Origin of the sequence: Citrobacter sp. C1 (assembly GCF_014596895.2) — a bacterium.
GTDB classification, from domain to species: Bacteria; Pseudomonadota; Gammaproteobacteria; order Enterobacterales; family Enterobacteriaceae; genus Citrobacter; species Citrobacter gillenii.
Window position 1 is genome coordinate 2,066,053 of the sequence record NZ_CP115035.1, and the last position, 461,373, is coordinate 2,527,425.

Sequence of the window (461,373 nt, forward strand, 5' to 3'; positions counted from 1 at the left end):
GGCCACCGCCGACCTGAGTGGTGCGACGAAGGGGCAGTTAATGGCCTGGCTTGAGAACGCGCAGTTCGATACCGGTACCTTTAAGCGGAAGAAGATGAAGGTGAAGGATGAGGTTACTGGCGAGATGATAACTCTGGATAACCCGCCAATCCCAGGTAAACAGTCGCATGCCAAGGGATCGCATATTCCGCTGGTGCAGCCGGTTGAATACTCCACTGCATCGTGGCGCCGTGCACTGATGACGCTCGAAGAACACCAGAAGGCCTGGCTGTTATGGAACTACAGCGAGAATGTGCGCTGGGATAATCAGGTGCTGATTACTCAGTGGGCGTGGTCGAAATTCTGCGAGCATCTGGCCGGAAAAAAGGTGGCGAAGAAGACCATTGACCGTTTACGGCAGTTGATATGGTTGGCGGCGCAGGATGTGAAAGCGGAACTGGCCGGGCGCGATGTCTATCAGTATGGCGATCTCGCTGCGCTGGTGGGCGTTAACAAAACAAACTGGTCTCAGAATTACGTGGAACATTACGATGCAATGGTCAGTCTGTATAAGGGGCTGGACTCACAGTCGCTACATCATGTTTCGCGATCACGTTCACAACAAAAGGCAGCAAATTATCAGCAAGGTATTGCAGAAATGAACTAATTAGCATATATTTCGTGTAAATCTGATATTGTGCCATTGTTGTATGCACTGGCAGTAAATGAGTTTTCGAGCCTGAGGTTAACGCCTTGGGTTTTTTGCTTTATAGCGATTTAAGAATTTCTAAAACCACTCTGAGACCAGCCCCGTATAATTCCCCCATACATACAGGAGGGGATATGGATAACGGGTTTTACTGGATCCAGTTTAACGGGACTGCTCAGGTGGCATATTTTACCAATGAGATTTTTGAAGACCTTGAAACGGGTAAAACAATCACAGGTGTCTGGCATCTAACTAGAGCCGATGACATTTGCCACAACGGTGAAGCTGAGGTTCTCGAAGGGCCGTTGCAGCCACCGCAATAAAAAACACTAAACATCCAATCCCTGGCCCCTGCCGGGGATTTTTCATTTCAGGCTCACGGGAATCATCCGCTACGTGCTTTGTTGATAAATTCAGCCCGTGAAGCCTGACCCTCTACACACGGAATAACTATGTCTGAGCCAATCACAATTGCCAGTGGGGTGACCTCCGCTACGGTAGGGATCACTTTCGCCACTATGTTCCCGGAGGCGACGCCTGGCGTAATGTTATGTGCGCTGGCCGGGGCGGCAATGTATGTGCTGACCTCAGAGCCTCATCAACTCTGGAAGCAGATGCTCTTCGCGGTCATCTCATTCATGGGGGGCGTATTCTTCTCCGTTCCCATGGCCAAGATAATCGCCGGGGTCATCAATACGGCCCTTGGCCTGTTGCAGCCGCCGGTCAGTATCGAAGTGTCACCGAATGTTGGTGCGCTTGTAGCTGCTTCCGTTTCCGTCGCAGTCCTGCTTCGAGTCGTTGCCAAGTCGCGCAACGGCAAGATGCCCGGGCTGGAGGAGGAAGGGAAATGACATGGCATTCCGTCATCGTGGATGCAAATGCGATTATCTGCATGGCGATCGTGTTTCGTCTGATGTTCTTCAGTAAGACAGGACGCAGGCACCGCCCGGGTTATGCCTGGATGGCTTACTTCCTGATCCTGTCGGCAGGCTTCACCGCTTTCCGTATTCTTCTCGGCCATTACAGCAACGTTGACCCGGGTGAGTTGTTCCTCAACTTGGCTATCTGCATTGCTGTGTGGCGAGCCAAAGGCAATCTGGCAAAAGTCGTAAGGGCTGAATGATGACCAAAGACGATATCTTCAACAGCATTCTCGGCAAAGAGGGTGGCTACGTTAATCACCCGAACGACAAAGGCGGCCCGACGAACTGGGGAATCACTCAGGCAACGGCACGCGCCCATGGCTTTACTGGTGATATGCGCAACCTGACACGCCAGCAGGCACTCGAAATACTCGAGGCTGATTACTGGTATGGTCCACGCTTCGACCAGGTAGCTACCGTGTCGCCGGCCATCGCCGCTGAACTCTGCGACACCGGCGTGAACATGGGGCCATCAGTGCAGGTGAAGTGGTTCCAGCGTTGGCTGAACGTATTCAACAACCAGCAGCAACTCTATCCCGACCTGATTGCCGATGGCCAGATTGGACCGCGCAGCATCAGCGCGTTGAAGTCCTTCCTGGCGAAACGCGGTAGCGAAGGGGAGTTAGTATTGCTCCGCGCACTGAACTGCAGCCAGGGCCAACGATATCTCGAACTGGCAGAACAGCGCCTGGCTAACGAGTCATTCGTGTATGGGTGGGTACGGGAGCGCGTGAGCCTATGACGAAACTGAAAGCTACTCTGGCTGCTATAGGTTTCGCAATCCTGATGGTGCTCGGTGCCTTCGGTCTGGGCAGCATGCGTGGACGCGAAAAAGCAGAAGCGAAATCGGATAAACAGCGTACCGATGATAACGCCGCCGGCACCAAAGCAGCCGCAGAACGCCGCGTCGAAGTAACCAAAGAGGCCAGCAATGTACAGCAGACTGTTAGCCATATGCCTGATGACGATGTTGATCGTGAGCTGCGCGCAAACTGGACCCGCAAAGGTTGAGTTAATCGACACTGGCTGCGACTGGGTAAAGCCTATTTACGGCACCGAGCACGACTGGGATGTGCTGGATAAGCAGACGAAGAAAGACATCTTGGCGCATAACAAAGCGTGGCAGGCTAACTGTCAGAAAACCAAAGAGAGGAGTGAAAGTTGATAAATTTATATTCGTTCTTAACCGGTTCGTTGTGTTATCAATCAGCGGCGAAATGACCATATCAAATCGCGCGTCTGATGATGATTCCACTTGCACTCTACGGTCAGCCACGCTGCGAAGCTGTCCAGCTGTTTTGTGCATAAATTATGAATTGTTCAGCAAGGACTTAACAAGATCTTCAAGGAATTGATAAACAGTAGATGCATTTGCAAAAGCTGATAAATATTCAAATAAACCAGACTTTGAAATAGCTTCTTTTTTCTGTTCAGGCTTAGCTTCACTGTAATCTTTTGCTAGTTGATTCAGTTCTTCTGGCTTGGTGAGTATTTTATCTAAAAGTAGCTGCCACTCTTGCTCGCTACCGCGCTGCAAAAAGCCGATTCGGCATGAGTGAGCACTTGAATTGATGAGTTCGGCATTAACTCCTTTACCGAACACAAATCCAACACCACAGTCTACGGCGCTACAACCTGTCATTTTGATCATTTCATTCTCCGGGTTGACATATCTTTTTGGTTAATCGGATTAATCCTAACATATAACTCTTAATCAATAATCAGGTGTTAATCACCCTGACAGATGCCGCTGATGTCCGCTGGTGGCTTTTTAATTGGAGTAAATATGCAGGTCATTATTGATAGTGTTCCGCATGCACCCGTTGTCAGAACTTTATCGCGGATCAGCATGGCTCGATAGACGCACAATCGTCGCCGGACGGTTTTTTTATTTCCATCACAAAGGCCACTTTCGAGTGGCTTTTTTAATGGCTTTAATCATAGGAATAGAACCATGGCAAAACCGGACTGGGGAGCACTGCAAGACCAGTTCCTCGCCGAGCATGCCAAAACGGGTATATCGCCGAAAGAGTGGTGCGAAGCTCAGGGACTGAATTACACATCTGCGCGCAGATACATTAAAAAGCCTGCTGCGCAAAAAACTGCGCAGAAGGAAGTGCGCAAAACTGCGCAAAGCCAGATGCCGCACGTGGTTGTGGTTGAGGCTTCTTCACCGACTGACGGCGAGACTGCGCAGGAAAGCGCGCAATCCTTCAACCTGCGCAATTACGGGCTGAATGATATGCAGGTCAGGTTTGTAGAGGAATATCTAATCGACCTCAATAAGTCCGCGGCCTACCGCCGTGCAGGGGGGAAGGGTGAGGGGAATACACTGTGGATTGCTGCCAGCAGGATGTACAGGAATGTACAGGTCAACCAGGCAATTCGTGACGCGCTGGACGACCGATCGCGACGGGTGAAGGCTACTCAGGATGAAGTGTTGAAATGGTGGTGGGACATTGCGACGGCCGACGCCACAAAACTGACCGAGCATCACCGCGGAAGTTGTCGTTACTGCTGGGGGATCGACCATCAATATCAATGGCGAGATATGGTGGAGTTTGAAGAAAAGCGTCTGGAGGCTACCGAGCGAGATAAGCGCGAGCCAGTTGATGCTGGCGGTTACGGCTATGACAGCACGCTGGATCCTAACCCGGACTGCCCGCGCTGCAATGGTGTAGGCATAGGCCGTTCCGTATTCCACGATACACGCGATCTGACTGGTGCTGAGCGCAGGTTATTTGCTGGGATTAAAGAGGGTAAATCTGGCCTCGAAGTTATCACCCGTAATCAGGATGACGCCATGAAGATGGTCGCTCAGCACATCGGCATGTTGAAGACTAAAACCGAAATATCCGGCCCTGATGGTGGACCAATTCAGCATGAGGATTTGACCGACGAGCAACTGAGTGAAGCGTTACAGGAGCTGGGATATGGCCGTCGCAAAAACCAGCTCGAGGAAAAACTCGACGGTTCTTGAGGCTTTCAAAAAGAGAGCCATTGCTCAGGCGCTGGAAGGCCTGATGGATTTCACGCTGTACACCAACCCGAACTACGAGACGGGCTGGTTCAACGAATTACTCTGTGCTGAGCTCGATCACTTCCTGGCTGAAGTTGAAGCCGGGAACATGCCGCGCCTGATGATATTCGCGCCACCGCGCTCTGGTAAGAGTGAGTTGGCCTCCAGGCGCTTTCCAGCGTTCGCCTTGGGTAAGCATCCTGACTGGAACGTGATCTCCTGTTCCTACTCTGCTGACCTGGCAAACCGCATGTCGCGAGACACGCAACGCATCATCGACTCAGAACGTTATGGGGAGGTGTTCCCCAATACCTGCCTGAACGGCACCAACATCCGAACGGTTGCAGGTGGCGCTATCAGGACAGCCGAACTGTGGGAGACCATGAGCGCCGAAGGTAAGCTACACGGCGGCTCATATCGCGCGGCAGGTGTTAACGGCGGCATCACCGGGCAGGGGATGCACATCGGCATCATTGATGACCCGGCAAAGGACTACAAGACAGCATCCTCCAAAGCGTACCAGGAAGCGGTTATCGACTGGTTTGATACAACGTTCTTCACCCGAGCAGATCCGAAGCTTAACGGCATCATCATCATCCTGACTCGCTGGCATAAAGACGACCTGGCCGGGCAGTTGCTTAAGCTCGCTGAAGATGGTGGCGAGCAGTGGCGCGTGGTTAGCTTCCCAATGGAGGCCGAGACCAACGAGGTTCACGAACTCAACGGCAAGCGCTTCAACCTGCGTAAGCCGGGCGAAATCCTCTTTCCCGAGCGTATGCCTCAGGCGTTCGTCGATAAGTGCAAGCAGCGTGGTTCACTCGTATGGAGCGCCCTGTATCAGCAGCGCCCCACTGCAAAGGGTGGTGGACTTATCCGCTCTGAATGGTTCGGTGAGTACGACGTGCTGCCGAAAATGCAGTGGCGCGCCATCTACGGCGATACGGCTCAGAAAACAAATGAGGCCAACGACTTCTCTGTATTCGAACACTGGGGGCTTGGTGAGGACGGCAACGTCTATCTCATCGATATGATCCGCGGGAAGTGGGAGGCCGACGAACTACAGCGTCGCGCGATCGCCTTCTGGCAAAAATCGAAAGAGTTAAAAAATGGCCCGCTCCGCTACATGGCCATCGAAGACAAGTCATCCGGCACAGGGTTAATTCAGAACATCAAACGCAAAGCAGCGTGCCCAGTGCGCGCTATTCAGCGTAACCGCGACAAATACACGCGCCTTCTTGATGTGCAGGGACATATCGAATCCGGATATGTGCGCCTGCCATCTGCTGCGCCATTCGTTAACGACTTCCTCGTCGAGATGGAAGCCATCAACCCCGAGTTCAACACTCACGATGACCAGTTAGATCCGATGATGGACGCAATCGACGAGATGAAGAACAAGAAGAGCAGAGGCGTTTTCTCATGAACTGGAACTGGCTTAAATGGTTTCGACCCAAGTTACCTGTCATTGTTGAAGAGGCTAAACCTGATCCCGAGAAGAAGAAACCCGCTGGCACCTTCTCAACGCATAAGCAGCATTCTTCATTCAGCCTGGACGACATCGAGAGGGCCGCGTTTCCGGTGCGTGCAGCGCGCCCGGTAAACGGTGAAGGGCGGGCCATGGATGAGTCATGCGCTCAGTCACCATCTGAGGGATATCAATTCTCAACGCTCGGCGGTGTACCGGATAACGTGGTGGGATGGTTCCTGTCTCAGGGATTCATCGGCCATCAGTTGTGCGCTGTCATGGCTCAGCAGTGGCTGGTTAACCGTGCCTGCAAAATCCCGCCGGAGGACGCCACGCGTAACGGCTGGAAGATTACTGGTGTTGACCCTGAAAAGGTTCAACGTCTGGAGAGGATTGACCGTAAGCGCGGCATCAAACGCCAGGTGCAGGAGTTCGCCAGATTCAACCGCGTGTTCGGCATCCGCATCGCCATCTTCTGTGTGGACAGCGACGACCCGCAGTATTACGAAAATCCATTCAATATCGACGGCGTGGCGAAGGGTAGCTATCGCGGTATCAGCCAGGTTGACCCGTACTGGTGCGCACCAGAGCTTGAAGGCGTTGACGTTACCGACCCATCGTCGATGAACTTCTACGAACCAACGTACTGGCGTATAGCCAACAAGCGTTACCACCGTTCGCACCTGGTCATCATTCGCTACTCAGACGTTCCGGACGTGCTCAAACCGACGTATCAGTTTGGTGGCCTGCCGCTACCCCAGCTCATCTGGGAGCGCGTGTACGGCGCCGAGCGGTCGGCGAATGAGGGGCCTCAGTTACTGATGTCGAAGCGACTGAACGTCATCAAGACTGACCTTGAGACGGCGATGTCGGACCCCGATAACTTCATCCAGAAGATTCAGGAGTTCGTCGAGCGCCGGGATAACTTCGGCGTTATGCCTATTGGTGATACCGATGGATACGAGCAGCATGAAACCTCTCTTGGTGATGTCGACTCGGTGATCATGACTGAGTATCAACTGGTCGCCTCGGTCGCAGAGATGCCATCAACGAAACTCCTCGGCACATCGCCAAAGGGATTTAACCCAACGGGCGAGGCCGAAACCTCGACATACCGTGAAACGCTGGCAGGCATCCAGGAGCACAGTTGCACGCCATTTCTGAACCAACATTACCAGTTGCTCACAAAGTCGGTGTTCGGCGAGAGCATCGATGTTGAGGTGGTGTGGAATCCTCTGGACGAACCAACCGAAACCGAGCAGGCGCAGACCGGACTCGCGAAGGCGCAGGCTGCCGAGATTTATCAAAACCTTGGTGTGGTGAGCGCACAGCAGAACCAGCAGAAGCTGAAGGATGACGAGTCCAGCGGCTACGAGTTTGAGGAGGTAGACGATGGCGGAGAAGAAGACGACGGACTTGCAAGAGCAATCGCGGCCGTTCTTCAGCCCCCTGTATCTGGAGCAGCAGTACCAGCGACGCCTGCGCCGACTGGTCAACTGGATGAAAGGCAACCTGTCTGATGAGCTGCTGGCAACCAGTGGCCCATCGCTCGACTCAAAACTGACAACGCTGTCTGGCAAATACGCCAACCTGTTCCGCGATTACGCCCCCACGATGTTTAGCCCGGTGCTCGACGGCGCTGACAAGTCTACTCAGCGGCAATTCACCGCACTGAAACTTGACGATGCCGTTAACGCAGACACCGTGCGCGGGTACTTTCGGGACGCAGCGCAGAAGAACGCACAGCTGATATCGACGCTGCCGACGGATCACATCGAGAGGATTCGAAAGGCCGTGGCTGAGTCGCCTGGCGACCTGTCCGCACTGAAAGACATCCTGTCTGATGCCAACGGCAAACTCGACCGCCGATCCCGAAATATCGCAATGGACCAGACGCGCAAGGCGTACAACGACACAGCGATGATGAAGGCCCAGGCTACTGGGGCAACTAAAGGTATCTGGATTCACTCGCATCGAGGCCCTGCACATTCCCGTCCTAAACACGTTAAGGCGCACGGTAAAGAGTTCGACCTTGCCGTTGGCCTTCCGGTGGGCGATAGCGGTCAGAACGTCATCCCCGGGGAGGAAATCAACTGTCGCTGTACATTCAAACTGGTGGTCGACTTTGGAGTGAAATAATGACAACCGGCGCTAAAGCCCTTGACCGTTCTGCGCGGATCATCGACGACAACGGGTGGATAAACGTAGAGGGCAATCCAATCAGTAAGGTCGGCGTGTTCGACTACCTCGGCAGCGAGATACCCGGCGCGCCAGACCCCGACAAAATTTACCAGGTGTACCGGCCAGCGGAAGAGCTCAGCAGGCCAGAGACGCTGGAGTCCTTCAAGCTCATCCCCTTCATCAACAATCACACCTGGCTCGGCGCTGAAGGCGCTAACCCGGGCGATGTTGGCGTGGACGGGATTGTCGGCGAAAAGGTCTATTTCGATCACCCCTACCTGAAAGCCAACCTTCGCGTTTTCTCCGATGAGATGAAGCAGGAGCTGGAGTCAGGCAAATCCCAGCTTTCACCGGCCTACAAATACGACGTGGAGTACGCTCCCGGCTCATTTGAAGGCACCAACTATCAGTACGTGCAGCGCAATCTGCGTTGCGGAAACCATCTCGCCCGAGTTGATGAGGGCAGAACAGGACCTGACGTCGCAGTGATGGACCAGGCCATAAACCAAAACTCCGACGGAGATAACACGATGACTTTAGAGGAACTGATCGCGGCGCTCGGCAAGCTGGACGCCCCATCAATCGCCGCTGTCATGGCTGCACTTCAGCAGATGAATCAGCCTGAAGCACCCGCTGAGCAGGTTCTTGATGAGGATCCTATCGACCCGGCGGCAGCGCCTGCGGAAGACGAAGACCCGAACGCACCTAAGGCTGAGGATGAAGACCCTGATGCTCCGAAAGCTGAAGACGAAGATCCGACCGACACGCCAAAGGCTCAGGACGCCAAAATCGCCGCGCTAACCAAGCAAATTAAGACCCTGACCAAACAGGTGAAAGCGCAGGATACCGGCGCGCTGCTTAAAGAACTCGGTAAACGTAATGAGCTGGCCCAGCGCCTGACCCCATTCATTGGCGCGTTCGCGTGCGATTCCATGGATACCGTGGCGGTGGCGAAGTACGGCCTGGATAAACTCGGCATCAAAGGTACCGCAGCCGGGCATGAAGTATCCGCGCTGAATGCAGCGCTGGCGATGAAGTCCGCCGCACCACAAACCATCGTTGCATTCGGTCAGGATGCCGCGCCGACCAAAGCTAACGCTGTCTCTTCCGTAATTGATGATCTCTAAGGGGAACAGAATGACCTTTCAAAAAACCGTAGCCGACGATCTGGCATGGGGCATCCCTGGCGAGCAGGCGCTTGCGGGTGATGTACGTGCTGAGCCGGTACAACTGAAAACGACCTATAACGGTACTCCGGGTCAGCGTGCGCCTTTTGGTGCAGTGGCGCTGGTGCAGGCCGCTGGTGATAACGGCATCGTGTCCGTTGGTGGCGCAGGTACCTATATCGGCATCCTGTCCTCTCCTAAGCAGTTCGTTGCTTACACTGCACTCGGCGGCAACGCCCCGGGGATTGAAGCCGGTGCTCAGCTTGAAGCTTGCTCTCAGTCTCCAGGCATGTGGATGCAGCTGACCAGCGCCGCAGCAGTGGGTGATGCTATCGCCTACAAAGCAGACGGCACCTTGATAGCCGCTCCGGCATCCGCTGCGCCTGCCAGTTCGACGCTAATCCCTGGTTCCCGTGTCGTGCGCTACAACGTGACCACCGGTATCGCAGTGGTAGCCCTGCAACAGCTCCCGGTTCCGGCCGTAGCCCCTTAATCCAAGGAAAGAAAAATGCGCAAAACCTCTACGGTGCATAAGCGCCTGTCTCCTGCTGCCGCTGGTCTGCTGAAAAGCAAGCTGCGCGGCGTAGCGATGGACTCAGCGGATAATGTCCGCTCCCTCGCCAAAGTGGGGATTCATGTCTCTGACTTCGCCGCCCAGTCCTACGCGCAGGCGTATGGCATGGACGCCGCCGTCAGCATTCCCGGCCTGACTGTTAACGCTGCCCAGGGTAACAGTCCGTATATGCAGTTCCTGCAGTCGTGGCTGCCTGGTCAGGTGCAGGTGATCACCGCCGCCCGTAAGGCTGATGAGCTGATGGGTGTCGTGACCGCAGGTGCGTGGGAAGACGAAGAAATCATCCAGGAAATTCTGGAGCTGGTCGGCGTGGCCCAGCCATATACCGACCATGGCAACATTCCGCTGTCCAGCTGGAACCTGACCTATGAGAAGCGCGGCGTTGTGCGCTTTGAAGAAGGTTTCCAGGTTGGTGAGCTGGAAGGCCTGCGCTCTGGACGCATCGGCGTTAACTCTGCTGATGCTAAACGGCAGGCTGCGTCTCTGGCGCTGGAAATCTCACGTAACCGCGTGGCGTTCTTTGGCTACAACGGTGCGACCTCTTACCCGATCTACGGCTACATGAACGACCCGAACCTGCCAGCCTACGTTACTGTCCCGGCAGGCGCAGCTGGCGCCACTTGGGATAAGAAGACATTTTCCGAGCAAGTGCGTGACATCCTGACCGGCCTGTCAGCCCTGCGTGTCCAGTCGAAAGAGGTTATCGACCCAACCGCAACGCCGATCATCATGGCGGTAGCGTCTGAGAAGGTGGACTTCCTGTCTACCCCGAACGACCTGGGTGAAACAGCCTACGACTGGCTGAAGCAGAACTACCCGAACGTGACCGTGAAATCAGCTATTGAGCTGAACAACGCCAACGGCGGTGCTGACGTGTTCTATCTCTATGCAGAAACTGTTGGCGATTCTGGAACTGATGGCGGCGGCGTCATCGACCAGATCGTTCCGTCTCGTTTCCGCGCTCTGGGTGTCGACACGTCCTGCAAGATGGTAACTGAAGACTTTACCAACGCCACAGCTGGCGTTCTGGTGAAGCGCCCGTTCGCAATTTATCGCGCCAGCGGTATCTGATTAACAGGGGCTTCGGCCCCTTTCTTTTGGAGATCACCATGCCAGTCGTTTACTCATCCTGCACCGCAGATAACTTTTTCCCGGTATGGAAAAACCACCCCCGCAAGGCAACCTACGACAAAGGCGTGCTGATTAAAGGGGGCGCTAACTCGATGAACAATAAAACCATGATCACACCGCGAGGTGCGGCCACCTCGATAAGCGCTGAAGAACTGGAATTGCTGAAAGCAGATCCGGCTTTCCAGGGCTTCGTTGAGCGTGGCTTTATGTCCGTCGACGAGAAGGGTAAGCACACGTATGACGCCGATGAAAAAGGTGCGGATATGCCGAAAGATAAGTCCGCCCAGGACACAGACGCCGACTACAAAGCCATGGGCAAGAAGGCTCCCAAAGAGGAGAAATAACCCATGATCGACGTCGAAGAGTTCCGCCTGAAATTCCCGGCGTTCGCCAACCCAGTGTTGTATCCAACCGATAGTATTCTGCTGATGGCCGACATGACGGATTGTTACATCGACGTCGGTAATCGCTGGTTCCGCTGCGTGAAATGCCAGGAGCTCATGACAGAGCTTCTTACCGCACATCTTCTGCTGCTGAATGGCACTCCTATGGCGCCAGCCAACGGAGCCACAGGGATTATCAGTAACGCCACTGTAGGGTCGGTTAGCGTTGGTTTTGCCAGCGCGGCAGCCAATAAGGGCGCGTTCATGTCGTGGCTGGGAAAGACGGCATACGGTGAGCAACTTGCCGCATTGCTGGCGCGGCTGTCAGTTGGCCTTGGCTATATCGGTGGCGCTCCGGAGCGTCGTGCATTCAGAAAGGTTGGCGGGAGGTTCTAATGGGCAGAGGTCTGGATGAGCTGGTTAAGCGCGTGCAGGAGATGGGGCGACTGAAGGCTGAGGTCGGCTGGATGGATACCGCCAAGTATCCTGATGGCACTCCAGTAGCACTGGTAGCGCAGACGCAGGAATACGGAAGCCCTGCCAGGCATATTCCTCCCAGACCATTTGTCAGGCCAACCGTAGCTGCTGAAAAGGGTAACTGGTCCCGCCAGATGGGGATTGGTGTGAGGGCTGTGGCAAGCGGTGCTCGCTCATCTGAGCAGGTCTTTGTCGCCATTGGCGAACTGGCAGCCGGGGATGTCCGAATGACCATCACGCAAATCAGCTCACCACCGATTACTGAATCAACCAGTAAGGCGCGTGCGGCCCAAGGTCTTGAGGCAGAGAAACCACTGCAAGCTACCGGCCTGATGCTGGCATCCTGCACTTCAATCGTTAAGGAGAAATGATGTTTGTTCCTGGCTCAAACCTTCTCGGTATGGCGATGTCCGTAATTAAACCAACCGCTGGCGTTCAAATTAAGCGCTTCCTCGGGCAGCAAGAGAACGACTTTGGTAAAACCATCAACTCCTACAGTGCGCCGGAGACTCTTTACGGTGCATCCGTCCAGCCGCTGTCATTCCGCGACATCCAGCAGATGGGGCTTACCACCGGCCGCCAGTACATCACCGCATGGATTCAAACCGGTGCGCACTCAGCTTATCGTGGTGGTGCTGCCGATCTGATTCTTTGGGATGGGGATGAATGGGAGATCCTTGACCCTACATCCTGGTTAAAACAGGACGGCTGGAGTCAGCCGGTCGCGGTACGACAATGAACGCGATATACAAACTCATCCGCGAAGTGCTGATCGTCGGGTTTGCCGGACAGGGCATGACGGTGAGGGTGATGCAAAGCTATTCCGGTGTGTCGACCGGGCCGCCGGCTGTACCCGCAATCATCATGCACCACATTACCAGTGAGCGTGTCGGCTGGCAGTCCAGGAAGTCCAGGGTGGCGAGCGGCAACCCAGAAATAATCGAGCACCAGAATGTTGCTGAGACTATTCAGTTTAACGCGGTGCTGCCATTCGTGAAGCCAGAAGACGAAACCGTTGATACACCAACAGTTCAGGGTGTGCTAACAACCGCCTCGCTGATCCTTCAAAGTCATTCGATGCTCACTGCGCTAAAAGCTGCGGGCATGGGCATGCAGGTAGTGAAGCCCATTACCTCCAATTACATTCAGAACGAGGCCGAGCAGTGGGAGAACGTCCCGAGCTTCGATCTGATCATCTGTCACAAACTCACACTAACCCATGACGTGGGCAAGGTTGAGCAAATCACCAGCGGGATATACCGCGTTTAACGAGGATTGCTGATGAGCATCTCTATTAGAAAATACGTGGACATTAAGTCCGGCGTAGGAGGCAGCGCGGCCGTTAAAGAGCGCGAGCTTATCCTTCGTCTGTTCACGAAGGACACGAAGGTTCCTGCTGGCGTAGTGATGGAATTTACCGACATTAACGATGTGGCCACGACCTTTGGTACCGTGTCTGAGGAGTACAAACGCGCTGCGCTGTATTTTGGCTTTGTGTCGAAGATCATCACCAAAGCAAAAAAAATCGCCTTCGCGCATTACAGCGATGCTTCTTCTGCAGCGGCCCCGGGTATTGTCGGCGGCACTCCGATGACCACCATCGCGACCTGGCAGGCCATCACTGACGGCTCTGTTCGTATCACTGTTGGACAGTCTGATTACCTGCTTGACGATCTCGACTTCTCTTCAGCTGCTGCTTTGGCTGATGTGGCAACTGCTATCCAGACCAAACTCCGGGGCATTCTCGGCGGCGCGACGGTTACTTACGACTCTTTGGCGCAAAAGTTCAGCGCGTCGTTTGTTGGCCATGATGTTCCTGCGGCGGTAAACGTGATTGCTGCGGGTACCGGTGTTGATATCGCCGACAACCTTGGCTGGACCGTCGCGAAAGGTATGGTTACCTCTCCGGGGTCAAATGCCACTACCGTCCTCGATTACGTGATCGAGGCGGATGAAATCAGCGACAATTACGGCTCATTCGCTTTCTGCGGCGCCGCGCTTACTCATGACATCGTGCAGGGGATTGCGGCGTGGAACGCAACGCAGAACGTTAAATACATGTACCTGGTGCCGGTGACCATGGCTGATTACGGCACGTGGTATGGGACACTGCAAACCTATAGCGGCTGTGCGATGACTATCGTCAACGACGCCAACACGGAGTTTGATGAGCAAATCCCCGGCATTATCCTTGGCGCCACCGACTACAAACAGCGCAACGCCAGCCAGAACTACATGTTCCAGCAGGTGTCCGGTATCACTCCGAAGGTGGACAGTAATACTGACGCCAATACGATCGATACCGACACGCGTGTGAACTATTACGGTCGCACGAAGAATGCTGGCCAGGCCATCGACTTTTACCAGAACGGCTATCTGTGCGGCATCAGTACGGACCCTCTGCAGATGAACGTTTACGCCAACGAGCAGTGGTTTAAGTCGGCTGCGACCGCCGTGTTGATGTCTGGTCTTCTGTCGTTGCCAATCATCCCGGCAACGGAAGAAGGGCGTGCTATCGTGATCAGCCTGCTTAACGGCGGTGATGATGCGCCAATCCCGCGCGCGCAGTTCAACGGTACGATCAAGGCCGAGAAGGATTTAACGGTTACGCAGAAGGCTTACGTCACCCAAATCACTGGTGACCCGCTGGCCTGGCACCAGGTGCAGTCGATTGGCTACTGGCTGGATGCCACCGTGCAGCAGGAATCGCAGACGAACGGCACTATCAAATACGTTATCGACTATCTGCTGGTCTACTCGAAGGCCGATGCGGTAAACAAGATCACCGGTCGGGATATCCTGATTTAACGAACCTGATAAGGCTGCCTTACGCAGCCTTTTTTCTGGAGATAACAGATGCAAGACATCGCAGGCTTTGGCCTACAGGTTCGCGTAATCGCGAGCAAGACGTATCCTTCCGGGTTCACTGTCACTGAGTTCGCTGATGATGCTGACCCGTTCGACCTGCCCACCTTGCAGATCAACGATGCAGCTATGGGGCTCAACGGCGATATGGTTCACTGGTCTAAGGCTAACCCAATTCCACTGGCAATTGCGGTGATCCCCGGCGGTGAAGATGACAAGAATCTGGCCGTCGTATTTGAAGCCAACCGTGCTGCGCGCGGTAAGCGCCCCGCAAAAGATACCATCACCATCGTTGGTACGTATCCGAATGGCTCCACCATTACGCTTACTCCGGGTATTATTTTTGATGGTCTCCCGGGTAACGCTGTGGCGTCAGCTGGTCGTATGAAATCGAAGGTCTATAACTTCCGCTTTGAAGGCATGAGCCGGGTAGAGGTGTAACGTGGCTGAGTTACTGGAAGCGAAAAACGTCACGGTGAAAGACCGGGCCGGTAACGATGTGCCGTTTATCATCGGTAAGTTCCCGGCCATTGCAGCGCGCGAGATTGCCGCAAAATACCCAACCTCGATTGCCGCACTGGCGAAGCAGTGGGAGGAGAACCAGTACGCTGAGAGTGAGAAGATCATGCTCAAGGCGATGACATTCGTTGAGCGCGTCCTGGACGATGGTTCTACCATCCGTTTAAGCACCGCGGCCCTGGTCGATAACCACGTTCCCGATGGTGAAGCGCTAATGCGTCTTGAGAAAGAGCTGCTCGAATACAACTTCTCTTTCTTCGAAAAGTTCACCCGCTCCATTTCCTCCGGCGGTATCGTGCAGAATATGATCAAGTTGATTACGTCAACGCTGACCAGTTCATTGCAACAATCCTCTCGGCAGGACAAGCAACCCTGACAGAACTGAAGACCTCCGTCACGCTGGAGGAGGCCTTTAGCCTTTGGGAAATTGTCGTGACCACCCGGTTTAACGAATGGTGGGCAATGGAGCAGGTGAAAAATAAACGTTAGAAAACAACCATCCTTCTGGCATTATCATCTGAGATAGTCACAATAATAATGAGGATGTTATGAAGAAGTTGATGGTTGTTTTGGCATTAAGTGTAATCGTAGTTGCAACATCTGCAGAGGCGGGGCGCGGTCGTAAACCTTGTTCTGGTTCTAAGGGCGGGATTTCACACTGCACCAAGAGTGGAAAGTTTGTCTGTAACGATGGTAGCGTTAGTCAGTCCAAGAAGATTTGCCAATAAGATAAAGCCCACTTGGCGTGGGCTACTTTTAACCGTGCTTAACAGTAGGCATCCAAATATTCTTGAATGGAGAAATTAACCTTCGGTTGTTTCCATACAAAACGGATAACACCGATTACTATCAGAATAAGCGATAGCCCAGGCAGGGATTTTGCGAATAGGAATGCTGCGATAAACCATAAGAGCAAGAAAGAAAATTTGTACTTCCATCCATAATGTACTTTTCCGCCACCTTTAGACCAGCCACGCCGAACTTTATATGGGGCTTTCATGTATTCACCTGAGTGAATGACGAGGCCAGAAAACTGATTTTTATCAATAGCCGCAGAACCATTTTTCTTCGCTGAAGCAAGCGATGCTGTCCAGGACATTCCGCTTCCAGGTATCCCGATAGTTGCTCTCGGGTTTTTACCGCCAATATTTAAAGACGCACCAGGCTTACCAAGGGTCATGCTGGAGATGCCTTTTTTGCTGATATTTAGGCTAATGCCTGGAGCAATTCTTATTTTCTTTCTAAATCTGAATGCCATTTCCCCTCCCATATGGTGTGGTTTTATGGCCTAAAAATACCTTAAATTCTAGCCCTATAAAATTTATTTATTTTGGAGTAAGCATGGGCGTACTTGACACATTCGTCTTTCTTCTTGAGACAGATAACAAAAACGCCCTAAAAGGCCTGAATGATACGGATCATGCTTTGGATGATGTCCAGGATGGTTCTAAAAATGCTCATAAAGAACTTATGAACATCTTCGCAGGGGTCGGCGAAAAGGCTGGAATTACTACAGAGAGTTTAAAGGGGTTGGCTATAGCTGCAATTGGCATAGCTGGCGCTGGACTTTCACTGAATGCCGTTCTTGATCGCACTACAGAGATGCTGGGGAAGGTTCATGCGGCAGAAACTGTTGGCGTAAATGTTGGCCAGTATGATGCGCTGTCACGAACTTTTCAGACGCTTGGCGTGGATGCTGACGGTTTCCGCGACTCGATGATCGACCTCAACGAGGCCATGGGTGAAGCCGCGTCGGACGCTAAATCAGGCAAAGCTGAGTCATTCAAAACATTCGGCATTAGCCTGAAGGACTCTCAAGGGAATATTAAGTCGGCAGATGAGGCGTTGCTTGAATTATCCGACACTATGTCAAAGATGGATAAGCAGCAGGCCACGTTCCAGATTAAGCAGCTTGGAATTACTGATAACGCCGTCATCGCCGCAATGATGAATGGCAGAAAAGAACTCGAGCGTCGCATTGAATTGCAGAAAACTCTCGGCGTTCTTAATGAGAAGGATGCTGCCCAGTTAAAAAACTTCAAGTCAGCGCAGGATGATCTCTCAGCAATTTTCGCCAGATTTGCTGACGTTTTGGCAATGACTGTTGTTCCTGCACTTGAGTTGCTTATCGATGTAACTATCTCAGTAATAAAATGGGCTCGAGAGCATAAAGGCGTTTTGATGGGAGTGTTCGGCGCTTTGGCATTAGTTGCCATTCCGGCGCTCACTACCGCGTTATGGGGGATGGCGCGAGCAGCATTGGCAGCTGTAGTTCCTTTTTTACCACTTATTGCAGTTGCTGTGGCTCTGGCTCTGGTCATTGACGACCTCTGGAATTATTTCACTGGGGGAGAGTCAGTTATTGGTGACCTGGCAGCTAAATTTCCGCTACTTAAATCAGCTCTCGATGGTGCAAGAGAAAGTGTCATTGGGGCATGGGAGGCGTTGAAACTCCTGTTCTCTGATCCATCAGCTTTCATGGATGTGCTGGTTTCAGAGCTGCAGGCCAGTTGGGATGAAATCGTTCAGGGTGTAGTCGATGCTGGCGATGCTATAGGAAAGGCTCTCAACAGTGCATGGGAGAAACTCACCGCTGACACCAAGAAAGTATTCAATGACCTGCTGTCATGGGTGAAGAGCATCTTCTCCCAGATAGGAGCCTACATTTCAGACGCCGTATCAAACGCAGGCAAGGCTGCCTATGACAAGTTGCCTGACTTCATGAAAAAGGCAATCAACGCCGTGAAGGGAGATGACGAACCGAAACCGGCACAGCCTACAACTGGCGGCGCGGCTGATGAAGTTAACCCAATCAAACAACCAATTCCGTCAGTGCAGGCCGCAAGCAGCTCTATGCAGGATATTGCCAACGCTCCGGCAATACCGGCAAACCCCGGTGCAGGTCGCACATCAAGCGTCAGTAACACACAGACCGTCAACGTCGCCAAGGTAGAAGTGACCACGCAGGCCACTGATGCGCAGGGGATCGCCAGCAGTATGACTGATGGGCTGAAGAATGCTTACGGAGATATGGCAAACCAGTATGACGACGGAAGGAGTCATTAATGTCCTCATTCTCAGACCTGATGAATACCGCATCCGGATCCCTGTCATCGTACAACATGGTGATGTCTTCATTCGCTGTGGATGTCGTACGGATTACGGATGAGTTCGGCGCGCAGATGTTCACTGAGTGCCGGGCTATGCGTGCTGCAGTGAATCGTTCTTCCGATCTGTGTGAGCATCCGCTGGAAACCGGCAACACCATCGCTGACTTTAAAATCATCAAACCTAACGTCGCGCAGCTCACGATGTTTATCCCGGCTGATGCGTATGGTTCGGTGTATAGCGACATTGAGCAGGCCTACGTCAACAGTACATCGCTGATCGTACAGACCCGCGCATCTTCTTATGCGGATATGGTTATCACCGACATGCCGCACGATGAGGCGCCAGACCTTGGTGACACGGTAGCTGTGACGCTAACCATAAAAGAGGTTCAGTGGTTCACATCGACCGTTGAAACGATGCCTGCCAAAGAGGTTGCGGTGTCCAGCAAGTCTGCGAAAACAGGCGGCACGGCCAAACCTGACGCCGACACCGTGAAGCAGGGGCAGAAACGCCCATCTGATGCCTCTCCGGCTACTCAGGAAAAATCCAGCTCCCTGGCCAAGGATATTAAGGACTGGTTCTGATGAAGCAAATCCCATTGAAGTCTTTCCCCAGACAGTCACTCTCCGTTGTCCTTGAGGGCGCTTTGTATGAGCTATCCCTCAAAGAGTGCAACGGCATCATGGCTGTCTCAGTCACTCGTGATGGCGCGGTAATCGTCAACAATCGCCGGGCGGTAGCGGGTGTGCCAATCATCCCGTCACGTTACCTCAATGACGGTAATTTTTTCATCATCACCGACAATGACGAGCTGCCGTACTACACCTCTTTTGAGGGTAGCGATGTTCTTGTCTGGATGACGAATGAGGAGATCGACAGTGCTTGATGGCCGTGTGCTAAAAATTGGCATCGAGATTAACGGGCAGATGAAGTTTTACGAAGGCGCGGCCGCCACGGCGAAGATTGTTAAAACGTCAGACGGAAAACAGAACAGCTGCCAGATAACACTTGATAACCTCCTTCTGGAAACCATCGATTACCTCGTTACCGAAACTTCCCCTTGGAACCCAAACCAGAAGCCTAAGCTGATTACCGTGATGGCCGGTCGCCAGTCAACCGGTGTAGAGAATATCTACAGCGGTGATGTTGTCCTGGCTGAGCCTGGTATGCCGCCAGATCGCCGACTCACCATGAAGGCTCTAACCCAGAACGGGGCGAAGTACAAATGGGCGTCGCGTTCGTCTCCGAAGACAACCCAGCTCTCCGAATTGTGTAAGGGGGTGGCGAAAGACTACGACCTGACTCTGCGGTTTGAGGCCAAAGACAAGACCGTTGCCAACTACGTCTATAACGGACCCGTCGGCAAGCAGATACAAAAGCTTGAGCAGGTGGGTGATGTTGACTGCTTTATTGACGATGACTTCCTGGTGGTTAAAGACCTTGGGAAAGGGATGAAGGGCGAAGTGAGGGTAATCTCGTCGGCTACCGGAATGATTGGCAACCCGGTTCTGGATGATAAAGGCGTTAAGGTGCGTATGCTGTTTGATCCGTCAGTAAAGCTTGGGCAACAGATTGAAATTCAGTCCTCGGTCAACAAAGCCGCAAATGGTCAGTACGTGATTTACAACTGGGCCGCCAGCCTGGCGACGCACGAAAACGACTGGTATCTCGATCTGTCCTGCAACAACGACAACATCACATCAATAGCCGAAAAACGCGAGGCGCAGAAGAAAGCTGATGCCAAATCCAACTCCAAGCCAAAAGCCGGGACAAAGTGACAGCCTTTCCGGCTCGATGGACCTGGTGCTGAGAAAGTTTTTGCTAGATGTCGATGACATGTTGCCGGCAAGAATCGTGTCGTATAACCCCCCGCCGGTTAATCGGGCGCAAATAGAAATTCTCTATAAAGTCACCATGACGGATGGCTCCCTGAATCCACTCATGGCACCCGCAGAGGTTCCGGTGCTGACAATCGGTGGCGGTGGAATGTGCCTTACGTTTCCGATAAAGCCCGGCGACCTGGGATGGATAAAGGCCAGCGACAGGGATATGTCGTTATTCCTGCAGAGTTATGAAGCGGAGCCGGGCAATACAACCCGGCTTCACTGTTTTGAGGACGGCGTCTTTATACCGGATGTAATGAAGGACTTTGTTGTCAGCGATGGTGCAGCGGCCACGCTACAGACTATCGACGGCACGACATCAGTAGCGGTTAAGCCAGGTAGCATAGCGCTGACAGCGGGCTCCACTGTCGTGTCGATAACTGAAAGCGGTATTGAGTCCAATAAGCCGATAAAAGCGCCACAATTCACTGACGGCACCATCAATACGTTTGGTCACGTCCATAACAATCCGGAGGGCGGCAACGTAGGGCCGATGAAGAACCCATGAAGACATTAGCCACCAACAATGACTTTGATATCTACCGGGATAACTCCCGAAACATCGCAATGGTTACTGATCTTCAGGCCGTTATTCAGACATGCGAACACGTAGCCAGGACAAAGCTAACTGAGTTGCCTTACGCGCAGTCGCGCGGTATCCCGTTCTTCGATATTGCACTGGGGTCTCAACCAGACGTTAGCTTGTACGACATGTTCCTGCGAAAGGTCTACAAGACTGTTCCGGGTGTTGAAGGGGTGGGGAACATTAATTTCTCAAAAAACGGCGACACACTGAGTTACACCGCCCAGATAAGAACGATTTACGGAACGGAGAGCGCAAGTGGAATCATATAAATACCTCTCGCCAGAAGGTGTGATCGTCCCGGATACATCGCAAATCCTGACTGATACAGAGAATGAGTGGAAAGCCACTTTTGGTAGCGATCTGGATGTTACGCCAGACACACCGCAGGGCATGATCATCGCCAGCGACGTTGCAGTTCGTTCGGAGGTTGTTGCGAACAATGCTGCCGTAGCAAACCAGATTAACCCTAACTATGCAGGCGGCCTGTTCCTGGATGATATCTGGGCGTTAACAGGAGGGAAGCGCCGGGCCTCAACATATACCATCGTTGATGGGGTGGCGCTAACAGGCGTACCTGGCGTGGTGATACCGTCCGGTTCAAGGCGCTCATCAAATGGAAATCTGTTTGAACTGCTTTCTACCGTCGCGCTGGATAACTCAGGGAAGGGAACCGGTATATTTCAGGCTCTGGAGCCAGGAGAAATTCCTTGCCCTGCTCATACGCTGAAAGACCCTGTCGTTGGGTACACGTCTGTAGGCTGGGAAACATCGGATAACCCGGTTGCAGGGACAATGGGTACTGAAGAGCAGTCAGACCTGTCAGCAAGAAAAGAACGGCGCCAGACTCTGGCCATTCAAGGTCGATCCATTGGAGAGGCTGTCTATTCAAATGTCAGGGCGGTGGTAGGGGTTAATTCGCTGTCGTTTCGTGAGAACGTAGACAGTACGACAAAAACGATTGATGGGATTAGCCTTATTGGCCATTCAGTATGGGCATGCGTTGATGGCGGGGAAGATGCAGCTGTTGCTGCGACACTCTACCGAGCTAAAACAGGCGGAGCTGCGTGGAATGGAGCAGTCAGTGTTGATGTAACAGATGTCTGGTCTGGGCAGAAATCAACGGTCAAGTTTGACAGGCCTACAGCAAAACCGGTAATGGCGAAATTTACGGTTGTCTCTAAAGGTGTTGGTACAGGCGATCCCACATCACTTATCAAAGATACCATCGTGAAATATGCAAGCGGGCAACTCGATAATGGTGAAGAAGGATTTACTCTCGGTACCGACGTATCTCCGTTCGAATTGTCAGCCGCGGCTAACACTGCCTCACCTCAAATATTTATTAAAAGTGTTGAGATAGCGAATAAAGCGACTACTCCTACCTGGTCAAAAGATGATATTGCGATAGGACTAAACGAGAAGGCCACTATTCAGGTTGACGATATTCTTGTGGTGACAACATGAATATTCAACAGTTCGACTTCTCTCTGGATTTGATGAAGGTTTTAAAGTGGGAGTATGACCAGGCACCGAACCTGTCGAATATTTTTAACCTGAAGCAGAAATGGTATGACGATAATCATCAGGTTTTCTGGACCTCATGGGAAAAGGATGTATTCAATCTATTTACCGCTAATGATTTCGGGCTGAATGTCTGGGCTATTATCCTTAACCTACCTCTTTATACCGAATCAAAAGCGAGCCCCACCAACTATCCAGCATTCGGGTTCGCCGATTTTGGACTGAATTTCGGCAGAAGTAACTTCGCGGTTGATGTTGACTCAGTAAATAAACTTACGGTAGAGCAAAAACGACAATTACTTCGCATGCGTTGGTGGCAGATAACTTCTGATGGTTCAATGCCTTCCATAAACCATGCTTTATATGACGTGTTCGGGAAAGATGTCTACGCACTCGACGGTCAGGACATGACGATAACCGTTGTTTATCAAATTATCCTTCCAGATATTATGATGAGGCTCCTTCAGGATTTCGACCTCATCCCCAGAGCATCAGGCGTCAAATTCAACCATCTTGTTAAACCGCGAGATGCTTTTGGGTTTGCTGAGTATAACCTAAACTTCGATCAGAATAATTCACAATTTGGGAGTTAATATGACTTCATTTATTAAGGTCCCCTTTGCATCATCAGGGGATAAATCTGCTGTGCCTGACACTGATGCTGGAGGCGGTGTAAATATGACGCAGGGGTATGGTCAGGCTTACTCTTTGGATCCTGCCACTGACCCATCAGCAAAACGAATTGAACGCGACAAGATGAACTGGTTATTCAACAGAATAACTCAGGCAATTAATGAAATTCAGTCAGGCGGAGTGGCGCCTTTTATTACCAGCGCAGATAATGGAGGAGCTGCTTTCTCTTATGGTAAAGGAGCTTTAGTTTCGTTGGGCGGGGTTGTTTATCAGTCTTTGGTGGCGAGCAATACAAGCACTCCACCTGGCGCGAACTGGTCAGCATTGCCAGAGAAAATACAACCACTCGATGCCACCTTAACAGCACTTGCTGGTCTTGTTGGTGCAGCCAATAAACTCCCGTACTTCAACGGGACTGATACCGCCACGCTGACTGACCTGACATCTGTCGGGCGAGATATCATTGGCAAGACTGACGTTACTGCTGTTCTCCAATACCTTGGTTTAACTACAGCGCTGGCAGCTAAGCAGCCGCTGGATGCCACTTTGACAGCACTGGCCGGGCTGGCGAATGGGGCCAACAAACTGCCTTATTTCACGGGTACGGATACGATGGCCGTTGCTGACCTGTCAGCATTTGTCCGCGCTATGCTGGGGAAAGCGGATGCAACTGCCGTACTTTCATATCTTGGTTTGGTAGGAGGCCTGGCAAGCGATGCGGTCGGACGGCTGATTGGCGTTAAGATTATTACGGCTTCCACGACATACGCAGCAACGCCTGGCACGAAAAAAGTGCTGGCAATCATTACCGGGGGTGGTGGGGCTGGCGGTAGCTGCTCTGCAACAACCACAGGCTCCACTTTCTCTGGAGCTGGAGGAGGCGCGGGGGGGACTTGTATCGGCCTCCTTAACCTTGCTGATGCCACAAATAAAGCAATCACGATAGGTGCTGGCGGTGCTGCGGAACTTGCTGGCGGGAGCACTACGTTCGCAGGAATGGCCGCAGGGGGCGGGGGTGGCGGTGGATACACAAGCGTAACATCCACGCCTGGTGGTACAAGTGGTACGGCAACTGGCGGCATCATGAATATCCCAGGTGGTCATGGAGGAGATGGTCAGTCAGGAGCTTACCTAATTAGCGGAATGGGTGGTGGTAGTTTGTGGGGAACTGGAGGCCGCTCTGGTCAAAATGCTGGAATTTCTTCAATTGTGTATGGTGCAGGTGGTGGCGGAGCTTACGATACTGGCTTCTCAGGTACTAAGCGTAATGGTGGGAATGGTGCGCCCGGCGTGGCAGTAATACTGGAGTTTGCATAATGAACAATGTTTACGCAATCGTAAAAAATGAGTCCGTAATTAACGTTATTATGTGGGAAGGTGAACCTGACTGGGCACCAGACAAGGGGGAAGCCATTCGCGTACCTGACGGGGTTGGGATAGGTTGGGGCTATGCAAACGGGCAATTTACCGCGCCGCCAGAACCTGAATTAACCCCTGACGAGCTTGCGGCTAAAAACCTACTTACCGCGCAAGCTGCATATGAGAATGCATCAAATAAAATCACAGCGTTGAATGAGCAGATTCAGGATGATGATTTTGACGGTACGACAGAAGTGACGGTAAAAGCTGAACTGGCTGCCTGGACCAATTATCGGAAAGATCTTCGCGCGTACATCAAAAATTCTGATGGCAACCAACCTTTACCTACCGCACCGCCAGAGGTTTTGAATTAATTTATAGATGAAGGTGATTTTCATACCTGAAACCCTGATTTTTCACACTAACAACGACACGCGTAACAACGTGTCGTATAACTTTCTATGCTGACGTTTCGATCCCGAAGATTTCCCGACGGCGCCACGAAACCAATGGCAACTGATTGATCTTGAATGGGTGTAACAGTAAGTATCAGGAGGTGTTTTTTAGTGGATTTTTGGTGTTAACTTGTTGAAGTTTAAAGGTTATTTCGTTTTGCGTTGTAAACAGGAATCGTATTCGGTCTCTTTTTATCTGTCGAATACGATGCCGTCCAGGGCAAAACACTGCGTGTCGCATGCTGTATTCTTCCCAAACCATACCATACTCCGCCCCTCAATCGTCCAGGCTTTTTTGCTGCTATTGTTAAATTATTATAAGGGCGATCGCTCTATCCGGGAGGTCGAATGGAACACCCTGATGCTGTCTACCAGAGAATAGAAGGTACGCGTTGGCGCCACGTCTGGGTGGTGGGGGATCTCCACGGCTGTTTTTCCATGTTGATGGCTAAATTGCGCCAGTGCCGTTTTGATCCGTGGCAGGATCTGCTGGTTTCAGTCGGTGATGTGATTGACCGTGGACCAGACAGTTTGCGCTGTCTGGTGTTATTGCGTAAAAACTGGATGGTAGCGGTCAGGGGGAATCATGAGCAGATGGCGCTGGATGCGCTGACAACGGGAGAACAGTTGCTGTGGCAAATGAACGGGGGAGAGTGGTTTACCCATGCCGCGCAACCGGCGGCGAGGCATGCGCTTGAGGCGTGTCAGCAATTACCCTGGATTGTGGAACTGCGCTGTCAGAATGGTGTGCACGTTATTGCCCATGCCGATTACCCGGATGATGAATATCAATGGCAAAAGCATGTCGATTTACAGCGGGTATTGTGGGATCGCTCGCGGTTGATGAACAAAAGTGGCGGAATTGGTGGCGCGGACCATTTCTGGTTTGGTCATACGCCGCTGCGCCATCGTCTGGACGTTGATAACCTGCACTATATCGATACCGGTGCGGTATTCGGCGGCGAGCTAACGATGGTGCAATTACAATAATCAAAAATCGCTATATTCCTGCGCAGGTCGCCAGAAGCTGTCGATGTAGCCATCTGCTGGCAGGCATCCGCCATTGCGAATCCGCTGATCGTCCATCGAAATAAGGCACTGCTGTTCCGTATTGTAGACATCGACCACGATATCTTCACAACCGCCATCCAGGTAGCAAACAAAAAGAACCAGCGTGAACATTCCATCCCCAAATTATACTGCCGTACCGATAGTGTAGAAGAGGTTACTGCGTGGGGGAAATGAAGACATAAATAACCCGTCTGGCGACGGGTTCTTTTTGAATCAGGCAAAACGCATGATCCAGGCATCTGACTTACGATCGTAGTGCTCGCGGAATAGAACGGAATGTTCGCCATTAAGGAGGGCCGGGACGCTGGTATCGGCATCCCAGGCGTCCAGTTGCATACATAAATCCGGATCGGATTTACACGGAATGGTTAACGTTCGGTCTCCCGGCGATTCGCCATGTAACTCGGCGTCGTCGATTTCAAAAGCGCCAATGCGCACACTGGTTTTCATCATCGTGCTCTCCGTCAATTTGCTGGTTGTGGTACGACCAGTTAGGCCGTCCATTTTTCAGCGTAGTCAACGTGAGCAAAAGCGCCAGTAAAAACGTGCGTTATCCTGTAAAGAGTTTGCCATCCCGGACAAGATCGCGTGGATAGCTGTTCTTCAACCGTGAACCAATCCGTTTTGCCAGCCCAATCGGCTGGTGCTGGAAGGTGACCAGCACGTCGTCGCTGGCAGGCGCGGTCTGCGGGTAGACATCTCTGCCGCGATACCACTCTTCTGCTTCTTCAAGGTTCAGTTCGAACGCGTTGCGGTGATGTGGGTTGGCGAGAGCGATGACGGCCTCATGTTGCCAGCGGTACCCTTTATTGTGGGTTTCAGCCAGCTTAATCCCGAGGCGGGAAAACCGCACTTTACCAATCAGTGATTCAATCTCAACAGGGAATAGCCAGACTTCTTTATCACGCTGCCAGAGGCGAAGATTGTCTTCCCATTGTAATCCGCTGGCGTTTGCCGCCGCGGTGATTTGTGCGGTTTCACGACCTTTCAATGGGCTGAACGGGAAATTGCCGACCTTATATTTAGGGGCAGGCAGAGGAGGGATAGCGGCTGTTTTTCGCAAACGGGCAACAAAGAATCCTTCGCAGTCGTAAATTTGCGGGAAGACATGCAGAAAACCTTCTGGCGTCAGCGCGCGTTCAGCATCCGGGAATAAATCACCTAATGGGAGAAACTCCACGGCGTCCGGATAGGTTTCTAGCAGCCACTGCATGACGAGTTCATTTTCATCACGGTTCAGCGTACAGGTGGAATACACCAGCGTGCCGCCAGGGCGTAAAGCATGAAATGCGCTGTCGAGCAGTTCGCGCTGGGTGGCGGCAATCTCAAGATTACTGGCGACGGACCAGTTTTTCAGCGCATCGGGATCTTTACGCACCACGCCTTCACCGGAGCACGGTGCGTCCAGTAGGATGGCATCGAAAGATTCTGGCAACGCTGCGCCAAATACGCGTCCGTCAAAGTGGGTGAGGGCAACGTTAGCGATCCCACAGCGGCTGATATTGGCATGCAGCACTTTAACGCGACTGGCGGAAAACTCATTGGCCAGGATCGCGCCCTTATTCTTCATTTTTGCGGCGATTTGCGTGGTTTTTGAACCCGGCGCGGCGGCTACGTCCATTACCCGATCCGGAGTATTCCCTTCGGCAAACAGCGCGGCAACCGGCAGCATTGAACTGGCTTCCTGAATATAAAACAGCCCACTTAAATGCTCGGCGGTGCTGCCCAGTGGGACTGACTGCTCTTCGTCACGCTCGATCCAGAACCCTTCTTCACACCAGGGGATCGGCGTGAGCGACCAGCCGTAAGGTGCCGTTAAGGCGAGGAAATCGGCAACGGAGATTTTCAGCGTATTGACACGAATGCTGCGTCGTAACGGACGCTGGCAGGCGGCGAGAAAATCATCGAAAGAGAGCGTGGAAGGCATTGCTTCCCGCATTTGAGTCAGAAAGGCGTCAGGAAAATAAGCCACTTGGTACCACCGGAAAAAAAACAGGCGCGCAGTGTAGCATATTTGCTCCGGCGCGAGTACGCCGGAGCAGGAGGGTCATTAACGCGGCAGGGCGGTTCCCCATTCACGCCACTCTTTGGGTTCGCTTTCCAGCAACAGGAAGTGTTTTCCAGCCTGTGCTTTTGGTGCCAGTGGCGTACCCGGTGGAGTGGCGAAGGCAATACCGCCGCGAATGAACTGATTAAAGGTCCCGGTTTTCACCACGCCGCCGGTCAGGCCGAAGTCGAGGTTGTAGCCGGACGCCAGCCAGAACACGGAGTTATTACGCACCAGATGCTGATAGCGCTGGCTGATGCGCATGGCAATCATCACGCGGTCAGAAAGCGAACCCAGCGTCAGCCCGGTGACGGTACCCACCTCGATACCTCTGAACAGAACTGGAGTGCCGATATTCAGCGACCCGGCTTCCGGCGCTTCGACCACGATGCTCAGGCCATCAAGATAACGCGAGTCGGTAATAGTGGCTTCCTGTAGCTCAAAATCACGGCGTGGATTCCCGCGACCCGGCTCCACGTTAATATAAGGCTGCAAGATGGTATCAAGGTGCTCCACGCCTGCCGCAGAGATTTGCGGGGTAATTACCGAGAAGCGTGTCCCGCTGCGCGCAAAGGTCTGGACATATTCTGGGTACAGTACCGCTTTCGCCTGTACTTCATTGCGTGCGGTGATGAGTTCCAGGGTTTGGATCTGACCAATATCGATGCCAAGATAGCGAATTGGCATGCCCGCGGCGAGCTTACCGGCGTCAAAGGCGTGCAGGGTAATTTGGCCGCCTACCGCCCGTGCGGCGGTTTCAGAGGCGTACAGAATCCGCTTGTCACCTTTACGTTGGCTGGCGCTGGCACCACTCAGGTTGTCGAAGCTAATTGCCCCTTTTAGCGCGCGAGACAACGGAGAAGCCTGTACAGTCAGTCCGCTACCGTTAAGTTGAACTTTTGCGCCGCCTTCTGCCCAGAACACGCTGTTGTTGGTTAACAGATTGCGGTATTCCGGTTTGATGTGCAGGTCGATATCAAACGCATCGGCGCGAGGGCGCACGCTAATCACTTCACCCACTTCGAATTTACGGTACAGCACCACTGAACCGGCCTGAACGTCAGGCAACGTTTCGGCGCGCAGGCTGAGCGTGGTGGTCGGCAGATCGCTCAGGCTGTTTTCAATCGCTTTCTCCAGGTTGGCATAAAGCGGATAGCTGGTTTTCATTTCACCTTTGGTGCCGGGTAAAATACGAATACCGCCGCTAATCCATTCGCTGGCACTGGCTCCTAAGAACTCCACGCCGTCAATGCCTACTTTGACGTCAACCCGACTGTTGACCACAAATTTACTGTCACCTTGTACCAGGTCGCGATGCTGGGGTTCGATGGCAACAGTAAAGGAAACGCCTTTGCTGGACAGCGTACGTTCAATCACTTGTCCAACCTGGACACCATGCAGGATCAGCGGTTGACCCGCCTCAATGCCGTAGCTTTCCGGTGCAGTCAGGGTGAGCGTCATCACACCTGGATCGTGCAGTAAAGATTTTTCGCCGGGAACCACCACAAACTGACTGCGAGGTTCGCCCTCGCCGGGGACCAGTTCGAAGGTTTTACCGGTTAACAGCGAACTGAGGTTCGCATCGCTCAACGACAATTTGGGGCTGCGCAGTTCAATGCGCGTATTGTCCCGCAGCAACGAGACGACGCTCGGATCCACCGTCATTTCGCCGGTGACTTTGCCTCCTGGGATAAGTTCCAGTTTTGTCAGTTCGCCGACCTCCAGGCCTTGGTACATCAGCGATGTGGACCCTGCTTTTAGCCCATCGCCGCTGGGTAATTCCAGCTTGACGATCACGCCGCGCTGGCTGTGGGCGAGGTCTTGATACAGACCAAATGTATCGTCGGCAACAGCGGGCTGTGAATCTTCCGGTGAGTCAAAGGCGATGGCACCATTCACCAGTGCGGCCAGACTTTCCAGCTTAACCTTCGCCCCACTGAGGCTGATATCCGCATTGACCCCAGACACGTTCCAGAAACGGCTGCCTTTTTTGACCAGATTAGTAAATCGGCGCTCAATGAGCACATCGATGGTTACGCCCTGATTATTGGGGTTAATGGTGTAGTCATATACCCTGCCTACCGGTATTTTGCGGAAATATACCAGCGAGCCGCTGTTCAGGGAGCCGAGGTCAGGTGCATGCAGATGCAACATTAAATCGCCGTTATTCAGGCGATACTTGGGCTGCGTATCCAGGGCGACGAAATGATCTCTCGGCTCTCCGGTTCCGGGCATCATTCCGATATAGTTTCCGCCAACCAGTGCGTCGAGGCCGGAAACGCCTGCCAGCGAGGCTTTTGGCGTCACCAGCCAGAACTGCGTATCTTTACGCAGGGCATCTTTCATGCTGGCCTTGATGCTGACGCGAACTTCAATCTTGCGCAGATTTTTGCTGAGACTGATATCCTGCACCGTGCCAACTTCGACACCCTGATAGCGAACAGGCGTCCGGCCCGGCACAATACCATCTGCAGACATAAAGTCGATGGTAACGGTGTTGCCGCGGTCTTCATAGCTTCCCCAGATCAGCCACCCGGCGATCATCAGGGCGATGAACGGTAGCAGCCAGAATGGAGAAATGCGGCGTTTTGTTTTAATCTGCGCTTCAGTCTGCGAAGCGGGCGTTTCCTGACTCATGTGCATCCCAAAGTAAGCGGCTGTCCAGCCATTCCACAGCAAGAATAGTCAAAATTACCGCTGCGCCGAAATAAAACGCAGCCGGTCCCATAGTAAAAGCCAGTATCTGGTCGCGATTAATCAGCGACATGGTTAAGGCAATAACAAACAGATCCAACATTGACCAGCGGCCAATCCACGTCACTATGCGCAGTAGCAGAATGCGCGTGCGTAAGCCCTGTTCACATTTAAAATGGATGCTAATCAATAGGGTAAGCATCACGATCACTTTGGTGAAAGGCACCAAAATACTGGCGATAAAGACGATTGCCGCGACACCAACATTGCTGCTTGCCAGCGACATAATGCCGGACAGGATCGTGTCTTCCTGCCGGGATCCGTTAACGTAAATAACCGAGATGGGCAGCAGATTAGCAGGCAGCAGCAGGACAATCGAGGCCAGCAGCGCGGCCCAGCACTTTTGTATGCTTTGATTCCTGCGCCAGCGCAACGGAATATGGCAACGCGGGCAGCGACTGCGGGTGTCCGGATAGCCTGTAAAATGGCAGCCGAGGCACACGCGAAGCTGTTCATCGGGGCGCCGTGCGGGTCTTTGCGGGTAAAAACGGTCCCACAACTGTTCCACGTTGAGGTGCGACAGCGTCAGAATACTGAGGATCACCAGCGCAAGAAAAGCATACAGTCCCACGCCCGGCAGCAGGAAAGCGTAGTCCTGCACTTTGATCGACGCGACGCCGATACCGACCAGGTAAATGTCGAGCATGACCCACTCTTTGAGCCTTTCCAGCATCAGCAGGACCGGGCGCAGGTTCATACCGAGAATGTTGCCTAACCACAGATAAGCAATGGACGAGACAAGTATTATCGGCGCGCCCATCACGCAAAAGAGCACGAAGGAGGCGGTGAGTGGATCACCCTGGCGGGTCATTTGCCAGATCCCCTGAACCACATTGGCGTCAATACGAATGCCTAATAAAAAGATGTGTAACAGCGGCTCTCCCCAGGCAAAAGGCATCAGCAGCAGCATGGTGAAGGCCATTGCCGCCAGCCGTGTTAATGACCAGTCGCGTCCGTCACGAATTTTTGCCTGACAGCGGGGACAGTATGCACTTTGGTGCGAACGCATTTTCGGCAAGCTAAATAGCATGTCGCATTCGGGGCAACGCTGGTAGTGCGCACGGGGTAGCGCCTCACCGACGGACCTGATCGCTATTTTTTTGGATGGCTTGATGCGTGGAGTATTTAGGGCCATGTATCGCGGATCAAAGTGTTAGAGTAATGTTATCTTAACCCATGACGGGAATGATCTTGAGCATTAACGCATTTAATGTTTATTTTAGTAGGCTGCAGTTTTAAGTAAGACAACTAAGTGATTACATAATGAACAAAATAGAGCTATACACGGATCTGAACCGTGATTTTCGCGCATTGATGGCAGGTGAAACCAGTTTTCTGGCAACGTTGGCAAATACCAGCGCCTTGTTGTACGAACGTCTTTCAGAAGTGAACTGGGCTGGTTTTTATCTGCTCGAAAACGACACGCTGGTGCTCGGTCCCTTCCAGGGAAAGATCGCCTGTGTGCGTATCCCTGTTGGGCGTGGCGTGTGTGGTACAGCGGTGGCGCAGAACCAGGTTCAGCGCATTGAAGACGTTCACAACTTTGACGGGCACATTGCTTGCGATGCCGCCAGCAATGCTGAAATCGTCCTGCCAATCATGGTTGAAAATCAGATAATCGGCGTGCTGGATATTGATAGCACAGCGTTTGGCCGCTTTACTGAAGAGGATGAACAGGGGCTGCGTACGCTTGTGGCACAGCTTGAAACCGTGCTTGCAATGACGGATTACAAAAAATTCTTTGCGACCGTCGCAGGATAATCAACGGATAACGTAGCAATTACTGATGACGTCATTATAATGACGCCTGTTCATGCCTGCGCTTGTTGGCTACGTCCGTTGTAATCAGGAAATTTCATGGAAAATCAACCTAAGTTGAATAGCAGTAAAGAAGTTATCGCGTTTCTGGCCGAACGCTTCCCGCAATGTTTTAGTGCGGAAGGCGAAGCGCGCCCGCTGAAAATTGGCATTTTTCAGGATCTGGTAGAGCGTGTTGAGGGTGAAATGAACCTCAGCAAGACACAGCTTCGTTCTGCCTTACGTCTCTACACTTCAAGCTGGCGCTATCTGTATGGCGTTAAGCTGGGCGCAACGCGTGTCGATCTCGACGGCAACCCATGTGGTGAGCTGGATGAGCAACACGTCGAACATGCGCGCAAACAGCTTGAAGAAGCAAAAGCCCGCGTTCAGGCGCAACGTGCCGAGCAACAGGCGAAAAAACGCGAAGCGGCAGCTGCTGCGGGTGAAAAAGACGGCGCACCGCGTCGCGAGCGTAAGCCGCGTCCTGCTCCGCGTCGTAAAGAAGGTGCAGAGCGTAAACCTCGCGCTGAAAAACCGGCCGCTCAAGCACCGCGTGCTCCTCGCGAAGAACAGCATACCCCAGTGTCTGATATTTCAGTGCTGAAGGTAGGGCAGTCTTTAAAGGTGAAAGCAGGTAATAATGCGATGGATGCCACCGTATTAGAAATCACCAAAGATGGCGTCCGTGTACAGCTGAATTCGGGTATGTCTTTGATTGTACGCGCAGAACACTTGGTGTTCTGAAACGGAGGCCTGGCCTGGCATGAACACTTTTTTTAGGCTTACTGCGTTAGCTGGTCTGCTTGCATTAGCAGGCCAGGCACTCGCTGTGGAAGACATCACGCGTGCCGATCAACTCCCCATACTGAAGGAAGAAACGCAGCACGCGACGGTGAGCGAACGTGTCACATCGCGTTTTACTCGTTCTCATTATCGCCAGTTCGATCTGGATCAGGCGTTTTCGGCAAAAATTTTTGACCGCTATCTGAATCTGCTCGACTACAGCCATAACGTGCTGTTAGCGAGCGATATAGAGCAGTTTGCTAAAAAGAAAACCGTCATCGGTGATGAACTGCGCACGGGCAAGCTGGATGTCTTTTACGATCTCTACAATCTGGCGCAAAAGCGCCGGTTTGAACGTTACCAGTACGCGTTAAGCGTGCTGGCGCGTCCAATGGATTTCACCGGTAACGACACGTTTAACCTCGATCGCAGCAAGGCCCCATGGCCAAAAAGCGAAGCCGAGCTAAACGCATTGTGGGACGGTAAGGTTAAATTCGATGAACTTAGCCTGAAACTGACCGGTAAAACCGATGCCGAAATTCGTGAAACGCTGACCCGTCGTTACAAATTTGCTATTCGCCGTCTGGCGCAGACTAACAGTGAAGATGTGTTCTCACTGGCGATGACGGCGTTTGCGCGTGAAATCGATCCGCATACCAACTACCTGTCTCCGCGGAATACCGAACAGTTCAATACCGAAATGAGCCTGTCTCTGGAAGGTATTGGCGCGGTTCTGCAAATGGATGATGACTATACCGTTATTAATTCAATGGTAGCGGGTGGTCCGGCAGCCAAAAGCAAGGCGATAAGCGTAGGCGATCGTATTGTTGGCGTCGGCCAGGCTGGTAAAGGCGTCGTTGATGTGATTGGCTGGCGTCTCGATGACGTTGTCGCGCTGATCAAAGGACCAAAGGGTAGCAAGGTTCGCCTTGAAATCCTGCCTGCCGGTAAAGGCACCAAGACACGTACCGTTACGCTAACGCGTGAACGTATTCGTCTGGAAGACCGTGCTGTTAAAATGTCGGTCAAAACCGTTGGCAAAGAAAAAGTCGGTGTGCTCGATATTCCCGGTTTCTACGTTGGCTTGACGGATGACGTTAAAGTTCAGCTGCAGAAGCTGGAAAAACAGAATGTTAGCAGCGTGATCATCGATTTGCGCACTAACGGTGGTGGTGCACTGACCGAAGCCGTATCGCTTTCCGGTCTGTTTATTCCTTCTGGCCCTGTTGTTCAGGTTCGCGACAATAACGGTAAAGTGCGCGAAGACAGTGATACCGACGGCGTTGTTTACTATAAAGGCCCGCTGGTGGTGCTGGTTGACCGTTTCAGTGCTTCTGCTTCTGAGATTTTTGCCGCGGCAATGCAGGATTACGGCCGTGCGTTAATCGTCGGGGAACCGACCTTTGGTAAAGGCACCGTGCAGCAGTACCGTTCTCTGAACCGTATCTACGATCAGATGCTGCGTCCGGAATGGCCAGCGCTGGGTTCCGTTCAGTACACTATCCAGAAATTCTACCGTGTTAACGGTGGCAGCACGCAACGTAAGGGCGTGACGCCGGATATCATCATGCCGACAGGCAATGAAGAAACTGAAACCGGTGAGAAGTTCGAAGATAACGCCTTACCGTGGGATAGCGTTGATGCTGCAACCTATGCGAAGTCAGATAATTTAACGCCGTTTGGTCCTGAATTACTGAAAGAACATAATGCGCGTATCGTTAAAGATCCTGAGTTCCAGTACATCATGAAGGATATTGCTCGTTTCAATGCCCTGAAAGATAAGCGCAACATCGCGTCTCTGAATTACGCTCAGCGTGAGAAAGAGAATAACGAAGATGATGCCCTGCGTCTGGCGCGTATCAACGATCGTTTGAAGCGTGAAGGTAAACCGCCGCTGAAGAAACTGGACGATCTGCCGAAGGATTACCAGGAACCGGATCCGTATCTCGATGAGACGGTGAAAATCGCGCTCGACCTGGCGCGTCTTGAAAAAGACAAGCCAGCGGAACAGTCTGCGACCAAACAGTAATATCCAACAGGCACAAGAAATTGTGCCTGTTTTTTTAACAAGCGTATGAAGTCGTCAGTCTGATACGGTAAAATGTAAAGTTGTGTCTTTCTACTGACTTAGCACGTATGCATGCTTGAAAATAGCCGTAAGACCCATACGATATGGGTAATCGCATAGTGCGTTTTGTTAAATTGAGGTTAAAAGAAAATTATGATGCGAATCGCGCTCTTCCTGCTGACGAACCTGGCTGTGATGGTCGTTTTCGGGCTGGTATTGAGCCTGACAGGGATTCAGTCAAGCAGCGTTCAAGGCTTGTTGATTATGGCTCTGCTGTTTGGTTTTGGTGGTTCCTTTATTTCGCTGCTGATGTCCAAATGGATGGCGTTAAAGTCCGTTGGTGGGGAAGTAATTGAACAGCCCCGTAATGAAAGAGAACGCTGGCTGATGAATACTGTAGCAACTCAGGCTCGTCAGGCTGGGATCGCTATGCCGCAGGTGGCTATTTACCATGCGCCAGATATTAACGCGTTTGCGACCGGTGCTCGCCGGGATGCGTCGCTGGTGGCTGTCAGCACCGGCTTGTTGCAAAACATGAGTCCCGATGAAGCCGAAGCCGTTATCGCACATGAAATTAGCCACATTGCCAATGGCGATATGGTTACCATGACGCTGATCCAGGGCGTGGTGAACACCTTTGTTATCTTTATCTCACGTATTCTGGCGCAACTCGCCGCCGGCTTTATGGGCGGAAACCGTGAAGAAGGTGAGGGTAGCAACGGCAACCCGCTAATCTATTTCGCGGTAGCGACGGTGCTGGAGCTGGTGTTTGGTATTCTGGCGAGCATTATTACCATGTGGTTCTCACGTCATCGTGAATTCCATGCGGATGCAGGCTCTGCCAAACTGGTGGGTCGTGAGAAAATGATTGCTGCGCTGCAGCGGCTGAAAACCAGCTATGAGCCGCAGGAAGCAACCAGCATGATGGCCTTCTGCATCAACGGTAAATCTAAGTCGCTGAGTGAGCTGTTTATGACTCACCCGCCGCTGGATAAGCGTATTGAAGCGCTGCGCAGTGGGGAATACCTGAAATAACCCGCAGCAGGTTAAATAATGAAGAAGCGCGTCGTTAGACGCGCTTTTTTTACGCCTGAATCCGAGGTTGGGTGATCCGCAGTCCGCTGACAATAGCGGCAAGCGTCGCCAGAATGCCAGCCGCCAGCAGAGACATGTGGGTACCGCTGTCGCCAAACTGATTCAACATCAACGCCACTAACGCGGCACCGGTGCTTTGACCCAGTAAACGCGCCGTTCCCAGCATCCCGCTTGCGCCACCGCTGCGTTCACGCGGCGCGGAAGTGATGATGGTATGGTTGTTTGGTGACTGGAACAGACCAAAGCCAGCACCGCACAGGATCATCGGCCAGATAATATTGAAGTCCGACGGGGCGGAGGGCAGCAACACCAGAGAAAATAACCCGCACGCCATCACTACCATGCCTAATGCCCCTAAAAGCCCGGCGTGGACGCGTTCAATCAGGTAACCCGCCAGCGGTGCCATAACCATGGTGGCCAGCGGCCATGGGGTCAACAACAGACCTGTTTCAACTTCACTACGACCCAACACGGTTTGTAAAAAGAAGGGGAGAGAGACCATGGCCAACATTTGCGCGCAGAATGAACAGATCGAGGTGCCGATGGAGAGCGAAAAAAGCGGTATGCGCAGCAGATCAACCGGTAACAGCGGTACAGGTAGTGACAGCTGTCGACGGACAAAGAAATAGCCCACCACGAGAAGTCCCGCCAGTTCAGCCCCGATTAGCGTGAGTGACTGTCCCTGGGCAAACCCACTGAGTGCAGTTATCAGCAAACCGAACGTTAACGCATTCATCACCGCGCTGGGTAAATCAAAACGGGGTTTATTGCTGCGTGCAGCGTTTGCGGGCAAAAAGCGCATAGCCAGCAGTAGAGCAATAATCCCAAGCGGTACGTTAATCAAAAACAACCATTTCCATGAGGCAATGGAGAGGATCGCCGCGGCAATAGTCGGACCTGCAGCAGACGAGACCGCCACGATGAATGAATTAATACCCATTCCGCGCCCCAGTTGGCGTTGAGGGTAAATAAGCCGGATCAGCGCCGTATTCACGCTCATTAATGCGGCTCCGCCAAACCCTTGTGCCACACGCGCCAGCGTAAGCATCTGCAGGGAATCTGATAATGCGCAGAAGAGAGATGCGAGCAGAAAAACGACCAGTCCGCATTTATAAATACGTCGGTAGCCAAACATGTCGCCCAAAAAAGAAAATGAGAGTAGTGAAACCACTATCGCAATTTGATAGGCATTAACGACCCAGATTGAACTGGCGGGGGAGGCCTGAAGATCGGCGGCAATTGTCGGCAGGGCAACATTGGCAATTGCGCCATCCAGTACGGCCATCGAAATACCCATAATAATGGTTAATATTGCGCCATATCGTTGGGGCAGCGGCAGGCCATCGGCCTGAAATTTATCCATAGGAAGTCAATATTGTCGGAAATTATGATGAGAATAATAATTTTAGCATTGATATTCAGGTGTTATGTCGCAGATTTGTAACTAAGTGGGCAAAGATGGATTGCGAGCATCGGTACGTGAAATTATAATAAAAACCGGTTCTGATTTTTATAAAACACTCGTAATGAGGTGATAAATGGCTATCGCAGATCTGGATAAACAACCCGATTCTGTTTCTTCCGTGCTGAAGGTTTTTGGCATTCTGCAGGCGCTGGGTGAAGAGCGCGAAATTGGTATAACCGAATTGTCGCAACGCGTCATGATGTCTAAAAGCACCGTTTATCGCTTTTTACAGACCATGAAAACGCTGGGTTATGTGGCACAGGAAGGTGAGTCTGAGAAATACTCTCTGACCCTGAAACTGTTTGAACTGGGCGCTCGCGCGTTGCAAAACGTCGATCTGATCCGTAGCGCTGATATTCAGATGCGTGAACTGTCGCGTTTAACTAAAGAGACGGTCCACCTCGGTGCGCTGGACGAAGACAGCATTGTCTACATCCATAAAATCGACTCGATGTACAATTTACGCATGTATTCTCGCGTAGGACGTCGTAACCCGTTATACAGCACGGCGATCGGTAAAGTACTGCTGGCATGGCGTGACCGTGACGAAGTAAAACAGATTCTTGAAGGCGTGGAATACAAACGCAGCACCGACCGTACGATCACCAGCACTGATGAGTTGCTGCTGCTGCTGGATAAAGTGCGTGAGCAAGGCTACGGTGAAGACAACGAAGAGCAGGAAGAAGGACTGCGCTGCATCGGCGTTCCGGTCTTTGATCGTTTCGGTGTGGTCATCGCAGGTTTGAGTATTTCATTCCCGACTCTGCGTTTTTCTGAAGAGCGTTTACACGAATATGTCGAAATGCTGCACACGGCTGCGCGAAAAATTTCAGAACAAATGGGTTATAACGATTATCCATTCTGATTTGATTTATACGCAATAGGTCAAAAGCCCCAGGTATTTTGTACCGGGGCTTTTTAAATGAGCAAAATTAATACAAGCCGACACCAATAACAGGTAATTTTCTTGCTTCAATATTAACCGTTATCGACAATGACGGTGCTTTTCCTTAACAGGGGACAGTCCGACAAGCCGATGATACCGCTGCTGGTATGTACGTACTGTGCGGTGCTGGTGCCCCGTGCCGTCAGGTACTTGCATTGCAGACCCAGTCCTGCTGCGTTCTCCTTACTCCCTATCAGCACGCCATAGCCACTCAGTAATAAACCAATCCAAACCAGAGCCAGCAATACAATTGCGCGAATAATCAGACGCATTACAACCTCTTATCTTTTCTCGTTATTATAAGATTAGCTTGTACACTGAATGAAACAAGTGAATCATTCCTAAAAATATTTATGCCGCTAAGGTTAACGTTGGGTTTAGGTAACGCATGATAATTTAGTCGCATAAGATGTGGATTCGGAGAGTGGAGTTGGAGTGAAAAAAATTCGGTGGGTGGTGCTGATCATTGTCGTACTGGTATGCATACTGATGTGGGCGCAGGTGTTCAACATCATGTGCGATCAGGACGTACAATTTTTCAACGGAATTTGTGCCATCAATAAATTTATTCCCTGGTAAGCGCATTTTAGCAACAGTTGATTACCTTCTTGTGCGGCAGTGGTAAACTACGCTGTCTACATTGAGGTGGTAAAATGAACGAAGTTTTGAACTCTGGCGCGCTAAGTTTTGCGTCTTTAGTGGTATCGGTGGTGGTTCTGGTTATCGGGCTTGTGCTGTGGTTCTTCATCAATCGGGCAAGCTCACGAACTAATGAGCAGATCGAGTTACTTGAAGCGTTGTTAGATCAACAAAAACGACAGAACGCATTGCTTCGTCGTCTTTGTGAAGCTAACGAACCTGAAAAAGCCGCAGAACCTGCAGTGAAAAACCAGGATGAAGATGAAAGTATCATTCGCCTGGTAGCAGAACGTTAGTCAACTGAAAGACAGGGTGGGCGTCTGATGACGCTGTTCTCAGATATTCCATCCTGTCGTTAACCCTGTCATATCATTTTCTTCTGCGACCTCCACGCGGTTCGCGCGGTGAACTGTCGATAACGTTCTTCCATCAATTCATGTTGGCCGATTAATTCTGTGCCTGTACGTGGTGTTAAATATAATTACCCATACGTTAATAATATGATTATGCCATTTTTGTGATAGTGATCGTTTTTATTATCAGCGAAACGTTTCTCTTACTTTTTTTGTGCTTTGTCATCATTCTTTCATTATTTTTCTGCAAAACCAGAAGACGGATCTCATTTTTACCGTTGTGACAAATTATGCATTACTAAGCATAAAAAATGATATTCAGCACACGGTGCATCAGTGAGTCTGGAACAACCTCACAAGGTGAGCTATGGTAGACATGTCGCGGCTGCTGCGTATGCCAGCCGGGGCAGGGCGGGAGCGGTGAGAATATATCCAGACTCGGTCTGGCGCATAACTGTGCAGTTGTCGTGAGATGAACTTCGGGATTTGTGCGACCGATCGAGACACGTTTAAAAATGGCTTGCCATTATTATCGTTGTATGTGATAACACGTTTTGGGTTAAACGAGGTACAGTTCTGTTTATGTGTGGCATTTTCAGTAAAGAAGTCCTGAGTAAACACGTTGACGTTGAATACCGCTTCTCTGCCGAACCTTATATTAGTGCCTCAAGCAGTAATGTCTCAGTTTTATCTATGTTATGCCTGCGGGCGAAGAAAATACTCTAAGGAATTTTGCAAATGGCAAAGATTAAAGGTCAAGTTAAGTGGTTCAACGAGTCTAAAGGTTTTGGTTTCATTACTCCTGCTGATGGCAGCAAAGATGTGTTCGTACACTTCTCTGCAATCCAGGGTAACGGCTTCAAAACTCTGGCTGAAGGCCAGAACGTTGAGTTCGAAATTCAGGACGGCCAGAAAGGTCCGGCTGCTGTTAACGTAACAGCTATCTGATCGAAACCACTGATTTGAAGCGCTCAGGCGCAGCAATTTCAGATATAAAGCCTCGCATTTGCGGGGCTTTTTAATTCAGATTACGTCAAAGTATTTCAAAATGCCGTCCCATTAGCGCTTTGTTGCAAAGGCGTGATATTCGTAGCATTCTTTTCCCCGCTTTCTGTCGCTAATTCTCGTTAAATCAGTCACCTGAAAAACTATCTTGCTGGAGAACAGGTGAAAAAGAAAAACGACGGCGATGCACGCAATTTTACTCCCGTACGTTTTGCCCTGCTTTGCGCGGCAATTTTATTGAGTCTGGGGCTGCTCCTTGGCAGGGTTGCGTGGTTGCAAATCGTCACGCCGACCAGTCTGGTGAAGCAGGAGGACATGCGCTCATTACGTGAAGTAACGACGGCATCACCGCGTGGAATGATTACCGACAGAGAAGGGCGACCGTTGGCGGTGAGCGTACCGGTTAATGCTGTCTGGGCCGATCCTAAGACGATTATTAGCAAAGGTGGTGTCGGGTATAACGAGCGCTGGCAAGCGTTGGCAAAAACGTTGAATTTGTCGCTTAGTGCACTGGCGGAACGCGTTAATAGTAACCCCGCCGGACGGTTTATCTACCTGGCGCGCCAGATTTCACCCCAACAGGCGCAGTGGGTTGATAATCTGAATCTTCCGGGGATTAATCTTCGCGAAGAGTCCCGTCGTTTCTATCCCGCCGGTCACGTTGCCGCGAATTTGATTGGCTTCACCAATATTGATGGCCAGGGTATTGAAGGGGTAGAGAAAAGTTTCAATAGCCAGTTGATGGGCAAACCCGGCTCGCGGTTGGTGCGTAAAGACAAATTTGGTCATGTGATTGAGAACATCACGGAAGTGATGCCGGTACCCGCACATGAGTTGCAGCTCAGCATCGATGAACGCTTGCAGACGGTCACCGAGGATGCGCTGGACAATGCCGTGACGTGGAATAAAGCCGAGTCAGGGGCGGCGGTACTGATCAACATCGCCACTGGGGAAATATTGTCGATGGCGAGTTTCCCGGATTTCAACCCCAATAACCGCGACGGTGCGGTGCTGGACGATTTTCGTAACCGCGCGATCAGCGATACCTTTGAGCCAGGATCTACCGTTAAGCCGTTGGTGCTTATGACTGCCCTGCAACAGGGAATTGTACAGCCCGACAGTGTGATTGATACCCACCCCTTTAATCTTGACGGGCACCGTATTCGCGATGTTGGCTATTATCCTGAGTTGTCGCTGACGGGTATTTTGCAAAAATCGAGCGATACCGGCGTGTCACATTTATCATTAGCTATGCCCATTCAGCGATTGTTGGACACCTACAAGAGCTTTGGTTTTGGCGAACCGACAGGTCTAGGGTTGACTGGCGAAAGCAGCGGCTTAATGCCTCAGAGACGTTACTGGAGCAGTTTGGATCGCGCAACCTTTGCCTTCGGCTACGGATTAATGGTCACGCCGCTACAGTTGGCGCACGTTTACGCCACCATTGGCAGTTTTGGCATCTATCGACCGCTGTCCATCACCCGTATCGATCCGCCGGTAATAGGCCGACGCGTCATGTCTGAGGCGTTAGTTCATCAGGTTGAGCATATGATGGAAAGCGTCGCGCTGCCCGGCGGTGGGGGAACAAAGGCTGCGGTACGAGATTATCGCGTGGCGGTAAAAACCGGGACGGCAAAGAAAATTGGCGATGACGGCAAATATGTCGATAAATACGTGGCATACACGGCGGGCGTGGCTCCGGCAAGCGATCCGAAGTTTGCGCTGGTGGTGGTTATCAACAACCCGCAAAATGGGGCGTATTACGGTGGTGCCGTATCGGCCCCCGTCTTTAGTCAGATAATGGGGGATGTGCTGCGTCTGGAAAACGTTAAACCGGATGGCATGCCCGCTGACTCGGAACACTTGCTGGTAATGCACGGTAATAACGACGTCTCTCCGGCGCTGTAAGTTATTTTCCCTGGGCGCAATTCGCGTTACACTTGCGCCCTGAAGCCATCTGCCGGAGTTGTCATGTTGTTTTCCTGTCCCCTTTGCCATCAGCCTCTTACTCAAGATAACAACAGTTTTGCCTGCCCTGGGCGGCATCAGTTTGATGTGGCGAAAGAAGGGTATGTCAACTTACTGCCTGTTCAACACAAACGCTCACGCGATCCAGGTGACAGTGCGGAAATGATGCAGGCACGTCGGGAATTTCTCGATGCCGGCCACTATCAGCCGCTGCGTGAGGCGATTGTGAATGTTCTCCAGGAAACGTTAACGCCAGGTGACGCGGCGATTCTCGATATCGGCTGTGGGGAAGGGTATTACACGCACGTGTTTGCCGATGCGCTGGCAGGAAGTGTGACCTTTGGTCTGGATGTCTCGAAGGTGGCGATCAAGGCCGCAGCAAGGCGTTATCCGCAGGTGACATTTTGTGTTGCGTCAAGTCATCGGCTGCCTTTTGCTGATGCTTCAATGGATGCCATTGTCAGGATCTACGCCCCCTGTAAAGCTCAGGAGCTGGCGCGCGTGGTGAAGCCGGGTGGGTGGGTGATCACGGCCACGCCGGGCCCGCGCCATTTAATGGAGCTGAAAGGGCTGATTTACGATGAGGTGCGTTTGCATGCGCCACACACGGAACAGCTGGAAGGCTTTGCTCTGCAGCAGAGTATCGCGTTGGGCTATCAGATGCAGCTTAGCGGTAGCGAGGCTGTGGCATTGCTGCAAATGACGCCTTTTGCCTGGCGGGCAAAACCGGAAGTCTGGGAAACGCTGGCGGGGAAAACGACATTTGACTGCCAGACAGACTTTAATATTCATATCTGGCAGCGTGTGAATTAACCGTGGAAATGTGCCCAGAGGATCTGGGCACCGATACCAATTAGCACCACCCCGCCGAGAATTTCAGCACGTTTACCCAGCATGGGGCCGATAAAACGGCCGATCATCATCCCCAGCGTGGACATAATTAGCGTGGCGCAGCCGATAGCCAGCGCGGTGGCAATAATGTTCACCTGCAGGAAAGCCAGACCGACGCCGACGGCCATCGCATCGAGGCTGGTGGCAATGGCGGTGGTCACCAACAGCCAGAAACCGTGGCGACGCTGCGGCTCTTCATCTTCATCACCGTTATCACGGAAACCTTCGATTATCATTCGTCCACCGAGAAAAATCAGCAGGATGAAGGCAATCCAGTGGTTCCACTCGAGTACGAATTTACTCGCCAGCATGCCCATACCCCAACCAATCAGCGGGGTCAGCGTTTCGACAGCGCCGAAAATTAAGCCAGTGCGCAGAGCTTCAGAGAATTTAGGTTTGTGTAGCGTAGCACCTTTACCAATTGATGCGGCGAATGCATCCATCGACATGCCGAAAGCGAGAAGAACAGTAGCGGTGAGATTCATAACAGCGTCCTGACCGGGGTATCCATTAAACACATCACTGCCCCCAGTAACCATGCACGCCCAAACACGCAGTTCAGGAGACATGCATTGCAGTTGATGTGTCTATGGTCTCGCCTGACTGTATGTTTACAGTCCGTACGCGCCACGCCTTGCGACGAGTATGTTGACACGTACATTTCCGGAGTCTGGAAATCGGCTACTCCCCAATGACGGGCGCAACCTTAACATATTTTGAGAATATAAAACAAGAAACGGGGGGATATTATTTGACTTCTAATTGAAAACGATTTTCATTTAGATTTAATTGTCGGTAATGCGTTAAATCAAATAACAAAAAGAGAACGTGAATATAGCCTGTGCTATGTTTGTTTTACGTCAATATACAAATAACATAGTACAGGCTATGTTTCTATATCATTGATTTGATATGAGAAGTTTATATATTCTCTCGAGGTCGTCTATATTTCGTACGCGGATCAACAATCGCCGATGTTCTAATTGCATCACCAGTACGCCATCTTCCGATAAATTCATCTCTTTAATCCGGCTATATTCCACCCAAACATTGGCGAAGAAAAACCCTTTCTGTTTAAAGATGATTTTTGGCGTGCGGATCCAGAACAAATATATTCCCATCAATATCAGCGCACACAATAACCAGGTAGTGAATTGCGCCCCATGGCTGGTGACGTTGTTGTAGATGAGAATCGCGATCAATCCAATGAAGATAACGCTATCGACACGACTACGGGGCAGCAGGGGAACAGCAAGCAGAGTAGGGCCATTACGGCGGGGCATGATGAACTGATCGTAGATGGCAAACGCCAGCAGCGACAGGATAAAAAGAACCAGCACCAGGTCCGTGATAGTCATGAATCCTTAACCCTCTAAATAGAAAAACCGGGAGCAGAGCCCCCGGTATGGTATAGCAGTCTTACAGGCCGAGCAGGCCGACAGCGTAACCCGCGATACCGATGACGAAGAAGCCAACGATAATCCACAGAGCGTTCACTTTCTTACGCAGCAGCCACATACAGGCGAAGGTCAGCAGCAGCGGTACCAAGCCCGGCATCAGCTGGTCAAGGATGGTCTGCACGGTGGTTACGCGAGTCTGACCATCCTGACCGGTGATGGTGGAAACCACCAGCGGGATGTTCACGTGCGTCCACTTATTCACCAGGGCCCCCATGACAAACAGGCCGAGGATTGACGCCCCCTCAGTCAGTTTCTGTAGGAAGCCGCCGCCCATATCTTTAACGATATCGACACCTTTACGATAACCGTAGGCCACACCGTAGTAGCGTGTTGCCAGACGTACCGCGTTGAACAAGATGAAGAACAACAGTGGGCCTAGCAGGCTGCCACTCATCGCGATACCCGCACCGAGGGCGGCAAATACCGGACGCACGGTACCCCAGAAGATCGGGTCACCTACGCCTGCCAGCGGACCCATCAGACCGACTTTGATACCGTTGATGGCACCATCGTCAATCTCTGCGCCGTTAGCACGCTGTTCTTCCATTGCCAGCGTTACGCCAAGAACCGGTGCCGCAACATAAGGATGGGTGTTAAAGAATTCCAGGTGACGCTTAATAGCCTGCTTACGCGCGTCGTTGTTCTCCGGGTACAAACGGCGAATTGCCGGTATCATGGAGAAGCAAAAACCCAGCGCCTGCATACGTTCGAAGTTCCATGAACCCTGGAACAGGTTAGAACGAAGGAACACGCCACGAATGTCACTCGGAGTGAGTTTTTTCTCGGTGGTAGTTTTAGTCATATCAACCATTTCGCTCACCTGCTAGTCCAGTTCGTTATCAAGGTCATTGTTGCCAGCAGCTTGCGCTGGCGCACCCGCTACGCGGTTATATTTCGGGCTCAGCTGAATGTAGAGGATGGCCATAACTGCGCCAATCACACCCAGTGCAACCAGGTTAAAGTTGGTAAATGCCGCGGTGACGAAACCGAGGTAGAAGAACGGCATCAGGTAGCCTGCGCGCATCATATTGATGACCATCGCATAACCCACGACGACGATCATACCACCCGCGATGTTCAGGCCGCCGGTGACCACTTCAGGGATGGCGTTGAGCAGGCCCTGGACTTCACTGGTGCCGACAGAAATCGCCACGATAACCGCAGGGATCGCGATACGCATTGCCTGCAGGAACAGCGATGACACATGCAGCCAGGAGAGCGCCGTCAAGTTGCCGCTCTCAGCCGCCTTATCCGCAGCGTGCTGGAAGGCGACGGTGATGGTACGAACGATGATAGTCAGAACCTGGCCAGCTGCTGCCAGCGGGATAGCCAGCGCGATACCGGCACCGATGCTTTGGTGACCTGCGATAACCAGAACGGTAGAAATAATTGAGGCCAGTGCGGCATCTGGTGCAACGGCGGCACCGATGTTCATCCAACCCAGCGCGATCATTTCCAGGGTACCACCGATGATAATACCGGTTTTCATGTCCCCGAGAACGGCGCCAATCAGCGTACAGGCCACCAACGGACGGTGGAACTGAAATTCATCGAGTACCGACTCCATACCCGCGATACATGCGACGATGAACACCAGCACAATCTGAAGAGTGGTAATCTCCATTGTACTTCTCCTATTGCTATACAGACTTAAGTGTGAAAACTAAGTAAATGCCAGCGGGTTATTTCGCTTTGGCAATCAAATCCATCATTTTCAGTTTCTGATCGGTAGAAACCTTACGGGCTTCGAGTTCAATGCCGCGTGCGTTGAGTTTCTTGAAGGCTTCGATGTCTTTTTCATCAACGGAAATCGCGTTGTTAACCTGCGTTTTACCCTGACGGAAAGCCATGCCACCAATGTTTACCGAGGTGATTTTTACGCCACCTTCCACGACACGTTCAACATCGGTCGGGTTGGTGAACAGCAGCATCACACGATCGCCTGCATATTTCGGGTTGTTGTAGACGCGGATCATTTTCGCGACATCCACCACGTGCGCCGTTACGCCTGGAGGCGCAACCTGCGTCAACAGCGTTTTACGCACCGTATCTGCGGCAACTTCATCGCTGACGACGATAATGCGCGTGACGTTGGTTTCTTTGGTCCAGCGGGTGGCTACCTGACCGTGGATTAAGCGGTCATCGATGCGTGCGAGGCCGATGTGCATATAATCGTTCGGACCCATCGGTTTAGCCGGTGCCGCTGCTTTTGCTGCAGCAACTGGGGCCGGAGCGGCTTTTTCTACCGGTTTTGCTTTCAGCGCTTTCACGCCTTCGCTACCGGTTTCTACTGCCAGTGCGACTAATTCATCAAAGCTTGGGTTGTCATCACGCGCCATAAAGGTTTCGACCAGCATGGGAATGTTCACGCCAGCGATCACTTCGTAATGCTCTTTGTCGACGACAATGCGGCTCGCAGCGTTGAACGGGCTGCCTCCCCATGTATCAACGAGAAATAGCACGCCTTTACTGGTATCGAGTTTTGCCAACTGAGCGTTGTACTTTTCGATCAGCGTTTCAGCATTTTCGCCTGGAACGAAATCGATCCAGCCGACGTTTTCCTGCTCGCCTAACAGCATTTCTGCTGTTTTAAGTAACTGCTCTGCAGCCCAACCATGTGTGCCTATTACAATAGCAATGGTCACTTGCTACCTCCTTTATTATCGTTAACACATCGACAACGAGATGTATTTTGAATCGTCGTCCGCAAGCGAATCGATTCAGATAAGGGTTACAATGAAAACCTATGATTTTCGTGAATTATTTTAGATATCGAAAAAAATAATTTATGTGATGAAGATCCGTAATTTAACTTCCGATTAAAAGAAATTTCGAAGAGTAAAATATCTCCGACACAACTTATTGCAAAGGAAGGTAAATCTTTGCTAAAAACCGGTTGTGTCTGTTATGTTTAGCATATATTTAATTAATCAGGAGTATAGGGCAGTAGCCCACCGTATGGATCGTCACCGACGTCATTTCACCTCGAGGCCGCTTAGCGCCTGTCAGTTTGGCACTTTTTGCCACACACTTTATCTGCATATTGCTTCAACGCCTGAGATGTCCAGGGCGCAGTTTAGCCATTCTTTGAGCAGGAGCTTGTCATGGAATTCTTAATGGACCCGCAGATTTGGGTGGGTTTGCTCACGCTTGTTGTTCTCGAAATTGTTCTGGGTATTGATAACCTGGTCTTTATTGCGATTCTGGCCGATAAGCTGCCGCCTAAACAGCGGGATAAAGCGCGTCTGATCGGGTTGTCGCTGGCGCTGATTATGCGTCTGGCACTGCTGTCCGTGATCTCGTGGATGGTGACGCTGACGAAACCGCTATTCACGGTGATGGACTATTCGTTCTCGGGGCGTGACCTGATTATGCTGCTGGGAGGTATCTTCCTGTTGTTCAAGGCTACCACCGAACTGCATGAGCGGCTGGAAAACCGTGAGCATGATACCGGCCAGTCAAAAGGCTATGCGAGCTTTTGGGTTGTCGTGACGCAGATTGTGATCCTCGATGCGGTCTTCTCCCTGGATGCGGTGATTACAGCCGTCGGTATGGTGAACCACCTGCCGGTAATGATGGCGGCGGTGGTGATTGCGATGGCGGTAATGCTGCTGGCGTCCAAGCCGTTGACGCGATTCGTGAACCAACATCCGACGGTCGTGGTGCTGTGTCTGAGCTTCTTGTTGATGATCGGTTTGAGCCTGGTAGCCGAAGGGTTTGGCTTCCACATTCCGAAAGGTTATCTGTACGCTGCGATCGGCTTCTCGATTATTATCGAACTGTTTAACCAGATTGCTCGTCGTAACTTTATTCGCCACCAGTCGACGCTGCCGCTGCGTGCACGTACCGCCGAGGCCATTGTGCGCCTGATGGGCGGTAAACGTCAGGCCGGTGTGCAGATGGAGTCTGACAACCCGGTGCCGGTACCCGTTCCGGAAGGGGCATTTGTTGAAGAAGAACGCTATATGATCAACGGCGTGCTGTCGCTGGCCTCACGTTCTTTGCGCGGCATTATGACGCCGCGTGGCGAAATCAGCTGGGTGGATGCAGATCTGAGCGTGGCAGAAATTCGTGAACAGCTGCTCTCTTCCCCACACAGCCTGTTCCCGGTGTGTCGTGGTGAACTGGACGAAATTATCGGTATCGTGCGGGCAAAAGAACTGTTAGTGGCCCTCGAAGACGGCGTAGATGTGGCAGCAATTGCCTCAGCGTCACCGGCCATCGTGGTCCCAGAAACGCTGGATCCGATTAATCTGTTGGGCGTATTGCGTCGTGCCCGGGGCAGCTTCGTTATCGTTACCAACGAATTTGGCGTTGTTCAGGGTCTGGTGACCCCGCTGGATGTTCTGGAAGCCATTGCCGGTGAGTTCCCGGATGCTGATGAAACACCGGAAATCATCGCCGATGCGGGTGGCTGGCTGGTTAAAGGCGGCACCGATCTGCACGCTCTGCAGCAGGCGCTTGACGTTGATACGCTGGTGGACGAAGACGAAGACATTGCGACGGTGGCGGGGCTGGTTATCGCGGCTAACGGTCACATTCCGCGTGTTGGCGATGTGATTGAGGTTGCACCGCTAAGCATCACCATTGTCGAAGCGAACGACTATCGTGTGGATCTCGTTCGTATTGTTAAAGAGCAATCCGCTCACCACGAAGACGAATAATTTGACCTACCGAAACGGCATAGCAGGCATGATATGCCCGTTATGCCGGGCGGGTGGTGGTGTACTACTGCCCGCCAGCCATTGAGGAAAATCGCGCAGCGGCATCGGCTTGGCATAGAGAAATCCCTGCAATACATTCACGCCATGTCGCCGTAAATGCTGGGCCTGCGCCTGCGTTTCAACCCCTTCAGCTACCAGTTCAATATTCAGTTTTTTCCCCAGTGCGATGATGATGTCAGTAACGGTCGAATTGACGGCATCAGTCCCGATCGCAGAGGTAAAGGATTTATCAATCTTCAGTACATCCGGGCGCAACTTTTCCAGCCACGAGAGCGAGCTGTTGCCGGTACCGAAATCGTCAATGGCCAGTTTTACCCCCAGTCGATGAAGTTCATGCACCAGTCGATAATCGACATCCAGCAGCGCATCGCGCTCGGTCAGTTCAATCACCAGTTGCTGGATGGGATGCTGACTGAACCAGTACTGATTAAGGTCTTTTAACAACATACCGTCACGAAAATGGCTGGCGGCGACGTTGATACCAATATGAAACTGGCTGCTCATTGGGAAAACGTGCCGTTGCTGAATGGTTTCTGCGATGACGTGACGAGTCAGGGGGACAATCAGATTGTGCTCTTCCGCGATAGGGATGAACACTTCAGGTGAAATCCAGCCCTGACGTGGGTTATTCCAGCGTAAGAGAATTTCAACGCCCGTACACTGCTGGGTGCTGGCGTTCAGTAGTGGCTGGCAAAATAGCTCAAACTCCCGCTCGGCGAGGGCCAGATTAATCTCCCAGGAAAAACTCATTCTGTTAGCGGTCGCCAGCCAGGCCAGATACCCCACTAATAAGCTGAGCATGACCGCTAACGGTAACTGGGTGGGCAGGTGTCTTAACGCCAGTTCGCTGGCTCCTGGTCCGCTGACGCTGATGGCAAAGGGGAAATGTTGTGATGAAAGTTGGTAGCGTTGTTCGCCGTCACTCTCCGGTAGCTTGTCGACGACGCCTTGTCCGTACAGCAGATGCCGCTTACCGATGGTTAAACTGGCATGTGTAATTTGCGGAGGCTGTGGTTCAAGCAGCATGCCCGACAATAATTCAATATTGACGATCTCCAACACCCCATCTTCGCCATTGGCAGACGACGGATACCATTGCGTCAGAATAGGACTGCCCTTAATGAGCGAATGATCGGTGGATAACAGTAGCTGCGGTTCGCGGCTGGGCAATTCAGGTTGCAGCTGCTTGATGGGCACATTGCGATAGCCAAATATACTCGAACAATAGAGGATGCCACCCTGAACCAGGTTAATAGAGCGCACGGTTTGCAGTCTGGCGGCGTGCTTGCTCAGGGCTAAACGCGCCACCGAGCAGGGCAGGCCAATTAACGGCAACAGCACATAGCGTCCGGTCCGCAACGGCAGCAGGATATCATCCAGCTCTTCTACAGCATGGTTAGCGAACGTGACGGTGGAGTGATGATTTAAATTACGCTCCGAAATAAATCGGACAGATAATGTAAGAATGAGCGTCAGTAGTGCACAAACTGTGCAGACGATTAAGCGATTACGGCGATAATTTTTGATGATCCGTTGTGCTGTTTGCATGCGGGCCGCCCGATAAGCCGTTGGTCACAGAAGCCAACAGCAACAGAGCAAGTGTAGTGGGGAAAATTACCGTAGACGAGGGAGGGGAAGCAAATTCGCCCATCCGTCGCAGATGGGCGAAAATTAAGTATTAGTCACACTGAACTTTGATCGCCAGGCCGCCGCGGGAGGTTTCGCGGTATTTGGCGTTCATGTCCTTGCCGGTTTCGTACATGGTCTCGATGACTTTATCCAGTGAGACGCGCGGGGCGCTGGTACGACGCATTGCCATACGTGCCGCGTTGATCGCCTTCACGGAAGCAATGGCGTTACGCTCAATGCACGGCACCTGGACCTGTCCGGCAACCGGATCGCAGGTTAAGCCGAGGTTGTGTTCCATACCGATTTCGGCAGCCACACATACCTGCTCCGGGCTCGCACCCAGTAACTCTGCCAGACCTGCTGCGGCCATAGAACATGCCACACCGACTTCGCCCTGGCAGCCCACTTCTGCGCCAGAGATAGAGGCATTCATTTTGTACAGCGCGCCAATTGCACCGGCCGCCAGGAAATAGCGGGTATAGATATCCGGGCTGACGGGCTCAATGAAGTGATCGTAATAAGCCAGAACCGCAGGCACGATGCCGCAAGCACCGTTGGTCGGCGCTGTCACAACGCGACCACCCGCGGCGTTCTCTTCGTTTACGGCCAGCGCAAACATGTTCACCCAGTCGATCACGTTCATCGGATCGTTGGAGAGTTTGTCGCTGGAGACCAGCATACGACGCAGGGCAGAGGCACGACGAGGCACGCGCAGCGGCCCCGGCAGAATGCCTTCGGTGTTCATCCCACGATCGATACAGGCCTGCATGGTTTGCCAGACGTTACCAAAATACTCTTCAATTTCTTTTTTGCTGTGCAGCGCAAGTTCGTTCTGCATCACCATGCCAGAGAGCGACAGACCGGTGCTGTTGCAGTACTCCAGCATTTCAGCGGCAGATTTGAACGGATAAGGTACGCTGACCTCATTCGCCGCGTCCTGACCAAAGTGTTCTTCATCAACGATGAAACCACCGCCAATGGAATAATATGTTTTGCTGTAAACAACGGTGTCACCGTTGTAGGCATGAATTTGCATACCGTTTTCATGCAGCGACAGGTTGCTGTTGCGAAAACGCATGCCGTCGTTTTGCGGGAAGTCGACTTCGTGTTGGCCCTGCGCAAGCAGCAGGCGTCCACGCGTTTCTACATCGCGAATAAATCCGGGAATGCTGTCGATGTCCACGGTCGCAGGCTCATAGCCTGCCAGACCCATAATAATGGCGATATCGGTGTGGTGACCTTTACCCGTGAGCGACAGTGAACCATACACGTCGACGGCAACACGAGTAACGCTGTCCAGTAATCCTTTTTCGACCAGGTCATCGACGAACTGTTTACCCGCCTTCATAGGTCCTACGGTATGGGAAGATGAGGGACCGATCCCCACCTTAAACATGTCGAATAGACTAATCACGATAATACTCCTACAGGGCGACTGGGCTTTCCAGTAACGATGTTATAACTGCGCATAGTGTAAGAGGGAACGCGGCGATCGGCTTAACTATTCACATGAATTAAACTAATAGATAACCGCGGTTTTACTAATGTTGTGACCGGCGTTTCAGGTTGTGTCTGCGGTGCGTAAAGATAAGTATAGTCAGGGCTTCACGCCAATTTGCAGCGCCAGCTCACGAATTATCCCGGCGGTCATTCCCCAGACGAAATAATGCTCATACCAGGAAAGCCAGACGCGATGCGAGTCACCCCGACGGTAGATATCTAAGGGGTGATAACGACCCAGATGCAACGCCTGCGCCAGCGGCATTTCGAATACTGCAGAGACTTCATCTTCGCTTGCACGATAGGGCAGATTAGGTGGGATAATACCCACCACTGGCGTGACCTGAAAACCGGTGACGCTATCCACCGGCGGCAGGACGCCAATCACCTCAACGCACGAAGGGGGAATGGCCACTTCCTCCTCGGCTTCTCGTAGCGCGGCGGCAACCAGCGACGCGTCGCTGCTGTCTACAGCTCCGCCCGGGAAGGCAACCTGTCCGGCGTGTTTACGCAAATGCACCGAGCGTTGGGTTAACAGCAATCCCGGCTGTGGGCGGCGAACGACCGGGATCAGCACGGCGGCCTGGCGCTGGTTTAACGCTTCATGATTGACCTGCGGGCGCAGGAGAAGAAAGCGCGATAAAAAGTCATCAAGCGTCAGGCTGCTGTTTTCCACGGTTCAGTTCTCCAGTTGGTGCAAAATACGGTTCACTTTATCAAACGTTTCCTGATATTCCGCGTCTTCCTGACTGTCCGCAACAACTCCACCGCCAGCCGAACAGTAAAGCTGTCCGTCGGTGGCCGTCAGGGTGCGGATGGTAATACTGGTATCCATATTGCCGCAAAAGCTCAGATAGCCGACGCTGCCGCACCAGGCGTTACGTCTGTGCGGTTCCAGTTCGTCAATAATTTCCATCGCCCGCACCTTTGGCGCGCCGGTAATGGAACCACCAGGGAAGGCGGCGCGCAGCAGATCCGTGGCGTGCAGCGATTCCGGCAAACGCGCCGTAATGGTGCTGACCAGATGGTGCACGGCAGGGAAGGGCTCGACAACAAACAGTTCGGGAACCTTGACTGAACCCGGCACGGCAACGCGACCAATGTCGTTACGCATCAGATCCACGATCATCAGGTTTTCAGCACGATCTTTAGGTGAGTTTGCCAGTCTTTGCGCCTGCTGACGATCGGCATCTGGTGAGTCCAGTCGCGGCAGGGTGCCCTTGATGGGGCGCGTCTGGATCTGCCGATTTTCCAACTGAATAAACCGCTCTGGCGACAGGCTGAGGATTGCGCCTTCCTCAAGGCGGATAAATGCACTGAACGGGGCGCGGTTGGCCTGGTTGAGTCGCTCAAAGGCGAGCCACTCATCCCCCTGATACTGCGCCTGAAAACGCTGGGCAAGGTTGACCTGATAGCAGTCCCCGCTGTGAAGATAGCGCTGTACCTGGCGAAACTTTTTGCCGTACTGCGCGCGGCTCATATTGGATTGCCACGCTGACGTTAGCATAAAAGGCTCACGTGTTGGCGCGCGCTGGCTTTCCAGCCAGTGGCGGCGGGCCTGCACATCACCGTGGCTGAGCAGCGACACGGTTTGCCGCTGGTGGTCGACAATCAGTGCCCAATCGTAAATGCCAACCGCCATATCCGGCAGGGTGATATCACGTTCAGCGACATTTGGCAGCGCTTCGAAGCGTCGGCCCAAATCGTAGCCAAACAGGCCCAGCGCCCCTCCCTGGAAGGGAAGAACGGGATTATAATCGGGCCGTATTGCCAGTGAAGTTAGCGCCGAGCGTAACACCGTCATCGGGTCATCAGGCGTGTGCGTGATTCCGTCTTTGTCATGCACTGCGGTGTCTGCATCTCGCGTGACCAGCGTCATCACAGGATCGGCGACCAGAATATCAAAGCGATTATGCGGGTGGTCGGCGTGCCCCGAATGTAACAGCATCGCCCACGGCAGATGGCTTAAGGTCGAGAAATAGCGTTCAGCGGCGTCCTGACGCCAGGGTAATGTAATTACTGCGGGAGATAACGTTTTCATCAGTCCTGACTCGTTACTACTTTACTGGCTTACTGCCCGGTAGCATGGGATAATTAGCGCAGACAATTTAGCAGGAGTTAACAATGTTTGCAGGTTTACCTTCACTCAGTCATGAACAGCAGCAAAAAGCAGTCGAGCGTATTCACGAACTGATGTCACAGGGGATGAGCAGCGGCGAAGCGATCACTCAGGTCGCGGCTGAAATTCGCGCCACTCATACCGGCGAACGGATCGTGGCGCGTTTTGAAGACGAGGACGAAGACGAGTAACGCCCGTTACACCGCGGCGATAATCTTGATCTCGACTTTGTATTTCGGGTTCATCAACCCGGCCTGCACGGTACAACGCACGGGCGCGTGACCGGCAACGACCCACGCGTCCCAGGCTTTGTTCATGGCGGCGAAGTCGCTTTTGTCCGTCAGGAAAATGGTCGCGTCAAGAATACGTGACTTGTTGCTGCCCTGTTTTTCCAGCACCGCATCAATTTGTGCCAGCGTGTTGGCCGTTTGTTCAAACGCGTCAGCATCCAGGTTTTCCGGTACGCCGGTGTAATACAACGTGTTGTTGTGAATCACCACGTCTGACCAACGATCCTCGGCATCAATGCGCACGATAGTCATAAATTATTCCTCATTTACGTTTTTATTTAATCGGTTTCTGCTGGCGACAAGACTGCCATAATGTTGTGCCCTCGTCACCTCTTCAACTGGCGAAAGACCCGCTGGCCTGACATAATCCCTGTTCAAATGAACAGGGGGTAGTGTGACGGACGATTTTGCAGCAGACGGTCAATTGGCTAAAGCGATACCGGGTTTTAAACCGCGTGAACCACAGCGACAGATGGCCGTCGCCGTCTCGCATGCCATTGAAAAATCACAGCCGCTTGTCGTCGAAGCCGGGACCGGGACCGGGAAAACTTACGCCTACCTTGCGCCTGCACTGCGCGCCGGTAAGAAAGTGATCATTTCTACCGGATCGAAAGCGCTGCAGGATCAACTCTACAGCCGCGATCTCCCTACCGTGGCAAAAGCGCTGAAATTTACCGGCAAACTGGCGTTGCTGAAAGGGCGCTCTAACTACCTGTGTCTGGAACGCCTTGAACAACAGGCGCTGGCGGGCGGTGACCTGCCGGTGCAAACCTTAAGCGATGTGATCCTGCTGCGCTCGTGGTCGAATCAAACCGTTGATGGCGATATCAGCACCTGCGTCAGCGTGGCGGAAGACTCGCACGCATGGCCGCTGGTGACCAGTACCAACGACAACTGTCTGGGCAGCGACTGCCCACTGTATAAAGACTGTTTTGTCGTTAAAGCGCGTAAAAAAGCCATGGATGCCGATGTGGTGGTAGTTAACCATCACCTGTTTCTCGCTGATATGGTGGTGAAAGAGAGCGGGTTCGGGGAGCTGATCCCGGAGGCAGACGTGATGATCTTCGATGAAGCCCATCAGCTACCGGATATCGCCAGCCAGTATTTTGGTCAGTCGCTTTCCAGCCGCCAACTGCTCGATCTGGCCAAAGACATTACCATTGCCTATCGCACCGAGCTAAAAGATACCCAGCAACTACAAAAGTGCGCTGACCGTCTGGCGCAAAGCGCGCAGGATTTCCGCCTGCAACTGGGCGAGCCGGGCTATCGCGGTAACCTGCGTGAATTGCTGGCCGATCAGCGCGTCCAGCGGGCATTTTTGCTGCTCGATGACACGCTGGAACTGTGCTACGACGTAGCGAAGCTGTCGCTCGGACGTTCAGCGCTGCTGGATGCCGCATTCGAGCGCGCCACGCTGTATCGCGCCCGCTTGAAACGCCTGAAGGAGATCAACCAACCGGGATTCAGCTACTGGTATGAATGCACTTCACGGCATTTTACGCTGGCGCTGACGCCACTCACCGTAGCGGATAAATTCAAAGAGGTGATGGACCAAAAGCCGGGCTGCTGGATTTTTACTTCCGCTACGCTGTCGGTCAACGACGATCTTCGCCACTTTACCGCGCGACTGGGCATTGAACAGGCTGAATCAATGTTGTTGCCGAGCCCCTTTGACTACACGCGACAGGCGCTGCTGTGCGTGCCGCGCAATCTTCCGCAAACTAACCAGCCGGGGGCGGCGCGTCAGCTGGCCGCCATGCTGCGCCCCATTATTGAAGCTAACAATGGGCGCTGCTTTATGCTGTGTACCTCGCACGCAATGATGCGCGACCTGGCGGAACAGTTTCGTGCCACCATGACGCTCCCGGTCCTGCTGCAGGGGGAGACCAGCAAAGGGCAGCTATTGCAGCAGTTTGTCAGCGCGGGCAATGCCCTGCTGGTGGCGACCAGCAGCTTCTGGGAAGGTGTGGACGTACGAGGTGATACGCTGTCGCTGGTTATTATCGACAAGCTGCCGTTTACCTCGCCGGACGATCCGCTGTTAAAAGCGCGTATGGAAGACTGTCGGCTGCGCGGCGGCGACCCGTTTGACGAAGTCCAGCTCCCGGATGCCGTGATCACGCTTAAGCAGGGGGTGGGGCGCTTGATTCGTGACGCTGACGATCGCGGCGTCCTGGTGATTTGTGATAACCGGCTGGTCATGCGACCTTACGGTGCGACATTCCTGGCCAGCCTGCCACCGGCACCCCGCACGCGTGACATTGCCCGCGCGGTTCGCTTTCTTGCCATACCAACGACTGAGTAATTTGTTACAGACTGTGCTAAGATACGCGCCAAATTTATTGATCTGATCACGAAGACCCATGCGAATTCTGGCTATCGATACCGCCACAGAGGCGTGCTCTGTCGCCCTGTGGAATGACGGTAATATCACATCTCATTTCGAGCTTTGCCCTCGAGAGCATACCCAACGCATCCTGCCGCTGGTTCAGGATATCCTGACTGCTGGCAATGTCACATTAACGGATATCGACGCTCTGGCGTTTGGCCGAGGTCCCGGTAGTTTCACCGGCGTGCGTATTGGTATTGGTATTGCTCAGGGGTTGGCGTTAGGGGCGAACTTGCCAATGATCGGCGTGTCCACGCTGGCAACTATGGCGCAGGGGGCCTGGCGCAAAAATGGCGCAACGCGCGTGCTGGCTGCAATTGATGCGCGCATGGGTGAAGTCTACTGGGCCGAATACCAGCGTGATGAGAACGGTATCTGGCACGGCGAAGACACCGAAGCGGTATTAACTCCGGAACAGGTTCATGAGCGACTGCTGCAGCTTTCCGGTGATTGGGTAACGGTCGGCACGGGCTGGCCTGCATGGCCTGAACTCGGTAAAGACAGTGGCCTGATGCTGCGCGATGGCGACGTTTTGCTTCCGGCTGCTGAAGATATGTTGCCTCTCGCCACCCAACTGTTCGCCTCTGGAAAGACGGTAGCGGTTGAACATGCTGAACCGGTTTATTTACGTAACACCGTGGCGTGGAAGAAACTTCCCGGAAAAGAATGAATCTTAGTAGTACATCCCCCGATGCTTTCAAACGGGCTCAACGCGATGAATGCGCAGCAGTTTGAAACTCACCGGGGACAGGCGCTGAGATAAGGGAGTCGCAACATGGCGGTTCAAAAATGGGTATTAAAAGGCGTGTTGACGGGCGCATTGGCGTTCATGCTAAGCGGTTGCGTTACCATTCCTGATGCGATTAAAGGTTCAAGCCCAACGCCACAGCAGGATCTGGTACGGGTCATGAATGCGCCGCAACTGTATGTCGGACAGGAAGCACGCTTTGGCGGCAAAGTGGTGGACATTCAGAATCAGCAGGGGAAATCCCGACTGGAAATTGCCACCGTGCCTCTCGACAGCGGCGCGCGTCCGATTCTGGGTGAAGCTTCACGCGGGCGTATTTATGCCGATGTTAATGGCTTTCTCGATCCGGTGGATTTCCGCGGACAACTGGTCACCGTCGTAGGGCCTATTAGCGGCACGGTGGACGGTAAAATTGGCAGTACGCCGTATAAGTTCATGCTGATGCAGGTAACCGGTTATAAACGCTGGCATATTACTCAGCAGATCGTGATGCCTCCGCAGCCCATCGATCCCTGGTTCTACGGTGCGCGTGGCTGGCCATACGGCGGCTACGGCGGATGGGGATGGTACAATCCAGGTCCGGCACAGGTTCAGACGATAGTTACAGAATAACTCTTTGATTTATGTATAAAAGAAGCAGCGGCGCGTCCGCTGTTTCTGCATTTATGTGGCTATAAGAAAAATAAATAGTGACGTGCTTCGCAACCTTGTCGTTGTGTAATAAACAAACTGGTACGCTGAGTTAATATTATGTTAACAGTTTGTTTATTGTCTGGGGTTGTGATGACGACGAATACGCATTTTAGAGGTGATGTATTGAAAAAGGTTTGGCTTAACCGTTATCCCGCAGGTGTTCCCGCGGAGATCAATCCTGACCGTTATCAATCCCTGGTGGAACTGTTTGAACATTCAGTCAGGCGCTATGCCGATCAGCCCGCGTTTGTGAATATGGGGGAGGTGATGACCTTCCGCAAACTCGAAGAACGTAGCCGCGCATTTGCGGCATATTTGCAAGAAGGGCTGGGGCTGAAAAAGGGCGATCGTGTCGCACTGATGATGCCGAACCTGCTGCAGTATCCGGTGGCGCTGTTTGGCATTCTGCGTGCCGGCATGATTGTGGTAAACGTGAACCCATTGTACACACCGCGTGAACTGGAGCATCAGCTTAATGATAGCGGTGCGGCAGCGATTGTGATCGTGTCCAACTTTGCCCACACGCTGGAGAAAGTGGTCGATAAAACATCGGTTCAGCACGTGATCCTGACGCGAATGGGCGATCAGCTCTCAACCGCCAAAGGAACGCTGGTTAACTTTGTTGTGAAGTACATTAAGCGGCTGGTACCGAAATATCACCTGCCTGATGCCATCTCGTTTCGCAGTGCGTTACAAAACGGGTATCGCATGCAGTATGTGAAGCCTGAAGTGGTCTCTGAAGATCTGGCCTTCCTGCAATACACCGGGGGGACAACCGGTGTGGCAAAAGGTGCAATGCTCACCCACCGCAATATGCTGGCGAACCTCGAGCAGGTCCATGCTACTTACGGTCCGTTGCTGCATCCGGGTAAAGAGCTGGTGATCACCGCGCTACCGCTGTATCACATTTTTGCTTTAACGATGAACTGCCTGCTGTTTATTGAGCTTGGCGGTCAAAACGTACTGATCACTAACCCACGTGATATTCCGGGCCTGGTAAAAGAGCTGGCGAAATACCCGTTTACCGCCATGACCGGCGTCAATACGCTGTTCAACGCATTGTTGAATAACAAAGACTTCCAGCAACTGGATTTCTCGTCGCTGCATCTTTCTGCGGGGGGCGGTATGCCCGTCCAGCAGGCGGTTGCAGAACGTTGGGTGAAGCTGACCGGCCAATATCTGCTGGAAGGCTATGGCCTGACCGAGTGTTCGCCGCTGGTGAGCGTCAATCCGCATGATATCGACTATCACAGCGGCAGTATTGGCCTGCCAGTTCCCTCCACTGAGGTTAAGCTGGTGGATGATGACGATAACGAAGTCCCGCCGGGCGAGCCGGGTGAACTGTGCGTGAAAGGCCCGCAGGTGATGCTGGGTTACTGGCAGCGCCCGGATGCGACCGATGAAATTGTTAAAGATGGTTGGCTGCACACCGGGGATATTGCGGTGATGGACGACGAAGGCTTCCTGCGTATCGTCGATCGCAAAAAAGATATGATCCTGGTCTCCGGTTTTAACGTTTATCCGAACGAAATTGAAGACGTGGTGATGCAACATCCTGGCGTTCAGGAAGTAGCCGCGGTGGGCGTGCCCTCGGGCAGCAGCGGTGAAGCGGTGAAGATTTTTGTCGTGAAGAAAGACGCGTCACTCACCGATGAAGCGCTGATTACGTTCTGCCGCCGTCAGTTGACCGGCTACAAGGTCCCGAAGCTGGTGGAATTCCGTGATGAGTTACCAAAATCTAACGTCGGCAAAATTTTGCGACGAGAATTGCGTGACGAAGCCCGTAGCAAAGTGGACAATAAAGACTGAGCGTTAAGTCAGTCATCAGAAAGCGCCGGTTAATCCGGCGTTTTTTTGGCGCAAACCTGAGAGAGCACGATTTGAATTACCAAATGATTACCACGGACGACGCGTTGGCCACGCTGTGCGAAGCCGTTCGTGAGTTTCCGGCGATTGCCCTGGATACTGAATTTGTTCGCACGCGTACCTATTATCCGCAGCTGGGACTCATTCAGCTGTTTGACGGCAAACACGTTGCTCTGATTGATCCGCTGGGGATCACCGACTGGTCGCCGCTGCGCGACATTTTACGCGACACCACGATAACCAAATTCCTGCACGCGGGAAGTGAAGACCTGGAAGTGTTTCTCAACACCTTTGGCGAACTTCCGCAGCCGCTGATTGATACGCAAATTCTGGCCGCGTTTTGCGGTCGCCCGCTGTCGTGGGGATTTGCCGCGATGGTGGAAGAGTTTACGGGGGTGGCGCTGGACAAAAGCGAATCCCGTACGGACTGGCTGGCCCGACCGCTGACTGAGCGTCAGTGTGAGTATGCTGCCGCGGACGTCTGGTATTTATTACCGATGACCGCAAAACTGATGGCTGAAACCGATGCCTCTGGCTGGCTACCGGCCGCGCTGGATGAGTGTCGTTTAATGCAGCAGCGTCGCCAGGAAGTACTGGCGCCTGAGGACGCGTGGCGTGACATTACCAACGCCTGGCAGCTGCGTACCCGTCAGCTTGCCTGCCTGCAACTGCTGGCTGACTGGCGACTGCGTAAAGCGCGTGAACGCGATCTGGCGGTGAATTTCGTGGTACGCGAAGAGCACCTGTGGTCAGTGGCGCGCTATATGCCGGGTAGTCTGGGTGAGCTGGACAGCCTCGGTCTTTCCGGGAGCGAAATTCGCTTCCATGGCAAGGCACTGATTTCATTGGTAGAAAAAGCGCAGGCCCTGCCGGAAGCATCGTTGCCTGAACCACTGCTGAACCTGATGGATATGCCGGGCTACCGTAAAGCCTTCAAAGCCATTAAGGCGTTGGTGGCTGACGTGAGCGCGGAACACAATCTCAGCGTGGAGCTGCTGGCCTCCCGCCGTCAGATAAATCAGTTGCTTAACTGGCACTGGAAATTAAAGCCGAAGTCTTCCTTGCCGGAGCTTATTTCCGGCTGGCGTGGCGAGCTGATGGCCGAGCGACTTAACGCCCTGTTGCTGGAATATCCACAATAAGCGAGTGTCTGGTGGTTATTCTGGAACCCTATCTACTGTTTACTCGGTAATAACGCTATTCAGGACGGGTCACTGAAAATAAAAAAGGCAGAATATTCTGCCTTTTTTCGACCACAACTTTTTTACCAAAGCGCTTATTTCGACTCTTCTGCTTCTGGTAATGTCACGTTAAGTTCGAGGATAGAAATATCGCCGTCTTTTTGTTCAAGTTGTACCGTGACCATCTCTGGATCGATTTGTACATACTTACAGATAACGTCGAGAATATCTTTCCTCAACTGCGGTAAATAATGCGGTTCGGCGTCACTACGACGACGTTCTGCAACAATGATCTGCAGTCGCTCTTTAGCGATGTTTGCTGTGCTCTTTTTCCGCGAGAGAAAAAAATCCAGTAATGCCATAACTTATCCTCCGAACAGGCGTTTGAGGAAACCTTTCTTCTCTTCTTCAACGAAGCGGAAAGGACGTTCTTCTCCCAACAGACGGTCTACGGTATCTGCATAAGCTTTGCCAGCATCCGCATTGATGTCGAGGATCACCGGCTCACCCTGGTTAGATGCGCGCAGGACTGACTGATCTTCCGGAATCACACCAACCAGTTTGATGCGCAGAATTTCCAGTACGTCTTCCATGCTGAGCATGTCGCCTCTGTTTACGCGGCCAGGGTTGTAGCGCGTAAGCAGCAGATGCTCTTTAATCGGATCTTCACCATTTTCCGCGCGACGAGATTTCGACGCCAGAATGCCCAGAATACGGTCAGAGTCACGTACTGAAGACACTTCCGGGTTGGTGGTAATAATCGCTTCATCGGCAAAATACAGTGCCATTAGCGCACCGGTTTCAATACCGGCCGGGGAGTCGCAGACGATGAAGTCGAAGTCCATCGATTTCAGATCATCCAGAACTTTTGCGACGCCTTCACGCGTCAGCGCGTCTTTATCGCGAGTCTGTGAGGCCGGAAGAATAAAGAGATTTTCAGTACGCTTATCTTTGATTAACGCCTGATTTAACGACGCATCGCCCTGAATAACGTTGACGAAGTCGTAAACGACGCGGCGTTCGCAACCCATGATTAAATCGAGGTTACGCAGGCCGATATCAAAATCAATAACGACAGTTTTCTTTCCCTTCTGGGCCAAACCTGTAGCGATGGCCGCGCTGGAGGTGGTTTTGCCAACGCCCCCTTTACCCGAAGTAACAACAATAATGCGTGCCATAGAAATTCCTTGTTAAAAAGGGATCAATTCAACGGTTGAACTGTCAAAGCGTTCTCTGCTAATTGCAGACGCGCCGCTTTGCCATAAAATTCTGCTGGGATTTTATCACTCAGCCAATAAACACCTGCGATAGACACCAGTTCTGCCGTCAGGTGGGTACAAAAAATCTGTGCTTCTCGATCGCCGCTTGCACCCGCCAGTGCACGGCCTCTCATCATGCCATAAACGTGAATATTGCCGTCAGCGATGAGTTCTGCGCCCGCGCTGACGTGGTTTGTAACAATCAGATCACATTGTGGTGCATAAATGCGCTGACCGGAACGAACCGGGACATTTATTAATCGTGTTTTTGTGATGGGAGTAACGTTTTGTACCGGCGCGGCAGGTGCGGGTTCAGCAATGGGGGCAGGGCGCAGCGCTTTTTCTTTACCTTCAGTCAGTAAAGGCAGGCCCATTTCGTCGATCTCTGCTTTGAGTCTGGCATCTTTGCAGCCGCTAACGCCGATAATGCGCAGACCGGTAGATGCGACAACTTTCTGCAGCGTTGGCCAGTTTACCGGGCTTTCAAGGCCACTGACGTTGATCACCACGGGAGCATGTTTTAAAAAAGCAGGAGCCTGCGCGATTTTGTCTTCCAACGCCTGACGAATAACCTCGGGTTCTGACTCGTGCAAGTGAACCACAGATAAGGTGAAGCTACTGCCTTTAAGCTCGATTGGCGTGTTTGACATCCTGGCCTTACTCAATTTGCTATTTATCATCCCCAGCGCGGGGTGATATTCCGAAGACTATAAGGCATGTTATAGTCAGTATTATATTGAGGCAAGCCACCATTCCGTGAATTCAGAGTAAAAGATATGTTTTGTGTGATCTACCGAAGCAGCAAACGTGACCAGACCTATTTATATGTCGAAAAAAAAGACGATTTCTCTCGCGTTCCTGAAGAACTGATGAAAGGTTTTGGTCAGCCGAAACTGGCAATGATTTTACCACTTGATGGTCGCAAGAAACTGGTGAACGCTGACCTTGAAAAAGTAAAACAGGCGTTAACCGAGCAGGGCTATTATTTACAAATCCCGCCACCGCCAGAAGATTTACTCAAACAGCATCTGTCTGTGGCAAAACAAAATATACCAGACGCTAAAGGTTAAACTGTATCCGGCAGCCGCATGTCCCGTCGATGCAGTTCCTGAAATCGAAGACGACGTTAGGGGAAAGTCATGTATCAACATCACAACTGGCATGGTGCTCTGCTGGATTACCCAGTGAGTAAAGTGGTTTGCGTGGGCAGTAATTACGCAAAGCACATTAAGGAGATGGGCAGCACAACGCCAGATGAACCCGTGCTGTTTATCAAACCGGAAACGGCATTGTGCGACCTGCGCCAACCGCTGGTTATCCCGGCGGATATGGGTGCGGTGCACCACGAAGTTGAGCTGGCGGTGCTGATTGGCGCGACCCTGCGCCAGGCAACGGAAGATCATGTGCGTAAAGCCATTGCCGGTTATGGCGTGGCGCTGGATCTGACCCTGCGCGATATTCAGGGCAAAATGAAGAAAGCGGGGCAGCCGTGGGAAAAAGCGAAGGGATTTGATAATTCCTGTCCGCTGTCGGGCTTCATTCCGGTATCGGAGTTTAACGGCGATCCGCAAAATACGCTGCTCAGTCTGACGGTAAACGGTGAAACACGTCAGCACGGTTCTACGGCGGACATGATCCATCACATTATTCCGTTGATTGCCTACATGAGTCGTTTCTTCACCCTCAAAGCGGGGGATGTGGTATTGACAGGAACGCCAGAAGGCGTAGGGCCGTTACACAGTGGTGATGAGCTGGCGATCGGTTTTCACGGTCAAACGCTGACGACGAGAGTACTGTAATCTCTTCTTGCCGCCTTTTCGGGCGGCAAAACTTGCATCAACGTGCCAGACTGGTTATAAGGTGCAGCTTTATTGCAATAGCGGATACCCTGATGAGCGACATACCTTTCTGGCAAAGCAAAACCCTGGATGAAATGACCGATGCCGAGTGGGAGTCATTATGCGACGGATGTGGTCAATGCTGCCTGCATAAGCTGATGGATGAAGATACCGACGAAATCTATTTTACCAACGTCGCCTGTAAGCAGCTCAATATCAAAACCTGCCAGTGCCGTAACTACGAACGTCGTTTCGAATACGAGCCTGATTGCATCAAGCTGACGCGTGACAATTTGCCAACTTTTGAATGGCTACCGATGACCTGCGCGTATCGTCTGCTTGCGGAAGGGAAAGGGCTGCCGGACTGGCACCCGCTACTGACTGGCTCGAAAGCCGCGATGCACGGTGAGCGTATTTCAGTCCGTCATATTGCGGTGAAAGAATCAGAAGTACACGACTGGCAGGATCACATTTTGAACAAACCTTCATGGGCGGACTGAGCCGCCCATCGGTTAACAGGCGCTAAAGATTAAGATTTTTTCGCCTGATACATCTCATCTGAGTGGTTGTCATCTTCAACCCAGAAATTAATGTTGAACTGCGCGTCGTCGCTTAATTCAACACGATGCCAGTACTGCGGTGGGCTGGTCGCAAACTGACCGGCATTTATCACCACTTTAACTTCAGGTTCTTTCGCTTCTTCATTCGCAAAGCCGTAATACGTTACCGTACCTTCCATCACGCAAAGCTGTCCAAAGACGCCTGCTGCGGTGTTATGGTGGGAGAGCAGTGCGGCTGGGACAGTGTCTTTTGTGAAAAAGGGAGTAGAGCGTTTAACTTTCCAGTTTGCCGGGATGCGTAAATGGGACATGGGACATCTCCTTGGTGTGGCATCTATAAGATGTATTTAATATACATCTTATAGATGCCACCAAGCAATGACATTATGGCAAAAAAAAACGCTCCCGAAGGAGCGTCTCTGTTAGCGACCGAAGAGGTCGCGTTTTTTCGGTTTAAACGGTTGGGCAATGACCACCAGCACGGCGACCACCAGGTACGCAGCAAAGATCCCTAATAGCCACTGTGGCATTTCAAGGGTTAAAAAAGACCACTGACGCTCGGCGCAGTCGCCGGATGCCAGGAAAACCTGAGGCAGCCATTTGTCCAGCGGTAACCAGCTCGGAAAGCGCGCCGCAAAATCACAGGTCATGAACGGAGACGGGTGAAGCTGGATCATGGTGTGCTCATATGCTAACTGCAGACCGCGCCAGGCGCTGTAAATCCAGATAACCATCGCTACATAACGCAGCGGCGTTTTTGGCGCGATAGCACCCACCAGCCCGGCACCCATTACGCCGAATAACGCACTACGTTCGTAAATACACAACACGCAAGGTTTAAGCAGCATCACGTGCTGGAACCACAGCGCAACGAGTTCCAGCGCCAGGGCGGTTAGCGCCAACAATAACCATGCTCCGCGACCGCGGGAGCACTGGTTTAAAAATCGCAACATAATAAATTCCCTGCAACATGCGTAGAGAGCGCAGTTTAAACCAATTCAATTTATGCGCCACTAGCAGCTATTGAAATATTGTGTAATCGGATAATTATCATGCAAAAAGTCAAACCGGGCAGTGATTTGCCCGGTAAGTTGTTATGGAAGTGTAGCTAACCAGCCTATTTGCGTCATCCACTCGGTCACCGGGACGAGGGTGAATTCCACGCACAAAAGACCGACCAGCGTCAGTACGAGGGTATACGGCAGCGCCATCCATACCATGCGGCCATAGGAGAGGCGAATCAACGGTGCCAGTGCGGAAGTCAGCAGGAACAGGAATGCGGCCTGGCCATTCGGAGTTGCGACGGAAGGCAGGTTAGTCCCGGTATTAATCGCCACGGCTAACAGTTCGAACTGGTTCAGGCTGATGGTCCCGTGCTCCATCGCCGCTTTGGCTTCGTTAATGTAAATCGTGCCTACAAAGACGTTATCGGAGATAGAAGAAAGCAGACCGTTAAAGAGGTAGAACAGAGTGAGCTGGGCATGCTCTGAAGCCTGTAAAACAAAATGAATAATCGGAGCGAACAATTGCTGATCGATAATTACGGCCACAATTGAGAAGAACACGGTCAGCAGCGCGGTGAACGGCAGTGACTCGGTGAACGCCTTGCCGATAGCATGTTCATCAGTGACCCCCGTTAAGGACGTCGCCAGGATGATAACCGACAGGCCTATCAGTCCAACTTCGGCCAGATGCAGGGCCAGGGCGATAACCAGCCAGACGCCGATAATCGCCTGGACAATCAGTTTGATCTTGTCCTGGCGGGTGCGCTGCTGGCGGCTTTGATCGTCATATTGCTGCAGAACGTCACGTACCTTTTCAGGCAATGTTTCACCATAGCCAAACCAACGTAATTTCTCGACCAGCATGCAGGTTAGCAGTCCGCAGATCAGCACCGGGACGGTGACCGGGGACATCCGCAGGAAGAAATCCCCGAAATGCCAGCCCGCCGCTTTGGCGATAATCAGGTTTTGCGGTTCACCAACCATGGTCATCACGCCACCTAACGCCGTGCCGACGCCGGCATGCATCATCAGGCTGCGCAGAAAACCGCGGAACTGCTCGAGCACGGCTTTATTGTGCTGATCAATATGGCTGTCATCGAGCATATTATCTTCCCCACGGGAAGAGGCGATGCGGTGGTAAATGCCATAAAAACCGACCGCCACGCTTATCACGACGGCGACCACGGTCAATGCATCGAGGAACGCGGACAGGAAGGCGGCGGCTACGCAGAAGGACAGCGACAGCAGCATTTTAGAGCGAATGCTCAGCAGCAATCGGGTAAAAATAAACAGCAGTAACTGCTTCATAAAGTAGATGCCCGCCACCATAAACATCAGCAGCAATAACACCTCAAGATTGGCGGCAATCTCTTCACGCACGTGCGTGGCGCTGGTCATGCCAATGACGACGGCTTCAATCGCCAGCAGGCCACCCGGCAGCAGCGGATAACACTTGAGCGCCATTGCCAGCGTAAAAATGAACTCAGCCACCAGCAGCCACCCGGCAACGAACGGGTTGATGAAGAAAATAATCGGGTTAACGATTAAGAAGGATAATAATGCGAGTTTGTACCAGTCCGGCGACTGGCCTAAAAAGTTGCGCCACAGCGCGCGACCCCAGGATAGCTCCATGGCAGTTTCCCTTACCTGTAAAAATGAAATCATGTTTTTATGTTTGACGGCAAAGCTTAGCGGGAGGAGGGAACGCAGGCAAGCTCTTCACGTGCTTCGTCGCGCCAATTGCGCCCCAGCGTTATCTGGAAAATGAAGCCTTGATCCACTTTTTCTTCATTGCCTCAGCTATCAGCTATCAGACCCGTCTGGTATGATGTGTGTAACTATGTTTTGCTGTGTAATGGAATTATTACTATGGTCATTAAGGCGCAAAGCCCAGCGGGGTTCGCGGAAGAGTACATCATTGAAAGTATCTGGAATAACCGCTTCCCCCCAGGCACTATTTTGCCCGCTGAACGTGAACTCTCTGAACTTATTGGAGTAACACGCACCACGCTACGCGAAGTGTTACAGCGCCTGGCGCGGGACGGCTGGTTGACCATTCAGCACGGCAAACCGACGAAAGTGAATAATTTCTGGGAAACGTCAGGACTGAATATTCTTGAAACGCTGGCGCGCCTCGATCACGAGAGCGTTCCGCAGCTGATTGATAATCTGCTGTCGGTGCGTACCAACATCTCAACAATCTTCATTCGCACCGCATTCCGCCAACATCCGGACAAAGCGCAGGAAGTGCTGGCGACGGCAAATCAGGTAGCCGACCACGCTGACGCTTTTGCTGACCTGGACTACAACATTTTCCGCGGTCTGGCATTCGCGTCCGGCAATCCGATTTACGGCCTGATCCTCAACGGCATGAAGGGATTGTATACCCGTATTGGTCGTCATTATTTCGCCAATCCGGAAGCCCGCGGTCTGGCACTGAGCTTCTACCGTAAGCTGTCATTGCTCTGCGAGCAGGGCTCCCATGACCAGGTGTATGAAACGGTGCGCAGTTACGGTCACGACAGCGGCGAGATTTGGCATCGCATGCAGAAAAACCTGCCCGGCGATTTAGCCATTCAGGGCCGTTAATCGCTCAATGCCGAATGGCGGTGTGAACACCTTATCCGGCCTACGTGGATGTCTAGTGTAGGCCGGATAAGACGCTTTCGCGTCGCCATCCGGCAATAAGATTCACAGACCGTTCATTCTCGGCGGGCAACGTTCCAGCAGTTCCACGCTGCCATCCTCATTTTGTTGCTCCAGCGTCACGTCAAAACCCCATAACCGATGGACGTGCTTCAGCACCTCTTTGCGGCCCTTATCCAGCGGGGCGCGATTATGCGGGATATAACGCAGTGTGAGAGAGCGATCGCCGCGCAAATCGACATTCCATACCTGAATGTTTGGCTCCAGGTTGCTCAGGTTATACTGCGACGACAGCCGGTTACGAATTTCACGGTATCCCTCTTCGTTATGAATTGCTGAGATTTCCAGATAATTATGTCTGTCATCGTCCAACACGGTGAACAGGCGGAAATCACGCATCACCTTCGGTGACAGGAACTGGCTGATAAAGCTCTCATCTTTAAAATCACGCATCGCGAAGTGCAGGGTTTCCAGCCAGTCAGAACCGGCGATATCCGGGAACCAGTATTTATCTTCCTCGGTCGGAGACTGACAAATACGTTTGATGTCCTGGAACATGGCGAATCCGAGCGCATAAGGGTTTATCCCGCTATACCACGGGCTGTTGTACGGCGGCTGGAACACCACATTGGTATGGCTGTGTAGAAACTCCAGCATAAACCGCTCGGTCACTTTGCCTTCATCGTACAGGTGGTTAAGGATGGTGTAATGCCAGAACGTCGCCCAGCCTTCGTTCATCACCTGGGTCTGTTTCTGCGGATAAAAATACTGGCTCACTTTGCGCACGATACGCAGCACTTCACGCTGCCAGGACTCCAGCAGCGGGGCATTTTTTTCCATAAAGTACAGCAGGTTTTCCTGGGGTTCAGAAGGATAACGCCGCGCTTCAAACACGGTTTTCTCTTCCTCTTTTTTCGGCAAGGTACGCCACAGCATATTTACCTGACTTTGCAGATATTCTTCGCGGCTTTTTTGCCGCGCTTTCTCTTCCTGCAATGAAATTTTTTGCGGGCGTTTATAGCGATCGACACCGTAGTTCATCAGTGCATGGCAGGAATCGAGCAGTTTTTCGACTTCGTCGACGCCGTAGCGCTCTTCACACTGGGTAATGTAGTTTCGGGCAAAAATCAGATAATCAACAATGGAGCTGGCATCCGTCCAGCTACGGAAAAGGTAGTTGTTCTTGAAGAAGGAGTTATGCCCATAGCAGGCGTGTGCCATCACCAGCGCCTGCATGGTGATGGTGTTCTCCTCCATCAGATACGCGATACATGGGTTGGAGTTGATGACAATCTCATAAGCCAGCCCTTGCTGACCGTGCTTATACAGACGTTCGGTTTCAATAAATTTTTTACCAAACGACCAGTGGGTATAGTTAATCGGCATCCCGACGCTGGAGTAGGCGTCCATCATCTGCTCGGAGGTAATGACCTCGATTTGGTGCGGATAGGTCTCCAGTCGGTAGAGTTTTGCCACGCGGTCTATTTCCGCCAGATAGACATCCAGCAGATCAAACGTCCAGTCGGGTCCATCGCTCAACCGTGTGGTGTCCTTGTTCATGGAATCAATCGTAGCCATTCGCGCACCCTCATTGTTGGCGGCACTCTCTGTCTGGAGTACCTCATTTCAAGCATAGAACACGGTGTTAAAAAACGTGCTGCGGCAGAAAATTTTTCTTTGCGATATCACGTTAATCCAACATCGAAAAACAGGATGTTCACGAAATTTTATGCTGGATAAAAATGACGCACAGCAGGAGATCCTAAAGCAGAGACATCCCTGTCGTTACCGCTATGTGTGAGATACATCACCATAAAAAAGCCATATGTTGAATAATATTTTCAACTGAGTTATCAAGATGTAATTAGATGATTATTCTTTTACTGTTAACGGAGTGGCTATGCGAGTTGTCATACTGGGAAGTGGTGTCGTTGGCGTGACCAGCGCCTGGTATTTAAGTCAGGCTGGACACGATGTCACCGTCATTGATCGTGAGCCCGGTCCGGCGCTGGAAACCAGTGCGGCGAATGCGGGGCAAATCTCTCCAGGCTATGCAGCACCGTGGGCGGCACCCGGCGTACCGCTAAAAGCGATTAAATGGATGTTTCAACGCCATGCGCCGTTGGCCGTTCGCCTTGACGGCACGCAGTTCCAACTGAAATGGATGTGGCAGATGCTACGCAACTGTGACACCAGTCATTACATGGAAAACAAAGGTCGTATGGTGCGTCTGGCGGAATATAGCCGTGATTGCCTGAAGGCGCTGCGAGCCACTACCGGCATTGAATATGAAGGTCGTCAGGGCGGGACGCTGCAGCTATTCCGTACCGCGCAGCAGTATGAGAACGCCACGCGCGACATCGCCGTTCTGGAAGATGCGGGTGTGCCATATCAACTGCTGGAAGCCCATCGCCTCGCGGAAGTTGAACCGGCGCTGGCCGAAGTGGCGCATAAGCTGACCGGCGGGCTGCGTCTACCGAATGACGAAACCGGCGACTGTCAGCTGTTTACCCAACGCCTGGCGCAAATGGCGGAGCTGGCAGGGGTTAAATTCCGCTTCAACACACCGGTTGATAAGCTGCTGAGCGATGGCGAGCAGATTTATGGCGTGCAGTGCGGTGAGGAAATTATCAAAGCCGATGCTTATGTGATGGCGTTTGGCTCTTACTCCACGGCTATGCTGAAAGGGATGGTCGATATTCCGGTTTACCCACTCAAAGGTTATTCGCTGACCATTCCGATCGCGGAGGACGACGGCGCGCCGGTGTCGACTATCCTTGATGAAACCTACAAAATTGCCATTACCCGTTTTGATAACCGTATCCGCGTGGGCGGCATGGCGGAGATCGTGGGCTTCAATACTGAATTATTACAGCCGCGACGTGAAACGCTGGAAATGGTGGTGCGCGATCTCTTCCCGCGCGGGGGGCATGTGGAGCAGGCCACCTTCTGGACCGGGCTGCGGCCGATGACGCCGGACGGCACGCCGGTAGTCGGACGTACCCGTTTTAAGAACCTGCTGCTCAACACCGGTCACGGTACGCTGGGCTGGACCATGGCCTGTGGATCGGGACAGTTGCTGAGCGATATTCTTTCTGGTCGCACGCCCGCCATCCCTTACGATGACCTGAGCGTGGCGCGTTACAGCCCAGGATTTTCGCCGTCACGTCCACGACATTTACACGGCGCACATAGCTGAGAAGGACGCGAGATGACCCGCCCAATACTGGCCAGCATTGACCTGCAGGCGTTGAAACAAAATTTAGGCATTGCACGGCAGGCCGCACCGGACGCCCGCGTCTGGTCGGTGGTAAAAGCCAATGCTTATGGACATGGCATTGAGCGCGTCTGGAATGCGCTGGGGACCACCGACGGTTTCGCCATGCTGAATCTGGAAGAAGCGATAACGCTGCGCGAGCGTGGCTGGAAAGGCCCGATCTTAATGCTGGAAGGTTTTTTCCACGCCGTCGATCTGACGGTGTATGACCAATATCGTTTAACCACCTGTGTACACAGCAACTGGCAGCTCAAAGCGTTACAAAATGCCCGACTGAACGCTCCGCTGGATGTATACCTGAAGGTTAACAGCGGCATGAACCGTCTGGGCTTTTTGCCTGAGCGGGTGGCAACCGTCTGGCAACAGCTGCGGGCGATGCCGAATGTGGGTGAAATGACGCTGATGTCGCACTTTGCTGATGCCGAACATCCGGACGGTATTCAGGACGCGATGGCGCGTATTGCACAGGCGACGGAAGGGCTTGAATGCCGACGTTCGCTGTCAAACTCCGCCGCCACGCTGTGGCACCCGGAAGCCCATTTCGACTGGGTACGCCCGGGTATTATTCTGTACGGCGCCTCTCCGTCAGGGCAATGGCGGGACATCGCCAACACCGGTCTCAAACCGGTAATGAGTCTGAACAGCGAGGTCATCGGGGTGCAAACGCTGAAGGCCGGTGACAGGGTTGGCTACGGTGGGCGTTACACCGCACGCGGTGAACAACGTATCGGGATTGTGGCGACCGGCTATGCCGATGGATATCCGCGCCATGCGCCGAGCGGCACGCCGGTGCTGGTGGACGGTGTCCGTACCGGGACGGTCGGCACGGTGTCGATGGATATGCTGGCAGTGGATCTGACGCCATGTCCTCAGGCAGGCATTGGTACGCCGGTAGAGCTGTGGGGCAAAGAGATCAAAATCGACGATGTGGCTTCCGCGGCCGGTACGGTGGGGTACGAATTGATGTGCTCGCTGGCGCTGCGCGTACCGGTTGTGACGGTGTAACTTTTGTAAAGTTGCCTGATGGCGCTGCGCTTATCAGGCCTACAATAGCAGTACATTTGTAAGCCGGGTAAGGCGCAGCCGCTACCCGGCAAAAACATCACTATTATTCATCCTCATCTTCTGCCACGCGAACGCCGACTTTCAGCACCGAATTATCTTCTTTCTCGGCCACCGTCCAGATCATCCCGGCAAATTCGACCTGGTCGCCGACCACCGGTGCGGCGCCTAACAATTGCTGGACGATCTCACCCAGTGTCTGCTGCTTATCGCGATATTCAGTGCCATCTTCCAGCCCGTAAATCAGCGCCACGTCGGCGTATTTGGCGCTGGCTTCGAGAATAAAGTCACCAAAGAAACGCTGGTCTAACGCGACCGGCGGCGACTGGCTGAACAGCTTGCCTAATGCGGGAAGATCGCGCTCGCGACCAATAACGCACAGCACGTCACCTTCGCGCAGGCGGGTGCTGCCCGACGGATGAAACAGCACGTTGTCACGAAACAGCGCGGCAATTCGCGTCTCGTCTGGCATATGCAGGTCGCGTAGTGCGGCCCCCACACACCATTTATCGGCACTCAGTTGATAAACAAACTGCTCCCAGGGATTGTCAGGATGAATATCCAGACCAATGCGCGAAACGGGCCAGCCGACCGGTGGAACCACCACTTTGGCTTTTTTGGCCGCCCACGAGAGCGATGTCCCCTGAAACAACAGCGAAATCAGGACGACGAAGAACGCCACGTTAAAGAACAGACGGGCATTATCCAGCCCGGCCATCATCGGGAAGACGGCGAGGATGATCGGCACCGCACCGCGCAAGCCGACCCAGCTGATGAAAATGCGCTCACGCAGATTAAAACCCCGGAACGGCAGCAGCCCGGCGAACACCGACAGCGGGCGGGCAACGAAAATCATCCAGGCAGACAAAATCAGCGCCGGAATGGCAATGGGCAGCAGGTCGGATGGCGTCACCAGCAGACCCAGTACCAGGAACATGGCGATTTGCGCCAGCCAGGCCAGGCCGTCAAAGTTTTGTAGAATACCGAACCGGTTGCGAATGGGGCGATTACCCAACAGGAAGCCACACAGGTAGACCGCCAGAATACCGCTGCCTTCCAGCGCGGTGGTGAGGGCAAAAATCAGGATCCCGCCGCTTAACGCCAGCAGTGGATACAATCCGGCAGGCAGCGAAATCCGGTTAATCATTTGTTGGAGCAGATAACCGCCACCCAGACCCAGTGCAATACCCAGACCGAACTGTTGAATAATATGCACCGCGAACATCCAGCTTAAGCCGGTCTCGTGGTTTTGGATCATTTCAATTAGCGTGATGGTCAGAAACACCGCCATCGGGTCATTGCTGCCCGATTCTATTTCCAGCGTCGAGCCGACACGTTCGTTCAGACCCTTCCCACCGAGCAGGGAAAACACCGCCGCGGCGTCGGTTGAGCCAACAATCGCGCCAATCAATAAACCCTCGATGAGATCCAGATGAAACAGCCACGCGGCCATCATGCCGGTTAAGCCGGAGGTGATCAGCACGCCCACGGTCGCCAGTGATAATGCCGGACCGAGCGCTACGCGAAAGGAACTGGCCTGGGTACGCATCCCGCCATCAAGCAGGATAACCGCCAGCGCCAGGTTACTCACCATGTAGGCGAAAGGGTAGTTATCAAAAGGAATACCGCCAATGCCATCTACGCCCGCTAACATACCGATCGCGAGGAATATCACCAGGATCGGGATACCAAGACGTGATGAGAATGAACTGAGTAAGATACTGCAGGTGACGAGAACGGAACCCAAAATAAAAAGGCTAATAATTGCTGCGGCATCCAACGTTCGGTTACTCCTGAATTACGCTGTTTCGTATTAACAAACCCTAACATATTAGCGGCAGAAACAGCGTTTTACTTAGCCCTGTTAGCAGCTTTTTTTACGATTTCAGCACCGGATGCCCGGTTAAGGTGAGCTGGCTGCTATTTTTCACGTTTCGCAGCACCGCTTTTGCCCCGAGCGGGAGCGTGACGGTACGCTGTTCGTGACCAAAATCGAGACCGCTAATCAACGGTACCGACAGTCTGGCACGCAGAAATGTGCAGACTTCCTCCAGATTGTAGCCAGCGTCGTAATCGTTTGGTGCGCTGCCGCTAAAACTGCCGAGAATAATGGCGTTCTGACGGGCTAAAATGCCCGCGTGGTACAGCTGCAACAGCATGCGCTCGACGCGGAACGGATGCTCATTAATGTCTTCCAGCACCAGAATACCGTTATCAATGGCGGGCATATACGGGGTGCCAATCAGCGAAATGAGCATCGCCAGATTACCGCCCCACAGCGTGCCTTCGGTGGCGCAGTCCGGACCATCACCTTGCCAGTCGATAGTAAATTGCGCATTGCGTAACGCCAGCCAGAAATGGTGTTCGGTAAACGCGTTCATTTCTTCGGCACCAAAATTGGCCGCTAACATCGGGCCGCTGAAGGTAATGACGTTGCCTTGTGCCAGCAGGCCGCACTGGATTGCCGTAAAGTCGCTGTGTCCGCAAATGAGCAGTGGGTCGTGTTGCTGGCGGGCGGTCAGTGCCTGCCAGTCAATAGCATCCAGTAAACGGCTGGCGCCATAGCCGCCGCGCACCGCCAGTACAATGGTATCGGGCGTTTTCAGCTCAACCAATGCATTCACATCCGCCAACCGTTCGGTTTCCGTCCCGGCAAAACGCTGGTAGCGACGTGCAATAACCGCCGAGTTTGTGACCTGATGACCGGCCTCAGTAAGGCGCGAAAGCCCGCGCAATGCCGCTTGCTGGTTGATACAGTAGCCCGAGGGGGCAATTAAGTGAAACCGGGACATGGCATTTCCTTGCTACAACTAAAACCAAATGTATATCATGCCGCGTAGGTATGTCGTTGTCACCTCAGCGACAGGTTCCGGCTATAAGGATAGATGACGTGAAATTGAGATGGTTTGCTTTTTTGGTTGTATTACTTGCGGGCTGTAGTTCAAAACAGGATTACAAAAATCCGCCATGGAATGCTGAAGTTCCGGTTAAACGCGCAATGCAATGGATGCCGATCAGTGAAAAAGCCGGCGCGGCCTGGGGGGTAAGCCCACAATTGATTACGGCCATCATCGCCATTGAATCAGGCGGAAATCCGAATGCGGTCAGTAAATCTAACGCCGTTGGGCTGATGCAGCTCAAAGCCTCTACCTCCGGACGGGATGTCTACCGTCGGATGGGCTGGAGTGGCGAGCCGTCAACCAGTGAGCTGAAAAACCCTGAGCGCAACATCTCAATGGGTGCCGCGTACCTGAATATTCTCGAAACCGGACCATTGGCCGGCATCGAAGACCCACAGGTGATGCAATATGCGCTGGTGGTGTCATATGCCAACGGTGCGGGGGCGTTGCTGCGGACATTCTCCTCCGACAGGAAAAAAGCCATCAACAAAATCAACGATCTCAGTCCGGATGAATTTATTGAGCATGTGGCTGATAATCATCCGGCGCCGCAGGCTCCGCGTTATATCTGGAAGCTTCAGCAAGCGCTGGATGTGATGTAGTTCGCGTGAGGTTACTCGCGTACCTTGTTGGATTTTTCCCGGGCCTCACGTTCGAGTGAAAAAATAATCCGCTGTAAGTTCCGCTCCACCGCCGGGCTGACGTTGAGAAAACGGAAGCTCAGGCGGGGAGTGGTGATGGTTTCATTTTTCCCGTCGATAACTTTGCGCTCGCTGATGGAAATAAGCTGGGCGTCAACGTGGTACACTCCCCATTGTTCCATGTTGATTTCAACCTGCGAAAAGCGCATGCCCTCCACCAGTCCTTCTGGTTTTGCCTCTTCTAACAGCGCGCCCATCCCGCCGAGCGATAAATCGAACAACCGAAAACGTAAAATGCTGTTGTCCGGCATTTTTGCCGTGCAGTGATAGGGCGGATGCAATGGGGCACCAATACGGAAATATTCCCGGCGCTGGACAAACCACAGCGCGGGCGGCAGCGACGAGATAAATGCCGGCAACCGTTGAAATTCCCCTTTTTTGAGCTGAGGCAGGGTGAACTCGACCTTGGCGCCCTGCGTTTCAGCGATGACAGAGACGTGGTTTGCCCGCTGAACGGCCTGGTTTTCATATTCCTGGCTGCCAAAATCCATAACTAATTCATCCGGGCTCACCGCGAGAATTTTGCTGATGAATTGTCCTCCTGACCAGGAGATTCGCAGGGGGATCTGCTGTGAATTTAAGTCGCGGAGAACGCCTAACACCGCCAATGGATTTTGCTTCAGGAACTGCTCATGGTAGTTGCTCACACCTAATGACTCCTGGATGCCTGGTTTGTCGTTGGATTATCGGCATCGCGCGACAGAACTTAATACAAATGGATGAAATTTTTTATTAAGTCCGCTGAACGCAAGCTGTAGAAAAACGCCGGGCGACGGCTTGCCTATACTTAACGTACTGGCGCAGGAATGGCTTGCGCGTGCGTTCATTGGAAAGAGGGCCTGAAAATGGGAATTATTGCCTGGATTATTTTTGGTCTGATTGCGGGTGTTATCGCTAAACTGCTCATGCCGGGGCGCGATGGCGGAGGATTTATTCTGACGTGTATTCTCGGCATTGTCGGGGCTGTGGTTGGCGGATGGCTGGCAACTATGTTTGGTATCGGGGGAGATATCAGCGGGTTTAATCTGCACAGTTTCCTGGTGGCCGTCGTCGGTGCCATTCTCGTGCTGGGGATTTTCCGGTTGGTACGGCGAGATTAATTCAGCGGCCCCTGCGGGGGCCGCCTCTCATGGCTAATCTGGTGTAATTTATTGCACGGTCTGCGTTGTTTTTTCAGTTACTGGCCGTGTCGACGGGACGCTATCACAGGGTTTTTCTTTGGCGCAAATCAGGTCGAGCATTTTTAAGGTGACGCCATTGGTCCAGCCAAAGCCGTCCTGTAACGGGTACTCGCCACCGCCACCGCCGGTTCCTGTGCTGCTGACGTCGTATTTTTCAACCAGCTTTTTCTCCCGGTCATAGGTATGCTGCACGTTGGTCAGGAAGCGCCAGGTGACCTCCATGGCGACCTTATCCTGGCCGTAGTTTTGTAACCCGGACGCTGCAACCCACTGGAGTGGTGCCCAGCCGTTCGGGGCATCCCACTGTTGACCGCTTTTCACCGACGTTGTGGCCAGACCGCCGGGTTGCAGCAGATGCGCCTGGGTCGCCGCAGCCACCTTGCTGGCGCGATCGTTGGCCGCCGCATTGACATACAGCGGGAACAGGGCGGCGGCGGTCAGTTGATTGCGTACTTTCTGACTTTTTAAATCGTAGTCGGCATACCAGCCCTCTTTATCGTTCCACAGGTAGCTTTCAATCCCTTTTTGTCGCGCATTAGCGAAGCCTTCGTACTGTGTAGCTTTGGCTTCATCCCCTGCGGCCTTGCTGGCAAGCGCAATCATTTTTTCCATCTTGTACAGCAGCGCATTGAGATCGACAGGGACGATGCTGGTGGTGCGCAGGGTGCTTAACTGGTTCGGGTTGTCCATCCAACGTGAGCTAAAATCCCAGCCCGAGGCGGCGGCCGAACGCAGGTCGCGGTAAATGTCGGTGGCCGGACGGTTTGGATTGCTTTTGGCGGTGGCGATATCTTCAACCCAGGACTCGGGTCTTGGCGTATCACGGTCATCCCAGTAGCGGTTTAACACCGTGCCGTCAGCCAGTTTGACTACCCGTTTGTTCTGCTGACCTGGCTTAAGCGTTTCGACGCCCTCCATCCAGTAGCTGTACTCTTTCTGCATCTGCGGCAGGTATTTTTTCAGCGCATCATTACCGTCGTGCTGCGCCAGCAGTTCAACCATAAAGGCGAAGAACGGCGGCTGGGAGCGGCTCAGATAATAGCTGCGGTTACCGTTAGGAATGTGTCCCCAGGCATCAATCTCGTAAGCGAAGTTCGCCACCATGTCGGAGACCTTGTCCCAGTGGTTGCTCTCGGCAAGCCCCAGCATAGTGAAATAGCTGTCCCAGTAATAAATTTCGCGAAAACGCCCGCCGGGCACCACATACGGCTCCGGCAGCGGCAGCAATGAGTCCCATTTTTCCACGTCAGTCGTCGAGCGCGTTAGCACCGGCCACAGCCCGTCGATATGCTCACGCAGCGACTGCCCGGCGGGCGGTACGTATTTCTCACCCTCTTTGGGCAGCGTAAAATTCACACCGACGAAATGACGAAGATCGAAGCCGGACTGGTTTTTTTGCATCCGATAATCAGCAAGGATCATCAGCGGATCGCTATTGGGCACTGCATCGGCAAAGGTTTTCTGATCCGGGAACAGCTTGGCGGTTTGCACATCATTAAACAGAGGGCCGAGCAGGATATCAGGGGGCTGCGGCGTTGCGGCGGGCTGTTCCTCGGCGTGGGCGCCGAATGAAGCAAGGGCCAAAAGGGTACTTGTGAGCGTGAGTTTTACTGTAACAGAGAGCAGGCCAGGATGGCGAATTGCTGGCGTTATCATCGGGTAATCTCCTTAGCGGCGTGCCGAAGTTGCGGCATTTACCATGAGAAAACCTTAGTCCAGGATCGACCGTTACGCGTTATAGGGACCCTATTTTGCGAACAAACAGACGTTTCTGCACGTGATGTGAAAGCTGCACGCCCTTTGTGATAACAGGACGTGCAGCGGCGTTTAGCCCACGCGGATGACCTGATGTGCCGCGCAGTCAAGGGTCAGGGTGTCCCCCATTTTGATGGCGTCGAGCGCCTCACCCTGCTGGCATACCCAGCCGATCCCCATCTCGCGGGCAATGATTGCCGAATGGGACGCCTCGCTGCCCGCGCGCAAACAGATGCCTTTGATGGTCAGCGGATCCAACTGCAGTACGGTGGACGGGTAAATGACGTCTGCCACCAGGATTGTCGGGCGAATAAAGGTCGGGATTTGAGCGGGTATTCCGGTCAAATGCCGCAGCGAGCGGTACAGTAAATCGTCAATATCGATATACCGCGCCTGCAAATAAGGGTCGTCGAGCTGGAGATACTGCTGACTCAGGTCGCTCAATACCGTATGCCAGGCATGTTCGGCGCGACACTGTTTTTCGCGCATGATAGCGCAGGCCATGTCATATAACTCGGTATCGTCCAGCAGCGTGTGGTGGCCGGAGAAAATCGCGGCGATATCGGCGGAGTATTTCTCTTCGGCAAGCGCTGTTAAACAGTTCAGATCCTCCAGCGTATTGCGGATTGCCGCCTGTAACCGCTGCTGTTCGTACGGTAAATCGGTGGCAGGCTGCGGGGCTACCTCTGCGGCGACCGGCGTATAGCAAAAGGCCATCCCCGTTGCTTGTATCGGCGCTGAGTTGGTGATGCCGCCGGTATGTGGCTGTTCAACGGACTCACCAAAGTTCTGCGCAGCCAGCTGTTTGAATGCCGCCAGCGCGTCGTCGGCCTGTTCACCTTTGGCAATTAAGCGCAGCGTGTCATTACAACGCACCTGCAGCAGCGCGATTTGGTTCAGGCTGTCCGGGACCACGCACTTACCGTTTTTCTCAAGCAGCATGTCGGCGCGAAAGCCAGACAACGTGGAGACCAGCCGTGACGCGGGGCGAACGTGGATGCCGTTGGGGTTTTTGACCACCACGGCAACAGAGCGGGCCTCGTCATCAGCAGAGAGGCCTTCCGGCGAGGTCACGACCGGGGACGACGGTGGTAAACCCAGTTGCGCATATTTGGCATCGAGGGCGCTCATGGCATCGCGAATGACGCGGTCGATATCGGCACCTGCTGCGGCGCTGACCGTTGCGGCCAGGGTGCCTTCTACCAGCGGAGCTGCGCACAAGCGTACCTTCGCGGCGATCGTCGGATCGAGCAGTTCCAGGGCGGTTTCCGCACTTAATAACGCGCTGCCGATATCCATCATCACCAGCACGTGATCCGTGTCCGCGACGGACTCAATGGCTTCCATCACTTTAATTGGATCGGTGCCGATAGGATTATCGGGATCGTCAATGCCCGCGGCGATCGCGAGTTTGCACCCTTCGCCCATTAACATCTGTCGGGCTAACTCGCCGACGCCTGCGCCCAACTGCGCGCTATGAGACACAATAACCAGGTTTACCATCGCTTTATCCTTACTCTCTGGCGGCCTGAGCCAGCATTTGCATCATAAACATCACCGACGTTGCGCCGGGATCCTGATGCCCGATACTGCGCTCACCCAGATAGCTGGCACGACCTTTACGTGCCTGCATGGTGATGGTGCTTTGTGCAGCCGCTTCTGCTTGTTGACTCGCCGCGTCCAGCGCCGCCTGTACACTCAGTTTTTGTTCGCAGGACTGACGTAGCGACTCGACCACCGGTACCCAGACATCACACATGGTTTTGTCCCCGGGCTCGGCTTTACCTCGGCTAATCACGCCTTCTGCGCCATCGCGCATCATCTGATACAGCTCATCCAGTGTCAGGCTCTGATGGGCCTGAGTCACCTGTGCGGCGCGGATGAAGAAGGTGCCGAACAGCGGACCGCTGGCCCCACCGACGCTGGAAAGCAGCACCATGCCGGTGTTTTTCAAAATGAAACCGATGTCTTTATCCGCAATGGACGGCAGTTTTTCGACCACTTTACTGAAGCCACGGTGCATATTCAGGCCGTGGTCGGCGTCGCCAATTTCCCGGTCCAGACCGGTCAGAAAATCACTTTCGGTGGTAAATATTTCACCGCAGCGATAAAGCCAGTTAACGATTTGTGTTCTGTTGAGGGACATTATGAATCTCCTTATTTACCCCAGTTGAGAGCAGGGGTGTGTACCGGTGCATCCCACAGGTTCAGCGTTTCGTCATCGACCTTTAACAGGGTGATGGAGAAACCGGTCATATCCAGAGAGGTACAGTAAGAGCCAATCAGATTGCGTTCGATGATGATACCCGCATCCTGACAGCGGCGTTCAAGACGGTTATAGACGCCGAACAGCTCGGATAGCGGCGTTGCGCCAAGGTTATTGACCAGCGCAATGACGCGGTCGCCCTGTTGCAGCGCTTGTTTGGTTTCTTTACCTTCCTGCCAGGCACCCTGGATGTTGTCCCAGTGGCGCAGCGTACGGCTGTAGTGACCGTTTTCCAGCAGGGTGTCGAACATTTCATCCACGGTCTGGTCGAGGGAAGAGAAGGCGCGTCGGTCGATCCCCGGCTCCCCATGAATGCCGACGCCAAACTCCATTTCGTTATCCTGCAGCGTAAACGAAGGTTGCCCTGCGGCCGGGACAGTACAGGCGCCGATAGCAATGCCGATAGAGTGACCGAGGTTATTCAGTTTGCGACCCAATGCGGCACACGCTTCCAGCGAGTCTCCGCGCTCGGCAGCCGCGCCGACCAGTTTTTCAATCAGCACGGTATTCGCAACACCGCGACGTCCGGCGGTATACAGGCTATCTTTTACCGCTACGTCGTCGTCAACAACCATGGTCGTGACCTTGACGCCGCTTTCGTGCAACAGCTCGGTAGCGGTTTCAAAATTCAGAATGTCACCGGTGTAATTTTTGATGATTAGCAGCACGCCTTCGCCACCGTCAATTTGCATGGCGCATTCGAACATTTTGTCCGGGGTTGGCGAGGTGAAAATCTCCCCCGGACAGGCACCGGAAAGCATGCCCTGACCAATATAGCCGCAGTGCATTGGTTCATGCCCGCTGCCACCACCTGAAAGTAGCGCCACTTTACCCATCACCGGCGCGTCAGCACGAGTGACGTATACCGGGTCCTGATGCAGCGCCAGAGAAGGGTAGGCTTTTGCCAGCCCGGCGAGTTGTTCATTCAGTACGTCTTCAACACGGTTGATCAATTTTTTCATTTTTATGCTCCGTAGACAGTCCTGAGATGGCTGCAAAAAACGGCAGACATCTGGTGTAGGGTATCGGTGATGTACAGCGCCACGGCGACCTCTTGCTGCCGATAAGGTAATTTTGCATATGGGTTGTCAAAAGAAAATTGCCGTAATGAGCGTTTCAATACGGAACATCTTCGCTGATAAATGTTCCGTATTGAAACGTAGTGGTGCATAAAAAAGCGGAAATGAGAGATGCGGCAGGTTTAGCGCAAAACGCCTCAGCGTGGGGAGGTGAAGTAAAAACCACCTGCATTGCAGGTGGTTTTGTTCGCAAGAGCGGAGTCCGGTCTTAGCCCGGATAGATACCACGATCTTTACGCGCCAGCAGAATACGCTCACAGGCGACAATGTAGGCGGCAGTACGCAGAGAGCAGGATTTCTCCGCGGCTTTTTCCCATACGTGGACCATTGCGTCGGTCATGATCTTATCCATGCGCGCGTTGATCTCTTCTTCGCTCCAGAAGAAGCTTGCCATGTCCTGCACCCATTCAAAGTAGCTGACGGTAACGCCACCGGCGTTACAGACCACGTCAGGTACCACAACGATACCGCGGCTGGCCAGTACGTCATCGGCATCCGGGTAGGTTGGGCCGTTTGCGCCTTCGAGCACCAGCTTACAGGTCAGCGTTTCCGCGCGATGACGGGTGATCTGGCCTTCAAGCGCAGCCGGGATCAGAATATCCATCTCCACGCTCCAGAACGCTTCGCTGGCGATGGTTTCAGCACCCGGGAAACCGGCAATTTGTTTGTGCTCTAACTGCCATGCAGTCAGCGCAGTCATGTCGATCCCGGTGGTATTAAACAGGGTGGCGGTATGATCCTGAATAGCGACCACGCGTGCACCCGCACCGGCGAACAGGCGAGCTGCTTCACTCCCCACGTTACCAAAACCTTGCACCGCCACGCGAGCGCCTTCAACGGCGATGTTGGCACGGCGCGCAACTTCCAGACCGCTGACGAATACGCCGCGACCGGTGGCTTTATCACGACCCAGAGAGCCGCCAAGATGGATTGGTTTACCGGTGACCACGCTGGTCACGGTAGTGCCGTGGTTCATGGAGTAAGTATCCATCATCCACGCCATGACTTTCCCGTTGGTACCGACATCCGGGGCAGGAATATCTTTCTGCGGTCCGATGATAATGCCGATTTCACTGGTATAGCGGCGGGTCAAACGCTCCAGTTCGCCCTCAGACAACGAGAAAGGATCGACGCGAACACCACCTTTCGCACCGCCATATGGCAGGTTAAGCGCGGCGCATTTGATGGTCATCCACGCAGAAAGAGCCATCACTTCGTTAAGATCAACATCAGGATGATAACGCACGCCGCCTTTACCTGGGCCTCGGGAGAGGTTGTGCTGCACGCGGTATCCTTCGAAATGGCGGATGGTACCGTCATCCATTTGCACCGGGATATCGACAATCAATGCGCGTTTTGGGTGACGCAGGGTATCCACCCAGTGGGAAAGTTCACCCAAGTACGGGGCCACACGCTCGATTTGTTGCAGGTAGGTATTCCAGGCAGATGTGCTGCTATCTGAAGCGTAAGATAACTTATCCATGATAAACCTTAGTTATAAAAGTAATATGTGCTTAATTTCGCCGTGGTATACAGTGGATCTCACCATATAAACGTAAATTTAACATTTTTTTCAAACAACGGCCTGCCTTCAGGGCACGGATTGTCATGTCTGTGAGTTAGGTTTTCAGTTGGAATGTGAATAATTATCCGGGATTTACAGGGTTTTTGGCTGTTTTGCTGATAATAAACCAATTGCAGTGCATAAGATGTGCGGCTTGCTATTTGTCAGATTTATGACGCACCTCTAAAAGTAAAGAATATGATAATAAATTGTATTTTCCTTATTGCATTTCTGCTCTCAGTAGGTCACCGAGATGGTCACCGTATCGGCATAGTTATCAGGGGTAAAATTGCTGCTCGGAACGGTGGCATACACCGGATAATCGGTGGTTAACCCCGTACCTGTGCCTGCTACTGCATTAAGCGACGTATTTCCCCAGATAGTCCCCGTCGGGCCAGGTGTTGAACTTAGCTGATACGGCACTTTATCCTGATTGGCCCCGGTTCCTTTCAATACACCATAACCTGATGTATTCCCATTGGAAGGCTGCAATCCAATGGTATAGGGAGTGTTATTGGTGCAGGCGACCCCGAGTGCACTGCTTGCCGTGACGTTGCGGTCAGTGGCTTTAGACGGGTTAAAGGTAATGTTATTGGCGTAGCCGATCGCACACTGTTTTGTGACGTTGGCCGAGACGGTGAAGGGTAGCCTGGCTGCGACGGTATCACCACAGGTCGTGGGTGGCAAAACCAGACCGGGATTGAGCGTCACCAGAGCTGTTGCCGTCGTATAGCTATCCTGATAGTTTCCCGGCACGGCGGTCGTTTGCGGGGTGTTGAGCTTCGCGTACACCGTCAGCGTACCGGTCACCGGTGTCAGGTTAAGTAAGTTGAGCTTTACCATCGGGAAGGTGGCGCCCGACTGATACTGACTTCCCCATATTTTGCTATGTCCCGCGTCCTGGTACAGCTGATAGGTCAGCGTTCTGGCTGGCGTACCACTCAATGACATATTCCTGGTGGTGACCTGGCCGCTGACGCCGGAGATGCCAATATTAAAGCACAGATTAATCCCCGCCAGCACGTCACCCAGCTCTTTAGCACAGCTGTAGTTAAAGGTCATCGCGGATGTTACAGCTGACGTTGGCAGTGGATTGACGGCGCCAAAATTAACCGGCTGCACGTTGCTTACCGAACAGGTGACCGCGTAAACGAATCCTGGGTTTACGAGTAATCCGCTAATCAGGGTCAGATTTCTTAGCCACATAAAATTACTCCTTTCATCGGCATACCAGTGGGCCAATTTGCACGATGCCTCGCGCTGAGGCCGGGTAGTCAAATTTGACGCTGCAGGTACCGGTTTCTGTCTTAATACGCAGAGCGTTGTGCTGTTCCAACGTGTCGAACCAGGTCATCCCGTCAAACCCAACAAGTGATGACTGGCCCGCGCCAGTGGTGGCAATGGCCATGCTGCCTTCGGGGATAGCCTGCCCCTGTTCATCGACGAGGATCACCTGCGCGGCGCGTACTGGCGTAATGCCAAAACTGACCAGCGTGCCGGAACGGTCTGCAGGGGTGGCATTCGCCTCGACGTGGGTGATGCGCATATTGGCGGGCAGGTCCATCGGGTCAATGCTGATCTGGTTTTTTTGATAGCTGTTCAGGGAGGTAACCAGCAGCAGGCCATTGTCATCACTGCTGCCGATCACGTTGTTTTGTAGCTTGATGGGAACGTCGGGAATGCCGTCGGTCGACACCACGGCAAAGCCATTGCTAATTTCACGCGCGGCAAACAGGCCGCCGCCCATCATCACCACGGACCCGGTCGCACCGGCATAGCCATAGTGGTTATCCGGCAATTGGCTGAAGCCGGTGTACGCTTTCCCGTAACGACCTAAATAACCTACTTCCCCCTGGCCGCTTTGTTGAGATGCTTGCTGGCTGGCGGCGACGTTCCAGCCCCAGCCCCCGTCAGCTGGCGGCGTCTGGCTGGCATTCAACTGGTAGCCGGTTTCGTCATTCGTACGCTGGATGGTGCTGCTGACGCTCAGATTACGAGGAGTGGTGACGGTCACCATCAGGTAGACGCTGCGGTCGCGGTTGTCATCAACGTTCTGGTTGAACCCTGCGTTAAGGGACACGGTATCAGTGAGGGACTTGTACCAACTGGCGTTGGTATAGCGCACGGCGCTTTCATGCGGGTAGCGAAATTGCAGGTAGCTCAGGCTGATATTTCCGGCGGACGCCAGCGAATAGCCCACCACCGTGTTGCTGCTCAGCGTCGGTGGTGGTTCGCCATAATGGGTCGCCACATCACGATAATCGCCGGAGGTGGCGGTAGTACTGGTGCTGAAATTGAATTTCTCTCCGGACCAGCGGTATCCCATGCTGTATAAAAAACCGTTTTTCCCGGCGTCCGCACTTGCCGCCAATGCCGTAGAGAATGTGCCGCTGTGGATATCTGGGATCCAGTCGTTGCTGAAACCGGCATTAATCAGCCCGTCGCTGGTTTCGGCGTGCGCACCTGCGGTGAAGTTACTGCTGAATCCCCGACGCCATGTCCCGCTGATCGCCGGGGCGCTGGCATACTCAAATGAGGCGTACCCGTAGTTTTCGCGCACCACCCCAATCTCGGCTGACCACGAGGTCAGACCTTCGCGCAGCAGCTGTTGATCGTTGTAAAAAGAGAAATTTTGCACCGTCGTTCTGCCCAGCGCATCTGTCATCATCACTTGACCCGTCCCCGCACCGCTGATATTTGGCAAGGTGTTGATCTGAAAACTGCCCGCCGGGACTTCACCGTTGTAGTACCTGACCCCGTCGACATACAACTCTACGTTGGACGGCAACGTTGCGGAGCCGAGATACGCGGGAAGCGGGGTGGTTGGCATATACGGCTGCAAACCAAAATCGGTCCCAATTTGAATCCCGCCGATGCGGGTTGGGCGGGAGCCGGTGAGCGAACTGGTCAGCGTATCCCCCACGGTCAATGCCAGCATCGTTTCCGGGAATGATGAGCGCCAGCTGGTATCCAGTCGGTAAAAGGCGTTATCGGCATCGGTTTCAGTGGAGTACTGGGTGAGTTGAGTGGTACTTAACACCCCTGAACTATTAAAAGCGCGCAGTTCGCTAAACGTATTAATGCTGCTGGCGTCCCCCTGCTCTGCGTAAATATCATAATTGAGCAACGCGCCGCCCGCGGAGGAGGCCATCGGGGCAGTTTCTGCGGGTGGGTTAAGCTGGGTGGTGGCAAGGTCGAGTTCACTTAGTGGTACGGTTAGCGCCAGCGTTTGCAGTTGTTTATTGTAGTCAACGTTCAGCTGCGCAATATCATACAGCCCGACAGGCTGAGTAGTTTCCTCTGGTAGACGAAAACCCAGCGTGCGTAGGGTATTGGCACTGGCGTACAGCTTTTCGTTTTCATAGCCAAAATGAACCAATCCAGCGGCATTGCCGTTGACCGTCACGTCGAGATATAAATCGACTCCGGGCAAGGGGGACTCATCACGAATAATGCCCGTGTCCGTTGGGGTGTTTGTCTGTGCGTGCACGCAGGCCATTCCCGAGAGTAAGGCCCCATTAAGTACGCCATATTTCACCACAAGCCAGAGCCAGTCAGAGTTCTTGTACTGTTTTTTGGCCATTGACCGTGACTTCAACTTTTCCGCCGTAATGAGTATCACTGGCTGACGGGGAGACTATCCACCGCATCGTTGAACCTGGAAGAACGTAGCCTAGCAGTCCTGGACTGATCACTTTTTTCGCGCCATTACGTTGTATAAATGTGGCGGCGGATAATTGGGCATGAGCGTTTCCCTGATTACTGACTTCAAGAAAGTGTTTGCCGTCACGCTGTTGCAGTTTCCACTGTAATTTTGCCGCTGTGTCAGCCTGCGTTGTGGGTTGAATAAACACGGGCACGGAATAATGCATCACAAATTGCAGTTTATTTTTTTGTAATTTTGCAGGGGGTAATTCATCAATGGATAAGCGATAGGCCTCTTCAACAGACGCCGATGGCGGCGCGGTTCGTATCACGCGGATGAGCTGGCGTTCACCCGGGGCTAACGCCAGCATGGGTGGGCTGATGACCAGTCCCTGAGAGGGGGACAACGTATCGCCGTCTGCTCCCTGACGCCAGTGGAAAACGCGTACCTGTGCATTCAGCACGTTTTCACCTGCGTTGCTTAACCAGATACCGTCGGCATTTTGCTTCGCCTGCAATGTCAGCGTAACCGGCGCTATTTGCAGCCCGCTTGCCGACGCGATATTAATGCTCATGGCTATTCCTGACAGACACGCGAAGGCGCACCGCTGCACAGGCAGTTTCAATGTCATGGGTCGTCCTGAGGTTAGTAGTTAACGTTAACCGTTACGAGATCGGCATAGTCATCAGGCGTGAAGTTGGCGCTCGGAGCGGTGGCATACACAGTGAAGCTTTGTCCCAGCCCGGTTCCGGTCGAGGCCACCCCATTTCCCACGCTTTCCGCAGTGGCTGTATTACCCCAAACCGGACCCGTTGCAGACGTTTGGTTCAACTGGTACGGCACTTTATCCGTGTTGGTTGCTGCGTTGGCCACCGAGGACATTGCCCCTCTGCCCGTGGTATTCCCGCCGTTAGCGACCGAAGGTGCCAGACCTATAAAATAAGGTGTCGTCTTGGAGCAATTAATGGAAATGGTATTACTGGCCGATGTATTTGTCGCAGTGGCATTGACCGATCCCAGGGCAATATTTGACCCTGAACCTGCGGTAACGGTACAGGCTTTTTGAATCGTCATCAGCACCTGAAACGTGCCGTTTGCGGTGACAGCATCAGCCGCTGAAATGATGGAAAAGGCGCTGCAACAAAGAATTAAGCGAGTGACAATAACTGGAGCCATATTCTTTACCTTTTTCAAATAACCACATTTTTTACTTTAAAAATACAATAATGCGGCATATGGAGACATATTCTAACCCTAGGATAAGTATGAGTCGTGCGCCAGTTGGTCTAATGAATTTTACTTAGGAAAAAGGTGATGGCGTCGACAAAAAATAGTACCAACAGGTGAGTATTATTCAGTTATTACCGTTTCTAAAATCCGCATTCTGCAATTAATGCATCCTGATACACGCAATGTGAAAACGTGGTTATTCCCCGATGCTTCACGCAAAGTTAAATTAAATGTGACAACTTTCTACCCGCTTGTTGTGTAGACTTTCAGTATCGGGATCGTGGGGGACAATGAAGTGAATCAGGATAAGAAATTACTTATCGTAGAAGACGATGAAAACATCGCTGAGCTGTTACAGCTTCATCTGCGTGAGGAGGGGTTTACGGTGACGCATGCGGTAAATGGCAATATTGGTATGGCGTTACTTAACCAGGGTGGGTGGGATGCGCTAATCCTGGATCTAATGCTGCCTGGCGTTGACGGGCTTGAAATCTGTCGCCATGCCAGAACGATGACGCGTTATACGCCCATCATTATTATCAGCGCTCGTTCAGGTGAAACCCATCGTATTCTCGGTCTTGAACTGGGGGCTGATGATTACCTTGCGAAACCGTTTTCAATGCTTGAACTGGTCGCCCGTGTAAAGGCGCTCTTTCGCCGTCAGGAAGCAATGAGTAAGAATTTACGGCTGGATGCTGGTGTACTGATTTTTGATAACCTCTCCATTGATCCGCTGGCTCGGGATGTTCAACTTAATCAACAGTCAGTGGAGTTGACGCCCAGAGAGTTTGATTTGCTTTACTTTTTTGCCAGACATCCGGATAAAGTCTTTTCCCGTTTGAGTCTGCTAAATCAGGTCTGGGGGTACGAACATGAAGGCTATGAGCATACGGTGAATACACATATCAATCGTTTAAGGATCAAAATTGAGGATAACCCGGCGGAACCTAACTTTATCCGTACCGTCTGGGGAAAGGGCTATAAATTCACCGCACAGCCACGCGAGTAACCATGCGAACTTATACACTTTCACAGCGTTTAACGCTGGTTTTTGCTCTCCTGTTTATTACGTCGTGTGCCCTGTTGGGCTGGCTGCAGGTGCGAACCAGTACTGAATACAGTAAGGCCGTTATTCAGCAGCTTTCTGCGGACCTTGCCGGGCATATCAACCAAAGTTACCCTCTGCTTGAACGCGATGGCCTTAATAAAGAGTCGATGCGTAATTTATTTGATCATCTGATGGCGGTGAATCCCAGTGTAGAAGTTTATTTACTGGACAAAGAGGGCAATATTATTGGTGATGCGGCGCCGGAAGGGCACATCAAACGTCAGCGGGTTGATTTACAGCCAATACACTCGGCATTAAATAATCCTCATTACCCCATTTACGGCGACGATCCGCGTAGCCTTGATGCGAAGAAAGTGTTTAGCGTGTCGCCAATGCGTCAGGATGGGCAGATAAAAGGCTACTTGTATGTGATTTTGCTCGGGGAAAATTACAACGCCTTAAACAGCAATGCGCAATTTGATGCGTTGTTGAAGATAGTCTTACTGTCCATCAGCCTTGTTGCATTGTTGGGGCTGGTGGTGGGGGCACTCGCCTTGCGCTGGATTACTCGTCCCTTGCGCGAATTGTCTGCTCAGGTCCATGCCCTGGAAACCGGTGGGATAGAAGAAATGCAGGCAATGGCGGCGCAGCCCCGGCAAATCAATACCAGTAACGATGAAATTAGCCAATTACGACAAGGGGTTATCTCTATGGCCCAGCGTATTGCAGAGCAGTGGCACCGACTTGCACAACAAGAGCAGTTACGACGTGAGTTTATTGCCAACATTTCCCATGATTTGCGCACGCCATTGACCTCATTGCACGGTTACCTTGAAAGCTTGTCCGTAATGTCAGCCAGCCTGAGCGAAGCAGAGAAACAGCGCTACCTTAATATTGCTCTCGCACAGAGCCAAAAGGTGGGTGCGCTCTCCCAGTCGCTGTTTGAGCTGGCTCGTCTGGAATATGGTGTGGTTAAACCGCAGAAAGAGAAATTCTCGATTAGTGAACTGCTGCAGGATGTTTTCCAGAAATTTGAACTTTCTGCCCAGACCAAACAGCTAGCGTTGCTGGCAGATATTCAGCCAGGTCTGCCGCTTATTGATGCAGACCTCGGGATGATCGAACGGGTGCTGACCAACCTGCTGGATAATGCGATTCGCCATACTCCCGACAACGGCACTGTTGCTGTGCGTTTGTGGCGAGAAGCGGATAAAGTGATGGTGCAAATTAGCGACAGCGGTCCTGGGATCCCGCAAGAATTGATGGAGGGATTATTCATCCGTCCTTCGATTGCGAATCCGTCAGGTGTTCGAGTAGGGGGACTGGGGTTGATGATCGTCCGCCAGATGCTACAGCTACATGGTAGCGAAATTGCGCTGGTGGATACGCCGAAAAGCGGGGCTTGTTTTCGCTTTGGCTTAACGACCGGCCCACATATTTGAACCAGTTATCCGTGATACCAGCTTCAATGGCTACGTGCGCAGATGAAGATGAACGGTGTCGCCAGGTGGCTGCACGGCCGTATAACCGATAGTAGCTGCGTTATTCATTATCCAGCCAGCTAATGAAAAACTCACTGAAAGCCGTCACCTGCAACGGCTGAAAACGCCGTTGAGGGTAGACAAACTGCAGACCAACGTGTTTCTTGTCATGGCGGCTGAAGCCGATAAAAGTCTCAGCAAATAAAACGCTCAGTCGCCCTTGTTCCACATCTCGCTTCACATCCCACCAGGATTTGCTGGCAATACCCGCTCCCGCCAGTACCCACTGACGAAGCAAGGCGCCGTCATCACATACCATTGCCGGCGTGACCTGCACCACCGCGGTTTCATTTTGCTCTTCAAAACGCCACTCGTTCATCAGCGTGCCGCGCTGCTCCATCACCAGGCAGCGGTGCCCGTGTAATTCATCCGGATACTGAGGCGTTCCGTGAGCTTCAAGGTAGCTTTTTGACGCAACCAGCACCCGATAATTAGGACGGATGAATTTTGTGACCAGATTACTGTCCGGCAAGTTCCCGAAACGCACGCTCATATCCAGACGGTTGACAATCAAATCCACCACGCTCTCACTGAGATAAACGGAGCTTCTGACTTCAGGATGCAAACGGGAGAAATCGAGAAGCGCAGGGGAAAGATACTGTCGGCCAAAGTCCGAGGGGGCTGAAATACGCAGGCTGCCGCTGAGCAGTCCGTCCTTCTGCGTCAGTTTTGATTCTGCCTGTGTCATCTCCTCCTGCACACGAAGTGCGGCGTGGTAAAACTCCTCCCCGGCTCGTGTCAATGCGATAGCCCGGGTTGAACGATTAAACAGCCGGGTTTGATAACGTTCTTCCAGCGCCTTTAATCGTGCAGTCATGGTGGCGGGGGAAAGGTTCATCCGACGCCCTGCAGCGGCCAGACCACCAGCTTCAACCACTTCCACCAGTAACGTCATATCTTCGAATTTACCCATTATTCCGTTTTCCTGAAAAGATAATCAATTATTACTGCCATTATCAAAGCGACTTGCATGACATAAAGTCAAGCCATAGTTAACCGCTCAGGAGAGCAGAACATGCCACAACATTCCCTTTTCGAGACAACATCTATTGGCAAACGTGTACTAAAAAACCGTATTGTCATGGCACCGATGACTCGTGCCCGTACTGTCCAGCCCGGTAATATTCCTGGCGCGCTTATGGCCGAGTATTATCAGCAACGCGCCACCGCCGGTCTTATCATCACCGAAGCAACACAGATTTCTGCCCAAGGGCAGGGTTACTCCTGGACACCAGGCATTCATTCTGCTGAACAGGTGGCGGGATGGCGTCTGGTAACAGATGCGGTCCATCGCGCAGGAGGTACGATTTTCTCCCAGTTGTGGCATGTGGGGCGTATGTCCCATGCAAGTTTTCACCCGGACGGCCAACCTGTAGCTCCTTCTGCGTTATCACCGCACGCACAGGTGTGGGTGGTAAACAATGAGGGTATCGGTGAAATGGTCGACTGCCCGGTTCCACGTGAGCTAACGACAGCTGATATTCAACGGGTAATAGCAGATTACCGGCAGGCGGCCCTCAATGCGGTGGCAGCGGGGTTTGATGGCGTGGAAGTTCACGGTGGCAACGGGTATCTGATTGACCAGTTCCTGCGCCGTTCTTCAAACCAACGAACCGATGAATACGGCGGTAGTCTGGAAAACCGTGTGCGTTTCGCCCAGCAGATACTGGAAGCGATCAGCGAGGCCATTGGTGCAGAGCGTACCGGTATCCGTCTGGCCCCGTACATCACCCAGCGTGGCATGGATGACCCGCAGGTTATTGACGCTATTCTGGCTCTGGCGGCCTGGTGTGAATCAAAAGGTATTGCCTTTATTCATCTGGCGGAAGCGGATTGGGATGATGCGCCGCAGGTGCCCTATGCGTTCCGGGAGACCTTACGGGCGACTTTTAGCGGTACGATTATTGTGGCGGGGAATTACACCCGTGAAAAAGCCGACAAACTGTTATCGGCAGGGATCGTAGATCTGGTCGCTTTCGGACGTCCCTTTATCGCCAATCCAGATTTCCCACGTCGCCTGAAAGAAAACCTGCCACTTTCAGAAATGGGTAACCCAGCGACGCTGTTTGGCGGTAGCGAAGTGGGTTATACCGATTACCCATTTCTGAATTAACTATGGCGATGTATTAACGGCCATCACGGCGGGCATCAATAACAGGGTAAATGAAAAATCCACGCAATTGCGTGGATATATTAATTTTATAATGCTATGGGCAAAAAGATATATTTTGTGCGCGATAATGACAGGGTGAATTTAAAACAATACACCTGGCTGGATATGCTTTAATATACAAAGTTGTAAAATTAAGAAATCTGCCACAACGACAGATTTCTTTAATATATAATTAGAGATTTGCAACGTTATGATATACTTTTTGAACATCATCATCATCTTCAAGGGCATCAACAAGTCCTTCAAAGATTTCTAAATCTTCTGGTGAGAGTTCAATTTCTGCTTGAGCAATCATTTCTAATTCTGTTGTTGAGAATTCAGTAATTCCAGCTGCTTTTAGAGCTGCAATTCCTTTGTGAAGATCTGTAGGTTCAGTATAAATGACGATGTTTCCTTCTTCTTCGGTTACATCACGAACATCAACTTCAGCATCAAGCAAAATTTCAAAAATACGGTCTGGATCTGTTCCTGCAAATACAATGACGCCAGTATTGTCAAACATATAGCTGACAGAGCCTGCCGCTCCGATACTCCCGCCTTTTTTATTGAAAATTGTGCGGACATTAGCAATCGTACGGTTAACATTTGACGTCAAGGTTTCAGCGATAATCATTGAGCCATTGGGTCCAAAACCTTCATAACGACCTTGCACGAATGTTTCATCGCCGCCGCCTTTGGCTTTATCAATTGCTTTATCAATAACGTGTTTCGGGACTTGTGCTTGCTTCGCACGTTCAATAACGAATTTTAAAGATGAGTTTGATTCTGGGTCTGGTTCACCTTGCTTAGCAGCAGCATAGATTTCTACACCGAATTTTGCATATATATTAGACGTCGCACCGTCTTTAGCCGTTTTTTTAGCAACAATATTGGCCCATTTACGTCCCACTGGAATGCTCTCCTCAAAGATTTATTTACATTAAATGCAGGTTGTTAACCTGCATTTTTTCCGCGAGATTATATCATGATATGTAAATACTCGTCTATGAGAAATAAAAAACGACAATCTTACGTGATGTTACTTTAATTTTATCAATGGTTGGTGTTTTTGGTTGTCATTTTAAAATTTACATTTGGTGCTTTATTTTTATTGTTGATAATGGAGCTGAAGTAATAATATATAAGTCAGGAGAAATAATTGTGATAATCCAGATAATAAACACTATTAAATTACGCAGAGTGGACAAAAACATCTGGAAAACTGGACTGACTCCGCGGCAGTAGGTATTTCCTGTCCTCACGACAAGGTATGTTCGACGTTTTCTGGACTGATGCCGTTAGGTTACATGAGACTCTATGAAATGAAAAACCCACGCAATTGCGTGGGTTTTAAAGTTTTTTGCGATTCCTATGAGATTCAATGAAACCTCATGAGACGACAAAGCTTATTTAGACGTTGAACAGGAAGTTCATTACGTCGCCATCTTTGACGATGTAATCTTTACCTTCTGCACGCATCTTACCGGCTTCTTTTGCGCCTTGCTCACCCTTGTAGGTGATGAAGTCTTCAAATGCGATGGTCTGCGCGCGGATAAAGCCTTTCTCGAAGTCGGTGTGGATTTTACCGGCAGCCTGCGGGGCGGTTGCGCCAACAGGGATGGTCCACGCGCGGACTTCTTTTACGCCAGCGGTGAAGTAGGTCTGCAGGTTCAGCAGCTCGTAACCGGCGCGGATCACGCGGTTCAGACCGGGTTCTTCAATGCCCAGCTCAGCCATAAATTCTTCACGATCGGCATCGTCAAGTTCGGCGATATCGGATTCAACTGCCGCACACACGGCAACCACCACAGAACCTTCAGCTGCCGCGATTTCACGCACTTTATCGAGGTACGGGTTGTTCTCAAAACCGTCTTCGTTAACGTTAGCGATATACATGGTTGGCTTCAGGGTCAGGAAGCTCAGGTATTTGATGGCAGCTTTGTCTTCGTCCGTCAGGTTGGTCAGTGAACGCAGCATCCCGGCATTTTCCAAATGCGGCAGGCATTTTTCCAGCGCGGCCAGCTCGGCTTTAGCGTCTTTGTCGCCGCCTTTGGCTTTTTTCTGCACGCGGTGAATCGCTCGTTCGCAGGTATCCAGGTCAGACAGTGCCAACTCGGTATTAATGACGTCGATATCGTCAGCCGGATCCACTTTGTTATTAACGTGAATGATATTGTCGTTTTCAAAGCAGCGTACCACGTGACCGATCGCTTCGGTTTCGCGGATGTTGGTCAGGAACTGGTTACCCAGACCTTCACCTTTGGATGCGCCTTTTACCAGACCGGCAATGTCGACGAATTCCATAGTAGTCGGGAGAATACGCTGCGGCTTGACGATCTCAGCCAACTGGTCCAGACGCGGATCGGGCATCGGTACAACGCCAGTGTTCGGCTCAATAGTACAGAACGGGAAGTTAGCCGCTTCAATACCCGCTTTGGTGAGCGCGTTGAACAGGGTGGATTTGCCTACGTTTGGCAAACCGACGATACCGCATTTGAATCCCATGTTTAAATCACCTTAATCTTTTGATATTCAACCTGTTATGGAAAACAGATTGTAGAAAAGTAAATAACTTTGCCTATTATACACAGCACGCGGGAAAAATGCCGCACATCGCTGCTTATTGTGCTTTAAAGGTATGTAACCGGCTGGTTGCCTTGGTCAGGCCGTCTTTGAACAATATCTCGGTACAACGTGCCGCTTCGTCGATGGCTTCATCAATTAACTTTTGTTCTGAAACAGGCGGTTTGCCTAAAACAAAGCCGACAACTTTGTTTTTATCGCCGGGATGACCAATTCCAACGCGTAAGCGATGAAAGTTCGGGTTATTGCCCAACTTGCTGATGATGTCTTTCAGGCCATTATGCCCGCCGTGGCCGCCGCCGAGCTTAAACTTGGCAACGCCGGGGGGCAAATCTAATTCGTCGTGGGCGACCAAAATCTCATCAGGATTGATCCGGTAAAAGCTGGCCATCGCGCTGACTGCTTTGCCGCTCAGATTCATAAATGTGGTTGGCACCAGCAGACGGACATCTTCACCCTCGAGCGTCACTCTGGAGGTGTAACCGAAGAATTTCGGCTCATCGCGCAGGGGGGCGCGTAATCTCTCTGCCAGCAAATCGACGTACCATGCGCCGGCATTGTGTCGCGTAGCCGCATATTCAGCGCCGGGATTCGCCAGACCGACAATCAATTTAATCGTCACGTATTTTGTCCTGAGTGTGTCCATAACCGGCGTGTAGTTTACTGTCTGGCGGCGCGCTTGACAAAAAACTGCGTGCGTACCGGCAAAAAATAAATAATTGCCTCGCTGGACTATTAGAAAATGAGTGTGTTCAGTGGGTTATTTGTAAAGTTTTGTTGCATGAGTGTTTGTAATTGTGATCACAGGCGCACTTGCGAGCGGCAGTGTTGTCTATACTTTACACATAAGGATTAGGGGTATTCCCTGTAGCAACCCAAAGTTCCGGAGGTGACACATGAAACGCAAAAACGCTTCGTTACTCGGTAACGTGCTCATGGCTTTAGGGTTGGTGGTGATGGTTGTCGGTGTGGGCTATTCAATCTTAAATCAGCTGCCGCAATTTAACCTGCCACAATTTTTTGCACACGGTGCCGTGCTCAGTATTTTTGTTGGCGGCGTGCTCTGGCTGGCGGGGGCTCGCGTCGGCGGTCACGAACAAATCAGCGACCGCTACTGGTGGGTTCGCCATTACGACAAACGCTGTCGTCGTAATAATAGCCAACGCCATAGCTAAACCGTGACATTGTCTGCAGACCAGCCAGCCTTACGCTGACTGGTTTTCAGTTCGTCTTGCTTTTGCGCGAGCGGGACTGAATTCGCAGTAATAGTGCTAATAATGCCACAACCACCGCCAGATACCCCATCACGTACATTCCCTGATGTTTTCTTGACGCCAGCTGCGGATCGGCAACCCATGCCAGAAACGCGGTGACATCGCGCGCGTACTGTTGCTCGGTTTGTGGCAGATGAGACTGCGTGGACCAGGTAATCTCACCATCTGCCAGCGGCTTTGGCATATTGATTATCCCACCAGGAAAATACCGGTTTGCCTTCATCTCAGGATCGTCGGGTAAATAACCCGTTAGCAGCGCATAAATATAATCCGCACCGCTGTCAGTGTAGGGAATAAACGCATCGAGGATAAACTGCGGAAACCCGCGATCGTAGCTTCGTGCCCGCACGATATAGCTGAGATCCACCGGCAGTGCGCCATTGTTGAGGTATTTGGCTTCCTGATCGTTCAGATAAGGGGAGGCGAAGACATCGTTCAGATTGCCGTCACGTTCACCCGTTTGTCCGTCGTCCTCAACCGTTGCAAACAGATAGCCGCTGGCCAGTGCTTTGGCTTCTGCTTGCGTGAGTTGCGGCCCGCCAGGTTGGGTCAGCTCTTTGAAGGTGAGATATTTCATACCGTGGCAGGCCCGGCATTTTTCTTCGTAAACCTGTAAACCACGACGTAACTGTTCAGTGTCGTGAGCGCCGTTCACGCCGCTAAATACCCACGGCTGCGGGGGCGGAAGCGGCGCGCAATACCCATGACTGAAGAGTGACGCCAGGCTCAGGGCTGCAAAGGTTAACCATCGTCCCATCATGTCAGTCCTGTTTTTCCAGTAAGCGTCGACACGGCATCACAAGCAGAAACCATGCGAAATAGATAAGCGTTGAAAGCTGAGACGCGGCACGGATCCAGCCGTCATCGTTACTCAATCCGTCCAGCAGGTCGGGGCCGACCAGTGCTTTTGAACCCAGCCAGCCTAAAAAGAACACATTGCCGACCCAGATCCAGAAACCGAGTTTGATCCATTTGCTGTAATGGCGAAACCGTGCGCGGGAGGTATCCAGCCAGGGTAACAAATAGAAGATCAGCACCGATGCGCACATGGCGGCAATGCCCGCCAGCTCATTGGGAAAACAGCGCAAAATGGAGAAGAAGGGCAGAAAATACCACTCGGGCGCGACAACGGCGGGCGTGACCGTCGGGTCGGCGGGGATAAAGTTATCGGCACTGCTGAGGTAGTGCGGCGCAAAAAATAAGAACCACGCAAACAGCATTAAAAACAGCGTCAGCTTGAGGGCATCGCGTTCGGTGACGCGAAAATCAAACAGCAGACGTTGTGACTCGCGGGCGGTGAACGTTTTTTTCATCGCATGGGCGAACGCTGACTGGACGGTACGCACATGCCATATCGTCATCGCAACAATGGCGAAGGGGATAATAAAGTGCAGCACATAAAAACGGCCTAACATCGGCGTGCCGGGCGCATACCCGCCGACCAAAAAGGTGTACAGCGTATCGCCAACGAACGGTATTGCGCGGGCGAAGCTGGTGATGACCATGGCGGCCCAATAGCTTTTTTGCCCCCAAATCAGGCTATAGCCGAGAAATGCGGTGATCATCAGGAGCACATACAGCGTTACGCTGATGGCCCACATCTTCAGATACGGTTTGCGGTACACGTTGTAATACATCGCGCGAAAGATATGCAGGTAGCAGGCGAAGAAAAAAAGCGAGGCGCCAATGGCGTGCAGATTACGCACCAGCTCCCCGTGCCTGACCGCACGCATAATATGCACAATGGAATCAAATGCGGAATCTGCCGTGGGCACATAAAACATTGCCAGCACGATGCCGGAGAGAATTTGCACGCCCAGCATGACCAGCAAGATGATGCCGACGGCAAAGATCCACACGCCGGTAATGGAGCGGGGGAACGGAAGGCGAAATTGCACATGACGCTGGGGTGCTGTCGGGGACGTTGCGTTCATGTCAGGCCTCTTTTGTGCCAAGGCGTACACTCAGACCATCGGCGGCCAGGGCATAGTCGGGGATCGCCAAATTCGCCGTGGCCGGACCCCGCGTCACGCGCCCGGAGGTGTCAAACTCTGAGCCGTGACACGGACAAATCCAGCCCTGACCGCTGGGGTTTGCGTTAGGCACGCATCCGGCATGCGGGCAGTAACCCTGAACGATCAGCCACTGCGGATGCGCCGCCGTGACCCGCTCGCTGTCTGCCTGCGGGTCGAGCAACAGTCGGGTGTCGGCCTGCTGCGCCGCCGTGATCTCGTCTGGCGTACGGTGGCGAATCAGGATCAGTTTCCCCTGCCAGATTCGTTTCACCGTCTGACCAGCCGCTACTCCCGCAAGGGAAACATCCACCGGCTCATTTTCTGCCACGGTTTTATCGTCCGGCCCTAGCGCCGAAATGAGTGGCCAGACGGCTGCGGTCACCCCCGCAGCGCCGACAAATTTTGTCAACTTACACAGGCAATCGCGTCGCTGGGTGTGGATTGCCTCACTGTCCGTTTTTTTATTCACCGCCGTCTCCTCTGTTTATTGCGCTGTCAGGGCTTCTCAATACGGGTATAAATGTCCTGAAAGCGTTTATCGGCAAGGCCGGGGGCTTTAAACGCGCGGTAGCTGTCGGGTAAAACGGCGTCGCCGACTTTGATCAGCATAATCATCCCCTGCGCATAGTGCGGTGAGCATTTGATGCCGTAGAAGCCTGCTGCGTCGTATTTGATTTCAATCTCCTCATCGATTTTGCCGATGAAACCGGGGTACCCGGCAGGAGACAGCTCGGCAATTGAGGCCGCATTGTGGCTTTTGTGCTTGCGAACAAACTTCACGCTATCGCCCGGCAGGATCGCCAGAAAATCCGGCTCGTAGACCATCGGTCCGCCGGTACCGCGGTTTTTCATCAGCACTTCATACGTTTGTGCGAACACCGTCGAGGTGAACGCGCACAGGCACAGGATGAGTAAACGTTGTTTAATACATTTCATTGCGGTTCCTTGTGATATTTACGCTGGCCGTTGGTAGCGAATAAAACAGCTCGCCTCATCAGCAGCTCGTTCGACAATCGCATCGATGCCAAACCAGTTGTTAAGATTTTCTCGGGTGAAGACAGCTACAGGGCAGCCTTGCATGACCAGTCGTCCCGCTGTCATCACCATGATGCGATCGCAAAACATCGCGGCATGATTCAGATCGTGCAGGGCGGCAATCACGGTCAGTTTTTCGCGTTTAACCAGGTTAAGCAGGCCAATTTGATGCTGGATGTCGAGATGATTGGTTGGCTCATCCATCAGCAATACCTGCGGCTGTTGTGCCAGCGCCCGGGCAATATGCAGGCGCTGGCGTTCGCCGCCGGAGAAGGTATGCCAGCAGCGTTGCTGGACGTTTTGCAGGGAGACTTTCTCCAGCATCGTCTGCACGATATCGTCGTCGGTCCGTGACCACGGCGACAGCAGACTTAACCACGGCGTGCGGCCAAGGGACACGGCCTGGATGGCGGTCAGACGCTCGCTGGTTTCCGCCTGCTGTTCAACCAGGGCGACCTTTTGCGCCAGATGGCGGCGTGAGTAGCGGCGAATATCTTTGCGGTTAAGCGAAACGCTGCCGCTGGAGGGCTTGAGTAAACCGGCCAGCAGGGAAATGAGCGACGTTTTCCCCGAACCGTTGGGGCCGATAATGCCCACAAACTCGCCGGGTGCGACCTGAAAAGAGACATCATTGACGATGGCCTTGCCTTTCACCTCCCAGTGCAGATGCTGAGCGCAGACCACATCGTTGGCGGTATTTACCGCGCGTAGCGGCGTGGTAAAACGTGGGTTAACCGTCATTTGCTCGGGTTCCCTCGGATCAAAATAATCGAAAATGCGGGCGCGCCAACCAGCGCAGTGATCACCCCAATAGGCAGTACTTGCCCTGGTAGTAAGGTGCGTGAAATGACGTCCGCGACAATAAGAAAAATGGCACCAATCAGGGCACTGACGGGCAGTAAGCGGTGGTGCTGATTACCCACCAGTAAACGCGCAGCGTGAGGGATAACCAGTCCAACAAAGCCAATGGCCCCGACAATTGACACCATAATGGCGGTCATCCCCGTCACCGCGGTAATCAGTACGCCGCGAGTGCGTTTAACCGGGATGCCCAGCGAGGCCGCTGACTCTGCGCCAAATGAAAATGCGTCCAGATGGCGGGCGTAGCAAAAGCAGACGATGATGCCGACCAGCGCGGTCGGGATGGCCAGTACCACATCGGGCCAGCGTACGCCGCTCAGATTGCCGAGCAGCCAGAACATAATGCCGCGTGCCTGTTCGGCATTGGCCGAACGGGTAATGATGAGCGAGGTAATGGCATTGAACAGCTGCGAGCTGGCGATCCCGGCGAGAATAATTTGCGTGGTGGCGGACCCGTTTTTACCCCTTGCGGCCACGGCCAGCAGTGCGACAAACAGAAATGCCGTCAGCGCGCCGATAAACGCCCCGAGCGACATGCTGATAATCCCCGCACCCAGCCCGGTCAGCGCGATCAGCACCGCTCCCGTCGATGCCCCGGCCGAGATCCCCAGCAGATAAGGTTCGGCCAGCGCATTACGCAGTAGTGATTGCAGCACCACGCCGGAAACGGCCAGACAGGCACCGCAGCAGGCAGAGACAAGCGCACGGGTCAGGCGGTAGTTCCAGATGATCCCAGCATCCAGCGCGTCTACCGGATATTGGCTGCCAAACAGGTGGTTTGCCAGCGTGTGGGTGACATGCTGCCACGGGATAAACGTCTCACCGATGGAGATCCCCGCCAGCAGCACCCCGCACATCACCACGCTGACCCACAGGCTGTGCAGCAGCGTTCGCTGGGTAAACTGACTCATCGCCCGACGCGTCCTGCGTAATTCGCTCATTGTTGATGGCTTTCCTGAGTGCGAAAGCGCGTGATGCCCGTGCATGACATCACGCGCGACGAGGATTAATGAGTGGCCTGCGGGTGTGCAAGACCGTATTGCACCAGCGCATCGGCGAGTTTTTCCAGCCCGTCAAGGGTTCTGATGCCCGCATTCATGGTCTGGACATCAATCACCGGCAGGTGGTTGTCTTTCACCGCCGGGATAAGACGGGTAACCGGGTCAGACTTGAGGTATTCCATTTTGACTTTCCAGTCATCCGCCGGGAAACGGCGACGGCCCATCTCGCCGAGAACAATCACCGATGGACTGGCTTTGGCAATGGTTTCCCAGCCGACAGTCGGCCACTCTTCCGCGGAATCAATGACATTTTTTACCCCGAGGGTTTGTGCGATCCACGCGGCGGGGCCAAATTTACCGGCAACATACGGATCAAGCTGCAGATCGGCGCTGGAGAACCAGAAGACGGCAGAAACGTTATTCTCCATGCCGGTGATCTTCGTTTTGGCTGCGGCCTCGCGGGCTTTGAGGCTGGCTATCAGCTCATCGCCCTTGTCCTGCACATCGAAGATTTTGGCCAGATCGGCAACTTCCTGGTAGACCATGGCGATATCAAACATGCCTTTACGCACACCATCGCCGCCGTCTTCATTGTCTTTTGCACAATCGGCAGGGGCGGTATAAACCGGAACGTTGAGTTCACTGAATTGTTCATAAGAGGCAACCGTCCCCGCGGGGCCAATCTGCCATTCAAACTGGCTGGCAACCAGGTCTGGTTTTTTGGCGATAATGCCTTCAAAGCTGGGTATGTTTTGCGCGATGACTGCAATCTTGTCATTCGCCGCTTTGTACTGTTCAGGAACCGGGCCAAACCACAGCGATGTGCCTACAACGCGATCGGCCAGACCCAAAGAATAGAGGATTTCAGTGCTGTTCTGACCCACTGTGGTCACGCGCTGCGGGGCTTTATTAAAGGTAATATCTCGACCACAGTTTTTGATAGTCAGCGGATATTGCGTCTTTGCTGCCGTCGCCATATTACTGGTCAGGAAGAGTGCCGCGCCGGTCAGCGCCAGAAGTGAATATTTGCAATAAGCAGAGGTAAAAACAGAATACATTATCATTGTCCCGTTGATGCCAGCGCTTCAGCGTCTGGTCATTATTTATTTCGCGGGACAGGCGCATGACGATAGATGACATTTCATCATGACATTCAGGCAAAATAATATGAAAATAAAACATATTGTTGCCAGTTTGATCAGGAATCAATTTTGTTCATTCGTCAAATAAATCACCCCATGGACCATCCCGTCCACTCAATGTATAAAACCATGACAGTAGGTCTCCTGGCTTACGGTAATCAGAATATCGGCCTTCCCATAAAAATATTTTACAGTGACCTGTAGTGAATCATCACTACACAGAGATATTCAGCATCCGCTTACAGTTGCGGGGGCAGCTATGGCATAAGAGAGAAATCATCCGCACCATATTCCGTTTCAAAAGCATGACTGCGCTTTGAAATACTGTCGGAGCGGACTGTATCGGTATGCTAATATTGCGTCAACCGCTGTAATAAGTAGGTAGTATTTAATTGTCATTTTTAATTCCTTTTAAATCATGTGGTTAATCTTTAATGGTTCATTGTGATGTGCCGAAGATAATAAATATTTGGTAAATTAAATGAGAATTATTTGATGTTGATCAATTAACGATGTGGTGTTGAAAAAGAATAAAATGAATAGTGAGAAATACACGCTTATTAAATAATCTGCGCCACATCACATTTTTCAATGTGTTTTTCCATATGGACAATTTGTTGCTCGCCACCTTCATCAAGGAACACGTTAAAGTGATTGTTGCACCAAAACTGATAGCCGCCGGGTAAAAAATGATGGGTATGCAAGTAGAGCGTTTTATATTGCTGATGCTGACAATATGCTTCTGCCAGTGTCATAAGTTGGCGGCCTATACCTCGACGGCGGTGTTCCTGTTCCACGTAACAGCGGCAAATTTCTGCGGTGTTGGCTAAATCATAGCGCCCGCGCAATGCCATGATTCTGTCATCGTACTGACACACTGCCAGCGTAGCGATAAGTTGCTGGTGTGCATCCCACACGCCGAGCAGTAGATTTCGGGGGTGGTGCAGGTAGTGTGAACGTAAATCTAATATGTCTTCGTCAGGACGTGGAGTGGGCCTGTTAGCCTGAAAATAGAGATTTAAATGACGGATAATAAATGACTGAACGGCGGGAATATCCGACTCGGTAATTTCGCGAAAGGTATACGTAGCATTAGGGTTCATTGTTGTGGGTATTATCAGGAGTAGGGGAAATGATAATAGCAACTCAGCGGGGATTGCAGAAGTGAAGAGTGACCGACAAGCAAAGCCTGCCGGCCATCACTAAACGTTAAATATCAGCCAGTGCGGCGTCACGGTTCGGGAAGAACGCCAGACGGCCGGGGATGGGTTGGATACCCGCACGCGCCATGGTGCGTAGCGGTTGGAACTCCAGATTACTGATACGTAATTCACAGCCTTCCGGCAGTCGTTTAACAAAACGCTGGAAGGCGTCCAGACCACCGGCATCCAGTACCGGGACGGCATCCCACTTCAGTACCACGATGCGCTTGCCTGCAATACGTGTTTCGAGATCGGTAAACAATCCCTCCGCTGCGGCAAAGAACAGCGGGCCAATCACGCGCAGCACCAGCACATCGTCCGGTACGTCTACGTTAACCGGTGCCAGGCGCGTCATGCGCGCAATGCGGCGCATAAACAGCAGCGAGGCAAGGACGATACCGACGCTGATGGCGATTACCATATCGAACAGTACGGTCAGCGACATACACATCAGCATCACGATGATGTCGTCTTTCGGTGCGTGACGCAGCAGATCCACCACTTTATGGGCTTCACTCATGTTCCACGCCACCATCAGCAGCAGGGCCGCCATGGCGGAAAGTGGCAGCCAGGAAAGCCACGGAGCTAATACCAGCAGGGCGAGGATCACCAGAATCGCGTGGATCACCGCAGAAATGGGCGAGGTGGCCCCGGCGCGAACGTTAGCCGCAGAGCGGGCAATTGCGGCGGTGGCGGTGATGCCGCCAAAGAATGGCGCGACGATATTCCCCAGCCCTTGACCCACCAGCTCGCTGTTGGCTTTGTGCTTGGTGCCGGTCATCCCGTCGAGCACCACAGCGCACAGCAGGGATTCAATCGCGCCGAGCATCGCCATCGAGAAGGCAGCCGGTAACAGCGCCCGTAATGAACTCCAGCTTAGCGTAAAGTCCGACCCCGGCATATCCCACGGCAACACCAGCTGTGGCAGCAGTTGCGGGATACCGTTGCCCTGCGAACCATCCGCCAGAATGTAGTGGAACTGAGAACCGATGGTCGCGACATGGCCACCTGTCAGGTTCACGATGCCCATTACCGCACAACCGGCCAGCAGCGCCGGAAGATGACCAGGCAGGCGGATCCCCAGACGCGGCCAGAAAATCAGGATCCCCAGCGTGACCACGCCAATGGCGGCATCACCAAGGTTAATGGTCGGCAGGGCCATAAACAACGCACCCACTTTTTGCAGGTAGTGTTCCGGGACGTGTGCCATCTGCAGACCGAGAAAATCTTTAATCTGCATGGTACCGATGGTGATACCGATACCTGAGGTAAAGCCTAAGGTAACGGAGACCGGGATATATTCGATCAATCGGCCAAATCGGGCGAGGCCGAAAAGGATCAGGAAGATCCCGGACATCAGCGTAGCCACCAGCAGACCTGCCAGCCCGAACTGCTGCGACACCGGATATAAAATCACCACGAAGGCGGCGGTAGGACCGGAGACGCTAAAACGTGAACCACCGGTAAGGGCGATAACAATCCCGGCAACGGCTGAGGTATACAGGCCGTATTGTGGCGCAACGCCGCTGCCAATTGCCAACGCCATTGCCAGCGGGATAGCAATAATGCCCACGGTTATCCCGGCGATCAGATCACGGGTAAAGCGCGAGGCGGTATATTTTTCTTTCCAACAAGCGTCGATGAGGGCGCGGAAAGGCATCACATGTGAGGAAAATAGTCTGTTCACAATAATGTTTCATCCATGAGCGCATCATCTATCTAGAAAATGATAGTTGAAGTTGGCATAAATCATACAAATAAATAAAACGGATAAAAAAACCCGCCGCAGCGGGTTTTTGAGCCGGGCTCGATTAATGCTCGAACATAGCAGAGATGGATTCTTCGTTGCTGATACGACGAATCGCTTCGGCCAGCATACCCGACAGGGTCAACGTACGCACGTTCGGCAGTGCTTTGATTTCGTCGGTCAGTGGAATGGTGTCACAAACCACGACTTCATCAATCACCGAGTTGCGCAGGTTGTTTGCCGCATTGCCTGAGAAGATCGGGTGAGTTGCGTAAGCAAATACGCGTTTGGCACCACGTTCTTTCAGCGCTTCTGCTGCTTTGCACAGCGTACCGCCGGTATCGATCATGTCATCAACCAGGACGCAGTCACGACCTGCAACGTCACCAATAATGTGCATCACCTGAGAAACGTTCGCACGCGGGCGACGTTTGTCGATGATAGCCATATCGGTATCGTTCAGCAGCTTAGCGATAGCGCGGGCACGCACGACGCCACCGATGTCCGGAGAAACCACAATCGGGTTGTCCAGGTTCAGCTGCAGCATGTCTTCTAACAGAATTGGGCTACCGAATACGTTATCAACCGGTACGTCAAAGAAGCCCTGGATCTGTTCAGCATGCAGGTCAACGGTGAGGACGCGGTCAACGCCAACGCTTGACAGGAAGTCAGCGACGACTTTTGCGGTAATCGGTACACGAGCGGAACGTACGCGACGATCCTGGCGTGCATAGCCGAAGTAAGGAATAACGGCGGTGATACGGCCTGCGGAAGCACGGCGCAGAGCATCGACCATAACGACCAATTCCATCAGGTTGTCGTTAGTAGGGGCACAAGTGGACTGGATGATGAAAATATCACCACCGCGTACATTTTCATTAATTTGTACGCTGACTTCGCCGTCGCTAAAGCGACCTACAGCGGCGTCGCCGAGTGAAGTGTACAGGCGGTTGGCAATACGTTGTGCTAGTTCCGGGGTGGCGTTACCAGCAAAAAGCTTCATATCAGGCACGAGAAGAACCTCAGGCATGCGTCCATTGGTGGAAAGAATCTGCCGAAAACTGTGCGGGCCAGGCAGTATCCTCTCCAGGCGGTGTATTAAAGAGCGCGATGCAACGTCTGGAACGGGGTGACGTTGTCACCGCAACTCAGCTTGCCCGGCTTACTCGTTATCTTTCGCGTTTCATGTGCGCTGGCATCAATTCCTCACACCAGTCACATACTTTTGTATGCTCCTGGCGATTCGTTATCTCGCCATCTTCCTGAAACCCGAATGATTTAGAGTAACGCTCTGTGCAATGGGGAGAGGTTGACACCTTTCGCCACAAAGCCTTCGAGCCATTCCGGGGCTTGCTCAAGCACCTGGCGAGCACGAGACTCTGTATCAAATTCAGCAAAGACACAGGCCCCTGTACCAGTCAGGCGCGACGGCGCATATTCTAACAGCCAAGAAAGCACCGCATCAACCTCGCGAAAACGTTTTCTTGCGATAACCTCGCAATCATTGCCGAATTCACATTTTAGTAACGTTTCTATTGACCTTTTTGGCGTGTTGCGCGGGAGTTCCGGGTCTTTAAAAATCACCGGCGTCGGAATACTGACGCCAGGATGAGCAACCAGGTACCATTTTTCCGGTGGATTGACCGGCGTGAGAATTTCTCCCACCCCCTCGGCGAAGGCCGCGTGTCCGCGTACAAATACCGGCACGTCGGCACCCAGAGTTAATCCGATGGTTGCCAGTTCATCGACGGACAGCCCGCACTGCCAGAGGTGGTTCAGTGCCACCAGAACCGTTGCGGCATTCGAGGAGCCTCCGCCCAGACCCCCGCCCATTGGCAGGCGCTTATCAATGCTGATGGCCGCGCCACGCCCGGCGGGCAAGCGTCCACTTTCTGCGGCAGTTTTCATCAGCAAACGTGCGGCGCGCACGATCAGGTTATCTTCATGCTCCACACCCGCAACCGGGGTGAGTAGATGAATGTCGCCGTCATCGCACAACTCAATGCGGATATCATCGCCGTAATCGAGAAACTGAAACAGCGTCTGCAGCGTGTGATAACCATCCGCACGCTGTCCGGTGATGTATAAAAACAGATTCAGTTTTGCCGGAGAGGGCCAATGGGTCATCATTTCACGATCCAGTTATCCATTTTCAGCTTAATGCGCTGGTCGCCGTCGGACAGTTCCATGTTAGCGGGCATCGCTGGCTGCGTTTTGCTGTCGTAGGCGCTGTACACCACTTTCCAGCGCTTACCGTTCTGGCTGTAGTTGACTTCGCTCAGACGGTACTGCGCGTCAAGTTTGTAATCGGTGGCATCGCCCGGCAGACCGAGGATCCACTGACGCAGGCTATTGAGAGGAATCGGCATGCCGGTCAGTTTGCCAATCATTTCTTCGGCGTCATCGGCGGTATAATGCTTGCCTTTATTATCGACAAGCTCGACGTTGCCTGGCTGGGCTTTCAGTTCCAGTTCGGTACTGCCCAGCGGATTGGTCAGCAGCAGACGATAGTTATCCTGACCGGTTTGCTGCCAGAAGAAGCGGGCATAGACCTTCTGCTGTTCGGAAATGTAGGCAAACGCGCCGCGAGTCTGATACTGGTGCAGCGCACGCACTTCCTGCTGGTGCTGACGCCACTGCGGGGAGTCCGGGCTTTTGCCAGGACCTTTCGGCGCATTGAGTGTACAGGCGGTGAGGACCAGGCTTGCCAGCGGCAGCAGGCGGATCAGGCGAAAATCAGGCAGGGTCATAATGATGACAAATCCTTGAGATACGTTGCAGTTATAGTTCTTAATGCTAGCGCCGCCATCTAACCTCGTCTACGTTCACGTTATCTTAAATCACTAAAATTTGTGCACTAAGCTATTACTCCAAAAGGGGGCAGTCTCTTTTATTGGCCGCACGCATCCTGTATGATGCCCGCAGTCTAACCTTATCAACGCTGGTACTATTCCCGCACACATGACCCTTTTAGCGCTTGGTATTAACCATAAAACGGCACCTGTATCGCTGCGAGAACGCGTAACGTTTTCGCCGGATACGCTCGATCAGGCGCTGGACAGCCTGCTTGCGCAGCCAATGGTGCAAGGCGGGGTAGTGCTGTCGACGTGTAACCGCACGGAGCTGTATCTCAGCGTCGAAGAGCAGGATAACCTGCAAGAGGCGCTGATCCGTTGGCTGTGCGAATACCATAATCTGAATGAAGAAGAACTGCGCAGCAGCCTTTACTGGCATCAGGACAACGACGCCGTCAGCCATCTGATGCGGGTTGCCAGCGGCCTGGATTCGCTGGTACTCGGCGAGCCACAAATTCTCGGCCAGGTGAAAAAAGCCTTTGCGGATTCGCAAAAAGGCCACCTGAACGCCAGTGCGCTGGAGCGCATGTTCCAGAAATCGTTCTCCGTCGCCAAACGTGTCCGCACCGAAACCGACATCGGCGCCAGTGCCGTGTCCGTTGCTTTTGCGGCCTGTACGCTGGCGCGACAAATCTTTGAATCGCTGTCCACGGTAACCGTACTGCTGGTTGGCGCAGGTGAGACCATCGAACTGGTGGCGCGTCATCTACGCGAACACAAAGTGAAGAAGATGATCATCGCCAACCGTACGCGTGAACGTGCGCAGGTGCTGGCAGACGAAGTCGGCGCTGAGGTGATCTCATTGAGTGATATCGACGCACGTTTACAGGACGCCGATATCATTATCAGTTCTACCGCCAGCCCGCTGCCGATTATCGGTAAAGGGATGGTGGAGCGCGCGCTGAAAAACCGCCGCAATCAGCCGATGCTGCTGGTCGATATCGCCGTACCGCGCGATGTTGAGCCGGAGGTCGGCAAACTGTCGAACGCTTACTTGTACAGCGTTGACGACCTGCAAAGCATCATTTCGCATAATCTGGCGCAGCGTAAAGCGGCGGCGGTAGAAGCCGAAACGATCGTCGAGCAGGAAACCAGCGAATTTATGGCCTGGCTCCGCGCCCAAAGCGCGAGTGACACCATCCGCGAATATCGCAGTCAGTCAGAACAAGTGCGTGATGAACTGACCGCCAAAGCGTTGGCTGCTCTTCAACAGGGCGGTGATGCGCAAGCCATTATGCAAGATCTGGCCTGGAAACTGACTAACCGCCTGATCCATGCACCAACCAAATCTCTTCAACAGGCTGCCCGTGACGGGGATAGTGAACGCCTGAATATTCTGCGCAACAGCCTCGGGCTGGAGTAGCAGCACACCAATCTTATTTTTTACAGGGTGCATTTACGCCTATGAAGCCTTCTATCGTTGCCAAACTGGAAGCCCTGCATGAACGCCATGAAGAAGTTCAGGCGCTGCTCGGCGATGCGGGAACCATCGCAGACCAGGATCGCTTTCGTGCGCTGTCGCGCGAATATGCCCAGTTAAGCGATGTTTCTCGCTGTTTCACGGACTGGCAACAGGTTCAGGATGATATCGAAACAGCACAGATGATGCTCGACGATCCTGAAATGCGTGAGATGGCGCAGGATGAACTGCGCGAAGCAAAAGAAAAATGTGAACAGCTGGAACAGCATCTGCAAGTGCTACTGCTGCCGAAAGATCCGGATGACGAACGTAATGCGTTTCTTGAAGTGCGTGCCGGAACCGGCGGCGATGAAGCGGCGCTGTTTGCAGGCGATCTGTTCCGTATGTACAGCCGTTACGCTGAATCTCGCCGCTGGCGCGTGGAGATCATGAGCGCCAACGAAGGTGAACACGGTGGCTATAAAGAAATTATTGCCAAAGTGAGCGGCGATGGCGTGTATGGTCGACTGAAGTTCGAGTCCGGCGGTCATCGCGTACAGCGCGTTCCGGCCACCGAATCTCAGGGACGTATCCATACCTCTGCCTGTACGGTCGCGGTAATGCCTGAGCTGCCGGAAGCGGAACTGCCGGACATCAATCCGGCTGACCTGCGCATTGATACCTTCCGTTCATCGGGGGCCGGTGGTCAGCACGTTAACACCACCGACTCGGCTATTCGTATTACCCACTTACCGACCGGTATTGTGGTTGAATGTCAGGACGAACGTTCACAGCACAAAAACAAAGCTAAAGCGATGTCGGTGCTGGGCTCACGTATTCGTGCCGCCGAAGTGGCGCGACGCCAGCAGGCGGAAGCCTCCGAGCGCCGCAACCTGTTAGGCAGCGGCGATCGCAGCGATCGTAACCGTACCTATAACTTCCCACAGGGTCGCGTAACCGATCACCGCATCAACCTGACGCTCTACCGTCTGGACGAAGCGATGGAAGGGAAACTGGATATGCTCATTGAGCCGATTGTCCAGGAATACCAGGCCGACCAGCTGGCGGCGTTGTCCGAGCAGGATTAATGGATTATCAGCACTGGTTGCGTGAAGCAATAGCCCAATTACAGGACAGCGAAAGCCCGCGCCGCGACGCCGAGATCTTACTCGAGACCGTTACCGGCAAAGGGCGTACCTTTATTCTGGCGTTTGGTGAAACGGTATTAACCGCGGCACAGCAGGAACAGCTGAACGCGCTGGTGGCGCGTCGTCAACGGGGAGAGCCGGTGGCGCACTTAACCGGCGTTCGCGAGTTCTGGTCGCTGCCGCTGTTCGTGTCACCGGCGACGCTTATTCCACGTCCGGACACCGAATGCTTAGTCGAGCAGGCGCTGGCACGCCTGCCTGCCTCTGCGTGCCGCATTGTGGATTTGGGGACCGGTACGGGCGCTATTGCGCTGGCGCTGGCTTCCGAGCGCCCGGACTGCGACGTGACGGCGGTTGATCGGATGCCGGACGCCGTGGCGCTGGCGATCCGCAATACGCAGCATCTGGGCATCAACAATGTGCGCGTGCTGCAAAGCGACTGGTTCAGCGCTTTACAGGGGCAGCAGTTCGACATGATCGTCAGTAACCCACCGTACATTGATGAGCAGGACCCGCATCTGGCACAAGGCGATGTACGTTTTGAGCCGCTGACCGCGCTGGTGGCCGGCGATCATGGCCTGGCGGATATCGTGCATATCATCGAACAGTCTAAACACATGTTAACCCCTGGCGGCTATTTGCTACTGGAACACGGCTGGCAGCAGGGGCAGGCGGTGCGTGACGCGTTTACGCGCAGTGGATACCAGGCGGTCGAAACCTGTCGTGATTACGGCGGCAACGAGCGCATTACGCTCGGGCGCCTCGCTGCATGACCACCTTCAGCCTGTTGCTCGGCGTTCATCTTATTAGCATTGCGCTGTCCGTGGGGCTGCTCACGCTGCGTTTTTGGTGGCGTTACACGCAAGCACGCCTTGCGTCAGCACGCTGGACGCGGATTGCTCCGCCGGTCATTGATACCGTTTTGTTACTCAGCGGCGTGGCGTTGATCGCTAAAACGCACATCCTGCCATTCACCGAACAGGGGACATGGCTGACTGAAAAGCTGTTTGGGGTTATCATTTACATCGTTTTGGGTTTTATTGCGCTCGATTATCGTCGGGCGCGCAGCCAGCAGGCGCGTTTAATCGCCTTTCCGCTGGCGCTGGTGGTGCTGTACATCATCATTAAACTCGCCACCACAAAAATACCGTTACTGGGGTAATCATGAGGTCGTTAGCTGATTTCGAATTTAATAAAGCGCCATTGTGCGATGGGATGATCCTGGCATCGGAGTCTATCCGCCTGGATTTCCCTACGCAATCTGTCTACGACGAACTGGAACGTCTGGCCAGCCTCGCGCATGAAGAAATTAGCCAGCTCCTGTCTCAGGATGAGCAACTGGAAAAATTGCTGGCACTTTTTTACGGCGACTGGGGGTTTACGGATACCCGCGGCGTCTATCGTCTTTCTGATGCACTTTGGCTCGACCAGGTCCTGAAAAATCGTCAGGGCAGCGCAGTCTCGCTTGGCGCCATCTTATTGTGGCTGGCCAATCGGCTGGATCTGCCGCTGGTGCCGGTGATTTTCCCGACGCAGTTAATTCTGCGCATTGAATCACTGGAAGGCGAAATGTGGTTGATTAACCCGTTCAATGGCGAAACGTTAAATGAGCACACGCTGGAAGTGTGGCTAAAGGGCAATATCAGCCCGGTAGCTGAGCTGTTTAACGAAGATCTCGATGAGGCGGATAACGCGGAAGTGATCCGCAAACTGCTCGACACGCTGAAATCATCGCTGATGGAAGAACGGCAAATGGAGCTGGCACTGCGCGCCAGTGAGGCCTTATTGCAGTTTAATCCTGAAGATCCGTATGAAATACGCGATCGCGGATTGATCTACGCGCAGCTGGAATGTGAACATGTTGCGTTAACCGATTTAAGTTATTTCGTTGAGCAGTGTCCGGAAGACCCGATCAGCGAAATGATCCGTGCGCAGATAAATACTATTTCGCACAAGCATATTGTATTGCATTGATTAATGACACTTTACCTACCGTTTAAGGCGATCCTATGAAACAAAAAGTGGTTAGCATTGGCGACATCAACGTGGCAAATGACCTGCCATTCGTGCTGTTTGGCGGCATGAACGTGCTGGAATCCCGCGATCTGGCGATGCGCATTTGTGAGCACTACGTAACCGTTACTCAAAAACTGGGTATCCCTTACGTGTTCAAAGCCTCCTTTGATAAAGCCAACCGTTCTTCCATCCACTCTTATCGTGGTCCGGGCCTTGAAGAAGGGATGAAAATCTTCCAGGAACTGAAACAAACCTTTGGCGTAAAAGTGATCACCGACGTGCATGAAGCCAGCCAGGCGCAGCCTGTGGCTGACGTTGTGGACGTGATTCAGCTTCCGGCCTTCCTCGCTCGCCAGACCGACTTGGTTGAAGCGATGGCGAAAACCGGTGCCGTTATCAACGTCAAAAAACCGCAGTTCGTAAGCCCTGGTCAAATGGGTAATATCGTGGATAAATTCCATGAAGGCGGCAACGACAAGGTTATTCTGTGCGATCGTGGCGCAAACTTCGGTTACGACAACCTGGTTGTGGATATGCTGGGCTTTGGCGTGATGAAGAAAGTTTCCGGTAACTCACCGGTTATTTTTGACGTTACCCACGCGCTGCAGTGCCGTGACCCGTTCGGTGCTGCAAGCGGCGGTCGTCGTGCGCAGGTGACTGAACTGGCGCGTGCCGGTATGGCGGTGGGTCTGGCGGGTCTGTTCATTGAAGCACATCCGGATCCAGCCAATGCGAAATGTGACGGACCTTCCGCGCTGCCGCTGGCGAAGCTGGAACAGTTCCTCACCCAGATCAAAGCGGTTGATGATCTGGTGAAAAGCTTCGACGAACTGGATACTGAGAACTAAGTTTGGCTTGTGTGCCCGATGGCGCTTACGCTTATCGGGCCTACGACGCAAAAATCACTGTAGGCCGGATATGACGCTTTGCGTCGCATCCGGCTTTTTTATGAATCAAGCAAAGATCGTCATCAGATAGGCGATAAACAGTGCCAGATGTGCCGCACCGTTAAGCACGTTCGTGCGCCCGGTCGAGAAGGAAATTTGGCACAGTACCAACGAAGAAACCATCACAATCATCTCTGGCGAACCTAAGCCAAACACCAGGTCGTTGCCCGTCGCCCACGCAATCAGCGTTACAACCGGAACTGTCAGCGAAATGGTGGCGAGCACGGAGCCGAAGAACAAATTCATCGCACGCTGTACCTGATTGCTCAGCACTGCTTTCAGCGCACCCAGCCCTTCAGGGGAGAGGATCAGCAATGCGACAAGGAAACCAGTGAACGCAACCGGCGCATTCAGTTCCGTTAACAGCGTCTCCAGTGGGTTGGCGTTCATTTTGGTCACTGCGATAACCGCAATTAAATGGACGATAAGCCAAACCGCATGCCACATATTACTGTGCGCTGACGGTTTACCGTGGTGCGGGTCGTCGTCGTCACCCTCGTCTTCGTGTTCGTAAATAAACAGGCTCTGGTGCGTTTTTGTCTGAATCAGAAGAAATACGCCGTACATTGCGGCAGAAATTAACGCCACCAGTAGCGCCTGTGCAGTGGTGAAATTCGCGCCCGGCAATGCCATCGGGAACACCAGCACAATAATGGCCAGCGGGAACAGGGCGATCAAATACTGTTTAATACCAAACAGATTCATATACTGGGTGGCAAATTTACGCCCGCCTAACAGTAATGAAAAACCGACCAGACCACCGGTGACAATCATAATGATTGAATAGAGCGTATCGCGCATCAGGGTCGGCGCGGCGTCGCCCGTTGCCATTAATGCAGAAATTAAGCTGACTTCAAGAATAACCACCGACAGGCTCAGGATCAGGGAACCATAGGGTTCACCGAGTCGGTGGGCTAATACGTCTGCGTGACGTACAACGCTAAATGCACTGCTTAATATACCCACCAGGGCAAGCGCATTAATGCCGATAACCACTGGTAGTGACTGACTGCTCCCCCATAAGAACAGAACTACCAGCGCCAAAATCGGGAAGACGAGCGAGGTCTCCTTGTGGCGGGTTTTTACCGCCTCATGTGCATGTGTCATTCACTTCTCCATCTCTGCAGGTATTTATAATTATAAATGTATTAAAGAATGTAAAAAATAACAGATATCTCGGTATTTCCGATCTGTTTTTACGTAATTTTACGGCGTGGCCCGTTTCTTGCTTCAAAGTGAATATAATCATTTATCTTGTTTAGAGACGATTTAAATAACAAGGTGTTAGTTTTAATGGTGCACAAATATTGACACTCATAACGAGCAACATGTCGGTGCCGATCGCGCCATCAGTACAGGATATAAAGTGCCGTTGAGCCTTTGTTGCCTTGCATGCAGCCAGTGAATTGCCTATTGTCCTGATATTGGTTTCAAAATGAACAGCAAAAAAGCCCGGAAGGCGTCAAAAAGTTGTCGCAGGGACGTTGCAGTGGCGGAGGTGTAAGGTGTTAACGCGTGATTTTTTATTGAATGCCGACTGTAAGACGGCATTTGGTGCTATTGAAGAATCACTACTCTGGTCAGCGGAACAACGGGCAGCCTCACTGGCTGCCACACTCGCTTGCCGACCAGATGATGGACCGGTGTGGATCTTTGGTTATGGATCGTTGATGTGGAACCCGGCCTTAGAGTTTGAGGAGTCGTGTACCGGCACGTTAGTCGGCTGGCACCGGGCATTTTGCCTGCGCCTGACGGCGGGACGAGGCACGGCGTGTCAGCCTGGACGGATGCTGGCCCTGAAAGAAGGGGGCCGCACCACCGGTGTAGCCTACCGCTTACCGGACGCCTCGCTGGAGCAAGAGTTGACGTTGCTGTGGAAGCGCGAAATGATCACCGGCTGCTATCTTCCGACCTGGTGTCAGCTCACGCTTGATGACGGGCGGACGGTCAATGCGTTGGTCTTTATTATGGATCCGCGGCATCCATTGTTTGAGGCAGATACGCGCGCGCAGGTGATCGCGCCGCTTATCGCTACCGCCAGCGGACCATTGGGAACCAATGCGCAGTATCTGTTCTCGCTGGAACAGGAATTGTCCCGGTTAGGCATGCAGGATGATTGCCTGAGCGAACTGATCGTCACGGTCAAACGACTGCTGGGCGAGGTGTTACCGGAAGGGGTCATGCGGCCAGGATTTGCCTGAGTCGGCGAACTGCCCGATAAGCGAGAGTGCTTTCGGGCAGCTAACTATCAGGCGGCGATATAACTGATGGAATGTTCCAGCGACTGGCTGTGGCTGTCGATCAGAACATTCCACGTGCCGGTATACGGCACGGTCAACCATGCGTTATCACGATCCTGCACGCTTAAAATGTCGGTCTGCGTGTCTTTGACGTGATTTTTTTCGCTCATCAGATGAATGTGACAGCGCTCAGAACAGCGCACCACCACGGTATCTCCACCAAACAATTTCAAACTTGCCTTCACTAATGCCATTTTTCACCCCGTTCTTGAAAACAACGTACTTTCTGTCGAAAGTGCTGCGTGATGTTGTTCACATTTCACTCATGGCATAACACCAAAGGGGGAGGGACAGGATGCTGATTTTGATCAAAAAATGGCATAACGATTAAACAAAAATGACAAAATCCCTGAAAAGCGTTGAAAGGGCGTGCTTACGTTTAGCGAAACCGCGCCCCAGGCAGATTAAATCTGGAAATATCCGGCTCTTTCAGTGCGCTTGCCTGAAAAGTCGTCTATCAGAAGGTTAACACCTTATCCGCCGCTAGCGTCCACTGGGCTAATTCCACCAATGTCCCGACTTCAACGCCGTCGATTAACGGCAGCGTGGTGATGCCACGACCATCGGTGCAGGTTTTGCACAGTTTCACCGGCACATTTTGTGCGGTCAGGATCTCCAGCATTTGCTGAATATTGTAGCCTTCCGTCGGCTTCTGCCCGCGTATTCCCGCCGTTACCGCGTCCGACATCAAAAAAAGTCGCAGATCGAGGCTGTCATCCTGTTCGCGCAGGGCAATGGCCAGACGCAGACTGTTAAATAACGATTCGCTTCCATAGGCCGCACCGTTCGCGACGATCACTATCTTTTGCATTTTGACTCCTGTTGTCAGGGGGGCATGGATATTGCTAGCTCTTTGGGAAAACCCGTTATCCGTGAGAGCAGAGATGATGACACATGCGCAAGACCCCGGTGCCACGCAATGGTTTCACCACGCACGTCAGCTTGAGAATACCCAGCTTCGCCAGTTGGCGCAGTCAGGCCAACTGGTGACGCGCATTAGCCATCTGGTGCATATGCTACAGTGCGAACGCGGTGCATCCAACATTTGGTTGTGCTCCCGTGGGTCACTTTACGGTCCGGAGGTCCGTGCCAGCCGCGCACTGGTGGATGAGGAATGTCGACAACTGCACGCGCTGTTTACGCAGCTTATGCCGCAGGCCAGTAGCACGCTATGCCATCGCATCGCCGGTACCGTCTGGTGCCTGGCGCAGTTGCCCGCATTGCGTGAAGCGGTCAGCGGGCAGGCGTTAGATGCGCAACAGGCCATGGCGCAGTACAACCGTGCGCTGCGGCATGTGCTCGGTATTGTCCCGCAACTTAATGACAGTATTGATGACCCCTACGTTGCCCGCGGGATGGTGGCCCTGTACAGCTTTATGCAGGGCAAAGAGCTGGTGGGGCAAGAGCGGGCATTGGGCGCGATTGGCTTTACGCTTGGCGAATTTGAGCCGCCTATGCGCCAGGCGCTGGTGGATCGGATCGACGGACAGCAGCCGTGCTTTGAAGCCTTTAGCTCACTGGCCTCACCGGCGCTGGTGCAGCATTTTCGCCAGCAGTGTGAAGCCTCTGGCACGATTGAACAGTTGCGTCGACAGGTTTGCACGCGACACCCGCAGGCCGATAACGGCGAAAGCACGCTGCGCTGGTTTACGTTGCAGACCCAGCGGCTGGAACGTTTACGCGACGTGGAGGAGAGGCTGATCGGCGAGCTGATGCAGGCCGTTGAGCGGCGTCTGGCGGAAGACGCCAACGCGCTGCCGCTCGATAACTGGCTTGATGATAGCGCCGATGACAACCTCTGCCTGCGTCGCGACAAACAGCTTCTGCTGCTGGTTCGCCAGCAGGCACGCCAGCTCGAGCAGATGAGCGGCCAACTGGCGTCGCTACAGGATACGTTAGAAGAGCGGAAGGTGATTGATAAGGCGAAAAGTGTACTGATGAATCATCACAATATGAGTGAGGAACAGGCCTGGCAACGGCTGCGCAAAATGGCGATGGATAAAAATCAGCGGATGGTGGATATCGCCCGTGCGCTGTTGACCGTGAAATCACTCATTCAGGGATAGCGGCTGCACAACAGACGAGCAGCCTCTGCCATATTCGGGTGCAAAATAACGTCACCGGGAGGTAAAAGCCGCTCAGCGCGCCAGCGAAATTCTGGCATCCGAATTGCATTCATCTCTACAGACAGTTTAGCAACAGACCAACGGCGGTTTGTCTGCTTTGAGGATAAAGGCGTCCTGCAATGCTTCGGCATTGCCGGGCGCTTTTTTTTTGTTATGGGGAGCATGTATGGATGACAGAACAGTTTTGCTAACGCGGCGGCGATTCCTGCAGGCCAGCGCCGCCATCGGGGGGGCATCCCTGATTTCCGGCCTGATGCCATCGGTGTGGGCTGCAGGGTCTGACGCGCCAGAAATGACCACGGTCAGAGTGGGCTTCATTCCCCTCACTGACTGCGCGCCGTTGGTGATTGCCGCGTTGAAAGGCTTTGATAAAAAGTACGGCATTACGCTGGTGCCCAGCAAAGAGGCCAGTTGGGCGGCGGTACGTGACAAACTGGTTTCCGGCGAACTGGACGCCGCCCACGTTCTGTATGGACTCTTGTACGGGCTGGAGTTGGGCATCGCCAGCAAACCGCAGGCGATGGCAAATCTGATGACGCTGAACCAAAACGGCCAGGCCATCACGCTGTCTGCTGCGCTGCAGGAGCAGGGGATCGCCGACGCGCCGTCGCTGAAAAAGCTGATTGCCGGGCAGGCGCCAGGAACCTACACCTTCGCGCATACCTTTCCTACTGGCACGCACGCCATGTGGCTCTATTACTGGCTGGCCAGCGCCGACATCAATCCGTTTACCGATATCCGTACCGTGGTGGTGCCGCCGCCGCAAATGGTGATGAACATGCGCATCGGCAATATGAGCGGTTTCTGCGTCGGCGAACCGTGGAATGCGCGGGCCATTAACGACCGCATCGGATTTACCGCCGCTACCTCGCAGGCCATCTGGCCCGATCATCCGGAAAAAGTGCTCGGCACGCGCCGGGAATGGGTGGAGAAGCATCCGCACACCGCCCGGGCGCTGGTCAGCGCCGTACTTGAGGCGTCGCGCTGGATTGACGCCAGCGAGGCCAACAAACGTGAAACGGCGCAAATCCTTGCCGGGCGCGCCTGGCTCAATACCAAAGCACAGTACCTGACCGGGCGCATGCTGGGCGAATACGACAACGGTGCTGGTCATCGCTGGCAGGACGCGCACCCGATCCAATTCTTTCGTGACGGGGAAGTCAGCTTTCCGTGGCACTCGGACGGCATGTGGTTCCTGACGCAGTTCCGCCGCTGGGGACTGCTTAAGCAGGCACCGGACTATGAGGATATTGCGGCCAGGGTCAACCGTATTGATATCTGGCGCGACGCGGCGACGGCCGTAGGCGGCATAACCCCGCCAGCGCAGCTACTGCGTACCAGCACGCTGATGGACGGTACCGTGTGGGACGGTCGCGACCCGGAAGCGTATGCCAACCGCTTTACCCTCCACCGTAAAGGAGCCTGAGATGAAACAAAACACGCAACTAAAAACCCCTGAACCGGCTGTGGGTGAGGTGATCACGCTGGCTGCCGTGACGGTGAGAAAACGCAAAACGCCGGCCTATTTGTGGCTGCACGCGTGGGTCAGACGAGCCGTGCCCGCGCTGCTGGGGATGGGCCTACTGGTGGTGTGCTGGCAACTGGCGGCGATCAACAGCCAGGGATTTCCGACGCCACTCAGCACGCTGGACTCGGCGCTAACGCTGTTTGCTGACCCGTTCTATAACAATGGGCCGAACGATATGGGCATCGGCTGGAACGTGCTGGCGTCATTGCAGCGGGTGGCCATTGGTTTTGGCCTCGCGGCGCTAGTCGGCATCCCGCTCGGATTTCTGATTGGCCGATTTACCTTCGCCTCACACATGTTTTCACCGCTGGTCGCGCTGCTGCGCCCGGTCAGCCCGTTGGCCTGGCTGCCCATTGGGTTGCTGCTGTTTCAAAAGGCGGAACCGGCCTCCAGCTGGACTATTTTTATCTGCTCCATCTGGCCGATGGTGATCAACACCGCCGAAGGGGTGCGCAGAATTCCTGACGATTATCTCAACGTCGCCCGTGTGCTCCAACTCTCCGAGTGGACGGTGATGCGCCGCATTCTTTTTCCCGCGGTACTGCCTGCGATCCTCACCGGTATGCGCCTGTCTATCGGTATTGCCTGGTTGGTGATTGTGGCCGCCGAAATGCTCACCGGTGGACTGGGCATTGGCTTTTGGATCTGGAATGAGTGGAACAACCTCAACGTCGAAAACATTCTTATCGCCATTGTCATTATCGGCGTCGTGGGCCTGCTGCTTGAGCAGGGGCTGATGCGGGTCGCCCGTCGTTTTAGCTGGCAGGAAAAATAAGGAGACAGCATGAAACCCATTATTCAGGTACAGGCAGTGAGCCAACGTTTTTCCACCGCCAGCGGCGAGTTTCTGGCGCTGCAAAACGTCTCGTTTGATATCCATGAAGGGGAAACGGTCAGCCTGATTGGTCATTCCGGCTGCGGGAAATCGACGTTGCTGAATCTGATCGCGGGCATCACGTTACCCACTGAAGGCGGCCTGCTTTGCGATAACCGCGAAATTGCCGGGCCGGGGCCGGAGCGGGCGGTTGTATTCCAGAACCATTCATTGCTGCCGTGGCTGAGTTGCTTTGACAACGTGGCGCTGGCGGTCGATCAGGTCTTTCGCCGCACCATGAACAAGGCCGAGCGGCGCGAGTGGATTGCGCACAATCTCGAACGGGTGCAGATGGGCCACGCGATGCACAAACATCCAGGCGAGGTTTCCGGCGGCATGAAGCAGCGAGTGGGTATTGCCCGTGCGCTGGCCATGAAACCCAAAGTGCTGCTGATGGATGAACCGTTTGGCGCGCTGGATGCACTCACCAGAGCACATTTGCAGGACACGGTGATGCAGATCCAGCAATCGCTGAACACCACCATTGTGCTGATTACCCATGACGTCGATGAGGCGGTGCTGCTCTCTGATCGGGTGATGATGATGACCAACGGCCCGGCGGCCACGGTGGGCGAGATTCTGGCGGTAAATCTGCCGCGCCCGCGTAACCGCGTCCAGTTGGCGGATGACAGCCGTTATCACCACCTGCGGCAACGCATCCTCCACTTCCTGTATGAGAAACAGCCGAAGGCGGCGTAAGGGGGCGATATGACGCAACGACTGGTCATTGTGGGGCACGGCATGGCGGCGACGCGCCTGACCGAGGCGCTGCTGGCGTACAAGTGCAGCGACATCGCGATCACGCTTATCGGTGAGGAACCGCAGCTGGCCTATAACCGCATCCAGCTATCACCGGTGCTGGGTGGGGAGAAGGCGTTTGCCCACACGCTACTTCATCCGCGCCAGTGGTATACCGACCACGGCGTGACGGTGCTGAGCGGGGAACGCGTGCTGGCCGTTGATGCGACTCGCCGCCGGCTGACGACCTGCAGGCGCATCCTTGAGTGGGATGAGCTGGTTTTTGCCACCGGCTCGGTGCCGTTTATTCCGCCAATTCCCGGCGGTGAACAGGCGCATGTGCACGCGTTTCGCACGATGGCGGATGTGGAGGCCATCTTGCAACAACCAGGTTCGGTGGTGGTGCTTGGCGGCGGCGTACTCGGCGTGGAGGCAGCGGCAGCGCTACGGCTAAACTGTGACAACGTCACGTTAATTCATCGCGCCGAACGCCTGATGGAGCACCAGCTGGATCGGCAGGCCAGCGATCTGTTGCAGGCCCAACTGACAGCGCGCAGTATTCGCTGCGTACTCAATTCCGGGATTACGTGCATTGAAGGAGATCGCGTCACATTGCTGGATGGCGAGCAGTTGGCCGCGCAGCGGGTGGTGATGGCGACCGGCGTCAAACCCAATATCCACCTGGCGCAGCAGAGCGGTGTGAGCTGCCAACGGGGGATCGTGGTGGACGCACAACTGCGTACCACCGTCGCAGGCATCAGCGCGGTGGGCGAGTGTTGTGAAATTAACGGCCAGACCTGGGGGCTGGTGGCACCGTGCCTGCAGCAGGCCGAGGTGCTGGCTGCACGCCTGGCAGGCCAGAACGGCGAGGGATTTCGTTGGCAGGATCGCGGCACGCGCCTGAAGGTGACGGGAATCGAACTGTTCAGCGCTGGGGTAACGGACGCCGAACCCACGGATACCGCGTTGAGTAGCTGGGATCCGCTCAGCGGACACTACCGTCGTTTGCTGATTCGCGACGGAAAACTCCATGGCGTGCTGTTAATGGGCAATTGCCGCAGCGCTGCGCCGCTCACCGACCTGCTGGATGCACACGCGCCGGCAAATTCCGCCTGGCTATTTGACCGCTTTGATACGCAGCCACCGGCTGCAGGACTGATGACGATGACAAAACCGACGCTGGCTGTTGTGGGACACGGTATGGTTGGCCACCATTTTCTCGAGCAATGCGTAAGCCGCAACCTGCATATGCAGTATCACATCGTGGTGTTCGGCGAAGAACGTTATGCCGCCTATGATCGGGTACATCTTTCCGAGTATTTCGCCGGGCGCAGCGCGCAGTCGCTGTCACTGGTGGACGAGGACTTCTTTGCGCGTCACGGTATCGAGCTGCGTCTTGCGCAGTGTGTTACGCAAATCGACCGTGAAGCTCGGGTTATCCGTACCGCCAGCGGCCATGAAACCCACTGGGATGCGCTGGTGCTGGCCACCGGATCGTACCCGTTTGTGCCGCCGGTAAAAGGCGGTGATTCCGCGGATTGTTTTGTTTACCGTACGCTCGACGATCTCGATGCCATTGCGGAAAAAGCGAAAAATGCCCGGCGTGGGGTGGTGATTGGCGGTGGGCTGCTTGGGCTGGAGGCGGCCAATGCGCTGCGCCAGCTTGGACTGGAAACCCATGTCGTTGAATTCGCCGCGAACCTGATGTCGGTGCAACTGGATAATGCCGGCGCCGCTATGCTGCGCGAAAAAATTGAGGCGCTGGGGGTGGGGGTGCATACCGCAAAATCCACCCGCGAAATTGAGCGTACGCCAGACGGCCTGGTGCTGCATTTTGCCGACGGAGAGCGGCTGGACACCGATCTGGTGGTGTTTTCCGCCGGTATCCGCCCGCAGGATACGCTGGCTCGCAGCAGTGGCTTACACCTCGGCGATCGCGGTGGAATAAGCATTGATAGCCACTGCCGCACGTCAGATGATGCCATTTACGCCATTGGCGAGTGCGCGCTGTGGGAAGGGCGGATATTTGGACTGGTGGCGCCGGGCTATCAGATGGCGCGCGTTGCCGCCGCGCGGCTGGCCGGGGAAGAGGCCAGTTTTGGCGGGGCGGACATGAGCACTAAGCTCAAGCTGCTCGGCGTTGATGTGGCGTCATTTGGTGATGCGCAGGCGCGCACGCCGGGGGCGCAAAGCTATCAGTGGACCCACGGCCCACAGCAAATCTACAAGAAAATCGTCGTCAGCGCCGACGGCAAAACGCTGCTGGGCGGCGTGTTGGTGGGCGATGCCAGTGACTATGCCACGCTACTACAAATGATGTTGAACGGACTGGTGCTGCCCGCGCAGCCGGAATCGCTGATCCTGCCTGCCGTGGCGGGTAGCGCACCGAAAGTGCTTGGGGTGGCGGCACTCCCTGACTCCGCACAGATTTGTTCTTGTCATAACGTCAGCAAGGCCGATATCTGCCGGGCGGTCAGCGCTGGGGCGACGGATATCGGTGCAATAAAACAGTGTACCAAAGCGGCAACCGGCTGTGGCGGGTGCAGCGCACTGGTCAAACAGGTGATGGAGCATCAGCTGGCTGCGCAGGGTGTGGAGGTCAAAAAGGATATCTGTGAACACTTTCCCTGGTCGCGTCAGGAAATCTATCATCTGGTGCGGGTGAATCATATTCACACTTTCGAACAGTTGATTGCCCGCTATGGACACGGGCACGGCTGTGAAATTTGTAAACCGCTGGTGGGGTCGGTGCTGGCCTCCTGCTGGAATGAGTATCTGCTTAAACCTGCGCATCTGCCGTTGCAGGATACGAACGATCGCTATTTTGCCAACATTCAAAAAGACGGATCGTATTCGGTGGTCCCGCGCATGCCAGCGGGGGAAGTGACGCCGGATGGCCTGATTGCCATTGGTCAGATTGCTAAACGCTACCAGTTGTACAGCAAAATTACCGGCGGGCAGCGGGTTGATCTCTTCGGTGCGCGGCTTGAACAGTTGCCCGATATCTGGCGCGAGCTGGTCGAGGCGGGGTTCGAGACCGGGCACGCTTACGGGAAGTCGCTGCGTACGGTGAAGTCCTGCGTCGGCTCAACCTGGTGTCGCTACGGTGTTCAAGACTCAACCGGACTGGCGGTCACGCTGGAGAATCGCTACAAGGGCCTGCGCGCACCGCACAAAATCAAAATGGCGGTTTCCGGCTGTACCCGCGAGTGTGCCGAAGCCCAGGGGAAAGATGTCGGCGTCATTGCCACGGATAAAGGCTGGAACCTGTATTTATGCGGCAACGGCGGCATGAAGCCGCGCCATGCCGATCTGTTTGCCAGCGATCTGGATGATGCCATGCTGATTCAGACCATCGATCGTTTCCTGATGTTCTACATCCGCACCGCGGACCGCCTGCAGCGTACCAGTACCTGGATGGACAATCTCGAAGGCGGTATTGATTACCTGCGCGAGGTGATCATGGACGATAGCTTAGGTATTGCCAGCGAGTTGGAACAAGAGATGGCGCGGGTAGTGGAAAGCTACCAGTGCGAGTGGCAAACCACGCTCAGCAGTCCGCAACGTCTGGCGCTGTTTCGCTCTTACGTCAACAGTGATGCCCCGGATGACGCCATCGCGCGTCAAGCCTTACGCGGCCAGCCGCAGTTGGCCCCCCCTGTACGCCATGCTCGTGAGACATTGCCGGTGAAACCCTGGCAGGCGATCTGCCCGCTTGAGGCGATCCCGGAACAGGCAGGGATTGGTGCCCTACTGGGTGACCTGCAAATCGCACTCTTCCGTTTTGGTCAGTCGATTTATGCGCTGGATAATCGTGAACCCGGCAGTGACGCTCAGGTACTTTCGCGCGGCATTTTGGGGGATGTGGCCGGTGAGCCTGTTGTGATTTCGCCGCTGTATAAACAGCGCATTCGCCTGCGTGATGGTCGCCAGTATGACAGCGGCGAGCAGGCGGTACGCGCCTGGCCGGTGAAAGTGGTGGATGGAAAAGTGTGGGTGGGCAATCAGGCATTGATTCTGCGCGCGGAGGCCTCATGAGTGAGATACGTACCACATGTCCCTACTGCGGCGTCGGCTGTGGGGTGATCGCCCAGGTGAGCGAAAAAGGCGTTAACGTCCGGGGCGATCCTGACCATCCGGCAAACTTTGGTCGCCTGTGCGTCAAAGGCGCGGCGCTGGCGGAAACCACCGGGCTGAGCGGCAGATTGTTACAGCCGACGGTTGACGGGGCGAAGGTCAGTTGGTCGCAGGCGCTGGAAACCGCAGGCACGCGTCTGCGCAGCATTATCGCCCAGCACGGCCCGCAGGCGGTGGCCTTTTACGCTTCCGGTCAGCTACTGACGGAAGATTACTACGCGGCCAACAAGCTGATGAAAGGTTTTATCGGTGCGGCCAATATCGATACCAACTCGCGGCTTTGCATGTCGTCGGCGGTGACCGGCTATAAGCGGGCGCTGGGTGCCGACGTGGTGCCCTGCAGCTATGAAGATATCGAGTGTAGCGATCTGGTGGTGCTGGTGGGATCGAATGCCGCGTGGACGCATCCAGTGCTGTACCAACGGCTGGTGCAAGCACGACAAACCAATCCATTGTTGAAGGTGGTGGTTATCGATCCCCGACGTACTGCCACCTGTGATATTGCGGATCTGCATCTGCCGCTGCTGCCTGGCAGCGACGGTGGGCTGTTCGTGGGTTTACTCAACAGAATTGCCACCGACGGTGCAGCGCTGGGGGATTTTGACGGGGCAACGGAAACGCTGGCTATCGCGCGTGACTGGGACGTGGCGCGGGTGGCGCAGTTTTGTGGGCTGGAGGTGGCGGAAGTCACCGCGTTTTATGACGCGTTTATGCATGCGCCAAAGGCCGTCACGCTGTACACCATGGGCATTAACCAGTCCGCCAGCGGCAGCGATAAATGCAATGCGATCATCAACGTCCACTTGGCTAGCGGTAAATACGCCCGCGCCGGGTGCGGGCCATTTTCGCTGACCGGACAGCCAAACGCGATGGGCGGTCGCGAGGTAGGCGGGCTGGCGACGCAGTTGGCAGCGCAGATGAGTTTTGACCCGCAGGACCTGTCGCGCGTGGCCCGCTTCTGGGGCGCTGAGCGGCTGGCGCAAACGCCGGGGTTGATGGCGGTCGAGCTGTTCGAGGCTATTGGCAACGGCAAGATTAAAGCGGTGTGGATCATGGGGACTAACCCGGCGGTATCGCTACCGGACAGCCATGCCGTGTGTCAGGCGCTGGCGGCCTGCCCGCTGGTCATTGTCTCCGAGGTGGTGGCCGACACCGATACCAGTCGCTATGCCCACATTCGCTTTCCAGCGCAGGCCTGGGGAGAGAAGAATGGCACGGTGACCAATTCAGAGCGGCGCATTTCTCGCCAGCGCGCCTTTTTGTCCTCTCCCGGTGAGGCGCGTGCAGACTGGTGGATTATCGCCCAGATGGCTAAACAGCTGGGGTATGCCGGGGCGTTTAGCTGGCAAAACGCGTGGGAGGTCTTCTGTGAACATGCGGCGCTTTCCGGTTTTGAAAATAATGGGGAACGCGCCTTTGATATTGGTGCCCTGGCCGGTATGACGTACGCGCAGTGGGAAGACATGACCCCGGTTCGCTGGCCGGTCAGTCGACGTCTAGCGCCGCTAAACCTCTGGCAGGGCTGGCACGTGAACCAGCGTTTGCGGCTGGTGCCGGTCACGCCGCAGGGGATGACAACTGCCTGTGATGCGCTCTATCCGCTGGTGTTAAACAGCGGGCGTATCCGTGACCAGTGGCACACCATGACCCGCACCGGCACCGTTTCGCGCCTGATGCAGCACATCAGCGAACCGCTGGTCGAGGTGTCACCCGAGGACGCCGCACGATTTCAGCTGACCGGGGGGGCGCTGTGTCGTATCAGTTCCCCGCGCGGGCTGATGGTGGGCAGGGTGGCAATCCAGCCAGGTCAGCGGGCGGGCAGCGCGTTTACCTCGATGCACTGGAACAACAGCTTTGCCCGTCAGGGCCGGGTAAACGCGCTGGTCGCACCGGTGTGCGATCCCCATTCCGGACAGCCAGAAAGTAAACAGACTGCGGTGCGTATCATGCCCTGGCAGCCGCAATGGCAGGGGGAGATGTTTAGTCGGCATCAATTAACACTGCCCGGTTTTGTCCATTGGTGGCGCAAAGCGGCGGACACGGTTTTTCGCTATACCCTGGCGGGTGACAGGGAATTCGCCAGCTGGCTATGCCAGTACTGCACGGCACAAGGCTGGCAAATCCAGCAGGCGCACTGGGGCCAGGGGCTGAATATCCTGGCCTGGCGTGAGAGGCAACTGATGCTGGGATTCTGGTCGGCGGCGACGCAGCCTGAGATTGACACCGTCACTATTCTCGCCGCGTTTGTGCGAGCGCCAGACAATGCTGAAATACGCCATGCGCTGCTGAGCGGCAAACCCGCAGGTATAGCGCCTGACGAGGGGGCGATAGTGTGCAGCTGTTTCAGCGTAGGCGAAACGGCGATCGTCCGGGCGATCACCGACGGTTGCCATTCGGTTCAGACGTTGGGGCAACAGCTGCGCTGCGGCAGCAACTGTGGGTCGTGCATCCCGGAGTTGCGTGCCTTACTGAAACAAACGCTAACGCTTAAAGAGTAAGGATATTCCTGAAAATTTGAGAAAAGGCTGCAAATTGCCGGCCTGAAAGGTATGGTTAACGGTCGAGAGACCTGATTTTAATGATGTAAAAGCCACCGACGATTTGAGCCGTTTTTTCAGTTGTACACGTAGTATCCTCCTACTCTTGCCGCTGGCAGGCGGTACTGCCAGCGCGCAGTCTTCGTTTATCCAGCAGGCCGCCAACCCGTTTGACAACAATCATGATGGCTTACCCGATCTTGGCATGGCAGCGGAGTCCCGGGCCGGTGAAAAGCATTTTGCCGAAATGGTCAAAGCGTTTGGCGAAGCCAGCATGACCGATAATGGTCTTGATACCGGTGAACAGGCGAAGCAGTTTGCGTTTGGCCAAGTGCGTGACACGGTCAGTGAGCAGGTAAATCAACAACTGGAGTCGTTGCTTTCTCCCTGGGGTAATGCCAGCGTTGGGCTACAGGTGGATAACGAGGGTCGCTTTACCGGCAGCCGGGGAAGCTGGTTTATTCCGTGGCAGGATAATCAACGCTACCTGACCTGGAGCCAGATGGGGATAACCCAGCAAGATGAGGGGCTGGTCAGTAATCTGGGCATCGGGCAGCGCTGGGTACGCAACGGCTGGTTGTTAGGTTACAACACCTTTTATGACACTCTGCTGGATGAAAACCTGCCGCGCGGTGGCGTGGGTGCCGAAGCGTGGGGCGAGTATCTGCGCTTATCAGCCAATTATTACCAGCCGTTCTCGTCCTGGCAGGAACGTTCTGCGACGCAGGTGCAGCGCATGGCGCGGGGATACGATCTTACTGCACTGATGCGGGTCCCGTTTTATGAACATCTCAATACCAGCGTTAGCGTGGAGCAATACTTTGGCGACCAGGTCGATCTGTTTCATTCCGGAACCGGCTACCATAATCCGGTGGCGGTCAAGCTGGGGCTGAGCTACACGCCGGTGTCGCTGGTGACGGTGACCGCGCAGCATAAGCAGGGTGAAAGCGGGGTCAGCCAGAACAGCGTCGGCGTAAAGCTTAACTATCGCTTTGGCGTACCGTTAAAAAAACAGTTGATGGTCAGCGAAGTGGCTGGCAGTCAGTCCTTACGCGGGAGTCGTTATGACTTACCACAGCGTAACAATCTGCCGACGATGGAATATCGCCAGCGCAAAACCCTGGCTGTGTTTCTGGCAACTCCGCCGTGGGATCTCACGCCTGGCGAGTCGGTAGCGCTGAAGCTGGAAGTGCGCAGTCAGCACGGTATTCGCCACCTGACGTGGCAGGGGGATACGCAAGCGCTGAGTTTGACGGCGGGAACAACTACCCGGAGTGCAGAAGGCTGGACGATTATTATGCCAAAGTGGGACAGCAGTGACGGGGCAACAAACCGCTGGCGGCTGTCGGTGGTGGTGGAAGACGAACAGGGTCAGCGTGTCTCTTCCAATGAGATCACGCTATCACTGACCGAACCGTTTAGCGCGGTGTCGGAAAATGATCCTCGTTGACGATAAGCAGCATTAAAAATTAGAAAATGCGTTCCTGATGTACCCATACCGCGGCTTCTACGCGTGATTTGAGCTTCATTTTCTTCAGCATATGCTTCACGTGGACTTTGACCGTGCTTTCGGTGATGTCCAGACGGCGGGCAATCATCTTGTTAGGCAGGCCCTGGGCAATCAGTTTCAGGATGTCGCGTTCGCGCGGCGTGAGCTGGGTGACATCGCGGTCTGAGGTGGCACGATTAGCACGCAGGCTGGCGGCCAGTACGGGTGTTAAAGCTTCGCTAAGCACCATTTCACCGGCGGCCGCTTGCTGTAATGCCTTCAGCAAATCTTCCGGTTCCATGTCTTTCAACAAATAACCATCCGCGCCGCGTTTCAGGGCGGTGACCACGTCTTCTTCATGATTGGAGACGCTGAATACGACGATGCGGCCGGACAGGGATTTTTCGCGCAGCTTATCGAGCGTTTCCAGACCGTTCATACCGGGCATATTGAGATCCAACAGGATCAGATCGGGATCAAGAGACTCAGCCAGCTCGATACCCTGCTCGCCATTACTGGCTTCGCCGACCACGGTAATATCGGGCGCCATGCTGACAAGCTGTTTTACACCGGTTCGCAACATCGGATGATCATCGATCAACAGGATGGTTGCCGGTTCCAGATTACTCATGGGTATCTCCTTGGACTTCTGTGAAGTTTGTTTCGGGAATGAAAGTGACAGCAACTTCAGTACCGCCAGTCTCGCGACGGCGTACACGGCAATCGCCGCGCAAGCTTTGCGCACGATCGCGCATAATAATCATGCCGTAGTGGTTACTGCGTTCGGCGTTTTCCGGTACGCCGCAGCCGTTATCTTGCACTGTCAGTTTGACCTGCTTGCCATTTTGCACCACCGTCACCACAACGTCATCGGCGTGAGAGTGTTTCAGGGCATTACTCAGGGCTTCACGGGCAATTTGCAACAGGTGAATAGCCTGGTGCGAAGGCACCAGACGCGGTGGCAGCTGGTAATCCAGCTTCACCGTAAAACCAAATCGGGCGCTGTATTCCAGGCAGCTGGCTTCCAGCGCGGGGCGCAATCCAGGCTCCGTTAACTGCAAACGGAAAGTGGTTAACAGCTCACGCAACTGCACCCAGGACGTGTTCAGTTCATTACGAATTTGACTCAACAGGTCGCGGCAGTTTTCCGGCAGCGCCTCGCCTTGCATTTGCAAACAGCTGACCTGCATCTTCATACAAGAAAGCGATTGTGCAATAGAATCATGCAGTTCGCGTGCAATGGTGGCACGCTCTTCCATCACAATCAACTGCTGCTGACGCTCCTGCTGCCTGTCCAGCGCCAGCGTCGCGGTCAGTTGTTCAACCAGGGTATCAACCAGTTGCTGCTGGTCGTGGCTAAGATGACGTCCGTGCGGCAATGTGGCCAGCAGAATACCATACTGAGTATGCGCATCGGTCAGTCGCCATTTCAGTGTGATTCCGCCGTCAATGGCGGGCAGCGTGCCGCGCGGACACAGATGACACCCTTTTTCATCACAGCTGACGTTCGACTGACAGGTAAACTCCTGGTGATTATCTTCATCTTCCAGGTCGTACACCCGCAGTTCGATATCATGCAACAGCGTTAAATTTTGTAGCCCGTTGAGTACCGGGGAAAGACGTTCACACAGTGGTACCTGAGAGTGCAGACGGCGGTTGGCTTGCCACAGGAAGGAGAGGATCTGGTTTTTATGCTCCAGACCGGCGGTTTTCTCCTGCACCCGCTGTTCCAGTACCGCGTAACTTTCTGCCAGCTCTTCTGACATATTGTTCAGTGCCGATCCCAGGGCCGCCATTTCATTACGCCCGCTAATGCATGCGCGCTGGGTAAAATCACGTTGGCTGACGGCTCGCGCCATCGACAGCAGCTGTTTCCACGGTTCCAGCAGACGAACACGCAGCCAGATAATGGTGAAAACCAGCAGCAGTGCCATAAACACGGCCATCAGACGATGCAGCATCACCACGCGCTCAATACGCAATTCCGTGGTGTGGTCAAAGGCGGTCACCAGCTTATCCAGTCCTGCCACAAACTGCGTAACGTCCTCGGCAACGGCGTCCGCGTTTTGTGCATGTGATAGCCCTGGCGCCAGTTCGGTATGCCAGTAATCCTGTAACGCCTTCAGCTGTGCCTGTTGTCCGTCGCGCTTAGCGGCGCGCGTGAGTTCCGGGCTGAAGGCCGTTCTTTCCATCTCTTCCAGCAGCGGCTGGTCATTGGCATCCAGCGGAACCGCTGCCAGCAGACGATAGCTCTGCATACGCAGGGAGCCGGCTTTGTTAATCGCATGCGCGCTGCCCTGAACGCCCTGAACCAACCAGCCGGAGACGGCCATACCTGCCACGCCGATTGCGGTGGACAGTAAAACAATCAGCGCCACCTGGTTGACCAGCGTAAGCGGAGAGAGACAACGTTTTAACATGGTGACTTCTTCCTTCAGGATTTCGTTGTAGCGAAAACCTTATGAATGACGATGCTGCTGCAAGCAGTGGCGTTATTCTCAGCTATACACTGGAGTATACCCATACCTCAAACGGGCTACCCCTTAATTGCCGCAGGTGGGAGAGATCCCCGGCTGAGGGGAGTAGGGGGCGACAGAAGCGTGAAAAACCACATCTTTTTTAGCGATGTTATGTACTCATTTGGGGTAATGATAAATTTTAAGCACTAATAATGACATCTTTTCCTTTGATTTATATCAACTTACCTCTCGCTGTAAACCCTAATGTTGCAGGCATCGAAACAAGTATCAGAGGTGTCTATGAGTCACTCATCTGCCCCGGAAAGGGCATCTGGATCTGTAATTACAGAATGGCGGCCGGAAGATCCCGCCTTTTGGCAACAAAGAGGTCATCGTATTGCCAGCCGCAACCTGTGGATTTCCGTCCCTTGTCTGCTGCTGGCATTTTGCGTATGGATGTTATTTAGCGCCGTAGCGGTGAACTTACCGAAGGTTGGCTTTGACTTTACCACCGAGCAGCTGTTCATGCTGACGGCATTACCGTCGGTTTCCGGTGCGCTGCTGCGTGTTCCGTACTCCTTTATGGTTCCTCTGTTTGGCGGACGTCGCTGGACGGCATTCAGCACCGGTATCCTGATCATTCCTTGCGTATGGTTAGGTTTTGCCGTGCAAGATACCACCACGCCGTTTAGCACGTTTATTATCATCTCTCTGCTGTGCGGTTTTGCCGGGGCAAACTTTGCTTCCAGCATGGCTAACATCAGTTTCTTCTTCCCGAAACAGAAACAGGGCGGTGCACTGGGGCTGAACGGCGGTCTGGGTAACATGGGCGTCAGCGTGATGCAGTTGCTTGCGCCGCTGGTGGTCTCCTTGTCTATCTTCGCGGCATTCGGTAGCCACGGCGTTGAACAACCGGATGGCACGCAACTGTATCTGGCCAACGCCGCGTGGATTTGGGTACCGTTCCTGGCGGTGCTGACGCTGGCTGCGTGGTTTGGTATGAACGAACTGGCAACCTCTAAAGCGTCACTGAAAGAGCAATTACCGGTGCTGAAACGCGGACATCTGTGGATTATGAGTCTGCTGTATCTGGCAACCTTCGGCTCCTTTATCGGCTTCTCTGCCGGTTTTGCCATGCTGTCAAAAACGCAGTTCCCTGAGGTGCAGATCCTGCATTATGCCTTCTTTGGTCCGCTGATTGGCGCCCTGGCTCGTTCTGCTGGTGGGGCAATTTCTGACCGACTGGGCGGGACGCGCGTGACGCTGGTGAACTTTGTCCTGATGGCCATTTTCAGCGCCTTGCTGTTCCTGACGCTGCCCACAAACGGTGAGGGTGGCAACTTTATCGCCTTCTTTGCGGTGTTCCTGGCGCTGTTCCTGACGGCTGGGTTGGGTAGTGGTTCTACCTTCCAGATGATCTCCGTGATCTTCCGTAAACTGACGATGGACCGAGTGAAAGCCGAAGGTGGCTCCGAAGAGAAAGCGATGCGTGAAGCGGCAACCGACACGGCGGCGGCACTGGGCTTTATCTCAGCTATCGGCGCGATTGGCGGCTTCTTTATTCCTAAAGCGTTTGGTACGTCGCTGGCGTTAACCGGTTCGCCGGTAGATGCGATGAAAGTGTTCCTGATCTTCTATGTCGCCTGCGTGGTCATCACTTGGGTGGTATACGGACGTCATTCTAAAAAATAAAAAAGTAATGTACACAAAATCACTCTAACTGCATTAAGGCGGCAAGTGAGAAATCCCCAGGAGCATACTCAAGTCAGTGACTGGGGAGAACGAGCACAGCCAACGCGGAAGCAGTTTGAAGGATGACGTGTAGGTTGATTATCCTTTGCGCGGTGTTAGACCGCGCTTTTTTTTTGTCTGTAATTAGTTACAACATACTTATTTATCTACAGAGACTATCGTCTGTCAGAACGGTGCACAGAAAGAGGTCTGCCAGGGGGGATACCCCTTAATACTCACTTGTAAAGAATTTAACATTTGTATGATGAGTTAATTTTAAAATCATATTTAAAATCAAATAATTACTCACTTTTACCTCATCCCACTTAAGGGGTATATAAAATTTAACCTCTCTTTCCCATCCCTGCCTGCCTTGATCGTTATCAATTCCCACGCGCTTTCATAGCGTTACCTTCATTCTCAATCAAGCAATGTCGATTTATCAGAGAGCCGTCAGGCTCCTACAGGAGACAACCGATGAGTAAATTCCTGGACCGGTTTCGCTACTTCAAGCAGAAGGGCGAAACCTTTGCCGATGGGCACGGCCAGCTTCTCAATACTAACCGGGACTGGGAGGATGGATACCGCCAGCGTTGGCAGCATGACAAAGTCGTGCGATCAACTCATGGGGTAAACTGCACCGGCTCATGCAGCTGGAAAATCTACGTGAAAAATGGTCTGGTGACCTGGGAGACCCAGCAAACCGACTACCCGCGCACCCGTCCAGACCTGCCAAACCATGAACCACGCGGCTGCCCGCGCGGTGCGAGCTACTCCTGGTATCTCTACAGCGCTAACCGCCTGAAATACCCGCTGATGCGTAAACGCCTGATGAAAATGTGGCGTGAAGCGAAAAGACTGCACAGCGATCCGGTAGACGCATGGGCATCCATCATCGAAGACGCCGATAAAGCAAAAAGCTTCAAGCAAGCGCGCGGTCGTGGTGGCTTTGTACGTTCTTCCTGGCAGGAAGTGAATGAGCTGATTGCCGCTTCTAACGTCTACACCGTCAAAACCTACGGCCCTGACCGCGTGGCAGGCTTCTCGCCGATCCCGGCAATGTCGATGGTTTCCTACGCCTCCGGTGCACGCTACTTGTCCCTGATTGGCGGTACCTGCTTGAGCTTCTACGACTGGTACTGTGACCTGCCGCCTGCGTCTCCGCAGACCTGGGGTGAGCAGACCGACGTTCCGGAATCTGCCGACTGGTACAACTCCAGCTACATCATCGCCTGGGGTTCAAACGTTCCGCAGACCCGTACCCCGGATGCCCACTTCTTCACTGAAGTTCGCTACAAAGGGACCAAAACGGTCGCGATCACCCCGGACTACGCTGAAATTGCCAAGCTGTGCGACCTGTGGCTGGCACCGAAGCAGGGCACCGATGCCGCGATGGCGCTGGCAATGGGCCACGTCATGCTGCGTGAGTTCCACCTTGATAACCCAAGCCAGTACTTCACCGACTATGTGCGTCGTTACACCGACTTCCCGATGCTGGTGATGCTCGAAGAGCGTGACGGTTACTATGCGGCGGGCCGTATGCTGCGCGCCGCCGATCTGGTCGATTCTTTGGGCCAGGAAAATAACCCAGAGTGGAAAACCGTTGCCGTCAATACCGACGGCGAGATGGTCGCGCCAAACGGTTCGATTGGTTTCCGCTGGGGCGAAAAAGGGAAGTGGAACCTTGAGCAGCGCGACGGCACGTCCGGTAAAGAAACCGAACTGCAGCTCAGCTTGCTGGGCAGCCAGGATGACATCGCTGAAGTCGGCTTCCCATACTTTGGCGGCGAAGGCACCGAGCACTTCAATAAAGTCGAACTGGAAAACGTTCTGCTGCACAAACTGCCGGTCAAACGCCTGCAACTGGCGGACGGTACTACCGCGCTGGTGACCACCGTTTATGACCTGACCATGGCGAACTACGGTCTGGAACGCGGTCTGAACGATGAAAACTGCGCCACCAGCTACGATGACATCAAAGCATATACCCCGGCATGGGCAGAAAAAATTACCGGTGTATCACGCGCTCAAATCGTGCGTATCGCCCGTGAATTTGCCGATAACGCTGACAAAACGCACGGTCGTTCAATGATCATCGTCGGTGCCGGTCTGAACCACTGGTATCACCTCGATATGAACTATCGCGGATTGATCAACATGCTGGTGTTCTGCGGCTGCGTTGGTCAGAGCGGTGGCGGTTGGGCGCACTATGTGGGTCAGGAAAAACTGCGTCCGCAGACCGGCTGGCAGCCTCTGGCGTTTGGCCTCGACTGGCAGCGTCCGGCACGTCACATGAACAGCACCTCCTACTTCTATAACCACTCCAGCCAGTGGCGTTATGAGACGGTAACTGCGCAGGAACTGCTGTCGCCGATGGCGGATAAGTCCCGCTATAGCGGTCACTTGATCGACTTTAACGTGCGCGCTGAACGTATGGGCTGGTTGCCATCTGCGCCGCAGTTGGGCACCAACCCGCTGTACATTGCCCGTGAGGCGGAAAAAGCCGGGATGACGCCGGTTGATTACACCGTGAAATCGTTGAAAGAGGGTTCTATTCGCTTTGCGGCAGAACAACCTGAAAACGGTAAAAACCATCCGCGTAACCTGTTCATCTGGCGTTCTAACCTGCTGGGCTCGTCCGGTAAAGGTCATGAGTACATGCTGAAGTATCTGCTGGGTACTGAACACGGTATTCAGGGGATGGATCTGGGCAAACAGGGTGGTGTGAAGCCAGAAGAAGTGGAATGGCAGGATAACGGTCTCGATGGCAAGCTGGATCTGGTGGTGACGCTGGACTTCCGTCTGTCGAGCACCTGTCTGTATTCCGATATCGTGTTGCCTACTGCCACCTGGTATGAAAAAGACGACATGAATACATCGGACATGCATCCGTTTATTCATCCGCTGTCTGCCGCTGTTGATCCGGCCTGGGAATCGAAAAGCGACTGGGAAATTTACAAAGCCATCGCCAAGAAATTCTCTGAAGTCTGCGTCGGTCACCTCGGTAAAGAAACCGACGTGGTGACGCTGCCTATCCAGCACGATTCCGCTGCCGAACTGGCGCAGCCGCTGGACGTGAAGGACTGGAAAAAAGGCGAATGCGATCTGATCCCAGGCGTTACTGCCCCGCACATCATGACCGTTGAGCGTGATTACCCAGCAACTTACGAACGCTTCACCTCCATCGGCCCACTGATGGATAAAGTCGGTAACGGCGGGAAAGGGATTGCCTGGAACACCCAGAGCGAAATGGACTTGCTGCGTAAGCTTAACTACACCAAGGCAGAAGGCCCGGCTAAAGGTCAGCCGATGCTGAATACGGCGATTGATGCCGCCGAGATGATCCTCACCCTGGCGCCGGAAACCAACGGTCAGGTGGCGGTGAAAGCCTGGGCTGCGCTGAGTGAATTTACCGGCCGTGACCATACGCATCTGGCACTGAATAAAGAAGACGAGAAAATCCGCTTCCGCGATATTCAGGCGCAGCCGCGTAAAATTATTTCCAGCCCGACCTGGTCTGGCCTGGAAGATGAGCATGTTTCTTACAACGCCGGTTACACCAACGTTCACGAGCTGATCCCATGGCGTACGCTGACCGGTCGTCAGCAGCTGTATCAGGATCATCAGTGGATGCGCGACTTCGGTGAAAGCCTGCTGGTTTATCGTCCGCCAATTGACACCCGTTCGGTGAAAGCCGTGATGGGCGAGAAATCCAACGGCAATCCGGAGAAAGCGCTCAACTTCCTGACGCCACACCAGAAGTGGGGTATCCACTCCACTTACAGCGACAACCTGCTGATGCTGACATTAGGCCGCGGCGGTCCGATCGTGTGGATGAGTGAAGCGGATGCGAAAGATCTGGGTATCGAAGATAACGACTGGATCGAAGTCTTTAACAGCAACGGTTCACTAACCGCCCGTGCGGTAGTCAGCCAGCGTGTCCCGGCCGGGATGACCATGATGTACCACGCCCAGGAACGTATTGTGAATATTCCAGGGTCGGAAATTACCGAACAGCGCGGCGGGATCCATAACTCGGTGACCCGTATTACGCCGAAACCGACGCACATGATTGGTGGTTATGCCCACCTGGCCTACGGCTTTAACTACTACGGCACCGTAGGGTCAAACCGTGATGAGTTCGTGGTGGTCCGTAAGATGAAGAACATTGACTGGTTGGATGGCGAAGGCAATGACCAGGTACAGGAGAGCGTAAAATGAAAATTCGTTCACAAGTCGGCATGGTGCTGAATCTCGATAAGTGCATCGGTTGCCACACCTGTTCAGTAACCTGCAAAAACGTCTGGACCAGCCGTGAAGGGACCGAGTACGCCTGGTTCAATAACGTTGAAACTAAGCCGGGCACCGGTTTCCCGACCGACTGGGAAAACCAGGAAAAATGGAAGGGCGGTTGGATCCGCAAGATCAACGGTAAGCTGGTACCGCGCATGGGTAACAAAGCGCTGCTGCTGGGTAAAATCTTCGCTAACCCGCATCTGCCGGGTATCGATGATTACTACGAGCCGTTTGACTTCGATTACCAGACGCTGCACAACGCACCGGCTGACAGCAAAGCGCAGCCGATTGCACGTCCACGTTCGCTGATCACCGGCAAGCGTATGGACAAGATAACCAAAGGTCCGAACTGGGAAGACGACCTGGGCGGCGAGTTCGAGAAGCTGTCAAAAGACAAAAACTTCGAGAACATGCAGAAGGCGATGTACGGCCAGTTCGAAAATACCTTCATGATGTATTTGCCGCGTCTGTGCGAGCACTGCCTTAACCCGGCGTGCGTGGCGACCTGCCCAAGTGGTGCCATCTACAAGCGTGAAGAAGACGGCATCGTGCTGATCGACCAGGACAAGTGCCGTGGCTGGCGTATGTGTATTACCGGTTGCCCGTACAAGAAAATCTACTTCAACTGGAAGAGCGGTAAGTCAGAGAAGTGCATCTTCTGCTATCCGCGTATCGAAGCCGGTCAGCCGACCGTATGCTCCGAAACCTGCGTCGGACGTATTCGTTACCTCGGCGTACTGCTGTATGACGCTGACGCCATTGAAAGCGCGGCAAGCACCGAGAACGAGAAAGATCTGTACCAGCGTCAGCTGGACGTGTTCCTCGATCCGAATGACCCGGCGGTCATTGAGCAGGCACTGAAAGACGGTATTCCGCTGAGCGTGATCGACGCGGCTCAGCAGTCTCCGGTGTACAAAATGGCGATGGACTGGAAGCTGGCGCTGCCGTTGCACCCAGAATACCGCACGCTGCCAATGGTCTGGTATGTTCCGCCTTTGTCACCGATTCAGTCTGCGGCTGATGCGGGTGAGCTGGGCAGCAACGGTATTCTGCCGGACGTGGACAGCCTGCGTATTCCGGTTCAGTACCTGGCAAACCTGCTGACTGCAGGGGATACGCAGCCGGTGGTACTGGCGCTGAAGCGCATGCTGGCGATGCGTCACTTTAAACGTGCGGAAACCGTTGACGGTAAAGTCGACACCCGTGCGCTGGAAGAAGTTGGTCTGACTGAAGCGCAGGCGCAGGAAATGTACCGCTACCTGGCCATCGCGAACTACGAAGATCGTTTCGTGGTACCGAGCAGCCATCGTGAGCTGGCGCGTGAAGCGTTCCCGGAGAAAAGCAGTTGTGGCTTTACCTTCGGCGACGGTTGCCACGGTTCGGACACCAAATTCAATCTGTTCAACAGTCGCCGCATCGATGCTGTCGATGTGACCAGCAAAACGGAGCCGCACCAATGATTGAACTCGTCATTGTTTCGCGTCTGCTCGAGTACCCGGATGCTGCCTTATGGCAGCATCAGCAGGAACTTTTCGATGCACTCGCGTCATCTGAAAACCTGGACAAAGATGATGTCCAGACTCTGGGCGTCTTCCTGCGCGATTTAACCGCGCAGGACATGCTGGACGCACAGTCCCGCTACAGTGAACTGTTCGACCGTGGCCGTGCAACCTCGCTGCTGTTGTTTGAACATGTGCATGGTGAATCCCGCGACCGCGGTCAGGCGATGGTTGACCTGATGGCGCAGTACGAGCAGCACGGTTTACAGCTCGACAGCCGCGAATTACCGGACCATCTGCCGCTGTACCTGGAATATCTGGCGCAGTTGCCGAAGGAAGAGGCGCTGGGTGGTTTGCAGGATATCGCCCCGATTCTGGCCCTGCTCAGTGCTCGTCTGCAACAGCGTGAAAGTCGCTACGCCGTGCTGTTCGATCTGCTGTTGAAACTGGCGAATGCGGCTATCGACAGCGACAAAGTGGCGGAGAAAATTGCGGATGAAGTTCGCGATGATACTCCGCAGGCGCTGGACGCTGTCTGGGAAGAAGAGCAGGTGAAATTCTTTGCCGATCAGGGGTGCGGTGAATCTGAGATCTCCGCTCACCAGCGTCGTTTTGCCGGGGCCGTTGCGCCGCAGTATCTGAATATCACCACCGGAGGACAGCAATAATGCACTTCCTGAATACGTTCTTCTTTGACATCTATCCGTACATTGCGGGTTCTGTCTTCCTGATTGGTAGCTGGCTGCGTTATGACTACGGGCAGTACACCTGGCGTGCGGCATCCAGTCAGATGCTGGATCGCAAAGGGATGAACATGGCGTCAAACCTGTTCCATATCGGGATCCTGGGTATTTTCGCCGGCCACTTCCTGGGGATGTTAACGCCGCACTGGATGTACGAAGCGTGGCTGCCGCTGGAAGTGAAACAGAAAATGGCCATGTTTGCAGGCGGTGCGTCCGGCGTGATGTGTCTGGTCGGTGGTGTATTGCTGCTCAAACGCCGTTTGTTCAGCCCACGCGTGCGTGCCACTACCACCGGCGCAGATATTCTGGTGCTGTCCGTTCTGGTTATCCAGTGTGCGCTGGGTCTGCTGACGATTCCGTTCTCCGCCCAGCATATGGACGGGAGTGAGATGATGAAGCTGGTCAACTGGGCACAGTCTGTGGTGACCTTCCACGGCGGCGCGTCCCAGTACCTGGACGGTGTGGCGTTTATCTTCCGTATGCACCTGGTGCTCGGTATGACGCTGTTCCTGCTGTTCCCGTTCTCGCGTCTGGTACACATCTGGAGCGTGCCAGTCGAGTATTTGACCCGCAAGTATCAGATTGTTCGCGCACGCCACTAATCGATTCTCTGCGTCATTGTAAACCCTGCTTCGGCGGGGTTTTTTTATGACTGTTGCCGGGTGGTGGCGAATACGCCTTATCCGGCCTATGGGGTTTAGCTGTTTAGCTAAGGGTACTACAGGGAAGTGGTGGTGGGGGAAAAAGATGACTCAGCGCTGCGCCCTTCGGGTCGTTGCCTGCGGCAACGCTTTCTCGCTATGCTCGAATCGAACCTTAATCGAAGCTTCTCATCCTTCCCGCATGGGCAGAATATGGGGCATTGTGCTTTGATTTAGCTGAGGTATCACAGGGGATTGATGGTGGTGGGGGAAGGATTCGAACCTTCGAAGTCGATGACGGCAGATTTACAGTCTGCTCCCTTTGGCCGCTCGGGAACCCCACCAGGGGTAATTCAAATTGTAGGTAATGCTATGAGGATGGTGGTGGGGGAAGGATTATTCGTCGCTTCGCTCCTCACCCTTCGGGCCGTTGCCCTTAGCAACGTTCTCTCGCTTTAGCTCGAGTCGAACCTTAATCGAAGGTTCTCACCCTTCCCCGATAAGTGCAAACTTCAGCATTGCTCATCGAGTTAACTACATCGCTGTAGTGAATAATGGTGGTGGGGGAAGGATTCGAACCTTCGAAGTCGATGACGGCAGATTTACAGTCTGCTCCCTTTGGCCGCTCGGGAACCCCACCACGGGGTAATGCTTTTACTGGCCTGCTTCCTTGGGAAGCGGGGCGCATCATATCAAATGACGCGCCGCTGTAAAGCATTCCTTTGCTTAACGTAGATCGTTTGCGTGTTTTTCATCCGTAACGCAGTAAAGCTAATCAATTCATATTATTGGTGATTACAGAATAATCGTTCGGTTACCGTAAACAAAGACTCGCTGGGCCAGAACCTGATACAGCGCACGGCTTAACACATTCTTTTCTACGTCGCGGCCTGCGCGCATCATATCTTCTGCGGTATAGGTGTGATCAACGTGAATCACGTCCTGCATGATGATTGGACCTTCATCGAGGTTATCATTCACATAGTGAGCCGTTGCACCAATGATTTTGACGCCGCGCTCATAAGCCTGGTGGTACGGACGTGCACCAATAAAGGCAGGCAGGAACGAGTGGTGAATATTAATAATCTTATTCGGGAAGCGTGAAACAAATTCTGGCGTCAAGACACGCATATATTTCGCCAACACCACATAATCAGGCTGGTGGGCGTCGATGGCATCGGCCATGTTTTGATCGTGTTCTTCGCGGGTTAATCCTTCATGGCTGACTAGCTCAAAAGGAATATCAAAACGTTCAACCAACGAACGCAGCGTGTCGTGGTTGCCGATTACCGCCGCAATTTCAACATCGAGTCCACCGTAATTGGCTTTCATTAACAGGTCGCCCAGACAATGCGCTTCCTTGGTGACTAAGATAACGATGCGGCGACGGCCTGCTGGCGTAAGTTCGCGAATGGATCCTTCAGGCAGTGCGCTGTCGAGATCGGTCAGCAGCGTGACGTCATTAAAAATGCCTTCCAGTTCTGTACGCATAAAAAAGCGACCGGTACGGTGGTCAACAAACTCGTTGTTTTGCACGATGTTCAGTTCATGCTTGTAACAAATATTGGTGATGCGTGCGATCAAACCTTTTTGGTCGGGGCAGATAGTGCGCAGAACTTTACGTTGTTGTGAATGCATTGCCGGGGTATTCCTGTTGAAAATGTTTGCGTAATAGATGCTGTCGGGCGTGGGTTAGCCGCAGCACTTTTTAAATTTTTTACCTGACCCGCAAGGGCAGGGATCGTTACGGCCAATTTGCGGGCGCGTACCATCAATATAATACCACTGGCCGTTTTCTTTTAAAAAACGAGAGCGCTCAATAATGGCGCCCGTTTTCCCCTGTTCGGAAAACCGCGCCACAAAGCTGACATAGCCGGTATTTTCTGTGTCCGACGTTGCCTGTTCAAAAAGGGTAAGTCCAAGCCATTCGGTATGGGCAAATCCTGCGCTAATCTCATCGCGAAATGCAGCAGCATGACAGTCGGGGTGCCAGGTCTTAATCAGGTAATCTGCGTCTTTCATCACAAAAGCACAGTAACGAGAACGCATGAGGTGTGACGGCGTTGGTGCTACTTGCGCGCCAGACACATAACGGTAGCAACATAGGCTATACTCGACAGCGCTACCACAGGGACAAAGCTGAGACACAAAATACTCCCTGGAATAAAAAAACGGCGTAAAAACGCCACGGTAGCACTATGTTAACTGAGCCGTAGTGATGTTGCTACGTCTGCAAGCCAGGGGAAGTCTGTAGGTACAATGAGAAAAATAAAAATTGGGCTGGCGCTAGGTTCCGGCGCGGCACGAGGCTGGTCGCATATTGGTGTGATTAAGGCCCTTAAACATATGGGCATTGATGTTGATATCGTTGCAGGGTGCTCAATCGGTTCGTTGGTTGGCGCCGCCTATGCGTGTAATAAATTACCCGCCCTCGAGCAATGGGTCTGCTCGTTCAGCTATTGGGATGTTTTACGCCTGATGGATCTCTCCTGGCGCAGAGGCGGATTGCTGCGCGGTGAACGCGTGTTTAATCAATACCGCAACGTCATGCCTGTCGAGTCAATTGAACACTGCCAGCGCCGGTTTGCTACCGTCGCGACGAATCTGAGTACGGGTCGCGAACTGTGGTTTACCGAAGGTGATTTACACCTTGCCGTGCGGGCCTCTTGCAGTATTCCTGGTCTGATGTCCCCGGTTGCACATAATGGTTATTGGCTGGTTGATGGTGCGGTGGTTAACCCTGTGCCGGTTTCGCTGACGCGTGCGCTAGGCGCCGATATCGTCATTGCGGTTGACCTGCAACATGATGCGCACCTCATGCAACAAGATCTGCTCTCCTTTAACGTCAGCAATGATACCGACTCGAGTGATGACGAGCTTTCATGGCATGCGCGTCTGAAAGAGCGGTTGAGTAATATCACCGCCAGACGAACGGTCACTGCGCCCACGGCGATGGAGATCATGACCACCTCTATTCAGGTGCTGGAAAACCGGCTTAAACGTAACCGCATGGCCGGCGACCCGCCAGATATTCTAATTCAACCGTTTTGTCCGCAAATATCCACGCTGGACTTCCACCGTGCTGGTGCAGCTATTGCTGCCGGGCAGCTTGCGGTAGAGAAAAAAATGGATGAGTTGCTGCCACTGGTGAAGACCAACATCTAACGCATTTTTTATCAACACTTAAGTCAATTCTGACAGGCGTGAGTAGCAATAGCATGCCACTATTGATTAAAGCCAGTCAGGGGGGAGAATATGACGCAGCCATTGGTCGGAAAACAGATTCTTATTGTTGAAGATGAGCCTGTATTTCGCTCACTTCTGGACTCATGGTTTTCCTCTTTGGGAGCGACAACGGCTGTAGCGGGCGATGGGCTTGATGCGCTGGAATTATTGGGGCGCTTTACACCCGATCTGATGATCTGCGACCTTGCGATGCCGAGAATGAACGGTCTCAAACTGGTTGAATACCTGCGTAACCGTGGCGATCGGACGCCAATCCTAGTTATCTCCGCGACAGAAAATATGTCTGATATTGCCAAAGCACTTCGCCTCGGTGTGGATGATGTGTTGCTTAAGCCGGTGAAAGACCTTAACCGACTACGGGAAACGGTTTTTGCGTGCCTTTACCCCAACATGTTTAACTCGCGCGTTGAAGAAGAAGAGCGGTTATTTCGTGACTGGGATGCGATGGTCGGCGACCCCGCAGCAGCAGCAAAACTGTTACAAGAGCTACAGCCACCGGTTCAACAGGTGATTTCACAGTGTCGCATCAACTACCGTCAACTGGTTGCCGCCGATCAACCCGGCCTGGTCCTTGATATTGCGCCGTTGTCGGAACACGATCTTGCCTTCTATTGCCTGGATGTGACGCGGGCAGGGGATAATGGCGTGCTGGCGGCACTGTTGTTACGGGCACTGTTTAATGGGCTGCTACAAGAGCAACTGGCACATCAGAATCAACGGTTGCCGGAACTCGGTACGCTCCTGAAACAGGTTAATCATCTACTGCGACAGGCCAATCTACCGGGACAATTTCCGTTGCTGGTGGGTTACTACCATAGCGGTTTAAAAAATTTGGTCCTGGTCTCTGCGGGCCTGAATGCGACCTTAAATACTGGTAGCCACAACGTGCAAATCAGTAACGGTGTTCCGTTGGGAACGTTGGGGAATACGTACCTCAACCAACTAAGCCAACGCTGTGAGTCCTGGCAGTGCCAAATTTGGGGTGCCGGGGGGCGTCTGCGACTGATGTTGTCCGCAGAATGAACAATCGAGAGGCAGGGATTCAAATTGGCTCACCTCCCTGTCTTTTGCAGTGCTACTATCAGCGCCAGATTTATTCGTATTTATCTTAATTATACCGACGCGCGTCCTTTTCAGACCTGAAGCTTGTCGCGGTACTGATATACTCGGATGCGAAACAGATTGATGAACACGTTCAATACATGAACAGTCCAGGAGAGTTTTAAATGGCTGCCCTTAATTCGAAAGTCAAAAAAGCCGTTATCCCGGTAGCGGGATTAGGAACCAGGATGTTACCGGCGACCAAGGCAATTCCTAAAGAAATGTTACCGCTGGTTGATAAGCCATTAATTCAATACGTCGTCAACGAATGTATTGCCGCGGGTATCACTGAAATTGTCCTTGTGACTCACTCGTCTAAAAATTCGATTGAAAACCACTTCGATACCAGCTTTGAACTTGAAGCTATGCTGGAAAAACGTGTTAAGCGCCAGTTGCTGGAAGAAGTGCAATCTATTTGCCCACCGCACGTGACGATTATGCAGGTTCGTCAGGGTCTGGCAAAAGGTCTGGGTCACGCTGTATTGTGTGCGCACCCGGTTGTTGGTGATGAACCCGTAGCGGTCATCCTGCCGGATGTTATTCTCGACGAATACGAATCTGATTTATCCCGCGATAACCTCGCCGAAATGATTAGTCGCTTTGATGAAACAGGCAGCAGCCAAATTATGGTGGAGCCAGTAGAAGATGTGACGGCTTACGGCGTGGTGGACTGTAAAGGTGTGGAATTAGCGCCGGGCGAAAGCGTACCGATGGTCGGTGTTGTGGAAAAACCGAAAGCCGATGTCGCGCCATCTAATCTTGCGGTTGTAGGGCGTTATGTCCTGAGTGCAGATATCTGGCCTCTGCTGGCAAAAACGCCTCCGGGCGCAGGTGACGAAATTCAGTTGACCGATGCTATCGATATGCTGATTGAAAAAGAAACGGTTGAAGCCTATCACATGAAGGGCAAAAGCCATGACTGTGGTAATAAGCTGGGTTATATGCAAGCGTTCGTCGAATATGGTATTCGTCATAATACCCTTGGCGCTGAATTTAAAGCCTGGCTTGAAGACGAGATGGGTATTAAGAAGTAACATCACGTTATTAATCCGCATGCAACGGCGCTGTTTATCCAGCGCCGTTTTTTTATACCCCTATGGGTAGGTGTTATGCGAAGTACAGGTAAAAAAAATCCCGCCGTCGGCGGGATTTTAAGCAAACTAATTGTGGATTAATCCTTGATCAGGAAATCGTCCAGCTGTTTACCTTGTTCTTCCATCGCTTTTTTGATTACTGCCGGTGTACGACCCTGGCCGGTCCAGGTTTTCGTTTCACCGTTTTCGTCAACATAGCTATATTTAGCTGGGCGTGCTGCGCGCTTGGCTTTAGCACCGGTTTTAACCGCAGCCATGCTATTCAGCAGTTCGTTCGGGTCAATACCGTCAGCAATCAGCATTTCACGATATTGTTGCAGTTTACGAGTGCGCTCTTCAACTTCAGCAGCGGCAGCGCTTTCTTCTTCGCGACGCTCGCTAACGACAACTTCTAATTTTTCCAGCATTTCTTCAAGCGTTTCCAGAGTGCATTCTCTTGCCTGCGCACGAAGAGTACGGATGTTGTTCAGAATTTTAAGTGCTTCGCTCATTGTAGTAATCTCAAACTTATATTGGGTGGGGTTTGTTGAGCTAATAATAGAGCGATAAATTCAGATGTGCAATAGCCAGGAATGTAAGGAATTCAAAATTGCGCTTTATTTAGTATCTGCATTAATTCATTGTCGTTAAATTTCGTCTGGGAAAGGGCATAAAAAAGGCTTATTGGTGTGGGGGCTACTCTTCAGTCATGCAGGAAAATTCAAGATTCAGGTCACATTTTACAGCACGGTAATTGTATCTGTTTGCAGTAATTTCAACCTTTTGTATTAGTTTTGCTTACGGGAATTCACTATTACAGGGTGTTCGTAGGGGGATTCAATAACATTGAAAGCAAGGTTTCTTTATTGAACTGTGATGATAAGCACCGTTGATGAATTTCAAGGGCACTATTTGTGAAAGAATGTGTATATACCGTCATAAGTCAGATTATTCGAGCATTGGTGGTGTGCATCACTGCACGACCCATAACTTAAGTCTGTTTCCTGAACCTTACCGTAGTACGTCATATTTAGGAGGCTGATGAGTGATGCTGACGCGATTTTTTATACGTATGTGGGCGACAACGGTGCGCAGACATGTTTGTGAATTATGATACAATCGCGCCCATATTTATTTACTCAGGTGAGGGCTGACGGTCAATGGCACAGCTATATTTTTACTATTCTGCAATGAATGCGGGGAAGTCGACCGCTTTGCTGCAATCTTCATACAATTACCAGGAACGTGGCATGCGTGCCGTTGTATATACAGCGGAAATCGACGACCGGTTTGGAACAGGGAAAGTAAGTTCACGTATAGGTCTGTCGTCACCTGCAAAACTGTTTAACCAAAATTCATCATTGTTCGAAGAAATTCGCGCGGAGAATGCGCAGCAGAGAATACATTGTGTACTGGTTGACGAGTCACAGTTTTTGACACGCCAGCAGGTTTATGAATTATCCGAGGTTGTCGATCAGCTGGATATTCCGGTTTTGTGTTACGGGTTACGCACCGATTTTCGTGGTGAATTATTTGGCGGTAGCGAATACCTGCTTGCCTGGTCAGATAAATTGGTCGAATTAAAGACTATTTGTTTCTGCGGGCGGAAGGCGAGTATGGTACTACGTCTTGATCAAGCTGGACGACCTTATAACGAGGGAGAACAGGTGGTTATTGGTGGCAATGAACGCTATGTGTCGGTATGCCGCAAGCACTATAAAGAGGCGCAATCTGAGGGCTCTCTGACGGCCATTCAGGAACGGCACAGCCACGATTAATCTACGCTCGCCTGGGCGCTGTAACGCGCAGGGTAGACCACTGGCCATAAGTCAGAAGTACTACCCTACAATCACCTCTGTAGACCCTTTACGCGCATCCTCCTCCAATCTCCTACGGGCATGTCCATTCACCGCGATGGTCTGCATGAGTTTTTGCGCTGTGAAGGTGAGAATAAATCAGGCGAAAAAAAACGGTCCCCTAAAGGGACCGTTCGACGTGATACTACAGCTTAGATTTTTGAATTAAGCGGATTTCTTCGCTTTTTTCTCTGCTTTAGGCGCGGCGGCTGCTTCAGTTTTAGCGGCAGTTTCACCTTCGTTGTATTCGCGACCGTAGAAGGTATCCAGCAGGATCTGTTTCAGTTCAGAAATCAGCGGGTAACGCGGGTTAGCGCCGGTGCACTGGTCGTCAAACGCATCTTCAGACAGTTTGTCAACATGTGCCAGGAAGTCAGCTTCCTGAACGCCAGCTTCACGGATAGACTTAGGAATACCCAGTTCAGCTTTGATCTCATCCAACCATGCCAGCAGTTTCTGGATTTTCGCTGCGGTACGGTCGCCCGGTGCGCTCAGACCCAGATGGTCTGCGATTTCAGCGTAGCGACGACGGGCCTGCGGACGGTCGTACTGGCTGAAAGCAGTCTGTTTAGTCGGGTTGTCGTTCGCGTTATAACGAATAACGTTGCTGATCAGCAGGGCGTTCGCCAGACCGTGAGGAATGTGGAACTGTGAACCCAGCTTGTGCGCCATGGAGTGACATACACCGAGGAAGGCGTTAGCAAACGCGATACCGGCGATGGTCGCTGCACTGTGTACACGCTCGCGAGCTACCGGGTTCTTAGAACCTTCGTGGTAGGACGCAGGCAGGTTTTCTTTCAGCAGTTTCAGCGCTTGCAGAGCCTGACCGTCAGAGAACTCAGAAGCCAGTACGGAAACGTAAGCTTCCAGGGCGTGAGTGACGGCATCCAGACCACCGAACGCACACAGTGACTTCGGCATATCCATCACCAGGTTAGCATCGACAATCGCCATATCCGGGGTCAGCGCGTAGTCTGCCAGTGGATATTTCTGACCAGTAGCGTCGTCGGTTACAACCGCAAACGGGGTGACTTCAGAACCAGTACCGGAAGTGGTGGTGACGGCGATCATTTTCGCTTTCACGCCCATTTTCGGGAACTTGTAGATACGTTTACGGATGTCCATAAAGCGCAGCGCCAGTTCTTCGAAGTGGGTTTCCGGATGTTCGTACATGACCCACATGATTTTCGCTGCGTCCATCGGGGAACCGCCACCCAGCGCGATGATCACGTCTGGTTTGAAGGAGTTGGCTAGTTCAGCACCTTTGCGCACAACGCTCAGCGTCGGGTCAGCTTCAACTTCAAAGAACACTTCGGTTTCAACGCCCGCAGCTTTCAGAACAGACGTGATCTGGTCAGCGTAGCCGTTGTTGAACAGGAAGCGGTCGGTCACGATCAGCGCACGTTTGTGACCATCGGTAATCACTTCATCCAACGCGATTGGCAGTGAGCCACGGCGGAAGTAGATAGATTTCGGAAGTTTGTGCCACAACATGTTTTCAGCTCGCTTAGCAACGGTTTTCTTGTTGATCAGGTGCTTAGGACCAACGTTTTCAGAGATGGAGTTACCACCCCAGGAACCACAACCCAGAGTCAGGGATGGTGCAAGCTTAAAGTTGTACAGGTCGCCGATACCACCCTGAGACGCCGGGGTGTTGATCAGGATACGTGCAGTTTTCATCATCTGACCGAAGTGAGCAACGCGTTCTGGCTGGTTGTCCTGGTCAGTGTACAGGCAAGAGGTATGACCGATACCGCCCATAGCAACCAGTTTTTCAGCTTTAACAACTGCATCTTCGAAGTCTTTCGCACGGTACATTGCCAGCGTCGGAGACAGTTTTTCGTGAGCAAACGGTTCGCTTTCGTCGACAACTTTAACTTCACCAATCAGAATCTTGGTGTTAGTCGGCACGGAGAAACCAGCCAGCTCAGCGATTTTGTATGCCGGTTGACCCACGATAGCCGCGTTCAGCGCGCCATTTTTCAGGATGATGTCCTGAACAGCCTTCAGTTCTTTGCCCTGCAGCATATAGGCACCGTGGCTGGCAAAACGTTCGCGAACGGCGTCGTATACGGAATCTACTACCACAACGGACTGTTCAGATGCACAGATTACACCGTTGTCGAAGGTTTTAGACATCAGCACGGAAGCAACGGCACGTTTGATATCTGCTGTTTCGTCGATAACAACAGGGGTGTTACCTGCGCCAACACCGATTGCCGGTTTACCAGAGCTGTATGCTGCTTTAACCATACCAGGACCACCGGTCGCAAGGATCAGGTTAATGTCCGGGTGGTGCATCAGAGCGTTAGACAGTTCAACAGAAGGTTGATCGATCCAGCCAATCAGGTCTTTTGGTGCGCCAGCAGCGATAGCAGCCTGCAGAACGATGTCTGCCGCTTTGTTGGTTGCATCTTTAGCACGCGGATGTGGAGAGAAGATGATAGCGTTACGCGTCTTCAGGCTGATCAGCGATTTGAAGATTGCAGTAGACGTTGGGTTAGTGGTTGGAACGATACCGCAGATGATACCAATCGGTTCAGCGATAGTGATGGTCCCAAAAGTATGGTCTTCGGCCAGGACACCACAGGTTTTTTCATCTTTGTAAGCGTTATAGATGTATTCAGATGCGAAGTGGTTTTTAATCACTTTATCTTCGACAATACCCATGCCAGATTCGGCAACGGCCATTTTCGCGAGAGGAATTCGAGCGTCTGCGGCAGCCAGAGCGGCGGCGCGGAAGATTTTGTCAACCTGTTCTTGAGTGAAACTGGCATATTCACGCTGGGCTTTTTTTACGCGCTCTACAAGTGCGTTAAGTTCAGCGACATTAGTAACAGCCATGATGCTCTCCTGATAATGTTAAACTTTTTTAGTAAATCATCTGCTCGCTACGAGAGTATAGACAGATCGACGAAAATTTGTGTAACGTTTTGAAAATCAAACGGTTAATTAACGCCCGCCTTACATTGATTTACTAAAAGAGCTTATACGCTAGCGTATTCAACTCTAACGCGTTTTCTCCAGGTGGCGTAAGCAAGATTACTCACTTCTGAGTAGTGATTGCGTGATCTGGATCAAATTTACGCGAAGCTGACACCTTTCAGCAGGCTCTTTTAGTGTTTATCGGCAAGTGTTAACGAATTGATGGAATGAATGAGATTAACATTAGCATATTTCATACATATTAATAACACCGAGTATTGGTAGCACGTTTACAGAGATTAACGCAGATAGAAGGTGAAGAATGCTGCCAAAAAGCGTATCTTCAGCGCGGTTTTTAACATTTTTTATGACTCATTTTATCCGGCTAACGCTTCGGAGCTAACCGTGATCCATACGCTATTTGATTTTCCTCTTTACTTTAAGTTTTTCATTGGGTTATTTGCGTTGGTCAACCCCGTCGGGATCATCCCGGTCTTTATCAGTATGACCAGCTACCAAACCGCAGCGGCGCGTAACAAAACCAATCTGACGGCAAACCTGTCGGTGGCGATTATTTTGTGGACCTCGTTGTTTCTTGGTGATGCGATCCTGCAACTCTTCGGTATCTCGATTGATTCGTTCAGAATTGCCGGTGGGATTCTGGTGGTAACCATTGCAATGTCGATGATCAGTGGGAAACTCGGGGAAGATAAACAAAACAAACAGGAAAAGTCAGAGACTGCCATACGCGAGAATGTTGGTGTTGTTCCGTTGGCATTGCCGTTGATGGCGGGGCCGGGGGCGATAAGTTCAACCATCGTCTGGGGGACTCGCTATCATAGCGCATTAAACCTGTTCGGGTTCTTTGTGGCGATTGCACTGTTTGCCTTATGCTGTTGGGGACTGTTTCGTATGGCTCCTTGGCTGGTACGCCTGTTGGGGCAAACGGGTATTAACGTTATTACGCGTATTATGGGCTTACTGCTCATGGCGTTGGGGATTGAATTCATCGTCACCGGCATCAAATCTATTTTCCCGGGCTTACTGGCCTGACGGGACTGTTTTCAGTAAACGGAGCTGGCCCTCAGCTCCGTTCTTTTCATTATCAGTAAAACGTCTCACTAAAGTTGAAAATTAGCATTGAAATTGTAAAACATGCTGATTGCCAATCCATCTGTTACGCATTGATTTATAAGATAATAATTTTTATGGCTACGTCCCTGAATAGGGGACTTACTGTTATTTTTCTAACATTATACTCTGGGGCTTGCTGAAGGATTATCGAAATGTTATTAGTTATTTCAGTGTCTTTTTTAGAGTAATGTGCTAATTAATGACCAATTGTTAATTTTATGTAAATTATATCGGCATGTTGATACCGGACAGGGTAATCAACCGCTCAATGGATTTAATTCGTTATCTATCATGACATTAAGATTATTACCTCTCTTTTTGAGGACCATTGATGTGCGATTTTTTTTCGATAAAAGCGAATTGGTTAACAAATCTGTAAAATGTATTGGCGGTTAAGAAAGGCATTTGATACTTTCCGACCAGGTATTTTGCAGAAGATTTTACGTTGTTGAGAACTGTTTTCAGTTAGTTTCTCTCAATAGAGTAACCGCGTGTTTCCGACAGGGGAGACACGTAGAAAATCGACGCAAGGCGGTCGCTCGAACCGCCAGAATAAATAAAGTCGGTGATAGCAAGCAGTAAAACAATAAATCACCTGACGGCAGAAAATCTCCGGTGCCGTACAGGGATCCGTACAGGATTAACAGTCTGGTTAAAAAACCAGCCATAATAATGAGGGAGTACAAACACAATGACTAACATCACTAAGAAAAGTTTAGTAGCGGCGGGGATTCTATCTGCGCTTATCGCAGGAAATGTTGCCACGGCGGCAGAAGTACCTGCCGGTGTTCAACTTGCTGAGAAGCAAACGCTGGTACGCAATAATGGTTCGGAAGTTCAGTCTCTCGATCCGCACAAGATCGAAGGTGTGCCAGAATCCAACATTAACCGTGACCTGTTTGAAGGTTTATTAATCAGCGACGTTGATGGCAAGCCATCACCGGGCGTGGCGGAAAAATGGGAAAATAAAGATTTTAAAGTCTGGACGTTCCATCTGCGTAAAGACGCGAAATGGTCCGATGGCTCGCCCGTGACCGCGCAAGATTTTGTGTATAGCTGGCAACGTCTGGCGAATCCTAATACCGCTTCACCATACTCCAGCTATTTACAGTATGGGCACATCGTTAATATTGACGACATTATCGCCGGTAAAAAACCGGTCACCGATCTCGGTGTAAAAGCCATTGATGACCATACTTTTGAAGTTACCCTCAGTGAACCTGTTCCGTATTTCTACAAACTGCTTGTTCACTCATCCGTTTCCCCGGTGCCTAAAGCCGTGGTGGAAAAATATGGTGATAAATGGACCCAGCCCGCGAACATCGTTTCTAACGGCTCCTATAAATTAAAAGATTGGGTCGTCAACGAGCGCATCGTTCTTGAGCGTAATACTAACTACTGGGATAACGCCAAAACGGTGATTAACCAGGTAACTTATCTGCCAATTTCTTCTGAAGTGACTGATGTTAACCGCTACCGCAGTGGTGAAATCGACATGACCTACAACAACATGCCGATTGAGTTATTCCAGAAACTGAAAAAAGAGATCCCGAACGAAGTTCACGTTGACCCGTATCTGTGTACCTACTATTACGAAATTAATAACCAGAAGCCACCGTTCAACGATGTGCGTGTACGTACCGCCCTGAAGATGGCACTGGATCGTGACATTATCGTCAACAAAGTGAAGAACCAGGGCGACCTGCCAGCGTACAGCTTCACGCCGCCGTATACCGATGGCGCAAAACTGGTTGAGCCAGAGTGGTTCAAGTGGTCACAGGAAAAACGTAACGAAGAAGCGAAAAAACTGTTGGCTGAAGCTGGCTTTACCGCAGAAAAACCGCTGAGCTTCGACCTGTTGTATAACACCTCCGATCTGCACAAGAAGCTGGCTATTGCAGCCGCCTCTATCTGGAAGAAAAATCTGGGTGCCAACGTTAAGCTGGAAAACCAGGAGTGGAAGACCTTCCTCGATACCCGTCATCAGGGTAACTATGATGTTTCTCGTGCGGGCTGGTGTGCGGATTACAACGAACCGACTTCTTTCCTTAACATGGTGCTGTCAGACAGCTCCAACAACACTGTTCACTATAAGAGCGCGGCATTTGATAAGTTGATTGCCGATACGCTGAAAGTGACTGACGAAGCGCAGCGCAGCGAGCTGTATTCGAAAGCTGAGCAGCAGTTGGATAAAGACTCTGCGATTGTACCGGTGTATTACTACGTCAATGCGCGTTTGGTGAAACCATGGGTAGGCGGATACTCCGGTAAAGACCCGATGGATAATATCCACGTTAAAGACTTGTATATTATCAAGCATTAATGGCAAGACGTGGGGCGACCATCGTTGCCCCACAGTGTCTTTTTCTTCGAACTATAAATACCTCTCTGGCCCCATAACTGGCTTAAAGAGGTATAAAGGCACACGCCAGAAGGTACGGGCAATGTTAAAATTCATATTACGTCGCTGTCTGGAAGCGATTCCGACGCTATTTATTCTTATTACGATCTCATTCTTTATGATGCGCCTTGCGCCGGGGAGTCCTTTTACCGGTGAACGTGCGTTACCGCCAGAAGTACTGGCGAATATTGAAGCGAAATATCATCTTAATGACCCTATCACCACGCAGTACTTCAGCTACCTGAAGCAACTGGCGCATGGCGATTTTGGACCTTCCTTTAAATATAAAGACTATACAGTTAACGATCTGGTTGCCTCGAGCTTCCCGGTTTCGGCGAAGCTGGGTGCAGCTGCCTTTATCCTGGCGGTACTCGTTGGCGTCAGTGCTGGCGTCATTGCTGCGTTGAAGCAAAATACGCGCTGGGATTATACGGTGATGGGGGTGGCGATGACCGGGGTGGTTATCCCAAGCTTTGTGGTGGCCCCCTTGTTAGTGATGATATTTGCAATAACGCTGAAATGGTTGCCCGGTGGTGGCTGGAACGGCGGGGCGCTGAAATTTATGATCTTGCCGATGGTGGCGTTGTCGCTGGCTTATATCGCCAGTATCGCCCGTATCACCCGTGGGTCGATGATTGAAGTGCTGCACTCCAACTTTATTCGTACCGCACGGGCGAAAGGTCTGCCAATGCGGCGGATTATTTTCCGTCACGCGTTAAAGCCCGCTTTGCTGCCGGTGTTGTCTTATATGGGCCCGGCGTTCGTCGGCATTATTACCGGTTCGATGGTGATTGAAACTATCTACGGCTTGCCGGGTATTGGTCAACTGTTCGTTAACGGCGCGCTGAACCGCGACTACTCGCTGGTATTGAGCCTGACCATTCTGGTCGGTGCACTGACAATTGTATTTAATGCGATTGTTGATGTGCTGTATGCCGTTATCGATCCAAAAATCCGTTACTGATACTGGAGCTCGCTATCTATGATGTTAAGTAAGAAAAACAGCGAGACGCTGGAGAATTTCAGTGAAAAGCTGGAAGTCGAAGGCCGCAGTTTGTGGCAGGATGCGCGTCGACGCTTTATGCATAACCGCGCGGCGGTAGCCAGTCTGGTTGTGCTGGTGATTATCGCGCTGTTTGTGACCCTTGCGCCCATGCTATCGCAATTTACCTACTTCGATACCGACTGGGGAATGATGTCCAGCGCGCCGGACAGTGAGTCCGGCCACTACTTCGGTACTGATTCTTCGGGTCGTGACCTGCTGGTACGCGTGGCGATTGGTGGACGTATTTCGCTGATGGTCGGGATTGCCGCGGCGCTGGTGGCGGTGATTGTCGGCACGTTGTACGGATCGCTGTCAGGTTATCTGGGCGGCAAAATTGACTCCGTGATGATGCGCCTGCTGGAAATCCTCAACTCCTTCCCGTTCATGTTCTTCGTCATTCTGCTGGTGACCTTTTTTGGGCAAAACATCCTGCTGATCTTTGTGGCGATCGGTATGGTCTCCTGGCTGGATATGGCACGTATCGTGCGTGGCCAGACGCTGAGCCTGAAGCGCAAAGAGTTTATTGAGGCTGCGCAGGTGGGTGGGGTTTCGACCGTGCGCATTGTTATCCGCCATATTGTCCCGAACGTTCTGGGCGTGGTAGTTGTGTACGCATCGCTACTGGTACCGAGCATGATCCTGTTCGAATCCTTCCTGAGCTTCCTTGGCTTAGGGACCCAGGAGCCGTTAAGCAGTTGGGGGGCGTTGTTAAGTGATGGTGCTAACTCAATGGAAGTCTCACCGTGGCTGCTGCTGTTTCCGGCAGGTTTCCTGGTGGTGACGTTGTTCTGTTTCAACTTTATTGGCGATGGCCTGCGTGATGCCCTCGACCCGAAAGACCGTTAAGGAGTGCAGCCATGAGCGTAATTGAAACCTCAACCGCGCCGCTCGCGCAACAACAGGCTAACGCACTGCTGGACGTGAAAGATCTGCGCGTGACGTTTGCCACCCCTGATGGGGATGTAACCGCGGTTAACGATCTGAACTTTTCGCTGCGAGCCGGTGAAACGCTGGGTATTGTCGGTGAATCTGGATCGGGGAAATCGCAAACGGCGTTTGCCCTGATGGGACTGTTGGCGGCCAATGGTCGCATCGGCGGTTCTGCGACGTTCAACGGACGTGAAATTCTTAATTTACCGGAACGCGAGCTGAACAAACTGCGCGCCGAACAAATTTCAATGATCTTTCAGGACCCCATGACCTCCCTGAACCCGTATATGCGGGTCGGAGAGCAGTTAATGGAAGTGCTGATGCTGCATAAAGGTATGAGTAAAGCCGAAGCGTTTGAAGAATCCGTCAGAATGCTGGATGCGGTCAAAATGCCGGAAGCGCGCAAGCGTATGAAGATGTATCCACATGAATTTTCAGGCGGGATGCGCCAGCGTGTGATGATCGCCATGGCGTTACAATGTCGGCCAAAGTTACTGATCGCCGATGAGCCGACAACCGCGCTCGATGTCACGGTTCAGGCGCAAATTATGACGCTACTGAATGAACTGAAGAGCGAATTCAATACCGCGATTATTATGATCACCCACGACCTCGGTGTGGTTGCCGGGATATGCGACAAGGTTCTGGTGATGTATGCCGGGCGCACCATGGAATATGGCAGCGCGCGCGATGTCTTTTATAAACCCGTTCATCCGTATTCTATTGGTTTGCTTAACGCGGTACCGCGTCTGGATGCTGAAGGGGAAGAGATGCTGACCATCCCGGGTAACCCGCCAAACCTGCTGCGTTTGCCAAAAGGATGCCCGTTCCAGCCTCGTTGTCCGCATGCGATGGAGATTTGTAGCAGCGCTCCGCCGCTGGAAGAGTTTAGCCCAGGCCGTCTGCGCGCCTGCTTTAAACCGGTGGAGGAACTGGTATGACAACGGCAACTGAACAACGAAAAGTCTTGCTTGAGATAGCCGATCTTAAAGTCCATTTCGATATCAAAGACGGCAAGCAGTGGTTCTGGCAACCCTCACAAACACTGAAAGCCGTTGATGGCGTGACCCTGCGACTGTACGAAGGTGAAACGTTAGGGGTGGTGGGCGAGTCAGGCTGCGGTAAGTCTACCTTTGCCCGCGCCATTATTGGTCTGGTGAAAGCCACCGACGGCAAAGTGGCCTGGCTGGGTAAAGATTTGCTGGGTATGAAACCCGATGAGTGGCGCGCGGTGCGCAGCGATATTCAGATGATTTTCCAGGATCCGCTGGCTTCATTAAACCCGCGTATGACCATCGGTGAAATTATCGCAGAACCGCTGCGCACTTATCATCCCAGCCTGCCAGGGCAGGAAGTGCGCGATCGCGTGAAGGCAATGATGATGAAAGTCGGGCTGTTGCCAAATTTGATCAACCGCTATCCGCACGAATTTTCAGGCGGGCAGTGTCAGCGTATCGGGATTGCTCGCGCGCTGATCCTCGAGCCGAAGTTGATTATTTGCGATGAGCCGGTTTCGGCGCTGGACGTGTCGATTCAGGCGCAGGTAGTGAACCTGTTGCAACAACTGCAGCGTGAAATGGGATTATCATTAATCTTTATTGCCCATGACCTGGCGGTGGTTAAACATATTTCCGATCGCGTGCTGGTAATGTACCTGGGGCATGCGGTGGAACTGGGCACTTACGACGAGGTGTACCATAACCCGCTGCATCCTTATACTAAAGCGCTGATGTCGGCGGTGCCGATCCCCGATCCCGATCAGGAGAGGAACAAAACCATCCAACTGTTGGAAGGCGAATTACCGTCACCGATCAATCCGCCGTCTGGTTGTGTGTTCCGTACCCGTTGTCCGATTGCCGGACCGGAATGTGCAAAAACGCGACCGGTTCTGGAAGGAAGTTTCCGCCACGCTGTTTCCTGCCTGAAAGTAGACCCGCTATAATCGTGAGGGCTGACAAAGGTCAGCCCTTCTTATAGGTGAGGTGAATGTGTCTGGCTTTGTGTCCTCTGTCCGCCGCGCTGTCTATCGTAAATTATTCGATTTAAACACGCGCTCAGGTCGTCGTTTTGAAGGTCTGTGCGCGCTGTTTGCGTTGCTTAGCGTCATTGTCATCTTCGTCGAGTCGGGCGTCGGGACGCAATATCATTTAACGTATGATGAATGGCGTTCTTTTGTCTGGCTGGAGATCTTTATTACTCTGGTCTTCACCGCCGAATACTTGCTGCGATTAAGCTGTTGGGCCAATCCGGCAAAATATGTGTTTAGTTTTTGGGGTATTATCGATTTGGCCACCATTTTGCCGCTGTATGTGATGTGGTTATGGCCAGAAATGAGTCTGAACTATGTGTTTGCCTGGCGAGCGATGCGGGCGATTCGTGTACTGCGGATCCTCAAGTTGCTGCGCTTTATGCCTTCGTTGATGGTGTTTTGGGGCGCCATAAAAAGCGCACGTCACCAGTTGATTCTGTTCTATTCGTTTATCGCCATTTTAATGATTATTTTCGGCGCGCTGATGTATCTCATTGAAGGGCCGAAGTATGGATTTGATACGCTGAATGCGTCGGTGTACTGGGCCATTGTGACGGTAACGACGGTTGGGTATGGGGATATCGCGCCGCACACGCCGTTAGGGCGAATGGTGGCGTCAGTGCTTATCCTGATCGGTTATTCAGTAATTGCAATACCCACGGGCTTGATTACTACGCACATGAGCAGCGCGTTTCAGCATCGGCAGAATCAGCGTCAATGCCCTCAGTGTCAGCAGCATCAGCACGAGCACAGCGCGCAATTTTGTAACCGCTGTGGAACTAAGCTTCCGAATTAAATAAAAAAAGCTGCCTGGGCAGCTTTTCTTTTGACTCATTCGCGCCAGAGAATATGGCAGAGCTTGTGATCTTTTTCACGGCATAACAAAACGCGTGCGAAAATATCGTTAATCTCGCCATCTTCTGAGTCGGCCAGACCAATCACCACTTCGGCAAAAAAGTCAGGATTCAGGTCAAAATCGACGTGCTCCTGCCAGTCTTCTGCCGGGTCAAATAACTCTGCGCCGCCGCGTTCTTCAAACTGTAAATTGAACAGAAGAACGTCAGCGGGGTCGAGATTGTCTGTCGCCAGTTCGAGAAAAATGTCATAAGCCTGCTCAAGCGTTTCGTCTTCAGTCAGGCGATTGTTCAAATCCATATCCATAATGACTACCTGTTTACCGTCTCTTGGGCACGTTTTACAGCAACGGACTAAAGAAGTAAAACAGTCGCTCGGTGATCCGTTGCCAGAGTGGCCTTTTTAGCCACAAACGCGCATCAAGCAGGCGCGAACGGGAGATGTAATCGTCCTGTACCGCCGCGAGATCGGCACCAAACCCTGCATCGTCAATCACCAGAGTGATCTCAAAATTCAGCCACAAGCTGCGCATATCCAGGTTTACGGTACCCACCAGACTCAGCTCACCATCGACCAGCACGCTCTTGGTGTGCAACAGACCCCCTTCAAACTGGTAAATTTTCACGCCAGCCGCCAGTAGCTCGGTGAAAAAGGCCCGACTTGCCCAGCCAACCAGCATAGAGTCATTTTTGCGGGGAAGAATAATGCTCACATCCACCCCACGCTGCGCCGCCGTACAGATGGCATGCAGCAGATCGTCGCTGGGGACGAAGTAGGGCGTGGTCATGATTAAATATTCACGCGCAGAGTATGCCGCGGTCAGTAAAGCCTGATGGATCAAATCCTCAGGAAAACCCGGGCCGGAGGCTATGGTATGAATGGTGTGCCCACTTGCCTGCTCAAATGGCATGATATTGGCATCCGGTGGCGGCGGTAAAATGCGCTTACCGGTCTCAATCTCCCAGTCACAGGAATAGACAATCCCCATCGCGGTGGCGACCGGACCTTCCATTCTTGCCATCAGATCAACCCATTGCCCGACGCCGGCATCCTGTTTAAAGAAACGCGGGTCAACCATGTTCATACTGCCGGTGTAAGCAATATAATTGTCGATCATTATCATCTTACGGTGCTGGCGCAGGTCCATGCGGCGTAAGAAGACACGCATCAAGTTAACCTTCAGTGCCTCAACGACTTCAATACCTGCATTACGCATCATCGCGGCCCACGGGCTGCGGAAGAACGCCACGCTGCCAGCGGAGTCCAGCATCAAGCGACAGTGAATACCGCGTCGTGCCGCGGCCATTAATGATTCTGCGACCTGATCGGCCATGCCGCCGGGTTGCCAGATATAAAACACCATCTCAATGTTATGCCGCGCCAGCTGAATGTCGCGGATCAACGCCTGCATCACGTCATCGGAACTGGTGAGCAACTGAAGCTGGTTTCCTTTAACGCCGCCGATACCCTGGCGACGTTCGCACAGCTTAAATAGAGACGAGGCGACGCTGCTGTTCTCCTGAGCAAAAATATGGTTACAGGCTTTTAGGTCGTTGAGCCACTTGGCCGTTGAAGGCCACATCGCTCTGGCGCGCTCGGCGCGACGTTTGCCCAAATGAAGTTCACCAAAAGACAGATAAGCAATGATCCCGACCAATGGCAGAATATAGATGATCAAAAGCCAGGCCATTGCAGAGGGCACTGCGCGTCGCTTCATCAGAATGCGTAATGTTACGCCAGCGATGAGTACCCAGTATCCCAGAATGACCAGCCAACTCACCACGGTGTAGAAGGTTGTCATAAATTTAAAAATCCTTTTGAAAGCGTATTGTTAAGAGTTTACGCATCAGGATTCATCTGGCAAATAAAAACACGGGAAAACTGCTGGTCTGCATTCGGTCAGGCGGTATAATGTCCGCTCTGTGACGGTAAGAGTGGTTAACATGAAGCGTAGTAGAACGGAAGTGGGGCGCTGGCGGATGCAGCGTCAGGCCAGTCGCCGTAAAGCGCGTTGGCTTGAAGGACAATCGCGCCGCAATATGCGCATCCATACCATCAGAAAGTGCATTCTCAACCATCAACGTAACTCGTTGTTGTTTGCAATCCACAGCGTCTGATCAAAATGGGCATCGCTGGCGGTGCCCAATGACCACAGCACAACCCGCCATCTTTTATCCTCCCGCTTAATATTCTGCGTTATTCAATCAGCCCCTTATTTATTGATTGCTCGTGTCGGATATGTTTGTAACAATGTGCCGGTAATAACTAATTATATAAATTTTCACCAATATTTTTGTACGGTTTTTGAAAAACGGAGTTTAGATGAAGTATTTAATGGCGCTCATGCTGAGTGTGACGTTGTCTGGTTGCACGGCAAGCGACTGGATTGATGCTGCCGGTGGCATCATGCAGGCAACAGATAAAAATCAAAAAGACGCCAGGACTAAGCGAATCAATGCGGCCAATAAAGCTGCTGGATATTAAAGAATCAGTGAGTTAATGCCACTTCTGATGGCGTAATGCAGAAGTGGTATTGGGTTTCTCAGATGGATGCGGTGATGTATCTTGTTGTTTTAAAAGTGATAAGTTAGTGAATTGAAATTTTATTGAGCTTGATGTATCGCTTTTCAGAAGTGAAATACATAATAAATTGATAATGATAAATAGCAATTTAATAGGAAGTCGACAGCATTCCTCTACCTTATTATACGTCTATCGAAAAGACCGTCATTATTCATGAAAAGATTCCCTGGATAACATTTTTCCAGATGCTTTAGTTTTCTAACCACTAAGTGTTATATGCCATGGTGAGTATTGAGATAGCAATAATACAGGTGCATTGAATATTATCTATTCAGATGCACCCCTGTGAATATTATAAGCGGGTAGATAATCACTCTGCTTATTAATGTTAGTCTGACGTTGTTGCTTAAAATACTTTCTTATACGGTTTTACTGAAACTTGCGCATAAACGCCTGCCGCTACATACGGGTCAGCTTCAGCCCATGCTTGTGCAGCTTCGAGTGATTCAAATTCGGCAATGACGGTTGATCCGGTAAATCCGGCCGCACCCGGGTCGTTGCTATCCACGGCGGGCATAGGACCTGCGGTCAACAGGCGACCTTCGTCATGGAGAAGTTGCAGACGTGCCAGATGTGCCGGGCGCACGGAAAGGCGTTTTTCGAGAGAATCAGCGATATCTTGAGCATAAATAACGTACAGCACGGGAAGAGCTCCTTGATCGGTAAAAGTCGTTAATTACGTTATTGGAAAGGCCTAACAACTGCAACGGAAAGATAACGGATTTGTTAAGCCCCTACTTTAGAAGTGGGTTATTATCATAAAATCGCGTTTTAAATGCCGCTTACCGTCATGGGCTTATTGAATATGATTGCTATTTGCATTTAAAATCAGGGCCTGGTTTTTTAACTGAAACGATTATGACTTCAATGACCCTTGATTTACCTCGTCGCTTTCCCTGGCCGACGTTACTTTCTGTCGGCGTTCATGGTGCTGTAGTGGCAGGACTGCTGTATACCTCGGTACATCAGGTTATTGAACTGCCTGCGCCCGCGCAGCCGATTTCTATCACGATGGTCGCGCCAGCTGACCTCGAACCGCCGCAGGTTGTTCAGCCGCCTCCGGAGCCCGTCGTCGAGCCAGAACCGGAACCCGAACCGATTCCTGAGCCGCCAAAGGAGGCACCGGTCGTTATCGAGAAACCGAAGCCGAAGCCAAAACCGAAGCCAAAACCGGTCAAAAAGGTGCAAGAACAGCCGAAGCGTGACGTTAAACCGGTTGAATCACGCCCGGCCGCGCCAGTTGAAAACACCGCGCCTGCGCGCCCGACCACCAGTACCGCCCCGTCCACCAGCAAGCCGACCGTCAGTGCGCCTGCTGGCCCGCGTGCGCTGAGTCGCAATCAGCCACAGTATCCGGCACGTGCGCAGGCGCTGCGTATTGAAGGTCGTGTAAAAGTGAAATTTGACGTGACGTCAGATGGCCGGGTTGAGAACGTGGAGGTGCTTTCCGCACAGCCCGCCAATATGTTTGAGCGTGAAGTAAAGAATGCCATGCGCAAATGGCGCTACGAGGCGGGCAAACCCGGCTCCGGACTGGTGGTGAATATTGTTTTCCGTCTGAACGGTACTGCGCAGATCGAGTAAGAAGTTGGCCGGATGAGGCGCTACGCCATCATCCGGCAACTAGCATAATGCTTGTCTGATTTCGACGTTAACGTGTCGTATCAGGCAGAGGCGGGGATCGGACGGGGTTTCCCATCTTTATCCACGGCTACGTAGATAAACAACGCTTCGGTGGCTTTGTAGCGTTGCCCAATTGGCTCAGATGCCACTTTCTTAACCCAGACTTCAATATTAATGCTGATGGATGTGGTACCGCGCTTCACACAGCGCGCATAGCAACAGACCACATCACCGACGGCGACTGGGCGTAAAAAACTCATTCCTTCCACTCGCACCGTGACCACACGACCGTGCGCGATTTCCTTGGCCTGAATAGCGCCACCGATATCCATTTGCGACATCAGCCAACCGCCAAAAATATCGCCGTTAGCATTGGTATCGGCTGGCATGGCCAGAGTACGTAAAACCAGCTCACCTTGAGGGGTGTTATTCGTTGTTGTCATTGTAGAACCGACTGTAGAGAAAGATTACAGGCGCGATGCTACTAGAATTTGTGGGCTGAGAACAGAGGGGATGCGGTGTGCAACGCGGTGTTAAAGTGAGAGAAATGTAGGGTGGGTTAAAAATTCGCCAGATCCGCAGATCTGGCGAATGCACATTATGACTTATCTTCCTGCGGCAGATGTCGGTAAATATACACCCCGCTCAGCAGCGTGAAGACCAACGTCAGGGCGGTTAAGCCAAACACTTTGAAATTTACCCAGATATTTTGCGGCAGCCAAAACGCGATGTAGATATTCGCCAGACCGCACAGGATGAAAAAGACGGCCCAGGCCAGGTTCAGTTTCGACCATACCGGCTGTGGCAGCGTCAGTTCTTTACCTAACATGCGCTGAATCAGCGGTTTTTTCATCACCCACTGGCTGACCAGTAAGGCACCCGCAAACAGCCCATATATCACCGTTACCTTCCACTTAATGAATTCATCGTTGTGGAAGAAAACGGTCAGACCGCCAAAAACAGCCACCAGAATAAAGGTGATCAACGCCATCTTCTCGACCTTGCGATAGCGAACCCAGCTGTAAATCAACACAATGGCCGTCGCGACAATCAGTGCCGAGGTCGCCGCATAGATGTCATAAAGCTTATAAAAAGCGAAAAAGACCACCAGCGGTAAAAAATCAAGAAACTGCTTCATTCTTCGATTCCGTAATCAAAAAGCATCGACCAAGAGGCCGGGATGCGTTCAGGGTTTATTGGCGAATCAGCATATACAGGCGGAACAAATAGATCAGCAAAACGGCAGAAATCATATTGCTCAGCGTATTCGCCACTACTGCGCCAACATTCGGCGTTAATACAGCAAAAGTGGGGGCGAGCAGCAACAGTGACGTTTTTGCCAGCAGCCAACCGATCACAGCGGGCGCAACCAGTCGCATGTTAGACCACGCCAAACGCATACTGTTGCGCATGGCTGCAAAGACACCCATCTTATCCTGAACCATCATCACTGGCGCAAGCGACAGCAGAATGGCCAGCACAATACCGGGTACAACGACCAGCATAATCCCGATTTGCACCAGCAGGGTAGTCAGAAAAATCAGAATAAACAGCTTAGGCAATACCGGTGCACTGGCGCCAATGGCCCGCAGCGCGCTGACTCGATGGCCTGCTGAAATTAACTGGATCATCAGAATAATACCGCCCGCGAGGATGGCATTGCCGATAAGTCCAGAAAATGTCGATGCCGCTGACGCACGTAGCAGGATTTGCTGCTGTTCCGGTGTCATGTTCTGCACCAGGTCGAACAGTCCCACGCTGTTGGTTATCTGATCCCCTTCACTGAGTTGCGCAATCTGCGCGTCGCTGGGGGAAAAAGCATGCCCGAACACCACCGTGATAAACGCGCACAACAGCGATACCAGCAAGATGGTAATGAATTGATTACGGAAAAAGTTTCCCGTGTCACGGTAAACGGACTTCGCCGTGATTGACATGCACTCTCCTTGAGTTTTGCAGGTGTTCATTTGCGGGCAATTGTACCCTGGATAACTCAACAGTGGCAGCATCGCGAGGTGTATGGAAAAGCATATCTTTGTAAAGCGGCGGTAATTTTTGGCTATGACTTCAGCATTATGCAACAACGCTGTTTGTTCTGTGTACACCATGGCGTCATTACATCCGTATACCATTGAAGGGAAAAATGCTCACAGGGTGGAAATATATCAAAATTGATCTGAATTAAGTTAACCAGGATTTTGAATGCAAGTTCTAACTTAATCTGGATCAATAAATGTTAAATTACAGACGTCAATGTGATCTGTGTTAGATCATTTATTACTCCATTGTAGGTATATTCGTTCCGCTTTTATAACCATAACGATGGAGCGGACATGAAAAAATTAACAGTGGCAGCATTGGCATTAACAACTCTACTTTCCGGGAACGCATTTGCGCATGAAGCGGGAGAGTTCTTTATTCGCGCAGGTTCTGCAACCGTAAGACCGACGGAAGGTGCGGGCGGTACGCTGGGAAGTTTAGGCGGTTTTGACGTCAGCAATAACACGCAACTGGGGCTGACATTCACCTATATGGCGACCGACAATATTGGTGTCGAATTACTGGCAGCAACGCCGTTTCGTCATAAAATCGGCACCTCAACCACCGGGGATATCGCGACCGTTCACCATTTACCGCCAACGCTAATGGCGCAGTGGTACTTTGGCGACTCCAGCAGCAAGTTGCGTCCTTACGTTGGCGTCGGCGTTAACTACACCACGTTCTTCGACGAAGGATTTAACGATAACGGTAAAGAAACCGGATTATCTGACCTGAGCCTGAAAGACTCCTGGGGTGCGGCGGGACAGGTGGGGATGGACTACTTAATCAACCGCGACTGGCTGATTAACATGTCGGTCTGGTACATGGATATCGACACCACCGCGAGCTACAAACTGGCTGGCGCACAGCAGCACGATAACGTACGCCTCGATCCGTGGGTGTTTATGTTCTCTGCGGGTTATCGTTTTTAACGCTGAGATTCAAATGTGAAAAGACGGGGCGAGCGTTGTCCCGTCTTTTGGCTCCTGTTTTTTCCCTCCCGCCTTTTCACCCTTCGATCAAATGCTACTCTTTAAGCAAACCTGCTTTGAGGGCATTGACGATGGAATTGTCCCGCCAACAGCTGCAACAAAAAATTTCACTTCTGGAATCATCACCCAACGATGACATAGCAGAATTCGCCCTGTATGCTGCGCGCGCACTGCTGGGGTATATGACTCGGGTGGAGAGCCTTGAACACGCTCTGGCCGTACCGATCAAATTACCTTATTGCAGTGCCAGCCCGGTTTGCGAAATTGAAGCGGGTTATGCCGCCGGCGTCAGCGACTGCCGTGAGGCCATTCGCCGGGCGGGCTATCTGCTCGATGGTGAAGACTAGTTTGCGCATTTGTTAATAAAGATATGCTTTTTATGGGTAAATCTGTAACTTAGCGCTCAAGTAACTGATTTGGCAATGCGGGTAACTATCAGGGTGGACGCGTGAAGATTGTGCAGGATAAGCTCAGAAACAGGCAGGCGTTGCTGGTCTCTGGCCTCATTACACTGATATTTACATCACTGTTCCTGTTCATCATTTACGAGCAGCGTACGGCCACCGCAAGTGAAGGTATCAACCGTCTCCAAACGCGTCTCATGGACATCTTTAACGACAATGAACTGATCGCGGACGCCATCGGTGAGCGTTATCACCACACCATTAATGGTGGACGATGTGGCAGCAAGTCGCGCTTTGTTCCGCGCGAGGAGGGGGAGTGGGGAATCAACGCCGATCGAAAGCGGATACATTCGGCATCTGGAGCCATTATCGCTAAGCAGCCCAGCCAGCAGGCCCTGTGTATGTTTACCGCCGCAGAGTTTATCCGCGGAATGGTGAATGAGCTCAATCCGGGCACTTTCGACGCGCATCGTTATATTATCGCCAAAGACGCAGATTATTTTTACTGGTTTACTCCTGCCGACTCTCACAATTTTTCTTTCGCTGACTCCGAGATGGCGCTCGATATTTCCAATTTTTTCTACCCGCCGGTCGATTTTTATACCCGACTACTGCAAAAAAACGTCAAAAACAAAGCCCTTAGTTCAACCAATTTTTACACCGATAAAATCACCGGTGATAAGGCGTACAGTGTCGTTAGCTATATTTACGATCTGTCAGGCGATGATATCTCCGATCATATCGTGGCGTACCTGGTTTATGACCATTCGAAACCGGAATTGCAAGATGAGTTGGCAAACGCGTTTGAATACCAGCTTCCGCCGGGTCTTAATGTGGCATTGGTTAATTTACTCAACAACGAGAGTCTCTGTTTAGCGGGGAAATGCGCAAACCTGAACAACGCTCATGTCAGGATGTTGTCAGAAAAGTACGCGCTGCACTATTCGATCTCGTTAGGTCGTTTTATGGTACACGATGCGCATGCCGGAATTGTGATTCTTTTGGCGCCGTTCTTCTTTATTATCATTAGCTTTTCGTTGAAATCGTGGCTGAATGAAAGCGATCTAAAGGTGTATATCGATTCGCTGACCGGTTGTTTTAACCGCAGGATCCTCGACATTATTAAACGCCGGGATTTATCCCATTGTTCGGTGGTACTTCTGGACTGTAATAAGTTTAAGGCCGTCAACGACACCTGGGGCCACGCGGCCGGGGATCGCGCACTGCAAACCATTGCCAACAGAATGCTGTCTAATACCCGAACCAGTCACGATCTGGTGATTCGTACCGGCGGGGATGAGTTTATGATCCTGCTGTTTCGCTCTCAGGCGAGTGACGCTATCGCCATCGCTGAGCGTATTAGCGGTCAGGTCAATAATCACGTATTTGTGGTGGAGGGGCACACTGTGCCGCTGTCGGTGTCATGGGGAATTGCGGAAGTGAACGGTGAACTGGATGTGGCTATTCAGAACGCAGATAACGCCATGTACAAAATGAAGCAGGCGAAAGAAGGATAAAACCGCCAGATTTACGCTGGCGGTTGTGGCTTATTACTGATGCGTGGCGGCTTTCATCGCGCTGACAAAAGCCCTTAGCTCTGTCAGCATCTGTTCCGGTGCGGTGACATTTTTCTCGATAATTTTCACAATCGCCGAGCCTGAAATCGCCCCGGCAGCACCTGCTTCAATCGCCCCCGCGACCTGCTCAGGCGCTGAGATACCGAAGCCTTGCAGCGACGGCGGTGCATTGTATTGTTTCAGCTTCTCGACCAGATGATGCAGCGGTAGCGCAGCACGCTTTTCGGCGCCAGTCACGCCAGCACGAGACAACAGATAGGTATAACCGCGACCATGGGACGCAATCTGGCGCAGCAGGTCGTCATCAGCGTTCGGCGGGCAGATGAAAATCGGTGCCACGTTGTGGCGCAGTGCCGCTGTCCGGAATGGCGCAGACTCCTCAACCGGCACATCGGCGACTAACACTGAATCCACGCCGACTTTTTCACACTGGGCGTAAAATTCGTCAATGCCTTTACTGAATACCAGATTGGCGTACATCAGCAGGCCAACAGGAATGTTGGGATGTTTTTGACGGATCAGCGCCAGCATTTCGAAGCATTGCGACGGCGTGACGCCTGCGGCAAAAGCACGTAAGGTCGCATCCTGAATGGTCGGGCCGTCAGCCAGCGGGTCGGAGAAGGGGATCCCGAGTTCGAGCGCATCGGCTCCGGCGTCGATCAGCGTATCAATAATCTTCAGCGACTGCTCAACAGAAGGGTCGCCGAGAGTGACGAAGGGGACAAATGCACCTTCTTTGCGGTCCTTCAGCTGTGCAAACAGGTTTTCATAACGTTCCATCAGATTTCCCCTCGTGCTTTCAGAATATCGTGTACGGTGAAGATGTCTTTGTCGCCGCGACCGGAGAGGTTAACCACCAGCAGTTGCTCTTTGTCCGGATCCTCACGCATCATTTTCAACGCGTGCGCCAGGGCATGTGATGACTCCAGGGCCGGAATGATCCCTTCATGCAGGCACAGGGTTTTAAAGGCTTCCAGCGCTTCGTCATCGGTAATCGATACGTAATCGGCACGGCCAATACTGTTCAGGTAAGCATGCTGTGGCCCGACGGATGGAAAATCCAGACCCGCTGAAATCGAATAGGACTCTTCGATTTGCCCCTCTTCGGTTTGCATCATCGGTGATTTCATGCCGAAGTAAATCCCGACGCGACCATGCTTCAACGGCGCGCCATGTTCACCGGACTCAATCCCGTGACCGCCCGGCTCAACGCCAATCAACCCGACGCTGGTGTCATTAATAAAATCAGCAAACATACCGATAGCATTCGACCCACCACCCACGCAGGCGATAACGGCATCCGGCAGACGACCTTCTTTTTCGAGGATCTGCGCTTTGGTTTCTTCGCCGATCATGCGCTGGAACTCACGCACAATAGTTGGGAAAGGATGTGGGCCAGCCGCCGTACCAAGCATATAGTGCGCAGTATCGTAGCTGCCAGACCAGTCGCGCAGCGCTTCATTACAGGCATCTTTCAGCGTGGCGGAGCCGCTGTGTACCGGGATCACCTCGGCGCCCATCAGCCGCATACGGAACACGTTGGGAGACTGGCGTTCGATGTCTTTCGCACCCATATAGATGCGACACTTCAGGCCAAGCAAGGCACAGGCGAGCGCGGAAGCTACGCCGTGTTGACCGGCACCTGTTTCAGCGATGATCTCGGTTTTACCCATACGTTTTGCCAGCAGCGCCTGACCCAACACCTGGTTAGTCTTGTGCGCACCGCCGTGCAGCAAGTCTTCACGCTTCAGATACAGGGTGGTGCGAGTACCTGCGGTGATGTTCTGGCATTTGGTCAGCGCGGTAGGGCGGCCTGCATAGTTTTTCAGCAGGTCGGTAAACTGCGCCTGAAACTCAGGATCTTTCTGCGCGCTGACGAAGGCTTCTTCCAGCTGGCGCAGGGCAGGCATCAGAATCTGTGGCACATACATGCCGCCAAATTCACCAAAATAGGGGTTGAGTAATGTTGTCATGTCCTTTTCCTTAATATGCGCGCAGTGTTTGAAAGACCGAGGCCAGCAGACGCGCATCTTTGATGCCCGGCTGCGACTCTACGCCAGAATTGAAATCGAGACCGGCACAGCCGGTTTTAGCCGCGTCGACGCAGTTATCTGCACCGAGTCCGCCAGCCAGTAAAACGTTATCCAGTGATTGCCCACCCAACAGCGACCAGTCAAAGCGCTGTCCGCTGCCGCCCTGGCCGTTGTCGAAAACGTATCGATCAACATGCTGATAGCTGCGGACTGGCAGTGACTCGCCCACGCTCAGCGCCTTCCAGATTTGCACCTGTTGCGGTAATGCCGCACGCAGCGTATCGATATAAGTCTGATCTTCGTTCCCGTGCAGTTGCACGGCTGTCAGTGATAAATGCCCGACGGTGGAGCACACGTCATCAATATTGCTGTCGCGAAACACGCCAACGTACTGTAGCGGCGCACCTGTCATGACCTCACGAGCCTGCTCAATATTGACGGCACGTGGTGAAGAAGGAACAAAAATCAGCCCGCCATAAATTGCGCCGGATTCATACGCCGTATGGGCATCCTGTGCGCGCGTCAGTCCGCAGACTTTATTCTCGCCGAGCAGCACGCGACGTACCGCTGCATGTAGGTCCTGATGCGACATCAGCGCGGAGCCAATCAGAAAACCGTTGGCGAAATGGCTGAGTTCGCGCACCTGGCCGTAGGTATTAATGCCGGACTCGCTGATGACGGTCACGCCGTGGCCCAGTCGCGGTGCCAGTTGGCGGGTGCGATTGAGGTCAATCGACAGATCGCGCAGGTCGCGGTTGTTAATGCCCACGACTTTTGCGCCAAGCGCAATGGCACGCTCCAGCTCTTCTTCGTTGCTGACCTCGGTCAGCACACCCATTTTCAGGCTGTGTGCCACGGCGGCAAGCTGACGATATTGCTCGTCATCCAGCACGGACAGCATCAGTAAACAAGCGTCAGCCTGGTAATGACGGGCCAGGTAAATCTGGTAAGGATCGATAATAAAGTCTTTACACAGAATCGGCTGTGGTGCGATGCGGCTGACGATGGGCAGGAAATCAAAGCTTCCCTGGAAATATTTCTCGTCGGTCAGCACAGAAATCGCCGAGGCATAATGTTTATACACACCCGCAATATGTGCCGGGTCAAAGTCATCACGGATCACGCCTTTTGACGGAGAGGCTTTTTTGCACTCCAGAATAAACGCGGTCCGCGCGCCTTGCAGCGCATCATAAAAATGTCGCGAGCTTGGCTGAACATCATTTTGAAAGCTGGCCAACGGTTGTTGCTGTTTGCGGGCTTCTACCCAAATCGCCTTGTCTGCGACAATTTTCGCTAAAACGGTTTGCATCATTTACCCTCTTGCTGCCAGGGCGGTGACCCGGTCATAGGCCGCACCGCTACGCAGGACATTAATCACGATTTGTGCGTTGGCTTTTAAATCTTCTTCGCCGTGCAGGCGCATTAACATGGCGACATTCGCTGCCACGGCGGCCTCGTGCGCGGCTTCACCTTTACCTTGTAACAAGCGACTGAGAATGTCACGGTTTTCTTCCGGCGTGCCGCCCGCCAGCTGTTCCTGGTGATATGGCGTCAGGCCAAAGTCGTCTGCCGTCAGCTGATAACTCTTGATTTCGCCGTCATGCAATTCGGCCACAATGGTCGGTGCATGCAGCGAAACTTCATCCATTCCGCCGCTGTGCACCACGGCTGCACGCTGATATCCCAGCACGCGCAGGGTTTCGGCAATGGGCAGTACCAGTTCCGGGCTGTAGACGCCGATCAGCGCCAGCGGCGGATGCGCAGGGTTAATCAGCGGCCCGAGCACGTTAAACAGCGTGCGGGTTTTGAGCTGCTGACGAACCGGCATGGCGTGACGAAAACCGGTGTGATATTTCGGTGCAAACAGGAAACATACGCCCAGTTCGTCAAGCGCCAGGCGCGACTTATCGGCATTCATATCCAGGTTGATGCCAAAGGCCGCCAGCAGATCGGATGATCCTGATTTACTGGAGACGCTACGGTTACCGTGCTTCGCTACCTTTAACCCACAGGCCGCGGCGACAAACGCGCTGGCGGTGGAAATGTTGATGCTGTTGCTGCCGTCACCGCCGGTCCCGACAATGTCGGCAAACAGATAGTCCGGACGTGGGAACGGCGCGGCGTTCTCCAGCAGGGCCGTCGCCGCCCCGGCAATTTCATTCGGATGCTCACCGCGCACTTTCATGCTGACCAGTGCGGCAGCCAGCTGCTCCGGCTTCAATTCACCGCGCACGACTGCAGAGAACAATTGGTGGCTCTCCTGCTGGGACAGCGTCTGGGCCTGATACAGTTTTTCGAGAATAGGCTGCAGCGTGTTGGTTTGTTCAAGCTTCTGCTGTGCCCAGGCCAGCGTTTGCTCCAGCAGACGCGCGCCCTGAGTGGTGAGAATTGATTCCGGATGGAACTGGAATCCGCATACGCGGTCGGTGTCGTGGCGAACCGCCATCACCATGCCGTTGAAGTGGGCGTTAATGGTTAGTCCCGCCGGGACGTTGCTGCCGACCAGTGAATGGTAACGCGCTACAGGCAAGGGATTAGCCAGACCGGCGAACATTTCCTGACCGTCGTGTTCAATACTGGAGGCTTTGCCGTGCAGGATTTCTCCCGCCTGACCTACATATCCGCCGTAAGCTTCGACAATCGCCTGATGCCCAAGGCAAATACCGATAATCGGCAATTTGCCGCGCAGGCGAGTCAACAACTCCGGCATGCAGCCTGCTTCGCTTGGCGCGCCCGGACCTGGCGAAAGCATTAGTACCGGGTTTTTCATGGTCGCTAAGCGGTCAATTAAGGTCTGCGCCGGGATATGGTTGCGATAAATCACCACGTTGTGGCCGTTGGTACGCAGCTGATCTGCCAGGTTATAGGTAAAAGAGTCAATGTTATCGAGCAGCAGAATATCAGCCATTAGAAAATCTCCTGTGCGTGGTGTGCTGTGGCGATAGCACGCAGAACCGCACGCGCTTTATTACGGGTTTCATCGGCTTCAGACTGCGGTACAGAGTCCAGAACAATCCCGGCACCCGCCTGCACGGTGGCGATACCGTCTTCTACCAGGGCAGAACGAATCACAATGCACGTGTCCAGATCACCGTGGGCGGTGAAGTAACCGACCGCGCCGCCATAGCTACCGCGGCGGCGACCTTCAGCCTCGGCGATAAGCTGCATGGCGCGCACTTTCGGCGCACCGCTCAGCGTGCCCATGTTCATACAGGCACGGTATGCATGCAGGACGTCAAGGTCATGACGCAGTTCGCCGACCACGCGGGAAACCAGGTGCATCACGAAGGAATACCGGTCAACTTTGGTCAGGTCGGCCACGTAGCGACTGCCCGGGGTACAGATACGTGCCAGGTCATTACGCGCCAGGTCCACCAGCATCAGGTGCTCGGAAAGTTCTTTATGGTCAGTGCGCATTTCCAGCTCAATACGGCTGTCGAGATCGCGGTCCAGCGAGCCGTCAGCACGACGGCCGCGTGGGCGAGTCCCGGCAATAGGGTAGATCTCAATCTGGCGGCTGGTGGCGTCGTATTTCAGCGAACTTTCCGGCGAGGCGCCGAACAACGTGAAATCGTTATCCTGCATAAAGAACATGTACGGGCTGGGATTGCTCTTTTTCAGAACATAATAGGCAGCAAGTGGTGACGGGCAGGGCAGTGAAAAACGGCGGGAAGGCACCACCTGGAAAATCTCACCGGCACGAATAGCTTTTTGCAAACCGCGCACGACGGTACCGAACTCTTCATCGCTCTGATTACACTCGCAGTGCATTTCTGGTACTTCAATAACGGGCAGCGGCGGCGCGGGTTCGGTTAACTGCTGGCTCAACTGCACCAGTCGGTGGGCCAGACGCTGTTTTTCGTCCTCGCAGGGCGTGAACACGCTGGCCTGAATACGGGTGCTTTTTTTCTGGTGGTCAATGACCATCAGGGTTTCGGCCAGGTAGAAGCAGTAATCAGGGCAGCGGTTGCCGGCTTCAAGCTGGGGTAAATCTTCGAATCCAGCGACCAGATCGTAGGAAAACAGACCGCCGAAGAACATGGCTTCACGCTCCTGCTCCGGCACATTCACCAGTTCCTGCATTAAACGGAACGTGTCAAAGACCGACAGGGAACATAAGCGGGCATCTTCATCCAGCAGTGGGCTGACGGCCGGAAAACGCAACTGGCGGGTATTCGGCTGTTGTTGGTTTTCAACACCAGTTGGCAAGGCGGCATCCAGCAACGGGAGCAGGGAGGCACCATTCGCCGACAACGCCTGAATGGTAACGGTGTCACCTAAGGCGGTAATACGCAGCGCGCTGTCGACCAACAGCAGACTCTTCAGGTCGTCCTTGCTGTCGATATCGGCGGATTCCAGTAACAATGTCGCCGGGCGCGCGCCGCAGACCTGATGAAACAGCTCGGTCGGGTTGTTACGGTAGGCGGCGTCGCAGGCCAGCAGTTCGAGTGTCGGTTTTTGTGTTTGCATCGTTATTCTCATTAATTTTGTTCAAAAAAAAGCCCGCTTAGTTGGCGGGCCGGGTATCTGGTTGCATATTGCAGACGTAAGACACTGCCCGAAATCAGGAAGTGCGCCACCCACCGTGCAGGACATATGTTGCTTTCATCTCAGATACCTTCTTTCTTCATGTGAACTTGCGTACTAGTTAACTAGTTCAATGGAATAAAGTCAACACCTGATTTCAGTAAATTTGTCTAAAACGCTATGATGAGCGTGATACGACATTTATTGAAACGGGAGCCGCCTTGAGCGACACGAATTACGCAGTGATTTACGACCTGCACAGTCATACAACGGCGTCCGATGGACGATTGACACCTGAAGCATTGGTACACCGTGCGGTAGAGATGCGAGTCGGGACATTGGCGATTACCGATCATGACACCACGGCAGCGATTCCGGCGGCAAGAGAAGAAATTTCACGTTCAGGTTTAGCCTTGAAGTTGATAGCGGGCGTTGAAATTTCCACGGTCTGGGAAAACCACGAGATCCATATCGTCGGCCTGAATATCGATATCGACCACCCCATGATGCGTGCGTTTCTGGCAGAACAAACCGCGCGTCGTCAGCTGCGTGCGCAGCTAATTGCTGAGCGACTGGACAAAGCACATATCCCGGGCGCGTGGGAAGGCGCGTTACGTCTGGCTGACGGCGGGGCCGTCACGAGAGGCCATTTTGCGCGTTTCCTGGTTGAGAGTGGCAAAGCTACGACCATGGCTGACGTGTTTAAAAAATACCTTGCCCGCGGGAAAACCGGTTACGTTCCGCCACAGTGGTGTACAATAGAACAAGCTATTGATGTCATTCATCATTCTGGCGGTAAGGCGGTGCTGGCTCATCCTGGTCGGTACGATCTTAGCGCTAAGTGGCTGAAAAGACTGGTTGCCTGGTTTGCCGAACATCACGGTGACGCGATGGAAGTGGCACAGTGTCAACAGTCTCCCAATGAGCGTACCCATCTGGCGACGCTGGCGCGTCAGCATCAGCTGTGGGCATCACAAGGATCTGATTTTCATCAGCCGTGCCCGTGGATTGAATTGGGTCGTAAGCTCTGGTTGCCCGCAGGCGTTGAAGGCGTCTGGCAGCTTTGGGAACAGCCCGAGACCACTGAGAGGAAAGTATGAGTCAGTTTTTTTATATCCATCCTGATAACCCACAGCAACGCCTGATCAATCAGGCCGTTGAAATTGTGCGTAAAGGTGGGGTAATCGTTTATCCCACTGATTCCGGCTATGCGTTGGGCTGCAAAATCGAAGACAAAGGGGCGATGGAGCGTATTTGCCGTATCCGTCATCTGCCCGATGGACACAACTTCACGTTGATGTGCCGTGACCTGTCCGAACTGTCGACGTATTCGTTCGTGGACAACGTTGCTTTTCGTTTAATTAAAAACAATACGCCGGGCAACTACACCTTCATCCTGAAAGGGACGAAAGAAGTGCCGCGCAGGTTGCTGCAGGAAAAACGTAAAACCATCGGTCTGCGCGTACCGTCCAATCCGATTGCGCTGGCGTTGCTGGAAGCGTTGGGCGAGCCCATGCTCTCCACTTCGCTGATGCTGCCAGGTAGCGAATTTACCGAGTCCGATCCGGAAGAGATTAAAGAGCGTCTGGAGAAGCAGGTAGATTTGATTATCCACGGCGGGTATCTCGGTCAACAGCCCACCACGGTTATCGATTTAACCGATGACTCGCCGGTGGTGTTGCGTGAAGGCGTCGGCGACGTTAAACCTTTCTTATAAGGGCGCAACTCGGTATACTACGCGGCCTTAAAATGGCGCTAACTGGCGCCGTTGATTCTCCTGTTCGACGCCTGTGAAGGCGACACCTAAAGGAAGCTCTATGAGCGAAAAGTTACAAAAAGTGCTGGCGCGCGCTGGCCACGGTTCTCGCCGTGAAATTGAAACCATTATTGCAGCAGGTCGCGTGAGCGTTGACGGCAAAATTGCCACGCTTGGCGATCGCGTTGACGTAACACCGGGTCTGAAAATCCGTATCGACGGTCATCTGATTTCGGTTAAAGAATCTGCGGAACAAATCTGCCGCGTTCTGGCGTATTACAAGCCGGAAGGTGAATTGTGTACCCGTAACGACCCGGAAGGTCGTCCGACCGTCTTTGACCGTCTACCAAAACTGCGCGATGCGCGCTGGATTGCGGTGGGTCGTCTGGACGTGAATACCTGTGGTTTACTGCTGTTCACCACCGATGGTGAACTGGCGAACCGTCTGATGCACCCGAGCCGTGAAGTTGAGCGTGAATACGCGGTGCGTGTGTTTGGCCAGGTGGATGAAACGAAACTGCGTGACCTGAGCCGTGGCGTGCAACTCGAAGATGGTCCGGCCGCATTTAAAACCATCAAGTTCAGCGGTGGTGAAGGGATTAACCAGTGGTATAATGTCACCTTGACCGAAGGGCGCAACCGCGAAGTGCGTCGCCTGTGGGAAGCCGTTGGCGTGCAGGTGAGCCGTTTGATCCGCGTACGTTACGGTGATATTCCTCTGCCGAAAGGTCTGCCGCGTGGTGGCTGGACGGAGCTTGATCTCGCCCAGACAAACTATCTGCGTCAACTGGTGGAACTGCAGCCGGAAACCAGCTCGAAGGTTGCTGTTGAGAAAGACCGTCGTCGCATGAAGGCGAACCAGATCCGCCGTGCAGTTAAACGTCACACCCAGGTCGGCGGTAGCCGTCGTCCGGGCGGTCGTAACAACAACGGTTAATCATGAGTAGGCCTGATAAGCAAAGTGCCATCAGGCGTTAGCGTGGAGCCGGATGCGGCGCAAACGCCTTATCCGGCCTACACTCAATAATCGATCCCTATTTGGGCTTTCACCCCCGCCTCAAAGGCGTGCTTGACCGGGCGCAACTCGCTGACCGTATCAGCTAATTCCAAAATATCGCGATGGCATCCTCGACCAGTGATAATCACTGTCTGGTGAGAAGGGCGCGCGCTTAAGGCGTCGAGCACCTCTTCCAGCGGTAGATAGTCATACGCCACCATGTACGTCAACTCATCCAGCACCACCATATCCAGCTCAGGATCGGCCAGCATCCGTTTACCGTGCTCCCACACGGCCAGACAGGCAGCGGTGTCAGAATCTCGGTTTTGCGTCTCCCAGGTAAATCCTGTCGCCATGACCTGAAACTCCACGCCGTGGGGTTCCAGTAAGTTTCGTTCGCCGTTGGGCCACGTGCCTTTAATGAACTGCACCACGCCGACTTTTTTACCGTGACCGACCGCGCGCGTGGCGGTACCAAATGCGGCGGTGGTTTTCCCTTTACCGTTGCCGGTAAAGACGATGATGATACCGCGCTCGTCCTTTGCGGCGGCAACGCGTGCGTCAACACGGTCTTTTACGCGCTGCTGGCGCTGCTGATAGCGTTCTTCACTCATTGGGCAATTCCTGGTTTACGGCCCGGTTGGGCGTCGAAGGTCATACCGGTTTTACGCCGGCTGTCGTCGCCCATCAGCCACAGGTACAGCGGCATAATGTCGGCGGGTGTTTTTAATTTTTGTGGATCTTCTGTCGGGAATGCGCTGGCACGCATGCCGGTACGCGTGCCGCCAGGATTAATACAGTTTACGCGCAAATGATGGTTTTGATACTCGTCTGCCAGCACCTGCATCATGCCTTCGGTGGCAAACTTCGAGGTTGCATAGGCCCCCCAGTTGGCGCGTCCCTGACGACCAACGCTGGATGAGGTAAAGACCAACGATCCAGAATCAGACTTAAGCAACAAAGGGAGCAGCGCCTGGGTCAGCATAAAGGTGGCATTGACGTTTACCTGCATGACCTCCTGCCAGACCTGCGGAGTTTGTTCGATCATCGGACCGATTTCACCCAGTAACCCGGCATTATGCAACACGCCATCCAGACGCGGGTAATGGGCGTTGATTCGCTGCGCCAGTTCATGACACTCAGCGGAAGTACAGGTCAGCAGATCCAGCGTAAACCACTGCGCGGGCGCGCCGTTTTCTGCGGCAACGGCCTGGGCGACCTGACGAAGTTTTTCTTCATTGCGCCCGAGCAGAATCACGGTTGCACCGTAGCGGGCATAGGTCAGCGCAGCTTCTCGACCGATGCCATCGCTGGCTCCGGTGACCAGAATAATGCGATCCTGTAACAGATCTTGTTTGGGTTGGTAATGCACGGTTACTCCTCGGCGACGCTCTGGCCATCCCGTTTTCTATAACTTGTCGGTTTTATGCCTTAAACCCTGCTATTTTTCAATCAGCCAAAGGTAATAACACCGTAAAATGAACACTTTGTCATGCTTTTTACCGATTACCATGCGGATGGATGAAGCAAGACGGGTTAACACACCTGTTGTACACTGAGCGAAAGTTGCGTTGTTTAACCAAGGTGGGATTCGTGGAATTGTTGTCTGAATATGGGCTGTTTTTGGCAAAAATCGTCACAGTGGTAGTGGCGATTGCGGTGATTGTTATGCTGATCGTCAATGCGACACAACGCAAGCGTCAGCGCGGTGAACTCCAGGTCATTAATCTCAGTGAACAATATAAAGAGATGAAAGAAGACCTGGCGATGTCTTTACTGGACAGCCACCAACAAAAGCTCTGGCATAAAGCGCAGAAAAAAAAGCACAAGCTGGAAGCGAAGGCGGCCAAAGCCAAAGCAAAATTGGGAGAGAATACATCATCGGGTAAACCGCGTGTCTGGGTGCTTGATTTTAAAGGCAGTATGGATGCCCATGAAGTCAGCGCGCTGCGTGAAGAGGTGACGGCGGTACTGGCGGTAGTAAAACCACAAGATCAGGTGGTTATTCGCCTGGAAAGCCCCGGTGGTGTGGTGCATGGCTATGGGCTGGCGGCATCACAATTGCAGCGTCTGCGCGATAAGCAGATCCCATTAACGGTGACGGTCGATAAAGTTGCCGCCAGCGGCGGATACATGATGGCCTGCGTGGCAGATAAAATTGTTTCGGCACCGTTTGCTATTGTGGGCTCAATTGGCGTGGTGGCGCAGATCCCTAACTTTAACCGTTTCCTGAAAGGCAAAGACATTGATATTGAGTTGCACACTGCCGGGCAATACAAACGGACGTTGACGCTGCTTGGTGAGAACACGGAAGAGGGTCGTCAGAAATTCCGCGAAGACCTGAACGAAACGCATCACCTGTTTAAAGATTTTGTGCACCGTATGCGTCCGACTCTGGACATTGAACAGGTTGCCACTGGGGAACACTGGTTCGGTCAACAGGCGCTGGAAAATGGGCTGGTGGATGAGATCAATACCAGCGATGAGGTGATCCTGAGTTTGATGGAGGGTCGCGAAGTGCTTAACGTACGCTATCTGCAGCGCAAAAAACTGATGGACCGTTTCACCGGTAGTGCAGCGGAAAGTGCGGATCGCTTGCTGCTGCGCTGGTGGCAGCGTGGTCAAAAACCGTTGATGTAAAATTGTCATTGCCGGATGGCGATGCTAAAGCATCTTATCCGGCCTACAGGATCGTCGCATCGTAGGCCGGATAAGGCGGAGCCGCCATCCGGCAAATCATTTCTTGTATTAATCGATCAGGTGATACTTTTCAGAAAGGACATGCGCCAGGTGTTTAAACATATTAAACACTGCGGTGCTTTTTGGCGTAGGAAGCCCTTGTTCATCTAAAAAGTAATCTCCGCTGAAAACCAGCACGCCATTACGCTGTGTGACGCCGGTGGCGACAATCCCCGCCAGCGTGTCCTCATGCTCACGAATGATTTTGTTGGCTTCAATCAGCAGAGTTTCGCGATCGATGGGTTGAGTGTCTTTATGCATTATTTACTCCTTAAACAAGGACATTAGTCTACGCCGAGCCCGCCTTATGGGCAAATATTCCCTGATAAAAGAGCGGGTCTTACGATAGTGTGCCTACTGGCGAGATTTGTTTTTGCATGCTAATAAAGTTGCGTAACGCATTTTATCAGGTACAGTGTGACGCTTTCGTCAATCTGGCAACAGATTTGCTTGACATTCGACCAATATTCCGTCGTGCTTTAGCGAATTCGTGAAAAAAATCCTGTTAACTCAGTTAGATGGGAGTTACATTACGAACCCGTGACCGGTACCAGGGTTGATATCCGCCGACGCAGAGACCATATCGATGTCTCGTCGCCAGTGGAAGGTGAATCAACGCGCGACGCATTCCTGGAAGAATCAAATTAGGTAAAGGTGAATATGGGTAAAGCTCTTGTCATCGTTGAGTCCCCGGCAAAAGCCAAAACGATCAACAAATATCTGGGTAATGACTACGTGGTGAAATCCAGCGTCGGTCATATCCGTGATTTGCCGACCAGTGGCTCAGCAACTAAAAAGAGCGCCGACTCAACCGCCACCAAAACGGCTAAAAAGCCCAAAAAGGATGAACGTGGCGCTCTCGTCAACCGTATGGGGGTTGACCCGTGGCACAACTGGGATGCGCGCTATGAAGTGCTGCCCGGTAAAGAGAAGGTCGTCTCTGAACTGAAACAATTGGCTGAAAAGGCCGACCACATCTATCTCGCAACTGACCTTGACCGCGAAGGGGAAGCCATTGCATGGCACCTGCGGGAAGTGATCGGGGGCGACGACACCCGCTACAGTCGCGTGGTGTTTAATGAAATTACCAAAAATGCCATTCAGCAAGCGTTTGAAAAGCCGGGCGAACTGAACATCGACCGTGTCAATGCGCAACAAGCACGCCGCTTTATGGACCGCGTTGTGGGCTATATGGTGTCGCCGCTGCTGTGGAAAAAGATTGCTCGTGGCCTGTCTGCCGGTCGCGTGCAGTCGGTCGCCGTGCGCCTGGTTGTAGAGCGTGAACGTGAGATCAAGGCATTCGTTCCGGAAGAATTCTGGGAAATAGATGCCAGCACCACGACGCCTTCCGGTGACGCGCTGCCACTGGAAGTCACGCACCACAACGAGAAGCCGTTCCGTCCGGTTAACCGCGAACAGACACTTGCTGCGGTAAGCCTGCTGGAAAAAGCACGTTACAGCGTGCTGGAGCGTGAAGATAAGCCGACCAGCAGCAAACCTGGCGCGCCGTTCATCACCTCTACGTTGCAACAGGCTGCCAGCACCCGTTTGGGCTTTGGCGTGAAGAAAACCATGATGATGGCGCAGCGCTTGTATGAAGCGGGCTACATCACCTATATGCGTACTGACTCAACCAACCTGAGCCAGGATGCGGTTTCTATGGTCCGCGATTACATCGGCGAAAACTTTGGTAAAAAGTATTTGCCGGAGAGCGCGAACCAGTACGCCAGTAAAGAAAACTCGCAGGAAGCGCACGAAGCCATCCGTCCTTCAGACGTCGCCGTACTGGCTGAATCGCTGAAAGATATGGAAGCTGATGCGCAAAAACTGTATCAGCTGATCTGGCGTCAGTTTGTCGCCTGTCAGATGACGCCAGCTAAATATGACTCCACCACGCTGACCGTTGGCGCAGGTGATTACCGCCTGAAGGCGCGCGGTCGTATTCTGCGGTTTGATGGCTGGACTAAGGTCATGCCAGCCCTGCGTAAAGGCGATGAAGATCGTATCTTACCGGCGGTGGATAAAGGCGATGTGCTGACATTGGTTGAACTGACCCCCGCACAGCACTTTACCAAACCGCCTGCGCGCTTCAGCGAAGCGTCACTGGTTAAAGAGCTTGAAAAGCGCGGTATCGGTCGTCCATCTACCTATGCGTCGATCATCTCTACGATTCAGGATCGCGGCTATGTCCGTGTTGAGAACCGTCGTTTCTACGCAGAAAAAATGGGTGAAATCGTCACCGACCGCCTGGAAGAAAACTTCCGCGAATTGATGAACTACGATTTCACCGCGCAGATGGAAAACAGTCTCGACCAGGTGGCGAAGCACGAAGCCGAATGGAAGGGCGTGCTCGACAACTTCTTCAGTGATTTTACTCAGCAACTCGATAAAGCTGAGAAAGACCCTGAAGAGGGCGGTATGCGTCCAAACCAGATGGTTCTGACCAGCATCGACTGTCCAACCTGTAGTCGTCAGATGGGTATCCGTACCGCCAGTACCGGTGTATTCCTCGGTTGTTCCGGTTACGCGCTGCCACCAAAAGAGCGCTGCAAAACCACCATTAACCTGGTGCCGGAAAACGAAGTGCTGAACGTGCTGGAAGGCGATGACGCGGAAACTAACGCGTTACGCGCGAAGCGCCGTTGCCAGAAGTGCGGCACGGCGATGGACAGCTACCTCATCGATCCAAAACGTAAGCTGCATGTGTGTGGTAACAACCCAACCTGCGACGGTTACGAAATCGAAGAAGGCGAGTTCCGCATTAAGGGCTACGACGGTCCGATCGTCGAGTGCGAGAAATGTGGTTCTGAAATGCACCTGAAAATGGGGCGTTTCGGTAAATACATGGCGTGTACTAACGACGAGTGTAAAAACACCCGTAAGATCCTACGTAATGGCGAAGTTGCGCCACCGAAGGAAGATCCGGTTCCGCTGCCGGAATTGCCGTGTGAAAAATCGGACGCGTATTTTGTGTTACGTGATGGCGCAGCAGGTATCTTCCTGGCGGCGAATACCTTCCCGAAATCGCGTGAGACGCGTGCGCCGTTAGTGGAAGAGCTGTACCGCTTCCGCGATCGTCTGCCGGAAAAACTGCGCTACCTTGCCGATGCGCCGCAGACCGATCCGGATGGCAACAAAGCGATGGTGCGTTTTAGCCGTAAAACCAAGCAGCAGTATGTGTCTGCCGAGAAAGACGGTAAGGCGACCGGCTGGTCCGCATTCTTTGTTGACGGTAAATGGGTAGAAGGCAAGAAGTAACAGCCTGACAGTTTGACATCGCCTTAAAGGGTCGCGCAAGCGGCCCTTTTTTATAGGTGACGGTATCTATACAGCTCTGATTAAAATGATATAGTGGTTATAGTTAACAAACTTTTTATTATTAAATCGTATTAGCAGCGCGATTCAGCCTGCTCATAAACGATGGTCTGATGCCGCTAATCTGGATGGTCTAACATGAAATTACAGCAACTTCGCTATATTGTTGAGGTGGTTAACCACAACCTTAATGTCTCCTCAACGGCCGAAGGGCTCTATACCTCTCAACCGGGTATCAGTAAGCAAGTTCGTATGCTGGAAGACGAACTGGGTATCCAGATTTTTGCCCGTAGCGGTAAACACCTTACGCAGGTTACCCCGGCAGGGCAGGAAGTCATTCGTATTGCGCGCGAAGTTCTGTCTAAGGTAGATGCCATTAAGTCGGTTGCCGGTGAACATACCTGGCCGGACAAAGGCTCGCTGTATATTGCGACCACCCACACCCAGGCGCGCTATGCGCTGCCTAACGTGATTAAAGGCTTTATTGAGCGTTATCCTCGCGTCTCTTTGCATATGCATCAGGGCTCGCCGACCCAAATTGCGGAAGCCGTGTCGAAAGGCAACGCAGATTTTGCCATTGCAACCGAAGCGCTGCACCTGTACGACGATCTGGTGATGCTGCCGTGCTACCACTGGAATCGTTCGATTGTTGTCACGCCGGACCATCCACTGGCGGGTAAATCCTCCGTGTCGATTGAAGAACTGGCGCAATACCCGCTGGTGACGTACACCTTTGGCTTTACCGGACGTTCAGAACTCGACACCGCGTTTAACCGCGCGGGTCTGGAGCCGCGTATTGTCTTTACCGCGACCGACGCGGATGTTATTAAAACCTATGTGCGACTCGGACTGGGCGTGGGCGTGATTGCCAGCATGGCGGTCGATCCGATTTCCGATCCGGATTTGGTACGGGTTGATGCGCATGATGTCTTTAGCCATAGCACCACCAAAATCGGTTTTCGTCGTAGTACGTTCCTGCGCAGTTACATGTATGATTTTATTCAGCGTTTTGCGCCGCATCTGACGCGCGATGTAGTGGATACGGCGGTCGCGTTACGTTCTAACGATGACATTGAAGCAATGTTTAAAGATATTAAATTGCCGGAAAAATAATAACGGGCCAGCGCTCGTCGGTATCTCAGTATGAAAAACGCTACCGACGGGCAAGTCTGAATTAGTTATATTAACCGCATATTATTTAAGGGGAATGTTCGCCAAAGTAGTTTTAAATTAGAAAATCTGCTCAAAACCCTGTCAAATATTTAAATCGGATCAAACAATTGATTTATTCACGGCTCAGGATTCGAAAATTAACTGGCTTTTTCACGCCTTTTTCTTTAGGATTTCTCTTATCTGATGATTAATTGTACCAATCGTTTGGTGCCAATATGATAAGTGATTTCGATAGTATGAGGTTAGCGATGCCTTCTGGAAACCAGCCAGCACGCCGGGATCCCGCGCTGAAACGTAAAGCATGGTTCACGGTCTTTCTCGGTTCAGTCCTGTTCTGGATTGTTGTTGCGCTCGTGGTTTGGAATGTGTGGAGTTAGTCATGTCCGTGCAACAGCAGCAACCCACGTCTATACCTTCTCAGCAAGACAATGAGCCAGCGCAGGATGCGACTACTGAATGTAGAAAGAATATTCCTGACGCGTGGCAACTTTCCCCGGCACAGCAGGCTTTTATTGATCTATTTGATGAAGACGAAGAACAGAAACAATAATTAACCCGCGTTTTATAGCCGTCATACTTAAAGCAGCATGTGCGTTATTTCCGTTCGTTCACCCCAGTCACATAGTTATCTATGCTCCTGGCGATTCACTCACTTGCCGCCTTCATGCCGCTCTAATTATTTTGGCTATATCTTCATTAGAATTAGTTCACCGTATTGAAGAGAGAATGACGTAATTCCACCTTCACGCCGTAATCCCCTTGTATCGCCATTTATGCTTCTCCGCTTTTATCAATTTGAGTTGTTATCAAAGCGTTACATTTTGTTTGTGTTATCTTTAATACTAACCCTGAAAAAAGTCAGGGGATGCCACCCTGTCATTTAAGGAGGAGCTATGTCGTCGACCCTACGCGAAACCAGTAAGGACACATTGCAGGTTAAAGATAAAACCTACCGCTACTACAGTTTGCCGCTGGCTGCCAAATCATTGGGTGATATCACCCGTCTACCCAAATCGCTAAAAGTCTTGCTGGAAAACCTGCTGCGCTGGCAGGACAGTGATTCAGTTACTGAAGAAGATATTCATTCTCTGGCTCGATGGCTGGACAATGCCCATGCCGATCGCGAGATTGCCTATCGACCCGCCCGTGTACTGATGCAGGATTTTACCGGCGTTCCGGCGGTGGTCGATCTGGCGGCCATGCGCGAAGCGGTTAAACGCCTCGGCGGTGATACGGCTAAAGTGAACCCGCTTTCACCTGTTGATCTGGTGATTGACCACTCGGTGACGGTAGACCACTTCGGTGATGATGATGCGTTCGAAGAGAACGTTCGCCTGGAAATGGAGCGTAACCACGAGCGCTATGTGTTTCTGAAATGGGGGCAGCAGGCATTCAGCCGCTTCAGCGTTGTACCGCCGGGGACGGGGATCTGCCACCAGGTTAACCTCGAATACCTGGGAAAAGCGGTGTGGAGTGAATTGCAGGATGGCGAGTGGGTGGCTTACCCGGACACGCTGGTTGGTACCGACTCCCACACTACGATGATTAACGGCCTTGGTGTACTTGGGTGGGGCGTGGGCGGAATTGAAGCAGAAGCCGCGATGCTGGGGCAACCGGTCTCGATGCTGATCCCGGATGTCGTTGGCTTCAAGCTGGATGGAAAACTACGTGAGGGGATCACCGCCACCGATCTAGTCCTGACCGTGACCCAGATGCTGCGTAAGCACGGAGTGGTCGGTAAATTTGTTGAATTCTATGGTGATGGCCTCGACACGCTGCCGCTGGCAGACCGTGCCACCATTGCCAATATGGCACCGGAGTATGGTGCGACCTGCGGTTTCTTCCCCATTGATGGCGTCACGCTCGAATACATGCGCCTGAGCGGTCGCAGCGAAGAGCAAGTTGAGCTGGTTGAGTCCTACGCCAAAGCGCAGGGAATGTGGCGTAATACGGGCGATGCGCCGATCTTTACCAGTTCACTGGAACTGGACATGGCCGATGTGGAAGCCAGCCTGGCCGGACCGAAGCGTCCGCAGGATCGCGTCGCGCTGGGGGATGTCCCGAAAGCATTTGCGGCAAGCAATGAGCTTGAGCTGAACAGTTCGCACAAAGACAGTCAGCCGGTCGACTATGTTCTGAACGGTCATCAATACCAGCTGCCAGACGGTGCGGTGGTGATTGCGGCTATTACCTCCTGTACCAACACCTCAAACCCGAGCGTGCTGATGGCGGCGGGCTTACTGGCGAAAAAAGCGGTCACTCTTGGTCTGAAACGTCAACCATGGGTCAAAGCCTCGCTAGCACCGGGATCAAAAGTGGTGTCTGACTATCTGGCGCAGGCCCGGCTGACCCCGTACCTTGATGAACTGGGGTTCAATCTGGTTGGCTATGGTTGTACCACCTGTATTGGTAACTCTGGGCCGTTACCCGATCCTATTGAAACGGCGATTAAAAAAGGTGACCTGACGGTGGGGGCGGTACTTTCCGGTAACCGTAACTTTGAAGGACGCATTCATCCGTTAGTGAAAACGAACTGGCTGGCCTCTCCGCCGCTGGTGGTCGCTTACGCGCTGGCGGGCAATATGAACATTAACCTGACCAAAGATCCGCTCGGACACGATAAAAAAGGTGACCCCGTATATCTGAAAGATATCTGGCCTTCTGCACGGGAAATTGCCCGCGCCGTCGAGCAGGTATCCACGGAGATGTTCCACAAAGAGTATGCGGAAGTGTTTGAAGGTACGCCGGAATGGAAATCGATCAATGTTGATCGTGTCGACACCTACGGCTGGCAGTCTGACTCGACCTATATTCGCCTGTCACCGTTCTTCGAGGGCATGCAGGCTACGCCGGCTCCGGTAAACGATATTCATGGGGCGCGTATATTGGCGATGCTGGGTGACTCGGTGACCACAGATCATATTTCCCCCGCTGGCAGCATTAAGGCGGACAGCCCGGCAGGACGCTATTTGCAGAGCCACGGCGTTGAGCGCCGGGATTTTAACTCCTATGGTTCACGACGTGGAAATCATGAAGTGATGATGCGAGGTACTTTTGCCAACATTCGTATCCGCAATGAAATGGTGCCGGGAATTGAAGGCGGGATGACTCGCCATTTACCGGGGACGGAAGTGGTAGCCATTTACGATGCGGCCATGCGTTATCAGCAGGAGAGCGTGCCGCTGGCGGTGATTGCCGGTAAGGAATACGGATCAGGCTCCAGTCGCGACTGGGCAGCGAAAGGCCCACGTTTGCTGGGTATTCGCGTGGTCATCGCAGAATCGTTTGAGCGAATTCACCGTTCCAACCTGATTGGTATGGGGATCCTGCCGCTGGAGTTCCCGCAAGGGGTGACGCGTAAAACGTTGGGACTCACCGGTGAGGAAGTGATTGATATTACGGATTTACAAACAATTCAACCGGGCGCCACAATTGCGGTGAATATGATGCGCGCAGATGGCAGCAAAGAGGTGATTATGTGCCGCTGTCGTATCGATACTGCGACGGAGTTAACCTACTACCAGAACGACGGTATTTTGCACTATGTGATTCGTAATATGCTGAAGTAAAAAGTGAAAAAGCCTGCGTAAGCAGGCTTTTCATAGGGCAGGTGCATGTGCAATTACCGGGCGATTATTCGCTCAATAAATGGCCCATTTTGGCGGCTTTGGTATCCAGATAATGCGCATTTTTCGGGTTCCGGCCCACGATCAGCGGCACGCGTTCGACAATATTGATCCCAGCTTCGGTCAGAATCTCAACTTTCTTCGGATTATTGGTCAGCAGTCGTACTGCATCTACGCCCAGCAGCTTAAACATATCTGCGCACAGGGTGAAGTCGCGCTCATCGGCAGCAAAACCTAACTGGTGGTTGGCTTCAACGGTATCGTAGCCTTGATCTTGCAACGCATAGGCGCGGATCTTATTCAGCAGGCCGATGTTGCGACCTTCCTGACGATGGTAAAGCAGGATACCGCGTCCCTCTTCAGCAATGTGCGTGAGCGCGGCTTCCAGTTGGAAACCGCAATCGCAACGCAGGCTGAAAAGCGCATCGCCAGTCAGACATTCGGAATGGACGCGTGCCAGGACCGGTGTTTGACCCGAAATATCGCCAAATACCAGCGCGACATGATCGTGCCCGGTTGCCAGTTCTTCAAATCCCACCATCAGGAAATCACCCCAGGGGGTTGGCAGTTTGGCTTCTGCCACACGTTTAAGCTGCATGTATTTCTCCAGATTACGCTGGCACTCGCCGTGCCGTCGCCTATTGGCTTCTGTATGGCACTATTTTGCCATAAGGCGACGGCGTTCGCCTAATGGCGACAGCGCATTCGTATTTGCAATGGCACAAAATTGTCAATTTTCCCGGCGCGCAATTTTTTCAGTTATGATTGTGAGACTTATCGACGAAAGGAGATGCAATGCTTTCTATCGCAAAGCGAACCGCCGTAGGTGCTGTTCTGTTGTTGATTATGCCAGTGTCCATGTGGGTGTCTGGCTGGAGTTGGCAGCCAGGGAACAATGTCTGGTGGTTAAAATCCTTATACTGGATAACGGAAACGGTGACGCAACCCTGGGGAATCATTACTCATGTGTCCCTGTGTGTGTGGTTTTTGTGGTGTCTGAGATTTCGTCTGAAAGCCGCGATGATGCTGTTCGCCATCCTTGCCGCGGCAATTTTGATCGGCCAGGGGGTCAAGTCATGGGTAAAAGAAAGGGTGCAGGAGCCACGACCTTTTGTGGTTTGGCTGGAAAAAACGCACCATGTCCCTGTTGATGAGTTCTACACTTTAAAGCGTAAAGAGCGCGGACACTTAGTCAAAGAGCAATTATCAGGACAGCAGGATATCCCGACCTTTTTACGTAAACACTGGCAAAAAGAGACGGGTTTCGCATTTCCCTCTGGTCATACGATGTTTGCCGCCAGTTGGGCGTTACTGGCCGTGGGGCTATTATGGCCGCGTAGACGTACGCTGACGATTGTTTTCTTGCTGGTCTGGGCGACGGGTGTAATGGGCAGTCGTTTGTTACTGGGCATGCACTGGCCGCGAGATTTAGTCGTGGCGACGTTGATATCATGGCTGCTGGTTACGTTGGCGACATGGCTTGCACAACGGGTCTGTGGGCCATTAACACCGCCGGTTCAGGAGCAACAAGAAATCGCGCAGCGTGAACAAGAAAGCTGACCGTGATTGATTTTTCGCGTTTTGCCCTTAAATCATAAAGACTAAAGCGCTTTTCCATTTCGCACTCGTCGTGAAAATGGTAATTTAAAGGGCTCAACGCGGTAAGTTGTACACGATTTATTCGCTCAAACCACATAACGGGAAGTAATGTGAAATATTTACTCATTTTCTTACTGGTGTTGGCGATTTTTGTTATTTCGGTGACATTAGGTGCGCAAAACGATCAACAGGTAACGTTTAACTACCTGCTGGCCCAAGGTGAATATCGTATTTCTACGCTGCTTGCCGTGTTGTTTGCTGCAGGATTTGCGATTGGTTGGTTAATTTGCGGCCTTTTCTGGCTGAGGGTGCGCGTGTCTCTTGTGCGTGCCGAACGTAAAATCAAACGACTGGAAAACCAGCTTGCGCCTGCGACCGACGTTGCGGTTTCTGCCGATTCGTCGGTTGTGAAGGAATAATTATTTATGCTGGAGTTGTTGTTTCTGCTGTTACCTGTAGCCGCTGCCTATGGGTGGTATATGGGTCGCAGAAGTGCGCAACAAACAAAACAGGACGAAGCTAACCGCCTGTCGCGTGACTATGTCGCCGGGGTTAACTTCCTTCTGAGCAACCAACAAGATAAAGCGGTGGATCTGTTCCTCGATATGTTGAAAGAGGATACCGGCACCGTTGAGGCTCATCTCACCCTCGGAAACCTGTTCCGCTCGCGCGGTGAAGTCGATCGCGCTATCCGCATCCATCAAACGTTGATGGAAAGCGCGTCATTGACCTACGAACAGCGTTTGCTGGCGGTTCAACAACTCGGTCGCGATTACATGGCCGCAGGTCTGTATGACCGCGCTGAAGACATGTTCAATCAGCTTACCGATGAAACCGATTTCCGCGTGGGTGCGTTGCAACAGCTGTTGCAGATCTATCAGGCAACCAGTGAGTGGCAAAAAGCCATTGACGTTGCGGAACGCCTGGTGAAGCTCGGTAAAGATAAGCAGCGAATTGAGATCGCACACTTCTACTGCGAACTGGCCCTTCAGCAACTGGGCAGCGACGACATGGACCGCGCCATGACGTTGTTAAAAAAAGGGGCTGCCGCCGACAAAAACAGTGCGCGGGTTTCCATCATGATGGGACGCGTGTACATGATGAAAGGGGACTATGCGAAGGCGGTCGAAAGCCTGCAGCGCGTAATTTCCCAGGACAAAGAGCTGGTCAGCGAAACGCTGGACATGCTACAGAGTTGCTACCAGCAACTTGGTAAGAACGATGAATGGGCGGAGTTCTTACGCCGCGCCGTAGAGGAGAATACCGGTGCCGCCGCTGAGCTGATGTTGGCGGATATCCTCGAAGCGCGTGAGGGCAGCGATACCGCGCAGGTTTATATCACCCGTCAGTTGCAGCGTCATCCGACGATGCGCGTCTTCCACAAACTAATGGACTATCACCTCAATGAGGCCGAGGAAGGGCGTGCTAAAGAGAGTCTGATGGTGTTACGGGATATGGTCGGCGAACAGGTTCGCAGTAAGCCGCGCTACCGCTGCCAGAAATGCGGATTTACCGCCTACACGCTGTACTGGCATTGCCCATCGTGCCGTTCATGGTCAACCATTAAGCCAATTCGCGGTCTTGACGGTTTGTAATTAAAAAAATACCGACTTTAGTTACAACATCCTTATTGTTTAATAACATCCTGCACATTTAGCCTCCGTGCCACATCGCCAGGCAGCGATGTAATCGAATCTGTTAATTTCCTGTGACCACAGGTAGAATGCACGCCGTTTACCCATTTTGTGCCGAAAGGTGCCCATCTTCAGGAAGGTCTGGTTATGACGTTTACTGCTTCATCTTCTCCCCGTGCTGTTACTGATTCTCCTGTCGTTGTCGCTCTGGACTACAATAATCGCGATAAAGCATTGGCATTTGTCGACAGAATTGATCCCCGTGATTGCCGTTTGAAAGTGGGCAAAGAGATGTTCACGCTTTTTGGACCTCAATTGGTGCGCGACCTGCAACAGCGTGGATTTGACGTATTTCTGGACCTGAAATTCCACGACATCCCCAATACCACGGCACATGCCGTAGCGGCTGCGGCAGACCTTGGCGTGTGGATGGTTAACGTTCATGCCTCGGGTGGGGCACGGATGATGACGGCGGCTCGTGAAGCCTTGGTACCCTTTGGTAACGATGCGCCGTTGTTAATTGCCGTGACGGTGCTGACCAGCATGGAAGCCAGCGACCTTGCCGATCTGGGAGTGACGTTGTCACCTGCGGAGCATGCAGAAAGACTGGCACGGTTAACGCAAAACTGCGGGCTGGACGGCGTTGTCTGTTCTGCACAGGAAGCGGTACGATTCAAACAAGAGTTTGGTCAGGCGTTTAAGCTGGTAACGCCTGGTATTCGTCCTGAAGGCAGTGAAGCGGGCGATCAGCGCCGCATTATGACGCCACAGCAGGCACTGTCAGCGGGTGTGGATTATATGGTGATTGGTCGTCCGGTCACGCAGTCGGCGGATCCGGCCCAGACGCTGAAGGCGATTAACACCTCACTGAAACGAGGAGCGTAAATGAGCGACGCTAACTCTCGTCTGGTCTACTCGACTGAGTCCGGACGAATTGACGAACCTAAAGTGGTGACAGAACGTCCAAAAGGCGATGGTATTGTGCGAATTCAACGCCAGACCAGCGGTCGAAAAGGAAAGGGCGTTTGCCTGATTACCGGTATTGATCTGGTCGACTCAGAGCTAACCAAATTAGCAGCCGAGTTAAAGAAAAAATGTGGCTGTGGTGGGGCCGTGAAAGAGGGCGTCATTGAAATACAAGGCGATAAACGCGACCTGATTAAATCCTTGCTGGAAGCCAAAGGCTTGAAAGTTAAACTGGCTGGCGGCTAATAAAAAAAGCCACGAAAATATTCGTGGCTTTTTTATTAGTAATGTAAATAGTACGGTCGCGAAAAAGTAAACGTATTATTATATCGAGCCGGTCAACCGTAGATTATTTACCCACCTGGTGGCCGATAATACCACCTACTGCAGCACCACCCAGCGTACCCAGCGTACTGCCGTCCGTCAGGACTGCACCACCAATGGCACCTGCACCCGCACCAATGGCGGTGTTGCGGTCTTGTTTAGACCAGTTAGAGCAGGCACTCAAAGACATAGCCAGAGTAATCGCCAGAATGGCAGCGGTCATTTTTTTGCTCGTTACTAACATAATACTTTCTCCTGAATGATTGATTCACGGAATCCAGTCTCTTTAATGATAGCGTGAAATTAAGGTCATTAAAGGTATTTCCGTGAAACCGTTTAGCGCAGGGCATGACCATCAATCTTCTGTTGATGAGAGTGTGTTCCTGTTATATCGCTAACATTAATTTTACGACATTACCCTGTTAACAACAGGTAAAAAGTCTTAATTGGACGGTCGGATAAGTCTCAGAGAGAAGATGATTTGCCGACAGACAAATCATCTGGTGATGTATTATGCGTGGGTATCGATGATGTTAACGATTAGTCCTGAATGCTCTAGTTGCATTTGCACGCTGGCGCTGAGTTTTGCATCAGTGACGACACGATTGAATCGCTCCAACGGACCTAGTGTGTACGGATGAATGGCGTCAAACTTCGAGCTGTCGGTGAGCACAATCACCTCTGAGCCTTTTTCCAGCACTGCATTGACCACGTCTGAACGCATCATGTCACGGCCGGTGAAGCCGGTTTCAGGCTGCCAGCCATCGATTCCAATAAAAGCCTTACTAAAGTGAACCTGCTGGATAAACTGACGCGTTAATGGCCCAACCATGCTTTCGCTTTTTTTCTGATAGATCCCGCCGAGGAGGATTACTTCGCAGGGTGTTTCTTTCAGCAGGTGAGCGATATAGCTGCTGACCGTAATGATAGTGACGTCTTTTTGTTCCGCCAGCGTTCTGGCCAGCAGTGCATTACTGCTACCGTTTTCAATAAATACGGATTCACCAGGATTGACCAGTGAGGCGGCAAACTCAGCCAGTTCACGTTTCAGGGTGAAGTTGGTCATCATACGCGTTTCAACATCGTCGCTATTCAGTGACACTGCGAAACCATGCGCACGGCGTAAATAACTCTGTTTTTCCAGCGTGTTCAGATCCTGTCGAATCGTCACTTCAGAGACACCGGTGATTTTGGCAAGCTCAGATACGCTCATCTGGCCTTTATCGGTCACCATCTGCAAAATAGATTGTTGTCGGGAATTCATAGTATTAATTTTTATAGCGGTATCGTATCGGACATTAAACGGAGGTTACGTTATCAGCAGTCTGATATCAGCAACCACATAACAAGTACAAAGCCGTCAGATCTCCCACGGGGCTTTGTGTTTTTTTGACACTGGCGCTGTTTCTTCGTTGACCGTGCTTAACAGTTCAGCCTTGAGGATTTCGAGATTGTGGATGGCTGAATGAGAGTCACCTGCAACAAGGATATCCAGTACGGTATCAATGCGTTCGGCCAGTCGTTTTGCGTCGATATCAGACATGGTCATCATCCTGGTGTCAAAAAATTTAGAATTTCATGATGCAGAAAATCATCACAAAAGAGAAGGGAAAAATAGTATTAACCGACATGATCGGAGAATATTATATATTCCGTGATTACAGACAGATACGATAGTCACGGAATGTACATTCTTCGCTATTTCACGACGGTTATTTCTGCACCTTTAGCGCATTTTTTTATTCAGATGTCGCTTATACCAACGTTCAAACGCGGCAGCTGGCATTGGCTTAGCGAACAAAAATCCCTGACGCTCATTGACACCATTCTTGGTCAGAAAGGCATCCTCTTTCGCACTTTCCACGCCTTCAGCAATCACCTGTAGATTTAGCGCTTGCGCCACCGCAACAATGGCGCGTACCAGCGACTGTGAAATTGATTGTTTGTGGATATCCCTGACGAAGGTCTGGTCCAGTTTAATCGCATCGAGCGGGAAGCGGGCAAGCTGGGAAAGTGAAGAGTATCCTGTGCCAAAATCATCCAAATGGATCTGGGCGCCAAGCTGACTAAACTGCTGAATAACGGACAGTGCTAGCTGTTCATTCTCAATTAAACTGCTTTCTGTTAACTCGACGTCAATGGGGCAATACTCAAAATTCAGATCGTGGAGAACCTGCTTCAGATCGGTGAACAGTGTTTGATCGGCCAGTTGACGCGCCGAGACGTTTACCGCCACGCGCAAATTGATTCCCTTATCGCGCCACTTCGCCACCTGGCGCACAACGTCCAGAATCACCCAGCGCCCCAGCGGGACGATAAGCCCTGATTCTTCGGCGTAAGAGATAAATTCCAGCGGCGGAATTAACCCACGCTCCGGCGACTGCCAGCGGACCAGCGCCTCCAGGCTGCGGACTTCACCCCGCCAGGTTATTTTGGGCTGGTAGTGGATCAGCAACTGATCGTTTTCCAGCGCCTTACGCAGGTTGGTATCCAGCCACAGATACTCGAACACTCGCTGATTCATTTCAGGGGAGAACACGCAAAACTGCCCACGTCCGCCTTCTTTGGCGGTATACATGGCGGTATCCGCGTTGCGAATGACGTTTTCGCTGTCATTACCATGCTGGGGTGCCAGGGAAATGCCGATAGAACAGCCGGTATACACTTCAATCAGGCCAATGCGGAACGGTAGCCGCAGACGGGTCAGAATGCGCGAGGCCGTGGCCTCCAGCGCCCCCTGGGAGGTTCCCGTCGCGAGGACGATAAACTCATCACCACCGAAGCGCGCCAGTAACTGGTTATCTTCGAGGCAACTTAGGATGGCCAGCGAGACACTCTGTAAAAGCTGGTCGCCAAACATATGCCCGTAGGCATCGTTGACCTTTTTGAAGTTATCGAGGTCGAGATAAATAATGCCAACCTGCGTGTCGCCCGCGTTATCAATCGCCTCGCTAATCAACTCATGAATGGCGTTACGGTTGGGTAACCCGGTGATGGAGTCGGTGTTCGCCAACACGCGAAGTCGCTCCTGGGCGCGCCGTTCTTCGGTAATATCGGTCCCGGAACAAATCAGAAATATTTCGTTCTTACCGCTGCCGTTATGCACAAATTTATTACGAAACAGGAACAGGCGCTGGCCCTTACAGGTGTTAACCCAGCGCTCGACTTCATACGAGTTGCCTTCACGAAAAAAAACGTCAATATTGCGTCTTGATGCCGCAGCTTCACGACGGCTCATAAACAGCGTGAAGACGCTTTGCCCGATCACTTCACGTTCTCTTAGTCCGGTGTATTCTTCGCATAACCGATTAAAACGTTGAATGTTACCCTGTCGGTCAAGTATCACGATAACTGAATTGGCTTCCGATACGACCTGTTCGGCAAAGGATAATCCTTGTGCCAGATCGCGTGCCACAGAAGGGGTGTCGTCCCAGGCTGATGCGCTACCAGCCCATTCACGTTTATTAATTTTTCGCCCGACAAGGTGCACGGGAATGTCATCCGTATCGATGGGAAGGGTCATCAGCAGACTGGATGTAATCACTGTCATTTCCCGAATGCGATCGGCTTGTTCCGGTGATAATTCGATGGTTTGTTCTGCTGCGGCCGTTTCGTCAATAGAGAAATGCAGGATGTTACACTCCTCTGACAAACGCCAGTAAGGGTTGTGAGAACCCACAAAGCTATACAACGTTACCAACTCCCGAACGTCTTTCATGATGTGTACTATCCCGTTTAAAGCGCATAGAGCCTCAAAAGTAAGGGTAGCCATGATTCATACAGGGTGATTATGGCTGAACATATTGTTTTATTTATATATTTATGTGTAATCCAGATTCAGAAAAAAGCAAAGTCAGCAGACCTGAAAAGAGTAAAAATAATTTGGACTGGATGAAGGAAGTGTAGTGCGTGGCGGCGTATCAGGGGGGAAAAGAAAACGACCTTTCACAAAAAGAGAAAGGCCGTTGAGTTTAGTGGTGCTACGCGGCTGGACGTGCGATAACGCTGCGGGTTTCCATTCGCACTTCTGCGATGGTCACGTCGATCACGTCAGTGACCTTGTAAACCACGTCACCTTTGATCTGTACCGTGCCGTTTTCCTGGCTGCACACCAGTTCATCACGGACCGCGTGCAGGAACGGTGCCGGGATAAACGCGACGGCGCCATTGTCGACTAAGCGCACCCGCATACCACCGCGGCTGACATCGATGATTTCAGCCGCAAAACGGGTGTCAGTCCCGGCTTTGTCACTCAGGAAGCGGGCGTATAACCAGTCACCGACGTCACGTTCGGCCATCCGGTTCAGGCGACGGCGTTCCGTCATCTGTATCGTGATGTCTTCCTGTGGTCGAGCGATGGTTTCGCCTTTAATTACCGCTTTTAACAGGCGATGGTTGATCATATCGCCATACTTACGGATAGGTGAGGTCCAGGTGGCGTATGCCTCCAGGCCCAGCCCAAAGTGCGGACCTGGCTCGACGCTGATTTCAGCGTAGGACTGGAAACGGCGAATACGGCTATCGAGGAAACCAGAAGGTTGAGCATCCAGTTCACGACGCAGTTTGCAGAAGCCTTCCAGCGTCAACACCTCTTCGGCATCCACGTGCATACCATGGGTTTTCAGCAGGGCGGCCAACGCTTCAGCATTCGCCGGATCGAACCCCATGTGTACGTTATAAATCCCGAAGCCTAGTTTGTCGCGAAGAACGCGCGCGGCGCAGATGTTTGCCGCAATCATCGACTCTTCCACGATACGATTAGCAATGCGACGCGGTTCCGCCACGATATCCAGCACTTCACCTTTTTCACCCAGTACAAAGCGGTAATCCGGGCGATCTTTAAACACCAGGGCGTGGTTATGACGCCACTCGCCACGGCTCATGCAGATACGCTGCAACAGACGGATCTGCTCGGCAATCTCGTCGTTTTCAGGCTGCCAGCCATTATTCCCTTCCAGCCAGTCAGACACGTTGTCATAGGCCAGTTTCGCTTTGGATTCGATGGTCGCCGTGAAGAAGGTGATATCGTCTTCAATAGTGCCGTCCGCCGCAATGGTCATGCGGCAAGCGAGCACCGGACGGACTTCGTTAGCCCGCAGCGAGCAGAGGTCGTCTGACAGTTCACGCGGTAACATCGGGATATTGAAGCCCGGGAGATAGTTGGTGAACGCGCGAATTTTAGCAGTGTTATCCAGCTTGCTGCCTTCGGCAATCCAGGCGGTAGGATCGGCAATGGCGACGGTTAATTGCAGTTTGCCATCTGCCAGTTCCTCGGCGTACAGCGCATCGTCCATATCTTCGGTGCTGGCACTGTCAATGGTGACGAAGTTCAGTGCGGTAAGATCCTGACGTTCCAGACCTTCATCCAGCATTTCGGTGGCTACGCCATTCGGTGCTTCTTTTTCAAGATTGTGGCGCGCCAGCGTGACCCACCAGGGGACGAAATGATCGTCAGCAAAGGTGATGAACTGGGTTAATTCAGCGTAGAAGGTGCGGTCGCCTTTCAGCGGATGGCGACGCATTTCTGCGACGGCCCAGTCACCTTCCTTAAATTCATGATCCACACCGCGAGCAGCGCGGCAGGGGATAGCGTCTTTCAGTAACGGATGATCTGGCACAATGGACAGACGATCGTTCTTACCCTGAACTTTACCCACGAAACGTGTCAGGAACGGTTCAACTAGTTCTTCCGGCTCGGCAGATTCGCGATCTTTTTCGCTATGGATCACCGCGACAATGCGGTCACCATGCATCACTTTTTTCATCTGCGGCGGTGGAATGAAATAGCTTTTTTGTGCATCGACTTCCAGGAAGCCAAAGCCTTTTTCCGTGGCTTTTACCACCCCTTCAGCACGCGGCGTCTGGGAATGTAGTTGCTGTTTAAGCTGCGCTAGCAGCGGGTTGTCCTGAAGCATAATTGTCTATTTTCGTGGCCAAAAGAGCGGCTGACAGTTTTACGCGAAACTGCCAGTCGCAGCAAGCGCTCTTTCAATGAGCGGAGTGGTTAGTGAGTCTCGCCCAGCGCGATTTTCAAGCGATTCAACCATCCGCACAATCCACTCCAGGCCAGTAAGTTAATAGCCTGTTCCGATGAGGTACCCTGTTCAAATAACGGGGTTAACAGTGCGGCGCTAAAACGGTCGGGCGCCCGGGTTAGCCATTGTACCGCTTGCAGGGTAGCGCGCTCAACCGGATGTCGTTGTTCCCAGCGCTGCAATTCGCGTTCATCCAGACGCAGTATCGTGATGAAGTCCGCCAGTTGATGAGCTGTGAGGGCCTGTTCATTAAAGCATGCCACGCTGCCGTTAATGCGTGATGTCAGCAGTGTGGCGAGAGAAAACGCCCTCGACGGTGTATCTGTACATAGCGTACTGGTCAGCAATGATCTGAGTAAAGCCAGTATCGTCGGTGAATGTGCCAGCAGCGGCGCGAGCGTTTGTAAATCCGGGATGCGCCCGTTTTGGTCAACGCTGCCAGGTGAAGCCTCGCGAGGCGGGATGACGTCTATCGGGAATGCGGCCATATGCCATTGTGCATCGGCGTTGTTAAAAATAGCGGCCTGCGCGTATTGCTGAACATCAAGGCCCGGTATGCGACGCAAAGGATGGCCAAAATAAGCCTGAAGGACCGCCACGACACGGGCCTGAAAACCGACAAAGCCGATGACCTGATTAATCAAGATGATATCGCAGGTTGTTAATCCAACATCATCAAGATGATGGCGATCGCGTGCGCCAATCACGGCGGGAGAACTGGCAAGTTGGCGAGCATACTGGGTAATTTGTGCCAGCCGGTGATTACTCTCACGGGAGGAGTCCGGGCCTGGTAGCGGGGTCAAACGCGCTGCGTAGTGGTTACACAATCGTTGGATGCCGTAAACCTGAGCGACAGTTAAGGCGGTACTCATTCGTTCATAGGCGCTGAACGTATGTAACGAATTTAGGTCAACATCAGCAGGGAAGAGAAGGTGAGCAAGTTCACGGGCAGGTTCTAACCAGGACTGAAAGGGTAACAGCGCGACTTCCGGTATCGCCAGGTCCAGCAAAAAACTGTCTTCGACGTCTGCTGCTTCTGGCACCAGCGGGAGAACATCTTGCGGATAGGTGCTGGACTGCGTTTCATGATACCAGTGGCTTTTGCCTTCAATTCGGCGTTGTTCCATGGGCGTTCCTTGGTCAAAAAAGTGGCGACCCGGATACGTCGTTATGTTCGTCCGCCGGATCGTTTGCGCTGCAATATCCTGGCGTAAGCTGATGAGGGGATGAAAGATTGTTACGTGATAATAAATATCAGAAAAGTATATATGACAGGGAGTAGCTGACGGGAGGGGGAAAAAATCATGGGCGACATCGCGCCGCCCACAGAGGAGGTCTGAAAGATTATTTCAGTTCCAGCTCGTTCATTGCCGCGATGCTGAAGCCACCATCAACGTGAACGACTTCGCCAGAGATGCCGGCAGACAGGTCAGAACACAGGAATGCTGCTGAGTTGCCCACATCTTCAATGGTCACGGTACGACGAATCGGGGTAACCGCTTCGCAATGGGCCAGCATTTTACGGAAATCTTTGATGCCAGAAGCCGCCAGAGTACGGATTGGACCTGCGGAGATTGCGTTGACACGCACACCTTCTGGACCCATCGCGTTAGCCATATAGCGGACGTTTGCTTCCAGAGACGCTTTCGCCAGACCCATTACGTTGTAGTTCGGGATAGCGCGCTCTGCGCCCAGGTAGGACAGCGTCAGCAGTGCAGAGCCTGGGTTCAGCATCGAGCGGCAGGCTTTTGCCATCGCTACAAAGCTGTAGGCGCTGATGTCATGAGCGATTTTAAAGCCTTCGCGGGTTACCGCATTCACATAGTCGCCATCCAGTTGGTCTGCCGGTGCGAAACCGATGGAGTGTACGAAACCGTCGAATTTTTCCCAGGTTTTGCCCAGTTCAGCGAACATGGTGTCGATGCTGGCGTCTTCAGCCACATCGCACTGCAGGACGATGTTGGAACCCAGTTGAGCTGCAAATTCTTCCACGCGGCCTTTCAGTTTGTCGTTCTGGTAGGTGAACGCCAGTTCAGCTCCCTCGCGGTGCATCGCTTGAGCGATACCGTAGGCGATGGACAATTTACTGGCAAGACCGGTCACCAGAATGCGCTTACCGGAAAGAAAACCCATAGCTTTAATCCTTATAGTCATTACTTATTTTTTTAGCAATCAATGCGTTATGATTGCAATTTCAAGGTCACTCGAAATTGGTCTGAAATTATATCCCACTCTCTGCCCCTTGTGTCACGATCTTTCTCTGCGAGTCACCATACGGTTAACGACAGTAAAAGGGATTTCGGGAACCGTGGCATCGTTGTCAGTATCAGTGGCCTGTCACTATTCGTTGCACGTGAGGAGTATATCACTCCCCCCAGGTTCTGCCTCCTCCAACCAGACCGGAGCAGGGGCGAGGGCAGAAAACACGAGGACTCAACGGCGTAAAATGGTATGATTTAGCGCTAGTCGATGTTGATGAACATATCAATGTCAGAAGATTCTTAAAACTAAAAAATCGGCTATATTCATCCTGTTATCATATATTGTTTTTATCGATCAATAATGAATCATTGATCGATATTATTGATTGATTATAATTAAAAGCGCATTATCAGTATGTTATGATCAATTGGAGTGGTCTTATGCGCTATCATTTCATCGCGGAACCGATGAGAGACACAACGGAAAAGTTGCTGGGTGTTGAGATGATCGCCCGGTTTACCTCAGAGACGGTTCACCCGTTACATTCAGATTTCATCATTGCCGCGTGGAATAGTGCACAAAAACGCCATTTCATGCTTGAACAAATCGCGTTAATCACCCGAAAGCGCGCCTGGTTTGAGAGCAATAACCTTTTTTGTACACTTAATCTGATTGATGAAATGGCGCTTCTCGCGATAGGCGACCCTGCTATAACCTCGGCCTTACACGCTATGCCGTTTATTGCACTTCAACTCTCAGAACGTTTCCTGTCGAATACTGCTTGCCTGAATAACCTGCTGATTAATTCTCTGCGTGACGGGCCTAATGCCTTGTGGTTGAACAATCTTGGCTCTGGTAGCGTGGGGGCAAACCCGCTGGTCAGCGGTAATTTTGATGTAGTGAAAATGGATCGCGGCTTCTTTTTGTCGCAGGTCGAAAAGCCGATGTTTCCGGTTCTGATTAAGAACATCAGGGAATATTGTGACCGAGTGGTCGTCGAGGGGCTGGAGGACGCGCGGCTTATTGATGAACTAAGCCATGCGGGTATCTGGGCCGTGCAGGGTGATATTTTCCCGCCGGTTGCATTTAGCGACATTGAAGCATTGCTGCCTGTAGATATTTATCACTGATGACCAAAAGGCCCTCCATCAGAGGAGGGCGTCAATAACAGTTAGCGATCTTTGCGCCAGGCATCGGCGGTGAGCGCCTCACCGAAATGCCCGGATATCAGGCGGCGGGTCAGTTCATGCAGCGGCGAGGCCAGCACATCCGCCGTACTGCCGCGCTCGACGACCTCGCCCTGGTGCATCACCAACACCTGATCGCTGATGTGTTTCATCATCCCAATATGCTGCGTCACATAGATATATGAAATACCCTGTTTTTCCTGTAGCTCGAGCATCAGGTTAATCAGCTGCGAGCGCATCGACATATCCAGAGAGGCCAGCGCTTCGTCCGCGATAATCACTTTGGGACGTAAAATCAGGGCGCGAGCTAACCCCAAGCGCTGTTTTTGTCCTGGTGCCAACATATGCGGGTAGTAGCTAACGTGATCGGGCAGCAGACCGACCATGCGCATGGTTTCGACGATCTGCTTGCGGCGTTGCTCCGGCTCAAGATCGGTATTCAGACGTAGCGGAAAATCGAGGATCTGCGAGATACGTTGACGCGGGTTCAACGATGTTGACGGATCCTGGAAAATCATACGAATGCGCTGGCTGCGAAAAGAATAATCACCGTATTTTAGCGGATGATCGTCAATCAGCAGCTCACCGCTGGTCGGCTCAACCATTCCGGCCAGCATTTTTGCCAGCGTCGATTTACCGGAGCCGTTTTCGCCAATGACGGCAAGCGTCTGGCGCTCACGCAGTGTAAAGCTCAGTGGCTTGACGGCTTCTACGGTCTGCCGACGAAACAAGCCCGTCCGGTAGCGAAAGGTTTTGCTCAGGTTACGTACTTCGAGCAGTGTTTCTACCATCTCACTCTCTCTCCATGTTCAGCGGGAAATGACAGGCATAGAGATGATTCTTTGCTCCGGTCAGTCGTGGGGTTTCAATGCACTCACGTTGAGCGTAAGGGCAGCGCGGCCCCAAACGGCACCCCATTGGTAACTGTTCCAATAATGGGATCGCACCAGGCATCGTATTCAGGCGGCTTTTATGCGGCATTGGGCTACCAAAATCTGGAATGGCACGGATCAACGCCTGTGTATAAGGATGGTGCGGAATCGTCACCAAATCTTTACTTGGCGCGGTTTCCACCGTTTGTCCGCAGTACATGACGTTGATTTTATCCGCCCACTGGCTGAGCATTTGCAGGTCATGGCTGATCAGCAAAATGGTGGTGTTGCTGTTTTGATTGAGCCGGGTCAGTAGACGGAAAATTTGCGCCTGAGTGGTGGGCTCCATCGCATTGGTCGGCTCATCGGCAATCAGCAAACGTGGCTGATTCGCCAGGGCGATGGCAATCATGACTTTCTGGCACTCGCCGTCCGTCAACTCATACGGGAAGCTGCGCATCGCATCTTTATGGTCTTTTATCCCGACGCGGTGCAGCAGTTCAATCGCGCGGCGTTTGCGCCAGCCAATGCGTTGCCACCAGCGCCCTTTATAGGTCCAGGCGGGAATATTTTGCATCAGCTGCCGTCCGACGCGTTCAGACGGATCGAGACAGGACTGCGGTTCCTGAAAGATCATGGACACATTATGCCCGACCAGTTTGCGCCGCTCGCGGGCAGACAGTCGTAGCAGATCGATATCATCAAAGCGCATGCGGTCAGCGGTCACGCGCCAGTTGTCTTTTGCCACGCCGCAAATAGCCTTGGCGATTAAACTTTTACCGGAGCCAGATTCACCGACCAGCCCACGGATCTCGCCTTCATTGAGTGTCATACTGACGCGGTCAACGGCCTTTACCCAGTCGTCGCCGGTTCTGAACTCAATGGTCAGGTTACGAATATCCAGTAATGGCATTATTCCACCCCCGCGATAATTGCGCGGCGTACACCGTCACCTAACAGGTTTACCAGCAGCACGCTAATCATGATCGCCGCCCCGGGCAACATCACGGTCCATGGGGCAACGTAAATTAACTCCAGCGCGTCGCCCAGCATGGCTCCCCATTCCGGCGACGGAAGTTGTGCGCCGAGGTCGAGAAAGCCCAGTGCGGCAATATCCAGAATCGCCATCGACAAAGCGCGGGTGATTTCAGTGATAAGCCCAGCGGTAATATTGGGCAAAATCGCAAACCACAGAATGTTGAGCGTGGAGGCACCATCCAGACGGGCAGCAATGACATACTCTTTTTCCAGCTCGTCATGCACCATGCTATAGACAGAGCGCACCATGCGTGGCAACAGCGCCAGCCAGACGGCAAACATCGCGTGCGTCAGATGGGGGCCAGCAAACGCCACCACAATGATCGCCAGCAGCAGCGACGGGATCGAGAGCAGGGTATCGAGAATATGGTTCAACACTGCCGAGCGTAAACCGTGGCTTGCCCCGGCTAAAACCCCCAATACCAGACCGCATATCGTGGCGGCGAGCGTGACAACAAATGCGCCGCCGACAGTGGGAGCTGCACCGCTCAGCAGGCGGCTTAATACGTCACGTCCCAGATCGTCGGTCCCAAGGAAGAATGACACCTCGCCATAACGCGACCAGGAAGGCGGGAGCAGTTGATAACCCAGAAATTGCTGATCGATACCATAAGGCGCAAACCAGCCACCGAAAACACACAGTATGGCCAGTCCCGCACAGCCATACAGACCGACCATTGCAGACGCATCGCCATAAAAATTTCGCCACGCGGTACGCAGCGTGCCAGGCGGGCGCTTTTCGCTGTATACGCTATCGTAAGGCATACCATTCCTTATGTTTCAGAGGGTTAGCCATGGCACCCAAAATATCAGAGATCACGTTTACGATAATGACCAGTGAGCCAATCACCATCACGCCGGCTGAAATTGCGGCGTAATCCTGCTGGCGAATGGCGTTGATCAGCCAGCGGCCAAGGCCTGGCCAGCTAAAGACCATTTCGGTGATCATCGCCAGCGTCAGCATGGTGGAAAACTGGAGACCAAGACGCGGGATTACCGGCGGTAGGGCATTATGCAGTACGTGGCGACGCAAAATGGTCAGCCGTGACAGGCCGCGAGTGGCCGCCGCTTTTACGTAATTTTGATCGAACACCTCGATGGTACTGATACGCATCAGGCGAATGACTTCGGTCGTTGGCGCAACGGAGAGCGTTAACACCGGCAGCACCATGTGGCGTATTGCGCTGACCAGCATTTCATCGCGCCACGGCGAGTCGGAAAGCCACGCGTCGACGATGGCAAGACCGGTAACAGGTTTGACTTCATAAAGCAGATCAAAACGGCCAGACACGGGCAGCCACCCGAGCGTTAACGAGAAGAACAGCGTCAGCAACAGTGCTAACCAAAAAACCGGGATGGAAAAACCCATCAGGGCAAAGGCACTAATGCATCGATCCGGCCATTTATTGCGTGTGATCCCCGCCAGCATGCCAATCGGAATACCGACCATTAGCGCAAAACCGAAGGCGAGAACGCACAATTCCATTGTGGCAGGGAACACTTCTTTCAACTGTTCCGAGATCAGTTGTCCGTTAATGCTGGATACACCGAAATCCCAGTGGATGAGGCCATTGAACCAGAATACCCACGCATTCCACAGCGACGCACCCTGCAGAGGAGCATGGGGGGTAAAATAACTCAGGCTGAACCCGATAAACGTCAGGAAGAACAGGGTGACCAGGAGCAATAGAAAGCGACGCAGGGTAAAGATAATCATGGTTTTTTCACCTCATCTTTCTTTTCCCTGGATACGCCGGCAAAGGAGGCATTACCGAATGGGCTGAGTACCAGGCCTTTGATGTCATAGCGATAGGCCTGCAAACGCAGTGAAGAGGCCAGCGGCAGGATGGGTAGCTCTCGTGCCAGGATCGTTTGCGCTTCGTCATAGGCATCAATGCGTGACGAGAGCTGCTGCGATGACAGCGCTTTGCGCAGAACGTTGTCAAACTCCGGATCACACCAATGGGCAAAGTTGGTCTGCGAGTTGATGGCGGCACAGCTAAGCAGCGGACGGAAAAAACTGTCAGGATCGTTACTGTCTGTCGCCCAACCGGACAACGTCAGATCATGGTTCATATCCATTAATCTCGCCTCCTGAAAACGACCTTCCACCGGAATAATCTTCACTTTCACGCCAACCTGCGCCATGTCCGCTTGAATAAGCTCGGCGGTTTTCAGCGGGCTGGGGTTCCAGGCCTGGGAGCTGGTTGGTACCCAAAGCTGTAACGTCAGGTTCTCCAGCCCCAGCGCTTTTAACTGCTCGCGAGATTTTGCCGGATTGTATTCTGTAATTTTAGCTTCGTTGTCATACGCCCACGAGGCGCGCGGCAAAATAGATGCGGCGGTTTCTGCTGTACCGTAATAGATCGACTGCATCAGCCGCTGGTTGTTGATTGCCAGCGCCAGTGCATGACGCACGGCCGGATTGTTCAACGGGGGTTTATTGGTATTGAAAGCCAGGTAAGCAATGTTCATCCCAGGGCGCAGCGTCAGGCGCAAACGTGGGTCATCACGTAAGATGCTGAGCTGACTGGCAGCAGGCCAGGCCAGCACGTCGCATTCACCGGTGAGCAGTTTTGATAAGCGCCCGGTTCCACCAGAACCGAGATCAACGACGACCTGCGGCATTAAGGGTTTCCCGCGCCAGAACGCGTCGTGACGCTGCAGGCGAATATATTGCCCGCCACGATTTTCCGAAAGCTGATACGGACCGGTACCGACAGGCTGTCGGTCCAGTAATTCCTTGCGATCCTGTTTTGCCAACTGCCCCGCGTATTCCGCTGACATAACCGACGCGTAATGCGTGGCCAGATGCCACAGGAAAGACGCATCCGGTTGAGTCAGGCGAAATTCAACGGTATGGCTGTCCAACTTGCGCACGCTTTGCACATTATCGGCGAACTGGAGGCTATCAAAGTAGGGGAAGTTGCTGCCGTTAACATTGTGCCACGGATGCTGGCGGTCAAAGATTCGCTCGAAGGTAAACACCACATCGTCTGCATTCAGTTTACGAGTAGGGGTGAACCAGGTGGTTTTTTGAAATGGCACGTCACGACGCAGGTGGAAGCGGTACGTTGCGCCGTTATCCAGCACCTCCCAGCTTTCGGCCAGTTCTGGCACCAGGCGATAGGTGTAAGGATCCACATCAAGCAGACGGTCATAAAGTTGGGCGGCAAGCGTGTCGACGATCAGTCCACTGCTAGCTTTCTGTGGGTTGAACGTATTGACCTGTCCGCTGACGCAATAGACAAAGCCGCTGTCACGAATATCAGCGTGCGTGGTCTGCTCAGGCGCGGCAGCAGCCTGACCACTCAGAAGTCCAGCCATCACAATCAGAGATGATAAAACCAGGCGCATAATTTTTAAGGTTTTTAGAGTCGATCTGCAAAGTGTATCGCACAACGGCCCGTCAGGTAAAAATGTCTGCAGGTAACTGGCGTAAATGTGTGCGATTCAGGTCAAGGAACCGCTAAATCTGATGTTTTTTGAGCAATGCCCGCAGCTGGTGGTAGGTCAGCCCGAGTAATTCTGCCGCCTTTTTCTGATTAAACTTTGCCTGCTGCAAGCTGGTTTGCAGAAATGCTTTTTCTTGTTGCTGCTGGAATTCACGTAGATCCAGCGGCAGTGTCACCGGCGCGGAGTGAGTTTCCTGCTCCGAAGGTTGTACGGTGTGGCGTTTGAAAGGGTCAATCACGACTTCATCCAGTGGAAATTCGCTGGTGCCGTGGCGGTAAACAGAGCGCTCGACGACGTTTTTCAGCTCACGAATATTGCCCGGCCAACGGTAGTGCAGCAGAGTATCCCTGGCCTGTGCGCTAAAGCCTGGAAACAGTGGTAAGCCAATTTCCCGGCACATTTGAATGGCAAAGTGCTCGGCCATTAGCATGATGTCGCTTTGACGCTCCCGCAACGGGGGAAGTTGCACCACATCGAAGGCCAGCCTGTCGAGCAGGTCCGCGCGAAACGTCCCTTCATTAACCATCCGCGGTAAATCGGCGTTGGTGGCGCAGACCAGGCGCACGTTAACCTGCAGCGGTTGGCTGCCGCCAACACGTTCGAGTTCCCCGTATTCAATCACCCGTAGCAGTTTTTCCTGTACCAGCATCGGGGCGGTGGCCAGTTCATCAAGAAACAGCGTCCCGCCATCAGCGCGTTCAAAGCGTCCGGGATGACGTTTTTGTGCGCCGGTAAAGGCGCCGGCTTCGTGACCGAACAGTTCTGAATCGAGTAAGTTTTCATTGAGCGCCGCACAGTTCAGCGAAATAAACGGCCCTTGCCAGCGCGAAGAGAGGTAATGCAGGCGGTTAGCGATCAACTCTTTGCCCGTGCCGCGCTCACCGATCACCAGTACCGGTTTATCCAGCGGTGCCAACTGAGAAACTTGCTCAAGCACCTCGATGAAACTGTTGGCTTCGCCGAGGACGTTGTCTTTGTATCCGGTCATGATGAAATTCACTATTTGTTAGTGTTATTCACCAATGTACCCTAATTTCGCTATCAGGTAAAATTAACTATTATTTTTATAATCAAATAGTTATAAAGTTGGCACGCAATCTGCATTAATCCAGCAGCAGGGCATCGCCCGATATCAGAACTATCAGTGAGGATTACATTATGGGTATTTTTTCTCGTTTTGCCGACATCGTGAACGCCAACATCAATGCGTTGCTGGAAAAGGCTGAAGATCCGCAGAAGCTGGTGCGGTTAATGATTCAGGAAATGGAAGACACGTTGGTTGAGGTGCGTTCGAACTCGGCACGTGCGCTGGCGGAAAAGAAACAGCTATCCCGCCGTATTGAACAGGCCACCGCGCAACAGGTTGAGTGGCAGGAAAAAGCAGAACTGGCGCTGCGTAAAGAGAAAGAAGATTTGGCGCGCTCTGCCTTAATTGAAAAGCAGAAGCTTACCGATCTGATCGCCTCGCTGGAACATGAAGTGACGCTGGTTGATGACACGCTGTCACGCATGAAAAAAGAGATTGGCGAGCTGGAAAATAAACTCAGTGAAACCCGTGCTCGTCAGCAGGCATTGACCCTGCGTCATCAGGCCGCCAGTTCTTCACGTGATGTTCGTCGTCAACTGGACAGCGGTAAGCTCGATGAAGCCATGGCGCGCTTTGAGTCTTTTGAGCGTCGTATCGACCATATGGAAGCTGAAGCTGAAAGCCATAACTTTGGTAAGCAAAAATCGCTGGATCAGCAATTCGCCGACCTGAAAGCGGATGATGAAATTAGCGAGCAGTTGGCGCAACTGAAAGCCAAAATGCAGCAAGACAAGCAATAATAATATCTGGCGGCGCCCGAACGCGCCGCCGCTCATCACCTGTAAGGAGTACTCATGAGCGCGCTATTTCTGGCCATCCCGTTAACCATCTTTGTGCTGTTTGTTTTACCGATTTGGTTATGGCTGCATTACAGCAACCGTTCCAGTCGTGGCGAATTGTCGCAGAACGAACAGCAGCGTTTAGTGGAGCTGAACGCTGAAGCGCAGCGCATGCGTGAGCGTATTCAGACGCTGGAAGACATTCTGGATGCTGAACATCCTAACTGGAGGGACCGCTAATGGGAGGCGTTAACCTGAACAAAAAGTTGTGGCGTATTCCGCAGCAGGGCATGGTGAAGGGGGTCTGCGCAGGTATCGCGCAGTATCTCGACGTGCCGGTGAAGCTTGTACGGATTCTGGTAGTACTGTCGATTTTCTTCGGCCTGGCTTTTTTCACCCTGGTGGCCTATATCGTACTGACTTTTGTGCTGGACCCAATGCCGGACAATGTCGCAACCGGTGAACAGCAACCGTCCAGCGGGGAACTGTTGGATGCCGTCGACCGCCAACTCGCGGCCAGTGAAAATCGTTTGCGGGATATGGAGCGTTATGTGACGTCAGATACCTTCACATTGCGTAGCCGCTTCCGTCAACTGTGAGAAATGAGATGAACAATCGCTGGCAACGTGCCGGGCAGAGGGTAAAGCCTGGCGTTAAATTAGCAGGTAAGCTGGTTCTGTTTACGGCACTTCGCTACGGCCCGGCGGGCGTCGCCGGGTGGGCGGTAAAATCCGTCGCCCGTCGCCCGCTAAAAATGTTGCTGGTTTTGATGCTTGAACCTTTATTGAACAAGGTCGCCAAAAAAATATCCCGCCGTTATGGTCAGTGATAGTGCGCTCGCAATATTTTCTTAAGATCAGTTATATAGTGTTAGATGAAATTAGGTCATTTAACAGGACGATACTATGTTGAGAAAAGGGGTATTCGCGCTAGCGTTGCTCATCGGTATGCCGGTTTTTGCCGCGGAACATTGGATTGATGTCCGCGTACCTGAGCAATACCAGCAGGAGCATGTTCAGGGAGCCGTCAACATTCCCTTAAAAGATCTCAAAGCGCACATCGCGTCCGAGGTTCCGGATAAGACCGACACCGTGAAACTGTACTGCAACTCCGGGCGGCAATCGGGACAGGCGAAAGATATGCTTACCGAGATGGGATACACGCAGGTCACAAATGAAGGGGGGATCAAAAGCATTGATCTTCCGAAAGTAGAAAACAAATAATCGCACAATGTACATCTATTTCGGGCGGCATTATTTTTTGTCGCCTGCTAGACCTCAGGTAGTTGATAAATAAGAATTACCCCTATCTTTAGTTCCAGTTTGTTATATTTTCTACGGTTCCTTCAGCATAACGGGATGGCGATGAAGCGACTCAAAAATGAACTCAATTCGCTGGTGAATCGCGGCGTGGACAGGCATCTGCGTCTGGCTGTCACCGGGCTTAGCCGCAGTGGTAAGACCGCGTTTATCACCGCGATGGTGAACCAATTACTCAATATTCATGCCGGCGCTCGTCTGCCGCTGCTCAGCGCGGTGCGCGAAGAGCGTCTGCTCGGCGTTAAACGGGTTCCACAACGCGACTTTGGCATTCCGCGCTTTACCTATGATGAAGGGCTGGCCCAGCTGTACGGTGCTCCGCCGACTTGGCCGACACCGACGCGCGGCGTGAGTGAGATTCGTCTGGCGCTGCGTTATAAGTCCAATGACTCATTGCTGCGCCACTTTAAAGACACCTCCACGTTATATCTGGAGATCGTCGATTATCCGGGCGAATGGCTGCTTGATTTGCCGATGCTGGCACAGGATTACCTGAGCTGGTCGCGGCAAATGACCGGATTATTGCAGGGCCAGCGGGCAGAATGGTCGGCAAAATGGCGGCAGTTAAGTCAGGGGTTAGATCCCTTAGCGCCCGCCGATGAAAATCGTCTGGCGGAGATTGCCGCCGCCTGGACGGATTATTTGCATCAGTGTAAGCAGCAGGGCCTGCATTTTATTCAGCCGGGGCGCTTTGTTCTGCCGGGCGATATGGCGGGCGCACCCGCGCTGCAGTTTTTCCCGTGGCCGGATGTTGACGCGTATGGCGAATCGAAACTGGCGCAGGCTGATAAAAACACCAACGCTGGCATGCTGCGCGATCGATTCAATTACTACTGCGAGAAAGTGGTGAAGGGGTTTTATAAGAATCACTTCCTGCGCTTTGACCGTCAGATTGTGCTGGTTGACTGCCTGCAACCGCTCAATAGCGGACCACAGGCGTTTAACGATATGCGTCTGGCGCTCACGCAATTGATGCAAAGCTTCCATTATGGTCAGCGTACATTGTTCCGGCGGTTGTTCTCACCGGTGATCGACAAGTTACTGTTTGCCGCTACCAAAGCCGACCACGTGACGGTCGATCAGCATGCCAACATGGTGTCGCTACTGCAGCAACTGATCCAGGACGCCTGGCAAAATGCCGCCTTTGAAGGCATCAGCATGGATTGTCTGGGGCTGGCGTCGGTACAGGCCACTACCAGCGGATTGATCGATGTGAAAGGCGAGAAGATCCCGGCACTGCGGGGGAACCGCCTGAGCGACGGCGCGCCGCTAACCGTCTATCCGGGAGAGGTGCCAGCACGCTTACCGGGTCAGGCGTTTTGGGACAGTCAGGGCTTTCAGTTTGAAGCGTTTCGTCCGCAGGTCATGGATGTGGATAAGCCCTTACCGCACATTCGTCTTGATGCCGCGCTGGAGTTTTTAATAGGAGATAAATTGCGATGAGCGAGCCGTTAAAACCGCGTATCGATTTCTCAGGACCGCTGGACGTTGATCAACGTCCGGCCTTTAAAGCGCAGCAGATGTTCGACGATACGCAAGCGCAGACTTTTTCTCCGGCTCAACTTGACGAGCCGCTGGCAGATGAAGGACAAGCTGAAGCGGTCATTGATGCTGCTTTACGTCCTAAGCGTAGCCTGTGGCGCAAAATGGTGATGAGCGGACTGGCATTGTTTGGCGTCAGCGTGGTCGCACAGGGTGTGCAGTGGACGATGAATGCCTGGCAAACGCAGGACTGGGTTGCGCTGGGCGGGTGTGTCGCCGGGGCGCTGATCGTTGGCGCCGGTGTCGGTTCGGTGGCAACGGAGTGGCGTCGGCTGTGGCGTTTACGCCAGCGCGCGCACGAGCGTGATGAAGCGCGGGATTTGTTGCATAGCCATGGCGCCGGCAAAGGGCGCGCGTTTTGTGAAAAGCTGGCACAGCAGGCGGGTATCGACCAGTCTCATCCGGCGCTACAGCGCTGGTATGCCTCTATACACGAAACGCAAAACGATCGTGAAGTGGTGAGTCTGTATGCTCATCTGGTGCAGCCTGTGCTGGATGCGCAGGCGCGACGTGAAATCAGCCGCTCAGCGGCAGAATCTACGTTGATGATCGCGGTCAGCCCGCTGGCGCTGGTGGACATGGCATTTATCGCCTGGCGAAATCTGCGATTGATTAACCGTATTGCGACGCTATACGGCATCGAACTGGGCTATTACAGCCGCTTGCGCCTGTTCCGCCTGGTGCTGCTGAATATTGCCTTTGCCGGGGCCAGTGAACTGGTTCGTGAAGTCGGTATGGACTGGATGTCGCAGGATCTGGCTGCACGTTTATCCACGCGTGCTGCCCAGGGCATTGGCGCCGGGTTGTTAACGGCGCGTCTGGGGATTAAAGCGATGGAACTGTGTCGTCCGCTGCCGTGGATTGACGATGATAAACCGCGTCTCGGTGATTTCCGTCGCCAGCTGATCACTCAGGTCAAAGAGACCGTACAAAAGAATAAACCTGCGCGTGAAAGCTGAGTAAAAATGGGCGCCGATCGTATAACTTTACGCCCCGGCGCCTAATTTTCCAGCGTGCTGTCAATATTTGTTGACAGAGTCCTTCCTGCTAACGAAATACTGGCTTATCATCTATCACATGATCCCTTGTTTAGGTGAAGGTTCCCATGCGTCTGGAAGTGTTTTGTGAAGACCGACTTGGTCTGACCCGCGAATTACTCGATTTACTGGTGCTTCGAGGCATTGACTTACGCGGTATCGAGATCGACCCCATCGGGCGAATCTACCTTAATTTTGCGGAACTGGAGTTCACCAACTTCAGCAGCCTGATGGCTGAAATCCGCCGTATTGCCGGTGTTACGGATGTGCGCACCGTGCCCTGGATGCCTTCTGAACGCGAACACCTGGCGCTGAGCGCGCTGCTTGAGGCGCTGCCTGAACCGGTCCTTTCACTGGACATGAAAAGCAAAGTGGAGATGGCGAACCCGGCGAGCTGCCAGCTTTTTGCCCACACTCAGGATCGTATGCGCAACCACACGGCGGCGCAACTCATCAATGGCTTTAACTTCCAGCGCTGGCTGGAGAGCAATCCGCAGGATTCCCACAGCGAGCATGTCGTCATTAATGGACAGAATTTCCTGATGGAAATAACCCCTGTCCATTTGCAGGGCGAAAATCAGGAACAGATGTTAACCGGCGCGGTGGTGATGCTGCGTTCCACCATCCGCATGGGGCGTCAGTTGCAAAACATGACCACCCAGGACCTGAGCGCCTTTAGCCAGATTATTGCTGTCAGCGCCAAAATGAAACACGTGGTAGAACAGGCGCGTAAACTGGCCATGCTGAGTGCGCCGCTGCTGATTACCGGCAATACCGGGACGGGGAAAGATCTGTTTGCCCATGCCTGCCATCTGGCAAGCCCGCGAGCGGCGAAACCTTATCTGGCGCTGAATTGTGCGTCGATCCCTGAAGATGCGGTAGAAAGCGAGCTGTTTGGTCATGCGGGGGAAGGTAAAAAAGGTTTCTTTGAGCAGGCTAACGGTGGTTCAGTACTGTTGGATGAAATTGGCGAAATGTCGCCGAGCATGCAGACCAAATTGCTGCGTTTTCTTAATGACGGGACCTTCCGCCGCGTCGGCGAAGATCATGAGGTTCACGTTGATGTCCGTGTGATTTGCGCCACGCAAAAAAATCTGGTGGAGCTGGTACAGAAAGGTTTGTTCCGCGAAGATCTCTATTATCGTCTGAATGTACTGACGCTCAACCTGCCGCCGTTGCGCGATTGTCCGCAAGACATTATGCCGCTCACCGAGCTGTTTGTGGCGCGTTTTGCCGACGAACAGGGCGTGCCGCGCCCGAAACTGTCCGCCGATCTCAGTACGGTGTTAACCCGCTACGGTTGGCCGGGTAACGTGCGCCAGTTGAAAAATGCTATCTACCGGGCATTAACCCAGCTTGAAGGGTACGAACTGCGGCCACAGGATATCTTATTACCGGATTATGATGCGGCGACGGTAGCTGTGGGGGAAGAGGTGATGGAAGGGTCGCTGGATGAAATTACCAGCCGCTTCGAGCGCTCTGTCCTGACGCAGCTGTATATGAATTATCCCAGTACGCGCAAACTGGCCAAACGACTTGGTGTTTCGCATACGGCAATCGCCAATAAGTTACGTGAATACGGTCTGAGTCAGCAGAAAAAAAGCGAAGAGTAATACGTAGATGAAAAAGCCTCTGAATGGAGGCTTTTTGCTTTAGGGCGACTTAGGCTTTCAGTACGTCCAGAGCGGCAGCATAGTCTGGCTCGTTGGTGATTTCATTCACCAGCTGGCTGAAAATGACGTTGTCATTCTCGTCGATAACCACCACGGCACGCGCGGCCAGGCCCTTCAGTGGGCCTTCGGCGATTTCAACGCCGTAGTTTTTCAGGAATTCCGCGTTACGCAGGGTGGACAGAGTGATCACGTTGCTCAGACCTTCCGCGCCACAAAAGCGAGAATGGGCGAATGGCAGGTCGGCTGAAATACACAGTACGACAGTATTGTCGATTTCTGTCGCCAGTTGGTTAAACTTACGTACCGATGCCGCACAGACGCCGGTATCGATGCTTGGGAAAATATTCAGCACTTTGCGCTTGCCGGCAAACTGGCCCAGCGTAACGTCAGACAGGTCTTTAGCCACAAGGGTAAAAGCCTGCGCTTTGCTACCTGCCTGAGGAATGGAGCCGGCAACGGCAACCGGGTTGCCCTGGAAATGAACGGTTTGTGACATGGTTATCTTCCTGTTTACATATAGTTAACGTCGAGGTTAGTTTATGCCATCAACAGTTAACACGGCAAACGCTATTTGCGGATATCCACTTCCGGGACTGCATAAGGAAAACAAATGAGAACAGTGAAGGTATATGAGGAAGCCTGGCCGTTACACACCCCGTTTGTAATTGCCCGTGGCAGCAGGACCGAAGCGCACGTGGTGGTGGTCGAACTGGAAGAAAACGGCGTGAAGGGGATCGGCGAGTGTACGCCTTATCCTCGCTATGGCGAGAGCGATGCCTCGGTACTGGCGCAAATTATGGGTATCGCCCCACAGCTGGAAAACGGACTGACGCGCGAAGATTTACAAAAGCTACTGCCTGCCGGTGCCGCACGTAATGCTGTCGACTGCGCGCTTTGGGATTTAAGTGCCCGGCAACAGCAGCAAACCCTGGTGGAGCAGGTCGGTGTCGAACTCGATGCAACGGTAACGACGGCTCAGACGGTGGTGATCGGCACGCCGGAACAGATGGCGGCAAGCGCTGCCGCACTGTGGGAGAACGGAGCGACGCTGCTGAAAGTCAAACTGGATGCGCGCTTAATCAGCGAACGTATGGTCGCTATTCGTTCGGCTGTTCCTGATGCGACGTTGATTGTTGATGCCAATGAGTCCTGGCGTGCCGAAGGTCTGGCTGCACGCTGTCAGCTGCTGGCTGACTTAGGTGTTGCCATGCTGGAACAGCCGCTGCCTGCTCAGGATGATGCTGCGCTGGAGAATTTTGTGCATCCGCTGCCCATCTGCGCGGATGAAAGCTGCCATACCCGCAGTAGCCTGAAAGCGCTACACGGACGCTATGAGATGGTGAACATTAAGCTGGATAAAACCGGTGGCCTGACGGAAGCACTGGCGCTGGCGACCGAAGCCCGAGAACAGGGGTTTGCATTGATGCTGGGATGCATGCTGTGCACATCGCGCGCGATCAATGCCGCTTTGCCGCTTACGCCGCAGGTCTGCTTTGCCGATCTCGACGGCCCGACCTGGCTTGCGAACGATGTGCAGCCCGCCCTGCATTTTACGACCGGGCAACTCCATCTTTAGGGTGCCAGCGCAGCAAATTGGACATCGCCAGCAGGTATTTTTCGCTGGCTTCATCTGAAGAGATGGGCGGGAACTCTGCGGTAATGCAGTGCAAGTTCAGATCGGCACACCAACTGCCGAAAGAACCCGGTGTTTCATAACCCACGCTGGTGACGAGGGGGAGTTCAAACCCTCGAGCCAGCCACTCGCCCAGTTCGCTGTGCCTCGGATCCTCAATGCATGCCAGCGGGTCGTGAAATGAGACCACCCAGGCGGGATGAATGCGGTGAATCAACTGACACAGCGCCTGGGTTTCCGGTTCGGAGCCCGGATGATCCCCCGTCAACAGCACGACATCACGTTGTTCTGCACTGCTATTCCAGCGGTAGACAGTTTCACCTGCTTTCCAGTTTGCTGCCGGGAAATTACGATTGAGATCAACCCCGTTAGCATTGGCGCGCAGGCCGAGCTGACACCCGTCAGGGTTTACCGCCAGTACCACGTGGTGACGGCGCAGGGAAGGGGTAAGCGTACGCAAGGCGCAGGACAGCGTGACAATTGATGCGTTTTCGTCACCGTGGGTACCCGCCAGAATGAGTCCACTATCACGATCGGCTGCCGGCGCGGGAAACCAAATTAACGGGGCACCTAAGAGTGAACGTCCGTAATGTTCGGTTCCTGGCGGAAATGCGCCGCGCTCGGCACGGGGACGGGTAACGGTCATAGTCATCTCTGAATGCATAAATTGTTATTCGCAGTGTTGTGCAAAATGTATGGATAATCAAATCGTTTTCACACACTTATCTTTTCAGGTGTAATATCACTTTCTTGTCCGAAGTTAATTGCATTTCCTGCTGGCGATACAAATAATTACACATTCACTTAATGGCCAGATTTGAGGGTATCTTATGCGGCATTCTGTTCCAGTAACCTGTTGTGCGCTGTTGGTTAGCAGCATTTCCTTGTCCTGGGCTGCGGATGTACCCAGCGGTACGGTACTGGCAGAGAAACAAGAACTGGTGCGTCATATCAAAGATGAACCGGCCTCGCTCGATCCGGCCAAGGCTGTGGGGTTACCAGAAATTCAGGTCATTCGTGATTTATTTGAAGGGCTGGTTAACCAAAACGAAAAGGGCGAAATTGTGCCTGGCGTTGCCACCCAGTGGAAGAGTAACGATAACCGTGTCTGGACGTTTACGCTGCGTGATAATGCCAAATGGGCCGACGGTACGCCGGTAACGGCACAAGATTTTGTTTACAGCTGGCAGCGTCTGGTTGATCCGAAAACACTGTCTCCGTTTGCCTGGTTTGCGGCGCTAGCCGGGATCAATAATGCGCAGTCGATTATCGATGGTAAAGCCACTCCCGATACGCTGGGCGTTAGCGCGGTAGATGCCCGCACCTTAAGAATTCAGCTGGATAAACCGCTGCCATGGTTTGCAAATTTAACGGCTAACTTTGCGTTTTATCCGGTACAGAAAGCCAATGTTGAAAGCGGTAAAGAGTGGACGAGGCCGGGTCATTTAATCGGTAACGGCGCGTATGTATTAAAAGACCGAGTGGTTAACGAAAAATTAGTGGTGGTACCGAATACGCATTATTGGGATAACGCCAATACCGTGCTGCAAAAAGTCACCTTCCTGCCGATTAACCAGGAATCTGCGGCAACAAAACGTTATCTGGCTGGCGATATTGATATTACGGAATCCTTCCCGAAAAACATGTATCAGAAACTACTGAAGGATATTCCGGGACAGGTTTATACCCCGCCGCAGCTCGGCACCTATTATTATGCGTTTAACACCCAGAAAGGCCCGACGGCTGATTCACGCGTGCGTCTGGCGCTCAGCATGACTATCGATCGTCGTCTGATGGCGGAAAAAGTCCTCGGAACCGGCGAAAAACCGGCCTGGCATTTTACCCCGGATGTCACGGCGGGATTTACGCCTGAACCTTCACCGTTTGAGCAAATGAGTCAGGAAGAGCTGAACGCGCAGGCGAAGACGCTGCTGCGTGCGGCAGGCTATGGACCACAAAAACCGCTAAATCTGACGCTGTTGTATAATACGTCAGAAAACCATCAGAAGATTGCCATCGCCGTCGCGTCAATGTGGAAAAAAAACTTGGGCGTTGATGTGAAGTTGCAAAACCAGGAGTGGAAAACCTACATCGACAGTCGTAATACTGGTAATTTCGATGTTATCCGCGCTTCCTGGGTGGGGGATTACAATGAGCCGTCTACCTTCCTGTCGTTATTAACCTCGACTCACACAGGCAATATTTCGCGGTTTAATAATCCCGCGTACGATAAAGTGTTGACCCAGGCCACGATGGAAAGCACCGAAAAAGCCCGTAATGCGGACTATAATGCGGCAGAAAAAATACTGATGGAGCAGGCGCCAATTGCTCCGATTTATCAGTACACCAATGGTCGTTTAATTAAGCCATGGCTGAAGGGGTATCCGATTACCAACCCTGAAGATGTGGCATACAGCCGCAGCATGTATATTGAGAAGCATTAAATCTGTTATCGGCTGGGGAATTTTCGTGCCAGCCTTTTCCTGTTATTCCGGGGGCTGGTGCTCCCGGCAAATCAGCATTGAATCATCTTCACTCAACACCTCTTTCGTCAGATTACAAAATCCCTGACCCTTTATTTTTTGGTGAAACCGACAGCTATGGCACAGACCAAAGCCTGGCACATTGTGGGTCCGCTGAATTTCTCTTAGTAGTTCGAACAACAGTTCTTTTAGCTGAGTCGCGCGTTCACCCATTGCCGATTCGCCTGCCACTAAAAATGTGGGGGGAAGCAGCGCATCCAGTAAGGTGTTGGCTGACTCAGTTAACTGCAGATGAACGCTGCGTTTATCGCGATCATCCTGCTTGCGCACGATCAACCCTTTGGTTTCCAGAAGCTTAAGCGACTGGGATACCGTACCTTTGGTGAGACCGAGGTAATCCGTCACGCCGAGCGGCGTATTGGAATAGCGGTTGCAGCGCGCCAGATACATTAACGCGCTGAGCTGTACTGGTTGCAGCTCCGACAGTAATGGATGCTGGCGAAACCACATCCGCATCAGGCTAGAAAGCCTGTCCATAACGTCGAAAAGTGACATATCGTGCATAACAAAATCCTCCTCGACATATAGTATCGACTAAAAACTATATTGACAAAGTCTAAATCTATCGTAGTATAAATTATAGTATCGAATCGATACTATAATTCACAGGAGAGATATTATGAGCAAAGCCCGGTTTTATCATGCTGGTTGCCCGGTGTGCGTATCCGCAGAACAAACGCTGCTACAACATCTGTCCCCTGATGTGGAGGTTGATGTCATTCACCTGGGAGAACAGCCTGCTCGGGTGGCAGAGGCTGAGTTGGCTGGCGTGAAGTCTGTTCCGGCGTTGGTCATCGATGGCAATGTGCTGCATATCAACTTCGGCGCACCTATCGAAGCCTTGAAATAACACAAGCGTTCGGGGCGTTGCATGGGCAATTTCCCGAACATCCGATTAAATGCTCAGGGGGCGTTATGTATTCCACAGAAAAGTATCACCCTGTTGATTGCGACCTTCATGATTATCTGGAGATCGCCTGCTTATACCGCTATATGCTGCGTATTGCGCTCACCGACGGCACAGTCTTTGATGCCAGAGCCGTGACGACACGAACAACGGCAGGTAAAGAGGAGTATTTGGTGGTTGAAAGGCAGGAAAGTCCGCAAAACATTCGTCTGGATTACCTGTCAGCCATCACCGCGTTAACGGCAGGGGCGAAATTTAGCACTGTGCTATTTGCCTCTGTGACTCGTTGACGTCACTGAGAGAGCGTTACACGGTATAAATCCGGATGTCGTGCGCCTGAAAAGCGGTGCCATACTGTTTGCTTATGTTTTCCTCTACCACCATCACATCGATTTCGCTGCTCTGAGCGACCACATATCGGGCCACTGCGGGGATCTTATCTGCCGTCAGCGCGACAATGGTTTCATTGCACTGCTTAATCACCGCTCTCTTGAACTCACAGTCGGCATAGTCAAATCCGGTTAAACCGGATTCCGGTGCCATTGCGCAGCCGCCAATAAATCCCTGGTCAAACAAAATGCCCTGCACCTGGGTTATCGCGGTGGTGCCTACACTTCCACCGGATGAGCGCTGTATCGGGCCACCGAGGATTATGACATCGTACAACGGTTTCTTGAGCAGAGCGGTGGCAATTTCCGGAGAATTAGTCACGACGGTCAAAGCAAGCTCGGCGGGTAACGCTTCAGCCATCGCCAGATTGGTGGTTCCGCTATCAATAAAGATACAGCTGCCGGATTTGACCAGTCGGGCACAGCGTTGCGCGAGGCTACTCTTTTTCGCCGTATTTTTCGTTTTCCTCACCGACATATCTTCAGATTCCGGCAAAGAAATGACGGCGCCACCGTACACTTTTTTGCAGACACCTTCTTTACTTAGCTCATGCAAATCCCGACGAATTGTGTGTTCTGACACGCCGAGTCGACCGGCAAGCTCGGAACAGACAACCCTACCGTTTTCCTGCAGGATTTGATAAATCAGCGACTGACGTTGTTCCGGGAATGCAGCATAATCGAGCATCAAAACTCCTGATAAAATAAACATCGAGCAATAATAATCATGATCGTGCATTATGACTGATATTGTCAATGTCCCTTAATGGGCGTGTTTGAGAGAGGCAGGTGATGAAGATTGCACATATGGCGCTGTGGACACAGGATCTCGAGCGGCAGGCCCGTTTCTGGGTCACCTTTTTTGGCGGTGAGATTAACGAAAAATACGCCAGTAAAACTAATCCCGGGTTTGAATCCTATTTTGTCAAAATTGGCGAGAGTATTGCGATTGAGTTAATGACTAAACCCAGCCTGAGCCAGGTGGTGCCCGACAATAACACCACCGGGTGGGTACATCTGGCGATCTCTGTTGGTGGGGTAGAGAACGTCGACTCAATATCAATGCGCGCCAAACAGCAGGGGATCCTCGTCTCCGGTCCGCGTACCACTGGAGATGGCTATTACGAAGCGGTCATTCACGATCCCGACGGCAATTTAATTGAGATTGTTGCATAACGCGAGTTGGTTTGCGCATATCGCGGTGGAAATCCCGGCTCCAGGCGCCTCGAACGAATGCCTGGAACCCGTGGCCGACGAAGAATACAACCAACTTCCCTGATTGATAGACTAATAAGACGCGGGGTTCCGCGCCTTATGCCTTTTAATGAGCAGAAGCCTGAGGCTGAGGCTGAGGATTGTCCATATACAGCGTCTGGCTGGGGAAAGCAAAGTCAGCGCCGTTTTCCTGGACCAGGGTGATAATTTTCAAATAAACATCTTGCTGTACGGCAAGCCACTCCTGCCACACGGTTGTCTTGGTGAAGCAGTAAACCATAATATTCAGCGACGAATCGGCAAACTCATTAAAGTAGACCAGTAGGGTCTGCTTCTGGTCAATTCCAGGGTGATTTTGCAGCATTTGTCTGATCGCATCGACAATCGTGCTTATTTTATCGGCATCCTCATACCGCAACCCGATCACCGTTTTTATCCGTCGATTGCTCATCCTGCCCGGGTTTTCTACGCTAATTGATGAGAAAATCGAATTGGGCACATACAGGGGACGATGATCGAAGGTGTTTATTTTGGTCATCCGCCAGCCAATTTCGGTCACCGTACCTTCGATGTTTCTGTCCGGGGAGCGGATCCAGTCACCGATGCTGAACGGTCTGTCAAAATACAGCATGATACCTGAGAAGAAATTGCTCAGAATATCTTTCCCCGCCATACCGACAGCAATACCACCGATACCGCCGAAGGTTAACAGGCCAGACAGGCTCATACCAAAATGCTCGCCATACAGTAAAACGATGGCGACGACGATCGTAATCTTAATAATACGCGACAGGATCCGCGCACTGGTAATGTCCCGGCCTTTGTTGATCTGCGTTTTTTCAAACTGGTTAATCACCAGAAAGAGCTTTGTGGTTAAAATCAATGCAATCAACGAGGTACAAAGAAAATCGACCACGCTGGGCGAGACAAATGTCAGTTTATAGCTGTCGATAACGTTATTGGCGATGCTGCCAAACGTACCGATAATAATGGCATAGACGAAAAACTGCGCCGCGTGGAATATAAATCCTTTGCAGTGTTTTTCACTACGATGAAACCAGACGCTCATCAGCACTAATGCTGCACAGCAACTGAGAATGACCGTCAGATTAAAGGCATTATTCATAAACAATTTAGCGATCATGATTCTCCCTGGCTACTCCGTGTTAGCAAAATATCATCTGACATCCTGAACCTCAGGTATTTTACCTGTAACAGGCTGTCATATCATTCATCATGAGGAGATAGAAATAATACAATTAGCGCTATTTTCAGTTGAATAGCGCGGGTGTCAACCCCGTAGGCAGTTTATGTAGCAGACAGTGAGTTGATGTCATGGTATTGTTATTGCAAAGTGACAATATTTTCATCTGCACAAGAAAAGGACGAGACTATGATCATGGCTAAGCTGAAGACAGCTAAGGGAAGAAAATTTCTGTTGTGTCTGCTTGGGGTGTTTATCATCGCCGCATCGGTGGTGACGCGTGCCACTATAGGTGGGGTGATTGAACAGTACAATATCCCGCTGTCTGACTGGACGGCTTCCATGTATGCCATCCAATCGGCAATGATTGGCGTCTACAGTATGGTGTTTACTATTCTGCTGGCAATCCCGCTTGGGATCTATTTCCTTGGCGGCGAGGATAAGCACTAAGCGCTTATGATGCCGGATGACATCGTCATCCGGCAGGTTGCTGCGTGATCAATCGTCTTCGTCGTCCAGTTCAACCGGCGTCTGATACTGATCGGGCTTAATGACCAGCAGATCGCAGCGTAGATGGTCGATGACCTGTTCCGCCGTATTGCCAAGGAATGCGGCAGAAATGCCGGTGCGCCCCACGGTACCCAGTACTACGATACCCGCCTGTAAATGCTCTGCCAAATCAGGAATGACCTCTTCAGGCAATCCTTTTTCAACGTGCGTGACTTTCTCATCGATGCTGAATTTCTGACGCAATGCCTTCATGGCCAGCAGGTGCTGTCCGCGAATCGCGTCGTTATAAACGCTAGGGTCAAACTCAGGCAGTTCAATGGCGATGTTGATTGGGGTAACAGGGTAAGCCCCCACCAAATGTACTTCGGTATGGTTAACCTGATCTGCGAGCATCAGCGTTTCTTTGACCAGCTTTTCGTTAAGCGCGTTGTGATACGCTTCTTCGCTGGCCAGGTTGACGGCAACCAGCGCCTTCCCGCCTTCCGGCCATGGTTGGTCTTTGACCATCCACACCGGACTTGGGCATTTACGTAATAAATGCCAGTCGGTTGGGGTGAAAATCACCGCCTCCAGGCGGTCGTGCTGGTGCGCCATTTTAAGAACCAGGTCATGCTTAGCACTGATGACTTCCTGGATGATGGCTTCGAAGGGACGGTTGTGCCAGACCACTTTAATATCAAGAGGAATACCTGCATCAATATAGTATTTCGCTTGCTCGCGTATCCATGCCGTTCGCTGACTGATAACGCCTTGACGCATTGCCGTCCGCTCATCGGGCGACAACAGGGTAGTCATCTCATAGGAAAAGTCATAGATCGGCAAAAAGGCTTTAATTTTGCCACCAATCCGTTGATGCAAATAAACAGCTCGCCGTAATGCAGGTTGATCGTCCTGGTTCGGATCGATGACCACCAGCATGTTTTGATACATAGCCATACAGGGTCTCCTTACAACTGTCACCGCAGTTTGTCATTAAAAGAGTAACCCAATAATGTGGATTGAAACAGGGGAGAACCTCCTGCCAGATCAATAAATCGGGAGAATCCCGGTTTTTTGTCCGTATCCCACGAAATGAGAGCAACTGTTCTTAGCCGTTGTAACCCTTTGATGCCAGAACGGGTTGAGATTTCTCGTCAATTTAAAAAAACTCATCGAGCATCAAATGAAACTGCAACTTTTTCAGATCAGGGGTTGCGATGCCATATGTATGAAAAAGTCTATTCTGTAAAGACGGTGAAAAATCACCGAGACAGTTCCAGAGAATGGCAAGATCCTGGTATCGATCGGCGATACCAACGCGACCAACATCAATACAACCCACCACTTCACCCTGGCTAATAATAAGGTTATCCAGTGAGAAGTCTCCGTGCGTCACCACGGAGTCGAGCGAGAAGGGTAAAAGGGACTGCATCTCATTCCAGACTTGTTCCACAGACCACCCCTTGCGCTCATCATCAAAATCATCAGCATCAACCAGACCGCTATTCATTCGTGTTTGCGCCAATGCGAGCCGAAACAAATGATCGCTGTTAAAAGGACAGTGGCTTACAGGGATCTGGTGTAACCGCTGCAGGAATACAGCAAGTGCATCAACAATACTATTCTGTGCAGCAGGGTATTCTTCTAACATCTGGAACGCAGTCTTGCCGGGTATCGCTGTTGTGAGTAGCAGCGCTTCATCCCCTGTGCGGGTAAAATGCTTGATAGCCGGAAGTGGTAAATAAGCCTTCAGCCAGTTAAGTCGGATCATTTCATCTGTAATATCGTCGGCAACGGTCCCTCTACCTTGCTTCAGGTACAATTCCGGCGCACCAGCTTTACTATACAATCGATAAATGGCTGCGCCAGATTGACCGACATGATCACGCGCCCATTGATAGCCCTTCAGGTCAGCGTCCAGACTTGTATGTAATTGCAGAGCTGAGCACTGCTTTTCCCTTTGAATATAATTCATAACATTCCTTTGTATTGTGACTGACTCATAGCGGATGCATTTGTTGTAAGCAGAAAACGTATACCAGACGGGCAAAGCGGAAAAGAGTCGATGAATGATGATTAGAGCAGAAGAGAACCTTCTGCCAGATCGTTAAATTGGGAACATTTAGCGATGTGACAGAAGGGTAATAGCGGTGCTTGCAGAACGATTACGCTACGTTGCGTGAATGGCCAGCAAGAACAGCCAGCGCGTCGCTATTCTCGATAGTGATATATTTGCCTTTCACCGCCAGCATGCCGCTTTTCTGGAATCGACCCAGCAGACGACTGATGGTTTCTACCGTGAGGCCGAGATAGTTACCAATATCTCCGCGAGTCATGGTCAGGCGGAATTCGCGAGGCGAGAATCCACGTTGGGCAAAACGACGGGACAAGTTGTAGATGAAGGCCGCTAAACGTTCTTCTGCGTTCTTCTTCGACAGCAACAGGATCATGTCCTGATCGCCTTTGATCTCGCCGCTCATCAGACGCATCATCTGCTGACGCAGATTCGGCATCTTACCGGACAGATCGTCCAGGGTCTCGAATGGGATTTCACAGACCATTGAGGTTTCCAGCGCCTGTGCAAAGCTCGGATGATGACCGCTACCGATGGCGTCAAAACCGACTAAATCGCCGGCCAGATGGAAACCGGTAATTTGCTCATCGCCTTGTTCGGTAATGGTATAGCTTTTAATCGTTCCGGAGCGGATAGCATAGAGTGATTTAAGTTCATCGCCTGCTTTAAAGAGCGTCTGCCCCTTTTGGATAGGCTTTTTGCGCTCAATGATATTATCGAGTTGGTCAAGCTCGTGCTCGTTAAGTGTGAACGGGATGCAAAGCTGGCTGATGCTGCAATCCTGGCAATGGATAGCACAACCGCCAGACTGAATGCGCCGTATAATTCGCTTTTCCGGGATCATAGGTCTGCTCAAGCCGTAATTGATATTTGTCAATTTTAACATCTTTTTGGTGAGCACGTAAGCCTGACCTACCCCTAAGAGAGAATAATTCAGGCATAAGCGAGTTGAATGTTTGTATCTGTTTGATTAACCGCACTTTATCTGCGGTTGCTTTATGTAGAAGTGTGATGAATAAGGCATTAATTGCCTGGATTCTAGAGTAGCAAATAGCCTTCATGGCGCAATAACCACTCTTTTCGCTGCACGCCACCTGCATATCCGGTCATGGTACCGTTGCGTCCAATCACACGATGGCAGGGAACAACGATGCTGACTGGGTTAGAACCGTTTGCCGCACCCACGGCCCTGGCGGCACCGGGACGCCCCAGTTGTTCGGCCAGTTGCCCATAGTGCATCACCTGACCACAGGGGATCGCGCGTAGTGCTTGCCAGACTTCCCGCTGAAACGGGGTACCTGCGGTGGCCGTTTCCAGTGTGTCAATAATGCCCAGATTCCCCGCGAAATATTCAGACAACTTATCGCTTAACCCCCCGGGGTTTTTTGCGGCCATGCGCTGGTAGCCTTCAGCGCGATAATGAATATCCAGCAGCTGTTCCATACGATCGCTGTGCTGATCCCATTCGACGGCGCGCAGGCGAAATTGTTCATCGCAAATCACCCACAGTGGACCTAGCGGTGTTGCAATGGTGTCTTCAAGTAAATTAAGCATCCGTTTCTCTCAATACCGGCGGGACAATACCCGTTTCATCTGGCGGCCTTACACCTTATCACGCCAAGGATATTCACAGCTATACCCCCTAAGATCCACGACTTAAACCACCGAGTAGAATCGCCTGATTATTGGAAATAGCTGTAAACCGTTGTCGGTATAGTTGTCGGTATAATAGTGCGCAGTTATGATAATGACCGTCGCAAAATGCTGGAGGATGAAACATGAACCCTGATGACGCATCATTGTTTCTGGACGCTATGGGGGATGTTGAACCTCTGAAAGGCTGTACTGATATCCACTGGCAGCCTTCGCGCAATCCTCGTGCGCCAGCGCGTATTGATACGCTGCAGTTGGATAATTTTCTCTCGACGGGTTACAGCAGGGCGTTACCGATAAGCTGAGGAGCGGAAAGTATCCCCAGCAGGCGAGTCTCAATCTTTTGCGTCAGCCGGTCGAAACATGTCGTCAGATGTTATTCAGTTTTATCCATCAGGCCCTACAGGAGGGGCTGCGCAACGTCCTCATTATTCATGGCAAGGGACGAGACGATAATTCCCATGCCAATATCGTGCGCAGCTACGTGGCGCGTTGGTTGACGGAGTTTGACGACGTGCAGGCGTACTGCAGTGCACTGCCGCACCATGGTGGTAGCGGGGCATGTTATGTTGCACTTCGCAAAACGGCGCAGGCCAAACAGGAAAACTGGGAGCGCCATGCAAAACGCAGTCGTTAACGGCTGCGCTCTCAGGCTGCCAGCACCCGGTTTCTGCCTTCGTTCTTGGCTTTGTATAACGCGTCGTCCACGCGTTTGAACAATTCATCAATGCTTTCATTCGCTTCGTGTCGTGCCACGCCGATGCTGACGGTAAAGCGGGGAAGGCCCGGCAGGCTGACACGGGCAACCGTCGCACGTAGGGTTTCTGCCAGATTAAGTGCAACATCGAGAGATGTACGTGGCAGGAGCAGCAAAAATTCTTCACCTCCCCAACGAAAGACCAGATCGTCTTTACGCGCGCAGGCTTCCAGCGTGCGGGCCAGCGCGCAAAGCACCTCATCGCCCTTCAAATGACCGAAGAGATCGTTAATGCTTTTAAAACGATCGGTGTCGATCAGTAACAAGCTATAGTCCTGCGTCAGCGGCATAGCGTGCGTTTGTTCAGCTTCAGTGATGTGATAAAAATGCCTGCGATTGAATAATCCGGTTAAGGCGTCACGCAGTGCAGCCCGTTCCAGTTCCTGCTCAAGGCGTTTTTGCTCGGTAATATCGTGAATAATGCACAGCATCAGTTTATTACCGTAAATCTCGATGGGACCAGCGTAGGTTTGCACGTGACGAGTGCTGCCGTCGGCCAGTTTGTGGACAAAATGTAAGGGCTTATGACCACCAGGCAGATGCGCAATTTTATGCATCACCGGTAAGACGTGACGCCCCAGCATGTTAATTTCCCAGGTATGTTTCTGGCACATCACGTCATGGCTGTAACCATAAAAATTCAGCGCACTGAGGTTGGCGTCGACAATCAGCCCATCGCGAGACGGATCAATGAGCAGCATCGGCGCTGAGTTTGTCAGGAAAAAACGCGCGTAAAATCCCTGTTTCTTACGTTGGTAATTGGCGGAACGACTGGCTTTAAGCCCTTGTGCCGCCGGGGTTTCAATACCTTCAAAAAGAATGACGTCACCGCAATTAGCCAGAACTCTGATCGACAGACGGCAGGCCTGGGCAATTTCCTCTCCGTCCCGGCAAACTGTGAGGATTTCCACAATGTCATGCTGATTTTTCAGGTCGCTGAGATACTGGGTTAAGTCGGCCTGAGCATGGGTCGAAAACACCCCCTTCCTGAGGCGTGAGAAATCCGCAGCTTGCATGATTTCCCGCGCTACGGTATTGGCGAATACCAGGTCCTCGGTATAGGGCGAAACGAGCCAGACCGGAATGGTTAATAAATCCAGTGAATGCAGTTCGTTTGTGCTCATCGATAATCCCGTTATCTTCATTGGCTATGTTGCCGACCGACTGGCAACTAATATTTCTTTTTCAGTCTCACACGATATTGATTCCTGGTGAGACAATGCCTGTGCGGCCAGTATCGGTTTTACGCTGCTTTCTGTGTGCATCAATTCATGGATCTGATGTGCGGGCAGGGGCTTAGCAAACAGAAAACCTTGTAAAACTCTGCATCCCATTTGGGTGAGGAGTATTTCCTGCTCATGTGTCTCTATACCCTCAGCCACTACGCACATATTCATCGAGTGGGCTATGTCAATAATAGTAGACACGATTTTTGTATTTTTGCTGTTCTCACTAATATCTTTGACAAATATTCTGTCAATTTTTAATTCCCGCGCCGGGAGTGACTTTAACATCAGGATATTTGAATAACCGGTGCCAAAATCATCAATAGAAATGGTGATGCCGAGTGCAGAAAATGCATTTAAAACGTCGACGCTATGCTTTAAATTTTTAAGGGCTGTACTTTCAGTCAGTTCCAGCGTTAATTGTGTCGGTGATAGCTGATATTGCGCGAGAGCATTGCAGACAATATCGACGATATCATGCTGTTCAAACTGGGCGGATGAAAGATTTACGGCGAGCGTCCACTGGCTATGACCTTGCGACGCCCATTGGTGTAACTGAAAACAGGCCTGATGAATAACCCAGTCACCGACTGGAATGATCAGACCTGTCTCCTCAAGCGCGGGAAGAAATTCAGCAGGCAGCAGCATGCCGCGCTCGGGGTGGTGCCAGCGAAGGAGTGCTTCAAATCCGGTCAGCGTATGATCGCCTGCGGTATATTTAGGCTGATACCATAGCTCGAATTGATTACGCTCAATCGCCTGCGACAGTTCCTGTAAAAACGTCGGTGGCGTATCTGCGATTGCCTCCATATCTGGCGTGTATATTGCCCAACCGTTTCTGCCAGCCTGTTTAACATGGTACATCGCCATGTCAGCCTTCACTTTTAACTCATGCAACGTTGCGCCATGTTCAGGATAAATACTGCTTCCTGCGCTTAACGACACCCGAAGAGAATGTCCACATAGCGTAAACGGCTCTTTGATAACATTGGCAATACGGGCCAGCAGGTTGGAGATAGCCTCTCTGCCGCTATTCGGAACCAGCAGCATGAATTCATCCCCACCCAACCTTGCGAGGGTCATAGTGTCATCAAGACAGGTATAGATGCGTTGAGTACTGGCGATCAGCAGTTGATCGCCCATGTGATGACCCCAGGTGTCGTTGACCACTTTGAACCGATCGAGATCAATAAAGACCAGCGCAAAAGGGTGTTGATGCAGCCTGGAATACTGCAGGCAGGCCTGTAGGCAGGCATCGATCTGGGTGCGGTTGGCAAGCCCAGTCAGCGGGTCAAAGTGGACCTGATGTTCGAGCTGACAGTTTAATTGATGCAAATTATCTGCCAGTCGTGATGTCCGTAGTTGGGCGTCCACCATCGAAATCACCAGCATTATCCCCAGGATCACCATCGTTATGGCGCTGACCCAAATGGAGAGTTCCAGCGTGGAGATCCCCTCGTGCGCGGTGTGCGTGACGTGAGTGAAAGTTGCAGCACTCATCCCGGTGTAATGCATAGACGCAATAGCCAGCGCCATAATGAGCGCGGCAATAAGGCGGTTGATCAACGCGCGCCGGGTATTTTGGCGTAAATGAAACGCCAGCCATAAACCCACGCCCGACGCCACGACGGCAATGACCACAGAGAGCAGAATAAGCCTGCGATCCCAGATAATTGCCACATGTTCAATAATGGCCGCCATGCCAACGTAGTGCATTGCCACTACGCCAGTGCTTAATAGACTCGTGGCGACAACCAGGCGTTTTGTTGAAAGCGTCTGACCCGATATGGCGATATTGATGGCAAACGTTGCACTTACAAGAGCAATGAGAAAAGAGCACGCGGTGAGTACGAAATGATAATTTATCGACATGCTCATTTTCATGGCCAGCATACCAATAAAATGCATTGACCAGATCCCCAGACCCAGCGTCGCACCACCGGATAACCGCCAGAAGGTCGATTCTCGTCGACTGGAGATTGCCACTTTTCCCGCACTGTCGAGAGCAATAAAAGAGGCAATAAAAGCGACTACAAAGGAAATCCCAATCAGTACAGGGTCCCACGACACGTGCAACATCGTACTACCTATAGATAAAAAGTCGTGATGTTAAATCTAGCAGGTTTTGTCAAGTTAACCCGATAAAACCAGGAATAGTCTTAATATTTCATCATGAGTATTAGCTTGAACCTCTAAAAATAGGAAATATTCTATTTTCGCTTATGTAAACATTCACCATATTTATGTTTTTGCGCATTTTGTGTTCGTGGCGTGCTCCTCATCACAATAATCTGAACGTTGGTGCGGTGACCCGCTTTGGCAGAGAAAAATGCGGCATTAATGAAAATTTAAACTGTAATAATACGCCTTAAGTGAAAGTGGGGTAGGGTCCAATTGAAAATTAAGGTTTCTGCGTAAGCGAATGGTAATCTGTATCGCAACTGCTATAAAAATTACTACCCGTATTTATATTATTTCTTGGTGAGCAGAGCTGAAATGTTGAAGAATATAAGCGTCAGGACATTTATTATTTCATTTGTGACATTAACACTTTTTATTCTCAATGTGATGGAGTTATTATTATCCACAGAGATTGATACTATTATTTATACTGACGTAGTGAGTCTGATCTCGATATTATGTCTGTGGTGGTACATGACAAAATATCTCGTTGAACCAATCAATACCGTCAAAAAAAGCATAGAAGAGGTCACGTCAGGGAATTTGGCGATCAGTATTCCTGAGTTCGGAAATAATTGCGCCGGGCGACTTATTCCGGGTATCAATAGCTTATCGAGTAATATTTCTGCGTTAGTCAGCGAAATCCGCACTTCTTCACGCACGGCGATGATGCTCTCTGAACAACTTGCGGACCGCAGTGCAGCGCTGTCGGTTAAAACGGAGCAGCAATCAGGGGCGTTAACGCAAACCTCTGCCAATATGGATGAGATAGCCATCAGTACACGTAATAATGCTGAGAATACGCAGTTGGCCAGTGCCCAGGCGAATATCGCTACACACTCTGCCCGTCAGGGGGGCGAATTAATGGTACAGGTTGCGACCAATATGCGCTCTATCACCGAATGCGCGCAGCAGATGACGGAAATCATCGCCCTGATCGATGGCATTGCTTTTCAGACGAATATTCTGGCATTAAACGCAGCTGTGGAATCAGCACGAGCAGGTGAGCACGGCAAGGGGTTTTCCGTGGTAGCGGGAGAGGTGAGGACTCTGGCCCATCGTAGTGCTGAAGCGGCAAAGAGTATTAAACGGCTGATTGATGAAACACATTACAACGTGCGCGAAGGGGCGGCTATTGTCCGCGAAGCCGAAAAAAACATGCAGGATATCGTGGGCGGCGCCGGGCAATTGGACCAATTGATGGGGGAGATATTAACCACCACGCGGGAACAGGAGAAGGGTATCGTTAAGATTACCCAGGCCCTGGCAGAGTTGGAAAACGTGACTCAAAGTAATGCCATCATGGTCGATGAGTTATCGGATTCATCTGCCATTCTGAAAAATCAGGTAAACGACCTGCAGTCACGAACACATAAATTTCATTTAAGTAACACTCCGGAAAAAGAATTTTTCCCACAACCTCACGGCACCGTAACACCTTCGGGGCTCAGCCGACGGGATAAATACGGTCATTCATTCTAATCCTGTCGTCACCCGCGCCGACGTCGTCGGCGTTTTCATTTTTATTTAACTTTTCTGAATCATTTCAGCACAATGGGATAATGAGATATTGCTTAACATAATCTGCAGGCTAGACTAACGAAAAAGACTGAATGACTGTGGAGGCGCTGTGGAAGCCATTAAGGGAGCGGACGTTAATGTGCCGGATGCCGTGTTTGCCTGGCTACTGGATGGCCAGGGCGGAGTAAAACCGCTGGAAGATAACGATGTGATCGATGCTCAGCATCCCTGCTGGTTGCATCTTAATTATACCCATTCTGATAGCGCGAAGTGGTTGGCGACGACGCCTCTGCTTCCTAATATTGTGCGCGATGCGCTGGCCGGTGAAAGTACGCGCCCACGAGTCAGCCGGATAGGGGAAGGCACACTGATCACCCTGCGGTGTATTAATGGCAGCACGGATGAGCGTCCAGACCAACTGGTGGCAATGCGTTTATATATGGATGAGCGGCTGATTGTCTCGACGCGTCAGCGTAAAGTGCTGGCGTTGGATGATGTTGTTAGCGATTTGCAAGAAGGAACGGGGCCGAATGACTGTGGCAGTTGGTTGGTGGATGTCTGTGACGCGTTAACCGATCATGCCAGTGAGTTTATTGAACAGCTGCACGACAAAATTATCGATCTGGAAGACAATTTACTCGATCAACAAATCCCACCGCGCGGCTTTCTGGCACTGTTGCGTAAGCAACTGATCGTCATGCGGCGCTATATGGCTCCACAGCGAGATGCCTATGCACGTCTGGCGAGCGAACGACTGCCGTGGATGACCGACGATCAGCGGCGTCGGATGCAGGATATCGCCGACAGGCTGGGAAGAGGGTTGGATGAGATTGACGCCTGTATTGCCCGGACCGGTATCATGGCGGATGAAATTGCGCAGGTGATGCAGGAATCGTTGGCTCGCAGAACCTATACCATGTCGTTGATGGCGATGGTCTTTCTGCCCAGCACATTCTTAACCGGATTGTTTGGCGTTAACCTTGGGGGAATTCCCGGTGGCGGCTGGCAGTTTGGTTTCTCATTGTTCTGTATTCTGTTAGTGCTCCTGATTGGTGGTGTTACTTTATGGTTGCATCGTAGTAAATGGTTGTAACAGCAACGTTTTTTACCGCCTCTGATGGGCGAAAACGTTTAATATTTTGAGCGAGGTCAATAAACTCTCTACCTATTCGGGGCAATATCTCTCTCGCAGGTGAATGCAACGTCAAGCGATGGGCGTTGCGCTCCATATTGTCTTACTTCCTTTTTTGAATTACTGCATAGCACAATTGATTCGTACGACGCCGACTTAGATTAGTCGGCTTTTTTTTGCCTGCAGGAAATGAGCGTCTACCCTAAAAGAGTCAACCTGAATGACTGGAGGGAATATGACCCGTCTCACGCTATTGCTACCGTTGCCCACACTCAACACCGACTCTGTACCGACCGATCCGGTACCTATTCCTGACCCGATACCTCGTCCGCAGCCGATGCCTGATCCACCGCCGGATGAAGAACCGATTAAATTGTCGCATCACGGGCGCAGATCTGCGAGGATACGCGCCTGCTAATTGTAAGTTCTTACCGCGAGATTAAATTGTGACCGCTTTTTCTACCCTGAATGTTTTACCTGCCGCTCAACTCGAGAATCTTAACGAGCTGGGTTATCTTGAAATGACGCCTGTTCAGGCCGCTGCGCTACCGGCGATCCTGGCAGGAAAAGATGTTCGCGTGCAGGCAAAAACCGGCAGTGGCAAAACGGCTGCGTTTGGTCTTGGACTGTTACAGCACATTGATGCCGCGCTGTTTCAGACGCAGTCGCTGGTCCTATGCCCCACACGTGAACTGGCTGACCAGGTCGCGGGCGAACTGCGTCGATTAGCGCGTTTCCTGCCGAATACCAAGATATTAACGTTGTGCGGTGGGCAACCTTTTGGCGTACAGCGTGATTCTTTGCAACATGCGCCACATATTATTGTCGCCACGCCGGGCAGATTGCTCGACCACCTGCAAAAAGGTACCGTGTCGCTGGAAGCCCTGAATACACTGGTAATGGATGAAGCCGATCGCATGCTGGATATGGGCTTTAGCGATGCCATTGATGAGGTGATCCGCTTTGCGCCTGCGTCACGCCAAACGCTGCTGTTTTCGGCGACCTGGCCGGAAGCGATTGCCGCAATCAGTGGCCGGGTGCAGCAAAATCCGTTAACGATTGAAATCGATACGGTAGATGCGCTACCGGCGATTGAACAACAGTTTTTTGAAACCTCCACACACGGCAAAATTTCGTTGCTGCAAAAGTTGCTCAGTCAACATCAGCCGGCATCGTGCGTTGTCTTCTGTAACACCAAAAAAGATTGCCAGGCCGTGTGCGACGCGTTGAATGCCGCAGGACAAAGTGCGCTGTCACTACATGGCGACCTGGAGCAGCGCGATCGCGATCAGACGCTGATTCGTTTCGCTAACGGTAGCGCGCGCGTGCTGGTGGCAACCGATGTTGCAGCACGTGGCCTCGATATTAAATCGCTTGAGCTGGTGGTGAACTACGAACTGGCATGGGATCCGGAGGTGCATGTACACCGTATTGGACGTACTGCGCGTGCGGGTAACAGCGGCCTGGCCATCAGCTTCTGTGCGCCAGAAGAAGCCCAGCGTGCCAATATTCTTTCTGAAATGCTGCAACTTAAGCTGAACTGGCTACCTGCACCTGGCAACGGTTCAATTGTGCCGCTTGAGGCCGAGATGGCGACGCTGTGCATTGATGGCGGCAAAAAGGCAAAAATGCGTCCGGGTGATGTTCTGGGGGCATTGACCGGTGATATGGGGCTGGATGGGGCCGACATTGGCAAGATTGCCGTGCATCCGATGCATGTCTACGTGGCCGTTCGTCAGTCCGTGGCGCATAAAGCGTGGAAGCAGTTACAAAACGGTAAGATTAAAGGCAAAACCTGTCGGGTTCGTCTGTTGAAATAAATGTCCGTTGGAGTGCCTGATGGCGCTCTACTTATCCGGCCTACAGGCGTTTATGCACGTCGTAGGCCGGATAAGACGTTTACGTCGCCATCCGGCATGATAAATTACTTCACTTCAACCACGTTCAGGCGTAACTCATCCAGCTGATTTTCATCTTCTTCCGGCTGCCAGCCAGCAGGTTGCAGCGGAATCTCTTCGCGATCGAACGCTAAGTCACCGCCGTCAACGACCGCTGAGCCGTGCTTAATACCTTTAAAGTCGAACAGATTGATATCGCTAAGATGCGAAGGCACCACGTTCTGCATTGCGCTGAACATGGTTTCAATACGGCCCGGGTAGCGTTTATCCCAGTCACGCAGCATGTCAGCAATCACCTGACGCTGCAGGTTCGGTTGTGAACCGCACAGGTTACACGGAATAATCGGGTAGCCTTTGGCTTCTGCAAAACGCTCAATGTCTTTTTCACGGCAATAGGCCAGCGGACGAATGACGATATGCTTTCCGTCGTCGCTCATCAGTTTCGGTGGCATACCTTTCATTTTCCCGCCGTAAAACATGTTTAAAAACAGCGTTTGCAGGATATCGTCGCGGTGGTGTCCCAGCGCAATTTTCGTGGCACCGAGTTCGGTTGCCGTGCGGTACAGAATGCCGCGGCGCAGGCGAGAGCACAGTGAGCAGGTAGTTTTCCCTTCCGGGATTTTGTCTTTGACGATCCCGTAGGTATTCTCTTCGACAATTTTGTACTCGACGCCCAGTTGTTCCAGATACTCCGGCAGAATGTGTTCCGGGAAACCGGGCTGTTTCTGATCCAGGTTAACCGCAACCAGAGAAAAACTGATCGGCGCGCTTTTCTGCAAATTACGCAGGATCTCCAGCATGGTGTAGCTGTCTTTCCCACCGGAAAGGCACACCATAATGCGATCGCCATCTTCAATCATGTTGAAGTCGGCAATCGCTTCGCCCACGTTACGACGCAGACGCTTTTGTAATTTGTTCAGGTTATATTGTTCTTTCTTTGTAACTTGTTGATTATATTGCATTATTACCGTTCTCAAAAACCAAAAGGGGCATATAAGGGGCAAACTTCCATCACAGGGCTAGTTTGTTATTCAACATTGCAACCTGATCGCCATTCATTTCTTCAATCCATGTACTGTAGACTTCGTACACCATCTGCGCGTTTTCATGCCCCATCTGATTAGCTATAAATGATGGGTTCGCTCCAGCCGATAACAGCCAGCAGGCAAAAGTATGCCGCGTATGGTACGGATTACGGCGACGAATACCAGCACGTTTTACAGCGGCGTTCCATCTCGCACCGATGCTACTCATAGAGTAGTAAGGTTTTTGCTCTCCTTTTCTCATTCTGGGCATAAAAACAAAGTGTACGCGTTGGTTTTCGGTCTTACCGTACTCTCTGTGGTGGAATACTATTTTTGTCCTGGGCTGCAGGGCGGTCATTTCGCGCTGAGCTTTGAGTGCATCCAGTGCAGGCTCCAGTAGTTTTATTGTCCTGATCCCGGCATCTGTCTTTGGTGGTCCGAAAGTCCCGATGATAGTCAGGTTGCGGCAGACTCTGACGGTTCCCGCCTCCAGGTCTACATCTTCCCATGCCAGAGCGGCCAGCTCACCGTGACGCAGACCGGAATAAACAGCGAACCGCCACATATTTTGGCTCTGCCCAGCTTCACTTGCCATTAACTGGTCAAACTCTTGCTTAGAGAGAGGATCCGGTTTTGCTCTGAGGTGAGCATATCACCTCTGTTCAGGTGGCCAAATTTAGTGTGCCACTACAAGTCCCTGAATGATTTTCTTTTGCTCAGCATCGATGTGATAAGCGTATTCATCAGAGATGAACTGAGCCAAAATACGCTGGCGCAAGGATAGGGTGGCGACGGTGATCAACTGCGGCTGTTCTGCCTGCTGGGATTCGTCTGCATGGCCGGTTTCACCATCAACAACATTGTCATCAGCCTGGTGGTTTTCTTCCTGCGCCGCGTTATCAGCTTTCAATTTCACATTCCAGGTACGCTGGTCTTCGGCCAGTTCGTAACGATCACACCAGGTGAAATCAACTTCACCTTCTTCTGGCAGGTCATCAACAACAGGAAAATCTGTGCGAATCGGTTTGGCGTAGTCCTTACCGCGACCCGTTTCGATGCCAGTCCACACTCTATTTTGCCGGTCAAGGTATCCAGCAGCAGTGGAAAATGAAGAGGGATATGTTGTCGCCTCGGTACACTACAAGGTTAAGTGATTTGCTACAGGTCAGGTGATACCGTGATTAAACGTTTACAGCATATTGAAATTCGATACTGGTTAAGAAAAACTATTTTTGATTAACAGTTAGTTAGATGAAGTTGTAAGTTATATTTTAATAATTTAACTAAGGTACTATTCACTTTTTAATTTGCTCAGCTATAAATATTTATAGAATCTAATGCTTGGGGTTATCTTATGCAGGCTGAACTCAGAACATTTCCTTTTCTAATAGTCCTTGCTGTTCCTTGTTTTGCTATTGCAGACACTGATCCAATAACTGCAATAAATCAGGCTTTTATTAATGCGAAAGTAGAGATAACAAGGCAAAGAATGGTTGAGCATTATGAACGAACATGTTCCTGGAGCGGGGAGCCTGAGCCTGATAGATGCCACATGGAGAAAGTATTAAAACCAGAAAACTATAAAGAGGTTGCAACTGTAAAAAGTGCAGCCGTTGTTATTGTTAATAATTTCAAATTCCTAGAGTCTAAACAAGTAGCTTTACCGTCTACAGTTTTAATTAATGCTTATAGCTATAAAAATTGTGGGCCTCAAACAGTAACCGCTTCTGCAAACTTATCAGTATCAGGTGCGAAAGGCTGGAGTATCACGAAAACTCATAGTGTATCATCCTCCACGCAGGTAGGTATGAGCCAAACATTTACTGGCAAGACACCATTTGGTGGTTCTAGTACAACATTTAGTATTTCTAAAACGTTTGGACTAAGTGACACAACATCTAATGGAGAAACATACTCAGAAACAGTAAGTCAGGGGAATAGCGTATCAGTTACCGCCATGAAAGGTGAATCAGGTTATGTACAGTTAATAGCATATCAAGTTGGGCTTGATATTCCATTTAAAGCAGACGTTGTATTAGATGGAGATTTGAGTAGTAATGTTGACGGAAAGAAAAAAGCAAGCGAGTTTCTTTCTCAAGAGCAAAGAACAGTTCCATTTGAGGGTGTATTGCATCTGACAGGTGTTACGAATGCAATTGTAAATAACTATGATACATCTCCTGCAAAATGTGATGATGGCAACAAGGTATTCTATGAAGATCAATATAATACTAATGTACCAGCAGATATATATAGAAAACCAAAATTCAAAGATGGGGCAAAAAAAATAAGAGGAGGTAAAAGTCAGGTTAGTTTATTAAGCTCTGATGAGGATGGGCCAGTTATAGGGGCACCTGATGGTATATCGTATACTGTAATATCGAGCTCACAAGCTGTTATTCCGTCGGCGGCGTGTGGCTACAATGATTTATCTATAGCCAATAACGCTAACTACACTATCGAAGAGAGGCGCTATGAACAGCATAATAAAGGAGTTTTAGTAGCATCTTGGAATGAAAGAGTTGAGATATTCAACGGTTGCGCATCTGGACCGTGATGGCACTATCGATCACCTTATATCAAGAACATACGTGAGATGATATGGAAAATTAATACAAAGGATTCTTTTACAATGTTGATACAATCAAAAGAATCCTGTTTTAAATGTGTACACATTTGAGTACATTTTAACAAATTAAAATTTATATAATTTCTTATTATTCATCGTGTTACTCTTTTCCAAACTCATATCCATTTAGATGCCAGGAACGCGGAGTTTGATGATTGCCCGGTGATGTAATCACACTGGCTGTATCAGTTCGGAGCCCTGATTATTCACATTCCCTACGGCACGCGTCACGGCGTGCCATATAAAATTCTCAGCCGGCACGGAACCATCGGCCGCAATTTCCGCAGCTTCTTTCCCTCCAACGTCCTGCTTCATCCATTCGCGAGCAGCATCTGGTGACAGTACCAGTGGCCGCCTGTCGTGAATATCTACCAGTCCTTTGTCTGCAGCAGCCGTCACTATCAGAAATCCTTCTGCTTCATCTCCACGTTCGAATGGTGTGCTGCCGATCGCCGCTATGAAAATCGGTTGGCCATCGGCTCGATGAATGAAGTAGGGCTGCTTTTTGTCGCCTTCCTTTTTCCACTCAAACCAGCCATCAGAAAAGCAAATTGCGCGACCGTGTTGCCACAGAGGCTTAAACATTCTGCTGGTGGCCGCAGTTTCAGAGCGTGCGTTAATTAGTGGTGGTTTATCCCACCATCCGGGGGCGTATCCCCAGATAACTGGATCAAGATGGAGTTTCTCGTCACGTTCGCTCAGAAGCAGAACCTTGGTTCCGGGCGCAACGTTGAAACGTCCGATCGGTTCAGGATCATATGGAATGTCTCGTTCGACTTTGTCAGCGAGAAGGACGAGATAGTCTTCACGCGTCATCGACTGTGAAAAGCGTCCACACATAGAAACCTCCAGCTACATGTCAGACTAAAAGTATAGGGGCAAAAAAGGGGCAAAATTTATTAAAAAGGGCAAAAAAGGGGCATGAAAAGTGTAAAAGGGCGGTGATTGGTGTATCTATTCAGGCCGGTTAACATCATGAATAACAAAGAAAAATCATAGAAATTAGGGGTTTACTGTGAACGATACATTACCTTCAGGTTATACTGGTCTTTCTTGCTAATGTCTTGATTTTGCGACATTTAATAGAGGCTCAATTCATAGTGTGGCATCAGAAGAGAATGCATCACGCCGGATTGTCCGGCAAAAGAAGTCTGATATAAAAACTGTGGCGTGTATGGTACGGATAAGCGGGAAAAATGTCAGCACATTTAGGTCAGGAATCGCGGGGTAAAAGAGGTAGAAATGAAAAGCCCGCAGCGATGTGCGGGCCAGAAAACTTAGCGGACGACCAGAACCGAACACTCCGCATGCCGCACTACAGCTGCGGCGTTGGAGCCAAGCAGATAAGTGGTGATGTCAGGTCGGTGCGAGGCAATAATGACCATATCTGCGGGTAATTTCCTGGCAAGCTCCAGAATTTTATCTTTTGGCGAACCTTCAACGACATGAACGTGAATTCTGTCTGCCGGGATATTGAACTTCTTGATCATCTCTTCCAGTTGAGATTTCGCTTCGGCCTTAAGATCGTCCATGGCCGGCAACTCAGCCGAGTAGGCCAGTCCAAGCGAAGCATAATAGGGCAATGACGGAATAACGGTCAGAAAATGGACCTGTGCATCGTCAATTCTTGCCTCGGCTTCGACATGGGCAATAACACGTTGAGTTAATTCTGAGTCTGAAATATCGATGGGTACAAGAATCGTTCTGTTCATAAAACCTCCTGTTTAAGTATCCTCCTAAAGCTTACCGCGTAATGGCACTTTATGTACAATGACAGAGATCACATTTTGGCATCACTTTATTTTGAGTTCAGGGAACTTGCCTTTTATTACGCCATCGTAAAACCGGCCTTTTGAGACCACTGTCAGGAAATCTCGAAAGATACGCGCCGGGACCGAGTGATATTGCAGGATTTCCGTATGGTGAAAACGAATTTCTAACGTGCGGGATGATTCGTCATAACCGACGGATGCAATACGGGATGATTTAACGGGGTGATGATTCATTGCAGGCATCCTCTGCGGCGAGTGTGAATGCAATATATCATCTATCAGGGATGTGTTTTAACGCAACAGATATAATGTTTTGATCTAGATAAAACGCAATTGCACTGTAGGGGTGGGAGAGTAGCCCGCTGTTTCCAGCGGGCTGACAGATTAGAACTGGTAAACCATACCCAGTGCTACTACGTCATCGGTAGAGATGTCGTTTTCAGTGTAGAAGCTCTTGTCTTCATCCAGCAGGTTGATTTTGTAATCAACGTAGGTAGAGAAGTTTTTGTTGAAGTAGTAAGTCGCACCTACAGAAGCATATTTAACCAGATCTTGGTCGCCATCATTGCCCAGATCCTGACCTTTAGACATCAGGAAAGAAACTTCCGGACGCAAGCCGAAGTCGAACTGGTATTGCGCAGTGACTTCAAAGTTCTGTGTTTTGTTAGCAATAGTATTTTCTGAATCGCCATAAGGAGTCATGTTACGGGTTTCGGAGTACATGGTCGCAAAATAGATGTTGTTTGCATCGTATTTCATACCCACAGTCCATGCGTCAGCTTTATCGCCGCCGGCGGTAGAACGATTAACCTGCTCGTTGGTACGGTCAGAAGAGGTATATGCCGCACCGAAGCTTACGCCCATACCCAGATCGTAGGTCGAAGACAGACCGAAGCCGTCACCGTTAGAGTTCTTGATGTTACGATCTCCGTGATCATTACCGGTACCTTCCTGCTCGTTTGTGACCTGATTTTCGTTCGCGCCCTGGTACTGCAACGCCACGTTCAGACCATCAACCAGACCAAAGAGGTCAGTGTTGCGGTAGGTTGCAACACCGTTGGCACGACCGGTCATGAAGTTGTCGGCTTTGGTGTAAGAGTCACCGCCGAATTCTGGCAGCATATCGGTCCAGGCTTCAACGTCGTACATCACACCATAGTTACGACCGTAGTCGAATGAACCGTAATCGCCAACCTTAATACCTGCGAAGGCCAGACGAGTCCATGAATCGCCTTTATCACCTTCGGTGCCGTTAGCCTGAATCTGATATTCCCACTGAGCGTAGCCAGAGATCATATCATTAACTTGGGTTTCGCCTTTGAAGCCCATACGCATATAAGTCTGGTCGCCATCATTGCCAGCGTCATCAGAGAAATAGTGCAGACCGTTTACTTTTCCGTAGAGATCTAACTTGTTGCCGTCTTTATTATAAATTTCAGCAGCGTGAGTAGCGCCTGCAGCTAACAGAGCAGGAATTACAAGGGCCAATACTTTTCTGTTCATTGAAATAATCCTTTAGTTTTTTTATTTACCTGCGACGACCCATGTAGGGTGTTAACGCATGCTAAAGGAGAAGTTCCGTAAAGAGATAAATATCAATTGTTACGTCTTAAGTAAAATCTTAAACAAATAATTCCACGGAAATGATGATAATCGTGGTGAATGAATTAATGATTAAATATATAAAATAAATATTATACAAGTTAATTTTGTTGGGATATTCTGCGCGGGTTATATGCCTTTATTGTCACGTTTTATTTTTCGTTGGAGAGTTGTCCCAGAATTGATTAGCCAGCGAATAAATTGACAAGCCCGAACATCTGTTCGGGCTTTTTTTATTCCAGATTAATACTTAACTGAACGTATTAATCGGTACTGCTTTTTTCGGCTTTTCCCGCCAACTGCGCCAGGAAGTCATAGCGTTTTTGCAAATCTGCGGTCGCATCCTTCCACAACTGCTCTGCCACCTCCGGCTGCTGTGCATTCAGGCGGCGGAAACGCTGTTCGTTCATCAAAGTCTCAGCCAGCGCATCTGACGGTGGGCGAGAGTCAAGTGCCAGCGGCAGTTTACCTTCGTCAGCGCGACGCGGATCAAAGCGATACAGCGGCCAGAATCCGGTGGCCGTGAGCTGGCGCATCTGATCGTGACTCAGGGCGAGATCGTAGCCGTGTTCTTCACACGGGCTGTAGGCAATAATCAGCGACGGACCTGGGTAAGATTCTGCTTCCTGAATCGCTTTCACCGTCTGGTTTAACTGCGCTCCCAGCGAGATCTGTGCGACGTAAACATGACCGTACATCATCATACTGACGCCCAGATCTTTACGTGCTTTACGCTTACCGTGTTCGCCAAATTTGGTGACCGCGCCAAGCGGTGTCGCTTTCGAGGCTTGCCCGCCGGTGTTGGAATAACACTGGGTATCCAGCACCAGGATGTTAACGTTCTCGGTCAGGCTCAGGACATGGTCCAACCCGCCAAAGCCAATATCGTAGGCCCAACCGTCACCGCCAATCAGCCAGATTGATTTCTCAACCAGTGCATCGGCATCGGTTAACAGTTGCTGTGCGCCATCAACGCCTTGCAGATGTTGGCGCAGTGCGGCGACCTGTTCGCGACGAACTTCCGGCGTGGCTTCTGCGTGCAAGGCATCATTCAGCTCAGCCGGGATCTTATCGGCAAACTGTTCCAGCAAGCGCATGACGCGAACGCGGTGTTGGTCCACCGTCAGGCGGAAGCCCAGACCAAACTCGGCGTTATCTTCAAACAGAGAGTTTGCCCAGGCTGGCCCACGGCCGTTTGCATCGGTGGTATACGGTGTGGAGGGCAGGTTTCCGCCATAAATCGATGAACACCCGGTTGCGTTGGCGATCAGCATGCGGTCACCGTACAGCTGGGTAAGCAGCTTGATATACGGCGTTTCGCCACAGCCTGAGCAGGCACCGGAATATTCAAACAGCGGGGTGATCAGCTGTGAGGTGCGAATATCAATGCGTTCCAGTTTGCTGCGGTCGATCTCTGGCAGGTTGAGGAAGAAATCATAGTTCACTTTTTCTTCTTCGACATGCTCCAGGCGGGACATCATATTGATGGCCTTGATCTCTGGATTCTGACGATCTTTCGCCGGGCAGACTTCCACGCACAGATTACAGCCGGTGCAATCTTCAGGCGCGACCTGTAGAACATATTTCTGACCGCGCATATCGCGGGATTTCACATCCAGTGAATGCAAACTAGCCGGGGCGTCTGCCATTGCTTCCGGGGAAACCACTTTGGCACGAATTGCCGAGTGCGGGCAGGCGGCAACGCAGTGGTTGCACTGTGTACACAGTTCTTCTTTCCAGATAGGGATTTCTTCGGCGATATTGCGTTTTTCCCAGCGTGTGGTTCCCATGGGCCAGGTGCCGTCTGGCGGCAGTGCGGAGACGGGCAGTGCGTCACCCAGACCCGCGAGCATCGCCGCCGTCACGGTTTTCACAAAATCAGGCGCGGCATCGGAGACCACTGGCGGTCGGTTGGCGCTGTGCGGATCAACCGGCTGAAGAGCTACTTCGGCGACCGATTCACGTGCCAGCGCCAGCGCCTGCCAGTTACGTTCAACCAGATCCTGACCTTTGTTGCTGTAGCTTTTTGCAATTGCGCCATGCAGTTCCGCCAGTGCGCTATCACCGGGTAAAATTTGGGTCAGATGGAAAAACGCCATTTGCATTACGGTGTTAATACGTGCAGCCAGGCCGCATTCACGGGCGATTTTGGCAGCGTTAATCACGTAAAAACGGGCCTTCTTCTGGTTCAGAACTGCCTGAACTTCTTGCGGCAGACGTGACCACACCTCATCCACGCTGTACGGCGTATTGAGCAGGAAGATACCGCCTGGCTTCAGGCGTTCTGCCATTTGATATTTATCGATAAACTGCAGCTGATGGCAGCCAACAAAATCCGCCTGCGACACCAGATACGCCGAACGGATCGGTTTTTCACTGACGCGCAGATGGGACACCGTCAGGCCGCCGGCTTTTTTCGAGTCATAGACGAAATAACCCTGCGCATACCACGGCGTCGAGTTACCAATAATCTTGATATTGTTTTTGGTCGCTGACACGCTGCCGTCGCTGCCTAATCCGTAAAACAGGGCTTCGAGTTTTGCGGTGGAGGGCAGGGTGTTTTCTGGCAGGGGGAGTGACAGATTGGTGACATCATCATAGATGCCGACGGTAAAGCGCGATTTTGGTTTGGCGTGGCTTAACTCATTAAACACCGCCATCACGCAGTCCGGGCCAAACTCTTTCGAGGAAAGGCCATAGCGCCCGCCAATTACACGCGGTAGCGTTTCACGCTCGCCACAGTTAAAGGCTTCGGCCAGCGCGGTCATGACATCCAGATACAACGGTTCAGCCTGTGCCCCGGGTTCTTTGGTGCGATCCAGAACGGCGATGCTGCGTGCGGTTTCCGGCAAGGCCTGCAGCAAATGTCGGGCTGAGAACGGACGGAACAGACGGACTTTCAGTACGCCGACTTTTTCGCCACGGGTAAGCAACTCATCCACGACTTCTTCGCAGGTGCCGATGGCGGAGCCCATCAGAATGATGACGCGCTCTGCCTGCGGATGTCCATAGTATTCAAACGGCTGGTACTGGCGACCCGTTGCGGTGGCGAAATCGTTCATCGCCTGTTCGACATGCTCGTAAACCGCGTTGTACCACGGGTTTGTCGCTTCGCGTGACTGGAAATAGGTATCCGGGTTAGCCGAGGTGCCGCGAATCACCGGATGCTCCGGATTCAGCGCGCGAGAACGATGGGCGTCGATCTCCGCCTGCGGCATCAGTCCAAGAATGGTGTCATCGGCCAGCGGTACGATTTTATTGATTTCATGTGAGGTGCGGAAACCATCAAAGAAATGAATAAACGGGACGCGGCTTTTCAGCGTGGCGATATGCGAAATCAGGGCAAAATCCTGCGCTTCCTGAACGCTGCTGGCGCACAGCATTGCACAGCCGGTCTGGCGAACGGCCATCACGTCGGAATGGTCGCCAAAAATCGACAGCGCATGGGTGGCAATCGTACGTGCCGCAACATGCAATACAAACGGCGTCAGTTGACCGGCCAGTTTGTACAGCGTCGGGATCATCAGCAATAAACCTTGCGATGAGGTAAAAGATGTAGACAGCGCCCCGGTTTGTAACGCGCCGTGGACGGTCGCAATGGCACCACCTTCCGACTGCATCTCCACAACGCGAGGTATATCGCCCCAGACGTTTTTTAGCCCGTTCCCGGCCCAGGCATCGGCCTGCTCCGCCATCGTCGAACTCGGCGTAATCGGGTAGATGGCGATAACCTCGCTGGTACGAAATGCAACCGAAGCAACCGCACCATTACCGTCAATTGTTTGCATACTGACACCCTTACATTGCGCAAAAAGAGGGACCCGCAAAACGACGACGAGTCCTGTAGTTATCTTTCTATTTTAGCAAAAGCCATCTGGACACATTTTCGCATTTGTGTCCCTGTAATAAACAGAATGAATGGTTTGATCAAAGGAGCCGTCAAAAAATTGCCAGAAAATGTAAACAGGGCGCATAAATGCGCACTTTACCTCTCGACGACAGTGTTTCTGCTGCCTATTATTTAGGGCTGTGTCGTTGGGTTATTTTTTAGAGGGGAGTGAGATGCGCGCAGCGTTTTGGGTAGGGTGTGCCGCGTTATTATTATCGGCTTGCAGCAGTGAACCTGTTCAGCAGGCAACGGCCGCTCACGTCGCGCCGGGCATGAAGGCTGCAATGTCGGGTTCTGGTGAGGCCAACTGCGCTATGATTGGCGGTTCGTTGTCGATTGCGCGTCAACTGGATGGTTCCGCCATCGGGATGTGTGCTTTACCTAACGGCAAACGCTGCAGTGAACAGTCGCTTGCCGCCGGGAGTTGCGGAAACTATTAAGTCTCCGCGTTAATTACATTAAGTCTGCTAGTTTATACGTCAGTGTTTGCTCTGCCGTCGCCAGTGTTAACTGGTTAGCCGTCAAATCGACCTGTGCGCCTTGCTTAAACACGTCGCTGATAACGCCATCAAGTGCGTTCAGCTGTGGGTCGGCGCACATCATGCGGGTCATCGCCAGGTCTTTCACCTTCAATTCGCCGTCAGACAGCTTGCCCTGGCCCGTGAATTGATTACACATTTTTCCCGACACCGTCATATTTTCACCAAAACTCAATTCGGGTTGATTTTTCGCAACGGTGACCGGTTTGCCGTTCACGCTCTCCAGAACGAAACGGTGGTGCTGTAACTGTTCGCGATTAACGGAAACTTTTCCATTGCTCACACAGCCAGCCATAAGCATGCTGAGCGCAATCAACGTGACAATTTTCTTCATTGAATTTCTCTACGTTAGTGACGGGAATACAATCAATATAATAATGATACTGTCGGATTTATCATCAGAGGTTATCTGAAAATGCTCCCCCGAATGCAGGGGAGCGGCATTTTCAGAAGAGGGCGTTCGGGCAGGTTTCGCCTTTGGAAATCTGGGCCAAATTCTGTAAGGTTGTTTCCGAAATGCTGGTTAACGCTTCGGCCGTTAAAAATGCCTGGTGCCCGGTGAACAACACGTTATGACAGGCAGACAAGCGACGGAATACGTCATCCTGGATAACATCATTGGACTTATCTTCAAAGAACAGGTCGCGTTCATTTTCATACACGTCCATACCCAAAGAACCAATTTTCTGGTTTTTCAGGGCATCAATGGCAGCCTGTGAGTCGATAAGGGCCCCGCGACTGGTGTTAACGATCATTACGCCGCTTTTCATTTGCGCGAAGGCTTCTTCATTGAGCAGATGATAGTTTTCCGGCGTTAACGGACAGTGCAGGGAAATGACGTCTGACTCCGCAAACAGCGTGTTGAGATCGACATACTCAACGCCTAATTCAAGAGCCGCAGCGCTTGGATAGGGATCAAACGCCAGCAAACGCATACCAAAGCCTTTCAGGATCCGCAGCGCGGCAATACCAATTTTACCGGTACCGATCACCCCGGCGGTTTTACCGTACATGGTAAAACCAGTCAGGCCTTCCAGAGAAAAGTTGGCGTCACGAGTGCGTTGGTACGCGCGGTGGATACGACGGTTCAGCGTCATCATCATACCAATCGCATGCTCGGCGACCGCTTCCGGCGAATAGGCCGGAACGCGCACAACCTGCAAACCTAGCTCTTTGGCGGCGTCCAGATCGACGTTATTGAATCCGGCGCAGCGCAGGGCAATGTACTTCACCCCGTGCTTTTTCAGTTCTTCCAGAACCGGGCGGCTGCCATCGTCGTTGACGAAGATGCACACGGCTTCGCAGCCATGGGCTGTTTTGGCCGTTTTCTCGGTCAGCAGAAAGTCAAAGAATTCAAGTTCAAAACCAAAAGCCTCGTTAACCTGTTGCAGGTACTTCTTGTCGTACTGTTTTGTACTATAGATGGCGAGTTTCATAAGACTTTCTCCAGTGATTCTGAAATCACATTAATCCAATTCAAATTATTTTACAAAATCCAAAAAACAATTGATAGTCATAGATATAATGAATAATTCTAGAGCATCTCTTCTTAATGTGGGCACATTGCTGGATTTAAACCACGTTGCCCATCATACGTGCTTTGGTACGGTACGCACTAGAACAGACTGGTGGCTTCCTGTCGTTAAGCACGGCTACTTTTGGTTGCACATCTACTCACAAAACTCGTCCTTTCCGTTCAAACCTGCTTTAACTTTCTCTTCATTAAAATAGATTGTTTTAATAATCTATTTTCAATTTAAAGATGCTTGCACCGTAGAATTGAGAGGTAAGACATGAGCAAGCCGGGTGAATATGAAGACTGGAATTCATCCGTAACCTTATCAACTGAGCGTGGGCAATGTCAGGCGTTTGAAGAAGGGACCAAGAGAGGGACTTTCCACGATGACTTCCAGGTACATGAAGGGGATGTGGTTGCAACTGAGCACTGGGGATCGAGCGGATTTCCGAACACTGACCTGAGTACAAAGTGAAACGTTATGGTAAGGAGAAAATCATCTGCGTGGATCTCTTAGCCAACACTTGTCTTGAGGTAACGGCCCGCATTGGTATGGTTCAGGACTAAGCTTATGACACATAACAGCCATCTATTATTGCTTTTCGGCAGGCTAAGTGTGGTACATTTCCGGCACTCAAACGCCCCCGCTCACTTTAAGAAGTATGCAGAACAGACTTAAATTATTTAGCTGGCTTTTAATTGTTATCTCGTCACTCAGCGGTTGCGGCACGCTCTCGCAAATGTCATCCCCGGCAGGTACTCAGGAACTCCTTACTCATCAATCGCTGGACGGCGACGTTGATAGCGTGGTGCGTCACTATATGGCGAAAAAATCTGTCCCTGGGATGATGGTCGCAGTGATCCATAACCATGGTTCGCCCCAGTTTTACAACTGGGGCGTAACTGATGCGGTTCATCGCTACCCGGTCAAGCCTGATACTCTGTTTGCCCTCGGCTCGCTCAGCAAAGGAATTACGGCGGAAGTGGTGGCTTGTCTGGTGAATGAAGGACGACTGCGTTGGGACGATAACTTGGCGACATTGCTTGCACCGGGAACGCCGCTTAGCGCGGATGCACAAAAAATTACCCTACTGGAACTGGTGACTCACACCTCCGGCCTACCGCGTCAGAATATGGATATTCCGATGCTGGGAAAATTCATTAGTTACTTAGGCAGCGGTGAGAATTTTTATGGTGAACTGGATAGCGATAATGTGCTGCATTATCTAACCAACTGGCGGGCGCCACAGCATAAAACGCCGGAATATTCCAATATCGGCTACGCCCTGATCGGCTATATCCTGATACATAAAACTGGCGAAGATATACAAAGCTTAGCCTCGCACTATATATTTCGACCGTTGCAAATGGCTAATAGCAGTTTTACTCCGCTGAAGTTAAAAGGATATCCGCAGCGTGCGCTTGGCCACGCGGGTGACCAACCCAAATTCATTCCGCGCGGACAGCTTACCCCGGACTGGCATTTTTCCAACAACATGGTGGCGGCGGCGAGTTTATACAGTAACGCCGAAGATCTTGCCACTTATGCCCGCTATCATGTGTCGACGACCAACAACCACTTACTGGATAGCGTGTTTGACGAAGTCAGTAATACCGATATTCAACGCACTGACGGTGTACAGGGTATTGCATGGACCACCGACTTTATCGAACGGGAAAAAATCACCTATCAGGTGGGGTATATCGGGGGTTACTCCAGCTTTATCGGTTTTGATAAAGAAAAGGGCAATGCGGTAGTGGTACTGCAGAATACATTTAACTGGAGCAATTATATTGGCATCGCGTTATTAATGGATATGGCGAAAAATGACAACGGTATCCCCGGAAACCATTTTGCAAAAAATTAACACTTTGAAAAAGTTAAACCGCATGTTGCTTATAATTCCTTTAGACAATCCTCTCAGGAGATTATGATAAAAATATACAGCCACATAGGGAATGGACATGACATTGTTTGAGGAATGTAAGGAGTTGCTCAAGGCCGATTTTGATGTTGTCGAAAGGGATGACCTGAGCATGGTAATGGATATTTTTCATAGGAATCTCCCAGGTTCAGATTACGAGAAAATTCTACTTATGAACACACTGGTTTTTCGGGGGGATTATCGGGGCCTAAGTACCCCCACCGCCGAGTCCAATAAACTGTGTGGTGTTGTCGTGCCGTAACAGCATCCGACACGTCGATCTCCTCCACGTTCGTTAAGCCTGTAACGCGGATAAAAAGCCAGGCGAATTACCTTCAGGCAGCTACGCTTATACAGGTATCACATATCGGGAGGGGTCATGTTAACTCACTCTGAAGCAAAACGCTGGGCCACCTTAATGCTGAAGGCTGCATTATGTGATGGTATGAAACCTGAAGAAATTTCCCGGCAGGTGCATCTTGTCTGCGATCATCATGGCAAGGCGTGCCTCGAAGAGCTCATAGAGGAAATTCTGATAGAAGCAGGTCGTATCGGACCTAAACATAGCGATGGACAACTGCGCCATCACTGAGTCTGAACGCTTCCGCGTCCCCGTTAATATGATGTCTTAAGAGCAGACAGAACAACGGGGAACCGCGCGATGCACTGCAGATGACTCAACTCAATTCCCTGATTTTTTATATTTCCGCTGTCGCGCGTAACAACGTACCGTTCTCTTGAGGCAACTTTACTCATCCCAGTGTTGGATCAGCGTCGCCCCAATCCCCGCAATCTGTCTGTTTCGCTCCTCCATTGTTGCCTGGCTTTCGGTGATGTAAATCACCACGATACGGGAAGGCTTACCGTCCGGCCCTAACGCTGCGACGATCCCGCGAGAACCGCGTGCCCCGGCACCTGTTTTATCGGCTATAAACCAGCCTGCCGGAAGTACCGAGCGCAACAGTGGCCCCGCGACTTTATCCGTCACCATCCAGTGGGTGAGTTGCTGCTGTGATGTCGTCGTCAAGATTTTTCCGGTGAGCAGTTGGCGCAACGTTTGCGCCATATTTTCAGGTGTCGTCGTATCGCGTTTATCACCGGGTAGCGCTTCGTTCAATTCGGGTTCCCAGCGGTCGAGTCGGGTCACCCGATCGCCGGTTGTGCGCAGAAACGCGGTTAATCCTTGCGGACCGCCGATGGCCGTAAGCAGTAGATTCGCCGCGGTGTTATCGCTCATGGTGATGGCGGCATCGCATAATTCGCCGACGGTCATGCCATCGGTCAGGTGTTTTTCTGTAACCGGCGAGTATTCGACCAGATCACGCTGGCTGAACGGGATGCGACGATCCAGCCGCTCTTTTCCTGCGTCAACGCGTGCGAGCACCGCGCCGCAGAGTAAAACCTTAAATGTACTCATCATCGGAAAACGCTCTTGCAGGCGATAGCTTTCCAGAATCTCGCCGCTGGTGAGATCCAGCTCGGCATAACCGACGCGTGCGGTGAGCTGGCTTTCTGCTTCTTTGACTTTATTCAGCGTTGTCGGGTGGGCAAACGCGGGCAGACAAAATGCGGTAAGTAATGGGATAAGGGCCAGACGAAAGTGGGGCATAGTTATATTCTTCCTTGGTATCTCTCTGATTAAAGATAACTTATTTAAATTATTCACAAGCTATAAATATTACATATATTTCAATGGCATCTATTCTTAAGGTGGGCATGTTTATCTAAACATGTCACAATAGACGCCGAAACCGGCTTAAATTTTCGCTAAATCAGGATATTAACTACCCATGAAGGGTAAATATAAAGCCGTATTGGCTCTACTCTTATTATTGACCCTTGTGCCGCTGACGTTATTGATGACGTTGGGCTTGTGGGTTCCTACACTGGCGGGCATCTGGTTGCCTGTCGGTACGCGCATTGCGCTGGACGAGAGTCCACGGCTTACCCGACATGGGCTGCATATTCCCGAACTCCGTTATTTGGTGGATGATTGTCCACTCGCGCGTATCACCGAGGCGGATTTATCCCACCCCAGCCGCTGGTTGCTGAACGTCGGCAGTATTGAACTGGATTCCGCTTGCCTGGCTAAACTGCCGCAGACGGAGCCATCGCCCGCCGCGCCGAAAACGCTGGCAGAATGGCAATCCATGCTGCCCAACACCTGGATTAACATCGATAAACTTATTCTATCTCCGTGGCAGGAGTGGCAGGGCAAACTGTCACTTTCGCTGACGCCTGCCATCCAGCAAGTCAGTTATCAGGGCGAAAAGGTTAAATTTCAGGGACGTCTGCACGGACAAAATCTGACGGTCAACGAACTGTCTGTGGCGGCTTTTGAAGAGCAACCACCGGTGAAGCTGGTCGGGGAGTTTACGATGCCGCTGGTGCCCGACGGACTGCCGGTTGGCGGTCACGCGGTTGCCACCCTAAGCCTGCCGCAGGAGCCAACGCTTGTGGATGCAGAGCTGGAATGGCGAGAAAACAGCGGACAGCTGATCGTGATGGCGCGGGACAATGCAGATCCGTTGTTGGATCTGCCGTGGGAAATCACCCGCCAGCGGCTGACGGTGAGCGACGGGCGCTGGAACTGGCCCTATCAGGGCTTCCCGTTAAGCGGTCGTTTAGGCTTAAACGTCGAAAACTGGCAGGCCGGTGTGGAAAACGCAGTAGTCAGCGGGCGTTTGAACATTCTGACGCAGGGTGATGCAGGAAAGGGTAACGCGGTGTTAACCTTTGGTCCCGGCACGCTTGGCATGGACAACAGCGACATGCCGTTACAGCTAACCGGCGAGGCGAAGCAGGGTGATCTGATCTTTTATGCGATGTTACCCGCGACGCTCAGCGGCAGTCTGAGCGATCCGCAGCTGGCTTTTGAACCTGGCGCCCTGTTACGTTCTCGTGGTCGGATTATCGACTCGCTGGATATAGATGAAATTCGCTGGCCGTTGGCCGGTGTCAAGGTGACCCAACGCGGGGTGGATGGGCGGTTACAGGCTATTTTGCGCGCCCATGAAAACCAGATGGGCGGTTTTGAGCTGCATCTTGATGGTCTGGCTAATGATTTCCTGCCTGACGCCGGTCGCTGGCAGTGGCGGTACTGGGGCGAGGGCAGTTTTACCCCGATGCACGCTCGCTGGGACGTGGCAGGCAAGGGGGAATGGCACGACAACACCGTCAAACTGTTTGACCTTTCTACCGGATTTGACCATCTGCAATACGGCACCATGCTGGTGGAAAATCCGCGTCTAGTGATGGATGAGCCGATCGTCTGGGTCCGAGACCCGACCCAGCCCACGTTTAGCGGGGCGCTGTCGCTGGACGCCGGGAAAACCACCTTCTCCGGTGGCAGTACTCTGCCGCCTTCAACCCTGAAGTTCAGCGTAGAAGGGAGCGACCCGACGATATTCCAGTTCAAAGGCCAACTGCATGCTGGCGCCATTGGCCCGGTCCAGTTGAACGGTCGCTGGGACGGGATCCGCTTGCGTGGTCAGGCCTGGTGGCCAAAACAGTCGCTCACCGTATTTCAGCCACTGGTGCCACCGGAATGGAAGATGAACCTGCGCGAAGGCGAACTGTATGCTCAGGTTGCCTTCTCCGCCGCCGCAGAACAAGGCTTTGAGGCAGGCGGTCATGGCGTATTAAAAGGCGGTAGCGCCTGGATGCCCGACAACCAGATTAATGGCGTCGATTTTGTGCTGCCGTTTCGTTTTAGCGAAGGAGCATGGCAACTGGGCACGCGCGGGCCGATTTCATTGCGTATTGCAGAAGTGGTGAACCAGGTCACGGTGAATAATATCACCGCGGATCTGCAAGGCGGCTATCCCTGGAGCGAAGATAATCCCTTACTGTTGAGCGATGTTAGCGCCGATTTGCTGGGCGGCAAGGTAGTTATGCAGCAACTGCGTATGCCGCAACACGATCCGGCATTAGTGCGGGTGCAGAATATCTCGTCCAGCGAGTTGATTAGCGCGGTTAATCCCAAACAGTTTGCCATGTCCGGCCCGGTCAGCGGCGCATTGCCGCTCTGGTTAAACAATGAAAAATGGATTATCAAAGACGGCTGGTTGACCAACCCTGGGCCGATGACGTTGCGCATCGATAAAGACACGGCGGATGCGGTGGTCAAAGACAATATGGCGGCCGGTGCGGCGATAAACTGGCTGCGTTATATGGAAATCACCCATTCCTGGACGAAAATAAATCTTGATAACCTTGGCGTATTAACCATGCAGGCAGCCGTCACCGGCAATAGCCGGGTAGATGGCAAAGTCGGGACGGTGAATTTGAATTACACCCATGAAGAAAACGTCTTTACGTTATGGCGCAGTTTGCGTTTTGGCGACAATTTACAGGCATGGCTTGAGCAAAATGCAGCGCTGCCAGAAACCCATTGCCTGGAAGGCAAGGAATGTGAGGAACAACAATGAAAACTATTGCGACCATGCTGGGACTGCTGGCGTCATCTTTGCTGGTAGGTTGCACCCCGCGTATTGAAGTCGCGGCGCCGAAAGAGCCCATCACCATCAATATGAACGTCAAAATCGAGCATGAGATCCATATTAAAGTCGATAAAGACGTCGAGAGCCTGTTGAAATCACGCAGTGATTTATTCTGAGGTGACGATGAAAAAAACGCTTAAAGTGACCCTGTTGCTCCTGAGTTTACTGAGCGCCAATGCGTTTGCGCTGACCCTGAATGAAGCCAGAACCCAGGGGCGGGTGGGTGAAACGCTCAATGGCTACCTTGTGGCATTGCAAACCGATGCTGAGACCCAGACGCTGGTGAGTGAGATAAACAAGGCGCGTAGCGCCAGCTACCAGCAACTGGCTGAGAGTAACAATATTCCTGTTGATGAAGTGGCAAAAATGGCCGGACAAAAACTGGTGGCGCGCGCTAAACCGGGGGAGTACGTCCAGGGCATTAACGGGAAGTGGTTGAAAAAGTAATCAACATATGTTTATTAAATCTCATTTTGAAATAATGGCAAGTATCAGGCAGGTAATGGTTAATTAATCCACTATAATTGCATCAATAAATTATCAAGGAGTGATGATGACGCTTTATCAGATAAAGCCTGCTTTCCAGGCGCTTTTACGCCCGCTCATGTTCTGGTTAGATAAAAAAAGCGTCACCGCCAATCACGTCACACTGGCCGCGATGGCGCTTTCTTTTATCACTGGTGCTGTGCTGTTTATCTTCCCCGAACCTAAACTTTTCATTCTTTTACCCATCGTTTTATTTATACGCATGGCGCTCAATGCGCTGGACGGCATGCTGGCGCGTGAATGTAACCAACAATCCCGCTTGGGCGCTATTCTCAATGAAACCGGGGATATTCTCTCCGATCTCGCGTTGTATCTGCCGTTTATGCTGCTTTCCGGCAGTAATGCGCTGCTGGTACTGGTTATGCTGTTTTGTGCTTTGATGACGGAATTCTGCGGTGTGCTGGCGCAAACCATCAATGGCGTGCGCAGCTATGCCGGACCGTTCGGCAAAAGCGACAGGGCGCTGGTGTTCGGTACATGGGGGCTGGTGCTGGCGCTGTGGCCGCAGGTGGCGCAGTGGAATAACGTTATTTGGGGCATTGCCACGCTATTGCTGCTGTGGACTATCGTTAACCGCTGTAAGAGCGCATTACGTGACGAGGGGGCGAAATGATGCTGCTGGAAAAATCGCTGGCGGTGATTTTTGCCCTGCTGGTGATAGCGACACTGGCAAACGGTCTGCTGGTGTGGCGTCGACCGGGTAAAGACTGGCGTGAGCTGACGCTGCGTATTCGCACCTGGTGGGTGATCATTGTATTGTTTTCACTGGCTATCTTAAGCCCGCCCTGGCTGGCGTTGACCTTCTTCGCGCTGGTGAGCTTTATGGCGTTAAAAGAGTTTTTAACGCTGGCCCCATCGCGCCAGACCGACCGTATGCCGCTGTTGTGGATGTTTATTGCGATCCCCATTAACTACTGGCTGATTGGTATCAACTGGTACGGCATGTTCGTGGTGTTTATTCCGGTGTATGCGTTCTTATTCTTGCCGGTGCGCATGGTGATTGCTGGCGATACGCAGGGATTTTTACGCTACGCCTCCCAGCATCACTGGAGCTTGATGACCACCGTGTTTGCGTTCAGCCACGTGGCGTTTTTGCTGGTGCTGCCTGATGACGGCAAGCAGACCGGGGCACTGCTGGTGCTGTTCCTCGTCGGCTTAACGGAATTCAACGACATTGCCCAGTACCTGTGGGGAAAATCAATGGGCCGTATCAAGGTGATCCCTAAGATCAGCCCCAATAAGACCCTGGCGGGACTGGTTGGTGGCGTGGCAACCACCACGCTTGCGGCGGCGGTGCTGGGCCCGCTCATGACACCGTTAAGCATCCCGATGGCGATGCTGGCAGGGCTTATTATCGGCATCAGCGGCTTCTGTGGCGATGTGGTGATGTCGGCCATTAAGCGCGATATTGGCGTGAAAGACAGCGGTACACTGCTGCCAGGTCACGGCGGTATTCTCGACCGGCTGGACTCGCTGATCTTCACCGCCCCGGTATTTTTCCACTTCATTCGCTATTTTTACTATTAACGTATGATCAACACATTGCTACGAACGCTGTTTACGCTGTGCATCGTCTGGCCGGTAATTTGGCTGTGGCTTGGGCTGCGCGTCAGGCACCGGGATCGCTTGCCGCAGCAGGGGCCGGCGATTGTGGTCGCGAATCACAACAGTCATATGGATGTTTTTGCGCTGCTGTCGCTGTTTGCGCTGCGCCGTCAGGGGGCCATCCATCCGGTGGCCGCCGCTGACTATTTTCTGCGTAATAAATGGATGGCCTGGTTTGCGCTTAATATTCTCAACATTATTCCGATTACGCGTAAGGGCGGCGAAGCTGACCCGCTGGCACAGTGTGAACAGGCCTTACGCGACGGCAAGATCTTGATCCTTTTCCCTGAAGGTACCCGCGGCGAACCGGGAATACTGGCACCACTGAAATCCGGCATCTGGCACCTCAGTCAGCGTATGCCGTCGGTACCGATTATTCCCGTCTGGCTGCGCGGAACGGAACACGTGATGGCGAAGGGGAATCGTATTCCTCTGCCGCTGTTTATTGACGTCAACATTGGCAGACCGTTGGTCGCGCAGAGCGATAAGCGCGTTTTTATGGACGATCTCAGACAGCAGCTGGTGCTGCTACAGCAACAAACTACAGGACCGCACCCTCATGACTAACATTCGAGTGCCCGATGAACGTCCATTTTTGACCAGCGACAACACCGCGCTGTTTTTCCGCCACTGGCCGGCATTAGCAGCAGGTCCTGCGCCAAAAGTGATTGTCCTGTTTCATCGCGGACACGAACACTCCGGGCGTTTGCAACACATTGTCGATGAGCTTGCGATGCCGGACACCGCGTTCTATGCCTGGGATGCGCGCGGTCACGGGCAGTCGCCAGGACCGCGCGGATATAGCCCGTCGCTTGCACGTTCGGTGCAGGATGTCGACGAGTTCGTGCGCTTTGCCGCTGCTGACAGCCAGGCTGCAATGGAAGATGTGGTGGTGGTGGCGCAAAGCGTGGGTGCAGTGCTGGCAGCGACCTGGGCTCATGATTATGCGCCTTCCATTCGTGGGCTGGTGCTGGCGTCCCCGGCGTTCAAAGTCAAACTGTACGTACCGTTTGCCCGTCCGGGGCTGGCCTTAATGCATCGCCTGCGCGGCCTGTTTTTCGTCAACTCCTACGTCAAGGGCAAATACCTGACGCACGATCCTGAGCGCGTGGCGAGTTTTAACCAGGATAAACAGATCACCCGGGCGATTGCGGTGAACATCCTGCTCGATCTCTATAAAACGGCGGAGCGTATTGTCAGCGATGCCAGCGCCATTACTCTGCCTGTACAGCTGTTGGTTTCCGGGGATGATTTTGTGGTCCATCGCCAGCCGCAAATTGATTTTTACCAACGCCTCAGAAGCCCACTCAAGGAACTGTACGTGTTGCCGGGCTTTTATCACGACACACTGGGTGAAAAAGACCGGCATCTGGCGTTCGACAAAATGCGTGATTTTATCGACACGCTGTACGCGATGCCGCCGCAGCGCTTTGACTACCGTAATGAAGACCGCTGGAGCCCCGGAGCAGATAGCTGGCGGCTGCTTAGTGGCGGACCTGCGCCGTATTCGCTTGACGATATTGCCTATCGTGGCCTGCGCTATGGGATGAAATTACTCGGGACGCAATCAACGGGCGTGCGTCTGGGGTTTGAGACCGGTTTTGATTCGGGTAGTACGTTGGATTATGTCTATCGCAACCAGCCTCAGGGCAGCAGCGCGCTGGGTCGGCTGATTGACAAAAACTACCTGAACAGCGTGGGCTGGAAGGGGATCCGCCAGCGCAAGGTTCATTTGCAGATGCTGATCCGCCAGGCGGTGGGGCAACTGGCAGAGCAAGGAACCGCAGTGCATGTAGTGGATATCGCGGCCGGACACGGGCGCTATGTGCTTGACGCACTGGAAGGCGAAGCGGCGGTCAACTCGATTTTGCTGCGCGATTACAGCGAACTGAATGTTAAGAAAGGCAGTGAGATGATCGCCAGCCGCGGTATGGCTGAAATTGCCCGCTTCGAGCATGGCGATGCCTTCAACCGCGAACAGCTGGCGTCGCTGGAACCGCGTCCCACATTAGGTATTGTTTCTGGGTTATATGAACTCTTCCCTGAAAATACGCTGGTACGTAATTCGCTCGCCGGGCTGGCTGACGCGATTGCCCCTGGAGGCGTGCTGATCTACACCGGGCAGCCCTGGCATCCGCAGTTAAAAACCATCGCCTGGTCGTTGACCAGCCACAAAGACGGCAAAGCCTGGGTGATGCGCGTGCGTACGCAAGGGGAAATGGATGCGCTGGTGCGTGAAGCCGGGTTTGATAAGTGCACGCAGCTGATTGATGAGTGGGGGATTTTCACTGTCTCGCTGGCGGTGCGCCGTGGGGGCTGAACGCCGTAAGGTGATGGTACAGGCGGTGGGCTGGCTAATGCTGCTGGCGCCTTTTTTCTTTCTTACCTATGGCAAGGTCAATCAGTTTACTGCCTGGCAGGACACGCAGCATGACAATGTGGGCAGCATCGTGTTTGGCTGGGAGTCCGCCATTCCCTTTCTTCCGTGGACTATTCTGCCGTACTGGAGTCTGGATCTGTTTTACGGATTGTCACTGTTTGTCTGCACCACGCGCGTTGAACAGCGGCAGCTGGTGCTGCGTCTGTTCCTGGCGTCGGTGATTGCCTGCGTCGGTTTTTTGCTGTTTCCACTCCAGTTTAGCTTTACGCGCCCGGAGGTCAGCGGCGCGGCAGGCTGGCTGTTTGCTCAGCTTGAACAGTTCGACTTGCCGTATAACCAGTCCCCGTCGCTGCATATTATTCTCTGCTGGCTGCTGTGGCGGCATTTCAGTCATCACCTCAGTGGGGGTTGGCGCAGGTTATGTGACGGTTGGTTCTTGCTGATCGCCGTGTCGGTACTCACCACCTGGCAGCATCATTTTATCGATATCATTACCGGGCTGGCGGCAGGCATGCTGATTGACTGGATGGTGCCGGAAAAACGTTGCTGGTGCTGGCGCAAACCGGATGCGGCGCGCTTAAGGCTGATGCGTCGTTATTTGTCGGGCGCCGCGTTATGCACTATTGCCAGCGTATGGCTAACGCCCTGGCTGCTGTGGCCTGCTGTATCGTTGCTGATGGTGAGCTATGGCTACGGCGGATTCGGCGCGGCGACCACGGGCAAAGATGAACAAGGGCGACTGCCGCCTGCCGTGTACGGGCTGACGCTGCCCTGGCGAGTAGGGATGTGGCTGTCGATGCGCGGATTTACCCGCCGTCTGCCACCGCTGAGCAACATTACCGCTGGCGTCTATCTCGGTAGTTTTCCACGCCGCATACCTGAACAAAACGCGGTACTTGACCTGACCTTTGAATTTGCGCGCGGGCATGCTACTTCCATGCGCGCCTACGCTTGCGTCCCGATGCTGGATCTGGTGATCCCGAGCGACGCCGAGTTACAACAGGCGGTAGACCGGCTGGAAACGCTACATAAAGAGCAGGGGACCGTACTGGTACACTGCGCGCTGGGGCTGTCGCGCAGTGCGATGGTGGTTGCGGCGTGGTTGTTGCAATGCGGCCATGTGGCAACCGTTGAGCAGGCGGTGGCGTATATTCGCGAACGTCGGGCGCAGGTGGTGCTGACGGATAAACATCTGGAGAGGCTGCAGCAATGGCAACAGAAAGTGACGGTGTAACGAATAATGAAGCGCTGCACCGCGATTTGCTACGACACACGCTGGAAAGCTGGCGTTTCATCCTGCTTTTTAGCGTCCCACCCATGGTGTGGGCGATCGTTGTCGCACCGTCGGGGGGGCTACGTGCGGTTATCGCGCTGTTGTGCGCCATTGTCTGGTTTGGCTGCTGGCGCCTGTGGCTTGATGCCCGCTACTTTTCGCTGCTCAATGTGCAAAATAACGTGCAGGCCGGAGAGGCACTCTTTGCCATCTGGCAGCGCGACAAGCTGAAGACGCTGAGCCTGACCGAGCGCCAGGCGGGGGCATTGGCGCAGTTTCGGCGTACGCTTTATTGGGTTGCTGCGCTGTGGGCGGCCTGGTTGATGATGCTGGTGTAGCGTTTTCGGCAGCGCAATAGTTGCCACACTACACGATGTTGATGCTGATATATTCCCCCTCCGGTGTCTCCTGGAGTGAAAACATGTGGCTTCTCAAGTGGTATGTCTGGAATCGTTGGCTGTTCAAACTGTTAAGCCGGGATGTTGCGGAGCCTGAACAATTTTTGTGCCATTGCTGGGAAGAGAATCTGGCGAAATGCCGGGAGTATTCGATAATCTGGCGTGATATCAATCGTATTCACGGCAAGCAGATGCGGATGCGGGCAAAGAAGTAAAATTGGGTGGGTTAAAAACCCTCCCACCGGATGGTGAGAGGGTGAATTATCAGGCAGCGACGACGCTATCGATGGCGGCTTTGGCGTCAGACTGTGCTTTGGTCGCCACTTCCGGACCGTACGCGATACCTTCTGCGAACACGAAGTTCACATCGGTGATGCCGATAAAGCCCAGGAAGGTCGACAGATATGGGGTAACCAGGTCAGTCGGCGTATCTTTATGGATACCGCCACGGCTGGTGACAATAACTGCACGTTTACCGGTCACCAGACCTTCCGGCCCTTTCTCGGTGTAACGGAAGGTTACGCCAGCACGCGCAATCAGATCGAAATAGTTTTTCAACTGCGTCGGGATGTTGAAGTTATACATCGGCGCGGCGATCACAATCACGTCATGGGCTTTCAGCTCAGCAATCAGCTCATCAGACAGCGCCAGTGCTTCCTGTTGACGCGGCGTCAGCGGCGTATCGCTCGGGCGCATTGCACCTACCAGTTCGCCGTCCAGTACCGGAACAGGATTTGCCGCCAGGTCACGGATGGTGATGTCGTCAGCAGAGTGCTTTTCACGCCACTGTTCAACAAAATAATCAGACAACTGACCAGACTGAGAGTACCCTGCCAGAATACTGGATTTAAGAACTAATACCTTGCTCATGGGTGTTTCCTTTTATGTGTTTGAAGGGGATGTGCCCCGTTGCTTGTTGACACTTTATTCACAATCCTGCCGCAGTGATAGCGCAATATATCGAATCCTATGTTCGAAATTATTGAACAACACATGAAAAGCGCCGATGTGGTACTCTATACCTATCATCTTAAAGAGATTTAACCCGGCAGAGCACTGCCCTCTAACGCTATGACAGAACAACAAAAAATAACCTTCAACATGCTACAGCAGCAGCTGGAATCACTGATGCTGCGCGACAAACAGCGTTTCTCCCGCCGCCTTCACGGCGTGAAGAAGGTTAAAAATCCTGATGCACAACAGGCCATTTACCAGGAGATGGCAAAAGAGATTGAACAGGCTGCCGGTAAAGTTGTGCTGCGTGAAGCGGCACGACCGGACATTACCTACCCGGAAAACTTGCCTGTTAGCCAGAAAAAACAAGACATCCTGGACGCGGTTCGCGACCATCAGGTGGTGATTGTTGCCGGGGAAACCGGCTCCGGTAAAACCACCCAGTTACCGAAAATCTGTATGGAGCTGGGGCGTGGGGTGAAGGGGCTTATCGGCCATACCCAGCCGCGTCGACTGGCGGCGCGTACCGTAGCTAACCGTATCGCCGAAGAGCTGCAAACTGAGCCGGGCGGCTGCATCGGGTATAAAGTGCGTTTCAGCGACCATGTTAGTGATAACACCATGGTTAAGCTGATGACGGACGGTATCCTGCTGGCGGAGATCCAGCAGGATCGCATGCTGATGCAGTACGACACCATCATCATCGATGAAGCCCACGAACGCAGCCTGAACATCGATTTTCTGCTCGGTTATCTGAAAGAGCTGCTGCCGCGTCGCCCGGATCTGAAAGTCATTATCACCTCGGCGACCATCGACCCTGAGCGTTTTTCAAAGCATTTCAATAACGCGCCAATTATCGAAGTCTCCGGTCGAACGTACCCGGTGGAAGTGCGCTACCGTCCGATTGTTGAAGATGCGGACGACACCGAGCGCGATCAGCTGCAGGCGATTTTTGACGCGGTGGATGAACTGGGACGTGAAAGCCAGGGCGATATTCTGATCTTCATGAGTGGCGAGCGTGAGATCCGCGACACTGCCGATGCGCTGAATAAGCTGGATTTACGCCACACCGAAGTGTTGCCGTTGTATGCACGACTCTCCAACAGCGAGCAGAACCGCGTGTTCCAGTCGCACAGCGGACGCCGTATTGTGCTGGCGACCAACGTGGCGGAAACCTCACTGACCGTGCCGGGGATCAAGTACGTCATTGACCCGGGTACCGCGCGTATCAGCCGCTATAGCTTCCGCACCAAAGTTCAGCGCTTGCCCATTGAACCGGTATCGCAGGCCTCCGCCAACCAGCGTAAAGGCCGCTGCGGACGCGTATCGGAAGGGATCTGTATTCGTTTGTATTCCGAAGACGACTTCCTGTCGCGCCCGGAATTTACCGATCCGGAAATTTTGCGTACCAACCTGGCTTCCGTCATTTTGCAAATGACCGCGCTGGGGCTGGGCGATATCGCCGCGTTCCCGTTCGTGGAAGCGCCGGATAAACGCAATATTCAGGACGGTGTGCGCCTGCTGGAAGAGCTGGGCGCAATCACCACTGATGAACAGCAAACCGCATATAAACTCACGCCGTTGGGCCGCCAGCTCAGTCAGTTGCCGGTGGACCCGCGTCTGGCGCGGATGGTGCTGGAAGCGCAGAAGCATGGCTGCGTGCGTGAGGCGATGATTATTACCTCGGCGCTGTCCATTCAGGATCCGCGTGAGCGTCCGATGGACAAACAGCAGGCGTCTGACGAAAAACACCGTCGATTCCACGACAAAGAGTCCGACTTCCTCGCCTTTGTGAACTTGTGGAACTACCTTGGCGAGCAGCAAAAAGCGCTGTCGTCGAATCAGTTCCGCCGCCAGTGCAAGCTCGATTTCCTCAACTATCTGCGCGTGCGTGAATGGCAGGATGTTTACACCCAGCTACGTCAGGTGGTGAAAGAGTTAGGGATCCCGGTTAACAGCGAGCCTGCTGAGTATCGGGAGATCCACGTCGCGCTGCTGACCGGTTTACTGTCGCATATCGGGATGAAAGATGCCGATAAGCAGGAATTTACCGGCGCGCGTAACGCTCGTTTTTCGATCTTCCCCGGCTCCGGTTTGTTCAAAAAACCGCCGAAGTGGACGATGGTGGCAGAACTGGTGGAAACCAGCCGACTGTGGGGACGTATTGCCGCGCGTATTGACCCTGAGTGGGTGGAGCCGGTTGCCCAGCATTTGATCAAACGCTCGTACAGTGAACCGCACTGGGAGCGCGCGCAGGGTGCGGTGATGGCGACAGAAAAAGTCACCGTCTACGGGCTGCCGATTGTCGCGGCGCGTAAGGTCAACTACAGCCTGATAGACCCTGCGCTGTCACGCGAACTGTTTATCCGTCACGCGCTGGTGGAAGGCGACTGGCAGACCCGGCATGCGTTTTTCCGCGACAACCTGAAGCTGCGGGCGGAAGTGGAAGAGTTAGAACACAAATCACGCCGCCGCGATATCCTGGTCGATGATGAAACGCTGTTTGAATTTTACGACCAGCGCATCAGCCATGATGTGGTTTCTGCCCGCCATTTTGATAGCTGGTGGAAAAAGGTCAGCCGTGAAACGCCGGACCTGCTCAACTTTGAAAAGAGCATGCTCATCAAAGAAGGCGCGGAAAAAATCAGCAAGCTGGATTACCCGAACTTCTGGCATCAGGGCAATCTCAAGCTACGACTGAGCTATCAGTTTGAACCCGGCGCTGACGCCGACGGTGTCACCGTACATATTCCGCTGCCGCTGTTAAACCAGGTCGAAGAGTCCGGGTTTGAATGGCAAATTCCGGGGCTGCGTCGTGAACTGGTGATCGCCTTGATTAAATCGCTGCCGAAGCCGGTGCGACGCAACTTTGTGCCAGCGCCAAACTATGCGGAAGCGTTTTTAGGCCGCGTAACGCCGCTGGAACTGCCGTTGCTGGACTCGCTGGAGCGCGAACTGCGCCGGATGACTGGCGTTACCGTTGACCGCGACGACTGGCACTGGGATCAGGTGCCCGATCACCTGAAAATCACCTTCAGGGTGGTGGATGATAAAAACAAGAAGCTGCAGGAAGGTCGTTCGCTGCAGGCGTTGAAAGAGACGCTGAAAGGCAAAGTGCAGGAAACGCTGTCGGCGGTGGCGGATGACGGTATCGAACAGAGCGGGCTGCACATCTGGAGCTTCGGCCAGTTGCCGGAAAGCTACGAGCAAAAACGCGGTAACTATAAAGTCAAAGCGTGGCCCGCGCTGGTGGATGAACGCGACAGCGTGGCTATCAAATTGTTTGATAATCCGCTGGAACAACAGCAGGCTATGTGGAGCGGGTTACGCCGTCTGCTGCTGCTGAATATTCCGTCGCCCATCAAGTATCTGCACGAGAAGTTGCCGAATAAAGCCAAGCTGGGGCTGTACTTTAACCCGTACGGCAAAGTGCTGGATTTGATTGATGACTGTATCTCCTGTGGTGTGGATCGATTAATCGACGCCAACGGCGGCCCGGTGTGGACAGAAGAGGGCTTTGCGGCGCTGCACGAAAAAGTGCGCGCCGAACTGAACGACACCGTGGTGGAGATTGCCAAACAGGTCGAACAGATCCTGACGGCGGTGTTCAATATTAACAAACGTCTGAAAGGCCGCGTGGACATGACCATGGCGCTGGGGCTTTCGGATATCAAAGCGCAAATGGGCGGACTGGTCTACCGTGGATTCGTCACCGGCAACGGCTTCAAACGCTTGGGTGATACGCTGCGTTATTTGCAGGCTATCGAGAAACGTCTGGAGAAACTGGCCATCGATCCGCACCGCGATCGTGCGCAGATGCTGAAAGTGGACAGCGTGCAGCAGGCCTGGCAGCAGTGGTTCAATAAACTGCCGCCCGCGCGCCGCGAAGATGACGATGTCAAAGAGATCCGCTGGATGATAGAAGAACTGCGCGTCAGCTACTTTGCCCAGCAGCTTGGTACGCCGTATCCGATTTCGGATAAGCGTATCCTGCAGGCGATGGATCAGATTACGGGTTAACGCGTGGTGGGGCTGCAGGCCGGATAAGGCGACGCCGCCATCCGGCGAGATATGATGCAGTGCCTGATGGCGCTGCACTTATCAGGCTTACTGAACCCGGTAAAGAATAAACACCAGGAGTCATGAACATGAGACAGTTTCCGCCACTTTCCGCCACCACCCTTACGGCGATTAACACCGTGGGGCAATGGCTGGCGCAGAATGATTTCGATGAAAATATCACGGTTCAGGCTGATTGCGTGATTCTGGCCGGGAATGCGGTGATCCCGACCATCGACGCGGCCTGTCGGATAGCGAAAGAACAACAGATTCCCTTGCTGATTAGTGGCGGTATCGGTCATTCCACGACCTTCCTGTACGCCGCCATCGCGCAGCACCCACGCTATAACACCCTGCGTACCGCCGGACGCGCAGAAGCGGCGATCCTTGCCGATATCGCGCACCAGTTCTGGCACATTCCCGGTGAGACGATTTGGGTGGAGGACCAATCCACCAACTGTGGGGAGAATGCCCGCTTTAGCTGTGCGTTACTGCGTCAGGCAACCCAGACCATGGAAACCGTGATTGTGGTGCAGGACCCCACCATGCAGCGCCGCACCATGGCGACTTTTGAGCGCGTCACGCGTGACGATCCGCAGGCGCCGCGCTGGTTCAGCTTCCCTGGTTTTGTCCCTGCGTTAACGCTACAGGGCGACGGCGTGGATTTCGCACCAACCGCTGAAGGTCTGTGGTCGGTGGACCGCTACCTGTCTCTTATTACCGGTGAGCTTCCGCGTCTGCGTGATGATGAAACTGGCTATGGACCCCGTGGTCGCGATTTTATTACGCATGTGGATATTCCGCCGACCGTCGAACAAGCAGGGTTACATCTGCAACGCGATGCCGCGCTGATTGACTTCCTGAACAGCCGCTCTCTGTAATCTCTGCTGCCCGTTTGTCGCTTTTTTTGTGCAAACGGGCATTCATCCCGCCGGTTTTTTCTCGTCACCACGGCGTTGCTTGACGCTTTTATGAAGCGGCTCACAGAACCACCATCGCAGTGGCAATGTGTTATGCATGATTGATATTAATTAACAATAGTTTTACTTGTTAAAAACAAATCAATCACAGGAGCAACGCATGTCAGTACCCGTACAACATCCTATGTATATCGATGGGCAGTTTGTGACCTGGCACGATGACGCCTGGATTGATGTCGTCAATCCGGCGACGGAAGAGGTCATTTCCCGTATTCCTGATGGCCGTGCTGAGGATGCGCGCAAAGCGATTGACGCAGCGCATCGCGCCCAGCCTGAGTGGGAGGCGCTGCCCGCCATTGAACGCGCCAGCTGGCTACGCAAGATTTCCGCCGGGATCCGTGAGCGTGCCGGTGAAATTAGCGCGCTTATCGTGGCGGAAGGCGGCAAAATCCAGCAACTGGCGGATGTTGAAGTCGCGTTTACCGCCGACTATATCGATTACATGGCGGAGTGGGCTCGCCGCTATGAAGGTGAGATCCTGCAAAGCGATCGTCCGGGCGAGAACATCCTGCTGTTTAAACGCGCCCTTGGCGTAACCACGGGCATTCTGCCGTGGAACTTCCCGTTTTTCTTGATCGCCCGTAAGCTGGCTCCCGCCTTGCTGACCGGGAATACCATTGTCATTAAGCCAAGCGAGTTTACGCCGAACAACGCTATCGCTTTTGCCAAAATTGTCGATGACATCGGCCTGCCGCGCGGGGTGTTTAACCTGGTGCTCGGACGGGGAGAAACGGTGGGTCAGGAGTTGGCCGGGAACCCGAAAGTGGCGATGGTCAGCATGACCGGCAGCGTAGTGGCCGGTGAGAAAATTATGACAGCGGCGGCGAAAAATATCACCAAAGTGTGCCTGGAGTTGGGCGGTAAAGCCCCGGCTATCGTGATGGATGATGCGGACCTCGAGCTGGCCGTGAAGGCGATTGTCGATTCCCGCGTGATTAATACCGGGCAGGTGTGTAACTGCGCCGAGCGCGTGTATGTCCAGAAGGGGATTTACGATCAGTTTGTTAATCGCCTGGGCGAAGCGATGAAAGCGGTGCAGTTTGGCAATCCTGCGGAACGTAAGGACATTGCGATGGGGCCGTTGATTAACGCCGCGGCGCGGGAGCGTGTGGAGCAGAAAGTTGCGCGTGCGGTGCAGGAAGGGGCCCGCGTGGTGCTGGGGGGCAAAGCGGTTGAGGGGAAAGGATATTACTACCCGCCAACGTTATTGCTGGATGTGCGCCAGGAGATGGCGATTATGCACGAAGAAACCTTTGGCCCGGTGCTGCCAGTGGTGTCATTTGACGCGCTGGATGAGGCGATTGCGATGGCTAACGACAGCGACTACGGTCTGACCTCATCGATTTACACGCAAAACCTGAACACGGCGATGAAGGCGATTAAAGGGCTGAAATTCGGCGAAACCTATATCAACCGTGAAAACTTCGAAGCGATGCAGGGCTTCCACGCAGGCTGGCGCAAGTCCGGTATCGGCGGGGCAGATGGCAAGCACGGTCTGAACGAGTACCTGCAAACGCAAGTGGTTTATCTGCAATCCTGATATTTTTGCCGGGTTGGTTTAGCGACCTACCCGGCATAATCATTACACCTTGCTGGCTATCCAGTTCATCATCATCTCCGGCCAGATGGCCAGCGGCAGTCCTTGCGTATCGCGAATGCCGAACCCGTGCTTGCCCCGTTCAAACAGATGCATTTCAACCGGTACGCCGAGCTTGCGCAGCGCAGTAAACAAGACCAGGCTGTTCTCGACTTTGACCGCCGGATCGTCAATCGCATGCAGCAGGAAGGCGGGCGGCGTGGTGTCATCCGCTCTTTCTTCCAGGGAGTAGTGGTGAATGTCTTGCTCTGCGGGCGCGGCGCCAACCAGCTCAAGACGTGAGCCCGGATGGGCGACACCTTCCCGCAGGCTAATCACCGGATAAACCAGCGCCATGAAAGCAGGGCGAGTGGGCTGTTCATCAATGCTATCCATCGGCGCATACACCGATTCTGCAAAGCGGGTTCCCAGGCTGGCGGCGACGTGCCCCCCGGAGGAAAACCCCAGTACGCCGAGACGGAGCGGATCGATTTTCCACTGCTGTGCGTTGGCGCGAATGTAGCGGATGGCGCGCTGGGCATCGGCCAGCGGTGCGTTTGATGCTTCCTCGTGACCGTCTCCCGGCATGCGATAGGTCATCACAAACAGGGTATAGCCACGCGCGGTAAAGAACGGTGCCAGTGCGCTGCCTTCTTTATCCATTACAACGCGACGATAAGAACCGCCAGGGGTAACCAGGATCCCCACGCCGTTCGGTTTGGCGGGGGCGTAGACGGTAATTTCAGGGGCGCGAATGCCGGTTACCGCGCGGTCGTAGTCTGACGTTCCGGTGTGCCGGGGTTCAGGCGTAAATACCGCATCGCTATTTTTTGCTCCGGGGGCTTCGCCCTGCGGCCATATCGGGTAGGTGGTCGCGTGGGCAACGGCTTGCGCCATCATATTCTCTAATGTTTCACGGCTCAGTGCTTCCATTACGTTGCTCCCTCAGTGGCAAAGGGTAGCTATAACATAATTAATACATTGAAAACGGGGAACGATTCACAACGTCTTGAATTCGCGAGAAATAAAAAGGGGTATACGTTATTCCACCTCATGCCTGGACGCGTGGGCACCTTCCAGCTGTTCCTGTTTGCGAAATGCACTGGGTGACAGACCTACCGCACGATGAAAATCCCGTGAGAAATGCAGCGGATCGTTGTATCCCACCTGAACCGCAATTCGGCTGATACTTTCCTGAGTTTCCACCAGTAAGCGTCGTGCCTGGGACAGACGATAATTCTTCAGCCATTTGAGCGGGCTTTGATTAAACGTCGCCTGGAACAAGCGAAAAAGCTGCGACTTACTCACCTGACAATAATGCATAAATTTTTCGATATCCCACTCATCGTTGTAATGGCTGTGGATTTGGTACAGCAGTTTGCCCAGCCCCCGATGGGTGATCACCTGTGACTGCGCGGCGTCGTGGCTCCGGTTTTCCAGCAGGGTAAAAATCAGCTGGCTGCACAGCATATCGCAGTAAGCGTCGGTCACCAGGGTGTAGCTGTTCATACGAGCAAAAATATGGTGATAAATTTCAACAACTTTTTCTGGATCCGCAAACTGGAATACTGGGCGCTGAGGGACATCCATTATCTGCATGATATTATTCAATTTCGATCCCTCTATTCGCAGCCAGAGGATCTCCCATGGGTCGCCTTTATCGGGGAAATGTTCGTGCGGCCAGCGTACTGGCAGCCAGGCCAGTTGCCCCTGACTCACTGGATATAACCGATCCTCAATACGAATAAAACCCGCACCGCGCAGGCAAAAGATCAACTCATGGCCGACGACCGACTGGCGATGAACGCGGAAATCTGCGGCAGTATCTATATGGCCGGCGCGTAAAATTCGATAGTTAATCAAGGGTGAAAACTCATCGGAGCCACGATACCAGTTGGCAATTATGCGGGTCCGTTGTTTTTGCGTGGGCATGGCTGGCCTTTGGCATTGTGTTTTTGATGCGTCCGTTGTACTCACCATGGTGGCACTTTTTCCCAGCCAGCATGCCTTTTACATGACCAATTTTTGAACTCACTCACATTTCCATTGACATGAAAATTTCATCCATGTTTCAGGGAATCCTGCCCATCACGCTTATCGTCAGCCCCGGCTAAAGTAACGTCATCTTCACTGTGTTCTTACAATTTTTTTACTTACCACACAGGAGCTGTCCATGATTGATTTTAACGACCCGCGTCAGATCGCAAAGGCGATTCAGTACACCAACGTCAACCCGGATTTGACGCGTGAAGGGGTGATTCAACATCTGGAAACCTGCATGCAGTACCAGTTTGATGCCGCCATGATTGCACCTTGCTGGGTGGCTCTTGCAAAAGAGATACTGAAAGGAAGCGGCGTGCGCGTGGCGACGACCGTTAATTTCCCGATGGCTAACGATACGACGGCAATGAAAGTGGCGGTGGTGCGCGAACTGGCGAAGCAGGGCGCGGATGAGTTCGACTTCCCGCCGAACCCTGGCTATTTGCTGGGCGGCCAGGACGATCTCTATTTTGATGAGTTGAAGACCGTGACCCATGTGGCCCATGACCTCGGTATGAAAGTGAAAGCCATGCTGGAGTTTGGATTTATTACCGAAGAGGCATTGAAAATCAAAGCAACACGCTATGCTTTCGAAGCTGGTATTGACTGGGTGAAGCAGTCCAGCGGTTGGGGTAAGGGGGGGTGTGAAGCGACGGTAGAAGATGTCCAGCTTCTCAAAGCCCATATTCAGTTACCGTGTCGGGTAAAAGTATCCGGTAAGGTCAATACCCTGGAAAAAATGAAAACGATGTTCGAAGCCGGGGCGGAACTGGTCGGCACCAGTTCCGGACCTGAACTGGTAAAAGGTCTGACAGGGGATATTAACGCTTATTAACGTATGGCCGTCGCAGCCTGGCTGCGATGGCGCATTGTTATGCCATTGTCAGGTGAAAAGGAGAATGACTGATGAGTATTTTTATCCTTGGTAGCTATGCCAAAGCGCTGGTCATGACGGCTGAACGTATTCCGCTGGCGGGCGAGACATTAATCGGCACCGACTTCCGCCAGACCTGGGGTGGAAAGGGGTCGGATATGGCCGTACAGGCGGCCCGACTCGGAGCCCACGTGGCCTATGCAGGTGTGGTCGGCGACGATACGTTTGGCCATGAATTCGTCGCGTTAATGCGTGAAGAAGGCGTCAATATTGAGGCGCTGACCTTAACGCCCGAGCTGCCCACCGGCGCTGGATTGATCATTAAAGATAATCAGGCCCGTAACGTGATCGTCGTGGATATGGGGGCCAATAAGCTTTTCACTCCGGCGCGGGTGGACGAAGCGCAAGTGCAAATGGCGCAGAGTAAAGTTGTGCTGGCACAACTGGAAATCCCGCTAGAAACCGCACTCTATGGCCTGACACTCGCCAAACAGCTTGGAAAGATTACCATTTTGAATCCGGCGCCCGCCTGTGACCTGCGCGGCGTGAATCTTCGCCATATCGATTACCTGACGCCGAATGAAACCGAAGCGCGCGTTGCGCTAGGACTGGCTCCGGACGATGGGCGCAGTAACCGTGAAATTGCCGATCTGTTGTTGGAAACCGGCTGCAGCCATGTGGTGATGACGCTGGGGGATGCCGGTAGCGCGGTGTTTACCCGTACCGACACCCTGAAAATCCCGTCCTGCAAGGTCGACGTGGTGGACAGTAACGGCGCGGGTGACAGCTTTAACGCCGGGTTGGCAGTCGCCTTAAGCGAAGGTCAACTTATTGATAAAGCCGCATATTTCGCCAATGCCACCGCCGCACTGTGCTGCTGTGACTGGGAAACGGTCCCTTCCTACAAAACACGCAAAGACGTTGAAGATTTTCTCGGTTGTTAATTATAAAAATTCCATTCGGAGAGATAACAATGAGACCTGAACGTATCCTACATCCTCAACTGGCAGCAGCGCTGTCTACCCTGGGCCACACCGATATTATTCTGGTGACCGATGCTGGTTTCCCGATCCCGGCGAACGCTAACCGTATCGATCTTGGTTTTTGGCCAGGTATCCCGGACGTGACGGATATTCTCCGCGTCCTGCGCCAGGAGGTTTTTGTCGAAGATATTCAGTTCGCTCGCGAAGTGCGCGACTGTAATCCGGATCTGTACCGTCAGGTACAGGATATTTATACCGGTTCCGGCGCGGACTTTAGCGAAGCCAGCCATGAAAGACTGTGCAGCGAGATTGCCCACCAAGCCAAAGTGATTATCCGTTCGGGATCGTTTAACCCGTGGGCCAATTTCGCGCTGGTGGCCAGTACTGACCCCTTCGCCTGGTTTTCCGAGGGTTCGAACGTGCAGCCGCTACCCGCCTACGTAACACGCCGTCAGCGGATTAAAGAAAATTACGTACCACAACTTAAATAATGTGGCGGCTGTTGCGTTTCGCAACAGCCTGGTCATTAGCGGATTATTGCAGGCACACGACAAGGCGATATGGGCAATGTTCTCTCCTCATTAAGCCCATATGCTGGTAAGGATTGTGACGATGAAATATCCATTTTATTTGTACTTTAGCTGCTGCACGGCTATTTTTGGCGGGATCATGTTTGGCTTTGATATCGCGATTATTGCCGGTGCTATTCCTTTTATTCAGACTTACTTTAACTGGAATGAACTCCAGCTTGGCTGGGGCGTCAGTTCATTATTAGTTGGCTGTATTATCGGTTCGTTCAGCTCGGGGTATATCACTAATAAATTTGGCCGCAAACGTGTTTTAATTATTTCTGCCATTATCTTTGGTCTTTCCTGTGTGGGCACCGGCATCGCCACGAATGAAACCACATTTATCCTGAACCGCTTGCTGGGTGGGATTAGCGTGGGAGCGATTTCGGTTTTGTCGCCGATGTATGTCGCGGAAATGGCCCCTGCCTCCATGCGTGGGCGGATGACTGCGATATATCAACTGTGCATCATGCTGGGTATTTTACTTTCCTATCTGACCAACTATTTTCTTAAGGATCTGGAAAATAACTGGCGGTTGATGTTTATTTCCGGCGTTGTCCCGGCGGTCGTATTCTTTGTCGGGCTGCTGTTTATCCCAGAGAGCCCACGCTGGCTTACCCTGAAAGGCCAAAAGCAAAAAGCGCTAAATATATTGCAACGTTTTTATTCTGCTGATGAAGCGCAAAGAATGACCGCTGATGTGGAGAAAAACCTCGCGGCCCATCATGCTACTCAGTCCAGCACGCTGTTTCATAAAGACGCGCGCAGCAGCATTATGCTAGGCCTGATTCTGGCTGTGCTGGTGCAGTTGATCGGCTGTAATGCCGCCCTCGATTATGCGCCGAAAATTATGATGGCTGCCGGGTTCTCAATAAGCTCCGCGCTCTATTTCAATATCTTTATGGGCATTATTAACCTGACAGCCACCGTGGTTGGCGTGGTGTTAATTGATCGAGTAGGGCGCCGCCCGCTTTATCTCTATGGCTCGTTGATTATGGGTGTGTCGCTGTTTTTCCTCGGCTTCTCGTTCCATCATGCCTTGCCAGCGGGGGTGACGCTGTTCTTTTTGTTCTCGTATATCGCCTGTTTTTCTGCCTGTATCGGCCCGGTTTTCTGGACGTTGGTTTCGGAGATGTTTCCTAACGCGATCCGCAGCAAAGCGGTGGCGCTGGTCTCCTTTACCCAGTGGATCTTTAATTTCCTGGTGGTCTGGCTGTTTCCTTTTACGCTCGCCACCTTTGGCGGTAACAACACATTCTATTTCTTTGCCGTGATGTGTCTGATCCAACTGATTATCACCAAACGGATGTTGCCGGAAACCAAAGGCAAATCGCTGGAAGAAATTGAACAATTCTGGTTGCAAAAACAGCGGAGTGCTGCACCACAGCGAGAGCGTTCGGTGGTGAAAGGCCGTGCGCTGCACTAAACAACAGCGGCGAGGTGATCCTCGCCGCCAACGCATATCATCATCAACGGGGGCATCATGGATTCGTTAGAACGCTTATTAGAACAGGCGACTCGTCCGGCGTTACCGCAGAGAAAAGATTATAGAATCGGTATTATCGGGGCTGGCTTTATCGTTGAGCACTGCCATCTGGTGGCGTATCAGAAAGCCGGTTTTACGACCTACGGTATCACTTCGCTGGATACCACCCATAGCCAGCGCCTGTCCGACATGTTTACCATCCCGAAAGTGTATGCATCCTGGAAGGAGATGGTGTGTGATCCGCAGATTGAGATTATTGATATCGCTGTACCGCCGCATATTCAGTTAGAGATCGTACGCTTTATCTGCGCTAAAGATTCCCCGGCGAAAAACGTGAAAGCCATTCTTTGTCAGAAACCGCTGGCGATGTCGCTGGAGGCCGGGCGTGAAATCGTGCGGCTGAGTCAACAGAGTGGTATTCCCATCGCAGTGAACTCCAATATGCGCTATGACCCATCAATGCGGGCGCTGAAGTACATTCTCGATAATCAACTCATCGGCACGCCGGTGATTGCCAGTATTGATATGCGCGCTATACCCGACTGGCAGCACTTCCTGCAGCAATACAAAAAGCTCGAGCTGTATGCGATGGCGATTCACCATATCGATGCCTTCCGCTTTTTATTTGGTCATCCGATAAAAGTGACCGCTGTGTGCCGCACTGATCCGCGAACCACCTTTGAACACACCGATGGTATTACGCAATACACCTTCCAGTATGCCAATGGCCTGATCGCGACCAGCCTGGATGATGTCTGGGCCTGGCCGGGGGAACCCTGTGCCAAAAACAACTACATCAACTGGCGTGTGGAAGGTACCGATGGGCTGGCAGAAGGCGATTTCGGCTGGCACCGCCGACCGCCGGAGTATTGCGGCAGCACGTTGAAACTTGCATCGCGCGACTACCCGGATCGCTGGGTGATGCCGCAATGGGAACGTCAGTGGTTCCCGGATGCGTTTATCGGCACTATGGCGAACCTAATGTGCGCTCTGGAGCACGGCGTCGAACCGGACATCAGCGCAAAAGATAACGTAGGCACGCTGGCCTGTATTGAAGCCTGTTACCTCTCAATACAGGAAGAACGAACGGTTTATCTCAATGAAATCCTTCAGGAGAATACAAAATGATTAACGTCGGCATCTTTACCGGTTATTACCCTTACACGCTGGAAGAGACCATTGCGAAGATTAAGCAGGCGGGCATGGGCTGCGTACAGCTCGACCTCGAATTCACTGATATTGATCTCAGCCGTGGACACATTACCAAACAGAAAGCGCACCAGGTGCGTGACGCGTTTCGTCAGGCGAATCTGCCCATTGTTGCCATTTCAGCTTATACCAATCTCGTGCATCCTGATCCGGTAAAACGCGCGGAGAACATCGCAGCGGTAAAAGAGATCCTAGCGCATGCAAGGGATTTTGGTACGCCGTATGTGATCAGCGAAACAGGGACTTATAACGTCGACAGCGACTGGCTATACGATCCCCAAAACAGCACCGAAGAGGCGTATCAGGAATTCAAAAGTATCGCCCGAGAGCTGGCTACCTTTGCCTGGGAGCATGGGGCGGTTTTCCTGGTGGAAAACTACGTCAACAACATCATCGGTTCGGTAAGCCAGGTTGCGCGGTTGATGCGTGATGTTGAACATCCAGGGCTTGGGCTGGCGTTGGATCCCACCAACTATTTCGACGACAAAAACATTGATGCTATTGATGAAACACTACACAGCATCTTCAACGTGCTCGACGGTAAAATTAAAATTGCCCACGCCAAGGACTGCAAAAAAACTGATGTGGTTATTGAGAAATTCGGCGACGGTGCCGCGGAGCATAATAGCTTCCGTGGGGCTGGTTCGGTGGAACTGCCGGCTGCCGGCCTCGGGTCACTCAACTATCTGCTGTATGTGGAACTGCTCGCTAAAAACCATCCGAATATTCCGCTGATTATTGAACATGTGGATGAGTCGGATATTCCGCGCGCCAAAAATTTTGTCGATGACGTACTGATGGTGACCGGGACGTAATGCTTCATCTGCAACCGGTATTCCGCTGTACTGGCGGGGTACCGGCAATCGTTATTTTTTGCGGTTACACGTAATCAACGGAAAAGGATCTAACAAAGTTAATGAATTTTTAACAAAAGCTGGTTATGTTGACGCATTATTGTTTTTACTCAGGAAGTGTTATGGGGAATAAGTATTCTGGCCTGCAAATTGGCATCCACTGGCTGGTTTTTTTATTGGTGATTGTGACCTACTGTGCCATGGAACTCCGCGGATTTTTCCCGCGCAGCTATCGCCCCGGGTTCAACATGGTACACGTGTCCTGCGGCATCACGATTTTAGCGCTGATGGTAACGCGCCTGCTGGTCAGACTTAAATATCCGACGCCGCCGATTGTGCCAAAACCGAAGCCAATGATGACCGGTATGGCGCATCTTGGGCATCTGGTTATTTATCTGTTGTTCATCGTCCTGCCGATAATTGGTCTGGTGATGATGTACAACAGAGGGAATCCGTGGATCGCCTTTGGCATCGTTATGCCACATGCGACAGAAGCCAACTTTGATATTGTGGATATGCTGAAGTCCTGGCATGTGACGCTGGCAAAACTGGGCTATTTTGTCATTGGTCTTCATGCCGCCGCCGCCCTGATGCATCACTATTTTTGGCGGGATAATACCCTGCTACGCATGATGCCGCGCAAGCGTTCGTAATGTCGATAATCAACGCCCCGCATTATGCGGGGCGTGTGTTTTGGGCCACTTATTTTTTGATGCTCTGCACCTGAGGGGACCGTTTTTTCAGACTGACGATCGCCAGCGCCACAACAATCAATACAATCCCGCTCCCTTCAACTACGCCGGGCTCTTCACCCAGCAGCCACCAGGAAAACAGGACCCCGCAAACGGGTACCGCCAATGTGCTTAAACTGGCAATACTGGCTGGTAAATTACGCAGGACAAACAGCCATAAACTCCATGCCAGCGCCGTTGCCAGTATGGCGCTATAGCCTAACGCCCAGAAGACCACCGGCTGCCAGTCAGGGCTGCGCTGAGGGACCAGGAAGGCCACCAGGCTCATCACCAGTGCGGCATACAGCATCTGCCATGAGGTTAGCGCGAGCAGATCGATACTCGAATGACGGGCATACATGCGCTTGGCGACAATGGCGCTCGCCCCCCAACTGATCCCCGACAGGATCGCCAGCAACGCACTTTTCATTGAGGTGAAGTCCATCTGCCACGGCTGTAAAACCAGCAGCAGTCCGGATGCCGCTACCGCAATCGCGGCATACTGTATACGCCGCATGCGTTCGCCCAAAAACATGGCCGCCATAATCACCACCCAGAATGGCATGGTATAGCTCAGGATCGCGACCTTACCAGCCCCGCCGCTGACCAGCGCCCATTGCGACAGCCCAACCATGCCGCAGGTCTGCAACAAAGCAATTGCCAGCGTATAGCGGAAAGGCGTCGGGCGCATCCCTCGGCCTCGAAGCATCAGGACAATAAATAAGACCAGTGCGCCGAAAGTGCAGCGTAGGGCAGTGAAGTCGAACGAGCCGATGTACAGCGTGACCTGTTTCATGGCGATCCAGCTGTAGCTCCAGATGAGCGTCAAGGCGACCAGGCCGCCAATCGCCAGTGGGTTACTTTTCCCTGCAGTGCTCATGGTGTATCCGTTTTAATGATTTTATGGCGCCACTATACCCGGTTTATGACCGCGATACCGTTTATCGAAAAATCATTGTTTTTTATTACCTCCTTTCTAATCAATAGACTACTAATCATGCATGCACTTTTTTATAAACAATATTGATATGTTTAAAATTGTAAAAATATTGTTTTTTTTAACTGCGTCTTTCATCAATTTGTTTCCTATACTTTTTTTGCCGCTAATGAAAGGAGTTCCACCATGCTCAAGACCGTTCCATTTAAGCGGACAGTGTTGGTCAGTATGTTTACACATGCGGGATGGTGAGTATGAACAAGGTACTGCTCATTTTTTTGATGTGTTTTATTAGCGCTCTGGCTTTTCCCTCATTCGCGGCGGAGCCCCGACAGCAGCCATCGGAACAGGAACGTGCGCGGACGGTGTATATCTTTCACCAGCCGATTGTGATGCTGCAGGCAAAATTTGGCTTAACCACGCCAGAAGAGCGGGTGTTGCGCATCCGTAATACGCTGCGTAATTTTACGCAGGCGGACCTGCGTGAACCGCTGAAAATTGTGCCGATAACCCGCTACAACCAGCCGGGAAGGCTGATCGTCATGAACGGCAAACCGCTGCTGCTGCTGGCGCAAGCCGATCTGGATGAAGGCGACGATCTGACCCTCGATCAGGCCGCTCAGCGGGTGCTGGTGCGCATGGAGACCCAGCGGACGGCGTTGCGCGATCAATTCGACGGCGGTTGGCTGGCGCTGTCTGCGGTGAAAACAGCCGCGGGATTGCTGGGGCTGATTCTTTTTTTCTATGGCGCGTACCGTTCATGGCGATGGGTTCGCCGTTATTACCGGCGTCGAATCATTGCCAACAGAAGCTGGCTCCCCCAGCGCTGGCGGCGTTTTACTGGTGCAATCGAGGCACGTTTGTATGCCTTATTGATGATTCTGCTGGGCATCGTCGCGTTGTATGTCTGGCTCAGTTGGGTATTTAGCCTGTTTCCCTGGACGCGTATCTGGGGGACATCTTTGGGTGATTGGTCGATACGGGTGCTGCGTGAAATCGCGCTGTCGATTGCGTCGGCATTACCGGGGCTGATGATTGTCCTGATTATTGTTCTTATCACCGCGTTTATTCTTAAGCTGCTTAAAGTTGTACTTAATCAGGTAGAAGCAGGGCGCTTACAGCTTCCCGGTATTCACCCTGAAACCGTGGGGGCGACACGTAAGCTGATTTCCGTGGTGGTGTGGTTGTTTGCCCTTTCAGCAGCCTATCCCTTCCTTCCAGGCGCCAATTCACTGGCGTTCAAAGGGATTAGCGTGTTCTTTGGTCTGATGCTGACACTCGGGTCGGCAGGGGTAATGAATCATGCCATGAGCGGGCTGGTGCTGATCTACTCCCGCGCCCTGCGTAAAGGTGACGTTATTCGCGTTGCGGATAACGAAGGACTGGTGAGCGAGATAGGCATGCTCGCTACCAAAATCATTACCCGTGAAAATTACGTCGTCACGGTGCCGAACGCGGTGGTGGTCAGCGGCAAAATTACCAATCTCAGCGCACAAAACTCGGGGGGCGGTATCAATCTGACTGTCGGTGTCACCATCGGTTATGACACCCCCTGGCGGCAGGTGCATGCCATGCTGGAACTGGCTGCCAAGCGGGCAAAAGGAATCGATCTATCCCAGCCGCCGCTTGTGCGCCAGTTGGCGTTAATGGACTGGTATGTCTCTTATGAATTGCAGGTCAGGTTATTACCGGGGCAGTCATTGGCTGAGGCGCGCAACGCGTTGTACAGCCATATTCAGGATGTGTTCAACGAATTTAGCGTACAGATCATGTCGCCGAATTTTGTGTTGCAACCCGATGATGCGGTGAGGGTGCCGAAAGAAAACTGGTATGCCGCGCCTGCCATACCGCCGGAAGGAACCGCGCCATGAAAAAAACCTCCCTTTTGCTGCTGATTTTCTGCGGACAAGCGCACGCCGTTGGCCTGATCGATCCTGAAGATGGGATGCTGGATATGAGCCGCTATTTGCAAGAAAACCGGTACGGCTTTTTACCCATCCCTGTGGTGATTACAGAACCTGCCGTGGGCTATGGCGGCGGCGTGTTTGGTTTATTTCTTCATGGAAAAGGCCAGCAGGTTGACGGGCAATTCATTCCCCCAGCCATGACCGCGCTGGGCGGCGGCGCGACGGATAACGGTACCTGGTTTGTGGGGGGCGGCCACCGGCATACCTGGACGGACGATCATATTCGTTACTTTATTGCGGCAGGTTACGCAAATATCGATCTGGATATCTATTCGGGTGACCTCGCGGGTTTCGGCAACAATCGCGCGATTGAAACTGAGACCAAAGGTTATGGCGGGATACAAAAGTTATTGTTTCGTGTCGGTGATTCTCCGGTGTTTTTAGGGGCCTCACAGTTTTGGGCGAAAATGGATATTTCTGCGCGAAACAACCCGGTTATCGATCGCGTCTGGAAACACGTCCTCGGTGACAGCAGCACGTCATCGGGCTTAGGGATTGTCGCAGAATACGATACCACCGATAACTTTTTCTGGCCGGGACACGGTGTGTCGCTCAGCGGTGAATATCAGTTTTACGGTCACTACCTTGGGGGTGATTACCGCTACGATTTACTGACGCTTGATGGCAAATTTTTCCTGCCGCTAAGTCGGGACTGGACGCTTTCTCTGGCAACTAATTATCAAATGCTGTCCCGACATGACCAACATCTCCCACCGATGACGCGTCCTTATATCGCGCTGCGTGGGATCTCCCGTTATCGCTATCAAGGCAATGATGTCAGCACCGTGCAAACACAGCTTGCCTGGCAAATGACGTCGCGCTGGATTGTTCAGGGATTCGTAGGCGCGGGGAGTGCTACCGACAATGCAGGCGATCTTTACTCCAGCACCGAAGTTGGTTGGGGCGCGGGATTCCGCTATTTAATCGCCCGGGAATACGGTCTGCATACCGGCATTGATGTTGCCCTTAGTGATAACGAAGAGGCGGTTTACTTCAATGTGGGCGCTGGCCTGTAACCAATGAAGCGAGACATAAATGAGGATAATAATGAGATGGACTAATACGATGGTGCCGCTTCTGCTGGTTTCTGGTGTGGCGTGTGCCGCGGATACGGAAGAGCGCACCTTTCCCATCTGGGGAGAAGAGGCCAAAGCCCGTGGATACTCGATTCCGTTGCCGTTTGGCGTCAATCTCAGCTATATGAATATGCGCCAGAACATTGACGTCGACAGCATTGGTTTTTCAGGGCTGGCGTTGGGTAACCATGCGATCCCGACCGATATGTTTAATATTGATGCCGGGCATACCCGTGAGCAAAGTAAATCAGAAAACCTGCGTATCGATATGTGGGTGTTTCCGTTTCTCAATATCTACGGGTTAGTGGGACATACGCGCGGTTCATCGGTATCGAACGTTTCCGTCGATGCCGATCCGACACGCTATTCCGGTATTGACAGGGTGATTGCCTCGTCGGTGCATCAGCTTTATCAGAGTGGTGAATTGCAGGATATCGATTTTACTCTCGACTTCAAAGGCACGACCTGGGGAACCGGGATCACGCTGGCGGGCGGATATGAAAATTGGTTTGCGCTAGTGGACACCAACTACACCCGTACTGATTTCGACATTCTGGATGGCAAAATTTCGGCGCTAACGGTGTCACCTCGGGTGGGATACCGTTTTCGTTTCCAGGGGCCCGTCGGAGAGTCTCACCTTAGCGTCTGGCTGGGGAGTATGTACCAGAATGTTCAGCAGGAGTTCCGGGGCAGTCTTTCCGACTTGCATATGCCCGCTGCACTGCAACCGCTCATTGACACCGTGAACCAGAATAATGAAGGGCGGTTTGATGTTAAACAGAAGCTAACATCACCCTGGAATATGCTGATTGGTACCCAGTTTGAAATGACGCCGCAATTTAATGTTCTCACAGAATTCGGTTTCAATGAGCGTAACAGTTTCTTCGTGGCGGGAGAGTACCGTTTCTGATGAGACCCCATCGCATCATGCTGACATTGTCACTGACGCTGACCGCCTGGCCTTCGGCGGCAGTAGCGCTGGATCAAAAATCAGTAGATAAACTGCTTTCCGGCCTGGGGGCCGATAACCACTATGATCCGCAGAAGGGCGTTAACTGGAGCGTGTTGCCGGGCCCGTTTTATACCCCTGAACTCAGGCTGGGTCTGGGGATGGCCGTGGCGGGAATTTATCGGGTCGATCCCAATGATAAAACCACCCAGAACTCGTCGCTGTCTTTTACCGGCTATGTCAGTAGCAGCGGTGCACTAGGGATTGGGTTAAGCAGTTACACCTTTTTTACTGACGATCGTTGGCGACTGTTTGTTGACGGTTCGGTGAACAGAGTGCCGACTGGTTTCTGGGGCATTGGCTACGATGCGGCGCAGGGCAATGAGCAGGAGTACACCAATAACGCCATCCGCGTGCATCCGATTATTATGCGGGAGGTCGTTAAAAATCTTTATCTTGGCGCCGGTTGGGACTTTTCAACGTTGCACGCGACTATTGATGATCCCCGCGCGGATGACACCTTTACACGCTATGACGCGCAGTCCTCCTCACTTGCATCGGGTGCCAGCATCAGCCTGAATTACGATTCTCGCGATGCGATCACTCGCCCGCAACGAGGACAGTTCTTTAAAGTGGAATACACCTGGTTCGATCCATCGGTAGGGTCTGACACCCATTTCAACGCAACCGAGTGGCAATACGATTACTACCACTTACTGAATGAAAAAACGGTACTGGCCTTTGATCTCTGGGGCCGTTTTACGCGAGGGGATGTTCCCTGGGATCGGTTGTCGATGGCTGGCGACGATCGGCGGATGCGTGGCTATTATCAGGGCCGCTACCGGGACAACGATGTTGTCAGTGGGCAGGTAGAGTACCGACGAAAGCTGAACTGGCGACACGGATATGTATTGTGGCTGGGTGCCGGGACGCTGGGAAAAAACATCAGCGCGCTGGACGATCATCCGTTGTTACCCACGGCAGGCGTGGGATATCGGTTTGAAGTGAAGCCCGCGATGAACGTGCGTCTGGATCTGGGGTTTGGTAAAGAAAGTGCCGGTTTTTATTTTCAGGTTGCGGAGGCTTTCTGAATGCGTAAAGGGTTAATGTTTTTGTGGTTGGTGGCGGGTTTGGCCTGTGCAGAAGGGGACCTGTTTCCGATAAAGCACGCGCGCCAGGTTTACCCGGTCGTCAGTCAGCTTTCGCCGCCGGAGTCGTTACGTCCTTGCTGTGCGTTTGGCTATGATCTTCACGTCCGTGCGATTGGGGTCCCGATTCCGGTTTACCAGATTGGCAACGTCCTGACCCTGGATACGCTGGGTAGCCATCATTATAACGATAGTGCGCTGGGTGCCGTGAAGAATATTGTCGGGCTCAGCGCAGAAAAAAGCGGTCTTATTTATACCCATCGCGGTGGGTTTATTGATATCGCCCATGTTCGCGATACGGCGGATAATACGTTCTATATTTTCTCGCGTATTCTTCCCAAGCTGGGTCAGCGCTGGCGTTATTTCTACAGTGAAGAGTTGGGCGTTCGCCGAGTGCAGCTCCTGGCATTTACGCCGCCGTCTTCACTGTCCCAGCGCTATACCCTGGCGGCCTGGCTGGCAGGCCATCTGGCGTTTCAGTTGGCACAGTGGCACGAAATTGCACAATGGTACGGTTTTCAGTCTGTTCCCGGATTTTCCGAAGAGATATCTGCATTTTCACCGGAAGATTTATATTCAAATCTTTTGGGGGCACGGCTTGCCATCAACGTGATTTTGCAAGGAAAAGCAGAAACTATCGATGCTTATAACGCCGCGATGGACGGTGAACTGCGCCATGCGCTATTGCAGCTCGGGGTGGTCACCGGAACCGAAACCGAAAGAAAGTTTCGTGAGTTGGACGGTGACTGGTGGAATAGCAAACGCAGGGTGCCTGATAAATTTCTGGTGCTGAAGCGTAACTATAATCTCGACCACAATCGCTTACCGACCCCGGTCTCTTACGAAAAAACGGCACCTTATATGCTCACAATGCCCGCCGTGGTGTTGGGGTATCAGTTGTCTCGTCTGGGGGAATTGCAAATATATCCGGGGACGTCGATGGAATCACTTCCTTTACCAAAAGTATTTTACGGTCCGGCTCAATTCCAGCCGTTGGCAAACCAGGCAGAAGAGGCGGATAAAACACAACGTGAACGGTTTCAGAAATAGTTAAATTCAGCGCAGCGGTGGTGTGGGTTGGCTGAAAAAACGTCAACATTTGGGCCTCCCGAAATAATTTACAAAACCGATATTTTTAACCGCAATCCATACTTACACGTGAGGTGGTTAAGCAATAAACAGCGCCCGTCTTCCCATCACTTGATTGCATGCCTCACTACAACTACTGTATATAAAAACAGTATGTGAGGGATGCGTCATGATGTTGTACAGACCTTCAGAACCGCGCGAGGCGATCGCGCTACCCCTTTTCAGTGATGTTGTCGCGTGCGGGTTCCCCAGCCCGGCACAGGACTACGTGGAGCAGCGTATTGATCTGAATGCCTTGTTGATCAAGCACCCCAGCGCGACCTACTTTGTGAAAGCGGCGGGCGATTCGATGGTTGATGCCGGGATCAATGAGGGCGATCTGTTGATTGTTGACAGCGCCAGAACCGCCGCTCACGGGGATATTGTGATTGCCGCGGTGGACGGTGAGTTTACAGTAAAATGTCTCCAGCTCAGACCTACCGTGCAGCTTAATCCGATGAACCGCGCCTGGTCACCGATTCGGATCAGCAGTGAAGATACGCTCGATATCTTTGGTGTTGTGACTTTTATCGTCAAATCGACGGGGTGAGAATGTTTGCACTCTGTGATGTAAATGCATTCTATGCCAGCTGTGAGACCGTGTTTCGCCCGGATTTGAAAGGCCGCCCGGTGGTGGTGCTATCGAATAACGACGGCTGCGTCATTGCCCGCAGCGCCGAAGCCAAAGGGCTGGTAACAATGGGCGCACCTTATTTCAAACAGAAAGAAATTTTCCGCCGGCACGGGATTATTACCTTCAGCAGCAACTATGAACTGTACGCCGATATGAGCCAGCGGGTGATGACCACCCTGGAAGAGATCGCGCCACGGGTGGAGATCTACTCAATTGATGAGGCGTTTTGCGATCTCTCTGGAGTCAGGAATTGCTGCAATTTGGCGGCGTTTGGACGTGAAATTCGACACACGCTGCACAAGCGCACACATCTGCTCGTCGGCGTAGGTATTGCGCCCACCAAAACCCTCGCGAAGCTGGCGAACCATGCGGCCAAAAAGTGGCAACAGCAGACGGGCGGCGTAGTGGACCTCTCGAACAGGGAACGCCAGCGTAAGCTGATGGCGGCGCTTCCGGTCGATGATGTTTGGGGCGTTGGTCGCCGTACCAGCAAGAAACTCGACGCGATGGGTATCAAGAGTGCGCTGGATCTGGCGGATACCCACACTGATGTTATCCGCAAGCATTTCAGCGTGGTACTGGAGCGTACCGTACGTGAACTACGCGGTGAACCCTGCCTGGGTTTTGAAGAGTTTGCAGCGGTGAAGCAGGAAATCATCTGCTCAAGATCGTTTGGTGAGAGGCTCACGGATTACAACGCCATGCGGGAGGCGATTTGCGCCTATGCCGCGCGTGCAGCAGAAAAATTGCGCGGGGAACACCAGTATTGTCAGTTTATCTCTGCGTTTATTAAAACCAGTCCATTTGCCCCGAATGAACCTTATTATGCTAATAGCGCGTCGACCAAATTGCTGATCCCCACCCAGGATAGTCGGGATATTATCAATGCGGCAACACGCTGCCTGGACGTTATCTGGCGAGACGGACTGCGCTATCAAAAAGCGGGCGTGATGCTGGGGGATTTTTTCAGTTCAGGCGTGGCACAGTTGAATCTGTTTGATGACAATGGCCCTCGACGCAACAGCGCGGAGTTGATGACCGTGGTGGATCGGCTCAATAAAGAAGGGCGCGGAACGCTCTGGTTTGCCGGGCAGGGAATAGAACAGCAGTGGAAAATGAAACGAGGAATGCTATCCCCACGGTATACCACGCGTTTTGCGGATTTGCTGCGGGTGAGTTGATTGTATAAAACAGGGAGATGTTATTTATTTTCTGGAGACGCCTCGCATTTATTTAATTACCCGATACTGGTGGTCAATGGCGCCTCTCCTCATGACCCCATAAATTTCACCGTTTACACGGGGCTATTAAATGAAATACCATACCCCCCTATAGTATCCGGAGGGCGTATGCCGCATTCACCTGAAGATAAAAAACGCATTCTCACTCGTGTACGACGTATTCGTGGGCAGGTTGATGCGCTCGAGCGCGCGCTGGAGTCAGGCGAACCCTGTCTGGCGATCCTGCAACAAATTGCCGCCGTACGCGGCGCATCCAACGGCCTGATGGGCGAAATGGTTGAGATCCACCTGAAGGATGAACTGGTCAGTGGGGAGACCACCCCGGACCAGCGTGCCGTGCGTATGGCTGAAATCGGCCATCTTCTGCGCGCTTATCTAAAATAACACCATCACCTCGCAATAATGGGAAGAGACAAATGAAATCACGTGCTGCAGTTGCATTTGGCCCCGGCCAACCGTTAAAAATTGTCGAAATCGACGTCGCGCCGCCAAAAAAAGGGGAAGTGCTGGTTAAAATCACCCACACCGGTGTGTGTCATACAGACGCATTTACGCTCTCGGGCGACGATCCGGAAGGTGTATTCCCGGCAGTACTGGGCCATGAAGGCGGCGGCATTGTGGTTGAAGTGGGCGAAGGCGTCACCAGCCTGCGACCGGGCGACCATGTGATCCCGCTGTACACCGCCGAATGTGGCGAGTGTAAGTTCTGTAAATCGGGCAAAACCAACCTCTGTCAGGCCGTGCGCGCGACCCAGGGTAAAGGTCTGATGCCAGACGGCACAACGCGTTTTTCTTACAACGGCGAGCCGATTTATCACTACATGGGCACCAGCACCTTCAGTGAATATACCGTGTGCGCAGAGATCTCGCTGGCGAAGGTCAATCCACAGGCACCGCTGGACAAAGTCTGTCTGCTGGGCTGTGGCGTTACCACCGGGATAGGCGCCGTCCATAACACGGCAAAAGTAAAAGAAGGCGACACCGTGGCGGTGTTTGGTCTGGGCGGTATCGGTCTGGCGGTTATCCAGGGCGCGGTACAGGCGAAAGCCGGGCGCATTTTAGCGGTCGATACCAACCCGGAGAAATTCAAGCTGGCCGGTGAAATGGGTGCGACAGATTTCATCAATCCGAACGATTACGATAAGCCGGTGCAGGACGTGATTGTTGAGCTTACCGACGGCGGCGTGGACTTCAGCTTTGAATGCATCGGTAATGTGAACGTGATGCGTGCTGCGCTGGAGTGCTGCCACAAGGGGTGGGGCGAGAGCATCATCATTGGCGTGGCGGGCGCTGGGCAGGAGATCAAAACACGTCCGTTCCAGCTGGTGACCGGACGCGTCTGGCGCGGCTCCGCATTTGGTGGTGTAAAAGGGCGTACGCAGCTGCCGGGCATGGTCGAAGACGCAATGAGCGGGAAAATTCAGTTAGATCCGTTTATTACGCATCGCCTGCCGCTGGAGCAGATCAACGAGGCGTTCGATTTAATGCATCAGGGTAAGTCTATTCGTACTGTTATCCACTTTGGCGATAACTGATCCATCCGCCAGCGGAACTCTCCGCTGGCACTTTCCTGAATTTTTTAGAATGATGTTGTGAAAGTGTGACGAAACCGGCGCTTTTCGCGGTAAGCAATCCTGGCGGATTGCCGATGACTATCTATCGGGCGTGTTTTCACGCATAAACCCTACAAGAGAGTCGACGGTCATGGACAACACAACATCGATGCAGGCCCAGCATAAACTGGGCTTCCTGCATCAAATCCGACTGGTTCCGCTGTTTTCCTCCATTCTCGGTGGCATCCTTCTGCTGTTCGCCTTAAGTTCCGGGCTGGCGAGCTATTTTCTTATGCAGGCCGACCGCGATCAGCGCGATGTGACTGATGAAATTCAGGTCAGGATGGGGTTATCGAACAGCTCTAACCACTTGCGCACCTCGCGTATCAATATGATCCATGCTGGTGCGGCGAGTCGTATTGCCGAAATGGACGATATGAAGGCCAATATTGCGGAGGCGGAAAAGCGGATTAAGCAGTCGCAGGAGGGCTTTAATGCCTATCTGTCTCGGGCGGTGAAAACGCCGGCAGATGAAGCGCTGGACGCTGAACTGAGCGCCAGTTTCAAAGCCTATATCGACGGTTTGCAGCCGATGCTCAAATACGCCAAAAACGGCATGTTTGAAGCGATCATTAACCATGAAAATGAACAGGCCAGACCGCTGGATACCGCCTACAACAAAGCGCTGCTGAAGGCCATTGAGATCCGCACCGCAAGGGCAAACCAGCTCAGTGAGCAGGCCCATCATCGGACACAAATTGGCATGGTCTTTATGCTGGGCGCATTCGGTCTGGCACTGGCATTGACGCTGATGACGTTTATGGTGCTGCGTCGTACCGTGATCCATCCGCTGCTGCGCGCCGCCCAACGCATTGAGCAAATCTCAGCGGGCGATCTGACCATGCAGGATGAGCCTACCGGGCGCAGCGAGATTGGTCGTTTGAGCCGTCATTTGCAGACTATGCAGCATTCACTGGTGAAAACCGTGGGAACCGTGCGTCAGGGGGCAGAAGAAATCTATCGCGGGACCAGTGAAATCTCTATGGGGAATACGGACCTGTCATCGCGTACGGAAGAGCAGGCTGCGGCGATTGAACAGACGGCGGCCAGTATGGAAGAGCTGACGGCTACGGTGAAACAGAACGCCGATAATGCACATCATGCCAGCAAACTGGCGGAAGATGCTTCCGGCAAAGCCAGTCGGGGTGGTCAGATGGTTTCTGGCGTGGTGCATACCATGGGCAACATTTCGACCAGCTCGAAGAAAATCTCTGAAATTACCGCCGTCATCAACAGCATTGCTTTCCAGACCAACATCCTGGCGCTGAATGCGGCGGTGGAAGCGGCGCGAGCAGGCGAGCAAGGGCGCGGCTTTGCGGTGGTGGCCAGCGAAGTGCGTACACTGGCAAGCCGTAGTGCCCAGGCAGCAAAAGAGATTGAAGGATTAATCAGCGAATCCGTACGGCTGATTGATCAAGGCTCCGGGGAAGTGGTGGCTGCAGGCAATACCATGACGGATATCGTCGATGCGGTAAAACGCGTGACCGATATTATGCTGGAGATTGCTGCCGCCTCCGATGAGCAAAGTCGGGGCATCGTGCAGGTGAGCCAGGCGATTTCAGAGATGGACAAAGTCACGCAGCAAAACGCTTCGCTGGTCGAAGAAGCGTCTGCTGCTGCGGCCTCGCTGGAGGAGCAGGCTGCACGTTTAACCCAGGCGGTTGGCACCTTTCGCTTGCAGGGCGGCAGCGTGAAAAAACGCTCGCCCCTTGCTGCCACACCGGTTTATTCGTCGCCGCAAACGTCGCCATCCCACGGTGAGAATTGGGAAACGTTTTAACGATAAAGGGACCCGCGGGTCCCTTTATTTTTGGCGGCGGGAAAGATCAAAACGGGACAGTTTTGCGGATCGCGGCGATGAGGATCTGTGCGGCGGTAGAGAGCTGAACGTCGCTACGGGTCAAAATGCCAATGGGTTCGCCGGATCCTTGCGACGGTATCGGTAATGACACCAGTGTGGCCTGGCGTAAATCTTCCCGCACCGCGCCTGACGGCACAAACCATACGTAGTCGTAATCCACTGTCAACTGGCGCGACAGCGATGCCGACAGCGTTTCAATACAACCTCGCGGCAGTTCACACCCCTGGCTTAGCAGCAGGGCTTCCGCATGCTGCCTCGGCGCGGTACCTTTTGGCGATACCACGACCGGCCACTCCATCACCCGGCTTAGCGTGATGGTTTCCTGCAACAGCGGGTGGTTAGGGCGTACTACCAGCTTGAGCGACTCGAGAAATAATAATTCGTAGTTTAGCCCGACCATGAGTTCCGCATCGGCCATCCGGCCAATACCGAGATCGATTTCCCCGGATTTTAACCCAGCGAGGATCATCGGGTTACTCATGGTGGCAACTTGCAGCGTGGTCTCCATTTGCTGCTTGTGGAACGGACCAATGACGGCGGGAAGAATACCCAGTGCAGCCGTCGGTAGTGCCCCGATGCGCACGACATCATTATGTGCTTCTTCCCGACGATTTAATGCCTGACCGGCCGTATTGAGCGCGTCCAGCACTCTTACCGCATGGGTAAGAAACTGTTCGCCGGGTAGCGTTAACTGCGCACCAAGGCGACCGCGCTCGAAGAGGCGTGTCCCGGTCAGTTGCTCCAGTTCGTTGAGTGTTTTGGAGAGAGCCGGTTGACTCAGGTTTAGGGTTTCAGCCGCGCGCCCCAGCGTCCCCTGTTGGGCAACGGCGACAAAAGTGTGAAGATGGCGCAAGCGAATACGCTGATTGAACAGAACATTTTTTTCCATAAGCGATGTTAAAAACAGAGCCGTATCGGTAGCAAGTAAAGTTGTTGGTTTTTGATAACCTGATAGCAAAATATTATTAACATTTATCGTATTTTACTTACAACTGATTTATTTTGCTTATGTTTTGTACTGCCTGACTGCGCAGCGGGATCATGGAAGGGAATGTACCCGATCGTTATACTTTGGTTATTGTTCTCTTCACATTACAAGGCACTGATTAATGATACATGTCATAGGGCACCTTAATCCCGATAGCGATGCCATCTGCACCGCCGCGATGACTGCGCGCTGGTTAACCTTACGCGGCCAGCAGGCGACGGCATGGCGCGCGGGTGAACCTAACCGTGAAACGCAATTTATCTTTGAGCACGCGGGACTTTCGATGCCCGAACTGCTGACGTTTCCGTTGACCGACAGAGATGTCTGGCTGGTGGATTTTACTGAACCCGCTCAGGGTCCAGACTCTCTGGCTGAGAGTAATGTCGTTGGTATTATCGATCATCACCGCCTCGGCGGTTTGATGACGCGTTTACCGCCGGAAGTGTGGGTGAAACCGGTCGGCAGTAGCGCGACGCTGTTATGGCAACTGATGTCGGAAGAGGAGCGTCGCCAGATCTCTTCCTCCGAGGCCGTGTTGCTGCTGGGGGCCATTTTGAGTGACACTGTCACGCTACGCTCACCTACCACTACGGCAGACGACTGCCAGGCGGTGGACGCGTTGGTCGAAAAAACGGGAGTTGATCGGGAGGCATTCTGCCGCGACCTGCTATCAGCTAAAACCAGCGTGGAGGGGATGAGCGCCCGGCAACTTCTCAATAAAGATTGCAAAACGTTCACGATTCATGGGCACCAGGTCTGCGTGGCGCAGCTCGAGCTTTACGCACTGGATCAGGTGGCGCCGGTGCTGGACGATTTGCGTGCGGAAATGGTGCGCTATGCTGAGGAACGCCACGCTGCGCTGGTCGTGCTGATGCTGACGGATATCAACAAAGGCGACACCAGCCTGTGGTTTGCCGGAAAAGAACTGACAGATATCGCGCAGCCCTGCAAGGTTGAAGGGATGCTGAGTCGTAAAAAACAGATGCTGCCGTGGCTGGAAAACCATTTGAAACCACGCCAGTAAGCACCGTTCATCGTCTACGCGGGTGGGGGGAATTCATGCGGGATCACAGTTTGATATTCGGTATGAATATTAAAAACAACCAGTTGCGAGCTTGTGCAGGTAGTTATTGTATGAAACTGTTGTGATAGCAGCAAGCAAGAACATACACAGGAGTACGTAGTATTCATAGCGCTGGACAAATTTGTCTAGCGGGAATACTCCTCACTTTCTCGGGGAAATCCCCGAGAAAGAATAGTTTTCTCTGGACAATTTTGTCCATTGAAATTAAGCCATTTTAAGCGGTTTTGTGAGTAGATAAGGTGATTGCCTGCCTTGCATCATTTAAACGCTCTGTAGGCTGTCTGGTTAGTCGTCCTTCGGACTCTATACCATTTTGATCTTTCATAGCCAAAGCTATTCACCATGTAGGCGGTGTGATAATTCTCACAGCGGTGAATGTGCTTATTAGTGCGGTAGTAAGAAGGGGAATAATTAACGCAGTAGTAGTATCAAAACTCTTTCCGGTGAAATAAAAACAGAAAAGGGAACCATAATATTAGGCTACCCCTTCTCAACTATTCTAAATGCACAAAAATGTGCATTAATCTTTCCTAAGCTCTCTCAGCTTATCCATCAGCTTACTTAATTCCTCCATTAACCTATTATGATCACGTTCTTCTGATTCTTTCATAATACGTTCTGCTTCTTCCCGTCTTGCCGTACTCAATAGCCGTTCACGTTCTTCAACCTGCTTTCTTAATCGTTGTTCGAATTCTTCTACATCGATGGAAGCTACTACCACTGGATTCTCTAGCAGTTGGTACAGGGGAGTAAATAATTCTGTATAGGGATCTATAGCGTCTACAGTAGGAGGTGAGCGATAGTAGGTTAAACCCTTTCTCCATCGTGCAAGCTGTGCATAGTTCAGGCTAGGTTTCTTCCCTGTACCATCATATGCTTCTTTCACAGCATCCAACACAGCAGCAGGTTTCACACCCTTGCTTATCTTGAGCGCTTCCTTCATACGCTTCTCTTGTGGCTGTGTGCTATCTCCGAGCAATATTAAATTAACGTTCTTCATCATATGCCCCTAAAAAGTTAAGGCCGTATGTTAATACACACTGCCTTTTACGTTCAAGCGTCCTCTGCTGGTTCCCAGTCTGGAAAGATAGCTTTCATCTGATCGATAGCTTTCTGTTTAGCTCGTGTTGCAGCTTGTTCTACAAAGGCTGCTACTTCTGCTTGAGTCTCAAGTTCAATCTTTTCCACGATACCAGCAAAAATAGATTTCTGATTGTCCTCAGAAGCAACCATAGCAATCATCTGATTCTGTTCCTGTGACGCTCTGAGAAGCTCCGTAAGGCGGTTAACCTCTTCCTTTAGCTTGTCCTCTTTACTCTTGCCTGAACGTTGCTGAGAGGCTCCTAGCTCGTTAGCGAAGAAGTTAGTTAACCAACGTTCTTGTAAACGACAGCCAGCAGAAGCATTTAACCACTTCAAGAGAACACGCAAATTAACACGTTTCTCTTTTACAGCATCACGCAGCTTAGCCAGTTCAACACCACGAGAAACAGACACACCTGCTTCATTGTTAGATTTCTTAAATGGATCAAGATTAATCAATTTTAGAAAATCACCCGCATTAAGCATCATTTGCAATATCTCCATTCACAAATTTATTTCCACTAAAAAAAAGGCCGGATTTCTCCAGCCCTAATGTTGTATAAAACAGTGCTTTTAGTTAGATATTCCAATACAAGATGACACTATCACCGTGTTTATCGTTGTACACAGTAGTAACATTTGCTGGAGTAGGATCGACAGCAGGTGTTACATCGGCTGCTGGTGCTACATGAATAACAACCGGAGTTGGCTGTGGTACAACAGGAGTCAGTGGAACAACGTGAATCACCACAGGAGTTGGTGCAGGTGGTGTAATGTCAGTGATCGTTTTCACTGTACCAGTTTTCAGGTTGGCAACTTTCTCAGCATAGTGAGCTGGACCATACATGCCGACAGTTGCAATACCCAGCGTATTCACTGAACGTTCAAAGCCATACTCACCATAGGTGGCAACATGCTTGTTATAACCAATACCAGCCTGCTCATTGCCCACATAACCTTGCATGTGGACAGTTACGCCAGTATCGTCACGAACCGCTACCGTACGGCTACGGAAGTCTGGTGCGATTGCTGTCTGAGCAACACGAGTCATGTCACCAGATTTCAGCATGTGGTTAACGACGCCAGCATTTGCTACATCGTTATATGCTTTCACTGTCCCAATCGCAGTGTCGCCGTCTTTGGTAGCATGAACACTCAGACCACCAATACCGTCAGCATAGCTACGAATACTCACATGAGATACTTCACCGTTAGTGATGGCTTTAGTGTGAGAACGCATATCAGCAGACACAACTGTAGAAGTTTCACGAGTTATATCACCAATGGTGGTGGTAGTTGTGCCCATGAAAGTGCCGTCTTTAAAAGACGCGGTATGAGTGGTATGGTCTGCAATGTTCTGAGCAACAGGATGATCGCTCATGTTGATAGAACCTTTAGAGAAGCCAGTGAATCCGCCACTAGCGTTCATACGCCCTGCCAGTTTACCACCGAAGGAGTGGCTACCAAACGCATGACCAATATTACCACCATGACCATGACCATGACCACCAAAGTTGTGACCACCCATTCCGCCATGACCACCATGACCATGAGCAAAAGCAGACATTGGAAGAACAATTAACATTGCAACCACTGATTTCTTAAACATTATGAAAACTCCATTTAGGATTAATAGGGTGCTATCATCATTAATTCTTTATTTATCGTTTTATTTATCGTATGCCGTCTTTCACATAAGTAATTGAAGCTGTGATAGCCATAAGAGCACCAACCCAAACAGCAGGAATGAAAGCAATTAGAGCAATAAATCCCGCGCCTAAACCAGCCATATAAAATTGATCGTCTGTCAGCCAAGCTAACCACCAATAAACACGATCACTTCCATATTCCATGAACATAATAAAGCTCACGAGAACATACCAGCCTCCAACTTAAAATCCTCTGTTGAGATTTATTTATATAGAAACTCTTGAACAATATTAATTGCTTATTCACTTGGTGCTTTAGTTTTACCTTGTATATCAACATAAGTTAGAACTTGTCCATTATGTTCTACATAGGCGTGATCAGAGTGGTTATCAGTGAGTTAGTCAGACTTTCTTCCTTCTTATCTTGAATAAGTACAGTTGCATTGTGCAGATAGGTTTCTGTCATTCCGTCATCATATGAGATAAACACATCTTCAACAATTTGCCAAAAAGCGACCACAACAAGATTGATAAATGAAACAGGATGAATAGCAACATCACCCGCTTTCACATTCATTGTGTACACCTCTACAACATTACGGCTGCTGTAGCTGAAATCATGTCTATCATCTGTTTTTCGATGCGAACAAGATCAGCTAACAGGGCATCATAACGACGATATTCACCAACAGGAAGATTAAACACAATGTCCATTTCTCCTCGTTCTTGACACGCATTGGAGGAAGCAACAACGTATTCAAAACCACGCTTATCAGTAGCTGAACGAATGGCCCCTTGCACTTGCTTGATGTTTGACTCTGTTACCTTAATCATTGCATGGCATTAAAAGTTAGCCGTCATTAGTGACGGGGGAGTGCATTATCAATAAACACAAACGCAAACACAATGATAAACATAGCGAAGCGTATGATATGAGCACGAATGGTTAATTGTGGTTGATATGTGTTCTATTTTAAGTGCCATTCATGCTTTGCATGATTGTTAACTTTCAATGGGTAAATCAACGGATAAACCACGGAGGTATTGAGTGGTACGTTCTCGTGTATTGTGTTAGCCAGTATGTGATGGCAATGAGGCATGTAGTACGGGGAAGATTTTATAACGCGTGAGTTATTTACAAGTAAATCTATACCCACCTGTGTATGATATGGACTACTCAATACACAACATACAAGAGGAATGCACATAACATAGGGTGCGTGTGACTAAGTGTGTGATATGTCTACGATGAAGTGATAACAGGAGATTATCACGGTGAGAGAACGAGATAGTTTAGCAAGAGTGATCGATTACCTGTAGGCCATGTCACAGGGTAGGGTACACTGAATCGCCTCGTGTTTTCTATGATTCCAGTGTGACCCGCATGATTGCTGGATCTTTAATGTCTCCGTGCTTATCAAAAGTTTGGGTGCTAATCACAGATTGTAAATTCTTCCCACCGGACTCGGTAGCGTTCTCTACACTCCAGGTAATATTCACTGGAGGCATGACATTATGGCGAACACCATCACGGCAGATGAGATTCGGGAACAATTTTCGCAGGCAATGTCAGCAATGTACCAGCAGGAAGTCCCGCAGTACGGCACGTTGCTGGAACTTGTCGCTGATGTGAATCTGGCGGTACTGGAAAATAACCCGACGCTGCATGAAAAACTGGCCAATGCGGATGAGTTAGCGCGTCTTAACGTTGAGCGCCACGGTGCGATCCGGGTAGGGACCGCGCAGGAATTATCCACGCTGCGGCGGATGTTTGCCATTATGGGCATGTACCCGGTCAGCTATTACGATCTCTCCCTGGCGGGCGTTCCCGTCCATTCCACGGCGTTTCGCCCCATCGATGATGCTTCGCTTTCGCGTAATCCGTTTCGGGTGTTTACCTCGCTATTGCGTCTCGAGTTGATCGATAACGTAACATTACGCCAGCGGGCTGCGGATATTCTCGCAAAACGCGATATTTTTACGCGCCGTTGCCACGAATTACTGGATGAGTTTGATGCGCAGGGTAGTTTTACATCTGCCCAGACTCAGGAATTTGTGCATGAAGCATTGGAAACCTTCCGCTGGCATCAGCACGCTACGGTAGATGAAGAGACCTATCACGCGCTACACAACGAACATCGACTGATTGCTGATGTGGTGTGTTTCCCCGGTTGCCACATCAACCACCTGACGCCACGCACGCTGGATATCGACCGTGTGCAGTCGATGATGCCGGAATGTGGCATTGAACCGAAAATCCTCATTGAAGGGCCGCCGCGTCGCGAGGTGCCTATTCTGCTGCGCCAGACCAGCTTTAAAGCGCTGGAGGAGGCGGTGCTGTTTGCCGGTGAAATGCGTGGTACGCATACCGCACGTTTTGGCGAGATTGAACAGCGTGGCGTGGCGCTGACCCCAAAAGGCAGGCAGTTATATGATGAACTTCTGAGTCACGCGGGAACGGGTAAAGACAACCTGACGCACCAGCTGCATCTTCAAGAGGTGTTTAAAGCCTTCCCTGACAGTGAGTTTTTGCTACGCCAGCAGGGGCTGGCCTGGTTCCGCTATCGACTAACGCCGTCGGGCGAGGCGCATCGTCAGGCGATCCGACCGGAGGATGACCCGCAGCCGCTGATCGAACGAGGCTGGCTGGTGGCTCAACCGATCACCTACGAAGATTTCTTACCGGTGAGCGCTGCGGGCATTTTCCAGTCTAATCTGGGCAATGAAACCCAGGCGCGCAGTCATGGTAACGCCAGTCGGGATGCGTTTGAACAGGCGCTGGGCTGTGCGGTTTATGATGAGTTTGTGCTGTATCGGGAGGCTGAAGAGCGCAGTAAACGGCGCTGTGGTTTACTTTAATGGAATTTACACGGGATTCGGTCTGTTCCCATCGACATAATATATTTTCGATTTTGTACAGATAATCGGCGACCAACAATTGGATTATTAATGAATTTTGTCTAGAGTGAGCGGTCAGAAATGTGCACTCTCTTGCCGCAGATTTTGACCGGCGCGGGACCATTCACACGACCAGAAGGACTTACTTTCAGGCATGAATCGTAGACGATTTATTAAAGGTTCAATGGCAATGGCCGCCGTGTGCGGAACCAGTGGTATTGCATCACTCTTTTCCCGTGCTGCCTATGCGGCAGAGTCTGACATTGCAGACGGAAAAACCGTACGTTTTGATTTTTCCGTACTGCAATCAATGGCCCATGATTTGGCACAAAAACCGTGGGGCGGTGCGCCGCGCGCGTTGCCGGATACGCTGGCGAAACTCACGCCTCAGGCTTACAACAGTATTCAGTACGACGCCGAGCAGTCGCTGTGGAATAACGTTGAAAATCGTCAGCTGGACGCGCAGTTTTTCCATGTTGGCATGGGGTTTCGTCGCCGCGTGCGCATGTTCTCGGTTGATGACAGTACGCATCTGGCGCGTGAGATCCACTTCCGCCCTGAACTGTTCAAATACAACGATGCGGGCGTAGATACCAAACAGCTCGAAGGGCAAACCGATCTCGGATTCGCTGGTTTCCGCGTGTTTAAAGCGCCAGAACTGGCCCGTCGTGATGTGGTTTCTTTCCTCGGTGCCAGCTATTTTCGCGCCGTCGATGACACCTATCAGTACGGTTTGTCAGCGCGTGGCCTGGCGGTGGATACCTATACCGACAGCAAAGAAGAGTTTCCTGACTTTACCGCGTTCTGGTTCGAAACGGTCAAACCGGGCGCGACCAGCTTTACGGTGTATGCGCTGCTCGACAGCCCAAGCGTAACAGGTGCGTTTAAATTTGTGATCCACTGTGAGAAAACGCAGGTGATCATGGATGTGCAGAACCATGTCTACGCCCGTAAAGACATCAAACAGCTCGGCATTGCGCCGATGACCAGCATGTTTAGCTGCGGTAATAACGAACGTCGGATGTGCGATACCATTCACCCGCAAATCCATGACTCCGACCGCCTGGCAATGTGGCGCGGCAACGGGGAGTGGATCTGCCGTCCGCTGAACAATCCACAAAAACTGCAGTTCAATGCCTACACCGATAACAACCCGCGCGGCTTTGGCCTGTTGCAGTTGGATCGTGACTTCTCCCACTATCAGGACATCATGGGCTGGTACAATAAGCGCCCAAGCCTGTGGGTCGAGCCGCGTAACCAGTGGGGCAAGGGGACCATTGGCTTGATGGAGATCCCAACCACCGGTGAAACGCTGGATAACGTTGTCTGCTTCTGGCAGCCGGAGAAGGCGATCAAAGCCGGTGACGATCTGGAGTTCAAATATCGCCTGTACTGGAGCGCACAGCCACCGGTACGCTCACCGTTGGCGCGCGTGTTGGCAACCCGCACTGGCATGGGAGGATTCCCGGAAGGGTGGGCACCGGGCGAGCATTACCCGGAAAAATGGGCGCGCCGCTTTGCCGTTGACTTCGTCGGTGGCGATCTGAAAGCCGCTGCGCCGAAAGGTATTGAGCCGGTGATTACGCTCTCCAGCGGCGAAGCGAAGCAGATTGAAATCCTCTACGTTGAGCCGATCGATGGCTATCGTATTCAGTTTGACTGGTATCCGACCTCTGACTCAACCGAACCGGTAGATATGCGCATGTTCCTGCGTTGTCAGGGCGATGCGATCAGCGAGACCTGGCTGTATCAGTATTTCCCGCCAGCACCGGATAAACGTCAGTACGTCGACGACCGCGAAATGCGTTAATCGCACGGTCTGTGGCTCTCCTGAAGGGGAGTCACAGACATCATCTCTGCTGAAACATTCTGTACGCTATTTACTCGATCCTGTTCGCATTTTTCCCTATGTCAAATGGGTAAGCTGAAGGTGTGTATTTCTTATACACGCTTTTTGTCCACTAACAGGGAGAAAGTATGTTTCCAGAATACAGAGACCTCATTTCCCGACTGAAATCCGAGAATCCTCGCTTTCTGTCTTTATTCGAAAAACACAACAGCCTTGATCATGAGATTTCCAGACTGGAAGGTTCGGATGGTCGGGGATACAGTTTGGATATTGTTCGCCTGAAGAAACAGAAACTTCACCTGAAGGAAGATCTGCTCAAAATCCTGCAAAAAGAGAGTGTCAGTGAGAGCTAAATAGTACGGCTCTCACTGTGTAAAAGGGCTTTCCGCAAAAAATGGGAAGCCCTTCCTGTCAAAGACTTAATCGACCATAACCCGTTTGTTCGTCGCGCCCCATAGAATCGACATTTCGGTGAACAGCGCACCGCTGATTTCTTCCACTTCCTCTGCGCTAACCTGTGCCTTGCCCTGTTTACCGAACAGCACCACCTCATCACCAGAGGTCACCAGCGGCAAATCGGTCACATCGACAATCAGCGTATTCATTGACGTTTTACCCAGCACCGGTACCCGCTGGCCGCGGATCAGCACATGTCCTGCGTTGCTGAACACGCGACGATAGCCGTCAGCATAACCTGCCGGAATGTTAGCGAGAACGGAATCGCGTTTGAGTGTATATGTACGGTCATAGCCGACGGTATTACCTTTCGGGTAATGGTTTACCGACGCAATCGATGATTTAAACGTCATCACGCGTTTGTATTCTGTGCTGGCGATGGTATCACCATAAAAAATTCCGCCAACGCGCACCAGATCCAGCCATGATTCACGCACGGTCAGCGTGGCGAAGGTATTGGCCACATGCAACGTCACGTCTTCGCGCTTCAGTCCGGTAATCTTGAGAACCTGGGCTGATTGGGTATTGAAGCGGGCCAAATCGCGCTTGACCACCGCGGCATCTTCTTCCGGGAAATGCGACATGATGCCGACAATTTTCAGTCCGGGTAAGGCCGAAATAGCGCGGGCTTCTTCCAGTCCGGCCGCCGTGCTGACTTCCAGACCGTTGCGCGACATCCCGCCAGAGTTCAACGCCAGATGAATACGGATGGTTTTGCCTTTCTCCTGAGCAATGGCGCTCAGACGTTTCGCCATGTCCAGATTGCCAATCAGCTCCTCAGTATCAAAATCTGCCGCCTGACGCATCTCTTTTTCCGTGGCATTACGCACGCGCATCAGTTGTGATGTAAAACCGGCCTGACGCACGATGCTGATTTCTTCATTACTGGCGACGCCAATACACTGCACGCCGTTTTGCATCATCACCGGCGTGACGAGAGACAGGTCGTGCCCGTACGCGTCGCCTTTGAGAATGGCGCACAAGCGAGTTTTATCTCCCAGCAACTGCTGAACTTTGTGGATATTATATTCCAGCGCGCTGCGGGAGATCTCAAGGGTGGTATTATCCACCACCTGCTTGCTGACCGCATAAGGCACGGGACCGGTCTGCGAGGTGGGAACGGGTTGGTGACAGGCTGTGATCAGAAACAGCGGGATAAGTGCTAAACGACCCAAAGGTGCTGCCATGCTTGCTCCTTAGCAAAAAAATAGCGGTATTATTGTCATCATTGCGGATCATCCCCATGAGGATGCCCGGTTAATCAGATTAGCGGGTTCGGCGCGGTAGATTGTCGCTAAGTGATTGCTGTTACAGCATAAAAGTATGATGTCCGGGGTGATAAATAGATTAATATCTGCGGATGCCAGTCAGAAATGCCCCGTTAACGAAAGTGAAGGAGATAAACATGCCAGAAGTCATCCCCGTCAGCGACACGCTGGAACTGCGGGCAGTCGAAGAGCAACACGTCACGCCATTGCATCAACTGGTACTCAAAAATAAGCGCTGGCTGCAGCAGTCGCTGAACTGGCCACAGTTTGTCGAATCCGAGGATGACACACGCAAGAACGTGCAGGGCAATATGATGCTGCACCAGCGCGGCTACGCCAAAATGTTCCTTATTTTTGAACAGCAGAACGTGGTGGGGGTGATCTCGTTTAACCAGATCGAACCGTTGAACAAAGCTGCCTATATTGGTTACTGGCTGGATGAAGAACATCAGGGGAAAGGCATACTGTCCCGGGCGCTACAGGCGTTTATTCAACATTACGCGCAGCGCGGTGAGATCCGCCGTTTTATCATTAAATGCCGAGTAGATAACCGTGAAAGCAATCAGGTCGCACAGCGCAATGGTTTCCTGCTGGAAGGTTGTCTGAAGCAGGCGGAGTTCCTCAACGGTGAGTACCATGATGTGAATCTCTACGCCCGTATCATTGATTGCGCCTCAGAATAAGCCTGCCAGAGGCGTGCGGGTAATACGTTGCTCGCCGTTGATCACTTTCGGGCCGCGCAGATGAATCGCGTCGCCCTCAAAGGCCTCGATGCAAGCCTGGCCGGTAACCTCAATGTGATGTTCGATCAGCACTTCGCCATGGATACAGGCGTGGCCTTCAATGAGAATGCGATCGTCAAGCAGGATTGGGCCGCCGCGTAGGCACGCATGCCCCCCAACCAGCACGTGATGCTTCAGGACGCAGTTACCCTCGATCACGGCGTGCTCCGCCACCTGTGAGCTGTAGCGCAGGGTAGGAATGGCATCTTCATCAGTTCCGGAGGTAACCCGAGCATGGCCGTAAACTTTCGCGCAATCGCAGATCCAGACGTTATTTTCTTCATTGCCTTCTATTCGCGCAAAATCAAAAACTTCGGCGCGGTGTTCGATAAAGGCATAATTGACGACAGCGTCGCCATAGATTTGCGCCTGATGCACAACGCGCGAGTTGCTGACGGTTGCGCGGTCATAAATGTGCAAAATCTGGTCGCTTTCACGGGTTAATCCTTTGGCGGCAATGATTTCTGAACCACTCAACACGCGAGCCTCACCGGAAAGGAGGCATTCCCCACGGACAGTCGAATCTTTGACCGTGACGTTGTCACGTATTTCTGCGCCATGGTTGATTTCTGCCTGGTCAATCCATGCGTTATCGCCAACTTGCGTCCCATCTCTGATCACGCTTGCACGGGTAATGCGGGCGTTGCCGGAGATAACCGCCCCGGCAAAGGCGATGGCATTCTCATCGTAAATCCAGCAATCACCGTTTTGCGCCAGCACGCTTTCGTCGTCAATCCAGCCGCCTGGCGTACCGGCTTGCACATCATTAAAGTCGGTGAGGGCGATGACCTGGTGTAGCAATACGTTTTTTTTGTGGCCATTATCCTGATAACTGAAGGAACGTGGCTCATCGCTCAGACGGTATTTGGTCATAAAGAATTTCCCAGTTGCGCACCTTAGTTAAACGTAGCAAAGTTTTCAGCACTGGCTAAACAGCCGTAAATTCCATAAAATGTATTTCAAATATACTTTAAAAAATAAACAAAATGAGTAATAACAAATACAGTGAGCGAGTTCTTAATCTTCCGGCCGGTTATTTTGGCATGGTACTGGGAACCATCGGGATGGGTTTTGCCTGGCGATATGCCAGTCAGATATGGCCGGTGAGTCACTGGATAGGTGACGGTCTGGTGATCCTCGCGATGGTCATTTGGGGGCTGTTGACGCTGGCATTTATGACCCGTCTGGTGCGTTTTCCCCACAGCGTGCTGGCGGAAATACGCCACCCGGTGATGAGCAGCTTTGTCAGTCTTTTCCCTGCCACCACCATGCTGGTGGCGATTGGTTTCGTTCCCTGGTGCCGGCCCTTAGCCGTGGTCTTGTTTGGTATTGGGGTGGTGATCCAGCTGTCGTACGCAGCCTGGCAAACGGCAGGGCTGTGGCGGGGTTCTCATCCGGAAGAAGCTACCACGCCGGGTTTGTATCTGCCGACCGTGGCCAATAACTTTATCAGCGCCATGGCCTGCGGCGCGCTTGGTTACACTGATGCCGGGCTGGTGTTTCTCGGGGCGGGCGTCTTCTCCTGGTTAAGTCTTGAGCCGGTTATTCTGCAGCGTTTACGCAGTTCTGGTGAACTGCCGGCGGTATTACGTACCTCGCTGGGTATTCAACTGGCTCCGGCGCTGGTGGCCTGTAGTGCCTGGCTCAGCGTCAACGGTGGCGAAGGCGATACGCTGGCAAAAATGTTGTTCGGCTATGGCCTGCTGCAACTGCTGTTCATGTTGCGTCTCATGCCGTGGTATCTGTCTCAGCCGTTTAATGCATCATTCTGGAGCTTCTCGTTCGGCGTCTCGGCGCTGGCAACGACGGGGCTGCATTTAGGCCACGGCAGCGAGTCAGGTTTTTTTCATACGCTGGCGATCCCGCTGTTTATTTTTACCAATTTTATCATTGCGCTATTACTGATACGCACGTTTGCATTGCTGATGCAGGGAAAACTGCTTATTCGCACGGAGCGTGCAGCATTACTGAAATCTGAGGATAAATAATGACCCGTTGTGACGAAAACTACTTTACTGAGAAATATGATTTAACCCGCACGCATTCCGATGTTGTCGAGGCGGCAAAAATTGTTACGCCAGGCAAAACATTAGATTTAGGCTGTGGGAATGGTCGTAATAGCCTGTACCTGGCGGCTAACGGTTATGACGTGACGGCGTGGGATAAAAACCCAATGAGCATTGCCAACCTTGAGCGCATTAAAGACGCGGAAGGGCTGACCAATCTGCACGCTGAGGTAGCGGACCTCAATGCGTTACGCTTTGACGGTGAATATGATTTTATTCTTTCAACCGTGGTGATGATGTTCCTCGAAGCAAAAACTATCCCGGGCTTGATTGAAAATATGCAACGCTGCACCAAACCGGGTGGATATAACCTGATCGTCGCGGCAATGGATACCGATGATTTTCCGTGCACCGTTGGGTTCCCGTTTGCGTTTAAAGCCGGAGAATTACGCCGCTATTACACCGGATGGGATCTGCTGAAATATAACGAAGATGTGGGTGAACTTCATCGTACGGATGAGAACGGCAACCGTATTAAACTGCGCTTTGCAACAATGTTGGCGCGTAAAGCTGGTTAACCTACCCATTTGTGATAAGCCTTTCTACGTTCAGCATTTTTTTTGTGCTGAACGTTAAGATAACGTTAAGATAAATTTGTGCGGTCCTTACCATTTTTAGTGCATCCAAAATGATTCTGATTTGCTATTCTTTTCAGGCACCATTGCGAAAACTAAAGGGACCGTTTCATGCGTACTCAAACTTTATTTAAAGTTGCAGTGCTTACTGGCCTGTTGGCATTATCTGGCTGTGCATCAAAAGTGACTCAGCCGGAGAAATACTCTGGGTTTTTAAAAGACTATTCTGGCCTGAAGGAAACTAAATCAGCAACGGGGCAACCGGTGCTTCGTTGGGTTGACCCTAGCTTTAATGAATCTAAATACGACAATATCGTTTATAACCCGATTACGTATTATCCGGTTCCTAAACCAACCACTCAGGTTGGACAACAGGTTCTTGATAGGCTGCTGAGCTATACCAATACTCAAATGAAAACCTCCATTGGTAAGCGTAAGCCGCTGGTGACAACGCCTGGCCCACGTACTTTGATTTTCCGCGGGGCGATCACTGGTGTTGATACCAGTAAAGAAGGGCTGCAATTCTATGAAGTGGTTCCGGTTGCACTGGTTGTTGCCGGTACACAAATGGCAACAGGGCACCGTACCATGGATACCCACCTCTATTTCGAGGGTGAGTTGATCGATGCGGCAACCAATAAGCCGGTAATTAAAGTTGTCCGTAAGGGCGAAGGCAAAGATCTGAATAACGAAAGTACGCCGATGGCGTTCGAAACGTTGAAGAAAGTTGTTGATGACATGGCGACAGATGCCTCCATGTTTGATGTAAATAAAAAGCAATAATGAAAAACGCACCGTCTGCTTTCTGCGGATGGTGCGATTTTTTCAGGCAACCCGGCGGCGGTACAGCAGTTTCCCCATCAGCACTTCCGGGCGGGTGAACATCACCAGATTCCCCAGTAAAATCAGCACTAATCCGGCAATGGCATTAATCTGCCAGACATACCCCTCATACAGCGTGGACAGCGTCAGTGCCACCAGTGGAAAAAGCAGCGTGCTGTAGGCCGCCTTGCTGGGACCGACACGTCCGACCAGCGTGAAATAGGCGCCAAAGGCAATCACCGAACCAAAAATTGCCAGATACAACAGCGCGCTAAGATAACTGAAGGTCCACTGAGGTGTGAAGTTGTCGCCGCGCACCAGCGCAATGATAGCAATCAACACGGTGCCGTATAACATCGCCCAGCTGTTGGTGGTCATCACCTCGAGGCCATTTTTCTGATGGCGCAGGCTTATCATGTTGCCCAGTGAGAAACCAAACGTGCCGAGGGCGCTCAAGCCAATGCCCAGCAGCAGTGAATGATTTAACCCGCTGTTGACTAAATCTTGCCAGAACAAGGTGACGATGCCTGTCAGGCCCAGTCCGGCGGCGACATAAAAACGTCGCGGTGGTTTTTGACCAAAAAACAAGTAGCTATTAACCGCGTTGAACAGGACTGCCATTGAAAAAATAACCGATTCGAGTCCGGTATTGATCCATGCGGCGGCAGTGTAAAAACACCAGAAGTTAAAACAAAAAACGCAGCCGCCTTGTAACAAACAAAACAGATGGTCACGTGCGGAAAGCTTACGCAATTTTCCGCTGACCAGCAGAATGGCTATCATCACCGTGCTGGCAACGGCAAAGCGCCAGAAGATAGAAACAGGGGCGGCAACCGGGCCTTGTTGCAGGTAAATGGCAATCCATGTCGTGCCCCATATCACCACCACCAGACTGTACAACAGTGCGTTCATACATCGCTCTCATTTTGCCTATTCAAAGGCAGACTGTGCCACACCACTTCCGAGGGCGCTTTCATCCGATTGCGGGAGACTTGCAAAATCTTGCGCTTTTTTTTATGCAAAGCGGAAAAGAGGGCTGTTAACACCCTGTTGCTGAGATAGACTGAAAGTCTGCTCACAACGTCTTTGAAAGTGATGGTATGCCTCAGCCCTACGATGCCTTTGAAAACTTACGCAAACATAATGCCGTGCTGCATGAATCGGTTGCGTTACATTCTGGGATCCAGCTGGCGGCGTGGTCGAACAAACGCGATACCATCACCCAATATTGCGATCACCATACGCTCAGTTTGTATGTGGCAGATGGCTATGAGAGTTACCACAAAACGGCGGGTGGCTGGAAGAACGGCGGTGGCCCGGACCGCTTCTGCCTGATGCCCAAAGAGAGTGAATCCAGTTGGGATATCCGCGACGATCTGTCGTTTGTGCATCTCTACTGTACCGACGCGCATTTGCGTGATGTGGGGGAGAAAGTCTGGGATAAGAGCCCTTATAGCGTCACGCTGGACGAACATACTTTCGGCAGCGATCCGGGGATCACCGCTGTGTACCGCCAGTTTCTGCTTGGTAATGACTGGCAACAGCCTGCTAACCATCTCACGCTGAGCGCCGCATCTTCGCTGTTATTAACGCACCTGATCCAGCATTACAGTAACGTACAATGGCGACCGCCGGTGGTGACGGGCGGACTCGCGCCCGTCACCTTGCGTAATGTGCTGGCCTATATCGACGCGCATTTGGCGTATCCCATCACCCTGAGCGATTTGGCAGGTGAAGCGGCGTTGAGCGATTTTCACTTCGCCCGAATGTTCCGCCAGTCGATGAACATGGCGCCCCATCAGTATGTCATGCAGCGCCGTATGGCGCTGGCGCAGCAGCTGGTTTGTTACTCTTCCCGCAGCTTGTCTGATATCGCGATGGCCTGCGGGTTTAGCTCCGCCAGCCACTTCAGCAACCGTTTTAAGCAGGTGACGGGCAAAACGCCCTCGCAGCTACGTGCGGCGCGCTAATCTCAGCACCGTGTAGCACACCCCTCCGGCAATTAATCCCCAAAATGCAGATCCAATCCCCAGCAGCGTCAAACCACTGGCGGTGACCAGAAAAGTGATAATCGCCGCGTCACGCTCGGCTTCGTGATGCAGCGCCTGATACAGGCTGCCGCTAATCGTCCCCAGCAGCGCCAAACCGGCCAGCATCTGGATCCAGCTCACCGGCAGGGCCGCCATTAACCCGGTCACTGAACCGCCGAATACGCCTGCCAGCAGATAGAAAACCCCCGCGGCAGCGGCCGCTAACCAGCGTCGCTGGGCGTCCGGGTGCGCTTCCGGGCTTTGGCATATCGCGGCGGTGATGGCGGCAATACAGATGGAGTAGACGCCAAACGGGGAAAACAACAGCGCCAGCAGGCCGGTGAACACGATCAACGGCGAAACGGGTAATGAATAGCCGGAGGCCTTCATGGTGGCAATGCCGGGAGCATTTTGCGAGGCCATGGTGACCAGAAACAGCGGCAGAGCAATACTGATGCTGTGGGCGAGGGAAAAGTGGGGGGCGATAAATTCCGGCATCACCGGTGAGAGAGTGATGTTGTTAGTGACAACGTCACCTTTTATCAAGGCAATCATTATTCCTACCAACATCGCAGCAATGACCGCGTAGCGCGGGGCGACAACTTTGAGCACCAACCACGCCAGCAGCATGCTGCCGCACAGGAGCAGCTCGTTGTTCAAACTATTAAATGCCTGTAGGCCAAAACGCAGCAGGATCCCCGCCAGCATCGCTGACGCCAGCGAGTGAGGGATGACTTGCATCAGTCGGGCGAACAATCCCGTCACGCCGCACAGGACAATCAGCGCATTGGCGACAATAAATACGCCAATTGCCTCCTGAATAGTGACACCCTGCAGACCGGTGACCAGCAGCGCTGCACCGGGCGTTGACCACGCGGTTAATATCGGCGCACGGTACCATAACGTTAATGCCAGCGTACTGACGCCCATGGCGATGCCCAGCGCGGTCATCCAGCCGGCAATTTGCCCGGTAGTTGCCCCGGCGGCTATCGCTGCTTGCCAGATAATCGCCGCTGAACTGGCGTAGCCGACCAGCACAGCAACAAAACCAGACAGTACGGTAGGCAGAGGGAGTGAATATGTGCGCATAGCGGCTCCGCGTGCGTTATAACGGTCGGTCACTGTAGCACTGTGCGCTATAGCGTACAAGTGATAGTCTAGTGCTTTGCCACATGAGATCGAGGGAGATAACGAATGGACAATGTTACCCACTATCTGGCGACCACGCTCAGGGCGTTACGTCAGCAGCGGGAATGGAGCCTTGCACGTCTGGCGCAGGAGACCGGCGTGTCAAAAGCCATGCTGGGGCAGATTGAGCGCAACGAATCCAGCCCAACGGTGGCGACATTATGGAAAATCGCCACCGGACTGAACGTTCCCTTTTCGAGCTTTATCACGCCGCCGGAAGCGGAGAGCACGCCCGCATTCGACCCGCAGCAGCAGGCGATGATCGTCACGCCGCTGTTCCCGTGGGATCCACAGCTCTGCTTTGACCATTTTTCGATAGTGCTGGCACCGGGAGCGCTTAGCGAATCTACCCCGCATGAGACCGGCGTTATTGAACATGTGGTGGTGATTAATGGCCTGCTGGATATGGACATTGACGGCAGATGGCGAACGTTAAAAACCGGTGAGGGAGTGCGTTTTGCCGGGGATACCGCACACAGTTATCGGAACAGCAGTGAACTGCCGGTTCACTTTCATTCGCTCATCCATTACCCACGGAGTTAATAGGGAAAACTATTTCGCAACGTCGCGCTTCTGACTACAATAGCCGCCATTTTACCGCTTTTGGATGGTAACAACCGTATGCCTCAGCAACCTCATCGTCTTGAATTGTTAAGCCCGGCCCGTGACACCGCGATTGCGCGCGAAGCCATTTTGCACGGCGCAGATGCCGTTTACATTGGTGGACCGGGGTTTGGTGCACGTCATAATGCCAGTAACAGCCTGAAGGATATTGCTGAACTGGTGCCTTTCGCCCATCGCTATGGGGCAAAAATCTTTGTGACGTTGAACACGATTTTACACGATGATGAGCTGGAACCCGCTCAGCGGTTGATTACCGACCTGTATCAGACCGGCGTTGATGCCCTGATTGTACAGGATATGGGGATTCTGGAGCTGGATATTCCGCCCATTGAGCTGCATGCCAGCACCCAGTGTGATATTCGCAGCGTCGAGAAGGCTAAGTTTCTCGGCGATGTGGGGTTTACCCAGATTGTACTGGCGCGCGAGCTGAGTCTGGAACAGATTAGCGCCATCCATCAGGCTACCGACGCGACCCTTGAGTTTTTTATTCACGGTGCGTTGTGTGTGGCGTATTCCGGCCAATGCTATATTTCCCATGCCCAGACCGGGCGCAGCGCTAACCGTGGTGACTGCTCTCAGGCTTGTCGCCTGCCGTATACCCTGAAAGACGATCAGGGGCGGGTGGTGTCATACGAAAAACACCTGCTGTCGATGAAAGATAACGATCAGACCGCTAATCTGGGCGCGTTGATCGACGCAGGCGTGCGGTCCTTCAAAATTGAAGGCCGCTACAAAGACATGAGCTACGTGAAAAATATCACCGCCCATTATCGCCAGATGTTGGATGCGATTATCGAACAGCGCGGTGATTTGGCCCGTGCCTCAGCCGGTCGTACAGAACATTTCTTTACCCCCTCAACGGACAAAACGTTCCACCGTGGCAGCACAGATTACTTTGTCACCGCCCGCAAAGGGGATATCGGTGCATTTGACTCGCCGAAGTTTATCGGCTTGCCGGTAGGCGAAGTGCTGAAGGTAGGTAAAGATTACCTTGATGTTGAAGTGACGGAGCCGCTGGCTAACGGCGATGGCCTGAACGTGTTGATCAAACGCGATGTGGTTGGATTTCGCGCCAATACCGTCGAGAAAACGGGGAACAACCGCTATCGGGTCTGGCCGAATGAAATGCCGGCCGATCTGCATAAAGTGCGTCCGCATCATCCGTTGAATCGTAACCTCGATCATAACTGGCAGCAGGCGTTGACCAAAACGTCCAGCGAACGTCGCGTGGCGGTCGATATTGAACTGGGCGGCTGGCAGGAACAGCTGATCCTGACGCTCACCAGCGAAGAGGGCGTGAGCATCACCCACACGCTGGACGGCCAGTTTGAGGAAGCGAACAACGCGGAAAAAGCGCTGAGCAATTTGCAGGAGGGGCTGGCAAAGCTTGGGCAGACGCTGTATTACGCCCGTGATATTCAGGTGAATCTGCCGGGCGCACTGTTTGTGCCGAACGGTCAGCTTAATCAACTGCGTCGTGACGCCGTTGAAATGCTGGACGCAGCGCGACTGGCCAGTTACCAGCGTGGCCGCCGCAAACCGGTAGCCGACCCGGCCCCGGTTTACCCGCAAACGCATCTGAGTTTTCTGGCAAACGTCTATAACCATAAAGCGCGCGCGTTTTATCACCGTTATGGTGTTCAGCTGATTGATGCTGCTTATGAAGCGCATGAGGAAAAAGGCGAGGTGCCGGTGATGATCACCAAGCACTGCCTGCGTTTTGCCTTTAATCTGTGCCCAAAACAGGCCAAAGGTAACATCAAAAGCTGGAAAGCAACGCCAATGCAGCTGGTCAACGGTGACGATGTGCTGACGCTGAAATTTGATTGCCGACCGTGCGAAATGCACGTCATCGGCAAGATGAAACATCACATTCTGAAAATGCCGTTGCCGGGCAGCATCGTGGCTTCCGTCAGTCCGGATGAACTGATGAAAACGCTGCCGAAGCGTAAAGGCTAAGCGTTAACTTTGATGGGTATCGGGTTTGCGCGATTTTTGCCAGTGATGGTGTTCGCGGAGATCGGCGGCGGATTCTTCCGCCGTCATACGCAGTTCATCGCTGTCAGCCGTGTGACGTAATAAGTGATCGGCATCCTGCACCTGAAGATATTCATGTCCCTGATTAGTAGCGAAAAGCTGGCCAGAAAAAAGCGCACTGCTCAGCAATAACACCGTTAACCCTTTCTTAAACATCATTCACCCCCTGGTACGTTTTAACAAAAATTGCGGTAATTTCATCGAGTGACTATTTCATTATTTAATCGGGTTAAAGGCAATCGATGTTTCATCAATTCGCCGGTTATTGCATTTTTGTTTATATAACGTTGGGATTTTAGCTGTCGGGTAACGCTACGCTACCCGACCAATATGAATGCAGACTCAGGACTTAAAACCTGCTGCCGTCATCAGCACACGGAAGACCATGCCAACAGCGGCCAGGGCCAGCACGCTGCCGCCCCACAGGATCACCAACCACATCAGGCGTTTCCAGATTGATTGTTGCATCAATGATACCCCTCACCAGGTTGAACTTTGCCGCGAAAAACGTAATAGCTCCAGAAGGTGTAGACGAGGATTATTGGGATAATCAACAAGGCACCTACCAGCATAAAGCCCTGACTTTGTGGCGGGGCTGCCGCCTGCCAGAGGGTGATGGACGGTGGAATGATATGCGGCCAGATGCTGATCCCCAGTCCGCTGAAACCGAGGAAAATTAGCCCCAGCGTCAGGATAAACGCCAGTGCATGGCTGTGCTGCTGGCCCAGCGAACGCCACAACCACAGGCTGATCAGCGCGACCAGGAGTGGAACCGGCATCAGGAACCACAGGTTTGGCAGGCTAAACCAGCGATCGGCAATGGCGCTGTGCGCCAGCGGTGTCCACAGGCTGATAATGGCAATGACGACCAGCAACGCCAGCAGCAGTTTTTTGGCGGCGTTGCGCATTTTATCCTGTAGTGGATTTTCGCTTTTCATCACCAGCCATGTCGCACCCAGCAGCGCATAGGCCACCACCAGGCCCACGCCGCAAAACAGCGTGAAAGGGGTGAGCCAGTCGAAAGGTCCGCCGCTGTAGCTGCGTCCGCTGACTGAAAATCCATTAAGCACCGCACCGACGACAACGCCCTGGGTAAAGGTGGCGAGGATTGAACCGCATATAAACGCTTTATCCCAGAATGGCCGGTGTGCGGGCGTTGCTTTGAAACGAAACTCAAAGGCCACACCGCGAAAAATCAGGCCGATTAGCATCAGGGTTAAGGGGATGGTCAGCGCATCGACGATCACCGCGTAGGCCAGCGGAAAGGCACCAAACAAGCCTGCGCCCCCCAGCACCAGCCAGGTTTCATTGCCGTCCCAGACCGGCGCGACGCTGTTGACCATCACATCGCGATCGTCGGGGTCCTGAATGGCCGGAAATAAAATGCCAATCCCAAGGTCGAAACCATCCATCACGATATACATCAGGGTGGCGAACACGATGATAACGAACCAGATAACTGATAAATCAATACCCATTAGCGATGTGCCTCCGGTTGAGAATCGAGGACCGCAGCGGAAAGCGGTCGTGCAGGAGTACCCGTTGGCGGACTCGTCGGGTCATCTTCCTGCGGTCCTTTACGGATCAGGCGGATCATGTAGCTGTAGCCCACACCGAAGACCGAACTGTAAACCACAAAGAAGGCCATCAGGCTGATGCTCATGTGCAAATCGCCATGTGCGGAAACCGCATCCGCCGTCCGTTGCAGGCCGTAAACAACCCACGGCTGACGACCGACTTCGGTGGTCACCCATCCAGCCAGAATGGCAATCAGACCGGAGGGTCCCATCCATAGTGCGAAGCGCAGGAAAGGACGCGAGGTATACAGGCGTTGTTTGTAGCGCAGCCACAGGGCAAATGTGCCGAGCAAGATCATCAACATCCCCAGCCCCGCCATAATGCGAAACGACCAGAACACCATGGTGGAGTTAGGACGATCTTCTTTCGGAAATTCTTTCAGAGCCGGAACTTGTTTATCCAGACTGTGGGTCAAAATCAGGCTGCCCAGCGCGGGTATTGCCAGCCCGTAGCGGGTGCGCTCCTGTTCCATATCCGGCCAGCCGAACAGCAACAGCGGGGTCGGTTCACCGGACACGTTTTCCCAGTGGCCTTCAATGGCGGCAATCTTGGCGGGTTGATGCTTCAGGGTGTTAAGTCCATGCATATCACCAATCAACGCCTGTAATGGGGCGACGATCAGCATCATCCACAGGGCCATTGAAAACATGGCACGAATTGCCGGCGTATTATTTCCACGTAATAGATGCCAGGCCGCCGACGCCGCGACAAACAGGGCGCTGCTCAGGAAGGCGGCGACGGACATATGCAGTAGACGATAGGGGAAGGACGGATTGAAGATGACGGCAAACCAGTCCACCGGCACGACTTGTCCGTTGATAATTTCGTAACCCTGCGGTGTTTGCATCCAGCTGTTGGAGGCGAGGATCCAGAAAGTTGAAATAATGGTGCCCAGCGCGACCATACAGGTGGCGAAGAAGTGTAGACCTGGACCTACGCGCTGCCAGCCAAACAGCATCACGCCAAGGAATCCTGCCTCGAGGAAGAAGGCGGTCAGTACTTCATAGGTCAGCAGCGGCCCGGTGATACTCCCGGCGAACTCGGAAAAACCGCTCCAGTTGGTACCGAACTGGTAGGCCATTACCAGGCCCGAAACCACGCCCATACCAAAGTTGACGGCGAATATTTTAGACCAGAAATGATACAGCGAACGCCAGGTGGGATTTTTGGTTTTCAGCCACAGACCTTCAAGCACCGCCAGATAGCTGGCAAGACCGATAGTAATGGCCGGAAAGATGATGTGAAACGACACCGTAAACGCGAACTGGATACGCGCCAGGTGAAACGCGTCAAGACCGAACATGCTTAACTCCGCAGGCAAAATTGATTTAGCGCAATTCTATGCCTGAGGAACAGTGGGGGGCAGAAACAGAACAGTTCTTTTTAACCATAACAGTTGCAGTGCTGTTATTTGTTAGTGGTACTGATATGAAAACTTCATTTTTTAAACGCCCATAAAATCAATTATTTATTCTATTTAAAGCACGCGACGAAAATTGATGCTGTGCAGGCTCGCGGTGTGAGCATGTGGTTAACCGCTTTCGTTCACAATGCAGTAAAAACACAATCCCATAACAGTTGTCAGAATGTTGTTAATTTTATTGACTGATATACACTGCGAGCGTCACCTGCATCTGACTCCCGAGAATCATCATGAAAAAATATCAACGGCTGGCGGAACAAATTCGCGATCAAATCGCCTCTGGCGTCTGGCAACCCGGCGATCGTCTACCTTCTTTACGTGAACAGGTGGCGACCAGTGGGATGAGTTTTATGACCGTCGGCCATGCTTATCAGCTGCTGGAAAGTCAGGGGCGGATCATTGCGCGGCCGCAATCCGGCTATTATGTTGCCGCGCGGCCCGAACGTGAGTTGGCAACCCCGCAATCGCAGGTTGTGCGCGATGAAGCGGTCGATATCAACACGTATATTTTTGACATGCTGCAGGCCAGCCGGGATGCTTCGGTGATGCCGTTTGCGTCCGCATTTCCCGACCCCCGTTTATTTCCCCTGCAGCAGCTTAACCGTTCGTTGGCGCAGGTGAGCAAAACGGCGACGGCCATGAGCGTGATTGAAAACCTGCCGCCGGGTAATGCCGAATTGCGTAATGCCATTGCACGTCGCTATGCACAGCAGGGGATCACTATTTCGCCGGATGACATTGTGATTACCGCCGGGGCGCTGGAAGCCCTCAACCTGAGCCTGCAGGCGGTGACCGAACCTGGCGACTGGGTGATTGTCGAAAATCCCTGTTTTTACGGCGCCTTGCAGGCGCTTGAAAGGCTGCGTTTAAAAGCGCTGTCTGTTGCCACCGACGTCAAGGACGGGATCGATCTCGTCGCACTGGAGCAGGCTTTACAAGAGTATCCGGTGAAGGCTTGCTGGCTGATGACCAACAGCCAAAACCCGTTGGGGTTTACGCTCAGCGCAGAGAAAAAGGCCCATCTGGTCGCGTTGCTGGAAAAATACAACGTGATGCTGATCGAGGATGATGTTTACAGCGAGCTGTATTTTGGCCGTGAAAAACCGCTGCCCGCCAAAGCCTGGGATCGTGGCGACAGAGTGCTACACTGTTCGTCGTTTTCAAAATGCCTGGTGCCCGGATTTCGCGTTGGCTGGGTGGCGGCGGGGAAGCATGCGCGGCGCATTCAGCGGCTTCAGTTGATGAGCACCTTATCAACCAGTTCCCCGATGCAACTCGCATTGGTGGATTACCTGTCTACCCGGCGTTATGACGCGCATTTGCGTCGGCTACGTCGTCAACTGGCAGAACGCAAACAGCAGGCCTGGCAAACGCTGCTGCGCCATCTTCCGGCGGAAGTCAAAATTCATCATAGCGATAGCGGCTATTTTCTGTGGCTCGAACTGCCTGAACCGCTTGATGCGGGCGAGCTCAGCACGCAGGCACTGGCGCACCATATCAGCATTGCACCGGGGAAAATGTTCTCGACGTCAGGAACCTGGACACGCTTCTTTCGCTTCAATACCGCATGGCACTGGGGAGAACGCGAAGAGCAGGCAGTGAAACAACTTGGGAAATTAATTCGCGAGATGATGAAATAATAATGAATGGGCTATTCAATATAAAAGAATAGCCCATTCTTATTTTTGAAATAGCACCAGTAAAATCACGATGTTATTTCTTTAGGTGCAACCATACAAAATATCAATACCTCTAATTATTCCCCTCCGTGCATCTAACTCGTTGTCTATACTCCAGAAGATTAAATAACGTTGCAATAACTGACAGCGTAATGAGCGTTAGCTCACAACCTGATTAAATTTCCTTGCGCCAGCAGGAACGCTGCCAACACCCCGACTACTTTTAGGAAAGGACATATATTTACGGCAAGGCTGCCGCTCATTATTTTTTTTCGACAGGAGTAAGACGTTATGAGCAAGCAATTTGCCCTCACGAGCCTGTGTGCGCTCAGTATGACACTGATGACCGCCCACGCAGCTGAACCCCCAACATCATTAGATAAACCAGAAGGACGCCTGGATATTATTGCCTGGCCGGGGTATATCGAACGTGGCCAAACGGATAAACAATATGACTGGGTCTCACAGTTTGAGAAGGAAACGGGCTGCGCGGTGAATGTGAAAACAGCGGCCACCTCAGACGAAATGGTTAGCCTGATGGCAAAAGGCGGATATGACCTGGTCACGGCATCCGGTGACGCGTCACTGCGTTTAATTATGGGGAAACGTGTTCAACCTATTAATACTGCACTTATTCCGAACTGGAAAATCATCGATCCGCGTGTAGTCAACGGCGAATGGTTTAATGTCGGGGGAAAAGTGTACGGCACACCGTATCAGTGGGGGCCAAACCTGCTGATGTACAACACCAAGACCTTCCCAACGCCGCCGGATAGCTGGAAAGTGGTGTTTGTAGCGCAAACGCTGGAAGACGGCAAAAGCAATAAAGGGCGCGTCCAGGCTTACGACGGTCCGATTTATATCGCCGATGCGGCGTTATTTGTTAAAGCCACCCAACCACAACTGGGCATTACCGACCCCTATCAGCTGACCGAGAAACAGTATCAGGCCGTCATTAAGGTCCTGAGAGATCAGCATAGTCTGATCCATCGCTACTGGCATGACACCACCGTGCAAATGAGTGATTTTAAAAACGAAGGTGTTGTCGCCTCCAGCGCATGGCCTTATCAGGCTAACGCCCTGAAGGCTGAAGGGCAACCTGTCGCCACCGTCTTCCCAAAAGAAGGGGTTACCGGTTGGGCGGATACCACCATGCTGCACAGCGAAGCAAAACATCCGGTCTGTGCTTACAAATGGATGAACTGGTCATTAACCCCGAAAGTGCAGGGCGACGTTGCCGCCTGGTTTGGATCGCTGCCGGTCGTGCCTGAGGGATGCAAAGCCAGCCCGCTGCTGGGTGAAAAAGGATGTGAAACCAATGGCTATAGCTATTTCGACAAAATCGCCTTCTGGAAAACGCCGATCGCCGAAGGGGGCAAGTTCGTTCCTTACAGTCGCTGGACGCAAGATTACATAGCCATTATGGGCGGTCGCTGATTCCGCTGGGGGTTTTATGACGTACGCAGTGGAATTTAACAATGTCTCGCGATTGTACGGGGATGTTCGTGCCGTCGATGGGGTCAGTATTGCGATTAACGATGGTGAGTTTTTCTCTATGCTGGGGCCATCCGGCTCTGGCAAAACTACCTGTCTGCGCCTGATAGCTGGTTTTGAACAGCTGTCAGGCGGTGCAATTAGCATTTTTGGCAAGCAGGCCAGCGAGTTGCCGCCCTGGGAGCGGGACGTCAACACGGTATTTCAGGATTACGCGTTGTTTCCGCATATGTCGATCCTCGATAACGTGGCCTATGGGTTGATGGTTAAAGGGATGGATAAAAAACAGCGCCATGCCAAAGCGCGAGAAGCGCTGGAGAAGGTGGCGCTCGGCTTCGTTTATGAGCGTAAACCGTCGCAGCTTTCCGGTGGACAGCGCCAGCGCGTGGCGATCGCTCGCGCACTGGTTAATGAACCACGCGTGCTGCTGCTGGATGAACCGCTTGGGGCGCTGGATCTTAAACTGCGTGAACAGATGCAGTTGGAATTGAAAAAACTACAGCAGGCGCTGGGCATTACCTTCATTTTTGTTACCCACGATCAGGGTGAGGCGCTGTCGATGTCCGATCGCGTGGCGGTGTTTAATAACGGCCGCATTGAGCAAGTGGACTCTCCCCGTGAACTCTATATGCGCCCACGCACGCCGTTTGTGGCGAGCTTTGTCGGGACATCAAACGTCTTTGATACCGCCATGTCGGAGAATGTCTGCGGCCTGCAGGGAATGTTCTCTCTGCGCCCGGAACACATTCGCTTGAATGATCCTGGCGCAGAAGTGCAGGCGCCGGGCGTTATTCAGGCGGTGCAGTATCAGGGGGCCGCGACGCGGTTTGAGCTAAAACTGGCTGGTGGCGAAAAGTTGCTGGTAAGCCAGGCGAACCTGACGGGAGAAACGCTGCCGTCAACGCTGTCGCCGGGTCAGCAGGTCATGGCCTCGTGGTCACGTGACGTGATGGTCCCGCTGGTTGAGGAGAGGTGAATGGCGATGAACGTTTTACATTCACCTCCCCAGACCACCAGGTTGAACAAAATCTCAGGTTATTTCTGGCGTAATCCGGGGCTGGGGCTGTTTTTACTGCTGCTCGGACCGCTGATGTGGTTTGGTGTCGTCTACTTTGGCTCATTGCTGACATTACTGTGGCAAGGGTTTTATACCTTTGACGATTTCACCATGTCCGTTACGCCAGATCTGACGCTGGCGAACCTGCAGGCGCTGTTTAACCCGGCGAATTACGACATCATTTTACGCACGTTGACCATGGCAATAGCGGTGACTATTGCCAGCGCCATTCTGGCGTTTCCGATGGCGTGGTATATGGCGCGTTACACCAGCGGCAAGATGAAAGCCTTTTTTTACATCGCCGTCATGTTGCCAATGTGGGCCAGCTATATCGTCAAAGCCTACGCGTGGACGTTGCTGTTAGCTAAAGACGGCGTGGCGCAGTGGTTTTTAACCCATCTCGGGCTGGAGCCGATCCTGACCGCGTTTCTGACGCTGCCAGCCGTGGGCGGGAATACGCTGTCGACGTCAGGATTAGGGCGTTTTCTGGTTTTCGTCTACATCTGGCTACCTTTTATGATCCTGCCGGTACAGGCTGCGCTGGAACGGTTACCGCCGTCATTGCTGCAGGCCTCGGCGGATTTGGGCGCCCGCCCGCGTCAGACCTTCCGCTATGTAGTGCTGCCGCTGGCTATCCCCGGTATTGCTGCTGGTTCAATCTTTACCTTCTCGCTGACGCTGGGTGATTTTATTGTGCCGCAACTGGTGGGGCCGCCGGGTTTTTTCATCGGCAACATGGTCTATTCGCAACAAGGGGCTATCGGCAACATGCCAATGGCGGCGGCATTCACCCTGGTGCCGATTGTATTAATCGCACTGTATCTGGCGTTCGTGAAGCGTCTGGGAGCGTTTGATGCACTCTGAACGCGCACCGTTTTTACTCAAACTGGCCGCATGGGGTGGCGTGATTTTCCTGCACTTTCCCATCCTCATCATCGCCGCCTATGCGTTTAATACTGAGGAAGCCGCTTTTAGCTTTCCACCGCAGGGGCTTACGCTACGGTGGTTTAGCGTGGCGGCACAGCGTAGCGATATTTTGGAATCAGTGACACTGTCACTTAAGATCGCCGCGCTGTCGACGGCCATCGCACTGGTGCTAGGAACGCTGGCGGCGGCGGCCCTGTGGCGGCGGGATTTCTTTGGCAAGAACGCAATATCGCTGTTGTTGCTTTTGCCTATTGCGCTACCGGGCATTATCACCGGTCTGGCACTGCTGACTGCATTTAAAACCATCAATCTGGAACCCGGCTTCCTGACCATCGTGGTGGGGCATGCGACGTTTTGTGTGGTAGTGGTATTTAACAACGTTGTGGCCCGTTTTCGTCGCACATCATGGAGTCTGGTTGAAGCGTCAATGGACCTGGGGGCGAACGGCTGGCAAACCTTCCGCTATGTGGTGCTGCCGAATCTTGCGTCGGCGCTGTTGGCCGGAGGCATGCTGGCGTTTGCGTTGTCGTTTGATGAAATCATCGTAACAACGTTCACGGCCGGACACGAAAGAACACTTCCGCTGTGGCTACTCAATCAACTGGGACGTCCGCGTGATGTCCCGGTGACCAACGTAGTGGCATTGCTGGTGATGGCGGTCACAACACTGCCGATTTTAGGGGCCTGGTGGCTGACGCGTGAAGGCGACACTCTCGCCGGAAACGGTAAATAAACGACAATATGGGAAATTGCTATGCAACATCAATTACTGATTAACGGCGAACTGGTCAACGGTGAAGGTGAAAAGCAGCCGGTCTATAACCCTGCTACCGGTGACGTGATCCTGGAAATTGCCGAGGCGTCAACCGTGCAGGTTGATGCAGCCGTCCGTGCCGCCGATGAGGCTTTTGCCAGCTGGGGACAAACCACGCCGAAAGTGCGTTCAGAGCTGTTACTGAAGCTGGCGGACACTATCGCCGAAAACGCGCAGACATTTGCTGAGCTGGAATCCTTGAATTGCGGTAAGCCTTTTCACTGCGTGCTAAATGATGAAATTCCGGCGATTGTGGATGTTTTCCGCTTCTTTGCCGGTGCGGCACGTACGCTCAACGGCCTGGCGGCCGGGGAGTATCTGGAAGGGCATACGTCCATGATCCGTCGCGATCCGCTGGGGGTGGTGGCGTCTATCGCACCGTGGAACTATCCGCTGATGATGGCTGCGTGGAAACTGGCACCGGCGCTGGCGGCAGGTAACTGCGTGGTGATTAAACCATCCGAAATTACCCCATTAACGGCACTGAAGCTGGCGGAGTTGGCGAAAGATATTTTCCCGGCAGGCGTGATTAACGTGCTGTTTGGTCGTGGTAAAACCGTGGGCGATCCGCTGACCGGTCATGAAAAAGTGCGCATGGTTTCACTGACCGGCTCTATTGCTACCGGTGAACACATCATTGGGCATACTGCGCCATCGATTAAGCGCACGCATATGGAGTTGGGCGGCAAGGCCCCGGTTATTATTTTTGATGATGCCGATCTCGATGCGGTGGTGAGCGGCGTACGCACGTTCGGTTATTACAACGCCGGGCAGGATTGCACCGCAGCCTGTCGCATTTACGCGCAGAAAGGCATTTACGACGCGCTGGTCGAAAAATTGGGTGCGGCGGTCGCCAGCCTGAAAACCGGTTCACCGAATGATGAATCAACAGAGTTGGGGCCGGTAAGCTCTCAGGCTCATTTGGATCGCATCACCAAAGCGGTGGATGAGGCCAAAGCGCTCGGGCACATCAAAGTCATCACCGGCGGTAAAAAAGTAGAGGGTGCAGGCTACTATTTTGCCCCAACGCTGCTGGCGGGCGCGAAGCAGGACGATGCTATCGTTCAGCGGGAAGTCTTCGGCCCGGTGGTCAGCATCACCCAGTTTGATGATGAGGCTCAGGTCCTGGCATGGGCTAACGATTCAAAATACGGGCTGGCATCTTCGGTCTGGACGCGAGACGTCGGTCGTGCCCATCGCCTCAGCGCCCGCTTGCAGTACGGCTGTACCTGGGTCAACACCCACTTCACGTTGGTGAGCGAAATGCCGCACGGCGGGCAAAAACTCTCCGGTTACGGTAAGGACATGTCGGTTTATGGACTCGAGGATTACACTGTTATCCGCCATGTGATGATTAAACACGAGTAAAATCAGTACCCGCGCATGGCCATAGACGCACGGATAGCTAATTACTGGTAGAAGGGTGTCTATACTATGCGCGGCACTGGCCTCGTCGCCATCGGACGGCGGTAAGTTGGAAATATCCGCGAGGTCAGGCTAATTTACATACATTGGAGTCGCGTTCCGTTCTCTTAATGAACATCACTTCGCTGATGTCCGGTATCTGGGTTTCATGGCAACATCCCTTCGATTAAGGATAGCGTTGCATCTACCCCTTGAACTCACCGCATGAATCGGTCACCGCCTTACCTACATACGCTATCGGTTTGGCTGATAATTCAAATTCATGGATACATATTTTCATCATCTGAGGGTACGCGGCTTTTTTCTTTTAGTATGTGTACATTAGCCTTACAGAATTCTATGTAGGCTCTGGCCGCCGTGGAAACATGTCGGTGTTTTTTATAAACCAGATGCAATGATGAGTAGGGCAAACGTGTCTGGGGTAAAACCTCAATCAGTTTTCCACTATTAATGTATTCCGCAGCAAAAAAAGCAGGTAACTCAGTAATGTAGTCGCCAGCAAGGGCTCCAGAGCGCAAATGAAGATAATCATTGACGATGAAGGTCGCTGGAACATCGTAGGTATGTTCACCGAGCATCCACACCGGACGCGCGCCTATCACCGAACCCCAGGCGGCACAGGGATACTTCATCAGGTCTGATGGCTCTTTGGGGGGCTCACTGCCCTGAAAAAGCGCCGGGCTGGCGACCAGAATATGCCTGAAATCCATGAGATGGCTCGCAACGACATCATCATCAGAGATGCTTCCAACTCTCAGCGCGACATCAATACCTTCAGAAACTAAATCCACTCGACGTTCAGTCGTATAAACGTTAATGGCAATACCCGGATATATACGCTGAAACTGCCTGATGATTTCCCACCACGGTTCAAGTGATTGAGGCATTGTCAGGCGTAATCGGCCTGTAATGCGGGAATCGGCAGTGGTGAGGAACTGCTCGGCATCATTAAGCGTATCAATAGCCGAACTGGCCTGATCCAGCAATTTTTTACCCGCCTCTGTTGCTCTGCAACCTTTCACAGTGCGTTCTAGCAGAACAACATCCAGCTCATGCTCAAGTTCAGCGATCCTACGGCTTAGCGTCGGAAGCGGTATGTTGTTTTCCCGCGCTGCTGCAGAAAGGCTACCGCAGCGGGCTGTCAGAACAAACATCTTTAAGGCATTTAAGTCCATCGACTCCTCTCAAATATGAAAACATTATTCTCAATTTAGACGCTACACAGTACTGAGTGTGGATATTAAAATACAGCCACTTTCAGTTAGTAATGCCCGTAATTATAGAAAAAATGTATTGCCTGGAGCAGATTTAGAATCTATCTGACGCCATCAGTCCTTTTTAAAGCTCCAAACCCTCCCTTTGATAAACTCTCAAAAATGAAAATGCAACATGCACAGACTTAGGAATATGACATTAACATGAACGATTTAGTAAAAGCCTATCTGGCTCGCCTTGGCCTTGACGCAGAAAAACCCTCCATTGAGGCACTTACCCGTTTACATCAAGCTCATGTAGAGCGGATCCCTTACGAAACATTCTGGATCCACCTTGGTCAGGGTTGGGGAATTGACGCCATGGAAAGTTTCAGAAGAGCGGCAACAACCCGACGAGGTGGTTATTGTTTTCAGCTCAATGGCGGCTTACATACGCTACTCACCCACCTTGGTTATCGTGTGAGTATTCACCCAGCAAACGTCCACGGCGCTGAAGGCCCTGAGCATATAAAACTGGAAAACCATGCAGCTATCATCGCTGAGGGGTTGCCGAGTGAAAATAATCCCAACGGGAGATGGTGGGTGGATGTCGGTCTTGGCGATGCGCTTCATGAGCAAATGCCTCTGATGAATACTACCGTTAACCAAGACTCGATGCAGTTTGGCATGGAAGCCATGGACAAGGACGGCGTGGGCGATTGGCATCTCATTGCCGATCCATCGTGCTGGATCGCAGGCGTGAATATGGCTGAGCAACCCGCTTCTATGAGTGATTTCGTAGACCGTCATCACTTTAATATGCATTCCCCTGAATCCGGATATGCAAAAGTTGTTACTGCACAACTCCGGAAGCCACACGGCAAAACGATACTGCGAGGTTGCGTTTTAACAAAAACCGATGGCGAAGTCGTTACGACTCACATCTCAACGTCTTTACCCGAGTGGCAGGAAGTGCTTGATGAAGAATTCGGTCTGACTTTCGAAAACGTTCCTGAGATATCGCTTAAAAAACTGTGGGTCAAAGTACAGAAGATCCATGAAGAATGGGTCCAGACTCGCGAAAGTACGTAAAACAGCAAGTTGTTGACGACCGGCCCGATACATACGTTGATGTTATCGGCCGGAGCAGTATCATTGAGCGGAGTACCAACAATCGTATACTGGATTTGCTCATTATTCGGCAGCGAGCGAAATCTTATTAATATTACAACTGCACTAATCGCACTTTCCCCTACATAAATCCATGCTTAATGTCCGCTGCTGGCACTCAGCGGACAATTTTTGGGGTCAGAAGGCACGGTCGGTTTTGAACTATGTTTAACACCAGTCAGAATAATAAGATGGTTGAGGTTATTAGGGCCTGAACGGTGGAGGCCTCATTCCGGGAGCATTAGATAACCAGAACCTCACTCAGAAGTGTGCCAACATTGCGTGGGTAAGAACAATATCCGGAGAATAAAGTGTTCGGAAAATTTTTTTTAAATTACATGCCTGGTTTACAAAATTTATTAGCCTACGATAAAAGCTGGCTAAAACATGATGTTAAAGCCGGGTTATCTGTTGCGGCTGTCGCACTACCCGTTGCTATTGCTTACGCTGAGTTGGCGGGTGTTGGGGCAATCGTGGGGCTGTATTCCTGCGTTTTACCGATGATCGCTTATGCACTGTTTGGTTCTTCACGTCAGCTTATTGTTGGCCCTGATGCAACAACCTGCGCGGTGATTGCGGCCGTCGTGTTTCCCCTCTCTGCAGGTAATCCCGAACTGCACTGGCAACTGACGATCATCATGACATTGATGATGGGCGGATGGTGCCTGCTTGCCAGTAAATTTCGCCTGGGCGCACTTGCCGATCTGCTTTCTCATCCCATTCTTACTGGTTTGCTTAATGGCGTAGCCGTGACGATTATTGTCGGGCAATTAGGTAAGGTTTTAGGGATCACACTTGATGAGGCGCAGGTTATTGAAAAAATAATTGCCTTGCCAGGCCGAATCGCAGACAGCCATTTATTAACCTTAGGACTATCACTTTTAACGTTAGTTATTTTAATGGTTATCAAAACGTATCGCAGCCACTGGCCAGCACCGTTGATTGCCATTGTGATAACAACGGCGCTGGTATGGGGAACATCAGCACAAAATCATGGGATTACCACTATTGGAGGCGACGGTTTTCAGCCTGGTTTACCCGTCGTTAACTGGGCGGCGTTCCAGCCAGGTCTGATGCGTGATTTAGTGATCCCGGCGCTGAACCTGGCTTTGGTCAGTTTTGTCAGTCTTATGCTTACCGCCCGTAGTTTCGCCGCGAAAAATGGCTATGACATTAATGCTGATGCTGAGTTTAGAGCTCTGGGTATTGCGAATCTCATGTCTGGATTATCTCAGGGGTTTGCTATCAGTGGAGCCGATTCCCGAACCGCTGTTAATGATTCAACTGGGGGGAAAAGTCAGCTGGTTTCCGTGGTCGCAGCCTTACTCATCGGTATCATAGTCGTATTTTTTACTCAGCCATTACAGTTTATTCCGGTTTCTGCATTAGGTATTGTTCTAATGTATGCCTCGTGGTCATTGATTGATTTACGTGGGCTATGGAACCTGAGGCGAAGAAATAAACAGGCATTTCGTTTGGCCTTCTTCACCTTTGGCTGTGTGTTAATTATCGGTGTAATCCAGGGAATCGGGCTTGCCGTGTTGCTCGGTCTGTTACAGTTCCTGCGTACAGTCTTTCGTCCTTCTGAGCACTTACTGGGAACTGACGAAAATGGAATGATTCACTCATTAGGTAATTCAACCGATATTAAAATGGTTCCGGGCGTGTTGATGTATCGATTTAACTCCCCGTTGACCTATTTTAATGTGGCTTATTTTAAACGTCGGGTATTGAACTTAGTTGATGGTACAACATTACAACCTAAATGGGTGGTTATTGATGCCGTTGCCTGCTTCACCTATTCAGATATAAGTGTCCTGGCCACCATTAATGAGTTAAAGCGTGACCTGAAAAGTCGACAGATTACGTTAATCCTTGCGGGCCGGAAAACGGAATTAACACGCTGGTTTAAAGAAAGCCGACCAACAATGAATGATGATGACATGCTTCTGGCTCCAGACCTCTATTTGGCACTCCGGTTCATTCAAAGCAAAGAGAGTGCGGGTGAGGGCGAATCAGACGGTGATGTACCATCCCAGTGACACAATTCCTGAAAGGGGTCCAAATTCAGTAGACCACTTCATACGGGGCCGCTTAGGGGGCAAAGCATGCCGGGATTCGCTATCTCATTACCGCAGAAAGGTTAGGGCTATTACACACTAAGGATAATTTACTGGCAGGTGAAGCAGTGGGAAGATCGCACATCAATGGCAGAGAGAATGTTCTCTCTGCCAGCAGACGCTGCAATTAATCAACAAGAGTCACATCAAGCAAACCAGCCAAACCTTGCGGATATCAGGCTGAAAAGTCCTACAGCAGCAAAGAGATTTATCAGTACTACGGTTTTACTGGAAACATTCATTTTTGCCACCTTTCGATTTAACCCTTATGGGTATAGTACGGGTTAAAACTATCCGCAATAGTACGAAATCTGAACATTACGGAGAACGGTTTTTTTCTCGCCGATTTTCTTAAAAAAATGAATAAAACTTGATGTGTGTCATAAAAAAGAGCATATTGCGCGCGATTTTCCCTTCTGGCCCGGATGCCCTAAATGTCTTTGTATCAAAACATGCTGGTTTTTTATGCGGTAATGGCCGCCATCGCGGCTATCATCACCTGGTTTCTTTCGCGCGATAAAAAGCGTATTCGCTTTCTCAGCGCGGTATTAGTCGGGGCGACGTGGCCGATGAGCTTTCCCGTCGCACTCCTGTTTTCTCTTTTCTAATGACGTCGTCAGGCCTTTAGCAGCGCGATTAATCGCAACCTGTCAGCGTCAGTCACGTCCAGCGGATGCTGATAGCCGACGTTTTCATTGGCGCGGGTGTACAGGGCAACCAACCAGTCATACACGTATCGGCTGGCACCATGCCGAGGTTGCTCGTCCAGTTTTGCCAGTCGACGCATCGGTTGTTGCGGCGGGGCGCTAAAGATAGCGGCACCTTTTAGGATCCTGCTGGCAGGGCGCTGTTCCTCGGCAACGCGAGCAAACCCAAGCCAAGTAATAAAATCACCGATATCCGCGTGCAGCTGCGCTGCGCAGACGTTCTCGCGCTGCATAATAGCGTGCAGGCGTTGCGGCATCTCCAGCCGGTAACTGGTGGTCACCAGGATGTCAGCAACCTGCCTTAAAGTTTCCGGCTCCAGGTGCAGGCGACGCGCGTTATTCTCATTACGACACCACTGGCGCACATGGTTGATCCACATTTTATGCGCCAGGTATCCGGTCTCTTCACTCTCTTGCGGGTGAGACGTATCTCGCGCGTCAGCAAACAGGTCGATCGCATCATTAAATAAGCCGCTAACCTGCTCCTCACGCGGTTGTTGAATACGTAACAACGACTCCACGCTGCGCATAGGCGGCAGTAGTCCCTCCAGCAGCTCGCCATGTTTTGCCGCCTGAGCTTGCAACTGGCGAATAAGTGATTCACTCGCCCCAGTCGTCTCGTCATCCGTGTGTAGCCAGCTCATTAACGTGGCGCGAATTCGCTGCTGGATTTGCTCGTGCAGAGAGATAAACCGAGCCTGACGCTGAGCGGGCGAAGTGGCCTGCGACAACCATTCAACCAGCCGCTGTAAACTGTGCTTATCCAGCGCCTGTAGCGTGCCCCAGTACAGTCCGGGTTTGCCCAGTAATTGCTGAACGGCTTCATCGAGGTTCTGCTGGGTGCTAAAACGTGCATCCTGTGGGGTAATGGCCCACACCACGCCCGGTAACGCAGCATCGTGCAGCGGTTGGGTATCGTTGATCCAACCGAGTAGTGTGCGGGTGACGGTCGGCGTCTGCGAACGGGTGGATACCGCGTTGCAGATGACTAACACATCGGGTTGCAGACACTGGCGGTAATGCTCCAGCATCCACCCTAATTTTGCTTGCCATAGCGGGTGTGGATGCGCATCCGGTGCCAGGGGGATATCCAGCAGGTCCGTGCTCTCCAGCACCGCGTCTTCTACCGTCAGTACCAGTTCGCGGGTCAACAGCGCCAGTGATTCCAGTGACAGGCTGACCGCATTAAGCAACTGATTGTCGGCAATGGGATGCACCACCACATCACTTAGCGCGTCGTTCCCGGCCAGTGCCGCCTGAGTGAGAAAGCTTTCGGCGGGCAAGCCGAAATGGTCGACCAGCAGGCTAAACGGCGCAGCTAATTCTTTGGCATGCCCGGTTTGCTGCAGCGTATGCGCCAGTGCCAGAAACTGCTGCGTGAGTTCTGGCTGTTCTCCCCACAGTAATGCCCAGGCATGTGCCCGGGTGGTGAGATCCAGTGCCGGAAGCAGCATGGCAAACTGGTGCCACAGCGCATCGTCAATTTGCTGCTGGTTTGAGGGAACACGAGAACGCCAGAAACGCGCGATGGTGGCCACGTCTTGTGCGCAGATCCCCGCCACAGGATGGCGCTGGCGCAGCGTCTGCCATTTTTCTAACCGCGTCTCAATGATCGCTTTTTCAACCTGACGGTTGTCAGGTAACGCACAGAACTGGGCGATAAACAGCTGAACCAGATCCGCCTCGCTCATCAACCGCAGGCGCAGCGGCCATGCGCTGTCCAATGGTGTTTCGTCGCGGGTGAAGCGAATAGCCATGTTGGTTGGCGCATGGCCGGGGTTAATGTGCGTAAAGTAATCGATGCTGCGATCCGGCGTGGTGATGTTCAGTTTGCCACCCGAATCGCTGCACAATGCGCAGAGCAAATGCGCTTTCGCCGCCTGTGAGTGGCCGTACAATCCCACACAACCCGGCGCGGCGAATGTCTCATTGAGCGCGGTTTCATTGACCGCGGCTAACGTGAGCTGAGCCAGCAGGGAATCTGCTTCATCATCCAGGCGTGCCGCGCGTGTACGTACGTCCGTTACCCATTCGATGGCGGCCTGTGCGGTGTTTAACGTCTTGCTCATTTCAGGTACACACTCCCGCTATCAATCCAGTAATGGCTGCCGCTGTGGCGGCGGTCTGCCAGCGTATTCAGTTTTAAGGTTAAGGCGTTAGCGGCAACGGGTGTGCCATCCTGCAGCCAGGCATCGCTGAGGACGAAGTATTCCGGGCCGGTTTCTTTGCTACCGCCACGTAATTGCAGACGCACATTTAATACGCCATCACCGGCGATGGTTTTCGCCAGCTCAGCAGAGTTGATACTGAGCGTATACAGCGGGGTGGCGGGCCAGCGGCTGTTCTCCAGTTGGCGGAAACCTAACGTCACATTGCCACGCAGCGGGAAATTCAGGCGCGCGTCCAGCTTTGCGCCTGGCTTGTCGAGGTCGATATCGTGATACCAGATATTCTCATCGCGCAGCGTATTAACCGTGTTATCTAACACGCCGAGATAGCGTACCGTCGAGTACGCGCCGATATCGGCGGCTTTAAAGTTAAAACGCGGCAGACGCAAATCCAGCGCCAGGCTGCACAGCATGGCGCCCACGGCGGCGGTGGACTTCGGATTGCCAATGCGCCCTTGCTGGCTAAACGGATACCACTCATGCACGCGGTAGCTGTCCATCCAAATCATACGATTAACCGGAACGGGTTGCAGATGACGAATCAGCGCCTGTACGCCTGGTAAACAGGCGGGTCTGCCGGTTACCAGTAAAATGTCGCAACGATAGTGCGAGATGGCTTCACACACGGCGTGCAGCGGAGAGGTCAGGGTAAACTGCCCGGCCAGCAGGGCTTCCTGTAATGGCCTGAACTGCACTTGCAGCGGCACGCTCAGCACGTCAAAAACCGGCGAGCCCGCAGGCAACGCATGATCGATGGCCTGCTGGATATAGTTCATCACGTTGCGCGTTGGCGGCTGGGCCAGCAGTTCACCAAAGGTGGCATGTAGCCCCGCTACCGGGTCGTTAACATCGCTTTGCTCCCACGCTGAGAGCACCGCATGCCCGAGCGGCATAAACAGCTGTAACGCCGTTTGCTGGCGTAAAATCGCCTGGGTGTCGATGCGCCCGGAGTCGCCAAACAGCGTGGCCAGCAGGGCGGCGGCGTCGGTAACCCCCGCCTGTTGTAAGCGGGTTTGCAGGGCGGGTAGCACGCAGCGTTGGATAACATCGAGCAGCAAGTCATCCCCGGCAACCTTGAATCCTTCACGAAACAGCAGATGCGGCGTGATTTTGACATTCGCCCCCACGCCATCATCTAATTGATAATGGACCACGGCCATATCCGTGGTGCCGCCGCCAATGTCGATTGATGCCACACGCAGGGCGCGACCGTTGACTTCACCCGGTTCCGGAAGGCGGTCCGGGCGGGCGAGGGCGTTGAAGAACGATTCGGTGTGCCCGTCGTAGTGTGAAATCGCTTCATTGTATAGCCAAACCAGCTGCCCACAGCTGGCTTCATCCCATTCCATCTGGATCTCAGGGACGGGGACCACGCTTTTTTCCTGCTGCTTGCGGGTGGTAAAATCGTCATCCTGCGGATGCCAGCCCATCGCTTTCCACACTAATGCAATAGCCTCAAACATGCGCAGGCGGAAGATCTCACGCTCTTGTTTTGGCATCGCCGACGGCAGGGTCAGGATCAGCGTACGCAGCTGGCGAGGCGAGGCCGGAAAACCGAGGCGCAGACGTGTCGCCACGCTGTTAATTTGCCCCAGCGCCTGCGCCAGAACTTCGCACAGCATATGAGTCATCAGCGTGCTGCGACTGTACTGCGGTGAGAATACCGGCAGCCGGTCATCCTGCGGCAGGCTAAACAGCGGTTGGCCATCATCGTTCATCAGATTCATCAGCGGGAAGGCAGTTGCCAGCGGTTCGCGCTGAGTTTTGCCATTCATCTGGCTAAAGCGCCAGTCGTGCAACACCGGTGTTTCATCCCACAGATACCGACGCGGGCTGGAGATCCCGCTGCTGCCTTCGGTGCCGACGCGCTGCATGGCCAGTTTGCGGGCTTCATCGCCGACACGAACGATCGACGGCCAGATGAAGGCATCGTCACGACCGCTCTCCACGGAAAAGTGCTGTTTCCCAAAACGCGCCTCGGAAAACTCCAGTCGGCTAGTGAACAGCGGATCGTTGAGGTATTGCGGCTCGCTTAATGAACGGACCTGTAATTCTGCCGTCTGGCGTAGCCCGTCATTGGCGTCACCGTGATCTTCAATCAATACGCCGCAGGTATGGGTATTGCCGATATCCAAGATCAGATCGACAGGAATGGCCGGGGTGCTAAGGGTGTGCGTCACCAGCTTTACTTCCGGAATGGCAAGCTGCTCGCCTAACAGGGTCAGCACATTCAGCCAGTGCGCCTGATATTCGAAATTTCGCAGCGCGAGCTGGATCTCTTGTTCGGCGCGGTTTTCTTGTTGCGTCACATAGTGCAAAAAAGACTCGCGCAGCCAGCCGTCAATCCACGTCTGGTCGAGAAAATCAGCGATTTCTTTATCGTGCCAGGCCAGCGCAAATCGCGTGCCGTTGAGCAAATCGTTTTCATTTGGCGTCAATACGGCGGGGGCATGCTCGGTTAACTGGCTGTCCAGCGCCACGGTCACACGGTGCGTGTTGCCCGCACTGTCCGGTTGTGCCAGCTTGCGCACCTGTACGCGCGCCCAGTTATCCGGGCCTTCGACAAATGTGCGCGGCGGGTTAAAGCGCAGGAACGGCAGCGGCAGCCAGACGCCGTCGAGCACGTCCAGTGAATAATGTAATGTCTGGGTGCTTTCTGGCTTGACCACTTCGGGTTGCCCGCCAGTGCTACCTGGTAACGTATAGCGGCCCGTTGTCAGGTCGAAATCCAGTCGCAGCAGCGGGCCGTTGGCCGTTTTGCGCACAAAGCGCCCGTGATGCGCGGATTCCTGCGGCGTCAGGCCAAAATCCAGAAACTGTACGCCGCTATTGGCAATGAGCGTCACGCTCTGTTTGTAATCACACAGATTCACCAACATAAAATCAGGCACCTATCTTTTTGATGGTCATGGGGATCTCCGCGTGATCGTCATAACGTGCGGTACAGGCGGCTACGTCGTTGGTTCCCGCTTTACAGGTGATTTCCGGCATCGGATAACGCGAGCCGTCCGTACAACGCGCGTTCCCACGACTTTTAATCATTAATTCACCCGACTGGTGCAGACCGGAGAAAATCTCCGCACGACATACCACATTGTCGCCGTGGACGACTCGCGCAGTGCCTTTATTGGTCTGGATCTGATAACGCAGCGAGGGCGCTTTACCGCTGACCGGATCTTTGATGTCGACCATCACGCGCCAGTTACCGTTGAGGAAGCGGGTGGTGCCGACCTTCATCTGGTTCGCGTCCATGACCAGCGCATCTTTCGGGATCGCGGCAATCACCACCGGCCCCTCGGCAGGCTTCTCTTTTTTTACCACCGGGACAACTTCCGCGCGATGCAGCGGCAGCGAAGGTGTCAGTACGGGTAGCGGCTTGATGTCGACCTTCGCAACCTCAATCGGCTGCAGCGCGGGCGCAGGGCGTGTCGCCTGCTGTTTCCACAGTAACGGTCCAACGATAGCGGCAATAATGACCGCGGCAACCGGCAGGCTCCACAGCGGCAGTTTACGCGCAGGTGTTGGCAATATGGGCGGTGGTGAGGCCTCGGGTTCATTTACGATGACCGGGGGCTGCGGTTCAGGTTCTGCGGGCTTGGGTGTTTCCACGACCGGAGTCAGTAAAGGTGCATCGGCTTCGGCAAAGGTGATTTCCGGGACGACCATATCTTCTTCAGGTTCGGCTTGCGGTGCGGGCATGACCGGAGGAACATCGGCAATCCGCAAGCAGTCGAGCACATCGTCACGCGTGTTTTCGTTCAGATTGACGAATCCCCAGAACGTTATCACCGGTTTGCCATCAACCAGAAAAACGTGATTTTCCCCAGGAAACTGAACGGCCTTTTCCAGCAGAGATCCAAACAATTGCAGCGAGGTTTTACCCGATTGCAGGCTTTTACGACTGAGAGTCGCCGCGCTGTCCAGCGTGCTGGCCAGATAGCGTAATGCCCGAAAGCGCGCGTCTTCATCAGCGGCTTTCCAGGCGACGGCTTGTCCTTCAATTGGGGAATACCAGTCAACCCGATCGCCATTATCATTGACTTGCGGGATCGCCAGACAATCGGCCATGGCCTGCTGTTTTCGCAGACGAAGCGTTTCACGAATTTGCAATGCTGAATCAAAAACGGCCTGACCACCGCCGCCCACGGCCTGATAGTCATCCAAATTGCCGCTGCGCAAGAGAGTTTTTGCCACGTTGTTATCCCTTAGACTTCTTCACACATCTACTTTACGGCTTATAAACGCGAGCAAACGGTGGAAGAGAGGCAAAAAGGGGCGAATTTTCATGGCATAGAGCACGGGGAAAAATCTTGACGTTTTGAAAAAGACTTAAGGGAAATTATTTCACCGGTGCTGTCGAATTAATCAGCGAAAACCACCGCATAAGAATAACCTGATAGTGATTTGTTATTAGTCAGTTTTTGTCAGCTATGCTCTGATAATGAGATGAATAATAAAATAAGAAGGCATACAACAATGATTGCAAGGAAAACGTTGCTCGCGCTGGCGCTCAGCGCGGGATTACCAACCGGTGCTGCATTTGCTGCCAATACCGACACCCTTATCTACTGCTCTGAAGCGTCTCCCGAATCCTTTAACCCGCAAATCGCCAGCTCCGGCCCATCATTTGTGGCCAGTTCTCAGGTGCTGTATAACCGACTGATTAACTTTGATCCGGTGAAAAACACCCCGGTGCCGTCTCTGGCTACCGACTGGACGATATCCCCGGATGGCTTGACGTATACCTTTACCCTGCGTCAGGGCGTGAAGTTCAACAGCAATAAATTCTTCAAACCGACCCGTGATTTCAACGCGGATGACGTTCTGTTCTCGGTATTACGTCAGAAAGATGCCGATCATCCGTACCATAACGTCTCGCAGGGTAACTATGAGTACTTCAACGATGTCGGGTTGGACAAGCTGATCAAAGAGGTGAAGAAGGTTGATGATTATCATGTCCAGTTTGTGCTGAACGAACCTAATGCGGCGTTTCTGGCCGACTGGGGGATGGACTTCGCGTCCATTCTCTCTGCGGAATATGCCGACCAGATGCTGAAAAAAGGTACACCGGAAAACGTCGATACCTGGCCGATTGGCACCGGACCTTACGTGCTGCAACAGTATAAGCAGGATTCACAGATCCGCTATCTGGCCAACCCGAACTACTGGGATGGTGACGTTCCGACCAAACACCTGATCTTCGCCATTACGCCAAACGTGCAAACGCGACTGGCAAAACTGCAAACCAATGAGTGCCAGATAATTCCCGCGCCTGCGCCGGTGCAGTTTGAGGAAATCAAGAAAAACAACGACCTGACGCTGCATTCGGTCGACGCACTGAACGTCGGTTATCTGGCATTTAATACTGAGAAAAAACCGTTTGATAACGTATTGGTACGTCAGGCGCTGAATTACGCGACCGATAAAAAAGCGATCATTAACGCCGTCTTCTTAGGTTCAGGCACGGTGGCGAAATCACCGATTCCACCGAATATGCTGGGCTTCAACAACGATCTGAAAGACTACGATTTCGACCCGCAAAAAGCGAAAGAACTGCTGAAGAAAGCTGGGCTGGAGAACGGTTTTGAGGCGACGCTATGGTCGATGCCGGTTCAACGTCCGTACAACCCGAACTCCCGTCGGATCGCTGAGATGATCCAAAGTGACTGGGCGAAGGTTGGCGTGAAGGCGAAAATCGTTTCCTGGGAGTGGGGTGAGTACCTCTCCGGAATGCGTAAGGGCGAGCACGACACCGCGCTGTTTGGCTGGATGTCTGACAACGGCGATCCGGATAACTTCGCTGATGTCCTGCTGGGCTGCAACAGCATTAAAACCGGATCCAACGCCGCACGCTGGTGCGATAAAGCGTATAATGCGCTGGTGCAAAAGGCGAAACAGGTGAGCAAGCCGCAAGAACGTGCCGCGCTTTACCAGCAGTCGCAAGAGATTTTCTACCAGCAGGCGCCGTGGATCGCGCTGGCAAACGGCAAAACGTTTTATGCCACACGCAGTAACGTCAGCGGATACAGCGTTAGCCTGATGGGCAGTGATTTTTCAAAAGCTAAATTAAATTAATCAGTTAAGGAGAAAGTATGTCGCACCTGGATGAGGTCAGCGCCCGCGTCGACGCCGCCATTGAAGAGAGCGTCATTACGCATATGAACGAACTGCTGATTGCGCTCAGCGATGATGCAGAACTGAGCCGGGAAGATCGCTACACCCAGCAACAGCGTCTGCGCACGGCGATTGCGCATCATGGTCGTCAGTATAAAGAGGATATGGAAGCCCGCCGCGAGCAGCTCACCAAAGGTGGCACTATTCTCTGATATTTCCTTGCCGGATGGCGGTGCTCACACCTTATCCGGCCTACAGGCATATTCCGTTGGCCTGATAAGCAAAGCGCCATCAGGCCATTAAAACGCGCGTCTGGCCACCAGCCAGGCGCCGATTACCAGCAACACTGCGCCACAAACTGGCCCCACCAGCGCACGCAGCGGTACGCCGTTGCTTCGCAAGATATCCAGTAGCAGACCGCCAATCAACTGACTGGCAACCAGCACCGCAATGGTGGTGGCAGCCCCCACATTTTGATAGCCGCTAATACTGGCGAAGACAAAAAACGAACCCAATAAACCGGGAATTAACGTCCACCAGCGTACGCTGGAAACCAGCTCACCAAACCCCGCCATACCTTGCTTAAACCACAGAATGCTGACAAACAGCACAATACCCACCAGCGAATTGAGCAGCATGGCAATCAGAATGGTTGAAGAGGTCTGAGTAATACGTACCATTAAGGTGTTCTGCACCACCAGACCGATGCCGGCGGCAATCAGAAAGGAGAGGGTTAGCGTCGAGTTCATCCGCGTGCGTCCGGATCGCGGCGATCGTCCAGTTGTAGCTGCATAAAGGTCAGATCCAGCCAGCGGCCAAACTTCGTCCCCACCTGCGGCATTTGCGCGGTTAAGACAAAACCGAGCGTGCTGTGCAGGTGCAACGATGCCTGATTCTGCGACTCAATGCCCGCGACCATCACATGCTTACCGCACCTGCGGGCCTCATCAATCAACCGGCTGAGTAATGCGCGCCCCAGGCCTTTGCCTTGATGATCCGGATGCACATACACCGAATGCTCAACGGTATGACGAAAACCATCAAAATTACGCCAGTCGCCGAAAGACGCATACCCGGTGACCACGTCATTCTCTTCACTCACCAGCACCGGATACCCCAGTATTTGCCGGGCTTCGTACCAGGATATACGGTTTTCGGCATCGACAGTTTGATCGTTCCAGATAGCCGCCGTATGCAGCACCGCGTGATTGTAGATTTCTGCAATGGCGGCGCAGTCTTCTTTACTGGCAAAGCGAATTGACATGTTGAACCTCAGGCATTGTTCACTATAGTATTACAATATGAATACTATTGAAGACAGCATAAATCAACGGATCGGTGCAAGAATTCGCATAGAACGGGAATCTCGCGGCTGGTCGCTGACGGAACTTGCCGAGCGCGCGGGCGTGTCGCGGGCCATGATCCATAAAATTGAGCGTGGCGAGAGCAGTCCAACGGCAACGCTGCTGGGGCGGCTTTCCGGGGCATTTGGCATCAGCATGTCAACGCTGATGGCGCGGGCTGAAATGCAGGAGGGCAAGCTGCTGCGCTTCGCCAACCAGCCAGTCTGGCACGATCCGCAAAGCCATTATCTGCGCCGCCACGTCTCCCCGCGCAGCGATCTGCCCATCGATCTGGTGCAGATAGAACTGCCAGCCGGGAGCGACATTCCCATGCCCGCTTCGTCCTACGTGCAGGCCAGACAGCTAATCTGGCTGCAGCAGGGGGAGTTAGTGTTTGTCGAAGGGGACACGCGCCACGAAATGAAGGCCGGTGATTGTCTGGAACTCGGCCCGCCGAATGACTGCCGATTTATTAATGAAACCGCGCAACCCTGTGTTTATCTGGTTGTGCGGTTAAACGCCGTCGGCAATTAATGTGAAAGCATCGCTAGCGCGGGGCGTCTACTATTGATGGATTCATGCCAAAAGCAGAGGAGAACATCAATGAGTCAACAACTGCAACGCAATCGCCGCTGGGTACTGGCTTCACGCCCCCATGGCGCTCCGGTACTCAGTAATTTCCGTCTGGAAGAGGGGGCTGTCGCCACTCCCGGGGAAGGGCAAGTTTTACTGCGCAACGTGTATCTGTCTCTCGATCCCTATATGCGCGGTCGCATGAGCGATGAGCCTTCATATTCTCCCCCGGTGGAGATTGGCGCGGTGATGGTCGGCGGTACCGTCAGCCGGGTGATGGCATCAAATCATCCTGATTATCACGTTGGTGAATGGGTTCTGAGCTACAGCGGCTGGCAGGATTTCGACATCTCCGATGGTAGCGGGTTGGTAAAATTAGGCGATAACCCTGAACATCCATCCTGGGCGTTAGGTCTGTTGGGCATGCCGGGCTTTACCGCGTATATGGGGCTGCTGGATATCGGCCAACCTAAAGCCGGAGAGACGTTGGTGGTGGCAGCAGCCACCGGGCCGGTAGGCGCAACCGTCGGGCAAATTGGCAAACTCAAAGGATGTCGGGTAGTCGGCGTGGCCGGTGGAGCGCAAAAATGCCGTCATGCCACCGAGGTGCTCGGCTTTGATCTTTGCCTCGATCACCATGCGCCTGATTTCGCGCAACAGCTGGCGCAGGCTTGTCCGCAGGGGATCGACATCTATTATGAAAACGTTGGCGGCAAAGTCTTCGACGCGGTGCTGCCGTTACTCAACACCTCTGCGCGCATTCCGGTGTGTGGGCTGGTCAGCGGTTATAACGCCACGGCGTTACCGGCAGGTCCCGACCGCTTACCGCTGCTGATGGCCACCATCCTGAAAAAGCGCATCCGGATGCAGGGCTTTATTATTGGTCAGGATTACGGTCATCGCATTCATGAGTTCCAGCAGGAGATGGGACGCTGGGTCAAAGAAGGTAAAATCCAGTACCGGGAACAGATTACGGAAGGGCTGGAGAATGCTCCGGCAGCCTTTATTGGTCTGCTGACCGGGAAAAACTTTGGCAAGGTTGTGATCCGGCTCGCTGAAGATTAATCGCGAAAATCCGCTGTGCCGCTCTGTTTGTGAGCGGCACGTTAAGCATTTATGGAGAAAATAAGAAGGTTGTTGCCAGAAAGCGAATAAACACTCCACTTTGAGATAAATAATGATTACTATTCTCATTATTAAAAAGGCAAAACCATGATTTTGCTGATTGAAGCATTGTGAAGCAGTAACAAATGAATTTATCAAAGGGAGTCGTCATGTCTTTACGTCATCTGTTTTCACCGCGTCTGCGTGGTTCTTTACTGTTAGGTTCACTGCTTGTTGCATCCTCTTTTAGTACGCAGGCTGCGGAAGAACTGCTGCGCAAAGCGGTAGGCAAAGGCGCCTACGAAATGGCGTACAGCCAACAGGAAAACGCGCTGTGGCTTGCCACCTCCCAGAGTCGTAAGCTGGATAAGGGCGGGGTGGTTTACCGTCTCGATCCGATCACGCTGGAAGTAACTCAGGCGATTCATAACGACCTGAAACCGTTTGGCGCCACCATCAATAATGCGACACAGACCCTGTGGTTTGGTAATACTGTCAACAGTGCAGTCACCGCGATGGATGCTAAAACCGGCGACGTAAAAGGCCGTCTGGTACTGGATGCGCGTAAACGTTCGGAAGATGTCCGTCCGCTGCAGCCGCGTCAGCTGGTAGCCGATGACGCCACCAACACGGTCTACATCAGCGGGATTGGTAAAGAGAGCGTGATCTGGGTGGTCGACGGTGAAACCATCAAACTGAAAACCACCATTGCTAACACCGGTAAAATGAGCACCGGTCTGGCTGTCGACAGCAAGGCTAAACGCTTGTACACCACCAATGCTGACGGTGAGTTTATTACCATCGATACCGCAGACAATAAAATTCTCAGCCGCAAAAAGCTGCTGGATGACGGCAAAGAGCATTTCTTTATCAATCTGAGCCTGGATACCGCTGGTAACCGCGCGTTTATTACCGATTCTAAAGCGGCAGAAGTGCTGGTGATTGATACCCGTGACGGAAAAGTACTGGCGAAAGTCGCCGCGCCGGAATCTCTGGCTGTGCTGTTCAACCCTACGCGCAATGAAGCCTACGTGACGCATCGTCAGGCCGGTAAGGTCAGCGTGATTGACGCGAAAAGCTATAAAGTCGTCAAAACATTCGACACCCCGACGTTCCCGAACAGCCTGGCGCTCTCCGCTGATGGCAAAACCCTGTATGTTAGCGTGAAACAAAAATCTTCACGTGAGCAGGAAGCCACACAGCCGGATGATGTGATTCGCATCGCGCTGTAATTTACCCGGAGGGGGAAACCCCTCCTGTTATTTATCCATACCCCACGATACGCCTCGTTACACCCCATCGCTGGCCTGATAAACATCAGGGACTTACACTAGGTCCTTATCGGCTCATTGCATAACACAGGAATATCATGAAAAAGCCATTTATCTGCCTTTGCGCAGGCGTAATGCTGTTTACTCTGGCAGGTTGTTCAACGGATTACGTCATGACCACGAAAAGTGGGCAAACTATCGTCTCCCAGGGCAAACCGCAGTTGGATAAAGACACCGGGATGACCAGCTATACCGATCAGGATGGCAACGCGCGGGAAATTAACAGCAATGATGTTGCGCAGTTAATCGAAGCCAACTAAGAAAGCAGGCCTGACGGGGATACGCTGTCAGGCCTGAATGCGATTACGGCGCGGTGCGCTGGATTTCCGCCACGCGTTTACGCACGCCAAACCATCCGGCAACCAGCAGAATAGCAATCAACGGTAACGACGCGATGGTGTAGGTGCCGTTCGGATAATCAAAGGCCATCAGCACCAGCACGCTTAGCAGGAACAGCAACGTTAACCATGAGGTAAACGGCGCGCCCGGTAGCTTGAAGCTGACGTTTGCCGCTTTGCCGTCTTTAATGGCCTGACGCAAACGCATCTGGCACACCACGATAAATCCCCACGACGCAATAATCCCTAACGACGCGAAGTTCAGCACGATCTCAAACACCTGCGAAGGCACCAGATAGTTGAGGAAAACACCAACCACATACACCACCAGCGTGGCGAGGATCCCAGCCCAGGGGACCTGCTGACGGCTCATTTTCGCCATAAATTTGGGGGCAGAACCGCCCATCGACATCGAACGTAAAATTCGTCCGGTGCAATACAACCCCGAGTTGAGGCTGGAAAGGGCGGCGGTCAGCACCACAATGTTCATGATACTACCGATATACGGCACGCCGAGTTTCGAGAAGAAGGTCACAAACGGACTTTGGCCCGCTTGATAGGCGTTCCATGGCAGCAGCAGCACCAGCAGTACGACGGAGCCGACGTAGAAAAGGCCAATGCGCCAAATCACACTGTTGATCGCTTTTGGCACCATGGTTTGCGGATCTTTGCATTCTCCGGCGGCCGTACCCACCAGTTCAATAGAGGCAAAAGCAAAGACCACACCTTGTACCAGCACCAGCGCGGGTAACAGACCGTGCGGGAAGAAGCCACCGTTATCGGTGATCAGATGAAACCCGGTGGTGTTACCGTCCAGTGGTTGTCCGGTACCTAAAAAGACCGTACCAACCACCAGAAAAATCACGATTGCCAACACTTTGACCAGCGCAAACCAGAACTCCATCTCGGCGAACCATTTCACGCCAATCATGTTCATGGTACCAACAATCGCCAGCGCACCAAGGGCAAATACCCACTGTGGCACATCGCCAAACGCCCCCCAGTAGTGCATGTACAGCGCGACAGCAGTGATATCGACGATCCCGGTCATCGCCCAGTTGATAAAGTACATCCAGCCAGCCACATAGGCCGCTTTCTCTCCCAGGAACTCACGGGCGTAGGAGACAAAACTGCCGCTGGAAGGGCGGTGCAGAACCAGTTCTCCGAGCGCACGAAGAATAAAGAATGAAAAAATACCGCATACCAGATACACCAGCGCTAAAGCGGGTCCAGCCATTTGTAAACGTGCCCCGGCCCCTAAAAACAACCCGGTACCAATCGCGCCGCCGATGGCGATCATCTGTACCTGTCGGTTGCCCATCGCTTTGTGATACCCCTCTTCGTGAGCATTCAGCCAGCGTCGTTTCGCCGCATGTTGTTCTGCGGCTTGCGTGTTGTGTGTGTTCATTGCGTTTCCTGTTGGCCTGACAAATTAACAAAATCCTTTTTGCCGCCCGTGCAGCGGCGAAAACAGCGTTACCCTTCATTGTGTTAGAGGGGAAAACTGTCGGCCGAGCATCCTACAGTCAATTAATCAGTGACGCAAAGCCTGCATTATGCCGATACGCCAAAGACCTGAACGGCCTGCTGCAGTCGTGAGTAACGCTGAGTTAAATCGGCGGTGGCATCAGTGACACGTTCCACCATCTCGGCGTTAGTGTGGGTCATGGTGCCGACGCGTGAAATCGAGTCATTGATCAGATCCAGCGCCTGGGTTTGTTCCCGCGTCGCGAGGCTGATGTCTTTAATCATCATCGACATCTGCAATACGTCACCGATCATGCCCGTGAGATGCGTTTCCGTCTGCTCCACCATTTTTACGCCGGAGTTGACGTTCGCGACGTTCTTCTCAATTAGCTGCTTGATCTCTTTGGCGGCTGAGGCGGAGTGCTGCGCCAGGTTGCGTACTTCCGCCGCCACAACGGCAAAACCACGACCGGACTCCCCGGCGCGTGCGGCCTCGACGGCAGCATTCAGCGCCAGAATATTGGTCTGAAAGGCGATACTGTCGATAACACCGATGATGTCGACGATCTGACTGTTATCACGCGAGATAGCCTGCATCATGCCGATGGTCTGTTTCATGATATCGCCGCCTTCCGTCGCGTTGACGCTGGTTTTATCGGCCATGGTCATCGTTTGTGCGGCGGTATCGGCGGTTTGTTGCACCGCGCTGCCAATTTCTTCAATGGCGGCGGCGGTTTGCTGCAGGTCAGCGGAGGTTTCTTCTGAACGTGTATGCAGTGCAACGCCTTCTTTTGATACCCGTTGACTGATTTCACGGATCCCGGCGATTTGAGTACTGACATCATCCACCAGAGAATTTAGATTCAGCCCGGATTGATTAACCAGTCGCATCAGCATCCCGATTTCATCTACGCGATTTAAATGACAGTTATCGGGTTTACGGCCGGAGACAACCTTTTTCATTTGACTGAGCAGCGTATTAACTGGCTGACAAATTTGGCACTTAAGGTAAATGCCAAATAGCAGAAATAGCACGATCATTCCGCCAGCCTGAATAAATGAATTCACCGGTGCGAGTGTTAATAATACGCAGGGCAGGGCTACTACCCCTAAAGCATAATTGACTCGCTGACTTATGCTTAACCATTTAAACGCAGATGTCCATGCCAGTATGCCACGACGAATAATAATGCCTTTAAACAGTCGGAAACTTTTAAATTGCTGGCTATTTATTTTTTCATACAGCTGCTCACTCTGGGCTATTTCTTCCCGTGATGGAACGGTACGCACAGAGATGTAGCCGGTTAATTTTTCACGGTGCCAGACGGGGGTGACGTTGGCGCGAACCCAGTAATGGTCACCATTTTCCCGGCGATTTTTCACCATCCCGGTCCAGCTGTCACCCTGCTGGAGAGTGTGCCACATGTCGGCGAAGGCGGCAGAGGGCATATCAGGATGGCGAATAATATTGTGGGGTTCGCCCATGAGCTGGGTTTCATTAAAGCCGCTGGCTTCAATAAAAGCCGTGTTGGCATAGGTAATATGGCTTTCTTTATCCGTCGTCGACAGCAGCGTCGCTTTCGCGTTAAGTGTGTGCTCAACTTGTGTAACGGGCATGTTACTTTTCATAGCGGTCCCTGGTGGTATGTTCAAGTCATACAAAAATCCCCGGAATAATACCAGGGGATATTAAAAAGCTGTTTTAAACCATTTTTAATAAGAAACGCTGCATTCTCTACTAATCATTAGCCTGACGAAAGTATTTCAAATAAAATTTTTGTTGTATGCGGTTTGTTAATGGTCATAAATATGAAACAATAAATACAAGTGTATAACCTAAAGAGATACTTCAGCTGACTTAAATTAAATTCAGCATAAATATAGTGCGCAAAAATAAAACTACCGCAAAATGATATTGTTGGGTTTCTGGCATAAACAGTAACCCTATTATATTTTGTAGGGTATGTTTTTTCTGCTTCTTATACCTGCCCAGGAGAGACCTTACCCGTAGTAGAAGTAAGGTTGGTTAGCGATTTTTTAGTTGAGTAAATGTGAATTAAATGTTTCTGAATGGTTGTTTGATAATTTAATAATGACGACATGTTAACAATCGTGAGCCTGTAACATGTCATATCGCCTGAGTATTCTCGATAAAAGCCCCGTAGGGGAAACCGAAACTGCTGCCATTGCGCTTGCCCGTACGCTACAGCTGGCACAGCAGGCAGAGGCGTGGGGATACCACCGCTTTTGGATAGCGGAGCATCACAATACGCCGCAGCTAGCCAGTCCGTCACCGGAGCTGGTGATCGCCTGGATCCTTGGCCAAACACAACGTATCCGCGTTGGCTCTGGTGGCGTTATGCTGCAACATTACAGCCCGTATAAAGTAGCGGAAAACTTCAATTTACTGGCATCACTGGCCCCAGGGCGCGTTGATCTCGGCGTGGGGAAAGCCCCAGGCGGTCTACCGCTGTCAACGCAGGCGCTCCAGCAGGGGCTACATCAGAGTGAAAAGGGCAGCTTTGCCGAGCCGCTTTCGCAGCTCGATGCCTGGCTGGCATTGACCGGGACGGAAACCGGGCACGCGGTATTTCCGACGCCGATCCCGCCCTCACCGCCGCAAAGATTCGTGTTGGGGGCCAGCGTGCCAAGCGCACAGTTGGCGGCCGAGTCTGACTGGAATTTCATCTTTGCCGCGCACCTGAACGGTGACCCGGCGCTGCTGCGCGATGTTCTGACTTACTGGCAAGCCAACAGTGTGCGCCCGACGATTGTCGCCGTGCAGGTGATTGTGGCGAACAATCCGGAAACTGCCGCGCAATTGGCGGAGAACGTACAAATATGGGGTGTTGAGCTGGAAGATGGTCAACGCGTGACGGTGGCCAGTGAAGAGCAGGCGTTGGCATTCGCCGCACAGGCGGGCAGCGTGCCACGAAAAATTGCCCGTCGAGCGCAGGCGTTGTTGCACGGAACGGCCGAAGATGTGGCCGCAAAGCTGAACAGCCTGCACGCGCAGTACGGCATTGATGAATTTATTATCGATACCCCGCTAGCAGAAGGTCATGCGCGTCTGACATCGCTGCATTTGTTGGCGCAGGCCCATTCCGCTGTGGAGGTCGTCTGATGTCATTGGCCTCGACGCTTATCGGCTGGCGCCGTGAACTGCACCAGTATCCGGAGCTGTCCTTACAGGAGGTGGCGACTACAGCACGTATTCGCGACTGGTTGCGTGCTGCCGACGTCAACATTTTGCCCTTTGAACTGAGCACCGGTCTGGTGGCTGAGGTTGGGCGAGGAGACGATGTTATCGCCCTGCGGGCCGATATCGACGCCTTACCGATAGAAGAGAATGCCGATGTGGCGTTTCGCTCCGTTACGCCGGGGGTCATGCACGCCTGCGGACACGACGTGCATACCAGCGTCATGCTCGGTGCTGCGCTGTTGTTGAAACAGCAAGAAAGCGCATTACCGGGGCGGGTTCGTATCCTGTTTCAGCCTGCGGAAGAAAACTTTGGTGGCGCGAAAGCGTTAATCCGCGCCGGGGCGCTACAAAACGTAGCGGCGATTTTCGGTATGCACAACGAGCCTGGCTTACCGGTGGGTGAGTTTGCCACGCGTGGCGGCGCATTTTATGCCAACGTCGATCGTGTCGTGCTGCGTATCCATGGCAAAGGCGCACATGCCGCTCGGCCACATGAAGGCAAAGATGCCATTCTGCTTGCCAGCCAACTGGTGACGGTGTTGCAAGGCGTGGCCAGCCGGGAGGTTAACACGCTGGATTCGGTGGTGTTGAGCGTGACCCGTATTCAGGGCGGCAACACGTGGAACGTGCTGCCAGAATCCGTTGAGCTGGAAGGGACGCTCAGAACCCATCGCACAGTCGTTCAGCAGCAGGTCAAATCACGGGTGAATGACATCGCCGCCGGATTTGCCCACGCCTTTGGCGCACAAATTGATGTTATCTGGCACGCGGGCCCCACGGCGCTGGTCAACGATTCGCGCTGGGCAGAGATTGCCACCGAGGTGGCAAAAACCTCCGGGTACACGACGCACTATGCCGATCTGCATATGGGGGGAGAGGATTTTGCCGTCTATCTGCAAAATACGCCCGGGGCATTTGTCAGTATTGGCAGCGCCAGCGAATACGGATTACACCATCCGGGATTTAATCCTGACGAACGATTAATTGAACCCGCCGCGCAGTACTTTACGCATTTAGCGAAAACGGCATTCACACACCTTTAATTTTACCTGTTGGGTAGGGGGTACTATGGCTAAAAAAAGGCAATTACGGTTGGGTACTATTCTGCATGGTGCCTCCGGGAATATGTCAGCATGGCGTCATCCGGCAGCACTTGCCGATGCCAGTATTAATTTTGAGTTTGTCAAAGACACTGCATTAATTGCCGAGCAAGGTAAACTGGATTTTATTTTTGTTGCCGATGGTTTGTATATCAATGAGAAATCCATCCCACATTTTTTAAATCGCTTTGAACCGCTAACGGTATTGTCGGCACTGGCGAGCATCACCAACAATCTGGGACTGGTGGGCACGGTTTCAACCTCATACAGCGAACCGTTTACCACCGCGCGGCAATTTGCCAGCCTCGATCATCTCAGCCAGGGGCGCGCTGGATGGAATGTGGTGACATCGCCACTGGAAGGTTCAGCAAAGAACTATTCTCGCGCGCAGCACCCGGAACATGCTCAACGCTACCGTATTGCCGATGAATATTTGCAGGTGGTCAAAGGATTGTGGGATTCGTGGGAAGAGGATGCGTTTACCCGCAATAAAACGAGCGGTGAATTCTTTAATCCGCAGAAACTGCATACGCTCAATCATCATGGCGATTATTTCCAAGTTGCCGGCCCCTTAAATATTGCCCGTACACCACAAGGACGGCCGATTATATTTCAGGCTGGCGCTTCTGAGGATGGCAAGAAATTAGCAGCAACACACGCTGACGCCATTTTCACCCATCAGGAATCACTGGCAGAGGCCAAAGTTTTTTATCAGGATGTGAAAAGCCAGTTGGAAATAGCGGGGCGGGGTGACGATGATCTGCATATTTTCCAGGGCGTCAGCGTCATTGTGGGTGACACCGAGCAGGATGCTGAACAGCAATATCAAACCACCGCAGCGCTGGTTTCCATTAACGACGCGCTGAATTACCTCGGCCGCTATTTTGAACATCACGATTTCGCGCAATATTCCCTTGATGCGCCGTTCCCGGAGCTCGGCGATCTCGGGCAAAACAGTTTTCGCAGCACCACCGATGAAATCAAGCGCAATGCACGTGAGCGCGGGTTAACCCTGCGCCAGGCTGCGCTGGAAGCGGCCAGCCCACGCCCCCGCTTTAGCGGTACGCCGGAACAGGTGGCTGACGGCCTGCAGCAGTGGTTCGATGAGAGAGCCGCCGACGGATTTATCATTCAGGGCGGCACGCCGGACACCTTCCCACGCTTTGTTGAACAGGTGATCCCGTTACTTCAGGCGCGCGGTCTGTTCCGTCTTGACTACCCCGGCACGACTTTGCGTGCCAGCCTTGGCTTAGCGACACCTGCCAATCAATTCACACAATAAGAGACAAATACGATGCAGAAAAAATCATTACTTTTGGCGCTGTCCCTGGCTTTCAGCGCTTCCGTCTGGGCAAACGATGTCACCATCAACGGCACGGGCGTAAGCCTGGAGGCCAATAAAACGCCGATTAACACGGTGAAAAACGCCCAGGCGATCGCGCAGTTGCCCGCCAGGCTGCAGCTGGCCGTACCGGGTAAATTCACGGTGGCGATTGCCGGACTGAGCCAGCCGCCGCTGACGGTGTTTGCAGATGACAATAAAACGCTGATCGGCAGCGAGGCGGATATCGCCCGTCTGGTGGCCGACAGTCTGGGGCTGGAGTTGAACGTGGTGCCAACGTCATGGGAAGACTGGCCGTTGGGCGTAGCTTCCGGCAAATATGATGCTGCGATCAGCAATATTACCGTCACCAAAGCGCGCAAAGAAAAGTTCGACTTCGCCACGTATCGTAAAGATTCACTCGGTTTTTACGTCAAAACCGGCAGTAAGTTGACCAAAATTGAACAGGCAAAAGATATCGCCGGGCTGCGCATTATTGTCGGCTCCGGGACCAACCAGGAAGCCATTCTTCTGGCATGGAATGAAGAGAACCTGAAGAACGGGTTACCGGCGTTTACGCCAGTCTATACCAAGGATGATGCCGCCCAGACGCTGGCGCTACAGTCAGGCCGCGCCGATGCCTATTTTGGCCCTAACGTTATCGGCGCGTGGAAAGCAGCGCTCAATGGAAAAACGCAACTCGTGGGTAGCGTCGACGGTGGCTGGCCAAAGGCCGCGCATATCGCCGTAACGCTGAAAAAAGACAGCGGATTGGTACAGCCGGTGCAAACCGCGCTTAACGGTGTGATCGCCAACGGTGACTACGACAAAGTCTTGAATCGCTGGGGAGAGGGGGTGGAACGCATTCCACAATCTGAAATCAACCCGGCCGGTTTAGGCGACTAAGGAGGTAACGTGAGCGATCAATTCCGCGTGGTCTCGCCGGAGGCGGCAGAACTGCAGCCGATTCTGAACGGTCTGTTTGCTGAATATGCCGCGCGCTATGGCGATTATTTTTCCCGTGATGCTGAAGTTGAATTGACTGAATGGTATCTGGCGCCGCAGGGGATCTTTGTGGTGCTGGAGCGCGACGGCGAGATTATCGCCACCGGGGCCTACAAACCTTACGACAAAGACACGGCTGAGATTAAACGCATCTGGACCCAAAGCACCCTGCGTAAGCAGGGGCTGGCGGCGCGCGTGGTACAGGAACTGGAACGACGGGCGCTACTGGCGGGCTACAGCCGTATCTACCTGACGACAGGGTTTCGCCAACCGGAGGCCGTTCAGCTCTATTTGCGTCAGGGGTACGATCCACAATTTGATATTGCACGTAACCCGGAAGAGTACAGCCTGCCGCCGTTTGACGGTCGGCTGCGCTTTACCAAACTGTTGACCATCGCAGGTCAGGCAAAAATTGCCTGAGGAGAAAAAATGAAAACGACGGAAACCATCAAAGTCGTCCCGGCACGCTATCCGATGCGCACGGCAGGTGCGATAGTCGCGCTGTTTGTGCTGGCGGTGATTATCCAGTCGGTGGCGTTTAATCCGCGTTGGGAGTGGGGCGTGTTTGCCCGCTGGTTCTTCGACCCGGTGATTTTGTCCGGTCTGGGGCAAACGTTGCTGCTGACCCTTATCGGCACACTGTTGAGTGTGGTGTTCGGTGGATTGCTGGCACTGGCACGTCTCTCATCATCGTGGCTGCTGAATAGCCTGGCCTGGGGATACATCTGGCTGTTTCGCTCGCTGCCGCTGATCGTGGTGCTGATAATCTTATACAACTTCTCGTATCTGTACGACACGCTGACGATTGGCATTCCTTTCACCCACGTTCAGTGGGGCAGCTTCGCGACCATCAATGTACTGGGTCAGTTTTCTACCGCGGTAGTGGGTTTGACGCTGGTGCAAAGCGCCTATACCGCCGAGATTATTCGTGGCGGATTTCTCGGTGTCGATCACGGCCAGTATGAGGCTGCGGCAGCGCTGGGTTTACCTGCCTGGCGACGCACGCTGCGCATTATCCTGCCGCAGGCGCTGCGCACCATTTTGCCTGCCGGCTTCAATGAAATTATTAGCCTGGCGAAAGGCACGGCGATGGTTTACGTGCTGGCGATGCCGGAGCTGTTTTACACCATCCAGATGATCTACAACCGTACCCAGGAGGTGATCCCGTTGCTGATGGTTGGGGCGGTGTGGTATCTGGCGATCACCAGCGTTCTGTCGCTGATTCAACACCTGGTTGAACGCGCGCTGGCCCGCAGCGAACGGCGCTCAGCCATCAATACCACCCGCGTCAGCCGCGCAGTTAAAGGTCGCCGTCAACTTACGCCTCAGGAGGTCGTCCATGTCCCACTCGCCTGAAGGCCATATTTCCATTACTGGCGTCAGCAAGTCCTTCGGCCGCCATAAAGCGCTGGATGACGTGTCGCTGGAGATCCCGCCTGGTACGGTAACGGTTATTCTCGGGCCATCGGGTTCGGGAAAATCCACGTTACTGCGGGCCATCAACCATCTGGAGCGCGTCGATGAAGGCTTCATTCAGATTGACGGCGACTATATAGGTTATCGCCGACAGGGAGACAAGCTGTATGAACTGAAAGAGGCAGACATTCTGCGCCAGCGCATTAACGTGGGTTATGTGTTTCAGAACTTTAATCTCTTCCCACACTTAACGGTACTGGAGAACCTGATTGAAGCGCCAGTGGCTCACGGACTCTCGTCACGGAAATCCGCTACCGAGCGGGCATTAACCCTGCTGGATGCGGTAGGCTTGCGGCATAAAGCCGATGCCTGGTCACGCCATTTATCTGGCGGGCAGCAGCAGCGTATCGCCATCGCTCGTGCGCTGGCGTTGAACCCGCGTGTGATGCTGTTTGATGAACCGACATCCGCGCTTGATCCTGAACTGGTGGGCGAAGTGCTGGATGTCATTAAAGGCCTGGCAAAGTCCGGTACCACGTTAGTGGTGGTGACGCACGAGATTGGTTTTGCCCGGGAGGTGGCGGATCAGGTGGTGTTTATGGTCGATGGTAAAATCGTCGAGCAGGGTAGCAGCGAGCAGGTACTGAATCATCCGCGTCATCCGCGCACGCAGCAGTTTTTGTCGAAGGTGCTGTGAACCGGGGCGCGCTATGCGCCGCGGGAAAATGGCTAACCTCGATGCAGCGAGCGCTGAGCAAATCGTAGCCGTAAAAAAACGCTGTTCCGCAGGAGTGCAAGTCCCGGAACAGCGGGCGAAATATCGCCATACGGTTAAATCACGCGACGGACGGCGTCAGGGTAATACGATCCAACGGTCCGACGACAAACAGATACGAACACAGCCCAATCAGCCCCATCGAGCCGACGTATAAAATGGCGTAATCAAACGACTGGGTATTGGCAAGGATGACGCCGATAACCAGTGGGGTGATGATACTGGCCATGTTGCCGCACATATTGAACACACCTCCGGCAATGCCCAACACTTCTTTTGGTGAGGTATCGCTGAGTACGCACCAGCCCAGATTGCCAAAACCTTTGGCGAAAAATGCCAGGCTCATGGCGGCAATCACCACAAATTCTGAAGAGGTGTAGTTGGCGATAACAATCACGCAGGAAAGCAGCATCCCGCAGATGACCGGCAGCTTGCGGGCAACCGTCAGGCTGTAGCCGCGTTTCAATAACCAGTCAGAGAACACGCCACCTAACAATCCACCGATAAAACCGGCAATCGCAGGAATACTGGCGACAAACCCGACCTTGAGAATCGACATTCCCTTAGCCTGGTACAGATAAGTCGGAAACCAGGTCAGGAAGAACCAGGTAATGGATGTGACACAGAACTGCCCGATATAAACACCGATCATCATCCTGTTGACGCAAACGCTTTTAATCTGCGCAAAGGTGATTTTTTGTGGTTCTTTCTTATTTCCCAACGATGGTTCGCCACCGCCATTACGAATGTAGTCAAGTTCCTGCTGGTTAACTTTCGGGTGATGCATCGGATCTCTGATCTTAACCAGCCAGAATATACCCAGAATAACGCCAATTGCCCCGATATAATAAAAGACAAAATGCCAGCTCAAATTATGCAATATGATGGTCATCAGCGGCGTAATAATGCCTAGCGAGATATATTGCGCTGCCTGATAAACTGAGGTGACAAACCCGCGCTCGTTATTAGGAAACCACTGTACACTCAGGCGACTGTTGGCGGGGAAGGCGGGGGCTTCGATAGCGCCCATCATCAGACGTAAGATAATCAATACGATCAGCGGACTGGCATACAGATAAATGGTGCCCTGAAACATGGTCACCAGCGACCAGCCGATCAGCGCGCAGCCGTACACCAGGCGAGAGCCGTAACGGTCCAGTAACCAGCCGCCTGGCAATTGCATAATGACGTATGAAATACCAAATGCAGAAAAGGCCAGCCCCATTGCTTCAGGGTCAAAACCCAACTCTTTACTCATAATCGGTGCGACAACGGATAACGTTGCACGATCGGCATAATTAAATACGGTGGCCAGAAACAGAAATATCAAAATACTGTAACGCACTTTAGTGCGCTTTATTATTGTGTTCATCACCCACTCCTGTTATTAGGTTTGAGAGCGTTTCTGTAGGGAAAGAGGGCGGGTATTATTCCCCGCCAGATACGTTAAGGGCGCTTGCCAAATTCACAGCTTAACTGCGTCCAGCGGCGTGCCTGTTCGCTAATACTGAATCCCAGACCATGGCGATCTGAAACCCACATCCGACCATCGCGCAGTTCCAGTTGTTCATTGAATAACGGGTTCAGCCATTCAAAATGCTCCAGCCACGGTTCAAGTGGGTAAGCGGCGGACAGATGCAGGTGCACTTCCATGGCAAAGTGTGGAGCCAGCTTGCGCCCGTGTTTTGCCGCCAGGTCCATAATTTTAAGGAATGGAGAAATACCGCCCACGCGTGGGGCGTCGGGCTGCACAAAATCACTGGCGTTGCCGAGGATCAACTGCTCGTGCTCGCGGAAACTGGTCAGCATTTCGCCGGTGGCAATCGGTGTATCAAGCGCAGCAGCCAGTTGAGCGTGGCCTTCAATGTCATAGGCATCCAGCGGCTCTTCAATCCAGATCAGATTGAACTGTTCCATTTTGCGTCCCATGCGAATGGCGGTTTCCCGATCCCACTGCTGATTGGCGTCAACCATCAGCGGGAAGTCATCGCCCAGCGCTTCACGCACCGCGGTTAAGCGACGAATATCTTCGGCGCAGTTTGGCTGACCGACTTTCAGTTTGATGCCGCCAATGCCGTTTTCGCGGGAGATAACCACGTTTTTCAGCACCTGATCCAGCGGCGTATGCAGGAATCCTCCGGAGGTGTTATAGCACTGAACGGAGTCGCGATGTGCGCCCAGCAGTTTTGCCAGCGGCAGGCCCGCGCGCTTGGCCTTCATATCCCACAGGGCGATGTCGAGAGGGGAGATGGCCTGGACCGCCATCCCGCTGCGGCCAACGGAAGCGCCGGCCCACAGCAATTTGGTGTAGATCTTGTCTATATCGTTCGGATCTTCGCCAAGCAGATTATCGGCGATCTCTTTGGCATGCGCATAAATACCCTGACCGCCTGCGCGCTTCGAGTAGCTAAATCCCACCCCTTCAAATCCGTCACGGCTACGGATCTCAGCGATGATAATGGCGACTTCAGTTAACGGTTTCTGGCGACCGGTGAGCACTTTGGCATCGCTTACTGGCGTTGCCAGCGGCAGAAAGGCTAAAGACAGTTTTACCCACTCAATACGGTCGCCTGTTTCAGCCGCTGTTTTTGCGTTGGCCGTTTTGGCATAAGTTACGGCATCGGAATTCGCACTTAGTAACATCTTGTTCTCTCCTGGTGGTTACAAAATGATTGCGCTAACATTTTTAATGATGGCGCAATCATTACGCCAGTAAATTGCTTCTGATTTGAACAATCGATCACAAATGCGGAGATAACAGGGGCTGTTTTTATAAACAGCATCACATTCCAATGCATTGTGTGAAAATGCACAAATCATTATGATGGCGCTAACATTTCACATGGTGTTATTTCACTAAGCTGCTGTTTTCTCAGCGTTATGCACCAGGGATGCTGGCAATGGCTGAAATCATGATGAATAATGCACAAATCCATCGGCGATTTTTACAAAGGCATCAACCGTGAAAAATTCCAGACCTCCCCGCGCACCAACGCTGGAAGATGTTGCCCGCACCGCGGGATTATCGCCAATGACCGTAAGCAGGGCGCTGAATACCCCGCAAATGGTGCGCCCGAAAACAGTAGAAAAGGTGATGCAGGCCGTTCGCGCCACCGGGTATATTCCCAACGCACTGGCGGGGGGATTGGCCTCACGCCGCAGCAAACTGATTGCGGTAGTGGTCCCACAAATTAACAACAATATGTTTGTCGATACCATTCAGTCGTTGAGCGACGAACTGGCTGAACGTGGGTATCACATCTTGCTGTGCGTGGCTGGGTATACGCAGCAAACCGAAGCCGAGCTGGTAGCGACGCTGCTTTCTCGTCGACCGGACGGCGTGGTGCTCACGGGTATCCACCACACCGTTGAGCTGAAAAAAGTGATCCTCAACGCCGCCATCCCGGTGGTGGAAATCTGGGATTTGACGCCAACCCCCATCGATATGCTGGTGGGGTTCTCGCACGAAAAAGTCGGGCAGGCGGTGGCTGACTATCTCCTTGCAAAAGGTTATCGTCGCCCGGGCCTGTTATGGACCGCCGATCGCCGCGCCGGTCAGCGTAAACACGGACTCTGTGATGTGTTGAGTCGCCATGGCATTACCACGGTGCCGCAGGTGGATGTGCCGCTTCCGGCTTCGCTGGCGTTGGGACGCAGTGGCTTGACGCAGCTTTTTGCCGACAGCGAATTTGATGTGATTGTCTGTAGCTCGGATACCCTCGCGCAGGGGGCAATTATGGAGGCGGAAAGCCGTGGTTTGGCGGTACCACACGATTTAGCGGTGGTGGGCTTTGGCGATCTTGATTTTGCCGCTAGCAATCGCCCGGCAATTACCACCGTCAGCGTAGACCGACGTGCCATTGGACAGCGGGCCGCCTCGCTGCTCGCCGACAGAATTGAGCACATTCCTCGTGAAGACGATATTATCGATGTCGGATTTCATCTTATCGTACGCGAGTCCGCGTAAAGACAATAATAAGGAACCTGCTATGCCGCACGTTGATATTAAATGTTTTCCCCGCGATTTGAATGACGAACAAAAATCCGCGCTGGCGGCGGAGATTACCGAGGTGATCGTTCGCCATCTGCAAAGTAAAGACAGCTCGGTGAGCGTCGCGCTCAATGAGGTTGACCCAAAAGTCTGGCAGCAGGTGTGGGATAGGGAAATCGCACCGCACATGGATACGCTGATTAAAAAACCGGGTTACAGTATGTGAGAGAAAACGGGCGGATAATCCGCCCGTTGTACGTTATGTTTAAGGGGTAACGATATTGAACCAGAACTCGAATTTATCCATGTAGCCCAGCATAGAATCAAGTTTAGCGCCGTCACCGGTCACCTTCACATCGCCACTCTGTTCAGCCTGTTTCAGCGTCACTTCCTTAAGGATGATTTTGTTCAACGTGTCACGGTTGAGCGTGATAGTTGCGTCTGCGTCTTTGGCTTCAGAATTGGCGGTGTGGTTTAGCACACCGTTTTCCAGCTCCAGCTTGTATTTACCGCCGTCGCTACCGAGGTCGATGTTGAATACCGATTTCGCGTCGCCCGCTTTCTGCCCGTTAATATGCACTGCCAGATAGTCAAAGAACATTTCTGGCGTCATCGCGCGGACGGTATCCGGGCTGGCGGTATTCGGGGTTGGCCCTTTGATCACGCCGTTACGCAACTCTTGTGCGCCGGTGAGGTAGAAGTTACGCCACGGTCCGGATTCAGCCTGGTAGCCTAATTGTTCCAGCGCATCGGCTTCCAGATTACGCGCGGCCTGGTTGTTCGGATCGGCAAACACCACTTTGCTCACGACCTGCGCCACCCAGCGGTAGTTACCCTGGTCATAGTCGGCTTTCGCTTTTTGCAAAATAGCATCGGCACCGCCCATATAGTCGACGAATTTCTTCGCGGCTTCTTCCGGTGGCAATTCATCAAGCGTTGCCGGGTTGCCGTCAAACCAGCCGAGATACAGCACGTAGGTGGCTTTCACATCGTGGCTAACAGAGCCATAGTAGCCCCGGTTGGCCCAGGTATGTGCCAGCGAGTCCGGCAGTTTAAAGTTCGCAGCGATCTCGTCACGGGTCAGACCTTCGTTGGCCATACGTAACGTTTGATCGTTGATGTAACGGTACAAGTCACGCTGGCTTTTCAGCAGTGTCATGACCTTGTCGTTACCCCAGGTTGGCCAGTGGTGCTGCGCCATCAGGATTTCAGCTTTGTCCCCCCAGCGCACAATCGCTTCGTTGATGTATTTTGACCACGGCAGCGGTTCACGGATTTTAGCGCCGCGCAGCGAGTAGGTGTTGTGCAGGGTATGGGTGACATCTTCGGCAGATTCAATCAGCTTTTTCTCTTCGATGTACCACAGCATTTCCGACGGGGCTTCAGAGCCTGGTGCCAACATGAAATCATAGGTCAGACCGTCGATAACTTCTTTTTGCCCATCTTTCTCAATGATATTGGTGGGTGCAATCAGAGTAACCGTGCCCGCAGAGGTGGTGGTGCCGAGCCCCGCGCCGACCTGGCCTTTGGCGTCCGGTTTTAGCAGGTTACCGTACATATAGCTGGCGCGACGGCTCATGACGTTACCGGCCATGATATTTTCTGCCACCGCGGCTTCCATAAAGCCAGCTGGCGCATAAATCTTCACCTTGCCCGCTTTCACGTCGGCTTCATCAACAACGCCGCGTACGCCGCCATAATGGTCAACGTGGCTGTGGGTGTAAATTACCGCTACAACCGGTTTGTTACCCCGGTTTTTAAAGTAAAGATCCATCCCTACTTTAGCTGTTTCAGCAGAGACCAGCGGATCAACCACGGTGATGCCTTCTTTACCTTCGATAATCGTCATGTTCGACAAATCGAGGTTACGGATCTGGTAGACGCCATCCGTTACTTCAAACAGTCCGCTGATGTTGATTAGCTGAGCCTGTCGCCACAGGCTTGGGTTAACCGAATCCGGTGATTTATCACCTTCTTTAATAAAGGCGTACTGTTGCGGGTTCCAGACCACGTTACCTTGCTCACCTTTAATCACCTCCTGAGGAATCGGGGCGATAAAGCCTTTATGGGCGTCAGTAAAGTCGGTGTTATCAGAGAAGGGCAGTTGATTGTATAGCGCATTGTTGGCCTGTTGCGTGGCGGCAGTGGCGTCTTTTGGCGCTTCAGCAGCCATAACAGGGGCGGTAAACGATGTTAATAACCCAGCCAGGAGTAAACTTTGTGCGATTCTATTAAGTTGCATCGTAAATCCTCTCAGAGACTTCAGGACGTGCGGTGTCTACGGATAGCGTTTTGGTTAAATATTTGAATTAGAGCAAACTTAACTATAATTCACATGAATGAATCGGCAAGGTCACGGTGGCTGTTTTATCCAATTGTTTTTTTTGGAAGTTTTAAGAAAAAGTAGAATAAAAAAACGTGGATGACAGGTGGGCTGTCATCCGTTCCGATCACTCACCTGCAGTAATGCGTTTTCCGCTGGTGATAAAGGTGCCCGCACCGAGATGATGCAGGGTGTTGAGTTTGTCATCATCGAACTGCCAGCGTCCGTCGACAAAGACGCGATCGTCCGCTGCAGCGGAAACAACCTGGCCGAACAGGGTGTCATACTTCTCTTGCGCAGATGTTGCAGGCAGCAGGCGACACTCCATCCACGCCAGGCATTTAGCCTCTATCAGCGGTAAGCTCAGCACCGGACCTTTGACTACCGGAATACCGTAGCAGTTAAATTTATCTTCCACGCGACCAGAAACGCTGCCCACCGCGTAGGTCCAGTTAGTTGCCGCCACGCCGGGAATGACAATGCCAAACATGCCGCTACGTTCAATGAGTTCACGCGACCAGGCGGTCTTATCCACCACAATGGCAATACGCGGCGGGTCAAACTCAACGGGCATGGACCACGCCGCCGCCATCACATTTCGCCGCTGCGTATTTTCATCACGACTGGTTATCAAGACCGTTGGACCGTGATTTAACAGTCGGCTGGCATGGTGTAATTCAACCGGACGGAAATGACTCATGGTGGATCCTCAGTTGAGTGGATAGTGCACACAATTAATATAGATATTAACGGGATTAGCGATTTTGTCGCCCGGTATACGACGGGAGCGCACAAAATCGACGGCGGAAAATGAAAAATGCGTTATAAGTACAACATTCAACGCACAGGGATCCGGTATGACGCCTTTTTTAACCGCTTATTTTTCCCGTATTGGCTGGTCAGGTACGGCTAACGTCAACATTGACACTTTGCAGACGCTGCATTTACTGCATAACGGTGCGATTCCGTTTGAAAATCTCGATGTGCTGCTGCCGCGAGAAATGCAGCTCGACGATCAGTCGCTGGAAGAGAAACTGGTGGGCGCGCGTCGCGGCGGCTATTGCTTTGAGCAGAATGGGGTATTTGAGCGTGCGCTGCGGGAGATTGGCTTTACCGTGCGCAGTTTACTTGGGCGGGTGGTGCTGGCAAATCCGCCCAGCTTGCCGCCGCGCACGCATCGACTGTTACTGGTCGAATTACAAGGTGAAGCGTGGATTGCCGATGTTGGTTTTGGCGGACAAACGCTAACCGCGCCGATTCGTCTGCAGGCCGACATTGAACAGCAGACACCGCACGGTGAATACCGGCTGATTCGGGAAGACGAGGACTGGATCCTGCAGTTCCGTCATCATGAGCACTGGCAATCGATGTACCACTTCGATCTGGTCACTCAGCATCAGAGCGATCATCTGATAGGTAACTTCTGGTCCGCGCATTGGCCACAGTCGCATTTTCGCCATCACCTGCTGATGTGTCGTCATCTGCCAGACGGCGGTAAGCTGACCCTGACCAACTTCCATTTTACGCACTATGAAGCGGGCCATGCGGTAGAGCAGATTAACTTACCTGACGTCGCGAGCCTGTATGCCCTGTTACAGGACCGCTTTGGTCTGGGAGTTGATGATGCCAAACACGGCTTTACCGAGGCGGAACTGGCAACGGTGATGGCGGCGTTTGATACGCATCCGGAGGCGGGTAAATAGGGTGATGATTTGCCGGATAGCGACGCGATGCGTCTTATCCGGCCTACCGACTCAATTAAAATCTATCGCCCATTCGGCATGAAACAGGATCACCGCCGCACCGGTAATCGTCACTTTTTGCGGCTGATTGTCCTGGATTGCCACCGTCACCTCGACAATGCCGTCGCGTCCCAGCGCACGGCCTTGATGCCCCTGAACATGCAAGATTTTTCCGTCATGAGCCATTAGGTTGTGGTGCACCAGCCATGCGCCCATTGGACCATTGGCATTGCCGGTGACCGGATCCTCCACAATGCCAATCGCCGGTGAAAACATCCGACCATCAGTGGCATTTTCCCCTGGTCGAATCTGAAACGGGAAGAAGCCGTTGCAGCCAATGTGCTGGCTGATCGCGATTAATGCCGACTGGTCCGGGGACAGGGCGTCGAGGTCGACCTCCGGTTTCAACGGGATCATCACTTTCGAATGTCCGGTCGAGGCAATCTGGAGCGGCAGTCCCGGCAGTATATCGTCTTCGGTCAGATGCAGAGCGGCGATGATGGCTGCACGCGTGGGTCCCTCCAGCGGCGGCTCAAAAGTCGGCGTACCCTGTTCCAGACTGATGCGATAGCCGTTATTTTCAGCATGAATATCAACGCGGTGACGCCCGGCCAACGACGTTTGCCAGACGGTCGTAGTGCCCAGTCCAAGCACGCTGGCGCGAACATAGTGTGCGGCGACGGTGGCGTGCCCACAGATAGGTACTTCGACCGTTGGCGTGAAATAGCGAATACGCACGTCACTGTCGTCGCTGGTGAGCAGAAAAGCGGTTTCAGAATGACGCAGTTCACGCGCAATCAGCTGCATCTGCGCCTCACTCAGTCCGTCAGCATGCAGCACAACGCCTGCGGAATTGCCGCGAAATGGGTGTGGAGTAAAGGCATCGACGTGGTAAACCTGTGGTTTCATTGGCGTTCTCCCTGGAGTGGAGAAGCATCATAACGTGCAAAATGCTGGATGGCGACGCCCTGCGTCTTATCCGGCCTACGGAATCTCCCTGTAGGCCGGATTTGGCAATACAACGCGAATTTATCGGCGAGAACGGACGATCTGGTTACGACGGGTGAAATATTCGACCGGCGCGCTCCACACGTGGACCAGACGGGTGAACGGGAACAGCAGGAAGATGGTCATCCCCAGAACCAGATGGACGCGGAAAATTAGCGCCACGCCATCCAGATGCGCAGACGCGCCGCCCTGGAAGGTCACCACCGACTGCGCCCAGCCCACCAGTTTCAGCATTTCACTGCCGTCCGGATGTTGTGCTGAGAACGGAATGGTGGTCAGACCGAGGATACACTGAACCAGCAGAACACACAGGATCAGAATATCAGCGGTAGAGGATGTCGCGCGAATTCGCGAATTCGTCAGACGACGAACCAGCAAACCCGCGCCGCCGACCAGCGTCAGCACGCCGCAAATCCCGCCCGCAATCATCGCCATTTGCTGCTTCACTGCGATAGGCAGGAACCAGGCGTACATCCAGTGCGGGGTTAACATGCCAAACAGATGGCCGAAGAAAATCCCCAAAATGCCGATGTGAAACAGGTTTGACCACAACACCATGCCGCGTTTGTCCAGCATCTGACTGGAGGAGGCGCGCCAGGTGTACTGGCCGTAGTCGTAGCGTAGCCAGCTGCCGAGGATAAACACTGTCCCGCACAGATACGGGTAGATGTCGTAAAAAAAGACGTTCAGGTACTGTATCATTTCGGGCCTCCCGAGCTGACGTCAACATACTGTGGCGCCACGTCCTGGCTAAAGCGCCGTTGATAGCTTTGCAACGGTGAACTGTCACAGGCGGTGGCGTTATCCTCAATGAACTTCACCTGTTCCTCTTCCCATACAGCGTCGAGCGCCTGGCGGGTATCGTCACGGGTTTCTGCGCCGACCTGTTTCGTGACACTGTCACTTGAAAGCGGACTGCCCGCCAGCATGAGAAGGGCGTCAAACAGCTGATACCATGGGGTATCACGCTGCTTTAAGCGCCCGCCAAGCAGCGCCAGGATCGGCGCGACATTTTGCAATCCCTCTTTAGCCTCTGCCTCCGGCAGCACGCTCAAATACTCCAGATACAGCGGCAGGTGATCAGGCAGCTCACGGCAGGCGAGCTGTAACCCGACCTTTTCGTACTGTGCCAGCAGGTCAACCATCGCCTGACCGCGATCGCGTGATTCCGCATGAACATGTTCAAACAGCAGCAGCGAGGTGGCGCGCCCCCGGTCAAACACCTCGCACCATTCGGCTTGCTTATCCAGCAGCGGGGCACTTAACAATTCGCGGGTGAACTCGCTCAGCATCGGTGCATCACTGGCGACCAGCGCCAGCGCATCGTCCTTACATTCCCACAGCAATTCATCCGGATACTCCATCAACAGCCCGATAACCTTGAGGATCTGCATTATTCACCCTCCGCTTTATCGCGCACTTCGGTGATGTCGATAGCATCAATGCGGCTGCTGTTGAACAGGTTGAATTTGGTATCTGAACCGTGGCAGCCATCGCCGAAGGTAAAGCCGCAGCCGTTTTTCTCCGGGAAGGCATCACGGGCCATTTCGCGGTGGCTGGTCGGGATCACGAAGCGGTCTTCGTAGTTGGCAATCGCCAGATAGCGATACATCTCTTCGACCTGCTCCACGCTCAACCCGACTTCGTCGATGGCGCGGGTATCGGTGACACCTTCAACGGTTTGCGAGCGCATGTAGTGGCGCATCGCCATCATACGTTTCAGCGCGCGCAGCACCGGGCCGGTATCGCCCGCGCTGAGCATGTTGGCGAGGTATTGCACTGGAATACGCAGCGATTCTACCGCGGGCAGGATATTGCCATTGTGCGGCAGGCCACCGGCGTCGGCGATCGACTGAATCGGTGACAACGGCGGCACATACCAGACCATTGGTAGGGTGCGATACTCCGGATGCAGCGGCAGCGCCAGCTTCCAGTCCATTGCCATTTTGTAGACCGGCGAGCGTTGGGCGGCGTCAATCACGTTTTGCGGAATACCCTGTTTCAGCGCTTCTTCAATAACCGCTGGATCGTTCGGATTGAGGAACACGTCGCACTGGCGCTCGTAGAGATCGGTTTCATGCTCGGTGCTGGCCGCTTCTTCAATGCGGTCGGCGTCGTACAGCAAGACGCCGAGATAGCGAATGCGCCCGACGCAGGTTTCTGAACACACCGTCGGCTGGCCGGATTCAATGCGCGGATAGCAGAAAATACATTTTTCCGACTTGCCGCTCTTCCAGTTAAAGTAGATTTTCTTATACGGGCAACCGCTGATACACAAACGCCAGCCGCGGCATTTATCCTGGTCGATCAACACAATGCCGTCTTCTTCACGCTTGTAGATGGCACCGCTCGGGCAGGTCGCCACACAGCTCGGGTTCAGGCAGTGTTCACACAGGCGCGGCAGATACATCATGAAGGTGTTTTCGAACTGGCCGTACATCTCCTTTTGCATCTTCTCGAAGTTACGGTCGCGCGCGCGCTTAGAAAACTCGCCGCCGAGCAGTTCTTCCCAGTTTGGCCCCCAGATAATCTTGTCCATCCGTTTGCCATCAATCAGCGAACGCGGACGGGCGGTGGGCTGATGTTTGCCTTCCGGTGCGCTATGCAGATGCTGGTAATCGTAGGTGAACGGCTCGTAGTAATCATCAATTTGCGGGATCACCGGGTTGGCAAAAATTTTGGTGATCACGCCCATTTTGCCGCCCAGGCGCGGTCTGATTTTACCGTTAACGTCGCGAACCCAGCCGCCTTGCCACTCTTCCTGATCTTCCCAGTTTTTGGGGTAACCAATCCCCGGTTTGGTTTCGACGTTGTTAAACCATGCGTATTCCATACCTTCACGTCCGGTCCAGACGTTTTTACAGGTGACGGAGCAGGTGTGGCAGCCGATGCACTTATCCAGATTAAGAACCATGCCTACCTGTGAGCGTATTTTCATTTTTTCGCCTCCTGTACCTGATCGCGACCTTCATCATCCAGCCAGTCAATATTTTTCATTTTTCTAATCATGATGAACTCATCGCGGTTAGAGCCGACGGTGCCGTAGTAGTTAAAGCTGTAGGACAGTTGCGCATAGCCGCCGATCATGTGCGTGGGTTTCGGACACACGCGGGTCACTGAGTTGTGAATACCACCGCGCATGCCGGTAACTTCAGAACCGGGGATATTCATGATTCGCTCCTGCGCGTGGTACATCATGGTCATTCCCGGCGGTACACGCTGGCTGACCACCGCACGGGCGGTCAACGCACCGTTGGCATTGAAGGCTTCGATCCAGTCGTTATCCTCGATCCCCAGCTCTTTGGCGTCGGTTTCACTGATCCAGACAATCGGCCCGCCGCGCGACAGCGTCAGCATCAGCAGGTTTTCGCTGTACGTGGAGTGGATGCCCCATTTCTGGTGCGGCGTCAGGAAATTCAGCGCTTTTTCCGGGAAGCCGTTCGGTGGAACCTCACGCATTTCCGTCACGCTACGGGTATCGATTGGCGGTCGATAAGCCACCAGGCTTTCGCCAAAGGCACGCATCCACGCGTGATCCTGATACAACTGCTGGCGACCGGACAGGGTGCGCCATGGGATCAGTTCGTGTACGTTGGTATAGCCGGCGTTGTAGGAGACATGCTCGCTTTCAAGACCCGACCAGGTTGGGCTGGAGATGATTTTGCGCGGCTGTGCCTGAATATCGCGAAAACGAATCTTCTCGTCTTCTTTGTTCAGAGCCAGATGCGTGTGATCACGCCCGGTCATCGCCCCCAGGGCTTGCCAGGCTTTCACCGCCACCTGACCGTTGGTTTCTGGCGCCAGCGCGAGGATCACTTCAGACGCGTCCAACGCGGTGTCGATCAGCGGTCGGCCTTTCGCCGGGCCTTCACGCTTGGTGTAGTTCAGCTTACCGAGGAAATCGACTTCAGTCTGGGTGTTCCACGAGATGCCTTTCCCGCCGTTACCCAGTTTATCCATTAGCGGACCGAGCGAGGTAAAGCGTTCGTAAGTGGCAGGGTAGTCGCGTTCGACAACCGTAATATTGGGCGCCGTTTTACCGGCAATGAGGTCACATTCACCCTTGCGCCAGTCCTGAATATCAAACGGCTGCGACAGCTCTGCCGGAGAGTCATGCTGGAGCGGTTGCAGCACCACATCGGTTTCCTGGCCCAGATGCCCCACGCAGACCTCGGAGAACACTTTGGCAATGCCCTTGTAAATCTCCCAGTCGCTTTTGGATTCCCAGGCCGGATCAACCGCCGCTGACAGGGGGTGAATAAACGGATGCATATCCGAGGTATTCATGTCGTCTTTTTCATACCAGGTGGCGGTCGGCAACACGACATCGGAGAACAGGCAGGTGCTGGACATACGGAAATCAAGCGTGACCAGCAGGTCAAGCTTGCCTTCGATGGCCGCCGTTTGCCATTCCACCTCTTCAGGTTTAATGCCATCGCTTTCGCCCAGTGCTTCACCCTGAATACCACTTTCGGTACCCAGCAAATATTTGAGCATGTATTCATGCCCTTTGCCGGAGGAGCCAAGCAGGTTCGAACGCCAGACAAACAGGTTACGCGGGTGGTTACTGCCGTTGTCCGGTTGCTCACAGGCCATGCGGATATCACCGGACTTCAGCGCCTGCGCGGTGTATTCCGCTGGAGACAATCCTGCCTGTTCCGCTCGGGCTTTAACGGATAATGGGTTCAGGTTGAGCTGTGGGGCAGAAGGCAGCCAGCCCATACGCTCGGCACGGACGTTGAAATCGATCAGATGTCCGGTAAATTTCGACGCGTCGGCCAGCGGAGAGAGCAACTCCTGGGCGGTGACTTTTTCATAGCGCCACTGGCTGGAATGGTTGTAGAAAAACGAGGTGCTGTTCATCTGACGCGGAGGGCGGTTCCAGTCCAGCGCAAAGGCCAACGGTAACCAGCCGGTCTGCGGGCGCAGTTTTTCCTGTCCGACATAGTGCGCCCAGCCGCCGCCGCTTTGACCGACACAGCCACAGAATACCAGGATGTTAATCATCCCACGGTAGTTCATGTCCATGTGGTACCAGTGGTTGACGCCTGCCCCGAGGATGATCATCGAACGACCATGGGTTTTGTGCGCGGTATCGGCAAATTCACGGGCAATTTGTTCGATATGACGGCGAGGCACGCCGGTGATTTGTTCGCCCCAGGCCGGGGTGTAGGCTTTAATCTCACTGTAATCACGGGCCGCGAGGTCATCATCGAGTCCGCGATCGAGCCCGTAGTTCGCCAGGACTAAATCGTACACGCTGACCACCGGACAACGGCGGCCATCAGCGAGGGTAAGGTGCTTAACCGGTAGTTTACGCACCAGCACCGGCTCCTGCTTCACGCTGCGAAAATGCGGATTTTCGTTACCACCAAAATAGGGGAACGCCACACCCGCCACCTCATCATGCTGGCCGAGTAATGACAGGGACAGTTCTGTTTCCGTGCCGGCAGCCAGCGACTCGAGGTTCCATTTGCCTTTTTCGCCCCAGCGAAAACCAATAGAACCATTCGGTACCACCAGTTCACCGGCGTTGTTGAAGGCCACGGTTTTCCATTCAGGGTTATTACTTTCACCCAGTCCGTCGACGAGGTCCGAGGCGCGCATCATCCGTCCGGGTACAAAGCTACCGTCTTCCCGGGCATCCAGCAGCACCAGCATCGGCATATCGGTATAACGGCGGCAATAGTTGATGAAGTAGTCGCTGGGCTTATCAAGATGGAATTCTTTGAGGATAACGTGACCCATGGCCATCGCCAGCGCGCTGTCAGTGCCTTGCTTCGGTGCCAGCCACTGATCGCACAGCTTGGCAACTTCCGAGTAGTCCGGCGTAATAGCGATGGTCTTGGTGCCTTTATAGCGGACTTCAGTAAAGAAGTGAGCATCTGGCGTACGGGTCTGCGGAACGTTTGAGCCCCAGGCAATGATATAGCTGGAGTTATACCAGTCGGCGGATTCCGGCACGTCAGTCTGCTCGCCCCAGGTCATAGGTGAGGCCGGAGGCAAGTCACAGTACCAGTCATAGAAACTCAGACAGGTGCCGCCGAGCAGCGACAGATAGCGTGTCCCCGCTGCGTAGGAGACCATCGACATGGCAGGGATGGGGGAGAATCCGGCTACGCGATCCGGGCCGTAGGTTTTCACCGTCCAGACGTTAGCGGCGGCGATCAGTTGATTTAATTCTTTCCAGTTGGAACGGATAAATCCGCCACGTCCGCGTACCTGTTTGTAGCTCTGGCACTTTTGCGGATCGTGCATAATGGATTCCCACGCCAGTACCGGGTCGGGCTGGCGGGAAAGGGCGTCGCGCCACAGTTCGACCAGGCGTTTACGCACCAGCGGGTATTTCAGGCGGTTGGCGCTGTAAAGATACCAGGAATAGCTGGCACCGCGCGGGCATCCGCGAGGTTCATGGTTAGGCAGGTCCGGGCGGGTGCGTGGATAGTCAGTTTGCTGGGTTTCCCAGGTGACCAGGCCGTTTTTAACGTAGATTTTCCAGCTGCATGAGCCGGTACAGTTGACGCCGTGGGTCGAGCGGACAATTTTATCGAACTGCCAGCGTTGACGATAGCTGTCTTCCCAATCCCTATTGGTGTGCATGACTTGCCCGTGCCCGTCGGCAAACGTATCGCCCTTTTGTTTAAAGTAACGAAAGCGATCCAACAGTTTACTCATGACATTTCTCCTGCTCCTAATGGACGCTGCCTACGATCTGCAGGCCAAATAGTTGTTATTTTTTTTGTGATTTGCGGCCATAGACCAGCCAGGTCACCAGCACGCAGACGATGTAAAACACTAAAAATATTTTCATGGCGCCCACTGGTGATCCAGTCAGCGCCAGCGAGGTACCGAAGGCTTTCGGAATAAAGAAACCACCCACTGCGCCAATGGCCGAGATAAAACCAAGGGCCGCTGCGGTGTCGGTTACTGCTTCGCGCTGGGCCTGTTCTTCCGTACCACCGTGCAATTTCACGCGGTAAATGGTTATTTTGCGAAAGATCACCGCAATCATCTGGAAAGTTGAGCCGCTGCCCAGACCGGCGGTCAGGAACAGTCCCATAAACACCAAGTAGAAGGCGGTGAAGTTTCCAGAACCCGAACCCGGCAAGGTGAGGAACAGCAGGCCGCTAAACAGTGCCATAAACATAAAGTTGATTAACGTCACCCGCACACCGCCAAACTTGTCCGAGATAACGCCGCCCGCAGAGCGCGCCAGTGCGCCGATAAACGGCCCAAAGAACGCCAGCTGCAGAATATTCACGTCAGGAAACTGGGTTTTGGCCAGCATGGCAAACCCGGCGGAAAAACCGATAAATGAACCGAAGGTGGCGAGATACAACAGGCTTAACAGCCACAGATGAAAACGCTTCAGTACCGGCAGCTGTGAGGCGATAGAGGCTTTGGAACTGGCGATATCGTTCATGCCGATGCCCGCTGCCAGAGTGGAGAGCAGCAGCAACGGCACCCAAATCCAGGCGGCGTTGGTCAATGACAGTAACGAACCATCAGGTTGCGGCACGCCCTGGACGCCGAGGAAGGTAAAAATAGGCAGAAAAATCACCAGTGGAGCGATCAATTGCATCACGCTGACGCCCAGATTGCCGAGACCGCCGTTAACGCCGAGTGCGCTGCCTTGCTTCGCTTTCGGGAAGAAGAAACTGATATTGCCCATGCTGGAGGCAAAGTTGGCGCCAGCAAAACCACACATCAGCGCAATAACGATAAATACGCCAAACGGAGTAGCTGTATTTTGCACCGCAAATCCGAGCCACAGGCACGGGATAACAAGAATCGCAGTGCTAAAAACCGTCCAGCGGCGGCCGCCAAATATAGGCACCATAAAGGAGTAGGGGACGCGTAATATTGCACCAGAAAGGGACGGTAATGCGGTTAATAAAAAAAGTTGATCGGTGGTGAAATTAAAACCAATTTTATTTAAGTTTACTGCTACGGCGCTAAATAGCATCCAGACACAGAACGCAAGAAGGAGACAACTGACTGATATCCAGAGGTTTCTTCGGGCAATATGCTTACCTTTATTTTCCCAAAAGGCGGCATTTTCTGGTTTCCAGTCGGTTAAAAGATAACGATTATTTTTCTCATTTGAAGGTGACATATTATCCTCACATGCGCACGTCGTTCAAGAAATAAACGCATACAGAGCCGTACTGGCCCTGATTAGAAATTATTGAAAAGCGTTAAGAATATTGAATGAAAGGATAGATAAAAAAGCGCAATAGTGCGGAGTGAGTGGAGAATTAAGCGTTGCTTATGTGTTACTAATTGTAAATATAAAAGATACATTATTAATGTATCAATAACATTAACTAAACAGCTCCAGACGAATCATTCGATCCAGATGCCGTGTAAAGGCTGGATCCGCCATTTCTGACATCCCCAGCGCATACATACCGTCGAGGCCACACACTAGACCGATCAAGCGCCAGGCGACGTCGGCGGCATCCGGTTCGGCCAAAAACTCACCTTCTTGCTGTCCGCGAAGAATGATCGCCGTTGTTTCTTCATGCCACATGCGCATGGTCAGTAGGTAGGCGCTTTTGATTTCGGGGTCTTTGTCAGCCAGGATCTGCGCTTCTCGCCAGAGTTTAATGTACGGCTCAAACCCGCCGTCATCACTGCCAAGCATAGCGTGGAGTTGCTCGCGGAAGGTCGCACCTTCGCTGACCTGTTCCGCATCAAGCAGGGTACGAATCAGACGAACAAACGCCTGAGACTTAAGCTCACCAGCTGACGTGAAATGGTGATGCAGTTGGCCGGTCGCCACTTTCGCCTCGGTTGCAATGCGTCGTACCGTCATGGCGCTAAACCCTTCTTCCAGCGCGACGCGCATTGCCGCCTGCAGGATCACTTCCCGACGTTCATCCCGATTCAAATAACTCATACATCCCCCTCTACCTACGTTGAAGGCAGTCTAACAAAAAGTTGGACATATGTTCAATTTTCCGTAGGATCGTTAAAGCTGGACATGTGTCCAGTTTAAGTTTTGTAGGGAGTTTTATGTTTCGTCAGTGGTTAACGTTAGTGATTATTGTGCTGGTCTACATCCCTGTTGCGATTGATGCAACGGTGCTGCACGTTGCCGCGCCCACGCTGAGTATGACGCTGGGTGCCAGTGGTAACGAGCTGCTGTGGATCATTGATATTTATTCCCTGGTGATGGCAGGGATGGTGCTGCCGATGGGGGCACTGGGCGATCGCATTGGCTTTAAACGCCTGCTGCTGTTGGGCGGAGGCCTGTTTGGTCTGGCCTCGCTGGCTGCAGCCTTTGCCCATACCGCCGGATGGCTTATCGCCACGCGCGCCGTGCTGGCAATTGGTGCGGCAATGATCGTCCCGGCGACGCTGGCCGGTATTCGTGCAACCTTTGCTGAACAGCGCCACCGTAATATGGCGCTTGGCGTCTGGGCGGCGGTCGGTTCCGGCGGGGCAGCATTTGGTCCGCTGGTTGGCGGTATGCTGCTGGAGCACTTCTATTGGGGTTCTGTATTCTTAATCAATGTGCCGATTGTGTTAGTGGTGATGGCATTGACCGCGCGTTACGTTCCGCGCCAAACCGGTCGTCGCGATCAGTCATTAAATTTCGGTCATGCGATTATGCTGATTGTCGCCATTCTGCTGCTGGTGTATAGCGCGAAAACGGCGCTGAAGGGACACATCGCGACGGGCGTGATTGTGCTGACGCTGTTGGTGGGCGCTTTACTGCTGGGGCAGTTCGTGCGCATCCAGCTTGCCGCATCGCGCCCGATGATCGATATGCGACTGTTTACCCATCGCATTATCTTAAGCGGCGTTGTCATGGCAATGACCGCGATGATAACCCTGGTAGGCTTTGAACTATTAATGGCCCAGGAACTGCAGTTTGTGCACGGATTAACACCGTATCAGGCGGGTCTCTTTATGCTGCCGGTGATGCTGGCCAGTGGATTCAGCGGGCCGATTGCCGGGATGCTGGTATCGCGTCTGGGACTACGTTGCGTGGCTACCGCGGGCATGGCGCTGAGTGCCGTCAGCTTCTATGGGCTGGCGATGACCGATTTTAGCACCCAGCAGATCCAGGCCTGGATATTAATGGCCCTGTTGGGCTTCAGTGCCGCCAGCGCGCTGTTAGCCTCCACGGCGGCCATTATGGCGGCGGCACCCGCAGAAAAAGCGGCCGCTGCCGGGGCTATCGAAACCATGGCCTACGAGTTGGGTGCGGGTCTGGGGATCGCGATTTTTGGTTTACTGCTAAGCCGCAGTTTTTCCGCGTCAATTCTGCCGCCTGCAGGACTTAACCCGCAGGAGCTTGAGCGCGCCTCATCATCGATGGGGGAAGCGGTACAGCTGGCGCACTCGCTTCCGCCCTCACTCAGTGAGGCGCTGTTGACGGCCGCCAGAGACGCCTTTACCTGGTCGCATAGCGTGGCATTGAGCAGCGCGGGCAGCATGCTGATCGTCCTGGCGGTAGGAATGTGGTTCAGTCTGGCAAAAGTGAAACAGCAATAACTAGTGGGCTAAATGGCAGGGGTAATCCATCTCTTCGACTTCTTTTCCACTCAGTCGAGCGTATTGCCCCGTCAGTCTCCAGAACGCAGGCTGTGTTTCGGTGTAGATCTCTGCCGCTAAAATCAGGCGGCGGCGGTCTACTTCGTTCAGTTCCAGCAATGTCCACGGAATAAAGTAGCGTTCGCTGTCGGTCAGCGTAAACCACAGCGGGCACCCGCAACCGGAACAGAAGAAACGTTCACCACGATTTGAAGAAGGAAAGTGCGAAGGTTCCGCAGATTCTGGCGACATCAGCGGATGACCGCTGGCTTCCAGATACATGGCGATGCCGCCAGACCACTTCTGGCACAGCGTGCAGTGGCAGGCATAGACATCAAGCATGTCGACGTTAACGGTAAAATGACTTTGTCCGCAAAGACAACGACCTGTGAACGTCTGCACGTCATACTCCTTATGACCGAGTCTACTTCAAGAGAAAAAGCCAGCCCGTAGAGGACTGGCTTTGTATTTCACTTACAACAAAATTAGAACTGGTAGTTCAGGCCAACAGCCACAACGTTGTCGGTGCTTACACCAGCAATACGTGTGAAGTTGTTGTCATCCAGCAGGTTGATTTTGTAATCAACGAAGGTGGACATGTTTTTGTTGAAGTAGTAGGTCGCACCCAGGTCTACGTATTCAACCAGATCCTGGTCGCCGAAGACGGCAATGTCTTTACCTTTGGATTTCAGGTAAGCGATGGACGGACGCAGACCGAAGTCGAACTGGTACTGAGCCACAGCTTCAAAGTTCTGCGCTTTCTCAGCGATACCGGCAACGTTGGAACCATAAGTGGTCATGTTGCGGGTTTCAGAGTATGTGGTTGCCAGGTAGATGTTGTTCGCATCATATTTCAGGCCAGCAGCCCATACTTCAGCGTTTTCACCATTAGCTTTGAAGATGTTGTTACGGTTGTTCTGCTCGTCGGTACGGTCAGATTTCGCATAGGTTGCACCTACACCGAAGCCTTCGTACTCATAAGTGGTAGACAGACCGAAACCGTCGCCATTCGCTTCTTGAACGTCGCTACGGTCATTTTTACCCTGGTACTGCGCGGCAAAGTTCAGACCTTCAACCAGACCGAAGAAGTCGGTGTTACGGTAGGTTGCAACGCCGGTAGCACGCTGGGTCATGAACACGTCAGTCTGGGTCCAGGTATCACCACCGAACTCAGGCAGAACGTCGGTCCATGCGCCGATGTCGTAAGCTACGCCGTAGTTACGGCCGTAGTCGAAAGAACCGTATTCAGCGAATTTCAGGCCAGCGAATGCCAGACGGGTTTTGTCTGCTTCGGAACCCTGACTTTCAGAACGGTTGCCTTTAAATTCGTATTCCCACTGGCCATAACCAACCAACTGGTCGTTGATCTGGGTTTCGCCTTTGAAGCCCATACGTGCGTAAGTTTTGTCGCCATCGCTGCCGTTGTCGTCAGAGAAGTAATGCTGAGCGTGAACTTTACCGTACAGATCCAGTTTGTTGCCGTCTTTGTTATATACCTCAGCTGCGTTTACCGCACCTGCTGCCAACAGGGAAGTCACTGCCACTGCAACTAATTTAAGTTTCATTCTAAATAATCCTTATAATTTTCTTCTTGGTGTGATTCCTAAACCATTGCTAAACGAAGGGGTTCGTCAATGGCGAACTATTTTTAAATGACCTTGTGGTATGAGTTCAATAATAAGTTTCATAATATTGCAGAATATTTGAAGTTGTGTGATCTAGATCTACTTAATACAACTGATTATATTAGTCGTAATATGTGATTTATCGATATGGGTATATTTACACAAGGAACTATTATGCTGACTATGGTTTAATTAGCGTTAATTGCGCATGTGTAATATATACATTTAGAGGGATATAGATAACCATGCAATACTTTCACGGGTTAATTAATTACCATATATTTAACATTTAATTAAACAAAATAAAACATAAAACACAAGCAGAATGAACAATAAATATCCATTAATGTGACGATAATATAACCGGATTTCGTTTTTAGGCTCCACCCGGCGTCTTTTTTCAGGCGCGGCGTGTTGCCAGCCAGCACAGCAAAGAGCCAGCGCAGACCATCAGTGCACCTTGCCAGAACGAAAATGACAGCGGGGCGCTCAGCAGCACGGCGGCAAGTGCTGAAGAGAGGACCGGTGTGAAATAAGAGCCAACGGCCATAACCGTGACGTTCCCGTGCAGGATACCTATATTCCACGCCGCATAGGCAAATCCTAAGGTTAATGCGGCGGTAAACAGTTTAATGGTCACTGGCGTGCTGAACACCATCTCAGGTTGTGGCGTAATAAAATAATAAATCCACAAACTGGTGGCCGTCAGTAAAACGAACACGGTGATGCCGTTAAAGCCTTTTGCATATTTATTGGTCACAGTGCAATAGGTCGCCCAGATAAATGCGCCAAGAAAAGCGAGAAAATAACTGAGCGGGCTACTGGCGACGTTGCTGATAATTTCACCTAAGTTAAGTCCATTATCTCCACCTAATACCCAGCAAACGCCGGTCAATGCCACGATTAATCCGGGGATAACCAGCCAGGTTGTTTTTTGACCATTAAATAATATCGCAAACAATATGGTCAGGCTGGGCCAGAGATAATTAACCATACCGACCTCAATCGCCTGGTGGCGGGTGGCGGCATAGCCCAGCGCTAACGCTAAACATATTTCATAGCTAACGAACAGTACGCTGCCGGCGATTAAATAGCGAACAGGAAACTGACGGATATTCGGGAAGCCCACGGTGAATATTAGCAGCAGACCGCTTAAAGAAAAGATCATGGCAGCGCCGCCTGCAGGCCCCAGTCCCTCGCTAACGCCACGGATCAGCCCAACCATGGTGCTCCAGAGTATGATGGCGATAAGCCCAATCAACGTTGCTTTTTGTTTTGTCATTCGGTTTGTCTGTCCATAGTACTGGCAAAAAAATGGAGCTGAAATGTATAGCACTTTTAGGTCGTAGCACGCTAACGAATTAGCTTTTGGCTAACCCCTTGTGGGTATGAGGGTTAAACAAACTGCACTATTTAGTAGCGGAACCGTTTCGTTATTGATTTGACGCAAAAAATTTATGGATATAGCTGTTAGTTTCGTCGCGAAGTTGTACACATCACCTTTCAAGCTGCCGCTTTAGTGCAACGAGAAGGTGCCAGTGTACGCATCCCTGCAAAAAAGAGGAAAGCAATGGACGTCAGCCGCAGACAATTCTTTAAAATCTGCGCGGGCGGTATGGCGGGAACAACGGTAGCCGCACTGGGTTTTGCACCCAAGATGGCTCTGGCTCAGGCGCGAAATTACAAGCTGATACGCGCGAAAGAGATCCGAAACACCTGCACATACTGTTCCGTAGGTTGCGGGCTATTAATGTATAGCCTGGGTGATGGAGCAAAAAATGCCAAAGAATCGATTTACCATATCGAGGGGGATCCGGATCATCCGGTGAGCCGTGGGGCATTATGTCCGAAGGGCGCAGGATTGCTGGACTACGTACACAGTGAAAACCGTTTACGTTATCCTGAATATCGTGCACCGGGTTCCGATAAATGGCAGCGCATTAGCTGGGATGAAGCATTCACCCGCATTGCAAAATTAATGAAAGCTGACCGTGACGCCAACTTCATTGAGAAGAATGAGCAGGGCGTAACGGTAAACCGCTGGCTTTCAACCGGGATGCTGTGCGCATCTGCGGCAAGTAATGAAACTGGCATGCTGACGCAAAAATTTGTGCGCTCACTCGGCATGCTGGCGGTAGATAACCAGGCGCGCGTCTGACACGGACCAACGGTAGCAAGTCTTGCTCCAACATTTGGTCGCGGTGCGATGACCAACCACTGGGTTGATATCAAAAACGCTAACGTCGTGATGGTGATGGGCGGTAACGCCGCTGAAGCACATCCGGTGGGATTCCGCTGGGCGATGGAAGCCAAGAACAACAATGATGCCACGCTGATTGTTGTCGATCCCCGTTTTACACGTACAGCCTCCGTCGCGGATATTTACGCGCCGATTCGTTCCGGTACGGACATTACGTTCCTTTCCGGTGTGTTGCTGTACCTGATTGAAAACAACAAAATTAACGCTGAATACGTTAAGCACTATACCAACGCCAGCCTGCTGGTGCGGGATGATTTTGCTTTCGAAGATGGTCTGTTCAGCGGCTACGACGCAGAAAAACGTCAATACGATAAATCGTCGTGGAACTACCAGTTCGATGAAAACGGCTACGCCAAACGCGATGAAACGCTGTCCCATCCGCGCTGTGTCTGGAACTTGCTGAAACAGCACGTTTCCCGCTATACGCCGGACGTGGTGGAAAACATCTGCGGTACGCCAAAAGCCGACTTCCTGAAAGTGTGTGAAGTGCTGGCCTCTACCAGCGCGGCCGATCGTACCACCACCTTCCTGTACGCACTGGGCTGGACTCAGCATACCGTGGGCGCGCAGAACATCCGCACCATGGCGATGATCCAGTTGCTGTTGGGTAACATGGGGATGGCCGGTGGCGGCGTCAACGCTTTGCGCGGTCACTCCAACATTCAGGGGTTAACCGACTTAGGTCTGCTGTCTACCAGCCTGCCGGGCTATCTGACGCTGCCGTCTGAGAAACAGACCGATCTGCAAACGTATCTGACGGCGAATACACCAAAAGCCACGCTGGCCGATCAGGTGAACTACTGGGGTAACTATCCTAAGTTCTTCGTTAGCCTGATGAAATCTTTCTACGGCGATGCGGCGCAAAAAGACAATGACTGGGGCTTTAACTGGCTGCCGAAGTGGGATCAGTCCTACGACGTCATTAAATACTTCAACATGATGGATAGCGGGAAAGTCACCGGCTACATCTGTCAGGGCTTTAACCCGGTTGCGTCCTTCCCGGACAAAAACAAAGTGGTGCAGTCGCTGAGCAAACTGAAGTATCTGGTGGTTATCGATCCGCTGGTGACAGAAACCTCAACGTTCTGGCAAAACCATGGCGAATCGAACGATGTCGATCCGTCGACTATCCAGACCGAAGTGTTCCGTCTGCCATCAACCTGCTTTGCGGAAGAAGACGGCTCAATTGCCAACTCTGGACGCTGGCTGCAGTGGCACTGGAAAGGTCAGGATGCACCGGGCGAAGCGCGCAATGACGGCGAAATTCTGGCCGGTATTTACCATCGTCTGCGCAATATGTATCGCACTGAAGGTGGTAAAGGCGTAGAACCAGTACTGAAAATGAGCTGGAGCTACAAGCAGCCGGACGAACCGCATTCAGAAGAAGTGGCGAAAGAGAACAACGGCTATGCGCTGGAAGATCTCTATGATGCCAACGGCGTGCTGGTTGCGAAGAAAGGCCAGTTGCTGAACAGCTTTGCGCTGCTGCGTGATGACGGTACCACGGCATCCTCCTGCTGGATTTACACCGGTAGCTGGACCGAGCAGGGCAACCAGATGGCTAACCGCGATAACTCTGACCCGTCGGGGCTGGGGAATACGCTGGGTTGGGCATGGGCATGGCCACTGAACCGCCGCGTGCTGTATAACCGCGCATCGGTCGATCCGCAGGGTAAACCGTGGGATCCGAAGCGTATGCTGATCAAGTGGAACGGAACGAAGTGGACGGGTAACGATATCCCGGACTTCAACAACGCACCGCCAGGTAGCGCGACCAATCCGTTTATCATGCAACCGGAAGGTCTGGGTCGTCTGTTCGCCATCGACAAGCTGGCGGAAGGGCCGTTCCCGGAACACTACGAGCCGATGGAAACGCCGCTGGGCACCAACCCGCTGCACCCGAACGTCATCTCTAACCCGGCTGCACGTTTGTACGAAGCGGATGCGTTACGTATGGGGAACAAGAATGACTTCCCATATGTTGGTACGACCTATCGTCTGACCGAACATTTCCACACCTGGACCAAGCACGCGTTGTTGAATGCGATTGCCCAGCCAGAGCAGTTTGTGGAAATCAGCGAAACGCTGGCGGCGGCGAAAGGGATTGCCAACGGCGATCACGTGAAAGTCAGCAGCAAGCGCGGGTTCATTCGTGCGGTTGCGGTGGTGACGCGTCGTCTGCGCTCGCTGAACGTCAACGGTCAGCAGGTAGAGACGGTGGGGATCCCGATTCACTGGGGCTTTGAAGGAGTCGCGCGTAAAGGCTTTATCGCCAACACCCTGACACCAAATGTCGGTGATGCAAACTCGCAAACGCCTGAATACAAAGCGTTTTTAGTTAACATCGAGAAGGCGTAAGGGAGGCGATCATATGTCTATGGAAACGCAGGACATCATCAAAAGGTCCGCTACCAACTCCATCACGCCGCCTCCTCAGGCACGTGATTACAAAGCAGAAGTCGCGAAGCTGATTGACGTTTCCACTTGTATTGGGTGTAAAGCCTGTCAGGTGGCATGTTCAGAGTGGAACGATATCCGTGATGAAGTCGGCCATTGCGTCGGGGTGTACGACAACCCTGCCGATCTCAGCGCCAAATCCTGGACGGTGATGCGTTTTACCGAAACCGAACAGAATGGCAAGCTGGAATGGTTGATTCGTAAAGACGGCTGTATGCACTGTGAAGATCCGGGCTGCCTGAAGGCGTGCCCGTCTGCCGGAGCCATCATCCAGTACGCCAACGGGATTGTTGATTTCCAGTCAGAGCATTGCATTGGCTGCGGTTACTGTATTGCCGGGTGTCCATTTAATATTCCGCGCCTCAATAAAGAGGATAACCGCGTGTATAAATGTACGCTGTGTGTGGATCGCGTGAGCGTCGGGCAGGAACCTGCCTGCGTGAAAACGTGTCCGACCGGGGCGATACATTTCGGCACCAAGCAAGAGATGCTGGAAATGGCCGAGCAGCGCGTGGAGAAACTGAAATCGCGCGGCTACGAACATGCCGGTGTCTACAACCCGCAGGGTGTGGGTGGAACGCACGTTATGTACGTCCTGCATCACGCCAACCAGCCGGAGTTGTACCACGGTTTGCCAAAAGATCCGCAGATAGATACTTCTATCAATCTGTGGAAAGGGGCACTGAAACCGCTGGCCGCCGCCGGATTTATCGCCACCTTCGCCGGGCTGATTTATCACTACATCGGTATTGGCCCGAACAAGGAAGTGGACGACGACGAGGAGGATCATCATGAGTAAGTCGAAAATGATTGTGCGCACGAAGTTTATCGACCGCGCCTGTCACTGGACAGTGGTGATCTGCTTCTTTCTGGTGTCGCTGTCGGGGATTTCGTTTTTCTTCCCGACGCTGCAGTGGCTGACGCAGACCTTCGGTACACCGCAAATGGGCCGCATTTTGCACCCATTCTTCGGTCTGCTGATTTTCGTCGCGCTGATGTTCATGTTTGTGCGCTTTGTGCACCACAACATCCCGGATAAGAAAGATATTCCGTGGCTGAAAAACATTGTGGAAGTGCTGAAGGGCAATGAACACAAAGTGGCGGACGTCGGTAAGTACAACGCCGGACAAAAAATGATGTTCTGGTCGATCATGAGCATGATTTTTGTGCTGTTGATCACCGGGGTGATTATCTGGCGTCCGTACTTTGCGCAGTTCTTCCCAATGCAGGTTGTGCGTTACAGCCTGCTGATCCACGCTGCGGCGGGTATTATTTTGATGCACGCCATCCTCATCCATATGTACATGGCATTTTGGGTGAAAGGATCGATTAAAGGCATGGTCGAAGGGAAGGTCAGCCGCCGCTGGGCGAAGAAGCATCACCCACGCTGGTATCGCGAAGTCGAAAAAGCCGAAGCCAAAAAAGAGAACGAGCAAGGGCTGCAATAACCCATTGACGTTCTGCTGATAAAAATGGCGCTACCGATGTAGCGCCATTTTTTTGTCCATTAAGACCTGCCGGATAGCGCAGGTTTATCCAGCCTACAATACCGTTACTGTGCTACCAGTTTGCGCAGACGTGAGATATCCACGCTTTTTTGCGCTTCAGCCAGACTCCAGGCATTCTGCAGATTCAACCACATTTCGGGCGAACTGCCGATCACCACTGAAAGTTTGATCGCCATTTCCGGGGTTAATGCTGCCTTGCCCGTTAACAGTCGGCTCGCGGTTGAGGGGGCAATCTCCATTGCTCTGGCAAATTCGCGCAGGCTGACGTTTAACTCATCCAGCGCTTCCTGAATAATATCCCCCGGACGGGGATGATTAGCCATTTTCATCAATGATAGTCCTCGTAATCCAGTATATATGCATCGCCATTAACGAATTCAAACGTAATACGCCAGTTGCCTGAAACAGAAATCGACCAAACGCCGTCGCGATCGCCCGTTAACGCATGCAGTTTATAACCAGGCATATTGATATCTGTTACATGGCTCGCTGCATCAATAACGGCAAGTCGGTGCCGCAATCGCCGGACATGCTTCGCCGTCACGCCTGATGTTCGCCCCTGAAGAAACAAGTCGCGCAATCCTTTGTGTCTGAAGTTCATGATCATCCATACCTTCCTTGTTCCCTCAAAAGGAACATTATCATTAATGTTCCGCTGAACGCAACGCTAATAGCCGAATTTTGCCAAAGTGTGCAGCGAGTGCGGTAAAAGGAAAAGCGGGCGGGGGGATAAATGGAAAGCGGCGCGCAAGATTCGCCAGACGGCGACATAATGCCGCCATCCGGCAACCGTTTTAGTCCAGCAGTGAATTCAGATGCTCAATCTCCTTGCGCCATTGTGCCTGCAACTGCGGTTTTTGATGTTTGGTTTTGCGTGCCAGGTCATCGGACAGCCGCAGCTCCAGCTCGAGAAGTTTCTCCAGTATTTCGTCGCCATGATGATGCGGATCAGAAACAACCTCTGCCACCGTTTTGCTCGCCGCTAGCTCACTGGCGGTTTCCTGAATGCGGGCGTTAATCGCTTCCAGGTCGTGCCATTCGCTAAGTTCACCCTCATCAATAAACCAGAAGCGGTTGCAGCTTTGGCGGATAAGCTGACGGTCATGACTGACCAGCAGCACGCCGCCGCTGAAGTGTTGCAGCGTGTGCGCCAGCGCTTCTTTGCCTTCCATATCCAGATGGTTGGTCGGCTCGTCGAGCATCAACAGGCTATAGCGGGCAAGTGTCAGCCCGATAAACAGCAGGCGCGAACGTTCGCCGCCGCTTAAGGTGCTGACCCGTTGAGCGTGGCGGATCCACGGGAACCCCGCGCTAATCAGTGCCATTTTGCGCACATCCGGCTGCGGGGCAAATGGCTCGAGAGCCTCGAACAACGAATCGTCATCCGCAAGCTGGTTGAGCGACTGGTCGTAATACCCCAGCGTCACCCGCGGGTGCAGCACCAGCGATGTCGAGGTCATTTGCGTCTGATATTGCTGCCAGATAAGCTTTAATAGCGACGATTTTCCACAGCCGTTACGCCCGACAATCGCCACGCGATCGCCGCTTTTGATGCGAATACCGGCAATGGAAAACAGCGTTGCCGCATCCGCTGCCGGAGAGACGGGGAGGTCTGTCATTTCCAGCAAGCGGTCGGCACGCAGGGCATCGCCATTCAATGTTAGTGACCACTGACTTCCGGCGGTGACATCCGTCTGGTCATCCTTCAGGCGCTGCACTTGTTTTTCCATCTGTTTGGCTTTGCGAGACAAATCTTCGTTGTCGTAGACCCGTCCCCAGGTGGCCAGACGTTTGGCGCTGGCAGTAACGCGATCGATTTCCTTTTGTTCTGCCTTATGGCGCAAGGCATCGCTGGCATCTCTGTCCACCAACGCCTGGCGCGCCGCACTACAGGGGAGATCGAACGCATGCAGGGAATGATCCCGGAGGATCCACGTTCCGTGCGTCACTGCATCCAGCAATTGTGGATCGTGAGACACCACCACAAAACTGCCGGACCAGCGCTGTAAAAACTGCTCCAGCCACAGCAATGTGGGCAAATCCAGATGGTTACCCGGTTCATCCAGCAACAGCAGGTCGGGATTGCGCATCAGCGCGCGGGCCAGCAGCAGGCGCGTGTGCTGGCCGCCGCTCAGTGTTTGTGCGGTGAGGTGCAAATTCTCCGGCGTAAAGCCCATTTCTGCGAGTAGTGACTCAACCCGCCATTGCTGACCCGCGCGTTCATGCTCGGGAAGTTGTGCCAGTACGGCTTCCTGGAGTGTTAGCGGCAGGATCTCATCCGGCAAATGCTGTTCTACGCGCGCAAGATGACAGTGATGTGCCTGGGCAATGGATCCGCTGGTGGGAGAAATCGTGCCATCCAGCAGTTTTAACAGCGTGCTTTTGCCGCAGCCGTTGTAGCCGATAAGCCCAATGCGGTCGCCTTTTTTCAGGGTAAAAGTGAGATCGTCGAATAGCGTGCCAAATGCCGTATCAACGTGTAAGGATTGTGCGGTTAGTAATGTGCTCATTGTTGCTTACTCAAGAGTTACAGACGTAAAAACGCCTCGTCAAACATCGCTGACGATAACCCGGTAAGCCCGAGAGAAGGGGATTTAGAAGTTAGCTTCGCTCAAGCAGAAGTTATCGCAGCACGATACCGATAACGCTTGAGCACTGGCGATCGCCAAAAGCATGTGAAACGATCAAACGTTCACAGTACATCATAAGTATCCTCCTTAGTTTTTCCCGAATGTTAATCGATGGTGAAAGTGTAATCGCAAGTCGCTGAATTGTGCAAGTGTTGAACACCCGGCGGCAGGGCGCCGCCGGGTAAACCGTCAGATAGAGGTACGACGGTAGTCGCGATATTCTGCTTGCCAGAAATTCTCGTCAATTGCCTGCTGCAGGGCTTCAGCCGATGTTTTCACTGCCATGCCTTGCTGCTGGGCCATTTTACCGACGGCAAAGGCTATGGCGCGGGAAACGGTCTGAATATCCTTCAGTTCCGGTAATACCAGCCCTTCGCCGTTCAACACCAGCGGTGAATACTGTGCCAGCGTTTCGCTGGCCGACATCAGCATTTCATCAGTGATGCGCTTGGCGCCAGAGGCGATCACGCCAAGACCGATACCCGGGAAGATATAGGCGTTGTTACACTGGGCAATCGGGTAGATTTTATCTTTCCAGGCGACCGGGGCAAACGGGCTACCGGTAGCCACCAGCGCATTGCCTTCGGTCCAGGCAATAATATCCTGCGGTGTGGCTTCCACGCGCGATGTCGGGTTAGACAGCGGCATGACGATTGGGCGCGGACAGTGCTTGTGCATCTCGCGAATAATTTCTTCGGTAAACAGGCCCGTCTGACCGGAGACACCAATCAGAATGTCCGGCTTCACGTTGCGAACCACGTCGAGCAGAGACAGCACATCTTCTTTCGTATCCCAGTGCTGCAGGTTTTCGCGTTTTTGCACCAGTTTGGTCTGGAACGAGAGCAGGTTCGGCATTTTGTCGGTTAACAGACCAAAGCGGTCAACCATAAACACACGCTGACGCGCGGCCTCTTCGCTTAATCCTTCACGCTGGATCTGCGCGATGATCTGCTCGGCAATCCCGCAACCGGCGGACCCCGCACCAAGGAAGACAATATTTTGTTCGCTCAACTGGCTGCCCGCCGCGCGGCTGGCCGCAATCAGCGTCCCGACGGTAACCGCCGCCGTGCCCTGAATATCGTCATTAAACGAGCAAATTTCATCACGATAGCGGGTCAGCAACGGCATGGCGTTTTTCTGCGCGAAGTCTTCAAACTGCAGCAGCACTTCGGGCCAGCGATGTTTCACCGCCTGGATGAACTCATCAACAAATTCGTAGTATTCATCGTCGGTGATGCGCGGATTACGCCAGCCCATATACAGCGGATCGTTCAGCAACTGCTGATTGTTGGTACCGACATCCAGCACTACCGGCAGGGTGTAGGCCGGGCTGATGCCGCCACAGGCGGTGTACAGCGACAGTTTGCCGATAGGAATGCCCATCCCGCCGATCCCCTGGTCGCCAAGACCCAGAATACGTTCACCGTCGGTCACGACGATAACTTTGATATTGTGGTTCGGGACGTTTTGCAGGATATCGTCCATGTTATGGCGGTTCTGGTAGGAGATAAACACGCCGCGCGCGCGACGATAAATCTCGGAGAAACGCTCACAGGCGGCACCCACCGTCGGGGTATAGATAACCGGCATCATCTCATCAAGATGGTTTTGTACCAGTCGGTAAAACAGGGTTTCGTTGGTATCCTGAATGTTGCGCAGGTAGATATGTTTGTCGATTTCCGTTTTGAATCCCTGATATTGGATCCAGGCGCGTTCGGCCTGCTCTTCAATCGTCTCGACCACTTCCGGCAGTAACCCCAGCAGGTTGAAGTTACGGCGTTCTTCCACACTGAAAGCACTCCCTTTGTTCAGTAAGGGAAATTCCAGCAGTACCGGGCCAGCGTAAGGGATGTAAAGGGAACGCAGTTTGTTAGTTTCGTTTTCCATGTCACTCACTCTTTTTTGAATAACCCTCCCTGGCACTGTTTATGATCGTAGGTTGCCTTCCGCCAGGGAAACGGCCGAAGTATAAAGCATTGTGAATGGGTTAAGGGGTTTTATAAGCAAAAACACCACTGCGGTTGCAATGGTGTATATCATCATTATTCAGTATAACGTGCGGGGTATTACTTGGCGTCAGCGCGGCGTTTTCTTCCGGTAGGGTTGTTGACCACGCTGGTTTTGTCGCCTTCGGTTACGGTTTTACGTTGATTGGAGATTTTGTGGTCCAGTCCGAGAACATGACGGGCCTGACGGTTCGATTTCATTCTAACTCCTTAATCCTGTTACTGGTTTCAAGGGCGAGCCCGCGTAAGCGCGGACGAAATACAACCTGATTAACAGCCGGTGTCTAAAATAACGGCTTTCTGGATGGTCGGTCATTTCATCTGAAAGGTCAATGCTTAAGCAGTTAATACAGAACTATCCAATATGCGTCATGTGTTTCCCTCAGCGTCCTATACTTGTTACTCCGACGACAACACAGGAGAGCGGTAATGACTATCCATAAGAAAGGTCAGGCACACTGGGAAGGCGACATTAAACGCGGTAAAGGGACCGTGTCGACCGAAAGTGGCGTGTTGAACCAGCAGCCGTATGGGTTTAATACGCGATTTGAAGGTGCGAAAGGCACCAATCCTGAAGAGTTGATTGGCGCGGCTCATGCGGCCTGCTTCTCGATGGCGCTTTCGTTAATGCTGGGTGAGGCGGGCTTCACGCCAGACGCCATTGATACCACTGCCGATGTTTCTCTGGATAAGGTGGATGCGGGTTTTGCCATCACCAAAGTGGCGCTGCACAGTGACGTTTCCGTGCCCGGCATTGATGCCGCAACCTTTGACGGTATTATCCAGAAAGCGAAAGCCGGATGTCCGGTGTCACAGGTTCTGAACGCGGAAATTACGCTGGATTACCAGCTGAAGTCTTAACGATGATGTGCCGGATGCGAGAGCGCATCCGGCTGACATAACTTACTGCGCCACCCAACCGCCGTCCATATTCCACGCCACACCGCGCACCTGCGCCGCACCGTCTGAACATAAGAACAGCGCCAGCTCTCCCAGTTGTTCCGGGGTGACAAACTCGCGTGACGGTTGCTTCTCCGCGAGCAGAGCATCGCGCGCAACATCCGGCGCGGTGCCCTCGGCAATGCGCCTGTCGATCTGCTGTTGTACCAGCGGCGTCAGCACCCAGCCGGGACACAGTGCATTACAGGTTATGCCGGTCTGCGCTGTCTCAAGTGCGGTGGTCTTGGTTAGCCCCACCACGCCGTGTTTAGCCGCGACATAGGCCGATTTTTCTTTTGACGCCACCAGCCCGTGCACAGAGGCGATATTAATGATGCGGCCCCAGTTGCGTTGACGCATGCCGGGCAGCGCCAGACGGGTAGTGTGAAAAACGGAGGACAGATTAATCGCGATGATCGCATTCCATTTATCGACCGGGAACGTTTCCAGCGGTGAAACATGCTGGATTCCGGCGTTGTTGACCAGAATATCCACGCCGCCGAACTCGCTGTCGGCGTAGCGCATCATCTCGGTAATTTGCGCTGCATCGCTGAGATCCGCCCCGTGATACCCCGGTGTTTTGCCATACTTCGCCACGGCATCTTTTGCCGCCTCAGCATCACCAAAGCCGTTAAGAATCAGAGTGGCGCCGGCTTTCGCCAGCACCTGCGCAATGCCTAATCCAATACCGCTGGTGGAGCCGGTAACCAGGGCCACTTTTCCCGTTAAGTTCATGATGATTCTCCTTAAACAATTCCGGTGGTGTAGAAGACGCCGATCACAAACAGAACGGCCAGACTTTTGATTATGGTGATGGCGAAGATCCCGCCATATGCCTGACGGTGACTGAGACCGGTGATGGCCAGCAGCGTGATTACCGCCCCGTTATGCGGCAGAGTATCCATGCCACCACTGGCCATAGAGGCCACGCGGTGAAAGACTTCCAGTGGAATGTTGGCGGCATGTGCGGCGGCGATAAAGGTGTCGGACATTGCCGCCAGCGCAATACTCATCCCGCCGGATGCTGAACCGGTGATCCCGGCCAGAGTGGTGATGCTGATGGCTTCGTTGAGCAACGGGTCGGGAATGGCCGCTAGCGCTTTTGACAGCACCAGGAAGCCCGGCAACGCGGCGATCACTGCGCCAAAACCGTATTCTGAAGCGGTATTCATTGCCGCGAGGATCGCACCGCCCACCGCCGTTCGGCTGCCTTCCGCCAAGCGACCTTTTATATTGCGAAAACCAAAAATCACGACCAGCAGGATCCCGGCAATCAGCGCGGCTTCCACCGCCCAGATAGCGGTAATTTTGCCGACTTCAGTGGTAATCGGTTTGGCAAGACCCGGTAGCTCCAGTTGATGAGTCGAGCCATAAAACACCGGGATCCAGCGGGTGAACAACAGGTTAAACACCCCCACCAGAATCAGCGGCGAAATCGCAATAATCGGGTTTGGCAGATTAATATTATCCGGCGTTTCCGGTTCGTTAAGCAGTTCGGTGCCATAGCCCTCGTTCTTTGCCTGCGCTTTTCGGCGCTGACGCTCAAGGTAAATCAGGCCGACAAAGATAATAAACAGCGAGCCTATCAGCCCCAGCCAGGGCGCGGCCCAGGCGTTGGTGCCAAAGAAGCTGGTCGGGATAATGTTCTGGATCTGCGGTGTACCGGGCAGTGCATCCATGGTGAAAGAGAAGGCGCCCAGCGCCACGGTTGCCGGGATCAGTCGCTTCGGAATGTTGCTCTGACGGAACAGCTCAGCGGCAAACGGATACACCGCAAACGCCACCACGAACAGCGAGACACCGCCGTAAGTCAGCAGCGCGCACACCAGCACGATCACCGGAATGGCGTGACGCCGCCCGAGGATGTTGATGGCGGCGGCGACGATTGAACGGGAAAAACCCGATAATTCGATTAACTTGCCAAACACTGCACCCAGTAAGAACACCGGGAAGTACAGCTTCACAAAACCGACCATTTTTTCCATGAACAGGCCGGTAAAGGCAGGACCGACGGCGCTGGGTTCAGTCAGCAAAACAGCACCTAATGCCGCGATGGGGGCAAACAGGATGACGCTGTATCCGCGATAGGCTGCCAGCATCAGCAGGCCCAGCGCGGCCAGGGCGATTAATACACTCATCATGACTCCTCAATATCATTGTTATAGTGGGGTACAGAAAGAGAAGTTACGGTTTCAGGGCAAAACGCAGCTGATGCTCTCTGCGTTGCTGGATGTATTCCTTGCGCGAATCATCCCAGTGATAAAACCCCTGACCACTGCGTAAACCGGTTTCACCGCGAGCAACCTTGTCGGCGACCAGCGACATCATGTCGCTGCCGGTGGCGAGTGTTGGAAGCAGATGGCGACAAATATCCTGCACCGTGGCAAGTCCGGTCATGTCCGCCGCTTCCAGCGGGCCGACCATCGCGTAACGGCGGCCCAGCGACGCACGCATCACCTGGTCTACCACCTCGGCGCTGGCAATACCGCTTTTGACGATATGCAGCGCTTCACGCAGCAGGGCAAACTGCAGGCGGTTGCCGACAAAGCCCGGTGCGGCGCGATCGAGCACCACCGCCTCAAGCTGCATCGCGACCAGCCATTGCTGCAATTCACTGAGATATTCTGGTTTGGTTGCTGTGCCCGGCACGATTTCAACCAGCGGAATAAAGTGCGGTGGATTCCAGAAATGTGCGATCAGCAACCGCTCAGGGTGCGCGAGTTTTTCCGCCAGCGCATCCGGTGGCAGGCCACTGGTGTTGCTGGCGATAATCGCTTCGGGTGAGATAACGGCTTCCAGCTGTGCGTACAGCGCGTGCTTCAGCTCTAGCCGTTCCGGGATCGCTTCGATTAATAATCCAGACGCGGCGATATCAGCCAGAGAGGTTGTGCCGTGCAGTCGCGCGAGAACCGATGCTTTATTTGCGGCGGCAAACTGGTCGGTGGCAATCAACTCGTCCAGAATACTGCTGGCAACAGCCGTTATCTCGGCAATACGGTTGCTGTCGGTATCAAACAGCCAGATAGGATGACCAAAACGGGCAAAGTGGGTCGCGATGCCGATGCCCATTAGCCCGGCGCCCAGTACGCTAATGTGATTAGTCTGCATAGTGTGCTCCTGTTGGACGTTCCACCGTTAGCGCCACGCCATGGCCACCACCCACACACAGCGTGGCCAGCCCTTTGGCCACATTGCGCCGCGCCATTTCATGTAGCAAGGTAACCAGAATGCGGCAACCTGAGGTCCCGATTGGGTGGCCCAGCGCAATTGCACCGCCGTTAACGTTAACCTTGCTGCTGTCCCAATTCAGCGATTCGCCGACCGCCAGCGCCTGGGCGGCAAAGGCTTCGTTGGCTTCGATCAGATCAACGTCATCCAGCGTCCACCCGGCGCGCTTCAGGCACTTCAGCGAGGCTTCCACCGGGCCGATCCCCATAATGGCTGGATCAACGCCCGAGACGGCGTAACCGGTGATTTTTGCCAACACCGGAAGGTTTAATTCAGCGGCTTTGGCGGCACTCATTACCATTACTGCCGCCGCACCGTCGTTTAGGGAAGACGCATTGCCCGCCGTCACCGTGCCGTTGCCGGGACGAAATGCCGGTTTCAACTGCGCCAGTTTTTCCGCCTGAGTCTCCGGGCGAGGTTGCTCATCACGCTCCACCACGCGCGGTGCTTTTTTCCCTTGCGGAACGCTAACTGGGGTGATTTCTGCGTTAAACCGACCGGCTTCGAGGGCGGCGGCCGCTTTTTGCTGGGAGTGCAGGGCGAAGGCATCCTGTTGCTCGCGACTGATGGCGAATTTATCCGCCAGATTTTCGGCGGTAATACCCATATGGTAGTCGTTGAACGCATCCCACAGCCCGTCATGCACCACGCTGTCTTTCAGGCTGGTATGACCCAGACGTAATCCTGCGCGGGCACCGTCGAGAAAATAGGGTGCATTGCTCATACTTTCCTGACCGCCGGCAATCACGATGTCCGCATCGCCGCAGCGAATGGCCTGCACCGCCAGATGAACCGCTTTTAGTCCTGAACCGCACAGTAAATTGAGGGTCATCGCTGGGGTGGTTACCGGCAAACCGGCACGAATTGCCGTCTGTCTGGCCGGATTCTGCCCACAGCCGGTCGTTAAAACCTGACCTAAAATCACGTCGTCTATCTGTTCTGGTGCAACCCCGGTCTTTTCCAGCAGAGCGCGGATGACCGTTGTCCCTAACTCAACGGCAGAAAGCGGGGCAAGGGCACCATGAAAACTGCCAATTGGCGTGCGCGTTGCTGCGACAATAACAACATCCATCATGGTCAGATCCTTAGTTGAAGTGCATTTCGGGGACATGATCGGGAACGATCAGCTTGCCGGCGGTTCTGGCAACAATGTCGTCCACGCTGACGCCCGGCGCCCGTTCGCGCAGAATGAACGCGCCGTCGGCAATTTCCAGCAGCGCCAGGTCGGTCAGCACGCGCTTGATACAGGCCACGCCGGTCAAGGGCAGAGTGCAACTGGGAAGCAGTTTGGACTCACCGCTTTTCGAGGCGTGTGTCATCACAACGATGATGTTTTCAGCGCCAGCGACCAGATCCATCGCGCCGCCCATACCTTTCACCATTTTTCCGGGGATCATCCACGAGGCGATATTGCCATTGGTATCTACTTCAAATGCACCAAGAACCGTCAGGTCGACGTGGCCGCCGCGGATCATGGCGAAGGATTGTGCGGAGTCGAAAATTGCCGCGCCTTTACGCGCCGTCACTGTTTGCTTACCGGCGTTGATCATGTCGGCATCAATGTCGTCCTCGGTAGGGAACGGCCCCATACCAAGCAAGCCGTTCTCTGATTGCAGCATCACGTCCATGCCGTCGGGGATATAATTGGCCACCAGGGTCGGGATACCGATACCGAGGTTGACGTAATAACCGTCGCGCAGCTCGCGAGCGACACGCATCGCCATTTGTTCACGCGTTAACATGGTCAGGCTCCTTGATGGCGTAGGGTGCGTTGTTCAATACGTTTTTCGAACTGCCCCTGAATAATGCGATTGACGAAAATTCCGGGGGTGTGAATAGCGGCGGGATCCAGCTCGCCGGGAGGGACAATTTCTTCCACTTCGACTACCGTGATGCGTCCGGCTGCTGCCATCAGTGGGTTAAAGTTTTGTGCGGTATGGCGGTAGATGACGTTGCCGTACCAGTCGGCTTTCCAGCCTTTGACCAGCGCGAAATCACCGGTAATCGCCTGCTCCATGATGTAAGGCCGGCCGGCAAACTCGCGCACCTCTTTGCCTTCGGCGACGGGGGTACCGTACCCGGTGGCGGTGAAGAAGGCGGGAATGCCTGCACCACCGGCTCGTAGCTGCTCCGCCAGCGTGCCCTGTGGCGTCAGAATGGCTTCCAGCTCTCCGCTCAGCACCTGCTTTTCGAACAGGGCATTTTCACCGACATAGGACGCCACCACTTTGCGTACCTGGCGTGCTTCCAGCAGCACGCCGAGGCCAAACCCGTCCACGCCGCAGTTGTTCGACACCACGGTCAGTCCCTGAACGTTCCGACGGCGCACTTCTGCAATCAAATTCTCAGGAATACCGCATAAGCCAAAACCGCCTGCCAGCAGTGTCATGTTGTCAGTCAGCCCTTCCAACGCCTGTTGATACGTGGCGACCCGTTTATCCAGTCCAGCCATACACTTGCCCCTCCAGTTGTTCCTGGCGACATCATTAGGGGTGAAAAATGATTTGTTAATTTTAAATTTGTGACTCACTCATTGGGTTTTTTTATCAATTTAATGTTAATTAAAGGTATTCAACAAGTTAAAGGAATGAGTAATGAGAATGAGCATCAAACAGTTACGCGCGTTTTTAGCGGTAGCTCACACTCTGAATTTTGCTCATGCCAGTGAACGGCTGAATATGTCGCAACCCGCGTTAAGCCTGGCGATCAAAGGACTGGAAGAGTCGTTAGGGGGCGCTTTACTGTTAAGAACCACCCGCAAGGTGACCCTGACGCAGGAGGGCGAAACGCTGCTGACCATGGGGCGACAGCTGCTTGCCGACTGGGAAAATACCGAAGAAGCCATGCGCCAGCGCTTTACACTGCAACGTGGCAAAATTTCGATTGCTGCGATGCCGTCATTTGCCGCGAATGTGCTGCCGCCGGTGCTCAAGACCTTTCGCGACAGCTATGCCGGTGTCAATGTCACGGTGCACGACGTAATTAACGAGCAGGTGATTGAAATGGTCAGCGAAGGGCGGGTCGAGATGGGGATTGCCTTTGAACCGGACTACTCCGGACACCTGCATTTTACCCCGCTCGGGATGGATCGTTTTATCGCCATCGTCCCTCCGACCAGTCGTCTGGCTGGCCGGGAACGCATCGCATGGAAGGACTTGCTGACGCTGGATTTTATTACCTTGCAACGTCCCTCTGCCGTACGTCTGATGCTGGAAGAGCAACTGGTACAAAGCGGCCATGCGCTGGAAGTGGCGCTGGAGAGTCACCAGTTGGTGACCATTGGACGCCTGGTGGCGAATGGTTTAGGCGGCAGTGCCGTGCCTGCATTGTGCCGCGCCCAGATGACCGAACTTGGCGCAACCTGTATTGAGCTGGACGGCCCGGTTATCCAGCGTCGTATTGGGATCCTACGTTCCTCGCATCATAAGTTGTCGACTGCATCCGAAATGCTGGTGGATGCGCTGAAAAAGGCATATTGCGCCTGATACACCAGGCACACTATGCCCGTGCGGTCAGATTTCGCTAACTGCCCGCCAGCAGCGGACTTCACTCCCGGTCTCGTTTTTCAATAATGCCTGTTTCTTCTCACATCCCTGAGTCGCCAGTGGGCAGCGATCGCGGAAATAACATCCCTGCGGTAGGGTTCGATTCCCCGGCAACTCGGTTTTACGTAACACCAGATCTTCCGCCAGCGGTGCACCGGTTTTAGGGACCGAGTCCAGCAACAGACGTGTATACGGGTGCGCGGGAGAGGTTAATACCTGCTGCGTGTCACCCAGCTCGACGATTTGCCCGAGGTACATTACCGCCACGCGGTCGCTCATATGCCGCACGACCGACACGTTATGCGAGATCAGCACATAGGTCAGGTTTCTGCGTGCCTGTAGCGCCACCAACAGGTTGAGGATTTGCGCCTGTACGGAAATATCCAGCGCCGAGGTGGGTTCATCAAGCACAATCACATCCGGCTCAGAGGACAACGCGCGGGCAATGGCAATGCGCTGGCGCTGCCCGCCGGAAAACGCGTGCGGCAGGCGGTCAAGGTATTCCGGACGAATCCCCACGTGTAACGCCAGCTCTTCCGCAAGGGCGCGGCGGTGACGTTCGGCGCTGCGCTTTTGGATCCACACCGGTTCGGTAATGATCCGCCACACCGGTAAGCGCGGATCCAACGACGAGAGTGGGTCCTGAAAGACCATTTGCATGCCGCTGTGTTTTTCTGTGCCGCGAGCGTATTGCCCCTGACTCGGCCTGAGCATCCCCATGAGCAGTTGAGCCAGCGTACTTTTGCCACAGCCAGACTCACCAACGATACCCAATGTTTCCCCCTGGCGAATCTGTAAATCTAACCCGTTGAGCGCGTGCACGCGCTCGGTGACCTTGCCAAGCCAGTTTTTTCGGGCCGGGAAGTTGACATGTATATCCTGAAGCGACAGCAAAATGTCAGTCATGACGAGTCTCCAGTTGGGGATACCAGCAGGCGGACTGCTGATCCGCATGCCCCTGACTGCGTAATGCCGGGACCGCGTCACACTGTGTCCCGGCCGCATAACAGCGTTCGCGGAATGCACATCCGGCAGGCAATTGGGTTAAGTTCGGCACGGTACCCGGGATTGCGGGCAGCAGCGCGCGGGGCTCTCCGTGTTCTGGCGCGCATTTCAGCAAACCAATGGAGTAGGGATGCGTCGGGTGCTGAATCACCGTCTGCGTCGGGCCGCTTTCGATCACGCTTCCGGCATACATGACATACACCCGGTCGCACAGTTGCGAAACCACCGCCATATCATGGCTGATAAACAGCACCGCCGTGCCGCTGGCCCGCGCTTTATGCTTCAGCAAGCGCAGTACCTGCAGTTGCACCGTCACATCCAGCGCGGTCGTCGGTTCATCAGCAATAATCAGCTCCGGCTCGCAGGAAAAAGCCAGCGCGATCATCACCCGCTGGCGCATACCGCCGGAAAGCTCAAACGGGAAGCGCGACATGACTTCGGCGGCGTCCGGGATTTGCATCTCCTCCAGTAAGGCGATGGCTTTTTGTCGCGCATCCGTGCGGCTGAGTAATTGATGATGGCGGATCACCTCTACCATTTGCTGGCCAATGCGCCGGGTCGGGTTTAGGGCCGTCATCGGCTCCTGAAAAATCATTGCCACGCGCGCCCCGCGCCATTTGCGCATTTGCTTCTCGCTGGCGTTCAGCACATCTTCACCGAGCAGCGACACGCGCCCCTGGTGAATGCGATAACTGCCCTCCGGCAGCAGGCGCATGGCAAGCATGGCGGTAACGGATTTCCCGGAGCCGGACTCGCCGACCACGCCGACAATCTCACCCCGGTTGATGTGCAACGAGACATGGTTCAACGCATGCACGTCAGCTTTATAACCGGGGAAGCTCAGGTGCAAATTTTCAATTTCCAGTACGGGTTGGCTCATGACTGTTTTCCTCCGGCTTTCGGGTCCAGCAGGTCACGAATACCGTCGCCAAAGAGATTGAAACCCACGGCGGTGATCAGAATGGCAGCACCGGGAAACGCACAGTACCACCACTGGTCAAGCACGTAGTTGCGGCCAATTGCCACCATGGCTCCCCATTCCGCGCTCGGTTGCTGCGCACCCAGCCCGATAAACCCCAGCGTGGCGGCCATCAGGATCGCACTGCCGATGTCCAGCGAGGCCTGCACGATCAGCGGCGGCAGCGAATTACGTAAGATATGCCAGCTAATCAGATGCCAGCGGGACGCGCCGTACGTACGGGCAGCCTGTACGTAGGTAAACTGGCGGACGACCAGGGTTTGTCCCCGGGCCAGACGTACGTAGAAAGGAATGCGCACAATCGCAATGGCCAGCATGGCGTTAAACAGGCTGGGCCCCAGCGCAGCGGCCAGCGCCATGGTCAGCACCAGCGAGGGGATCGACAGCATCACGTCCATCACGCGCATAATAATCGCGTCCGCCCGTCCGCCCATCACGCCGGACAGGCAGCCCAACAGTGAACCAATCCCACCGGCGATACCCACTACCACCAGTCCTGCTACGATCGACTGCTGGCTGCCGACCAGTACACGGCTAAACAGATCGCGTCCCACTTCATCAGTACCAAACCAGTGAGTAGCTGACGGGGGGAGCAGACGTGCGGTGAGGTCGATCGCATTGGGATCGTAAGGCGTTATCCACGGTGACAGCACCATCATCAGCAACATCAGCACGATGATCGCTCCGCCAATCAGCGTCAGCGGGCTGCTTTTCATCATCCAGAACAGTTTGGCCCAGTCGCGGCGACGGTGAGCGCTCGGCGAGGTGGCGGGCGTTTCTTGTGAGAGCATCATTGTGTACCTCCGCGTCCGATGCGCGGGTCAATCCACAGGTAGAGTAAATCCACCACCAGGTTGACCAGCACATAGGCAAATGACACCACCACGGCAAATCCCATGACGGCCGGGAAGTCGAGCGCCTGTATGGAGGTGACGACCCAGGCGCCCATGCCTGGCCACGCGAATACCGTTTCGGTAAGTACCGCGCCGTAGAGCAGATCGCCCAGCGCCAGCCCCAAGACGGTGATGGACGGAATGAGCGCGTTGGGCAGCGCATAACACAAAATGATGTACCAGCCCGGTAAACCGCTGGCGCGGGCAGTGCGGATGTAATCCTCGCTAAGCTGTTCGAGCATAGCGGAGCGGATCTGGCGGGCGACAATGCCAAGATGTACAAAGGCCAGCGTCAGGGACGGTAAGATCAGATGCTGGAGCGCATTGAAAAACACTTCGCCATTGCCTTCCAGCAGCGCATCTATCAGGTAAAACCCGGTAACGTGCGTCGGTGGATCCAGCCAGTCATCCAGGCGTCCACCGCCGGGTAATATTTGCAGATGACCGTAAAACAGTACGATAACCCCGAGACCAAGCCAGAACGCCGGCGTCGAAATACCGGTGATTGCCATCAGACGCACAAGGTGGTCGAGCCAGCGGTTACGCCAGACTGCGGATAAAATCCCCAGCGGGATCCCGATAATCAGCGCCAGCAGCAGGGAGCAAAAGGCCAGCTCAAGCGTGGCGGGGAAGAACACGCGCAGCTCATCCATCACCGGACGTCCGGTACGAATCGAGGTGCCTAAATCGCCCTGAAACACATCGCTGACGTAGCGAAAAAATTGCACGTACAGCGGCTGATTAAGACCCAGCTGTTGGCGAATATTCTCAACAATTTCATCACTGGCGCGATCGCCCGCCAGCAGCCGCGCGGGGTCGCCCGGGATCAGGTGCGAAATAATAAAGGTGATGACGCAAACACCGGCCACCACCAGGATAAGTCCCCAGCAGCGCTGGCGTAAAATGCTCCAGAAAGTCATTGGCTTCCCCTTGCGGAGCCAATGCGGCTCCGCATAAACGTGGTGAGATTATTTACTCATGGTGGAGATGTTGAAGACCTGTTCCAGCATTGGGTTAAATACAAATCCTTTGACGTCTTTGTTCATCGCCAGCTGGTAGTTTTTCTGGAATAAATAGACGTAGGCCGCTTCATCAATCACGATAGTTTGCGCCTGCTGGTAATCGTTGGTTCTGGCCACCTGGTCGGTCGTTGACAACGCGCTGCGCAGCAGCTTATCGACCTCACTGTTTTCATAGAATGAACGGTTGCCTGGTAAGCCTTTTTTATCCGACTCAAACCAGTAGTTCATAAACATGTACGGGTCGGCGAAGTCCGGGCTCCAGTTGCCGATGGCGATGTCGTAATCACCTTTACCAACGCGGTCACGCATGGTGGCGTTGGCCAGTTTTTCCAGCTTGACCTTGATCCCCAGCTTGCCAAGACTGGCCTGGGTGGCGAGGGCAATCGGCTCCCAGTTCGGGTCGTTATCCGAGTACAGGAAGCTCAGGCTGTCTGGTTTGTTTGCGACTTTGTCCCACTCGGCTTTGGCTTTCGCTTCATCAAAGCTGTATTGCATGGCTTTTTCATCAAAGCCCCACATGCCTTCGGGGATCGGGCCGCGCATCTGCTTACCGTTGCCGCTGAGGATCCCGTTTACCATGCCCTTATAATCCGTTGACCACGAAATAGCGCGGCGTAAATCCACCTGATTGAGCGGTGCTTTACTGTTGTTCAAGTACAGGTAGGTCACGCGCAGTGACGGGTAATCCGCTACTTTGACTTTGCCTTCCTGCTTTAAGGCGGCAAGCTGATCGACGGGCAGCGCATCAGCAATATCGATATCGCCGCGCGACAGCTGCAGACGACGGGAGGCGCTTTCACCGATGATTTTCACCGATACGCGCTTAAACACCGGCTTGGTGCCCGCCCAATGCGGGTTCGGCACCAGAACCAGCTGCTGTCCTTTTTGCCAGCTCTTTAACATAAAGGGACCCGAGCCCGCCGTATTCTGGGCAAGGAAACCGCGCGCATCGTCGGCGGCATGTTCTTTTAACACCGCCGGGTTGATTATTGACGCGCCGTCATTCGCCAGCGTGTACAGGAAAGGCGCGAACGGCTGGCTGAGGGTAAATTTCACCGTACTGGCATCAATGGCCTCTACCTTCAAATCTTTCGGGAACGCTTCGGCAGGTCCCTGACCAATTTTGATCAGGCGTTCAAAAGATTGCTTCACCGCCTCAGCCGTTACCGGCGTGCCATCGGCAAATTTGGCCTCGCTTTTCAGGGTGAAGGTCCACTCTTTTTGATCGTCAGACGCCTTCCAGCCGCTGGCTAAATCGCCTTCTACTTCCGTGGAGCCTTTATCACCTTCAGTTTTGTACTGCACCAGACGCTGATAAGACGGATAGGTTACCGTCCAGTCGTTGTTATCAATCGTGACGGCAGGATCGAGCGTTTGTGGATCGGCGGCTTTACCGATCACCAGCATATCCTTAGGTACCGCGGCTTGTGCAGCGGGCAGGGCTGCCGCTAATGCTAAAGCAATCAGCGCGGGGCGAAACAGCGATGTTAAGGCGTGTGTTGTCTTCATAACCAGGCTCCAGAAATTAAAGGGGGTGTGGTGTTGTTATTTGGGGGGCAGGGAAACACGCAATACAGTCATCAAGCAGGGGGTAACGAGCTGCGTCTGGTAATTCAAAATGCCACCATTCGCTGCTGATCCCGACAAAACCGCCACCGGACATAATGGCATTCAGCATCAGTCGATTACGCTGTGCGGGTGGCGCAACGGAAGGATGCCAGGCGTGGGAACGATCGTGCATTTCATCAAAATCGGCCCCCATATCGAGGACATTGCCACGTTCGTCCATCAGCGTGACGTCAATGGCCGTGCCGCGGCTGTGATTGGAGCCAATCGCGACATCGACAACGTACTGCGGATCCGGGCAGGCATTCCATAGCATCGCCTGCGCCTGCTGCGGACGATAAGCGTCGTACACCACCAGATTCAGGCCCGCCAGTTTCGCAATGCTGATGCTTTTGGCCAGTCCCGTGACCGCATCGGTGTGTAACAGGCAGCGCGCTTCCCGGTAGACGGGGGCGCCGGTAATGTTATCGCGGGTAGCGTATTTGAGATCGATATGCAGTGACGGAAAGATCACCGACAGATCGACCAGAACAGAGGTTTCTGGCATAGCACGATTCCTGTTTATTGTTCGAATTGACCAAACTGCTGTTGGAGTTGGCGATTGGTTTGCAGGCGCCCGGCGAGAGCGTCGCCCAGTTGCGCCACCACCGCGGAGAGTAATAAGTTGAACAGACAGCTGACGGGGGCAAGGGAGTCCCAGAAATGCCCGGTGTCGGTTTTCACCTGGAGTAAATCAATACCGTAGTCTCTGGCCCACGGACACCAGACATCGGTTATCAGCGCCAGCGGAATGTGGCGGTCGCGGGCGACCCGGCAATATTGTCGTGATGTTGCCGAGTAGGCGCGCATATCGGTTATCACCACATACGGCTGGTCAAACCCTGAATTCAGTGACTCAACCCAGCTTCCGGACAAGCCCTCGGAGTAACTGACTTTGGGTCGCAGGTATTCCAGATGGCTGAAAAAGGCGTTGGCAATCCCGCGGGTCGACTGAATGCCGAGGATATACACGGCCTCGGCGTGTGCCAGCTGTTGCGCAATGCGTAAAAATGTCTCGCTTTGCGCCAGTTGATAAACATGGGTAATGGCATCAATTTCCAGCAGCAGCGACTGCTGCGCCCGGTCCGGCAGACGTTGCTGCTGGTGCCAGGAATCAAGCCGTTCATTCATTCCCCACGGCTGATAGGGGATAACAGGCAGTTCGCGCAGGCTGGCTTTAGCATCTTCCAGATTGCGAAAACCCAGTTTGCGCAGATAGCGTCCAACGGTAATGCCACTGGTTCCCGTGGCCTTAGCAATGCCGTCTGCAGTTTCAAACGGGATCTGCGCAGCGTGTGCTAACAGCCAACCGGCAACACGCTTTTCACTCGGCGTAAGCTGGCTGAAGGTATGTTCTACCCGGGCGAATAATTCAGGTTTTGATGTCATTACCGTCTCGCTGTTAGTTGCCTGTCAGATGCCGTGTCGTTGTTACTGGATTAACAATGCAGGACGCGTGCCATGTCTGCGCCCCCGGTTTACTGGCGCCATTTGTTAAATAATGCGTAATTTTATTAACCAATGATCAACATTTGTGCAGCGTAGTTCAGTTTTGGTGCAACGGTAGGGAAAGCGGGGTATGAATCGGTGGATTTCGTCGGGACGATCACATTGTGAGCGATATTTTCCCCACTGACATCAGAATTGGTAACCCGAAATATAAATTTCAGCCATATCAACGACCATCATCTTTATTCTTTTAATAGTAGGGGTATTATTTTTCCCGAGCTACATTAACGGTTTAAAGCGCAAGTGTAGATATTATCTATATTATAAATGGAGTACTACAATGAATAAATTCTCCCTTTCTACCGCAGGTATTCTGGTTGCCGCGTTGTTAACCAGTGTCAGCGTCAATGCAGCAACTGAGACCACAAAAACTGAAGTGACGCCTAAAGGAATGAGCTGCCAGGAGTTTATTGATTTGAATCCACAAACCATGGCGCCGGTTGCCTTCTGGGTGCTGAACGAAGATGAAGACTTCAAAGGGGGTGACTACGTAGACTATAACGAAACGATCACTACTGCGGTTCCCCTGACCATTGAAATGTGCAAAAAAAATCCACAGAGTGAATTAAGTAAAATAAAAGCCGAGATCAAAAAAGAATTATCTAAATAAGATTAAACACTTATTAAAACCCAGCCACAGTGCTGGGTTTTGCTATACGTGACAGTGTCACATGTATATTTTCACATCCTCTGATAAATCATCATAAAGATATAAACACCCGTGCCGATACTGCTTAAAAGTTAGCCTTTTGCAGAAGGAGTTTGTATGGCCTGGTATCCTACTCGTATTTCCACACGTTTAACCATTGGCGGCATTCTGCTGCTTGCCGTCACCACCCTGGTGATTGTCGCGATTATGCTCTGGCGCGGTCAGCCCAGGGTTGTTGAGATCAATACCGCCCTGATCGAAGAGACGGGGCAAGGGTTAACCCGCCAACTGAGTACCGTGCTATCGCGTATTGAGGGCGAGACCGTTAGTCTGTCACGTCTGGCTGAAGTATTACCTAACGATGAATCCCTGTACCAAAGCGTGGTGCCGCACCTGATTGGCGAGGATAAGAATTCGATTATTACCGGCGGCGGGATCTGGCCGGAGCCAAATGCTTTCACTCCGGGCGTGGAGAAGCGCAGCTTTTTCTGGGCGCGTAACGCGGAGGGAAAACTGGATTTTTCCAACGACTATAACGCCGAAGGTTCAAATGGCTATCACAACGAAAGCTGGTATCAGCATGCCAAAGGGCATTCGCAGAACAGTTGTTTGTGGTCTGATGTTTATCAGGATGCCAGTTCTGGCGTCAATATGGTGACCTGCAGTATCCCATACCTGCACTCGGGCACGTTTGCCGGAGTAGCGACCACCGATATTCGTCTGGATAACGTCGCGACCTTTATGCAGCAGCAGGGCAACAGCACCGGTGGCTATGCGTTTGTGGTCGATAAACAGGGACAAATCCTGTACTTCCCGCAGGCCGATAACGCAAAACAGAAAACATTTAGCGATCTGTCCCGCAGTGCGCAATGGCTGGCTCCGGTCGAAAATGGCCTGAAGTCGCTTCGCGTTGCCAACGGGGTGAAAACCATTACGCTGGAAAACGATGGCGTGCTGAACACACCGTCGCGGGTGATGCTGTTCCCGATGGCGGACACCGGCTGGGTGGTGGGCCTGGTCACGCCAGAATCACGCATTGTTGGCCTTGCAAAAGTGATGATGCAGGACGTCCTGGAAGTGTTGATCCCGATTATGACGGTTCTGCTGGTGGGCTCCTGGCTGGTGGTGCGCAGACTGATCTCGCGTCTGGACGATACGCGTCGCGCTCTGGATGATATTGCGCAGGGCGAAGGTGATTTGACCCGTCGTCTCGATGTCCGCGGCAAAGATGAGATTTCAGCCATCGCGGAGGCGTTTAATCTGTTTGTCGATAAAATCGCGGCCATCCTGATTACCGTCAGAAGCAGCAGCGTGGTGGTCGCCAATAACGCGGTCAGCCTGGCAGACAGCAATATGGAGCTCTCTTCACGGGTGACGCAGCAGGCAGCGGCGCTGGAAGAAAGTTCAGCGGCAATGGAACAGTTAAATGCGACCGTTCATCAAAATGCGAGCAATACGCAGCTGGCAGATGAGTTATCCGACAATACCGCGCAAACGGCCAACCGCTGCGGCGATGTGATGCAGGGGGTGATCTCCACCATGGATAACGTCAGCGGCTCATCCGGCAGAATGGTAGAAATTGTCGCGGTGATCGACAGCATTGCTTTCCAGACCAACATTCTGGCCCTGAACGCTGCCGTTGAGGCCGCTCGCGCGGGCGATGCGGGGAGAGGATTTGCCGTTGTCGCCTCTGAAGTTCGTACGCTGGCACAGCGCAGCGCTACAGCCGCTCAGGAAATCAAAGCGTTGATTGATGAGTCGGTGTCTCATGTGGGCAGCAGCAGTCAGCAAATTCACACTGCCGGCGAACGGCTGGAAGAACTGGTCAGCAATGTGCGGCAGGTACGCCAGTTGATGGGTGAAATTCGCGTAGCGGGGGAAGAACAACGCAAAGGTGTTTCAGAAGTCACGTTGGCGGTAACTGAAATGGACAGCACCGTGCAGCAGAATGCGTCGTTAATCGATGACGCTGCCGCACGTACCCAGGTGCTTAAAGAAGAGGCCGAGCAGTTAGCGCTGCTGGTTTCGACATTCAAATTGCCTGAACCAGCCGCGGCCTGATTCCGCAAAACTGGTATTCGGGCGCAACGCCTGCGCCCGAATACGCCATTAGTGATCCAGATACAGGTAGTGCATCCAACTGGTCATACGCAACAGTATTTTTCGCAGCAACGACAAGGCTTCAAAATGATGTGCGGAATAGACCGCAACCTGCGCGGCCACGCCATCTGGCAACTGCTGTTCCGCCTGATTCTCACCGACATCAATGCTCACTAGCACTTTGTTGCTTCCTGGCGCCATATTCAGCGATTGTAACGTGCCTTGGGCGTAATAGGCTCCGGTAGGGATTACCGGGGCCACGTTCACCACTTTTCCTTCGATCACCTGTCCCGGCAACCCGTTAAAAACAATCTCTGCATCGTCGCCTACATTAAGACGTAAAATAGCGTTCTGACGGAAAGCCGCCACAATTTGATTCTTATGGGCAGGAATAAATACCATCACCGGTTTAAAAGGGAGCCTCGAGGCATAGGTTCCGGGCCGCACCAGGAGTTGGCTGATATAACCGTCACTTGGAGCACGAACAATCGTTTGTTCATAATTGAATTGCGCCTCATCAATTTGTGCCTGTAAACTGGCAATCTGTGAATTTTGACCATTAATACTGCTGTCGAGTTCTTTTTGAATGCTGTTCAACTCAGCATGGGCGGCATCCATCGCCGCATCCTGCGCCAGATAATCCTGACGCGCGGTATCAATATCATTGGCGGTAAAGGGATTAACCTTAGCCCGACTTCCTTGCTGGTAGCGCTGATAATTTTTGTAATACTTATCGCGCTCTGCTTTCGCCTGCTCAAACTGAAGACGCGCGCTGTTGCGTTTTTCTTCCAGCGCCATAACGTCATGTTTTTCCGTGACAATGTCCGCTTCCAGTTTTTCCAGTTTGGCTTTGTAGCGGGTAGGGTCAATTTTAAACAGAATCTCACCTTTTTTGATCGGTGTATTAATTTTGTCCGTGACTTCAGACACCACGCCCGTAACCTGTGGGACAACAGGAATACCCACTACCAGTTTTTGCGCATCCTCGGTATAGGGATGGTTGTAATTCATGGTGAGAATTAACGCGCCCAGCATAACTATCCCACCAAGAACCGCTGTAGGGACTGTCCATTTATTTAACGGTACTTTAAATATCTTGAAAATGGCATAAACAATAGCGGCGTAACTTAATACTAATAATGTTTCCACGATCAATTCACCTTCGATTCCTGCACATTACCGGGTGCTATTTTTTCGAGTGTTTTCTCCAGCGAGGCGATCCGCGCGGTAAGTTCCTGCGTATCATTACGCGAGACATGACCATGCCAACCCTGTTTATCACTGTATAACGTTGCCCATATCCACAGAAATGGCCAGAGCGCATGTAGCGTAAACAGGCTTACCCAACCAGCTACATGGATCGCATCCAGATGTGGGTGATTTCTCTTTTTGGCAATTTCATAGGGAATGTCATGCAAAATCAGTACGCCATAAAAAATAACTAAGAACACGAAAATGAGCATCGCTAATGCAATATAATTGAGTACCATAAAAACTCCCGTTGTTAGCGATACATTATCGCCATATTTTTAATGGCAAAGAGTGTTAATATGTTAAAAGTATAAAATAAGACTTCCTCGAAAATTATCCGATATAAGCCAATCCAAAATTGGATTTTCCTCATTTGCTTTTTCCGTTCAGAAGGATAATTATTGAAGAGAGGCAATATAAATAATCTTGAGAACGCTATGACAAATCCCCCCGAACAATCAGGTCGCAGTGACGAACTTCTGGCGGCAAATATTTCCATACTTTTCAATGCGTTATTACCACTTTCCGAACCGCAATCCTTATATCGCAGTGGGTCTTTTATTATGGACTCGCAGGGAGAGAACGGAATTTGGCTGCTGACAGAAGGGAGAATCGTGATAAGACGTCGCATTGATGGTCTTATTCTGGCAAGCCAGCAGGCGCCGATAATGCTGGGAATGGCAGAGTTTTTTCTTCCTACCGGGCAAAACTTTTATGATATTGAGGCCGTCAGTCCTTGTACGACACACGTTATCAAGAAAACAGATTTTATGACGGTCGTGAATCGCGATCAGTTATGGGAGTCGGTAGCGGTCGTTGAAGCCTACATTATCCAGGTAATGAGCCAACGCGATCGCCTTATCACCAGCCGGAGTGCCACAGATATGGTCTGGGGACACCTCGAACTGCTGCAACAAGAACCTGAGGAGATCAGACAAAGGATCTCTGCAGCACAATACATTCGGGATCGTACTGGACTTTCGCGTAGCACGGTTATGGATACCCTTGCCAGACTCAAACGGCAGGGGGCAATCCAGCTTCAGCGCGGTCATCTGGTGTGCATCTGTATCGACTAACATCCGCCGCTTGATGCCATAGCGGCGGACAGTGGCAACATTACTGCCCCCAGCGGTTGCGGATATAGGTTACCGCATCCTGGGTTTGGGGTTGATTGAGGTAATCCTCTCTGAACAGGATCGTACCGTTGATGTGCGGTTCAGTCTCGTTCATATCGAGCTGTTTTTTCAGTTCCGGAACACCACCGTTAACCGCCCAGTCGGGCTCTTTTCTTGACGGCTCACCAACCTTATACAGCGCAACCCCGATATACAGGCGCGTGTTGGTTGACTTGACCACGTTCGCCCACCATTTTGCCAACACATCGTAACGCGCGGCATCCCGGGCAAAAGGCCAGTAAAGCTGTGGGGCGATGTAATCCAGCAGGCCCAGTTGAACCCAGCGGCGTGTATCTGCATAGGATTCATCATAGGCCGCCGCACCACGCGTGTCGGAACCCGCCGGGTCGTGCGAACGGTTACGCCATACGCCTGCCGGGCTGACGCCGAACTCCACTTCAGGATTCAGTTTCTTGATAGTCTGCGAGACCTGCGCAATGAGCTTTTCTGTGTTATGGCGTCGCCAGTCCGCTTTCGAGGCAAATCCTTGACCATATTTTCTGAAGGTCTGACTGTCGTTGAGCGCAGAACCGGGTGATTCGGTATAGAAGTAGTCATCAAACTGCACGCCGTCGACGGGATAATTCTCAACCACTTCCGCCACGATGCTGGTTACCCAGTCCCTGACTTCAGGAATGCCCGGGTCGAGGACGAAACGCTCACCCGCCGTGCGGATCCAGTCCCGATGCAGAACAAAAACGCTGGATGGGTTCTGGGACAAGGTATTATTTAATTCCGTTACCGTTCCGGGTTTGGTGTTGACAGAAACGCGATACGGATTAAACCAGGCATGGACTTTCATCCCACGCTTATGGGCTTCGTCGAGCATAAACTGCAGCGGATCGTAACCTGGATCTTCACCAATTTTGCCCGTCAGGGTATCTGACCACGGCAAAATTTTGGATTGCCATAGCGCGGTGGCATCTGGCTTGACCTGGAAAAACACGGTGTTGATCCCAAGACGCTTAAGATTATCCAGCTTATCCGTCAGCGCTTTTTTCTGCTGGCTAATGCGGATGGCGGACGAACTGCCGTTAACCGAGGAGATCGGCGGCCAGTCCAGGCGCGAAACCGTTGCCAGCCAGACACCACGCATCGGCTCCTGACTACGCTGCGGTTTGGTTAACGGCGGCTGTGGCGAGGTTTTCGGCACCGGCGGCTCGGAAGAGCAACTGCCGAGTAAGAGCATGCTGCCGACGAGCACGGCGAACCATTTCACGTTGGTTATTGGCAGTATGTTGCGAGAACGGGCGACGAGATTCGCCAGCTTTTTCTGGTAATGACCTGAAATAAAACCGGGTGCAGACATCTGAAAGGGCTCTTATTTCTTATTAGCGCGACTATTAGCCCAGGGATCGAAGTCCGGTGACTCGGTGTTTTCCGGGGCGTCATCATTCAGGGAATCAAGATACAACGCTTCTACTTCAGCGCGCGCCCAGGGCGTGCGGCGCAGAAATTTTAAACTGGATTTAACGCTGGGATCGTTTTTAAAACAGTTGATGTTGATGAGTTGACTCAGCTCAGCCCAACCAAAGCGGTCAACCAGCGCAGTGACCTGCATTTCAAGCGTTACGCCGTGTAAAGGGTCTTTCGAAGTATGAGCATTCATATGAAGTCCAGTTCAGGGGTGCAAATTAATCATTCACGCACGCAGTAGGCTTGCGAAGGGGAAGGTTACAAGAAAGCAGGGCGACCAGCAATGGCATAAACAGGCCTGATGCTCGCGAATGAGCACCAGGGTTCCTGTCAGGGTAATGAATTGACGATCAGTATTCTTTAAACGCCAGTTCCAGACGGGCGAGTAAGGGTTTAAACAGGTAGCTTAAAAATGTCCGCTCGCCGGTTTTGATCGTTACGCTGGCGGGCATCCCGGCTTTAATCTTGTAATCACCCAGCAAGCGCGCACCTTCAGAGGAAACCTGCACTTCGGCGAGGTAATAAGGCTGTTGAGTGGCTTCATCAATTAACCGGTCAGCGGAGACGGTTAACACATGCGCAGGTACTGACGGCAGCAACGCGTGGTTAAGTGCCGGGAACAGGACGTCCACGGTTAACCCTGGCGCCAGTTTATCAATGGCATGTACCGGTATTTTGGCATCGATTTGCATCGGTTGTCCGGCGGCAACAATATCCATCAGATGTTCGCCCGGCTGAATTACACCGCCAACGGTACTGACCTTAACGTCCAGTACCACACCGTTAATGGGGGAGCGAATTTCTGTGTTATCCAGCTCATGACGGGTAGATACCAGTTCATCTTCCAGCATGGCGACTTCTTTTTGGTTTTCGGTCAGTTCAGACTCTACCTCACGCAGGTATTGATGACGCGCCTGATATGCTTTGATTTTCAACTCATTTTGCTGAGATTTGAGTTTGGCAATGTTCAGAATATCTTCGGATACACTGCTGGAGATTTCAGCGGCCTCACGTTCAAGCACCAGTAATTGCGCTTTCGGGTAGTAGTTTTTTTCACTCAATGCACGAATTGCGCCGAGCTCGCGGTTAATCAGCGTGAACTGATGATCGCGATAACCTTTTATTTTGTTGAGATTTTCCGTCTGCCCGATCAGGCCATCAAGCGTTTCCTGAATCATCGACAATTCATCCTGAATCGTTTTACGCCGGGTATCAAAGAGTTTGGCCTGCAAATTTCTGACTTCTGTCAGACGTTTATTCCCGGAAAATTGCTGAGTCAGCGCGCTATTGAAGGCAATCTCCTCCAGGCCGTCTCGCTCTGCCATCAGCCGGTCTTCAATACTTTTTGCTGAAATATACTGCGCGTTTAAGGCACTGAAACGCATATCGAGCTGCATTTTATCCAGACGGACGAGGACCTGATTTTTTTTGACCTGGTCACCTTCTTTAACGAAGATATCCGTTACACGTCCGCCGCTCAGATGTTGAATTGTTTTCCGGTTGCTTGATACCGTCACCGTGCCATCCGCGACCACCCCGGCATCCAACGGCGCCTGTACCGCCCAGAGCAGGAAGCCGCCAACGCCGAGCACGATGACGATGATTCCCCGAACAATCGGCGCCCAGATATTGGTATCCACACCTGAAGAACCCGGATTTCCAGAACCTTTTGTATTCTTTTTCATCTTCATGCCTCGCGTTTTTGTTCATTGTTGGATGAAGACGCTGTCGCCACTGGTTTTAATACATTGGCCTGGCGTAACGTGGTAAAGACCTGATCACGGGTACCAAACTCCTGGATAGCCCCTTCATTGAGCAGTAAAACCTTGTTCACCACACCGAGCAGCGTGGGGCGATGGGAAATGATTACGGTGGTTTGCCCCTGGGTTCTGAGGGTATTAATCGCCTTGATGAGGGCAAATTCACCGGCATCATCCAGGTTAGCATTTGGCTCATCAAGGACCAGAAATGCAGGGTTGTTATACACCGCGCGCGCCAGCCCGATACGCTGACGCTGACCACCTGATAATTGATATCCACCTGAACCCAGTAAAGTGTCATACCCCTGCGGCAGGCGCAGGATCATCTCGTGCACACCCGCAAGCAGCGCGGCCGCCACGATAAGTTCACTGTCATTTTTCGTAAAACGGGCAATGTTTTGCGCGATTGTGCCGTCAAACAGTTCGACATCCTGCGGAAGGTAGCCGATGGACGGACCCAGCAGTTCTTTATCCCACTGACAAATGTCCGCGCCGTCGAGCCTGACTTTACCCGATAACGGTTTCCACACGCCGACCAGCACTTTAGCCAGCGACGTTTTGCCTGAGGCTGACGGGCCGATAATCCCCAGTACTTCGCCTTGTTCAAGCTGAAATGAAATATTGCGTAGCAGCGGAGTATGCTGACCGGGAGCGGCCGCAAAGACGGCTTCGACGCTGATATTGCCTTTGGGTTTTGGCAGAGTCAGGACATCTTTCGGTGCCGGGTACTCCTTCAGCAGGTTTGATAACTGGTGCCACGCGCTGCGAAATTGCACAAACTGCTTCCAGCTGCCGATCACCTGTTCAACCGGGTTCAGAACGCGCCCCAGAATAATCGAGGCGGCAATCATCAGGCCGGGGGTAATTTGTCCCCCGATCACCAGTAGCGCACCGGCGCCCAGCGCGATGGACTGCAATAACACTCGCACGAAGCGGCTCAGGCTGCTTAATCCTGCCGTTTTGTCGGCGATCTGCGTTTGTAATACCAGCACCTTGTCATGCTGGGTTTGCCAGTTGGACTTGAGGGTAGAGAGCATCCCCATCGCTTCAATGGCATCAGAGTTTTGCAACTGCTTATTGAGTTTGGTGGCATTGTTGATGGTCAACGCATGGGCTTGTTGAATAGGTCGCTTCGTCGATAATTCAGACACTATGGTGAGAATAAACAGTATGGATATCCCGCCGAGGGAGAGATATCCCAATAAAGGGTGGACAAGAAAGGCGATGAATAAATAAATGGGGGTCCACGGAATATCCAGCAGAGCAAACAGGCTATTGCCAGAAAGAAACTGACGAACCTGGTCAAGTTCTGCTATTGACTGCGCGGGATTGTTCTCTCCGGTGGCAATCTTTCTTTTAAACGCCGAGTTAAAAATCAGCTGGCTTAACTTCACATCCAGCCGATTTCCCAGACGAACCATGACCTTAGCACGGGCTGATTCAATCATGGCAATGACAGTATATAAACCGACAATAAGTAAGGTTAACATTAACAGCGTGGTGGTGTTTTTACTCACCAGAACGCGGTCATAAACCTGTAGCATATAAATTGCCGGCGCCAGCATAAGCATATTAATCACACAACTAAAAAATAACAGGATAAGAAAAGTAGGTTTCGTTCCTTTTAATGCATCATTCAGTTCTGTTGGCGTATGCTGGCGCGACATAGTCTTCTCCTTATACGATCAATGAACCGTTGCCGTTATTACTGGCAAGGGTGTTCGGCGTTTCCAGATAAAAATCACCTATCGTGACGGTGTTTGAATTGACGCCGACCAACGTGATGTTGTCAGCCCCGATAGTCACGATGGTATTGCCGTTACTGCCGGTGATGGACACGCTGTTGGAAAAATTCCCCGCATTAATGCCCAACTGAACCAGGTCAAGATAGTCCTGACCACCATTAGGATTACTGTCAAAACCGGTGATGCGGTCTCGCCCAAAGTTGGCGGCAAAGGCGAAGATGTCATTCCCGGTACCGCCATCCAGATTGTCATTGCCTTCCTGACCATTGAGGATGTCGTCACCGTTACCGCCGGTGAGGGTATCGACGCCCGCGCCGCCAATCATGACGTCGTTGCCGTTTCCACCTTGCAGGTTATCATTGCCGTCTCCGCCATCCAGGAAGTCATTCCCGATCCCACCGAACAGCTGATCGTTGCCTCCCATACCAAACAGCTGATCGTTGCCCGCACCACCGGTAATGATGTTGGCGAGCCCATTACCGGTACCGATAAAGCTGCCGCTGCCGGTGAACACCAGTTCTTCAACGTTACCGGTCATGTCGTAGCTGCTGAGGCTGGTGCGAACCACGTCCGTCCCGCCGTTCAGACCTTCGATCACCACATCACCAACGTCATTCACGATGTAGGTGTCATTACCGGCACCCCCGGTCATGCTATCTGCCCCCAAACCACCATCGAGGAGGTCATCTCCGGCATCGCCTTGCAGCGTGTCTTGTCCCGCGTCACCAGACAGGCTGTCGTTTCCGGCCCCTCCGACCAGCAGGTCATCACCCGCACCACCAAACAAATTGTCATTGCCGTTTTCACCGCGCAGAATGTCACTCCATGCGGTACCGTTCAGCGTGTTGTTTCCGTTATTACCAACAATCAGATCCCCCACCGGTTGAGTGGTGGTTGATGTCAGAACAACAGGGGGGTTGCCTTCGTCATCAACGACGGTGACCACTACCTGCAACGTGCGTCCCACAGCGGCCTGACCTGGGGTATAGGTTGCCGATGTTGCACCAACAATGTTGATGAACCCTGTCGGGGAGCTCATTCGCCATTGGTAGCTGAAGTTGCCGCCACTCAGACCGTCAGCATCAGCAATGCCGGAGACCACTGCGGTCAACGTCAGGCTTTCAGTCGGCGTCAGGTCGTTAATCACCGGTGCGCCGGTGGTCGCCTGATTGCGTGGCATAATGGCCTGGGTTTGTGCTGAGACTAAGGTTTCCGCATCGCCCATTTGGTCGTTAAAACTGGCGACCACACGCAGCGGAGCGCCCTGAATAGAGCCCGGTACTCTGAACTCTACGCCGGTTGCCTGATCGCGCCATTGTCCGTTGACCAGAGCCTGCCAGGTCATGGTGATCACCGTATTTGCCGCGAGTCCGTTACCATCCAGCAAGTTGGCCACGTTAACGCGCAGCAAGTCACCGACCGAAGGTGTCGCGCTGCTAATGTTGACGTTACCTGTCGCTTTTTGTGCGGTGACCCACAGCTGTTGACCGTCGCCAAACTCCAGTTTTTCGATATTCAGCAGGCGGTCAGTGCCGTCATCCAGGTTGAGGGCGGCATTCGGCGTTGCGTGGTCGACCCGAAGGCTACCGTCCGCCATACGGGTAAAGGCATAGTTCGTGCTGATATCGCGATACACCGCAACGTCAGTTTCGGTGCCGTTACCTTCACGCAAGATCTCACGCACGATCGACAACTGGTTCGGTTTCAGGGTGCCGGCCAGCATGTACGACTTCAGCTCAGCCATGCTTTCTGCACTGGTGAGTCCTGCCATGCCGGTGACGGCAATACGCACGTTCAGCCAGGCATCGCCATCAATGATGTCGTTACCCGCTTTACCCATAATACGGTCGCTGCCGCCACCGCCGAGGATGATGTCGCTGCCGTCATCCGGATTCAGCAACACCGCATTCGGGTTAGAGGAACGCTCGACGCCGAGAATGGACTGTAGGCCGTTGATCCTGTCCGCACCTTCCTGCGTCAGGTTATTGGAGAGCGGGGTGCCCTGAACCGGCGCGGTGCCGATCGGCTGTTCCGTACCGGTCAAAATGTCGTTGTGCTTCCATCCTGAAAGCCCTTCGACCAGGTCAAAGCGGTCACGCAGAATGAATTCCTGCTGATTAACGAAAATCGGGATCCCGAGATCGGAGTTCGCACCGTTCGGGTCGCCTTTATGGATTGCCCAGTCGAAACCGGCCATACCATTGTTGCGTTGAATACCCGCGCCCTGAACCATAATATCGTCGCCAGCTTCACCATCGTAGTCGGTATCGTTGCCCTGACCGTTCAGCACATCATGACCAATAATGGTACTGTTGAAGAACAGCTCAGAGTTATCACCGGCGAGCGTGTCGAAGCCGTCGCCGCCTTCCAGCCAGTCGTCACCTTCGTTACCCATCAGGGTATCAGCACCCGAACCGCCCAACGCAAAGTCGTTATCCAGACCGCCGAAGACCTCCTGTGCATCTTCGCCAACCACCACGAAGTCGCTACCGCTGCCGCCAAAGACCAGGTCGTTACCGTTACCGGAGAAGATGACATCATGCCCGGCATCGCCGTGCAGGAAATCAGCATCGCCAACCGGTGTTCCGGTGTCGGTAATAATGTCATTGCCGTCACCACCGTGGACCACATCGGCTTCGTCGCCACCGTCCAGACGATCATCACCACCGTCACCCCACAGGCTATCGATACCTTTACCACCAATTAACGTGTCGTTTCCGGCAGTGCCGCCGAGTACCACATGTCCATCGCCGATGTATTTCAGGTAGCCGCCGTCGGCATGGGTATCACCATCCACATCATTCCCCGGAGCCCGTCGCACCAGTAAAGGTGTCAGCAGGTCTTTCAGCGGATTCCCCCATGTTGGATCACTTTCCATTTGCAACAAGGTGTTGACTTCGAAGATATGATCCGGCGTCTGGAACAGGTTAGCGGGCAGGTGAGAGGAATTCGCTTCGCCAAGGTCGCTGTTACGCATCACCAGTGCGGAGAACGAGTTTGCCTCCAGTTCATTGAGCAGGTTCAGGCCCTGAACACGGCTCAGGTAGTAGAACCGGTCGCCGTCCTGCAGCATTTCCATCTGCGTTTCAAACACAAAGTTGAAGGTCGAACCCAGCATGCCGCCGAATTCGTTTTTGCGCTCGGCCAGGCCGCCGATCCAGAAATCGACCATATTCAGGCCGGTTTCTTTGGTAGCCCATGAGTTGGTGCTGTTGAAGAAATCGAGCGCATCTGCTGGTGGGGCATTGTTTTTATCGCCAAACAACAGGAAGTTAACCGCCGCGCGTTTTTCGACGAGGGTGGTGGCGTTAAGGATCAGCTCATGCTGACCGTAGGCGGCCATAAAGTTAATAATGGACGCCGGGTTTTTCAGGTAGGTGGTGAAATCGGCCCAACTGGTATAGGGGCGCAACTGCGAATCACCGCTGAGTTCAAAGAACTGCTCGCGAGCCTGGTTCAGCGTCGGCATTGCGGTATCGCGACCGCGCGCAATGTTGAGTGCACCTAAGTCCAGCGGTAACCCGATGAGGTTATTGCGCAAGGCATCGGTAATAAACTCATCAATCTCGTTGCCCACCTGACGCGTCATGCCGCGAACAATTGCGCCGATGGCCGCATCATCAGAAACACCCACACCGTTGATTTGATTAAATGCCACCGGGTTGAGGAACGCAGTAATTAAATCGAGATCGCCGTTTTCGTTGTCGATATCGATACGCGCCACGGTTTCTGTAAGCATCGAGTGGCCAAAGCGGTACACCACATGTGCAAACTCGGCAAAGATCAGCGGGTTAATATCCGCCGTGTTAGAGAAGACAAACGGGTCGACGGCAGGTTGCACTGTACGTGCAAATTCCTCGAACACCAGGTGCTGGTACTGCATTTCCGTAGAGAAACGTCCAGCCTGGAATAAGTACTCACCATTCCAGACCAGGGTGCTGGTATCTGCGGGCAACTCTTCTATTTGATGGTTCGGCATCAACCACTGATTGATGAGGCCAACATCGCCGGTTTCCAGCAGGGTGGTTTTATATTGTTCCACCAGGCGGTTATGTTCGCTGTGGAACACCGCATGGACGGCAGTCAGGCCAATGTTTTCATTACCACGCCCGTCGCCGGTGATAAAGTGGCGATCGAGCAGTTCGTTGTCATAAGTACCTGCTGGTTGCTCGGTTGCGTTACCGTTGCCAACGGCACCATCACTATCAGCAGCCAGGCCCGCTTTTGGCGCAGCCGTGTGGGCAATATCATCGAGGAACGCATGTCCCGTCCGGAATGTATCTGAGGGTAACGGGCCACCGTTAGCCTCAACCAGGCCACCTTTAGTGACAATTTGTACTTTACCGCTGTCACTTAAAATCAAATTACCGTAACGGTCGGTCGCCAGCAGTGGAACACTAAAGACATCCTGATCGGTGAGTGTAATACCGAGTAAGGTCTCAGCCTGATGTTTGACGTCAGCCCAGGTCGCCAGACCACCGTTAGCACCGCCCAACAAATTACCGGTAGGCTCTGGTATACCGTCAATTAATACGTATTCACGGATGAAAATCTGATGCGAAGGATGAGAGGTGTAGGTTTGGTTTTGATCAATAAATGGCGTCGTCGTGTTGACCGTTTCACGGTCTTTATCAACCGTGGCCCGGGTTAGGATCATAAAGTTAGTTGGTGAACCTGCCTCGTACAACGGGTCATCGGGTTGCAAGGGAATGAAAACAATCCCGTTGCCACCTTTAGGGATCAGATCCAGACCATGGTCAAAAAACTGACCAAAGAACGTCATCCAGCCGTTAAAAGCAGGGGAGAGTCCCACATCCGGAGACTGGTTAGGGATGGTTAAGGTATTGCCTTCCCCGGTGATGGTACCACCGCCTGGCACGCCTGATAATGCGTCAAACACCTCCTGAGCGGCAGGGTTAGAGGCTGTTTGGTCCGAAATCAAGTTACTGATGATTCTGGGGTCTGCATCAGTGACCGTACCACCAAGTTGGAAGTAGCTGGACCCCTCATCGGCATCCTGCCAATTCAATGCGGTTAACCTCGGCATTGTCTGGTCGGCAGAGCCGTATAACTCCTGGCCGGGCAAAAGGCTATTCCACGAACCGTCTACCGTGCGCAGTCCATAGGGTAATAGCGGGCTGGATACTGACTCTCGAAGGGCATCGCCATTGATCGAACCATCCGGATTAGTTGCTGCTTCAGATATTTTGATCTGCTTAAGAATAAAAGCGAGATCGTGGAGTGTGACAGTAAAGTCATATTGTGAGGCCATAAATAATTACCCCTATCTTTACTTTGGATTAGCTATCATCTGTCATCTCTGTTACTAACTAAAACAGATATGAGAATGAGTCTTATTTGATTCTCGTGTGCTATTACGTGTACAGATTCCATTCTTCAAATAGTTAAAATACTGGCGTCATTATTAAAGTTATTCTCCTGGTTTGCGTGCTAATATATTCACCTCACTTATTGATTAGGTTTGAAAAAATGGAAGTATTATTAACCCATTGAATCTAATCACATACTCAGGGCACACAGTTTTGCGAAGACGACGTCTTCGCAAAGGTTAAAAGTGGCGCTTTTATCTCACATGACATTTTTGTTATGATCATAACTATGGATTTTCCTGTGGCGACTTCACTCATACTTTATAATGAAAATATCAAATTTTCATTTCTTTACACTTGAGTTAATTATCACCACGCGGTGCTGACGCCCACCATTAAATAATGCTTCAAAGACCAATATGTATTGAGGAGTGGTAAGGTATGAGGACCTATGATTCTTTAAGCATTTTGGTCATTATTTAACAAACTAAGCCACTGAGGGTATGCAAACCCTGTGACGATCGTCAATGTAGTCTTATTCTTAATACTCTACGTAAAACAGATGATTTAAATGTGTTTTGTAATAGTGAAGTCGTAGTACTGAATTTGAAAATTTAATATTGGATCGATTTTGTCACGACACCACGCCAGTCCCCTGATTATGATGTTACCGAAAACAATAAGACAATCTTTGCGAAACAGAGGGGTAACTCTATAGTTTTTAGAGAGACGGGCACGTTGTTGGCCATTCTCCTTACACAAAAAGATTATCCATCAATGCAGGTAACCAAATGAAGAAAAAAATCATTCTCATCTCCGGGATGCTATTTTCAACGCTCAGTCATGCAAGTGCGCTCTATTTTTACGAAATAGGTACGGAGGATACCGCGCTAGCGGGAGCCGGGCAGGCCGCCCGGGCCCAGGATGCGTCAACGCTATTCACTAACCCAGCAGGCATGACTCGCTTACCTGACCACATGGTTACCACAGGATTGCAGGCAATGGGGGGAGATATTCCCTATTCGTTGAATAACGAATCGGCGGATCGACAAAGCCCCGGCAACGTCATGACAATTTTTCCTAATGCCAGTCTGTTTTATACACAGCAACTCAGTGACTCCGTTTCGGCGGGGATTGGGTTATATGGCAACTATGGACTGGGTATCGATTTTGGCAACTGGGCAGGGGATCGGTTAATTAAAAAAAGTACGATGGTAGCAATGACCCTCAGCCCTGGGATGGCCTGGAAGTTGAATGATAAAGTCTCAGTGGGTGCGGCTGCGGGGCTAAACTATGGCTTTCTGTCGCTAACCCGAAATGTCGGGGGTAATGATGAGAAACAAAACGATCATGACTGGGCGACGAATTACCGTCTTGGCTTACTAATGGATTTAACCGATCGCACCCGAGCAGGTATTACCTGGACCAGTAAGACCGATTATCATTTCAATATCGATGGAAAAGCGCGTTTCCCAAACCTGCCAAATGTTGAGTATGACCTGCCGATCTCCGCACAAGTTCGTGCACCGCAGCAGGTGATGTTGAGTCTGGTTCACGATATCAACACGCAGTGGTCGGTGATGGGCGATCTTGGCTGGCAGGACTGGAGTCAGTTTGGTAGCCCACAAATAACCGTTAATGGTCAATCGAACGAACACGCCAATCGTATGAGAGATACATGGCATACCGCGTTAGGCGTACAGTATCGCCCTGATGAGCAGTGGCGAATTAATGCAGGAGTTGCGTTTGACAGTTCGCCGTACAAAACACAAAGTGATGTTGCTCTGTCGTTACCTACCGGCGACGAATGGCGATTTGGCACCGGGGCACAATACCAGATTACACCTGCCAGTAATATTGGGTTTGCCGTGGAGTACTTGCATATGCAGTCTTCTCAGGTTAAATCAGATGCTTTTGCGGGCGAATATAAAAAACCGTGGCTTTGGTTTGCCAGCGTTAATTACAGCTATCAATTTTAGCGCATCATTTTAATAAACCTGGCTTTAGAATGATGCTAATAGTAACGGTTGTGGACTATTGAATTCACAACATCTGTTCCCGTGTCATACCGGGAGCGTACAGCGGCATAATTAATCGTCTGTCGCTACCGGCTGGTGGCCTTTTCCATATGACATAGCCTAATAAAAATAAAATTGTTCTTTTATTAATAGGAACCCTATGGCTGGAATATGGTCTATCTTCATTGAAGTTATCTTGGTTTACATCGTTAGCTCAATTGAAAGAGTACGGGTTTTATCATGCAAATTTTACCACCGGTACGTCCTGAACAAAGTATCCAACGCTTGACGCAAGCGCTTGAACCCATAGCCGAAAAGCTCAAGGTTGTGCCACGTCGGCGTATCCTTTGGATGCACAAAAATCAGCCTCAGTTGTATCTTTTTCTGCAAGGAGAGCTTTCTATTTTGCGTTCGTCGGATGGCCTACTGATCGTCACGGTCTATGAACCTCATCTGTTCGGTCTCGCGGAGATGCTCCAACCGATTCACGGTCATTTATTACGTGCAGAAACAGAGTCAACAATACTACGCGTCGATGCGCATAAAGCGCGAGAGCTGTTTCATAAAAATGGTTTATGGGAAGACGTTGCCTCCATAGTTTCCTACCATACCGGTTATCTCTTCTATCGTGATGATTTAGTGGTACAGCAGCGTACCTATTCAGTAATACGCAATCATCTGGAGGAGATGATGCTTTTACCCGAGGAGACACGCCAGCGAGTCGCTATTTTAGATTATATCCAAGAGCGTACGCACTTATCGCGTAGCAGCATTTTGAATGTTGTCTCCGCGTTAAAAAAAGGTGGTTATATTGATTTCGAACGTGGGGGGTATCTGACATCAATCAGCAGATTACCTGAGAGGTTCTGAGTAAATCCAAAAATAAATTAAATATCAGTTATCAGCAGGGCTTGAATATTCTATTGTGGTGGTACGTTATATCCATCAACCATGGCTGTATTTCCACAATAGGTAAGATATGAAAAAGACAATCATCACACTCATTTAAGAGTAAATGAAAATTTATAATTAAACATCTTTTTAATTAACCCCATTGGTTTTTGGTGTTAGTCTTTTATTATCGAATAATACAGACTTACATTTTCACCCTTATGCAATGTTTCAACATTCAAAAGAGTAGGGAAGCCCTGCTCATAAAGTATATTAGCCGAGGATTTATGCAACTTAATAAAATAGTGGGTTATATGGTCATCGCTGGTGTGTGTTCCACATCATTAATGTCGCTGCCAGTTATGGCGCAAGAGGGAGCGAAAGATGCCACGGCACAAACGAAAAGTGCAAACGATTCATTGTACGGGCAGTTACCTTTCAATGATAAAACTGATTTTTCTAATGCTCACAAAGGATTTATTGCTCCGCTTCCGGCTGACCTGATTAAAGGAAAACAAGGCAATATAGTCTGGAATCCGCAGCAGTATGCGTTTATTAAAGAAGGTGAAAAAGCGCCCGATACAGTGAATCCAAGCCTGTGGCGTCAGTCACAACTGATCAATATCGGTGGACTTTTTGAAGTAACCGAAGGGGTTTATCAGATCCGAAATCTGGACCTTTCAAATATGACCATAATGGAAGGTAAAGAGGGTATTACCGTGGTTGATCCGCTGGTATCCGCTGAGACCGCAAAAGTGGGGATGGATCTCTATTATCAACATCGTGGAAAGAGACCCGTCGTGGCGGTCATTTATACTCACAGCCATGTTGACCATTATGGTGGTGTTCGCGGCGTTGTTGATGAATCCGACGTAAAATCCGGGAAAGTGAAGGTGTATGCACCGGCTGGTTTTATGAAAGAAGCGGTATCAGAAAATATTATGGCAGGTAATGCCATGAGTCGCCGCGCCAGTTATATGTATGGCAACTTATTACAGCCCGATGCGAAAGGACAGGTTGGGGCGGGGCTTGGGACGACAACCTCCGCCGGGACGGTGACGCTGATTGAACCTACCAACTACATCACCCACACCGGGCAGAAAGAAGTTATCGACGGGCTGACCTACGATTTTATGATGGCCCCAGGTTCGGAAGCTCCATCAGAAATGCTGTGGTATGTAGAAGAGAAGGGCATGATTGAAGCGGCAGAAGATGTGACTCACACGCTGCATAATACCTATTCGCTACGCGGTGCAAAAATTCGCGATCCGTTGGCATGGTCAAAATATATCAACGACGTGATTGGTCGCTGGGGCGGTAAAGCAAACATTATTATTGCTCAACACCACTGGCCAACATGGGGCAATGAAAATGTCGTGACGCTAATGAAGAGCCAGCGCGATATGTATCGCTACATTAATGATCAGACTTTACGCATGGCTAACCAGGGACTGACCCGTGATGAAATCGCGGCGAACTTCACGTTGCCGCCCGGTCTGGCAAAATCATGGGCCAGCCGCGGTTATTACGGTTCTGTCAGCCATGACGTGAAAGCAACCTATGTTTTTTACCTCGGCTGGTTCAACGGCAACCCGGCAACCCTCGATGAATTGCCACCCGTCGAAGCGGCAAAGAAATATGTTGATTACATGGGCGGCCCTGATGTCATTATGCAAAAAGCAAAAGCAGATTATGCCCAGGGCAATTATCGCTGGGTGGCGCAAGTTACGAACAATATCGTCTTTGCCGATCCTAACAACAAAGAGGCACGCAACCTCGAGGCCGATGCCCTGGAGCAAATGGGATATCAGGCTGAATCAGGTCCGTGGCGGAATTTTTATCTGACCGGTGCCCAGGAGTTACGCAACGGCGTGGTGAAAGGTGCGACACCAAATACGGCCAGCCCAGATACGGTTAAAGCTATGTCACCGGAGATGTTCTTTGATTATTTGGCGGTGCACATCAACGGCGAAAAGGCAGCAAATGCAAAAGCGGTCTTTAATGTCGATTTAGGCAATGACGGTGGCAACTATAAGCTGGAGCTGGAAAATGGCGTGCTTAATCATAGTGCTAACGTGCAGGCCAGTAACGCTGATGCTTCAATTGTATTGAACCGCGCGACCCTGAACAAAATCATCCTCAAAGAGGAGTCACTAAAACAAGCAGAAGAAAAGGGCGAGTTACACGTCAGCGGTAATCACGCAAAGCTTGACGAATTCCTCGGCTATTTAGACAGCTTCGACTTCTGGTTTAATATTGTAACACCTTGATTATGTAGAAGGTGAAGTTAAAACCCGCCGAATCAGGCGGGTGCAACTCAAGTTTCGTATAGCAATCTGCTACCAATTGGGCTAAGGTTTGTGTATAGCAATTTGTTACCATATGGAGAAACTTATGCAAACCAGCGCTCGTAAGCCAACTCGCGATAAGCAAATTAATATCCGCGCTACTGATGAGGAACGCGCAGTGATTGATTATGCCGCAAGTTTGGTTAATAAAAACCGCACTGACTTTATCATTGAGAAGGCCGTGCATGAGGCCCAGAATATCATTCTGGATCAGCGTGTGTTCGTCCTGGACGATGCCCGATATCAGTCTTTCATTGAGCAGCTTGAAGCGCCTGTACAAAATATTGAGGGGCGTCAACGCCTGATGGATGTGAAGCCAGAATGGAAATAAACGTCACGGCGCCGGCGCTGCTGACCGAAGGGCATGATCTACAGCCATTCAATTGCGGTAATGAGGTGTTAAATGATTGGCTACGTCGCCGGGCGATTAAAAATCAGTACCTCAACGCATCGCGCACATTCGTCATTTGTCTGGAGTCTACTCAGCGCGTAGTGGGTTACTATTCCATTGCAACTGGATCTGTAAGCCACGCTGACTTAGGCCGTAGTTTACGTCAGAATATGCCCGATCCTGTTCCGGTTGTTCTGTTGGGCCGTCTTGCTGTTGATGCCAGTACGCAAGGTCATCGTTATGGAAAATGGCTGCTTAATGATGCTGTACTGCGCATTTCCAACTTAGCCGATCAAGTGGGTATCAAAGCCATCATGGTACATGCTATTGATGGCAAGGCCAGAGCGTTCTATGAATATTTTGGTTTCGTTCAGTCCCCAATAGCGGCAAATACGTTGTTCTACAAAATTTAAGCAACCGCATTGTTCCCGAATCGCCAGAATGCGTATTACTTGACCACTACAAATGAAAGTCCTGAAAGTCAAAACGGCAGGGTATAACCTCCTCTAAAATCTATGTTTGAAACTGGACTCATATCAGGGGAACTATCCCCCTCTGTACATTCAAATATACAGGCCTAAGCTGTCATGAGACTGACCGCTATTTGACAAAATTGTCAGGGTTGTAGATTGGTTGATTTTTTTGAATACAGGTTCAGCTCGTTAATAATGCACTCCGGTTCTTCCCTGAGAGGCATATTGTCTATGTCTAAAACCCCATCATTTTTTTGTGGATCATCAGCCTTCAGCTTTGCAAACAGTGGCGTAAGATCCTGCTGTGCTTCGCCTCGTTCAGCCACCAACTCGAATGTTTTATTTTTTGCCTCGTCGTTGGTCAGGGCACTGACCAGGACCTGGGCGATTTGCTCTCGAGATATCACACCATCTTCCGGCGTTCCCACATGGCGACGATCTCCCTGGAGCATCACGATTCTGTGCTCATCATCATTGTTGTAATCAAACCAGCCGGGCCTGACGATGGTATAGGGATGACCGCTGGCCCTGACCAGACGCTCGGCACGTCTTTTCCAGTCATGAACCTCAGTGCGCTGATTCCAGGTGCTGAGCCGTTCAGTCACGCCAATCGTGGTCATCAGGCTGATACGAACAGGTACACCCTTGAATATTCGTAAAATATTGCGTACTCCGCCGTAATCGATAGCGCGGGCACCAATTCGACCCTGACCATCAGAACCGAGTGTGAAGATGATGGCATCAATATCTTTCGGTAATTCAGTGAGTGTTTCAGGCATTGAAACATCGCCGTAAAAAATATCCGCTCCCCGAGGAAGCAATTTTACTTTGCGTTTATTTCTGACCAGCGCCACGGGCTGATGACCCATTTCAATAGCGGTATTGACGACATGAAGACCAATACTTCCTGTCGCCCCGGCAACGAGTATTTTCATGATAAACCTTCTGATAATGCAGACTTATTTTCGATACAGCCAGAATATCAATTATCATTATTGTCAGTAATAGGGCTAAAATGATTGTGTCTATGAACACCCTTCATGAGTGTGCGATGAAGGGAATGCCTCCATAAGGAAATCGCCTATGCTCAAAGAAAACTTCAACGAACTGCAAATCTTTCTTGTGGTGGCAAGGGAGCGAAGTTTTACCAAAGCAGCGGGTAAACTGGGGGTTTCTCAGTCTGCACTCAGCCACGCGATGAAGGCCCTGGAGGAAAGGCTGAATATCCGCCTTCTGACCCGCACGACCCGAAGCGTTGCCCCTACAGAGGCTGGTGAGAGAATTATTGCCTGCCTTGAACCGCGTATTGCCGATCTTGAACAGGAGCTGGAATCGCTGGTTCAACTGAACGGTACTGCCTCCGGCAATATCCGTTTATCTGCCGGGGAGCATGCCGCGCGAAGTCTGGTCTGGCCGAAGCTAAAACCCTTCCTCAGGGAATATCCGGAAATTAATCTCGAGCTGGTGGTGGATAACGGCTTTGTCGATATTGTTGAGGGGCGTTTTGATGCCGGGATCCGACTGGGTGAAAGCGTGGATAAGGACATGGTTGCGGTAAGAATTGGGCCGGAAATGAGAATGGCCGTAGTGGGAGCCCCATCTTATTTCGCTACAAACCCTGCACCCCAAACGCCGCACGAGCTACAAAATCATCGGTGTATCAATATGCGCCTGCCGACAGCCGGTGGGCTTTACCACTGGGAGTTTGAGAAGGATGGGAAACCGTTACGGGTCAGAGTGGAAGGGCAGGTCACATTTAATCTGCAGGCAGAAAGGATTGATGCGGCGTTATCCGGTTTTGGCATCGCCTGTATACCTGAAGACAGGGTGCAGGATTATATAAAGTCAGGAGAGCTTATTCAGGTTTTGCAGGACTGGTGCCCATCTTTCCCCGGATATTACCTCTACTACCCGAGCCGTAAGCAGCATCCGCCGGCTTTTGCGCTGTTGATCGATGCACTTCGCTATTCAGAGTAACGGGCCCGCATTTTGCTGTGGACCCGTTTGGGCATTAACGGCCTACGCGTGCCTGGTGTTCAGGAGAATAACGTTCACCGACGATTTTAATCGTTTCAAGCGCCTGGGTTATCTGCCGTGAGTCATCCTGTGAAAGAACAATGTCGGCAGCCGCCAGGTTTTCTTCCAGCCGGTGTAGCTTGGTGGTACCAGGGATAGGAACAATCCACGGCTTTTGTGCCAGCAGCCATGCCAGCGCGATTTGTGCAGACGTTACACTTTTCTCTGCCGCCAGTTCACCCAGCAATGAGACCAGCTTTTCATTGGCTTAATCAAGGGAAGACGTTGCGATGAGGATAAAAACGCGGGTAAAACCAAAACAGTGAAAGCGCTGATCGATTTTCTGATAGCCACAACGGTGTGATAAAAACCAGCAATCCACTGTTAAGTACAGAGCGGTGAATCTCGTGGACGTTTATGATGATCTCTGCGATTTATTAATTATGTTCATTATTGATATCACAATTGTGCTGTTGTGCGGAGAAAGTCGTTGTTGTTACCTTTATGAACGTTTTGACGAATAATCTTCGCATCGAAATGGCACCAATTCATTAATTGGCGCGTCTCTTGCCAGATAACTGCACGCGCTAACCAGAGGCTTTACTGATTCTGAAATTGAAAAAGGGCGTTGTTATTAACAATCGTTAACAGGCGATACGGCTTCATCTGTCAAAATTATCTGATTGCATATTAAAACAACGCCATTTTTCCGTCACGATATGAGGTAGTTATGAAAACGGTTGGTTATGCAGCGCACACTGATGACGCGAAACTGGTTCCTTATCATTTTGAGCGTCGCGATTTACGTGAAAACGATGTCGCCATTGAAATACTTTACTGCGGCGTCTGTCACTCAGACTTGCATACGGTCAATGGGGACTGGGGCCCGCAGCCTTATCCTTTGATCCCGGGCCACGAAATTGTGGGTGTCGTCACGTCCGTGGGACCGCGCGTCAAAAAATATCATGTAGGCGACCATGTCGCCGTTGGCTGCATGGTGGATAGCTGTATGCACTGCGATCAGTGTGAGCATGGCGAAGAGCAATTCTGTCGTAACGGGATGACGCCTACCTATGGCGCACCGGACCGCTTGAGCGGTGAAGTCACTCAGGGTGGATATGCCAAACATATTGTCGTCCGCGAAGAGTTTGTACTGCGCGTACCGGAAAATATGGACCTGGCAAAGACCGCACCGATCCTTTGCGCTGGTATCACCACCTTCTCTCCGCTGCGTACCTGGAACGTGGGTTTGGGAAGTCGCGTTGGCGTGATCGGATTAGGTGGCCTGGGTCATATGGCGGTTAAGCTGGCCGTGGCGATGGGAGCCGAGGTGACCGTCATCAGCCGCAATAAGAACAAAGAGGAAGAGGCAAAAGCACTGGGTGCGAAAGGAATTCTGCCTTCTTCTGATCCACAGTCATTGCAGGATTCAGCCTGCGCATTCGATTTAATTATTGATACTGCGCCCGTTAAGCATGACCTGAATATCTATACCCCATTATTAGATATTGATGGCTCGTTAGTCATTGTCGGCCAGGTTGGTCTGATGGATGAACCGCTCACGATACCTCTGATCATGGGACGCCGTCGCGTTGCGGGTTCGCTGATCGGCGGCATTGCGGAAACTCAGGAAGTCCTGGATTTCTGCGCGAAGCATGATATCTATCCTGAGTGCGAAATGATTAGTATCGATCAGATAAACGATGCTTTCACCCGCCTTGCACAGGGAGACATGGCCCACCGTTTCGTCATTGATATGGCCTCGCTGAGCGCAGAGTAAGCAGATACTGCAGGGGAGGAGAAAATAAGTGACTTACCTTCCCGGTTGACCACCGAAGGTTCACCCGAAGGAACGACAGCAAAAAAAGGGATATAACGATTTATGCCCCATGGGGAAATCTGGCTATTTTTTATAAATCCCATAGTTATGTGTCTGGCTTAATTAAACTGGGGCAATTAGATGAGCCTGACGCATTGCCCGTCCCCCCTGATGCCTACAGCGCCAGATTTGAACTGATGACAGAATAATCGTCACTCGGCGGGAGAACATGAATGATAAACAGGGCATTCCTGGCGATTGTTTCTCTGTTATTGATGAGCGGATGCGTTTCCCAAACCACGCAAAACAGGAGTTTGAAAATGACACCAGAAGATACACATGGTGCTGTCGCTCAAGTCGCGCCCGCTATGGCTGCGTATGCTGAACGATTTATTGAAAAGGATCTCTGGAATCGTCCGGAGTTGTCGCGTCGCGACCGCAGCCTTGTCACAGTTGCTGCACTCACCAGCCGCAATGATACGGCTGAGCTTCCGCACTACCTTAACGTGGCGCTGGATAGCGGCGTTAAGCCTGCTGAAATCTCTGAAGTAATTACCCATCTGGCATTTTATGCTGGCTGGCCAAATGCCACCTCTGCGGCGCTGGTTGCCCGCAACGTCTTTGCGCAACGCCATATCGATACGGCGTCATTGTCAGGGGATAAAGTGGATTTCCTGCCTCTTGATAAAGCGTCGGAAAAGCAACGTGCCACGATGGTTGAGTCAAACTTTGGCAAGGTATCACCAGGTGTAGTGAAATATACCACGGATGCGCTATTCCTTGACCTGTGGCTGCGGCCGGGTCTGGCACCACGGGACCGAAGCCTGGTAACCGTCAGCGCACTGGTTACCGCCGGACAAGTGGCGCAAGTGCCGTATCATCTTAATCGGGCGATGGATAATGGTTTGACCCAGACTCAGGCCTCAGAGGTCTTGACACAGCTGGCCTTTGTGGCGGGCTGGCCAAACATTTTCTCGGCATTACCCGTATTTAAAGAGGTATTTACAGGCAGAAATCACACCTGACGGATGACGATGAGCAAAAGCCAGGACCTGAACAGGTGCTGGCTTTATTCTCCCTGGAGTCATATGTCGTTAATCCTGCCAGGGAATACTCAGGGATGTTTGTAGTGGCGCAGCGCGTCAATAACGAGCTGGAAAGCTTTCGAGTGATTTCTGTTTTCCGGGTAGTAAATGTAATAACCATCCCAGTAAGGACACCAGTCTTCAAGGACGCTAATCAGTTCGCCGTGGGCGAGCTGTTTCTCAGCGATATCACGGGGAACATATGCCAGTCCGTATCCTTCTATGGCAGCCTGTAGATTCTGATAGATACGGCTAAACACAAGCTGACCGCTAACTTTGACGTTCAGGCTCTTACCCTCTTTTTCGAACTCCCAGACATACAAATTACCGTGAGTTGGAAACCGAAGGTTGATGCAGTTGTGATCAATAAGATCGTTAGGATGCTGCGGGTAAGGGTGACGGGAAAAATAGTCAGGAGAACCCACGACGGCAAAGCGTACATCCGGGCCGATACGCACTGAGATCATGCCATTAGATATTTGCTCTCCGAGCCGCGTTCCTGCATCAAAGCGGCCGGAGACAATATCCGTCAGCGCATAGTCATCAATCAGCTCCAGAGTAATATCCGGGTATTCCTTGAGTAGCGGCTCAAGCTTGGGCCAGATAACAGAGCCGATCGCATAATCTGACGTTGATATACGTACCGTACCGGCAGCTTTACTGTTGAGATCCTTCAGTGACTGTAATCGCCCCTGGATCCCATCGATATAAGGGCCGAGGTCATCCAACATGGATTGCCCTATATCGGTCAACGAAATACTGCGCGTGGTTCGGGTCAGAAGTTTCATCCCAAGACGGGATTCGAGGGTTCGAATGGTATGGCTGAGGGCTGATTGTGAAACGCCTAAATGCGCCGCTGCTTTGGTAAAGCTCTTTTCACGCGCGACGACTATAAACGCCATTAAATCATTAAGGTTTTCCCGTGCCAACCTGTGCCCCTTACTGCCAAAAGAGAGTGAAGGGGTAGTGTAGCGTAATGCATAGCGAAGGGGCACTTAATGGATGGGCAATTTACTGATTTTAACCGGGTTGGCTTCAGAGGGCGTAATTTATGAAAATCGTGCATAAGTCATATCAGATTTCGCGCCTTACTCATGTCTGTCTTTTTATTCTAGAATGATTGATTAGGTATAACAGAGGAATTCAATAGTGGATTATTCATTATTAAACAACAACCTGAAAATGCCGATGGCTGGCTTTGGTGTTTTTCAGGTAACAGATAAAGAAGAATGTAAACAGTCTGTATTGACTGCTATTCGTGCTGGCTATCGCCTTATCGATACCGCAGCAGTTTACGGTAATGAAGATGCCGTTGGTGACGCAGTGCGCGAGGCCATTGCCGAAGGGTTATGTAGCCGCGCAGAGCTATTTATTACCTCCAAACTGTGGGTACAGGACATGGCCAATTACGATATGGCCAAAGCAGGGATTGAAGCGTCGTTAGAAAAATCTGGGCTGGAATATTTTGACCTTTATTTACTGCATCAGGCCATGCGTGATTATTTCAGCGCGTGGCGTGCACTGGAAGATGCCTATGATGCCGGTAAGCTTAAGGCAATTGGGGTGTCCAATTTCTATGCTCATGTATTAGCAAACTTCTGCGAAACCGTCAGAATCAAGCCAATGGTGAATCAGGTTGAATTGCATCCTTACTTTGCTCAGCCTGCTGCACTTGAAACTATGAAGTATTACAACGTTCAGCCGGAAGCATGGGCGCCCTTAGGTGGCGGAAGACATAAGCCCTATGAGAATGAAATGCTGCAACAAATTGCCGATGCTCACAAAAAAACGGTTGCTCAGGTTGTCCTGCGCTGGAATGTACAGCGTGGTGTCACTGTCATCCCTAAATCCACCCGTCAGGAACGTATTGAAGAGAACTTTGCCATCTGGGATTTCTCATTGACTGAGAGCGAAATGGCGCAAATCAGCTCACTCGATTTAGGCTACGTTGGTGATGCCGTGAAACACTTTAATCCTGAATTTGTGCGTGGCTGTCTTGGTGTAAAAATTCACGATCGTTAATGCTGATATTAGTATTGAGCCTTCAATAATGAAGGCTCAATACGACTTCTTTCTATTGCAGATTTTTCTCTTTCAAAAACTGACTCACCAAATCAGCAATCTGCACATTATTTAAATCAGAGAACGGGAAGTGGGTATTCCCTTTGATTCCCACTTCTGGCAGATGCGTCACCGTCACATCCCCGCCATGTTTGTTCACTACGTCACGCCACTCGCGAGCCATTGCTAGACGTACGCGCCAACTGTCCTGCGCGGGCATGGCGACAGGTTTATCCGGTATGTTATCGCCGTAAATAATCAGAATCGGGATTTTGGTCAGTGCCATAAACTGCGCCATTGGCACAGGCTCACCCTTCAGCGTGTCGAATGCGCTTGGCATAGGGGCAGGGAGTTCTTTTTCCGGGAAGACAAAGCTGCTGCCTGGCTCGAAGGCGACAATGGCTTTGACCTTGTCATTTTTCATCGCCGTGTACCAGCCTGGTCCGCCACCCTGAGAGTGGGTGAAGAGGATAGCGGGGCCGGATTTATCCACGACGGCGGACATCGCATCAGAGATGACATTGATATCAAACGGCCCGGTATTTGGGGTCATCTGACGGAAATACTGATTCAGTGCTTCTTTGTCGTGAGAGAACTGAACGCCTTTAAAATACTCTGGCCACACGCCAACGCGGAACTGGTTGAACCACATCTGTTCATCCGGTTTTGGCGTAACAGTACCTTCTACAGTCGTGCGACCGGCGCTGCCCCGGCGTGGCTGATCGACAAGATAAGTTGAGAACCCGCGACGCAGGAAGATGTTCTGGAACCCTTCGCGACCATCCGGGGTACTTTCCCAGGTACGGGAGAACTGACCTGCGCCGTGCAACATGACGATAGGGTATTTATGCGGATTTTCCGGAATTTGGTAGAACACAGAGGCATGATCGCCATGATAGGTTTGGCCAGCAGAATCCAGCGGCTTTTTCGCGTCAAATGTTCCAGGCGCGGTGATGATAGTGCCACCTGCAGAAAAGCTTCCCTGTTCCTGAATGACCAGCGGCTCGGCATAGACCGACTGAGCCACCAGGCCACCCGCCATGATGCAGATGGCCAGCGTTTTTAAGATTGTCTTCAATATTACATCCTCTGTTATGTTTGCCGTTCAATCATATCTGAGTTGTCAGCGTTAATTATTTAGCACCCCTGATTGCCCTTATTTGGCAGACTCATGAATGCGGACGATTAACTGCGTATCGTCTCTAGCCAACTTAACTTATCTGCTATCGAGCGCCTGCTGTAACGCCTTTTCAGCTCGCGTTGCTGCATCACTTTCGCCATGTTCACGCAGCACCTTTGCCAGTTGGCGCAACTGCGCTGCCGTCAGGCCGACCCGCATGCTGGCTCGCGTATGTGACAGCAGTTGTGATTCCACGCCCGGAGTGGCGGCTAATGCGCCAACCGTTGCCAGCTCGCGGCTTTGCCAGTCGAGGTTATCGCGGGCGAAAATATCGCCAAACAGATGCGTTTGCAGGAACTGGTTAATCACTGGGGCAAAATCAAACAGCGGGCCCTGGACGGGAGCGCCTGAGATTTTTGTCTGGTTTGCGGTACCGACACGGCGAAGTTCATCCCCGACAGGGATCGGGGCAACCGGCTCTTTACCCTCAAGGTCTTTGATACCACGTTGTTTACGTGCTTCGACGACCTTCATCAGTTCATTAAGTGCATTCAGGCTACGGGGGAAGCCCGTATAGGCATAAAGCTGAACGAGAATCTCTTTGGTTTCGTTTATCGTGAGCCCGGCGTCAAGTCCCTGATTCAGGGCTGCATTCAGCTTATCCATCTGACTGCTGGCCATCGATGCCGCAATCAACGGGATGGCCTGTTGGCTGGCTGACAGCGTATCTGAAACCGTTTGTTCGTGGTTCATTTCTGAGGCTCCTTTGTTGCCGGGCGCAGCATGCGCTGCGAGACCAAAACCAAAGGTCAGCAGTACCGCTGCCGTTAATGCCTTAATGGGCGTGGTATTGTTCATCTGTCACTTTCTCCATCCAGTTAACGCTTTTGCCATCCACAATCCCGGTTATCGCCAGATGCGTCATCGCGCTGCCGGGTGCCGCCCCGTGCCAGTGTTTGACGCCCGCCGGGCAAGAGACAACATCACCGGCGCGGATAACCTGCACCGGCTGGCCTTCTTGTTGGGTGAGCCCCACACCCGAGGTCACAATCAGCCGCTGGCCTGCCGGATGCGTATGCCAGGCGGAACGCGCACCGGGTTCAAACGTGACATAAGCCCCGGAAACAGGGATGTCGTTATCCGGCTTGAAGAGAGGATCAACCCTGACGCGACCGGTAAAGTTATCGGCTGGCCCGAACACCGCATTCTGACTTCCTGCGGGGGCGATATGGACAGCGGGATTTTGCTCCGCTGCCCAGGATGAAAATGTGAAGAGGGGCAGTAACAGCCCGAGGTAACGTAAATGTCTAATCATACAAAGCGTCCTTATCAATGAAGAGGGGATTGCCTGCGATGATTTTATCGAGAGTATGATGACGTCAGACTGACGCCCCCCTGACAATTCTGTCAGTTAACCCTGGTCCCGGTTCAGCGTCGGATTGAGCATTGCCCGCCGCTTTATCCGCTTGTATCGCAAAGGTGAGGCCGAAAGTATTGATGCCACTTTCACTACGGGCAAAGGCATCTCCCCGGTGCATAATGGCGACGGCGCGTACAATTGACAGGCCCAGCCCATGATGGGTATCACTTCTGGGCCGGGAGGTGTCAACGCGATAAAAGCGCTCGAAAAGTCGGTTTAAGTGCTCTGGTGCTATCGGATCGCCTGGGTTTGAAACTTCAACACAGGCCTGATGACATTTTTCGCTTAAGCGCACCGTAACCGTGCTGTTGGAGGGGGAGTGTCTTGCGCTGTTTTCCAGTAAATTAGCCAGTGAGCGGTGGAACAGCCGCCGGTCGATATGCGCGGTGACGTCCCCCTCCACATCCAGAGAAAGCTGTTTTTCCGCAAATGAGGGTTCAACATACTCCGCTGTTTTCAGGGTTTCTTCTCGCAGAGACACCTGGGTAAGCTGGGAAGCATGTTCACCCGCGTGAGCATGAGACAGGAACAGCATGTCGTTAACGATAGACGTCATGCGTTCCAGTTCTTCCAGATTAGAGCCCAATAACTCTTCCAGTTCATCCTGCGAGCGTCGGCGTGATAGCCCTAACTGCGTCTGACCAATCAGATTAGTCAGTGGGGTACGGAGTTCATGTGCAACATCGGCATTAAAGCTTTCGAGCTGCCGCCAGGCGATTTCCTGACGCGCTAACACGCCATTAAATGATGATGCCAGTTGCTGTAGTTCTTCGGGCAATGCGCGGGTATTCAGGCGCTGACTATGGTCTCCCGGTGCGAGATGCTGGGCCTCTTTACTGAGTGCTTCAACGGGACGAAGACCTATCCTTGAAACGACGTATCCCAGTAAGGCGACAATCACGACGCCCAGTGCGGTAATGATTAGCAACGTCCGGGTGAAGGCATTCAGTGTGCCCATATATGGCGTGGAGTCGATTGCAACAATATAGCGCAGCTCAGGTCTGTCACCGTTGGCGGGGATCGTTTTCACTAACAGAAACAGTGAGCATGCGCCTTCCGATGCGCCCGGTACTTTATTAAAGCCCTCCTGCAAAGAAGACCACTGAACGCCCACCGGCGGTGTTCCCCCCATGCTAAAGCGCGGGTTATCGCTCACTATCCAGTAGCGAACGCGCTCACCTTCAGAATTGGTTAATACGGTAAATTTATTGGCAAGCGTTGACCAGCCGTCAGCCGACGTTCGTGCAGTGATCCACGGGCTCATTAATGATTCGCGGAACAACAGTTCGTTGTGCATCTGCTTTTGCAAAGAGTCATGCAGGGAGCTTCTGAGCAGGATACCGATAACGGACACAATCAGCAGCGCGGATAAGGCAAACATCAGCGCTAGATGAACGGAGATGGAACGTTTAGGCATGCTTATCCCCTTCATTTATTCGGACCGGACTTCGAGGACATACCCCATGCCACGAACGGTATGTAATAGCTTGATATCGAACGGCGCATCCACTTTGGCTCGAAGTCGTTTAATGGCCACTTCAACCACGTTGGCGTCGCTGTCAAAATTCATGTCCCATATCTGCTCAGCTATCATCATCTTTGACAGAATCTCTCCTTGGTGTCGGGCAAGAAGGCTCAACAGGGAAAACTCTTTCGCGGTCAGCTCCAGCCGTGTTCCGGCGCGAAATACCCGGCGAGCCAGCAGGTCGAGATGCAGATCGTGAATTTGCAGTTGGGTAATGTCTGCGCCATCCGTAGCGCGGCGACGCACCAGCGCCTGAATACGCGCCACCAGTTCAATAAGCGAAAAGGGCTTGGGCAGATAATCATCCGCGCCAAGACGGAGCCCTTTAACGCGCTCGTCGACCGAGCCGCGTGCCGAGAGCATTAGAACCGGCGTCTGTTTGGCTGCTCGCACACCCTCAAGTACCCGGTAGCCATCCATCCCCGGCAGCATCACATCCAGTATTATCGCGTCGTAGTCGAACTCCAGCGCGTAATGAAGACCTTCCGCGCCATCTGCAGAGACATCTACCGTAAATCCGGACTCGCTCAACGCACGGTTGAGATAGGTTGACGTTTTTTCTTCATCTTCGACTAACAACAGGCGCATAACGGGACTTCCTCTTAACTTTTCAACGGTGCTTCAACATCAGAATAAACCTGCACAGCATCCGGCAGACGTTGACCCTGGATAGTGATCGCATCCAGTGAGCGGGTGAGTTCGGTCATCTCAGCGGAAGTCAGCGACACGCCGGTAGCCGCCGGGTCTTTATTGGTGGTGCCAGGGATGGGAACAATCCAGGGTTTACGGGCCAGGAGCCATGCCAGTGCAATCTGCCCCGGCGCGGCTTTTTTCGTATTGCCCAGGATTTTAGTCGCTCTACCAGCTGTAAGTTGTGTGGCAGGTTATCAGGCGAGAAGCGTGTTTCTGTCGCGCAGAAATCACCGGCAGCGAACCGGGTATTCTCATCAATCCAGCCCGTTAAAAACTGCACGCCGAGTGGGCTCCATGGCACGAACCCAATGCCCAGCTCTTCACATACCGGAAGTACCTGCTTTTCAGGGCCACGCCAGAGCATGGAGTACTCACTTTGTACGGCGGTCACGGGTAATGCCGCATGGGCGCGTCTCAATGTGTTGATGCCCATTTCAGACAGCCCCCAGTGCAGGACTTTCCCTTGAACCATTAAATCTTTCACCGCACCGGCGACATCTTCGATTGGGATCTGCGGATCAACACGGTGCTGATACAGTAAATCGATACGATCGGTACGCAGGCGTTTGAGCATGTTCTCGACGACTTGCCTTATATGCTCCGGCCTGCTGTTAAGGCCCGGCAGACGCTTACCCGTTTGTTGGTCAATGTTCCAGCCAAACTTAGTGGCGATAACGATTTTGTCCCTGAACGGGGCGACGCCTTCACCGAGAATTTTTTCAACTTCAAACGGGCCGTAGGCTTCAGCGGTATCGAAGAACGTGACTCCTTCATCAAATGCCCGGTGGATGATATTGATCATCTCGGGACGCCAGGGAGCAGAGGTGTCGTATTTGCGACTCATGTTCTGCACGCCCAGACCGATGGCTGAGACTTCCAGTTGCCCGAGTTTACGTTTGCTGGGTGGAGCAGGGCGTTGGCGGGTTTGTCTGGATGAATCTACCTGAGATGATTGGCTCGCCGCTGATACGTGCGGAATCAGCGAAGCGGCGGCAATGCCCGCTCCGGCGGCTAATAGCTTGCGTCGCTCTGGCATTGTTGGGTCATTCTGGCTTTTCATTGATCGCTCCTTTTCTCAGAAAATTGAACGTGAATCTCATTTAAGCGAGACCATTCTGCCTTCTGATTGCCAACATAAAGCTGACGGTTACCTGACAGCGCTGTCAGAAACATTTATCCATCCCAGTCCGTTTCCTGACAAAAATGTTATTTTCCTGTCACGATGCTGACAGTCCTCTCCACCTAATCTGAGCCTGCAAATTTGATTCCGCGAGCCTGAATAACCAGGCCGACACTCATCGGGAGAGACCATGAAATTCACGCTTATCAGTGCAATGCTACTCACGGCAATGGCTGGAGTGACCTCAGTCAATGCGGCTGATTACAAAAAAAATCCATTCACACTCGTTTATGACGGTGCCATTACTGAGAACGTCAAAGGCAAGGTCAACATTCACCCCGTGAAATACGATCTGCACGGCATCCAGATTGCTGCGAATGTTTATACCCCAGCTAACTACGATCCCGCCAAAAAATACCCTGCCGTGGTGGTCGCGCATCCTAATGGCGGCGTAAAAGAACAGGTCGCCGGGTTGTATGCCCAGCGTCTAGCCGAGCAGGGTTACATCACAATTACCGCCGACGCGGCGTATCAGGGCGCCAGCGGTGGGATGCCGCGCAGCGTGGATAAACCCGCTTATCGCATTGAGGATATCCACGGTATGGCTGACTACATCAGCCAGTATCCTGGTGTAGATACCGCCCGCCTTGGTCTGCTGGGTATTTGCGGTGGCGGCGGGTATTCACTTGTTGCGGCTGAAACTGACAAGCGGTTTAAATCGATAGCCACCATCAGCATGTTTAATTCAGGCCTTGTGCGCCGCAACGGTATGCAGGATTCACAGCTGGATACTACCCAGCAGCGTCTTCAGCAGGCTTCTGACGCTCGAGCTCAGGAAGCTGCCGGAGGCGAAGTGCTTTACTCCGGTGATGCCAACCTGACTGATGAACAGATTGCTAAATTACCTTTCGCCTTGTATCGCCAGGGCTACGAGTACTACTGGAAAACCCACGCGCACCCAAACTCCACGTTTAAATACACCACCAGTAGTCTTCTGGATTTGATGAGCTTTGACGTCACGGACCATATCAATCTCATTAATAAACCGCTGCTGATGATTGCCGGTACAAAAGCGGATACGCTCTATATGACTGAAGATGCGTTCGCGAAAGCCACCGGTACGAAGGACAAAGAACTCTTCCTGATCGATGGCGCTACCCATATCGAGACGTATTGGGTGCCCAAATATGTTGATGAGGCTTTGCAAAAGTTGGACGTCTTCTTCGATAAGAATATTTAGTTAGCCTCTAATGAAGCCCCAGCCTTGCAGGCTGGGGTGTGTCCATTAGCTGTCGCCACTTTCCGCTTGCGTGTTCACGCGATAGACCCAGATTAACGAAGTTGCGGTTAAAGATAATTACGCTGCTTAAATAGGCGCTATGAGCTGAATTCATAAGAGTGGTGGATGTGGGTTGGGGCGGCAGTGTGGCTTGTGTGTGAAGTGATAAGTGATTTCAAATCATAGATGGACGGGAACGGCGGGAGTATATTTTCTTCTATGTTCGGCAGCTACCTTTTAATCTGGCAGAAACAGCGGGCGCTGTGTCAGACTAAAAAAAGCCCCGCGTCAATGCGGGGCTGATGTTTATTGCTTGTCTTTTTCTAATGCATTACAAATGCGGAACAGAAATTCGTTATTTTTAAACGAAATCATTATCAGTTCAAATGAAATGCGAGTAATAACTAAAACAAGAATACTTAAACCACAGGCGCTAAAATTACCGTTAAATGCAAATATAACAGCAGCGATAATATAAATAATAGTTAATACCCAGTAAACGGCGACGAGTATTTTGGGTGTTATTAAAGTACCAAACGTTGCAAACTCTTTAAAAGCCATAATCAATCCCTTTGAAATATTAAAAGTGCAGTCATCATACACCTACGCACACTACCTATAGCAAATGTTTTTTAAAGCATCATGTCTAGTATATAAACACATTTAAATTGATTCGTTAATTAAATATGACGGCAATCAGCAACGGCAGGTTAAACCCTCACAAAGTAACACTGCAATTATTGTCACCGAATCCGGACTTGCCATCACCTTTGATGCCAAGACGAGCGAGGGTTACGAGCTGTCGCGCGACGTGGCGGAAGCGGCACTGGAGACAGGTTATAAAATTGCTGACGGTATCGTGACGAATCAGCCTGAAATCAGTTTCGAGGGCATCGTCACAAGCGTTTGTCGGGTGTGGGATTCTGTCGCCGCTGCAGCCGCCGTGGCGAATATGCAAGCGATATGGGATAGCGGGGAATTCTTTTCGGCGTACAATCAGTAAAAACAGTTACGTTTGCATATACAAAAAACGCGCCACCGGCGAAGAATAAATCCGGCGATGCAAGCGCGAGCGGGAAAGAATCATCGCGCAAAAAAAATCGACCGAAACTTTTTTACCTACAGGCGGGAGCGGTATTTATCCGACATTCACACATGTTGACGTCCGAAAAAGTCGCACGCGCTGGCAGGGTCACTGATGGTCAGTAAATACATTCTGGAAAGGTTACACTGTCACTTTTTTGGGTTCTCGGCAGCGTCGTATACAAAAACAAACAGGTCAGGCGGCGGCACGGTTACACACGCGCAGGTCATGCCAGGTGCAACGCTAAAATACGAACCGATAACCGGTGAATTATGTCTGACCGCTGCCAGTGTAGGTGGCAAGTGTGAATGCAAAACGATTTCAGACGATAAATAATTTGCCTGCATTGCCATTCGGGTGTATCTGATGCAGGACGGCGACGAGATTGTGCCGGTTTCAAGGACCGGCAAAATAACGACCTGGACGCCGCCGAAAAATATCGGGCTGATTATCTGAGGAGTAAAAAACATGGCCGCGCATGACATCGAAAAAATGTGGGAAAACCTGCTTAAAGAGGACATCGGGTCACGTGTTCAGATTATCCAGGAGATCCACGAGTTAATCCTGGCCGGTGAAATCGAAGTCGCAAAAGGATTGCTACGCACGCTGATTAAGGTCACGTGCGGTTATCCAGCGATTTCTGACGAGGTCGGCAGGAATTCAAAATCAATTATGCGCATGTTGTCGCCGGATGTGGATCCGGGTGTCAAAGCGTTTATGGCTGTTGTCAGAGCTGCAGAACGCCAGTCAGAGAAAGCAGCGGCCCGGGCAAAAATCCATTAAGTCAGAAACCGTCACGACGAACCGGCCACAATGGCCGGTTTTTTTATGTCTGCGTGGTGTGCTACGTGAAATCGTGTGCAGGATTTGCTGGTGAAAATCTGCAGAATTCACGCAGCGTCACGACAGGGAAGGGAGCAAACGGACAGGCACGATTCAGACTGCATTAACACACCATATTTACATGTTCTTTTGCATTTAACATAATATACATTATGCGCACCAATGTGAGATCAGACAGAATCCAGCACTTTATGGTCATCCTTGGTCTGGTTGTTGATAGACTCTGAACGCTATCTTGGCTTCACATACCTTCACTATCTTTGCTCGAATACTGTCTCTCATTTTCATCCTTGGCCTTCAGAATTAACCAATACAGAAATCTTTTGGATTCGATACAGAACATGCAGGGACAGCCGATGATTTGCCGGCAACGCTGGATGCGGAAACTCTTCCACTTTTTTCATACCAAGCCGTTTCATTAAGTGTTCTGAAGGTTTGTTGAGTACCGATGTAAACGATACGACTTCATCCAGCATCAGAACCGTAAAAGCATATTGCAGACAGGCTTCAGCGGCCTCCATGGCTAACCCTTGATGCCAGTACGTTTTGCTGAGACGCCAGCCAATTTCGGTACAGGGAGAAAATGGAAATTTATCAGGCTGCGGGTGCAGACCGACACAGCCAACAAATTCATGCGTTTCTTTGGATTCAACGGCCCAAAAACCCCAGCCGCGTTGTTCTATTCCGTCCCTGAATCTCTCTGCCAGACTGTCGCTCTCCTGTCTCGTCAACGGAGCCGGAAAGAAGCGCATCACATCCGGGTCTGCATTCAGATCGGCAAATGCTGCCATATCTGTTTTTCCCCACTGCCTTAAAATGAGCCTTGATGTTTCAATCATATTGCATTCCTTACCATTATGTTTACATCATCACTCAGCGTTATTCTACGTGCTAGACACTTTACTGCGCCCTTCCCGCTTCAGCAAATACAGCCATAATGTCGTACGCTTAACGTGAAGATTGAATACGATCTCATCTTACACAGGAGATAGCTACATGGCCGACTGGAACCCTGCACTTTATCTGCAATATGGCAGCGAACGCTCAAGACCCGCAGCAGAATTATTGAGCAGAGTAGCGTTAGAAAATGTTCGTTCAGTCGCCGATCTGGGGTGCGGTCCGGGAAATAGCACGTCATTACTGTATCAACGATGGCCTTCGGCCAACATAACAGGCGTGGACTCTTCGCCAAATATGCTCAACGAGGCGCGTGCAACCTTACCGAACTGTCATTTTGTTGAAACAGATATCAGCGAGTTCCGGGCGGAGCAACCTCTTGATCTGCTTTATGCGAATGCTTCATTACAGTGGGTACCCGATCACTACGAATTATTCCCATATCTTGTCTCGCAGTTACACCGTAACGGCGTACTTGCTGTGCAAATGCCGGATAACTGGCTGGAGCCGACACATATTTTAATGCGTGAAGTCGCCTATGAGCAGGATTATCCCGATCGCGGTCGATCGCCTCTTCCCGGCGTGCATGCTTATTATGATATTTTGACTGAAGCGGGATGTGACGTTGATATTTGGCGCACGACCTATTACCACATTATGGATTCACATCAGTCGATTATCGACTGGGTCAGTGCGACAGGCTTACGTCCTTGGTTGCAAGATCTGAGCGAAAGTGAGCAACGAAAGTATCTGGCTCGATACCATGAACTTCTACAGGAGCAATATCCGCTGCAGGAAAATGGCAAAATCCTGCTGGCATTCCCACGCTTGTTTATTGTTGCCAGACGCGATTTTTAATCCCCTTATACTTGCATTGGCCTTTCATTGCAGAGGCTAATGTAGGTAAATAGAAATAGTATTTAGTTGGTATTATTTTATTTCGAAAAGTGACTATTCAACAATTACTCTTCGATGAATTTGATATTATCATAAATTGGGCACCCCGCTTTCCATGCTTCCAATTGTGTTGCATTATTACCAGTCGGCCTTGATAACATCCAACGGGCCATAAGCTGGTCCAGTTGATTGTTTGTTTTCACGTCCTTTCTGGTATTGCTGCTTTTTTCTGGTTTTCTTACCGATGTCGGGGACGTTGCTACCTTGAGAATTCGTACGGCAAGTTGACAACAACCGCCCTGTACTGGGATTTTACGCATTTCAAATGTGATATCATCATACCCATGTCGATGACAAATATAGCTAAGTATGCCACTGGAACGTCTCAAATCTATCTGAAACGCCTGGCTAACATCATCCCGAGTAAACTCAGTTTTACGCAGAAAACCCCACCAGGCTACCGCCCTGTAAAGCGACATATCACCAAGATGGCGGATCTCGTCTGGAATATGAAAATGACCATGGTGTTTTTGTTGGGACTGTTCACCTGCCCTATTTGACTGATTTATCATAAAATTAACCTGTTTATTCACTATTCATAAAGAGAGGATAAGCAACGTCAAATGCTTTATTGTAAAAAGCGGGAATGAAATATATCTCATGGGTTAATGCAGTGTTGATTTTAAGATGATCAATAAAGAGATATTAGCGATTCGACGAGCCATTACTTTTTTACATGATAGTACGCAGGAATCAATTGATCTTAACCACTGTCTTTTAGTTAGATGAAATAACCTTGTAACACGCCTGTCGGTATATTTTCACACCGTAAGATTATTATGCGATTTGTGAATTAACACTTTTGGTTAATACATTTTCCGCGTGCGAATGGTAGTGGCGAAATAAACACCCCGCATCCTGATTTAGGATGCGGGGTGTTGTCAGAATAACACCTTCACACCGAACATTGCCTGAGAATCACTGTAACCACTGTCGCCAATTTGTTGACCTACGTTTCCCCAAAGGTGCAGACGCGTATTTACTTTCGCTTCAACACCTGCTCTGAGTTCAGCGATATTTTTTGCGCCATCAACGTCACCCTGTATTTCATTCATTGATATCGAATAATTTCGGGAATTATGAAGCCAGTTAGTTTCAATAAATGGCTGAAAAAGCCGATCTTTTCCTTCATCGCGTTGGTTATAGCCTCGCAAATACGCTTTAACCCCCAACCGGCTTTGCAGATTCCCTTTGCCTTTATCTCGGATCACGGTGCCGTTTGCCTCCTGATGATCGTCAGACGATACGTCCATCCAGGTCAACTGAACCTGGGGTTGTAGCCAGTAACTCAGGCGTGCCGTCTCCTTCAACTTAAAGGCATATCCTGCTTCAAGCGAGGCGGTCACCCCCCGTGAACGATATTTCTCTGTCGCCAGTTGTTCACCGCGAACGGTGTTATCAAACCAGTTATAAAGCATCCAGCTGTCAAGATATCCCCCGCTTTTCTCCACATTGTTGGCATACCAGGTTGCGTACAATCCGGCGCTGTAACCTGATATCGAACCGTCAGCGCGGTAATGGCTGACGTCTGACCGCGTATTACTTTGGCTGTTTGCGTAGCCGAACATGACGCCCAGATGCCAGCGCTCAACCTCGTCTGAACTCCATTGTGCGACATCACCACCTATTTGCAGAACATAACGGTTACTTTGCGTCTTCAGCTGCCCGCTACTATCACGAAACCGGGTATGCCCACCGACGTTGCGTAACCACATGCTGGTCACGTCTGACTCACCCGTTATGGGGTCAATATAGTGACTTTCGCCCAGGCGATCGTGCAAACGTGTCGTAAACAGCGTATTTCCCGCCGATTTATTCGCAAGGTAGGCGCCTAATTCAGGGCGTAAAACCGAATCGTGAGATGCGGGTTCTTCTTGTTGGACAGGTAACACCGGTGTGTCGGGATCAATAGCCGGTTCTTCTGGGTCACGTATTGGTTCTTCTGGATCGCGTATCGGTTCTTCAGAAGGAGTCCACGTATTGGTCAAATACCAATGATTCGAATCAGGAATGAGTGCGGAGTCATCCGTATTATTTCCCCGCAGTAGTGCGTAATCATAGGCGCCCGCGGTCAAACGGCCAACTGCAACAAACTCACCACCTGACTCGCCGTCCACCCACACTACCCGTGCACCATTGAGATTACTGACCGTCTGGCTGCCCAGTGCCTGCAAAGCGACACGAGTGGTCCCTGATGTATTCCCCATCACGTGAAGTTGGTTCACCACCGCTTTTTGTTGCACGGCATCTTCTGTTGTATTGAGGATAAGAAGACCGTTGTTGCTGCTGTAATTACCGCTAACGGTCAGGATACTATTGGAACGTTTTAGTGCCTCGTCCGTTCCCGGCTGGCCAAAACTGAGCATACCGTCGAGCGACAGCGAGCGGATAGTCTGACTAAAACCATTCAGATCGACAGTCGCCGTCTCATCCACAGTGAAATCTGAGTTGCGGCTAAAGGCATCCGTGCTGCCAGCCCGCAGCGTACCGTTGCGTAGCGACGTGATGCCCGTGTAGGCATTATTTCCCGACAATAATGTCGTTCCCGGACCATTATGATTGACCTGACCACGTCCGGTTATATCTGCTGCGAGTGAAAAATCGTCACTGTTATGATTAAAATTCAGTTGAACAGTGCTGGTATTGTCGGCAGTATCGCCAAGATAGATCCACGGAACGTTAATGACGCCAGCGCGCTGCGCGACGTCCCCCTCTTCAGACCCTACGTTGACAATGCCTGTACTTCCCTTACCGACGCCTAACCATAAATATTTCCCGGATTTTACCGTGCCACCATTACTCACGGTTAGCACGCCGCGTGCATCATTGTTGCCGGTTCCGTATCCCCCTAGCAAAATCGGCTTAGCGACGTCCAGTAACGAATCCTCACCATCAACCCTGACGGCACCGTTACCAAACAAGTTATTGCGATCTGTTTTACCAACATAGCCAATATTCATGTGTTCGGTTGCGACCACCTGCCCACCATTAAGAATATCGAGCTTGCCGGTGTCCTGATCGCCCACCACGACCCAGTTCGTTTTAACAGTAGATCCCGTTCCGTCAATCATGACGCTGCCGTAGGCGCTGGCATAAAATTCGCCGATGCGGAGTTCATTAATTCCGCTTATTTGGCTGCCAAGCTCCACCAATAAGCGGCCACTGCCGCTGTTAGTCCCTAAAACGAGATCTCCCCCTCTCAGTATCCAGATTGCCCCATTGGTCAGGGTCACAATGCCGGCACTTCCCCGACCAATTGAGCCTGTAAGCGAAGAAATTTGGCGCCCATCAATGACCAACGCACCTGCAGAATCTTTACCAACAATCAGGCCACGAAAAGTATTCCAGACGTCGTCAGTATTTTCAGTATTTGATAACAGAACACTGGCGTTATTATTAATGATCGCATCACTGGTGGCATTGGCGGGTGTATACGGTTGGGCCGCCAATAATATGCGGCTGGCTTGCAGTGTAGTTTTACTTTTATTTTCCGTGCATAACGCGGCTGATTCACGTTCACATAGCCGTTCTTCTGCGATGGCGTCTACGGGTACCAGCAGACCTGTTGACGCTAACAGCAGTCCGGGAATAATCGCTAATCGGCCGGGGCGTTTTGCAGGCATTAGCTGAAAGTTTTTCATAGATAATCCTCCTGATTATCGTGCGTACATCCTTTTAAAGCGTCAGCAGGTTAATCCCCCTGACGACATGGATTTTTTATACGAACGCCATGATTACACTTTCAACGGTTTTATCGAGACAATGATCTATTCTGTGAATGGCCTTACGCTCCGCGGAGATAAATAAGCCTTCGTATTGACAATCACAGGTTGTCGTTCATTTAATGGTCTGTTTTATCTTTACACCGGGTATCGCATATGCGTGCCATCGCTTTTTTAAGATGTGCTTCTAGTGGCGAGGCTTGTCATCTGCTAGTGTCAGATAACGTTTCGCTGAAGAGAGTCGTCGTGTCTAAAATCTATTCTGGCGGTTGCCTGTGTGGTTCGGTACGCTTTACCGCAACGAATCCCAACAACTCACATTCCTGCTCCTGTGATATTTGCCGCAGACATACGGGTGCGCCCACCGTAGTGTGGATTGAATTTAACGCTGAAAACGTAGAATGGACGGGCATTGCGGGTCAACCTGCTACCTGGCGATCATCAGAAATATCCAGCCGAGCCTTTTGCCCACAGTGTGGTAGTTCCGTGGGCGCCATCGATGACGCCCCGATTATTGCCCTGTTAGCCGGGGGATTTGACGATCCCGATGATGAGAATCTGGCGCCACAGTTTCACTCTTTTTCCGATATGATGCCGGTATGGTGGCAAAAAGGACATGGCGAAAATTGATTCGGTTATGTCAGTTGATAGTGCTTATCGGGCATATGTTTAGCAGGTACAGTCGTTTCATCGTTCATTTGCAGCAAATCAATTTCAATCGCATTACAAATCGCATCCAGCGGCAAGTCGTTATTTTCCGTGCCGAACGGGTCTTCAAGCTCTTCTGCCAACGTGTCGAGAGAAATGAACGTATATGAAATCAGCACGGAAATGAACGGCGTCATATAGTGCAGATCGACCACCAATGCGAATGGCAGCATGATACAAAACAGATAGACCGTGCGATGCAGGATCAAGGTATAGGCAAATGGCACCGGTGTATTAGCAATCCGCTCACAACCTGCAAGTACCGCCGACATATCATTTAATCTATTGTTTAAACTGTGAAATAATATGTCAGATAGCTCGCCATTACGCCTGCGTACGGCTAACCACTCCCCCATCAACAGCAGAATACGGTTGGCCGGTGATTGGCAGGCAAAGACAGTTTGCAAATCTGAGGCACTGAGATATTTCGCTAATGGTTCCGCCTGCGGGTTACGACGCAGGGTCATGCGTAAACAGTGGGCAAAGGCGATTTGCAGACGTACAAACTGCCCCAGCTCGACGTCGTCCGGTAATGTGTTTTTTACCTCACGCAGTAGCGAACGGGAGGCAATCATTAATTGTCCCCACAGGTGTCGAGCTTCAACGTAGCGCGAGTAACAGGCATTGTTGCGAAAGCCTAAAAAGATAGCAATGGCGACGCCCAGGATGCTGAATGGCGCCAGGGTAAATTTGATACCCAGCATCGTATACCATGGCAGCATGATGATAACGGCAATGGAAAGCAGAAAATTCAGCAGCAGGCGCGAGAAAATCTTCGATAACACTGAACCATGCCAGACGAATATCAGACGCAGCCAGTGTTGTTGAGGTCGAACAATCATAGTTATCTTCGGAAAATGTGAAAGCCGCGCCATTAAACGTGATCGCGATCAATGTTGCAAGCACCTCACCGCACTAAATCCCGCCTTTTTACCTGCCTGAACAAATGAGGCGCTACAGTCTCAGACGGTAACTGTATTTAAGAAGCACACTGTATGTTGTAACTAATAAACAGGTATAAAAAACCCGGCCTAAACCGGGTAATTATGTGACTATTTTAGCACAGTGGCTTCACGGCTTCGCGCATACCGTTGGACAGAATGGCGTCCAGATCGGCAGAAACCTGTTCAACCAGACCGGGAACCTGCGTCAGATCCTGCTCCCAGTGCTCGTTGACCGCCAGTACCGAGTGGACCAACGCTTGCGTGCTTATTTGACGATCGTAGTGCTGACTCCATAGCTTCTGGAAGCGCTCAATCCAGTGGGCATCATCCTGAACAGGATAAGACTCACCGTTACGCTCGCCGCGATAGAAAGCAATCAACGCCGCCAGCGCAAACGTCAGACGCGCCGGCAATTGACCATTGGCCTGCTGCCCTGCCAGCAACTGCGGCAAAATACGCGTGCGGAATTTAGTCATTCCGTTCAGGGCAATCGACAACAGCTGATGCTTGATGTACGGGTTGCAGAAACGTCCGGTCACCGCGCTGGCGAATGATGCCAGCTCATCACGCGGTAAATCGAGCACCGGAATGATCTCTTCGTAAATGGCTTTTTCGACAAAAGCGCAAATCTCTGCGTCATTCATCGCCTCACCCACCGTGTCTAGCCCTGCCTGGTAGGCTACCGGTACCAGCGCGGTGTGCGCACCGTTAAGGATGGCAACTTTACGCTCTTTGTACGGCTTAATATCATCAACAATCAGTACATTCAGCGGATATTTGTCCAGACGCAGTTCAGTCGCTAATGACTTCGGCCCCTGAATCACAAACAGGTAGAAGTGCTCTGCAGTATCGAGGAATGCATCGTGATAACCCAGCTCGGCTTCTAGCGTGGCCACTTCGTCACGCGGGTAACCGGTAACGATGCGGTCCACCAGCGTAGAACAAAATGCGTTAGCCTTGTCCAGCCACTGCACGAACGCGTCCGGCAACGCCCACTCCTGCGCATAACGCAGCACCAGTTCACGCAGCGCATCGCCGTTGTAATCAATCAGTTCGCAAGGAATGATTATCCAGCCTTTATCCAGCGCGCCGTCAAAATGGCTGTAACGCTCAAACAGCAGGCGGGTCAACTTGGCCGGATAGCTTACCGCAGGCGCATCGTCGAACTTGTCGCCCGCGTGATAACTGATCCCGGCTTCCGTTGTATTGGAGAAAACAAAACGCATATCAGGGTTATGCGCCAGTTTCAGGAACTCATCGTATTCGCTATAGACGCTGATTTCACGGTTAACCGAGCGAATTAAACGCGCGTCGCTGACGGCCTCGCCCTTTTCATTCAGACCACGAATGATGGTGGTATAGAGACCATCCTGCGTGCTCAGTGATGGCGGAAATGTACTTTCGATAGGACGAACAATGACCACACCAGAATTCAGATCGGTATGTTCATTCAGTAAATCAACTTGCCAGTCAACAAAGGCGCGCAGGAAGTTTCCTTCACCAAACTGAATGATGCGTTCAGGATAGTGAGCACCGGGAAAATCGCGACGATTTAGTGTTTGCACAATGGGTTCCCTTTTTGATTAGTCATACAACCTGATTGAATTGGTCCAATAGGTTAGCAAACTTTAATACCTTGAAACCCTGTTTTGATCAATCCCTGGTAACAAATTACAATGATTTATAGAAAAGTGTGGTGCCCGTCAGCGTTCCGTCCGGCATTTGGGCGTAGTTGGGGATCATGCCCGCTTTTTGCCAGCCGCAATTGTGGTAGAACAACTCCGCAGCGCTACCGGTGGCCGTGTCGAGCACCAGCGTAGTTTTATGCTGTTGACGCGCACACGTTTCCAGCGCATTCATCAATTCCCGTGCGATACCCGTTCGTCGTGCAGACGGATGCACCAGTAATTTGGCGACGTCGGCACGATGCGGTTGGTTTTCAGGTTGATCGACAATAAGCTGGACGGTTCCCACCAGGATACCCTGCGTGTTTTCAGCCGCCAGCACAATTCTCTCGCCACGAGCAACGCTTTGCGCAACGCCCGTCCAGAATGACAGTGACTTATCGCGATTGAAGGGGTGTATAAAACTTACAGATGCACCGTCATTCACGCACTGTTCAAGAACGTCACAAAGCTCGTCGATTCTCGACACAATCTGTTGTGCGCTCAGCACGATGCAGGGGGTACCAGTGGCCATTTTTTTCTCCTCAGATAGTCCCCATGATAGTGCGTTTAACTTTTTCGCAACACAAGGGGTCTTATCATAGGATTATGTTATCTATGGCTGGTTCATTTGCCGCACTAACCAGTGATAAATTACCGTGACAACGTAACGTTGCTGTTCTGCACTTAGCGCCTGCCCTTGAGGAATATCATGCCATTTTGCCAGGCAGCCGCGACAGCAGGTTGCCGTCGCATGCTGGGCAATAAATACCGGATGCCCGCGCATCGGCGTCTGCTTACCGTCGTTGGCCGGGAATGCAGGCGCCAGGCGTTTGGCAATAAAATCGGCGGCATGTTGCTCAATCACCGGCGCGCCTTTCTCCATACAATAGCGTCGTTCTTTGTCACCAAGGCGAAACCGTGAACGAAAGGTCGATTTCGCCAGTCGGGAAAACAACGGTTCGAGCGAGTTCATCAGTAAACCGAACGCCCCATCTGTTGGGTTAACTGTTCCAGCACCGCAATACCTGCCAGTGAATTCCCTGCCGGATCCAGTTCCGGGCTCCAGACCGCTATCGCCATTTCATGCGGCACGATCGCCACGATACCACCCCCCACCCCGGATTTTGCCGGCAGCCCCACTCGCCACGCAAATTCACCGGCGTTCTGGTACATACCACTGGTCGCCATCAGCGCATTAATTTGTCGGGCCTGCATCGGCGTGACCACCGGTTCATTGAGATGAAAGGCATGCCCCTGATTAGCCAGAAAGACAAAGGTACGCGCCAGCTCCACGCAGCTCATTTTCAGCGCACAGTAGTGGAAATAGTTTTGCAGAACGGTGGCTACATCATGTTGAAAATTGCCAAAGGATTTCATCAGCCAGGCAATGGCCGCATTACGTGCCGAATGCTCAAACTCAGAGCGGGCAACTGTCGCATCATAGGCGATATCCGGCACACCGCTTAGCGCCCGTACGACTTCGAGCATGCGTTGACGTGGCGCACTCAGACGCCCCTGCAGCATGTCGCAAACCACCAGCGCCCCGGCATTAATAAACGGGTTGCGCGGTATTCCTTGCTCCATTTCCAGCTGTACCAGAGAGTTAAACGGATGTCCTGACGGATCTTTGCCTACTCGCTGCCAGATCTCATCTTCCTGATAATGACGCATCGCCACCACCAGACTGAGCACCTTCGAGATCGACTGAATTGAAAAACGTTCTTGCGCATCACCCGCCTGATAGTGCTGACCATCAACGGTACAAATGGCAATACCCAGTTTGGAACCATCAACGGAGGCTAATGCGGGGATGTAGTCAGCGACCTTCCCCTGACCAATCAGCGGGCGAACCTGCTGCACAATGGTTTCTAAGATTGAATTGTCCATGGCCCTGGCCACAACATGCTCCTTGCTCGCAGGTCTGAAAGGCCTGCGAGTATAACAGAGCTGAATGCACCGCGTCAGGATGCAGATGATATGCGTGGACGGGTGTCCCGTGTGGAGACACCCTGAAGATTAGATACGGTTTTTCCAGACGGTCTGCACGTTACAAAACTCATGCAGGCCAAAGTGCGAAAGCTCCCGACCAAAACCGCTTTTCTTCACCCCGCCAAACGCAACGCGGGCATCACTGGCACTATAACCATTGATAAATACCCCGCCACATTCCAGGCGTGCAGCCATATTCTGCGCCAGCGTCTCATCAGCGGTGAAAATCGTTGCCGACAAGCCAAAATCACTCTCATTCGCCAGTACTAACGCATGCTCTGCGTTCTTCGCAACGGTAATTGCTGCTACCGGGCCGAACAATTCCTGGCGGAAAGCGGTCATCTCAGGTGTCACGTCGCCAAGAACAGTGATGGCATAGTAGTTACCTTTTCCGGCAATTTTTTCGCCACCGAGTAACAACGTCGCCCCTTGAGCCAGCGAAGCCTCAACCTGCTGATGCAGTTCATCACGCAGATCAACGCGTGCCATTGGGCCGAGATCGTTTTCCTCATTCAGAGGATCGCCCATTTTTAGCGCACTGGCCGCCGCCACAAAACGCTGAGTAAATTCTGCCGCAATCCCTTCCTCAACAATAAAACGTTTCGCTGCCGCACAAACCTGCCCGGTATTCTGATAACGACCGGCGACTGCCGCCTTCACGGCCAGATCGAGGTCAGCATCGTTAAGGACAATGAACGGATCGGATCCACCCAGTTCAAGCACGCATTTCTTCAGCGCCGCCCCCGCCTGAGCACCAATTGCCGCCCCGGCTCGCACACTTCCCGTTACCGTAACGGCGGCAATACGCGGATCGTTGATTATCTGGCTAACGCCCGAGTTATCGGCATTCACCCAGCCATATACCCCCTGCGGGATACCGGCATCAGCAAACGCCTGCGCAATAATACCGGCACACCCGGTTACATTCGGTGCATGCTTTAACAGGTAACCATTCCCGGCCAATAAAATAGGCACTGCACCGCGCATGACCTGCCACAGCGGGAAGTTCCACGGCATAACGGCCAGAATAGTGCCCAGAGGACGATATTCGATCACCGCCTGGTTATTCTCCACCTGTGTTGGTTCAGGATTAAGCATCAAAGGTCCATGCTCTGCATACCAGTCACACAGCGCCGCGGATTTCGCCACTTCTGCACGAGCCTGTTTTATCGGTTTCCCCATTTCCCGTGAGATACACTGCGCCATCTCTTCCGCACGCTGGCGCAGAGCGTGCCCAACCTTGCGCAGCATCTGCGCCCGATGCGCCACGGTGGTGTGTTTCCATTCATTAAATCCACTGGCGGCCAGATCAAGCGCATGGGCAATCTCATCCCGACTAGCCCACGGCATCGCCGTTAACCTTTCGCCGTTCACAGGATTGACGGAAATCGCATGTGTTGCTGATGTGATGGTCATAGCTGTCTCTCTTTTTGCAGGGTATGGTCATATCATGAGCGTATTTACTCTTTCTGAAAAATGAATAATATTAACTACACCATTCACGAATAGAGAAAAATAATGGATCTGACGCAACTGGAAATGTTCAATGCGGTGGCGGAAACCGGCAGCATTACGCAGGCCGCCGCGAAGGTACATCGTGTGCCGTCCAATCTCACCACGCGTATTCGCCAGCTTGAAGCCGACCTTGGCGTCGATCTGTTTATTCGTGAAAACCAGCGCCTGCGACTTTCCCCGTCCGGGCACAATTTTTTGCGCTATAGCCAGCGGATCCTTGCCCTGGTAGAGGAAGCACGCATGGTCGTTGCTGGCGATGAGCCGCAGGGACTGTTCTCTCTCGGTTCGCTGGAAAGCACCGCTGCCGTACGCATTCCCGCGACGCTGGCTGAATATAATCGACGCTACCCTAAAATCCAGTTTGCGTTGGCTACAGGGCCTTCAGGCACCATGCTGGACGGTGTACTGGAGGGGACGCTGAGCGCCGCCTTTGTCGATGGCCCGATCACCCACCCGGGACTGGAAGGCATGCCGGTCTACCTTGAGGAGATGATGATCGTTACCCCTCACGGACACGCCCCCATACAGCGGGCCAGCGACGTTAACGGCTGCAGTATTTATGCCTTTCGCGCGAACTGCTCTTACCGCCGCCATTTTGAAAGCTGGTTTCACGCCGATCGCGCAATGCCGGGCACCATCCATGAAATGGAGTCGTATCACGGCATGCTCGCCTGCGTGATTGCCGGGGCGGGAATTGCGCTGATTCCGCGATCGATGCTGGAAAGTATGCCGGGACACCATCAAGTTAACGCCTGGCCGTTGAGTGAAAACTGGCGTTGGCTCAATACATGGCTGGTCTGGCGTCGGGGAGCGATGACGCGACAACTGGAAGCATTTATTGAGGTGTTGAACCCCCAACTGGCGCAGAATGCAGATTAGCTGACGCCGGGTGGCGCAAGCTCACCCGGCCCTCCTTTCCAGGTATCAGGCATAAAATGTGATTTGAATCACGAAATGATTGTATTTTCACCAGTAACCGTTTTAAGATCGTGACCTCACCTTTTCGCAGCTAATCCAATTTATTTGATATGACAACACACACTGTTTCCCGCAAGGTCGCGTGGCTACGGGTCGTTACGCTGGCTATTGCCGCTTTTATTTTCAATACCACGGAGTTTGTTCCCGTCGGTTTGCTCTCCGACATCGCGCAAAGCTTTAATATGCAAACAGCGCAGGTCGGGATCATGCTGACCATCTATGCCTGGGTCGTTGCCCTGATGTCACTGCCGTTTATGCTGCTTACCAGTCAGGTGGAGCGACGCAAACTTCTGATTTGCCTTTTCGCGCTGTTTATCGCCAGTCATGTGCTCTCTTTCCTGGCATGGAACTTTACCGTGCTGGTCATTAGCCGTATTGGTATTGCCTTCGCACACGCCATTTTCTGGTCGATTACCGCGTCATTAGCGATTCGCATGGCACCCGCCGGCAAACGTGCGCAGGCGTTGAGCCTGATTGCTACCGGGACCGCGCTGGCGATGGTGCTGGGTCTGCCTATTGGCCGTATCGTCGGCCAGTATTTTGGCTGGCGCACAACCTTCTTCGCTATCGGCGTCGCCGCATTAGTCACCTTGCTCTGTCTGATTAAACTGCTGCCAAAACTACCCAGTGAGCATTCAGGCTCGCTAAAAAGCCTGCCGCTGCTGTTTCGCCGCCCGGCGCTGATGAGCATTTATTTACTGACGGTCATTGTAGTCACCGCGCACTACACGGCTTACAGCTATATAGAACCCTTTGTTCAGACCGTTGCCGGACTGAGTGCCAATTTTGCGACCGTGTTGTTACTGGTTCTGGGTGCGGCGGGCATTATCGGCAGCCTCATCTTTGGCAAGCTGGGTAATCAGCATGCATCCGGGCTGATAAGTGCGGCTATCGCGTTACTGACGGTGTGCCTGGTGCTGCTATTACCAGCCGCTGACAGCGAGATGCACCTCGCCATACTGAGTATTTTCTGGGGTGTGGCCATTATGGTGATAGGTCTGGGGATGCAGGTGAAAGTGCTTGCGCTGGCACCCGATGCCACCGACGTCGCCATGGCGCTGTTTTCCGGGATCTTTAATCTGGGTATCGGCGCGGGCGCACTGGTGGGAAATCAGGTCAGTTTGCACTGGTCGATGTCCACAATCGGTTACATCGGTGCGATACCCGCACTGGCTGCGCTGATATGGTCCGTGATTATCTTTCGCAAGTGGCCGGTCGCGCTGGAAGAACAGCCTAACTAGCCATAAAAAAGGGTCCGATAGACTATACCGGACCCTTTTTTTAAGCGTAGGTTTTATGCGTAGGTTTTGATAATTTCCAGTACGCCATTAATAATAAACTGCACGCCCATACACACCAGCAAAAAGCCCATCAGACGGGAAATCGCTTCAATGCCCCCTTTGCCGACCAGACGCATAATTCCGCCTGAACTGCGCAGGCAGCCCCACAGAATGACCCCGATCACCGCAAAAATGATCGGTGGAGCGACCATAATAACCCAGTCCGGAAACTCAGAGCCTTGACGTACGGTCGAGGCCGAACTGATGATCATCGCAATGGTACCCGGACCGGCAGTACTGGGCATTGCCAGCGGCACGAAGGCAATATTGGCCGTCGGTTCATCTACAAGTTCTTCTGACTTACTTCTCGCTTCCGGAGAGTCGTGCGCCTTCTGCTGCGGGAACAGCATCCGAAAGCCGATAAACGCAACGATTAACCCACCCGCAATACGCAATCCGGGAATCGAAATCCCGAAGGTATTCATCACCACCTGCCCGGCATAGTACGCCACCATCATGATGGCAAACACGTAGACAGACGCCATTAATGACTGACGGTTACGCTCTGCGCTGTTCATATTGCCGGCAAGGCCGAGGAACAACGCCACGGTGGTTAACGGGTTCGCCAACGGTAACAGGACTACCAGTCCCAGACCTATGGCCTTAAACAAATCCATCATAATTCATCTTTCCTGTGCGTTAATCGTCAACGGCAAGTATACGGTGAAAACACCCGTTTAAGCCATTTTCGCGATGTAAGGATTCATTTTTCTCCTCTACGCATAAGCCTGTGAAATCAAAATATTGAAACGAACGTTCGGTTAGCCAGGTGCTGACGTTTTAGCAAAACGTGGCATTTGCCGACCCATTCATTTGACTTATATTTGCCTAAGCAATAATATCAGCCGTGACTAACTACTTGCCAGGGCAACCATTGTGAAAAACACCAGTGATCTGTTCAACGAAATCATCCCACTGGGCCGTTTGATCTATATGGTTAATCAGAAAAAAGATCGTTTGCTAAACGACTACCTGTCACCGCTGGATATCACGGCATCGCAGTTTAAGGTGCTTTGCTCCATCCGCTGCGCGGTGTGCATCACCCCTGTTGAATTGAAAAAAGTGCTGTCTGTCGATCTTGGTGCGCTGACGCGTATGCTCGACAGACTGGCCTGTAAAGGCTGGATTGAAAGACTTCCTAATCCACATGACAAACGCGGCGTGCTGGTGAAACTCACCGAGCATGGCGCGACAATTTGTGAGCAGTGCCATCAATTAGTCGGGCAAGACCTGCACCAGGAACTAACAAAAAACTTAACGGCGGACGAAGTGGCAACACTTGAGCATTTGCTTAAGAAAATCCTGCCGTAAACAGAAAGAGGTATGACGATGTCCAGACGCAATACTGACACAATCACTATTCATAGCATTTTGGACTGGATCGAGAATAACCTTGAATCACCGCTGTCACTGGAAAAGGTGTCAGAGCGTTCAGGTTACTCCAAATGGCACCTGCAACGGATGTTTAAAAAAGAAACCGGCCATTCATTAGGTCAATACATCCGCAGCCGCAAAATGACTGAAATAGCGCAAAAATTAAAAGAAAGTAACGAACCGATCCTCTACCTGGCGGAGCGTTATGGCTTTGAGTCTCAGCAAACGCTGACCCGGACCTTCAAAAACTATTTTGATGTGCCACCCCATAAGTACCGTATGACAAATATGCACGGCGAATCCCGGTATTTGCATCCGCTGAATCAATGTAACTGCTAATCGCCTGATAAAGACGTAACCGAGGAAATCATGAAACTTCTGTCATCTGCAATGCTGGCCCTGCTGCTTGTTGTTTCGGGCCAGAGCATGGCGGAACAAACCGCGCAGCCCATAACACCCAATAATCGCGACGCAATAATTATGCCTCCTACGCAGGAGCAGTCCCCGTTTGATTTTAATCATATGGGTGCCGGCAGCGACAAGTCCGACGAACTGGGTGTGCCTTATTACAACATGCGCAGTTTATAAGTCATGATGCCCCGCCACGGCGGGGCTACTGTTATCCCCTCGCCTGAGCGGTCCTGCGCAAACGAAAACCAAACACGTTGATGTACAGCCCCGCCATAATCAACAGCGCGCCGATAAGTTGCAGCCCACTTAGCGTTTCATCCAGTAACACTGCCGCACTCGCCAGCCCAACCACTGGCACGAGTAAAGACAGCGGGGCCACGCGCCAGGTCTCATAGCGTCCCAGCAACGTACCCCATATGCCGTATCCCACAATCGTCGCCACAAATGCCAGATAGACCAGTGAGAGAATAGTCGTCATATCAATAGCAATAAGGCTGTGTACGATGAGACCTGGGCCATCAAGGACGAGCGATGCCAGAAAGAACGGTAAAATAGGGATCAAGGCACTCCACACCACCAGCGACATCACTGGCGGGCGGGATTCATGTTGCATAATTTTCTTGTTGAAGATATTGCCGCAGGCCCAACTCAGCGCTGCCGCCAGCGTCAGCATAAAGCCGAGCATCGTCACGTGCTGTCCATTCAGGCTGGCTTCGATCAACACCAGCACGCCAAACACTGCCAGCGCGATGCCGACCCGTTGCTTGCCCTGTAAACGCTCACCAAAAGCGAATGCGCCCAGCACAATGGTGAAAAATGCCTGCGCCTGCAATACCAGTGACGCCAGTCCAGCGGGCATGCCAAATTTTATGGCGCTGAACAGAAACGCGAACTGGCCAAAGCTGATGGTCAGGCCATAACCGAGCAGCAATGAGAGAGGGATTTTCGGGCGGGCAACAAAGAAAATAGCCGGAAATGCCACCAGTAGGAAACGTAGCCCTGCCAGCATCAGCGGCGGCATATTGTGCAGGCCCACTTTGATGACGACAAAATTTAGCCCCCATACCACCACGACCAGTAGTGCTAACAACCCGTCTTTACGTGACATTCACCCGCCCCTGAAATTATTAAATTTTTGTAAACAAGTTAAAGTAGCGGAAATCGTTGCCGGGTAACAGATCATTAATACAGGTAGGTATAACTGGGCATTTTCAGACAACTTTTTGAGTGTACATCACACTTTTGCCGTGCTATTTCTGTCTGAAATTTAATAAAAACATAACAACATGCATTGTCGGGCAAGAAAATGAATACCACTCTGAGAAGATCCACCCTCGCTTTACTCGCCTCCTCACTATTACTGACGATTGGGCGGGGTGCCACGCTCCCGTTTATGACCATCTATCTCAACCGACAGTACGGCCTGAGCGTCGATCTGATTGGTTACGCCATGACGGTCGCCCTGACTATTGGCGTTATCTTCAGCCTGGGCTTCGGTATTCTGGCCGATAAGTTCGATAAAAAACGCTATATGCTGCTGGCGATTACCGGTTTTGCATCTGGCTTTATCGCGATCCCTCTGGTGCATAATGTTATCGTAGTGGTGTTGCTTTTTGCCCTGATCAACTGCGCCTACTCCGTCTTTGCCACCGTGCTGAAAGCCTGGTTTGCCGATAACCTCTCTGCCACCAACAAGACCAAAATTTTCTCACTTAACTATACAGTACTCAACATTGGCTGGACCGTGGGTCCGCCGCTCGGCACGCTGCTGGTGATGCAAAGTATCAACCTGCCGTTCTGGCTGGCAGCGCTTTGCTCAGCCTTCCCGTTGGTATTTATCCAGACGTGGGTGAAACGTTCAGAAGTGCCATCCGAGGGACTGAACGTATCCGTCTGGTCCCCCTCGGTACTGTTGCGCGATAAAGCGTTATGCTGGTTTACCCTGTCAGCGTTTTTGGCCTCGTTTGTGGGCGGCGCATTTGCGTCCTGTATTTCTCAGTACGTGATGGTGGTTGCTGACGGTGATTTCGCAGAAAAAGTGGTGGCCGTGGTCCTGCCCGTCAACGCGGCAATGGTGGTTACATTGCAATATGTCGTCGGGCGCCGTCTTTCCAGCGCCAACATCCGCCCGTTAATGGCCGGCGGAACATTATTCTTTGTGCTGGGATTAGTGGGTTTTATTTTTTCCGGCAACAGTCTGCTAATGTGGGGCATTTCTGCAGCGTTTTTTACCATCGGCGAAATCATTTACGCACCGGGCGAATATATGCTTATCGACAACATTGCCCCCGCGGGGATGAAAGCGAGCTATTTCTCCGCCCAGTCACTGGGCTGGCTTGGCGCGGCATTTAACCCGTTAGTCAGCGGCGTTATTCTGACGACCCTGCCGTCATGGTCGCTGTTTGTGGTGCTGATGATTGCCATCATTCTGGCCTGGGCGCTGATGCTAAAAGGCATGCGAGCTAAACCCTGGGGCCAGCCTGTAGTCTGTTAATTTCTCTGGCGACAGAGCATGTGCTGCCCTGTCGCTTTTTCAGAAAACCCCGATATATTTTCCCTGCCCCGCATATTTTGACATCCTTATTTATTTTTCTCTGCCAATAACGCGATAACTTTACTATTCAGACGAAATAATTCACCTGGTTCAATCTTTGTTTAAGATTAAATTGCTAGTATAGTCCTTAACGAGGTGAAATTAAGGTAAGAGAGGAAACTCACAAATAAAGGAGCATAAACAATGCTGGGTAATATGAATGTTTTTATGGCCGTTCTGGGAATTATTTTATTTTCTGGTTTTCTGGCCGCCTACTTTAGCCACAGATGGGATGATTGATGAACGACGATAGTCCTGCACCGAACCGGCCCCTTGTAGCATCACTGCTCAAGGGGCCATTTTTTTGTCCTGAATGCCGACTACCTGAACGACAGGTAAAAAAAACCGCCGGATAAACCAGCGGTAAATGCTTGCATGGATAGATTTGTGTTTTGCTTTATACGCTATCAGGCAATTCCCTGCGCAGATAACGAATAGTCACCCAACGTATCATCAACAACCCCAATGAACGTTAAACGAAACCAAATCATCTCACAAAACTCACGCTCAGGCTTGCGTCGTTACCCGCTCTTTGGCACCCACCCGTGTGATCTGCTCATGTTCATCCATAAACATGCAGCGATTCCTGCCAGTCTGCTTCCCTTCATACATGGCTCGGTCAGCACGCCCGAGAGCCGTGTCCAGCGTTTCGCCCGGGCGAACTCGAGTGATCCCAGCCGTTACCGTAATATCAATCTCCCCCTGCGGGTAAGGGATCTTTTTTTGTTCAATGAGATGACACAGGCGCAAGCCCGCGAGAGATGCCTGCTCATCCGTTTTTGTTCTGATCAGAATGATGAACTCTTCGCCACCGTAGCGATACGCGATCTCATCATAACGAGTCCATGACAATAAATTTGATGCCAGACTGCGCAGTACGACGTCACCAACCAGATGGCCGTAGGTATCATTGACGTATTTAAAACGGTCGATATCCAGCAATAATAAATATAAATTAAGCGGTTGCGCGTCAAGTAACTGCTGGTCAAAAGACTCATCCAGCATTCTTCGTCCAGGTAAGCCGGTTAATACATCGATATTACTGCGGATAGTCAGTAAATGTATTTTATAATCCATCACCGCCGACGTAAAAGCCAGAAGCGCATCCTGAAAACTGTCGAAATGCCATGACTGACTGCGTTCTTCTACTATTACCGATAGCAAGTCCTTACCTAATAAATGCATTTTTTCATGGGCTGCATTTATCTTACTCAAATAACTATAATCTGCATCATCCTGGACCAGGCGCGGGGTAAGCCACTGTCCGAATTGACAGGCACAGTGCGAATTCTTACCTGAAATATCCGCCTGAGTGACATCAGATGACACCACGCAGTGAAACATTTTGACTAGCCATTTATAGTGCGCATCAATCGAGTGATTCAACTCCATCAAGATTGAATCTATTTCTGCCGTTTTTCTCATCATCACGAATCCTTTCCCTGTGTGAGTATTGCTGATAGACAATAGTTTAGCGGCTATAAAGAAAATTTATGTAAATTTATTAATAGTAATTAATATGCCGCAGTCTCGGCCACCGATAATACGGTCAGATTGTAAGCTGACCGTATTATCCCGGCTACTGTTCTAATCCCCGGTTGCGCAGCATTGCATTAATTCCTGGTTCACGCCCACGCCATGCGGGATACAGACCATGCAAATCTGCACTATTACCGCGCGAGAGGATTGCCTCACGAAAATACTGGCCGTTTTCACGGGTTAATCCACCGTTTTCGACAAACCACTGATAGCCATCGTCGGCCAACATTTGCGTCCATAAATAGGCGTAATATCCCGCGGCATAGCCACCACCCAAAATATGAGCAAAATAAGTGCTGCGATAACGCGGCGGCACAGCAGAAATATTCAGCCCTTCCGCAGTCAGCGCACACTGCTCAAACTCCGCTACTGACAATATCCTCTCGCCGTTTTCCAACGTGTGCCAGTGCATATCCAGTAATGCGGCACTGAGCAACTCGGTCATATCGTAGCCCTTGTTAAACAAGCTGGCCCGCTGCATCTTATCCTGCAGCGATTCTGGCATTCTTTCCCCGGTTTCAACATGGCGCGCGTAGCGGGCAAAGACCAGTGGATGACTCGCCCAGTGTTCATTAATTTGCGAAGGAAATTCAACGAAATCACGCGGGGTATTGGTTCCTGAGAGTGTGGCATAACGTTGACTGGCAAACAGGCCGTGCAGCGTGTGTCCAAACTCATGGAACAGCGTAATGACGTCATCCCACAGCAGCAAGGCGCGCTGACCCTGGGCAGGTTTTTGGTAGTTACAGACGTTGTAAATCACCGGTCTGGTTTCGTTAAGCATCGATTGCTCAACAAAATTCCCCATCCATGCGCCACCGCTTTTTGATTCCCGGGCAAAGAAATCACCGTAGAACAACGCCAGCCCCGTGCCGTCGTGGTCAAAAATTTCCCATACCCGTACATCCGGGTGATATACAGGGATGTCGAAACGCTCGATAAACGTAACGCCATAGAGCTGGTTTGCCGTCCAGAACACACCATCGTTCAGCACCGTATCTAACGCAAAATAGGGTTTCAGCTGTGCCTCATCAAGAGCATATTTTTCACGGCGAACCTGTTCGGCATAATAGGCCCAGTCCCAGGCCTGCACGCTAAAATCGCCCTGCTCTTTATCTATGGCATTTTGGATTTCAGCCAGTTCATCATGGACTCTCCGACGCGCAGCCGGAACGATAGCGCGCATAAAAGTGAGCGCTGCTTCCGACGTTTTTGCCATTTGGTCGGCAATTTTCCACGCTGCATAATGAGCAAAACCAAGTAACTTCGCCTGCTGCATTCGGATTTCCGCCAGCCGCTGAACGATGGCGCGCGTATCGTTGGCATCATTATTTTCAGCCCGCGTCCATGCACGGGTAAACAGCGTCTCACGGGTCTGCCTGTCATGTAACGCGGCAAGCGCAGGCTGTTGTGTCGTGTTCAACAGCGGGATAACCCAATGGTCCTGAAGCCCTTTCTCCCTGGCAATTGCAGCCGCCATGGCTTTCTCTTCCGGGCTTAATCCATCCAGTTGATGGACATTATCCACCACCAGGGCACCTGATTTACTCGCCGCCAGCAGGCGCTGATTGAACTGGCTTGTCAGCGTGGCTGATTCGGTGTTCAGCAATTTGAGACGCGCTTTGTCTTCTTCATTCAATTGGGCACCAGCCAGTACAAAACGCTGATAGACGACCTCCAACAACCGTAAGGACTCTGCATCCAGTCCTAACACGGCACGCTGTCGCCAGACGGCCTCTACGCGCGCAAAAAGTGCCGCGTTAAGATAAATATCATTCGCCAGCGCCGCCAGCTCAGCGGAAAACGCTTCATCAAGACGCTGTAATTCATCGTTGGTATGCGCTGCCGTCATGGCAAAGAACACGCTGGTGACGCGCGTTAACAGTGCCCCGCTCTGCTCAAGTGCCAGCAGCGTATTAGAAAAATTTGCGGGCTGTGAATTTTGCACAATGGCATCGATTTCGGCACGCTTTTGCCGAACACCTTCGTCAAACGCGGGCCGGTAATGATGCACGTCTATGCGATCAAATGGCGGAGCCTGATAAGGCAAAGTGCTTTGACGTAAAAAAGGATTCGTTAACGACATCTTTCACTCCTGAAAACGATTTATTGACGTGGTATGGTAATAGCACATAAAAAGCGTTGAGGAACAGTGAGATGATCGTTTTAGTAACCGGAGCAACCGCAGGTTTTGGTGAGTGCATTACGCGTCGTTTTATTGAGAATGGGCATAAAGTTATTGCCACCGGACGCCGTCATGAGCGTCTGCAAGAGCTGAAAGACGAGCTGGGCGATAACCTGTATACCGCACAACTTGACGTACGTAACCGTGCCGCAATTGAAGAGATGCTGGCCGCCCTACCAGCCGAATGGCGCAACATAGATATTCTGGTCAACAACGCCGGTCTGGCGCTGGGTCTTGAACCGGCCCATAAGGCTAACGTTGACGACTGGGAAACCATGATCGACACCAACAACAAAGGGTTGATTTATATGACCCGTGCCGTCCTGCCGGGTATGGTCGAACGTAATCGTGGTCATATTATCAATATCGGTTCAACCGCCGGTAGCTGGCCCTATGCCGGAG

The 461,373-nt window shown here is 52.4% G+C and carries 430 protein-coding genes, 2 tRNA genes, 2 other RNA genes, 7 pseudogenes, 2 riboswitches and 1 other annotated feature (2 of these 444 cut by a window edge); of the genes and pseudogenes, 233 read left to right on the plus strand and 208 right to left on the minus strand.

Annotated features, from left to right (window positions below):
- From IB214_RS09970 to IB214_RS09995, 6 genes are all read left to right on the plus strand, one after another.
- Positions 1 to 646 carry the 3' portion of a bacteriophage antitermination protein Q gene (locus IB214_RS09970; protein ID WP_117343363.1) on the plus strand. Its footprint begins 44 nt before the window's first position, so the window shows 646 of its 690 coding nt (coding positions 45-690); the start codon falls outside the window, past its left edge; the stop codon is at positions 644 to 646.
- A 176-nt stretch (positions 647 to 822) separates the two neighbouring features.
- On the plus strand, positions 823 to 1,011 hold the full coding sequence (locus IB214_RS09975; protein ID WP_117343364.1) for a hypothetical protein: 189 nt from the start codon (positions 823 to 825) through the stop codon (positions 1,009 to 1,011).
- 129 nt (positions 1,012 to 1,140) lie between these two features.
- Positions 1,141 to 1,539, plus strand: a complete 399-nt coding sequence (locus IB214_RS09980) for a putative holin (protein ID WP_001294160.1) — start codon at positions 1,141 to 1,143, stop codon at positions 1,537 to 1,539.
- A complete protein-coding gene (locus IB214_RS09985; protein ID WP_117343365.1) occupies positions 1,536 to 1,811 on the plus strand; it encodes a phage holin family protein in 276 nt (91 codons plus the stop codon). The genes IB214_RS09980 and IB214_RS09985 overlap by 4 nt, the downstream gene beginning before the upstream one ends.
- Positions 1,808 to 2,353, plus strand: coding sequence for a glycoside hydrolase family 108 protein (locus IB214_RS09990; RefSeq protein WP_188249410.1), 546 nt, complete (start codon positions 1,808 to 1,810; stop codon positions 2,351 to 2,353). Before IB214_RS09985 ends, IB214_RS09990 begins: the two co-directional genes overlap by 4 nt.
- Positions 2,350 to 2,622: a hypothetical protein gene (locus tag IB214_RS09995; RefSeq protein WP_117343367.1), complete on the plus strand. Its 273-nt coding sequence runs from the start codon at positions 2,350 to 2,352 to the stop codon at positions 2,620 to 2,622. The genes IB214_RS09990 and IB214_RS09995 overlap by 4 nt, the downstream gene beginning before the upstream one ends.
- Positions 2,623 to 2,920: 298 nt before the next feature.
- On the opposite strand, the gene IB214_RS10000 is transcribed toward IB214_RS09995, so the two are convergent.
- Positions 2,921 to 3,262 (minus strand): hypothetical protein, encoded by a 342-nt coding sequence (locus IB214_RS10000; protein WP_117343369.1) that lies wholly within the window; start codon positions 3,260 to 3,262, stop codon positions 2,921 to 2,923.
- Positions 3,263 to 3,565: 303 nt separating this feature from the next.
- On the opposite strand from IB214_RS10000, the gene IB214_RS10005 reads away from it, so the two are divergent.
- The 15 genes from IB214_RS10005 (at position 3,566) to IB214_RS10075 (ending at position 15,767) form a co-directional block, all read left to right on the plus strand.
- Positions 3,566 to 4,591 carry a terminase small subunit gene (locus IB214_RS10005; RefSeq protein WP_117343370.1) on the plus strand — a complete coding sequence of 342 codons (1,026 nt, stop codon included), beginning with the start codon at positions 3,566 to 3,568 and terminating at the stop codon, positions 4,589 to 4,591.
- The gene (gene terL, locus IB214_RS10010) at positions 4,545 to 6,053 is read left to right on the plus strand and encodes a phage terminase large subunit (RefSeq protein ID WP_117343371.1); all 1,509 of its coding nucleotides are present in this window, start codon (positions 4,545 to 4,547) and stop codon (positions 6,051 to 6,053) included. The genes IB214_RS10005 and terL overlap by 47 nt, the downstream gene beginning before the upstream one ends.
- A gap of 194 nt (positions 6,054 to 6,247) precedes the next feature.
- Positions 6,248 to 7,615: a DUF1073 domain-containing protein gene (locus IB214_RS10015; protein WP_161959043.1), complete on the plus strand. Its 1,368-nt coding sequence runs from the start codon at positions 6,248 to 6,250 to the stop codon at positions 7,613 to 7,615.
- Positions 7,596 to 8,234, plus strand: a complete 639-nt coding sequence (locus tag IB214_RS10020; RefSeq protein WP_161959044.1) for a phage minor head protein — start codon at positions 7,596 to 7,598, stop codon at positions 8,232 to 8,234. Before IB214_RS10015 ends, IB214_RS10020 begins: the two co-directional genes overlap by 20 nt.
- Entirely contained in the window at positions 8,234 to 9,403 is a 1,170-nt protein-coding gene (locus IB214_RS10025; protein WP_117343374.1) for a DUF2213 domain-containing protein, read from the plus strand. The genes IB214_RS10020 and IB214_RS10025 overlap by 1 nt, the downstream gene beginning before the upstream one ends.
- A 10-nt stretch (positions 9,404 to 9,413) precedes the next feature.
- A complete protein-coding gene (locus tag IB214_RS10030) occupies positions 9,414 to 9,935 on the plus strand; it encodes a hypothetical protein (protein WP_117343375.1) in 522 nt (173 codons plus the stop codon).
- Between the two features lie 15 nt (positions 9,936 to 9,950).
- Positions 9,951 to 11,087: a major capsid family protein gene (locus IB214_RS10035; protein ID WP_117343376.1), complete on the plus strand. Its 1,137-nt coding sequence runs from the start codon at positions 9,951 to 9,953 to the stop codon at positions 11,085 to 11,087.
- Between the two features lie 38 nt (positions 11,088 to 11,125).
- Complete coding sequence (locus tag IB214_RS10040) at positions 11,126 to 11,491, plus strand: hypothetical protein (RefSeq protein ID WP_117343377.1); 366 nt, start codon at positions 11,126 to 11,128, stop codon at positions 11,489 to 11,491.
- A gap of 3 nt (positions 11,492 to 11,494) precedes the next feature.
- Positions 11,495 to 11,926: a DUF4054 domain-containing protein gene (locus IB214_RS10045; RefSeq protein WP_053389997.1), complete on the plus strand. Its 432-nt coding sequence runs from the start codon at positions 11,495 to 11,497 to the stop codon at positions 11,924 to 11,926.
- On the plus strand, positions 11,926 to 12,378 hold the full coding sequence (locus tag IB214_RS10050) for a hypothetical protein (protein ID WP_117343378.1): 453 nt from the start codon (positions 11,926 to 11,928) through the stop codon (positions 12,376 to 12,378). Before IB214_RS10045 ends, IB214_RS10050 begins: the two co-directional genes overlap by 1 nt.
- The gene (locus IB214_RS10055) at positions 12,375 to 12,746 is read left to right on the plus strand and encodes a hypothetical protein (protein WP_135953071.1); all 372 of its coding nucleotides are present in this window, start codon (positions 12,375 to 12,377) and stop codon (positions 12,744 to 12,746) included. Before IB214_RS10050 ends, IB214_RS10055 begins: the two co-directional genes overlap by 4 nt.
- On the plus strand, positions 12,743 to 13,276 hold the full coding sequence (locus tag IB214_RS10060; RefSeq protein WP_117343380.1) for a hypothetical protein: 534 nt from the start codon (positions 12,743 to 12,745) through the stop codon (positions 13,274 to 13,276). The genes IB214_RS10055 and IB214_RS10060 overlap by 4 nt, the downstream gene beginning before the upstream one ends.
- A gap of 12 nt (positions 13,277 to 13,288) precedes the next feature.
- A complete protein-coding gene (locus tag IB214_RS10065) occupies positions 13,289 to 14,815 on the plus strand; it encodes a DUF3383 family protein (RefSeq protein ID WP_117343381.1) in 1,527 nt (508 codons plus the stop codon).
- A 48-nt stretch (positions 14,816 to 14,863) separates the two neighbouring features.
- Entirely contained in the window at positions 14,864 to 15,313 is a 450-nt protein-coding gene (locus tag IB214_RS10070; RefSeq protein WP_053390002.1) for a hypothetical protein, read from the plus strand.
- 1 nt (position 15,314) lies between these two features.
- Positions 15,315 to 15,767: a hypothetical protein gene (locus IB214_RS10075; protein ID WP_117343382.1), complete on the plus strand. Its 453-nt coding sequence runs from the start codon at positions 15,315 to 15,317 to the stop codon at positions 15,765 to 15,767.
- Positions 15,768 to 16,157: 390 nt separating this feature from the next.
- On the opposite strand, the gene IB214_RS10080 is transcribed toward IB214_RS10075, so the two are convergent.
- On the minus strand, positions 16,158 to 16,649 hold the full coding sequence (locus IB214_RS10080; RefSeq protein WP_053390004.1) for a DUF4236 domain-containing protein: 492 nt from the start codon (positions 16,647 to 16,649) through the stop codon (positions 16,158 to 16,160).
- An 83-nt stretch (positions 16,650 to 16,732) separates the two neighbouring features.
- On the opposite strand from IB214_RS10080, the gene IB214_RS10085 reads away from it, so the two are divergent.
- The 11 genes from IB214_RS10085 (at position 16,733) to pphA (ending at position 25,929) form a co-directional block, all read left to right on the plus strand.
- Positions 16,733 to 18,457 carry a hypothetical protein gene (locus IB214_RS10085; protein WP_117343384.1) on the plus strand — a complete coding sequence of 575 codons (1,725 nt, stop codon included), beginning with the start codon at positions 16,733 to 16,735 and terminating at the stop codon, positions 18,455 to 18,457.
- Complete coding sequence (locus IB214_RS10090; RefSeq protein ID WP_117343385.1) at positions 18,457 to 19,086, plus strand: phage baseplate protein; 630 nt, start codon at positions 18,457 to 18,459, stop codon at positions 19,084 to 19,086. The genes IB214_RS10085 and IB214_RS10090 overlap by 1 nt, the downstream gene beginning before the upstream one ends.
- Positions 19,086 to 19,388 carry a hypothetical protein gene (locus tag IB214_RS10095; protein WP_117343386.1) on the plus strand — a complete coding sequence of 101 codons (303 nt, stop codon included), beginning with the start codon at positions 19,086 to 19,088 and terminating at the stop codon, positions 19,386 to 19,388. Before IB214_RS10090 ends, IB214_RS10095 begins: the two co-directional genes overlap by 1 nt.
- On the plus strand, positions 19,381 to 20,280 hold the full coding sequence (locus IB214_RS10100; RefSeq protein ID WP_117343387.1) for a hypothetical protein: 900 nt from the start codon (positions 19,381 to 19,383) through the stop codon (positions 20,278 to 20,280). Before IB214_RS10095 ends, IB214_RS10100 begins: the two co-directional genes overlap by 8 nt.
- Entirely contained in the window at positions 20,240 to 20,893 is a 654-nt protein-coding gene (locus tag IB214_RS10105) for a Gp138 family membrane-puncturing spike protein (protein ID WP_135953072.1), read from the plus strand. The genes IB214_RS10100 and IB214_RS10105 overlap by 41 nt, the downstream gene beginning before the upstream one ends.
- Positions 20,890 to 21,240: a hypothetical protein gene (locus tag IB214_RS10110; protein ID WP_117343389.1), complete on the plus strand. Its 351-nt coding sequence runs from the start codon at positions 20,890 to 20,892 to the stop codon at positions 21,238 to 21,240. The genes IB214_RS10105 and IB214_RS10110 overlap by 4 nt, the downstream gene beginning before the upstream one ends.
- Positions 21,227 to 22,435 carry a hypothetical protein gene (locus IB214_RS10115; RefSeq protein WP_117343390.1) on the plus strand — a complete coding sequence of 403 codons (1,209 nt, stop codon included), beginning with the start codon at positions 21,227 to 21,229 and terminating at the stop codon, positions 22,433 to 22,435. Before IB214_RS10110 ends, IB214_RS10115 begins: the two co-directional genes overlap by 14 nt.
- Positions 22,432 to 23,085, plus strand: coding sequence for a DUF2612 domain-containing protein (locus IB214_RS10120; RefSeq protein WP_117343391.1), 654 nt, complete (start codon positions 22,432 to 22,434; stop codon positions 23,083 to 23,085). Before IB214_RS10115 ends, IB214_RS10120 begins: the two co-directional genes overlap by 4 nt.
- A 1-nt stretch (position 23,086) precedes the next feature.
- Entirely contained in the window at positions 23,087 to 24,442 is a 1,356-nt protein-coding gene (locus IB214_RS10125) for a hypothetical protein (RefSeq protein WP_188249414.1), read from the plus strand.
- Positions 24,442 to 24,858 carry a hypothetical protein gene (locus tag IB214_RS10130; RefSeq protein ID WP_348939598.1) on the plus strand — a complete coding sequence of 139 codons (417 nt, stop codon included), beginning with the start codon at positions 24,442 to 24,444 and terminating at the stop codon, positions 24,856 to 24,858. The genes IB214_RS10125 and IB214_RS10130 overlap by 1 nt, the downstream gene beginning before the upstream one ends.
- A 429-nt stretch (positions 24,859 to 25,287) precedes the next feature.
- On the plus strand, positions 25,288 to 25,929 hold the full coding sequence (pphA, locus tag IB214_RS10135; RefSeq protein WP_115258234.1) for a protein-serine/threonine phosphatase: 642 nt from the start codon (positions 25,288 to 25,290) through the stop codon (positions 25,927 to 25,929).
- Here the strand turns inward: pphA and IB214_RS10140 are convergent, their stop codons facing one another.
- From IB214_RS10140 to yebS, 5 genes are all read right to left on the minus strand, one after another.
- A complete protein-coding gene (locus IB214_RS10140) occupies positions 25,930 to 26,121 on the minus strand; it encodes a YebW family protein (protein ID WP_045444034.1) in 192 nt (63 codons plus the stop codon).
- 102 nt (positions 26,122 to 26,223) lie between these two features.
- Positions 26,224 to 26,460, minus strand: a complete 237-nt coding sequence (locus tag IB214_RS10145; RefSeq protein WP_161959030.1) for a YebV family protein — start codon at positions 26,458 to 26,460, stop codon at positions 26,224 to 26,226.
- Positions 26,461 to 26,560: 100 nt separating this feature from the next.
- Entirely contained in the window at positions 26,561 to 27,949 is a 1,389-nt protein-coding gene (gene rsmF / locus IB214_RS10150) for a 16S rRNA (cytosine(1407)-C(5))-methyltransferase RsmF (protein WP_208642064.1), read from the minus strand.
- A gap of 111 nt (positions 27,950 to 28,060) precedes the next feature.
- Complete coding sequence (locus tag IB214_RS10155) at positions 28,061 to 30,694, minus strand: PqiB family protein (RefSeq protein ID WP_117342936.1); 2,634 nt, start codon at positions 30,692 to 30,694, stop codon at positions 28,061 to 28,063.
- The gene (gene yebS, locus IB214_RS10160; RefSeq protein ID WP_096756695.1) at positions 30,663 to 31,946 is read right to left on the minus strand and encodes a membrane integrity lipid transport subunit YebS; all 1,284 of its coding nucleotides are present in this window, start codon (positions 31,944 to 31,946) and stop codon (positions 30,663 to 30,665) included. The genes IB214_RS10155 and yebS overlap by 32 nt, the downstream gene beginning before the upstream one ends.
- A gap of 128 nt (positions 31,947 to 32,074) precedes the next feature.
- Between yebS and IB214_RS10165 the strand changes: the two genes are divergently transcribed.
- The 4 genes from IB214_RS10165 (at position 32,075) to htpX (ending at position 36,497) form a co-directional block, all read left to right on the plus strand.
- Entirely contained in the window at positions 32,075 to 32,572 is a 498-nt protein-coding gene (locus IB214_RS10165) for a GAF domain-containing protein (protein ID WP_117342935.1), read from the plus strand.
- Positions 32,573 to 32,668: 96 nt separating this feature from the next.
- Positions 32,669 to 33,355, plus strand: coding sequence for an RNA chaperone ProQ (gene proQ / locus IB214_RS10170; protein WP_096756697.1), 687 nt, complete (start codon positions 32,669 to 32,671; stop codon positions 33,353 to 33,355).
- 19 nt (positions 33,356 to 33,374) lie between these two features.
- Complete coding sequence (gene prc, locus IB214_RS10175) at positions 33,375 to 35,423, plus strand: carboxy terminal-processing peptidase (RefSeq protein ID WP_096756698.1); 2,049 nt, start codon at positions 33,375 to 33,377, stop codon at positions 35,421 to 35,423.
- 192 nt (positions 35,424 to 35,615) lie between these two features.
- Positions 35,616 to 36,497, plus strand: coding sequence for a protease HtpX (htpX, locus tag IB214_RS10180; protein WP_096756699.1), 882 nt, complete (start codon positions 35,616 to 35,618; stop codon positions 36,495 to 36,497).
- A gap of 49 nt (positions 36,498 to 36,546) precedes the next feature.
- On the opposite strand, the gene IB214_RS10185 is transcribed toward htpX, so the two are convergent.
- Complete coding sequence (locus IB214_RS10185) at positions 36,547 to 37,920, minus strand: MFS transporter (protein ID WP_117342934.1); 1,374 nt, start codon at positions 37,918 to 37,920, stop codon at positions 36,547 to 36,549.
- Between the two features lie 175 nt (positions 37,921 to 38,095).
- On the opposite strand from IB214_RS10185, the gene kdgR reads away from it, so the two are divergent.
- Entirely contained in the window at positions 38,096 to 38,887 is a 792-nt protein-coding gene (kdgR, locus tag IB214_RS10190) for a DNA-binding transcriptional regulator KdgR (protein ID WP_096756701.1), read from the plus strand.
- A 113-nt stretch (positions 38,888 to 39,000) separates the two neighbouring features.
- Here kdgR and IB214_RS10195 read toward each other — a convergent pair whose 3' ends face one another.
- A complete protein-coding gene (locus IB214_RS10195) occupies positions 39,001 to 39,240 on the minus strand; it encodes a YobH family protein (protein WP_096756702.1) in 240 nt (79 codons plus the stop codon).
- A 163-nt stretch (positions 39,241 to 39,403) separates the two neighbouring features.
- Between IB214_RS10195 and mgrB the strand changes: the two genes are divergently transcribed.
- The 6 genes from mgrB to rlmA all read left to right on the plus strand — a co-directional run bounded on the left by mgrB (position 39,404) and on the right by rlmA (position 43,746).
- A complete protein-coding gene (mgrB, locus tag IB214_RS10200; RefSeq protein WP_115258239.1) occupies positions 39,404 to 39,547 on the plus strand; it encodes a PhoP/PhoQ regulator MgrB in 144 nt (47 codons plus the stop codon).
- A 74-nt stretch (positions 39,548 to 39,621) separates the two neighbouring features.
- A complete protein-coding gene (locus IB214_RS10205) occupies positions 39,622 to 39,903 on the plus strand; it encodes a YebO family protein (RefSeq protein ID WP_117342933.1) in 282 nt (93 codons plus the stop codon).
- Between the two features lie 639 nt (positions 39,904 to 40,542).
- The gene (locus IB214_RS10210; RefSeq protein ID WP_003034983.1) at positions 40,543 to 40,686 is read left to right on the plus strand and encodes a DUF2627 domain-containing protein; all 144 of its coding nucleotides are present in this window, start codon (positions 40,543 to 40,545) and stop codon (positions 40,684 to 40,686) included.
- 12 nt (positions 40,687 to 40,698) lie between these two features.
- Positions 40,699 to 40,908 (plus strand): transcription antiterminator/RNA stability regulator CspE, encoded by a 210-nt coding sequence (gene cspE, locus IB214_RS10215; protein WP_001062678.1) that lies wholly within the window; start codon positions 40,699 to 40,701, stop codon positions 40,906 to 40,908.
- Between the two features lie 219 nt (positions 40,909 to 41,127).
- A complete protein-coding gene (gene ftsI, locus IB214_RS10220) occupies positions 41,128 to 42,873 on the plus strand; it encodes a peptidoglycan glycosyltransferase FtsI (protein ID WP_096756705.1) in 1,746 nt (581 codons plus the stop codon).
- 63 nt (positions 42,874 to 42,936) lie between these two features.
- Positions 42,937 to 43,746, plus strand: coding sequence for a 23S rRNA (guanine(745)-N(1))-methyltransferase (gene rlmA, locus IB214_RS10225; protein WP_117342932.1), 810 nt, complete (start codon positions 42,937 to 42,939; stop codon positions 43,744 to 43,746).
- Here the strand turns inward: rlmA and mntP are convergent.
- From mntP to manX, 5 genes are all read right to left on the minus strand, one after another.
- Positions 43,743 to 44,309, minus strand: a complete 567-nt coding sequence (gene mntP, locus IB214_RS10230; RefSeq protein ID WP_020996621.1) for a manganese efflux pump MntP — start codon at positions 44,307 to 44,309, stop codon at positions 43,743 to 43,745. The two genes, rlmA and mntP, sit on opposite strands and share 4 nt — an antisense overlap.
- A 116-nt stretch (positions 44,310 to 44,425) precedes the next feature.
- Positions 44,426 to 44,526, minus strand: a riboswitch (yybP-ykoY riboswitch).
- 197 nt (positions 44,527 to 44,723) lie between these two features.
- Complete coding sequence (locus IB214_RS10235; RefSeq protein WP_115258242.1) at positions 44,724 to 45,182, minus strand: DUF986 family protein; 459 nt, start codon at positions 45,180 to 45,182, stop codon at positions 44,724 to 44,726.
- Between the two features lie 61 nt (positions 45,183 to 45,243).
- Positions 45,244 to 46,095 carry a PTS mannose transporter subunit IID gene (locus tag IB214_RS10240; RefSeq protein WP_096756708.1) on the minus strand — a complete coding sequence of 284 codons (852 nt, stop codon included), beginning with the start codon at positions 46,093 to 46,095 and terminating at the stop codon, positions 45,244 to 45,246.
- 12 nt (positions 46,096 to 46,107) lie between these two features.
- A complete protein-coding gene (locus IB214_RS10245) occupies positions 46,108 to 46,908 on the minus strand; it encodes a PTS mannose/fructose/sorbose transporter subunit IIC (RefSeq protein WP_096756709.1) in 801 nt (266 codons plus the stop codon).
- Positions 46,909 to 46,966: 58 nt separating this feature from the next.
- Positions 46,967 to 47,929: a PTS mannose transporter subunit IIAB gene (gene manX / locus IB214_RS10250; protein WP_096756710.1), complete on the minus strand. Its 963-nt coding sequence runs from the start codon at positions 47,927 to 47,929 to the stop codon at positions 46,967 to 46,969.
- Between the two features lie 459 nt (positions 47,930 to 48,388).
- Between manX and yoaE the strand changes: the two genes are divergently transcribed.
- Positions 48,389 to 49,948 (plus strand): CNNM family cation transport protein YoaE, encoded by a 1,560-nt coding sequence (gene yoaE / locus IB214_RS10255; protein ID WP_096756712.1) that lies wholly within the window; start codon positions 48,389 to 48,391, stop codon positions 49,946 to 49,948.
- Between the two features lie 6 nt (positions 49,949 to 49,954).
- On the opposite strand, the gene IB214_RS10260 is transcribed toward yoaE, so the two are convergent.
- From IB214_RS10260 to pabB, 4 genes are all read right to left on the minus strand, one after another.
- Positions 49,955 to 51,556 carry an EAL domain-containing protein gene (locus IB214_RS10260; RefSeq protein ID WP_188249374.1) on the minus strand — a complete coding sequence of 534 codons (1,602 nt, stop codon included), beginning with the start codon at positions 51,554 to 51,556 and terminating at the stop codon, positions 49,955 to 49,957.
- 130 nt (positions 51,557 to 51,686) lie between these two features.
- Positions 51,687 to 53,051, minus strand: a complete 1,365-nt coding sequence (gene sdaA, locus IB214_RS10265) for an L-serine ammonia-lyase (RefSeq protein WP_115258245.1) — start codon at positions 53,049 to 53,051, stop codon at positions 51,687 to 51,689.
- Positions 53,052 to 53,234: 183 nt separating this feature from the next.
- Positions 53,235 to 53,813, minus strand: coding sequence for a CoA pyrophosphatase (locus IB214_RS10270; RefSeq protein ID WP_117342931.1), 579 nt, complete (start codon positions 53,811 to 53,813; stop codon positions 53,235 to 53,237).
- Between the two features lie 3 nt (positions 53,814 to 53,816).
- Positions 53,817 to 55,181: an aminodeoxychorismate synthase component 1 gene (gene pabB / locus IB214_RS10275; RefSeq protein ID WP_117342930.1), complete on the minus strand. Its 1,365-nt coding sequence runs from the start codon at positions 55,179 to 55,181 to the stop codon at positions 53,817 to 53,819.
- An 80-nt stretch (positions 55,182 to 55,261) separates the two neighbouring features.
- Here pabB and IB214_RS10280 point away from each other — a divergent pair, with 80 nt between their 5' ends.
- Positions 55,262 to 55,447 (plus strand): YoaH family protein, encoded by a 186-nt coding sequence (locus tag IB214_RS10280; protein WP_096756717.1) that lies wholly within the window; start codon positions 55,262 to 55,264, stop codon positions 55,445 to 55,447.
- A gap of 6 nt (positions 55,448 to 55,453) precedes the next feature.
- On the opposite strand, the gene IB214_RS10285 is transcribed toward IB214_RS10280, so the two are convergent.
- Positions 55,454 to 55,798 (minus strand): RidA family protein, encoded by a 345-nt coding sequence (locus IB214_RS10285; RefSeq protein ID WP_096756718.1) that lies wholly within the window; start codon positions 55,796 to 55,798, stop codon positions 55,454 to 55,456.
- A gap of 142 nt (positions 55,799 to 55,940) precedes the next feature.
- Here IB214_RS10285 and IB214_RS10290 point away from each other — a divergent pair, with 142 nt between their 5' ends.
- From IB214_RS10290 to rnd, 5 genes are all read left to right on the plus strand, one after another.
- Positions 55,941 to 57,851 carry an ATP-dependent DNA helicase gene (locus IB214_RS10290; RefSeq protein WP_096756719.1) on the plus strand — a complete coding sequence of 637 codons (1,911 nt, stop codon included), beginning with the start codon at positions 55,941 to 55,943 and terminating at the stop codon, positions 57,849 to 57,851.
- 58 nt (positions 57,852 to 57,909) lie between these two features.
- Positions 57,910 to 58,605, plus strand: a complete 696-nt coding sequence (tsaB, locus tag IB214_RS10295) for a tRNA (adenosine(37)-N6)-threonylcarbamoyltransferase complex dimerization subunit type 1 TsaB (RefSeq protein WP_115258249.1) — start codon at positions 57,910 to 57,912, stop codon at positions 58,603 to 58,605.
- A 105-nt stretch (positions 58,606 to 58,710) separates the two neighbouring features.
- Positions 58,711 to 59,295, plus strand: coding sequence for a Slp family lipoprotein (locus IB214_RS10300; RefSeq protein ID WP_096756721.1), 585 nt, complete (start codon positions 58,711 to 58,713; stop codon positions 59,293 to 59,295).
- Between the two features lie 204 nt (positions 59,296 to 59,499).
- Positions 59,500 to 61,185, plus strand: a complete 1,686-nt coding sequence (gene fadD / locus IB214_RS10305; RefSeq protein WP_135953057.1) for a long-chain-fatty-acid--CoA ligase FadD — start codon at positions 59,500 to 59,502, stop codon at positions 61,183 to 61,185.
- Positions 61,186 to 61,268: 83 nt separating this feature from the next.
- Positions 61,269 to 62,384, plus strand: a complete 1,116-nt coding sequence (gene rnd, locus IB214_RS10310; RefSeq protein ID WP_135953056.1) for a ribonuclease D — start codon at positions 61,269 to 61,271, stop codon at positions 62,382 to 62,384.
- Between the two features lie 134 nt (positions 62,385 to 62,518).
- Here rnd and minE read toward each other — a convergent pair whose 3' ends face one another.
- The 3 genes from minE to minC are packed head-to-tail and all read right to left on the minus strand — an operon-like array spanning position 62,519 to position 64,332.
- Complete coding sequence (minE, locus tag IB214_RS10315) at positions 62,519 to 62,785, minus strand: cell division topological specificity factor MinE (RefSeq protein ID WP_003833739.1); 267 nt, start codon at positions 62,783 to 62,785, stop codon at positions 62,519 to 62,521.
- A gap of 3 nt (positions 62,786 to 62,788) precedes the next feature.
- Complete coding sequence (gene minD, locus IB214_RS10320; protein WP_096756725.1) at positions 62,789 to 63,601, minus strand: septum site-determining protein MinD; 813 nt, start codon at positions 63,599 to 63,601, stop codon at positions 62,789 to 62,791.
- Between the two features lie 23 nt (positions 63,602 to 63,624).
- The gene (gene minC, locus IB214_RS10325; protein WP_096756726.1) at positions 63,625 to 64,332 is read right to left on the minus strand and encodes a septum site-determining protein MinC; all 708 of its coding nucleotides are present in this window, start codon (positions 64,330 to 64,332) and stop codon (positions 63,625 to 63,627) included.
- A 126-nt stretch (positions 64,333 to 64,458) separates the two neighbouring features.
- On the opposite strand from minC, the gene IB214_RS10330 reads away from it, so the two are divergent.
- From IB214_RS10330 to IB214_RS10340, 3 genes are all read left to right on the plus strand, one after another.
- Complete coding sequence (locus IB214_RS10330) at positions 64,459 to 64,752, plus strand: YcgL domain-containing protein (protein ID WP_096756727.1); 294 nt, start codon at positions 64,459 to 64,461, stop codon at positions 64,750 to 64,752.
- A 69-nt stretch (positions 64,753 to 64,821) separates the two neighbouring features.
- The gene (locus IB214_RS10335; RefSeq protein WP_117342927.1) at positions 64,822 to 65,481 is read left to right on the plus strand and encodes a fumarylacetoacetate hydrolase family protein; all 660 of its coding nucleotides are present in this window, start codon (positions 64,822 to 64,824) and stop codon (positions 65,479 to 65,481) included.
- A gap of 92 nt (positions 65,482 to 65,573) precedes the next feature.
- Positions 65,574 to 66,020: a YcgN family cysteine cluster protein gene (locus IB214_RS10340; RefSeq protein WP_196209307.1), complete on the plus strand. Its 447-nt coding sequence runs from the start codon at positions 65,574 to 65,576 to the stop codon at positions 66,018 to 66,020.
- 29 nt (positions 66,021 to 66,049) lie between these two features.
- Here IB214_RS10340 and IB214_RS10345 read toward each other — a convergent pair whose 3' ends face one another.
- From IB214_RS10345 to nhaB, 3 genes are all read right to left on the minus strand, one after another.
- Entirely contained in the window at positions 66,050 to 66,391 is a 342-nt protein-coding gene (locus IB214_RS10345; protein WP_096756729.1) for a DUF1971 domain-containing protein, read from the minus strand.
- 111 nt (positions 66,392 to 66,502) lie between these two features.
- Positions 66,503 to 67,033 carry a disulfide bond formation protein DsbB gene (gene dsbB, locus IB214_RS10350; protein ID WP_096756730.1) on the minus strand — a complete coding sequence of 177 codons (531 nt, stop codon included), beginning with the start codon at positions 67,031 to 67,033 and terminating at the stop codon, positions 66,503 to 66,505.
- Between the two features lie 141 nt (positions 67,034 to 67,174).
- Positions 67,175 to 68,716: a Na(+)/H(+) antiporter NhaB gene (gene nhaB / locus IB214_RS10355; RefSeq protein WP_117342926.1), complete on the minus strand. Its 1,542-nt coding sequence runs from the start codon at positions 68,714 to 68,716 to the stop codon at positions 67,175 to 67,177.
- A 237-nt stretch (positions 68,717 to 68,953) separates the two neighbouring features.
- On the opposite strand from nhaB, the gene fadR reads away from it, so the two are divergent.
- The gene (gene fadR / locus IB214_RS10360; protein ID WP_096756732.1) at positions 68,954 to 69,673 is read left to right on the plus strand and encodes a fatty acid metabolism transcriptional regulator FadR; all 720 of its coding nucleotides are present in this window, start codon (positions 68,954 to 68,956) and stop codon (positions 69,671 to 69,673) included.
- A 102-nt stretch (positions 69,674 to 69,775) separates the two neighbouring features.
- Here the strand turns inward: fadR and IB214_RS10365 are convergent, their stop codons facing one another.
- The gene (locus IB214_RS10365; RefSeq protein ID WP_096756733.1) at positions 69,776 to 71,308 is read right to left on the minus strand and encodes a SpoVR family protein; all 1,533 of its coding nucleotides are present in this window, start codon (positions 71,306 to 71,308) and stop codon (positions 69,776 to 69,778) included.
- A gap of 322 nt (positions 71,309 to 71,630) precedes the next feature.
- Between IB214_RS10365 and IB214_RS10370 the strand changes: the two genes are divergently transcribed.
- On the plus strand, positions 71,631 to 72,929 hold the full coding sequence (locus IB214_RS10370; RefSeq protein WP_115258254.1) for a D-amino acid dehydrogenase: 1,299 nt from the start codon (positions 71,631 to 71,633) through the stop codon (positions 72,927 to 72,929).
- Between the two features lie 12 nt (positions 72,930 to 72,941).
- Positions 72,942 to 74,012, plus strand: coding sequence for a catabolic alanine racemase DadX (gene dadX, locus IB214_RS10375; protein ID WP_117342925.1), 1,071 nt, complete (start codon positions 72,942 to 72,944; stop codon positions 74,010 to 74,012).
- Between the two features lie 103 nt (positions 74,013 to 74,115).
- Here dadX and IB214_RS10380 read toward each other — a convergent pair whose 3' ends face one another.
- Both IB214_RS10380 and ldcA read right to left on the minus strand, forming a co-directional pair.
- A complete protein-coding gene (locus IB214_RS10380; RefSeq protein WP_096756736.1) occupies positions 74,116 to 75,849 on the minus strand; it encodes a potassium/proton antiporter in 1,734 nt (577 codons plus the stop codon).
- A gap of 97 nt (positions 75,850 to 75,946) precedes the next feature.
- A complete protein-coding gene (gene ldcA / locus IB214_RS10385) occupies positions 75,947 to 76,861 on the minus strand; it encodes a muramoyltetrapeptide carboxypeptidase (RefSeq protein ID WP_117342924.1) in 915 nt (304 codons plus the stop codon).
- A 98-nt stretch (positions 76,862 to 76,959) separates the two neighbouring features.
- Between ldcA and emtA the strand changes: the two genes are divergently transcribed.
- Positions 76,960 to 77,571 carry a membrane-bound lytic murein transglycosylase EmtA gene (emtA, locus tag IB214_RS10390; RefSeq protein WP_096756738.1) on the plus strand — a complete coding sequence of 204 codons (612 nt, stop codon included), beginning with the start codon at positions 76,960 to 76,962 and terminating at the stop codon, positions 77,569 to 77,571.
- Between the two features lie 11 nt (positions 77,572 to 77,582).
- Here emtA and IB214_RS10395 read toward each other — a convergent pair whose 3' ends face one another.
- Positions 77,583 to 78,317, minus strand: a complete 735-nt coding sequence (locus tag IB214_RS10395; protein WP_115258258.1) for a flagellar brake protein — start codon at positions 78,315 to 78,317, stop codon at positions 77,583 to 77,585.
- A 198-nt stretch (positions 78,318 to 78,515) separates the two neighbouring features.
- On the opposite strand from IB214_RS10395, the gene IB214_RS10400 reads away from it, so the two are divergent.
- The gene (locus IB214_RS10400; RefSeq protein ID WP_115259931.1) at positions 78,516 to 78,770 is read left to right on the plus strand and encodes a GlsB/YeaQ/YmgE family stress response membrane protein; all 255 of its coding nucleotides are present in this window, start codon (positions 78,516 to 78,518) and stop codon (positions 78,768 to 78,770) included.
- Between the two features lie 48 nt (positions 78,771 to 78,818).
- On the opposite strand, the gene IB214_RS10405 is transcribed toward IB214_RS10400, so the two are convergent.
- From IB214_RS10405 to IB214_RS10445, 9 genes are all read right to left on the minus strand, one after another.
- On the minus strand, positions 78,819 to 80,507 hold the full coding sequence (locus IB214_RS10405; RefSeq protein ID WP_117342923.1) for an alpha,alpha-trehalase: 1,689 nt from the start codon (positions 80,505 to 80,507) through the stop codon (positions 78,819 to 78,821).
- Positions 80,508 to 80,678: 171 nt separating this feature from the next.
- Positions 80,679 to 82,109, minus strand: a complete 1,431-nt coding sequence (gene dhaM / locus IB214_RS10410; RefSeq protein WP_117342922.1) for a dihydroxyacetone kinase phosphoryl donor subunit DhaM — start codon at positions 82,107 to 82,109, stop codon at positions 80,679 to 80,681.
- A 10-nt stretch (positions 82,110 to 82,119) separates the two neighbouring features.
- Positions 82,120 to 82,752, minus strand: a complete 633-nt coding sequence (gene dhaL, locus IB214_RS10415; protein ID WP_096756742.1) for a dihydroxyacetone kinase subunit DhaL — start codon at positions 82,750 to 82,752, stop codon at positions 82,120 to 82,122.
- An 11-nt stretch (positions 82,753 to 82,763) separates the two neighbouring features.
- Positions 82,764 to 83,834, minus strand: coding sequence for a dihydroxyacetone kinase subunit DhaK (gene dhaK, locus IB214_RS10420; protein WP_117342921.1), 1,071 nt, complete (start codon positions 83,832 to 83,834; stop codon positions 82,764 to 82,766).
- Positions 83,835 to 84,159: 325 nt separating this feature from the next.
- Positions 84,160 to 85,434 (minus strand): Glu/Leu/Phe/Val dehydrogenase, encoded by a 1,275-nt coding sequence (locus IB214_RS10425; protein WP_096756744.1) that lies wholly within the window; start codon positions 85,432 to 85,434, stop codon positions 84,160 to 84,162.
- Between the two features lie 318 nt (positions 85,435 to 85,752).
- Positions 85,753 to 86,721, minus strand: a complete 969-nt coding sequence (locus tag IB214_RS10430; RefSeq protein ID WP_117342920.1) for a spore coat protein U domain-containing protein — start codon at positions 86,719 to 86,721, stop codon at positions 85,753 to 85,755.
- 13 nt (positions 86,722 to 86,734) lie between these two features.
- Positions 86,735 to 89,014 (minus strand): fimbria/pilus outer membrane usher protein, encoded by a 2,280-nt coding sequence (locus IB214_RS10435; RefSeq protein WP_223240247.1) that lies wholly within the window; start codon positions 89,012 to 89,014, stop codon positions 86,735 to 86,737.
- A gap of 55 nt (positions 89,015 to 89,069) precedes the next feature.
- Positions 89,070 to 89,792 carry a molecular chaperone gene (locus tag IB214_RS10440; RefSeq protein ID WP_117342918.1) on the minus strand — a complete coding sequence of 241 codons (723 nt, stop codon included), beginning with the start codon at positions 89,790 to 89,792 and terminating at the stop codon, positions 89,070 to 89,072.
- Between the two features lie 14 nt (positions 89,793 to 89,806).
- Positions 89,807 to 90,337, minus strand: coding sequence for a spore coat protein U domain-containing protein (locus IB214_RS10445; protein ID WP_096756748.1), 531 nt, complete (start codon positions 90,335 to 90,337; stop codon positions 89,807 to 89,809).
- A gap of 349 nt (positions 90,338 to 90,686) precedes the next feature.
- On the opposite strand from IB214_RS10445, the gene IB214_RS10450 reads away from it, so the two are divergent.
- Both IB214_RS10450 and IB214_RS10455 read left to right on the plus strand, forming a co-directional pair.
- Positions 90,687 to 91,400, plus strand: a complete 714-nt coding sequence (locus IB214_RS10450; protein WP_117342917.1) for a response regulator transcription factor — start codon at positions 90,687 to 90,689, stop codon at positions 91,398 to 91,400.
- A gap of 2 nt (positions 91,401 to 91,402) precedes the next feature.
- The gene (locus IB214_RS10455) at positions 91,403 to 92,881 is read left to right on the plus strand and encodes an ATP-binding protein (RefSeq protein WP_117342916.1); all 1,479 of its coding nucleotides are present in this window, start codon (positions 91,403 to 91,405) and stop codon (positions 92,879 to 92,881) included.
- A gap of 100 nt (positions 92,882 to 92,981) precedes the next feature.
- Here IB214_RS10455 and IB214_RS10460 read toward each other — a convergent pair whose 3' ends face one another.
- Positions 92,982 to 93,893 (minus strand): LysR family transcriptional regulator, encoded by a 912-nt coding sequence (locus IB214_RS10460; protein WP_115258275.1) that lies wholly within the window; start codon positions 93,891 to 93,893, stop codon positions 92,982 to 92,984.
- Positions 93,894 to 93,995: 102 nt separating this feature from the next.
- Here IB214_RS10460 and IB214_RS10465 point away from each other — a divergent pair, with 102 nt between their 5' ends.
- Positions 93,996 to 95,093, plus strand: a complete 1,098-nt coding sequence (locus tag IB214_RS10465; RefSeq protein ID WP_115258276.1) for an alkene reductase — start codon at positions 93,996 to 93,998, stop codon at positions 95,091 to 95,093.
- 232 nt (positions 95,094 to 95,325) lie between these two features.
- Here IB214_RS10465 and IB214_RS10470 read toward each other — a convergent pair whose 3' ends face one another.
- From IB214_RS10470 to pth, 3 genes are all read right to left on the minus strand, one after another.
- Entirely contained in the window at positions 95,326 to 96,042 is a 717-nt protein-coding gene (locus IB214_RS10470) for a YebC/PmpR family DNA-binding transcriptional regulator (protein ID WP_096756753.1), read from the minus strand.
- 500 nt (positions 96,043 to 96,542) lie between these two features.
- Positions 96,543 to 97,637 (minus strand): redox-regulated ATPase YchF, encoded by a 1,095-nt coding sequence (gene ychF / locus IB214_RS10475; protein ID WP_096756754.1) that lies wholly within the window; start codon positions 97,635 to 97,637, stop codon positions 96,543 to 96,545.
- A gap of 115 nt (positions 97,638 to 97,752) precedes the next feature.
- Positions 97,753 to 98,337: an aminoacyl-tRNA hydrolase gene (gene pth / locus IB214_RS10480; protein WP_046275292.1), complete on the minus strand. Its 585-nt coding sequence runs from the start codon at positions 98,335 to 98,337 to the stop codon at positions 97,753 to 97,755.
- A gap of 274 nt (positions 98,338 to 98,611) precedes the next feature.
- On the opposite strand from pth, the gene ychH reads away from it, so the two are divergent.
- The gene (gene ychH / locus IB214_RS10485) at positions 98,612 to 98,890 is read left to right on the plus strand and encodes a stress-induced protein YchH (protein WP_045443721.1); all 279 of its coding nucleotides are present in this window, start codon (positions 98,612 to 98,614) and stop codon (positions 98,888 to 98,890) included.
- Positions 98,891 to 98,936: 46 nt separating this feature from the next.
- Here the strand turns inward: ychH and IB214_RS10490 are convergent, their stop codons facing one another.
- The 12 genes from IB214_RS10490 to lolB form a co-directional block, all read right to left on the minus strand.
- On the minus strand, positions 98,937 to 99,746 hold the full coding sequence (locus IB214_RS10490; RefSeq protein ID WP_117342944.1) for a cytochrome c1: 810 nt from the start codon (positions 99,744 to 99,746) through the stop codon (positions 98,937 to 98,939).
- A gap of 4 nt (positions 99,747 to 99,750) precedes the next feature.
- On the minus strand, positions 99,751 to 100,923 hold the full coding sequence (locus tag IB214_RS10495; RefSeq protein WP_117342915.1) for a cytochrome b N-terminal domain-containing protein: 1,173 nt from the start codon (positions 100,921 to 100,923) through the stop codon (positions 99,751 to 99,753).
- A gap of 1 nt (position 100,924) precedes the next feature.
- Positions 100,925 to 101,473, minus strand: coding sequence for a ubiquinol-cytochrome c reductase iron-sulfur subunit (gene petA, locus IB214_RS10500; RefSeq protein WP_117342914.1), 549 nt, complete (start codon positions 101,471 to 101,473; stop codon positions 100,925 to 100,927).
- Positions 101,474 to 101,499: 26 nt separating this feature from the next.
- A complete protein-coding gene (locus IB214_RS10505; RefSeq protein WP_117342913.1) occupies positions 101,500 to 101,940 on the minus strand; it encodes a pseudoazurin in 441 nt (146 codons plus the stop codon).
- Between the two features lie 18 nt (positions 101,941 to 101,958).
- Positions 101,959 to 102,780 carry an ABC transporter ATP-binding protein gene (locus IB214_RS10510; RefSeq protein WP_117342912.1) on the minus strand — a complete coding sequence of 274 codons (822 nt, stop codon included), beginning with the start codon at positions 102,778 to 102,780 and terminating at the stop codon, positions 101,959 to 101,961.
- Positions 102,777 to 103,841, minus strand: coding sequence for an iron ABC transporter permease (locus tag IB214_RS10515; protein ID WP_115258282.1), 1,065 nt, complete (start codon positions 103,839 to 103,841; stop codon positions 102,777 to 102,779). The genes IB214_RS10510 and IB214_RS10515 overlap by 4 nt, the downstream gene beginning before the upstream one ends.
- A 65-nt stretch (positions 103,842 to 103,906) precedes the next feature.
- Complete coding sequence (locus IB214_RS10520) at positions 103,907 to 104,959, minus strand: ABC transporter substrate-binding protein (protein WP_115258283.1); 1,053 nt, start codon at positions 104,957 to 104,959, stop codon at positions 103,907 to 103,909.
- Between the two features lie 200 nt (positions 104,960 to 105,159).
- Positions 105,160 to 105,387: riboswitch (cobalamin riboswitch) on the minus strand.
- 216 nt (positions 105,388 to 105,603) lie between these two features.
- Positions 105,604 to 106,146: a GNAT family N-acetyltransferase gene (locus IB214_RS10525; RefSeq protein ID WP_117342911.1), complete on the minus strand. Its 543-nt coding sequence runs from the start codon at positions 106,144 to 106,146 to the stop codon at positions 105,604 to 105,606.
- Positions 106,147 to 106,252: 106 nt separating this feature from the next.
- Positions 106,253 to 107,932 carry a C4-dicarboxylic acid transporter DauA gene (dauA, locus tag IB214_RS10530; RefSeq protein WP_115258285.1) on the minus strand — a complete coding sequence of 560 codons (1,680 nt, stop codon included), beginning with the start codon at positions 107,930 to 107,932 and terminating at the stop codon, positions 106,253 to 106,255.
- Positions 107,933 to 108,056: 124 nt separating this feature from the next.
- The gene (gene prs, locus IB214_RS10535) at positions 108,057 to 109,004 is read right to left on the minus strand and encodes a ribose-phosphate diphosphokinase (protein ID WP_001518537.1); all 948 of its coding nucleotides are present in this window, start codon (positions 109,002 to 109,004) and stop codon (positions 108,057 to 108,059) included.
- A gap of 266 nt (positions 109,005 to 109,270) precedes the next feature.
- Positions 109,271 to 110,122 carry a 4-(cytidine 5'-diphospho)-2-C-methyl-D-erythritol kinase gene (ispE, locus tag IB214_RS10540; protein WP_117342910.1) on the minus strand — a complete coding sequence of 284 codons (852 nt, stop codon included), beginning with the start codon at positions 110,120 to 110,122 and terminating at the stop codon, positions 109,271 to 109,273.
- Positions 110,119 to 110,742, minus strand: a complete 624-nt coding sequence (lolB, locus tag IB214_RS10545) for a lipoprotein insertase outer membrane protein LolB (RefSeq protein ID WP_117342909.1) — start codon at positions 110,740 to 110,742, stop codon at positions 110,119 to 110,121. The genes ispE and lolB overlap by 4 nt, the downstream gene beginning before the upstream one ends.
- Positions 110,743 to 110,953: 211 nt before the next feature.
- Here lolB and hemA point away from each other — a divergent pair, with 211 nt between their 5' ends.
- Genes hemA through kdsA form a run of 6 tightly spaced genes read left to right on the plus strand, consistent with a single transcriptional unit; the run spans position 110,954 to position 116,258 of the window.
- A complete protein-coding gene (hemA, locus tag IB214_RS10550; RefSeq protein ID WP_096756765.1) occupies positions 110,954 to 112,210 on the plus strand; it encodes a glutamyl-tRNA reductase in 1,257 nt (418 codons plus the stop codon).
- A 41-nt stretch (positions 112,211 to 112,251) separates the two neighbouring features.
- On the plus strand, positions 112,252 to 113,334 hold the full coding sequence (gene prfA, locus IB214_RS10555) for a peptide chain release factor 1 (RefSeq protein ID WP_115258288.1): 1,083 nt from the start codon (positions 112,252 to 112,254) through the stop codon (positions 113,332 to 113,334).
- Positions 113,334 to 114,167, plus strand: a complete 834-nt coding sequence (gene prmC / locus IB214_RS10560) for a peptide chain release factor N(5)-glutamine methyltransferase (protein WP_117342908.1) — start codon at positions 113,334 to 113,336, stop codon at positions 114,165 to 114,167. Before prfA ends, prmC begins: the two co-directional genes overlap by 1 nt.
- Positions 114,164 to 114,556 carry an invasion regulator SirB2 gene (sirB2, locus tag IB214_RS10565; protein WP_096756768.1) on the plus strand — a complete coding sequence of 131 codons (393 nt, stop codon included), beginning with the start codon at positions 114,164 to 114,166 and terminating at the stop codon, positions 114,554 to 114,556. The genes prmC and sirB2 overlap by 4 nt, the downstream gene beginning before the upstream one ends.
- Positions 114,557 to 114,558: 2 nt before the next feature.
- Positions 114,559 to 115,368: an invasion regulator SirB1 gene (gene sirB1 / locus IB214_RS10570; RefSeq protein WP_096756769.1), complete on the plus strand. Its 810-nt coding sequence runs from the start codon at positions 114,559 to 114,561 to the stop codon at positions 115,366 to 115,368.
- Positions 115,369 to 115,403: 35 nt separating this feature from the next.
- Positions 115,404 to 116,258: a 3-deoxy-8-phosphooctulonate synthase gene (kdsA, locus tag IB214_RS10575; protein WP_096756770.1), complete on the plus strand. Its 855-nt coding sequence runs from the start codon at positions 115,404 to 115,406 to the stop codon at positions 116,256 to 116,258.
- A gap of 105 nt (positions 116,259 to 116,363) precedes the next feature.
- Here the strand turns inward: kdsA and chaA are convergent, their stop codons facing one another.
- Positions 116,364 to 117,464 (minus strand): sodium-potassium/proton antiporter ChaA, encoded by a 1,101-nt coding sequence (chaA, locus tag IB214_RS10580; protein ID WP_115258290.1) that lies wholly within the window; start codon positions 117,462 to 117,464, stop codon positions 116,364 to 116,366.
- 398 nt (positions 117,465 to 117,862) lie between these two features.
- Between chaA and IB214_RS10585 the strand changes: the two genes are divergently transcribed.
- Positions 117,863 to 118,558 carry a gamma-glutamylcyclotransferase gene (locus tag IB214_RS10585; RefSeq protein ID WP_115258291.1) on the plus strand — a complete coding sequence of 232 codons (696 nt, stop codon included), beginning with the start codon at positions 117,863 to 117,865 and terminating at the stop codon, positions 118,556 to 118,558.
- A 47-nt stretch (positions 118,559 to 118,605) separates the two neighbouring features.
- Here the strand turns inward: IB214_RS10585 and IB214_RS10590 are convergent, their stop codons facing one another.
- Together IB214_RS10590 and IB214_RS10595 are read right to left on the minus strand one after the other, a co-directional pair.
- A complete protein-coding gene (locus tag IB214_RS10590; protein ID WP_096756773.1) occupies positions 118,606 to 118,851 on the minus strand; it encodes a DUF1883 domain-containing protein in 246 nt (81 codons plus the stop codon).
- A 263-nt stretch (positions 118,852 to 119,114) separates the two neighbouring features.
- Positions 119,115 to 119,468, minus strand: a complete 354-nt coding sequence (locus tag IB214_RS10595; RefSeq protein ID WP_096756774.1) for a DsrE/DsrF/TusD sulfur relay family protein — start codon at positions 119,466 to 119,468, stop codon at positions 119,115 to 119,117.
- 73 nt (positions 119,469 to 119,541) lie between these two features.
- Here IB214_RS10595 and nasR point away from each other — a divergent pair, with 73 nt between their 5' ends.
- The 7 genes from nasR (at position 119,542) to IB214_RS10630 (ending at position 132,047) form a co-directional block, all read left to right on the plus strand.
- Positions 119,542 to 120,723 carry a nitrate regulatory protein NasR gene (gene nasR, locus IB214_RS10600; RefSeq protein WP_117342907.1) on the plus strand — a complete coding sequence of 394 codons (1,182 nt, stop codon included), beginning with the start codon at positions 119,542 to 119,544 and terminating at the stop codon, positions 120,721 to 120,723.
- Positions 120,724 to 120,949: 226 nt separating this feature from the next.
- Positions 120,950 to 122,209 carry a CmpA/NrtA family ABC transporter substrate-binding protein gene (locus IB214_RS10605; RefSeq protein WP_117342906.1) on the plus strand — a complete coding sequence of 420 codons (1,260 nt, stop codon included), beginning with the start codon at positions 120,950 to 120,952 and terminating at the stop codon, positions 122,207 to 122,209.
- 1 nt (position 122,210) lies between these two features.
- A complete protein-coding gene (gene ntrB, locus IB214_RS10610; protein WP_117342905.1) occupies positions 122,211 to 123,086 on the plus strand; it encodes a nitrate ABC transporter permease in 876 nt (291 codons plus the stop codon).
- A gap of 9 nt (positions 123,087 to 123,095) precedes the next feature.
- A complete protein-coding gene (locus tag IB214_RS10615; protein ID WP_115258295.1) occupies positions 123,096 to 123,884 on the plus strand; it encodes an ABC transporter ATP-binding protein in 789 nt (262 codons plus the stop codon).
- A 9-nt stretch (positions 123,885 to 123,893) separates the two neighbouring features.
- Positions 123,894 to 127,961: a nitrite reductase large subunit NirB gene (gene nirB, locus IB214_RS10620; protein WP_117342904.1), complete on the plus strand. Its 4,068-nt coding sequence runs from the start codon at positions 123,894 to 123,896 to the stop codon at positions 127,959 to 127,961.
- Positions 127,958 to 130,558: a nitrate reductase gene (locus IB214_RS10625; RefSeq protein ID WP_117342903.1), complete on the plus strand. Its 2,601-nt coding sequence runs from the start codon at positions 127,958 to 127,960 to the stop codon at positions 130,556 to 130,558. The genes nirB and IB214_RS10625 overlap by 4 nt, the downstream gene beginning before the upstream one ends.
- 103 nt (positions 130,559 to 130,661) lie before the next feature.
- Positions 130,662 to 132,047, plus strand: a complete 1,386-nt coding sequence (locus IB214_RS10630) for a YchO/YchP family invasin (RefSeq protein ID WP_117342902.1) — start codon at positions 130,662 to 130,664, stop codon at positions 132,045 to 132,047.
- 19 nt (positions 132,048 to 132,066) lie between these two features.
- Here IB214_RS10630 and narL read toward each other — a convergent pair whose 3' ends face one another.
- Positions 132,067 to 132,717, minus strand: coding sequence for a two-component system response regulator NarL (gene narL / locus IB214_RS10635; RefSeq protein WP_003020756.1), 651 nt, complete (start codon positions 132,715 to 132,717; stop codon positions 132,067 to 132,069).
- On the minus strand, positions 132,710 to 134,506 hold the full coding sequence (narX, locus tag IB214_RS10640) for a nitrate/nitrite two-component system sensor histidine kinase NarX (RefSeq protein WP_117342901.1): 1,797 nt from the start codon (positions 134,504 to 134,506) through the stop codon (positions 132,710 to 132,712). Before narX ends, narL begins: the two co-directional genes overlap by 8 nt.
- A 339-nt stretch (positions 134,507 to 134,845) precedes the next feature.
- Here narX and IB214_RS10645 point away from each other — a divergent pair, with 339 nt between their 5' ends.
- The 5 genes from IB214_RS10645 (at position 134,846) to narI (IB214_RS10665) (ending at position 143,416) form a co-directional block, all read left to right on the plus strand.
- Complete coding sequence (locus IB214_RS10645; protein WP_115258300.1) at positions 134,846 to 136,237, plus strand: NarK family nitrate/nitrite MFS transporter; 1,392 nt, start codon at positions 134,846 to 134,848, stop codon at positions 136,235 to 136,237.
- 516 nt (positions 136,238 to 136,753) lie between these two features.
- Positions 136,754 to 140,497: a nitrate reductase subunit alpha gene (locus IB214_RS10650; RefSeq protein WP_096756785.1), complete on the plus strand. Its 3,744-nt coding sequence runs from the start codon at positions 136,754 to 136,756 to the stop codon at positions 140,495 to 140,497.
- Positions 140,494 to 142,032, plus strand: coding sequence for a nitrate reductase subunit beta (gene narH / locus IB214_RS10655; RefSeq protein ID WP_096756786.1), 1,539 nt, complete (start codon positions 140,494 to 140,496; stop codon positions 142,030 to 142,032). Before IB214_RS10650 ends, narH (IB214_RS10655) begins: the two co-directional genes overlap by 4 nt.
- Entirely contained in the window at positions 142,029 to 142,739 is a 711-nt protein-coding gene (narJ, locus tag IB214_RS10660) for a nitrate reductase molybdenum cofactor assembly chaperone (protein WP_117342900.1), read from the plus strand. Before narH (IB214_RS10655) ends, narJ begins: the two co-directional genes overlap by 4 nt.
- Positions 142,739 to 143,416 carry a respiratory nitrate reductase subunit gamma gene (gene narI, locus IB214_RS10665; RefSeq protein ID WP_115258301.1) on the plus strand — a complete coding sequence of 226 codons (678 nt, stop codon included), beginning with the start codon at positions 142,739 to 142,741 and terminating at the stop codon, positions 143,414 to 143,416. The genes narJ and narI (IB214_RS10665) overlap by 1 nt, the downstream gene beginning before the upstream one ends.
- A 127-nt stretch (positions 143,417 to 143,543) precedes the next feature.
- On the opposite strand, the gene IB214_RS10670 is transcribed toward narI (IB214_RS10665), so the two are convergent.
- From IB214_RS10670 to IB214_RS10695, 6 genes are all read right to left on the minus strand, one after another.
- Positions 143,544 to 143,669, minus strand: a non-coding RNA gene (locus IB214_RS10670) — RtT sRNA.
- Between the two features lie 45 nt (positions 143,670 to 143,714).
- Positions 143,715 to 143,799 (minus strand) — tRNA-Tyr (locus IB214_RS10675).
- Between the two features lie 35 nt (positions 143,800 to 143,834).
- Positions 143,835 to 143,966: non-coding RNA, RtT sRNA (locus IB214_RS10680), on the minus strand.
- A 44-nt stretch (positions 143,967 to 144,010) separates the two neighbouring features.
- Positions 144,011 to 144,095: transfer RNA gene (locus tag IB214_RS10685), tRNA-Tyr, on the minus strand.
- A gap of 155 nt (positions 144,096 to 144,250) precedes the next feature.
- Positions 144,251 to 145,093: a formyltetrahydrofolate deformylase gene (purU, locus tag IB214_RS10690; protein WP_096756789.1), complete on the minus strand. Its 843-nt coding sequence runs from the start codon at positions 145,091 to 145,093 to the stop codon at positions 144,251 to 144,253.
- 54 nt (positions 145,094 to 145,147) lie between these two features.
- A complete protein-coding gene (locus IB214_RS10695) occupies positions 145,148 to 145,603 on the minus strand; it encodes a YchJ family protein (RefSeq protein ID WP_115258303.1) in 456 nt (151 codons plus the stop codon).
- A 111-nt stretch (positions 145,604 to 145,714) separates the two neighbouring features.
- Here IB214_RS10695 and rssA point away from each other — a divergent pair, with 111 nt between their 5' ends.
- The 3 genes from rssA to galU all read left to right on the plus strand — a co-directional run bounded on the left by rssA (position 145,715) and on the right by galU (position 148,836).
- A complete protein-coding gene (gene rssA, locus IB214_RS10700; RefSeq protein ID WP_115258304.1) occupies positions 145,715 to 146,620 on the plus strand; it encodes a patatin-like phospholipase RssA in 906 nt (301 codons plus the stop codon).
- Positions 146,621 to 146,710: 90 nt separating this feature from the next.
- A complete protein-coding gene (gene rssB, locus IB214_RS10705) occupies positions 146,711 to 147,724 on the plus strand; it encodes a two-component system response regulator RssB (RefSeq protein WP_096756792.1) in 1,014 nt (337 codons plus the stop codon).
- 203 nt (positions 147,725 to 147,927) lie between these two features.
- Positions 147,928 to 148,836, plus strand: coding sequence for a UTP--glucose-1-phosphate uridylyltransferase GalU (gene galU / locus IB214_RS10710; RefSeq protein WP_096756793.1), 909 nt, complete (start codon positions 147,928 to 147,930; stop codon positions 148,834 to 148,836).
- A gap of 137 nt (positions 148,837 to 148,973) precedes the next feature.
- On the opposite strand, the gene hns is transcribed toward galU, so the two are convergent.
- Positions 148,974 to 149,387 (minus strand): histone-like nucleoid-structuring protein H-NS, encoded by a 414-nt coding sequence (gene hns / locus IB214_RS10715; RefSeq protein ID WP_096756794.1) that lies wholly within the window; start codon positions 149,385 to 149,387, stop codon positions 148,974 to 148,976.
- Positions 149,388 to 150,035: 648 nt separating this feature from the next.
- On the opposite strand from hns, the gene tdk reads away from it, so the two are divergent.
- Complete coding sequence (gene tdk / locus IB214_RS10720) at positions 150,036 to 150,653, plus strand: thymidine kinase (protein WP_115258305.1); 618 nt, start codon at positions 150,036 to 150,038, stop codon at positions 150,651 to 150,653.
- A gap of 243 nt (positions 150,654 to 150,896) precedes the next feature.
- Here tdk and adhE read toward each other — a convergent pair whose 3' ends face one another.
- On the minus strand, positions 150,897 to 153,575 hold the full coding sequence (gene adhE, locus IB214_RS10725) for a bifunctional acetaldehyde-CoA/alcohol dehydrogenase (protein ID WP_096756796.1): 2,679 nt from the start codon (positions 153,573 to 153,575) through the stop codon (positions 150,897 to 150,899).
- Positions 153,576 to 154,061: 486 nt separating this feature from the next.
- Between adhE and IB214_RS10730 the strand changes: the two genes are divergently transcribed.
- The 7 genes from IB214_RS10730 (at position 154,062) to IB214_RS10760 (ending at position 161,991) form a co-directional block, all read left to right on the plus strand.
- Entirely contained in the window at positions 154,062 to 154,709 is a 648-nt protein-coding gene (locus IB214_RS10730) for a YchE family NAAT transporter (protein WP_115259934.1), read from the plus strand.
- A 772-nt stretch (positions 154,710 to 155,481) separates the two neighbouring features.
- Positions 155,482 to 157,113 carry an oligopeptide ABC transporter substrate-binding protein OppA gene (oppA, locus tag IB214_RS10735; RefSeq protein ID WP_117342899.1) on the plus strand — a complete coding sequence of 544 codons (1,632 nt, stop codon included), beginning with the start codon at positions 155,482 to 155,484 and terminating at the stop codon, positions 157,111 to 157,113.
- 121 nt (positions 157,114 to 157,234) lie between these two features.
- Complete coding sequence (gene oppB, locus IB214_RS10740) at positions 157,235 to 158,155, plus strand: oligopeptide ABC transporter permease OppB (protein WP_096756798.1); 921 nt, start codon at positions 157,235 to 157,237, stop codon at positions 158,153 to 158,155.
- 18 nt (positions 158,156 to 158,173) lie between these two features.
- A complete protein-coding gene (gene oppC / locus IB214_RS10745; RefSeq protein ID WP_096756799.1) occupies positions 158,174 to 159,082 on the plus strand; it encodes an oligopeptide ABC transporter permease OppC in 909 nt (302 codons plus the stop codon).
- Positions 159,083 to 159,093: 11 nt separating this feature from the next.
- Positions 159,094 to 160,107: a murein tripeptide/oligopeptide ABC transporter ATP-binding protein OppD gene (gene oppD / locus IB214_RS10750; protein WP_096756800.1), complete on the plus strand. Its 1,014-nt coding sequence runs from the start codon at positions 159,094 to 159,096 to the stop codon at positions 160,105 to 160,107.
- Complete coding sequence (oppF, locus tag IB214_RS10755) at positions 160,104 to 161,108, plus strand: murein tripeptide/oligopeptide ABC transporter ATP-binding protein OppF (RefSeq protein ID WP_096756801.1); 1,005 nt, start codon at positions 160,104 to 160,106, stop codon at positions 161,106 to 161,108. Before oppD ends, oppF begins: the two co-directional genes overlap by 4 nt.
- 46 nt (positions 161,109 to 161,154) lie before the next feature.
- On the plus strand, positions 161,155 to 161,991 hold the full coding sequence (locus IB214_RS10760; protein WP_115258307.1) for an ion transporter: 837 nt from the start codon (positions 161,155 to 161,157) through the stop codon (positions 161,989 to 161,991).
- A 35-nt stretch (positions 161,992 to 162,026) separates the two neighbouring features.
- Here the strand turns inward: IB214_RS10760 and IB214_RS10765 are convergent, their stop codons facing one another.
- Both IB214_RS10765 and cls read right to left on the minus strand, forming a co-directional pair.
- Entirely contained in the window at positions 162,027 to 162,356 is a 330-nt protein-coding gene (locus IB214_RS10765; protein ID WP_096756803.1) for an HI1450 family dsDNA-mimic protein, read from the minus strand.
- A 34-nt stretch (positions 162,357 to 162,390) separates the two neighbouring features.
- Positions 162,391 to 163,851, minus strand: coding sequence for a cardiolipin synthase (gene cls / locus IB214_RS10770; protein ID WP_096756804.1), 1,461 nt, complete (start codon positions 163,849 to 163,851; stop codon positions 162,391 to 162,393).
- 142 nt (positions 163,852 to 163,993) lie between these two features.
- On the opposite strand from cls, the gene IB214_RS10775 reads away from it, so the two are divergent.
- Both IB214_RS10775 and IB214_RS10780 read left to right on the plus strand, forming a co-directional pair.
- Complete coding sequence (locus IB214_RS10775; RefSeq protein ID WP_096756805.1) at positions 163,994 to 164,167, plus strand: YciY family protein; 174 nt, start codon at positions 163,994 to 163,996, stop codon at positions 164,165 to 164,167.
- A 205-nt stretch (positions 164,168 to 164,372) separates the two neighbouring features.
- The gene (locus IB214_RS10780) at positions 164,373 to 164,534 is read left to right on the plus strand and encodes a hypothetical protein (RefSeq protein ID WP_164496617.1); all 162 of its coding nucleotides are present in this window, start codon (positions 164,373 to 164,375) and stop codon (positions 164,532 to 164,534) included.
- 445 nt (positions 164,535 to 164,979) lie between these two features.
- On the opposite strand, the gene IB214_RS10785 is transcribed toward IB214_RS10780, so the two are convergent.
- Positions 164,980 to 165,276: a YciI family protein gene (locus IB214_RS10785; protein ID WP_003020675.1), complete on the minus strand. Its 297-nt coding sequence runs from the start codon at positions 165,274 to 165,276 to the stop codon at positions 164,980 to 164,982.
- A gap of 215 nt (positions 165,277 to 165,491) precedes the next feature.
- Between IB214_RS10785 and tonB the strand changes: the two genes are divergently transcribed.
- Positions 165,492 to 166,217 (plus strand): TonB system transport protein TonB, encoded by a 726-nt coding sequence (gene tonB, locus IB214_RS10790; RefSeq protein WP_208642063.1) that lies wholly within the window; start codon positions 165,492 to 165,494, stop codon positions 166,215 to 166,217.
- Positions 166,218 to 166,297: 80 nt separating this feature from the next.
- Here tonB and yciA read toward each other — a convergent pair whose 3' ends face one another.
- The 4 genes and pseudogenes from yciA to IB214_RS10810 form a co-directional block, all read right to left on the minus strand.
- Positions 166,298 to 166,699: an acyl-CoA thioester hydrolase YciA gene (gene yciA, locus IB214_RS10795; RefSeq protein WP_096756806.1), complete on the minus strand. Its 402-nt coding sequence runs from the start codon at positions 166,697 to 166,699 to the stop codon at positions 166,298 to 166,300.
- A gap of 155 nt (positions 166,700 to 166,854) precedes the next feature.
- Positions 166,855 to 167,394, minus strand: coding sequence for a septation protein A (locus tag IB214_RS10800; protein WP_115258309.1), 540 nt, complete (start codon positions 167,392 to 167,394; stop codon positions 166,855 to 166,857).
- A 55-nt stretch (positions 167,395 to 167,449) separates the two neighbouring features.
- Positions 167,450 to 168,193 carry a YciC family protein gene (locus IB214_RS10805; RefSeq protein ID WP_096756808.1) on the minus strand — a complete coding sequence of 248 codons (744 nt, stop codon included), beginning with the start codon at positions 168,191 to 168,193 and terminating at the stop codon, positions 167,450 to 167,452.
- Positions 168,194 to 168,221: 28 nt separating this feature from the next.
- Positions 168,222 to 168,308 (minus strand): annotated as a pseudogene (locus IB214_RS10810) (YkgJ family cysteine cluster protein); the annotation flags it as partial.
- A 281-nt stretch (positions 168,309 to 168,589) separates the two neighbouring features.
- On the opposite strand from IB214_RS10810, the gene ompW reads away from it, so the two are divergent.
- The 3 genes from ompW (at position 168,590) to IB214_RS10825 (ending at position 171,209) form a co-directional block, all read left to right on the plus strand.
- On the plus strand, positions 168,590 to 169,228 hold the full coding sequence (ompW, locus tag IB214_RS10815) for an outer membrane protein OmpW (RefSeq protein WP_096756809.1): 639 nt from the start codon (positions 168,590 to 168,592) through the stop codon (positions 169,226 to 169,228).
- Positions 169,229 to 169,359: 131 nt separating this feature from the next.
- Positions 169,360 to 169,635 carry a hypothetical protein gene (locus IB214_RS10820; protein WP_117342898.1) on the plus strand — a complete coding sequence of 92 codons (276 nt, stop codon included), beginning with the start codon at positions 169,360 to 169,362 and terminating at the stop codon, positions 169,633 to 169,635.
- Positions 169,636 to 169,736: 101 nt separating this feature from the next.
- Positions 169,737 to 171,209 carry a GGDEF domain-containing protein gene (locus IB214_RS10825; RefSeq protein ID WP_117342897.1) on the plus strand — a complete coding sequence of 491 codons (1,473 nt, stop codon included), beginning with the start codon at positions 169,737 to 169,739 and terminating at the stop codon, positions 171,207 to 171,209.
- A 33-nt stretch (positions 171,210 to 171,242) separates the two neighbouring features.
- On the opposite strand, the gene trpA is transcribed toward IB214_RS10825, so the two are convergent.
- From trpA to IB214_RS10850, 5 genes are read right to left on the minus strand one after another with little or no spacing between them, the layout of a single operon-like run.
- On the minus strand, positions 171,243 to 172,049 hold the full coding sequence (gene trpA, locus IB214_RS10830; protein WP_117342896.1) for a tryptophan synthase subunit alpha: 807 nt from the start codon (positions 172,047 to 172,049) through the stop codon (positions 171,243 to 171,245).
- Positions 172,049 to 173,242 (minus strand): tryptophan synthase subunit beta, encoded by a 1,194-nt coding sequence (gene trpB / locus IB214_RS10835; RefSeq protein WP_117342895.1) that lies wholly within the window; start codon positions 173,240 to 173,242, stop codon positions 172,049 to 172,051. The genes trpA and trpB overlap by 1 nt, the downstream gene beginning before the upstream one ends.
- Positions 173,243 to 173,252: 10 nt before the next feature.
- Positions 173,253 to 174,614, minus strand: a complete 1,362-nt coding sequence (gene trpCF / locus IB214_RS10840) for a bifunctional indole-3-glycerol-phosphate synthase TrpC/phosphoribosylanthranilate isomerase TrpF (RefSeq protein ID WP_223240225.1) — start codon at positions 174,612 to 174,614, stop codon at positions 173,253 to 173,255.
- Positions 174,615 to 176,210 (minus strand): bifunctional anthranilate synthase glutamate amidotransferase component TrpG/anthranilate phosphoribosyltransferase TrpD, encoded by a 1,596-nt coding sequence (trpD, locus tag IB214_RS10845; protein ID WP_096756814.1) that lies wholly within the window; start codon positions 176,208 to 176,210, stop codon positions 174,615 to 174,617.
- Entirely contained in the window at positions 176,210 to 177,772 is a 1,563-nt protein-coding gene (locus IB214_RS10850) for an anthranilate synthase component 1 (RefSeq protein WP_117342894.1), read from the minus strand. The genes trpD and IB214_RS10850 overlap by 1 nt, the downstream gene beginning before the upstream one ends.
- 23 nt (positions 177,773 to 177,795) lie before the next feature.
- Positions 177,796 to 177,890, minus strand: a sequence feature (Trp leader region).
- 160 nt (positions 177,891 to 178,050) lie between these two features.
- Here IB214_RS10850 and rnm point away from each other — a divergent pair.
- The 3 genes from rnm to rluB all read left to right on the plus strand — a co-directional run bounded on the left by rnm (position 178,051) and on the right by rluB (position 180,522).
- On the plus strand, positions 178,051 to 178,929 hold the full coding sequence (gene rnm / locus IB214_RS10855) for an RNase AM (RefSeq protein ID WP_115258317.1): 879 nt from the start codon (positions 178,051 to 178,053) through the stop codon (positions 178,927 to 178,929).
- Positions 178,926 to 179,546 (plus strand): L-threonylcarbamoyladenylate synthase, encoded by a 621-nt coding sequence (locus tag IB214_RS10860; protein WP_117342893.1) that lies wholly within the window; start codon positions 178,926 to 178,928, stop codon positions 179,544 to 179,546. The genes rnm and IB214_RS10860 overlap by 4 nt, the downstream gene beginning before the upstream one ends.
- A gap of 100 nt (positions 179,547 to 179,646) precedes the next feature.
- Entirely contained in the window at positions 179,647 to 180,522 is an 876-nt protein-coding gene (gene rluB / locus IB214_RS10865) for a 23S rRNA pseudouridine(2605) synthase RluB (RefSeq protein ID WP_096756818.1), read from the plus strand.
- An 83-nt stretch (positions 180,523 to 180,605) separates the two neighbouring features.
- Here the strand turns inward: rluB and cobO are convergent, their stop codons facing one another.
- Both cobO and IB214_RS10875 read right to left on the minus strand, forming a co-directional pair.
- Positions 180,606 to 181,196 carry a cob(I)yrinic acid a,c-diamide adenosyltransferase gene (gene cobO / locus IB214_RS10870; protein ID WP_096756819.1) on the minus strand — a complete coding sequence of 197 codons (591 nt, stop codon included), beginning with the start codon at positions 181,194 to 181,196 and terminating at the stop codon, positions 180,606 to 180,608.
- Positions 181,193 to 181,954, minus strand: coding sequence for a YciK family oxidoreductase (locus tag IB214_RS10875; protein ID WP_117342892.1), 762 nt, complete (start codon positions 181,952 to 181,954; stop codon positions 181,193 to 181,195). Before IB214_RS10875 ends, cobO begins: the two co-directional genes overlap by 4 nt.
- A 221-nt stretch (positions 181,955 to 182,175) precedes the next feature.
- On the opposite strand from IB214_RS10875, the gene sohB reads away from it, so the two are divergent.
- Positions 182,176 to 183,222, plus strand: a complete 1,047-nt coding sequence (gene sohB, locus IB214_RS10880) for a protease SohB (protein WP_117342890.1) — start codon at positions 182,176 to 182,178, stop codon at positions 183,220 to 183,222.
- 108 nt (positions 183,223 to 183,330) lie between these two features.
- Here sohB and IB214_RS10885 read toward each other — a convergent pair whose 3' ends face one another.
- Positions 183,331 to 183,582 carry a YciN family protein gene (locus IB214_RS10885; RefSeq protein WP_003020616.1) on the minus strand — a complete coding sequence of 84 codons (252 nt, stop codon included), beginning with the start codon at positions 183,580 to 183,582 and terminating at the stop codon, positions 183,331 to 183,333.
- A gap of 399 nt (positions 183,583 to 183,981) precedes the next feature.
- Between IB214_RS10885 and topA the strand changes: the two genes are divergently transcribed.
- The 5 genes from topA to acnA all read left to right on the plus strand — a co-directional run bounded on the left by topA (position 183,982) and on the right by acnA (position 191,378).
- Positions 183,982 to 186,579: a type I DNA topoisomerase gene (topA, locus tag IB214_RS10890; RefSeq protein ID WP_117342889.1), complete on the plus strand. Its 2,598-nt coding sequence runs from the start codon at positions 183,982 to 183,984 to the stop codon at positions 186,577 to 186,579.
- A gap of 195 nt (positions 186,580 to 186,774) precedes the next feature.
- Positions 186,775 to 187,749 carry an HTH-type transcriptional regulator CysB gene (cysB, locus tag IB214_RS10895; protein ID WP_115258322.1) on the plus strand — a complete coding sequence of 325 codons (975 nt, stop codon included), beginning with the start codon at positions 186,775 to 186,777 and terminating at the stop codon, positions 187,747 to 187,749.
- A gap of 296 nt (positions 187,750 to 188,045) precedes the next feature.
- On the plus strand, positions 188,046 to 188,186 hold the full coding sequence (locus IB214_RS10900) for a YmiA family putative membrane protein (RefSeq protein WP_213083822.1): 141 nt from the start codon (positions 188,046 to 188,048) through the stop codon (positions 188,184 to 188,186).
- A gap of 2 nt (positions 188,187 to 188,188) precedes the next feature.
- Positions 188,189 to 188,359, plus strand: coding sequence for a hypothetical protein (locus tag IB214_RS10905; RefSeq protein WP_164496616.1), 171 nt, complete (start codon positions 188,189 to 188,191; stop codon positions 188,357 to 188,359).
- Positions 188,360 to 188,702: 343 nt separating this feature from the next.
- Complete coding sequence (gene acnA, locus IB214_RS10910) at positions 188,703 to 191,378, plus strand: aconitate hydratase AcnA (RefSeq protein ID WP_117342888.1); 2,676 nt, start codon at positions 188,703 to 188,705, stop codon at positions 191,376 to 191,378.
- A gap of 64 nt (positions 191,379 to 191,442) precedes the next feature.
- Here the strand turns inward: acnA and ribA are convergent, their stop codons facing one another.
- The gene (ribA, locus tag IB214_RS10915) at positions 191,443 to 192,033 is read right to left on the minus strand and encodes a GTP cyclohydrolase II (RefSeq protein ID WP_096756827.1); all 591 of its coding nucleotides are present in this window, start codon (positions 192,031 to 192,033) and stop codon (positions 191,443 to 191,445) included.
- Positions 192,034 to 192,230: 197 nt separating this feature from the next.
- Between ribA and pgpB the strand changes: the two genes are divergently transcribed.
- The 5 genes from pgpB to yciH all read left to right on the plus strand — a co-directional run bounded on the left by pgpB (position 192,231) and on the right by yciH (position 195,880).
- Entirely contained in the window at positions 192,231 to 192,995 is a 765-nt protein-coding gene (gene pgpB / locus IB214_RS10920; RefSeq protein ID WP_115258324.1) for a phosphatidylglycerophosphatase B, read from the plus strand.
- A gap of 149 nt (positions 192,996 to 193,144) precedes the next feature.
- Positions 193,145 to 193,453 carry a LapA family protein gene (locus tag IB214_RS10925; RefSeq protein WP_096756830.1) on the plus strand — a complete coding sequence of 103 codons (309 nt, stop codon included), beginning with the start codon at positions 193,145 to 193,147 and terminating at the stop codon, positions 193,451 to 193,453.
- 6 nt (positions 193,454 to 193,459) lie between these two features.
- Positions 193,460 to 194,629, plus strand: coding sequence for a lipopolysaccharide assembly protein LapB (gene lapB, locus IB214_RS10930; RefSeq protein WP_096756831.1), 1,170 nt, complete (start codon positions 193,460 to 193,462; stop codon positions 194,627 to 194,629).
- Positions 194,630 to 194,815: 186 nt separating this feature from the next.
- Entirely contained in the window at positions 194,816 to 195,553 is a 738-nt protein-coding gene (gene pyrF, locus IB214_RS10935; protein ID WP_115258326.1) for an orotidine-5'-phosphate decarboxylase, read from the plus strand.
- A complete protein-coding gene (gene yciH / locus IB214_RS10940; protein ID WP_117342886.1) occupies positions 195,554 to 195,880 on the plus strand; it encodes a stress response translation initiation inhibitor YciH in 327 nt (108 codons plus the stop codon).
- A 103-nt stretch (positions 195,881 to 195,983) separates the two neighbouring features.
- On the opposite strand, the gene osmB is transcribed toward yciH, so the two are convergent.
- The 7 genes from osmB to fabI all read right to left on the minus strand — a co-directional run bounded on the left by osmB (position 195,984) and on the right by fabI (position 204,126).
- Complete coding sequence (gene osmB, locus IB214_RS10945; RefSeq protein WP_096756834.1) at positions 195,984 to 196,202, minus strand: osmotically-inducible lipoprotein OsmB; 219 nt, start codon at positions 196,200 to 196,202, stop codon at positions 195,984 to 195,986.
- Positions 196,203 to 196,469: 267 nt separating this feature from the next.
- The gene (locus IB214_RS10950; RefSeq protein ID WP_117342885.1) at positions 196,470 to 197,222 is read right to left on the minus strand and encodes a DNA-binding transcriptional regulator YciT; all 753 of its coding nucleotides are present in this window, start codon (positions 197,220 to 197,222) and stop codon (positions 196,470 to 196,472) included.
- A gap of 96 nt (positions 197,223 to 197,318) precedes the next feature.
- Positions 197,319 to 197,510: a hypothetical protein gene (locus IB214_RS10955; protein WP_167456050.1), complete on the minus strand. Its 192-nt coding sequence runs from the start codon at positions 197,508 to 197,510 to the stop codon at positions 197,319 to 197,321.
- Between the two features lie 174 nt (positions 197,511 to 197,684).
- Positions 197,685 to 199,676 (minus strand): cyclic di-GMP phosphodiesterase, encoded by a 1,992-nt coding sequence (gene pdeR, locus IB214_RS10960; RefSeq protein ID WP_115258330.1) that lies wholly within the window; start codon positions 199,674 to 199,676, stop codon positions 197,685 to 197,687.
- 262 nt (positions 199,677 to 199,938) lie between these two features.
- Positions 199,939 to 201,873, minus strand: coding sequence for an exoribonuclease II (locus tag IB214_RS10965; RefSeq protein ID WP_117342883.1), 1,935 nt, complete (start codon positions 201,871 to 201,873; stop codon positions 199,939 to 199,941).
- An 89-nt stretch (positions 201,874 to 201,962) separates the two neighbouring features.
- Complete coding sequence (locus IB214_RS10970; RefSeq protein WP_117342882.1) at positions 201,963 to 203,120, minus strand: carboxymuconolactone decarboxylase family protein; 1,158 nt, start codon at positions 203,118 to 203,120, stop codon at positions 201,963 to 201,965.
- A gap of 217 nt (positions 203,121 to 203,337) precedes the next feature.
- Positions 203,338 to 204,126 (minus strand): enoyl-ACP reductase FabI, encoded by a 789-nt coding sequence (gene fabI / locus IB214_RS10975; RefSeq protein WP_115258333.1) that lies wholly within the window; start codon positions 204,124 to 204,126, stop codon positions 203,338 to 203,340.
- Between the two features lie 509 nt (positions 204,127 to 204,635).
- On the opposite strand from fabI, the gene IB214_RS10980 reads away from it, so the two are divergent.
- Positions 204,636 to 205,325 carry an EAL domain-containing protein gene (locus IB214_RS10980; protein ID WP_117342881.1) on the plus strand — a complete coding sequence of 230 codons (690 nt, stop codon included), beginning with the start codon at positions 204,636 to 204,638 and terminating at the stop codon, positions 205,323 to 205,325.
- Between the two features lie 41 nt (positions 205,326 to 205,366).
- Here IB214_RS10980 and sapF read toward each other — a convergent pair whose 3' ends face one another.
- The 6 genes from sapF to pspF all read right to left on the minus strand — a co-directional run bounded on the left by sapF (position 205,367) and on the right by pspF (position 211,751).
- A complete protein-coding gene (sapF, locus tag IB214_RS10985) occupies positions 205,367 to 206,173 on the minus strand; it encodes a peptide ABC transporter ATP-binding protein SapF (protein ID WP_096756842.1) in 807 nt (268 codons plus the stop codon).
- Position 206,174: 1 nt separating this feature from the next.
- Complete coding sequence (gene sapD, locus IB214_RS10990; RefSeq protein ID WP_096756843.1) at positions 206,175 to 207,167, minus strand: peptide ABC transporter ATP-binding protein SapD; 993 nt, start codon at positions 207,165 to 207,167, stop codon at positions 206,175 to 206,177.
- Positions 207,167 to 208,057 (minus strand): peptide ABC transporter permease SapC, encoded by an 891-nt coding sequence (sapC, locus tag IB214_RS10995; RefSeq protein WP_117342880.1) that lies wholly within the window; start codon positions 208,055 to 208,057, stop codon positions 207,167 to 207,169. Before sapC ends, sapD begins: the two co-directional genes overlap by 1 nt.
- The gene (gene sapB / locus IB214_RS11000; protein WP_096756886.1) at positions 208,044 to 209,009 is read right to left on the minus strand and encodes a peptide ABC transporter permease SapB; all 966 of its coding nucleotides are present in this window, start codon (positions 209,007 to 209,009) and stop codon (positions 208,044 to 208,046) included. Before sapB ends, sapC begins: the two co-directional genes overlap by 14 nt.
- Positions 209,006 to 210,649 carry an ABC transporter substrate-binding protein SapA gene (gene sapA, locus IB214_RS11005; protein WP_117342879.1) on the minus strand — a complete coding sequence of 548 codons (1,644 nt, stop codon included), beginning with the start codon at positions 210,647 to 210,649 and terminating at the stop codon, positions 209,006 to 209,008. Before sapA ends, sapB begins: the two co-directional genes overlap by 4 nt.
- 112 nt (positions 210,650 to 210,761) lie before the next feature.
- Positions 210,762 to 211,751 (minus strand): phage shock protein operon transcriptional activator, encoded by a 990-nt coding sequence (pspF, locus tag IB214_RS11010; protein WP_161959029.1) that lies wholly within the window; start codon positions 211,749 to 211,751, stop codon positions 210,762 to 210,764.
- 155 nt (positions 211,752 to 211,906) lie between these two features.
- Between pspF and pspA the strand changes: the two genes are divergently transcribed.
- The 8 genes from pspA (at position 211,907) to tyrR (ending at position 218,125) form a co-directional block, all read left to right on the plus strand.
- A complete protein-coding gene (gene pspA / locus IB214_RS11015) occupies positions 211,907 to 212,575 on the plus strand; it encodes a phage shock protein PspA (protein ID WP_096756889.1) in 669 nt (222 codons plus the stop codon).
- 54 nt (positions 212,576 to 212,629) lie between these two features.
- Positions 212,630 to 212,854, plus strand: coding sequence for an envelope stress response membrane protein PspB (gene pspB, locus IB214_RS11020; protein ID WP_115258337.1), 225 nt, complete (start codon positions 212,630 to 212,632; stop codon positions 212,852 to 212,854).
- Positions 212,854 to 213,213 carry an envelope stress response membrane protein PspC gene (pspC, locus tag IB214_RS11025; protein WP_117342877.1) on the plus strand — a complete coding sequence of 120 codons (360 nt, stop codon included), beginning with the start codon at positions 212,854 to 212,856 and terminating at the stop codon, positions 213,211 to 213,213. The genes pspB and pspC overlap by 1 nt, the downstream gene beginning before the upstream one ends.
- Positions 213,214 to 213,221: 8 nt before the next feature.
- The gene (pspD, locus tag IB214_RS11030) at positions 213,222 to 213,443 is read left to right on the plus strand and encodes a phage shock protein PspD (RefSeq protein WP_096756892.1); all 222 of its coding nucleotides are present in this window, start codon (positions 213,222 to 213,224) and stop codon (positions 213,441 to 213,443) included.
- A 76-nt stretch (positions 213,444 to 213,519) separates the two neighbouring features.
- Positions 213,520 to 213,837: a thiosulfate sulfurtransferase PspE gene (gene pspE / locus IB214_RS11035; protein ID WP_115258338.1), complete on the plus strand. Its 318-nt coding sequence runs from the start codon at positions 213,520 to 213,522 to the stop codon at positions 213,835 to 213,837.
- Between the two features lie 141 nt (positions 213,838 to 213,978).
- Positions 213,979 to 215,376, plus strand: coding sequence for a YcjX family protein (locus IB214_RS11040; RefSeq protein WP_117342942.1), 1,398 nt, complete (start codon positions 213,979 to 213,981; stop codon positions 215,374 to 215,376).
- A complete protein-coding gene (locus IB214_RS11045; protein ID WP_096756894.1) occupies positions 215,373 to 216,434 on the plus strand; it encodes a YcjF family protein in 1,062 nt (353 codons plus the stop codon). The genes IB214_RS11040 and IB214_RS11045 overlap by 4 nt, the downstream gene beginning before the upstream one ends.
- Positions 216,435 to 216,580: 146 nt before the next feature.
- Positions 216,581 to 218,125, plus strand: coding sequence for a transcriptional regulator TyrR (gene tyrR / locus IB214_RS11050; protein ID WP_115258340.1), 1,545 nt, complete (start codon positions 216,581 to 216,583; stop codon positions 218,123 to 218,125).
- Positions 218,126 to 218,174: 49 nt separating this feature from the next.
- On the opposite strand, the gene tpx is transcribed toward tyrR, so the two are convergent.
- Positions 218,175 to 218,681: a thiol peroxidase gene (tpx, locus tag IB214_RS11055; protein ID WP_096756896.1), complete on the minus strand. Its 507-nt coding sequence runs from the start codon at positions 218,679 to 218,681 to the stop codon at positions 218,175 to 218,177.
- Positions 218,682 to 218,795: 114 nt separating this feature from the next.
- On the opposite strand from tpx, the gene ycjG reads away from it, so the two are divergent.
- On the plus strand, positions 218,796 to 219,761 hold the full coding sequence (gene ycjG / locus IB214_RS11060) for an L-Ala-D/L-Glu epimerase (RefSeq protein WP_117342876.1): 966 nt from the start codon (positions 218,796 to 218,798) through the stop codon (positions 219,759 to 219,761).
- Here ycjG and mpaA read toward each other — a convergent pair.
- A complete protein-coding gene (mpaA, locus tag IB214_RS11065) occupies positions 219,736 to 220,464 on the minus strand; it encodes a murein tripeptide amidase MpaA (RefSeq protein ID WP_115258342.1) in 729 nt (242 codons plus the stop codon). The genes ycjG and mpaA overlap by 26 nt on opposite strands.
- Before the next feature lie 184 nt (positions 220,465 to 220,648).
- On the opposite strand from mpaA, the gene mppA reads away from it, so the two are divergent.
- The gene (mppA, locus tag IB214_RS11070; RefSeq protein ID WP_115258343.1) at positions 220,649 to 222,262 is read left to right on the plus strand and encodes a murein tripeptide ABC transporter substrate-binding protein MppA; all 1,614 of its coding nucleotides are present in this window, start codon (positions 220,649 to 220,651) and stop codon (positions 222,260 to 222,262) included.
- Between the two features lie 42 nt (positions 222,263 to 222,304).
- On the opposite strand, the gene IB214_RS11075 is transcribed toward mppA, so the two are convergent.
- On the minus strand, positions 222,305 to 222,865 hold the full coding sequence (locus tag IB214_RS11075) for a MarR family transcriptional regulator (protein WP_115258344.1): 561 nt from the start codon (positions 222,863 to 222,865) through the stop codon (positions 222,305 to 222,307).
- Positions 222,866 to 222,980: 115 nt separating this feature from the next.
- Between IB214_RS11075 and IB214_RS11080 the strand changes: the two genes are divergently transcribed.
- Both IB214_RS11080 and IB214_RS11085 read left to right on the plus strand, forming a co-directional pair.
- Positions 222,981 to 223,211, plus strand: coding sequence for a glutaredoxin domain-containing protein (locus IB214_RS11080; RefSeq protein WP_096756901.1), 231 nt, complete (start codon positions 222,981 to 222,983; stop codon positions 223,209 to 223,211).
- A 65-nt stretch (positions 223,212 to 223,276) separates the two neighbouring features.
- Positions 223,277 to 223,558, plus strand: a complete 282-nt coding sequence (locus tag IB214_RS11085; RefSeq protein WP_117342875.1) for a Rho-binding antiterminator — start codon at positions 223,277 to 223,279, stop codon at positions 223,556 to 223,558.
- 16 nt (positions 223,559 to 223,574) lie between these two features.
- Here the strand turns inward: IB214_RS11085 and IB214_RS11090 are convergent, their stop codons facing one another.
- Entirely contained in the window at positions 223,575 to 224,345 is a 771-nt protein-coding gene (locus IB214_RS11090; protein ID WP_117342874.1) for a DeoR/GlpR family DNA-binding transcription regulator, read from the minus strand.
- 104 nt (positions 224,346 to 224,449) lie between these two features.
- Here IB214_RS11090 and IB214_RS11095 point away from each other — a divergent pair, with 104 nt between their 5' ends.
- Positions 224,450 to 224,833, plus strand: coding sequence for a VOC family protein (locus IB214_RS11095; RefSeq protein ID WP_115258347.1), 384 nt, complete (start codon positions 224,450 to 224,452; stop codon positions 224,831 to 224,833).
- Between the two features lie 145 nt (positions 224,834 to 224,978).
- Here IB214_RS11095 and IB214_RS11100 read toward each other — a convergent pair whose 3' ends face one another.
- Positions 224,979 to 226,016 (minus strand): mechanosensitive ion channel family protein, encoded by a 1,038-nt coding sequence (locus tag IB214_RS11100; protein ID WP_117342873.1) that lies wholly within the window; start codon positions 226,014 to 226,016, stop codon positions 224,979 to 224,981.
- Positions 226,017 to 226,265: 249 nt separating this feature from the next.
- Here IB214_RS11100 and IB214_RS11105 point away from each other — a divergent pair, with 249 nt between their 5' ends.
- On the plus strand, positions 226,266 to 226,526 hold the full coding sequence (locus IB214_RS11105) for a DUF2534 family protein (RefSeq protein ID WP_096756906.1): 261 nt from the start codon (positions 226,266 to 226,268) through the stop codon (positions 226,524 to 226,526).
- A 48-nt stretch (positions 226,527 to 226,574) separates the two neighbouring features.
- Here the strand turns inward: IB214_RS11105 and uspE are convergent, their stop codons facing one another.
- The 4 genes from uspE to ogt all read right to left on the minus strand — a co-directional run bounded on the left by uspE (position 226,575) and on the right by ogt (position 230,193).
- The gene (uspE, locus tag IB214_RS11110) at positions 226,575 to 227,522 is read right to left on the minus strand and encodes a universal stress protein UspE (protein ID WP_096756907.1); all 948 of its coding nucleotides are present in this window, start codon (positions 227,520 to 227,522) and stop codon (positions 226,575 to 226,577) included.
- 202 nt (positions 227,523 to 227,724) lie between these two features.
- Positions 227,725 to 228,540 (minus strand): APH(3')-I family aminoglycoside O-phosphotransferase, encoded by an 816-nt coding sequence (locus tag IB214_RS11115; RefSeq protein ID WP_117342872.1) that lies wholly within the window; start codon positions 228,538 to 228,540, stop codon positions 227,725 to 227,727.
- 190 nt (positions 228,541 to 228,730) lie between these two features.
- Positions 228,731 to 229,483: a fumarate/nitrate reduction transcriptional regulator Fnr gene (gene fnr, locus IB214_RS11120; RefSeq protein WP_135911931.1), complete on the minus strand. Its 753-nt coding sequence runs from the start codon at positions 229,481 to 229,483 to the stop codon at positions 228,731 to 228,733.
- A gap of 194 nt (positions 229,484 to 229,677) precedes the next feature.
- Positions 229,678 to 230,193 (minus strand): methylated-DNA--[protein]-cysteine S-methyltransferase, encoded by a 516-nt coding sequence (gene ogt, locus IB214_RS11125; RefSeq protein ID WP_117342871.1) that lies wholly within the window; start codon positions 230,191 to 230,193, stop codon positions 229,678 to 229,680.
- A 224-nt stretch (positions 230,194 to 230,417) separates the two neighbouring features.
- Between ogt and smrA the strand changes: the two are divergent.
- Positions 230,418 to 230,929: pseudogene (gene smrA, locus IB214_RS11130) on the plus strand (DNA endonuclease SmrA).
- 11 nt (positions 230,930 to 230,940) lie between these two features.
- On the opposite strand, the gene IB214_RS11135 reads toward smrA, so the two are convergent.
- Both IB214_RS11135 and IB214_RS11140 read right to left on the minus strand, forming a co-directional pair.
- Positions 230,941 to 232,173: a sensor domain-containing diguanylate cyclase gene (locus IB214_RS11135; RefSeq protein WP_115258352.1), complete on the minus strand. Its 1,233-nt coding sequence runs from the start codon at positions 232,171 to 232,173 to the stop codon at positions 230,941 to 230,943.
- A 24-nt stretch (positions 232,174 to 232,197) separates the two neighbouring features.
- On the minus strand, positions 232,198 to 234,354 hold the full coding sequence (locus IB214_RS11140) for an EAL domain-containing protein (protein ID WP_117342870.1): 2,157 nt from the start codon (positions 234,352 to 234,354) through the stop codon (positions 232,198 to 232,200).
- Positions 234,355 to 234,771: 417 nt separating this feature from the next.
- Here IB214_RS11140 and IB214_RS11145 point away from each other — a divergent pair, with 417 nt between their 5' ends.
- From IB214_RS11145 to dbpA, 4 genes are all read left to right on the plus strand, one after another.
- Positions 234,772 to 235,938, plus strand: a complete 1,167-nt coding sequence (locus IB214_RS11145; RefSeq protein WP_096756914.1) for a methyl-accepting chemotaxis protein — start codon at positions 234,772 to 234,774, stop codon at positions 235,936 to 235,938.
- A 148-nt stretch (positions 235,939 to 236,086) separates the two neighbouring features.
- Positions 236,087 to 237,070 (plus strand): zinc transporter ZntB, encoded by a 984-nt coding sequence (zntB, locus tag IB214_RS11150; RefSeq protein WP_117342869.1) that lies wholly within the window; start codon positions 236,087 to 236,089, stop codon positions 237,068 to 237,070.
- Between the two features lie 274 nt (positions 237,071 to 237,344).
- A complete protein-coding gene (locus IB214_RS11155; protein ID WP_096756916.1) occupies positions 237,345 to 237,527 on the plus strand; it encodes a hypothetical protein in 183 nt (60 codons plus the stop codon).
- Between the two features lie 28 nt (positions 237,528 to 237,555).
- Positions 237,556 to 238,929, plus strand: a complete 1,374-nt coding sequence (gene dbpA, locus IB214_RS11160; RefSeq protein ID WP_117342868.1) for an ATP-dependent RNA helicase DbpA — start codon at positions 237,556 to 237,558, stop codon at positions 238,927 to 238,929.
- 104 nt (positions 238,930 to 239,033) lie between these two features.
- Here dbpA and ttcA read toward each other — a convergent pair whose 3' ends face one another.
- The 3 genes and pseudogenes from ttcA to IB214_RS11175 all read right to left on the minus strand — a co-directional run bounded on the left by ttcA (position 239,034) and on the right by IB214_RS11175 (position 241,101).
- The gene (gene ttcA, locus IB214_RS11165; protein ID WP_117342867.1) at positions 239,034 to 239,969 is read right to left on the minus strand and encodes a tRNA 2-thiocytidine(32) synthetase TtcA; all 936 of its coding nucleotides are present in this window, start codon (positions 239,967 to 239,969) and stop codon (positions 239,034 to 239,036) included.
- Positions 239,970 to 240,018: 49 nt separating this feature from the next.
- Positions 240,019 to 240,666 (minus strand): annotated as a pseudogene (locus IB214_RS11170) (site-specific integrase); the annotation flags it as partial.
- Between the two features lie 42 nt (positions 240,667 to 240,708).
- Complete coding sequence (locus IB214_RS11175) at positions 240,709 to 241,101, minus strand: RecE family exodeoxyribonuclease (RefSeq protein WP_117342865.1); 393 nt, start codon at positions 241,099 to 241,101, stop codon at positions 240,709 to 240,711.
- Here IB214_RS11175 and IB214_RS11180 point away from each other — a divergent pair.
- Positions 241,092 to 241,205 (plus strand): annotated as a pseudogene (locus IB214_RS11180) (DUF4113 domain-containing protein); the annotation flags it as partial. The gene IB214_RS11175 and the pseudogene IB214_RS11180 overlap by 10 nt on opposite strands.
- 181 nt (positions 241,206 to 241,386) lie before the next feature.
- Entirely contained in the window at positions 241,387 to 242,589 is a 1,203-nt protein-coding gene (locus IB214_RS11185; RefSeq protein WP_135953055.1) for a hypothetical protein, read from the plus strand.
- A gap of 243 nt (positions 242,590 to 242,832) precedes the next feature.
- Here IB214_RS11185 and IB214_RS11190 read toward each other — a convergent pair whose 3' ends face one another.
- From IB214_RS11190 to nifJ, 5 genes are all read right to left on the minus strand, one after another.
- Positions 242,833 to 243,501: an SOS response-associated peptidase gene (locus IB214_RS11190; protein ID WP_117342864.1), complete on the minus strand. Its 669-nt coding sequence runs from the start codon at positions 243,499 to 243,501 to the stop codon at positions 242,833 to 242,835.
- Between the two features lie 437 nt (positions 243,502 to 243,938).
- Positions 243,939 to 244,373 (minus strand): universal stress protein UspF, encoded by a 435-nt coding sequence (gene uspF, locus IB214_RS11195; protein ID WP_115258358.1) that lies wholly within the window; start codon positions 244,371 to 244,373, stop codon positions 243,939 to 243,941.
- A gap of 81 nt (positions 244,374 to 244,454) precedes the next feature.
- Positions 244,455 to 244,667, minus strand: coding sequence for a KTSC domain-containing protein (locus IB214_RS11200; protein WP_096756920.1), 213 nt, complete (start codon positions 244,665 to 244,667; stop codon positions 244,455 to 244,457).
- A 150-nt stretch (positions 244,668 to 244,817) separates the two neighbouring features.
- The gene (gene ompC / locus IB214_RS11205) at positions 244,818 to 245,936 is read right to left on the minus strand and encodes a porin OmpC (RefSeq protein ID WP_117342863.1); all 1,119 of its coding nucleotides are present in this window, start codon (positions 245,934 to 245,936) and stop codon (positions 244,818 to 244,820) included.
- A gap of 362 nt (positions 245,937 to 246,298) precedes the next feature.
- The gene (gene nifJ, locus IB214_RS11210) at positions 246,299 to 249,823 is read right to left on the minus strand and encodes a pyruvate:ferredoxin (flavodoxin) oxidoreductase (RefSeq protein ID WP_117342862.1); all 3,525 of its coding nucleotides are present in this window, start codon (positions 249,821 to 249,823) and stop codon (positions 246,299 to 246,301) included.
- A 274-nt stretch (positions 249,824 to 250,097) separates the two neighbouring features.
- Here nifJ and IB214_RS11215 point away from each other — a divergent pair, with 274 nt between their 5' ends.
- Positions 250,098 to 250,364: a DUF333 domain-containing protein gene (locus tag IB214_RS11215; protein WP_096756923.1), complete on the plus strand. Its 267-nt coding sequence runs from the start codon at positions 250,098 to 250,100 to the stop codon at positions 250,362 to 250,364.
- A 13-nt stretch (positions 250,365 to 250,377) separates the two neighbouring features.
- On the opposite strand, the gene hslJ is transcribed toward IB214_RS11215, so the two are convergent.
- Together hslJ and ldhA are read right to left on the minus strand one after the other, a co-directional pair.
- Entirely contained in the window at positions 250,378 to 250,797 is a 420-nt protein-coding gene (hslJ, locus tag IB214_RS11220) for a heat shock protein HslJ (RefSeq protein WP_115258361.1), read from the minus strand.
- Between the two features lie 112 nt (positions 250,798 to 250,909).
- Entirely contained in the window at positions 250,910 to 251,899 is a 990-nt protein-coding gene (ldhA, locus tag IB214_RS11225; RefSeq protein WP_096756925.1) for a D-lactate dehydrogenase, read from the minus strand.
- 742 nt (positions 251,900 to 252,641) lie between these two features.
- Between ldhA and IB214_RS11230 the strand changes: the two genes are divergently transcribed.
- Positions 252,642 to 253,847 (plus strand): serine hydrolase domain-containing protein, encoded by a 1,206-nt coding sequence (locus IB214_RS11230; protein ID WP_115258362.1) that lies wholly within the window; start codon positions 252,642 to 252,644, stop codon positions 253,845 to 253,847.
- 436 nt (positions 253,848 to 254,283) lie between these two features.
- On the plus strand, positions 254,284 to 254,496 hold the full coding sequence (locus IB214_RS11235; protein WP_096756927.1) for a hypothetical protein: 213 nt from the start codon (positions 254,284 to 254,286) through the stop codon (positions 254,494 to 254,496).
- Positions 254,497 to 254,652: 156 nt separating this feature from the next.
- Here the strand turns inward: IB214_RS11235 and blaGIL are convergent, their stop codons facing one another.
- Positions 254,653 to 255,513 carry a GIL family class A beta-lactamase gene (gene blaGIL, locus IB214_RS11240; protein WP_223240224.1) on the minus strand — a complete coding sequence of 287 codons (861 nt, stop codon included), beginning with the start codon at positions 255,511 to 255,513 and terminating at the stop codon, positions 254,653 to 254,655.
- A gap of 181 nt (positions 255,514 to 255,694) precedes the next feature.
- Here blaGIL and IB214_RS11245 point away from each other — a divergent pair, with 181 nt between their 5' ends.
- From IB214_RS11245 to IB214_RS11290, 10 genes are all read left to right on the plus strand, one after another.
- Positions 255,695 to 258,334: a YdbH family protein gene (locus IB214_RS11245; RefSeq protein WP_117342861.1), complete on the plus strand. Its 2,640-nt coding sequence runs from the start codon at positions 255,695 to 255,697 to the stop codon at positions 258,332 to 258,334.
- Positions 258,331 to 258,522 (plus strand): YnbE family lipoprotein, encoded by a 192-nt coding sequence (locus IB214_RS11250; RefSeq protein ID WP_096756929.1) that lies wholly within the window; start codon positions 258,331 to 258,333, stop codon positions 258,520 to 258,522. The genes IB214_RS11245 and IB214_RS11250 overlap by 4 nt, the downstream gene beginning before the upstream one ends.
- Positions 258,523 to 258,529: 7 nt before the next feature.
- Positions 258,530 to 258,853 carry a YdbL family protein gene (locus tag IB214_RS11255; protein ID WP_096756930.1) on the plus strand — a complete coding sequence of 108 codons (324 nt, stop codon included), beginning with the start codon at positions 258,530 to 258,532 and terminating at the stop codon, positions 258,851 to 258,853.
- A gap of 106 nt (positions 258,854 to 258,959) precedes the next feature.
- Positions 258,960 to 259,565 (plus strand): CDP-alcohol phosphatidyltransferase family protein, encoded by a 606-nt coding sequence (locus IB214_RS11260; RefSeq protein ID WP_096756931.1) that lies wholly within the window; start codon positions 258,960 to 258,962, stop codon positions 259,563 to 259,565.
- Entirely contained in the window at positions 259,562 to 260,479 is a 918-nt protein-coding gene (locus IB214_RS11265) for a phosphatidate cytidylyltransferase (RefSeq protein WP_117342860.1), read from the plus strand. The genes IB214_RS11260 and IB214_RS11265 overlap by 4 nt, the downstream gene beginning before the upstream one ends.
- A 3-nt stretch (positions 260,480 to 260,482) precedes the next feature.
- On the plus strand, positions 260,483 to 261,124 hold the full coding sequence (locus IB214_RS11270) for a lysophospholipid acyltransferase family protein (protein ID WP_096756933.1): 642 nt from the start codon (positions 260,483 to 260,485) through the stop codon (positions 261,122 to 261,124).
- On the plus strand, positions 261,117 to 262,877 hold the full coding sequence (locus IB214_RS11275) for a bifunctional alpha/beta hydrolase/class I SAM-dependent methyltransferase (RefSeq protein ID WP_117342859.1): 1,761 nt from the start codon (positions 261,117 to 261,119) through the stop codon (positions 262,875 to 262,877). The genes IB214_RS11270 and IB214_RS11275 overlap by 8 nt, the downstream gene beginning before the upstream one ends.
- Positions 262,867 to 264,171 carry a phosphatase PAP2/dual specificity phosphatase family protein gene (locus tag IB214_RS11280; RefSeq protein ID WP_117342858.1) on the plus strand — a complete coding sequence of 435 codons (1,305 nt, stop codon included), beginning with the start codon at positions 262,867 to 262,869 and terminating at the stop codon, positions 264,169 to 264,171. The genes IB214_RS11275 and IB214_RS11280 overlap by 11 nt, the downstream gene beginning before the upstream one ends.
- A complete protein-coding gene (locus IB214_RS11285) occupies positions 264,147 to 264,548 on the plus strand; it encodes a hypothetical protein (RefSeq protein WP_117342857.1) in 402 nt (133 codons plus the stop codon). The genes IB214_RS11280 and IB214_RS11285 overlap by 25 nt, the downstream gene beginning before the upstream one ends.
- An 83-nt stretch (positions 264,549 to 264,631) precedes the next feature.
- Complete coding sequence (locus IB214_RS11290; protein ID WP_096756937.1) at positions 264,632 to 264,823, plus strand: hypothetical protein; 192 nt, start codon at positions 264,632 to 264,634, stop codon at positions 264,821 to 264,823.
- Positions 264,824 to 264,872: 49 nt separating this feature from the next.
- Here the strand turns inward: IB214_RS11290 and azoR are convergent, their stop codons facing one another.
- Positions 264,873 to 265,478, minus strand: a complete 606-nt coding sequence (azoR, locus tag IB214_RS11295; RefSeq protein WP_115258370.1) for an FMN-dependent NADH-azoreductase — start codon at positions 265,476 to 265,478, stop codon at positions 264,873 to 264,875.
- Positions 265,479 to 265,679: 201 nt separating this feature from the next.
- Between azoR and hrpA the strand changes: the two genes are divergently transcribed.
- From hrpA to aldA, 3 genes are all read left to right on the plus strand, one after another.
- On the plus strand, positions 265,680 to 269,582 hold the full coding sequence (gene hrpA / locus IB214_RS11300) for an ATP-dependent RNA helicase HrpA (protein WP_117342856.1): 3,903 nt from the start codon (positions 265,680 to 265,682) through the stop codon (positions 269,580 to 269,582).
- Positions 269,583 to 269,704: 122 nt separating this feature from the next.
- Positions 269,705 to 270,502 (plus strand): YdcF family protein, encoded by a 798-nt coding sequence (locus IB214_RS11305; RefSeq protein WP_164496615.1) that lies wholly within the window; start codon positions 269,705 to 269,707, stop codon positions 270,500 to 270,502.
- A 199-nt stretch (positions 270,503 to 270,701) separates the two neighbouring features.
- Positions 270,702 to 272,141: an aldehyde dehydrogenase gene (aldA, locus tag IB214_RS11310; RefSeq protein WP_115258373.1), complete on the plus strand. Its 1,440-nt coding sequence runs from the start codon at positions 270,702 to 270,704 to the stop codon at positions 272,139 to 272,141.
- Between the two features lie 42 nt (positions 272,142 to 272,183).
- On the opposite strand, the gene IB214_RS11315 is transcribed toward aldA, so the two are convergent.
- Positions 272,184 to 273,110, minus strand: a complete 927-nt coding sequence (locus IB214_RS11315; RefSeq protein ID WP_115258374.1) for an alpha/beta hydrolase — start codon at positions 273,108 to 273,110, stop codon at positions 272,184 to 272,186.
- 108 nt (positions 273,111 to 273,218) lie between these two features.
- The gene (locus IB214_RS11320) at positions 273,219 to 274,109 is read right to left on the minus strand and encodes an AraC family transcriptional regulator (RefSeq protein WP_161959026.1); all 891 of its coding nucleotides are present in this window, start codon (positions 274,107 to 274,109) and stop codon (positions 273,219 to 273,221) included.
- Positions 274,110 to 274,350: 241 nt separating this feature from the next.
- Here IB214_RS11320 and deoC point away from each other — a divergent pair, with 241 nt between their 5' ends.
- The 7 genes from deoC to cybB all read left to right on the plus strand — a co-directional run bounded on the left by deoC (position 274,351) and on the right by cybB (position 280,845).
- On the plus strand, positions 274,351 to 275,052 hold the full coding sequence (gene deoC / locus IB214_RS11325; protein ID WP_115258376.1) for a deoxyribose-phosphate aldolase: 702 nt from the start codon (positions 274,351 to 274,353) through the stop codon (positions 275,050 to 275,052).
- A gap of 71 nt (positions 275,053 to 275,123) precedes the next feature.
- Positions 275,124 to 276,035, plus strand: a complete 912-nt coding sequence (locus IB214_RS11330; RefSeq protein ID WP_161959025.1) for a ribokinase — start codon at positions 275,124 to 275,126, stop codon at positions 276,033 to 276,035.
- Between the two features lie 29 nt (positions 276,036 to 276,064).
- The gene (gene rbsD / locus IB214_RS11335; RefSeq protein WP_115258378.1) at positions 276,065 to 276,565 is read left to right on the plus strand and encodes a D-ribose pyranase; all 501 of its coding nucleotides are present in this window, start codon (positions 276,065 to 276,067) and stop codon (positions 276,563 to 276,565) included.
- Between the two features lie 121 nt (positions 276,566 to 276,686).
- On the plus strand, positions 276,687 to 278,069 hold the full coding sequence (locus IB214_RS11340) for a sugar porter family MFS transporter (protein WP_161959024.1): 1,383 nt from the start codon (positions 276,687 to 276,689) through the stop codon (positions 278,067 to 278,069).
- 57 nt (positions 278,070 to 278,126) lie between these two features.
- Positions 278,127 to 279,257 carry a Gfo/Idh/MocA family oxidoreductase gene (locus IB214_RS11345; protein ID WP_117342852.1) on the plus strand — a complete coding sequence of 377 codons (1,131 nt, stop codon included), beginning with the start codon at positions 278,127 to 278,129 and terminating at the stop codon, positions 279,255 to 279,257.
- Positions 279,254 to 280,153: a sugar phosphate isomerase/epimerase gene (locus IB214_RS11350; protein WP_115258382.1), complete on the plus strand. Its 900-nt coding sequence runs from the start codon at positions 279,254 to 279,256 to the stop codon at positions 280,151 to 280,153. The genes IB214_RS11345 and IB214_RS11350 overlap by 4 nt, the downstream gene beginning before the upstream one ends.
- A 161-nt stretch (positions 280,154 to 280,314) precedes the next feature.
- A complete protein-coding gene (gene cybB / locus IB214_RS11355) occupies positions 280,315 to 280,845 on the plus strand; it encodes a cytochrome b561 (RefSeq protein WP_115258383.1) in 531 nt (176 codons plus the stop codon).
- 49 nt (positions 280,846 to 280,894) lie between these two features.
- On the opposite strand, the gene IB214_RS11360 is transcribed toward cybB, so the two are convergent.
- On the minus strand, positions 280,895 to 281,803 hold the full coding sequence (locus IB214_RS11360; RefSeq protein WP_117342851.1) for a DMT family transporter: 909 nt from the start codon (positions 281,801 to 281,803) through the stop codon (positions 280,895 to 280,897).
- A gap of 311 nt (positions 281,804 to 282,114) precedes the next feature.
- Here IB214_RS11360 and IB214_RS11365 point away from each other — a divergent pair, with 311 nt between their 5' ends.
- The 10 genes from IB214_RS11365 (at position 282,115) to IB214_RS11410 (ending at position 293,396) form a co-directional block, all read left to right on the plus strand.
- Positions 282,115 to 283,731, plus strand: coding sequence for a mechanosensitive ion channel domain-containing protein (locus IB214_RS11365; RefSeq protein WP_117342850.1), 1,617 nt, complete (start codon positions 282,115 to 282,117; stop codon positions 283,729 to 283,731).
- Positions 283,728 to 284,843, plus strand: a complete 1,116-nt coding sequence (locus tag IB214_RS11370; protein WP_164496614.1) for a BamA/TamA family outer membrane protein — start codon at positions 283,728 to 283,730, stop codon at positions 284,841 to 284,843. The genes IB214_RS11365 and IB214_RS11370 overlap by 4 nt, the downstream gene beginning before the upstream one ends.
- Before the next feature lie 31 nt (positions 284,844 to 284,874).
- A complete protein-coding gene (locus tag IB214_RS11375) occupies positions 284,875 to 285,813 on the plus strand; it encodes a porin family protein (RefSeq protein WP_161959023.1) in 939 nt (312 codons plus the stop codon).
- Complete coding sequence (locus tag IB214_RS11380) at positions 285,813 to 286,943, plus strand: BamA/TamA family outer membrane protein (protein WP_117342849.1); 1,131 nt, start codon at positions 285,813 to 285,815, stop codon at positions 286,941 to 286,943. The genes IB214_RS11375 and IB214_RS11380 overlap by 1 nt, the downstream gene beginning before the upstream one ends.
- Complete coding sequence (locus IB214_RS11385; protein WP_117342848.1) at positions 286,944 to 288,050, plus strand: DUF4056 domain-containing protein; 1,107 nt, start codon at positions 286,944 to 286,946, stop codon at positions 288,048 to 288,050.
- A 208-nt stretch (positions 288,051 to 288,258) separates the two neighbouring features.
- On the plus strand, positions 288,259 to 288,678 hold the full coding sequence (locus tag IB214_RS11390) for a translesion error-prone DNA polymerase V autoproteolytic subunit (RefSeq protein ID WP_117342847.1): 420 nt from the start codon (positions 288,259 to 288,261) through the stop codon (positions 288,676 to 288,678).
- A 2-nt stretch (positions 288,679 to 288,680) separates the two neighbouring features.
- Positions 288,681 to 289,943 (plus strand): Y-family DNA polymerase, encoded by a 1,263-nt coding sequence (locus tag IB214_RS11395; protein ID WP_117342846.1) that lies wholly within the window; start codon positions 288,681 to 288,683, stop codon positions 289,941 to 289,943.
- A 168-nt stretch (positions 289,944 to 290,111) separates the two neighbouring features.
- Positions 290,112 to 290,387, plus strand: coding sequence for a metal/formaldehyde-sensitive transcriptional repressor (locus tag IB214_RS11400; protein ID WP_003833178.1), 276 nt, complete (start codon positions 290,112 to 290,114; stop codon positions 290,385 to 290,387).
- 32 nt (positions 290,388 to 290,419) lie between these two features.
- Positions 290,420 to 291,538 (plus strand): S-(hydroxymethyl)glutathione dehydrogenase/class III alcohol dehydrogenase, encoded by a 1,119-nt coding sequence (locus IB214_RS11405; RefSeq protein ID WP_117342845.1) that lies wholly within the window; start codon positions 290,420 to 290,422, stop codon positions 291,536 to 291,538.
- 169 nt (positions 291,539 to 291,707) lie between these two features.
- Positions 291,708 to 293,396 carry a methyl-accepting chemotaxis protein gene (locus tag IB214_RS11410; protein ID WP_117342844.1) on the plus strand — a complete coding sequence of 563 codons (1,689 nt, stop codon included), beginning with the start codon at positions 291,708 to 291,710 and terminating at the stop codon, positions 293,394 to 293,396.
- 46 nt (positions 293,397 to 293,442) lie between these two features.
- On the opposite strand, the gene IB214_RS11415 is transcribed toward IB214_RS11410, so the two are convergent.
- Positions 293,443 to 294,366 carry a LysR substrate-binding domain-containing protein gene (locus IB214_RS11415; RefSeq protein WP_117342843.1) on the minus strand — a complete coding sequence of 308 codons (924 nt, stop codon included), beginning with the start codon at positions 294,364 to 294,366 and terminating at the stop codon, positions 293,443 to 293,445.
- 220 nt (positions 294,367 to 294,586) lie between these two features.
- On the opposite strand from IB214_RS11415, the gene IB214_RS11420 reads away from it, so the two are divergent.
- Complete coding sequence (locus IB214_RS11420; RefSeq protein ID WP_115258433.1) at positions 294,587 to 295,489, plus strand: manganese-dependent inorganic pyrophosphatase; 903 nt, start codon at positions 294,587 to 294,589, stop codon at positions 295,487 to 295,489.
- 580 nt (positions 295,490 to 296,069) lie between these two features.
- On the opposite strand, the gene IB214_RS11425 is transcribed toward IB214_RS11420, so the two are convergent.
- From IB214_RS11425 to IB214_RS11450, 6 genes are all read right to left on the minus strand, one after another.
- Entirely contained in the window at positions 296,070 to 296,552 is a 483-nt protein-coding gene (locus IB214_RS11425) for a hypothetical protein (RefSeq protein WP_135911998.1), read from the minus strand.
- 50 nt (positions 296,553 to 296,602) lie between these two features.
- On the minus strand, positions 296,603 to 297,121 hold the full coding sequence (locus tag IB214_RS11430; protein ID WP_135953053.1) for a hypothetical protein: 519 nt from the start codon (positions 297,119 to 297,121) through the stop codon (positions 296,603 to 296,605).
- A gap of 88 nt (positions 297,122 to 297,209) precedes the next feature.
- Positions 297,210 to 298,241 (minus strand): hypothetical protein, encoded by a 1,032-nt coding sequence (locus tag IB214_RS11435; protein WP_117342841.1) that lies wholly within the window; start codon positions 298,239 to 298,241, stop codon positions 297,210 to 297,212.
- A 64-nt stretch (positions 298,242 to 298,305) separates the two neighbouring features.
- Positions 298,306 to 298,503 carry a hypothetical protein gene (locus IB214_RS11440; RefSeq protein WP_115258436.1) on the minus strand — a complete coding sequence of 66 codons (198 nt, stop codon included), beginning with the start codon at positions 298,501 to 298,503 and terminating at the stop codon, positions 298,306 to 298,308.
- Between the two features lie 142 nt (positions 298,504 to 298,645).
- Positions 298,646 to 298,858, minus strand: coding sequence for a hypothetical protein (locus tag IB214_RS11445; protein WP_117342840.1), 213 nt, complete (start codon positions 298,856 to 298,858; stop codon positions 298,646 to 298,648).
- An 11-nt stretch (positions 298,859 to 298,869) separates the two neighbouring features.
- Entirely contained in the window at positions 298,870 to 299,115 is a 246-nt protein-coding gene (locus tag IB214_RS11450; protein WP_135953052.1) for a hypothetical protein, read from the minus strand.
- 681 nt (positions 299,116 to 299,796) lie between these two features.
- On the opposite strand from IB214_RS11450, the gene IB214_RS11455 reads away from it, so the two are divergent.
- The 3 genes from IB214_RS11455 (at position 299,797) to IB214_RS11465 (ending at position 303,381) form a co-directional block, all read left to right on the plus strand.
- Positions 299,797 to 301,140 carry a VOC family protein gene (locus tag IB214_RS11455; protein WP_117342839.1) on the plus strand — a complete coding sequence of 448 codons (1,344 nt, stop codon included), beginning with the start codon at positions 299,797 to 299,799 and terminating at the stop codon, positions 301,138 to 301,140.
- A gap of 193 nt (positions 301,141 to 301,333) precedes the next feature.
- Complete coding sequence (locus IB214_RS11460) at positions 301,334 to 302,989, plus strand: glucan biosynthesis protein (RefSeq protein WP_117342838.1); 1,656 nt, start codon at positions 301,334 to 301,336, stop codon at positions 302,987 to 302,989.
- A gap of 167 nt (positions 302,990 to 303,156) precedes the next feature.
- A complete protein-coding gene (locus IB214_RS11465; RefSeq protein ID WP_003833168.1) occupies positions 303,157 to 303,381 on the plus strand; it encodes a YdcH family protein in 225 nt (74 codons plus the stop codon).
- Positions 303,382 to 303,447: 66 nt separating this feature from the next.
- Here IB214_RS11465 and alr read toward each other — a convergent pair whose 3' ends face one another.
- The gene (gene alr / locus IB214_RS11470; protein WP_117342837.1) at positions 303,448 to 304,671 is read right to left on the minus strand and encodes an alanine racemase; all 1,224 of its coding nucleotides are present in this window, start codon (positions 304,669 to 304,671) and stop codon (positions 303,448 to 303,450) included.
- Between the two features lie 218 nt (positions 304,672 to 304,889).
- Between alr and rimL the strand changes: the two genes are divergently transcribed.
- The gene (gene rimL / locus IB214_RS11475) at positions 304,890 to 305,435 is read left to right on the plus strand and encodes a 50S ribosomal protein L7/L12-serine acetyltransferase (RefSeq protein ID WP_117342836.1); all 546 of its coding nucleotides are present in this window, start codon (positions 304,890 to 304,892) and stop codon (positions 305,433 to 305,435) included.
- On the opposite strand, the gene ydcK is transcribed toward rimL, so the two are convergent.
- Positions 305,427 to 306,407: a YdcK family protein gene (ydcK, locus tag IB214_RS11480; protein ID WP_117342835.1), complete on the minus strand. Its 981-nt coding sequence runs from the start codon at positions 306,405 to 306,407 to the stop codon at positions 305,427 to 305,429. The genes rimL and ydcK overlap by 9 nt on opposite strands.
- A gap of 113 nt (positions 306,408 to 306,520) precedes the next feature.
- Here ydcK and tehA point away from each other — a divergent pair, with 113 nt between their 5' ends.
- The 3 genes from tehA (at position 306,521) to IB214_RS11495 (ending at position 308,958) form a co-directional block, all read left to right on the plus strand.
- Positions 306,521 to 307,522, plus strand: coding sequence for a dicarboxylate transporter/tellurite-resistance protein TehA (gene tehA, locus IB214_RS11485; protein WP_115258443.1), 1,002 nt, complete (start codon positions 306,521 to 306,523; stop codon positions 307,520 to 307,522).
- The gene (gene tehB / locus IB214_RS11490) at positions 307,522 to 308,118 is read left to right on the plus strand and encodes a tellurite resistance methyltransferase TehB (protein WP_117342834.1); all 597 of its coding nucleotides are present in this window, start codon (positions 307,522 to 307,524) and stop codon (positions 308,116 to 308,118) included. Before tehA ends, tehB begins: the two co-directional genes overlap by 1 nt.
- A 168-nt stretch (positions 308,119 to 308,286) precedes the next feature.
- Positions 308,287 to 308,958 carry a DUF3313 domain-containing protein gene (locus IB214_RS11495; RefSeq protein WP_115258444.1) on the plus strand — a complete coding sequence of 224 codons (672 nt, stop codon included), beginning with the start codon at positions 308,287 to 308,289 and terminating at the stop codon, positions 308,956 to 308,958.
- A 42-nt stretch (positions 308,959 to 309,000) separates the two neighbouring features.
- On the opposite strand, the gene IB214_RS11500 is transcribed toward IB214_RS11495, so the two are convergent.
- The gene (locus IB214_RS11500) at positions 309,001 to 309,909 is read right to left on the minus strand and encodes a DMT family transporter (RefSeq protein WP_117342833.1); all 909 of its coding nucleotides are present in this window, start codon (positions 309,907 to 309,909) and stop codon (positions 309,001 to 309,003) included.
- A 188-nt stretch (positions 309,910 to 310,097) separates the two neighbouring features.
- Between IB214_RS11500 and IB214_RS11505 the strand changes: the two genes are divergently transcribed.
- Positions 310,098 to 310,967: an AraC family transcriptional regulator gene (locus IB214_RS11505; RefSeq protein ID WP_117342832.1), complete on the plus strand. Its 870-nt coding sequence runs from the start codon at positions 310,098 to 310,100 to the stop codon at positions 310,965 to 310,967.
- Here IB214_RS11505 and IB214_RS11510 read toward each other — a convergent pair.
- Positions 310,950 to 312,116, minus strand: coding sequence for a benzoate/H(+) symporter BenE family transporter (locus tag IB214_RS11510; protein WP_135953051.1), 1,167 nt, complete (start codon positions 312,114 to 312,116; stop codon positions 310,950 to 310,952). The genes IB214_RS11505 and IB214_RS11510 overlap by 18 nt on opposite strands.
- A gap of 105 nt (positions 312,117 to 312,221) precedes the next feature.
- Between IB214_RS11510 and IB214_RS11515 the strand changes: the two genes are divergently transcribed.
- Both IB214_RS11515 and IB214_RS11520 read left to right on the plus strand, forming a co-directional pair.
- Positions 312,222 to 312,758: an XRE family transcriptional regulator gene (locus IB214_RS11515; RefSeq protein ID WP_117342830.1), complete on the plus strand. Its 537-nt coding sequence runs from the start codon at positions 312,222 to 312,224 to the stop codon at positions 312,756 to 312,758.
- 78 nt (positions 312,759 to 312,836) lie between these two features.
- Positions 312,837 to 314,798 (plus strand): U32 family peptidase, encoded by a 1,962-nt coding sequence (locus IB214_RS11520; RefSeq protein ID WP_117342829.1) that lies wholly within the window; start codon positions 312,837 to 312,839, stop codon positions 314,796 to 314,798.
- A gap of 3 nt (positions 314,799 to 314,801) precedes the next feature.
- On the opposite strand, the gene IB214_RS11525 is transcribed toward IB214_RS11520, so the two are convergent.
- The 4 genes from IB214_RS11525 to IB214_RS11540 all read right to left on the minus strand — a co-directional run bounded on the left by IB214_RS11525 (position 314,802) and on the right by IB214_RS11540 (position 317,757).
- Positions 314,802 to 315,032 (minus strand): DUF2554 family protein, encoded by a 231-nt coding sequence (locus IB214_RS11525; protein WP_117342828.1) that lies wholly within the window; start codon positions 315,030 to 315,032, stop codon positions 314,802 to 314,804.
- A 186-nt stretch (positions 315,033 to 315,218) separates the two neighbouring features.
- On the minus strand, positions 315,219 to 315,344 hold the full coding sequence (locus tag IB214_RS11530; RefSeq protein WP_096756972.1) for a DUF2474 domain-containing protein: 126 nt from the start codon (positions 315,342 to 315,344) through the stop codon (positions 315,219 to 315,221).
- The gene (cydB, locus tag IB214_RS11535; RefSeq protein ID WP_115258450.1) at positions 315,344 to 316,354 is read right to left on the minus strand and encodes a cytochrome d ubiquinol oxidase subunit II; all 1,011 of its coding nucleotides are present in this window, start codon (positions 316,352 to 316,354) and stop codon (positions 315,344 to 315,346) included. Before cydB ends, IB214_RS11530 begins: the two co-directional genes overlap by 1 nt.
- The gene (locus IB214_RS11540) at positions 316,354 to 317,757 is read right to left on the minus strand and encodes a cytochrome ubiquinol oxidase subunit I (protein WP_117342827.1); all 1,404 of its coding nucleotides are present in this window, start codon (positions 317,755 to 317,757) and stop codon (positions 316,354 to 316,356) included. The genes cydB and IB214_RS11540 overlap by 1 nt, the downstream gene beginning before the upstream one ends.
- Positions 317,758 to 318,107: 350 nt before the next feature.
- Here IB214_RS11540 and IB214_RS11545 point away from each other — a divergent pair, with 350 nt between their 5' ends.
- The 6 genes from IB214_RS11545 to patD all read left to right on the plus strand — a co-directional run bounded on the left by IB214_RS11545 (position 318,108) and on the right by patD (position 325,216).
- Positions 318,108 to 319,517, plus strand: coding sequence for a PLP-dependent aminotransferase family protein (locus IB214_RS11545; RefSeq protein ID WP_117342826.1), 1,410 nt, complete (start codon positions 318,108 to 318,110; stop codon positions 319,515 to 319,517).
- A 330-nt stretch (positions 319,518 to 319,847) separates the two neighbouring features.
- Positions 319,848 to 320,993 carry a putative ABC transporter substrate-binding protein YdcS gene (gene ydcS / locus IB214_RS11550; protein WP_117342825.1) on the plus strand — a complete coding sequence of 382 codons (1,146 nt, stop codon included), beginning with the start codon at positions 319,848 to 319,850 and terminating at the stop codon, positions 320,991 to 320,993.
- A 16-nt stretch (positions 320,994 to 321,009) separates the two neighbouring features.
- Positions 321,010 to 322,026, plus strand: a complete 1,017-nt coding sequence (locus IB214_RS11555; RefSeq protein WP_115258453.1) for an ABC transporter ATP-binding protein — start codon at positions 321,010 to 321,012, stop codon at positions 322,024 to 322,026.
- Positions 322,027 to 322,971 (plus strand): ABC transporter permease, encoded by a 945-nt coding sequence (locus tag IB214_RS11560; RefSeq protein ID WP_096756980.1) that lies wholly within the window; start codon positions 322,027 to 322,029, stop codon positions 322,969 to 322,971.
- The gene (locus tag IB214_RS11565; RefSeq protein WP_096756981.1) at positions 322,961 to 323,767 is read left to right on the plus strand and encodes an ABC transporter permease; all 807 of its coding nucleotides are present in this window, start codon (positions 322,961 to 322,963) and stop codon (positions 323,765 to 323,767) included. Before IB214_RS11560 ends, IB214_RS11565 begins: the two co-directional genes overlap by 11 nt.
- A gap of 21 nt (positions 323,768 to 323,788) precedes the next feature.
- Positions 323,789 to 325,216 (plus strand): aminobutyraldehyde dehydrogenase, encoded by a 1,428-nt coding sequence (gene patD, locus IB214_RS11570; protein WP_117342824.1) that lies wholly within the window; start codon positions 323,789 to 323,791, stop codon positions 325,214 to 325,216.
- A 317-nt stretch (positions 325,217 to 325,533) separates the two neighbouring features.
- Here the strand turns inward: patD and IB214_RS11575 are convergent, their stop codons facing one another.
- Positions 325,534 to 326,448: a LysR family transcriptional regulator gene (locus tag IB214_RS11575; protein WP_117342823.1), complete on the minus strand. Its 915-nt coding sequence runs from the start codon at positions 326,446 to 326,448 to the stop codon at positions 325,534 to 325,536.
- Between the two features lie 243 nt (positions 326,449 to 326,691).
- Between IB214_RS11575 and IB214_RS11580 the strand changes: the two genes are divergently transcribed.
- Positions 326,692 to 327,558 (plus strand): arylamine N-acetyltransferase, encoded by an 867-nt coding sequence (locus IB214_RS11580; RefSeq protein WP_117342822.1) that lies wholly within the window; start codon positions 326,692 to 326,694, stop codon positions 327,556 to 327,558.
- 389 nt (positions 327,559 to 327,947) lie between these two features.
- Positions 327,948 to 329,678, plus strand: a complete 1,731-nt coding sequence (locus IB214_RS11585; protein WP_117342821.1) for a SulP family inorganic anion transporter — start codon at positions 327,948 to 327,950, stop codon at positions 329,676 to 329,678.
- A gap of 224 nt (positions 329,679 to 329,902) precedes the next feature.
- Here IB214_RS11585 and yncL read toward each other — a convergent pair whose 3' ends face one another.
- The gene (yncL, locus tag IB214_RS11590; RefSeq protein WP_115258458.1) at positions 329,903 to 329,998 is read right to left on the minus strand and encodes a stress response membrane protein YncL; all 96 of its coding nucleotides are present in this window, start codon (positions 329,996 to 329,998) and stop codon (positions 329,903 to 329,905) included.
- A 192-nt stretch (positions 329,999 to 330,190) separates the two neighbouring features.
- Between yncL and IB214_RS11595 the strand changes: the two genes are divergently transcribed.
- Positions 330,191 to 330,364: a GhoT/OrtT family toxin gene (locus tag IB214_RS11595; RefSeq protein ID WP_096756988.1), complete on the plus strand. Its 174-nt coding sequence runs from the start codon at positions 330,191 to 330,193 to the stop codon at positions 330,362 to 330,364.
- Positions 330,365 to 330,372: 8 nt separating this feature from the next.
- On the opposite strand, the gene IB214_RS11600 is transcribed toward IB214_RS11595, so the two are convergent.
- Genes IB214_RS11600 through IB214_RS11610 form a run of 3 tightly spaced genes read right to left on the minus strand, consistent with a single transcriptional unit; the run spans position 330,373 to position 336,825 of the window.
- The gene (locus IB214_RS11600; protein ID WP_117342820.1) at positions 330,373 to 332,532 is read right to left on the minus strand and encodes a virulence factor SrfC family protein; all 2,160 of its coding nucleotides are present in this window, start codon (positions 332,530 to 332,532) and stop codon (positions 330,373 to 330,375) included.
- Positions 332,529 to 335,510 (minus strand): virulence factor SrfB, encoded by a 2,982-nt coding sequence (locus IB214_RS11605; RefSeq protein ID WP_096759398.1) that lies wholly within the window; start codon positions 335,508 to 335,510, stop codon positions 332,529 to 332,531. The genes IB214_RS11600 and IB214_RS11605 overlap by 4 nt, the downstream gene beginning before the upstream one ends.
- Before the next feature lie 4 nt (positions 335,511 to 335,514).
- Positions 335,515 to 336,825, minus strand: coding sequence for an SrfA family protein (locus IB214_RS11610; protein ID WP_117342819.1), 1,311 nt, complete (start codon positions 336,823 to 336,825; stop codon positions 335,515 to 335,517).
- Positions 336,826 to 337,107: 282 nt separating this feature from the next.
- Here IB214_RS11610 and IB214_RS11615 point away from each other — a divergent pair, with 282 nt between their 5' ends.
- Together IB214_RS11615 and IB214_RS11620 are read left to right on the plus strand one after the other, a co-directional pair.
- A complete protein-coding gene (locus IB214_RS11615; RefSeq protein WP_117342818.1) occupies positions 337,108 to 338,706 on the plus strand; it encodes an ABC transporter substrate-binding protein in 1,599 nt (532 codons plus the stop codon).
- Positions 338,707 to 338,723: 17 nt separating this feature from the next.
- The gene (locus IB214_RS11620) at positions 338,724 to 338,957 is read left to right on the plus strand and encodes a YdcY family protein (RefSeq protein WP_096756992.1); all 234 of its coding nucleotides are present in this window, start codon (positions 338,724 to 338,726) and stop codon (positions 338,955 to 338,957) included.
- A gap of 87 nt (positions 338,958 to 339,044) precedes the next feature.
- Here IB214_RS11620 and IB214_RS11625 read toward each other — a convergent pair whose 3' ends face one another.
- Entirely contained in the window at positions 339,045 to 339,494 is a 450-nt protein-coding gene (locus tag IB214_RS11625) for a DMT family transporter (protein WP_096756993.1), read from the minus strand.
- Positions 339,491 to 340,009, minus strand: coding sequence for an L-methionine sulfoximine/L-methionine sulfone acetyltransferase (gene mddA, locus IB214_RS11630; RefSeq protein WP_096756994.1), 519 nt, complete (start codon positions 340,007 to 340,009; stop codon positions 339,491 to 339,493). The genes IB214_RS11625 and mddA overlap by 4 nt, the downstream gene beginning before the upstream one ends.
- A 37-nt stretch (positions 340,010 to 340,046) precedes the next feature.
- On the opposite strand from mddA, the gene IB214_RS11635 reads away from it, so the two are divergent.
- The 4 genes from IB214_RS11635 to IB214_RS11650 all read left to right on the plus strand — a co-directional run bounded on the left by IB214_RS11635 (position 340,047) and on the right by IB214_RS11650 (position 343,356).
- Complete coding sequence (locus IB214_RS11635) at positions 340,047 to 340,622, plus strand: XRE family transcriptional regulator (protein ID WP_096756995.1); 576 nt, start codon at positions 340,047 to 340,049, stop codon at positions 340,620 to 340,622.
- A 69-nt stretch (positions 340,623 to 340,691) separates the two neighbouring features.
- Positions 340,692 to 341,726 (plus strand): NADP-dependent oxidoreductase, encoded by a 1,035-nt coding sequence (locus IB214_RS11640; protein WP_117342817.1) that lies wholly within the window; start codon positions 340,692 to 340,694, stop codon positions 341,724 to 341,726.
- A gap of 209 nt (positions 341,727 to 341,935) precedes the next feature.
- The gene (locus tag IB214_RS11645) at positions 341,936 to 342,997 is read left to right on the plus strand and encodes a YncE family protein (protein WP_117342816.1); all 1,062 of its coding nucleotides are present in this window, start codon (positions 341,936 to 341,938) and stop codon (positions 342,995 to 342,997) included.
- A 137-nt stretch (positions 342,998 to 343,134) separates the two neighbouring features.
- Positions 343,135 to 343,356, plus strand: a complete 222-nt coding sequence (locus IB214_RS11650; RefSeq protein ID WP_117342815.1) for a YgdI/YgdR family lipoprotein — start codon at positions 343,135 to 343,137, stop codon at positions 343,354 to 343,356.
- 43 nt (positions 343,357 to 343,399) lie between these two features.
- On the opposite strand, the gene ansP is transcribed toward IB214_RS11650, so the two are convergent.
- Both ansP and IB214_RS11660 read right to left on the minus strand, forming a co-directional pair.
- Positions 343,400 to 344,842 (minus strand): L-asparagine permease, encoded by a 1,443-nt coding sequence (gene ansP / locus IB214_RS11655; RefSeq protein WP_117342814.1) that lies wholly within the window; start codon positions 344,840 to 344,842, stop codon positions 343,400 to 343,402.
- Positions 344,843 to 344,988: 146 nt separating this feature from the next.
- Positions 344,989 to 346,530 carry a PAS domain-containing methyl-accepting chemotaxis protein gene (locus IB214_RS11660; protein WP_117342813.1) on the minus strand — a complete coding sequence of 514 codons (1,542 nt, stop codon included), beginning with the start codon at positions 346,528 to 346,530 and terminating at the stop codon, positions 344,989 to 344,991.
- Positions 346,531 to 347,026: 496 nt separating this feature from the next.
- Between IB214_RS11660 and IB214_RS11665 the strand changes: the two genes are divergently transcribed.
- The 6 genes and pseudogenes from IB214_RS11665 to IB214_RS11690 all read left to right on the plus strand — a co-directional run bounded on the left by IB214_RS11665 (position 347,027) and on the right by IB214_RS11690 (position 353,642).
- On the plus strand, positions 347,027 to 348,025 hold the full coding sequence (locus IB214_RS11665; RefSeq protein WP_117342812.1) for an MsnO8 family LLM class oxidoreductase: 999 nt from the start codon (positions 347,027 to 347,029) through the stop codon (positions 348,023 to 348,025).
- Complete coding sequence (locus tag IB214_RS11670) at positions 348,025 to 349,146, plus strand: amidohydrolase (protein WP_115258466.1); 1,122 nt, start codon at positions 348,025 to 348,027, stop codon at positions 349,144 to 349,146. Before IB214_RS11665 ends, IB214_RS11670 begins: the two co-directional genes overlap by 1 nt.
- A 25-nt stretch (positions 349,147 to 349,171) precedes the next feature.
- A pseudogene (locus IB214_RS11675) lies at positions 349,172 to 351,430 on the plus strand (NtaA/DmoA family FMN-dependent monooxygenase).
- Between the two features lie 9 nt (positions 351,431 to 351,439).
- Positions 351,440 to 351,949 (plus strand): GNAT family N-acetyltransferase, encoded by a 510-nt coding sequence (locus IB214_RS11680; protein ID WP_096757005.1) that lies wholly within the window; start codon positions 351,440 to 351,442, stop codon positions 351,947 to 351,949.
- 9 nt (positions 351,950 to 351,958) lie between these two features.
- The gene (locus tag IB214_RS11685) at positions 351,959 to 352,885 is read left to right on the plus strand and encodes an amino acid ABC transporter permease (RefSeq protein WP_117342809.1); all 927 of its coding nucleotides are present in this window, start codon (positions 351,959 to 351,961) and stop codon (positions 352,883 to 352,885) included.
- Positions 352,869 to 353,642: an amino acid ABC transporter ATP-binding protein gene (locus tag IB214_RS11690; RefSeq protein WP_117342808.1), complete on the plus strand. Its 774-nt coding sequence runs from the start codon at positions 352,869 to 352,871 to the stop codon at positions 353,640 to 353,642. Before IB214_RS11685 ends, IB214_RS11690 begins: the two co-directional genes overlap by 17 nt.
- Positions 353,643 to 353,781: 139 nt before the next feature.
- Here IB214_RS11690 and IB214_RS11695 read toward each other — a convergent pair whose 3' ends face one another.
- The gene (locus tag IB214_RS11695; protein WP_117342807.1) at positions 353,782 to 355,092 is read right to left on the minus strand and encodes an MFS transporter; all 1,311 of its coding nucleotides are present in this window, start codon (positions 355,090 to 355,092) and stop codon (positions 353,782 to 353,784) included.
- Between the two features lie 74 nt (positions 355,093 to 355,166).
- Entirely contained in the window at positions 355,167 to 356,363 is a 1,197-nt protein-coding gene (locus tag IB214_RS11700; RefSeq protein WP_117342806.1) for an L-talarate/galactarate dehydratase, read from the minus strand.
- Positions 356,364 to 356,682: 319 nt separating this feature from the next.
- On the opposite strand from IB214_RS11700, the gene IB214_RS11705 reads away from it, so the two are divergent.
- Both IB214_RS11705 and pptA read left to right on the plus strand, forming a co-directional pair.
- Positions 356,683 to 357,687, plus strand: a complete 1,005-nt coding sequence (locus tag IB214_RS11705; protein WP_096757010.1) for a LacI family DNA-binding transcriptional regulator — start codon at positions 356,683 to 356,685, stop codon at positions 357,685 to 357,687.
- A 22-nt stretch (positions 357,688 to 357,709) separates the two neighbouring features.
- On the plus strand, positions 357,710 to 357,937 hold the full coding sequence (gene pptA / locus IB214_RS11710; protein ID WP_117342805.1) for a tautomerase PptA: 228 nt from the start codon (positions 357,710 to 357,712) through the stop codon (positions 357,935 to 357,937).
- A 39-nt stretch (positions 357,938 to 357,976) separates the two neighbouring features.
- Here pptA and IB214_RS11715 read toward each other — a convergent pair whose 3' ends face one another.
- Both IB214_RS11715 and IB214_RS11720 read right to left on the minus strand, forming a co-directional pair.
- Complete coding sequence (locus tag IB214_RS11715) at positions 357,977 to 359,953, minus strand: alkyl sulfatase dimerization domain-containing protein (protein WP_117342804.1); 1,977 nt, start codon at positions 359,951 to 359,953, stop codon at positions 357,977 to 357,979.
- A 208-nt stretch (positions 359,954 to 360,161) separates the two neighbouring features.
- Complete coding sequence (locus tag IB214_RS11720) at positions 360,162 to 360,734, minus strand: flavin reductase family protein (RefSeq protein ID WP_117342803.1); 573 nt, start codon at positions 360,732 to 360,734, stop codon at positions 360,162 to 360,164.
- 157 nt (positions 360,735 to 360,891) lie between these two features.
- On the opposite strand from IB214_RS11720, the gene nhoA reads away from it, so the two are divergent.
- A complete protein-coding gene (nhoA, locus tag IB214_RS11725; protein WP_096757014.1) occupies positions 360,892 to 361,737 on the plus strand; it encodes an N-hydroxyarylamine O-acetyltransferase in 846 nt (281 codons plus the stop codon).
- A gap of 51 nt (positions 361,738 to 361,788) precedes the next feature.
- Here the strand turns inward: nhoA and IB214_RS11730 are convergent, their stop codons facing one another.
- The 7 genes from IB214_RS11730 to IB214_RS11760 form a co-directional block, all read right to left on the minus strand.
- On the minus strand, positions 361,789 to 362,685 hold the full coding sequence (locus tag IB214_RS11730; RefSeq protein WP_117342802.1) for a PhzF family isomerase: 897 nt from the start codon (positions 362,683 to 362,685) through the stop codon (positions 361,789 to 361,791).
- A 120-nt stretch (positions 362,686 to 362,805) separates the two neighbouring features.
- Positions 362,806 to 363,486: a respiratory nitrate reductase subunit gamma gene (gene narI / locus IB214_RS11735; RefSeq protein ID WP_096757016.1), complete on the minus strand. Its 681-nt coding sequence runs from the start codon at positions 363,484 to 363,486 to the stop codon at positions 362,806 to 362,808.
- Positions 363,483 to 364,178: a nitrate reductase molybdenum cofactor assembly chaperone gene (narW, locus tag IB214_RS11740; RefSeq protein ID WP_115258479.1), complete on the minus strand. Its 696-nt coding sequence runs from the start codon at positions 364,176 to 364,178 to the stop codon at positions 363,483 to 363,485. Before narW ends, narI (IB214_RS11735) begins: the two co-directional genes overlap by 4 nt.
- Positions 364,178 to 365,722 (minus strand): nitrate reductase subunit beta, encoded by a 1,545-nt coding sequence (gene narH, locus IB214_RS11745; protein ID WP_115258480.1) that lies wholly within the window; start codon positions 365,720 to 365,722, stop codon positions 364,178 to 364,180. Before narH (IB214_RS11745) ends, narW begins: the two co-directional genes overlap by 1 nt.
- Positions 365,719 to 369,459, minus strand: coding sequence for a nitrate reductase subunit alpha (locus tag IB214_RS11750; protein ID WP_117342801.1), 3,741 nt, complete (start codon positions 369,457 to 369,459; stop codon positions 365,719 to 365,721). Before IB214_RS11750 ends, narH (IB214_RS11745) begins: the two co-directional genes overlap by 4 nt.
- A 55-nt stretch (positions 369,460 to 369,514) precedes the next feature.
- A complete protein-coding gene (locus tag IB214_RS11755; protein WP_096757020.1) occupies positions 369,515 to 370,900 on the minus strand; it encodes a NarK family nitrate/nitrite MFS transporter in 1,386 nt (461 codons plus the stop codon).
- Positions 370,901 to 371,107: 207 nt separating this feature from the next.
- Positions 371,108 to 371,686 carry a TetR family transcriptional regulator gene (locus IB214_RS11760; RefSeq protein ID WP_115258482.1) on the minus strand — a complete coding sequence of 193 codons (579 nt, stop codon included), beginning with the start codon at positions 371,684 to 371,686 and terminating at the stop codon, positions 371,108 to 371,110.
- A 116-nt stretch (positions 371,687 to 371,802) separates the two neighbouring features.
- Here IB214_RS11760 and IB214_RS11765 point away from each other — a divergent pair, with 116 nt between their 5' ends.
- Positions 371,803 to 373,290: an MFS transporter gene (locus tag IB214_RS11765; protein WP_096757025.1), complete on the plus strand. Its 1,488-nt coding sequence runs from the start codon at positions 371,803 to 371,805 to the stop codon at positions 373,288 to 373,290.
- On the opposite strand, the gene IB214_RS11770 is transcribed toward IB214_RS11765, so the two are convergent.
- From IB214_RS11770 to yddG, 3 genes are all read right to left on the minus strand, one after another.
- Complete coding sequence (locus IB214_RS11770) at positions 373,291 to 373,671, minus strand: GFA family protein (protein ID WP_096759399.1); 381 nt, start codon at positions 373,669 to 373,671, stop codon at positions 373,291 to 373,293. It lies immediately after the preceding gene.
- A 143-nt stretch (positions 373,672 to 373,814) separates the two neighbouring features.
- Positions 373,815 to 374,894, minus strand: a complete 1,080-nt coding sequence (ompD, locus tag IB214_RS11775; protein ID WP_115258483.1) for a porin OmpD — start codon at positions 374,892 to 374,894, stop codon at positions 373,815 to 373,817.
- 460 nt (positions 374,895 to 375,354) lie between these two features.
- Positions 375,355 to 376,236, minus strand: coding sequence for an aromatic amino acid efflux DMT transporter YddG (gene yddG / locus IB214_RS11780; RefSeq protein ID WP_117342800.1), 882 nt, complete (start codon positions 376,234 to 376,236; stop codon positions 375,355 to 375,357).
- Positions 376,237 to 376,524: 288 nt separating this feature from the next.
- Between yddG and fdnG the strand changes: the two genes are divergently transcribed.
- The 3 genes from fdnG to fdnI are packed head-to-tail and all read left to right on the plus strand — an operon-like array spanning position 376,525 to position 381,119.
- Positions 376,525 to 379,572, plus strand: coding sequence for a formate dehydrogenase-N subunit alpha (gene fdnG / locus IB214_RS11785; RefSeq protein ID WP_117342799.1), 3,048 nt, complete (start codon positions 376,525 to 376,527; stop codon positions 379,570 to 379,572).
- A 13-nt stretch (positions 379,573 to 379,585) separates the two neighbouring features.
- Positions 379,586 to 380,470: a formate dehydrogenase N subunit beta gene (fdnH, locus tag IB214_RS11790; protein WP_115258486.1), complete on the plus strand. Its 885-nt coding sequence runs from the start codon at positions 379,586 to 379,588 to the stop codon at positions 380,468 to 380,470.
- Entirely contained in the window at positions 380,463 to 381,119 is a 657-nt protein-coding gene (gene fdnI / locus IB214_RS11795) for a formate dehydrogenase-N subunit gamma (RefSeq protein WP_096757031.1), read from the plus strand. Before fdnH ends, fdnI begins: the two co-directional genes overlap by 8 nt.
- Positions 381,120 to 381,223: 104 nt before the next feature.
- Here the strand turns inward: fdnI and IB214_RS11800 are convergent, their stop codons facing one another.
- The 5 genes from IB214_RS11800 to sra form a co-directional block, all read right to left on the minus strand.
- Positions 381,224 to 381,508, minus strand: a complete 285-nt coding sequence (locus tag IB214_RS11800) for a HigA family addiction module antitoxin (protein ID WP_096757032.1) — start codon at positions 381,506 to 381,508, stop codon at positions 381,224 to 381,226.
- On the minus strand, positions 381,508 to 381,786 hold the full coding sequence (locus IB214_RS11805) for a type II toxin-antitoxin system RelE/ParE family toxin (RefSeq protein WP_096757033.1): 279 nt from the start codon (positions 381,784 to 381,786) through the stop codon (positions 381,508 to 381,510). The genes IB214_RS11800 and IB214_RS11805 overlap by 1 nt, the downstream gene beginning before the upstream one ends.
- A gap of 187 nt (positions 381,787 to 381,973) precedes the next feature.
- On the minus strand, positions 381,974 to 383,689 hold the full coding sequence (locus IB214_RS11810; RefSeq protein ID WP_117342798.1) for an ABC-F family ATP-binding cassette domain-containing protein: 1,716 nt from the start codon (positions 383,687 to 383,689) through the stop codon (positions 381,974 to 381,976).
- A gap of 309 nt (positions 383,690 to 383,998) precedes the next feature.
- Positions 383,999 to 385,696 carry a malate dehydrogenase gene (gene maeA / locus IB214_RS11815; protein ID WP_115258488.1) on the minus strand — a complete coding sequence of 566 codons (1,698 nt, stop codon included), beginning with the start codon at positions 385,694 to 385,696 and terminating at the stop codon, positions 383,999 to 384,001.
- Positions 385,697 to 385,875: 179 nt separating this feature from the next.
- Complete coding sequence (gene sra / locus IB214_RS11820; protein ID WP_096757036.1) at positions 385,876 to 386,016, minus strand: stationary-phase-induced ribosome-associated protein; 141 nt, start codon at positions 386,014 to 386,016, stop codon at positions 385,876 to 385,878.
- A 228-nt stretch (positions 386,017 to 386,244) separates the two neighbouring features.
- On the opposite strand from sra, the gene IB214_RS11825 reads away from it, so the two are divergent.
- Positions 386,245 to 386,676, plus strand: coding sequence for an OsmC family protein (locus IB214_RS11825; protein WP_096757037.1), 432 nt, complete (start codon positions 386,245 to 386,247; stop codon positions 386,674 to 386,676).
- 42 nt (positions 386,677 to 386,718) lie between these two features.
- Here the strand turns inward: IB214_RS11825 and IB214_RS11830 are convergent, their stop codons facing one another.
- Genes IB214_RS11830 through IB214_RS11855 form a run of 6 tightly spaced genes read right to left on the minus strand, consistent with a single transcriptional unit; the run spans position 386,719 to position 392,434 of the window.
- Positions 386,719 to 387,489 carry a 3-hydroxybutyrate dehydrogenase gene (locus IB214_RS11830; protein WP_115258489.1) on the minus strand — a complete coding sequence of 257 codons (771 nt, stop codon included), beginning with the start codon at positions 387,487 to 387,489 and terminating at the stop codon, positions 386,719 to 386,721.
- An 11-nt stretch (positions 387,490 to 387,500) separates the two neighbouring features.
- On the minus strand, positions 387,501 to 388,895 hold the full coding sequence (locus IB214_RS11835) for a GntP family permease (RefSeq protein WP_197970846.1): 1,395 nt from the start codon (positions 388,893 to 388,895) through the stop codon (positions 387,501 to 387,503).
- A 43-nt stretch (positions 388,896 to 388,938) separates the two neighbouring features.
- A complete protein-coding gene (locus IB214_RS11840; protein WP_117342797.1) occupies positions 388,939 to 389,862 on the minus strand; it encodes a 3-hydroxyacyl-CoA dehydrogenase family protein in 924 nt (307 codons plus the stop codon).
- Positions 389,852 to 391,057, minus strand: a complete 1,206-nt coding sequence (locus IB214_RS11845; RefSeq protein WP_115258491.1) for an acetyl-CoA C-acetyltransferase — start codon at positions 391,055 to 391,057, stop codon at positions 389,852 to 389,854. The genes IB214_RS11840 and IB214_RS11845 overlap by 11 nt, the downstream gene beginning before the upstream one ends.
- Before the next feature lie 10 nt (positions 391,058 to 391,067).
- Complete coding sequence (locus IB214_RS11850) at positions 391,068 to 391,724, minus strand: CoA transferase subunit B (protein ID WP_115258492.1); 657 nt, start codon at positions 391,722 to 391,724, stop codon at positions 391,068 to 391,070.
- 2 nt (positions 391,725 to 391,726) lie between these two features.
- The gene (locus IB214_RS11855; RefSeq protein WP_096757043.1) at positions 391,727 to 392,434 is read right to left on the minus strand and encodes a CoA transferase subunit A; all 708 of its coding nucleotides are present in this window, start codon (positions 392,432 to 392,434) and stop codon (positions 391,727 to 391,729) included.
- A gap of 142 nt (positions 392,435 to 392,576) precedes the next feature.
- Between IB214_RS11855 and IB214_RS11860 the strand changes: the two genes are divergently transcribed.
- Positions 392,577 to 393,467, plus strand: coding sequence for a LysR family transcriptional regulator (locus IB214_RS11860; protein ID WP_117342796.1), 891 nt, complete (start codon positions 392,577 to 392,579; stop codon positions 393,465 to 393,467).
- Positions 393,468 to 393,494: 27 nt separating this feature from the next.
- Here the strand turns inward: IB214_RS11860 and IB214_RS11865 are convergent, their stop codons facing one another.
- From IB214_RS11865 to IB214_RS11895, 7 genes are read right to left on the minus strand one after another with little or no spacing between them, the layout of a single operon-like run.
- Positions 393,495 to 394,433 (minus strand): ABC transporter ATP-binding protein, encoded by a 939-nt coding sequence (locus IB214_RS11865; RefSeq protein WP_117342795.1) that lies wholly within the window; start codon positions 394,431 to 394,433, stop codon positions 393,495 to 393,497.
- Complete coding sequence (locus tag IB214_RS11870; protein ID WP_117342794.1) at positions 394,426 to 395,412, minus strand: ABC transporter ATP-binding protein; 987 nt, start codon at positions 395,410 to 395,412, stop codon at positions 394,426 to 394,428. Before IB214_RS11870 ends, IB214_RS11865 begins: the two co-directional genes overlap by 8 nt.
- Positions 395,409 to 396,305 (minus strand): D,D-dipeptide ABC transporter permease, encoded by an 897-nt coding sequence (gene ddpC, locus IB214_RS11875; RefSeq protein WP_096757047.1) that lies wholly within the window; start codon positions 396,303 to 396,305, stop codon positions 395,409 to 395,411. The genes IB214_RS11870 and ddpC overlap by 4 nt, the downstream gene beginning before the upstream one ends.
- Complete coding sequence (locus tag IB214_RS11880; protein ID WP_096757048.1) at positions 396,302 to 397,324, minus strand: ABC transporter permease; 1,023 nt, start codon at positions 397,322 to 397,324, stop codon at positions 396,302 to 396,304. The genes ddpC and IB214_RS11880 overlap by 4 nt, the downstream gene beginning before the upstream one ends.
- 48 nt (positions 397,325 to 397,372) lie before the next feature.
- A complete protein-coding gene (locus IB214_RS11885; RefSeq protein WP_096757049.1) occupies positions 397,373 to 398,935 on the minus strand; it encodes an ABC transporter substrate-binding protein in 1,563 nt (520 codons plus the stop codon).
- 16 nt (positions 398,936 to 398,951) lie between these two features.
- Positions 398,952 to 399,539: a D-alanyl-D-alanine dipeptidase gene (ddpX, locus tag IB214_RS11890; RefSeq protein WP_096757050.1), complete on the minus strand. Its 588-nt coding sequence runs from the start codon at positions 399,537 to 399,539 to the stop codon at positions 398,952 to 398,954.
- 14 nt (positions 399,540 to 399,553) lie between these two features.
- Entirely contained in the window at positions 399,554 to 400,420 is an 867-nt protein-coding gene (locus IB214_RS11895) for a MurR/RpiR family transcriptional regulator (protein ID WP_117342793.1), read from the minus strand.
- A 400-nt stretch (positions 400,421 to 400,820) separates the two neighbouring features.
- On the opposite strand from IB214_RS11895, the gene hdeB reads away from it, so the two are divergent.
- Together hdeB and IB214_RS11905 are read left to right on the plus strand one after the other, a co-directional pair.
- Entirely contained in the window at positions 400,821 to 401,150 is a 330-nt protein-coding gene (gene hdeB, locus IB214_RS11900) for an acid-activated periplasmic chaperone HdeB (protein WP_115258498.1), read from the plus strand.
- 156 nt (positions 401,151 to 401,306) lie between these two features.
- Positions 401,307 to 403,250, plus strand: coding sequence for a methyl-accepting chemotaxis protein (locus tag IB214_RS11905; protein WP_117342792.1), 1,944 nt, complete (start codon positions 401,307 to 401,309; stop codon positions 403,248 to 403,250).
- A gap of 48 nt (positions 403,251 to 403,298) precedes the next feature.
- On the opposite strand, the gene IB214_RS11910 is transcribed toward IB214_RS11905, so the two are convergent.
- Both IB214_RS11910 and IB214_RS11915 read right to left on the minus strand, forming a co-directional pair.
- Positions 403,299 to 404,438 carry an HlyD family secretion protein gene (locus IB214_RS11910; protein WP_117342791.1) on the minus strand — a complete coding sequence of 380 codons (1,140 nt, stop codon included), beginning with the start codon at positions 404,436 to 404,438 and terminating at the stop codon, positions 403,299 to 403,301.
- A 2-nt stretch (positions 404,439 to 404,440) separates the two neighbouring features.
- Complete coding sequence (locus IB214_RS11915; RefSeq protein ID WP_096757054.1) at positions 404,441 to 404,779, minus strand: DUF3302 domain-containing protein; 339 nt, start codon at positions 404,777 to 404,779, stop codon at positions 404,441 to 404,443.
- A 198-nt stretch (positions 404,780 to 404,977) separates the two neighbouring features.
- Between IB214_RS11915 and IB214_RS11920 the strand changes: the two genes are divergently transcribed.
- Positions 404,978 to 405,616, plus strand: a complete 639-nt coding sequence (locus tag IB214_RS11920; RefSeq protein ID WP_135953050.1) for a helix-turn-helix domain-containing protein — start codon at positions 404,978 to 404,980, stop codon at positions 405,614 to 405,616.
- A gap of 40 nt (positions 405,617 to 405,656) precedes the next feature.
- Here the strand turns inward: IB214_RS11920 and IB214_RS11925 are convergent, their stop codons facing one another.
- The 5 genes from IB214_RS11925 to IB214_RS11945 all read right to left on the minus strand — a co-directional run bounded on the left by IB214_RS11925 (position 405,657) and on the right by IB214_RS11945 (position 415,908).
- Positions 405,657 to 407,024 (minus strand): glycoside hydrolase family 10 protein, encoded by a 1,368-nt coding sequence (locus IB214_RS11925; RefSeq protein ID WP_117342789.1) that lies wholly within the window; start codon positions 407,022 to 407,024, stop codon positions 405,657 to 405,659.
- 12 nt (positions 407,025 to 407,036) lie between these two features.
- A complete protein-coding gene (locus tag IB214_RS11930) occupies positions 407,037 to 407,324 on the minus strand; it encodes a VF530 family protein (RefSeq protein WP_096757060.1) in 288 nt (95 codons plus the stop codon).
- Positions 407,325 to 407,481: 157 nt separating this feature from the next.
- Complete coding sequence (locus tag IB214_RS11935) at positions 407,482 to 408,816, minus strand: HlyD family type I secretion periplasmic adaptor subunit (protein ID WP_117342788.1); 1,335 nt, start codon at positions 408,814 to 408,816, stop codon at positions 407,482 to 407,484.
- A 2-nt stretch (positions 408,817 to 408,818) separates the two neighbouring features.
- A complete protein-coding gene (locus IB214_RS11940; protein ID WP_137400132.1) occupies positions 408,819 to 410,558 on the minus strand; it encodes a type I secretion system permease/ATPase in 1,740 nt (579 codons plus the stop codon).
- 10 nt (positions 410,559 to 410,568) lie between these two features.
- Positions 410,569 to 415,908: a peroxidase family protein gene (locus tag IB214_RS11945; RefSeq protein ID WP_117342786.1), complete on the minus strand. Its 5,340-nt coding sequence runs from the start codon at positions 415,906 to 415,908 to the stop codon at positions 410,569 to 410,571.
- Positions 415,909 to 416,757: 849 nt separating this feature from the next.
- Here IB214_RS11945 and IB214_RS11950 point away from each other — a divergent pair.
- The 5 genes from IB214_RS11950 to IB214_RS11970 all read left to right on the plus strand — a co-directional run bounded on the left by IB214_RS11950 (position 416,758) and on the right by IB214_RS11970 (position 422,027).
- Positions 416,758 to 417,945 (plus strand): outer membrane protein transport protein, encoded by a 1,188-nt coding sequence (locus tag IB214_RS11950; protein ID WP_117342785.1) that lies wholly within the window; start codon positions 416,758 to 416,760, stop codon positions 417,943 to 417,945.
- A 279-nt stretch (positions 417,946 to 418,224) separates the two neighbouring features.
- A complete protein-coding gene (locus tag IB214_RS11955; protein WP_117342784.1) occupies positions 418,225 to 418,854 on the plus strand; it encodes a winged helix-turn-helix transcriptional regulator in 630 nt (209 codons plus the stop codon).
- A gap of 308 nt (positions 418,855 to 419,162) precedes the next feature.
- Positions 419,163 to 421,145 (plus strand): alkyl sulfatase dimerization domain-containing protein, encoded by a 1,983-nt coding sequence (locus IB214_RS11960; RefSeq protein WP_117342783.1) that lies wholly within the window; start codon positions 419,163 to 419,165, stop codon positions 421,143 to 421,145.
- 112 nt (positions 421,146 to 421,257) lie between these two features.
- A complete protein-coding gene (locus tag IB214_RS11965; RefSeq protein ID WP_161959022.1) occupies positions 421,258 to 421,554 on the plus strand; it encodes a DUF1778 domain-containing protein in 297 nt (98 codons plus the stop codon).
- A complete protein-coding gene (locus IB214_RS11970) occupies positions 421,545 to 422,027 on the plus strand; it encodes a GNAT family N-acetyltransferase (RefSeq protein ID WP_117342781.1) in 483 nt (160 codons plus the stop codon). Before IB214_RS11965 ends, IB214_RS11970 begins: the two co-directional genes overlap by 10 nt.
- Positions 422,028 to 422,230: 203 nt before the next feature.
- Here the strand turns inward: IB214_RS11970 and IB214_RS11975 are convergent, their stop codons facing one another.
- Complete coding sequence (locus IB214_RS11975; protein WP_117342780.1) at positions 422,231 to 423,022, minus strand: SDR family oxidoreductase; 792 nt, start codon at positions 423,020 to 423,022, stop codon at positions 422,231 to 422,233.
- 148 nt (positions 423,023 to 423,170) lie between these two features.
- On the opposite strand from IB214_RS11975, the gene IB214_RS11980 reads away from it, so the two are divergent.
- Positions 423,171 to 424,064 (plus strand): LysR family transcriptional regulator, encoded by an 894-nt coding sequence (locus IB214_RS11980; protein WP_117342779.1) that lies wholly within the window; start codon positions 423,171 to 423,173, stop codon positions 424,062 to 424,064.
- Positions 424,065 to 424,098: 34 nt separating this feature from the next.
- Here IB214_RS11980 and IB214_RS11985 read toward each other — a convergent pair.
- A pseudogene (locus IB214_RS11985) lies at positions 424,099 to 424,383 on the minus strand (aldo/keto reductase); the annotation flags it as partial.
- Between the two features lie 450 nt (positions 424,384 to 424,833).
- Between IB214_RS11985 and IB214_RS11990 the strand changes: the two are divergent.
- From IB214_RS11990 to IB214_RS12000, 3 genes are all read left to right on the plus strand, one after another.
- Positions 424,834 to 425,883 carry an NAD(P)-dependent alcohol dehydrogenase gene (locus IB214_RS11990; protein ID WP_117342778.1) on the plus strand — a complete coding sequence of 350 codons (1,050 nt, stop codon included), beginning with the start codon at positions 424,834 to 424,836 and terminating at the stop codon, positions 425,881 to 425,883.
- A gap of 125 nt (positions 425,884 to 426,008) precedes the next feature.
- Entirely contained in the window at positions 426,009 to 426,131 is a 123-nt protein-coding gene (locus tag IB214_RS11995) for a hypothetical protein (RefSeq protein ID WP_244207862.1), read from the plus strand.
- Positions 426,132 to 426,155: 24 nt separating this feature from the next.
- Positions 426,156 to 426,947 carry a carboxymuconolactone decarboxylase family protein gene (locus IB214_RS12000; RefSeq protein WP_117342777.1) on the plus strand — a complete coding sequence of 264 codons (792 nt, stop codon included), beginning with the start codon at positions 426,156 to 426,158 and terminating at the stop codon, positions 426,945 to 426,947.
- Between the two features lie 89 nt (positions 426,948 to 427,036).
- On the opposite strand, the gene IB214_RS12005 is transcribed toward IB214_RS12000, so the two are convergent.
- Positions 427,037 to 427,936, minus strand: coding sequence for a LysR family transcriptional regulator (locus IB214_RS12005; RefSeq protein WP_117342776.1), 900 nt, complete (start codon positions 427,934 to 427,936; stop codon positions 427,037 to 427,039).
- 220 nt (positions 427,937 to 428,156) lie between these two features.
- Between IB214_RS12005 and IB214_RS12010 the strand changes: the two genes are divergently transcribed.
- Positions 428,157 to 429,029 (plus strand): aldo/keto reductase, encoded by an 873-nt coding sequence (locus IB214_RS12010; RefSeq protein WP_117342775.1) that lies wholly within the window; start codon positions 428,157 to 428,159, stop codon positions 429,027 to 429,029.
- Positions 429,030 to 429,081: 52 nt separating this feature from the next.
- Here the strand turns inward: IB214_RS12010 and IB214_RS12015 are convergent, their stop codons facing one another.
- The 6 genes and pseudogenes from IB214_RS12015 to IB214_RS12040 all read right to left on the minus strand — a co-directional run bounded on the left by IB214_RS12015 (position 429,082) and on the right by IB214_RS12040 (position 434,886).
- Positions 429,082 to 430,146: an alpha/beta fold hydrolase gene (locus IB214_RS12015; protein ID WP_117342774.1), complete on the minus strand. Its 1,065-nt coding sequence runs from the start codon at positions 430,144 to 430,146 to the stop codon at positions 429,082 to 429,084.
- A 138-nt stretch (positions 430,147 to 430,284) separates the two neighbouring features.
- Positions 430,285 to 431,046, minus strand: a complete 762-nt coding sequence (locus IB214_RS12020; protein ID WP_117342773.1) for a carboxymuconolactone decarboxylase family protein — start codon at positions 431,044 to 431,046, stop codon at positions 430,285 to 430,287.
- On the minus strand, positions 431,024 to 431,503 hold the full coding sequence (locus IB214_RS12025; protein ID WP_117342772.1) for a cupin domain-containing protein: 480 nt from the start codon (positions 431,501 to 431,503) through the stop codon (positions 431,024 to 431,026). Before IB214_RS12025 ends, IB214_RS12020 begins: the two co-directional genes overlap by 23 nt.
- A gap of 64 nt (positions 431,504 to 431,567) precedes the next feature.
- A complete protein-coding gene (locus tag IB214_RS12030) occupies positions 431,568 to 433,025 on the minus strand; it encodes a heavy metal sensor histidine kinase (protein WP_117342771.1) in 1,458 nt (485 codons plus the stop codon).
- A 15-nt stretch (positions 433,026 to 433,040) separates the two neighbouring features.
- Positions 433,041 to 433,721 (minus strand): heavy metal response regulator transcription factor, encoded by a 681-nt coding sequence (locus IB214_RS12035; protein WP_012606387.1) that lies wholly within the window; start codon positions 433,719 to 433,721, stop codon positions 433,041 to 433,043.
- 14 nt (positions 433,722 to 433,735) lie between these two features.
- A pseudogene (locus tag IB214_RS12040) lies at positions 433,736 to 434,886 on the minus strand (aldo/keto reductase).
- A 274-nt stretch (positions 434,887 to 435,160) separates the two neighbouring features.
- On the opposite strand from IB214_RS12040, the gene IB214_RS12045 reads away from it, so the two are divergent.
- On the plus strand, positions 435,161 to 436,186 hold the full coding sequence (locus tag IB214_RS12045) for an alpha/beta hydrolase (protein ID WP_223240235.1): 1,026 nt from the start codon (positions 435,161 to 435,163) through the stop codon (positions 436,184 to 436,186).
- A 345-nt stretch (positions 436,187 to 436,531) separates the two neighbouring features.
- Here the strand turns inward: IB214_RS12045 and IB214_RS12050 are convergent, their stop codons facing one another.
- Positions 436,532 to 436,786, minus strand: coding sequence for a hypothetical protein (locus tag IB214_RS12050; protein WP_117342769.1), 255 nt, complete (start codon positions 436,784 to 436,786; stop codon positions 436,532 to 436,534).
- A gap of 991 nt (positions 436,787 to 437,777) precedes the next feature.
- Here IB214_RS12050 and IB214_RS12055 point away from each other — a divergent pair.
- Positions 437,778 to 438,092: a hypothetical protein gene (locus tag IB214_RS12055; RefSeq protein WP_223240222.1), complete on the plus strand. Its 315-nt coding sequence runs from the start codon at positions 437,778 to 437,780 to the stop codon at positions 438,090 to 438,092.
- Positions 438,093 to 438,436: 344 nt separating this feature from the next.
- Here the strand turns inward: IB214_RS12055 and IB214_RS12060 are convergent, their stop codons facing one another.
- Complete coding sequence (locus IB214_RS12060; RefSeq protein WP_115258511.1) at positions 438,437 to 438,991, minus strand: GNAT family N-acetyltransferase; 555 nt, start codon at positions 438,989 to 438,991, stop codon at positions 438,437 to 438,439.
- 157 nt (positions 438,992 to 439,148) lie between these two features.
- Here IB214_RS12060 and tam point away from each other — a divergent pair, with 157 nt between their 5' ends.
- The gene (gene tam / locus IB214_RS12065; protein ID WP_117343113.1) at positions 439,149 to 439,907 is read left to right on the plus strand and encodes a trans-aconitate 2-methyltransferase; all 759 of its coding nucleotides are present in this window, start codon (positions 439,149 to 439,151) and stop codon (positions 439,905 to 439,907) included.
- Positions 439,908 to 440,011: 104 nt separating this feature from the next.
- On the opposite strand, the gene IB214_RS12070 is transcribed toward tam, so the two are convergent.
- Together IB214_RS12070 and IB214_RS12075 are read right to left on the minus strand one after the other, a co-directional pair.
- Positions 440,012 to 440,518: a CaiF/GrlA family transcriptional regulator gene (locus IB214_RS12070; RefSeq protein WP_117343112.1), complete on the minus strand. Its 507-nt coding sequence runs from the start codon at positions 440,516 to 440,518 to the stop codon at positions 440,012 to 440,014.
- A gap of 369 nt (positions 440,519 to 440,887) precedes the next feature.
- Positions 440,888 to 443,647, minus strand: a complete 2,760-nt coding sequence (locus IB214_RS12075) for an autotransporter outer membrane beta-barrel domain-containing protein (protein ID WP_117343111.1) — start codon at positions 443,645 to 443,647, stop codon at positions 440,888 to 440,890.
- 327 nt (positions 443,648 to 443,974) lie between these two features.
- Between IB214_RS12075 and IB214_RS12080 the strand changes: the two genes are divergently transcribed.
- On the plus strand, positions 443,975 to 444,358 hold the full coding sequence (locus tag IB214_RS12080; RefSeq protein WP_115258515.1) for a GFA family protein: 384 nt from the start codon (positions 443,975 to 443,977) through the stop codon (positions 444,356 to 444,358).
- Positions 444,359 to 444,363: 5 nt separating this feature from the next.
- Here IB214_RS12080 and IB214_RS12085 read toward each other — a convergent pair whose 3' ends face one another.
- The 6 genes from IB214_RS12085 to sad form a co-directional block, all read right to left on the minus strand.
- Positions 444,364 to 445,278, minus strand: coding sequence for a bestrophin family protein (locus tag IB214_RS12085; protein WP_161959037.1), 915 nt, complete (start codon positions 445,276 to 445,278; stop codon positions 444,364 to 444,366).
- 215 nt (positions 445,279 to 445,493) lie between these two features.
- Positions 445,494 to 446,945: a tagaturonate reductase gene (locus IB214_RS12090; protein WP_117343110.1), complete on the minus strand. Its 1,452-nt coding sequence runs from the start codon at positions 446,943 to 446,945 to the stop codon at positions 445,494 to 445,496.
- Between the two features lie 106 nt (positions 446,946 to 447,051).
- Positions 447,052 to 447,579, minus strand: a complete 528-nt coding sequence (locus tag IB214_RS12095) for a GNAT family N-acetyltransferase (RefSeq protein WP_117343109.1) — start codon at positions 447,577 to 447,579, stop codon at positions 447,052 to 447,054.
- An 81-nt stretch (positions 447,580 to 447,660) separates the two neighbouring features.
- Positions 447,661 to 448,020 carry a DUF4186 domain-containing protein gene (locus IB214_RS12100; RefSeq protein WP_117343108.1) on the minus strand — a complete coding sequence of 120 codons (360 nt, stop codon included), beginning with the start codon at positions 448,018 to 448,020 and terminating at the stop codon, positions 447,661 to 447,663.
- Positions 448,020 to 448,946, minus strand: coding sequence for a glutaminase B (gene glsB / locus IB214_RS12105; protein ID WP_096757076.1), 927 nt, complete (start codon positions 448,944 to 448,946; stop codon positions 448,020 to 448,022). The genes IB214_RS12100 and glsB overlap by 1 nt, the downstream gene beginning before the upstream one ends.
- A 117-nt stretch (positions 448,947 to 449,063) precedes the next feature.
- Complete coding sequence (sad, locus tag IB214_RS12110; protein WP_117343107.1) at positions 449,064 to 450,452, minus strand: succinate-semialdehyde dehydrogenase; 1,389 nt, start codon at positions 450,450 to 450,452, stop codon at positions 449,064 to 449,066.
- Between the two features lie 102 nt (positions 450,453 to 450,554).
- On the opposite strand from sad, the gene IB214_RS12115 reads away from it, so the two are divergent.
- Both IB214_RS12115 and IB214_RS12120 read left to right on the plus strand, forming a co-directional pair.
- The gene (locus tag IB214_RS12115) at positions 450,555 to 451,430 is read left to right on the plus strand and encodes a LysR family transcriptional regulator (RefSeq protein WP_115258521.1); all 876 of its coding nucleotides are present in this window, start codon (positions 450,555 to 450,557) and stop codon (positions 451,428 to 451,430) included.
- 149 nt (positions 451,431 to 451,579) lie between these two features.
- Positions 451,580 to 452,770, plus strand: a complete 1,191-nt coding sequence (locus tag IB214_RS12120) for a sugar transporter (protein WP_096757079.1) — start codon at positions 451,580 to 451,582, stop codon at positions 452,768 to 452,770.
- A gap of 53 nt (positions 452,771 to 452,823) precedes the next feature.
- Here IB214_RS12120 and IB214_RS12125 read toward each other — a convergent pair whose 3' ends face one another.
- Complete coding sequence (locus IB214_RS12125) at positions 452,824 to 453,489, minus strand: MarC family NAAT transporter (protein WP_096757080.1); 666 nt, start codon at positions 453,487 to 453,489, stop codon at positions 452,824 to 452,826.
- Positions 453,490 to 453,745: 256 nt separating this feature from the next.
- Between IB214_RS12125 and marR the strand changes: the two genes are divergently transcribed.
- From marR to marB, 3 genes are read left to right on the plus strand one after another with little or no spacing between them, the layout of a single operon-like run.
- Positions 453,746 to 454,180: a multiple antibiotic resistance transcriptional regulator MarR gene (gene marR, locus IB214_RS12130; RefSeq protein ID WP_096757081.1), complete on the plus strand. Its 435-nt coding sequence runs from the start codon at positions 453,746 to 453,748 to the stop codon at positions 454,178 to 454,180.
- An 18-nt stretch (positions 454,181 to 454,198) separates the two neighbouring features.
- The gene (gene marA, locus IB214_RS12135) at positions 454,199 to 454,582 is read left to right on the plus strand and encodes an MDR efflux pump AcrAB transcriptional activator MarA (RefSeq protein WP_138140554.1); all 384 of its coding nucleotides are present in this window, start codon (positions 454,199 to 454,201) and stop codon (positions 454,580 to 454,582) included.
- Positions 454,583 to 454,612: 30 nt separating this feature from the next.
- Positions 454,613 to 454,831 carry a multiple antibiotic resistance protein MarB gene (marB, locus tag IB214_RS12140; protein WP_096757082.1) on the plus strand — a complete coding sequence of 73 codons (219 nt, stop codon included), beginning with the start codon at positions 454,613 to 454,615 and terminating at the stop codon, positions 454,829 to 454,831.
- Positions 454,832 to 454,862: 31 nt separating this feature from the next.
- Here marB and eamA read toward each other — a convergent pair whose 3' ends face one another.
- On the minus strand, positions 454,863 to 455,762 hold the full coding sequence (gene eamA, locus IB214_RS12145) for an O-acetylserine/cysteine exporter (RefSeq protein WP_117343106.1): 900 nt from the start codon (positions 455,760 to 455,762) through the stop codon (positions 454,863 to 454,865).
- Positions 455,763 to 455,960: 198 nt separating this feature from the next.
- Here eamA and ydeE point away from each other — a divergent pair, with 198 nt between their 5' ends.
- Entirely contained in the window at positions 455,961 to 457,148 is a 1,188-nt protein-coding gene (ydeE, locus tag IB214_RS12150; protein ID WP_115258524.1) for an efflux MFS transporter YdeE, read from the plus strand.
- 243 nt (positions 457,149 to 457,391) lie between these two features.
- Positions 457,392 to 457,487 carry a protein MgtS gene (gene mgtS / locus IB214_RS12155; RefSeq protein ID WP_096757085.1) on the plus strand — a complete coding sequence of 32 codons (96 nt, stop codon included), beginning with the start codon at positions 457,392 to 457,394 and terminating at the stop codon, positions 457,485 to 457,487.
- 267 nt (positions 457,488 to 457,754) lie between these two features.
- On the opposite strand, the gene IB214_RS12160 is transcribed toward mgtS, so the two are convergent.
- Positions 457,755 to 458,675, minus strand: a complete 921-nt coding sequence (locus IB214_RS12160; RefSeq protein ID WP_117343105.1) for a diguanylate cyclase — start codon at positions 458,673 to 458,675, stop codon at positions 457,755 to 457,757.
- Between the two features lie 151 nt (positions 458,676 to 458,826).
- The gene (gene dcp, locus IB214_RS12165; RefSeq protein WP_117343104.1) at positions 458,827 to 460,872 is read right to left on the minus strand and encodes a peptidyl-dipeptidase Dcp; all 2,046 of its coding nucleotides are present in this window, start codon (positions 460,870 to 460,872) and stop codon (positions 458,827 to 458,829) included.
- 71 nt (positions 460,873 to 460,943) lie between these two features.
- Between dcp and ydfG the strand changes: the two genes are divergently transcribed.
- A protein-coding gene (ydfG, locus tag IB214_RS12170; RefSeq protein ID WP_096757088.1) for a bifunctional NADP-dependent 3-hydroxy acid dehydrogenase/3-hydroxypropionate dehydrogenase YdfG crosses the window boundary here: on the plus strand, positions 460,944 to 461,373 show its 5' portion. Its footprint extends 317 nt past the window's final position; the window shows 430 of its 747 coding nt (coding positions 1-430); the start codon lies at positions 460,944 to 460,946; the stop codon falls past the right edge of the window.

Coding starts and splice junctions, on each gene's coding strand:
- sapC (WP_117342880.1), bottom strand. CDS start 208,057: ATGCCTTACGATAGCGTATACAGCGAAAAGCGCCCGCCTGGCACGCTG.
- IB214_RS11235 (WP_096756927.1), top strand. CDS start 254,284: ATGTTAACTCACTCTGAAGCAAAACGCTGGGCCACCTTAATGCTGAAG.
- IB214_RS10805 (WP_096756808.1), bottom strand. CDS start 168,193: ATGTCAATCACGGCGAAGTCCGTTTACCGTGACACGGGAAACTTTTTC.
- azoR (WP_115258370.1), bottom strand. CDS start 265,478: ATGAGCAAGGTATTAGTTCTTAAATCCAGTATTCTGGCAGGGTACTCT.
- IB214_RS11410 (WP_117342844.1), top strand. CDS start 291,708: ATGGACAACACAACATCGATGCAGGCCCAGCATAAACTGGGCTTCCTG.
- IB214_RS10455 (WP_117342916.1), top strand. CDS start 91,403: ATGCGAACTTATACACTTTCACAGCGTTTAACGCTGGTTTTTGCTCTC.
- IB214_RS11320 (WP_161959026.1), bottom strand. CDS start 274,109: ATGCCCACGCAAAAACAACGGACCCGCATAATTGCCAACTGGTATCGT.
- IB214_RS12055 (WP_223240222.1), top strand. CDS start 437,778: ATGGCCGCGCATGACATCGAAAAAATGTGGGAAAACCTGCTTAAAGAG.
- ydeE (WP_115258524.1), top strand. CDS start 455,961: ATGAATACCACTCTGAGAAGATCCACCCTCGCTTTACTCGCCTCCTCA.
- IB214_RS12000 (WP_117342777.1), top strand. CDS start 426,156: ATGATAAACAGGGCATTCCTGGCGATTGTTTCTCTGTTATTGATGAGC.
- IB214_RS11645 (WP_117342816.1), top strand. CDS start 341,936: ATGTCTTTACGTCATCTGTTTTCACCGCGTCTGCGTGGTTCTTTACTG.
- narL (WP_003020756.1), bottom strand. CDS start 132,717: ATGAGTAATCTGGAACCGGCAACCATCCTGTTGATCGATGATCATCCG.
- IB214_RS11635 (WP_096756995.1), top strand. CDS start 340,047: ATGAATACTATTGAAGACAGCATAAATCAACGGATCGGTGCAAGAATT.
- ompD (WP_115258483.1), bottom strand. CDS start 374,894: ATGAAACTTAAATTAGTTGCAGTGGCAGTGACTTCCCTGTTGGCAGCA.
- IB214_RS10105 (WP_135953072.1), top strand. CDS start 20,240: ATGCCAAATCCAACTCCAAGCCAAAAGCCGGGACAAAGTGACAGCCTT.
- IB214_RS11360 (WP_117342851.1), bottom strand. CDS start 281,803: ATGAGCACTGCAGGGAAAAGTAACCCACTGGCGATTGGCGGCCTGGTC.
- IB214_RS11750 (WP_117342801.1), bottom strand. CDS start 369,459: ATGAGTAAACTGTTGGATCGCTTTCGTTACTTTAAACAAAAGGGCGAT.
- IB214_RS10120 (WP_117343391.1), top strand. CDS start 22,432: ATGAATATTCAACAGTTCGACTTCTCTCTGGATTTGATGAAGGTTTTA.
- ychF (WP_096756754.1), bottom strand. CDS start 97,637: ATGGGATTCAAATGCGGTATCGTCGGTTTGCCAAACGTAGGCAAATCC.
- pspD (WP_096756892.1), top strand. CDS start 213,222: ATGAACAATCGCTGGCAACGTGCCGGGCAGAGGGTAAAGCCTGGCGTT.
- marA (WP_138140554.1), top strand. CDS start 454,199: ATGTCCAGACGCAATACTGACACAATCACTATTCATAGCATTTTGGAC.
- IB214_RS11255 (WP_096756930.1), top strand. CDS start 258,530: ATGAAAAAAACGCTTAAAGTGACCCTGTTGCTCCTGAGTTTACTGAGC.
- IB214_RS10095 (WP_117343386.1), top strand. CDS start 19,086: ATGAAGCAAATCCCATTGAAGTCTTTCCCCAGACAGTCACTCTCCGTT.
- dsbB (WP_096756730.1), bottom strand. CDS start 67,033: ATGTTGCGATTTTTAAACCAGTGCTCCCGCGGTCGCGGAGCATGGTTA.
- IB214_RS11230 (WP_115258362.1), top strand. CDS start 252,642: ATGCAGAACAGACTTAAATTATTTAGCTGGCTTTTAATTGTTATCTCG.
- IB214_RS11395 (WP_117342846.1), top strand. CDS start 288,681: ATGTTTGCACTCTGTGATGTAAATGCATTCTATGCCAGCTGTGAGACC.
- oppB (WP_096756798.1), top strand. CDS start 157,235: ATGTTAAAATTCATATTACGTCGCTGTCTGGAAGCGATTCCGACGCTA.
- IB214_RS11600 (WP_117342820.1), bottom strand. CDS start 332,532: ATGAGCAAGACGTTAAACACCGCACAGGCCGCCATCGAATGGGTAACG.
- IB214_RS10505 (WP_117342913.1), bottom strand. CDS start 101,940: ATGAAATGTATTAAACAACGTTTACTCATCCTGTGCCTGTGCGCGTTC.
- IB214_RS11830 (WP_115258489.1), bottom strand. CDS start 387,489: ATGAACTTAACGGGAAAAGTGGCCCTGGTTACCGGCTCCACCAGCGGT.
- IB214_RS10365 (WP_096756733.1), bottom strand. CDS start 71,308: ATGGCTACGATTGATTCCATGAACAAGGACACCACACGGTTGAGCGAT.
- IB214_RS10820 (WP_117342898.1), top strand. CDS start 169,360: ATGGAATTGTCCCGCCAACAGCTGCAACAAAAAATTTCACTTCTGGAA.
- IB214_RS10950 (WP_117342885.1), bottom strand. CDS start 197,222: ATGAATTCCCGACAACAATCTATTTTGCAGATGGTGACCGATAAAGGC.
- uspF (WP_115258358.1), bottom strand. CDS start 244,373: ATGAACAGAACGATTCTTGTACCCATCGATATTTCAGACTCAGAATTA.
- dhaM (WP_117342922.1), bottom strand. CDS start 82,109: ATGGTAAACCTGGTTATTGTGTCTCATAGCGCGCAGTTGGGCGCAGGC.
- ansP (WP_117342814.1), bottom strand. CDS start 344,842: ATGAACACACACAACACGCAAGCCGCAGAACAACATGCGGCGAAACGA.
- IB214_RS10155 (WP_117342936.1), bottom strand. CDS start 30,694: ATGAGTCAGGAAACGCCCGCTTCGCAGACTGAAGCGCAGATTAAAACA.
- IB214_RS10625 (WP_117342903.1), top strand. CDS start 127,958: ATGAGTGAGATACGTACCACATGTCCCTACTGCGGCGTCGGCTGTGGG.
- osmB (WP_096756834.1), bottom strand. CDS start 196,202: ATGTTAGTAACGAGCAAAAAAATGACCGCTGCCATTCTGGCGATTACT.
- IB214_RS12020 (WP_117342773.1), bottom strand. CDS start 431,046: ATGAACAATACCACGCCCATTAAGGCATTAACGGCAGCGGTACTGCTG.
- htpX (WP_096756699.1), top strand. CDS start 35,616: ATGATGCGAATCGCGCTCTTCCTGCTGACGAACCTGGCTGTGATGGTC.
- IB214_RS11425 (WP_135911998.1), bottom strand. CDS start 296,552: ATGATGAAGAACGTTAATTTAATATTGCTCGGAGATAGCACACAGCCA.
- IB214_RS11845 (WP_115258491.1), bottom strand. CDS start 391,057: ATGATGGATGTTGTTATTGTCGCAGCAACGCGCACGCCAATTGGCAGT.
- rnd (WP_135953056.1), top strand. CDS start 61,269: ATGATTACCACGGACGACGCGTTGGCCACGCTGTGCGAAGCCGTTCGT.
- IB214_RS10245 (WP_096756709.1), bottom strand. CDS start 46,908: ATGGAGATTACCACTCTTCAGATTGTGCTGGTGTTCATCGTCGCATGT.
- IB214_RS10370 (WP_115258254.1), top strand. CDS start 71,631: ATGCGAGTTGTCATACTGGGAAGTGGTGTCGTTGGCGTGACCAGCGCC.
- IB214_RS11095 (WP_115258347.1), top strand. CDS start 224,450: ATGAAGATTGCACATATGGCGCTGTGGACACAGGATCTCGAGCGGCAG.
- IB214_RS11555 (WP_115258453.1), top strand. CDS start 321,010: ATGACGTACGCAGTGGAATTTAACAATGTCTCGCGATTGTACGGGGAT.
- IB214_RS11595 (WP_096756988.1), top strand. CDS start 330,191: ATGTCTTTGTATCAAAACATGCTGGTTTTTTATGCGGTAATGGCCGCC.
- IB214_RS10495 (WP_117342915.1), bottom strand. CDS start 100,923: ATGAACGCAACGTCCCCGACAGCACCCCAGCGTCATGTGCAATTTCGC.
- IB214_RS11690 (WP_117342808.1), top strand. CDS start 352,869: ATGTCCCACTCGCCTGAAGGCCATATTTCCATTACTGGCGTCAGCAAG.
- IB214_RS11840 (WP_117342797.1), bottom strand. CDS start 389,862: ATGCAGACTAATCACATTAGCGTACTGGGCGCCGGGCTAATGGGCATC.
- tehA (WP_115258443.1), top strand. CDS start 306,521: ATGAGTAATAACAAATACAGTGAGCGAGTTCTTAATCTTCCGGCCGGT.
- IB214_RS10645 (WP_115258300.1), top strand. CDS start 134,846: ATGAGTCACTCATCTGCCCCGGAAAGGGCATCTGGATCTGTAATTACA.
- IB214_RS10520 (WP_115258283.1), bottom strand. CDS start 104,959: ATGTATTCTGTTTTTACCTCTGCTTATTGCAAATATTCACTTCTGGCG.
- fdnI (WP_096757031.1), top strand. CDS start 380,463: ATGAGTAAGTCGAAAATGATTGTGCGCACGAAGTTTATCGACCGCGCC.
- IB214_RS11315 (WP_115258374.1), bottom strand. CDS start 273,110: ATGGAAGCACTGAGCCGTGAAACATTAGAGAATATGATGGCGCAAGCC.
- lolB (WP_117342909.1), bottom strand. CDS start 110,742: ATGACCCTGCCTGATTTTCGCCTGATCCGCCTGCTGCCGCTGGCAAGC.
- IB214_RS10905 (WP_164496616.1), top strand. CDS start 188,189: ATGTCCGTGCAACAGCAGCAACCCACGTCTATACCTTCTCAGCAAGAC.
- IB214_RS11545 (WP_117342826.1), top strand. CDS start 318,108: ATGAAAAAATATCAACGGCTGGCGGAACAAATTCGCGATCAAATCGCC.
- IB214_RS11155 (WP_096756916.1), top strand. CDS start 237,345: ATGACCCGTCTCACGCTATTGCTACCGTTGCCCACACTCAACACCGAC.
- IB214_RS11730 (WP_117342802.1), bottom strand. CDS start 362,685: ATGAAACCACAGGTTTACCACGTCGATGCCTTTACTCCACACCCATTT.
- ldcA (WP_117342924.1), bottom strand. CDS start 76,861: ATGTCCCGGTTTCACTTAATTGCCCCCTCGGGCTACTGTATCAACCAG.
- IB214_RS11670 (WP_115258466.1), top strand. CDS start 348,025: ATGTCATTGGCCTCGACGCTTATCGGCTGGCGCCGTGAACTGCACCAG.
- tdk (WP_115258305.1), top strand. CDS start 150,036: ATGGCACAGCTATATTTTTACTATTCTGCAATGAATGCGGGGAAGTCG.
- IB214_RS11495 (WP_115258444.1), top strand. CDS start 308,287: ATGCGTACTCAAACTTTATTTAAAGTTGCAGTGCTTACTGGCCTGTTG.
- cobO (WP_096756819.1), bottom strand. CDS start 181,196: ATGAGTGAAGAACGCTATCAGCAGCGCCAGCAGCGCGTAAAAGACCGT.
- prfA (WP_115258288.1), top strand. CDS start 112,252: ATGAAGCCTTCTATCGTTGCCAAACTGGAAGCCCTGCATGAACGCCAT.
- IB214_RS10490 (WP_117342944.1), bottom strand. CDS start 99,746: ATGGGACGATGGTTAACCTTTGCAGCCCTGAGCCTGGCGTCACTCTTC.
- yncL (WP_115258458.1), bottom strand. CDS start 329,998: ATGAATGTTTCCAGTAAAACCGTAGTACTGATAAATCTCTTTGCTGCT.
- blaGIL (WP_223240224.1), bottom strand. CDS start 255,513: ATGCCCCACTTTCGTCTGGCCCTTATCCCATTACTTACCGCATTTTGT.
- IB214_RS11380 (WP_117342849.1), top strand. CDS start 285,813: ATGAGACCCCATCGCATCATGCTGACATTGTCACTGACGCTGACCGCC.
- trpCF (WP_223240225.1), bottom strand. CDS start 174,614: ATGATGCAAACCGTTTTAGCGAAAATTGTCGCAGACAAGGCGATTTGG.
- kdgR (WP_096756701.1), top strand. CDS start 38,096: ATGGCTATCGCAGATCTGGATAAACAACCCGATTCTGTTTCTTCCGTG.
- IB214_RS11405 (WP_117342845.1), top strand. CDS start 290,420: ATGAAATCACGTGCTGCAGTTGCATTTGGCCCCGGCCAACCGTTAAAA.
- IB214_RS11190 (WP_117342864.1), bottom strand. CDS start 243,501: ATGTGTGGACGCTTTTCACAGTCGATGACGCGTGAAGACTATCTCGTC.
- mgtS (WP_096757085.1), top strand. CDS start 457,392: ATGCTGGGTAATATGAATGTTTTTATGGCCGTTCTGGGAATTATTTTA.
- IB214_RS11435 (WP_117342841.1), bottom strand. CDS start 298,241: ATGTTTAAGAAATCAGTGGTTGCAATGTTAATTGTTCTTCCAATGTCT.
- IB214_RS10020 (WP_161959044.1), top strand. CDS start 7,596: ATGAAAGGCAACCTGTCTGATGAGCTGCTGGCAACCAGTGGCCCATCG.
- tyrR (WP_115258340.1), top strand. CDS start 216,581: ATGCGTCTGGAAGTGTTTTGTGAAGACCGACTTGGTCTGACCCGCGAA.
- galU (WP_096756793.1), top strand. CDS start 147,928: ATGGCTGCCCTTAATTCGAAAGTCAAAAAAGCCGTTATCCCGGTAGCG.
- ycjG (WP_117342876.1), top strand. CDS start 218,796: ATGAGAACAGTGAAGGTATATGAGGAAGCCTGGCCGTTACACACCCCG.
- fadR (WP_096756732.1), top strand. CDS start 68,954: ATGGTCATTAAGGCGCAAAGCCCAGCGGGGTTCGCGGAAGAGTACATC.
- yoaE (WP_096756712.1), top strand. CDS start 48,389: ATGGAATTCTTAATGGACCCGCAGATTTGGGTGGGTTTGCTCACGCTT.
- IB214_RS10970 (WP_117342882.1), bottom strand. CDS start 203,120: ATGGAACAACGCCGAATTGAAGGCAAAAGCCACTGGTATCATGAAACG.
- IB214_RS10780 (WP_164496617.1), top strand. CDS start 164,373: ATGAAGTATTTAATGGCGCTCATGCTGAGTGTGACGTTGTCTGGTTGC.
- tpx (WP_096756896.1), bottom strand. CDS start 218,681: ATGTCACAAACCGTTCATTTCCAGGGCAACCCGGTTGCCGTTGCCGGC.
- ogt (WP_117342871.1), bottom strand. CDS start 230,193: ATGCTTAATTTACTTGAAGACACCATTGCAACACCGCTAGGTCCACTG.
- IB214_RS10045 (WP_053389997.1), top strand. CDS start 11,495: ATGATCGACGTCGAAGAGTTCCGCCTGAAATTCCCGGCGTTCGCCAAC.
- rbsD (WP_115258378.1), top strand. CDS start 276,065: ATGAGACCTGAACGTATCCTACATCCTCAACTGGCAGCAGCGCTGTCT.
- ydcK (WP_117342835.1), bottom strand. CDS start 306,407: ATGACCAAATACCGTCTGAGCGATGAGCCACGTTCCTTCAGTTATCAG.
- narX (WP_117342901.1), bottom strand. CDS start 134,506: ATGTTAAAACGTTGTCTCTCTCCGCTTACGCTGGTCAACCAGGTGGCG.
- IB214_RS10030 (WP_117343375.1), top strand. CDS start 9,414: ATGACCTTTCAAAAAACCGTAGCCGACGATCTGGCATGGGGCATCCCT.
- IB214_RS10525 (WP_117342911.1), bottom strand. CDS start 106,146: ATGAACCCTAATGCTACGTATACCTTTCGCGAAATTACCGAGTCGGAT.
- IB214_RS11800 (WP_096757032.1), bottom strand. CDS start 381,508: ATGAAAATGGCTAATCATCCCCGTCCGGGGGATATTATTCAGGAAGCG.
- tonB (WP_208642063.1), top strand. CDS start 165,492: ATGACTTCAATGACCCTTGATTTACCTCGTCGCTTTCCCTGGCCGACG.
- sapF (WP_096756842.1), bottom strand. CDS start 206,173: ATGGTAGAAACACTGCTCGAAGTACGTAACCTGAGCAAAACCTTTCGC.
- IB214_RS10040 (WP_117343377.1), top strand. CDS start 11,126: ATGCCAGTCGTTTACTCATCCTGCACCGCAGATAACTTTTTCCCGGTA.
- IB214_RS11920 (WP_135953050.1), top strand. CDS start 404,978: ATGACAAATCCCCCCGAACAATCAGGTCGCAGTGACGAACTTCTGGCG.
- ntrB (WP_117342905.1), top strand. CDS start 122,211: ATGAAACAAAACACGCAACTAAAAACCCCTGAACCGGCTGTGGGTGAG.
- IB214_RS11810 (WP_117342798.1), bottom strand. CDS start 383,689: ATGAGCACATTACTAACCGCACAATCCTTACACGTTGATACGGCATTT.
- purU (WP_096756789.1), bottom strand. CDS start 145,093: ATGCATTCACAACAACGTAAAGTTCTGCGCACTATCTGCCCCGACCAA.
- IB214_RS11960 (WP_117342783.1), top strand. CDS start 419,163: ATGCAACTTAATAAAATAGTGGGTTATATGGTCATCGCTGGTGTGTGT.
- IB214_RS10280 (WP_096756717.1), top strand. CDS start 55,262: ATGTTTGCAGGTTTACCTTCACTCAGTCATGAACAGCAGCAAAAAGCA.
- IB214_RS10165 (WP_117342935.1), top strand. CDS start 32,075: ATGAACAAAATAGAGCTATACACGGATCTGAACCGTGATTTTCGCGCA.
- ddpX (WP_096757050.1), bottom strand. CDS start 399,539: ATGCCAGAAACCTCTGTTCTGGTCGATCTGTCGGTGATCTTTCCGTCA.
- IB214_RS10460 (WP_115258275.1), bottom strand. CDS start 93,893: ATGGGTAAATTCGAAGATATGACGTTACTGGTGGAAGTGGTTGAAGCT.
- IB214_RS10300 (WP_096756721.1), top strand. CDS start 58,711: ATGGCGGTTCAAAAATGGGTATTAAAAGGCGTGTTGACGGGCGCATTG.
- IB214_RS12025 (WP_117342772.1), bottom strand. CDS start 431,503: ATGATTAGACATTTACGTTACCTCGGGCTGTTACTGCCCCTCTTCACA.
- cybB (WP_115258383.1), top strand. CDS start 280,315: ATGGGGAATAAGTATTCTGGCCTGCAAATTGGCATCCACTGGCTGGTT.
- IB214_RS10440 (WP_117342918.1), bottom strand. CDS start 89,792: ATGACATTGAAACTGCCTGTGCAGCGGTGCGCCTTCGCGTGTCTGTCA.
- IB214_RS11370 (WP_164496614.1), top strand. CDS start 283,728: ATGAAAAAAACCTCCCTTTTGCTGCTGATTTTCTGCGGACAAGCGCAC.
- IB214_RS10015 (WP_161959043.1), top strand. CDS start 6,248: ATGGATGAGTCATGCGCTCAGTCACCATCTGAGGGATATCAATTCTCA.
- cydB (WP_115258450.1), bottom strand. CDS start 316,354: ATGGGTATTGATTTATCAGTTATCTGGTTCGTTATCATCGTGTTCGCC.
- rlmA (WP_117342932.1), top strand. CDS start 42,937: ATGTTGTTTTCCTGTCCCCTTTGCCATCAGCCTCTTACTCAAGATAAC.
- yciA (WP_096756806.1), bottom strand. CDS start 166,699: ATGACAACAACGAATAACACCCCTCAAGGTGAGCTGGTTTTACGTACT.
- IB214_RS10595 (WP_096756774.1), bottom strand. CDS start 119,468: ATGCAAAAGATAGTGATCGTCGCGAACGGTGCGGCCTATGGAAGCGAA.
- sapA (WP_117342879.1), bottom strand. CDS start 210,649: ATGCGCCTGGTTTTATCATCTCTGATTGTGATGGCTGGACTTCTGAGT.
- IB214_RS11715 (WP_117342804.1), bottom strand. CDS start 359,953: ATGCAACTTAATAGAATCGCACAAAGTTTACTCCTGGCTGGGTTATTA.
- IB214_RS11885 (WP_096757049.1), bottom strand. CDS start 398,935: ATGAAGACAACACACGCCTTAACATCGCTGTTTCGCCCCGCGCTGATT.
- IB214_RS11290 (WP_096756937.1), top strand. CDS start 264,632: ATGTGGCTTCTCAAGTGGTATGTCTGGAATCGTTGGCTGTTCAAACTG.
- deoC (WP_115258376.1), top strand. CDS start 274,351: ATGATTGATTTTAACGACCCGCGTCAGATCGCAAAGGCGATTCAGTAC.
- IB214_RS11765 (WP_096757025.1), top strand. CDS start 371,803: ATGTTTCGTCAGTGGTTAACGTTAGTGATTATTGTGCTGGTCTACATC.
- IB214_RS11445 (WP_117342840.1), bottom strand. CDS start 298,858: ATGAATGTGAAAGCGGGTGATGTTGCTATTCATCCTGTTTCATTTATC.
- IB214_RS09975 (WP_117343364.1), top strand. CDS start 823: ATGGATAACGGGTTTTACTGGATCCAGTTTAACGGGACTGCTCAGGTG.
- IB214_RS10800 (WP_115258309.1), bottom strand. CDS start 167,394: ATGAAGCAGTTTCTTGATTTTTTACCGCTGGTGGTCTTTTTCGCTTTT.
- narJ (WP_117342900.1), top strand. CDS start 142,029: ATGATTGAACTCGTCATTGTTTCGCGTCTGCTCGAGTACCCGGATGCT.
- IB214_RS09990 (WP_188249410.1), top strand. CDS start 1,808: ATGATGACCAAAGACGATATCTTCAACAGCATTCTCGGCAAAGAGGGT.
- IB214_RS11385 (WP_117342848.1), top strand. CDS start 286,944: ATGCGTAAAGGGTTAATGTTTTTGTGGTTGGTGGCGGGTTTGGCCTGT.
- oppF (WP_096756801.1), top strand. CDS start 160,104: ATGACAACGGCAACTGAACAACGAAAAGTCTTGCTTGAGATAGCCGAT.
- IB214_RS11250 (WP_096756929.1), top strand. CDS start 258,331: ATGAAAACTATTGCGACCATGCTGGGACTGCTGGCGTCATCTTTGCTG.
- IB214_RS11415 (WP_117342843.1), bottom strand. CDS start 294,366: ATGGAAAAAAATGTTCTGTTCAATCAGCGTATTCGCTTGCGCCATCTT.
- IB214_RS10445 (WP_096756748.1), bottom strand. CDS start 90,337: ATGGCTCCAGTTATTGTCACTCGCTTAATTCTTTGTTGCAGCGCCTTT.
- IB214_RS11620 (WP_096756992.1), top strand. CDS start 338,724: ATGTCGCACCTGGATGAGGTCAGCGCCCGCGTCGACGCCGCCATTGAA.
- IB214_RS11520 (WP_117342829.1), top strand. CDS start 312,837: ATGCCTCAGCAACCTCATCGTCTTGAATTGTTAAGCCCGGCCCGTGAC.
- nasR (WP_117342907.1), top strand. CDS start 119,542: ATGATGACACATGCGCAAGACCCCGGTGCCACGCAATGGTTTCACCAC.
- IB214_RS11915 (WP_096757054.1), bottom strand. CDS start 404,779: ATGGTACTCAATTATATTGCATTAGCGATGCTCATTTTCGTGTTCTTA.
- IB214_RS11115 (WP_117342872.1), bottom strand. CDS start 228,540: ATGAATTATATTCAAAGGGAAAAGCAGTGCTCAGCTCTGCAATTACAT.
- adhE (WP_096756796.1), bottom strand. CDS start 153,575: ATGGCTGTTACTAATGTCGCTGAACTTAACGCACTTGTAGAGCGCGTA.
- IB214_RS10080 (WP_053390004.1), bottom strand. CDS start 16,649: ATGGCATTCAGATTTAGAAAGAAAATAAGAATTGCTCCAGGCATTAGC.
- IB214_RS11400 (WP_003833178.1), top strand. CDS start 290,112: ATGCCGCATTCACCTGAAGATAAAAAACGCATTCTCACTCGTGTACGA.
- prc (WP_096756698.1), top strand. CDS start 33,375: ATGAACACTTTTTTTAGGCTTACTGCGTTAGCTGGTCTGCTTGCATTA.
- hslJ (WP_115258361.1), bottom strand. CDS start 250,797: ATGAAGAAAATTGTCACGTTGATTGCGCTCAGCATGCTTATGGCTGGC.
- patD (WP_117342824.1), top strand. CDS start 323,789: ATGCAACATCAATTACTGATTAACGGCGAACTGGTCAACGGTGAAGGT.
- IB214_RS11560 (WP_096756980.1), top strand. CDS start 322,027: ATGGCGATGAACGTTTTACATTCACCTCCCCAGACCACCAGGTTGAAC.
- IB214_RS12070 (WP_117343112.1), bottom strand. CDS start 440,518: ATGATAAATCAGTCAAATAGGGCAGGTGAACAGTCCCAACAAAAACAC.
- IB214_RS10465 (WP_115258276.1), top strand. CDS start 93,996: ATGCCACAACATTCCCTTTTCGAGACAACATCTATTGGCAAACGTGTA.
- IB214_RS10090 (WP_117343385.1), top strand. CDS start 18,457: ATGTCCTCATTCTCAGACCTGATGAATACCGCATCCGGATCCCTGTCA.
- IB214_RS10185 (WP_117342934.1), bottom strand. CDS start 37,920: ATGGATAAATTTCAGGCCGATGGCCTGCCGCTGCCCCAACGATATGGC.
- IB214_RS10005 (WP_117343370.1), top strand. CDS start 3,566: ATGGCAAAACCGGACTGGGGAGCACTGCAAGACCAGTTCCTCGCCGAG.
- IB214_RS10965 (WP_117342883.1), bottom strand. CDS start 201,873: ATGCTTCAGGACAACCCGCTGCTAGCGCAGCTTAAACAGCAACTACAT.
- IB214_RS11135 (WP_115258352.1), bottom strand. CDS start 232,173: ATGAGCACAAACGAACTGCATTCACTGGATTTATTAACCATTCCGGTC.
- mpaA (WP_115258342.1), bottom strand. CDS start 220,464: ATGACCGTTACCCGTCCCCGTGCCGAGCGCGGCGCATTTCCGCCAGGA.
- tam (WP_117343113.1), top strand. CDS start 439,149: ATGGCCGACTGGAACCCTGCACTTTATCTGCAATATGGCAGCGAACGC.
- IB214_RS10025 (WP_117343374.1), top strand. CDS start 8,234: ATGACAACCGGCGCTAAAGCCCTTGACCGTTCTGCGCGGATCATCGAC.
- IB214_RS10085 (WP_117343384.1), top strand. CDS start 16,733: ATGGGCGTACTTGACACATTCGTCTTTCTTCTTGAGACAGATAACAAA.
- IB214_RS11270 (WP_096756933.1), top strand. CDS start 260,483: ATGATCAACACATTGCTACGAACGCTGTTTACGCTGTGCATCGTCTGG.
- IB214_RS11185 (WP_135953055.1), top strand. CDS start 241,387: ATGCAGGCTGAACTCAGAACATTTCCTTTTCTAATAGTCCTTGCTGTT.
- ispE (WP_117342910.1), bottom strand. CDS start 110,122: ATGATGACCCATTGGCCCTCTCCGGCAAAACTGAATCTGTTTTTATAC.
- IB214_RS11085 (WP_117342875.1), top strand. CDS start 223,277: ATGTATTCCACAGAAAAGTATCACCCTGTTGATTGCGACCTTCATGAT.
- narI (WP_115258301.1), top strand. CDS start 142,739: ATGCACTTCCTGAATACGTTCTTCTTTGACATCTATCCGTACATTGCG.
- IB214_RS11925 (WP_117342789.1), bottom strand. CDS start 407,024: ATGTCTGCACCCGGTTTTATTTCAGGTCATTACCAGAAAAAGCTGGCG.
- IB214_RS11500 (WP_117342833.1), bottom strand. CDS start 309,909: ATGAACGCACTGTTGTACAGTCTGGTGGTGGTGATATGGGGCACGACA.
- IB214_RS11365 (WP_117342850.1), top strand. CDS start 282,115: ATGAACAAGGTACTGCTCATTTTTTTGATGTGTTTTATTAGCGCTCTG.
- ompC (WP_117342863.1), bottom strand. CDS start 245,936: ATGAACAGAAAAGTATTGGCCCTTGTAATTCCTGCTCTGTTAGCTGCA.
- IB214_RS12115 (WP_115258521.1), top strand. CDS start 450,555: ATGGATCTGACGCAACTGGAAATGTTCAATGCGGTGGCGGAAACCGGC.
- IB214_RS11895 (WP_117342793.1), bottom strand. CDS start 400,420: ATGACATCAAAACCTGAATTATTCGCCCGGGTAGAACATACCTTCAGC.
- topA (WP_117342889.1), top strand. CDS start 183,982: ATGGGTAAAGCTCTTGTCATCGTTGAGTCCCCGGCAAAAGCCAAAACG.
- cls (WP_096756804.1), bottom strand. CDS start 163,851: ATGACAACCTTCTACACCGTGGTGAGTTGGCTGGTCATTCTGGGATAC.
- IB214_RS11975 (WP_117342780.1), bottom strand. CDS start 423,022: ATGAAAATACTCGTTGCCGGGGCGACAGGAAGTATTGGTCTTCATGTC.
- IB214_RS10000 (WP_117343369.1), bottom strand. CDS start 3,262: ATGATCAAAATGACAGGTTGTAGCGCCGTAGACTGTGGTGTTGGATTT.
- IB214_RS11450 (WP_135953052.1), bottom strand. CDS start 299,115: ATGATTAAGGTAACAGAGTCAAACATCAAGCAAGTGCAAGGGGCCATT.
- IB214_RS10510 (WP_117342912.1), bottom strand. CDS start 102,780: ATGACGGTTAACCCACGTTTTACCACGCCGCTACGCGCGGTAAATACC.
- IB214_RS10980 (WP_117342881.1), top strand. CDS start 204,636: ATGCGCTATCATTTCATCGCGGAACCGATGAGAGACACAACGGAAAAG.
- IB214_RS11245 (WP_117342861.1), top strand. CDS start 255,695: ATGAAGGGTAAATATAAAGCCGTATTGGCTCTACTCTTATTATTGACC.
- IB214_RS10430 (WP_117342920.1), bottom strand. CDS start 86,721: ATGTGGCTAAGAAATCTGACCCTGATTAGCGGATTACTCGTAAACCCA.
- IB214_RS12120 (WP_096757079.1), top strand. CDS start 451,580: ATGACAACACACACTGTTTCCCGCAAGGTCGCGTGGCTACGGGTCGTT.
- sad (WP_117343107.1), bottom strand. CDS start 450,452: ATGACCATCACATCAGCAACACATGCGATTTCCGTCAATCCTGTGAAC.
- mppA (WP_115258343.1), top strand. CDS start 220,649: ATGCGGCATTCTGTTCCAGTAACCTGTTGTGCGCTGTTGGTTAGCAGC.
- rimL (WP_117342836.1), top strand. CDS start 304,890: ATGCCAGAAGTCATCCCCGTCAGCGACACGCTGGAACTGCGGGCAGTC.
- IB214_RS11990 (WP_117342778.1), top strand. CDS start 424,834: ATGAAAACGGTTGGTTATGCAGCGCACACTGATGACGCGAAACTGGTT.
- IB214_RS10850 (WP_117342894.1), bottom strand. CDS start 177,772: ATGCAAACACAAAAACCGACACTCGAACTGCTGGCCTGCGACGCCGCC.
- IB214_RS10515 (WP_115258282.1), bottom strand. CDS start 103,841: ATGAGCGAATTACGCAGGACGCGTCGGGCGATGAGTCAGTTTACCCAG.
- yddG (WP_117342800.1), bottom strand. CDS start 376,236: ATGACAAAACAAAAAGCAACGTTGATTGGGCTTATCGCCATCATACTC.
- pspC (WP_117342877.1), top strand. CDS start 212,854: ATGGGAGGCGTTAACCTGAACAAAAAGTTGTGGCGTATTCCGCAGCAG.
- minE (WP_003833739.1), bottom strand. CDS start 62,785: ATGGCATTACTGGATTTTTTTCTCTCGCGGAAAAAGAGCACAGCAAAC.
- pspA (WP_096756889.1), top strand. CDS start 211,907: ATGGGTATTTTTTCTCGTTTTGCCGACATCGTGAACGCCAACATCAAT.
- pspB (WP_115258337.1), top strand. CDS start 212,630: ATGAGCGCGCTATTTCTGGCCATCCCGTTAACCATCTTTGTGCTGTTT.
- IB214_RS11260 (WP_096756931.1), top strand. CDS start 258,960: ATGACGCTTTATCAGATAAAGCCTGCTTTCCAGGCGCTTTTACGCCCG.
- IB214_RS10145 (WP_161959030.1), bottom strand. CDS start 26,460: ATGAAAACCAGTGTGCGCATTGGCGCTTTTGAAATCGACGACGCCGAG.
- IB214_RS11045 (WP_096756894.1), top strand. CDS start 215,373: ATGAGCGAGCCGTTAAAACCGCGTATCGATTTCTCAGGACCGCTGGAC.
- IB214_RS12125 (WP_096757080.1), bottom strand. CDS start 453,489: ATGATGGATTTGTTTAAGGCCATAGGTCTGGGACTGGTAGTCCTGTTA.
- fabI (WP_115258333.1), bottom strand. CDS start 204,126: ATGGGTTTTCTTTCCGGTAAGCGCATTCTGGTGACCGGTCTTGCCAGT.
- IB214_RS11835 (WP_197970846.1), bottom strand. CDS start 388,895: ATGATGAGTGTATTAATCGCCCTGGCCGCGCTGGGCCTGCTGATGCTG.
- IB214_RS11575 (WP_117342823.1), bottom strand. CDS start 326,448: ATGGACTTAAATGCCTTAAAGATGTTTGTTCTGACAGCCCGCTGCGGT.
- rsmF (WP_208642064.1), bottom strand. CDS start 27,949: ATGCGGGAAGCAATGCCTTCCACGCTCTCTTTCGATGATTTTCTCGCC.
- IB214_RS11285 (WP_117342857.1), top strand. CDS start 264,147: ATGGCAACAGAAAGTGACGGTGTAACGAATAATGAAGCGCTGCACCGC.
- hemA (WP_096756765.1), top strand. CDS start 110,954: ATGACCCTTTTAGCGCTTGGTATTAACCATAAAACGGCACCTGTATCG.
- ydcS (WP_117342825.1), top strand. CDS start 319,848: ATGAGCAAGCAATTTGCCCTCACGAGCCTGTGTGCGCTCAGTATGACA.
- IB214_RS11825 (WP_096757037.1), top strand. CDS start 386,245: ATGACTATCCATAAGAAAGGTCAGGCACACTGGGAAGGCGACATTAAA.
- ribA (WP_096756827.1), bottom strand. CDS start 192,033: ATGCAGCTTAAACGTGTGGCAGAAGCCAAACTGCCAACCCCCTGGGGT.
- IB214_RS11805 (WP_096757033.1), bottom strand. CDS start 381,786: ATGATCATGAACTTCAGACACAAAGGATTGCGCGACTTGTTTCTTCAG.
- IB214_RS12045 (WP_223240235.1), top strand. CDS start 435,161: ATGCTACTCACGGCAATGGCTGGAGTGACCTCAGTCAATGCGGCTGAT.
- IB214_RS11760 (WP_115258482.1), bottom strand. CDS start 371,686: ATGAGTTATTTGAATCGGGATGAACGTCGGGAAGTGATCCTGCAGGCG.
- IB214_RS11375 (WP_161959023.1), top strand. CDS start 284,875: ATGAGATGGACTAATACGATGGTGCCGCTTCTGCTGGTTTCTGGTGTG.
- IB214_RS11330 (WP_161959025.1), top strand. CDS start 275,124: ATGAGTATTTTTATCCTTGGTAGCTATGCCAAAGCGCTGGTCATGACG.
- cspE (WP_001062678.1), top strand. CDS start 40,699: ATGGCAAAGATTAAAGGTCAAGTTAAGTGGTTCAACGAGTCTAAAGGT.
- IB214_RS10435 (WP_223240247.1), bottom strand. CDS start 89,014: ATGGCCTGCGTGCACGCACAGACAAACACCCCAACGGACACGGGCATT.
- mddA (WP_096756994.1), bottom strand. CDS start 340,009: ATGTCAATTCGCTTTGCCAGTAAAGAAGACTGCGCCGCCATTGCAGAA.
- IB214_RS11945 (WP_117342786.1), bottom strand. CDS start 415,908: ATGGCCTCACAATATGACTTTACTGTCACACTCCACGATCTCGCTTTT.
- hdeB (WP_115258498.1), top strand. CDS start 400,821: ATGAATAAATTCTCCCTTTCTACCGCAGGTATTCTGGTTGCCGCGTTG.
- IB214_RS11870 (WP_117342794.1), bottom strand. CDS start 395,412: ATGAGCCAACCCGTACTGGAAATTGAAAATTTGCACCTGAGCTTCCCC.
- trpB (WP_117342895.1), bottom strand. CDS start 173,242: ATGACAACATTACTCAACCCCTATTTTGGTGAATTTGGCGGCATGTAT.
- IB214_RS12095 (WP_117343109.1), bottom strand. CDS start 447,579: ATGGCCACTGGTACCCCCTGCATCGTGCTGAGCGCACAACAGATTGTG.
- oppA (WP_117342899.1), top strand. CDS start 155,482: ATGACTAACATCACTAAGAAAAGTTTAGTAGCGGCGGGGATTCTATCT.
- IB214_RS09980 (WP_001294160.1), top strand. CDS start 1,141: ATGTCTGAGCCAATCACAATTGCCAGTGGGGTGACCTCCGCTACGGTA.
- IB214_RS11510 (WP_135953051.1), bottom strand. CDS start 312,116: ATGCGCACATATTCACTCCCTCTGCCTACCGTACTGTCTGGTTTTGTT.
- IB214_RS11685 (WP_117342809.1), top strand. CDS start 351,959: ATGAAAACGACGGAAACCATCAAAGTCGTCCCGGCACGCTATCCGATG.
- IB214_RS11420 (WP_115258433.1), top strand. CDS start 294,587: ATGATACATGTCATAGGGCACCTTAATCCCGATAGCGATGCCATCTGC.
- IB214_RS11615 (WP_117342818.1), top strand. CDS start 337,108: ATGATTGCAAGGAAAACGTTGCTCGCGCTGGCGCTCAGCGCGGGATTA.
- dadX (WP_117342925.1), top strand. CDS start 72,942: ATGACCCGCCCAATACTGGCCAGCATTGACCTGCAGGCGTTGAAACAA.
- IB214_RS11695 (WP_117342807.1), bottom strand. CDS start 355,092: ATGAACACAATAATAAAGCGCACTAAAGTGCGTTACAGTATTTTGATA.
- eamA (WP_117343106.1), bottom strand. CDS start 455,762: ATGTCACGTAAAGACGGGTTGTTAGCACTACTGGTCGTGGTGGTATGG.
- IB214_RS11040 (WP_117342942.1), top strand. CDS start 213,979: ATGAAGCGACTCAAAAATGAACTCAATTCGCTGGTGAATCGCGGCGTG.
- IB214_RS10285 (WP_096756718.1), bottom strand. CDS start 55,798: ATGACTATCGTGCGCATTGATGCCGAGGATCGTTGGTCAGACGTGGTG.
- IB214_RS11970 (WP_117342781.1), top strand. CDS start 421,545: ATGGAAATAAACGTCACGGCGCCGGCGCTGCTGACCGAAGGGCATGAT.
- IB214_RS12085 (WP_161959037.1), bottom strand. CDS start 445,278: ATGATTGTTCGACCTCAACAACACTGGCTGCGTCTGATATTCGTCTGG.
- IB214_RS10885 (WP_003020616.1), bottom strand. CDS start 183,582: ATGCATAAAGACACTCAACCCATCGATCGCGAAACTCTGCTGATTGAA.
- IB214_RS10775 (WP_096756805.1), top strand. CDS start 163,994: ATGAAGCGTAGTAGAACGGAAGTGGGGCGCTGGCGGATGCAGCGTCAG.
- IB214_RS10070 (WP_053390002.1), top strand. CDS start 14,864: ATGCAAGACATCGCAGGCTTTGGCCTACAGGTTCGCGTAATCGCGAGC.
- ompW (WP_096756809.1), top strand. CDS start 168,590: ATGAAAAAATTAACAGTGGCAGCATTGGCATTAACAACTCTACTTTCC.
- IB214_RS11665 (WP_117342812.1), top strand. CDS start 347,027: ATGTCATATCGCCTGAGTATTCTCGATAAAAGCCCCGTAGGGGAAACC.
- IB214_RS11540 (WP_117342827.1), bottom strand. CDS start 317,757: ATGTTCGGTCTTGACGCGTTTCACCTGGCGCGTATCCAGTTCGCGTTT.
- IB214_RS10050 (WP_117343378.1), top strand. CDS start 11,926: ATGGGCAGAGGTCTGGATGAGCTGGTTAAGCGCGTGCAGGAGATGGGG.
- oppC (WP_096756799.1), top strand. CDS start 158,174: ATGATGTTAAGTAAGAAAAACAGCGAGACGCTGGAGAATTTCAGTGAA.
- IB214_RS11145 (WP_096756914.1), top strand. CDS start 234,772: ATGTTGAAGAATATAAGCGTCAGGACATTTATTATTTCATTTGTGACA.
- sirB1 (WP_096756769.1), top strand. CDS start 114,559: ATGAGGTCGTTAGCTGATTTCGAATTTAATAAAGCGCCATTGTGCGAT.
- oppD (WP_096756800.1), top strand. CDS start 159,094: ATGAGCGTAATTGAAACCTCAACCGCGCCGCTCGCGCAACAACAGGCT.
- IB214_RS11460 (WP_117342838.1), top strand. CDS start 301,334: ATGAATCGTAGACGATTTATTAAAGGTTCAATGGCAATGGCCGCCGTG.
- IB214_RS10125 (WP_188249414.1), top strand. CDS start 23,087: ATGACTTCATTTATTAAGGTCCCCTTTGCATCATCAGGGGATAAATCT.
- alr (WP_117342837.1), bottom strand. CDS start 304,671: ATGGCAGCACCTTTGGGTCGTTTAGCACTTATCCCGCTGTTTCTGATC.
- nhoA (WP_096757014.1), top strand. CDS start 360,892: ATGACGCCTTTTTTAACCGCTTATTTTTCCCGTATTGGCTGGTCAGGT.
- IB214_RS11720 (WP_117342803.1), bottom strand. CDS start 360,734: ATGAGTCATTTCCGTCCGGTTGAATTACACCATGCCAGCCGACTGTTA.
- IB214_RS10240 (WP_096756708.1), bottom strand. CDS start 46,095: ATGGTTGATATGACTAAAACTACCACCGAGAAAAAACTCACTCCGAGT.
- IB214_RS11275 (WP_117342859.1), top strand. CDS start 261,117: ATGACTAACATTCGAGTGCCCGATGAACGTCCATTTTTGACCAGCGAC.
- IB214_RS10330 (WP_096756727.1), top strand. CDS start 64,459: ATGTTTTGTGTGATCTACCGAAGCAGCAAACGTGACCAGACCTATTTA.
- IB214_RS11930 (WP_096757060.1), bottom strand. CDS start 407,324: ATGAATGCTCATACTTCGAAAGACCCTTTACACGGCGTAACGCTTGAA.
- IB214_RS11265 (WP_117342860.1), top strand. CDS start 259,562: ATGATGCTGCTGGAAAAATCGCTGGCGGTGATTTTTGCCCTGCTGGTG.
- acnA (WP_117342888.1), top strand. CDS start 188,703: ATGTCGTCGACCCTACGCGAAACCAGTAAGGACACATTGCAGGTTAAA.
- IB214_RS11305 (WP_164496615.1), top strand. CDS start 269,705: ATGAACATGAGACAGTTTCCGCCACTTTCCGCCACCACCCTTACGGCG.
- IB214_RS11880 (WP_096757048.1), bottom strand. CDS start 397,324: ATGACTTTCTGGAGCATTTTACGCCAGCGCTGCTGGGGACTTATCCTG.
- aldA (WP_115258373.1), top strand. CDS start 270,702: ATGTCAGTACCCGTACAACATCCTATGTATATCGATGGGCAGTTTGTG.
- IB214_RS11100 (WP_117342873.1), bottom strand. CDS start 226,016: ATGATCGCTAAATTGTTTATGAATAATGCCTTTAATCTGACGGTCATT.
- IB214_RS11850 (WP_115258492.1), bottom strand. CDS start 391,724: ATGTTAACGCGTGAACAAATGGCGATGCGTGTCGCTCGCGAGCTGCGC.
- IB214_RS11965 (WP_161959022.1), top strand. CDS start 421,258: ATGGAGAAACTTATGCAAACCAGCGCTCGTAAGCCAACTCGCGATAAG.
- IB214_RS10065 (WP_117343381.1), top strand. CDS start 13,289: ATGAGCATCTCTATTAGAAAATACGTGGACATTAAGTCCGGCGTAGGA.
- ddpC (WP_096757047.1), bottom strand. CDS start 396,305: ATGATGCTCTCACAAGAAACGCCCGCCACCTCGCCGAGCGCTCACCGT.
- sapB (WP_096756886.1), bottom strand. CDS start 209,009: ATGATTATCTTTACCCTGCGTCGCTTTCTATTGCTCCTGGTCACCCTG.
- fdnH (WP_115258486.1), top strand. CDS start 379,586: ATGTCTATGGAAACGCAGGACATCATCAAAAGGTCCGCTACCAACTCC.
- IB214_RS11650 (WP_117342815.1), top strand. CDS start 343,135: ATGAAAAAGCCATTTATCTGCCTTTGCGCAGGCGTAATGCTGTTTACT.
- fnr (WP_135911931.1), bottom strand. CDS start 229,483: ATGATCCCGGAAAAGCGAATTATACGGCGCATTCAGTCTGGCGGTTGT.
- IB214_RS10345 (WP_096756729.1), bottom strand. CDS start 66,391: ATGTCCCATTTACGCATCCCGGCAAACTGGAAAGTTAAACGCTCTACT.
- IB214_RS11935 (WP_117342788.1), bottom strand. CDS start 408,816: ATGAAAAAGAATACAAAAGGTTCTGGAAATCCGGGTTCTTCAGGTGTG.
- rluB (WP_096756818.1), top strand. CDS start 179,647: ATGAGCGAAAAGTTACAAAAAGTGCTGGCGCGCGCTGGCCACGGTTCT.
- proQ (WP_096756697.1), top strand. CDS start 32,669: ATGGAAAATCAACCTAAGTTGAATAGCAGTAAAGAAGTTATCGCGTTT.
- narH (WP_115258480.1), bottom strand. CDS start 365,722: ATGAAAATACGCTCACAGGTAGGCATGGTTCTTAATCTGGATAAGTGC.
- nifJ (WP_117342862.1), bottom strand. CDS start 249,823: ATGCAAACAATTGACGGTAATGGTGCGGTTGCTTCGGTTGCATTTCGT.
- rssB (WP_096756792.1), top strand. CDS start 146,711: ATGACGCAGCCATTGGTCGGAAAACAGATTCTTATTGTTGAAGATGAG.
- pdeR (WP_115258330.1), bottom strand. CDS start 199,676: ATGAAAGACGTTCGGGAGTTGGTAACGTTGTATAGCTTTGTGGGTTCT.
- IB214_RS11345 (WP_117342852.1), top strand. CDS start 278,127: ATGGATTCGTTAGAACGCTTATTAGAACAGGCGACTCGTCCGGCGTTA.
- IB214_RS09995 (WP_117343367.1), top strand. CDS start 2,350: ATGACGAAACTGAAAGCTACTCTGGCTGCTATAGGTTTCGCAATCCTG.
- IB214_RS11430 (WP_135953053.1), bottom strand. CDS start 297,121: ATGATGCTTAATGCGGGTGATTTTCTAAAATTGATTAATCTTGATCCA.
- yebS (WP_096756695.1), bottom strand. CDS start 31,946: ATGGCCCTAAATACTCCACGCATCAAGCCATCCAAAAAAATAGCGATC.
- pgpB (WP_115258324.1), top strand. CDS start 192,231: ATGCTTTCTATCGCAAAGCGAACCGCCGTAGGTGCTGTTCTGTTGTTG.
- dcp (WP_117343104.1), bottom strand. CDS start 460,872: ATGTCGTTAACGAATCCTTTTTTACGTCAAAGCACTTTGCCTTATCAG.
- tehB (WP_117342834.1), top strand. CDS start 307,522: ATGACCCGTTGTGACGAAAACTACTTTACTGAGAAATATGATTTAACC.
- IB214_RS10400 (WP_115259931.1), top strand. CDS start 78,516: ATGGGAATTATTGCCTGGATTATTTTTGGTCTGATTGCGGGTGTTATC.
- IB214_RS11950 (WP_117342785.1), top strand. CDS start 416,758: ATGAAGAAAAAAATCATTCTCATCTCCGGGATGCTATTTTCAACGCTC.
- IB214_RS11530 (WP_096756972.1), bottom strand. CDS start 315,344: ATGCAACAATCAATCTGGAAACGCCTGATGTGGTTGGTGATCCTGTGG.
- IB214_RS11980 (WP_117342779.1), top strand. CDS start 423,171: ATGCTCAAAGAAAACTTCAACGAACTGCAAATCTTTCTTGTGGTGGCA.
- IB214_RS11865 (WP_117342795.1), bottom strand. CDS start 394,433: ATGACTGACATTTTGCTGTCGCTTCAGGATATACATGTCAACTTCCCG.
- IB214_RS12050 (WP_117342769.1), bottom strand. CDS start 436,786: ATGGCTTTTAAAGAGTTTGCAACGTTTGGTACTTTAATAACACCCAAA.
- IB214_RS10055 (WP_135953071.1), top strand. CDS start 12,375: ATGATGTTTGTTCCTGGCTCAAACCTTCTCGGTATGGCGATGTCCGTA.
- IB214_RS10605 (WP_117342906.1), top strand. CDS start 120,950: ATGGATGACAGAACAGTTTTGCTAACGCGGCGGCGATTCCTGCAGGCC.
- IB214_RS11565 (WP_096756981.1), top strand. CDS start 322,961: ATGCACTCTGAACGCGCACCGTTTTTACTCAAACTGGCCGCATGGGGT.
- IB214_RS10340 (WP_196209307.1), top strand. CDS start 65,574: ATGAGCGACATACCTTTCTGGCAAAGCAAAACCCTGGATGAAATGACC.
- IB214_RS12060 (WP_115258511.1), bottom strand. CDS start 438,991: ATGATTGAAACATCAAGGCTCATTTTAAGGCAGTGGGGAAAAACAGAT.
- IB214_RS11140 (WP_117342870.1), bottom strand. CDS start 234,354: ATGTTGCACGTGTCGTGGGACCCTGTACTGATTGGGATTTCCTTTGTA.
- IB214_RS11200 (WP_096756920.1), bottom strand. CDS start 244,667: ATGAATCATCACCCCGTTAAATCATCCCGTATTGCATCCGTCGGTTAT.
- IB214_RS10335 (WP_117342927.1), top strand. CDS start 64,822: ATGTATCAACATCACAACTGGCATGGTGCTCTGCTGGATTACCCAGTG.
- kdsA (WP_096756770.1), top strand. CDS start 115,404: ATGAAACAAAAAGTGGTTAGCATTGGCGACATCAACGTGGCAAATGAC.
- IB214_RS11770 (WP_096759399.1), bottom strand. CDS start 373,671: ATGCTTGATGTCTATGCCTGCCACTGCACGCTGTGCCAGAAGTGGTCT.
- IB214_RS11625 (WP_096756993.1), bottom strand. CDS start 339,494: ATGAACTCGACGCTAACCCTCTCCTTTCTGATTGCCGCCGGCATCGGT.
- sirB2 (WP_096756768.1), top strand. CDS start 114,164: ATGACCACCTTCAGCCTGTTGCTCGGCGTTCATCTTATTAGCATTGCG.
- narW (WP_115258479.1), bottom strand. CDS start 364,178: ATGCAGATCCTCAAGGTTATCGGGCTGTTGATGGAGTATCCGGATGAA.
- IB214_RS11955 (WP_117342784.1), top strand. CDS start 418,225: ATGCAAATTTTACCACCGGTACGTCCTGAACAAAGTATCCAACGCTTG.
- IB214_RS11080 (WP_096756901.1), top strand. CDS start 222,981: ATGAGCAAAGCCCGGTTTTATCATGCTGGTTGCCCGGTGTGCGTATCC.
- IB214_RS12035 (WP_012606387.1), bottom strand. CDS start 433,721: ATGCGCCTGTTGTTAGTCGAAGATGAAGAAAAAACGTCAACCTATCTC.
- sapD (WP_096756843.1), bottom strand. CDS start 207,167: ATGCCATTACTGGATATTCGTAACCTGACCATTGAGTTCAGAACCGGC.
- IB214_RS11940 (WP_137400132.1), bottom strand. CDS start 410,558: ATGTCGCGCCAGCATACGCCAACAGAACTGAATGATGCATTAAAAGGA.
- IB214_RS10860 (WP_117342893.1), top strand. CDS start 178,926: ATGAGTCAGTTTTTTTATATCCATCCTGATAACCCACAGCAACGCCTG.
- IB214_RS11075 (WP_115258344.1), bottom strand. CDS start 222,865: ATGCACGATATGTCACTTTTCGACGTTATGGACAGGCTTTCTAGCCTG.
- IB214_RS11515 (WP_117342830.1), top strand. CDS start 312,222: ATGGACAATGTTACCCACTATCTGGCGACCACGCTCAGGGCGTTACGT.
- pspE (WP_115258338.1), top strand. CDS start 213,520: ATGTTGAGAAAAGGGGTATTCGCGCTAGCGTTGCTCATCGGTATGCCG.
- IB214_RS11755 (WP_096757020.1), bottom strand. CDS start 370,900: ATGTCACCTTCAAATGAGAAAAATAATCGTTATCTTTTAACCGACTGG.
- minD (WP_096756725.1), bottom strand. CDS start 63,601: ATGGCACGCATTATTGTTGTTACTTCGGGTAAAGGGGGCGTTGGCAAA.
- ldhA (WP_096756925.1), bottom strand. CDS start 251,899: ATGAAACTCGCCATCTATAGTACAAAACAGTACGACAAGAAGTACCTG.
- IB214_RS11215 (WP_096756923.1), top strand. CDS start 250,098: ATGCGCGCAGCGTTTTGGGTAGGGTGTGCCGCGTTATTATTATCGGCT.
- pptA (WP_117342805.1), top strand. CDS start 357,710: ATGCCGCACGTTGATATTAAATGTTTTCCCCGCGATTTGAATGACGAA.
- IB214_RS10140 (WP_045444034.1), bottom strand. CDS start 26,121: ATGTTCACGCTGGTTCTTTTTGTTTGCTACCTGGATGGCGGTTGTGAA.
- marB (WP_096757082.1), top strand. CDS start 454,613: ATGAAACTTCTGTCATCTGCAATGCTGGCCCTGCTGCTTGTTGTTTCG.
- IB214_RS12075 (WP_117343111.1), bottom strand. CDS start 443,647: ATGAAAAACTTTCAGCTAATGCCTGCAAAACGCCCCGGCCGATTAGCG.
- maeA (WP_115258488.1), bottom strand. CDS start 385,696: ATGGAAAACGAAACTAACAAACTGCGTTCCCTTTACATCCCTTACGCT.
- hrpA (WP_117342856.1), top strand. CDS start 265,680: ATGACAGAACAACAAAAAATAACCTTCAACATGCTACAGCAGCAGCTG.
- IB214_RS11340 (WP_161959024.1), top strand. CDS start 276,687: ATGAAATATCCATTTTATTTGTACTTTAGCTGCTGCACGGCTATTTTT.
- IB214_RS12160 (WP_117343105.1), bottom strand. CDS start 458,675: ATGATGAGAAAAACGGCAGAAATAGATTCAATCTTGATGGAGTTGAAT.
- IB214_RS12100 (WP_117343108.1), bottom strand. CDS start 448,020: ATGAACTCGCTCGAACCGTTGTTTTCCCGACTGGCGAAATCGACCTTT.
- IB214_RS10260 (WP_188249374.1), bottom strand. CDS start 51,556: ATGCAAACAGCACAACGGATCATCAAAAATTATCGCCGTAATCGCTTA.
- IB214_RS10060 (WP_117343380.1), top strand. CDS start 12,743: ATGAACGCGATATACAAACTCATCCGCGAAGTGCTGATCGTCGGGTTT.
- IB214_RS11465 (WP_003833168.1), top strand. CDS start 303,157: ATGTTTCCAGAATACAGAGACCTCATTTCCCGACTGAAATCCGAGAAT.
- narI (WP_096757016.1), bottom strand. CDS start 363,486: ATGATACAGTACCTGAACGTCTTTTTTTACGACATCTACCCGTATCTG.
- cysB (WP_115258322.1), top strand. CDS start 186,775: ATGAAATTACAGCAACTTCGCTATATTGTTGAGGTGGTTAACCACAAC.
- IB214_RS11660 (WP_117342813.1), bottom strand. CDS start 346,530: ATGAAAAGTAACATGCCCGTTACACAAGTTGAGCACACACTTAACGCG.
- IB214_RS10210 (WP_003034983.1), top strand. CDS start 40,543: ATGTGTGGCATTTTCAGTAAAGAAGTCCTGAGTAAACACGTTGACGTT.
- ychH (WP_045443721.1), top strand. CDS start 98,612: ATGAAACGCAAAAACGCTTCGTTACTCGGTAACGTGCTCATGGCTTTA.
- IB214_RS11580 (WP_117342822.1), top strand. CDS start 326,692: ATGAACGATTTAGTAAAAGCCTATCTGGCTCGCCTTGGCCTTGACGCA.
- prmC (WP_117342908.1), top strand. CDS start 113,334: ATGGATTATCAGCACTGGTTGCGTGAAGCAATAGCCCAATTACAGGAC.
- trpA (WP_117342896.1), bottom strand. CDS start 172,049: ATGGAACGTTATGAAAACCTGTTTGCACAGCTGAAGGACCGCAAAGAA.
- IB214_RS11390 (WP_117342847.1), top strand. CDS start 288,259: ATGATGTTGTACAGACCTTCAGAACCGCGCGAGGCGATCGCGCTACCC.
- IB214_RS10130 (WP_348939598.1), top strand. CDS start 24,442: ATGAACAATGTTTACGCAATCGTAAAAAATGAGTCCGTAATTAACGTT.
- IB214_RS10205 (WP_117342933.1), top strand. CDS start 39,622: ATGAACGAAGTTTTGAACTCTGGCGCGCTAAGTTTTGCGTCTTTAGTG.
- IB214_RS10035 (WP_117343376.1), top strand. CDS start 9,951: ATGCGCAAAACCTCTACGGTGCATAAGCGCCTGTCTCCTGCTGCCGCT.
- dhaK (WP_117342921.1), bottom strand. CDS start 83,834: ATGAAAAAATTGATCAACCGTGTTGAAGACGTACTGAATGAACAACTC.
- yciH (WP_117342886.1), top strand. CDS start 195,554: ATGAGCGACGCTAACTCTCGTCTGGTCTACTCGACTGAGTCCGGACGA.
- IB214_RS11350 (WP_115258382.1), top strand. CDS start 279,254: ATGATTAACGTCGGCATCTTTACCGGTTATTACCCTTACACGCTGGAA.
- chaA (WP_115258290.1), bottom strand. CDS start 117,464: ATGACACATGCACATGAGGCGGTAAAAACCCGCCACAAGGAGACCTCG.
- IB214_RS11455 (WP_117342839.1), top strand. CDS start 299,797: ATGGCGAACACCATCACGGCAGATGAGATTCGGGAACAATTTTCGCAG.
- pphA (WP_115258234.1), top strand. CDS start 25,288: ATGGAACACCCTGATGCTGTCTACCAGAGAATAGAAGGTACGCGTTGG.
- IB214_RS11525 (WP_117342828.1), bottom strand. CDS start 315,032: ATGTTTAAGAAAGGGTTAACGGTGTTATTGCTGAGCAGTGCGCTTTTT.
- IB214_RS10195 (WP_096756702.1), bottom strand. CDS start 39,240: ATGCGTCTGATTATTCGCGCAATTGTATTGCTGGCTCTGGTTTGGATT.
- rssA (WP_115258304.1), top strand. CDS start 145,715: ATGAGAAAAATAAAAATTGGGCTGGCGCTAGGTTCCGGCGCGGCACGA.
- nhaB (WP_117342926.1), bottom strand. CDS start 68,716: ATGGAGCTATCCTGGGGTCGCGCGCTGTGGCGCAACTTTTTAGGCCAG.
- tsaB (WP_115258249.1), top strand. CDS start 57,910: ATGCGAATTCTGGCTATCGATACCGCCACAGAGGCGTGCTCTGTCGCC.
- IB214_RS10955 (WP_167456050.1), bottom strand. CDS start 197,510: ATGATGACCATGTCTGATATCGACGCAAAACGACTGGCCGAACGCATT.
- IB214_RS12030 (WP_117342771.1), bottom strand. CDS start 433,025: ATGCCTAAACGTTCCATCTCCGTTCATCTAGCGCTGATGTTTGCCTTA.
- IB214_RS10405 (WP_117342923.1), bottom strand. CDS start 80,507: ATGATAACGCCAGCAATTCGCCATCCTGGCCTGCTCTCTGTTACAGTA.
- IB214_RS10650 (WP_096756785.1), top strand. CDS start 136,754: ATGAGTAAATTCCTGGACCGGTTTCGCTACTTCAAGCAGAAGGGCGAA.
- IB214_RS09985 (WP_117343365.1), top strand. CDS start 1,536: ATGACATGGCATTCCGTCATCGTGGATGCAAATGCGATTATCTGCATG.
- nirB (WP_117342904.1), top strand. CDS start 123,894: ATGACGCAACGACTGGTCATTGTGGGGCACGGCATGGCGGCGACGCGC.
- IB214_RS11605 (WP_096759398.1), bottom strand. CDS start 335,510: ATGTTGGTGAATCTGTGTGATTACAAACAGAGCGTGACGCTCATTGCC.
- IB214_RS10590 (WP_096756773.1), bottom strand. CDS start 118,851: ATGGCATTAGTGAAGGCAAGTTTGAAATTGTTTGGTGGAGATACCGTG.
- IB214_RS11905 (WP_117342792.1), top strand. CDS start 401,307: ATGGCCTGGTATCCTACTCGTATTTCCACACGTTTAACCATTGGCGGC.
- IB214_RS10425 (WP_096756744.1), bottom strand. CDS start 85,434: ATGGATAAGTTATCTTACGCTTCAGATAGCAGCACATCTGCCTGGAAT.
- lapB (WP_096756831.1), top strand. CDS start 193,460: ATGCTGGAGTTGTTGTTTCTGCTGTTACCTGTAGCCGCTGCCTATGGG.
- narH (WP_096756786.1), top strand. CDS start 140,494: ATGAAAATTCGTTCACAAGTCGGCATGGTGCTGAATCTCGATAAGTGC.
- IB214_RS10615 (WP_115258295.1), top strand. CDS start 123,096: ATGAAACCCATTATTCAGGTACAGGCAGTGAGCCAACGTTTTTCCACC.
- dhaL (WP_096756742.1), bottom strand. CDS start 82,752: ATGTCCCTCAACAGAACACAAATCGTTAACTGGCTTTATCGCTGCGGT.
- IB214_RS10235 (WP_115258242.1), bottom strand. CDS start 45,182: ATGACTATCACGGACCTGGTGCTGGTTCTTTTTATCCTGTCGCTGCTG.
- IB214_RS11090 (WP_117342874.1), bottom strand. CDS start 224,345: ATGCTCGATTATGCTGCATTCCCGGAACAACGTCAGTCGCTGATTTAT.
- hns (WP_096756794.1), bottom strand. CDS start 149,387: ATGAGCGAAGCACTTAAAATTCTGAACAACATCCGTACTCTTCGTGCG.
- IB214_RS10900 (WP_213083822.1), top strand. CDS start 188,046: ATGAGGTTAGCGATGCCTTCTGGAAACCAGCCAGCACGCCGGGATCCC.
- terL (WP_117343371.1), top strand. CDS start 4,545: ATGGCCGTCGCAAAAACCAGCTCGAGGAAAAACTCGACGGTTCTTGAG.
- ttcA (WP_117342867.1), bottom strand. CDS start 239,969: ATGCAATATAATCAACAAGTTACAAAGAAAGAACAATATAACCTGAAC.
- trpD (WP_096756814.1), bottom strand. CDS start 176,210: ATGGCTGATATTCTGCTGCTCGATAACATTGACTCTTTTACCTATAAC.
- IB214_RS11505 (WP_117342832.1), top strand. CDS start 310,098: ATGCCTCAGCCCTACGATGCCTTTGAAAACTTACGCAAACATAATGCC.
- sra (WP_096757036.1), bottom strand. CDS start 386,016: ATGAAATCGAACCGTCAGGCCCGTCATGTTCTCGGACTGGACCACAAA.
- IB214_RS10110 (WP_117343389.1), top strand. CDS start 20,890: ATGAAGACATTAGCCACCAACAATGACTTTGATATCTACCGGGATAAC.
- IB214_RS11640 (WP_117342817.1), top strand. CDS start 340,692: ATGAGTCAACAACTGCAACGCAATCGCCGCTGGGTACTGGCTTCACGC.
- minC (WP_096756726.1), bottom strand. CDS start 64,332: ATGTCAAACACGCCAATCGAGCTTAAAGGCAGTAGCTTCACCTTATCT.
- mntP (WP_020996621.1), bottom strand. CDS start 44,309: ATGAATCTCACCGCTACTGTTCTTCTCGCTTTCGGCATGTCGATGGAT.
- IB214_RS10765 (WP_096756803.1), bottom strand. CDS start 162,356: ATGGATATGGATTTGAACAATCGCCTGACTGAAGACGAAACGCTTGAG.
- pyrF (WP_115258326.1), top strand. CDS start 194,816: ATGACGTTTACTGCTTCATCTTCTCCCCGTGCTGTTACTGATTCTCCT.
- IB214_RS11855 (WP_096757043.1), bottom strand. CDS start 392,434: ATGGCTGGACTGGATAAACGGGTCGCCACGTATCAACAGGCGTTGGAA.
- uspE (WP_096756907.1), bottom strand. CDS start 227,522: ATGGCTATGTATCAAAACATGCTGGTGGTCATCGATCCGAACCAGGAC.
- IB214_RS11105 (WP_096756906.1), top strand. CDS start 226,266: ATGATCATGGCTAAGCTGAAGACAGCTAAGGGAAGAAAATTTCTGTTG.
- IB214_RS11700 (WP_117342806.1), bottom strand. CDS start 356,363: ATGTTACTAAGTGCGAATTCCGATGCCGTAACTTATGCCAAAACGGCC.
- IB214_RS11860 (WP_117342796.1), top strand. CDS start 392,577: ATGAGAATGAGCATCAAACAGTTACGCGCGTTTTTAGCGGTAGCTCAC.